The 461,373-nt window shown below is 43.2% G+C and carries 369 protein-coding genes, 2 tRNA genes and 3 pseudogenes (2 of these 374 only partly in view); 207 read left to right on the top strand and 167 right to left on the bottom strand.

Features of this window, described 5'->3' with window-relative positions:
• Positions 1-297, bottom strand: the 5' portion of a protein-coding gene (locus tag AAFX28_RS17765; protein WP_408689631.1) for a hypothetical protein. 174 nt of this gene lie to the left of the window's left edge; the window shows 297 of its 471 coding nt (coding positions 1-297); the start codon lies at positions 295-297; its stop codon lies off the left edge, out of view.
• Positions 298-476: 179 nt separating this feature from the next.
• Positions 477-1,022 (bottom strand): hypothetical protein, encoded by a 546-nt coding sequence (locus tag AAFX28_RS17760; protein WP_408689629.1) that lies wholly within the window; start codon positions 1,020-1,022, stop codon positions 477-479.
• 632 nt (positions 1,023-1,654) lie between these two features.
• Here AAFX28_RS17760 and AAFX28_RS17755 point away from each other — a divergent pair.
• Positions 1,655-2,359 (top strand): response regulator transcription factor, encoded by a 705-nt coding sequence (locus AAFX28_RS17755; protein WP_408689627.1) that lies wholly within the window; start codon positions 1,655-1,657, stop codon positions 2,357-2,359.
• 98 nt (positions 2,360-2,457) lie between these two features.
• Positions 2,458-3,738 carry a sensor histidine kinase gene (locus AAFX28_RS17750; protein ID WP_408689625.1) on the top strand — a complete coding sequence of 427 codons (1,281 nt, stop codon included), beginning with the start codon at positions 2,458-2,460 and terminating at the stop codon, positions 3,736-3,738.
• A gap of 56 nt (positions 3,739-3,794) precedes the next feature.
• On the opposite strand, the gene AAFX28_RS17745 is transcribed toward AAFX28_RS17750, so the two are convergent.
• The gene (locus AAFX28_RS17745) at positions 3,795-4,256 is read right to left on the bottom strand and encodes a hypothetical protein (RefSeq protein WP_408689623.1); all 462 of its coding nucleotides are present in this window, start codon (positions 4,254-4,256) and stop codon (positions 3,795-3,797) included.
• Positions 4,257-4,580: 324 nt separating this feature from the next.
• On the bottom strand, positions 4,581-5,591 hold the full coding sequence (locus tag AAFX28_RS17740; protein ID WP_408689620.1) for a helix-turn-helix domain-containing protein: 1,011 nt from the start codon (positions 5,589-5,591) through the stop codon (positions 4,581-4,583).
• A 275-nt stretch (positions 5,592-5,866) separates the two neighbouring features.
• On the opposite strand from AAFX28_RS17740, the gene AAFX28_RS17735 reads away from it, so the two are divergent.
• From AAFX28_RS17735 to AAFX28_RS17720, 4 genes are read left to right on the top strand one after another with little or no spacing between them, the layout of a single operon-like run.
• Positions 5,867-6,994, top strand: coding sequence for an HlyD family secretion protein (locus AAFX28_RS17735; RefSeq protein ID WP_408689618.1), 1,128 nt, complete (start codon positions 5,867-5,869; stop codon positions 6,992-6,994).
• Positions 6,984-7,997 carry a DUF2955 domain-containing protein gene (locus tag AAFX28_RS17730; protein ID WP_408689616.1) on the top strand — a complete coding sequence of 338 codons (1,014 nt, stop codon included), beginning with the start codon at positions 6,984-6,986 and terminating at the stop codon, positions 7,995-7,997. The genes AAFX28_RS17735 and AAFX28_RS17730 overlap by 11 nt, the downstream gene beginning before the upstream one ends.
• Positions 7,998-8,031: 34 nt before the next feature.
• Positions 8,032-9,096, top strand: a complete 1,065-nt coding sequence (locus tag AAFX28_RS17725; protein ID WP_408689614.1) for an AI-2E family transporter — start codon at positions 8,032-8,034, stop codon at positions 9,094-9,096.
• Entirely contained in the window at positions 9,096-9,755 is a 660-nt protein-coding gene (locus AAFX28_RS17720; RefSeq protein ID WP_408689612.1) for a potassium channel family protein, read from the top strand. The genes AAFX28_RS17725 and AAFX28_RS17720 overlap by 1 nt, the downstream gene beginning before the upstream one ends.
• Before the next feature lie 62 nt (positions 9,756-9,817).
• Here the strand turns inward: AAFX28_RS17720 and AAFX28_RS17715 are convergent, their stop codons facing one another.
• From AAFX28_RS17715 to AAFX28_RS17690, 6 genes are all read right to left on the bottom strand, one after another.
• Positions 9,818-10,357: a DUF3332 family protein gene (locus AAFX28_RS17715; protein ID WP_408689610.1), complete on the bottom strand. Its 540-nt coding sequence runs from the start codon at positions 10,355-10,357 to the stop codon at positions 9,818-9,820.
• Between the two features lie 280 nt (positions 10,358-10,637).
• Positions 10,638-10,799 carry a hypothetical protein gene (locus tag AAFX28_RS17710; RefSeq protein ID WP_408689608.1) on the bottom strand — a complete coding sequence of 54 codons (162 nt, stop codon included), beginning with the start codon at positions 10,797-10,799 and terminating at the stop codon, positions 10,638-10,640.
• Positions 10,800-10,942: 143 nt separating this feature from the next.
• Positions 10,943-12,184, bottom strand: coding sequence for a carbohydrate porin (locus AAFX28_RS17705; RefSeq protein WP_408689606.1), 1,242 nt, complete (start codon positions 12,182-12,184; stop codon positions 10,943-10,945).
• Between the two features lie 83 nt (positions 12,185-12,267).
• A complete protein-coding gene (locus AAFX28_RS17700) occupies positions 12,268-12,924 on the bottom strand; it encodes a DUF3299 domain-containing protein (protein WP_408689604.1) in 657 nt (218 codons plus the stop codon).
• Positions 12,925-12,987: 63 nt separating this feature from the next.
• The gene (locus AAFX28_RS17695; protein WP_408689602.1) at positions 12,988-14,364 is read right to left on the bottom strand and encodes an amidohydrolase family protein; all 1,377 of its coding nucleotides are present in this window, start codon (positions 14,362-14,364) and stop codon (positions 12,988-12,990) included.
• 207 nt (positions 14,365-14,571) lie between these two features.
• Complete coding sequence (locus AAFX28_RS17690; protein ID WP_408689600.1) at positions 14,572-15,585, bottom strand: helix-turn-helix domain-containing protein; 1,014 nt, start codon at positions 15,583-15,585, stop codon at positions 14,572-14,574.
• Between the two features lie 210 nt (positions 15,586-15,795).
• On the opposite strand from AAFX28_RS17690, the gene AAFX28_RS17685 reads away from it, so the two are divergent.
• The 3 genes from AAFX28_RS17685 to AAFX28_RS17675 all read left to right on the top strand — a co-directional run bounded on the left by AAFX28_RS17685 (position 15,796) and on the right by AAFX28_RS17675 (position 23,547).
• Positions 15,796-16,818: an HD domain-containing phosphohydrolase gene (locus AAFX28_RS17685; protein WP_408689598.1), complete on the top strand. Its 1,023-nt coding sequence runs from the start codon at positions 15,796-15,798 to the stop codon at positions 16,816-16,818.
• A 6-nt stretch (positions 16,819-16,824) separates the two neighbouring features.
• Positions 16,825-21,759, top strand: coding sequence for an ATP-binding protein (locus AAFX28_RS17680; protein WP_408689596.1), 4,935 nt, complete (start codon positions 16,825-16,827; stop codon positions 21,757-21,759).
• A 159-nt stretch (positions 21,760-21,918) separates the two neighbouring features.
• Positions 21,919-23,547, top strand: a complete 1,629-nt coding sequence (locus tag AAFX28_RS17675) for a mechanosensitive ion channel family protein (RefSeq protein ID WP_408689594.1) — start codon at positions 21,919-21,921, stop codon at positions 23,545-23,547.
• Positions 23,548-23,777: 230 nt separating this feature from the next.
• On the opposite strand, the gene AAFX28_RS17670 is transcribed toward AAFX28_RS17675, so the two are convergent.
• Entirely contained in the window at positions 23,778-25,208 is a 1,431-nt protein-coding gene (locus tag AAFX28_RS17670; protein WP_408689592.1) for a hypothetical protein, read from the bottom strand.
• Between the two features lie 335 nt (positions 25,209-25,543).
• Between AAFX28_RS17670 and AAFX28_RS17665 the strand changes: the two genes are divergently transcribed.
• A complete protein-coding gene (locus AAFX28_RS17665) occupies positions 25,544-26,980 on the top strand; it encodes an amidohydrolase family protein (protein WP_408689590.1) in 1,437 nt (478 codons plus the stop codon).
• 54 nt (positions 26,981-27,034) lie between these two features.
• On the opposite strand, the gene AAFX28_RS17660 is transcribed toward AAFX28_RS17665, so the two are convergent.
• Positions 27,035-27,874, bottom strand: a complete 840-nt coding sequence (locus tag AAFX28_RS17660) for a class I SAM-dependent methyltransferase (RefSeq protein WP_408689588.1) — start codon at positions 27,872-27,874, stop codon at positions 27,035-27,037.
• A gap of 791 nt (positions 27,875-28,665) precedes the next feature.
• Between AAFX28_RS17660 and AAFX28_RS17655 the strand changes: the two are divergent.
• Positions 28,666-29,922, top strand: a pseudogene (locus AAFX28_RS17655) (integrase).
• Between the two features lie 128 nt (positions 29,923-30,050).
• Here AAFX28_RS17655 and AAFX28_RS17650 read toward each other — a convergent pair.
• The 3 genes from AAFX28_RS17650 to AAFX28_RS17640 all read right to left on the bottom strand — a co-directional run bounded on the left by AAFX28_RS17650 (position 30,051) and on the right by AAFX28_RS17640 (position 33,769).
• Positions 30,051-30,995: a sce7725 family protein gene (locus tag AAFX28_RS17650; protein WP_408689586.1), complete on the bottom strand. Its 945-nt coding sequence runs from the start codon at positions 30,993-30,995 to the stop codon at positions 30,051-30,053.
• Between the two features lie 19 nt (positions 30,996-31,014).
• Positions 31,015-31,863: a sce7726 family protein gene (locus tag AAFX28_RS17645; protein WP_408689585.1), complete on the bottom strand. Its 849-nt coding sequence runs from the start codon at positions 31,861-31,863 to the stop codon at positions 31,015-31,017.
• Between the two features lie 253 nt (positions 31,864-32,116).
• Positions 32,117-33,769 (bottom strand): DUF262 domain-containing protein, encoded by a 1,653-nt coding sequence (locus tag AAFX28_RS17640; protein WP_408689583.1) that lies wholly within the window; start codon positions 33,767-33,769, stop codon positions 32,117-32,119.
• A gap of 770 nt (positions 33,770-34,539) precedes the next feature.
• On the opposite strand from AAFX28_RS17640, the gene AAFX28_RS17635 reads away from it, so the two are divergent.
• The 5 genes from AAFX28_RS17635 to AAFX28_RS17615 all read left to right on the top strand — a co-directional run bounded on the left by AAFX28_RS17635 (position 34,540) and on the right by AAFX28_RS17615 (position 42,006).
• The gene (locus AAFX28_RS17635) at positions 34,540-35,403 is read left to right on the top strand and encodes a phage integrase N-terminal domain-containing protein (protein ID WP_408689581.1); all 864 of its coding nucleotides are present in this window, start codon (positions 34,540-34,542) and stop codon (positions 35,401-35,403) included.
• A gap of 444 nt (positions 35,404-35,847) precedes the next feature.
• Positions 35,848-36,891: a ComEC/Rec2 family competence protein gene (locus AAFX28_RS17630; RefSeq protein WP_408689580.1), complete on the top strand. Its 1,044-nt coding sequence runs from the start codon at positions 35,848-35,850 to the stop codon at positions 36,889-36,891.
• A gap of 10 nt (positions 36,892-36,901) precedes the next feature.
• On the top strand, positions 36,902-38,254 hold the full coding sequence (locus AAFX28_RS17625; RefSeq protein WP_408689578.1) for an ABC-three component system protein: 1,353 nt from the start codon (positions 36,902-36,904) through the stop codon (positions 38,252-38,254).
• Between the two features lie 10 nt (positions 38,255-38,264).
• Positions 38,265-38,801 (top strand): ABC-three component system middle component 1, encoded by a 537-nt coding sequence (locus tag AAFX28_RS17620; protein ID WP_408689577.1) that lies wholly within the window; start codon positions 38,265-38,267, stop codon positions 38,799-38,801.
• Positions 38,802-38,805: 4 nt separating this feature from the next.
• Positions 38,806-42,006, top strand: a complete 3,201-nt coding sequence (locus AAFX28_RS17615) for an AAA family ATPase (protein WP_408689575.1) — start codon at positions 38,806-38,808, stop codon at positions 42,004-42,006.
• A gap of 71 nt (positions 42,007-42,077) precedes the next feature.
• On the opposite strand, the gene AAFX28_RS17610 is transcribed toward AAFX28_RS17615, so the two are convergent.
• Together AAFX28_RS17610 and rplY are read right to left on the bottom strand one after the other, a co-directional pair.
• On the bottom strand, positions 42,078-42,224 hold the full coding sequence (locus tag AAFX28_RS17610; protein WP_408689573.1) for a hypothetical protein: 147 nt from the start codon (positions 42,222-42,224) through the stop codon (positions 42,078-42,080).
• Positions 42,225-42,661: 437 nt separating this feature from the next.
• Complete coding sequence (gene rplY / locus AAFX28_RS17605; RefSeq protein ID WP_408689572.1) at positions 42,662-42,940, bottom strand: 50S ribosomal protein L25; 279 nt, start codon at positions 42,938-42,940, stop codon at positions 42,662-42,664.
• A gap of 338 nt (positions 42,941-43,278) precedes the next feature.
• Between rplY and AAFX28_RS17600 the strand changes: the two genes are divergently transcribed.
• From AAFX28_RS17600 to AAFX28_RS17545, 12 genes are all read left to right on the top strand, one after another.
• Positions 43,279-44,007: a glycosyltransferase family 2 protein gene (locus tag AAFX28_RS17600; RefSeq protein WP_408689570.1), complete on the top strand. Its 729-nt coding sequence runs from the start codon at positions 43,279-43,281 to the stop codon at positions 44,005-44,007.
• Positions 44,008-44,024: 17 nt separating this feature from the next.
• A complete protein-coding gene (locus AAFX28_RS17595; RefSeq protein WP_408689569.1) occupies positions 44,025-45,296 on the top strand; it encodes an LssY C-terminal domain-containing protein in 1,272 nt (423 codons plus the stop codon).
• 188 nt (positions 45,297-45,484) lie between these two features.
• Positions 45,485-47,548 (top strand): type VI secretion system Vgr family protein, encoded by a 2,064-nt coding sequence (locus AAFX28_RS17590; RefSeq protein WP_408689567.1) that lies wholly within the window; start codon positions 45,485-45,487, stop codon positions 47,546-47,548.
• Positions 47,538-48,320, top strand: coding sequence for a DUF4123 domain-containing protein (locus tag AAFX28_RS17585; RefSeq protein WP_408689566.1), 783 nt, complete (start codon positions 47,538-47,540; stop codon positions 48,318-48,320). The genes AAFX28_RS17590 and AAFX28_RS17585 overlap by 11 nt, the downstream gene beginning before the upstream one ends.
• Positions 48,317-50,389 (top strand): T6SS phospholipase effector Tle1-like catalytic domain-containing protein, encoded by a 2,073-nt coding sequence (locus tag AAFX28_RS17580; protein ID WP_408689565.1) that lies wholly within the window; start codon positions 48,317-48,319, stop codon positions 50,387-50,389. Before AAFX28_RS17585 ends, AAFX28_RS17580 begins: the two co-directional genes overlap by 4 nt.
• Position 50,390: 1 nt before the next feature.
• Complete coding sequence (locus tag AAFX28_RS17575) at positions 50,391-51,107, top strand: DUF2931 family protein (RefSeq protein ID WP_408689564.1); 717 nt, start codon at positions 50,391-50,393, stop codon at positions 51,105-51,107.
• A gap of 108 nt (positions 51,108-51,215) precedes the next feature.
• Positions 51,216-51,860, top strand: a complete 645-nt coding sequence (locus tag AAFX28_RS17570) for a transcriptional regulator (RefSeq protein ID WP_408689562.1) — start codon at positions 51,216-51,218, stop codon at positions 51,858-51,860.
• On the top strand, positions 51,853-52,302 hold the full coding sequence (locus tag AAFX28_RS17565) for a hypothetical protein (RefSeq protein ID WP_408689560.1): 450 nt from the start codon (positions 51,853-51,855) through the stop codon (positions 52,300-52,302). Before AAFX28_RS17570 ends, AAFX28_RS17565 begins: the two co-directional genes overlap by 8 nt.
• A gap of 202 nt (positions 52,303-52,504) precedes the next feature.
• Positions 52,505-53,710, top strand: a complete 1,206-nt coding sequence (locus tag AAFX28_RS17560) for an efflux RND transporter periplasmic adaptor subunit (protein WP_408689558.1) — start codon at positions 52,505-52,507, stop codon at positions 53,708-53,710.
• Positions 53,697-56,765 (top strand): efflux RND transporter permease subunit, encoded by a 3,069-nt coding sequence (locus AAFX28_RS17555; protein ID WP_408689557.1) that lies wholly within the window; start codon positions 53,697-53,699, stop codon positions 56,763-56,765. The genes AAFX28_RS17560 and AAFX28_RS17555 overlap by 14 nt, the downstream gene beginning before the upstream one ends.
• 2 nt (positions 56,766-56,767) lie before the next feature.
• The gene (locus AAFX28_RS17550; RefSeq protein WP_408689555.1) at positions 56,768-57,457 is read left to right on the top strand and encodes a transcriptional regulator; all 690 of its coding nucleotides are present in this window, start codon (positions 56,768-56,770) and stop codon (positions 57,455-57,457) included.
• Positions 57,450-57,902, top strand: a complete 453-nt coding sequence (locus tag AAFX28_RS17545; RefSeq protein ID WP_408689554.1) for a hypothetical protein — start codon at positions 57,450-57,452, stop codon at positions 57,900-57,902. The genes AAFX28_RS17550 and AAFX28_RS17545 overlap by 8 nt, the downstream gene beginning before the upstream one ends.
• A 66-nt stretch (positions 57,903-57,968) precedes the next feature.
• Here the strand turns inward: AAFX28_RS17545 and AAFX28_RS17540 are convergent, their stop codons facing one another.
• The 5 genes from AAFX28_RS17540 to AAFX28_RS17520 form a co-directional block, all read right to left on the bottom strand.
• Positions 57,969-58,709 carry a DUF481 domain-containing protein gene (locus tag AAFX28_RS17540; RefSeq protein WP_408689552.1) on the bottom strand — a complete coding sequence of 247 codons (741 nt, stop codon included), beginning with the start codon at positions 58,707-58,709 and terminating at the stop codon, positions 57,969-57,971.
• A gap of 126 nt (positions 58,710-58,835) precedes the next feature.
• On the bottom strand, positions 58,836-60,179 hold the full coding sequence (locus AAFX28_RS17535) for an ATP-binding protein (RefSeq protein ID WP_408689551.1): 1,344 nt from the start codon (positions 60,177-60,179) through the stop codon (positions 58,836-58,838).
• Entirely contained in the window at positions 60,169-60,828 is a 660-nt protein-coding gene (locus AAFX28_RS17530; RefSeq protein ID WP_408689550.1) for a response regulator transcription factor, read from the bottom strand. The genes AAFX28_RS17535 and AAFX28_RS17530 overlap by 11 nt, the downstream gene beginning before the upstream one ends.
• A 15-nt stretch (positions 60,829-60,843) precedes the next feature.
• On the bottom strand, positions 60,844-61,182 hold the full coding sequence (locus AAFX28_RS17525) for a PepSY domain-containing protein (protein ID WP_408690896.1): 339 nt from the start codon (positions 61,180-61,182) through the stop codon (positions 60,844-60,846).
• A 131-nt stretch (positions 61,183-61,313) separates the two neighbouring features.
• Positions 61,314-63,056, bottom strand: a complete 1,743-nt coding sequence (locus AAFX28_RS17520) for a DEAD/DEAH box helicase (protein ID WP_408689549.1) — start codon at positions 63,054-63,056, stop codon at positions 61,314-61,316.
• Between the two features lie 73 nt (positions 63,057-63,129).
• Between AAFX28_RS17520 and rsuA the strand changes: the two genes are divergently transcribed.
• From rsuA to AAFX28_RS17505, 3 genes are all read left to right on the top strand, one after another.
• On the top strand, positions 63,130-63,831 hold the full coding sequence (gene rsuA / locus AAFX28_RS17515) for a 16S rRNA pseudouridine(516) synthase RsuA (RefSeq protein WP_408689548.1): 702 nt from the start codon (positions 63,130-63,132) through the stop codon (positions 63,829-63,831).
• A gap of 162 nt (positions 63,832-63,993) precedes the next feature.
• Complete coding sequence (locus AAFX28_RS17510) at positions 63,994-65,199, top strand: Bcr/CflA family multidrug efflux MFS transporter (RefSeq protein WP_408689546.1); 1,206 nt, start codon at positions 63,994-63,996, stop codon at positions 65,197-65,199.
• Positions 65,199-65,858 (top strand): DUF2913 family protein, encoded by a 660-nt coding sequence (locus AAFX28_RS17505; RefSeq protein ID WP_408689544.1) that lies wholly within the window; start codon positions 65,199-65,201, stop codon positions 65,856-65,858. The genes AAFX28_RS17510 and AAFX28_RS17505 overlap by 1 nt, the downstream gene beginning before the upstream one ends.
• A gap of 22 nt (positions 65,859-65,880) precedes the next feature.
• On the opposite strand, the gene AAFX28_RS17500 is transcribed toward AAFX28_RS17505, so the two are convergent.
• Positions 65,881-67,314 carry a DUF2867 domain-containing protein gene (locus AAFX28_RS17500; protein WP_408689542.1) on the bottom strand — a complete coding sequence of 478 codons (1,434 nt, stop codon included), beginning with the start codon at positions 67,312-67,314 and terminating at the stop codon, positions 65,881-65,883.
• Positions 67,315-67,421: 107 nt separating this feature from the next.
• On the opposite strand from AAFX28_RS17500, the gene AAFX28_RS17495 reads away from it, so the two are divergent.
• The 5 genes from AAFX28_RS17495 (at position 67,422) to nhaA (ending at position 74,592) form a co-directional block, all read left to right on the top strand.
• Entirely contained in the window at positions 67,422-68,792 is a 1,371-nt protein-coding gene (locus AAFX28_RS17495; RefSeq protein WP_408689540.1) for an MATE family efflux transporter, read from the top strand.
• A gap of 123 nt (positions 68,793-68,915) precedes the next feature.
• The gene (locus AAFX28_RS17490) at positions 68,916-69,587 is read left to right on the top strand and encodes an ABC transporter ATP-binding protein (RefSeq protein WP_408689538.1); all 672 of its coding nucleotides are present in this window, start codon (positions 68,916-68,918) and stop codon (positions 69,585-69,587) included.
• Positions 69,568-72,021 carry an ABC transporter permease gene (locus AAFX28_RS17485; RefSeq protein ID WP_408689536.1) on the top strand — a complete coding sequence of 818 codons (2,454 nt, stop codon included), beginning with the start codon at positions 69,568-69,570 and terminating at the stop codon, positions 72,019-72,021. The genes AAFX28_RS17490 and AAFX28_RS17485 overlap by 20 nt, the downstream gene beginning before the upstream one ends.
• Positions 72,022-73,143 (top strand): lipocalin-like domain-containing protein, encoded by a 1,122-nt coding sequence (locus tag AAFX28_RS17480; protein ID WP_408689535.1) that lies wholly within the window; start codon positions 72,022-72,024, stop codon positions 73,141-73,143.
• A gap of 264 nt (positions 73,144-73,407) precedes the next feature.
• A complete protein-coding gene (gene nhaA / locus AAFX28_RS17475) occupies positions 73,408-74,592 on the top strand; it encodes a Na+/H+ antiporter NhaA (protein ID WP_408689533.1) in 1,185 nt (394 codons plus the stop codon).
• A 69-nt stretch (positions 74,593-74,661) separates the two neighbouring features.
• Here nhaA and AAFX28_RS17470 read toward each other — a convergent pair whose 3' ends face one another.
• Both AAFX28_RS17470 and AAFX28_RS17465 read right to left on the bottom strand, forming a co-directional pair.
• Entirely contained in the window at positions 74,662-75,276 is a 615-nt protein-coding gene (locus AAFX28_RS17470; protein WP_408689531.1) for an OmpA family protein, read from the bottom strand.
• A gap of 1 nt (position 75,277) precedes the next feature.
• The gene (locus AAFX28_RS17465) at positions 75,278-76,591 is read right to left on the bottom strand and encodes a TolC family outer membrane protein (protein WP_408689530.1); all 1,314 of its coding nucleotides are present in this window, start codon (positions 76,589-76,591) and stop codon (positions 75,278-75,280) included.
• A gap of 297 nt (positions 76,592-76,888) precedes the next feature.
• On the opposite strand from AAFX28_RS17465, the gene AAFX28_RS17460 reads away from it, so the two are divergent.
• The 10 genes and pseudogenes from AAFX28_RS17460 (at position 76,889) to AAFX28_RS17415 (ending at position 102,433) form a co-directional block, all read left to right on the top strand.
• On the top strand, positions 76,889-80,851 hold the full coding sequence (locus tag AAFX28_RS17460) for a cadherin domain-containing protein (RefSeq protein ID WP_408689529.1): 3,963 nt from the start codon (positions 76,889-76,891) through the stop codon (positions 80,849-80,851).
• A 506-nt stretch (positions 80,852-81,357) separates the two neighbouring features.
• Complete coding sequence (locus AAFX28_RS17455; protein ID WP_408689528.1) at positions 81,358-84,258, top strand: pyridoxal phosphate-dependent class III aminotransferase; 2,901 nt, start codon at positions 81,358-81,360, stop codon at positions 84,256-84,258.
• A 14-nt stretch (positions 84,259-84,272) separates the two neighbouring features.
• On the top strand, positions 84,273-85,532 hold the full coding sequence (locus tag AAFX28_RS17450; RefSeq protein ID WP_408689527.1) for a carboxynorspermidine synthase: 1,260 nt from the start codon (positions 84,273-84,275) through the stop codon (positions 85,530-85,532).
• Positions 85,533-85,807: 275 nt separating this feature from the next.
• Positions 85,808-86,947, top strand: coding sequence for a carboxynorspermidine decarboxylase (nspC, locus tag AAFX28_RS17445; protein WP_408689525.1), 1,140 nt, complete (start codon positions 85,808-85,810; stop codon positions 86,945-86,947).
• A gap of 337 nt (positions 86,948-87,284) precedes the next feature.
• Positions 87,285-96,103: pseudogene (locus tag AAFX28_RS17440) on the top strand (type I secretion C-terminal target domain-containing protein).
• An 18-nt stretch (positions 96,104-96,121) separates the two neighbouring features.
• Positions 96,122-98,266: a type I secretion system permease/ATPase gene (locus AAFX28_RS17435; protein ID WP_408689523.1), complete on the top strand. Its 2,145-nt coding sequence runs from the start codon at positions 96,122-96,124 to the stop codon at positions 98,264-98,266.
• Complete coding sequence (locus AAFX28_RS17430) at positions 98,259-99,578, top strand: HlyD family type I secretion periplasmic adaptor subunit (RefSeq protein WP_408689521.1); 1,320 nt, start codon at positions 98,259-98,261, stop codon at positions 99,576-99,578. The genes AAFX28_RS17435 and AAFX28_RS17430 overlap by 8 nt, the downstream gene beginning before the upstream one ends.
• 14 nt (positions 99,579-99,592) lie before the next feature.
• On the top strand, positions 99,593-100,903 hold the full coding sequence (locus AAFX28_RS17425; RefSeq protein ID WP_408689520.1) for a TolC family outer membrane protein: 1,311 nt from the start codon (positions 99,593-99,595) through the stop codon (positions 100,901-100,903).
• Positions 100,903-101,526: an OmpA family protein gene (locus AAFX28_RS17420; RefSeq protein WP_408689518.1), complete on the top strand. Its 624-nt coding sequence runs from the start codon at positions 100,903-100,905 to the stop codon at positions 101,524-101,526. The genes AAFX28_RS17425 and AAFX28_RS17420 overlap by 1 nt, the downstream gene beginning before the upstream one ends.
• On the top strand, positions 101,516-102,433 hold the full coding sequence (locus AAFX28_RS17415; protein WP_408689517.1) for a PstS family phosphate ABC transporter substrate-binding protein: 918 nt from the start codon (positions 101,516-101,518) through the stop codon (positions 102,431-102,433). Before AAFX28_RS17420 ends, AAFX28_RS17415 begins: the two co-directional genes overlap by 11 nt.
• Positions 102,434-102,477: 44 nt before the next feature.
• On the opposite strand, the gene AAFX28_RS17410 is transcribed toward AAFX28_RS17415, so the two are convergent.
• The 3 genes from AAFX28_RS17410 to AAFX28_RS17400 form a co-directional block, all read right to left on the bottom strand.
• Positions 102,478-103,428 carry an endonuclease/exonuclease/phosphatase family protein gene (locus AAFX28_RS17410; protein WP_408689516.1) on the bottom strand — a complete coding sequence of 317 codons (951 nt, stop codon included), beginning with the start codon at positions 103,426-103,428 and terminating at the stop codon, positions 102,478-102,480.
• A 116-nt stretch (positions 103,429-103,544) separates the two neighbouring features.
• Positions 103,545-104,057 (bottom strand): glycine cleavage system protein R, encoded by a 513-nt coding sequence (locus AAFX28_RS17405; RefSeq protein ID WP_408689514.1) that lies wholly within the window; start codon positions 104,055-104,057, stop codon positions 103,545-103,547.
• 221 nt (positions 104,058-104,278) lie between these two features.
• Complete coding sequence (locus AAFX28_RS17400) at positions 104,279-105,175, bottom strand: DUF3943 domain-containing protein (RefSeq protein ID WP_408689513.1); 897 nt, start codon at positions 105,173-105,175, stop codon at positions 104,279-104,281.
• A 177-nt stretch (positions 105,176-105,352) separates the two neighbouring features.
• Between AAFX28_RS17400 and AAFX28_RS17395 the strand changes: the two genes are divergently transcribed.
• Entirely contained in the window at positions 105,353-106,594 is a 1,242-nt protein-coding gene (locus AAFX28_RS17395) for a CinA family nicotinamide mononucleotide deamidase-related protein (RefSeq protein WP_408689511.1), read from the top strand.
• A gap of 243 nt (positions 106,595-106,837) precedes the next feature.
• Positions 106,838-107,077: a hypothetical protein gene (locus AAFX28_RS17390; protein WP_408689509.1), complete on the top strand. Its 240-nt coding sequence runs from the start codon at positions 106,838-106,840 to the stop codon at positions 107,075-107,077.
• Between the two features lie 155 nt (positions 107,078-107,232).
• Here the strand turns inward: AAFX28_RS17390 and yfaE are convergent, their stop codons facing one another.
• The 4 genes from yfaE to ubiG form a co-directional block, all read right to left on the bottom strand.
• On the bottom strand, positions 107,233-107,511 hold the full coding sequence (yfaE, locus tag AAFX28_RS17385; RefSeq protein ID WP_408689507.1) for a class I ribonucleotide reductase maintenance protein YfaE: 279 nt from the start codon (positions 107,509-107,511) through the stop codon (positions 107,233-107,235).
• On the bottom strand, positions 107,511-108,644 hold the full coding sequence (gene nrdB, locus AAFX28_RS17380; RefSeq protein ID WP_408689506.1) for a class Ia ribonucleoside-diphosphate reductase subunit beta: 1,134 nt from the start codon (positions 108,642-108,644) through the stop codon (positions 107,511-107,513). Before nrdB ends, yfaE begins: the two co-directional genes overlap by 1 nt.
• Positions 108,645-108,727: 83 nt before the next feature.
• A complete protein-coding gene (gene nrdA / locus AAFX28_RS17375) occupies positions 108,728-111,010 on the bottom strand; it encodes a class 1a ribonucleoside-diphosphate reductase subunit alpha (RefSeq protein ID WP_408689504.1) in 2,283 nt (760 codons plus the stop codon).
• Between the two features lie 468 nt (positions 111,011-111,478).
• Entirely contained in the window at positions 111,479-112,186 is a 708-nt protein-coding gene (gene ubiG / locus AAFX28_RS17370; protein WP_408689502.1) for a bifunctional 2-polyprenyl-6-hydroxyphenol methylase/3-demethylubiquinol 3-O-methyltransferase UbiG, read from the bottom strand.
• Positions 112,187-112,471: 285 nt separating this feature from the next.
• Between ubiG and gyrA the strand changes: the two genes are divergently transcribed.
• From gyrA to AAFX28_RS17350, 4 genes are all read left to right on the top strand, one after another.
• Entirely contained in the window at positions 112,472-115,096 is a 2,625-nt protein-coding gene (gyrA, locus tag AAFX28_RS17365; protein ID WP_408689501.1) for a DNA topoisomerase (ATP-hydrolyzing) subunit A, read from the top strand.
• A 249-nt stretch (positions 115,097-115,345) separates the two neighbouring features.
• Entirely contained in the window at positions 115,346-117,229 is a 1,884-nt protein-coding gene (locus AAFX28_RS17360; protein ID WP_408689499.1) for a methyl-accepting chemotaxis protein, read from the top strand.
• A gap of 151 nt (positions 117,230-117,380) precedes the next feature.
• Positions 117,381-118,922, top strand: coding sequence for a YjjI family glycine radical enzyme (locus AAFX28_RS17355; RefSeq protein WP_408689497.1), 1,542 nt, complete (start codon positions 117,381-117,383; stop codon positions 118,920-118,922).
• 12 nt (positions 118,923-118,934) lie between these two features.
• Positions 118,935-119,807 carry a YjjW family glycine radical enzyme activase gene (locus AAFX28_RS17350; protein WP_408689495.1) on the top strand — a complete coding sequence of 291 codons (873 nt, stop codon included), beginning with the start codon at positions 118,935-118,937 and terminating at the stop codon, positions 119,805-119,807.
• Here AAFX28_RS17350 and AAFX28_RS17345 read toward each other — a convergent pair.
• From AAFX28_RS17345 to AAFX28_RS17330, 4 genes are all read right to left on the bottom strand, one after another.
• Positions 119,804-120,718: a LysR family transcriptional regulator gene (locus AAFX28_RS17345; protein ID WP_408689494.1), complete on the bottom strand. Its 915-nt coding sequence runs from the start codon at positions 120,716-120,718 to the stop codon at positions 119,804-119,806. The genes AAFX28_RS17350 and AAFX28_RS17345 overlap by 4 nt on opposite strands.
• A 191-nt stretch (positions 120,719-120,909) precedes the next feature.
• On the bottom strand, positions 120,910-122,013 hold the full coding sequence (locus AAFX28_RS17340; protein WP_408689493.1) for a phosphoribosylaminoimidazolesuccinocarboxamide synthase: 1,104 nt from the start codon (positions 122,011-122,013) through the stop codon (positions 120,910-120,912).
• 207 nt (positions 122,014-122,220) lie between these two features.
• Positions 122,221-122,616, bottom strand: a complete 396-nt coding sequence (locus AAFX28_RS17335; protein WP_408689491.1) for a hypothetical protein — start codon at positions 122,614-122,616, stop codon at positions 122,221-122,223.
• 279 nt (positions 122,617-122,895) lie between these two features.
• The gene (locus AAFX28_RS17330; protein WP_408689490.1) at positions 122,896-123,597 is read right to left on the bottom strand and encodes a glycerophosphodiester phosphodiesterase; all 702 of its coding nucleotides are present in this window, start codon (positions 123,595-123,597) and stop codon (positions 122,896-122,898) included.
• A gap of 142 nt (positions 123,598-123,739) precedes the next feature.
• Between AAFX28_RS17330 and AAFX28_RS17325 the strand changes: the two genes are divergently transcribed.
• The 14 genes from AAFX28_RS17325 to AAFX28_RS17260 all read left to right on the top strand — a co-directional run bounded on the left by AAFX28_RS17325 (position 123,740) and on the right by AAFX28_RS17260 (position 137,213).
• Positions 123,740-124,621 (top strand): DMT family transporter, encoded by an 882-nt coding sequence (locus tag AAFX28_RS17325; protein WP_408689488.1) that lies wholly within the window; start codon positions 123,740-123,742, stop codon positions 124,619-124,621.
• 96 nt (positions 124,622-124,717) lie between these two features.
• The gene (locus AAFX28_RS17320; RefSeq protein WP_408689486.1) at positions 124,718-125,494 is read left to right on the top strand and encodes an MBL fold metallo-hydrolase; all 777 of its coding nucleotides are present in this window, start codon (positions 124,718-124,720) and stop codon (positions 125,492-125,494) included.
• Positions 125,495-125,578: 84 nt separating this feature from the next.
• Positions 125,579-126,244, top strand: coding sequence for a response regulator transcription factor (locus AAFX28_RS17315; RefSeq protein ID WP_408689484.1), 666 nt, complete (start codon positions 125,579-125,581; stop codon positions 126,242-126,244).
• Between the two features lie 3 nt (positions 126,245-126,247).
• Positions 126,248-127,636, top strand: a complete 1,389-nt coding sequence (locus tag AAFX28_RS17310) for a histidine kinase sensor domain-containing protein (protein ID WP_408689483.1) — start codon at positions 126,248-126,250, stop codon at positions 127,634-127,636.
• Positions 127,637-127,794: 158 nt separating this feature from the next.
• A complete protein-coding gene (locus AAFX28_RS17305; RefSeq protein WP_408689482.1) occupies positions 127,795-129,042 on the top strand; it encodes a TadE/TadG family type IV pilus assembly protein in 1,248 nt (415 codons plus the stop codon).
• Positions 129,042-129,470: a TadE/TadG family type IV pilus assembly protein gene (locus tag AAFX28_RS17300; RefSeq protein WP_408689480.1), complete on the top strand. Its 429-nt coding sequence runs from the start codon at positions 129,042-129,044 to the stop codon at positions 129,468-129,470. The genes AAFX28_RS17305 and AAFX28_RS17300 overlap by 1 nt, the downstream gene beginning before the upstream one ends.
• Positions 129,467-129,919, top strand: a complete 453-nt coding sequence (locus AAFX28_RS17295) for a TadE/TadG family type IV pilus assembly protein (protein ID WP_408689478.1) — start codon at positions 129,467-129,469, stop codon at positions 129,917-129,919. Before AAFX28_RS17300 ends, AAFX28_RS17295 begins: the two co-directional genes overlap by 4 nt.
• Before the next feature lie 157 nt (positions 129,920-130,076).
• Entirely contained in the window at positions 130,077-132,182 is a 2,106-nt protein-coding gene (locus AAFX28_RS17290; protein WP_408689476.1) for a TonB-dependent siderophore receptor, read from the top strand.
• Positions 132,183-132,352: 170 nt separating this feature from the next.
• Positions 132,353-133,117: a DUF3450 domain-containing protein gene (locus tag AAFX28_RS17285; protein ID WP_408689474.1), complete on the top strand. Its 765-nt coding sequence runs from the start codon at positions 132,353-132,355 to the stop codon at positions 133,115-133,117.
• Positions 133,117-134,472, top strand: a complete 1,356-nt coding sequence (locus AAFX28_RS17280; protein WP_408689473.1) for a MotA/TolQ/ExbB proton channel family protein — start codon at positions 133,117-133,119, stop codon at positions 134,470-134,472. Before AAFX28_RS17285 ends, AAFX28_RS17280 begins: the two co-directional genes overlap by 1 nt.
• Complete coding sequence (locus tag AAFX28_RS17275; RefSeq protein ID WP_408689471.1) at positions 134,472-135,029, top strand: MotA/TolQ/ExbB proton channel family protein; 558 nt, start codon at positions 134,472-134,474, stop codon at positions 135,027-135,029. Before AAFX28_RS17280 ends, AAFX28_RS17275 begins: the two co-directional genes overlap by 1 nt.
• Complete coding sequence (locus AAFX28_RS17270; protein WP_408689469.1) at positions 135,026-135,430, top strand: ExbD/TolR family protein; 405 nt, start codon at positions 135,026-135,028, stop codon at positions 135,428-135,430. The genes AAFX28_RS17275 and AAFX28_RS17270 overlap by 4 nt, the downstream gene beginning before the upstream one ends.
• Entirely contained in the window at positions 135,430-136,047 is a 618-nt protein-coding gene (locus tag AAFX28_RS17265) for an energy transducer TonB (protein WP_408689468.1), read from the top strand. Before AAFX28_RS17270 ends, AAFX28_RS17265 begins: the two co-directional genes overlap by 1 nt.
• A complete protein-coding gene (locus AAFX28_RS17260) occupies positions 136,044-137,213 on the top strand; it encodes a tetratricopeptide repeat protein (protein WP_408689466.1) in 1,170 nt (389 codons plus the stop codon). The genes AAFX28_RS17265 and AAFX28_RS17260 overlap by 4 nt, the downstream gene beginning before the upstream one ends.
• Positions 137,214-137,275: 62 nt before the next feature.
• Here the strand turns inward: AAFX28_RS17260 and AAFX28_RS17255 are convergent, their stop codons facing one another.
• Positions 137,276-137,500 carry a hypothetical protein gene (locus AAFX28_RS17255; protein ID WP_408689464.1) on the bottom strand — a complete coding sequence of 75 codons (225 nt, stop codon included), beginning with the start codon at positions 137,498-137,500 and terminating at the stop codon, positions 137,276-137,278.
• Between the two features lie 347 nt (positions 137,501-137,847).
• Between AAFX28_RS17255 and AAFX28_RS17250 the strand changes: the two genes are divergently transcribed.
• From AAFX28_RS17250 to AAFX28_RS17230, 5 genes and pseudogenes are all read left to right on the top strand, one after another.
• The gene (locus tag AAFX28_RS17250) at positions 137,848-139,467 is read left to right on the top strand and encodes an ATP-binding protein (RefSeq protein ID WP_408689463.1); all 1,620 of its coding nucleotides are present in this window, start codon (positions 137,848-137,850) and stop codon (positions 139,465-139,467) included.
• Positions 139,464-140,147: a response regulator gene (locus tag AAFX28_RS17245; protein WP_408689461.1), complete on the top strand. Its 684-nt coding sequence runs from the start codon at positions 139,464-139,466 to the stop codon at positions 140,145-140,147. The genes AAFX28_RS17250 and AAFX28_RS17245 overlap by 4 nt, the downstream gene beginning before the upstream one ends.
• A gap of 91 nt (positions 140,148-140,238) precedes the next feature.
• Positions 140,239-140,997: a substrate-binding periplasmic protein gene (locus AAFX28_RS17240; RefSeq protein ID WP_408689460.1), complete on the top strand. Its 759-nt coding sequence runs from the start codon at positions 140,239-140,241 to the stop codon at positions 140,995-140,997.
• A 9-nt stretch (positions 140,998-141,006) separates the two neighbouring features.
• On the top strand, positions 141,007-141,813 hold the full coding sequence (locus AAFX28_RS17235) for a hypothetical protein (RefSeq protein WP_408689459.1): 807 nt from the start codon (positions 141,007-141,009) through the stop codon (positions 141,811-141,813).
• A gap of 72 nt (positions 141,814-141,885) precedes the next feature.
• Positions 141,886-142,543 (top strand): annotated as a pseudogene (locus AAFX28_RS17230) (DUF2726 domain-containing protein).
• A gap of 33 nt (positions 142,544-142,576) precedes the next feature.
• On the opposite strand, the gene AAFX28_RS17225 reads toward AAFX28_RS17230, so the two are convergent.
• Entirely contained in the window at positions 142,577-143,614 is a 1,038-nt protein-coding gene (locus tag AAFX28_RS17225; RefSeq protein ID WP_408689457.1) for a GGDEF domain-containing protein, read from the bottom strand.
• Positions 143,615-144,083: 469 nt separating this feature from the next.
• Between AAFX28_RS17225 and nirB the strand changes: the two genes are divergently transcribed.
• From nirB to AAFX28_RS17200, 5 genes are all read left to right on the top strand, one after another.
• Positions 144,084-146,642 carry a nitrite reductase large subunit NirB gene (gene nirB, locus AAFX28_RS17220; RefSeq protein ID WP_408689455.1) on the top strand — a complete coding sequence of 853 codons (2,559 nt, stop codon included), beginning with the start codon at positions 144,084-144,086 and terminating at the stop codon, positions 146,640-146,642.
• Between the two features lie 15 nt (positions 146,643-146,657).
• Entirely contained in the window at positions 146,658-146,981 is a 324-nt protein-coding gene (nirD, locus tag AAFX28_RS17215; protein ID WP_408689453.1) for a nitrite reductase small subunit NirD, read from the top strand.
• Between the two features lie 126 nt (positions 146,982-147,107).
• Positions 147,108-147,959, top strand: coding sequence for a formate/nitrite transporter family protein (locus tag AAFX28_RS17210; protein ID WP_408689451.1), 852 nt, complete (start codon positions 147,108-147,110; stop codon positions 147,957-147,959).
• Positions 147,960-148,151: 192 nt separating this feature from the next.
• Complete coding sequence (gene cobA, locus AAFX28_RS17205) at positions 148,152-148,910, top strand: uroporphyrinogen-III C-methyltransferase (protein WP_408689450.1); 759 nt, start codon at positions 148,152-148,154, stop codon at positions 148,908-148,910.
• Between the two features lie 273 nt (positions 148,911-149,183).
• Positions 149,184-149,663 carry an NYN domain-containing protein gene (locus AAFX28_RS17200; RefSeq protein WP_408689449.1) on the top strand — a complete coding sequence of 160 codons (480 nt, stop codon included), beginning with the start codon at positions 149,184-149,186 and terminating at the stop codon, positions 149,661-149,663.
• Positions 149,664-149,712: 49 nt separating this feature from the next.
• Here AAFX28_RS17200 and AAFX28_RS17195 read toward each other — a convergent pair whose 3' ends face one another.
• Entirely contained in the window at positions 149,713-149,910 is a 198-nt protein-coding gene (locus AAFX28_RS17195) for a DUF2986 domain-containing protein (protein WP_408689447.1), read from the bottom strand.
• A 170-nt stretch (positions 149,911-150,080) separates the two neighbouring features.
• On the opposite strand from AAFX28_RS17195, the gene AAFX28_RS17190 reads away from it, so the two are divergent.
• On the top strand, positions 150,081-150,374 hold the full coding sequence (locus tag AAFX28_RS17190; RefSeq protein ID WP_408689446.1) for a hypothetical protein: 294 nt from the start codon (positions 150,081-150,083) through the stop codon (positions 150,372-150,374).
• A gap of 82 nt (positions 150,375-150,456) precedes the next feature.
• Here the strand turns inward: AAFX28_RS17190 and AAFX28_RS17185 are convergent, their stop codons facing one another.
• Both AAFX28_RS17185 and AAFX28_RS17180 read right to left on the bottom strand, forming a co-directional pair.
• Positions 150,457-151,077, bottom strand: a complete 621-nt coding sequence (locus tag AAFX28_RS17185; RefSeq protein ID WP_408689445.1) for a hypothetical protein — start codon at positions 151,075-151,077, stop codon at positions 150,457-150,459.
• 341 nt (positions 151,078-151,418) lie between these two features.
• Positions 151,419-151,985 carry a glycoside hydrolase family 108 protein gene (locus tag AAFX28_RS17180; RefSeq protein ID WP_408689443.1) on the bottom strand — a complete coding sequence of 189 codons (567 nt, stop codon included), beginning with the start codon at positions 151,983-151,985 and terminating at the stop codon, positions 151,419-151,421.
• A 629-nt stretch (positions 151,986-152,614) separates the two neighbouring features.
• Here AAFX28_RS17180 and AAFX28_RS17175 point away from each other — a divergent pair.
• Complete coding sequence (locus AAFX28_RS17175; protein WP_408689442.1) at positions 152,615-153,661, top strand: tyrosine-type recombinase/integrase; 1,047 nt, start codon at positions 152,615-152,617, stop codon at positions 153,659-153,661.
• Positions 153,658-153,897, top strand: coding sequence for a co-chaperone GroES (locus tag AAFX28_RS17170; RefSeq protein ID WP_239875507.1), 240 nt, complete (start codon positions 153,658-153,660; stop codon positions 153,895-153,897). The genes AAFX28_RS17175 and AAFX28_RS17170 overlap by 4 nt, the downstream gene beginning before the upstream one ends.
• Here the strand turns inward: AAFX28_RS17170 and AAFX28_RS17165 are convergent.
• On the bottom strand, positions 153,874-154,365 hold the full coding sequence (locus tag AAFX28_RS17165; RefSeq protein WP_408689440.1) for a hypothetical protein: 492 nt from the start codon (positions 154,363-154,365) through the stop codon (positions 153,874-153,876). The two genes, AAFX28_RS17170 and AAFX28_RS17165, sit on opposite strands and share 24 nt — an antisense overlap.
• Positions 154,366-154,650: 285 nt before the next feature.
• Here AAFX28_RS17165 and AAFX28_RS17160 point away from each other — a divergent pair, with 285 nt between their 5' ends.
• From AAFX28_RS17160 to AAFX28_RS17135, 6 genes are all read left to right on the top strand, one after another.
• A complete protein-coding gene (locus AAFX28_RS17160) occupies positions 154,651-155,346 on the top strand; it encodes a hypothetical protein (RefSeq protein WP_408689438.1) in 696 nt (231 codons plus the stop codon).
• The gene (locus tag AAFX28_RS17155) at positions 155,343-156,302 is read left to right on the top strand and encodes a hypothetical protein (protein WP_408689437.1); all 960 of its coding nucleotides are present in this window, start codon (positions 155,343-155,345) and stop codon (positions 156,300-156,302) included. The genes AAFX28_RS17160 and AAFX28_RS17155 overlap by 4 nt, the downstream gene beginning before the upstream one ends.
• A complete protein-coding gene (locus tag AAFX28_RS17150) occupies positions 156,302-157,900 on the top strand; it encodes a hypothetical protein (RefSeq protein WP_408689436.1) in 1,599 nt (532 codons plus the stop codon). Before AAFX28_RS17155 ends, AAFX28_RS17150 begins: the two co-directional genes overlap by 1 nt.
• Positions 157,897-159,288, top strand: coding sequence for a hypothetical protein (locus AAFX28_RS17145; RefSeq protein ID WP_408689434.1), 1,392 nt, complete (start codon positions 157,897-157,899; stop codon positions 159,286-159,288). Before AAFX28_RS17150 ends, AAFX28_RS17145 begins: the two co-directional genes overlap by 4 nt.
• Positions 159,289-159,293: 5 nt before the next feature.
• A complete protein-coding gene (locus tag AAFX28_RS17140) occupies positions 159,294-160,382 on the top strand; it encodes a hypothetical protein (RefSeq protein ID WP_408689433.1) in 1,089 nt (362 codons plus the stop codon).
• Positions 160,383-160,476: 94 nt separating this feature from the next.
• A complete protein-coding gene (locus AAFX28_RS17135; RefSeq protein ID WP_408689431.1) occupies positions 160,477-160,671 on the top strand; it encodes a hypothetical protein in 195 nt (64 codons plus the stop codon).
• A 30-nt stretch (positions 160,672-160,701) separates the two neighbouring features.
• Here the strand turns inward: AAFX28_RS17135 and AAFX28_RS17130 are convergent, their stop codons facing one another.
• The 4 genes from AAFX28_RS17130 to AAFX28_RS17115 form a co-directional block, all read right to left on the bottom strand.
• On the bottom strand, positions 160,702-160,884 hold the full coding sequence (locus tag AAFX28_RS17130; RefSeq protein WP_408689429.1) for a hypothetical protein: 183 nt from the start codon (positions 160,882-160,884) through the stop codon (positions 160,702-160,704).
• Between the two features lie 198 nt (positions 160,885-161,082).
• Positions 161,083-161,529 (bottom strand): hypothetical protein, encoded by a 447-nt coding sequence (locus AAFX28_RS17125; protein ID WP_408689428.1) that lies wholly within the window; start codon positions 161,527-161,529, stop codon positions 161,083-161,085.
• Positions 161,526-161,768 (bottom strand): hypothetical protein, encoded by a 243-nt coding sequence (locus AAFX28_RS17120; RefSeq protein WP_408689427.1) that lies wholly within the window; start codon positions 161,766-161,768, stop codon positions 161,526-161,528. The genes AAFX28_RS17125 and AAFX28_RS17120 overlap by 4 nt, the downstream gene beginning before the upstream one ends.
• 3 nt (positions 161,769-161,771) lie before the next feature.
• Positions 161,772-162,647, bottom strand: a complete 876-nt coding sequence (locus tag AAFX28_RS17115; protein WP_408689425.1) for a hypothetical protein — start codon at positions 162,645-162,647, stop codon at positions 161,772-161,774.
• A 352-nt stretch (positions 162,648-162,999) separates the two neighbouring features.
• On the opposite strand from AAFX28_RS17115, the gene AAFX28_RS17110 reads away from it, so the two are divergent.
• From AAFX28_RS17110 to AAFX28_RS17005, 22 genes are all read left to right on the top strand, one after another.
• Positions 163,000-163,455, top strand: a complete 456-nt coding sequence (locus AAFX28_RS17110) for a hypothetical protein (protein ID WP_408689424.1) — start codon at positions 163,000-163,002, stop codon at positions 163,453-163,455.
• A 109-nt stretch (positions 163,456-163,564) separates the two neighbouring features.
• Complete coding sequence (locus AAFX28_RS17105; protein ID WP_408689422.1) at positions 163,565-166,135, top strand: hypothetical protein; 2,571 nt, start codon at positions 163,565-163,567, stop codon at positions 166,133-166,135.
• A gap of 70 nt (positions 166,136-166,205) precedes the next feature.
• Positions 166,206-166,796, top strand: a complete 591-nt coding sequence (locus AAFX28_RS17100; protein WP_408689421.1) for an ABC transporter ATPase — start codon at positions 166,206-166,208, stop codon at positions 166,794-166,796.
• Positions 166,797-166,845: 49 nt separating this feature from the next.
• The gene (locus AAFX28_RS17095) at positions 166,846-167,442 is read left to right on the top strand and encodes a 3TM-type holin (RefSeq protein ID WP_408689420.1); all 597 of its coding nucleotides are present in this window, start codon (positions 166,846-166,848) and stop codon (positions 167,440-167,442) included.
• A complete protein-coding gene (locus tag AAFX28_RS17090; protein ID WP_124940045.1) occupies positions 167,432-167,734 on the top strand; it encodes a chromosome partitioning protein ParA in 303 nt (100 codons plus the stop codon). The genes AAFX28_RS17095 and AAFX28_RS17090 overlap by 11 nt, the downstream gene beginning before the upstream one ends.
• Complete coding sequence (locus AAFX28_RS17085) at positions 167,731-168,336, top strand: hypothetical protein (protein ID WP_408689418.1); 606 nt, start codon at positions 167,731-167,733, stop codon at positions 168,334-168,336. Before AAFX28_RS17090 ends, AAFX28_RS17085 begins: the two co-directional genes overlap by 4 nt.
• A complete protein-coding gene (locus AAFX28_RS17080) occupies positions 168,329-168,826 on the top strand; it encodes a hypothetical protein (RefSeq protein WP_408689416.1) in 498 nt (165 codons plus the stop codon). The genes AAFX28_RS17085 and AAFX28_RS17080 overlap by 8 nt, the downstream gene beginning before the upstream one ends.
• A 9-nt stretch (positions 168,827-168,835) precedes the next feature.
• On the top strand, positions 168,836-169,381 hold the full coding sequence (locus AAFX28_RS17075) for a hypothetical protein (RefSeq protein WP_408689415.1): 546 nt from the start codon (positions 168,836-168,838) through the stop codon (positions 169,379-169,381).
• Positions 169,374-169,952, top strand: a complete 579-nt coding sequence (locus tag AAFX28_RS17070) for a phage baseplate assembly protein V (RefSeq protein WP_408689414.1) — start codon at positions 169,374-169,376, stop codon at positions 169,950-169,952. Before AAFX28_RS17075 ends, AAFX28_RS17070 begins: the two co-directional genes overlap by 8 nt.
• 6 nt (positions 169,953-169,958) lie before the next feature.
• Positions 169,959-170,306 (top strand): dTDP-glucose pyrophosphorylase, encoded by a 348-nt coding sequence (locus AAFX28_RS17065; protein ID WP_408689412.1) that lies wholly within the window; start codon positions 169,959-169,961, stop codon positions 170,304-170,306.
• Positions 170,303-171,184, top strand: a complete 882-nt coding sequence (locus AAFX28_RS17060; RefSeq protein ID WP_408689410.1) for a baseplate J/gp47 family protein — start codon at positions 170,303-170,305, stop codon at positions 171,182-171,184. Before AAFX28_RS17065 ends, AAFX28_RS17060 begins: the two co-directional genes overlap by 4 nt.
• Entirely contained in the window at positions 171,171-171,821 is a 651-nt protein-coding gene (locus AAFX28_RS17055; protein ID WP_408689408.1) for a phage tail protein I, read from the top strand. Before AAFX28_RS17060 ends, AAFX28_RS17055 begins: the two co-directional genes overlap by 14 nt.
• Positions 171,818-173,008, top strand: a complete 1,191-nt coding sequence (locus AAFX28_RS17050) for a phage tail protein (RefSeq protein WP_408689406.1) — start codon at positions 171,818-171,820, stop codon at positions 173,006-173,008. The genes AAFX28_RS17055 and AAFX28_RS17050 overlap by 4 nt, the downstream gene beginning before the upstream one ends.
• 8 nt (positions 173,009-173,016) lie before the next feature.
• A complete protein-coding gene (locus tag AAFX28_RS17045) occupies positions 173,017-173,571 on the top strand; it encodes a hypothetical protein (protein ID WP_408689404.1) in 555 nt (184 codons plus the stop codon).
• An 82-nt stretch (positions 173,572-173,653) separates the two neighbouring features.
• Positions 173,654-174,820: a phage tail sheath C-terminal domain-containing protein gene (locus tag AAFX28_RS17040; RefSeq protein WP_408689402.1), complete on the top strand. Its 1,167-nt coding sequence runs from the start codon at positions 173,654-173,656 to the stop codon at positions 174,818-174,820.
• A gap of 9 nt (positions 174,821-174,829) precedes the next feature.
• The gene (locus AAFX28_RS17035; RefSeq protein WP_408689400.1) at positions 174,830-175,342 is read left to right on the top strand and encodes a phage major tail tube protein; all 513 of its coding nucleotides are present in this window, start codon (positions 174,830-174,832) and stop codon (positions 175,340-175,342) included.
• Between the two features lie 9 nt (positions 175,343-175,351).
• Positions 175,352-175,714 carry a phage tail assembly protein gene (locus AAFX28_RS17030; RefSeq protein ID WP_408689398.1) on the top strand — a complete coding sequence of 121 codons (363 nt, stop codon included), beginning with the start codon at positions 175,352-175,354 and terminating at the stop codon, positions 175,712-175,714.
• 85 nt (positions 175,715-175,799) lie between these two features.
• Complete coding sequence (locus AAFX28_RS17025) at positions 175,800-177,938, top strand: phage tail tape measure protein (RefSeq protein WP_408689396.1); 2,139 nt, start codon at positions 175,800-175,802, stop codon at positions 177,936-177,938.
• Positions 177,939-177,947: 9 nt separating this feature from the next.
• Positions 177,948-178,340, top strand: coding sequence for a phage tail protein (locus tag AAFX28_RS17020; RefSeq protein WP_408689394.1), 393 nt, complete (start codon positions 177,948-177,950; stop codon positions 178,338-178,340).
• Between the two features lie 2 nt (positions 178,341-178,342).
• Positions 178,343-178,549 (top strand): tail protein X, encoded by a 207-nt coding sequence (locus AAFX28_RS17015; RefSeq protein ID WP_408689392.1) that lies wholly within the window; start codon positions 178,343-178,345, stop codon positions 178,547-178,549.
• Positions 178,540-179,550: a hypothetical protein gene (locus AAFX28_RS17010; RefSeq protein WP_408689390.1), complete on the top strand. Its 1,011-nt coding sequence runs from the start codon at positions 178,540-178,542 to the stop codon at positions 179,548-179,550. The genes AAFX28_RS17015 and AAFX28_RS17010 overlap by 10 nt, the downstream gene beginning before the upstream one ends.
• A gap of 52 nt (positions 179,551-179,602) precedes the next feature.
• Complete coding sequence (locus AAFX28_RS17005) at positions 179,603-180,859, top strand: hypothetical protein (RefSeq protein WP_408689388.1); 1,257 nt, start codon at positions 179,603-179,605, stop codon at positions 180,857-180,859.
• Here the strand turns inward: AAFX28_RS17005 and AAFX28_RS17000 are convergent.
• Together AAFX28_RS17000 and AAFX28_RS16995 are read right to left on the bottom strand one after the other, a co-directional pair.
• Positions 180,837-181,160, bottom strand: a complete 324-nt coding sequence (locus AAFX28_RS17000) for a helix-turn-helix domain-containing protein (RefSeq protein ID WP_408689386.1) — start codon at positions 181,158-181,160, stop codon at positions 180,837-180,839. The two genes, AAFX28_RS17005 and AAFX28_RS17000, sit on opposite strands and share 23 nt — an antisense overlap.
• Positions 181,161-181,429: 269 nt before the next feature.
• Positions 181,430-182,236, bottom strand: coding sequence for a helix-turn-helix transcriptional regulator (locus AAFX28_RS16995; RefSeq protein ID WP_408689385.1), 807 nt, complete (start codon positions 182,234-182,236; stop codon positions 181,430-181,432).
• Positions 182,237-182,371: 135 nt separating this feature from the next.
• On the opposite strand from AAFX28_RS16995, the gene AAFX28_RS16990 reads away from it, so the two are divergent.
• The 15 genes from AAFX28_RS16990 (at position 182,372) to AAFX28_RS16920 (ending at position 191,234) form a co-directional block, all read left to right on the top strand.
• Entirely contained in the window at positions 182,372-182,563 is a 192-nt protein-coding gene (locus AAFX28_RS16990) for a hypothetical protein (protein ID WP_408689383.1), read from the top strand.
• Positions 182,564-182,748: 185 nt separating this feature from the next.
• Positions 182,749-183,222, top strand: coding sequence for a phage regulatory CII family protein (locus AAFX28_RS16985; RefSeq protein ID WP_239875478.1), 474 nt, complete (start codon positions 182,749-182,751; stop codon positions 183,220-183,222).
• 28 nt (positions 183,223-183,250) lie between these two features.
• Entirely contained in the window at positions 183,251-183,952 is a 702-nt protein-coding gene (locus AAFX28_RS16980) for a tyrosine-type recombinase/integrase (protein ID WP_408689381.1), read from the top strand.
• Positions 183,940-184,155, top strand: a complete 216-nt coding sequence (locus AAFX28_RS16975) for a hypothetical protein (protein WP_239875476.1) — start codon at positions 183,940-183,942, stop codon at positions 184,153-184,155. Before AAFX28_RS16980 ends, AAFX28_RS16975 begins: the two co-directional genes overlap by 13 nt.
• A gap of 12 nt (positions 184,156-184,167) precedes the next feature.
• Positions 184,168-184,479, top strand: a complete 312-nt coding sequence (locus AAFX28_RS16970; RefSeq protein WP_251768338.1) for a hypothetical protein — start codon at positions 184,168-184,170, stop codon at positions 184,477-184,479.
• Positions 184,472-184,771, top strand: a complete 300-nt coding sequence (locus AAFX28_RS16965) for a hypothetical protein (RefSeq protein ID WP_124940022.1) — start codon at positions 184,472-184,474, stop codon at positions 184,769-184,771. The genes AAFX28_RS16970 and AAFX28_RS16965 overlap by 8 nt, the downstream gene beginning before the upstream one ends.
• Before the next feature lie 254 nt (positions 184,772-185,025).
• Positions 185,026-187,788, top strand: coding sequence for a toprim domain-containing protein (locus AAFX28_RS16960; RefSeq protein WP_239875472.1), 2,763 nt, complete (start codon positions 185,026-185,028; stop codon positions 187,786-187,788).
• A gap of 11 nt (positions 187,789-187,799) precedes the next feature.
• Positions 187,800-188,000, top strand: a complete 201-nt coding sequence (locus tag AAFX28_RS16955) for a 3'-5' exoribonuclease domain-containing protein (RefSeq protein ID WP_408689378.1) — start codon at positions 187,800-187,802, stop codon at positions 187,998-188,000.
• Positions 187,984-188,394 carry a 3'-5' exonuclease gene (locus AAFX28_RS16950; protein ID WP_408689376.1) on the top strand — a complete coding sequence of 137 codons (411 nt, stop codon included), beginning with the start codon at positions 187,984-187,986 and terminating at the stop codon, positions 188,392-188,394. Before AAFX28_RS16955 ends, AAFX28_RS16950 begins: the two co-directional genes overlap by 17 nt.
• Positions 188,369-188,659 carry a DUF3850 domain-containing protein gene (locus AAFX28_RS16945; RefSeq protein WP_408689374.1) on the top strand — a complete coding sequence of 97 codons (291 nt, stop codon included), beginning with the start codon at positions 188,369-188,371 and terminating at the stop codon, positions 188,657-188,659. The genes AAFX28_RS16950 and AAFX28_RS16945 overlap by 26 nt, the downstream gene beginning before the upstream one ends.
• Positions 188,656-188,913 (top strand): hypothetical protein, encoded by a 258-nt coding sequence (locus tag AAFX28_RS16940; protein WP_124940017.1) that lies wholly within the window; start codon positions 188,656-188,658, stop codon positions 188,911-188,913. Before AAFX28_RS16945 ends, AAFX28_RS16940 begins: the two co-directional genes overlap by 4 nt.
• Positions 188,900-189,145, top strand: a complete 246-nt coding sequence (locus tag AAFX28_RS16935) for a hypothetical protein (protein WP_408689372.1) — start codon at positions 188,900-188,902, stop codon at positions 189,143-189,145. Before AAFX28_RS16940 ends, AAFX28_RS16935 begins: the two co-directional genes overlap by 14 nt.
• A gap of 12 nt (positions 189,146-189,157) precedes the next feature.
• Positions 189,158-189,661, top strand: a complete 504-nt coding sequence (locus AAFX28_RS16930; protein WP_408689371.1) for a PadR family transcriptional regulator — start codon at positions 189,158-189,160, stop codon at positions 189,659-189,661.
• Between the two features lie 197 nt (positions 189,662-189,858).
• Positions 189,859-190,053 (top strand): hypothetical protein, encoded by a 195-nt coding sequence (locus tag AAFX28_RS16925; RefSeq protein ID WP_284192779.1) that lies wholly within the window; start codon positions 189,859-189,861, stop codon positions 190,051-190,053.
• 17 nt (positions 190,054-190,070) lie between these two features.
• Complete coding sequence (locus AAFX28_RS16920) at positions 190,071-191,234, top strand: phage integrase central domain-containing protein (protein ID WP_408689368.1); 1,164 nt, start codon at positions 190,071-190,073, stop codon at positions 191,232-191,234.
• A gap of 131 nt (positions 191,235-191,365) precedes the next feature.
• On the opposite strand, the gene AAFX28_RS16915 is transcribed toward AAFX28_RS16920, so the two are convergent.
• The 20 genes from AAFX28_RS16915 to AAFX28_RS16820 all read right to left on the bottom strand — a co-directional run bounded on the left by AAFX28_RS16915 (position 191,366) and on the right by AAFX28_RS16820 (position 213,118).
• A tRNA-Val gene (locus tag AAFX28_RS16915) sits at positions 191,366-191,442 on the bottom strand.
• Positions 191,443-191,489: 47 nt separating this feature from the next.
• Positions 191,490-191,566: transfer RNA gene (locus tag AAFX28_RS16910), tRNA-Val, on the bottom strand.
• Between the two features lie 162 nt (positions 191,567-191,728).
• Positions 191,729-192,367, bottom strand: coding sequence for a sugar transferase (locus tag AAFX28_RS16905; RefSeq protein ID WP_408689366.1), 639 nt, complete (start codon positions 192,365-192,367; stop codon positions 191,729-191,731).
• Between the two features lie 10 nt (positions 192,368-192,377).
• On the bottom strand, positions 192,378-193,565 hold the full coding sequence (locus AAFX28_RS16900) for a glycosyltransferase family 2 protein (protein WP_408689365.1): 1,188 nt from the start codon (positions 193,563-193,565) through the stop codon (positions 192,378-192,380).
• Positions 193,562-194,650 carry a glycosyltransferase gene (locus AAFX28_RS16895; protein ID WP_408689364.1) on the bottom strand — a complete coding sequence of 363 codons (1,089 nt, stop codon included), beginning with the start codon at positions 194,648-194,650 and terminating at the stop codon, positions 193,562-193,564. The genes AAFX28_RS16900 and AAFX28_RS16895 overlap by 4 nt, the downstream gene beginning before the upstream one ends.
• A gap of 130 nt (positions 194,651-194,780) precedes the next feature.
• On the bottom strand, positions 194,781-196,217 hold the full coding sequence (locus AAFX28_RS16890; protein WP_408689362.1) for a GumC family protein: 1,437 nt from the start codon (positions 196,215-196,217) through the stop codon (positions 194,781-194,783).
• On the bottom strand, positions 196,214-197,329 hold the full coding sequence (locus tag AAFX28_RS16885; RefSeq protein ID WP_408689361.1) for a glycosyltransferase family 1 protein: 1,116 nt from the start codon (positions 197,327-197,329) through the stop codon (positions 196,214-196,216). The genes AAFX28_RS16890 and AAFX28_RS16885 overlap by 4 nt, the downstream gene beginning before the upstream one ends.
• Positions 197,322-198,053 (bottom strand): acyltransferase, encoded by a 732-nt coding sequence (locus AAFX28_RS16880; protein WP_408689359.1) that lies wholly within the window; start codon positions 198,051-198,053, stop codon positions 197,322-197,324. Before AAFX28_RS16880 ends, AAFX28_RS16885 begins: the two co-directional genes overlap by 8 nt.
• Before the next feature lie 93 nt (positions 198,054-198,146).
• Entirely contained in the window at positions 198,147-199,523 is a 1,377-nt protein-coding gene (locus AAFX28_RS16875; protein WP_408689357.1) for an O-antigen ligase family protein, read from the bottom strand.
• Complete coding sequence (locus AAFX28_RS16870; protein WP_408689356.1) at positions 199,520-200,947, bottom strand: lipopolysaccharide biosynthesis protein; 1,428 nt, start codon at positions 200,945-200,947, stop codon at positions 199,520-199,522. Before AAFX28_RS16870 ends, AAFX28_RS16875 begins: the two co-directional genes overlap by 4 nt.
• Positions 200,948-200,968: 21 nt before the next feature.
• Entirely contained in the window at positions 200,969-202,150 is a 1,182-nt protein-coding gene (locus tag AAFX28_RS16865; protein WP_408689354.1) for a glycosyltransferase, read from the bottom strand.
• Positions 202,143-203,348, bottom strand: a complete 1,206-nt coding sequence (locus tag AAFX28_RS16860) for a glycosyltransferase (protein WP_408689353.1) — start codon at positions 203,346-203,348, stop codon at positions 202,143-202,145. Before AAFX28_RS16860 ends, AAFX28_RS16865 begins: the two co-directional genes overlap by 8 nt.
• 136 nt (positions 203,349-203,484) lie before the next feature.
• Positions 203,485-204,537: a glycosyltransferase family 4 protein gene (locus AAFX28_RS16855; protein WP_408689351.1), complete on the bottom strand. Its 1,053-nt coding sequence runs from the start codon at positions 204,535-204,537 to the stop codon at positions 203,485-203,487.
• The gene (locus AAFX28_RS16850) at positions 204,518-205,975 is read right to left on the bottom strand and encodes a sigma-54-dependent transcriptional regulator (protein WP_408689350.1); all 1,458 of its coding nucleotides are present in this window, start codon (positions 205,973-205,975) and stop codon (positions 204,518-204,520) included. The genes AAFX28_RS16855 and AAFX28_RS16850 overlap by 20 nt, the downstream gene beginning before the upstream one ends.
• 27 nt (positions 205,976-206,002) lie before the next feature.
• Entirely contained in the window at positions 206,003-208,312 is a 2,310-nt protein-coding gene (locus tag AAFX28_RS16845) for an ATP-binding protein (RefSeq protein WP_408690895.1), read from the bottom strand.
• 11 nt (positions 208,313-208,323) lie between these two features.
• Positions 208,324-209,124, bottom strand: coding sequence for a phosphate/phosphite/phosphonate ABC transporter substrate-binding protein (locus AAFX28_RS16840; protein WP_408689348.1), 801 nt, complete (start codon positions 209,122-209,124; stop codon positions 208,324-208,326).
• A 9-nt stretch (positions 209,125-209,133) separates the two neighbouring features.
• Positions 209,134-209,832 carry a chromosome partitioning protein ParA gene (locus AAFX28_RS16835; protein WP_408689347.1) on the bottom strand — a complete coding sequence of 233 codons (699 nt, stop codon included), beginning with the start codon at positions 209,830-209,832 and terminating at the stop codon, positions 209,134-209,136.
• Positions 209,832-211,925, bottom strand: a complete 2,094-nt coding sequence (locus AAFX28_RS16830) for an SLBB domain-containing protein (RefSeq protein ID WP_408689345.1) — start codon at positions 211,923-211,925, stop codon at positions 209,832-209,834. Before AAFX28_RS16830 ends, AAFX28_RS16835 begins: the two co-directional genes overlap by 1 nt.
• Positions 211,912-212,751 (bottom strand): OmpA family protein, encoded by an 840-nt coding sequence (locus tag AAFX28_RS16825; RefSeq protein ID WP_408689343.1) that lies wholly within the window; start codon positions 212,749-212,751, stop codon positions 211,912-211,914. Before AAFX28_RS16825 ends, AAFX28_RS16830 begins: the two co-directional genes overlap by 14 nt.
• 46 nt (positions 212,752-212,797) lie before the next feature.
• On the bottom strand, positions 212,798-213,118 hold the full coding sequence (locus AAFX28_RS16820) for an STAS domain-containing protein (protein ID WP_408689342.1): 321 nt from the start codon (positions 213,116-213,118) through the stop codon (positions 212,798-212,800).
• Between the two features lie 298 nt (positions 213,119-213,416).
• On the opposite strand from AAFX28_RS16820, the gene AAFX28_RS16815 reads away from it, so the two are divergent.
• Positions 213,417-214,268: a DNA ligase gene (locus AAFX28_RS16815; RefSeq protein ID WP_408689341.1), complete on the top strand. Its 852-nt coding sequence runs from the start codon at positions 213,417-213,419 to the stop codon at positions 214,266-214,268.
• A gap of 32 nt (positions 214,269-214,300) precedes the next feature.
• Here the strand turns inward: AAFX28_RS16815 and AAFX28_RS16810 are convergent, their stop codons facing one another.
• A complete protein-coding gene (locus tag AAFX28_RS16810) occupies positions 214,301-215,671 on the bottom strand; it encodes an MATE family efflux transporter (RefSeq protein WP_408689340.1) in 1,371 nt (456 codons plus the stop codon).
• Positions 215,672-215,814: 143 nt separating this feature from the next.
• On the opposite strand from AAFX28_RS16810, the gene AAFX28_RS16805 reads away from it, so the two are divergent.
• Entirely contained in the window at positions 215,815-216,429 is a 615-nt protein-coding gene (locus tag AAFX28_RS16805) for a riboflavin synthase subunit alpha (RefSeq protein ID WP_408689338.1), read from the top strand.
• 98 nt (positions 216,430-216,527) lie between these two features.
• On the opposite strand, the gene AAFX28_RS16800 is transcribed toward AAFX28_RS16805, so the two are convergent.
• The gene (locus AAFX28_RS16800) at positions 216,528-216,731 is read right to left on the bottom strand and encodes a CPXCG motif-containing cysteine-rich protein (RefSeq protein ID WP_408689337.1); all 204 of its coding nucleotides are present in this window, start codon (positions 216,729-216,731) and stop codon (positions 216,528-216,530) included.
• Between the two features lie 316 nt (positions 216,732-217,047).
• Positions 217,048-217,914 carry a fructosamine kinase family protein gene (locus AAFX28_RS16795; protein ID WP_408689335.1) on the bottom strand — a complete coding sequence of 289 codons (867 nt, stop codon included), beginning with the start codon at positions 217,912-217,914 and terminating at the stop codon, positions 217,048-217,050.
• A 349-nt stretch (positions 217,915-218,263) separates the two neighbouring features.
• Here AAFX28_RS16795 and AAFX28_RS16790 point away from each other — a divergent pair, with 349 nt between their 5' ends.
• Positions 218,264-218,608 carry a DUF3802 family protein gene (locus AAFX28_RS16790; RefSeq protein ID WP_408689334.1) on the top strand — a complete coding sequence of 115 codons (345 nt, stop codon included), beginning with the start codon at positions 218,264-218,266 and terminating at the stop codon, positions 218,606-218,608.
• Between the two features lie 11 nt (positions 218,609-218,619).
• Here the strand turns inward: AAFX28_RS16790 and AAFX28_RS16785 are convergent, their stop codons facing one another.
• Positions 218,620-219,165, bottom strand: a complete 546-nt coding sequence (locus AAFX28_RS16785; RefSeq protein ID WP_408689332.1) for an NlpC/P60 family protein — start codon at positions 219,163-219,165, stop codon at positions 218,620-218,622.
• A 43-nt stretch (positions 219,166-219,208) separates the two neighbouring features.
• On the opposite strand from AAFX28_RS16785, the gene AAFX28_RS16780 reads away from it, so the two are divergent.
• Positions 219,209-221,233 carry a methyl-accepting chemotaxis protein gene (locus AAFX28_RS16780; RefSeq protein ID WP_408689330.1) on the top strand — a complete coding sequence of 675 codons (2,025 nt, stop codon included), beginning with the start codon at positions 219,209-219,211 and terminating at the stop codon, positions 221,231-221,233.
• Here the strand turns inward: AAFX28_RS16780 and AAFX28_RS16775 are convergent.
• On the bottom strand, positions 221,230-222,021 hold the full coding sequence (locus tag AAFX28_RS16775; RefSeq protein ID WP_408689328.1) for a sterol desaturase family protein: 792 nt from the start codon (positions 222,019-222,021) through the stop codon (positions 221,230-221,232). The two genes, AAFX28_RS16780 and AAFX28_RS16775, sit on opposite strands and share 4 nt — an antisense overlap.
• Before the next feature lie 71 nt (positions 222,022-222,092).
• On the opposite strand from AAFX28_RS16775, the gene AAFX28_RS16770 reads away from it, so the two are divergent.
• Together AAFX28_RS16770 and nagK are read left to right on the top strand one after the other, a co-directional pair.
• The gene (locus AAFX28_RS16770; protein WP_408689326.1) at positions 222,093-222,833 is read left to right on the top strand and encodes a tRNA-uridine aminocarboxypropyltransferase; all 741 of its coding nucleotides are present in this window, start codon (positions 222,093-222,095) and stop codon (positions 222,831-222,833) included.
• Between the two features lie 141 nt (positions 222,834-222,974).
• Entirely contained in the window at positions 222,975-223,883 is a 909-nt protein-coding gene (gene nagK / locus AAFX28_RS16765) for an N-acetylglucosamine kinase (RefSeq protein ID WP_408689324.1), read from the top strand.
• 64 nt (positions 223,884-223,947) lie between these two features.
• On the opposite strand, the gene AAFX28_RS16760 is transcribed toward nagK, so the two are convergent.
• The 7 genes from AAFX28_RS16760 to AAFX28_RS16730 all read right to left on the bottom strand — a co-directional run bounded on the left by AAFX28_RS16760 (position 223,948) and on the right by AAFX28_RS16730 (position 231,538).
• On the bottom strand, positions 223,948-226,440 hold the full coding sequence (locus tag AAFX28_RS16760) for an EAL domain-containing protein (RefSeq protein ID WP_408689322.1): 2,493 nt from the start codon (positions 226,438-226,440) through the stop codon (positions 223,948-223,950).
• Positions 226,441-226,626: 186 nt separating this feature from the next.
• Entirely contained in the window at positions 226,627-226,893 is a 267-nt protein-coding gene (locus AAFX28_RS16755) for a DUF2960 domain-containing protein (RefSeq protein ID WP_408689321.1), read from the bottom strand.
• Between the two features lie 60 nt (positions 226,894-226,953).
• The gene (locus AAFX28_RS16750; RefSeq protein ID WP_408689319.1) at positions 226,954-228,729 is read right to left on the bottom strand and encodes a bifunctional molybdopterin-guanine dinucleotide biosynthesis adaptor protein MobB/molybdopterin molybdotransferase MoeA; all 1,776 of its coding nucleotides are present in this window, start codon (positions 228,727-228,729) and stop codon (positions 226,954-226,956) included.
• Positions 228,729-229,313 (bottom strand): molybdenum cofactor guanylyltransferase MobA, encoded by a 585-nt coding sequence (mobA, locus tag AAFX28_RS16745; protein ID WP_408689317.1) that lies wholly within the window; start codon positions 229,311-229,313, stop codon positions 228,729-228,731. The genes AAFX28_RS16750 and mobA overlap by 1 nt, the downstream gene beginning before the upstream one ends.
• Positions 229,291-230,007 carry an energy-coupling factor ABC transporter ATP-binding protein gene (locus tag AAFX28_RS16740; protein ID WP_408689315.1) on the bottom strand — a complete coding sequence of 239 codons (717 nt, stop codon included), beginning with the start codon at positions 230,005-230,007 and terminating at the stop codon, positions 229,291-229,293. Before AAFX28_RS16740 ends, mobA begins: the two co-directional genes overlap by 23 nt.
• Positions 230,008-230,014: 7 nt before the next feature.
• A complete protein-coding gene (locus tag AAFX28_RS16735) occupies positions 230,015-230,713 on the bottom strand; it encodes an ABC transporter permease (RefSeq protein ID WP_408689313.1) in 699 nt (232 codons plus the stop codon).
• Between the two features lie 6 nt (positions 230,714-230,719).
• Positions 230,720-231,538, bottom strand: coding sequence for a substrate-binding domain-containing protein (locus AAFX28_RS16730; protein WP_408689311.1), 819 nt, complete (start codon positions 231,536-231,538; stop codon positions 230,720-230,722).
• 258 nt (positions 231,539-231,796) lie between these two features.
• Here AAFX28_RS16730 and AAFX28_RS16725 point away from each other — a divergent pair, with 258 nt between their 5' ends.
• Both AAFX28_RS16725 and AAFX28_RS16720 read left to right on the top strand, forming a co-directional pair.
• A complete protein-coding gene (locus tag AAFX28_RS16725) occupies positions 231,797-233,242 on the top strand; it encodes a sigma-54-dependent transcriptional regulator (protein WP_408689310.1) in 1,446 nt (481 codons plus the stop codon).
• Positions 233,232-235,262 carry a cache domain-containing protein gene (locus AAFX28_RS16720; protein ID WP_408689308.1) on the top strand — a complete coding sequence of 677 codons (2,031 nt, stop codon included), beginning with the start codon at positions 233,232-233,234 and terminating at the stop codon, positions 235,260-235,262. The genes AAFX28_RS16725 and AAFX28_RS16720 overlap by 11 nt, the downstream gene beginning before the upstream one ends.
• Before the next feature lie 67 nt (positions 235,263-235,329).
• On the opposite strand, the gene AAFX28_RS16715 is transcribed toward AAFX28_RS16720, so the two are convergent.
• From AAFX28_RS16715 to AAFX28_RS16705, 3 genes are all read right to left on the bottom strand, one after another.
• A complete protein-coding gene (locus AAFX28_RS16715) occupies positions 235,330-236,307 on the bottom strand; it encodes a DUF2860 family protein (RefSeq protein WP_408689306.1) in 978 nt (325 codons plus the stop codon).
• A gap of 136 nt (positions 236,308-236,443) precedes the next feature.
• Positions 236,444-237,322, bottom strand: coding sequence for a mechanosensitive ion channel family protein (locus AAFX28_RS16710; protein WP_408689305.1), 879 nt, complete (start codon positions 237,320-237,322; stop codon positions 236,444-236,446).
• Position 237,323: 1 nt separating this feature from the next.
• Positions 237,324-239,669, bottom strand: coding sequence for an AAA family ATPase (locus tag AAFX28_RS16705; protein ID WP_408689303.1), 2,346 nt, complete (start codon positions 239,667-239,669; stop codon positions 237,324-237,326).
• Positions 239,670-239,882: 213 nt separating this feature from the next.
• Here AAFX28_RS16705 and AAFX28_RS16700 point away from each other — a divergent pair, with 213 nt between their 5' ends.
• The gene (locus AAFX28_RS16700; protein WP_408689302.1) at positions 239,883-241,475 is read left to right on the top strand and encodes an ABC-F family ATPase; all 1,593 of its coding nucleotides are present in this window, start codon (positions 239,883-239,885) and stop codon (positions 241,473-241,475) included.
• A 69-nt stretch (positions 241,476-241,544) separates the two neighbouring features.
• Here AAFX28_RS16700 and AAFX28_RS16695 read toward each other — a convergent pair whose 3' ends face one another.
• The 11 genes from AAFX28_RS16695 to fdhD all read right to left on the bottom strand — a co-directional run bounded on the left by AAFX28_RS16695 (position 241,545) and on the right by fdhD (position 251,596).
• Positions 241,545-241,952, bottom strand: coding sequence for a hypothetical protein (locus AAFX28_RS16695; RefSeq protein WP_408689300.1), 408 nt, complete (start codon positions 241,950-241,952; stop codon positions 241,545-241,547).
• A 168-nt stretch (positions 241,953-242,120) separates the two neighbouring features.
• Positions 242,121-242,219, bottom strand: coding sequence for a cytochrome bd-I oxidase subunit CydX (gene cydX, locus AAFX28_RS16690; protein WP_408689298.1), 99 nt, complete (start codon positions 242,217-242,219; stop codon positions 242,121-242,123).
• 10 nt (positions 242,220-242,229) lie between these two features.
• Entirely contained in the window at positions 242,230-243,366 is a 1,137-nt protein-coding gene (gene cydB, locus AAFX28_RS16685; protein ID WP_408689296.1) for a cytochrome d ubiquinol oxidase subunit II, read from the bottom strand.
• A gap of 9 nt (positions 243,367-243,375) precedes the next feature.
• Entirely contained in the window at positions 243,376-244,959 is a 1,584-nt protein-coding gene (locus AAFX28_RS16680; protein WP_408689294.1) for a cytochrome ubiquinol oxidase subunit I, read from the bottom strand.
• Positions 244,960-245,026: 67 nt separating this feature from the next.
• Positions 245,027-245,614: a DoxX family protein gene (locus AAFX28_RS16675; protein WP_408689293.1), complete on the bottom strand. Its 588-nt coding sequence runs from the start codon at positions 245,612-245,614 to the stop codon at positions 245,027-245,029.
• Positions 245,614-246,357, bottom strand: a complete 744-nt coding sequence (locus AAFX28_RS16670; protein ID WP_408689292.1) for a putative DNA-binding domain-containing protein — start codon at positions 246,355-246,357, stop codon at positions 245,614-245,616. Before AAFX28_RS16670 ends, AAFX28_RS16675 begins: the two co-directional genes overlap by 1 nt.
• Entirely contained in the window at positions 246,350-247,216 is an 867-nt protein-coding gene (locus tag AAFX28_RS16665) for a DUF692 domain-containing protein (RefSeq protein ID WP_408689290.1), read from the bottom strand. The genes AAFX28_RS16670 and AAFX28_RS16665 overlap by 8 nt, the downstream gene beginning before the upstream one ends.
• Entirely contained in the window at positions 247,204-247,518 is a 315-nt protein-coding gene (locus AAFX28_RS16660) for a hypothetical protein (RefSeq protein WP_408689289.1), read from the bottom strand. Before AAFX28_RS16660 ends, AAFX28_RS16665 begins: the two co-directional genes overlap by 13 nt.
• 3 nt (positions 247,519-247,521) lie before the next feature.
• Positions 247,522-248,466 (bottom strand): MBL fold metallo-hydrolase, encoded by a 945-nt coding sequence (locus AAFX28_RS16655; RefSeq protein WP_408689288.1) that lies wholly within the window; start codon positions 248,464-248,466, stop codon positions 247,522-247,524.
• Between the two features lie 253 nt (positions 248,467-248,719).
• A complete protein-coding gene (locus AAFX28_RS16650; protein ID WP_408689286.1) occupies positions 248,720-250,606 on the bottom strand; it encodes a methyl-accepting chemotaxis protein in 1,887 nt (628 codons plus the stop codon).
• Positions 250,607-250,771: 165 nt separating this feature from the next.
• Positions 250,772-251,596, bottom strand: a complete 825-nt coding sequence (gene fdhD / locus AAFX28_RS16645; protein WP_408689285.1) for a formate dehydrogenase accessory sulfurtransferase FdhD — start codon at positions 251,594-251,596, stop codon at positions 250,772-250,774.
• A 240-nt stretch (positions 251,597-251,836) separates the two neighbouring features.
• Here fdhD and AAFX28_RS16640 point away from each other — a divergent pair, with 240 nt between their 5' ends.
• From AAFX28_RS16640 to cobB, 10 genes are all read left to right on the top strand, one after another.
• Positions 251,837-252,301: a DUF3305 domain-containing protein gene (locus AAFX28_RS16640; RefSeq protein WP_408689283.1), complete on the top strand. Its 465-nt coding sequence runs from the start codon at positions 251,837-251,839 to the stop codon at positions 252,299-252,301.
• Positions 252,291-252,827: a DUF3306 domain-containing protein gene (locus AAFX28_RS16635; RefSeq protein ID WP_408689282.1), complete on the top strand. Its 537-nt coding sequence runs from the start codon at positions 252,291-252,293 to the stop codon at positions 252,825-252,827. The genes AAFX28_RS16640 and AAFX28_RS16635 overlap by 11 nt, the downstream gene beginning before the upstream one ends.
• Before the next feature lie 178 nt (positions 252,828-253,005).
• Positions 253,006-254,667 (top strand): 4Fe-4S dicluster domain-containing protein, encoded by a 1,662-nt coding sequence (locus AAFX28_RS16630; RefSeq protein WP_408689280.1) that lies wholly within the window; start codon positions 253,006-253,008, stop codon positions 254,665-254,667.
• A gap of 13 nt (positions 254,668-254,680) precedes the next feature.
• Positions 254,681-255,316, top strand: a complete 636-nt coding sequence (locus AAFX28_RS16625) for a molecular chaperone (RefSeq protein WP_408689279.1) — start codon at positions 254,681-254,683, stop codon at positions 255,314-255,316.
• Between the two features lie 47 nt (positions 255,317-255,363).
• Positions 255,364-255,561 carry a twin-arginine translocation signal domain-containing protein gene (locus AAFX28_RS16620; protein ID WP_408689277.1) on the top strand — a complete coding sequence of 66 codons (198 nt, stop codon included), beginning with the start codon at positions 255,364-255,366 and terminating at the stop codon, positions 255,559-255,561.
• 10 nt (positions 255,562-255,571) lie between these two features.
• Positions 255,572-258,427 carry a formate dehydrogenase subunit alpha gene (locus tag AAFX28_RS16615; RefSeq protein ID WP_408689276.1) on the top strand — a complete coding sequence of 952 codons (2,856 nt, stop codon included), beginning with the start codon at positions 255,572-255,574 and terminating at the stop codon, positions 258,425-258,427.
• Between the two features lie 11 nt (positions 258,428-258,438).
• Positions 258,439-259,047, top strand: coding sequence for a formate dehydrogenase FDH3 subunit beta (gene fdh3B / locus AAFX28_RS16610; protein WP_004414075.1), 609 nt, complete (start codon positions 258,439-258,441; stop codon positions 259,045-259,047).
• 14 nt (positions 259,048-259,061) lie between these two features.
• Positions 259,062-260,111, top strand: coding sequence for a formate dehydrogenase subunit gamma (locus AAFX28_RS16605; RefSeq protein ID WP_408689274.1), 1,050 nt, complete (start codon positions 259,062-259,064; stop codon positions 260,109-260,111).
• The gene (locus AAFX28_RS16600) at positions 260,098-260,514 is read left to right on the top strand and encodes a hypothetical protein (RefSeq protein WP_408689273.1); all 417 of its coding nucleotides are present in this window, start codon (positions 260,098-260,100) and stop codon (positions 260,512-260,514) included. The genes AAFX28_RS16605 and AAFX28_RS16600 overlap by 14 nt, the downstream gene beginning before the upstream one ends.
• Positions 260,515-260,700: 186 nt before the next feature.
• Entirely contained in the window at positions 260,701-261,438 is a 738-nt protein-coding gene (gene cobB, locus AAFX28_RS16595) for a Sir2 family NAD+-dependent deacetylase (protein ID WP_408689271.1), read from the top strand.
• Between the two features lie 16 nt (positions 261,439-261,454).
• Here cobB and AAFX28_RS16590 read toward each other — a convergent pair whose 3' ends face one another.
• The 6 genes from AAFX28_RS16590 to potA all read right to left on the bottom strand — a co-directional run bounded on the left by AAFX28_RS16590 (position 261,455) and on the right by potA (position 267,426).
• On the bottom strand, positions 261,455-262,198 hold the full coding sequence (locus tag AAFX28_RS16590; protein ID WP_408689270.1) for a GGDEF domain-containing protein: 744 nt from the start codon (positions 262,196-262,198) through the stop codon (positions 261,455-261,457).
• Between the two features lie 135 nt (positions 262,199-262,333).
• Complete coding sequence (locus tag AAFX28_RS16585) at positions 262,334-263,371, bottom strand: extracellular solute-binding protein (protein ID WP_408689269.1); 1,038 nt, start codon at positions 263,369-263,371, stop codon at positions 262,334-262,336.
• Positions 263,372-263,545: 174 nt separating this feature from the next.
• Positions 263,546-264,580 carry an extracellular solute-binding protein gene (locus tag AAFX28_RS16580; protein ID WP_408689268.1) on the bottom strand — a complete coding sequence of 345 codons (1,035 nt, stop codon included), beginning with the start codon at positions 264,578-264,580 and terminating at the stop codon, positions 263,546-263,548.
• Between the two features lie 101 nt (positions 264,581-264,681).
• Positions 264,682-265,452, bottom strand: coding sequence for a spermidine/putrescine ABC transporter permease PotC (gene potC / locus AAFX28_RS16575; RefSeq protein WP_408689267.1), 771 nt, complete (start codon positions 265,450-265,452; stop codon positions 264,682-264,684).
• Entirely contained in the window at positions 265,452-266,312 is an 861-nt protein-coding gene (potB, locus tag AAFX28_RS16570; protein ID WP_408689266.1) for a spermidine/putrescine ABC transporter permease PotB, read from the bottom strand. The genes potC and potB overlap by 1 nt, the downstream gene beginning before the upstream one ends.
• Positions 266,293-267,426 (bottom strand): spermidine/putrescine ABC transporter ATP-binding protein PotA, encoded by a 1,134-nt coding sequence (potA, locus tag AAFX28_RS16565; RefSeq protein WP_408690894.1) that lies wholly within the window; start codon positions 267,424-267,426, stop codon positions 266,293-266,295. The genes potB and potA overlap by 20 nt, the downstream gene beginning before the upstream one ends.
• Positions 267,427-267,806: 380 nt before the next feature.
• On the opposite strand from potA, the gene AAFX28_RS16560 reads away from it, so the two are divergent.
• From AAFX28_RS16560 to AAFX28_RS16550, 3 genes are read left to right on the top strand one after another with little or no spacing between them, the layout of a single operon-like run.
• Positions 267,807-268,613 carry a hypothetical protein gene (locus AAFX28_RS16560; protein WP_408689265.1) on the top strand — a complete coding sequence of 269 codons (807 nt, stop codon included), beginning with the start codon at positions 267,807-267,809 and terminating at the stop codon, positions 268,611-268,613.
• Positions 268,606-269,460: a glucosaminidase domain-containing protein gene (locus AAFX28_RS16555; RefSeq protein WP_408690893.1), complete on the top strand. Its 855-nt coding sequence runs from the start codon at positions 268,606-268,608 to the stop codon at positions 269,458-269,460. Before AAFX28_RS16560 ends, AAFX28_RS16555 begins: the two co-directional genes overlap by 8 nt.
• A gap of 27 nt (positions 269,461-269,487) precedes the next feature.
• On the top strand, positions 269,488-270,147 hold the full coding sequence (locus AAFX28_RS16550; RefSeq protein WP_408689264.1) for a DUF2987 domain-containing protein: 660 nt from the start codon (positions 269,488-269,490) through the stop codon (positions 270,145-270,147).
• A 56-nt stretch (positions 270,148-270,203) separates the two neighbouring features.
• On the opposite strand, the gene AAFX28_RS16545 is transcribed toward AAFX28_RS16550, so the two are convergent.
• Entirely contained in the window at positions 270,204-271,595 is a 1,392-nt protein-coding gene (locus tag AAFX28_RS16545) for an MATE family efflux transporter (RefSeq protein ID WP_408689263.1), read from the bottom strand.
• Positions 271,596-271,896: 301 nt separating this feature from the next.
• Here AAFX28_RS16545 and ttcA point away from each other — a divergent pair, with 301 nt between their 5' ends.
• Positions 271,897-272,790 carry a tRNA 2-thiocytidine(32) synthetase TtcA gene (gene ttcA, locus AAFX28_RS16540; RefSeq protein WP_408689262.1) on the top strand — a complete coding sequence of 298 codons (894 nt, stop codon included), beginning with the start codon at positions 271,897-271,899 and terminating at the stop codon, positions 272,788-272,790.
• Positions 272,791-272,869: 79 nt separating this feature from the next.
• Here the strand turns inward: ttcA and uspE are convergent, their stop codons facing one another.
• From uspE to ccoN, 10 genes are all read right to left on the bottom strand, one after another.
• Positions 272,870-273,817: a universal stress protein UspE gene (gene uspE / locus AAFX28_RS16535; protein WP_408689260.1), complete on the bottom strand. Its 948-nt coding sequence runs from the start codon at positions 273,815-273,817 to the stop codon at positions 272,870-272,872.
• A gap of 145 nt (positions 273,818-273,962) precedes the next feature.
• Positions 273,963-274,712 (bottom strand): FNR family transcription factor, encoded by a 750-nt coding sequence (locus tag AAFX28_RS16530; RefSeq protein WP_004414051.1) that lies wholly within the window; start codon positions 274,710-274,712, stop codon positions 273,963-273,965.
• Between the two features lie 88 nt (positions 274,713-274,800).
• On the bottom strand, positions 274,801-275,475 hold the full coding sequence (locus AAFX28_RS16525; protein WP_408689258.1) for a sulfite exporter TauE/SafE family protein: 675 nt from the start codon (positions 275,473-275,475) through the stop codon (positions 274,801-274,803).
• Positions 275,472-275,636: a cbb3-type cytochrome oxidase assembly protein CcoS gene (gene ccoS, locus AAFX28_RS16520; protein WP_004414049.1), complete on the bottom strand. Its 165-nt coding sequence runs from the start codon at positions 275,634-275,636 to the stop codon at positions 275,472-275,474. Before ccoS ends, AAFX28_RS16525 begins: the two co-directional genes overlap by 4 nt.
• Positions 275,637-278,009 (bottom strand): heavy metal translocating P-type ATPase, encoded by a 2,373-nt coding sequence (locus tag AAFX28_RS16515; RefSeq protein ID WP_408689256.1) that lies wholly within the window; start codon positions 278,007-278,009, stop codon positions 275,637-275,639.
• Positions 278,010-278,018: 9 nt separating this feature from the next.
• Positions 278,019-278,498 (bottom strand): FixH family protein, encoded by a 480-nt coding sequence (locus AAFX28_RS16510; protein ID WP_408689254.1) that lies wholly within the window; start codon positions 278,496-278,498, stop codon positions 278,019-278,021.
• A gap of 107 nt (positions 278,499-278,605) precedes the next feature.
• Positions 278,606-279,583: a cytochrome-c oxidase, cbb3-type subunit III gene (gene ccoP, locus AAFX28_RS16505; RefSeq protein WP_408689252.1), complete on the bottom strand. Its 978-nt coding sequence runs from the start codon at positions 279,581-279,583 to the stop codon at positions 278,606-278,608.
• Complete coding sequence (locus AAFX28_RS16500; RefSeq protein ID WP_004414045.1) at positions 279,580-279,756, bottom strand: CcoQ/FixQ family Cbb3-type cytochrome c oxidase assembly chaperone; 177 nt, start codon at positions 279,754-279,756, stop codon at positions 279,580-279,582. Before AAFX28_RS16500 ends, ccoP begins: the two co-directional genes overlap by 4 nt.
• A gap of 12 nt (positions 279,757-279,768) precedes the next feature.
• Complete coding sequence (gene ccoO, locus AAFX28_RS16495) at positions 279,769-280,389, bottom strand: cytochrome-c oxidase, cbb3-type subunit II (protein ID WP_269376481.1); 621 nt, start codon at positions 280,387-280,389, stop codon at positions 279,769-279,771.
• A 12-nt stretch (positions 280,390-280,401) separates the two neighbouring features.
• Entirely contained in the window at positions 280,402-281,829 is a 1,428-nt protein-coding gene (gene ccoN / locus AAFX28_RS16490) for a cytochrome-c oxidase, cbb3-type subunit I (RefSeq protein WP_408689250.1), read from the bottom strand.
• Positions 281,830-282,086: 257 nt separating this feature from the next.
• On the opposite strand from ccoN, the gene AAFX28_RS16485 reads away from it, so the two are divergent.
• Positions 282,087-282,449 (top strand): hypothetical protein, encoded by a 363-nt coding sequence (locus AAFX28_RS16485; protein ID WP_408689248.1) that lies wholly within the window; start codon positions 282,087-282,089, stop codon positions 282,447-282,449.
• 291 nt (positions 282,450-282,740) lie between these two features.
• A complete protein-coding gene (locus AAFX28_RS16480) occupies positions 282,741-283,889 on the top strand; it encodes a hypothetical protein (RefSeq protein WP_408689246.1) in 1,149 nt (382 codons plus the stop codon).
• 697 nt (positions 283,890-284,586) lie between these two features.
• Here the strand turns inward: AAFX28_RS16480 and AAFX28_RS16475 are convergent.
• The 4 genes from AAFX28_RS16475 to matP form a co-directional block, all read right to left on the bottom strand.
• A complete protein-coding gene (locus AAFX28_RS16475; RefSeq protein WP_408689244.1) occupies positions 284,587-285,819 on the bottom strand; it encodes an HDOD domain-containing protein in 1,233 nt (410 codons plus the stop codon).
• Positions 285,820-285,860: 41 nt separating this feature from the next.
• Positions 285,861-286,169, bottom strand: a complete 309-nt coding sequence (locus tag AAFX28_RS16470) for a hypothetical protein (protein WP_408689243.1) — start codon at positions 286,167-286,169, stop codon at positions 285,861-285,863.
• A 103-nt stretch (positions 286,170-286,272) separates the two neighbouring features.
• A complete protein-coding gene (locus tag AAFX28_RS16465) occupies positions 286,273-286,584 on the bottom strand; it encodes a DUF3634 family protein (RefSeq protein WP_408689241.1) in 312 nt (103 codons plus the stop codon).
• A gap of 17 nt (positions 286,585-286,601) precedes the next feature.
• A complete protein-coding gene (gene matP, locus AAFX28_RS16460) occupies positions 286,602-287,048 on the bottom strand; it encodes a macrodomain Ter protein MatP (protein ID WP_408689239.1) in 447 nt (148 codons plus the stop codon).
• Between the two features lie 170 nt (positions 287,049-287,218).
• Between matP and AAFX28_RS16455 the strand changes: the two genes are divergently transcribed.
• Positions 287,219-288,865: a S16 family serine protease gene (locus tag AAFX28_RS16455; protein ID WP_408689238.1), complete on the top strand. Its 1,647-nt coding sequence runs from the start codon at positions 287,219-287,221 to the stop codon at positions 288,863-288,865.
• 91 nt (positions 288,866-288,956) lie between these two features.
• Positions 288,957-289,475 (top strand): bifunctional 3-hydroxydecanoyl-ACP dehydratase/trans-2-decenoyl-ACP isomerase, encoded by a 519-nt coding sequence (gene fabA, locus AAFX28_RS16450; RefSeq protein WP_408689237.1) that lies wholly within the window; start codon positions 288,957-288,959, stop codon positions 289,473-289,475.
• 137 nt (positions 289,476-289,612) lie between these two features.
• Here fabA and rmf read toward each other — a convergent pair whose 3' ends face one another.
• From rmf to AAFX28_RS16380, 14 genes are all read right to left on the bottom strand, one after another.
• Entirely contained in the window at positions 289,613-289,786 is a 174-nt protein-coding gene (gene rmf / locus AAFX28_RS16445; RefSeq protein ID WP_004414030.1) for a ribosome modulation factor, read from the bottom strand.
• 205 nt (positions 289,787-289,991) lie between these two features.
• Positions 289,992-291,599, bottom strand: a complete 1,608-nt coding sequence (locus tag AAFX28_RS16440) for a DUF3466 family protein (RefSeq protein WP_408689236.1) — start codon at positions 291,597-291,599, stop codon at positions 289,992-289,994.
• A 6-nt stretch (positions 291,600-291,605) separates the two neighbouring features.
• Entirely contained in the window at positions 291,606-293,522 is a 1,917-nt protein-coding gene (locus AAFX28_RS16435; protein WP_408689235.1) for an ABC transporter ATP-binding protein, read from the bottom strand.
• A complete protein-coding gene (locus AAFX28_RS16430) occupies positions 293,503-293,742 on the bottom strand; it encodes a glutaredoxin family protein (RefSeq protein ID WP_408689233.1) in 240 nt (79 codons plus the stop codon). Before AAFX28_RS16430 ends, AAFX28_RS16435 begins: the two co-directional genes overlap by 20 nt.
• Before the next feature lie 9 nt (positions 293,743-293,751).
• Positions 293,752-295,875: a bifunctional 23S rRNA (guanine(2069)-N(7))-methyltransferase RlmK/23S rRNA (guanine(2445)-N(2))-methyltransferase RlmL gene (gene rlmKL, locus AAFX28_RS16425; protein ID WP_408689232.1), complete on the bottom strand. Its 2,124-nt coding sequence runs from the start codon at positions 295,873-295,875 to the stop codon at positions 293,752-293,754.
• Positions 295,876-296,351: 476 nt separating this feature from the next.
• Positions 296,352-296,897 (bottom strand): cell division protein ZapC, encoded by a 546-nt coding sequence (locus AAFX28_RS16420; protein ID WP_408689230.1) that lies wholly within the window; start codon positions 296,895-296,897, stop codon positions 296,352-296,354.
• Positions 296,898-297,092: 195 nt separating this feature from the next.
• A complete protein-coding gene (gene pyrD, locus AAFX28_RS16415) occupies positions 297,093-298,103 on the bottom strand; it encodes a quinone-dependent dihydroorotate dehydrogenase (RefSeq protein ID WP_408689228.1) in 1,011 nt (336 codons plus the stop codon).
• 87 nt (positions 298,104-298,190) lie between these two features.
• Positions 298,191-303,032, bottom strand: a complete 4,842-nt coding sequence (locus AAFX28_RS16410) for an NAD-glutamate dehydrogenase (RefSeq protein ID WP_408689226.1) — start codon at positions 303,030-303,032, stop codon at positions 298,191-298,193.
• A gap of 188 nt (positions 303,033-303,220) precedes the next feature.
• On the bottom strand, positions 303,221-303,439 hold the full coding sequence (locus tag AAFX28_RS16405) for a DUF2835 domain-containing protein (protein WP_408689225.1): 219 nt from the start codon (positions 303,437-303,439) through the stop codon (positions 303,221-303,223).
• Between the two features lie 95 nt (positions 303,440-303,534).
• Entirely contained in the window at positions 303,535-306,141 is a 2,607-nt protein-coding gene (gene pepN, locus AAFX28_RS16400; protein ID WP_408689224.1) for an aminopeptidase N, read from the bottom strand.
• Between the two features lie 244 nt (positions 306,142-306,385).
• Positions 306,386-307,048 (bottom strand): hypothetical protein, encoded by a 663-nt coding sequence (locus tag AAFX28_RS16395; protein WP_408689222.1) that lies wholly within the window; start codon positions 307,046-307,048, stop codon positions 306,386-306,388.
• A 136-nt stretch (positions 307,049-307,184) separates the two neighbouring features.
• Positions 307,185-309,182 carry a carboxy terminal-processing peptidase gene (prc, locus tag AAFX28_RS16390; protein WP_408689220.1) on the bottom strand — a complete coding sequence of 666 codons (1,998 nt, stop codon included), beginning with the start codon at positions 309,180-309,182 and terminating at the stop codon, positions 307,185-307,187.
• A gap of 17 nt (positions 309,183-309,199) precedes the next feature.
• Entirely contained in the window at positions 309,200-309,829 is a 630-nt protein-coding gene (gene proQ, locus AAFX28_RS16385) for an RNA chaperone ProQ (RefSeq protein ID WP_171759293.1), read from the bottom strand.
• A gap of 99 nt (positions 309,830-309,928) precedes the next feature.
• Complete coding sequence (locus AAFX28_RS16380) at positions 309,929-310,402, bottom strand: GAF domain-containing protein (protein WP_408689217.1); 474 nt, start codon at positions 310,400-310,402, stop codon at positions 309,929-309,931.
• Positions 310,403-310,504: 102 nt separating this feature from the next.
• Between AAFX28_RS16380 and AAFX28_RS16375 the strand changes: the two genes are divergently transcribed.
• The 4 genes from AAFX28_RS16375 to rsmF all read left to right on the top strand — a co-directional run bounded on the left by AAFX28_RS16375 (position 310,505) and on the right by rsmF (position 317,731).
• Positions 310,505-312,301 (top strand): ABC transporter ATP-binding protein, encoded by a 1,797-nt coding sequence (locus AAFX28_RS16375; RefSeq protein WP_408689215.1) that lies wholly within the window; start codon positions 310,505-310,507, stop codon positions 312,299-312,301.
• Between the two features lie 33 nt (positions 312,302-312,334).
• Positions 312,335-313,594, top strand: coding sequence for a PqiA/YebS family transporter subunit (locus AAFX28_RS16370; RefSeq protein WP_408689214.1), 1,260 nt, complete (start codon positions 312,335-312,337; stop codon positions 313,592-313,594).
• Complete coding sequence (locus AAFX28_RS16365) at positions 313,587-316,220, top strand: MlaD family protein (protein WP_408689212.1); 2,634 nt, start codon at positions 313,587-313,589, stop codon at positions 316,218-316,220. Before AAFX28_RS16370 ends, AAFX28_RS16365 begins: the two co-directional genes overlap by 8 nt.
• A gap of 86 nt (positions 316,221-316,306) precedes the next feature.
• Entirely contained in the window at positions 316,307-317,731 is a 1,425-nt protein-coding gene (gene rsmF / locus AAFX28_RS16360) for a 16S rRNA (cytosine(1407)-C(5))-methyltransferase RsmF (RefSeq protein WP_408689210.1), read from the top strand.
• Between the two features lie 200 nt (positions 317,732-317,931).
• Here rsmF and AAFX28_RS16355 read toward each other — a convergent pair whose 3' ends face one another.
• Positions 317,932-318,765 (bottom strand): S1 RNA-binding domain-containing protein, encoded by an 834-nt coding sequence (locus AAFX28_RS16355; RefSeq protein WP_408689209.1) that lies wholly within the window; start codon positions 318,763-318,765, stop codon positions 317,932-317,934.
• 90 nt (positions 318,766-318,855) lie between these two features.
• On the opposite strand from AAFX28_RS16355, the gene AAFX28_RS16350 reads away from it, so the two are divergent.
• Entirely contained in the window at positions 318,856-320,241 is a 1,386-nt protein-coding gene (locus tag AAFX28_RS16350; protein WP_408689207.1) for a hypothetical protein, read from the top strand.
• On the opposite strand, the gene AAFX28_RS16345 is transcribed toward AAFX28_RS16350, so the two are convergent.
• Entirely contained in the window at positions 320,210-320,689 is a 480-nt protein-coding gene (locus AAFX28_RS16345) for a DUF4442 domain-containing protein (RefSeq protein ID WP_408689205.1), read from the bottom strand. The genes AAFX28_RS16350 and AAFX28_RS16345 overlap by 32 nt on opposite strands.
• A 287-nt stretch (positions 320,690-320,976) precedes the next feature.
• Here AAFX28_RS16345 and AAFX28_RS16340 point away from each other — a divergent pair, with 287 nt between their 5' ends.
• Positions 320,977-322,029: a 3-deoxy-7-phosphoheptulonate synthase gene (locus tag AAFX28_RS16340; RefSeq protein WP_408689204.1), complete on the top strand. Its 1,053-nt coding sequence runs from the start codon at positions 320,977-320,979 to the stop codon at positions 322,027-322,029.
• A 16-nt stretch (positions 322,030-322,045) separates the two neighbouring features.
• Positions 322,046-322,531, top strand: coding sequence for a YajQ family cyclic di-GMP-binding protein (locus tag AAFX28_RS16335; RefSeq protein ID WP_408689203.1), 486 nt, complete (start codon positions 322,046-322,048; stop codon positions 322,529-322,531).
• A gap of 54 nt (positions 322,532-322,585) precedes the next feature.
• On the opposite strand, the gene AAFX28_RS16330 is transcribed toward AAFX28_RS16335, so the two are convergent.
• Entirely contained in the window at positions 322,586-323,524 is a 939-nt protein-coding gene (locus AAFX28_RS16330) for an NAD(P)-dependent oxidoreductase (RefSeq protein WP_408689202.1), read from the bottom strand.
• 458 nt (positions 323,525-323,982) lie between these two features.
• Here AAFX28_RS16330 and AAFX28_RS16325 point away from each other — a divergent pair, with 458 nt between their 5' ends.
• From AAFX28_RS16325 to AAFX28_RS16310, 4 genes are all read left to right on the top strand, one after another.
• Positions 323,983-325,011, top strand: a complete 1,029-nt coding sequence (locus tag AAFX28_RS16325) for an amino acid ABC transporter substrate-binding protein (protein WP_408689201.1) — start codon at positions 323,983-323,985, stop codon at positions 325,009-325,011.
• 76 nt (positions 325,012-325,087) lie between these two features.
• Positions 325,088-326,290, top strand: coding sequence for an amino acid ABC transporter permease (locus AAFX28_RS16320; protein WP_408689200.1), 1,203 nt, complete (start codon positions 325,088-325,090; stop codon positions 326,288-326,290).
• A 1-nt stretch (position 326,291) separates the two neighbouring features.
• Positions 326,292-327,389 (top strand): amino acid ABC transporter permease, encoded by a 1,098-nt coding sequence (locus tag AAFX28_RS16315; protein ID WP_408689199.1) that lies wholly within the window; start codon positions 326,292-326,294, stop codon positions 327,387-327,389.
• 18 nt (positions 327,390-327,407) lie between these two features.
• Positions 327,408-328,157, top strand: coding sequence for an amino acid ABC transporter ATP-binding protein (locus tag AAFX28_RS16310; RefSeq protein WP_408689198.1), 750 nt, complete (start codon positions 327,408-327,410; stop codon positions 328,155-328,157).
• A 94-nt stretch (positions 328,158-328,251) separates the two neighbouring features.
• Here AAFX28_RS16310 and AAFX28_RS16305 read toward each other — a convergent pair whose 3' ends face one another.
• The 10 genes from AAFX28_RS16305 to AAFX28_RS16260 all read right to left on the bottom strand — a co-directional run bounded on the left by AAFX28_RS16305 (position 328,252) and on the right by AAFX28_RS16260 (position 356,685).
• Positions 328,252-329,568 carry a hypothetical protein gene (locus AAFX28_RS16305; RefSeq protein ID WP_408689197.1) on the bottom strand — a complete coding sequence of 439 codons (1,317 nt, stop codon included), beginning with the start codon at positions 329,566-329,568 and terminating at the stop codon, positions 328,252-328,254.
• 12 nt (positions 329,569-329,580) lie between these two features.
• Positions 329,581-330,129: a hypothetical protein gene (locus tag AAFX28_RS16300; protein ID WP_408689196.1), complete on the bottom strand. Its 549-nt coding sequence runs from the start codon at positions 330,127-330,129 to the stop codon at positions 329,581-329,583.
• An 842-nt stretch (positions 330,130-330,971) separates the two neighbouring features.
• Positions 330,972-332,900: an ATP-binding cassette domain-containing protein gene (locus tag AAFX28_RS16295; protein ID WP_408689195.1), complete on the bottom strand. Its 1,929-nt coding sequence runs from the start codon at positions 332,898-332,900 to the stop codon at positions 330,972-330,974.
• A 54-nt stretch (positions 332,901-332,954) separates the two neighbouring features.
• Positions 332,955-351,614 carry an Ig-like domain-containing protein gene (locus tag AAFX28_RS16290; protein ID WP_408689194.1) on the bottom strand — a complete coding sequence of 6,220 codons (18,660 nt, stop codon included), beginning with the start codon at positions 351,612-351,614 and terminating at the stop codon, positions 332,955-332,957.
• A gap of 137 nt (positions 351,615-351,751) precedes the next feature.
• Positions 351,752-352,702, bottom strand: a complete 951-nt coding sequence (locus AAFX28_RS16285; RefSeq protein ID WP_408689193.1) for a hypothetical protein — start codon at positions 352,700-352,702, stop codon at positions 351,752-351,754.
• 7 nt (positions 352,703-352,709) lie between these two features.
• Positions 352,710-353,159, bottom strand: coding sequence for a hypothetical protein (locus AAFX28_RS16280; RefSeq protein ID WP_408689191.1), 450 nt, complete (start codon positions 353,157-353,159; stop codon positions 352,710-352,712).
• Positions 353,152-353,574: a hypothetical protein gene (locus AAFX28_RS16275; RefSeq protein ID WP_408689190.1), complete on the bottom strand. Its 423-nt coding sequence runs from the start codon at positions 353,572-353,574 to the stop codon at positions 353,152-353,154. Before AAFX28_RS16275 ends, AAFX28_RS16280 begins: the two co-directional genes overlap by 8 nt.
• Positions 353,568-354,785 (bottom strand): HlyD family secretion protein, encoded by a 1,218-nt coding sequence (locus AAFX28_RS16270; protein WP_408689188.1) that lies wholly within the window; start codon positions 354,783-354,785, stop codon positions 353,568-353,570. The genes AAFX28_RS16275 and AAFX28_RS16270 overlap by 7 nt, the downstream gene beginning before the upstream one ends.
• Positions 354,772-356,124 carry a TolC family protein gene (locus AAFX28_RS16265; protein ID WP_408689186.1) on the bottom strand — a complete coding sequence of 451 codons (1,353 nt, stop codon included), beginning with the start codon at positions 356,122-356,124 and terminating at the stop codon, positions 354,772-354,774. The genes AAFX28_RS16270 and AAFX28_RS16265 overlap by 14 nt, the downstream gene beginning before the upstream one ends.
• A 12-nt stretch (positions 356,125-356,136) precedes the next feature.
• Positions 356,137-356,685, bottom strand: a complete 549-nt coding sequence (locus tag AAFX28_RS16260; RefSeq protein WP_408689184.1) for a hypothetical protein — start codon at positions 356,683-356,685, stop codon at positions 356,137-356,139.
• Positions 356,686-357,348: 663 nt separating this feature from the next.
• On the opposite strand from AAFX28_RS16260, the gene AAFX28_RS16255 reads away from it, so the two are divergent.
• Together AAFX28_RS16255 and AAFX28_RS16250 are read left to right on the top strand one after the other, a co-directional pair.
• Positions 357,349-358,017, top strand: a complete 669-nt coding sequence (locus AAFX28_RS16255) for a Bax inhibitor-1/YccA family protein (RefSeq protein ID WP_408689182.1) — start codon at positions 357,349-357,351, stop codon at positions 358,015-358,017.
• A 128-nt stretch (positions 358,018-358,145) separates the two neighbouring features.
• A complete protein-coding gene (locus AAFX28_RS16250) occupies positions 358,146-358,475 on the top strand; it encodes a TusE/DsrC/DsvC family sulfur relay protein (protein ID WP_408689180.1) in 330 nt (109 codons plus the stop codon).
• A gap of 27 nt (positions 358,476-358,502) precedes the next feature.
• Here the strand turns inward: AAFX28_RS16250 and yccX are convergent, their stop codons facing one another.
• Complete coding sequence (gene yccX / locus AAFX28_RS16245; RefSeq protein WP_408689179.1) at positions 358,503-358,775, bottom strand: acylphosphatase; 273 nt, start codon at positions 358,773-358,775, stop codon at positions 358,503-358,505.
• Positions 358,776-358,872: 97 nt separating this feature from the next.
• Between yccX and AAFX28_RS16240 the strand changes: the two genes are divergently transcribed.
• Positions 358,873-360,276 carry a methyl-accepting chemotaxis protein gene (locus AAFX28_RS16240; protein WP_408689177.1) on the top strand — a complete coding sequence of 468 codons (1,404 nt, stop codon included), beginning with the start codon at positions 358,873-358,875 and terminating at the stop codon, positions 360,274-360,276.
• A gap of 96 nt (positions 360,277-360,372) precedes the next feature.
• A complete protein-coding gene (locus tag AAFX28_RS16235; RefSeq protein ID WP_408689176.1) occupies positions 360,373-361,566 on the top strand; it encodes a class I SAM-dependent methyltransferase in 1,194 nt (397 codons plus the stop codon).
• A 124-nt stretch (positions 361,567-361,690) separates the two neighbouring features.
• Here AAFX28_RS16235 and AAFX28_RS16230 read toward each other — a convergent pair whose 3' ends face one another.
• A complete protein-coding gene (locus tag AAFX28_RS16230) occupies positions 361,691-377,140 on the bottom strand; it encodes a VCBS domain-containing protein (protein ID WP_408689175.1) in 15,450 nt (5,149 codons plus the stop codon).
• 427 nt (positions 377,141-377,567) lie between these two features.
• Here AAFX28_RS16230 and AAFX28_RS16225 point away from each other — a divergent pair, with 427 nt between their 5' ends.
• From AAFX28_RS16225 to AAFX28_RS16210, 4 genes are all read left to right on the top strand, one after another.
• Positions 377,568-378,872 carry a TolC family outer membrane protein gene (locus AAFX28_RS16225; RefSeq protein WP_408689174.1) on the top strand — a complete coding sequence of 435 codons (1,305 nt, stop codon included), beginning with the start codon at positions 377,568-377,570 and terminating at the stop codon, positions 378,870-378,872.
• Position 378,873: 1 nt separating this feature from the next.
• Positions 378,874-379,485, top strand: a complete 612-nt coding sequence (locus AAFX28_RS16220) for an OmpA family protein (protein WP_408689173.1) — start codon at positions 378,874-378,876, stop codon at positions 379,483-379,485.
• 100 nt (positions 379,486-379,585) lie between these two features.
• A complete protein-coding gene (locus AAFX28_RS16215) occupies positions 379,586-379,939 on the top strand; it encodes a DUF2750 domain-containing protein (protein ID WP_408689172.1) in 354 nt (117 codons plus the stop codon).
• A 150-nt stretch (positions 379,940-380,089) separates the two neighbouring features.
• The gene (locus AAFX28_RS16210; RefSeq protein WP_408689171.1) at positions 380,090-382,066 is read left to right on the top strand and encodes a diguanylate cyclase; all 1,977 of its coding nucleotides are present in this window, start codon (positions 380,090-380,092) and stop codon (positions 382,064-382,066) included.
• Here the strand turns inward: AAFX28_RS16210 and queC are convergent.
• Positions 382,023-382,721, bottom strand: a complete 699-nt coding sequence (gene queC / locus AAFX28_RS16205) for a 7-cyano-7-deazaguanine synthase QueC (protein WP_408689170.1) — start codon at positions 382,719-382,721, stop codon at positions 382,023-382,025. The two genes, AAFX28_RS16210 and queC, sit on opposite strands and share 44 nt — an antisense overlap.
• 11 nt (positions 382,722-382,732) lie before the next feature.
• Positions 382,733-383,383, bottom strand: a complete 651-nt coding sequence (gene queE, locus AAFX28_RS16200; protein WP_408689169.1) for a 7-carboxy-7-deazaguanine synthase QueE — start codon at positions 383,381-383,383, stop codon at positions 382,733-382,735.
• 175 nt (positions 383,384-383,558) lie between these two features.
• Here queE and AAFX28_RS16195 point away from each other — a divergent pair, with 175 nt between their 5' ends.
• Positions 383,559-384,368: a Cof-type HAD-IIB family hydrolase gene (locus AAFX28_RS16195; protein ID WP_408689167.1), complete on the top strand. Its 810-nt coding sequence runs from the start codon at positions 383,559-383,561 to the stop codon at positions 384,366-384,368.
• 46 nt (positions 384,369-384,414) lie between these two features.
• Here the strand turns inward: AAFX28_RS16195 and AAFX28_RS16190 are convergent, their stop codons facing one another.
• From AAFX28_RS16190 to AAFX28_RS16155, 8 genes are all read right to left on the bottom strand, one after another.
• Positions 384,415-385,794 carry a bifunctional NUDIX hydrolase/phosphatase PAP2 family protein gene (locus tag AAFX28_RS16190; protein ID WP_408689166.1) on the bottom strand — a complete coding sequence of 460 codons (1,380 nt, stop codon included), beginning with the start codon at positions 385,792-385,794 and terminating at the stop codon, positions 384,415-384,417.
• Between the two features lie 65 nt (positions 385,795-385,859).
• Positions 385,860-386,339, bottom strand: a complete 480-nt coding sequence (locus AAFX28_RS16185; RefSeq protein ID WP_408689165.1) for an N-acetyltransferase family protein — start codon at positions 386,337-386,339, stop codon at positions 385,860-385,862.
• A 104-nt stretch (positions 386,340-386,443) separates the two neighbouring features.
• A complete protein-coding gene (locus tag AAFX28_RS16180) occupies positions 386,444-388,321 on the bottom strand; it encodes a propionyl-CoA synthetase (RefSeq protein ID WP_408690892.1) in 1,878 nt (625 codons plus the stop codon).
• Between the two features lie 66 nt (positions 388,322-388,387).
• Entirely contained in the window at positions 388,388-389,566 is a 1,179-nt protein-coding gene (gene prpF, locus AAFX28_RS16175; RefSeq protein ID WP_408689164.1) for a 2-methylaconitate cis-trans isomerase PrpF, read from the bottom strand.
• A gap of 13 nt (positions 389,567-389,579) precedes the next feature.
• A complete protein-coding gene (gene acnD / locus AAFX28_RS16170; protein ID WP_408689162.1) occupies positions 389,580-392,171 on the bottom strand; it encodes a Fe/S-dependent 2-methylisocitrate dehydratase AcnD in 2,592 nt (863 codons plus the stop codon).
• 76 nt (positions 392,172-392,247) lie between these two features.
• Positions 392,248-393,390 (bottom strand): 2-methylcitrate synthase, encoded by a 1,143-nt coding sequence (prpC, locus tag AAFX28_RS16165; protein WP_408689160.1) that lies wholly within the window; start codon positions 393,388-393,390, stop codon positions 392,248-392,250.
• Positions 393,391-393,501: 111 nt separating this feature from the next.
• Positions 393,502-394,398, bottom strand: a complete 897-nt coding sequence (gene prpB / locus AAFX28_RS16160) for a methylisocitrate lyase (RefSeq protein WP_408689158.1) — start codon at positions 394,396-394,398, stop codon at positions 393,502-393,504.
• 11 nt (positions 394,399-394,409) lie between these two features.
• Positions 394,410-395,105 carry a GntR family transcriptional regulator gene (locus AAFX28_RS16155; RefSeq protein WP_408689157.1) on the bottom strand — a complete coding sequence of 232 codons (696 nt, stop codon included), beginning with the start codon at positions 395,103-395,105 and terminating at the stop codon, positions 394,410-394,412.
• A 262-nt stretch (positions 395,106-395,367) separates the two neighbouring features.
• Between AAFX28_RS16155 and AAFX28_RS16150 the strand changes: the two genes are divergently transcribed.
• Positions 395,368-396,168, top strand: coding sequence for a hypothetical protein (locus tag AAFX28_RS16150; RefSeq protein ID WP_408689156.1), 801 nt, complete (start codon positions 395,368-395,370; stop codon positions 396,166-396,168).
• A 68-nt stretch (positions 396,169-396,236) separates the two neighbouring features.
• Here the strand turns inward: AAFX28_RS16150 and AAFX28_RS16145 are convergent, their stop codons facing one another.
• The gene (locus tag AAFX28_RS16145) at positions 396,237-397,139 is read right to left on the bottom strand and encodes a hypothetical protein (RefSeq protein ID WP_408689155.1); all 903 of its coding nucleotides are present in this window, start codon (positions 397,137-397,139) and stop codon (positions 396,237-396,239) included.
• Positions 397,140-397,297: 158 nt separating this feature from the next.
• Between AAFX28_RS16145 and AAFX28_RS16140 the strand changes: the two genes are divergently transcribed.
• From AAFX28_RS16140 to AAFX28_RS16040, 21 genes are all read left to right on the top strand, one after another.
• Entirely contained in the window at positions 397,298-399,280 is a 1,983-nt protein-coding gene (locus AAFX28_RS16140; RefSeq protein ID WP_408689154.1) for a type VI secretion system Vgr family protein, read from the top strand.
• On the top strand, positions 399,280-399,852 hold the full coding sequence (locus AAFX28_RS16135) for a DUF6931 family protein (protein ID WP_408689153.1): 573 nt from the start codon (positions 399,280-399,282) through the stop codon (positions 399,850-399,852). Before AAFX28_RS16140 ends, AAFX28_RS16135 begins: the two co-directional genes overlap by 1 nt.
• Positions 399,849-400,148: a PAAR domain-containing protein gene (locus AAFX28_RS16130; protein ID WP_408689151.1), complete on the top strand. Its 300-nt coding sequence runs from the start codon at positions 399,849-399,851 to the stop codon at positions 400,146-400,148. The genes AAFX28_RS16135 and AAFX28_RS16130 overlap by 4 nt, the downstream gene beginning before the upstream one ends.
• 209 nt (positions 400,149-400,357) lie before the next feature.
• On the top strand, positions 400,358-401,794 hold the full coding sequence (locus AAFX28_RS16125) for an ImpA family type VI secretion system protein (protein WP_408689150.1): 1,437 nt from the start codon (positions 400,358-400,360) through the stop codon (positions 401,792-401,794).
• 28 nt (positions 401,795-401,822) lie between these two features.
• Complete coding sequence (locus AAFX28_RS16120) at positions 401,823-402,344, top strand: type VI secretion system tube protein Hcp (protein WP_408689148.1); 522 nt, start codon at positions 401,823-401,825, stop codon at positions 402,342-402,344.
• A 19-nt stretch (positions 402,345-402,363) separates the two neighbouring features.
• Positions 402,364-402,867: a type VI secretion system contractile sheath small subunit gene (gene tssB / locus AAFX28_RS16115; protein ID WP_408689146.1), complete on the top strand. Its 504-nt coding sequence runs from the start codon at positions 402,364-402,366 to the stop codon at positions 402,865-402,867.
• Positions 402,867-404,345 (top strand): type VI secretion system contractile sheath large subunit, encoded by a 1,479-nt coding sequence (gene tssC, locus AAFX28_RS16110; protein ID WP_408689145.1) that lies wholly within the window; start codon positions 402,867-402,869, stop codon positions 404,343-404,345. Before tssB ends, tssC begins: the two co-directional genes overlap by 1 nt.
• Positions 404,346-404,407: 62 nt before the next feature.
• Positions 404,408-405,796 (top strand): type VI secretion system contractile sheath domain-containing protein, encoded by a 1,389-nt coding sequence (locus AAFX28_RS16105; RefSeq protein WP_408689143.1) that lies wholly within the window; start codon positions 404,408-404,410, stop codon positions 405,794-405,796.
• Positions 405,796-406,221: a type VI secretion system baseplate subunit TssE gene (tssE, locus tag AAFX28_RS16100; RefSeq protein ID WP_408690891.1), complete on the top strand. Its 426-nt coding sequence runs from the start codon at positions 405,796-405,798 to the stop codon at positions 406,219-406,221. Before AAFX28_RS16105 ends, tssE begins: the two co-directional genes overlap by 1 nt.
• Positions 406,214-407,965, top strand: coding sequence for a type VI secretion system baseplate subunit TssF (gene tssF, locus AAFX28_RS16095; protein WP_408689142.1), 1,752 nt, complete (start codon positions 406,214-406,216; stop codon positions 407,963-407,965). The genes tssE and tssF overlap by 8 nt, the downstream gene beginning before the upstream one ends.
• 17 nt (positions 407,966-407,982) lie before the next feature.
• A complete protein-coding gene (locus tag AAFX28_RS16090) occupies positions 407,983-408,912 on the top strand; it encodes a type VI secretion system baseplate subunit TssG (RefSeq protein WP_408689141.1) in 930 nt (309 codons plus the stop codon).
• A gap of 52 nt (positions 408,913-408,964) precedes the next feature.
• On the top strand, positions 408,965-411,577 hold the full coding sequence (gene tssH / locus AAFX28_RS16085) for a type VI secretion system ATPase TssH (RefSeq protein WP_408689139.1): 2,613 nt from the start codon (positions 408,965-408,967) through the stop codon (positions 411,575-411,577).
• A gap of 25 nt (positions 411,578-411,602) precedes the next feature.
• On the top strand, positions 411,603-414,149 hold the full coding sequence (locus tag AAFX28_RS16080) for an MFS transporter (protein ID WP_408689138.1): 2,547 nt from the start codon (positions 411,603-411,605) through the stop codon (positions 414,147-414,149).
• Positions 414,146-415,153, top strand: coding sequence for an ABC transporter substrate binding protein (locus tag AAFX28_RS16075; protein ID WP_408689136.1), 1,008 nt, complete (start codon positions 414,146-414,148; stop codon positions 415,151-415,153). The genes AAFX28_RS16080 and AAFX28_RS16075 overlap by 4 nt, the downstream gene beginning before the upstream one ends.
• The gene (locus AAFX28_RS16070) at positions 415,141-415,863 is read left to right on the top strand and encodes an ABC transporter substrate-binding protein (RefSeq protein ID WP_408689135.1); all 723 of its coding nucleotides are present in this window, start codon (positions 415,141-415,143) and stop codon (positions 415,861-415,863) included. Before AAFX28_RS16075 ends, AAFX28_RS16070 begins: the two co-directional genes overlap by 13 nt.
• A gap of 3 nt (positions 415,864-415,866) precedes the next feature.
• The gene (locus AAFX28_RS16065; protein WP_408689133.1) at positions 415,867-416,805 is read left to right on the top strand and encodes an FHA domain-containing protein; all 939 of its coding nucleotides are present in this window, start codon (positions 415,867-415,869) and stop codon (positions 416,803-416,805) included.
• Entirely contained in the window at positions 416,805-417,290 is a 486-nt protein-coding gene (gene tssJ / locus AAFX28_RS16060) for a type VI secretion system lipoprotein TssJ (protein WP_408689131.1), read from the top strand. The genes AAFX28_RS16065 and tssJ overlap by 1 nt, the downstream gene beginning before the upstream one ends.
• A 20-nt stretch (positions 417,291-417,310) precedes the next feature.
• Positions 417,311-418,642: a type VI secretion system baseplate subunit TssK gene (gene tssK / locus AAFX28_RS16055; RefSeq protein ID WP_408689130.1), complete on the top strand. Its 1,332-nt coding sequence runs from the start codon at positions 417,311-417,313 to the stop codon at positions 418,640-418,642.
• A gap of 4 nt (positions 418,643-418,646) precedes the next feature.
• Entirely contained in the window at positions 418,647-419,846 is a 1,200-nt protein-coding gene (icmH, locus tag AAFX28_RS16050; RefSeq protein WP_408689128.1) for a type IVB secretion system protein IcmH/DotU, read from the top strand.
• A 2-nt stretch (positions 419,847-419,848) separates the two neighbouring features.
• Entirely contained in the window at positions 419,849-423,229 is a 3,381-nt protein-coding gene (gene tssM / locus AAFX28_RS16045; RefSeq protein WP_408689126.1) for a type VI secretion system membrane subunit TssM, read from the top strand.
• 3 nt (positions 423,230-423,232) lie between these two features.
• Positions 423,233-423,991: a protein kinase domain-containing protein gene (locus tag AAFX28_RS16040; RefSeq protein ID WP_408689124.1), complete on the top strand. Its 759-nt coding sequence runs from the start codon at positions 423,233-423,235 to the stop codon at positions 423,989-423,991.
• Here AAFX28_RS16040 and AAFX28_RS16035 read toward each other — a convergent pair.
• Positions 423,957-427,103, bottom strand: a complete 3,147-nt coding sequence (locus AAFX28_RS16035) for an HD domain-containing phosphohydrolase (protein WP_408689123.1) — start codon at positions 427,101-427,103, stop codon at positions 423,957-423,959. The two genes, AAFX28_RS16040 and AAFX28_RS16035, sit on opposite strands and share 35 nt — an antisense overlap.
• Before the next feature lie 385 nt (positions 427,104-427,488).
• Here AAFX28_RS16035 and AAFX28_RS16030 point away from each other — a divergent pair, with 385 nt between their 5' ends.
• The 12 genes from AAFX28_RS16030 (at position 427,489) to AAFX28_RS15975 (ending at position 446,786) form a co-directional block, all read left to right on the top strand.
• A complete protein-coding gene (locus tag AAFX28_RS16030) occupies positions 427,489-428,460 on the top strand; it encodes a tripartite tricarboxylate transporter substrate binding protein (protein WP_408689122.1) in 972 nt (323 codons plus the stop codon).
• Positions 428,461-428,665: 205 nt separating this feature from the next.
• Positions 428,666-429,184: a tripartite tricarboxylate transporter TctB family protein gene (locus AAFX28_RS16025; protein ID WP_408689121.1), complete on the top strand. Its 519-nt coding sequence runs from the start codon at positions 428,666-428,668 to the stop codon at positions 429,182-429,184.
• A gap of 18 nt (positions 429,185-429,202) precedes the next feature.
• Positions 429,203-430,729 carry a tripartite tricarboxylate transporter permease gene (locus AAFX28_RS16020; RefSeq protein ID WP_408689120.1) on the top strand — a complete coding sequence of 509 codons (1,527 nt, stop codon included), beginning with the start codon at positions 429,203-429,205 and terminating at the stop codon, positions 430,727-430,729.
• 125 nt (positions 430,730-430,854) lie between these two features.
• A complete protein-coding gene (locus AAFX28_RS16015) occupies positions 430,855-432,255 on the top strand; it encodes a TolC family protein (RefSeq protein ID WP_408689118.1) in 1,401 nt (466 codons plus the stop codon).
• A 9-nt stretch (positions 432,256-432,264) separates the two neighbouring features.
• Entirely contained in the window at positions 432,265-433,242 is a 978-nt protein-coding gene (locus AAFX28_RS16010) for an HlyD family secretion protein (RefSeq protein ID WP_408689117.1), read from the top strand.
• A 14-nt stretch (positions 433,243-433,256) separates the two neighbouring features.
• On the top strand, positions 433,257-434,399 hold the full coding sequence (locus AAFX28_RS16005) for an ABC transporter permease (protein ID WP_408689116.1): 1,143 nt from the start codon (positions 433,257-433,259) through the stop codon (positions 434,397-434,399).
• A complete protein-coding gene (locus AAFX28_RS16000) occupies positions 434,396-435,523 on the top strand; it encodes an ABC transporter permease (protein WP_408689114.1) in 1,128 nt (375 codons plus the stop codon). Before AAFX28_RS16005 ends, AAFX28_RS16000 begins: the two co-directional genes overlap by 4 nt.
• Before the next feature lie 78 nt (positions 435,524-435,601).
• Complete coding sequence (locus AAFX28_RS15995) at positions 435,602-436,117, top strand: MerR family transcriptional regulator (protein ID WP_408689112.1); 516 nt, start codon at positions 435,602-435,604, stop codon at positions 436,115-436,117.
• Between the two features lie 354 nt (positions 436,118-436,471).
• Complete coding sequence (locus AAFX28_RS15990; protein ID WP_408689111.1) at positions 436,472-444,172, top strand: Ig-like domain-containing protein; 7,701 nt, start codon at positions 436,472-436,474, stop codon at positions 444,170-444,172.
• A 151-nt stretch (positions 444,173-444,323) separates the two neighbouring features.
• Entirely contained in the window at positions 444,324-444,836 is a 513-nt protein-coding gene (locus AAFX28_RS15985; protein WP_408689110.1) for a TadE/TadG family type IV pilus assembly protein, read from the top strand.
• 11 nt (positions 444,837-444,847) lie between these two features.
• Positions 444,848-445,384 (top strand): TadE/TadG family type IV pilus assembly protein, encoded by a 537-nt coding sequence (locus AAFX28_RS15980; RefSeq protein ID WP_408689108.1) that lies wholly within the window; start codon positions 444,848-444,850, stop codon positions 445,382-445,384.
• 10 nt (positions 445,385-445,394) lie between these two features.
• A complete protein-coding gene (locus AAFX28_RS15975) occupies positions 445,395-446,786 on the top strand; it encodes a vWA domain-containing protein (protein WP_408689106.1) in 1,392 nt (463 codons plus the stop codon).
• 50 nt (positions 446,787-446,836) lie between these two features.
• On the opposite strand, the gene AAFX28_RS15970 is transcribed toward AAFX28_RS15975, so the two are convergent.
• From AAFX28_RS15970 to AAFX28_RS15960, 3 genes are all read right to left on the bottom strand, one after another.
• Positions 446,837-448,471, bottom strand: coding sequence for a methyl-accepting chemotaxis protein (locus tag AAFX28_RS15970; RefSeq protein ID WP_408689105.1), 1,635 nt, complete (start codon positions 448,469-448,471; stop codon positions 446,837-446,839).
• Between the two features lie 178 nt (positions 448,472-448,649).
• Complete coding sequence (locus AAFX28_RS15965) at positions 448,650-449,087, bottom strand: DUF3859 domain-containing protein (RefSeq protein ID WP_408689103.1); 438 nt, start codon at positions 449,085-449,087, stop codon at positions 448,650-448,652.
• A complete protein-coding gene (locus AAFX28_RS15960; protein ID WP_408689101.1) occupies positions 449,066-449,458 on the bottom strand; it encodes an ATP-binding protein in 393 nt (130 codons plus the stop codon). Before AAFX28_RS15960 ends, AAFX28_RS15965 begins: the two co-directional genes overlap by 22 nt.
• A 129-nt stretch (positions 449,459-449,587) precedes the next feature.
• Between AAFX28_RS15960 and metA the strand changes: the two genes are divergently transcribed.
• Complete coding sequence (metA, locus tag AAFX28_RS15955) at positions 449,588-450,529, top strand: homoserine O-succinyltransferase (protein WP_408689099.1); 942 nt, start codon at positions 449,588-449,590, stop codon at positions 450,527-450,529.
• 193 nt (positions 450,530-450,722) lie between these two features.
• Positions 450,723-451,433, top strand: a complete 711-nt coding sequence (gene pilW, locus AAFX28_RS15950) for a type IV pilus biogenesis/stability protein PilW (RefSeq protein WP_408689097.1) — start codon at positions 450,723-450,725, stop codon at positions 451,431-451,433.
• Here pilW and AAFX28_RS15945 read toward each other — a convergent pair.
• Genes AAFX28_RS15945 through AAFX28_RS15935 form a run of 3 tightly spaced genes read right to left on the bottom strand, consistent with a single transcriptional unit; the run spans position 451,430 to position 453,197 of the window.
• A complete protein-coding gene (locus tag AAFX28_RS15945; protein WP_408689095.1) occupies positions 451,430-451,612 on the bottom strand; it encodes a hypothetical protein in 183 nt (60 codons plus the stop codon). The two genes, pilW and AAFX28_RS15945, sit on opposite strands and share 4 nt — an antisense overlap.
• Positions 451,613-451,639: 27 nt before the next feature.
• The gene (gene rlmF / locus AAFX28_RS15940; RefSeq protein ID WP_408689093.1) at positions 451,640-452,689 is read right to left on the bottom strand and encodes a 23S rRNA (adenine(1618)-N(6))-methyltransferase RlmF; all 1,050 of its coding nucleotides are present in this window, start codon (positions 452,687-452,689) and stop codon (positions 451,640-451,642) included.
• A 4-nt stretch (positions 452,690-452,693) separates the two neighbouring features.
• Positions 452,694-453,197, bottom strand: coding sequence for a YgjP-like metallopeptidase domain-containing protein (locus AAFX28_RS15935; RefSeq protein ID WP_408689092.1), 504 nt, complete (start codon positions 453,195-453,197; stop codon positions 452,694-452,696).
• Between the two features lie 127 nt (positions 453,198-453,324).
• Here AAFX28_RS15935 and AAFX28_RS15930 point away from each other — a divergent pair, with 127 nt between their 5' ends.
• Positions 453,325-453,555 (top strand): glutaredoxin family protein, encoded by a 231-nt coding sequence (locus AAFX28_RS15930; RefSeq protein WP_408689090.1) that lies wholly within the window; start codon positions 453,325-453,327, stop codon positions 453,553-453,555.
• A gap of 68 nt (positions 453,556-453,623) precedes the next feature.
• Here the strand turns inward: AAFX28_RS15930 and AAFX28_RS15925 are convergent, their stop codons facing one another.
• From AAFX28_RS15925 to AAFX28_RS15905, 5 genes are all read right to left on the bottom strand, one after another.
• The gene (locus AAFX28_RS15925) at positions 453,624-456,752 is read right to left on the bottom strand and encodes an efflux RND transporter permease subunit (RefSeq protein ID WP_408689088.1); all 3,129 of its coding nucleotides are present in this window, start codon (positions 456,750-456,752) and stop codon (positions 453,624-453,626) included.
• A 9-nt stretch (positions 456,753-456,761) separates the two neighbouring features.
• Entirely contained in the window at positions 456,762-457,907 is a 1,146-nt protein-coding gene (locus AAFX28_RS15920; RefSeq protein ID WP_408689086.1) for an efflux RND transporter periplasmic adaptor subunit, read from the bottom strand.
• A 247-nt stretch (positions 457,908-458,154) separates the two neighbouring features.
• Complete coding sequence (locus tag AAFX28_RS15915) at positions 458,155-458,400, bottom strand: Rho-binding antiterminator (RefSeq protein ID WP_408689084.1); 246 nt, start codon at positions 458,398-458,400, stop codon at positions 458,155-458,157.
• A gap of 5 nt (positions 458,401-458,405) precedes the next feature.
• Positions 458,406-459,860: a molybdate ABC transporter ATP-binding protein ModF gene (modF, locus tag AAFX28_RS15910; protein ID WP_408689082.1), complete on the bottom strand. Its 1,455-nt coding sequence runs from the start codon at positions 459,858-459,860 to the stop codon at positions 458,406-458,408.
• A gap of 116 nt (positions 459,861-459,976) precedes the next feature.
• On the bottom strand, positions 459,977-460,846 hold the full coding sequence (locus AAFX28_RS15905) for a LysR family transcriptional regulator (RefSeq protein ID WP_408689080.1): 870 nt from the start codon (positions 460,844-460,846) through the stop codon (positions 459,977-459,979).
• A gap of 105 nt (positions 460,847-460,951) precedes the next feature.
• On the opposite strand from AAFX28_RS15905, the gene AAFX28_RS15900 reads away from it, so the two are divergent.
• Positions 460,952-461,373, top strand: the 5' portion of a protein-coding gene (locus AAFX28_RS15900) for an MFS transporter (RefSeq protein WP_408689079.1). Its footprint extends 829 nt past the window's final position; 422 of the gene's 1,251 nt are visible here — the first part of the coding sequence; it begins with the start codon at positions 460,952-460,954; its stop codon lies off the right edge, out of view.

Raw genomic sequence — 461,373 nt, 5'->3', positions numbered from 1 at the left:
ACAACAGTTGGTTGGGTCCGCGGTATCAGTATCGGAGTGATTCATCGTTGAATGAGAAGCGTTGTTTCCATTCATTGACATGCAGCAATCGTGTGGTGAGCGGGGATGTTTAGTCACTGGCACATCGGTTGTGACAACGGCTTGAGGAGGGTTACAAACTTCCCCATTAAAAACCATAACGTTTTCATAAGGTGCACTACTCATCGTCATTGTTGACGAGCTCGACACATAGTTAGAGACCAGCATCAATAAGATACTGAGCATCATAATCATAGTGTTTTTTAGAGAGTGAATCATAGCTAACCTTTCGTTATCAATTTGAATGTTAAAGGCTACCCTAGGGGGAAGGTCAACCGTTTTTTAAAAAATAGAGTGACTTGTTCAAAGTTGTTTTAGTGTTTATTTGAAGAATAAGGCGCAGAGCTTACGCCTTATTTGCATTAGGGAATTTGGAATTGCAGGGCGCTACGATGCGTTTACTGCCCCTTAAGTTCCAGTGAGTAAGAGATCGACTTAACAGTGCCATCAGGAGCTGTTTTTACTATGTAACCGGAGTAGTCATCGAAGAACTTATCGTTGATCAACTCCCAATGTGTCTCTTTTCTAATTACATGTGGTTCCACCTCACGAAACGATGAGTTCATCGCATGGAAAATATCCCCGAGTGCTTCGAGTACCACTTCCGCCTCTTCAGTATTTGAAATGACCAAGTCCTTCTTGATGCACTGAGTAACTTGCGGGAGAGGTTGAGTAGTGCTAGGCGTAACAATGGCTTCAACTTTGCCATTTGAGTGTAGAAAATAATGGTCGCCGAAGCTCGATGAGCCGTCAGTCGTATTGATGGTAGGAGTACCAGAGTAGAACTCACAATCGAATGAAGCTCTTACGGCCAAGCTTTTCACTTTCTTCACTTCGACATCAAACCAGGTTGTCACTATGTCAGTGATCTGACTTTCAACTGAGGCGAGTGCTCCAGTAGACAAAATAGAAGTGAACAAAAAAACAGAAGATCGGAGTTTCATACGCAGATACCAGTTGTGATTAATAAATAAGAAGGGTAAATGGTAAGATCAAAAATACAAAATATAACTAAGTGTTTAAGTGCATAGCTTTAAAAGACGAAGAAATGTAAGTGCGATTTCTGTCTTGATCACATTTATTTAACTAAAGTTCATTAAGAGCGAAGGATAAAACCCTAACTCCCGTCATTTTTTAAAGAGGGCGAAGTAAATAGCTGTGCTTATTTGGTTTGCTGTTTGGTAAAAATAAGGAATGTAAGCATGTGTAAGCACTTTGGTTGCCTTTATATCGTTGAGGCGTCTTAACTGTGAGACTATCATGTGTAAAACTTGATGTACGGAAGCTATTCCCTGTGCGTACTTAGCTGTAGGGTCTAAATATAATTGTCACAATTGTGCTTTTTAAGTTTTAATCTTTCACCTTTTGTCATTATTTTTCTTTGTTCAGTCACTAATTCATAGAAACACCGAAAGATCCTCTTAATCATCCTGTAATCGATTGCAATTATCGGCTCATTGCCTTGTTTGTTGTAAGGTAATTCTTACTCTAACTATTTATTAGATTTATGGTTCGCCTTGAAGAGTGAAACGTTTGCTATATACTGCGCGCAAATTTATAAATGGCGTGCATATAGATGAATTCTAAGATTTTATTAATTGAAGACGATCGCGATATATCTCAACTAACCCAAATGTACTTAACTGCAGAAGGTTATCAGGTTGAAGCGATATACGATGGCTCGAGTGCAATAGATAAAATTCATGAATTCCAACCTGATCTTGTGTTGTTGGATTTAATGTTGCCAGGCAAGTCAGGGGCTGAAATATGCAGTGAAGCACGACAATTTTATTCCGGCATGATTATGGTTCTAACTGCTGCCGAAGATGAGATGAGCGAAGTGAGCTTATTCAAGTTCGGCGCCGATGATTATGTAACAAAGCCAGTAAGAGGGCATATATTAGTCGCTCGAATTGAGGCTTTGATGCGTCGCTATCAACGTCAACAGAAACTCAGCCAAGTAAATTATGTGTCTGACGCTCATGGTATTGTGATTAATGCTCAAAACCAAACCGCTTACTACGACCATAAACCTATTAACCTCACGAATTCCGAGTTTGAGATCTTGCAGCTACTGATTGAAAACGCAGGGGAAACGGTTTCAAGAGATCATTGTTGTCGATTAGCCAGAGGTATTGAATACAATGCAAACAATCGCTCCATTGACATGCGTGTCTCGGGGCTAAGAAAGAAGCTTATTCAAGCAGAGGTGTATAGCGCGACAATCAAGACGATTCGTAATCAAGGATACAAACTTGTGAGTAGTCACGCATGCGCATAGTGTCTCGGCCTCGTTCAATGTTCACATGCCTTTATATTGAGAGTTTGATTGGCATGATACTTACTTTTGCCATCTTCATGCATTTCGGGACAGGCTACATGCGTAAGGCGGACCTTGATGTCTTTGTCGATGATGGTATTCATCATGCTCAGCGCTATATCGAGAGTCGATATGACCGTCATGGTTTGTACGAAAAGCTGAATCGTTTTGGTGAGCTAACATTTTACGATTATAAGCTGGCGTTAAAAAACGACTGGGATGAATCGCAACCACTTTGTGTTCATTGCACCATGCATATGAGCTCTCAAGGTACGAAAGTTTATATCAATGACGATGAATTGTTGATGATGGCGATACCAATCCCAAACTCGAATTATCACCTAGTGTTCCAAGAAATCGACGATCCCTATAACGTCAGTACGCCATGGCATGAAGATGAAGAAATTCACTTTATGATTTCTTTGTTTATCACCATGAGTATTGCACTAGGTCTACTAATTTATTTACCACTTCACCGCGTTAATAAACGTGTCAATCGACTGATCAGGGTTCAAGAGCGTTTTGGTCAAGGTGAGTTGAACGCAAGAGCTGAGGCGTACCACATTTCTCCTATCAAAGAGATTGCTCAAAGCTTCAACGAGATGGCAGAAGATATAGAGCGCCGTGTAAAGCAAAACCAAATATTCTCTCATGCTATCCCTCATGAGATCCGAACTCCTTTGAGTAAAATTCAAATGGCATGTGATCTAGCAAGAAGAGAGGATTGTCAAAACAGAGAGCAGCTCTTTAATGATATTGATGATTACATTGAAGATATTTCGGACCTTACGAGTGACATTCTTCAGCTATCAAAGCTCAACAACAGAATTGGAGTGGGGGAGCAATCGTCAGAGAAAATCGTGCCTCTTAGAAAATTCTGTCGCTGTCGACTTGATATGATGGCGAGCAGTACGATCAAGTTGATTATTGCTGATGATGTTGTGGAAGATGAAGCCGTGCTCACTCCTGCTTTCGCAAAGTTAGTCTTAGACAATCTAATAAAAAATGCGGACCGATACGGAAATGGTCTTGTTGAGGTGACGCTGCATGAATATCAATCTTGTTGGACTATCGATGTTGAAGATGATGGTCATGGCATTCCAGAGGAAAAGCGCCAAGAGATATTCATGGCATTTTCTCGGTTAGATAAAAGCCGAAACGCAAATAACGGTGGCTTTGGACTTGGCTTAGCAATCGCAAACAATGCTGCTCGAAATCTAAATTGGACAATTTCTGTCGATCAAAGCCATCTAGGTGGAGCAAGATTTACGGTAGTCATTCCTAAATCTCAAGGTATAAAAGTAAGCGGACAGCATAGCCAACTTGTTGAAGGCTGCTAGAGATAATAAAAAACCGCCATTGGGCGGTTTTTTATTTTCGTTTTGTGAAGTTTCACTTAGTTGTTTTTATCACTGTCATCGAGAGCAAAGTAGATTTTTGAAACCACTATTTCAGCGACTAAGATAGTGAATACTACAGCGAAGAAGGCAACGACGCCGTTAAGCGGACCTGTGAATGATACTTTGTCTCCAAACATAAGATTAATCGCTTCAAGCATTACGAATTTACTACCAACCAAAATCGCGTATGAGCTTAATCCTCGGTAAACTTTCGGCGCGGTACCAGGCTTAGTTTTAAAGTAATCGGCAATGTGATGTTCCGCACTAATTGATAGCTTCAGAAGTAGCTGAAGTAGTATTGCCGCTGCGAATGAGATAGTAAATGACTCAATGTTTACAAAGTCCCAGTATTCATCGAAAAAATTCAATACGGTTAAGTCAACCAGCACAGCTAGCGTATAGCCTACAAATAGACGTTGTGGAGTATTGAAACCATATTGTTTTTCAGATGCGCTCATATTTAACCTTACTTTTTATTTATGTTCTTAACTGGGTTTTATATTGCCAAACTACGAATTTAAATAAAACCATTTATCACGCTGATAAAATACTTTGGCGCGAAATGGTAAGTTAATTCTAGAGAGTGTGTAAGAATAAAATGGAAGAATATTAACTTAAGGTGGATATATGGTTGTTTTATTTAGAATACAAGATATCAATGAGTTGAGTGCGCATATTGATTTAGCAAGCATGCTATATAGTAAACTTTTTGAGAACAACTCGGTTTCTATTGATAGCAAGCTTGTTATATAGGTTATTGTTACTTCACCAAGTGAGTACGCCTATGTGGATTCAGCTAGGCCCAAGATAGACTTCCTATATGTTTTTGGGGTCAATCCAGTAATTCGCTTAAAGGCACGTGAAAAATGGGAGATATTGTTGTAGCCGAGTTGGCTAGAAATATGAGTCAACGAGTGACCTTCTTCCATTAATTCACAAGATACAGATAACATTAAACTCTCTTTAATTTGTCTAAATGAAGTACGATCTTCTTTTAATCTTCGCTGAAATGTTCGTGATGTCATTTTTAATAGCTTAGCGGCTTGATCGACAGTTAAGGAGTGTTCCTTGACATAAGGTAATAAAGCGGTGAAGACACTATCGCTGAAACTAGTATGCCACTCGACGAGTGGAGCTTTTAATTTAGTATCAGATGACGTGATATGGATTTTTTTATTGAGCGTTGTTTCATCTACCAACAAAGCGGTCTGGTTTTGACCGACAAAAAGCTGGGTCTTTTTTCCTAGAGCTGAACGAATGGCTGCGTCGTCCATATGCTGAATCTTGAGCTGCTCAGGGAACCAATCTGACTTAGTAAGCGCCTGTACGAGCTCAATAACGTACAACACGGCAAATACCTCTCCCCATATGAAGTAGGGCGAATTCTCATACTCAACAGTGCGGCAAAACCAGTATCTACCATACTGATGTTCAAACGTAATACTGCTGCCGGGAGAGTCACTAGCAAATATCTCATTGGCTCTGCTAAGTGCTTCTTTAACAGTGGCTGCCGATTCAAAGTTATTGAGTATTTGAGGAATGATCCGTTGACGGAACGCCAAACGTAGCTGCTCACTAAAATTGTTGACGCCTACTTGAGTTGATAACAAATAAACTAAGCGTTTAACCGGCTCTACGGGTAAGTAATCTTTGTCAGTTTCGAACAGATCGGGCGGTAGTCCTGAATTATTGAGGAGCTCTTGAACGTTAATTCCATTTCGAGAGAAAACCTCAATAAGAATTTTTGTATAGCCAGTGCGTATCATTGGCAATTTTGTTGGTTTGGTAGACAAAGAACGTTCCTTTTCTTAGATCTAGGATTTTAAGAATAATCCATTTTGGCGCAAAATGGTAAGTTTTGTATGGGATTTCTTAATTATATTTGAATATGACAGCCATTTGCGACACACATCGTATTTAGGTGTTTGAGACGTGCGTCATAAATACGAGGCGCTATATGAATAAACTATTAAATATTAAGAAAAATTCTACAATTTCACTTCGATTTTTCTGATATTGAAGCTATAAATATAATTAGTGAATGGAATCTTCAGCGGTAGGTAAATATATGAGTGATCAAGCAACAAAACCAGAACAAGATGAAACTGTGGTACAAGAAGAGGTTGCAGCCGAAAAACCTAATAAAGTGCGTAAAATTACCAATTATCTTCTGATGTCGGTCGTTGTTTTATTGTTATTTAGTATCGTTTCTGATCGAATTATTCCTATGACCGATAATGCCCGTGTAAAAGGTTATGTGGTACCAATTAAGCCACAGGTATCTGGTCAGGTTCTCGACATCCTCGTAAGTGCTAACCAACCAGTTAATGAAGGGGATGTTCTTGTAAAACTCAACCCCGCGGATTATGAGATTGCTGTAGCGCAAGCCGAACAAAACCTAGAGATAGCAGGGCAAAATGTGGGCGCTCAGACAGCGGCTATTGCTGCATCTCAAGCCCGCCTGACAAGTGCAAATGTTGATCTTGAGAACGTCAAACTTCAGAGCAATCGAATTTTGGAAATGGCAGAAAGGGGCGTTGTATCCAAATCTGATGCTGACCAAGCGAGAGCCAACCTTGCGAGTGCGAGAGCAAACGTAGTTAATGCACAAGCTGACCTAGACAAAGCTAAACGGCAATTGGGGGCAGATGGCGAGGATAATAGTCAAATCAAAGCAGCCTTGTTGGCATTAGAACAGGCGCAAATCAATTTAGAAAGAACCGTAATTAAAGCTCCAACGGTAGGCGGAGTGTCTAACTTTAGCTTATCTGAAGGTTTCTATGCTTCAGCAGGGCAACCGTTGATGACGTTTGTATCTACAGAGAGCATTTGGATAGAAGCTTATTTTCGTGAAAATAGCCTAGGTAATATCGAAGCAGGTGATGTCGTTGAAGTGGCACTAGACTTTGCCCCTGGTAAAGTCATCAAAGGTAAGGTGACGAGTGTTGATTGGGGCGTGGATTGGGGACAAAACGATCAAGCGGGTAAATTGGCACAAGCTAACAATCAAACAGGTTGGTTACGTCAAACTCAAATGCTGCCGATCTCTATTGAGTTTGATCATGCTGAAGCGTCGGGGTTATTGCGTATTGGCGGTCAAGCTGACGTGATTGTATATAGCGGTGACAACTTCATTTTCAATACGATTGGTAAGCTGTGGATTCGTTTTGTGAGCATGATGTCTTATGTCCGCTAGCGCCATCGAGGATACTCGACTTCAAGTTAAGATTATTCGCTACACCATTGGTGTAGGGGTAGCAGTGTTTTTAGCTGCTTGGATTGATTGGCCTTTAGCGTTTGTCGCACCAGTGTTTGTTGCCAAGTTTTTGATTGATAAGCCTGATCTTAATAAAGAAACGGTTTATGAAATGATCATCGCCATGGTAATGACAATGGTGCTGGGGCTGATTTTATCTAACGGGATCACGCAATACCCCATTCCGATGTTGATTCTAATCGGGTTGATGATGCTATGGGGATACTATTTGTTTACAGACCCCAAATGGAACTTGTTTGCGACGATTCTGATTATTGCCATACTCATGCTACCGTTTATGGCCATTTCTAACCCTGGGATTTCTGTTTATCTCGCGACAGGATTGGCAAGTTCAGGTGTTGTCGCGGTAATGATTTTCGCGATTGTGCACATTTACTTACCAGAACCGGAATCAAACTTTAAAGGCTATCAACCTTCACCGTTGACGAGTCAACAACGTTGGCATGCAGCATTCCGTGCGATGATCATTTCATTCCCAGTTGTGTGCTTTTTCTTCATTTTCCAAATCTCAGAGGCACTGCTTACTATGATGTTCATTGCGTTGTTGTCTTTGATGATAACGGGTGAGAAGTCGATAAAGCTTAGTGCTTTTCTGATCATTAGTAACAGTATTGGTGGGGTACTCGCGATAGGTGTGTTTACGATACTTAGCATTGTTCCCAACATTCTGTTTTACACGCTGTTTATCTCATTTGTCGCTATCGTGATGGCGACTCAAATCTATACAAAACCTGATAAGGCTCCTATCTATGCAACGGCATTTAGCACGGTGCTGGTTTTATTAGGGAGTACGTTGATGAGCTCGGGTGAGATTGATAGCAATATGCTAATTCGCATATTCCAATTATTCCTGATTGGAATTTACATGATAGTTGTTTCGTTCTTTTTGGAAACTCGCGACTGGAAATTTTTGCAAGTATAGGATTTATCCCTAGATGGGGTAACAAGGATTGTATATGAAAATGGAAAACAACTTCTCTAACCAAGCAATCGATGCATTTATAAAGATAGGCGCTATTGCCATTTTAATCTTTTGGTGCTTTTCGATTTTACAACCTTTCATTTTGCTCGTCGTCTGGGGAGGGATCATCGCAACGGCTTTGTATCCTATAGCATGTTGGGCGAGTAGCAAGTTTGGAATCGGCGTAGGCAAAGCGAGTGGCATACTTGCCTTTATCGGTGTCATTTTACTCCTTATCCCCTTGATTGCTCTATCTACTGGGTTATATACAAGTGGATCTGAGTTAGTTGCTGGGCTGCAAGAAGGGACAGTGGCTTTTCCAAAACCGAACGACAACTTAAAAGATCTACCGCTCGTTGGTGACAAGGTTTATGAGTTTGGCGTTCAACTCTCTTCCAACTTAGAAAGTGTACTGATTAAGTACGGAGAAGAGGTGAAAACAATCGTAAGTAAAGCAGCAGGTATTGTAGGCTCACTCGGTGGTGGTTTTATTCAGTTCATCATCTCCACCATCATTGCGGGCGCATTTATGGCTAATGCAGAGAAATGCGAAAGAGCCTTTATTCTTGTGGCTCAACGCTTAACTGGAGACCACGGTGAAGGTCTGGCGACTCTTTCTAAAAATACCGTAAGAAGTGTGGTTCAAGGTGTTATTGGCGTTGCAGTTATTCAGTCTGTGATGGCTGGGGCAGGGATGTTCTTTGCTGATGTCCCAGCGATTGGGCTATGGATGTTATTAGTGTTGCTGGTGGCAATTATTCAGCTTCCGCCAATCCTAGCATTACTACCCGTTATTATTTATGTTTTCACTGTTGATACCACAACTACGGCAGTTATATTCCTCATCTGGTGTATTTTGGTGAGTGGTAGTGATGCCATTTTAAAACCAATGCTACTCAGTCGTGGCTCAGACATTCCGATGTTGGTTATTCTGCTCGGTGCTTTGGGTGGAATGGCGATGTCTGGAATCGTTGGATTGTTTGTTGGTGCGGTTGTTTTAAGCTTAACCTACCAATTGTTTACGGTTTGGCTAGATAGTGAGGCAGAAGGAAAATCCTAATGAAGAAAGTGTCGAGGGATGACAATTTTTACTTTCTGTTCTTTGCCTTACTTGGATTACTGCTCTCAAGCGCTGTGATGCAACAATTGTTCGATGGAGGGCAAAAGATGATTTTAGCCCTCATCATCATATGTCTAGCTCTGTCTATTGTTGGGGTGAACAGAAAGCAGACCTTCTATAGAAGTTGGTATGGGTTTCTATTGAGCTTAGCGGCGATTACAGGGGGATTTTCTTACTTTGAAGACTACGATTTATCTATCGTAACTCTTGTCTCGCTACTGTTTTTTTTATTCTCTCACACCTTTACTGCACTCAAGCAGGTGATGGTGACAGACTATGTGAGTAGGAACCAAATTATCGGTTCTATCTGTATTTATTTACTATTTGGTATGTCTTGGGCGATCATTTACTTGCTGCAAATTGAATTGTTTCCAGCGGCATTTAACGGTATTGAACCAAAACCATGGACCGAAAACTTGTTCGAAGTAATCTATTTTAGCTTTATAACGCTGACTACTGTTGGGTATGGTGACATATCGCCAGCGCTTCCTATCCCTCGATTCTTCGTCTTTATCGAATCGATTCTAGGTAGCTTTTATTTGGCGATAATGGTGGCGAGTTTGGTTAGCAGTCGTTTAAGCCAAGAGAGCCAATCATAGAAGAATTATTGAGTTTAACATCGAAAAAACAGGCCCATTAATGGGCCTGTTTTGTTTCAGAGCTACACGTTTTCTGCTTTGAGCGCTTCAAGTTGACCGATGGTTGTCTCAGTGACCAGTTCTCCATCAATGTAGTAAGCGACATTTTCACCGTCTCTTACGCCAGTTAATACGCCAGTTTCACCATTATTAAACGTGATATCCATTTGAATCGTATTTTCGTCGACTTGCTTCATAACGCCTGATTCGATGGTTCTGTTATTCGACAAAGGAGCAATTGGCGCGTCTGTTAATGAAGGGTCAAGTTCATCATTAATCTTAAACTGAGTATCTACTTTAGTATCGAATAGGTGAGGCTTACCATTTAGAGGGTTTTTACCCGTCCAGAATTCAAGTGAGTTAAATACGACATAGTCGACGGCTGTCGTAATACCGTAAACAGGTGCAAGAAGTAAGTTAACACCTGCTCGAGCATAGCGGTTGTCAACGACTTCAACGTTGAAGGTAACGACTTTTTCTGTCACCGCGTTGCTACCCACACAACCTGTTAGAGCCGTAGCAAGAAGAGTAAGACCAATTGTTTTAGTTACGATATTTTTCATCACAAGTTCCAAGTATTGTCGAGTTGTTTGTTTTGATGAAGCTATTATGCGGTTGGCGAGTTTTTATACTTACCATTTTGCGCCATTGGATAATTGAATGATGAAATATTTATAACGTGTAGCTTATAAGTCGCATGATGGCAGACATAAAAAAACCTTCAGATAACTGAAGGCTTTAAAATGAAAGAGTGGATTTTAAAGAGGTGCTCAAGTAAAAAATTGATAGCTAATACTTGATTAAAAATTGGAGATTTTCTTAGTAACTCTATTCATATTGTGATTATTTCGCTACATAACGATATGACTTAATTGCTACCCACAATAGCGCTTTTACCAATACTTTAGAAAGCTTGTAAGCAACACTCCCAATTGAGCGAAAAAGCTGCATGGCTACAATAAGGCATTGATAGGTATCACTTTGTTTGAATTCATTTATGGTCATTACTGTTCCTCTTACTGGATATTTAAGAGGAGCTTACTTTAAGCGAGCAAACATTAGTTACCATGTTGCGCCATGTTGATGGGGTAATGGTTAAATTAAAAAAGCCCTAGATTTTTCTAGGGCTTTGAAATTAGATGCCGATGTTAAATAAATACTCTAGCTCTGATACCAAAAACCCAAGCATTACTTTCATCAGAAAGAGCAGGATTGTTGATATATTGGATGTCTGGAGTGACTTGTAAATAATCGGTCAGTTGCATGTTGTAATATATTTCAACCGCCGTTTGGTCTTTATCTGCCCCAAATTCGTTCTGCAACGTATCACTATTAGTTTCAGACCAGTTAATGGCAACACCTAGGTTATTTTTAGGGTTCCCTAATCCAAAGTAGCCTAGGCCAACACTGAGTGACTTATCGTATAACGCAACATCACCTTCAGAGACCCCCCCGCGAACAAAAGGCATCATTTGTGGTGTGACAAATTGGCTCCATGAGAAGTTAACGCCTTGGCCTGAATCTCCCTCACGCGTTGAGGTAGCTGATAAGCTATGCTGGGAGCCTTCATCCATATGCCAGAAGGTGACGTGGAAATTGTCTGTATAGATCTGCTCTTGTGAGGCTGTCCAACCTAGTTCTAGCGTTGTAAATAATGTGGTGTCGTTAAAAAGCGTATCAAACCCCTCGAAGATATCATCTGATTTACCTTTGGCATCGGCAATGCCTCCAACAACATAGAAGTTATTTCCAATCATGTGGCCTGCTGACAGTGCGAGAATACCATCGTCAGGTAGTCCCATAGCTCCAGCACCAGTACCGAACGCTAGGTTAGTAAAGCCAGTCCACGGGCTTGCCAATGCGTAGGTATCCACGTAGTTGGTGACGTCTTGCCAGCCTATGACGAATGTCCCTCTGCCGTCATTAAATTTCTGTTTCCAATTCAAATCAGTAACACGGAAGCCTTGGTCACTATAGGCTGGTGCAATCATACCAACATAACCAATTTGTTCTTCTCCGAGCCAAGCGAATTGCTTAGGTGCGGTATTCGAGTAGGAATGTCTGTGCTCGACTTTCCACACTAGGCTACCAGTATTATTAGTACCTTTGCCTAGTAAGTTCCATGAACCGTACAACCTTGCGACGCCGGAAGAGGCATCGGCATCATTGCCATTTTTACCATCAGGCGAAGAAAGTCCTAAGGCAAAGTAATCGGCTCCGAACGTAAATCCATCAGCTGCTAAAGACTCACGCCATGATTGTTTTTGACGAGCATTTTCTGCGATGGTGTTTTCTACCGAATCAGGGCTTTCAAAGTTTGCGGCATTTGATGAAAGAGCAAACAAAGAGGCCGCAACGGCAAGGCTAACAGATGATTTTGATAGTTTCATAAGGTTACTTTCATATCTTGTTGAGCGAATAATAAGAGGTTAACTGAGTCATTTGGTGGAAAGTAGCCATTTAGCGACATCCTTTAGTTTTGGTATAGCTCGATCTCTTCGGCTTGCATGGAGTAAACGGCTTCGACTCCTGTACTACCGTCAGAGTAGTCCACGTTAGCGGTAACCGATTGATTAATGAGCTTGCCCTCAACCCAAACAGGCGTAGCGAGTGAGACTAATTCGATTCCACTTGGGTAATCAATTAATACAATCTGATTTGGAGGAGGTGGTGGCGTGTGAATGCAAGCTCCCGCAGTCGGGACTAAAAAGAACTTTGTCACCTTAGTTCCATTGAACTCGACAGGGGTAATAAAGCCCGGAATTCGAGACATCTTATTGAGTACAGCGGCATTGGGTTTAGTGGCAAGTTCTTCTCTTTGCTGACGAATTATTTCTCTCATTTCAAATAAATACTCAACATCAACGCCTTGTTTGGCTAAACGTTGCTTCGTTTGTTTGATTTCGTCTAAAGCTTCTTGAGATGCAGAGAAGTCTTCTTGCTGCGCAGCCTCGTTGAAACGTGCAATGGTTGCAAGGTCAAACAACTGGTTTTGATCCAATGTTAGAAAGGGGTCATCTTCCAAGGTCATGGTTGGACGAAGCTTATCCCAGTACACAACTTCAGTTGCTTGTACGTTGCATACGACGCTTAAAAGAAGAGTTAGGGGCAGAATAAATAGAGATTTCATAAGGACTACACTTCAGAATAAAAATAGAGGCAGAAGGACTCTGCCTCATTCAGCATGATTTGGTTAGAGTGTATTGCGGTAAACAACACCGTCTTTCATGACTAATTTAATTGTGTCGATTTGCTTATATTCTGGGTCTGCATCAAACCACTGCGGAGTTGCACCTAGAATTGAGATGTCTTCAAGAGGGTTCCCTTCTACTAATAAAATATCGGCAACAGCATCTTTTTCAATCACACCGAGCTTAGCCGTTACTTTGTTTCTTGGCCCCGACATTGCGATCATTTCACCCGCATTTGATGTCATTTGCTTCAGGACTTCAAAGTTGCTACCGAATGCTTGAGTACGCCAGTATATTTCGTAGCGGCGAGCTCGCTCTGCGTCAGAATCAGCGCCCACATAGTCAGAAGCGAATACAACTTTGACGTTGTTATCTAGAAGTCGTTTACCATAATCACCATACGCTTCTTGAAGCTCTGCGATCATAGGAAGCTTCTCTTTAGGCATAAGCGGGTTTTTCGCTAGGTCAGGAGAAAGCCCCCACATCTGAGGAACCATAAAGCCGCCTTCTTTCGAGATTCTCTTCATGGTTTCGTCGTTGACGAAGAAACCGTGTTCAAACGTTTTTACACCACAATCAAGTAAGCGGTTAACGGCTCTGTCGTTGAAAGTATGTGCTGCCACGTAGGTACCCCAATCGGCCGCTGCTTCTACAATCGCACAAGTCTCTTCGACTGAATACTGAGTTGTATCAATTGGGTCAAATCGAGAAGAACCACCGCCACCGGCCATGATTTTAATTTGCGTTGCGCCATTACGAAGGTTGGTACGAGTTGCTTTTAGAACCTCTGGTACACCATCGGCTACCGCGCCAATCCCCATTCTTTCGAAGTTAGATAGATCGCCTGCAGTTTTTGGACTAAAGCCGGCATCGCCTCGATCACGGAAATCTCCGTGGCCAGATGTTTGGGAAATGAACGCACCAGATGGGTAGATACGAGGGCCAGGAATATTGCCCGCATCGATTTCACGAGCCAAGCCGAATGCTGGGCCACCCATATCTCGAACTGTTGTGAACCCATCATCTAAGTAGCGTTTTGCTACTTGAATCGAATGGATTGAAATATCGGTAAGGTCTTTGTTGGTTTCGATGTCGCCAAAGTTGTAGTTGATCATCACGTGAGCGTGACCATCGATCAAACCCGGCATTAACGTTTTGCCTTGTCCGTCGATGACCGTTGCATCAGCGGCATCGATGCTTTCTTTTGAAATTTTGCTGATCTTGTTATCGACAACTAATACGTTGTGATCTTCGTACAGTTTGTCTTCTGTGCCGTTAAAGATATCGACGTTGGTGAAAAGGGTGGAAGCTGCATTCACTGAGAACGCAACCGAGCATGACAATGCAATTGCTGAGAGCTTAGTACTCTTATGTTTCATTGGGGCACCTATAAATATCCATACGCTGCGAAAAATTCGCTTCGCGTAACAATCCTTACTAATTCTAGTGTTACGAAGTTGGTCTTTGTGGTGAGAATATTTTCAACAAATGACTAACATTCATTAACTTAGAAGTAATATTGCCATTCATCAAGGTGCGATAATTGCCATTAGGTGACAAGAAACTCGAAATTGGTCGAAGTTTTATTAATTAGGTGGACTGTATCGTTTGCGATATTCCCTTGGAGTCATATTCATCAACCTTTTAAAAGCCCGCGTGAAATGTGCGGAATCTGAATAGCCCATTTTTGTTGCGATCATAGTTATGGGAAGGGTGTCACACTTTAAAAGCTCCGTCATTTGCTCTAAAACCATTTCTTCAATGATGTCGCTATATGTAACCCCTTCTCTTGCTAGTCTTCTTTGAATGGTACGAACATTCAAATTCAATATTTCAGCGGCAATTTTTATTGGCAGTTTACCCATTGAAAGGTAGGGCTTAATTGCTAGTTTAAAGGACGATAGAAAATCAAGGTTAGGGGCTTGTTCACGGTCTTTGTGGCTTATTGAGGGTAACGATATAGGAGCAAGCATAATCTCATCAGGAATATACAGCGCTGTGACAGGGCGCTCAGTGAAAAATATCGCTTGTTTCAGCTCGGGTAGGTTACTGAACTCTTCTGATTCAGGGCTTTGAATGCCTATTTCAGTAGGCCTCCATTGATCATCGGTAAGGTTTTTTACTAACTCACACATAAACACAACCGAAAACATTTCGGCGTATTTGAACCAAATTTCATCTGCTCCTGCCTTTTCTCGGACTAACCACCATTTACCACCGGCATGTTGGGTATAGACATTAGCGTTGGTGGATTGGGTTTTTAGTATTGAGCCAAATTCATCCAGTGCTTCTTTTAACGTATTGCATTGAGTGAGCTGTTTAACAAACTCAGGAATGTAGACATTCTTGCAAGTACTCCAGATCAACACACCAAAATCTTCGTTTGAAGTTTTGCTCGCTAAGATTTGCATGAGATTTTTAAGCGTTGTCTCTGGTAAAAATCGATAGTCAGCTTGGGAGGTGTTTATATCATTGGGGATTTGAGCCTGTCTTAAGAGGGTATAAATATTGTCATCTATTTCTTTGAATAAGCTTACAAAAAAGTCGACATGGTCCTTATGGACGACATGGATGACGTCATTGGGATGATGTTTTGGCATGGACAATCCGCTCTAAATGCTCTTTTTGATATATACCGTCTAGTTACGAAACAGTCTAGCTAATACAGCGATTTTAAGGCCAATATTTGATCGTTTAGACCATCTACTTAAATAAGCGAGTGACGAATTCGCAAATTTGAAAAACCACTTCTACACTCAATGTTGAATTTTCAATTATTTCATCATGTTAAAGTTTAACTTGGAGGTTTGATGAGCGAAAAATCGACGGTTTTGATTGTAGACGACACACCTGAGAATTTGGATGTCCTCACTGGCCTATTAAAAAGCCACTATAAAGTGAAAGCAGCAAAAAGTGGTGCCGTTGCTATCAAGCTTGCTCAAATGACCCCTAAACCTGACCTGATTTTGTTGGATATCATGATGCCAGACGTTGATGGTTATGAGGTTTGTCGAGTTCTAAAAGCTCAGCCGAATACTGCACATATTCCTATCATTTTCGTCACAGCAAAAATCTCTCCAGAGGATGAAGTCTATGGCCTTTCCTTAGGGGCAGTGGATTACATCACTAAGCCTATCAACCCAGCAATCGCTCTACAGCGTGTTCAAACTCATTTGTCGCTTTATGATCATCAGCAGGCTCTTTATTTGAAGGTCAAAGAGCAAACAGAAGAGATCAATCATAGCAAAGTAGAAATGGTCAAAAGACTCGGTAGGGCAGCTGAGTACAAAGATAATGAAACGGGTATGCATGTTTTGCGTATGAGCCACTATTGCCATGTTCTGGCATTGGCATGCGGTATGACGTTAGAAGAATCCGATATATTGCGCGAAGCTGCCCCAATGCATGATATCGGTAAGATAGGGATTCCAGATTCGGTATTACTTAAGCCCGGTAAGTTGGATGCTGAACAATGGGAGGTGATGCAAAGCCACGTCACGATTGGGGTTGATATTCTCGGTGATACATCGGGCTCTAAGCTGCTAAAAATGGCCGCAGACGTCGCTCAATCTCATCATGAGAAATGGAATGGGCAAGGGTACCCAAATGGTTTATCTGGAGAAGCGATTCCCCTTGTTGCCCGAATTGCCGCCATTGCTGATGTTTTTGATGCGCTTACCTCTGAACGACCTTACAAAGAAGCATGGACGGTGGAGCGGACTATTAAGTTACTTGAAGAAGAAAAGTCACAGCATTTTGACCCTCACCTTGTGGATCTGTTTATTGAGAACTTACCTGAGATTTTAGAGATCAAAGCTCGTTTTAAGGACTAAAACCGTATGCTTCTGAACCTTTCTAACGCACACAATTGGTTGGCTGTTGGTTTACTTTATCTATTTTCCTCTTTGTCATGGGCGGATTCTGCCAATGAGTTTACCCTTGAAGAGTTGCAATGGATGGAAAAGAAACAAGTCTTAAAGGTCGCTGTTCTTAAAGACAAGTACCCGTTTATGTTTGTTAACAACCGAGGCGAAGTAGATGGGATTGTTGCTCAGTATATTGAAGAGATCAGTTCGATTACTGGGTTAGCAATAGAATATCAATTTGTCCAAAATGCTACGCAAGCTTATGTAAAGCTGGCTGAAGGTAATCTTGATGTCTATCCAGTTGGTTTTCCAAACAACAAGGCTAAGCAAAAGCTCGTTTATTCAGATCCTTATTTGCCATATCAAAGAAAACTCATCTCGCAGGTTAGTGCCGTTACCGTTACTCAAGCTACTCAGCTTAAACCACTCACTATAGCGGTTGTCGAAGGCGCTGAGATGACAACTTGGTTTAAAACACTCTATCCAAATATAAAAACCAAAAGTTATTCAAATGAGCAAGATGCCATACAGGCAATTTCGCAAGGTGAGGTATTCGGAATAATTGCAGAAACAGTCTCTACCATGGAGGTGGTGAAAAGGTTAGGTGTTGAGAATATCAAACCTAATAGCCAAGTTCAGGGTTGGGAAGATCGAGAAGCCAGCTTAGTAATCACACCGCAAATACCTATTCTTCAGCGCATCTTAAACAAAGCCTTGGCTCAAATTAGCTATCGAACTCAAAATAATATTATGAGCGAATGGCTAAAAGGGAACCCATATCGAATAAAGTTAGATGGTGCGTTTGATTACGGGAATCCTCCCTATATGTATGCTGAATCGGCGGCGATCGGACTGGAATACTCTTTTCTTCAAAAAGTGTTTAGCAATATGGGCTATCAAATTGGGGATGTGTATAGAGCTCCGATTTCAACTAGGTATAACATTTTAGAGAAAAACGCCGAACTTGATTTTAATTCGGGCATCACCAATAAATTTACTGGGGAGCGCCGATATAGCCTTCCTTCTATCGACCTTGAATATATCGTGGTCTCGATCCGCGGACGGGACCTTAACCTAAAAGACTTTTCTAGCAATGACTCTTTGCGCTTAGGTGCCATTATTCAACAAGGAGCGTCGCCAAGCAGGAAGGCCTTCAATGCCTTTGTTAAGCAGGTGGCTCCACTTAATACTGTCGAGTTAAACTCACTTCAAGAAGCATTTGAGTCTTTGGCGAATAATGATGTCGATGCGATTCTGGTGGAAAAAAGAGTGCTTGATTGGTACTTGGAGCATGAAAGTGATCTCGACAGAAGTTCTATTCAGATTCACCGAGAGTTTTCGCAAACTTATCCCGTTTTCGTTGAATGGAGAGACAGTAAGCTTCGTGACAAATTCAACGCTTCGTTAGAAGAGCTCATCTCGAACAAACAGGCGATGAGAAAGTTCGTCAATAGCCACATCGAATCTGACTTTAGACCACAGATTCAGCGGGCAGACATCATTGCGCAAATATCGGCTTATTATCTATTTTCAAACGATCTTGAAGGGCTAAGAAGTGCACTCGGTATATACGATTTGCCGCAAGATATCGCCGCGATAGAAATATTTGATGAGAACAATGATCACCTGCTTTATAGCCTAATCGCCACCGAGCAAGGAGTGAAAGCCGCTCTAGATTTTGATCGCTCGAACTATGTGAGTGTTACGAAAGATAGTGTTTATCAGTCGGAGACAGGTTCGGTGAAAGTGGGCGTGATGACATTCTACTTTAACTTTAAAGTTGCAGAGTCTGATTATGCCTACCTGCCTTCACTGAGTTTCTTTAGTAGTTTCAGTGATAAAGAATTTAAATATATTTCAAAGGTTTATGAGCAGAACGATCTTACAGGGCAGATACTCAATCTGACGCCCTATGAGCTGGCGTGGATTAAGGATAACCCTATCCATAAAGTCGCGGTTGATCCAAAAGCGCTCCCGTATGAAGCCTTTAATGATGAAGGTGAATACATAGGGATGATCGCTGAATTTCTCCATGTTATTGAAGCGAAAACAGGCCTAACGTTTGAACCACAATTGGTCAGCCACTGGAGCGAAAGCGAAGAAATCATTCAAAATCGAGACGTATCTCTGTTATCTGCGGCGCGAGAAAATGAGTCATTCTTGGTTGACTATCAGGCTGGTACGAAGATCTTCTCTAGCCCTCTCGCGATTGCATCAAAGGCGGATATCAGTGGGGCAATTCTTACGGATTTAAATCAGTGGAAAGTCGGGATTTTAAAGGGAGCGTCGAATACAGGTAAGTTAATCGAGAAGTACCCGAGCATTGATTGGGTATTGGTTGAAAATACCTTAGAAGGTTTGGAAATGGTCGCCAATAAGCAATTGGATGCGATGGTCGATACGGTTCATGTCCTGAATTATTTAATCAACACAAACGAATATCGAGATATGAGGATTATTGGGCGATCTGATTATCTAGTGTCACCTACGTTTCATACTATGAGGACTCAATCAACGTTATACGCAATCATCGAAAAAGCCGTCAAAGCGATCCCCGAAGATGAGAAAAACGGCATTATTTCCAAGTGGACTGCACCTAAGTTTATCGACAAGACGAACTATGAACTTGTTTATACCGTAGTGGTGTTTTCGGCAATAGTGTTGATTATCAGCATTGCTTGGAATCGCAGGCTAAAAGCTCAGGTCAATCATACTAAGCAAGCAAGAGCCGCTGCTGAGCATATGCAAGAACAGATCATTGGGGTTTTGAACGCTTCTCCTATTGCCGCTGCAATAATACAGCATGAGAAAGTCATATATACCAATGAGCGAGCGTTAGAGCTGTTTGAAATCTCCCGAGATGACGTTGATAGTTTAGATGTAACTTCAATTTATCCGGAAGTCGCTATTCGGGAAGAAATATATCGAGAGCTGTCTGTTAATCGCAGTGTTGTGAACTTGGAACTCAGCCTGCATAAACAGCACGGTGGCGAGTTTACCGCTCTTACCAGCTACTATCTAATTAAATACCAAGACTCACTTGCGACTTTATTTTGGGCTTACGATATTTCTGAACAGAAAGCGCTGAATATTCAACTTGAACAAGCGATGCTTGATGCCGGAGCGGCGAATGAAGCGAAATCAGACTTTTTAGCGAATATGAGCCATGAAATACGAACGCCGATGAATGCGATCTTGGGGATGTCGTATCTCGCTTTGCAAGAAGAGCAAAGTCTGCCAGCAAAAAACTATGTGAAAAAGGTTCATCGCTCTGCGGAATCGTTGTTAAACATCATTAATGACATATTGGACTTTTCAAAAATTGAAGCGGGTAAGCTCACTATTGAGTCGGTGCCTTTCAAATTACATTCTGTACTAGAAGAGTTGGAAGATATTGTTTCAATTACCGCTAGGGAAAAATCACTATCGCTTGATTTGACGTCAGATGTTGATGTGCCAGATGGTTTAGTTGGTGATTCAGTACGTGTCTATCAAATCTTGCTTAATCTTTTGGGGAATGCGGTTAAATTTACTCACACTGGTTCGGTATCACTGAATGTGTCAGTCATTGACAAGACAGAGGATAGAGCCACATTGCGTTTTAATGTCTGTGATACTGGAATCGGGATCAGTGAAAAGCAGCAACGTAATTTATTCGAAGCTTTTTCTCAGGCAGATGCTTCGACGACTCGTAAGTATGGTGGGACGGGATTAGGGCTAAACATTAGCCGTAAGTTAGTCCAAACAATGGGCGGGAGAATTGTCGTATCGAGCGAGTTAGGCAAAGGGAGTTGTTTTAGTGTCGAGCTGGGTTTTCCGTTAGCAGATGTAAGCTTTAACCATGATGATTACACCATCCACCGCTCAATAGATTTAGATTTAAAACAGGCGAGGATCTTGCTCGTTGAAGATAACGAAACCAACCAAGAGCTTGCTCTGGCCTTCCTAGATAAACTGAATACCAATGTTGATGTCGCTAACCACGGTTTAGAAGCGATTGAACAAGTACGCAAGCAAACTTACGACGCGATTCTTATGGACTTACAAATGCCGGTGATGGATGGATTTGAAGCGACGAAGCACATTCGTCAGCTTGATTCGAATGTTCCGATTATCGCGATGTCTGCGAACGTATTAGATGATGTGCGTAATAAAGCCACCAAGATTGGTATTAATGATTTCGTGGAAAAACCTGTGCTTATCAATAGGCTCGCAGTAACGCTCAGTCGTTGGATAGAGAGTGATAGTGTCGATGCGTCGTTGCTTGAAGTTGAACCAGTGCTTTCGAATGCGGCTAAGCAAGGTGTCGTGCTGGATATCGAACTAGGGTTAACGTACTGCAACCATGATGAATTATTACTTAATAAACTCATTTCAAGGTTTGATGAACAAATCGATTCGATCATCGATGAATACCGAACATTATTAGCCAAAGGAGACTTAGAACCTTTGGTGCGTTTTTCTCATACATTAAAAAGTACTTCGGGAGCAATTGGTGCGAGCAGTGTGAGTCACATTTTTGCGTCGCTAGAAGGTTATTTCGAACAATCACAAGATATGGACGATGTTGAGACACGTTTGACTGAATTGAGTGAAGCGCTTGAAGTACTGCGCGAGCACTTACAAATATATCGAGAGCAGAGAACCAATATAGAAAGCAAGCAGGCTGCTCATAATGAAGAAAATGCGACGGACAGCGAGGATCTAAATTCGGTTCTAAATGAGGAGCTTACAACGCTAGCTGATTTGTTAGAAAATTATGATGTTGAGGCTTTGGAACGCTTAAATCAGTTGAAAGAGTGGCACCCTAACTACGGTCATCAGCTTCAACCTATTATTGATCTTGTTGAAGACTATGAGTTCGAGAACGCTTTGGAAATGTTGAACAAGCTGAAACGAGAGGGCTAGTCACAGCGAGATCAGATGTTTTGGGCTCGGCTATTTATCCGGCGTCTCTATTCACGCAATGTGGCGTAAATTGGTAAGTTCGTTTTATCCGGATGATTATAATTCATTCACCACCTTTCTATTACTTTTATTTAAATGCTAATCACTTATAGGTGAATTATGTACTCACAGCTAAAACTGTTTTTTGGCAGTCTACTGCTACTTTTGGTTTCTATGAATGCGCAGGCGAGTATTGAAAAACTGGCCTCTCATCAAGAGAAGCTATCCAATGACTTTGTTACTTTAACGCAAGCTCATGAGAGTGAACGCTCTTTTTTGGAAGACGTCTTACGCCGAAAAAATGAAACGCTCCGTGAACAATTAAAGACTGAAGTTCAGCAAAATTCTGGTGATGAACGTTTATCTAAAATTGTCTTGAGCCAGATTGCGTTATTAGATTCTCTGATTAATCTCAGCAGCGGTAGCATCACGGACATTGCCAAACAGGCTAGGGGGGCTGAGGGCGAGGATAAGATTCACGCAGAACTCGCGGTACAAAAGCGTATCGGTATTATGGATACCTACTACGAACAGCTTGCTGAAACGTTTGTTATTGCTGACCAGCTGCAAATTGATGTGTCGAGTACGAAAGAGAAGCTTAAAGGTGCGTTAAGCGAGCGTGCTGAGTTTCTATCAAACGCGATCTTGTATGTAGGATCGCAAAAAAGTGAGGTGGAGCGACGCTTAGGTTATGTCAGCGCGGCTGAAAAAGAAGCCCTGGACCAAGAGATCGTTAGGTTCAACGAACGCATAGCTATGACAGTGATTAGCCTTCAAACAACAGTGACATTGATGGAAGACCTGGGTGTTGATGGTACTGATTACAAACAACTTCTTTTAGCCACAACGGGTGATATTAACGCCGACGTACTTGATGTCGATGTAGCGTTTGGCTTGTTTGAAGAATGGCTTGTTTCTTTCAAATCTTGGGCGTTTGAAAATACGCCTTCGATGTTCCTGAAGCTGTGCCTATTCTTAGCGATCCTCTACGGAACGAGAGTCCTTTCTCGAGTGGTAAGCAAAGGTGTTCGACGTAGCGTTAAACATTCTAAAATGGATTTTAGCGTGTTAATGCAAGACTTCTTCGTCTCTGTCGCATCTAAAGCGGTTATCTTTGTTGGTTTACTTGTTGCGTTGTCGCAAATTGGTATTGAACTGGCTCCGCTGTTGACTGGTTTTGGTGTTGCTGGTGTCATCATTGGTTTTGCACTTCAGGACACTCTATCTAATTTTGCTTCAGGATTAATGATTTTGATCTATCGTCCCTATGATGTGGGAGACATGGTTAAAGTTGCCGGTATTCAAGGTACGGTAAAAAATATGAGTTTGGTTTCTACTACCGTTCAGACTATAGATAACCAGAGACTTGTTATACCGAATAACAAAATTTGGGGTGATGTGATTAACAACATTACCGCAGAACGAGTACGCCGAGTTGATATGGTGTTTGGTGTAGGTTACTCAGACAATATTGATAAAGTGAAAGCAGTATTTACCGAGATTTTAGCGAGTGATAAGCGCGTATTGCCAGAACCTGAGCCAATGGTGAAACTGCATACGCTGAATGAATCATCCGTCGACTTCGTTGTTCGCCCTTGGGTTAAAACCGATGACTACTGGGATGTGTATTGGGACGTAACGGAAAAAGTTAAGAAACGTCTAGATGAAGAGGGTATCTCGATTCCATTCCCACAAAGAGATGTTCATTTGTATACCCACACGGTTGAAGAAAAAAAGATGGATGATTAGTTGAGCGTCTAAGTCTTTATCATGATCAAAAATGGCTTCGTTATGGGTGCTTAGGCACATTGTAACGAAGCCGTTTGTTCCTCAAAAGAGACTCTCGGTGTGATTTGTACAGCGCCATCGATACTCCATTGTTCTCTATAAATAGTGATTCGATGTCCATATAAACAAAGGCCAGATGGAATTAAATACATCTGGCCGTAGTAATTCCTTATCGTTTTAGCTTCGTGGTGTTACTTCAATGTAGCTGATACTCCGTCTAGTTTCATGGTCGCTAATCCACGTGAAGCATTCCAAAAGTTTCTACTTACAACATTAACGGATGAGTAAACCTTATGTTTTCCGTCCGTTCTTTGGAAATTTTCAATATTCGAGCTTAAACGTGTTGCCATTGATGCATCAATTGGATTCCCTTCCTCAGTGAGCAAAACAACCAGTGAACGAAATTGCTTCTGTGATTTATTTACTGTAGGAGTGCGGGGCTTGAAACGATCTTTATCCGCTTCCCACATCTTGTATACAATTTTGCTTTCGCTATCCCATAGATTAGCATCAGCACCATAAGGGTTAGAAATTAAGCCCATAAGGTACAATTCAATTGGTGCGAAAGTGCTTGAATTACTGAGCACACCATCCACGTTGGCCCAGTGACCAGGAGCGCCATCGTTGACAATCCAGTTTCCCCAACGGTGAAAAATTTCATGTAAAGAAGCGTCTAGATGAAGAGCTTTTAGAACGCTAACCTCATTCATTGAAGCGTAAAGCCCGATCACACCTTGCAGTTTACCATGTGAGCCATACTCGTTAGTTATGTCAAAATCGCTCAAGCCTATACCACTAGTATCGTTCTTCGTCATTGAGAACTCACCATAGGGCATACCGCTCGGCCTAGTGTTATTGTTCATGATATAGATAATGAAGTCGAAGTCGTCATTGAACTTCTTATAGATTTCATTCGTCAACTCTTTCGCATGTGAGCCTGCATTGAGACCTACAGAGTTCCAAGAACCGAACTCACTTTGGTTTAGGGTTACCGTGACGTAATTGTCGGTATCAGAAATTGCGATTCTATCCGGCTCAACAGGAGGCTCTGGTTTAACATCTTCTCCTGAGTCATCTGCAAACAGTTTAAACTCGGAAATGCCAATAGAATGTTGGCTTTCTGGGATAAACAGACGATATGCATTGTATTTGCCTTGTATTTCTGCGGGGATTTGATAAGACTTCTCTTCTCTTGAGCCAAAGTCGATATCTATACGCTCATCCAACGTAACCCACTCTTGGCTATCTAAACTGGCTTGAAGTTGCCAATGAGTAGGGTGCATCCCCGAATGTTCAGCAATGATGCTGTATTTCACGACTTGGTTACGTTCCGGAAAAGTTTGTGCAATCCATTCGTTTTTCTCTCCTTTTGGTCGCCAGTAAGTATTCTTGGCATGGTCTTGAGAGTATTCATGAGTAATGCCATCAAATGCAAACTCATGCATTTCATTGTAGTAGCGAAATTTGTCCGTATATATCCAAGCATTGCTACTTGAAGAGGCAAATTCAGGTGCAGAAATTAATTTAACTTCGTTTTTGTTCTCCGAGATCATGTTAGCGGAGCAGGGAAGTGTAGCTGTCATCACACTGATGGTTAATAAGGTTAAGTTTATAGGTTTCATGTGCTTATCTCACGCTTATATTGGAGGGATAAGTGTCAGATAGAGGTTGCGCTAAATCAAAAATAAAAATAATAAGTTATATAATCACCTAAAATATCCAATCTAAGTTCTTATTATCCATTTGTTTGAGTGTTGTTTGTTGTTGCATTGTTGGTCCTGTAGATAGTTCTGTGAATATTTGGGCTTATATAGATGCTATTTAAATAGGCCGCTCTCGTTTAGAAGGGAGTTTTAGTATTTAATTAGTGTGTCACCAAATGGCAATTTTCTCTTTTAGTTGGTAGGTAATATGGCGCCAGATTTCAGAGCACCACTACTAACTAAGAGAGTATTTTATGTTCAAGAAAACACTGATTGCCGCATCTTTAGCTATGACAGCCGCTTACTCAATCGCTGCGCCTGCCCCAGCACCAGAAGCTGCGCCTACTGCAGTTGAAGCGCCTCAAGTCGTTGTATTTAAGAACGTTAATATTTTCAACGGAACTGAAAATAAACTGTACAGCAATCACTCTGTAGTCGTTACCGGGAATAAGATTACGGCCATCACTAAAGGTGGTGCAGACATTCCGGCTGACGCAAAGGTAATTGACGGTGAAGGCCGAACACTAATGCCAGCGCTTATTGACGCTCACATGCACTTAACGATCCCTAAAGGTCTGTTAGGTACTGATGACATGCGCTGGACTGAAATTGCGATTCACGGTCAAGAGTTTGCAGAAATGTACTTAGATATGGGTTTTGGTACGATTCGTGATGTTGGTGGTGCTGATGGTTCTTGGACTGATATGGAAAGAGACGGCCGCTTAAAAGAAGTACCGCGTATCTATGCCTCTGGTGCGCCAATCGCACCTATTGGTTCACATGCTGATGTCGGCTTACAATCACGTCGTTTAACGGATTCTCCACAGAATTTAGAAATCCTAAACATTATGACCAATGCTAATGGGGTCGATGAAATTAAGAAACAAGCGCGTTATCAATACCGACAGGGGGCACAATTTACTAAGGTGTTCCAGTCGGGTGGGGTATCGTCGAAGTTTGATCCGTGGCAGTACAACTCATACTTAGATGATGAGATGAAAGCAGCAGTAGCGATTGCCGAGTCGTACGGTTCTTATGTTGCAACTCACGTGTATTCTGAACAAGCGATGCATCAAGCCCTCGACCTTGGCGTAAAAACGCTAGAGCACGGTTTTATGTTTAAAGCGGATATGGCAGAGAAGTTCAACAAAGAAGGCGCGTTCATTGCGACTAACCTAACTGCGTTCTCACCAGATCTTGCGACGATCCCTGTAGTACAAGACCCGCTGATTCAGAAGAAGCTCGCATCGGCACAGGCGGCCTTTGGTAGTTATCAAAAAGAAATGAAGGCTGCAGAAGACGCAGGCTTTGACCGCCGTGCGTTTAACGTAGACTGTGTGGGTACGGCTGATATTTGTGCGAAGCAAATTGCTCATGAGATTTGGTTAAACGCGGATATGTTTGGCAACTTCTCAGCATTGCGTGCAATGACATCAACGTCAGGTCGAATTTCTGCAGAGTTAATGCAGCCGTGGATTGACCCATACTCAGATGCCAAACTTGGTGTGATTGAAGTCGGTGCTTATGCAGATATTCTACTGATTGACGGTAACCCGCTAGAAGATATTACCCTAGTCGGTGGTCGTGATACTTGGTTTGGCGAGGCCAATGACGCTCAAAAAGATGGTTCTCACCTAACAGAAATGGACCTCATCATGAAAGATGGCAAAATCTTTAAGAACACTCTCTAAGGTAGAGTGATAAAAAAGGGGCGTCACGTTGCGCCCCTTGTTGCTATGTGTCTGTTATTTGTGACAAATCACTAATGCCATCTCATCACCATCGGCCAGAGGTGTACCTCTAAGATCACTGTACGCTTTCTTAATAACAAGGCCGTGAGCGTCTAGTTCTTGACTTAGTTCTTCAAGAGTGAAGTGTTGAAGCCAATTGAATACCGTCCATTCTTTATCTTCTTGAGAGATAACATACTGATCTAAGGTAACCTTCTCATCCTCATATTTAAATGAAGACTGAATGCACCAGTAGTCTGTATCACTCCAGAAACCATTTATAGAGTTTTTCTCAAGGTTTAAAGATTCGCTTTGATTGGAAAATCTCGTTGCGGTGTAGACATCAAGCGCAATAGAACCATCTAGAGCAAGCAATGACTTGAATTTACTATATAGTTCCGCACGTTGCTCCGGATTGAGAGCACACAAGTCGCACATCACTAATGTAATCAAATCAAACTTTCGTGAATCGTTAAATTCAAGATAGTTGCCATAGTTGTATTCGATAGCAAGGTTGGCGAGTTCTGCTTGCTTAGAAGCATGCTTCAAGGAGTTCTTCGAGAAATCCAAACCAACAACTGTACCAACACCTTTCGCTTTAAAACGATGTGTATAGAGCCCCGGGCCGCAACCAAAATCGATGACTTTAGAGTTCTCATCTAACTTAAACTCAGAAACCAACCATGAAACAGACTCTTCAATGAAAGAAGCGGTTCTAGAGGCAAGACTTAAATCTGGGTTTAGGTGAAAAGCCAACATTTGCTTTGCTATATGTTCATCAGTCCATAGAACATCAGCGGTATATTCAGACCAAACCACAGGTTTAGTGGTTGCTTTGCTAATTTTTTTAAACATTTTTGTAATTCCGACAATGAATTAATTGTCGTCCTCACAACAAACTACAGGGTAGGTAATTACCCTAAAATGCAGTAAGGACGCGTTAAAGAAGTAGTTATTTCATTGATAATCATTGCAAAGGCCTCCTTAGATAAAGTGAAAATCGGGCGGAGAGTATATTAACTTATGAATTGAGTCAATTAGCTGGTGGGAACGGTATTAGATGTCTTGTCACAGTGAATAGACAAGGTCTGAGCGCGTTTTTGGGAGCTCGAAAACGGTGAAACCCCGATGTTGGTAGTAAGCACAATTATAGGGTATTGATTTTTAAAGTTTTCATTACTTTATAGAGCATTTCGTATCTTAAAGTGACGTCTTAAATGCGAAAATGCTCGAATTGGTAAAAGCTTATAAATCAATTGGTTGTAATTTTGCTACTACTGTATAAGTCCACCCTATAGCGACTGACATCGGCCACTTAACGTATCTCCTCTTCATTTGCTTTTGTGGCCAATTGCCGCTCAAAACAAATCTTACCGAAAATTTCATGCATAGTTTTTCTTAAGCAATTTTCATTATTTGAAATGTGAGGAGAAGAACATGGCAATCCGATACTTGAGACCGAGTCAGTACATTGAGGAGTTTTATCCTGGATCTGGTATGTGCAGCGCCACAATCATTAACTGGATAAAAATTGGGAAGCTGGGCGGTACTCGAACCCCCACAGGCCGATACCTAGTCTGTATAGATGAGGATATAGGCAACCCAGCAGATCGTATTTCAGAATTAGTCAGATTTCTGGAGTCGTGATGGTAGGTCGAGCAAGAAGTAAAGAAACGGCTCACTACCCAGCATTTCTTGTACGAATGAGCCACAGGGGAGAGCTTCGCTTTCGCTTTACGACAGTTGAAGGTGTTAAGCGACTTTTCCCTAGTGGCACAACTGAGCAAGAGGCGATTCAAGCGGCGTATGTTTATAACATGCAGCACAGGCCGGAATTGACGCAAGACTTCGATCTTAATGAGCCAACCCAATTTCAAAGAGCTATATCAAAAGGGCGTAGAGATAAGTTCAATAAGCCATTAAAGGATTGGCTTCCTGTCGTGTTGGCCCGTGTCAAAGCGGAAGAGAAGCTCTCTAAAGACGTCTTTAGAAACTTAGAACGTGACTGCGAAAGGTTGGAAGAGCACATGGGTAAGTGCTTAACAAAATCGCTGAAGTTACAGCATATCAATGAGCACATTGGTAAATACTATGCTGAGCTCAATAATCGACAGCTAAATGGAAAAATCAGCAATCTGAAAAAGATATTTTCCTATTTGGCTGATGAGAGTGCGATAGAGAGTAACTTTGTTCTTAACAAGAAACAGCGACGTTTATCGAAAGAGGATTACACCAAAGCGCGTCACAACTTAGATTATGAAAGTTATCTCCAGATCTATGAAGCGGCACCACTGTTCTTGAAAGTCGCAATGTCTTTAACCCTAGAGACGACTCATGCTGTGCGAGAAATCTACCGATTGCGTTATCGAATCAAGAAGCCAAGAGAAGGTGTATGCGGCATTCTGTGGAACCTAGAGGGTAGGGTGGATTACATTGACGGCCAACCCATTTACGGAACGCTTTATATCCACCGTCAGAAAGTCCAAAAGTCGGAGACTTCAGCGGTAGCAATTCCAGTTACTCAGGCGATAAAAGACATTGTCGATCTGTCGAAAACCTCAAGGCTGCATTGCCCATACGTCGTGCATAGAAAGCCTCGCTAATTACAAAGAGGTATCTCTAAGGAAACTGACCATCTTTATCAGGTTCACCACCACAATATCAGTAAAGAGTTCAGCAAAGTAAGAGACTCTTTGGGCCTATACGATCACCTTAAGAAATCTCTTCGACCTACTTATCACGAGATTCGAGGTTTATCGGCCAGAATGATTGAAGAGCAGGGCATAAGCGCAACCGAACGGATGGCTCATGCTAATGCTGATACAACGAGGATATACACGAGAGAAAATGATATTCGCTGGAATCAGGTTCCAGCGATTGAGGTTCAGCCAAAAGTGAGTTAGTGCAATAGCTCTTCATCTAAGCAGATCAGAAAGATTATATTGAAGAGTTGACTAGGAAAAATGGCGGTGTAATTTTGCTAATTGTTGTCGCACTTCAAACTTGATACTAAGCTGCGTTTTTCAGGTCTTTACAAGATTTTCAGCAACAATTCAATATGATGTTTTATCGCTAGCTTTTTCATGTAACCGAGATTAGTTGAACGTCCCTCGTTATCAATATCAATAATTTCTTTGATTGCTTCAGAGAAGCTAAAGTAATCTTTGAACTCATTAATAAATGCCACCATTTCAGGTAAGGCCTCATGGATCAAAGCTGCTTGATCTGATGTTGGGTACTCGTACACCTCAGATAAGAAGTGACGAACCCAGATATCACCAGTGTCAGTAACTTCATGTGTAAGATGTAAAGCTGCCGTATATGGCTGAAAACCACCTGATTTGAAACGCTCAGATAACGTCGTATAGTCTCCAAAGCCCGAAAAACCATCCGTTATATAGTTTAGATGCGCATCTGTGTAAAATTCGTGGTTAGGGTCGGCATATTCAGAATTTTTGCTAACCGAACGGAAGCAATCTGAAATGTTAACTCTTGAAAAGTCGTTAAATTGCTGCTTATAAGAACGACTTACGTTGGAGTCGATGAAAATATGATGACAAAAGTTTACGTTCGAAGAAATACTAAACAAGAACTTAGGATCTGAAAATGAAGCATTATGAATGAAAGAAAACTTTCGTTTACCGATACTAGCTAAGAAGTCATTGATTTCGCTAGCTTTTGTTGAACTATTTAATATAAACGCAAAATGTTGAGACTGTGTTTTAGATTTTATCTCATCTACCAATGCTGTCATTTGCTTGGGAGATTTCCCTAAATCACCATTTTGAGAGTTGAAAACAATAATGTGCTCAACATTCTTATCACACAATGTATTGATACATTTCAATACAGGAGAAAAACCTTTAGTTACAGGTTCAATTATCGGTACAACCTTTCCACTTTCTGAAAGTTTACCTACACACTCCCTGAGAGCAAGGAGCTCATTTTGCTTCCCTCGTAATAACGGAAAGTACATACCGACACCTCTTCATTTATTATGAAAATTGTTGCTTTAGACTATGCAACATGATGCCATAGTTTTCCTCAGAAAAATTAGATGTACATATCAAAGATAACAGAGAGTTAGGAAACTTTGATAAGGTCTCCTTATGCTTTCCATAATGCTCTCGTTGTTTTAGAGCTTTTTTGAATTCAGCATTAACAACTTCTTTAGGTAAAGCTTCGAACATTTTCTTACACTCACTTCTGACAAACGCAGGTTTTACCTGCGGCAATTCACCAAAGTGAGTTAATACAATGTCGAATATTTCATTTTTATTTAAACAATCAAAAACTAGATCATGTTTCAATAAGTCAGTATGAATACTCGATGGTTGAACTTCCTCGAATGTGTAGCGGTCTGTGAGCACGAGAATACCGATGCTATCATCTACCTCACTCTTCAGCTTTGAAAGCTTGGATTCAGGAACAACAATATTAACTTTTTCAAAAACTTGCCTATAACTTTCCAACTGATGCTTCAATCGACAGAAAGTATCAAACTCAGTTTTGATTTCATATGCTGTAGAGCAGCCATTAACAACGACACAATCAGCTATAGTCTTCCGAACTCGAAACTCAGTGAAGTACGCTACATTTGCCATTTTGTGGCGACCTTTAACTATTTTTTCAGCGATGGCATTTTTGTACACATACTCATTTCGATATTCTTTCACCAACCTTTTGTACAGATGCTCAAAAGCTTCCCACAAAGTCAAACCATCTTCGTGTAAGTGTCTAGCCATCAAGAGTTTAAGTCTATCATTACTCTCTTCGTCCATAAGTGCCATCATAGACTTTTTAGAAAAGAGATTTGTGATCGTATGCCTTTCTGAATTGTTCATTTTGACATCTGTACCATCATTAGAATAAACCTATAACTAATTAACTCGCTCACATAAGATCTTAGCATTCCACCTATGAAAAATCACTCAGATTAAGCTACAGTAGAATCCCCTCAGCAGCTTAACGCCCTGTTAAGGTGTGAGCAACGCAATACGAAGCTTCCGCATACCACCTTAAACACAAAACGCAACGCATAGCAATAATGCCAAGCGTTGCGAATCACTATTAAACAGATTGTTATAACCAGTATTATCAGACCAACCAAAGATTGGTGAGAGCACGTTTTAACAAATCATGACGTTCTTTTAATGCAAACATATCCCATTCAGTCACTTTGCAAATATCTCTAGTAAGATCAAAAGAGCTCTTGTTATTTAGTTTCTCATAGACCGTTTTCTTTTTATCGAAATCACTATTTTGCGCTTCTGAGTTCTTCGAACCGCTTATTAAAGTTAGATTACCTAACTTATGCAACCACATAGCATGTTCATTTGAATTAAACCTTGAAGTCCAGTATTCATTAGCTAGCTTCTGAGGCAATATATGCTCGATTGTAATTCGACCTGTATACGTTTTTATAACACTTTCATCCTGCTGCTCTAAGTCCAAACGCAGAAGAATAGCTTTTATCAAGTTAACTTGATTCGGTCTAGGTTCATACAAGTCCTGATCTAATGCTTCAATGAACCCTGGATTGTCAGCATGTTGATTAACATGCTCAATAATCTCTTCAAACGACTTTCCATTGTTGATTGCTACTAAAGCGGAATAGCAGACCATTTCTCTTTGGCTTTTAACTTGTTTCTTCAGCCACCCATGCATGTAGACTTTTTCAAATGCTGAGACAAAATCACTGAACTCAGACCAACTCAAGTCGCTTTCTCTCGTCATTCGATTAATAAATGCCATTACAGGTGGAATCCATTCATCAGTCGCAAGATTTGTAAGCGAAGCAATTTTTCTTTTTAAAGTTAAGTTATCAAACTCTATCTCTATCAACTTGGTATAATTTTTTGCAGAGTTAACAAGCATCAATGACATTTCTACGGCATCGCCACCAAAATCACTTTGGAGGCTTGTAACAAAAGAATCTAGTCCTTTTTGCAAAACACGGTCACGATCTTTCTTTTCCGATAGTTTGTGTAATGTTAAAAATTTATCTAGTTTGTTTACACCTACCATGTCTTCGATCTGAGACCATGCAGATTCGATTTGGCTTGAATCTTTCTTTAACGACGAAGCAGATTCGAAGAGAGTATTTTTGAGCAAATCCGCATTACTAAGAGGTAATCCACGATTGTTCAACACATTGAAGAGACGAAAAGAAGATGCAAAATCATCAGTTTGGACAAATACAATAAATACATTCTGAAGTATATACTTTGCTATTTTTCTAAGATCATCTTGTTCTTTATCGCATAAGTATTTTCTCACTACAGAGGCATTATCTATAAACAATTGTTCAGTTCCAGTAGGCTTCTCTGGCTTGTACTCCTTTTTATCTTGAAGGATAAAAAACTTATATAAGTCATGTTCCTTTTTTCGTACTACTAGACGAGGCTCATCTGTCTCATCAGAGTATACGTCGATTGGTAATATACGCTTTTGTAGGTCATCTTTAACCCCCTGAGACTCAATAAGTTTCTTTAGCTCAGAGACAATTAAACTCAGCGTAGTCAAACGCTGCTGACCATCCACCACCTCGAAGGTGTTGTTACCTTTGTTAATGCAGATCATGCTGCCAATGAAGTATTCATTCTCATCAGACAGGAAACTTTGATAGATATCATCGATTAGTTGCTCTGCATTGTCAGGACTCCAACTATATGGTCTCTGATATGCAGGTATGATGTACTTTTTGTTTTCTGTTAGAATATCCTGAACTTTACACTCTTTAGCTTCCACTATATCAACCCATTGAAATACACACATCTTTGTTGTGGATTATGGCATATTAGATTAGTTGAATACAGAACTTGCTTAAAGACTGGTTGTAACTATTTTTAGCTGTCGCTTCGTAGGTTTAATCTTTACATTTAGGAAGTTATGCGCCACAACGCGCGCTAACAATCAATGTGCATATCATGTCACATAATGAAAACTTGGAATGAAGTTCTATATAAGGTTTTGCTATCAGATTCAGTACGGAGTTTGTTCACTAGTCCTGTCACTCCAAACAAGGAGTGACAGGACTGACATCGCCCACCATTACTACCTTCCGAGTCGATTCTCAGAATTACCATCGAATGACACCGAAACAAAACTGACGCTGAGAGCGTCACCAAATTTGAATACTCAGCACTCATCGCACACAATGAAATGGAATTAAATACGCAGCCATTGCTGCATAGCCTACTTGTAAAAGAAACCAATTAATTACCAGCGCATTCTTATCTCACCAGCCCTACGGGCTTCTGGGGATTAAGCAATTGCACATGGCTTACAGTCATTCAATTGTTCGGAATTTCTGACCGCACAGTAGTCTCACTCCATTACCTTATTGCTTCATAGAAGTGATAGGCGTTCTGTCGAAATGAACGGGAGTAACAACACTAATCTAAAATCGCATTGTACCTAACTACTGTACCCGTGAAATAAGAATCTTCGAATGACAAGAGAAAGAGCCGACAACATACGGCTCTTTATTTTTCATTTAACAAGAAGAGGGTTAGCGCATGGCTACTAATTTCTATTTCCAAATTACCCGTTTACTACACCGAAACCCAGACGGCTCGAAAGCCACTCAAGCAGAGAGAAAGAAAGTGCTCAAGCTGGTGGACAGTCAACTGAAAGAGCTGAATGTACGAAACTTAGAGCTAAAGAACTTTGGCCGTCGACACGCTGTGAAGCTATTAACTCATTGGCAATCGCAAGGCTTATCGGCTGGTACAATAAAAAACCGAATGTCTCATCTAAGATGGCTATCAGAAAAAATTGGCAAGCCTGGGCTTATACCCGCTAACAATGCATCTCTCGGTATTGAAAAGCGCCACTACGTCACAAACATCAATCGGTCCCGCCACATATCAACTGAGCAGTTATCTAGGCTCAACAACCGCTATTTAGAAGCGAGTTTCAGATTACAGGCCGCCTTTGGTCTTCGCCGAGAAGAATGCATGAAGATAATACTGCGCTTTTCGGATAAAGGTGATCACTTAGTCCTGACTAAAACTAAAGGCGCTAGACCCCGAAACGTACCAGTCAGAACCCAAGCGCAGCGTAAACTCATCGATTCAATAAAAAAGTGGGTGGGGGATGGATCACTTATACCGAAAGAGGATACGTATAAGACTCACCTAGGTAGACACGAACGAGCGTGTATCAAGATGGGGCTAGATCGTGCACATGGCCTGAGGCATGCGTATGCGCACCAGCGATACCTTGAGTTGACGGGTAATAGAGCTCCTGCTGCGGGAGGCCCGTCAACGAAAGGGTTGAGTGGTGCAGACAAGCAGCGTGACTATGAAGCCAGAATGATCATAAGCGAAGAGCTAGGGCATAGCAGAGAGGAAGTGACTGCGGTTTATCTAGGGCGTTGAACTAACGGTTAGATCCCAACAACCGATCTTAAAAGTGTTCTAGGTTAGAACACTTTTTGGTTTTCATACATTTTGTTTTTGAGTGCTTATCTAAACTCACATGTTCACGCAATCATTTGGAGGAGGAAAATCAATTCAGTTTCTTCGAATTAATGCTAGCTAAATGAAATGCGTAAGGGGGAAAAAGTAGGGGGCACCGTATATGATGAAAACGAAGACCAATCTTATGGGGTTAAATCAAATTCATAAGCCGTTGGTGCTTAAAGCGGTAACATTGAAGTAGTTGAGAGTAGGCTATTGACTACTCAAACCACACGACTGATTTAATTTACAGCCTTTTACATGTAGTATCATGGGAAAAGTTGTTTCATATCATGGCTTTGTAGTTAAAAGCATGGTATTTGAAGATAATATAAATCACATTGACTGTCTTAAGTAGTTATTATGAGTTTTGAACTTAGAGTCTTAAAAGCCTTCCATGGCGATTCACTAGTTATACGCGGAGATTTTGATGGGCAGTTTAGAAACATCTTAATCGACGGCGGGCCTAAAGAGGCGTTCCGACACATGCGTCGGGACCAGGAACTGAAACAGTTTCTCGATGAAATTAAGAAGCAAGGTCAAAGAATAGACCTCTTAGTATTAACCCATGAAGATGGAGACCATATCCAAGGTTTACTTTCTGCATTTGAAACAGATGATTATTTAGCATGCTTGACTGATGAAATCTGGTTCAACTCAGGTAAGTTAATCTCAGATACTCTTAAGCAAGAGTTTGATGGTAAGGGAATTAGCTTAACTCGAGGAGCATCTGAATACACTAGTATCTCCGAAGGAATTACGTTGGAGGAAAGAATTACCGAGCTAGGGATAAAGCATGATCAACTTATAGCTTCTGACTTTGAAGGTGTCCTGGAACGATTTGGCTGCAAATTTGAAATTCTATCTCCATCTTTAGAACATTTGTCAAAAAGAGTGGCTCCTTGGGAAGAAAAATATCCTTCTGGATATATGTCGAGTGAAAAAGACATTCGTTCTATCAAAGACATAATTGATAGTCGAGAAACATTGCAAGACAACTCTAAGTGTAACCAAATATCAATAGCGTTTAATTTTACTTATAAAGGCAAGTCCGTGCTGTTACTAGGTGATGCTCATGCAAAAGAAATAGCAAAGGGTATTCGAACGCATGGATATAATGAAAGCAACAAACTAAAGTCTGAGTATATGAAATTATCTCATCATGGGAGCAAGAATAATACCTCTCAGGAGTTATTAAATTTGGTAACTTGTAATAAATTTATTATTACTACAAATGGAAACAGACATGATCATCCTGATAAAGAAACTCTTGCAAGGATAATAAAGTATAAAGAAAAACCTAAGTTTTATTTTAACTATCCAGACTTAATAGAGAACAAGATTTCAAGTCAGGATAGAGAAAGATACAACTTTGAAACTGAAGAAATAACTAACGTCAACGTATGATTTACAGAAAATGAATAATTATAGTTACATAGTTCGTGTTAGAGAAGGAAGCGGTGTCATTGTCAATCCATTCACTGACAACTACTCATATATATTAACTGCGCGACACAATATTCAAATTGACATTGATGATCCTAATAAGGGTTATCATATTAATAGTGATATTAGAACATATAGTGGCTCTAATGAGGTCATCGAGATTGTAGATCGAATCATTAGCGATGAGCTAGATATAGCAATTTTGGTAACAAACAGACGGTTAAAATCTAATGTCGAGATCGTAACTGACAGCATTCTAAGCAATACTAAACTTACACTCCGAGGTTACCCTAGAGACAGAAGACAAGGAGAAAATGCACTTCTAGGATCGATTGACTATCACTTCCACAAGTATGAGGCTGAAGCTTGGCTAGTTAAAACCAACGAAAATGTTAGTTATGATAACTTGGTAGGATACTCAGGAGGTGCCTTATTTAATGCTGACGTTAGAAATGAAAGTTATGAGCTTAGAGCTATTAGCAGCAAAAAATCTGGTAATATTGTAAAAGAGTTTCATGGTGACATAGAAGTATTTCCAGTAGAGAAGTTTATTGATCTTCTAGAATGTGAGATAAAAAAAAGAAACAATCAGTTTCTCAAACCAATATTGCCATATTATCTATCGAGCTTTGCGAATATTAAAGAGCTCGTATTCCAACTAACTGAAAGCTGGGATGATGAAGAAAAGCTTGATGATGTTTGCTATTGTTTAAGAAAGCATGGGATTGAATCGGTTGAAGTGGAAAACGTAAATTTAAAACCATTGGATATCCTAAATAAGTACGAATCTTTTTTAAACTGTAATAAGCACTTTCCTAAGAATACAAAAGATATAAGTTTTTGGAGTTCTTTTTTTGAAATATTGATTATTTCTATAATTATAGATAAACCGAATGAGGTTAATTTAGATTATGTCGGTGAAATACTTAGAAATAGAAGGTTATTGTATATAGATGATAATAAGGTTTGGAAAAAACATGTCGAAAACATTTTAAAAGGTCACTATGAAGGATTGTCGTTAGATGGTGCGATTGTAGTCAGAACGTTGGCAGAAGATATTGAGTGTAAGTTTGACAATAAAAGGTTGAAAAAACTAAGTGATGTAAGAAATATATCGAATAAAAATAGAAGAGATAGGCATGCTATCGATAATATAAACCGAAATACTGAAAATGATAGATATTTAATTGATCTAGGGGCTCTTAATCGAGAATGTCTTACTAAGAATGAGAAGAAGTTCGATGATTGGAGCATCTCAAGAGATTTTGAATTAAATGATTTCGAAAGTATTGTTAGAGAAGAATATTCTAAAATAATTTCTTAAAAGGAATATTATGTTTCGTAAAGTAAGTCTCGACGACGTGATAATAAACTCTAGTCTTTTTGGCGATATAAGAATAGAACTATACCAAAAATATGAACAGTGTGATAAAGACTATTTTAGTTGTTTTTTTGTGAAAATTGATAGTGAAGATAGCTTACGCGAAAATTGGTTAGAAATAGTAAGCTATATTGGAACAGAATATATTAGTAATTTGGATTCTGAATTCTCGATTTGGAATGTATATGTTGTTTTCGCTCTTGATGGCATTGTTAATCGGGATATCAAGTACATGATTGAGAACAATAAATTATTCTTGAGAAAAATTGTATTAGATTCTGGGTTTACGTATGACGAGAAAGAAGTAATCAACTTTCTGAACAACAAGATCCTCGGTAGTGATATTGAAGTTACTCAGCATGAGGAAATAAATGTTGAACTCAACTATAGTGATTTAACACAGGATTTGCTTTCTAGTATTAAAGAAATATCAAATACTGACAAATCTAGAGTACAAAGAAGTGAATGGATTGAGAGTTTTTTAAGATAATAGTATGAAGATAAAAAAAGTAGAACTTCAAGCTTTCAAAAGTTACCTCCACAAAAAAGATGCCACATTTGACTTTACATTGCCAGATGGCACGACTGCTAATCTAGTATGTATATATGCACCCAATGGATTTGGTAAAACTTCGTTCTACGACGCAGTAGACTATGGTATAACAAGAAACATAACTAGATATATTAGAAATCAAAGTACTAGAGTTTTTAATAGCAAAATAGCTGATGCTATTGGAAAATTTAGTAAGCAACAAGAAACTCCACAGAGTCAATATGTTCTAAGAAATAGATCTGCTCCAGATAATGTTAATACAACTATATCCATTGAGACAACTGTTGAAAATTTCTTCGAAAAAATCGATAGACCAAGAAAAAATAGTAAAGATTATCAATTCGATGAAAGTAATACACCTGAAGATAGAGCTTTTTTCAGAGAGGTAATGCTTTCTCAGGAAGCAATTGACTCATTTCTTCGTGAGGATAAAGCTGAGTTAAGATATTCTCAATTTATGGAATTCCAACCGACAAAGGTTAGATTAATTGAGAGTGAACGTCAAATAATAACTCGACTTTTAAGTGATATTGGGAAGAAAGAAAAGGAGCTTGATAAGGAAATAAGAGCTCTAGAAGACAAGATTGATTCGTTTACAATAAGCGATGAAACTAGGGAAAAAGCAAATTCTATCTACGAATCATTGATAAAGAAAGGATACGATATCCCCGGAATCAAAGAAGAATTCGATGAACTACAAAAAAATGAAAAACAACTGTTAGTCGGGCTAGAGAAGTCCAAAATAGAGAAAGAACTGGAACAGCTTGAACAAGAAGCAGTTATTATATCTGATCATAGAAAAAATTTAGAAATTTCATTTGAGAAGTTTAAAAAGCAGATACAAATTTCTGAGTCAATTAGTAGGGCAGAAGAACGTATTGAGCTAATTGGTAGATATTCTAAGTACAATGATGATTTAACTAAAGTAAACCAAGAATATAAAAATCAATTTCATAAGTGTGAAACAATTTTTTCCAAGATATCAGTCTTTAATAAATTCGAAAGTATCATTAAAGACCAAGAAGAAAGTAAGCGGGTCACTAGCGATCTGGAGATTGTATTGAACCAATCAATACAGAATAGGAACAAAATAGAATCATCTAAACATCTATTATCCGAGCAATTATTATCTAATACTGAGTCGCTTCAAAAAATTAACAAAAGTATAAGTAATATAGATATTACATACAAGTCCATTGAAGAGCACACCCAACTTCTTAATGCATATATCTTGAGAAAGGAGAAGGTAGAAAAATCAATTATCAACAATGAAAGTAAGATTCGTGTTGCTGATGATACAATATCGAAACTGAATAACATCAAATTTACCGACGAATCTTGGATGCGCCAAAGCTGCTTGTCGTATGAAGAAGTTAATATTGACCTGCTATTTCTAGAATCAAAAGTGAAAGATAGAAGAAGGTTAGAATTAGAAATTGTTGCTATTGATTCTTTATTATCGAAATTTATAAATCGCGGGGATAATTTATCTCGCTTAATTGATGATAGCTTAAACTTTATCAGCTTTGATGAAAACAAAGAATTAACGCAATGTCCGGTATGTTCAACTGATCACCACACTCATGATAAATTGTGTGAAGCTATAGGTAGTAATAGTCTTCTCGAAGACAAAGAAAAAGAATTACAAACAAAAAAATCTAAGTTACTAAGTCAAATTCAAGAAATAAGCATTGAGTATGAACAGTCTCGTAAAGGTGCTCAATTATACACCGAATCAAAACTTAGAGATGTAGAGACAAATAAAATCTCTTTATCGAACGAAAAAATGGCATTGGATAAGGATTTAATGTCATTAAATTCTATGATTCATAAAAGTGAAGATATTATTGATCGACTACGTAAAGAAACTCGATCTCTAGATAAATCATCTTTATTTGATCTTTATCAAGGTGAAATATCAAGCAAAAAGAATTCCAATGTTATCATTTCGGAAAAGATTATCCAGTTAGATGCTGAACTTAATGAAATTGAAAATAGAATCGAAGCTATTCGTTTAGAACTATCAAATAATACTGAAAATGAAGATGACGCAAAGTTTTATATTGAATACATAAGCTTTTTGTCTGATATGGGTATAGATATCTCAACGCTTAATTCGAACGAGGCAGTTAAAAAGATTAGTGTTAGTTTAGATAGTAAAATACTAACGTTTAACCAAAAGTTAGATAGCCTTGGTCTTGAACAAGAAAGGTTGAAATGTAATATTGAAGATATCGAAAGTACTATTGACGGCTTGACTAATGAAAGAGTGAAACTAGTAAAAGAATTAGAGCGAAATTCATTATCTAGGCTACAAGAGAATTATACTCATCTAGGTGCAGAGAACAAAAGGTTTATAGATTTTTGTTTGGTAAATGAACTAAAAGATACACTTTATGACAAAAGTTTCTTTGAACTTAATAATGCTGTCGAAACTATGTTTAAAGACATTAGTCATAAAATACTATCGATTAAACAAGGGCTTAGTGAAATGGCAATCTTCGACGAATTGATTCAAGAGCTTTATGCCATGTTTGCTAAAACCAGACTAAGTACAGAGTTGTCACAATTAAATTTACGTTTCACTAGAATGAGCTTTCTCAAAGAAAGCCTTGAAAATGATCTGGAAAAGATAACGAGTACTTTAAAAAGCCTAGTTGATGGATATTTCTATAAAGATCTGATTAATAGAATATATGAAAAGGTTGACCCGCACCCAGAGTTTAAAGAGATAAAATTTGAATGTTCATTTCCAGATAGCGCTAATCCACAATTGAATGTCTTTGTGCAAAAAGAAGAAAGTAGTGACTTTATTTCTCCGAATCTTTCATTTAGCTCTGCGCAAATAAGTGTTCTTAGCTTAAGTATATTTTTAGCAAGAGCAATTAACAATGGAGGGTATAAAAATGAGCCATGTGAATGTATATTCATCGATGATCCAATTCAATCAATGGACTCTATTAATATCCTTTCAACTATAGACCTTCTAAGAAATGTATCTCTTAACTTAGATCGACAGATAGTGATATCTACCCACGATGAAAATTTCTTTGAGTTAATGAAGGTAAAGTTACCTTCAGGCCAATCTAAGTTTTTCTCTCTTGTTTCGTATGGTAGAGTCGAAGAGTCTCTAGCTGATTAAATATCTTGGGCTATTTTTCTACGAAGATAGCCCAATCTTCGCAACTTATCTATTAGCAATCTAATTTCGTGTCAGCTTTTAGCTTCTTGGCTGCTGTCTTCCTCAACTTTATCTAAATCCATCTCTCCCTTAACCAGCTCCGCCAACTCATCTGCATGCGCAGTATGAGCATCCAATCCTTCGAGTAGCTCTTGCTCGGTCAAAGTCATCTTTTTCATTTCTGTAGCCTCGTCAGTAAGCAATTTATTCGAAAGTATAACACTGATATAGGATTTACTCGGAAACCGTTTAGAGGTTCTTTGAGGCACTTTCGGATATGTTCTCGAGTTAAAGAATAAAGTAGGGGGAGTGGCGCAGTGATTTGAGTCGTGGTGAAAATGGGTCTAAGATATTTGAGAGAGAAACTACTGTATAAGTCCACTATTCGTCCACACTTAATCCACCCAAAAATGATGTGGTTATAGTGGGTTCAGGTAAAGTGGCTAAGTTTCAGTAAGTTGAAGAGAATTGAGAGCGTTTTTGAGGGCTCAAAAACGGTGAAACCCCGATGTTGGTAGCATCGGGGTTTCGAATTTTTAGATTTCTCGGATGGTAAGGCCGATTATCTTATATGCAAAAGGCTGGATTTAATCCTATTTAATTCCTTGGTAGGGAATTAGATACGGATGAAGTCCATGTGCTCAACTTTTGGCTTGTAAGCGTGACGTTGAACGTCTTGTGGCTTAACTTTAACTTCAGCGCCGTCGATCACTAGAACGATACCTTCGTAGAACTCAGGCTTGTCCATTTGGTTCATAACTTCGTCGTGGTTAAGAACGATAGATACTGCTGCTTCTTCACCGCCGTATACAACTGCAGGGAATTTACCAGCGTGACGTAGGCGGCGGCTCGCACCTTTACCTAGTTCAGTACGTACTACTGCTTCAAATTTCATAGTATTACTCTCAAAAATTTAAGATATTCATATTCACACTAACAATGCGACCTTGTCATGTGTGGTAAACGCTCAAGAGAAATTGGTAGTAACTCTGTAAGCGAGCGCGGATACTATCACTCTATCCCAATCCTAGCAATAGATATTCGCGTTTCAGCCCTATTTTAAGAGTAAATAGAATCAATCGGTTAACTTTAACTCAGCTAGCTTGGGTCGGAGTATAAATGAGATGATGAACCGAATCTGAATAAAGCCCTCACTAGCCGTTAAGTATACCCCTTGTAATCTAGATACCAAGTTAAAGAAACATGTCTATTCAGGATTATAAGGAGCACATTATGGGCCCACTAAGCATTGTAGTTATCACGTTAAACGAAGAGAAAAGAATCGGTCGTTTGATGGAGGACCTAAGCAAGCAAACGCACAAAGATTTTGAAGTCATTGTGGTGGATTCAAACAGTGAAGACGCAACTAGAGAAGTTGTTGCCGCTTATGAGGCATCATTACCAGAACTGACCGTGCACAAAATGGAAACTCGAGGTGTAAGCCTTGGCAGAAACACAGGTGCGGAGCTCGCTAAGTATGAACGTATTCTGTTTTTAGATGCTGATGTTCAACTAGAGTCGACTTTCCTAGCCAATGCTATTAGCCAACTAGAAGATAAACAGCTAGAAGTGGCAGGCGTTTATATGGGTGCTAAGAACCTCCCATTGGTGCATAAAATGGGCTATGGCTTGTTTAACCTAGGTTTGTTTGTGACTCAGTTTGTTTTTCCGACGGCAGTTGGCGCATGTATTTTCTCGACAAAGCGCGTACATCAACAGCTAAATGGATTTGATGAAGAAATTGTTCTTTGTGAAGACTGTGATTATGTAAAACGCGCGAGCAAAACATGGCGCTTTAGATTCCTTAACCTAACATTTGGTTTTGACCCACGACGTCTTGATCAAGATGGTGTGTTTAAAATGGGCGCAACCTATTTGAAAGCCAATATCCGTCGTTTCTTCCGTGGTGAAATGCGAAACAACGAGATGGAATACAAGTTCGGTCACTACAAAGAGCAATAACTGCCGGGTGACTTGCGATGTTTGAAGGATTCAGTCTATTCATTGGGGCTTTGTTGGATGCACTAATTGGCCCCAATTTATTTGTACCAGGTGAGCCTTTCTTGATTGCGGCAGGTTATCAGCTGCATCAAGGTGTAATCACTGGAGTCATTGCCGTGCTTCTTGGTGGTTTTATTGGCGACCAAGTAAGTTATTTCATTGGCCGAAAGCTGGGGATGCCTGCGCAGAAGAAGTTAACTAAGTGGCAGCCCAAAACACGTCGTCCAATTGCTAGATGCCGACATTTAATGGCGAAGAAAGGGAACTATGTATTGGCGTTTGCTCGATTGCTTGGGCCAGTTGCGTGGGTGGTGCCTTTCATAGCTGGTACTCAAAAGATTACTTGGCAAAGGTTCACGCTGTTTTCAACAATTGGTCTCGTGTTAGGAGTTGGTCAGTTTGTGGCTTGGGGATACCTCCTATCTTATGGTGTGGAAAGTTTCCCCTTAATTGGTCAAGCAAAAGCGATCGCTGTGGAACATATTCCTAGCATCATTGCGATTTGTGTCAGTATCGCTTTTTATCTGATTGGTAAGCGGTTACGTTGGCGCTTTATATTCACCAAGTTTACCGCGGTTCTTGTCATTTCGATGGTTTATGCGAACTATGCACATTTCTTTTTTTATGCTGATGATTTTCAAGCAGAAGCGAATGCGAAGACAAAAATGCTTGCTCAAACTGAGATTGCACCAACGGATGTGACATTTAAAGTCTATCCGGGTAAATCATCGGTATTTGATGCTCAGGCGGTGAATATTCTTTATTACGGAGATAACCCGAGAGCCTTGATGTTGGATTTAGGCTGGATTGAAAACAAGACATTTTCACGCAATGACTTAGATTTCATGGAATACATTCAGTTATTGAAAGATAAAACGCCGCCAGTATCTGATTTGTATTGGAACAACATCCCACAGGAAATGGCCTTTCAGTTACCTGGAGATCTAATGAAACGCAGCCACATTCGCTGGTGGCAAGCGGGTATTGATTCCGTAACGAAGCAGAAGTTTTGGGTGGGTGCTCTGAGCTACGATAATGGCCTACAGTTAACCCCGTATTCAGGAATTCTGACGGTGTTACATAGCGTCGATCCGAATGTAGATATGGAGCGAGATCGGTTTGCTGAGCAAATTAGCACTCAATTTCCGTCTAAGAGAGTAGAACTTGCATTGTTGAAACCTCCTGTCGTTTTAGACGAAGAGCATGACTATTTTACTGATGGTCGAGTGCTGCTGGTTTCTGAAATGTAATTCCGCTATCTAAAAGCTGCCCATAAGTGATTTATTGCTTTGTTTTGGGCAGTTGTTTGCCTAAATTTTTCTGCTTAATCGCCTTTAAGGGTTGGTATTAGGGCGATCGTCAAAATGGCATTAACTTTGCGTTAAGGCATAAGTTTGTTTTTGATTAGAACACTTATGATTAGCGCAAAGGATTTATCATGCCAAGGCTGAAGTTCGAAATAAAAGTTGAGGGAGTCGATGATGATGTATTTGTCGTTCGCGAATTTCATGGTAGTGAATCTTTATCGAATGATATTGCACAAGCGCAGGGTCTTGTTTGTGGGTACTGTTATCAAGTTGAGCTAGCGAGTCGACGAACGAATATTTCTCCTGATCTCATCGTTGACCAGAATGCCTGTTTAGAACTCTATCGAAATGGTGTTCTTGAGCGCACAATAGGTGGCATTGTTCGGTCGTTCACCAAAGGTGATACTGGTCACCATCATACTTTTTACTCAATCCAACTTGTTCCTTCATTAGAACGGTTATCTTTGCGGCACAATAGCCGAATCTTTCAATATCAATCCACGCCTGAAATCATCTCTATTTTGTTACAAGAAATGGGCATAGTGAACTACGCCTTTTCCCTTCAAAACGAATACCAGCAACGAGAGTATTGTGTTCAATACAGGGAAACAGATTTAGCCTTTATCAATAGGCTGATGGCCGAAGAAGGGATCATATTTAGCTTTGATCATGAAGGTGCTAAGACTCGGGTTGTATTCAGTGATACAAGCCTTGGCTTAATGAAACTAGAAGACAATATTCGATATGCTCCCGCTAGCGGAGGTGAAGCAGAACACGCTAGTGTTTCGAGCTTGATAGAAACAAAGCAGTTTGGCATTAGCTATGTAGAGTTAAATGAATACAGCTTTTTAAATCCGTATCACCGATATTCACACGAACGAATAACGGCTGACAATGGTTACCAAGATACTCAAAGCTATGAACACTTTGATTTTCATGGCAATCACGAAGGAGATGGCCTTGCCCAAAACTTGGTGAATACCCGCATGAACGCGTTAAGTCGTTACAATCATACTGCTGAAGCGAAAAGTGATGACATGCGATTACAGGCAGGAATTCGATTTTCTTTAAGTGAACATCTTGATAAGAACGCCTGTGTAGATTGGCAAGTGGTCTCGATTTATATTGAAGCAAAGCAGCCACAAGCATTGGAGGAAGAAGGAGGAGTTGGAGCGACAACCTATAAAAATGAGTTGTTTTTGATTCCTTCGGTTGAGCGGTGGGTGCTGAGCCCTCAAATTAAACCAATTGTTGATGGTTCATCAATTGCGATTGTAGTCGGGCCTGATGAGGAGGAAATCTACACCGATGAGTTTGGCCGAGTTAAAGTTCACTTTCCTTGGGATCGTTATTCAAATACCGATGAACATAGCTCTTGTTGGGTAAGGGTGTCACAAAACTGGGCGGGGTCTGAATATGGCATGTTAGCGCTGCCAAGAGTTGGACAAGAGGTCATTGTATCATTTTTAGGTGGTGACCCAGATCAGCCTATCATTACAGGAAGAACATTTAATGCAATTAACCTCCCACCTTATCCGTTACCAGAGCATAAAACGAAGACAGTCATTCGTACAGAGTCTTACCAAGGGAATGGATTCAATGAGTTAAGTTTTGAAGATCATTCAGAACGAGAGCAGATTTATATCCATGGGCAAAAAGACTTCAATGCCAAAGTTAACAATGACGTAAATACTTCAATTAAAAACGACAGTCATCTAATTGTCGAAAATGACCAGCTTACGCATGTTGAACAAAACAAACATTCCACGATAGATGGAGAATGTCGAACGAATATCACCAAAGATCTGAGTGATATTGTGGATAGTAGCTTACATCACCAAGTCTCAAACAAACTTTGCGCTGAGGCTGGACGAGAAGTGTCGTTTAAATCTGGGGCAAAAATCATAGTAGAGGCTGGAGCAGAAATTACGCTCAAGGCCGGTGGTAGTTTCGTTAAAGTTGATTCAAGTGGTGTCCATCTTGTAGGGCCGGCAATCAATTTAAATTCGGGAGGTAGCGCAGGGAAAGGGACTCAGTACAGTGGGCAGATTGCAAGTGGTCCAATCGGTGTTTCTTCTCCTGAAGCTCCAGATGTTTCAAAAGCAGTTCGCCACCAAGCATTGTTAACCGCAGAGGAAAGTCATATTCCGCTTGTGAAACCTTGTCCAAAAGAAGGGGTAAACAATGCTGTCTGATTGGCTTAAATCATATGAAAGCGGGACCTATTGGTTAGCTGACAACCATGCTCACAAATGCGCAGTAGAAATCCATGGGTTTGGTTTTAATGATGCAGTACCGCTTTTTTCGGGTCCTATGTTCGAGTCGACTCTAAGCCTTTCTCCTTGGCTAATTCCCGTTTCGAATGAAGTATTAAGCATCGATGATAAGGTGTTAAATCTTGGTATCGGTCTAAATAGTTCCGCTGAAATGAGCGACGTTCTGGCTCATTTACGAAGCTTATTGTTAGCTTCTTACCAAGGTGAGGACGTCGTATTCCGTTATTACGATAAATCTGTCATTGGACCCATGTTATCTGTAATGAATCAGAGTGAGGTCAACCACTTACTAGGCAATATAGATGAAGTCGCTTTAGCAGATGAATCACTGAACCGTTACTCCAATAACTCGCAAGAGGAATTTGCGCTCAAGGAAGGGGTATGGTGGAAAGTTCAAGAGCGTCATTTAAAGCCACTTTACAACGTGAACCTCCATGCTAAGTCCATTGAGCGAAGATGGTGGAACTTACTTCCCCAAATGATGGAACGTCTTACTGCTCCAGAGATGGTTATTAGTGGTGCGCTGACGAGAGCGAAAACAAAGGGCTATGATCCAGAACAATGGGAAGCGTGTGCTCTCATCGAAGTTTCAACCAAAACTGAAACGCACTTGAGCGAACTCTCGCAGCCGTTTCAATTGACATTTGAGGAGTTAAAAAGTCTAGAGAAGATTAAAGAGGCTTGGATATGAGTATTGATACAGGAAGCAGCCCTTTTATTCTTCCATGTGAAAAGTGTTCTCGCTGGATAGAAATATTCATTCGTGATGAGTTCAACAAGCCATTTTCTGGTGTTTCGGGAACTTTAACTGATGCAGCGGGGAATGAGTTTAATGTGACGTTGGGTGAAGAACCGGTTTTCATTGAAGGGTTAGCCCCAGGCCCAGTATTACTTCATTTAGACAGTGAAGAGTGGTTGATTGAGTCTCAACAAGATGAGCACAAACCAAATAATGACACTAAGCCAACCTCAGAATTTGCAGATGAGTACGTTAATGACCAAGGTGACAAAGCGATCTTCGTAAACGTTACCGCTGGGGACTTAACTGAGCTAGTTGAAGGGCAAACATTACCGCCACGCCATGAAAAAGGTCAAGCAGACTCTCTAAGACTCATTACAGACAATAGTTATGTGCTGCAAGTAAGAGGCTTTAATTTTATTACTTTACGTGTAGGGATGTTTTTTGATGGTACCGCTAATAATACCTACAGCGCACAGTGGGGTAAGAAAGAGCTAGATAAGTATTACTATAAGTGGCGCCCGAAGTATGAGGTAAACAAGCACAAGCCAGTCACTCAATGGCCTGAAGAATTATTCAAGTACCCCAAAAATGATAAGTTCCACTTTTTCTGGGAAGAAGATTACGCAGTTGATGGCAGTGCTTCGAACGAATTGACGAATATTCAAAAGCTACATGATTTGTATTTGAGAGATGTATATCTAGAAGATGAGAGAGTGTTTGTTCACCCAGAGTATGTAACTGGGATTGGTACTGGTAATGAAACGGATAATACAAGGCCTGCAGATGAATCAGTGCGTATTGGACAAGGGATGGGACTTGGAAAGTATGGTGTTGAGGCTAAAGTAGAACAATGTATTGAACAGCTTTGTAGAAGTTTAAAAGAAATAAGATTTACAGAGGGCTATCAAAAGTCCAAAGCGGAAGGTATATCAAATATTGAGCTAGATGTGTTTGGATTTAGTCGCGGAGCGGCAGCAGCGAGGCATTTTGTAAATATCGTTGTTGATGGTGAGAAGGGGAGTTTTTCGAGTCAATTTCTTAAAGCATGTAAGGCCAATAAAATCGCGTTGAAGGCTGGCTTCGATTGGGGTAAGAATGATTCATGTTGCATTAAGTTTGTTGGTCTGTTTGATACCGTTGCCGCTATCATTGACCCATTCAATGGAGATTTTACCCCTCATAACGATGATAATGGCGATGTTCGACTTTGGTTGGAACCGAGTAGAATTGACAAAGTTGTCCATCTTACAGCTCATAAAAAAACTGAGTATCGATATAATTTTTGTTTGAATAAAGTTAATCCCAACAACAAGTTTGAAGAATATACTGTTCCGGGTGCTCATTCTGATATTGGTGGTGGTTATCAGTCATCAATGGCCTATGCAACATTAGGGGATCACAAACAGGGAAGATACTTATTACCGTTATTAGAAAGTAAGCCGATTAAACGAATGACAAGTGTTTTGGGTAGTAAGAGCTACGATGAGGTAGAGGCTTCGTTGGAGGAGAAACTCAACAAAATTATTGAACATGAAGCTCATTTAGGTTGGAAAAAAGACGACTATACCATTGGTTATAAGTTAGTGAGTCAAGGTAAGAATGATAAAGTCAATTTGGAAGGGACTTTATATAAGAAACGAATTGTTGAAGGAGATCTATCACGTTTGTATCTTCGCATTATGTTTGGCTTCGCAGAGAATTATAAAGTTCCGTTAGATGATAAATCTGGCGCTATCTGGACTGGGGAAGGCGATGGACTTTATTCTGTGCCTAGTCAAATTGGCAATTACGATTTTGCCGACCTCTGTAGAAAAGCGTTGTGTGAGGCAAAAGAAGGCAAATTGCTTCAAGTTTTGAACGTACATGGGATCGAAGACGTCAAAGATAGCTCAATAATGTCTAAATTGATGCAGGCTAATCTTATACATCATTCTTCTGATCGTACAATCGCAAACATACCTCATAAGGTAGGTAGCACATATGCACGTAAAGTTTTTGAATGTACACAGGAAAGCTAATATGAAGATACTTATCTTAATGTTGCTTTTTATTGTTCCTAGTGATGTTTATGCATTTGCTAAAACACCTGAAGTACCAAGCGATATGCCTAAATGGCGAGTGGGATACGCGATGTCACACTTGTACCCTGCTAAAGTTACACAAGCATATGGCGTGAACGAACAAGGAGATTGGACTTCATTTCTTCATAATGATCAGCAGTATTTGTTTAGAACCGAGCTATCTCGTATGCACCGCTATTTACCTGATTATGATGGGTACGGAATTGTGTTGGGAACCCCTGTGGGGTATAGCGGGCAAGTTATGGGGACTCAAATTCTTCCCGATTCTGTATATATCTATTGGTCTTCAATTTCTAATCAACGATTTTTTCTAACTAAGTTTGACTTGGGAGATAGTCTAAAAAAAGAAATGGTCGAAAAGCGTATATTTACCACTTGGGATGGAGTTGAGCTTGACTGTTATAATAAAGATATCATTTTTGGCTTTCTCCCGAATGGAAATACCAAATTGTGGCTGCGGGGTTGTGGTGAGTACAAATACATTACAGAGCTGAAACCAGAGGCAGAACTAACAGCCGATACATTTGGCAATGACGCTGACATATACAAAGCCAACTATGGTAAGAAAATGGCCGCAAGAGCAAAAGAAGTCGGTGCTGTTTTGGATCCAATTCCTTGGGACAGGGTTGATAAAGTGTATTCAGATATAGATTAGGCCAGTTAAACTAAACAATCTAAGCCCAGCAACTCGCTGGGCTTTTTCATTTTGTGAAATTTAAGATATGGTTAAGGTAATAAAACGAAAATAATCAGATTATTACCTATGTTGTTGATTAACGATAAGTACATACTTAATGTGCTTGCTGGTATTTTAGAAGAACGGGAAAGTGGCGTTAAAATCGCACTTGGAGGCAACGAAGTCGCTCTACTGCAATTCATGATTGAGCACCCTCAAGAGCCGTTGTCAAAAGCTAAGCTGCTCGACGAAGTGTGGTTTAAAAAAGGTGTGGTGGTTGAAGAAAGTAGTCTACTTCACGCAGTATCAACGTGTCGAAAAGCGCTAGATGATCGCAGTGGAGAAATCATCACAACCGTAAGGGGAGTCGGTTATCAGTTCAACGGTAGTGTGACACCTTATCAACCGGAAACAAAACAACCGTCCTCAAACACCGAAAATACGACAGACACAACCACCATCAAGAGAAATAATACTCTCTACTTGGCTGCTTTTAGTTTAAGTGCGTTAGCTGCTTTTTTTGTTTATAACGCAGTAAGCTCTCCTTGGGTCGATGCGGACTATACTGAGCAGCGCTATCTTGGATGTGTCGTCCCAACAGGGGATGACTCCAAACCACAGGTACTCAATAATGTTAGAGCATTCACTACAGGAAATCAGGTGATACTAATAGACCAAGATGGCCGCTCAGTCAGTTACATTCCTAGTGAAGTTGAGGTGAAGTGTGAATAAAAAAATATTACTCGCATGTATCGCTTCTGGATGTGTGGTTGGCACCTTAGCAGCAAATGTTGGCTCGCCTACCGTGTATCATTCGTTATCGAGTGAAACGAATATTGTGCTTAAATCAAATGAAGGCATTCACCTTATGAAGATGAATGCAGGGATCAAACTAAAGCGTTCGGGTAAGTATGAAATGTATTTTCTTACTGATCAAAAGGTAGGTTTCAATACATCAGGTGACTATCATTTCCAGCGTTATGGTCTTTCTCTTATGCCGGAATCTTCGGAGCAAGTCCTCCCATCAACAAACAATGCGACGATCGTTGACATCATGTTTTCTCAGCGAGGGATGCATTCGCTGGAAGATTTAAAGCGTATCCCACTTTCAGACAGTGAAATGATACTGGTAGCCCCAAGATACTCATATTTGTTTTCTGAAAACACGGATTAACCAAGAGCTGAAAAACCTAAAAGGTCACATTTCAATTATGATGAGATGTGGCCTTTTTTGTATTTTAATCTTTTAAAATCAATGTTTTGATGTTTTTTAAGGTACGTTAAGCATGAATCATTATCTGGCTGACAAAACCCTAACTTTGACGAAAAAATCTTAGGTATAACAACGGCAACTTTCATTAATTAGAGTCGCCGAAATGAATAAAACTAAGACTTTATCACTGTCTATTTTGTCCCTTAGTATCCTAACTGCCACCCTTCCTTCTTATGCAGAATCAGTCGAAAGCGTACCTGTGACTGTCGAAATTACTCAGCACAGAGTGTCCAGTTCTACGATTGATGAAGTGGGTAAACTAAAAGCGACGGACTCTGCTGCTTTGACATTCAGCGCTGGTGAAAAGCTGAAGCTCCTCAATTTCAATGATGGTGATGTGGTTAAGAAGGGAGACTTAATTGCACAGCTCGATGACTCGCAAGCGAAAGCTGAACTAGACAAAGCGAAAAGCTCATTGGCGCTTGCGGAGTCAAAACTGGCTCGTGTTCTAGCTCTCATAAAAAAACAACCTGACTCAATGTCTGCGCAAGATGTTGAAGAGATCAAGCAACAAGCGAGTTTAGCGAAAGCGGATTACAAACAGAAAGAAACCGACCTTCAAAGCTACCAATTAACCGCGCCGTTTGACGGACAGCTAACCAACTTTACACACTCTGTCGGCAGTCGAGTTGAAGCTGCGACGGCGTTGGTCAGTCTGATTAAACTTGACCCAGTTGAAGTACATTACTCCATTTCCCAGTCTGAAGTCGGAAAAGCAAAGCTAGGCCAACCCGTATCACTCAAAGTCGACGCGTACGGTGAAACCACCTTTACAGGGCACGTTGACTATATCGCTCCTCTTGTGGATGAAAACTCAGGCCGAGTCGAAGTCCATGCTCATTTAAGCAATGCTGATAATCGTTTGGTTCCAGGGATGTTCGCCAAAGTCTCTCAAAGTGTAGGTGATGAGTCAGATGATGTTGTTGTTTCTCAAACTGCGATCGGCACGGACGGAGAACAACGCTTTGTTTGGGTAATCGAAGGTGACAAAGCAACAAAGCGTCTGGTTGAACTAGGCGACAACACAAACGATGGCTATGTTGCGATTGATACAGGTTTAACGATTGGGGAAACCGTTGTTGTGACAGGACGTCAGAACCTAAGCCAAGATTCCGTTGTTTCAGTTAAAAAGAGCAAATCGCAACAAGCTCAGTCACCTGTGACGCTGCCTGCTCAAAACTTACCTGTAGAACCCGTCGATGAGGGTAAACAAGAAGCGACAGATAACGACCTGCCAGAACTTAAAGAGAATAAGACTGCTGAGCCTAAAGTAGATACGTCAGCGGAGGTAAATAATGAAGCTGCCTGAAATATGTATTAAGCATCCAGTACTCGCATCCGTGTTGAGTATTGCGATTGTGCTTCTAGGGATCGTTTCATATCAGAAACTTGCCATTCAGTACTTTCCTGAACGCCAGACTGCATCAGCGACGGTGAGTGCTTCTATTACCGGAGCAAGTGCAGAATTTATGTCGCAGAACGTAGCAGAAGGGATGATCACTGCTGCAACGGGTTTGGACAAGATTAAAACCATGACGACGGACTGCCAGGAAGGCAGCTGCTCACTCAAGATTCAGTTCGAGGATGGCATTAGCGAAGTCGAGTATGCGAGTTTGATGAATAACTTGCGTAGTAAGATAGATGGGATCTCTGATTTCCCACCTGCAATGACTGATAAGCCAACCGTAACTGATGACTCTTCCGAAACTTCGATGCCAAGTAATATCATTACTTTTGTGAATAAGGGGACGATGGAAAAACAGGAGATGTTTGATTTCATCAATCAGCAGCTTTCCCCTCAATTTAAGAATGTTTCGGGTGTTGGTGGTGTGTGGGGACCTTATGGTGGTTCCAGCCGAGCAATTCGCGTTTGGTTACAGCCTGAACGTATGGCGGCGCTTAATGTCAGTGCTTCTGATGTGGTTGGCACATTAAGCACTTACAACGCAACCTTTACGGCAGGGACAATTAAAGGTGAGGTGCGAGACTTCTCGATCAACCCTGTAAACCAAGTCACTACTATTGAAGACGTTCGTGACCTTGTTCTTCGTGTCGATAATGGAAAGATCATTCGTGTCAGTGATATTGCCGATATTCAGATGGGCGAAGAGAGCTTAGAACCGAGTATGCTTCATGTTGATGGTGATATGGCTATGTCGCTGCAAGTATTGCCATTAAAGACTGAAAACCCAGTGACGGTTGCTAATAGAGTGAAAACCGCGATGGAGTCCATGGAGGTACCGGAAGGTATTGAAATGAAGATGGTCTACAACCAAGCTGACTTCATTGAAGAAGCGATCGATCAAGGCTTTATGACACTGATTGAAGCGATCGTTCTGGTTTCTGCAATAGTGGTGCTGTTTTTAGGCTCCCTTCGTGTAGCGGCAATTCCTTTGATCACCATACCTGTGTGTGTGATTGGTGTTTTTGCTGTGATGGCTTTGCTAGGGTTCAGTATCAATGTTCTTACTATTCTTGCGATTATCTTAGCGATTGGATTGGTTGTTGATGATGCAATTGTTGTAGTGGAAAACTGTTACCGTCATATTGAAGAAGGGCAATCTCCATTTAATGCGGCACTTAAAAGCTGTAAAGAAATCGTCTTTCCAGTTATTGCGATGACCTTGACCTTAGCGGTCGTTTATCTGCCGATTGGTTTTATGTCAGGCTTAACTGCTGATCTGTTTAGACAGTTTGCTTACACGCTTGCTGCGTCAGTGATCATTTCGGGCTTTGTTGCACTGACTCTATCGCCGATGATGAGTGCATATATGTTGAAGTCAGTGACAACGTCCCCAAGCTGGTTTCAATGGGTCGAAGCTAAGTTAGATACCATGACGGACAAATACATGGCTTATCTAAATGGTTGGTTTGAACGTCCGCGATTGGTACTAGGCGGAATATCTGCGCTTATTATTTTATCTGGTGCCGCGGTATGGTTTATGCCAAAAGTGCTTCTACCTACAGAAGACACAGGCTTTATTGAAGTTTCATCGCATGGTCCTGCAGGAGCAGGTCGTCTATACGATTTAGAAAATGCTGATCAGGTTAATGCGGTTTTGGACGGCAATGAGTCGATTGAAGCGAACTTAGCTTACATTGAAACGGCTCCAACCAACCATGTATTGCTAAAACCTTGGGAAGAGCGAGAAAAAAGCGCTGATGAGATCATTAATGAAATGATCGCTAAAGCGGGTGAGACGGTTTCAGCGTACAGCACCTCTTTCTCGGTACGTTCTGCAGACAACTTAAGCGTCGCGGCTAATTTGGTGCTTGAACTTACGACGGTCAACAGAGACTTAGATGCTCTGTCAGATACCGCGAGTCAGGTGGTTGAACTGCTGGAAGGGTATGAGGGCGTATCCAACGTTAAGAACTCGACTCATAGAGACCAGCTACGATTTGATCTGTCCATCGACCGCAACGCAATCGTACTTTCGGGTGTTAACTACGGTAACGTGACCAGCGCAATTTCGACCTTCCTTGGTTCAGTAAAGGCGGCTGACTTGCAAGCGGATGATGGCTTTACGTATCCGATTCAAGTCCAAGTGAATCGTCAGGCTCTTGGAGACTTTAAGGTTCTGGATAAGCTGTATGTTAGTTCTGACTCAGGGCAAAGACTGCCACTTTCGCAGTTTGTATCGATCAAACCGGTGACCGCAGAGTCGAATATCAAAACTTACGGTGGTAAAGATGCTGCCGAGATAACCGCTGACCTAATGCCAGGTTTTAGTGCAAGTGATATTCAAGCTTACTTAGATGCTGAGCTACCTAAATTGCTTAAGAGTGGCCAGAACTATGAGTACAACGGAGTCATCAAAGAGCTCAACGAATCGGAAGCGGGCATGCAAGTTGTCTTTGGCTTAGCTCTTGTGTTTATCTTCCTAATTCTTGCTGCGCAATTTGAAAGCTTTGTTGACCCATTGGTCATCTTGGTAACGGTGCCGCTATGTTTGGTTGGCGCATTGCTGACACTAAGTGTGTTTGGTCATAGCTTGAATCTATATTCAAAGATTGGCTTGTTAACGCTAGTGGGCTTGGTGACAAAACATGGCATTTTGCTGGTGGAGTTTGCCAATCTAAAACGTAAAGAAGGTCATGATGTTATGGCTGCAGCGTTAATGAGTGCGAAATCACGCCTAAGACCGATTTTGATGACGTCATTAACGATGATCATTGGCTCTCTGCCATTGGCGCTAGCTGAAGGTCCAGGCTCACTGGGGCGTATTAACATTGGTTTGGTGTTGGTTGGCGGTTTAACAATAGGAACCTTCTTCTCATTGTTTATTGTACCAATGGCTTATGTCGCGTTCGCTTCTATTACTCAAAAAGAAGAACCACTTGAATTAGTGACAGGAAGGTAAATATGTTGCTTATCAATGATACTCACGTCTTGGATGAAGCGAGTGGCTTCATCCATAGTTTGAAGAGCCAAATACGTCACCCAATTGGTATCAATGAGATCTCCTTGTTGAGCTATATGTTTACCAATAGTGGGAAAGTTCTAAGCAAACAAGAACTAATGGATGAGGTGTGGCTTAAAAGAGGCATCATCGTTGAGAGCAGTAGCTTATTGCACTCAATTTCAAGTTGCCGTCGAGGCCTAGAAGATAAAGCTGCGGAAGTGATTCGTACTGAGCGCGGGGTGGGGTACGAATTTACCGGCTCAGTGAAACGAATCGAATGTATGTCAGAGGTAATTGCCGAGCCTACAGTCGACAAGGTTGAAGAGCCAATTCAGTTATTGGAGGCAGACTTAGAGGCTAAAGTCGAGCCTGTAAATAGAAGTATTCCTTACATAAAGGTTTTAGGAATCTGTATAGCGGCGATGTTTGTCAGTTTTGTTGTTACCAAACAATTACGTGGTAGTGCATTAATCAGTGGTTACCAAAAGACGACTTATGATCAATGCACCTACACGCCAAATAGCACGGGAGAAAGTGTTTTTTATCAATCACCAGCGTTATATCAGTTTGAAAAACTAACGCTACTTGTTGATAAGGATGGACGATCAGTCAGTTTTAGTAATGATAGTGAGGTAGTCGATTGTGAATAGGACTTTAGTACTCGGTAGCGTGTTCTGCGGCTTAGTTGCGGGTTGTAGTTTGGCTTTGCTTGATAATTCAGAGTTAAATCGTCATTTCACGAGTAACACCGTGTCACATATCGAAATGGACGAAGAGCAGGGCCATCTTTCGTTGTCACTCCCGTTGCGTTTTGAACTGACTTTGAAAGAAAACCAGACGTATGGGGTGTTTGCAATGCTACCAAATAGTCAGGTAGGATTTTCAGGCAAAGGCGATTACAGCTATAACCATGAAGGGATGATGTTTGTTCATGATACCCACACGCCATTGGATTTGGAGAATGCGAAAGACGGGCTGATCGAACAACTATTTGTGAGACCAGGTGCGTTCGACGGTATGATGAAATTTGTAGATTTAGGGAATGACCAAGCCATCTTAGTCGGTCATAAAGTCGCCCTTTACCTTAAAGGGTAACACTACTCAATTACTCTACTTTAAGCGTCGCTCAGATAACACTGGCGGCGCTTTTTCATGTTGGAACTAAAATTGATAGCTTAGACTCATTGTACTGTAGATTTCATCTGGAGATTGGTCCTCAGCAACTGTGGTGTTGTATATATAGTCGATATCAAACACCAATGATAAGTTAGCCATTAGCGTGTTTTTAATGAAAGCTTTGGCATTATAATGAGTGTTTTCTTCACCGTGGGCGACATCAAACGTGGCTCCCATAGATAAACGCTCTGATACCACTAGTTCACTATCGATTGTTGATGATGCGATTACTTCATAGTTCATTTGACTGGGCAGCTCGGAGTCAAAAGCTTGTCTTTGCGTGATGCGGTAACCTGGACCAAGGGATACCGATGTTTTTATGAAATCACTGTTCATCAAGTAGATACCAAAACCTCCCATCAATACCCACTGTTTTCGATAGGTTCCGTAAAGGTCGTTCTCAAAGCGACTCGCTGCACGAACAAAGCTCGTTTCGTCAAAATCATACGTTGAACCGCCGTTGATGGTGTAGCGATTCGCGCCATCATCAACGTTATCTGCATCGGTATAGTAGCTTTCGAAAGAGGCTTTGTGGAGCCAAGCTTCTTTTGTATATGAAAGATAAAGAGCTGAGTTAATTGATAAAGACGAGCTAGTGTTCTTTGTGTAGATAAAACCCAGCTTAGTTTGAGTTACAAAAGGAGATTCAGGTTCACCGTCTTCACTATTTACTTGGGAAAGTGCTGGGAGGGGAAGTAATAACAACAGGTATCGGAACAGCTTCATAACGGGGCAACAAAGGTACTATTAGTTGGCCGGTATTGTCTTCCAAGACGATGTTATTCAGTGCTGAATAAGGCTAAAAAGTTGTGAGAAGATGGAAAGGCGATGTGGGTACATCGCCTTTTTGACTTAGCTTGATGCTTTGAAAGAAAGTACAGCTTTTAGGCCGCCCATTGAGCTACGAGTTAGAGTGAGTTTACCCCTATAGCTATGCGCCATCTCGCTTACTATGTTTAATCCAAGGCCAGTACCAGGGGTTGTCTCGTCTAAACGAACACCTCGTTGAACGGCTTGTTGAATCTTATCATCTGGGATGCCAGGGCCGTCGTCTTCAATGATAATGTCGATATCGCCTTCGTCGGGTTCAAATGAATGCACTCGAATGATGCTAGAAGACCATTTATAGGCATTCTCTAGAAGGTTACCAACCATTTCATCGAGATCAGTTTGGTCTACCGCTACTTCAATTTCTGAGTCGAGTTCATTGATTAATGTCACTTCGCGAATCCCATAGACTTTATCAAACGCCATAGAGATCGCATCAACACGTTCAGAAGGGTTCGCCCGTACCGATAAAATATTCTTAGAACCTGCCATCCGAGCACGGCCTAAATGATAATCTATCTGGCTTTGAATTTGATCGACAGGTGGCTGTAGCAGTTGCTGAGTGCCTTCATCGAAACTTCGAATCTCATTCTTCAATACAGAAAGAGGCGTTTTCAAAGCGTGCGATAAATTTCCGGCGTGGTGTCTAGCTCGTTCAAGTAACTCTTGATAGTGGAAAACCAATGCATTTAAATCAGAAACCACAGGAGCAACTTCTTTTGGATACTCTTCTTCGAGCTGTTTTTTCTCGCCAGAGCGAAGTTGAGAGAGCTCTTTGTGCATTTTGGTTAACGGGTGCAGAGACCACTGGACCTGAAGCATGATGACTGCTAGAACACCAAAGTAGAGCAGTGCAAGAATGATCCAAAGCTGGCTCATCAAATCTCGGACGGTGTCTTCGATTGGTTGCTCGTCAATACCGAGTAATACTTCAATTGGGCCGTCGAAATCAGGGTAGTAGAGCGTTGTCTTTAGATAGATAAGCTTCTCGCCTTTAGCGCCAAAAAACTCTTTCTTAATGCCTTTTTTGGATTCGATCGTTTGATCCCAAAGAGAGCGAGAACGTAAAAGGTCGGAGTCTGTTTTCGCTGACCAATAAAGTCCACTATATGGACGATTAAATCGCGGATCAGAAAGGTTACTGGTAAGAGTGAGCATGCCTTGCTCGTCAGCTTCCAGAGAAGCAGAAATCTCGTCCATGTAGATGGTGAGCTGTGACTTGGTGTCATCGACCATATAATTGAAGACTTGATTCGGTACGCTGACACCAGCCGCTATCACCATTGCCGTTAGCCACACAATCGCCGCCAATACGAGGCGGCTTTTTAAACTAAGGCGTTTAAGCAGAGAGCGCTTATTATTCGGCATTCAACTGATACCCTAAGCCACGAACTGTTTTAATGACTTTTGGCGCAATCTTTTTGCGGATTCGACCAATGAACACTTCGATAGTATTCGAGTCTCTGTCGAAATCTTGCTTGTAGATGTGTTCCACTAACTCCGTTCGTGAAATTACTTTTTCAGGGTTATGCATAAAGTAGGCAACAACCTTGTACTCAAGTGCGGTAAGGCTAATTGCTTGACCTTGCCACATAACTTTTGATGTACGCGTATCTAAGCTTAAGTTGCCAATCTGCATAACTGGGGAAGCATTTCCTGAAGCTCTACGCAGTTGGGCGCGGATTCGTGCGGTTAACTCAACCATTTCAAAAGGCTTGGTTAAGTAGTCGTCTGCGCCTGCATTCAGTCCTTCTACTCGTTGAGTTAGAGTGTCTCGTGCACTCAATATTACGACTGGGGTATTGATGTTTTCGTCACGAATACCTTTGAGAACCGTTAGACCATCAAGTTTTGGCAGACCCAAATCAAGGACAATCGCGTCCCACTCTTCAGATGTCGCGCGATACAGTGCGTCGATACCATCTTGAGAAAGCTCAGGTACCCAACCGGTTTGTTCTAATGTTTCGACGATTTGTTCGCCCAAACGAGGTTCATCTTCCACTACAAGAATTTTCATAAGCTTTTTATCTTCTTAATTTTTTAGTGCTTGTTTGAGGTTTCTGCCTTTAATTTGCAGCATTTCTAGAGTCTCAGCGTTGTACTCAACTTTAATGATGTTGTTGTCGTGATTTATCTTGAGTTCATAGACCCAGATATCATCATCTTCTTCAAGTTCAACGTGGATGATCCTACCGTAGAGATCTCTCTCCACAGCCGCATACATTTCTGAAAACGGGCGAATGTAACCTTTTTTGACCGCTTCATAGACTTCGTCTTGGTCTTCTTCAAATTCAATTCTAGCACCGGGTTTATGGACGTCTTGTACCAATGCATGGCCATCTTGATCGTGATGGTCATGTTTTTTCGCCATGCTAGGGAAAGCAATCAATAGACAAGTTAATATTGTTGCGGTACTGAAAAGCGGTCGCTTGAACATAATCTTACCTTTAATGAATTTCTGTAAACAGTATACCTTGTCAAAAATGAACCCCAAGTGAATGGTTAACTATTTGACAGTTCGTCTTCAAATATTTTGTCTCGCATCTTCCAAAATCGTCCGGATTTACGTGCGATGACAAATTGAGGTGGACGAAAGCGATGTTGACTGTTGACCACTTTGGTTGGTGAAGCCTCTTCAAATGGTCGGTGTTTGTCGGCTAGGTGAGGGCGGACAAACTGATCTTTAAATCGTTGCTTCTGGTTTTTCGTGGTAAGAGACCAAAATTCACTGACTTGAGCTTGGTTCTCACCAACGTATGAGACTTTGAGACTGCTTTTGCCTTTATCATCTTTATGGACACTCAGGTTCATCTCTAAACATTCAAATACCAACGCATCTTTTAGATTTAACGCCTCCTTAAGCTTTTTATCAGGGTCGACTAAGGTGGCATCGCATTCATGGCAAATTCGAGCTGCGATGTCATTGTCCGCGCCACAATCACCACAATACTTGGCGCGGAAGCGGTAGTTACAATGTTCTCGCTCGCCGGTTTCAGCATCTTCAAAAAAGCCTTGGCATTTACGCCCGAAATGCTCAATTAGGTAGCCATTGTTATCTAGCTTGCCCCAGAAATTATTGTTAAAGCCGCAAGCGGGGCAAGGGATGGTGATGATTTCACTGTCAGAATCCGGTTTAGCATCGCCTACTTCTGGCTGGTAAAGGTCATAACTATTACCTGCGTAGTCCAACACTAAACATTCATCTTTTCCTGGAGACAAACGTAGACCACGCCCCACAATTTGTTGGTAAAGACTAATGGACTCAGTTGGGCGAAGAATCGCTATAAGATCTACGTGCGGCGCATCAAATCCCGTTGTTAGGACCGAGACATTTACCAAGAACTTGATCTTGCGATCTTTAAAGTTCTGAATAATGGCATCACGCTCCGGTGTAGGGGTATCACCAATCACTATCGCGACTTGATCTTGTGGCAGGAGTCCGTAGATTTCTTGAGCATGGCGGACTGTTGCTGCGAATATCATGATGCCTTGCTTATTTTGCGCAAGTTGGATGATTTGCTCGACGATTTGTGGTGTAGCCCGCTTAGCTTTGTCTATCACCATATCGAGTTCAGCTTCTTTATAGCGACCTGTGTTAGCAGGCTTCAACTGAGAGAAATCGTAGCTTAAAACTGGCGCGTCCATCATTCGAGCTGGTGTCAGGAAGTTTTCGTCTAATAAGTAACGAATAGGCAGTTCAAAAATACAGTCTCTGAAAAAGCGTGGTTCTTCACTTCTGACTAATCCACGTGTGTGGTACTGATAGATCCACCCCATGCCTAAGCGGTAGGGCGTCGCAGTTAACCCAAGCACTTTTATGCCGGGGTTTTGTTCGCGAAGGTGTGAGATAACCTTCTGATAACTCGTGTCTTTGTTATCAGGAACACGGTGGCATTCATCAATTACTAACAAAGAGAACTGATTTTTAAACTGATCTAGGTTGCGCACCACAGACTGTACAGAAGCGAATACCACTTGTTGGTCGGTTTCTTTTCTACCTAGACCTGCAGAAAATATAGAGCCTTTTAGACCATAGCCTTCGTATTTTTCATGGTTCTGCTCAACCAATTCTTTTACGTGAGCAAGTACCAGTACACGACCTTTAGCTAAACGAGCAAGTTCAGCAATGACTAAGCTCTTTCCTGCTCCTGTAGGCAGTACTAAAACCGCTGGGGTAGAGTGTTTTCGGAAGTAATGAATAACAGCTTTGACAGAATCAGCCTGATAAGGACGCAGTGTATACATAAAATGTGTGAAATAGCTCAACTATTTGGTTTAGTCGCACTATAATACCTCACCTGACAAAGATGAGGTATTCATGCGTTTAGATAAATATTTGTGTGATGCACTAGGTGCGACACGTAAAGAAGCAACAAAAATCATCAAAAGTGGTGATGTAACAGTTAATGATATCGTGCAAAAAAGCGGTTCAGTTAAAGTAACCGACGAGTGCACAGTGGAATGGCAAGGACGTGAAGTTCAAAAGCCTGGACCTCGTTATATCATGCTGTTTAAACCTGATGGCTTTGTTTGTTCGCATGAAGATGGCTTCAACCAAACGGCATTCATGCTTCTAGATGAAGTTAAGATGGAAGAGCTTCACTTTGCTGGTCGACTAGACGTGGATACGACAGGACTTGTACTCATTACTGATGATGGTCAATGGTCACACCGTATTACTTCACCAAAACACAAATGCGAGAAGACATATCGTGTTTGGCTTGCTGATCCAATTCAAGCGGATTACGCAGCAAAATTTGAAGAAGGTATTCAACTTCGCAACGAAAAAGGGCTAACACTACCAGCCCAATTAGAAATTGTTGATGAAGAAGAAAATGAAGTATTGCTAACGATTACCGAAGGTAAATATCACCAAGTAAAACGCATGTTTGCTGCGCTGGGCAATAAAGTAGAGCACCTTCATCGTGAACGTATTGGTGCTATAGAGCTTTGTGAGTCTTTAGAGCCGGGCGAATATCGCTATCTCACCGAAGAAGAAATTGCTTCTGTTTGGAAATAATATCCTTACTAGGAATTAGTTTATTTCCAACTAGGAACTAGTCTTTTAGACAGATTTGATTGAGGATAGATCGGATCATTAACACCTAGTCTTGGTGTTGTTATTTTTCTGTTTGGTTGCAGCACGGACGCTGCATCTGATACGCAGCCGAGTAGGAGAGTTATGTCTGAAAGAACCTTAGAAGCGCCAAGTGCCCCTCAAATCAGTTTTTTGTTATTCCTAGTTTTGGGCGCTATTGGTGCTTTAACACCGTTAGCTATTGATATGTACTTGCCAGCGATGCCAACGATTGCCCGAGATCTTGGTGTGACTGAAGGTGCTGTGCAAATCACGCTGACTGCTTATACAGCGGGCTTTGCCATCGGGCAGTTAATTCATGGTCCGTTGGCCGACAGCTACGGTCGACGTCCAGTACTTATTTTGGGTGTGTTGTTTTTTGGTTTGGCGTCAGTGGTTAGTGCAACTACTACTGGCATTGAAGCGCTCACTTGGGTTCGAACAGCTCAAGGTTTTGCTGGCGCTGCTGCCGCGGTAATTATTCAAGCTGTCGTGCGAGATATGTTTGACCGTGAAGATTTCGCCCGTGCGATGTCGTTTGTTACCCTAGTTATCACGATTGCACCGTTGATCGCTCCAATGATTGGTGGTTATGTTGCGGTCTGGTTTGGCTGGCGTGCAATCTTCTGGATTTTAGCGGCATTTTCACTGGTTGTTATCGCATTAGTACTTTGGAAAATTCCAGAAACACTAAAACAAGAGAACAAGCAGCCATTGCGTATTAGAACGACGCTACGCAATTATCGAGGTTTGTTTCAAAATCCTGTTGCAATGGGCCTGATTTTTTCTGGAGCCTTCTCTTTTGCGGGTATGTTTGCATTCTTAACCGCTGGATCGTTCGTCTATATTGATATTTACGGAGTAAGACCCGATCAATTTGGCTACCTGTTTGGCCTAAACATTGTCGCAATGATCATTATGACGAGTATTAATGGTCGTTTGGTGAAAAAAGTTGGCTCACATACTATGTTGCGCTTTGGACTGGCTGTTCAGCTCTTCGCGGGTATTGGTTTGTTTGTTACCTGGCTATTAGACATGGGACTATGGGGAACGGTAGTCTTCGTCGTGATGTTCATCGGTACTTTGTCAACCATTGGTAGTAATACAATGGGGCTGTTATTGAGTAGCTATCCTAAGATGGCAGGAACGGCTTCATCACTTGCAGGAACGCTCCGTTTTGGTACGGGGTCAATTATTGGTGCTGTAGTGGCATTTATGCCAAGCGGCGTAACATGGCCAATGATTTTGGTTATGAGCATGTGTTCGATCATCTCGGCTGCATGTTATTGGATATTTGGAAGAAAGGCGTAATGTCTGAATACACGATTGAAATACAGAAACTGGTTAATAACGCATTAAGTGACATTGCTAAAGAGCATGCTGCGGGCAAATTAACGAATGGCCCAACTGCGAATAACCTCTATTTAGTTCGTTGGATTACGAAAGCAATTAAGTCTCAGCAGTTTCCTCGTATTGTTGCCGATGACTTAATTCGCTGGCAGAAAACTGGTCGTTCAAAAGGTAACAACGCTAACCTTATGGCGACATTCCAGCGTATTTCGAAATTTTATGGTCAGTTTTTCCCACAAGGTGAAGAAGACCGTATTTTGAAAGATTATGAAATCAACCAGTTCATCGACATGATGGAAGAGAACGGTTGGGAGGTAACAACGTCTGAAGAATTGGTCGGTTGCGGTAAAGTTCAGATTTTTACTGAAGGTCCAAATTCGTTAGCTATGTGTACAGAACAGTGTGAGAGTTGTTTCGATGGTGAAGATTTGATTAAACCAATGAGTTGGTTTGTTCGTGGCCATCATGCTGATTTTGTGGAAAAAGCCTCTGCAGCAGGCTTCATGGTCCATAAAGTGACGGACTACAAATCGAATGTGAAATACCATGGTGAATACATCATATTCCCTGCTAATCGAGGCAATCAATTGGTTGAGATTCCTCTTAGCTTGACTGTTTAAGTCTGCATTAAAAGAGCTTCTGTTACAGAAGCTCTTTTGCTTTTCGGACGATCGCTTTAACCATACCTTTGAATATAAACAGATGGGCTGGCATCATTGCAAACCAGTACAGTAGCCCTCTAAACCCTTGAGGGTGCCACCATGCGGTGACGGTGAGCTTTCTTTTGTCACCTAGGTCTTCAATGACAAACTCTAATCGACCGAGTCCTGGTCCTTTCATTCCAAACAGTAGAGATATAAAGCGATTCTCTTCGCAGCGTATCACTTTCCACGAGTCGATAAAGTCTCCAACTTGTAACTCAGGGCCTGGCGGTGAGCGGCGAATAGGTTTTCCGCCACCAAAAAATATGTCGAGCCATTCCCTTGTTCGCCATAAGCTATTAGCGAAAAAGTAACCTTCTTCTCGACTTCCTATTTTACGTACCAGTTTCCATAGTTGGCTAGCTTCCAGTTCCGTTGTGATTGAAGCACCTGTTTGTTTAGGGTAGTAACCATAACCGGGTTGCCAACGAGAAAGTGCTGCAGGGTCGAAACCCCATACGTTACTGCGGACGAACGTGCCTTCATGTTCAATACTTTCAGTCACCATTTGTACAAATGAAATCAAGGCTTGAGGGTACTTTTGCCTGATTTGTTCGGAATTGGCGATAAAGTCATGTTCAAGTCCAGACAAGAGAGCACTTCCGATACTCGAAGGCACTGAAGTTACAACCCCGAGCCAACGAGACGCCATTTGAGGTGTCAAAAATCGAGTGGGTAATACTTTAATGGGTTTATTTACCGCGCGAGCAATGACATGAAACTGTTCTCGATAAGTCATTACTTCGGGCCCGCCGACTTCATAAATATCGTGATGAGTGGGCTCTTCTTTGGCAAGCGAGAGTAAATAATGATTTAGGTTTTGTAGTGCTATTGGGTTCGCCTTTGAATCCACCCACTTTGGTGTAATGAGAATAGGCATGTTGTAGACAAAATCACGCATAATCTCAAAAGCGGCGGAGCCAGGGCCAATAATGACGCCGGCACGAAGTTCGGTTATTGGGACTCCTGCTTTTCGTATGATATCTCCTGTCATACGTCGAGCCTTTAAGTGGTGAGAATCACCGGTTTGAGGCTGAATAGCACTGAGATAAATAACATGTTTTACCGAGCTGTTGCTCAAGGCTTGTTTAAAGTTTTCTGCAAGCGAGACCTCATAGTCAAGAAAGTCATGCCCGTGCGCCATACCGTGCACTAGGAAATAGATCAGTTCAAATTGAGGGATAAGCGCTAAGGTTGCTTCTTGGTCAGCTAGGTCAAGATAACAAATCGAGAGGTTAGGGTGGGGGGTAACTCGGGCGGAAAGATAGTCGAGTTGTCTAGATGCTGCCGTGACCTCATAGCCTTGTTCACAGAGCTTATGAAGTAATTGGGAGCCCACATATCCAGATGCCCCTAAAACCAGTACCTTTTTCATCCTTAGCCCCTATGGTTTTTATGGTTTCATATTCCGACTGATCATATAATACACAATCCATTTTTGCTCTTATATCATATTGTTGTGGCCAGAGGTGCGCCGTATCCATGCTTTCTCAAGTTTTATTTCATACTAGAGGCGATTTCATCCGCCGTCTTATAGCGATTGCGATGCCAATTACACTGCAAAGCATTATGTTTTCCAGTCGAAGTCTCGTAGACGTATTAATGTTGGGTCAGCTCGGCGAGGCTGAAATTGCTGCTGTCGGCGTAGCAGCAAGAGCCACTTTTGTAACGACGATTATGCTTGTTGGTGTCACAACAGGTGGCTCTTTGCTTACCGCCCAATATTGGGGAGCAAATAACCGCAAGGGGGTTAGAGAAAGTACAGCACTCACTTGGTTGGTTTGTACCGCTTTTGCAGCCCTAACAGCATTACTCTTTATCTTGTTCCCAAGTCAAATTATGGGGCTCGCAACAAGCGATCCAGAAGTTAATAAACTGGGTAGTGAATACCTTGTTATTACATCAGTGACAATGTTCGCGGTTTCGTGTGTTGCAAGTATGTCTGTAGGTTTACGCGCTATGCATAAACCAGGTGTGAGTACCTTTTTCAGTGGCATCGGAATTTTGTCGAATATATTCCTTAACTGGGTGTTTATCTTCGGTAAGTTTGGTGTACCACCAATGGGGATCAAAGGTGCGGCTATTGCAACGGTACTTAGTGGTGCGATCGAAGTAGCAACGTTATTTGGTTATCTATACGCTCGTAAACATTTGTTGGCTTTTGGTATTGAAGATATACGCCAAGTGATCGTTTGGGAGCGAGTAGCAAAATTCTTACGTCTTTCCTTGCCAACGACGTTTAACTTTTTGGCTTGGGCTGGTGGGTTATTCGCCTATCACGCAATCATGGGCCAATCAGGCGTTCAGGGCTTGGCGGCACTCTCGGTTATGACTCCGGTAGAATCAATTGCATTGGCATTGCTCATTGGTATGTCTAACGCAGCAGCGGTACTAGTAGGAAACCAAATTGGTGCTAAGAACTATGACGCTGTTTACTATCAAGCGATCGGCGTCACGCTGCTAAGTTTGCTCGTCGGGATTGTTGTCGCTGGTTTACTTTATGTGGTTCAGGGCTTGGTGCTTGATGCATTTAGCGCATTAACCACTGAAACCAGACTTTTAGCCGAGAAATTTATGTTGGTGTTGAGTGTAGGTATTGTTCTTCGCTCGATACCTATGATGACCATCGTAGGTGTACTGCGAGCGGGTGGGGATGTGAAGTTCTGTCTTTACCAAGACCTTGTTGCCCAGTGGCTGATTGGTATCCCACTTGCTGCTTTTGCTGCGATAGGGCTCGGTTGGGCTCCAGAATGGATCTATCTACTTTTCTTAACCGAAGAGCTAATTAAATGGTTTGGTTCTATTTATCGTATGAATACACGCAAATGGATCCGAAATTTGATTGAAAATTAGATATAAGACGCTGTTGTCATGTGTTTGAGTGCATATCTTGTGATCTAGAGTCCAAATTGCTTCCTTGAAAGCGCGATTTAGTGTAGATTCACACTCCTATTTTGAAGGTTAACGAGAGAATCAATGTTACAGCTGATAGACCTGTGTAAAGGCTACGTAGATGGTGGTGAGTTTCACCCAGTTTTACAAGGTGCTGAGTTAACATTGAAACAAGGTGAACAAGTCGCGCTTATGGGCGAGAGTGGTTCAGGAAAGAGTACTTTACTGAATCTGATTGCTGGACTTGATACCGTCGATTCTGGTGAAGTTTTATTTCCTAGTTTCTCTATGCATGATGTGGCCGAGACAAAGCGCACTGCTTATCGTCGAAATAACATTGGCCTCATCTTTCAACAGTTTAACCTTCTTCCTACGCTTAATGTCGCCGACAATATTCGTTTTTGTCGCCAGCTAAAAGGGCTGCCTGAAGATCAGGGGCTATGGCGTCAAATTCTCTCTGCACTTGATCTAATGCCTTTACTAGGACGCTATCCAGAAGAAGTGTCAGGTGGTCAGCAGCAACGTGCTGCTATCGCTAGAGCTCTATACATGGAACCAAAGCTCTTGCTAGCGGATGAACCGACAGGTAGCTTAGATGAAAGAAACGCGGAAGCCGTGATGCGTTTGTTGACCACACTAACAAAGCAACTCGAATGCACTCTATTGTTGGTCACACACAGTGAGCGAGTCGCTGACCATATGGAAGGCAAAGTGAGACTTCAAGGGGGGCTACTTCATGTTATGGCCCGTAGTTAAAGCGCTACTTGGTCACTACAGACGTTACCCTTTTCAAATCATTTTAGTCTGGCTTGGCCTAACTTTAGGTGTTTCACTTCTAGTTGGTGTTACCTCTATTAACACCCATGCACGTCAAAGCTACGAGCATGGTGAGAAACTATTTTCTAATCCTCTCCCTTATCGCATTCGACCAAAGCATGTAACCAATAAAATTCCCCAAGGTTTTTATGTCCAGTTACGTCGTGACGGTTTCAATCAATGTGCACCATTCGAAACATTACGTGTAGACACAGATAATGGGGCAGACCTCACTCTTGTTGGTATCGATCCAGCAGCACTAATACGTTTCCAGCCCGGCGTACTCCTAAAAGATATACCTTCACTTGCTTTGATGCAGCCTCCATATCCAATCTTAGTTAGCTCTGATCTAGCAAAGCATATGAATTGGTCAAATGGCGAGTCTATTTTGTTAGCTGACGGAAGCAAGTTAGGCCCAGTCATCATCGAAGAAAAAGGCGAGCTGAACGGCACTCGAATTATTGCTGATATGGCGCTGCTGCGGATGCTAGAGCGAAGTGCTGGTATCTCTACTATCGCTTGTAGCGAAATGCCACCAGAGAAACTCGCCAAACTAAAAGCATTGCTACCTAACGGTATGGAGCTTAAGCGAAGCTCTAGGGCTGAATTAGAATCGCTAACTCAGGCATTCCACATGAATCTCAGTGCAATGGGCATGTTGGCGTTTTTGGTTGGTTTATTCATCTTCTATCAGGCGATGTCTCTATCATTGACTCAGCGCCAACGCCTTGTGGGTATTTTACGACAAACAGGCGTGTCCGGTTGGCAATTGGCTCAAGCGCTATTGTTAGAGCTTTTTGTACTAGTCATTGTGAGTTGGTTGTGCGGTAATGCATTAGGGATGTTGTTGGCTAATCAACTGATTCCAACAGTATCCGCTAGTCTTGGTGATTTGTATGACGCCAATGTAGGGCTTGCAATAGAGTGGACATGGCAGAGCAGCTTATACAGTCTATATCTATCCGCTATCGGTGCCATTATTGCTTGTGCGTGGCCTTTGGTGAGGCTATTACGATCTCAACCTGTTCGTTTAACGACTCGTTTATCACTGGTGCGTTTCACAGGTACTGAATTTACCATCCAAGCACTCATCGCATGTGCATTGTGTGTTGCAGCGGTAGCAATTTATCAAGCGCCACAAACACAAGAGTCAGGGTTTGTGATTATTGCACTGATGCTACTCAGTGTTGCGCTGTTTACTCCTTATATAGTGTGGAAGGTGTTCGAAAGCTTCTCATATACTCTTCGCTGGGTAAAAGTTCGCTGGTTCTTTGCAGATGCAGCAGCAAGTATGAGTTACCGTGGCGTCGCAACAATGGCCTTTATGTTGGCAATGTCAGCCAATATTGGTGTTGAAACCATGGTTGGTAGTTTCCGAGATACAACTGATAAGTGGTTAAGTCAGCGTTTAGCTGCTGACCTATATATCTACCCAAACAATAGTGCTGCAGCAAGAATGAGCACTTGGTTATCAAAACAACCTGAAGTAGATTCGGTTTGGTGGCGCTGGGAGAAAGAAGTTTCCACGGAAAAAGGTGCACTCCAAGTTGTGAGTACTGGCCCTTCTGAAGGAGAGCTTGACGCGCTGACGGTTAAGTTAGGCGTACCAAATTATTGGTACCACTTACACCATTCGAAAGGTGTGATGATCAGTGAATCTATGGCGCTGAAGCTAGGTATTAGACCTGGTGATTACCTAGACCTGTCAGGTAAGTTGGGTCATGGATGGCAAGTAGTCGGCGTTTACTATGACTACGGTAACCCATATAACCAAGTACTACTTTCTCACAGAAATTGGCTGTACGCATTTGCTGGTAGTGGTAGCGTCGCTCTAGGTACGGTGTTAAAAGACGGTGTTAATCCGATTGGACTGAAGCGTCGTCTAGAAGCAGTATTTAGGATTGATTCTGCACGAGTGTATGACAATAGCCATATTCATACCCAAGCGATGCAAGTTTTCGACCGCACGTTCTCGATTGCAGATACTCTTGGAAATATTACCTTAGTTATTGCCGTGTTTGGGATATTCTTCTCGACTGTTGGCGGAGAGGTGTCTAGGCAGAAGCACATAGCATTGCTTCGGTGCCTTGGTATGTCAGGGCGGGAGCTTGTCTTTATGGGAAGTCTTCAGCTATTTGTGTTTGGCGCGATTTCACTATTGATTGCGATGCCTCTTGGAATAGCTTTGGCTCGTCTTGTGGTTGATATCATTATTAAGCAATCATTTGGATGGACACTGGAACTTCAGTTCATTCCAGGTGAATATTTGCAAACAGGTATTATGGCAATGTTATCGCTAATGATAGCGGGTGCCATTCCTGTCATTCGGATCATTAAAAGTACGCCAATGAAGGCACTAAGGGACTCTCTATAAATGGCTGTTAAGATAAAGAGAAAAACCAAGCTTGTATTGATTATGTTAGTGGTCATTGCCACGGTTATTGCTCTTTATCTTAATGGAACGCCTCGACAAGCGGATGTCGCTCAATCAGATGAACTATCACGCGCTTTCCGAGCTCCTATCGATCAAGTATTTGAACCTGTTCTTCCTGATAACCCTGTTGTCCTTCCTGAAGACTTTGGGTTTCACAATCGTTTTCAACACGGCTGGTGGCACTTTTTCGCCAATGTAAGGGATAACCAAGGAAAAGAATACGGCATTCAATGGAGCTATTTCCGAATTGCAAGTAATGACAGTGGAATGTCTGGTTGGCTAAGCCCTCAGTTATTTATCTCCCATATCGTAATTACGAGCAAAGACCAAGTTTGGCGTGAACAGCGAGTCGCTCGTGGAGGTATTGGCCAAGCGGGTATGACGGTCAAGCCCTTTAAACTTTGGATTGATAATTGGTACTGGCGTTCGTTAGGAAAAACACCTTTCCCCGGTTTACTTGATGTTGCAACGGATACGTTTTCGATAAGACTAAAAACGCTGACTAAAGGGCCGTTTGTCATTCCAGGTGATCAAGGCTATGTACCTAAGCATGATCTATTACCAATCGCATCCCACAATATTACTTCACCATTTCTCGAAGTTAGAGGAGACTTGAGCCTAGGCAACGGTAAAGTTATCTCGATAAGCGGACAGGGATGGATGAGCAAAGAGTGGGGCAGTGGTTTACTTGCTGATAATCAGGAAGGTTGGGATTGGTTTGTTGTCCATTTAGATAACGATACGACTATGTCAGTGACTCGTTCCCGTCATGATAAACAAATGTCTTACTCCTTTGGTACCTTATCATCTAATGATGGTAAAGCCGTTCGACTCGATGATAGTGAGATAGAAATTACCCCACTTAGAGAAACATTACTCCTTAATGGGAAGCGAGTTCCGTTGCAGTGGTCAATCAAAATTCCCAAACACGGCATTGACCTCACTACTCAATCATTGAATGGTGATATTTGGCTACCGTTCATCGTTCCTTATGGTGAAGCGCCAATTAAGACGACTGGTACACATCAGGCGGTTGGTTTCATGCAACTTACTGGCTACTAAAGCGAAAGTACCACTTCAGGCAGATCTTCTGGTATCTCAGCCACTTCTCAGATGATGAGAAGTGGCTTTTTACACTTTGTATGGAAATCTGTGGATATTGCCTATAATTAATTAAGGAAAATAAATAGCAATTTGGTTGTTTTGCTCGGGAAAACCGAAATAAAAACACTAAACAAGCGATTATTCCTGAGGTAGTGAACTCTATAAACTCATTTGTATTCTTTGTTAATCGCTTATTAACATAATAAATATAAGGGCAATTTCATGAGTGATATTATTCGCGATTTTTTCAAAATGGAGTCTGCGGGCGGCATTTTGCTAGTGATTGCAGCTGCAATCGCAATGACAATCGCTAATACAGATCTAAACGAAGCATACCAAGGCTTTCTTCATACATACGTATTAGGTATGTCGGTTTCGCACTGGATCAACGATGGCTTAATGGCAGTCTTCTTCTTGCTTATTGGTTTAGAAGTTAAACGCGAGCTACTTGAAGGCGCGCTGAAATCTAAAGAAACTGCAATTTTCCCAGCGATCGCTGCTGTCGGTGGTATGTTGGCTCCGGCATTGGTTTATGTCGCATTCAACGCTGGTGATGCACAAGCAATCCAAGGTTGGGCGATTCCAGCTGCAACAGATATTGCATTTGCTTTAGGTATCATGGCGCTACTAGGTAAGCGTGTACCAGTTAGTCTAAAAGTATTCTTACTTGCTCTAGCAATCATTGATGATCTTGGTGTTGTTGTCATTATCGCACTGTTCTACACAGGCGACCTATCTACAACAGCGTTGGCGGTCGGATTTGCCATGACGGCGGCTCTATTTATGTTGAACGCCAAGAAGGTCACCAAACTGACACCGTATATGATCGTTGGTGCTATTTTGTGGTTCGCAGTACTTAAGTCAGGCGTTCACGCTACGCTAGCTGGTGTTGTGATTGGCTTTGCTATCCCACTACAAGGTAAGAAAGGTGAGCACTCTCCGCTGAAACATATGGAGCATGCACTGCACCCTTACGTAGCATTTGGTATTCTGCCTCTGTTCGCGTTTGCAAATGCAGGTATTTCACTAGAAGGTGTTTCACTATCAAGCTTAGGTTCGGCACTTCCTCTAGGTATTGCGCTTGGCTTACTTGTTGGTAAACCTCTAGGTATCTTCACATTCAGCTGGGTGGCGGTGAAGTCAGGTGTTGCAAAACTTCCTAAGGGCGTTAACTTCATGCATATCTTTGCTGTGTCCGTGTTGTGTGGTATCGGCTTTACGATGTCTATCTTTATCTCGTCACTAGCGTTTGGTGCGGTGAATGCAGAGTTTGATACATATGCTCGTTTAGGTATCTTGATGGGCTCAACAACTGCAGCGCTATTGGGTTACTTCCTACTACACATCTCGTTGCCAAAGAAGGCAGCAGCGGTAGAGAGTAACGAGCAGTTAAACTCTCATCACTAATCTGGTTAGTAACCAAATAGAAGGCCTTGCTAATGAGCAAGGCCTTTTTCATGTATGTAAGCTAGTTGATTACTTTTCTATGATGGTAAAAATTGTCCACTCATCAATGACTTTTTCTGTTAAACCTACTACTGTGGCGGTTACGCGGCGATTTAGCGCATGGGACGTTTCATCATCACCATCGGCTTCTAATCGAGATTCACCATAACCGACTATAGTTACGCGTTCAGGGTCAACGTCATAGTAGAGTAGTTCATCTTCTACAGCATGCGCTCGTTTTTTGGATAACTCTAAATTATATTCAGGATCGCCGACCTTACTGGCATAGCCTTGAATCTGAATAGAAGCGCTCTTATATTTATCAAGAAACTCCGCCATGGTTTGAATTTGGTCAGAGAATATTGGGTTGATTTCGTAAGAGTTGTTAGCAAACAATATTCGTAGCTGACGCTCTTCCTCTTCAACGACCGCAGCGCCACAACCGTCGTTGTCTACTAGTGCTCCAACGGGTGTTCCGGGACAAATATCACGAGCATTGACTACGCCATCTTTATCATCATCCGTTAAATCTGAAATTTGATTGGCGACTGGCGTTTCAATATATTCATATTCGTCTTGAGCAATAACAGCGGTGTGGTAAATGGCTGATACGGCGACTATTGGTATTAAATATCTGATATTCATATTAGTACTCCACACGCTTAGTCCATTCTTCCGGTGTATCAACTAGCAGTGCATCTAACAGATTCCCGGTTGCATTCATGACACGGTATTTAGCGTACTGTTCCGCGTAGTGTGCATCGAGGTAATCTTTTCTTGCTTCGAATAGTTCATTTTCAGTATTGAGAAGATCGAGTAAGGTACGTTGACCTATGCGGTATTGTTTCTCATACGCAATTACGGTTTCGGAAGCTGAATCAACATGGTCAGCAAGGAAGTTCTTTTGTTGAAGTGTCAGATCCAACGCACTCCATGAAAGACGTAAGCTTTCCTCAACCTGACGATAGGCGTTATCTCGTAAATCTTTCGCTTGGTTGAGTTGGTAAGCTGCTCTTTCGGATAGATCGCTATCGGAGCCACCGTTGTAGAGGTTGTATCTCATACGAAGCATTGCAAGAGTTTCATCGCTACTTCCTTCGTCACCACCTGCGTCATCTCGCCAAGTCTGACTCGCTTCGATTGAGAAAGTAGGGTAGTAATTCCCTTTAGACTGTTTGTATTGGAAGCGGGCTGAATCTACATCGACTAACGAAACTTTTATCACGGGGTGTTCATCAAATGCCTGAACGAGCGCATCTGTCAAAGAGAGTGGCAGTTTGGTTTCGTCTGCCCTTGGATAAATCAGCCCAAGTGGTTCTTGTCCTACTAAGCGTCGGAACTGGGTATGTGTATCAACAAGGTTGTTTTGGGCCGCCAAAAGATTCCCATGCGCTTTCGCTATACGGGCCTCAACCTGAGATACGTCCGCTGTGGAACCTATCCCTGAACTTGCACGCTTTTGAATATCTCGATAGATTTTTTTGTGTACCGCTAAGTTACTTTCGGATAGCGCAAGAACTTCAGTAGCTTTCACAGCGTCCAAATAAACTTGGGTAACTTGGAGTGCAAGGTCAGAAGCATTTGCCAGTAGTTGCCACCTAATTGATTCGGCATCGGCAGATGTTCGATCAATATCGTTGAGCGTCGCATTACCATCCCACAACAATTGGGTAAGGCTCACGGTCGCTTCCTTTCGCGTCAGGTCGGTATCTGGACGAGCCGTTGACTCTGCTGGGTTAATCCCTTCATAACCAATGCCTGCATCAAGATCGATACTTGGTAAGTAAGCACCTACAGAAGCATCACTCTGCTTAACAGCGCTTTGGAATTCGTTGTAAGTACTCTTTAACTCGGGGTTACTAGCGAGAGTAATCGCCACTGCTTGTTCCAGAGTCTGAGATTGGGTAGCGAAACTGCACACAGTAATGCAGCTAGCTAAAAATGACTTTTTCCAATTCAAGGGAACCTCCTCAATTAGTATCAAGCCAAGGTTAGTACGACTGGTTTTTATTCGTCTGAGAGTTATCAGGCGTAAGTTACACCAAGCTTAGTTGACGAAATGAAAAAGTGTGAACCGTTTCGTGAAAAAGAGTAGCTAAAGTTGTGTTTTAATTTGTGTTTCGTTAGGACTTTCTTGTTATTGACTGGTTTGTAAATAACAAGGCGACTAGATTTAACTGAGTGCAGCACGTGTGATGTAACGACTCCTAATTGTGGGAATAAGGAGATTAAGTCGCGCTGACAGGGAGATCTGCTAATGAATACGAAAAATTCAGCGCTACTCGCGCTTAGTAATACGACCGTGGTGATTGATGTTAACGGGCAGGTCAGGCAGCTTTTGCCAGGTGAAGTTCCCGGCCCAGGTGAAGTTATCGTAATCGTTGGCCAGGGGGCAACTGCAGCGGTTGATGCACAACTTGTTGAAGAATCTGGTGAAGCTGTTGATCTTAATGTCGACGATGAAATTGCGGCGATTGTCTCGCAAATTGAACAAGGTGTCGATCCTACACAAAATGACGAATTTGCTACTGCGGCTGGTGGTCTGCAAGGTTCTAGTCTCACCGGCTCAGGAGATATCGAGCGTATAGGTACAGAGTCATCAGCTCAGACTTCGTTTGATACATTCGGATTGGAGTCTCAAGGCCTTTCTCGAACACAAAGTCTGGCGTTACTTGATCTGTTCGCTCAAGCGATTTTTGTTGGGCAAGACGATCTTCAATCATTCGAAACAGATATCCCTCTGGTCGTTACTGGTAGCGTTGAGGCAACAAATACCGATATTCCTACCTTTATTGTGCAAGAGAATATAGCTGGGGACTTTGGGGTCTTTTCAATAGATATTAATGGTAATTGGACGTACATTGCCAATAGTGCATTTGATGAACTCAATGTTGGGGACAGCTTAGTTGATGTATTTCCAATCGAATCTGCGGACTCCACCATAGGAAGTGTGACCATCACAATAAATGGTACCAATGATCTTCCGGTGTTTGTTGCGACTGACGACATTGTGATTAGTGACTCGGAGGAAGAGTCAATCACACCATTTGCATTCGAAGATGGCGCTTACGTATTCGATTTACCTGAGAACACGCCAGCTGGAACCACGTTAGGTGTCGTTGAAGCGACAGACGTCGACAATGATGTACTCATTTACAGCATCTCGAGCAACATTGAAAATGAAGGTGGTGATCCACTATTCCAAATCGACCCTGATACCGGTGAGTTGAGTTTAACCGATGAAGGTGAAGAGTCATTCGCCAATGACTTCGAACTCCTTGATAACGAACACCAACTAGTGGTGACAGTCACCGAAGGCGATGGTGTGGGAGAGCCTCAATCAGTCGACGTAGATGTTTTCTTCAATGAAGTTAATTTAGATGATAATGAGCCCATCTTTACCGATCAAAACGGAGAAGAAGGTGGGTATTACTTTACCTATGACGAGAATCGCAATTCAAGCGATGTGTTAGGCACAGTATCAGCAAGTGATGCGGATGGGGAAAGCGTTACATATTCGATCGTTTCTAATATTACTGACGATCAAAATGCTCCGTTATTTGCGATTAATTCCACGAATGGCCAGATCACGCTGACACAAGAAGGTGTTAACGCGTTCAATAACGATTTTGAACTCGACCCTAATGTTCACTCTATTGTGGTCAGAGCGACAGAAATTGATGGACTTGGTAGTGCCAAAAGTACCGATGTATCGGTGAGCTTAGGTGAGGTAAATTTAGACGACAATGTCCCCGTATTTGAGCGTACAAACGAAGCAGGCGAATATCAGTTCACATACAAAGAAAACATTGGTAGAGGCAAAGTCATCGGCCAAGTGGAAGCGAAAGACGCAGATGGCGAAGAAGTTCGTTACCATATTTCAAATAACGTGCTTGATGAGCGTTCTCGCCCATTGTTTGAAATCCACCCAGTGACAGGTGAGATTACGCTAACTAGAGCTGGAACTAGAGCCTATACCAATGATTATGAGCTGTTTGAAAACTCCCACAACATTGTCGTCACTGCAACAGAAGTAGATGGGCTTGGTGAAATTGAATCAACCAATGTCAATGTCACTCTAAATGAACGTAATAAAGATGATAATCGTCCTGAGTTTGAAGACACGCGACCAAATGGTAAATACCTATTCAGATATCGAGAAAATCGAGAAGAAGATGACGTACTTGGTCAGGTATCAGCATCAGACGCTGACGGTGAAAATGTGACATATCGAATTTCGGTCAATGTTGAAAGCCGAAATGGTAAGGCGTTGTTTGAAATAGATTCTGATAGCGGCGAAATTTCTTTGACTCGAGCGGGGGTAAATTCGTTTACCAATGATCATGAGTGGGCGAGGAATTTCCATAACATCGTCGTTGAAGCGGTAGAAGACCGTGGTTTAGGCCGAGTGAAATCGACAGAAGTTATCGTCTCTTTGAAAGAAGTGAACGTAGATGACAACGTACCTGTATTTGAAAATACGAATCGAAGAGGAAATTACGTATTTGAATACCCAGAAAATCGTGATGAGAATGATGTACTAGGACGAGTTCGAGCTAACGACGCTGATGGAGAACCGGTTCGCTATGCGATTGAAAATAACGTGATAGGGGCCAACTTCGAACCGTTATTTGAGATTCACCCAGTCACAGGCAGAATCACCCTCACTGAGGCAGGTGTGGAAGCGTATAGCAACGACTACGAATCACAACTTAATGTTCATCGAATTGTCGTGAGTGCAACGGAAGTCGCAGGTCTTGGCCCTAACAGAAATGTGAGTTACGTTAATGTTGTCTTGAAAGAGACGGATATCAACGAAGCGCCTGTGGCAGAAGACATTTCAATTGACCATAACTTTGTCTCTGATGAAGAAGATGTTCAGCGAAATATAGCGCAAGAAAATGAAGAGCCAATCACCACTCCTTATGGCTTTATTCCTATTCCATTTGACTCAGACGATCCTAATCGTGACCATATTTCAGACCAAGAGGATGATCTGAACAGAGACTTACTCAATGTAGTCATAACATCCCTACCAACAAGTGGCTTTTTGTTGTACACCGATGACATGGGTGATACACGGGTGCTAGATGAATCAGATTTGTATGATGATGACATTGGCCTAGAACCGGGAAAATTCTTGAACCCTCACAATATTGTTTATGTTCCAGCTCAAGGTGAAGAGTTTGTAATGGGGCAAAGAGGCAACGAACCCGTTGAAGTATCGCGAGATGGCTTTAACAACTGGGGGGATAGAGTTAATGGTAAGGAGCGTGAGTTTGAGTTAGAGAACGGTAACACTATTTCAATTAACTTGATCAATCGTGATGGCCAGCCTCTAAGACAGTTTGACAACGAGTCGTTTCATATCGGCCGAGGCATTGGTGATAGAGACTGGTTTGGTATGAATCGCAATGAAAAACTGATTATCGACTTCAGACATAACCCGTTGATGGTTATCGCATTTGGTTTAGATGGAATGGACTGGGCCTTCAGCAGTGGTAGTCCCTTCCGAGTGACAGCGATATACACATTGCAAGATGGCAGTGAGCAAGTTGAAACTTATCAACGACCGCCCGGCGATTTTGGTCGCAATCTCATGTATGACTTCGAGCATTCCTCTCCAGATAACCCAATTATTGAAATGGAGCTTTTTTCTAACGGGGGAGCTTGGGAGCTACGCTATATTGCGGGTCACGAGTTACCAACTCAACCGGACAATTTCGATTACTTTGCTGTCGATTCTGGGTATGAAATAAGTGAGACCAAAACCGTTGCTTTAGATCTAGAAAACGCGCCTCAATATGGATTGCAACAGGCGGAAGAAGAGTCAGACTTAGAAGCGAAGCTAGGGCAGGATGTTATGGTCGGTGGCGATGGACAAGATATTTTTGTCTGGCTTGATAGCACACTCGATTCCGGTACCGATGTTGTTGTGAACTTTAGTCTCGCTGATGGGGATTTGATAGATTTGAGTGATGTTCTAACGGTGGATGAACCGATAGGAGAAGATGATGACATTGACGCGCTAATCGATGCTGCGATAGATGCGGAAGTGGTTGGAAATGATGTCGTACTAACCGTGACTGGTAGTGAGTCGGAGCAAACAATCGTCATCAAAGATGGCGTCGAATCGCTCAGTACACATATTGATAATGGCGTCATTGCAAATGAAATGGATTTGTATGCGCAGATCTTAAAACTCAATGATGCAGCGTAATCATTTCGATATACCCAAAGGCCAGCCAAACGGTTGGCCTTTTTGATATTTAAGTCATTATTTGACCTCTGTAAGTGAAAAAATATTGCCAGATGATTTCAAATTATGATAATTTTCGCCGCAATCTCGGAGATGAGTCGAAAATCGACATTCTGGGGGATACGCGTAGTGATATTCGGGCTGAGTGGCACTGCGTAGGGTAGGTATCGACAAGTTCTTTTGTCGATAGACGGGATACTGTTGTCGCAGTGCGGCAAGTGAATGGGAAACCCAACATTGAACTCACTTAATAAACACACTCTAATCAGCTTAGTTCTTCCTCAATGCCCTGTTTTACAAGACAGTTGCATTACTGAACCTTGATTTAATTACTCGAATTGTAATCCATTTTCACAATGGATCGTTTCCGCACATCTGCGATTAGCTAACTGCGGTGCGACTTGCTGTACCTGTTATCTGAGATATGCCCTCAGAGACGGATAAATTACATTTCAAGGGATTAAATCATGAGCACAGCCTTTGAAGTCGATAACGCATTAAACAGTGCGGATATTGCAACTCCATTTTTGACTGAGACTCCGGTTCTTCAAGGTCTTCATGACCTCACACCGGATCAAGTTTTACTCGACCAACAAGAACATGAATCTGAGGTTCGTTCGTACCCTCGTCGATTGCCAATTGCCATTAAGCAAGCCTATGGCGCATTGGTAGAAGACACCCGTGGACAACTCTTTCTAGATTGCCTAGCGGGTGCAGGCACACTAGCACTTGGTTACAACCACCCAGAAATAAACCAAGCGTTAAAAGAACAGTTGGATTCTGGTTTACCTTACCAAACACTTGATATACCAACAGAAGCAAAAACAAACTTTATCAAGTCGGTGAAAAACTTCTTACCACAAGAGTTGGCTGAAAACAGCGTAATTCAATTTTGTGGACCATCCGGAACTGATGCCGTAGAAGCGGCAATTAAGTTGGCAAAGCAAACCACAGGCCGCAACACTATGTTTGCTTTTCGCGGCGCTTACCATGGTATGACTAACGGTACTATGGGGATGATGGGTAACTTGGGCACCAAAGCTCGTCGTACTGGCTTGATGTCTGATGTTCACTTTATGCCATTTCCGTATGACCTTCGCTGCCCATTTGGTTTAGGCGGTGAAGCTGGAGCGAAGACTGGTATTCGCTATATTGAACGTCTGTTGAATGATGATGAAGCTGGGATCATGAAACCTGCCGCCATGATCGTAGAGCCGGTTCAGGGCGAGGGTGGCGTTGTTCCTGCCCCTGCATTCTGGTTACGTGAATTACGTCGAATCTGTGATGAGCACGGTATTCTTCTCATCTTTGATGAAATCCAGTGTGGCGTGGGTAAATCAGGCTATAACTTTGCTTTTGAAGAGTCGGGTATTGTCCCTGATATTTTATGTCTTTCGAAAGCGATTGGCGGTGGATTACCAATGTCTCTGCTTGTTATCAATAAAGAGCATGACACTTGGAAGCCTGGTGAACATACTGGCACCTTTAGGGGTAACCAACTCGCGATGATTTCTGGTGCAAAGGCTTTAGAAATCATTGAGCGCGACAATCTTGTCGAACATGCAAACATCGCGGGCCAATATCTGAGACTTGGCTTAGAAGCGATTCAAAAACGCGTAAACTGCATCGCAGATGTTCGTGGTAAAGGCTTGATGCTCGGTGTAGAGGTTCGTAAGCCGGGCGCAGAACTAAACAAGTTTGGAGAGCCTCAATCTGACGGCGACCTTACGTTAAGAATCCAACGTGCAGCACTTGAGCGTGGCTTAATGGTAGAGAAGGGCGGTCGTGACGGTTCAGTAATTCGCTTCCTCCCTCCACTCATTATCTCTTTCGAGCAGATTGACTTTGCACTGCGTGTCCTTGAAGAAGCAATCATTGCAGCGGGTGGTGAATGTGTTGCACCAGAAGAGCCTAATGAAGCTTGGAAGAAGCACTTCATTCATGTAGGTGAAGCTGGTAGCGGTGAGTTCGCCAAAGTTATGAACCACACAACCGCCGCAATGAAGTCAGTATTCGAGCAAGTCGATGCGCCATACTCTGGCCTAGAGCCGAAACTGCTTGAGCAAGCAATTCATGCTGTTGACCTAGACAACAAAAATGCGCCATTGGTAGATGTGATTGATGATACTGCAGATCTCGTCGCTAAAAACTCAATCTTCGTCCAGCACCCTGACTGCATTGCTCATTTGCATACACCTCCTTTAATGCCATCTGTTGTAGCAGAAGCAATGATCGCTGCACTTAACCAATCAATGGATTCATGGGATCAGGCATCTGCTGCGACTTATGTTGAGCAAAAGGTAGTTGATTGGATGTGTGATAAGTATGAACTTGGAGCACAGGCCGACGGTATTTTTACTAGTGGTGGCACACAAAGTAATTTGATGGGCTTATTACTGGCAAGAGACTGGATCGCAGACAAGATTGGCTCTCATTCGATTCAAAAATTAGGTTTACCTGAGTACGCAAAGAAATTACGTATTCTATGCTCTAAAAAGTCTCACTTCACTGTGCAAAAGTCGGCATCTTTGTTAGGATTGGGCGAAAATGCAGTACGCTGTGTTGATGCTAACAATAACGGTACGATCAAGGTCGATTCACTTAGGTCAGAAATCGAAGCACTGAAAGAACAAGGCTTGATGCCATTTTTGGTTGTTGGCACTGCGGGCACAACAGACCACGGTGCGATTGATGATTTAAACACCATCGCAGATATCGCATCGGACAATGGACTATGGTTCCATGTCGACAGTGCTTACGGCGGCGCTTTGATTTTAAGTAGTCATAAGAATCGCTTAAAAGGTATTGAACGTGCTGACTCAGTGAGCGTTGACTTCCACAAATTGTTCTATCAAACAATCAGCTGTGGCGCTGTACTGCTGAAAGACAAAGCGAACTTTAAATACCTGCTACATCACGCAGATTACTTAAATCGTGAACATGATGAACTGCCTAATCTGGTAGATAAATCAATCGCGACTACCAAACGTTTTGATGCTTTGAAAGTCTTTATGACGATGCAAAGTGTCGGTCCAACTACGCTTGGGGAAATGTACGATCACTTGCTAGATCAAACTCAGCAAGTCGCATCTTTAGTGCAAGACCATGAAGGTTTTGAGCTTCTTGCGCAGCCATCACTGTCTACAGTGCTGTTCCGCGTAACAAATACGAATGTCACGGATCTAGACGAATTAAATAAAACTCTAAGATTAGAGGCGCTGACGCGTGGTGTCGCTGTGCTTGGAGAAACAGTGGTAGACGGTAAGTCTGCACTGAAATTTACTATTTTGAACCCGTGTTTGAAGATTTCAGACTTCGAATCTTTGTTAAACAAAATCCATGTTCTAGCGGCTGAGCTAGCAAAATAAAGGTAACGAAAACTATGGCAATTCTACAGATTGGTGCAGGCGGCGTTGGTTGGGTTGTGGCACATAAAGCGGCACAAAACAACGACGTACTAGGTGATATCACAATCGCATCACGTACCGTGGCTAAATGTGAAAAAATCATCGAATCTATTCAGAAGAAAAACAACCTGAAAGATGCATCTAAGAAACTAGAAGCACGCGCTGTAAATGCAGACGACGTTGATGCTCTTGTTGCGCTTATCAAAGAGGTTCAGCCGGATCTAGTGATCAACGCAGGTCCTCCGTGGGTAAACATGTCGATCATGGAAGCGTGTTACCAAGCGAAAGTCTCTTACTTAGATACATCAGTAGCAGTTGACCTGTGTTCTGAAGGCCAGCAGGTACCTCAAGCTTACGATTGGCAGTGGGGTTACCGTGAGAAGTTCGCTGAAGCGGGCATCACTGGTATTCTTGGTGCAGGCTTCGATCCAGGCGTTGTTTCAGTATTTGCAGCATACGCAGTTAAGCACCTGTTTGATGAGATCGATACGATTGACGTAATGGATGTGAACGCCGGTGATCACGGTAAGAAATTCGCGACGAACTTCGACCCAGAAACCAACATGCTTGAGATCCAAGGCGATTCGTTCTACTGGGAAAACGAAGAGTGGAAACAAGTTCCATGTCACTCTCGTATGTTAGAGTTTGATTTCCCGAACTGTGGTACGCATAAAGTTTACTCTATGGCGCACGACGAAGTTCGCTCAATGAAAGAGTTTATCCCTGCAAAACGTATCGAGTTCTGGATGGGCTTTGGTGATAAATACCTAAACTACTTCAACTGTATGCGTGACATTGGCTTACTTAGCCCAGATCCGTTAACGCTACATGACGGTACAGTAGTTCAGCCTCTGCACGTATTGAAAGCACTTCTTCCTGACCCAACGTCACTAGCACCGGGTTACACTGGTTTAACGTGTATCGGTACTTGGGTTCAAGGTAAGAAAGATGGTAAAGAACGTAGTGTATTCATCTACAATAACGCTGACCACGAAGTAGCTTACGAAGATGTAGAGCACCAAGCGATCTCTTACACAACAGGTGTTCCTGCAATCACTGCTGCACTTCAGTTCTTCCGTGGCGAATGGGCAGATAAAGGCGTGTTTAACATGGAACAGCTAAACCCAGACCCGTTCCTAGAAACTATGCCGGGTATCGGGCTAGATTGGCATGTTCAGGAGCTAGAAGCGGGTCAAGGTCTTCCTTTGATCCACGAGCTGAATAAAGAAGCTTAACTTGTTATTTCTCTTCATTTCGTTGTCGTCTGTGCTCATTTATACTTATAAACTCCGCGCAGACTCCTAGAACTGAAGAGAAATTCCTGCGTTAATACAAGAATCAAAGGGGACAAGGACTGTTCCCTTTTTGGTGATGACCATCTTAAAGTGTTGGTATCATTTATTTTGATTTTGTAACTCACTGCGTTCGAACAGGACAAAATCAAACTAAATCACACCAATCATATAATTTTCCTTTTCCATCTTTAGATGTAGCTTGAGTGCGTATAGAAATGACATTTAAGAAAGAAGAACTTAAAACCCCATACTTTATGATCAACGAGAATAAGTTGATTGAAAACCTAGAGAAAGCCAAGCAGCTAAAAGAGATTTCTGGCGTGAAGCTAGTGCTTGCGCTGAAGTGTTTTTCAACTTGGGGTGTTTTCGACATCATCAAGCCTTATTTAGATGGCACTACAAGCTCGGGCCCGTTCGAGGTCAAACTTGGCCACGAAACTTTTGGTGGTGAAACTCACGCTTACAGTGTGGGCTACAGCGAAGATGATGTACGAGAAGTTGCGGACATCTGCGACAAGATGATCTTCAATTCACAGTCTCAGTTAGCCGCTTACCGACACATTGTTGAGGGTAAGGCGTCAATCGGTCTTCGTCTGAACCCTGGCGTAAGCTATGCGGGTCAAGACTTGGCAAACCCTGCACGTCAGTTCTCTCGTTTAGGTGTACAAGCTGATCATATTCAGCCAGAAATCTTTAGTGATATCGATGGCGTGATGTTCCACATGAACTGTGAAAACAAAGATGTAGACGCATTCATTGGCTTACTTGATTCTATCTCTGAGCAGTTTGGTGAATACCTAGATAAGCTTGATTGGGTAAGTATGGGCGGCGGTGTGTTCTTCACATGGCCGGGCTACGATATCGAAAAGTTAGGCCTTGCACTAAAAGCCTTTTCTGAAAAGCATGGCGTTCAAATGTATTTGGAGCCAGGTGAAGCAATTATCACTAAGACAACTGATCTTGTTGTAACCGTTGTAGACATCGTTGAGAACGTTAAGAAGACAGCGATCGTTGATTCAGCAACTGAAGCTCACCGTCTAGACACGCTTATTTACGATGAACCAGCTTCGATTCTTGAAGCATCAGAAAACGGCCAACATGACTATGTGATTGGCTCTTGCTCATGTCTTGCTGGCGATCAGTTCTGTGAAGCAAGCTTTGATGAACCACTAGAGATTGGTCAACGTCTCCATATCATGGACAGTGCTGGTTATACCATGGTGAAGCTGAACTGGTTTAACGGACTACGTATGCCGTCAGTCTACTGCGAACGTTCTAGTGGTGATATACAAAAACTGAATGAGTTTGATTACTCAGACTTCAAGCGTTCACTTTCGCAGTGGTCGGTCAAATAAATAACTATGAATCATAAAAAAACCTCGCATTTGCGAGGTTTTTTACGTTATGGGGCGGGTTAAGCGGTGTCTCAAAGGTGAGGCGAAAACTGAGCTAAACTTCTAATTTAGGCTCAATAAAATAACAGTAGTTTTTTGCATCTAATACAGCTGTGTCAATTTGATTATTTGAGAAGTTAATTTATTTAATACTTTATGTTTAATAATTGTTGATATTAATAAGTTGCTATGAGATACAGGTAAGAGATTAACAGATTGACGTTTTATATATAAGTACATGGAATTGTACGTACTTTCTTGATAACAGAAGTGAATAACAGGACTTTAAGGAGCGCCGATGACCCCAATTTTGTATATCGAAGTGGGTGGAGTTTTGTGGCAAGTGTTACCAGACGGCACTTGGCAGAGAATTCCTAGTGACTCGGTAAAAGAGCAAGGTGTTGTTGTTGTCACTCAAAATGTAGAAAGTGAAAACATCGAGCTCTCTGAGCAAGAGATCGAAGAGATTGAAACGCAGCTTGAACAAGTCGTCGATGAGTTAGCGCAATACTCAATTAATAACCGTTCTCTCGATGGAAGTTCTGGCGATAATGTGGATAGCCAAGGTGCTTCTTTCGTTCAGTATGTTCAAGCAACGTTAGATGAAACCATTGCTCAAGCCGGTTTTGATACTCGACCTGATGACCCATTTGCGACTGAGGAAGAAACCGACGCGGAAGAAATACTCGATTTACTTAGTCCTAATGCTGAATTAACCGTTGATATTCTTGATGGTGGAGACGGATACGAAAACCGCTTTGAAGTGCCAGGTGTCACGATCGAGGGGACTGCACTAGAGATCCGAGACGGTCGAACAGTACAAATCACGATTACTGATATAAATGGTAACTCCGTTACGACGACCGCTACAACGCAAGGTGAAACTTATCGCGTCGAAGGGGTAGACCTTTCCGGTTTGTCCGAAGGTGACCTCTCTGTTACCGCCGTCGTTGCCGACAATTTTGGTAACAGCGTTTCAGCACAAGACACAACCATTAAAGACACGCTTGCCGAAATAGAAGTCAACTTCGATGGCTTTGGTGATGAATACTACAACCAGTTTGAAGTGGCGTCGGGTAAGTTGGTGGGGTCAGTTAGTTTTGTTCAAGATGGCCAGCCGATCACGATTGTTATCACAGATGCTAATGGCCAAACCATTACTCTCGATTCCGTTGTGTCTGGAAACAGCTGGAGTATTGAAACTGTTGATCTTTCCGGATTAGTTGATGGTGTGTTAAGTGTTGAAGCTTCAACCATTGATATTGCCGGAAACCCTGCCGTCTTTACCGATACGATTGTGAAAGATGTCATTGCTTCATTAACTGCTCAAGTTGAAGATGGCGGTGATAATGTTCTCAACACCACAGAAAAACAATCAGCGACATTCAGTGGTAACGTCAATGATGTAGAAGACGGGCAAACGGTGACCGTTGTGGTCACTGATAGTGGCGGTGCGAGACTCGAATTCACTACCACCATCGAAAACGGCGCGTGGAGCGTAGAAAATGTTGATGTAAGTACCTTTTCTGATGGGGTCGTTACCGTTGAAGCCTCTACTATCGATATTGCGGGTAACCCAGCAACCACTACGGACACATCGACAACCATCGACACGACTGTACCGACGATCGATATTGATACGTTAACAGGCTTCAGCATTCTCGATTTCCGAACAGGCAATCTAACAACGATGCAGGGCACAACGACGGGAGTATCGTCAGGGCTTCCTGTCTATATTCTAGTGAGTGACGGTGTCACGGATTTAGCATTCGAAGGCGTTGTTGACGTGAGTGGTAATTGGTCAGTTGCGGGCATTAATGTATCTTCACTCGATTTGAATCAAACTTGGACTATCGAGGCGAAAGTTCTCAACGATATTGGTAATGAAGCGATTGATGATATGCCCACAATCGTTCTTCCAGACTCGCTTACCTTTGCTGAAGCTATTGTTGGTGTTTTTGGTTCTGAAGCGAAAAACTCGGACATCAACGTCGAGTTCGCCGACTTTAAGTTTTATAGTGATCAGTCCCTCTCAGCTGGTATAACCTCTCAAGGCAACTCCGTTAGTGTAACCGTAGCAGGGGACGCGCAGAGTTTAGAGGCGCGTGATTCAGCAAATAATCTTGTATTCACCGCAACGATTATTGGTGACCAAGTTCGAGTCACTTTCTTTCAAGCCATCGATCAGGGCGCCGACCTCGATTCATTGCAAACAGCGATTCTGCTAGAAGGTACGCAAACAGACAGCGACGGCACAACCGAGACTGTTATTGCTCATCTGCCTATTACGATTAAAGACTCTGAGCCTCTAGTATTTGGTGAAACCTACGAGATGGTCGAAGGGACAACATCATCAGGAAACTTACTCAACAACGATATTGACCTTGATGGTGATTTATTTGTGCGCCAAGTCGAAGTCGATGGCGTGACGAAAACCGTGACTAATGTTCAGCCAGCAATATTCAATTTGGCAGAAGGGGTGTTAACGGTTTTTCAAAATGGACACTGGACGTTAGTGGCGAGTCGAAACCTAGACCACACCAGTTCGCAGTCAGTGACGATTAACTATATTGCTGGGGACGCGGGTCAAGACTTCGGTAGTGCGACTGCTTTGATTAATATTTCCGACGGCGAGCAAGGGGCTGTAAATGGTGGGAGTATAACGACCATTGAAAATAGCCTTACTGATGGTGACCTGACCCAAAATGCAACATTTACTGTAACTGCGGGATCGGATAACCCAGACCCAGCTTCACTGCAATTTGACCCAAATACTATTACGTTACTTGAATCTTTAGGACTGGAGTCGACGTTAACACTCACGTCGATCGATTATGTACTGAGTGCTGGTAATACCGTTATTACAGCTTCTTCTGGTGGGAATGTCATCTTCACCTTAACGCTAAGCGGAGTTGCGAGCGGTAACGATGTGACGGCCACTATTCAACTGGTTCAGTCTGAACCTATCAGCCACTTACTTGCTAGCGACAATGTGATACTGCCCCTTGATATCACGGGGATAGATCTCGATGGCACTGCGTTAGATAGCGGCCGATTTGAGTGGACAATATCGGATGGACAAGATCCTTTGTTGAGCAATGCAACTTCAATCTCGATCAATGAAACCGAACTTGCAGCAGCCCCTGTGTCTAAAACGGGCCAGTTCAGTTTGGACATTGGCAGTGACTATTTGGACTCTGTCTATTTCGATGCCGCTGATCAGCCTAGTTTAACCAGTGGTGGAGCAGACCTAATTTATGTTGTAAATGGCGACGGCTCTTTATCTGCCTATACAGAAGATCCAGACACGCGTGGTCAAATTGATCTTCTTGTTTTCACAGTGAGCTTTACAGAGCCTGCCAATGACTCAGATGCATCAATTGACTACACGTTTACGTTGGAGCGAGCCATTGACCAAGTTAACGGCTCTGACCCTATCCCCGTTGTTGTCACCGCAAAAGATAACGATGGTGATGTCACCAAGCTTGAACTTGATATAACGATTACCGACGGTGGGGACTCTACCATTGGGTCAGGAACGGTTGAGCTTTCAGAGGTGCCTATTGTAGACAGTGTCAGTGCAGGCACGACGGCCAACGTGAGCTTTAACGTCAGCTCTTCATTTGACCCGTTAGTTTTCCTTGGTCTTGACGTGTCTACTGGCGATCCGGTACTAGATTCCAATGGTGATCAGATAACTCAAAATGGTGTTGCAATCACTTGGCGAGACAATGGTGACGGCAGCTATGACGCCATTTTACCTAACGGACAGTCGGTCTTTTTAATCTCTTTACCGAGTGACTTCTCTCTTGATCCGGGCTCAACGACGACGATTGACGTTTTCTTGGAGCTTTATCAATCGATTGACCATGTTGGTAGCGGCAATGATCTCTCTCTTGATATCCCAATACCTGTTTACACCGAAGACTCTGATGGCAGTGAAAACTCAGTCACCTCTACCATCAAAATTTATGATGGGGTTAACCCTGAGCTTACCGTTGTATCTTCAATAACTGTCGATGAAGACGGCCTTAATGGTGATGGTCAAGATACGGGGGCAGAAGCAATATCTCCTTCGATTGAGTTTATTGAAGGCTCTGACGACATCGTCTCCATTGAAATTGATACTGCTGCGTTTGATGCACTAGGCTATACCAGTGGAGGTCGGGCAATAACGTTAAATGACGTCGACATTGATGGTTGGTATGTTGGTGTAGATTCTTCGAATAACGAAGTTTTCCAAATACGTTTGAATTTAGACGCGACGGTTGAGTTCGTTTTGCTCGCTCCGCTCGATCATGCCACTGCTGCGGGTATGAATAACCTTGAGCTTGATTTCTCCATCACTGCGACCGATGCTGATGGAGATAGCTCTGCGGCAGTGGAGTACACGGTCAACGTCACAGATGATGTACCTGTTGCAGGGGACTCAACGCTTAACCTTATTGAAGGTGACAATCAGAGCGGTAATCTTATTACGATTAATAATCGTGTTGGCGCTGATGGTGGTAAGTTACTCAACGTTGAGTATGACACCAATGGCGATGGTAACTTCACTACTTATACGTTCTCAGACAGTGACACATCATTTAATATCCCGCTTTACAACGATAATGACTCCACCAGCTACGGTACATTGACGATCAATCGCGATGGTACCTATACCATAGTAACGGATAGTGACGTCAATGCGGATCCGCAATTAAGCGATGTACTTAAGTTCACCATTGAAGATTTTGACGGGGATGTGGATAGTGGCCAAGTCACACTTCAACTCGGTGATAACAATGGTTTCATCCGTGTCGAAGATGTGCAGGTAAGGGAAGATAACCCAGCAACCCTTACTATTACTGTTTCAACGGGTGATATTGACCAAAATGAAGCGGTTTCTGAAATGACGATTACAGAAACCTCTCTTCAGGGCGGCACTCTCTATCTTAACGGAGTCGCACTCGTCGCTGTTGGGGGGGAAATTGTACTGTCTGGCGCTCAATTGGATGCAACTAACCCAGAATTGGTCGTACCCAATGGGACGCTCACTTACCAGCCACCACTTCATCAATCCGATACCACTATTTCAATTTCGCTTGCGGTTGGTGCGACCATTACCAGCGATACTGGCTCACGAGATTTAACGGAATCACTAGACGTATCTATACTTCCTGTTGCCGATACGCCGGAGTGGGGGACATCTGTATTCACTTATGAAGTTGTAGAAGATGCCGACACGTCACTCAATTTAGATATCACCGCCAATCTAGTCGATCAAACCGATGGTTCTGAAACGTTAAAATACACAATCTCCAATGTACCTACAGGGATCACTATCTATATCAACGGAGTTGCTATTACGGAAGGTAAACAGTATTCGCAAACTCAGTTAGATAAGATGGAAATCGTCGCTGATGCCAACGTAGCCGGCCAGTTTACGTTTGATATTACTGCGGTCGCGATTGAAGATGGTAACAACTTCGTTTCTAATGATGACAAAAAAGCTGAAACATCTCAGCAAGTTGTGGTGAATGTTCGCCCAGATGCAGATACACCGGTGCTGTCTGTCAAAGATATAAAAGATCTCGAAGACAACGTTATTAACCTTCAAGACTATATCTTTGCGCACTTAACGGATACGGACGGATCTGAGACCCTTTCGATTCTCATTGAGGTTCAGGATGGTTGGGAGATCGTTGGTGGAGCGAAAGTCGGCGCAAATTCCTATACAGTGACGGCTGACGATCTCGCAAACGGCAGTGTGACGCTCATACCGAAAGAAGACATCAGTTCGTTTACCGAAGACTTAGAGATCTACGTGACGGCTATCTCGACGGAATCAACTCAGGATGGGCTGATTCCTTCGAACCCTCAAGCTTCCAGTCCAAGAGAGAAAATCACCGTTTTCTTGAAAGGTGTGGTTGATGAACCAACAGTGGTTGATGGTGGAGAAGGACACTGGCAATTTGATGAAGGCACCCAAGTCATCAGTAATCTTGCAAATCTGTATGAAGATGAACTGATTGCGTTGGATTTCCTTGTTCAAACAACCGACGACGATGTCTCAGAAGAACTGAATATACTGCTTACCAGTATTCCTGATGGTACCGTACTGGTTGATTCCTCGGGCGTTCCTGTCGCATTGACCATCGCGTATGTTGACCCTACTACTGGGCCTGTCTATCAGGTCAGTAATGCGGATTTAGCTGCGTTGTATTTAAAACCGGTACAAGATTTCAGCGGTGAGTTAACGTTTGATGTGATCGTTATCTCTACGGAGCCTGATGGGGACTCTGGTGAATTCCCAATGACCGTGGAGATTGAATTGCTACCGAAAGTGGATCAAACCGATGGACAGGTGATTGCAACCGAAGGTATAGAAGACAGAAGTATTAGTCTTAACCTTACACCATCAATAAACCAAGATATTGATGGAAGCGAGAGCCTTACAGGGTACACGATTGTGTCACTTGATTCGGACTTGACGCTCTATTTTGATGGCTCTCCGATTGTCGTGGGGGCTTCTGGGTTGGATCTATCCGCGCTAACCGATGCGACATCACCCACTTTGGATGACTTACTCAATAGTGGACGCCTTAGTGTTGTGGCAACCGAAGACCTTGCCGGTGTATTCAACATCAATGTTAAATACGAAGTGACGGATACATCCCCAACAGGCGCAACAGACGTCAAAGAAATTACGGGTAGCCTGAGTGTTACGGTAAACGCAAAAGTTGAACTGGATACGCGCTTAGAAGGGTCTGGCGCGATCTATTCAAGTGACGATGGGTCGGCAGTGGATATATCCGATGCAGTTGCGTTTGTGGATGCGGATATCGACGGCTCAGAATTCCTCGATTACATTCTGATTATTGTACCAGATGGTTATAACTTAATTGTTAGTCACCCTAATGGCGCTAGCCAAGATGCCGATGGGAATTGGATCATTCCAGCGGATGGGTTAACCAGTGACTCTTTCCAAGAAACGTTCGCTCAGATATTAAATGGTGCGACTATTTCTAGCCCTCAAGATACCCCTTTGTTGGATATTGTTGTCCGTGCACGAGCCCTAGATGGAGAAGACGATCGCTTTATTGACGCGACATTCCAGCTCCAAATCACAGGGCATAGTGGTGGTGGCGGTAGCTGTGACCCTGTGGGGGCCCCTGGTGATATTCAATCTGGTGATATTAAACAGCCAGAGGGGAACGAAATTGATCTCTCAGGCTTGTTAGATTCAGATGTCGCGAGTGATGATGGCAATGAACTCTCGTTTTATATTCCGGCAGACTCTCTCCCTGATGGAGTAGAGATCGAGGGCGATGGTGTCACCGCTGAATATGATCGACTCGGTAATATTGTCGGTTATTCAATTACCGCTGAAGCACTTGATAACCTAAAACTGACTGGTGTCGATGAGGACTTTGCGGGTTGCCTGACCTTTACGATTGAAACGATTGAAACCTCTCCATGTAACGGAGACTCAGTGACCACGCAGCAAACCATCACAATTCAAGTGACGCCCGTGGTTGATGAGATTTCAGTAAGTAGTGATACAACTTCAATCAAAGAAGATACTGCCACTGACTTGAACTTAGAACTTATTCTTGGGGATAGTGTTGAGTCGGGGCAAACCATCACTGGTGAAGGTAATAGTGCAACGGGTAAAGAGACGGTGAATTCGCTCACTGTTACGATCAGTGCAGGAGCGGCACTATCAGGGCCTGTCGATGTTCTTCAAGACAACAATGACGGCACTTGGACCATTCTTGACCCTACTAGATTAAATGAAGTGAGTGTCGTGCCACCTTTGCACTACAGCGGTGATATAACGCTGACTTTAACGGACAGAATACTTACGAATGGCAGCTTGATGCGTCGCGCCTTGCTGACGTCTATATTCTTCCTCCACGAGACTTTAGTGGCGACATCCCACTCTCGCTCGAGGCAATTACTCAAGAACTCGAAAATGGCGACTTAAACTTTACTCACTCAGACTTTACCGTAGGCGTTTTGCCAGTTGGTGATCGAGTTGAGCTGGTTGACCTACCTGATAACGTCTCGGGAGAAGAGAATGATGGACTTGTTATCACCTTAGATGCCTCAAGTTTTGAAACCAATAGCGATGAGTACATCATCATCTCATTTACGATTAAGCCTACTTCAGATGCTTCTGCGCTGAATGGTCTAGACAAAGTTAGAGTAGGGCTTCAGAGCGGTGCTTTCGTCACAAATGGGGATGGAAGCGCAACGGCAACAGTCACCGTCAAATCTAATGAAGTCGATAAGATTACCTTTTTCCCTGGTGATGCTTTCGGTGATATGGATGTGACCATATCGGCCGCAACGTTCGATCAAAATACCGTCCTTGGAAACCTTGAAAGTGACGTGGGTGATGTGACGAGTGAAGATCTAGTCATCACCATAACGCCAGAGCCAGATGAACCTATCCTTACCGTAGAGTATGAATCGATTGTGGCTGAAGCTAGCGGAACTATTCCTCTAGGGCTGGAGCTGAGTTTGATTAATCCGGCCACCGATGAAACTGGCTTTGTGACTATCTCGGGTTTGCCTTCCGGCTTACTACTGAGTTCTGGTACTGAAGAAAATGGTAAATACACCGTTTCAATGGATGATATCGCTGATTTGGCGATCGTTGGCGGTTATTCAGGTGCCGATGAATTCCAATTAGCTATTGAGCCGACTGCGTCACTCAATGGCTCTGATGCAGAAGGTATCGCCCAAGTTATCGATGTGACTCTTTTGGCAATCGCAGACAATCGACTGGAAGGGACGAATGGAGCCAACGACCTGTTTATTGTGAGCAGCAATTCTGGCACAGATACCATTGCCTCGTTTGACTACTCTCAAAACAGTGATGCAATTGATATTAGTGCGATTGTTAGTGGAGTCACGGACGGCAGTTCAGCAGACGCTAAAATCGATCTGGATGACAATAGCGGTAACGTGAAATTGTCTTTGAAACCAGATGGTTCGACTATTCAGCAAGAGATCATTCTCGAAGGAGTGTCATTAAACGATTTGTACGGCAGTGACACATCAAGCGTGAATGAATCTGATATCTTGCAAAAAATGATTGATGATCAAAACCTCATTGTGCAGTAAAGGGATAGAACATAATCGATGGAAAACGAGCAAAAGGATGACCTCTGGCTGAGTACGCTAGAGTGGCTAGGGCGCTATTTTGAAACGCAATGCCACCGCACGCATCTTTCGAGTGGCCTGCCGCTAGTTGAAGGGCGTTTTGACCAATCACTCTTTTTAAGAGGCATAGAACGCCTTTCTCTAGAGGTGCAAAACTTGCACAAACGAGATTTGGCTCAAGCGAGCTTTCCTGTTGTAGCGGTATACAGTGCTACTCATCAACCGGTGGTCATTAGTGCGCTCATCAATGGCACTGTTACTCTCCAATCTGGCACAGAAGAACAAACGCTACCTCTAGCTGAACTTAGCTGCCAGATAGAATCTTTAGTCTGGCAAGTGACTAAGCCTGCAAAACTCGATTCAAGGGTGGATATCCCCACCAATCACAAGCCAACACACTGGTTATGGGCAACACTGCGCGAGGTGAAGCCTTGGTATCGTGATCTTCTCGTTGCCTCTTTACTGATCAACCTTCTCGCTTTGGTTGTTCCGCTCTTTACAATGAATGTGTATGACCGAGTGGTTCCGAACCAAGCGTTTAGCACCCTTTGGGTATTGGCCATTGGCGTCACAGTTGTTCTGGTGTTTGATTGGTTATTGAGAGAAGCACGAAGCTCAGTAACGGATGCAGCCGGGCGATATATTGATAATAAACTATCAGCCAATCTGTTCTCTAAAGTGTTGGGGATGAAGCTAGAGCAACGTCCTCAATCGGTAGGGGCGTTTAGTCGTCAGATGCAAGAATTTGACAGTGTGCGAGACTTCTTTACGTCAGTAACGCTCACTACGCTGGTGGACTTACCGTTTACGTTACTGTTTCTAGCCTTAATTGGTTGGCTCGGCGGCAGTATGATGTTTGTCCCGATGAGCGTCATGTGTTTTTTGATTGTATTGTCGCTGCTAATGAAAGGAAAAATAGAGCAAACACATTCTGAGACTGCGCGTTTATCGACTCAAAAACAAGCCCATCTCTACGATGGTTTAAGCAATATTGATGAGATTAAGCAGAACAATGCTCAAGGGATCATGCAACAGCGATGGGAGCAGCTATCGTCGTCGTTATCTGATTGGCAAGTACGTTCACGCCAATACACCAATATCATTGCTCACTCTATTCAATCCAGTCAGCAAGTAGTGACTATTTGCCTTATCGTGATAGGCGTTTATCAAATATCAGAAGGCTTGCTGAGTATGGGGGGATTGATCGCGATCGTTATGCTCAGTGGCAGAGCGGCGACCTCCATTAATCAACTCTCGATGCTTATGCTGCGTTACCAACAAACTAAAACAGCGGTCGAAAGCCTAACAGGCATCATGGATCTTGAACAAGAAGATGAGCAGGGTTCATTGCTATCTCAGGGGGAGTTTAAAGGGGCAGTTCGATTAGAAAATGTCAGCTATCAGTACCCAGAGACTCTAAATCCATGTTTAACCGACATTAGTATCCGTATCGATTCGGGCGAGCGTATTGGCGTGATTGGCGCTGTCGGTGCCGGGAAATCAACACTTCTTGCGTTGCTTGCCAAACAGTTAAGTCCGACTCAAGGGCGGATTTTTTATGATGCTATTGATAGCCAGCTTTGGCCGACGGCTTTGTTACGTGACAAAACAGGGTGGGTAGGACAGAGCACCCAACTCATTTACGGAAGCGTCGTGGACAACATTACGTTAGGTAGTGGTAGCGTCGATCAAAAACGACTGACGGATGCAGTCAACCTATCAGGCTTGAGTAGCTATTTAGATCGTTTCAATAATGGTTTGGAAACTCAGGTAGGCGAAGGAGGGCGCTTCTTGTCGGGTGGTCAACGCCAAACTGTTGCATTAGCGCGAGCATTATATCGTGATTCCAACTTGATTATTTTAGATGAACCCACCGCTTCATTGGATAAGCCATCCGAAATACGCCTATTTAATAGCTTACAAAGCCTTCCGAGAGATAAAACGCTTATTGTCTCGTCTCATAAACCGTCTTTTCTTGCGTTATGTGACCGAATTTTAGTTATCGATAAAGGGGCTGTCATTGCGGATGGCTCTCCTTCGGAAGTGTTCAATCAACCCGCTGGGAATTCTGGGCGCAGTCGAGTTAGGTCGGTGTCTGTTGTACGAGGAGGCCAAAATGACTAGTACACCTTGGAACAGCGCACACTTAGCCTATCGCTCTCGTCGTCTCATCTGGCTCAGTGCGGCTTGTATTGCGGCAATCATTGGTTGGGCTACATGGGCAAAACTTGAAGAAGTGGTGATTGGTGAAGGGAAAGTCGTGCCAAGTTTATCGGTGCAGACGATCCAGAGCCTTGAAGGTGGATTAGTCAAAGAAGTGCTGGTTCGCCAAGGTGAACGAGTTACTCGAGGCCAACCAATCGCAATACTCGATGACACTCGTTTTAGGGCCAGTTTTCAAGAGTCCAACCAGCAAGCAGAATCCCTCTACGCACAACAGCAAAGACTGAAAGCAGAGATCAATTCGATAAAAGTGTTGAGCTCGTCACTGCCTTGGCAAGACCAAATCGTATTTGTTCCTCAAGGGTTTGATATTAATGAGCAGAGTCACCTTGCGCTTATTAACGCGCGAGCAAACTATCTAGAGCGGATGGGGCAGATTAAATCGGAACTTGAGGAATCTACGTTAAGAATTGAACAGCAAGCTCAATCATATAGCGATACGCTTCACAACATTAGAACTTTGAAGAGCAGCCTCAACATCGTTACAAAAGAACGAGATATGCTAAAAGCAGTGGTTGAAAGTGGCGCGGTGGCAGAAGTGGAGTTGCTCAAGCTCAATCGTGACGTTATTAAACTCAATGGTGACATTGCCAGTGCAGAAGCGGTGGCACAAAAACAGAAAGCGGCGTACTCAGAAGCGATCACAGACAGACGCAGTACCGCGCTTGAATTCAGAACTAAGGTACAAGGACAGCTGAATGAAGTGACAGCCAAACTTGCTCAACTGAGCGAGAGTCGCCATGCGATTGCCGATCAGTTGAAAAGGACACAATTAGTTTCCCCTGTTGATGGTCGGGTTAAAGAGATCTTTGTTCGCACGATTGGTGGTGTCGTCAAGCCGGGTGAGCCGATTATGGAATTGATTCCGGAAGACAGTAACCTGATTGTTGAAGCGCGCATTGCTCCAAAAGACATTGCGTTTGTGAGGACAGGTTTACCAGCAACGGTGAAATTTTCTGCCTATGACTTTGTGATTTATGGCGGACTCAAAGGACAGGTGACTTACGTCAGTGCGGATGCATTGCAAACTGAAGATGGTAATGCGTATTACCGTGCTCATATTGCGCTCTCTTCGGAGACTGAGGAGTCTGGCTTTACCATTATTCCGGGTATGCAAGTGGCAGTGGATATCTTAACCGGAGAAAAAACAGTACTCAGTTACTGGCTAAAACCAATTTTAAGGGCGAAAGAAAACGCTCTAAGAGAACGATAGAATAAGGAAATAGAATGCGTTCGAAAACGATGATGTGGATGGGAATTCTGTTCTCGGCGTCTTCACAAGCAATCTCTCTTGAAGAATCGGTTGCTTTTGGTATGGACTACAGTCCTGAAATTATGGCTCAGTACTCTCGCTTTCAATCCGTGATTCGAGATAAAGAAGCGGCTAGTGGGCTATATCTCCCGCAAGCTAATGTATACGGTGCTATTGGCTACGAAGAGACTCGATACAACAGTGGGAACTATATTGACTCTGATGATAGGGGCTTAACTCGAACTGAGCTCGGACTTAAGGTTTCTCAACTTATCTTTGATGGTTTTTCAACTACGTCAAACGTTGACCGACTTGGTTACGAAGCAGAGGCACAGCGTCTGACCCTGATCTCTCGTGCAGAAAATGTGTCGTTGGATATTGTCCGTATTTACCTAGACCTGCTGAAAGCCCAAACCTTGTTGGAGCTTTCAGAGCGTAACGTTAAAGAGCATCAAGAGATCTACCAGGACGTCTTAGACAAAAAGCAAAAAGGGTTAAGTAGTAACTCGGATCTTGCGCAAATCTCTGCTCGCGTCGCGACCGCACAATCGTCGTTAATCTCAGCGCAAAATAATCTGTTTGATTTGACCGTTCAATATCGACGTCTTGTTGGGCAAAAACCTGACAACCTTGTCGACCCTGTTTTTGACAATGCGTTATTGCCGAGTTCTGTCGATGTGGCCAAATCTCAGGCGATAGAGAATCACCCAGAAATTCGCGCAGCCGTCCTAGACCTTGAAGCCGCTCGTAAAGAAGTGAGGCGTGAAAAAGGCGGCTATTACCCTGAAGTCAAACTTGAGCTGCATGCGAATAAGAATGACAACGTCAGCAATGCTGAAGGGCCAGATGAAGACGCGAGAATCATGCTGACGATGGACTATGACATTTTTAATGGTTTCTCTACCGACTCGCGTGTGGAGTCATCAGCGTGGCGTGTTGAAGAGGCGAGAGCGATTCGAATCCGTACCGAGCGTGAAGTAACTGAAGGCACTGAACTTGCGTGGAATGCTTACGACATGTTGGATAAACAAAAAGTTCTCCTTCAGCAAAACGTAGATGCGGCAAAAATAGCTGAACTTGGTTACATCCAACAATTCGCGGTGGGCCGCCGAAGTTTACTTGATGTGCTGGATGCAAAAGTAGAAGTCTTTTTGGCGCGACGCAACTACGTCAACACCAAATACGACCACACACTTGCAGCGTATCGCCTGTTTAATGCAATGGGCGTATTAACTTATGCACTGAGGGTAGAGCACCCAGAAGAGTGGCAAGAGGAGGCTAAATAATGAAGTATCGTATGACGACTTTAGCGCTTCTAGCGTTACTTGTGGCAGGTTGTGCTCAAGAACCTAACATTCAAACAACGCGTCACCAAATTGACGACCTTTCAGATGACGATGGCGACGGCGTGATCAATCAACGTGATTTGTGCGCAAATACCCCTGAAAATGTCGATGTAGATCGAGTGGGGTGTACCGAGTGGCAAATTAATGAAAAAGCTAACGTGGTGAGCTTCTTCTTTGCGATGGACCAAGATCAGGAAGTTTCTTCTCATCAACAACCGTTAGATAAGTTGGTTCAATTACTGACAGAGTATCCAGCTAGCGATGTGATCCTAGTGGGTGATACCAGCCCAGAAGCGAGCTTGGAATACAACAAAGCTTTGGCCAAACGCAGAACACATACTATTAGAGAGATGCTTGTTCTTGAAGGTATCAACCCAGAACGGATATCAGAGCAGGAGTTTACGCAAACTACCGCAGTGACTGAGCAGTTACATGCTCGTAAACGTCGAGCAATAGCTGTCGTAGTGACTAACGTTTTATCTGTGAAACCAACTTGGAACATTTTTAGCTCGGAAAACAACTTGAACTCAAATTCAGATGTGGAGGAAACAAATGAGCAGTAATTGGAAACCTCTACCGATATTAGGGTTCGCACTTTTCTCATCTCAAGTGTTTGCAGAAAGTGAGGCTCAAAAAGAGCTGGTAGGCGTAGACAGCCATTTAGTCCCTTTATTGAAAGAGCTAGTGGTAGACCTAGAAGAACCACCTGAAATACAAGCGTTGAACAACATCCCAGGTGCGATGATCAACCGTGAAATTCGCGTCGGTATCAGTTCAAGAAAATGGACAGATTTTGAAGTCGCTCAGTTTGAACTTGAAACAGGCTATAGACCGACAGAGCTTTACTTTACAGCGGACGTCGTTGCCTTTCTCGCTAACGTCGACAATCCAAATAACGCACTGCCGATTGATGTGATTCGTAGCGTGTTCGGTTGCCAAGAGACCTTGACTCCAGTTCGCTGGGCAGAGTGGGGAAGCGAAGACTCTCCGGTTCTTCAGCCGTTTGCCGTTGATGGTGGATTGAAGTTTCACAAGAAGTTTACCGAGTGGACAACTTGTAAAGAAGGGACTTATGTATCCACCCAGTTTGTCGTGGATGAAAAGGCGTTGATCTCTAAGCTAGACGGTGAAAAAGCATCAGTTGCTTACGTAACTTATGTAGATCGCTTCGATCAATACAAATTGCTATCAGTCACTGATGATAGAGGCGTAACCTACGACCTTAATAAAGAAACAATTTTATCGGGCCGTTACCCGCTTTCGAGTGTCTATTACATGTATCTAGACTATCCTCCTCATCGAGACTACCTCACTGATGACGAAAAGAAGTTTATCGGCTTGGCCTTGGATACTTCGATTAAGGAGACACTGAACGACTTTGGTTTTATCAGCTTACCGGAAGAAGCTATTAGACGTAACAAAGTTCGTTTGGGGCTTGAAAAGCCGATCGTGGAAGGTGGTTACAAGTAGATAGATGGAAGGCGAGGCATCAAAGTGTCTCGCCTTTTTCATTTCTAGACCACAAGCTTAACGGTGACGGCAACAAAGGCATGATCACTGGCCTGTTTGTCATGTTCAAATTGTGGATTGATCAAGTGATGATCAAGCGTGACATAACGAATGACATCAGCGATAGAATAGTGGGAGTCAGGCTGAAACTCTTGTGACATTAAAATGTAGTCGAGTACATTTCCTTTCGCAAAATGATAATGGGTTGGAGGCCTGACTGCGTGGGAATCATCATTGTCACAAAGCTCCCAACTGTCTTTTAGTATTAAACCGCGTTCATCGTCGTTTAAATTCGTGGTTAGCGGATTAGTGATATCACTCTTTAGCGTTTGATTCATATCGCCCAGAACAATGGTTGGCGTAGGTGTTTTGGTATACTGGTCATCCATGAACAGCCTCAACATAACGGCTTCCCATCCTCTTTGCTGGCTTGATAACCATTTACCTAGAAGAGGCTGGCTAAGTTCCTTGTCACTCGACTCGGTTGCTCTCTGAGACTTTAAATGACACACATAAACAGACACTTCGCCGTAATTAGGAACGTCGATGATTGCTTTGAGAGGTGAGCGACTGAATGCTGGTGGAGTCGTTATGTATCCTTTCATTTGCTCTTTAGGCGGTACGACCTTTTCGCACTTTAGGATAGGATGCTTGGATGCGACGGCAACAACGGGTTGAGAGTAGATGTAGCCACTTTCTAACTTTGGTGTATCGACGGTGACAAAGTATGGGTAGCCACACTCAGCTAAAAGTTGCTTTGTCGACTCAATACTAAAGACTTCTTGCAAGCCTATAACATCCGCCCTCAATTTTGTTATCTGAGATTTAGTCCATCGACATTTCTCATCCCATGCTTCTTGTTCATAGATGTTTGCGAAGTCGTAGAAGGCATCAGGCGGTTGGAGGAAGTTAAATAAGTTAGCGGTGGCGAAGGTCACCGTTTTTGTTGCGTGCAATGGATTTACCGTAAAAAGGTGGGTAAGTAACTATGAGAGTAGCAACTGTTACGAGGTATTTGAATAGGAGATCGAAAAGCAGCCACTAATAGTGATAATAATGACTGCTTTTAATACTAAGCTTCTACCATAACACGAGTATCTTCGCTTAACGCTTCTAACTCTTTAGCTACATCATCGATAAGAACTTCTGTCGGAATACGCATTGCGATATTTGCAGTGAATAGGCTCGAACTAACGCCACCGCCACCAGCTATAAAGACACGTTGGCAGTCCATGTCTAGAATGCTGATTCCCTGCCCATCTAGAACATGAGTAATTTCATTGACGATACCCGCACGATCATTGGAGTCGAGTCTTAACTGATAAATGGTGTCAATGTTGTGATTGTGTAGTTCTGAATCGGTAATTTGGACCAGTAGATCTGGATGGGAAGAGAATGCGTCTTTAACTAACAGAGCATTGTCAGAGGGTATCTCAACCTTGATTACCGCTGCGACCTGATCTTCAATAAAGTTAACTTTACTGATGAGCCATTTCCCACCATTTTCATGTGTGACCGCTGCAAGCTGTTTAATGGTTGCTGGGGTAGCTTTACCGACAAAATTTACAATGAATGTAGTGTTCATAATAGGGCCTCCTAGCGCTGAGTAAGGCATGACTATTCAATCTCTACAGCGATGAAAGACGAATCGGTGCCTAAAATCAGTTTAGGAAGTGTAGGGGATTAAGGTTTGAGCTAGGTCAACTTTTAGCTCTAATCTATTGTTGGTATTAAAGTAATTTAAACAAGAGCACAAAAAAAGCGACGAAGAGTCGTCGCTTTTTATCTGATTTAAGTCGGTAGGAATTAGAAGCTAATTTTCATCTCTACGCCGTAAAACGCATTGTCATAGCTAGCGCCAGCATCCATCGCGAATTTCGCTGCGTCTTGGTTACCAAACCATGGTGTACTGCTGTATTGGAATTCAGCACTACCGCCCCAAGCATCGCTTACCCAACCGTGAATATGACCTACAGGGTTAAGGAAGAATAAAGTTACGCCACCCATGGTTTCTGAACCCCAAACTTCACCGCCTGTTGCAACGATGTCTTGCTCCGCTTCGAACATCATTTCACCGACGACAGCACCAAAGAATGGAGTGATAAAGATATCCTGCCATGAAGGTACTTCAGCGAAAGCTTCAACGCCGTATTCCCAGAAGAAGGTAGACATAGTCGCAGAATACAAGAATGACTCGAATTCATTAAAGCCTGCATGACGAGCTGCGGTATAGTAAACGCCACCGAAATATGGGTGCATGATGTAGTTTAGGAAGTGTTCATCACGATCCCAAACTGGACCGGAAGTAACGTTGTCTTTCCACTTAGAGCCTAAACCGCTTAAGTTACGGTCTTCTTCATCCCACTTAGTGATAGATTCAGGAAGAAGCGTCATTAGACCTACGGTCGCTACACTTAAGCCGAGGATAGTGTAGGTTTGACCCATTAGGTAATCCCAATCTTTCTCGCTAGATACGGTTAAGTATTTAGGTAGGCCCGGATCTTCAAGCTTTAAGTTGTCTTCAGTCAGGCTTAAAGAGTAAGGGTCTTTTGACGAATACTGATAAGAGTTGTAAGAAAGCGTGTTGAACTCAGCATTGTCTACGGTGTACGAAAATTCAATATGCTGATTCGCATCATAGATATTGGCGTTGGCACATGCAGATGCTGACATTAATAAAGCGGCGATGCTTTTTTTAAACACGGAAAACTCCACAGTTATTATTTTTTAATGATCGGGTTCACAATTATCTATTAAAGTCTGAGTAATGGGAACCAGTATTTGTTCTAAATTAGAAACTTAGACGTTTTTTACCGGATTGCCATAGTATTTCTCGGTAAACTCATCAAATGTGTGACATTTCCCACTAAGGATAAAACGATGTTGAAAATTGCAATGCTAAGCACTGGGGAAGAAGTACTCCATGGAGACATTGTCGATACAAATGCAGCTTGGCTATCTCAGCGTTTCTTTGAGCATGGTTACAGCGTGACCAAACGCTCTACCGTGGGGGATGAAATGTCAGCACTCATCGAAGAGTTAATGATGCTGAGCTTTAATTGCGATGTAGTTGTCGTCAACGGTGGTTTAGGGCCAACGGCGGATGATTTAAGTTCAGAAGCAGCGGCAGTCGCGGCAGAAACTGAATTAGTGCTATTCCCTGAATGGCAGGCGCGCTTAGAGCAGTTCTTTGCTGCAAGAGGCGTTGCTATGCCAGAAAGTAACATCAAGCAGGCGATGCTGCCAAAAGGGTCGCAAATATTGGATAACCCAGTCGGTACTGCTTGTGGGTTTAAAGTCATATTTAATGATTGCGCGTTTTATTTTACGCCTGGTGTACCAAGTGAATTTAAATTGATGGTTGATCAGCAAATCCTGCCAGATATTAAGCGCAGTTACCCTGACATCCTCGGTAAAGAGTGCAGCAAGCTCTATACGTTTGGTACGTCAGAATCAGCGTTATCAGACAAGCTCGACAAAATGCAGCTTCCTGACGGATATAGCTTAGGGTATCGCTCGTACCTGCCATACATTGAAGTAAAACTGTTTGGACCAAAAGAAGACCTTGATAGACGAGTGAAGCTGCTTCAGATGATTTTCAGTTTGATTGAAGCAAACGTCGTTAGCATTGATGAGTCGATGCAAGATCATGTTGCTCATTTAATCCTTGAGAAAAAGCTATCTATCTCGACTGCAGAGCAATCAACATTTGGAGCGCTGTCTCAATGGATTCAAGCTCATGAAGGCGCAGCAGAATATTGTGGCCATGGTTGGGTGCTTGGCGAAAAAGTCGCATTGTCAGAAGGAAGTGACGATGCCCTTGCATCAGCATTGGCATTAGCGGGCGCGACCAAAGAAAAATGTGCAACTGATATCTCTATCGTCACTGGCAAAGTTGCAGATAAAGCCTTTTCTGTGGCATTGGCAACCCCAGAAGGAGAGTGGGGGCAAACGTTGACTTTTAATAGAGAATACTCGCGTAAAGAACGAACTTTAGTTATCACCACAATTGCAGCGGATATGCTTCGACGTTATTTGAGTAGCAAACCGATTTTCCCAGAATACAGCTCGTTGGTACGTAACAAAGAGATGTTTGTGCCTCGAAGTGTTATTGGTGCATAAAAATGCAATAACCAAGCTATTGTGAATTGTCAAATCGGTTTGGGCTAGCATTCCGTAATAAGCAAATGAATGCATTTGTTATTTCATTTTTCGCGGTTAATTTTTTTTTTATAGCTCATCGGTATATTGCTTAACTTAATGATTTTCAATAGAACCCAAAATTGTCTTAAACTTGATACTTATTTTTTGCGAAATTGAGGATAAACTGACTATTCGATTTGCCATTTTCACGGAGGGGTTACTATGTTTAGTCAGTCAAAAATCCTTGTATGGTATCAAGTTGCGAGCCAAAAAGTTATTTTAGGTGAAGCACTTAAGGATGAACGTCAGGATGTAATCTCTTTGTGGCTCCAAGCTCCAAAAGAAAAGCTGGCAGGGGACAGTCTTGGTTATCATCTTTCACTATTTGATGATGATGGTAGAGAAATAGGGGATAAAGCAGTCTCGATGCTCACCGCAGATGAGTTTCTCTCCCGTGCTTAAGCTCAGTTTTGTATAAATAAGGCCAGCAAAATTGCTGGCCTTATTGTTTTTGTATAGTTATGCACTTTGAATATAAGTGAATGATGCTTACTGCAATAAAAAAGCCTCTTGGCATGTACCAAGAGGCTCCTAATTCGAGGCCGAAAACGTAACGATTAAGCGCGTTTTTCTTTTAGCGTATAGTTTACATTTTCGATTTCGATGTCCGTTTTTGCCTTACATATACAAGGCAGAACTTCACGTTCTTCTGTGTAAGCCATGGCAAAACCAACGTACTCCACTTCACCGGAGATAAGTTTGCAGCGACAAGCGCCACAATGACCATCTCGACAGTTGTATTCAGGCTCCAAGCCAGCGCTTTCCATTGTTTCAAGAATGGTATTCGATGGGTGAGACTGAATCGCAGTAATTCCGTTGATTTTGATATTTGGCATTACAGTTCGAAGTCCTTAAAGTCGTCAGCGCGTACATCACTGTCAATCTGACCAACAAGGTAAGAAGAGATCTCAGCTTCTTGAGGCGCAACCTGTACGTTATCAGAAGACAACCAAGCGTTAATCCATGGGATTGGGTTTGATGTTGCTTCTGGGTAAGCGGCATCAAGACCAACAGCCTGCATACGGATGTTTGTAATGTACTCGACGTATTGGCAAAGAATGTCTTTGTTTAGACCAATCATAGAGCCGTCTTTGAATAGGTATTCTGCCCACTCTTTTTCTTGCTCTGCAGCTTCTTTAAATAGGTCGAAACACTCTTGCTTACATTCTTCTGCAATTTGCATGAATGAGAAGTCATCTTGGCCGTTACGCAGCAAGTTAATCATGTGCTGAGTACCGGTTAAGTGAAGGGCTTCATCACGAGCAATCAGTTTAATGATTTTCGCGTTACCTTCCATCAGCTCACGTTCTGCAAATGCAAATGAACAAGCGAAACTAACGTAGAAACGAATCGCTTCTAGTGCGTTAACAGACATTAGACACACGTAAAGTTTCTTCTTCAGGTCATGAAGTTTGATAGTGACTTCTTCACCATTGATCATATGCGTACCTTCGCCGTAGCGGTGGTAGTCATTGGTCAGTTGGATTAAATCATCGTAGTAACCTGAAATGTCCTTCGCGCGCTTTAGGATGTGCTCATTTTCTACGATGTCATCAAACACAAGACCCGGATCGTTTACGATGTTACGGATGATATGAGTGTACGAGCGCGAGTGAATGGTCTCAGAGAAAGACCAAGTCTCAATCCATGTCTCTACTTCTGGAAGAGAAACAAGTGGCAGTAGCGCAACGTTCGGGCTACGACCTTGAATTGAATCAAGCAATGTTTGGTATTTAAGGTTTGAGATGAAAATGTGCTTTTCATGCTCTGGAAGCTTGTTGTAGTCGATACGGTCACTAGATACGTCCACTTCTTCCGGACGCCAGAAGAAAGAAAGCTGCTTTTCGATAAGCTTTTCGAAAATCTCGAATTTTTGTTGGTCGTAACGTGCAACGTTTACCGATTGACCTAAGAACATTGGTTCTTTCAGTTGGTCATTCTTTTTTCGGTTAAAAGTACTGTAAGCCATGATGCCTCAATTCCTTTTATGCCCCTCTAGTGAGGGGCGAGTAATTTGTTAAAGCCTTGATAATCCAATTAGAGGATTATGGGTTAAATCTTACAACCGCCGCCTGCGCAATCGTCATCTTGTGGTTGTACAGCGTCTTTTTGGTCATCGCTCGCACCATCACGAGTGTTATGGTAGTAAAGCGTTTTAACGCCATATTTGTACGCTGTTAATAGATCTTGTAGCAGCTTCTTCATCGGTACTTTACCGCTTTCGAAACGCGTTGGGTCATAGTTGGTGTTCGCAGAAATTGCTTGGTCTACGAATTTTTGCATGATGCCCACAAGGTGAAGGTACCCGTCGTTAGAACCGATGTTCCAAAGTAACTCATAGTTGTCTTTGTACTCAGTAAATTCAGGCACAACTTGCTTCAAGATACCATCTTTCGAAGCTTTCACTGATACGTAACCACGTGGTGGCTCGATACCGTTAGTTGCGTTTGAGATCTGTGAAGAAGTCTCAGAAGGCATTAGGGCTGTTAGTGTTGAGTTACGTAGACCGTGAGTCACGATCTCTTCACGTAGAGCGTCCCAATCGTAATGCAGCTGTTCATCACATACTAAATCGATATCTTTCTTATACGTATCGATTGGCAGTAGGCCTTTAGCGTAGTTTGTCTCGTGGAAAGATGGACACTTGCCTTGTTCTTTCGCTAGTGCAACAGACGCTTTAAGTAGGTAGTACTGAATTGCTTCAAACGTACGGTGAGTTAGACCGTTTGCACTGCCGTCAGAGTATTTCACGCCATTCTTCGCTAGGTAGTATGCGTAGTTGATAACACCCACACCTAGAGTACGACGGTTCATTGTTGACTTGTACGCAGCCGGAAGAGGGTAGTCTTGGTAATCAAGAAGTGCATCTAGTGCTCGAACTACTAAGTCAGATAGCTCTTCGAAATCGTCTAGAGACTTAATTGCACCAAGGTTAAACGCAGACAGAGTACATAGTGCAATTTCACCAGAATCATCTTCTACATTTGTTAGAGGCTTAGTTGGCAGCGCGATCTCAAGACATAGGTTCGATTGACGTACTGGAGCAACTTCAGAGTCAAATGGACTGTGAGTGTTACAGTGGTCAACGTTTTGAATGTAGATACGACCTGTAGAAGCACGTTCTTGCATCAAGATAGAGAACATCTCGATAGCTTTAACGGTTTCTTTCTTAATTGAAGGATCGTTCTCGTACTTAACGTATAGGCGTTCGAATTCATCTTGGTTCTCAAAGAACGCATCGTATAGGCCAGGTACGTCTGATGGTGAGAACAGAGTGATGTTACCACCTTCAACCAAGCGTTGGTACATAAGGCGGTTAAGCTGAACACCGTAGTCCATGTGACGCACACGGTTTTCTTCAACACCACGGTTGTTCTTAAGAACCATAAGTGCTTGAGATTCACCATGCCATAATGGGTAGAACACAGTTGCAGCACCGCCACGAACACCACCCTGAGAACAACATTTAACTGCTGTTTGGAAGTATTTGTAGAATGGGATACAACCTGTGTGGAATGCTTCGCCACCACGGATTTCAGAACCTAGTGCACGAATGCGACCAGCGTTGATACCGATACCAGCGCGCTGAGAAACGTAACGAACAATTGAGCTTGCTGTTGCGTTGATTGAATCTAGGCTATCACCACATTCGATCAGTACACACGAGCTGAACTGACGAGTAGGAGTACGAACACCAGACATGATCGGTGTTGGTAGAGAGATCTTGAATGTAGACGTCGCATCGTAGAAACGCTTGATGTAGTCAAGACGCGTTTCTTTCGGGTAGTTAGCAAACAGACAAGCAGAAACTAGGATGTAAAGGAACTGAGCACTTTCGTAAATCTCACCAGATACACGGTTTTGAACAAAGTACTTACCTTCAAGCTGCTTAACTGCCGCGTAAGAGAAATCTAGGTCACGCTTGTGATCTAGGTATGCGTCCAGCTCATCCAGTTCCGCTTTCGTGTAGTCTTCAAGGATATGCTGATCGTATTTACCCATATCGACTAGGCGAGCAACGTGATCATATAACGTTGGTGGCTCATATTGGCCATACGCTTTTTTACGTAGGTGGAATACCGCTAGGCGTGCAGCCAAGTATTGGTAGTCTGGCGTCTCTTCAGAGATAAGGTCTGCAGCAGATTTAATGATTGTCTCATGAATATCTGATGTAGTGATGCCGTCATAGAACTGAATGTGAGCGCGTAGTTCTACTTGCGATACGGAGACGTTATCTAGACCTTCTGCGGCCCAAGTGATAACGCGATGGATCTTTTCAAGATCAATACTTTCTTTGCTGCCATTACGCTTAGTAACGGTTAGTTGTTGGTTCATTCTGCTTCATTTCCCTAACAAAACTGATAAAAGCCGTATTTTTGTGTAATTCTTGTAAAACTTGTGCCGGCTTTGTGATCAAAATCTATCTATATATTGTAGTAGCAAACACAACATATAGGGGTGTATCTGTTTTCGGGTTACAAGATAGTGCTATCAATTGTAATTTTCAAGGTGAAGATCTTGGATGACTTGTGGATAACTGACAAAATGAAAAAAAACAGTTAGTGGCTACTAACTGATAGAGTTAGTGCTGGCAATAATGCGTGAAATTACCATCTCCAGTGTGGTTTATAAGTAACCACAAACAAAAAAAAATACCTTGATCTTTTAACAAATTTGGGGGCGATAGTGGAGCTGATTAAATTGGAATCAAACCCACAAAAACTGATGAAAAAATGATTAAAAAAGGCGGTAAGCTTTCGCCACCGCCTTAGTAAAAACACAATATATAGTATGTGAAAGTTGTTAAAACTTTTGAGTGTGGACGATATAGTTAACGTCAACGTTTGAACCCAACTTATAACTGTCAGTGAGAGGGTTATAGTGAAGGCCAGTAATTCCAGTCTCAGTTAAATCAGTATGGTCAATCATTTTTATAAGTTCAGCAGGGCGAATGAACTTCTCGTGATCGTGAGTGCCTTCAGGAACAATTTTCAACAGCTTCTCTGCACCAACAATGGCAAATAAGTAAGACTTAAAGTTACGGTTAAGAGTAGAAAAGAACACATGGCCGCCTGGTTTGACTAGGGCTGCGCACGATTTAATGACTGACAGCGGGTCAGGTACGTGTTCTAGCATTTCCATACAAGTTACTACATCGTACTTGCCAGCATTTTCAACAGCATGGTCTTCAATGGTGCTTTGAATGTAGGTCAGCTTCGTTCCTGTTTCTAGCGCGTGTAAGCGAGCTACTTCTAATGGTTCTTTACCCATATCAAGGCCCGTCACAATAGCGCCTTCTTTTGCCATGCTTTCCGCCAAGATGCCACCGCCGCAGCCTACATCAAGAACGGTCTTCTCAAATAAGCCACCAGCATTATCCAGTACGTAGTTCAAGCGAAGGGGATTGATTTGATGAAGGGGTTTGAATTCACCTTCTAGATCCCACCAGCGTGAGGCCATATCTTCGAACTTTTTAATTTCGTTAGGATCGACATTTTGTGTTTGGGTCATAACAACTCTATTTATTAACCAGCTTCCTTGAATTGCACGCATTATACCCTTTCAAGCATAACACTCCATAGAGAGGATCACTTTTCTCAAAAAGCGGATGAAATGTAACCATTTATCAGCAAGATAAAATTAGAGTGTGCAAATTCTCAGCACTTGATTCACAACCAACCTCACAACCTAGTAAAAGGAGAGGGAAAGTGATGCCGAACCACTGAAAACTGTGTTATATTTTTGCACCTTAAGCGTATTGTACATACGATCTATAAATAGAGGGATAATGGCTCTATGAGCGATCTAGCGAAAGAGATCACGCCCGTAAACATTGAAGATGAGCTTCGAGGTTCATACCTAGACTATGCGATGTCAGTAATCGTTGGTCGTGCTCTTCCAGATGTGCGTGATGGCCTAAAGCCTGTACACCGCCGCGTTTTGTTCGCGATGAATGTACTAGGTAATGATTGGAATAAACCATATAAAAAATCTGCCCGTGTTGTTGGCGACGTAATTGGTAAATATCACCCACACGGTGATAGCGCTGTATACGATACTATCGTACGTATGGCTCAGCCTTTCTCGTTACGCTACATGCTGGTCGACGGTCAAGGTAACTTCGGTTCGATCGATGGTGACTCAGCGGCGGCAATGCGTTACACCGAAGTTCGCATGGCTAAAATTGCCCACGAACTATTGGCTGACCTAGACAAAGAAACTGTAGATTACGTACCTAACTACGATGGTACTGAACAGATTCCTGCAGTTCTTCCTACAAAAATTCCTAACCTATTGGTAAACGGTGCTTCTGGTATCGCAGTAGGTATGGCAACCAACATCCCACCTCACAACCTAACTGAGGTGATTGATGGCTGTCTTGCATACATCAATAATGAAGAGATCACTATTGATGAGCTGATGGACTACATTCCTGGTCCTGACTTCCCAACTGCAGCGCTGATCAGCGGACGTAAAGGCATCGTAGATGCTTATAAGACGGGCCGTGGTAAGATCTACATGCGCTCTAAAGCTGAAGTAGAAACAGACAAGAATGGTAAAGAAACCATTATTGTTACTGAAATTCCGTACCAAGTTAACAAAGCTCGTCTAATCGAGAAGATTGCAGAGCTTGTTAAAGATAAGAAAGTAGAAGGCATCAGTGCACTACGTGACGAGTCTGATAAAGACGGTATGCGTATTGTTATTGAATGTAAGCGTGACGCGGTAGGTGAAGTTGTTCTTAACAACCTATACGCAAACACTCAGCTTCAAACGACTTTCGGCATCAACATGGTGGCACTAAACAACGGTCAGCCACAGCTATTCAATCTTAAGGATATGCTGAAGTGCTTCGTTGATCACCGTCGTGAAGTTGTTACTCGTCGTACTATTTTCGAATTGCGTAAAGCTCGTGAGCGTGCGCACATCCTTGAAGGTCTTGCTCTTGCACTGGCTAACATTGATGAAATTATCGACTTGGTTCGTAACGCGCCGACACCAGCAGAAGCAAAAGCTGGCCTTGTTGCTCGTGGTTGGGATCTTGGTAACGTTGCAGCAATGCTTGAACGCGCAGGTACCGATGCAGCTCGCCCAGAGTGGCTAGAAGCGCAATACGGTATTCGCGATGGTCAATACTTCCTAACAGAAACTCAAGCGCAAGCTATCCTAGACCTACGTCTACATAAACTGACTGGCCTTGAGCACGAGAAGATCCTAGACGAGTACAAAGCACTTCTAGAAGAGATCGCAGAGCTAATGCATATTCTTGCAAGCACTGAGCGCTTGATGGAAGTGATCCGTGAAGAGCTAGAATCTGTTCGTGATGCATTTGGTGACGCTCGCCGTACTGAAATTACAGCAGCAAGCCATGACATTGACATGGAAGAGCTGATTGCACGTGAAGACGTAGTTGTGACTCTGTCACACGAAGGTTACGTTAAGTACCAAATCCTAAGCGACTACGAAGCGCAGCGTCGTGGTGGTAAAGGTAAGAGTGCAACTAAGATGAAGGAAGAGGATTACATCGAGCGTCTGCTTGTTGCGAATACTCATGACAACATCTTATGTTTCTCTACTCGCGGTAAGACTTACCGTCTGAAAGTATATCAATTGCCTCTGGCTAGCCGTACTGCTCGCGGTAAGCCAATCGTCAATATTCTTCCTCTTGAAGAAGGCGAACGTATCACTGCTATTCTACCAGTAGATGAGTTCTCACCAGAGAAGTTCATCTTTATGGCAACAGGTGATGGTACGGTTAAGAAGACATCTCTAGATCAGTTCGCAAACGTACGTGCTAATGGTCTGATTGCTGTAAACCTACGTGATGACGATTCTCTAATCGGTGTTGATATCACGAACGGTGACAGCGACATTATGTTGTTCTCTAAAGCGGGTAAAGTAGTTCGCTTTAACGAAGACAAAGTACGTGCGATGGGTCGTACAGCGGCTGGTGTTCGCGGTATGAAGCTTGCTGATGAAGACCAAGTAGTATCACTGATTGTTCCTTCAAATGAAGGTGACATCTTAACAGTGACGCAAAACGGTTACGGTAAGCGTACTGAACTTGCTGAGTACCCAACGAAAGGCCGTGCGACACAAGGTGTTGTATCGATCAAAGTTTCTGAGCGAAATGGCCCTGTAGTTGGCGCAGTACAAGTAGAAGAAGGCGACGAGATGATGATGATCACCGACGCTGGTACTCTAGTTCGTACACGTGTAGCGGAAGTAAGCCAAGTTGGTCGTAACACTCAAGGTGTAACGTTAATCCGTACTGCTGAAGACGAAAATGTTGTTGGTCTACAACGCATTGATGAAGTAGAAGAAGCGGAGCTGGTTGAAGGTGAAGAGTCTGAAGAAGTCGTGAGTACTTCTGAAGAAACAGAAGCTCCAACGCAAAGCGACGAAGACTCTCAAGAGTAACTCTTCTTAAAGTCTTATAAATGCCGAACTTTATGTTCGGCATTTTTTTGTCTAATTAAAACTGTTATCGATTATTGATCGTCATTTATATAGAAAACAAATTGAAAGTGACGACAGTCTGACGCCATAAAATTGCCGTTATAACAGATAGTTACTATTCTTTATTAATCTCTCAATATTGCGTGCATATTGTCGATTTTGGCTATAAAATTCGCAGCCTCTGTCTGTTCCTCAATCATTATCGAGACTATGAAACTGTCACTCAAACAAAAACTAATTGGTGCAAGTTTATTAGCTGTTGTGCTAATGGCGAGCGCGCTAACTTGGCTATCTGCCGATCAACTATTCCAACAAACCCGTAATGGTGTCTATTCTCGCGCTGAGAGTCTAGCGACTGCAGCTTCAGAAGGCATCTCTGACTGGATCTCTATCCGCAAAGATATTGCTTCAGCATTCAACGATTACAGCCAAGAGCTAGAAGTTGTGCCTCATCTTCAACAGGCACGTAAAGCGGGTGGCTTTGATGATATTTTCTTAGGAACACCTGAAGGTGGAATGTACCGTTCTCACCCAGAGCGCAACCGTGCAGATTACGATCCTCGAGTTCGCCCTTGGTATATTGATGCGAACGCAGCTGGCAAACAAATCGTAACGACAGCTTACAAAGACGCTATTACAAACGCACTACTTGTAACGATTGCAGAACCAGTTCGCCGTAATGGTCAGTTTGTCGGTGTTGTTGGTGCAGACGTACTGATTGACCAGCTAATCGAAGACGTAATTAGCCTTGATGCTGGTGAAAATGCTTATGCGATGCTTATTGACGCTCAAGACGGCACGTTCCTAGCGCACCCTGATAAAGCGCTTTCACTTAAGCCTGTAACGGAACTATCTAACAAGTTTAACCTACGCTCAATCGAAGAGTATGCAAACTCTGGAACGATCGAAATCATTGAGCGTAATGGTAAAGAGAAGCTGTACTTCTTTAGCAAAATCCCAGATACACAATGGATCTTTGCTATCGAAATGGACCGCGCGACAGAAGAAGCAGGGCATAGCGAACTGCTGAAAAGCCTAATTACCATGGCTATTGTGATTACAATTATTGTTATTGCCGTGGTTTCTTGGTTAGTGAGTTTCTTGTTCCGTGACTTGGTTCGCGTGTCTGATGCATTAGAAGAGATCGCATCGGGTGAAGGTGATCTGACTCAACGTCTAGAACCGCGTAGCGACGATGAAGTAGGTCAACTTGCGACAAACTTTAATACCTTTGTGGGCAATATGCACGAAATGGTATCGAAGCTAAGTGTCGTTTCAACGTCACTGTCAGAACAGTCGAAATTAACGGCGCAGCAAGCAGAAGAACGTAGTGCTCGTATCCGCCTACAACAAGACGAAATCAACATGGTGGCGACAGCTATCAACGAGATGGCTGCAGCAACACAAGAAATTGCGGGTAATGCAGATAATACTGCACAGAACTCTTCTGAAGCAGTAACGGCATGTGTTCATGGTGGCGAGCAAGTTGTACAGACGCAAAGCTCTATCCAAAACCTAGCAACAGAAGTACAAGTTGCAACTGAAGTGATTCAAGAGCTAGAAGTTCACGGTAATAGCATCAACACTATTTTGTCGACTATCCAAGACATCGCTGAGCAAACGAACTTACTAGCGCTTAACGCAGCAATTGAAGCAGCACGTGCAGGTGAGCAAGGACGTGGCTTCGCTGTTGTTGCTGACGAAGTTCGTGTATTGAGCCAGCGTACTCATGCTTCTACTCAAGAGATTCAGCAAATGATCGAAACATTGCAGGGTACGACGAGCAAAGCAGTTAACATTATGGGTGATAGTCGCCAGCTTGCGGATACGAGTGTAACGGATGCTGACTCTGCTGCAGTGAGCTTAACGCAAATCCAAACTGCGGTAGAGCGTATCAGTGATATGGCTACCCAGATTGCTTCAGCTGCTGAAGAACAAGCGTCAGTAACCTCAGAAATTACTCGTAATACTGTAGGTATTCGCGATGTATCGAACGAGCTTGCTGATGAAGCGCACGATGCAGCGGATCAAGCAGCTCAGTTGTCTCAGCTTTCTCATGAACTTGAGCAAGAGATTCAGCGCTTTAAGCTGTAATCGTAAATAATTCAAACTCTTAAGCCTCGAACGTTCGGGGCTTTTTTATATGTATTACTTTTCCATATTGGAAATATGGGCTGTACATAATTTCAATAGTGGACATGGTTGAAGTTGGATAAAATCCTTAAAAACAATAAGGAATAAATCCATGTCTGATACTCTAAATGCCTTTCAGCAACGTGTTGCCCAAATAGTCACAGACGCGACACTTTCACCAAAACAGAAAAACCAATTTCTTGCTCTAGAAGCGGAAGCAAGTTTACCTTACATGGCCGTCTCTTCTGAAGTACGTCAGGCAATAGATGAAGGTATTCTATGTGATATGTTTGAAGGGCACGCCCCATTCAAGCCGCGTTATGTGTTACCGGATTATGCAAAGTTCCTTAAACAAGGCTCTTCATACCTCGAGCTTGATGCCGCTACCGACTTTGATGATGCATTAAACCTTTTGACTATCATCTATCATCATGTCCCATCAGTGACCAATATTCCTGTTTATCTTGGCCAGTTAGATGATGTGCTGCTGCCGTATGTTGGTGAGCTTGATGAGCAACAGATCTACACCAAGTTAAAACGATTTTGGATCATGCTTGATAGAACGCTGCCAGATGCGTTTATGCACGTTAATATTGGCCCAACAGACAACATCATCTGCCGTACCATTTTACGTGTAGACGCAGAGCTGAAACAAATTGCGCCAAATCTAACGTTTATGTACGACCCATCAATCACTCCTGATAACTTATTACGTCAGGCGACGAGCAATATTTGTGAGTGTAGTAAGCCACATATCGCGAACTACCCGATGCATGCTCACTCATACGGTGATAAAAAGTTTGGGATTGTAAGCTGTTATAACTCTTTACCGCTTGCTGGTGGATCAAATACATTGGTTCGCATGAACCTAAAAGAGATTGCATTGCGTTCTGAAAACCGCACAGATTTTCTAGATTACGTTTTGCCACAATACAGTAAAACAATGGCAGAGTTAATGGATGCTCGTAGCAGTCATTTGCATGAAAAATCTAATTTCTTCAAAGGCTTCTTAACCACGGAAGGATTGATCGAAGAAAGTCGTTTTGCTCCAATGTTTGGTATTTATGGCATGGCGGAAGCGGTGAATATTCTCCTTGAGAAAGAAGGTTGTGAAGATAAGTATGGTCATAGCGAGCGCGCAAACCGTTTAGGATTAGCTATTTCAGAGAAACTGGCACACCTAGTTGATACGACTCCGGTGAAGTATGGGTTAGATGGAAAAGCGTTGCTTCATGCACAAGGTGGAATCAGCTTAGATGAGGGCGTAACACCAGGGGTACGCATTCCTTATGGAACTGAACCAGACCCGGTTTCTTATGTTCAAGCCACTGCTCATCACCATAAATACTATACGTCAGGGATTAGCGATATTCTGACAATTGATGAAACGGTTAAATCTAACCCAGAAGCAATGTTCAACTTGTGCAAGGGAGCAATCAACCTAGGTTTCCGCGAGTTTACCGCCAATGTTGCATCGAATGACCTAGTACGCGTGACTGGCTACATGATCAAGTTGTCAGACATTAATAAATTTGCTGAAGAGGGGTCACGCAAAAATACGACGTTCCTTGGTGCAGAAGCAGCGAAAAACACCGGTATATTAGACCGTGCGCCACGTGTTGTGAGTATGGAATCTTCACCAGTATATGAATAGTAGTGATTGAGCATGAATCACGAAAAGCAGGCTAAAGTTAGTCGAATCTTAAATTTTTCCTGCGTAGATGGGCCAGGCAATCGTCTGGTCATCTTCTTGCAAGGCTGTAACTTTAATTGTCTTAACTGCCATAATCCACACACCATCAATCACTGCAATCATTGTGGCGACTGCGTGGGATCCTGCCCAGCTAAGGCGCTGAGTGTTGATGAAAAACAACGAGTCGTGTGGGATGCATCAAAATGTACTCATTGCGATAAGTGCCTCGATGTGTGTGGACATAAGTCAAACCCCAAGATCACGCACTATACCGTGACCGAAATGATGCAACTTATCAAACGTCAAAGCTTTTTCATCAGTGGGGTGACTGTTTCAGGCGGAGAGGCAACGTTACAACTGCCGTTCATCATCCAATTATTTGAAGCGATTAAAGCTGACCAACAACTCAGCCACTTAACCTGTTTTATCGACAGCAATGGCTATTTAACTCGCTCTGGATGGGACCGCGTAAGCCATGTACTAGATGGTGTCATGATCGACTTAAAATCGTGGCAAGAAGAAACCCATCAATGGTTAGTTGGCAGAGATAATCATAGAGTGCTTGAGTCTGTAAAATATTTGGCCAAGCTTGGTAAGCTACATGAACTACGTTTACTGCACATACCGGGTAAGAGTGACTTAGATATTGAATTATTAAGTACGATTAATCTTATCCAATCATTGCCTAAAGATGTGAATATCCGCTTGAATGCGTTTCAGCATCACGGGGTCGTTGGAGAAGCATTAGATTGGGAAAAATGCTCAGAACAAGAGATGGAAAGGTTTCACTCTTTGTTATCCTGTCACGTTGAGCAGCAAATTCAATTACCAACAATCTATACCTAGTCGCACTCCGTCCATTGTCTATACAGCCAGTGTAGCGCAGGGTCGTTTAAGCTGGCTTGATTCCAAACTAGACTGTAGGCAACCTTACCATACTCAAAAGGCAGCGCTTTGATCACAAGGCCTTTCGCTTGCAGTGATTGTTCTGCCCATTTCTTTGAGCATGTAAATAGGTAATCACTTTGATGACACATCACGGCAGCGGCGCCAAAGTCTGCCACTGACATTACCACCTTGCGCGAACCATGGCGTTGGGTCAGATTTTGTTCGAAATAGGGCTCCGACAAATCTTTATCCAAGATCCCAATATGTTGATAGGCTAGGTAATCGTCTGTGCTAAGTGTGGTATCTGCGAGCGGGTGATTCTTTGCCATAAGACAGACCATCTCATCAGACAATATTTGTTTCCACATTAGCTCTCTGCTTCGGGTAGGAGGCTGGCTTATATCGTGCGGAAGAATCATAAAGTCCACTTGCCCACGAGTAAGGGCATCGAAACTCAATTGTTCCTTGGCATACACTTTAATGCCGCGAGATACGTCCAACTGTTTGGTGAGCATAGCGATTTTACCTGAGAACAACTCAAACGTGCTTTCTCGCATTGAAAGAGAGATCTCACCAGTAAACTCACTTGGATTAAATTCCCCTTGATGAAGAATACCGTTCATGCTGGATAAAATTTTATGTACTTCAGGGCCAATACTAAGGGCAAAAGCGGTTGGAACCAGTTGGCCTCCATCGCGGTAGAAAAGTTCGTCACGAAGTTGCTCGCGTAGTTGGCTCAGTGTTTTGCTAACACTAGATGGGGTAACGCAAAGTATGTTCGCTGCGCTAGTTACACTGTGCGTGCTTAATAGGACATGTAGAACGGTTAAGTGCTTTAAGCTGATACGTGAAAGCGCAAGATAATCCATAGAAGTCAAAGATTAGGGGAAACTTGCTATTTATAACCTTATCGAGCAGTGATTGATAGGAGTTTGTCTCCAACAAAGGAGAAAGTTTGTTAAGTTACGCCTAGGGAAGAGGGGCGGAGTGAAGTGAGCTTATAAAAACGCGCCCCATGTTGGAGCGCGTTGTTTTAAGTAATTGATAAATCATAGAGAATTTAATCAATCAAGCCGTATTCTTTTCCAAGAATATCAATGATCTCTTGCTTTGGATTAGAGCTTAGTTTGATTTTCTGACCTGTGATTTTCTCAGCGATGCCAATGTAAGTACGAGAAATATCCTGCAATGCTTTTAGCGGTAGAGCGTTGTCTCTCGCTAGTGCTTCACGCTCGTCCATTCGTTCTTTGTTAAGCAGAATGTCTGGATCAGGGAAGTGGTTAAGCAAGAACTGACGGAAACCTTCTTTTGAGTTCTCTACGATGTTACCAGTGTTGTATTCGTCTTCATCCCAAATACGTGATGAATCAGGTGTGCCTACTTCATCCATGTAGATTAGCTTTTCATTGCCTGCTGCGTCATTCACGTAGCCGAACTCGAATTTGGTATCGACAAAGATTTGATCAACCTCTGCTAATGCATTGCTGATAACCACAAAGCCTTCACGCAATAGCTTCTCGTATTGAGCAATATCTTCTGCCTTAGAGAAATTGAATGATGCAAAGCTGTCTTCAATATTTTTACGTGTAATGTTCACATCATCAGCTTCTGGTACGCCAGGAATCCCTTTAAGGATACCTTTTGTTGACGGTGTCATTAACAGTTCTGGAAGTGCTTTGTCTTTCTCAAGACCTTCAGGCAACTCAATACCGCAAAATTCGCGTTCACCTTTTTCGTATGCGCGCCACATAGAACCCGTGATGTATTGACGGCAAATTGCCTCAATCATAATTGGCTTGGCTTTTTGAACAATCCATACGAATGGGTGGGGGATATCAAGAATGTGGCTATCTGCAAGACCATTCTCTTTAAATAGTTTAAACCAATGGTTCGAGATTGCGTTGAGAGCAGCACCTTTACCCGGAACACCTTTTAAACCGCCTTCCGCATGCCAAATGCAGTCAAACGCAGAGATTCGATCACTGATCACCATGATCGCTAATGGCGCGTCAGGGGCAACGTCGTAGCCTTTTTCTTTGATTAGGCGTTTGCTGTCTTCTTCAGTAAGCCAGTAAACAGAGCGAACCTTGCCACTGTGGACAGGTTTATCGGTACGAATTGGAAGATCATCATTTACGGCAAGAACTTGGTCAGCGAGACTCATCTAGACATTCCTATCTTAAGCAACGTGGAAATTATCAACGGAGATAATAGATTTGAGTCGCATGATACCAGAACTATTTAGAGCTTCCAGAGAAAAAGCAAACGTTTGCTAAATTTTTATATGGGCGAGAGGATTAGGCGTAAATGAGAGAAAAGAAAAGCCCCCTCAAACAAGAGGGGGCAAAGGCAGTGTTTATCGTTGAGCTTGTTAATGGTACTGGTTAACTCTGCCCTCAACGAAGAAGACTTCACACTGGAACTGAAGTGCAAGACTTTTTAGAAGGCTTTGCTCAACAGGAGAAACATTGGTTGATGCAACTACAGCACTCGCATTACCAGATTCAATGGCTTTCTTTACGATTTCAAATTCAGTTTGAGTGTGAGAAGGCTTCATTTGAATAATTTTTTTGCAGCTGACATGAGAAGCAGCAAATTGATCATAGTTTGGGCGAGGACATTCGGCTGTAAAAAGAATCCACTGACTTTGCCCAGACAGACCGGCAAGACGGTGAAGAGTGTTGTTATCAATGTTCATTGGCTGCGTCGGTTGTGCAAGAACATTAAACTTTGAAAATGTGCGAGCTGAGTGTTGTGCCTGAATCATAATAACTGTTCCTTTGTACATGCTGTATGTCTATACAGTAGTTATTTTGGTTTATATGATCAAGTGTTTTTTGAGCGAAATTTCATCGCCCGAGAAAGGCTTTAAGTCTAAGATTGGTCTTAACTTTCTGATTTATAATAAATAACTGGGTTTTGGTATAAGTTGTATTGACTAGCGGTAGAAAATGGAAAATGTGAGGGATGCACGGATTTTATACAGTGCTGTACAGTAGGTACGGTACAACACTGTATAGACAGGAGAAGGAATTAGATGGGGGAATTACAGAAAACGTTCTGGAAAATCACTAAATATTGCGTCGAGATCCATACGATGCTTAAGTAAATTTGGGTTGTTAACTGTATAGCACCAAACTTGGAAACCTTGTTTGTGAAGCGTCTCAATTTGCTGACGATTTACCCATCGGTAATTTAGGTTGTAACTGAACGCATTTATCTCATGAAGTAAACGAATGTGCTGTTGCTTGAAGCGTTCTGCAAGCACGCCAATACGAATATCAGGTAATGTTTGACGGACTTGTTTTAAAACGTCATGGTCGAAACTTGATATCAGGATACGAGATTGATTCAGCTTTCCCTGCTCGAGCGCTTCGACTAGTTGTTCGCACACCGCGTTTTTGTCATGGCGATCCACCTTAATCTCTAAATTCAGTTCGATTTGATTATCGTGTGCAAATTCGAGAAGCTCACTCAGCGTCATAATGGTTTGCGTTGTGTGAGAAGAGTGAAATCGAGCGCCGAAATCGAGTTGTCTTAATTGAGATAACGTAAGGGAGTCGACTCTACCAGTACCATTACTGCAACGATCTACTGTATGGTCATGGCAAACAACCAAGTGCCCATCCAAAGAAGGTTGGATATCTACTTCAATCCACTTTAAACCAAGTTCAATGGCTTCTGTGAAGCTGGCTTTAGTATTTTCTGGAAAGCGTCCTGCTACGCCTCGGTGTCCGACAATAATCATAGTAAACACTTATTAAATAATAGTGCCGTCTAGAGTACTCCCAAATTCCGAATTTGAGTAGATTAAGTCGTAGCTATTCGTTGATGATTCTGACACTATCGCCCAATAAATTATAAAATAATTACAACAACGAGAAGTTACTTTGAACGCTGAAAATAAAGCTGCTTGGATACTGGTTGCGACCACTGCATTAGCGGGCCTTGGATGGATCTTTTCAAAAGAAACGATTCAAGGGTTACCGCCATTCGGGTTTGTAGGACTCCGGTTTTTGGTCGCATCGATCTGCTTACTCCCATTGTGCTTTAAACAAGTACGTCAATTGACCCGTCACCTCCTTTTTCAAGCTTTAGGGGGAGGGTTGATCCTCGCTCTTGCTTTGCTAAGTTGGGTATACGCGATTTCGATAAGTGAAACTCTGGGCGAGGGCGCGTTTATTGTCAGCCTTTCGATGATTATTGTGCCAATCATCGCTTGGGTACTCTATAAAGAGAGGCCAAAGCGCGCATTTTGGTTCTCGATGCCGATAGCAATCAGTGGCTTAGCTATGTTGTCTCTGACCAATGGTTGGAACATTTCAAGTGGTCAAATCTGGTTCTTTGCCAACGCTTGTTTATTGGCTCTTCATTTCAATGTAAATAGTAAACTGGCGCAGAAGATCCCGGTGTTACTGCTCACAGCAATTCAGTTGTTCGTGACGGGTGTGATTGCGTTAATTGCTTCTGCGTTGTTTGAATCTGTACCTACGTCTATTGAACCGTCAATCTGGGGATGGTTTGCACTAAGCGCTTTGCTCGCGACTAGTCTTAGATACGTCATGCAGACCTTGGGACAAAAGGGGTGTAACCCAGGCAATGCAGCATTGATTATGTTGCTTGAGCCGATCTGGACGGTGATTCTGAGTATCGTTTGGTATGGAGAGCAACTTTCGAGAAATAAACTAATCGGATGTAGCTTGATTCTACTTGCGCTTATTTTTTATCGTACGGACGGAAAGCTTTTGAAGTTTGGTCAACGAAACTCTTAGCTATAAACCGCGCTCACAGATTAGAGCTATTACTCTTTATTGTGTTAAACCACCTTGCTATCGTTAAATGTAAATTAAATGTTAACAGGGTGCGTTGTGAAACTTCATGCTATAGACGGGTATATTCAAACTATTTACTTAGCAGAGTACTCAGACAAACTTATGCTACTTGATGGGGCATCCCGAGCGGATATTTCGTACATCAAACAATTTATCACTCACGATCTGCAACGATCCTTTAGTGATTTATCCGTTGTTGTCGTTACCCACATGCACCCTGACCACGCGGGGGCAGCACACAAGCTTAGAGCATTAACTGGCTGCAAGATTGTTTCAGCCAAGCGCGATCATCACTGGTATGGTGGGTTTGATGGTTTCATGATGCATTTAACAGACTTATTGTTGGCAAGGTGGGTTGCCAATCGAAAACGCAAGCCAAAACGTAACCTTTGGTATTCTCGAAAGCTTCATCCAGATATTGCGCTGAGTGATGGCCAAACCATTCCTGGTTTTGATGATTGGGTCATATTGGAAACGCCAGGGCATACTGATCGAGACCTATCTTTACACAATCCGAGTGAGGGCATCCTCTACGTTGCTGATCTTATGGTCGAGGTCAAGAACAAGCTTATTTCGCCATTCCCAGTCTTTCATCCCAATAAATACAAAGCCTCCATTAAACGGGTATATAACTTAGACCCCGAGATTTTGCTTATTGCCCATGGCGGTAGGGTAAACTTTGACGAGCAAGCGTATCACCACCTGATTAATACGGCACCACGAACTCCCTCTACTCACTGGCGTACGACAAAGACCAAACTAACCAGTTTGATTAACTCTATATGGAAGAGTGGATTGACCCAACGCAAATAAAGCGAGGAATTCAGTACAGGATCGTTGTTTTGCCGTTGGGTTGAGATTAGAATGCGAACCCTTTTCAATTGTACTGTTATTCTCATGTCCCGAATTTTAGTTGTCGACGATGATATTGAACTCTGTGAACTACTGACTGATGTATTAGAAGCGGAAGGCTACGAAGTGGAGAGTGTTCACTGCGGAGAAAGTGCCCTGAAATACATTGAAAAGAAACCAGTTGACCTTGTTCTACTCGACGTAATGTTGCCTAAATTGAGTGGTATGCAGGTAGCCCGTAAGATTTGCCAGCGATTTGCGACGCCTATACTCATGTTGACGGCGCTCAACGATGAAGAGTCGATGCTAGATGGTTACCAGTCTGGTGCTGACCAATATATTCCGAAGCCATTCAAAGTGCCTGAGCTTCTCATGCGCATCAAAGCGATTTTTCGACGAGTAGGGTTAGAGAAACAACGCCAATCAATGAGCTTTGAAGATCAGGGTGTCGTTTCGCAAATACCAGCTCTACCGCTGACAGGTACTGAATCTGACTTACTTAATTATTTAGTAAGCCGTGAAAGTGTGGTGGTATCAAAATCGGAACTGCAAATTGAAGTACTGAAAAAAGAGTTAAGCCCGTTTGACCGTAACTTAGATATGCATGTAAGCAATCTTCGTCGTAAGTTCATTGAAGCGGGTTTATCTAAGCAGCACATCAAAACAGTGCGCGGGCAAGGGTATAGCTTTGTCGGTAATGTGAGTCGATAGTCGATGTTCCAATTTCGCTGTCCAGAGAGTATCGCCAAACGAAAAGATACGCTGTTTTTCCAACTTCTCAGCTATATGTCTGCGGTGATCATTAGTATCGTATTACTACAAGCTTTGGCTGAACAAGCCTTGGTTCGTACGGTGTTAAAAGTACCGGAAGAGATAAAGCGTGATATTGAAAGTTACGCTGAACAGGCAGATGTTTTAATTGAAGATGGAGATATGGATGAGCTTGCTGATTGGGCAAATGCCCAGCCGTACTATCTATTTGTCTTAAACGCGGAAAACAAACCCATTACTCACCGCAAGATGCACCCGCACTTTGAATTTAAACTCAAATTTCTTAGAGAGTTGTATGGACCACTGGGCGATAAAGTGAGTAGACCATTGATTGGCGTTCATTTATCTCAGGGAAACACCTTAGTCGTCCAGCTTCCACACGAAAAGCATCCAGCTCACCAGTTCATAATCTATTTTGCCATTATAAAGGTGGTGATTGTTGTCGTAACATTGGTGCTGTTTTCAATGATTTTTGCGCGCAAACTGCAAAATCCTCTCGACCGTTTGCGTGAAGCGAGTCATCGCCTTGCATCCGGAGATTTTAAGGTCAATGTCGTGGCAGAGCTAAACTCAAAAACCAAAGAGTTTAATGATCTCGCCCATGACTTCGATGAGATGACCAGAGAGATCCACGCATTAGCTGAAAGGCAGCGTCGCCTGATTCGTGACGTTTCCCATGAACTTAGAACACCTCTAGCTCGACAGAATCTAGCGCTCCATTTGCTACGTTCAAAATCAACCGAAGCGAACTTACCTTTGGTTGAGCGACTGGAAAGGGAAGTGGAAGAAATGGACGGGTTAGTAGGAGAGATTCTAGAATTTAGCCGCTTAGAAAACTCGCGTTATAACGCAAACTTTAACCCTATTTGTTTAGAGAGCGTTGTCTCTAACCAAGTGGAACAAAGTCGTTTGCAACTATCACGCGACCAAAAGATCGCTATTAACGTCAATCGCCCATTGTCACTGATTAGAAGCGACGAGCGTTTGATTCTACGTTGTTTAAATAACCTGATATCGAACTCCATTAAATACGCTGGCAGCAAAGCACAGATAGAAGTCTCGCTGTATGAGCTTGAACAAGATGGGGCGAACCATGTGGTGATTGAAGTCGCTGACAATGGCCCTGGTATCGCCCAAAGCCAATTGAAAGAGATATTTCAACCGTTTACCCGCTTAGAATCTGCACGAGATAAACAGAGTGGTGGATATGGACTAGGGCTCGCCATCGTGAAGGAATCGATGCGCCTGATGAAAGGAGAGGTGGTGGCTTCGAATGCAGTGAATGGCGGTTTTCGAGTACAGCTAGTCTTTAATAAATACCTTGCTAACTAAATAGTCAATAATAGGCATTTGCAACTTAGTAACTATTTACAGATTAAACTATAGTTATATGTAGGCTGCCCTAACGGCTTACACATAACGGTGGACTTTGCGCTAATGAAAGGGCAAGCCACCGATAGATAAGTTTCCAACTCAGGATGAGGAGGAGCATGGTGAAATGTAAATATCCGGCGCAACGACAACGCCAAAAGGGTTTGACCCTTGTTCTTATGACAATGGGAATGATGACCTTTTTAGGTATAGCCGCTCTTTCTATCGACCTTTCACACTTGGTGGTCAATAAAACGCGTTTGCAAAATGCCGTAGATGCCATAGCGATTGCGGGAGCATCAGTCGCAAATCGCTCTATGGATTCTAGTTCGACTCATACAGCCATTGTTGAATCCTATAATAAAGTTATTGCTGCTGGTGGTAGTGACGAGATCGCTTTAACGGCGACAGATGATGGCTCAAGCCTAAATGATTTAACTGTCGAATATTCAGACACACCAAATAGTGGTTTCTCCACAAACTTTCCTGTAAGTGCTGACATGGTCTATGTTCGCGTACAAGTATCAAATGTCGCGCTGAATGAATTTTTTGTACATTTCTTTGGTATGAATAAATCCGTTTCAGCCAGTGCAGTTGCAGGGCCTGTCTTCATTGATGGCACAGCGAACATTCTGCCTATTGGTATGTGTGAGGGTAGTGATGTAGGGCCTTCAGGCTATGAAGTGGGTAAAGCCTATGAAATTAAGACCGGAAGTCAGTCAGACGACCCTGATGGTTTAGGTGATGGTAATTATCATTTACTTGATGTGGGCAGCGGTAAGTCTGCGGTGAGTGATGCACTCGTTGGCAAAAATACGGTCGTAGTTTCAATTGGTGACGATATTGACTCTGAAACTGGTAACGCTGTTGGTGCGACCGAAGACATTGATAGCCGTTTTGATGGAGGGACCGTCGATGGTGTCTATTACCCACCAGATTTAATCACTACAGAGCCAAGCCCAGCCTTAACGACAGATAATATTGCTGACCATAATGATTCAAATAGTTTAAGTAAGTGGACTTATGATGAGTATGTCCAAAGTACGAATACGTGCCTAGATGATAGCGATTGTAAGTCAGCGGGTGGTTCTGCATGGAGACGTGTTTTACCTGTACCCATTTTGGACTGTGACTCGGCATCAAAGTCTGGTGGTAAAATTGAGTTTACGGTGACCAGCATTGGTTGCTTCTTTATGATCCAACGTTACGACTCTTCTCAATCGCAAGGGAAGAAAGGACAACAAAGCATTTTTGGTGAATTCATTGAAAATTGTTCAGTAGTTGATGGTGGAGCGTCTGACACAGATACAGGCGTAACCAAAATAGTACTTTATAAAGATCCTTCTTCAGTCGGCGGAGGCTCTTAATGAAAAGCAAACAAAGAGGGCTAGCCGCTGTAGAGTTAGTAATAGGGTTACCTATATTAATGTTATTTCTAGTTGCTGTGGTTGAGGTAGCTAGGATTTACATTGAAATGAACACACTCAATAAAACCGTTAGAATTGGTGCGCGCTACGCAATGAGTCAGAGTGAAACTGCAGGTTGTGGCCCTGTGATGGCGCAACAAGCTAACATCAAGCACCTAGTGGTTTATGGTACTCATGCAAATGGGTCGTCTGCACTCCTAGATAGCTTAACGACTGGTGATGTGACAGTAAGTTGTGAGAACAACCAATTTGTCACGGTCAGTGCGAGTCATACCTTTGTGCCACTGTTTAGAGCAGAGATCCCATATACTGATATTTCGTTAGCGCTGCCTATGAATGCTTCATCTGTTATGAGGCTTGACCCATGAGAAAACAAGCAGGCATTACCATCATTGAATTTACCTTAGTGTCGTCATTTTTAATGATGATTATTCTCGCGATTGCCTCGATCGGCTACTTTATTTTCTCTATGCAGTCGGTCAGTGAGTCAGTACGAGCTGCTGCTAGAATGGCATCGGTTTGCCAGCTAAATGATTCCGATATAAAAACATTCATTTCTAATACCAGCTATATTTCATCGCTCGCTGTAGAAAACATCGAAATCGAATATCTTGACGGCTCAAGCAATGTACTGGCTACGCCAGATTCCGAAGATGTTCGCTTTGTTAGGGCTCGTGCAACAGGAATGGACTATCGGTTTGTTTCAATACTCTCATTTTTGGGGGACAGTGGTGTTATTGCGATGCCAAGTTTTGAAACAACCATACCGAGTGAAAGCCTTGGATTAGTCCCAAACGACACCAATACAGACTGTTAAAAAGATATATTTCTCTAACACTTCCTCCTCAAAAACTTACCAATAGTAAATTTTGTAAATTTAATGCAAATGATAGTGCTTATCACTTATATTTCGCTTCGTTATAAATAACTCAGCAAAGCGATGTTGCTTTGTATATAAAGAAACGGAGAAATTTATGTTCACTAAGAGTCAGTTAGCACTAGTGATCGGTGCTGTCTTAGCGACTCCTGCAGTGGTTGCGGAAACGGTAAAAACAGATGAGCACATGGTAGTAGAAGGGCGTGACTACGGCTATAAAGCAGACACAAACTCTACTTCAATGAGAATGGAAGCGACTCAGCTTGAAACTCCGGGACAAGTTGCTGTTATTGACGAGCAAATCATTGATGAGCAACGTGCAAGCACTCTTGGTGAAGTTCTTAAAAACGATGCTTCAATTACAGCGGGTTCTAAGTCAACTAACCGTGAACGTTTTAATTTACGAGGTTTTGAACTAGACAGTGGTTCAAGCTACCTACGTGATGGTGTTCAGCACTGGTCGCACTATCGTCAACCAGTAGAGCTGTTAGAACGTGTTGAAGTACTAAAAGGCCCAGCAGGTTTGCTATATGGCGAATCTACCCCAGGTGGCCTTGTGAACATGATTTCTAAGAAGCCAACCTACGAAACGCAGGTCAATGTGAGCCAAGATATTGGTTCTAACGATTATACGCGTACTATGGTGGATGTAAGTGGTGCTCTAAACGACGACGAGACTCTACGTGGCCGTTTAGTCCTTTCTAAAGAAGACCAGAATTCATGGCGTACGCGCTTTGATGGCACTGACGTTGAAACTGAACGTTTTGTCGGTGGTTTATTTGTTGATTACGACATCAACGAAGATGTTATGGTTTCTGTTCATTATGACCGAACACAAGAACAAGGCGACTTAGACAACGGTTCGAAGATTGATACCACTACTGGTGAAGTTATTGACCCTTCGATTGTGAATGATCAGCGTTTTGCTATGACCGATAATGATGTCGCGAACTATGGTGTGGCTGTATCGGCAAATCTAAATCAGGAATGGTCCGTAAAATCTGGTATCAGCCGTCAATTCTATGAGCGTCAGCGTACAGAGTCAGATAATGTCGTTGATAAAAACAAAGATACCGGTGAATATGGCTACAAAGCATACGATCGACACGATGAATGGACGTTCGATACTGCTTATGTTGACTTCACAGGTGACTTCGACGCTTTAGGTGTTAACCACAGACTTTTACTAGGTGCGAACGGCCTACATTATGATTACAAGCAGCTATATTCTGCTGTATACGCGTGTGAAAGTGCAAACGAGAGCGATGCACGTCCAGAATGTGACAATGGCTTCTCTAAGCCAAGTGGGCTGCATTACAGCAATGACGACTCTCTGTCTCATTCAGAAAGCCAGCATTATGGTGTTTATGTCCAAGATTTGGTGACATTTAACGACCAGTGGCAAGCGCTAGCAGGCGTTCGTTTTGCTTACGACAAGACTCGTTCAAGCAAAAATGTTGAAGAGAGCTACAATAACATTCTTCCTAAACTAGGTCTTATCTACAGTCCTGCACAAAATGGATCGGTTTACCTAACTTACTCTGAAAGCTTTGAGCCGATTGCTGAAATCAATGACTCGAATGACCTAAACGATGGTCAAGCGCAAGATCCTAAGAAAGGTACACTGTATGAGCTAGGTTCTAAGTGGGAACTGTTCGATGACCGATTACTTGTATCTGGTGCATTGTTCCATATTGTTCAGTCTAATATGCAGATCACTGAAGATTTAGGTGGAGATGTTACTCGTACGACGCAAGTCGGTGAACAAGTTCACCAAGGTGTTGAACTATCAGCGACAGGCTATGTAACGGATGCGCTATCAATTAGTGCTTCAACAATGTTCCTAGATGCAGAGTTCAAAAATGATCCTGAACTAGAAGGTAAGACACCAGCAGACGTCGCTGAGTTTACAGCGAGCATTTGGTCTACTTATGCGTTCAACAACGGCACGGACGTAAACCTTGGTATTTACCACGTTGGTGATCGCTGGGCAGAAGACGACAACACGTTTAAGAAAGATGCTTACACTCGCGTAGATATGGGTGTGTCACATACTGTCAAATATGATGAAAACTTAGACTTTGTCGCTCGCTTCAATGTTGAAAACCTATTTGATACAGATTACCTAGAAGGTGGCAGCACAAATAGTGTAGTTGTAGGTGAAGGTCGTAACTATATGGCAACACTACAAATCAAATACTAAACAGAATTGATCTAAATTTGTTCTAGTATTCAACAAAGGAAAGGCTTAGCCTTTCCTTTTTTTGTATAAATTGTAAGGACGATTGATTTTTTTTGGATTGGCACTAAGATGATGCCATTCGCAATGAGAGTTGTTCTCACTTGTATTTAGAAAACGAATAAATAGACGTTATGAATATAGCTAAAACCAGCCTAGCTTTGATTATTGCGGCATACGCTTCTAGCGCCGTGGCATCAAACTTAGATACAGCACAATCTATCCAAAGCAAGACGAATTCAGCCTCTGCTTCTAGCCAAAAACGTATTGATGCAAGCGCAGAGAAAACGTTGCAACTCAAAGCTGATATTGAACAGCTACAAGAAGAAGTGAAAAATCTAGAAGTTTACCAAAATCACCTAGTCGCATTGGTAAACAGTCAAGATAAAGAAGTTGCTAGCCTGAACAGCCAGATTGAGGAAATCAAATCGACTCGACAGGGGATTGTTCCTTTGATGTATCAAATGGTAGATGGTTTAAAGCAAAGCATTGAACAAGATGCGCCAATCAAAAAAGCGCAACGTGTTGAGCGTGTTGCAAAGCTTGAATCGATGATGAAGCGCGCAGACGTTAGTGATGCAGAGAAATATCGTCGAATCCTAGAAGCGTACCAAATCGAACTTGATTACGGCACTAAGCTGGGTCTTTACCAAGGCCAGATCAGCGTAGATGGTGAAACACTAGAAACTGACGTCTTCTATCTAGGCCGTTTGTCGTTGATTGCACGTAGCTTAAATGGTCAACATTTTTGGTCTTGGGATAAAGCGAGCAAACAGTGGAGTAGCGTTGATCCTTCCATGAAAACAGAACTGAACAAAGCATTCAGCATTGCAGCAAAACAAAGTGCGCCAAGCTTGATCACTTTGCCAGTATCGCTTAACAACGTGGAGGCAAAATAATGAAACGTTCTCTATTAGCCTCAATGATCGCTATCTCAGCGTTTTCGTTCAATGTGTTTGCCACAGATATGGTGGGCAATGCACAGTCAGAAGCGAAATCTCAGCAGCAACATAACCAAGCTCGTGAAACTGGTTTTAAACAAACTGAACAAGATCTTGCAAAGCTGAAGGCATCACTTGAAGCGCGCCGAACTCAATTACAGTCGGAAAACGATAAACTGGCGTCAAGCTTTAGCAAAAATGAAGATACGCTGGCTCGATTAGAAGAAAAGCTACGTCTTGAAACGGGTAGTTTGGGTGAGGTTTTTGGTGTTGTTCGTCAAAATGCAAAAGAGCTTCAATCTGAACTGAAATACTCGGTGACGGGGGCAGGAGCGCAAAATTACGCACCTATCGTTGATGACATCGTTGCGGCAACTAAATTACCGTCGATGCCCCAGTTAACAGGATTATGGAATGCACTCCAAGAGCAGGTAGATGCTTCTGGTCAAGTAGAAAAAACACAGATCAATGTTGTTAATGGTGAAGGTAAGGTTACAAGTGAGCCTGTAACACGTCTTGGCTCTTTTGGTCTAATAGGCGAACAAGGTTACCTTAACTGGAACGGCGCAAAGCAGAGTGCATCTCTATATCTCAAACAACCAGAATCAAAACCGGTTAACTCGGCGTTAAGTCAGTTAACATCTGGTGATCAGCAAAGCTTAATTGTCGACCCGTCTCGCGGAATGTTGTTAGAACAATTAGCACTTACGCCAACATTAATGGATCGACTCCAGGCTGGTGGTGTCGTTGGTAAAGTCATTTTAGGTCTTTTAGCGATTGGCTTACTGATTGCGTTGGTTCGTGGTGTGAGCCTTTCTATTGCTCGTCAAAAGATTCGAAGCCAATTGAAAACACCAACTCAAACGGGTGACAACCCACTTGGTCGTGTTTTAGCAGTTTATGATAGTGAGAAGAAGCAGACGGTTGAAGCGTTAGAATTGCGCCTACTTGAAGCGGTGGTTGATGAGCAAGCCGGCCTCGAAAAGGGCTTATCTATGCTTAAACTTCTTGCTGCATTAGCGCCAATGCTTGGTCTTCTGGGTACAGTAACCGGCATGATTGAAACGTTCCAAGTCATTACCCAGTTTGGTAATGGTGATCCGAAAGTAATGGCTGGTGGTATCTCAATGGCCCTTGTGACAACGGTTCTTGGTTTGATTGCGGCAATGCCTCTATTACTAGCGCATAACATTCTAAGCTCTCAAGCTGAATCAATTCGCAATATCCTTGAAAAACAAGGTATCGCCCTCGTTGCTGAACAAGCTGAGAAAGAAATGTCACCTCAGAAAAACACACTAGGGAATGCAGCGTAATGGACGCAGTATTTGCGCTACTTCCTGAAGTGCTGGCATCTACTGCGTGGGTGTTAGCACTCCAAGACTTTATGCAGCAAGGGGGCCAGGTACTGTGGTGGCTACTGGCTGTTGTGAGTATATCTTGGCTGCTTATTATTGATCGCGTGGTTTATATCTGGCTCCAGTTCCCTAAACAGCGCAAGCAATGGGTGGATGCGTGGCATAAACGAGAAGATCAGCATTCATGGCATGCTCTTTCGATTCGTGAAGGTTGGTTATCGCAAGCTCATCTGGCTTTGACGCAAAACCTAAACTTTATCAAAGTCCTTGTTGCGATTTGTCCAATGTTGGGTTTGCTAGGAACGGTAACCGGAATGATCTCTGTGTTCGACGTAATGGCAAACCAAGGAAGCAGTAATCCTAAGCTGATGGCATCTGGCATTTCGCTAGCAACATTGCCTACCATGGCAGGTATGGTGGCGGCACTAACAGGTATGTTTTTTCATGCTCGTCTAGTAAAAGTGTGTCAGCGACAAGAAGTAAAATTAGAAAAATCTTTAAGGAGTCAACGATGAGATTAGGTCGACGCCAATACAAGCAAGAAGAAGCGCAGATCGATCTTACTTCGATGCTTGATATCGTCTTTATTATGTTGATTTTCTTCATTGTAACCAGTTCGTTTGTTCGTGAATCTGGTGTAGAAGTGAATAGACCAACGGCTTCCAATGTTGTGAGCCAAAAAGATGCAGGTATTTTTGTTGCGGTCACGTCTTCAAACGATATCTACATCGATAAGCGTATGGTTGATGTAGAACGTGTTCAGGCAACATTAGAGCACCTACTGCTCGACAAGCCAGACGCATCATTGGTGATTCAAGCTGACGAACACGCTTACAGCGGTACAGTTGTTAAGGTCATGGATGCTGCGAAAGGCGCAGGGGTGAAAAACATTGCATTGGCAGCGGAGAAGATCTAGTGAATCGTCTGCTTATCGCAATGCCAATTGCTCTAGCATTCTCGCTCGCTATTTTTACTGGAATGGCTTGGATGGTCGATGCGGGCCATCAGCGAGCTCCTGAAAAAAGCGAAGCTCTGAGCTTTAATATGGTAATGGTTGAAAATGAACAAGAAGTTCAGAGAAGGCAGCGCTCTGTGCCTGAGCAACCTAAAGCACCAGAAGTTCCAGAACACGCACCTACATCGCAAGCGAAGACCCAATTAACGCAAATCTCGCCGATGTCTCAGCCTTCACTAGGTTTGAACACGGCAGTAGATGGCCTTGCGATTACTGCGCCGACATTTGGGGACTTTGGGGTCAACCAACAAGTCATGCCTTTATATCGTGTTGAGCCTCGTTATCCGGCTAAAGCGCTCAAGCGTGGTGCGGAAGGGTATGTGATCATGAAGTTTACGATAGACCCGACTGGTAAACCAACCAATGTTGAAGTGATGGAAGCGAACCCTCGACGTATGTTTGAAAGAGAAGCGGTTAGAGCACTGAAAAAGTGGAAGTATCAACCAAAAATTGTTGATGGAAGCGCAGTCGCTCAAGTAGGTCAAACGGTAAGATTGGAGTTTAAGTTAGCCAAATGATGAAACGAATAGTGAGTTTAGCGCTGTTAGTTGCGTCGACTTCAGTTCTATCTAAAGAGCTAAGTCAATATACGGCGATTAGAGTTCAAAAGGCGAATGAGGTGGCTCAGCAAGAGCAGTTGACTCAAGCTATACAGCTACTCAAAGAGATCGAGACGAGTCGTGAATATGACAAGGCGTTTGTTTCTCGAATGCTGGGTGTGTTTTATTGGCAAGATGGTCAAATAAAGCCTGCTCTTAGCAATCTAAAACAAGCGGTTGATAGTGGCTTGCTTCAAGATGAACAAGCTTGGGTAACAGAACGTATGTTGGCTGATTTATATCTTAATGATCAGCAGTTCAAACAAGCGGTTAAACACTATTACACGCTAATCGAATCGGTTCCTGAAACGCAAAAAGCTGATGACTTATGGCTTCGCATTGGACAGTCGCAGTATCAGCTGGAGTCATGGAATAAAGTTATTCCTGCTGTAAACAGCTATTTAAAAACGTCACCCAAAGATCGCGTCCAACCTTTGTCATTAAAGCTGGGGGCTCAGCTGCAACTTAAGCAATGGAAACAAGCTATTCCGACCTTAGAGCAGTTGATCGCTTTGCAACCTGACAAGGTCAACTTTTGGCGACAATTAGTTGGGCTACAGCTTCGTATTGGTAAAGATCGAGATGCTTTAGATACGCTATCGTTAGCTAAGTTGAATGGTTTAGAACTTAGCCAAAGTGATTTACGTATGCTTGCCCAGCTTTATGCTAAACGCGGCGTTCCTGAAAGAGCTGCGATCCAGATTAGTGAACTCGAAAACGCGAATACAGATGTACAGTTACTGTCAGAGCAAGCGTCTTATTGGCAAATCGCGAAAGAGTGGGACAAGGCGATAAATACTTGGCAAATGGCTTCCAAAATCGATAGTAAATATCATTGGAACGTTGCTCAGCTTATGGTTCAACAAGGCTATTACAAAGAGTCTCTGCTAGTACTAGACAAAGTCCAAGGGAAAAGTGCAGACGTTGCTCTTGCTAAGACTCGGGCGCTTTATAAGCTGAATCAGCTAGAGAAAGCTTTGATTGAAGCGAAGAGGGCAGACAATGTAGAGCCGTCAACGCAAGCGAAAAGTTGGATCAAATATTTGTCTCAGCTACGACAAGCAAACGCGGCAGCATCAAGTTAAAGAAAAAGGGAAGCTAAATTGGCTTCCCTTTTTGTTGTGTATGATAGCGATGAAAAACATCACTATTTAAAATCACAGCATACATATTCAGCTCGCCAGAGAAGTTTTTTCGATGACTTCATACTGGTCAACAGGTCTTGCCCTGACATCTGAGGAAATGCATGAAGTACCATGACTTCTTCGCTCTCATCTTGCTTTTGGTAAGCCCTGACGTGAGTGAATGTGCTAGATAAGTTGTTTGACAGCATAGATTTAGATAAACAGATCCCAAATACGTCCCGTTTCATCGCCTTTCCCTTTCTATATAGGCTGCACTTCTTTTTAGTAGTCATTGTGTAAGTGCTAATCGCCAAATCCAAAATATAACGATATGCTCGATGCGCTCAATAATTATACAAAACAATCGCCAATATCGTGCATAAAATAATCTAAATTCGCGTGATCTAAATCAATTATTCCACTGGTTTTATATGGGGTTTCGTATAAGAACCTAAATTGATTAACGTGGTGAGACACCGAGAATCAAATATTGAGACTATTAATGATTTAATTTTGTCATCATCACAGTTTGAATCATGATAATTCATAAAACTGTTACCCAAATGTTATGTTGTAAGGCTATCAAGGAGTTGTTATGAAATGGAGTCGTATCAGTTTTCGTAAACGAATGCTGATTATCATGACATTGTCTGGGCTAATCGAGCTTTTACTGTTGGTCGCAGCCGGATTCGTCTACATCAAATATGCCCAAGAAGATGAAATGGGCCACAAAGCTCTAGGTGTCGCCTCCTTTCTCGCTAAATCTCCCTATGTTATAGAGACGATTGAACAAGGTGTCTCTGAAGAGAGTCAACAGCGTTACCGGAATCTAACCACACTAATAGGTGCTGCGTTCATTGTTATCGGTGATCGGCAAGGAATTCGATTAGTTCACCCTCTTGACGAGCGTATTGGTAAGCCGATGAAAGGAGGAGATAATAATCGAGCCCTAATCGACGGTGAAGCGTACATCTCAGTTGCAAAGGGATCTTTGGGCTACTCGGTTCGAGGCAAGTCAGCTGTATTCAATGAGCAAGGAGAGATCATCGGTGTGGTCTCGGTTGGGTATTTGATTGATAGACTCCAAGACAGAATTGAACCTTTCGTTACCTTCTTGATTGCGATGGCCTTTTTGGTGGTAGCGGCAAATGCAGTTGTATCGAGCTATGCATCACGCAAATTCCAACGGGCTATTTTAGGCTTTGAGCCAGAAGAGATTGGACGGCTTTATGTCGAACTCGACGTTACATTAGAGACGCTAAAAGAAGGGATTATCACCATTGATGACAAGGGTAAGCTGCGTTCAATTAACAAAAGCGCCTGTCAGATACTGGGGCTAGTCAAAACAGAATGTATTGATCGACCACTTAGCCAAGTTCTACCTGATAGTGACTTACAACTAGTGCTACAAACGGCTCGTACCGATCATGATATTAATTTGTACCTAAACAAGAAGCGACTGATTGCGAATCGAAGCCCAATCATAGTTGAAGGCAAGGTCGTTGGAGCAGTATCTAGTTTCCGACTTAGAGACGATTTAACCGAATTAACAGAGCAACTGGCGAAAACCAAAGAGTACGCTGAAATGCTGCGCTCGCAAACTCATGAGCACCGAAACAAACTCAACACAATCAGTGGCATGGTTCAAATGGGAGAACTGGAAGCGGTTCAATATCTCATTGGACAAGAAACAGCGCATTATCAAGCACTTATTGAGTTCTTGCGTGAAACAATCAAAGAGCCACTTATTGCGGGCATGTTGCTTGGCAAAACAGAGCGAGCAAGGGAGCTTGGCTTAAACTTAGTTGTAGAAGAAGGCGCACGTTTAGAACCGTTACCAAGTCGTATCAATCCAGAAGATTTAGTAACGATTTTAGGAAACCTCATCGACAACGCATTTGATGCAACTCGTGAGGCGATAACTCAAGACGTTTTATTAGCACCACACCGTCGTACGATTGAAGTATCGATCAGCGATTTTGGCAATGAAGTTATTTTGGAAGTCATTGATCAGGGTTGTGGGTTGCCAAATGATATGAGTGTAGAATCTCTGACAAGAAGAGGTGTCTCAAGTAAAGATTCAGACACAAGGGGTGTCGGATTGTATTTGATTAATGAATTGGCTATCCGGTATCACGGTGAGCTAGAAATGGTAAATAATAAGGAACATGGGGCAAGGATGACAGTTTACCTACCTAAGGAAGAGCTAAGATGAGTGCTGTGACTCGAGTCATGATCATTGAGGACGATCTGGCGATCGCTCAATTACACCAGCGCTATCTAGAGCAAGTTGGTGGCTACGAAGTCATTGGCATTGCGACGACTAAGTTAGAAGCGAAGCTCCAGCTTGATGTACTGAATCCAGACCTACTTTTGCTAGACGTCTACTTACCTGATGGTACTGGCTTAGAAATACTCCACGACTTACGCACTGAGCATTTGAGCTGTGATGTGATTTTAATTACTGCTGCAAGAGACGTAGAAACTTTGCAGCAAGCGATGCGAGGTGGGGTGGTTGACTATCTACTCAAGCCGGTTGTTTTTCCAAGATTGGACGCTGCACTTAAAAAGTATGTGTTGCAAAAACAGCAGCTTAATCATGCAGACGGTTTAGACCAAAACATTGTTGATAAAATGCTGCAAGCCTCAACCATAAATGAGGCTCCTAAAAACCGTCTACCGAAAGGGATAGACAGTGTTACCTTAGATAAGATTAAAGCTCTTTTTGATGACTCAGCACTGATGACCGCAGATGAAGCGGGTGAACAAATAGGGGCAAGTCGTACAACCGCACGTCGTTACCTAGAATATCTGATTAGTACGGGTGAGTTGGAAGCGGACTTAAATTATGGAACGGTTGGGCGACCGGAACGAACGTATAAGAAAGCCCACTAGCACATCCTACCTTAGTGCTAGTTTCTAGACGTAAATGCGATCGACCTCTACATTATAAATAGGATCATAAGATATTTTATAGAGGTCGTTTATGCGACTCATTATCTATATATTATTCAGCTCTTTCCTCGTGATTAGCTCAGCCCGTAGTGCGCAAATAAACGAGTTAACCTACCTAACGGAGCAATACCCACCTTATAACTTTGAACAAGATGGACTTGTTCAAGGCATTGCTGTCGATCTATTGCTGGCAATTGGTAAACAATCTGAAAGTACAATTCAACTGCAGCAAATCAACATGCAACCTTGGCCGAGGGCTTATAGAACCACCTTAATTAAGCCCGATACCGTCCTCTTCTCAACCACTCGAACTCAACTCAGAGAACATATATTCCAATGGGCAGGGCCGATCAGTTCAACCAGGATCGTTGTGTTAGCTAAGCGTTCTAAGAATATTGAGATTAAGCATACGATGTCCTTAGCTCAATATCGTATTGGGGTCATTCGTGATGATGTTGGTGAGCAACTGCTCCTAGAACTTGGGGTGCCAAGAGATTCAATGGTTGAAAGTTCAGTTCCTGACACTCTAGCAAATCAGCTCACAAAGGATCGGATCGACTTATGGGCATATGAGGAAAATGTCGCCAAATGGTGGCTCAAAAAAGGTGGTCATAATACCGAGGACTATGAAGTTGTCTATGTATTAAGTGAAGGAGAATTGTACTTTGCGTTTAACTTAGAGGTGGATGGTGGACTCATTCAGACTTTTCAGCATGCATTGGATGATTTAAAACATAGTAATGATGGTGGGCCGAGTATTTATGAACAGATACTCACAAAGTACCGTTAAGGGCAATATATGAGAATATGGGCGATTGCGTTTGCAGTATTATCTATACAGTGTGTAGCGAAAGAAAGCATGACGTTGACTATTGCATCTCAGATAGATGGTGGCCATCAGTTCTACCACGAATTGCTATATGAGTCGTTATCAAGAGCTGGGCATGAGGTTCGAATAGAGACGCCAAGTGAGCATATTCCTCAGAAGCGTGTCATAAAAATGATGCAAAGTAATCAGCTTAGCTTGACCTGGTTGCTTAGTACTTCTGAACGTGACGAACGCTACATATCAGTGAATGTCCCACTTACAAACGGTCTAATTGGAAAACGAATTCTCCTGATTCCACCAGAGTTACAAGCACGCTTTGATTCAATTGGTACGATCAAAGAGCTAAGGGAATCAAACCTTGTTGCTGGACTCGGAATCAACTGGTTTGATGTCGATGTATGGAAGACTAACCAGTTGAGCGTTTACCTTGAAGATGGTGAGTGGCGTAGCCTATATCAAAAGTTGACCAGTGATGGTTACGTAAACTATTTCCCTCGTGGGATAAACGAAATTACAGCTGAGGCTGAGATGAACCAGCACCTTGCGATAGAAAAACGGTTGTTACTCGTCTATGAAGTTGATTTTAAGTTTTACCTTTCACCACAGATGGCAAAGCATAAGTCATCGATTGAGAGTGCTTTGCTACAGGCGAAACAAGAAGGGTTAATTGACCAGTTGGTGGATAAGTACTGGGGTGCAGCTTATCAAGACCTCAATTCTTCTGAGCGTGTGGTCATAAATTTGGAGTTACCGACTCTCGAATCTCAAAAACACTAACATATTGTTGCTCTTAGCGTATAAAATCTAATAATCAGTATATGAGTTTGCTAAAGGGTTGATTTTACACAGATGGAAAGTGTTTTTATTGTCGTCATAATTTTGGTGGTGTTCTTTGTAATCGTACAAAAGCGCTACTTAAAGCAAGACGAACTAAAGGACAGTAGCTACAAGAAGAAGGGGCCTTTGTTAACTGGTCAAGAATCGGCTTTCTATAACGCACTCACCACAGCAGTTGGTCAACATGGTGTTGTTATGGCTAAGGTCAACTTATCGAATGTGCTTACTCCTTTAGCGACAGATAAGAAACAATGGTTTATTGCCAATAATCGTATTGCCAAGAGTTACTTTGATTATGTAGTTTGTGATCCGAGAACGTTAGAAGTTCGTGTCGCGATTGAGCTGGATAACGGTAAGGAACTTGATAAAGGTAAGGTTGACCGCCAGAAGTTACTCATACATGTGTGTAAGTCTGCCGGTGTTCCACTTATTGGGGCGAATATAAAGCATAGTTACCAAGTGAGTCGCTTACGTCGATTGTTAGCTGCGCATATTGATTCTTATTGAACCAGATAAAGAAGTACGCTTTTGCAAGCGTTGTGGAAGCCCAATGACAATCAAAGTCGCTAACCAGGGAGAACACAAAGGACGTCGCTTCTTTACTTGCAGTCGCCAGCCGCATTGTACTTATACCGAAAACTACAACATTGTATTTGAAGAAGAGGGCTAACAAGCCCTCTTTTTTACGCTTTGGTAGAGATGCTTAAGAGCAAGTAGGGCACTCGTTTTGGTTACATACCATAATTTGGTTGCGGCCATTAATCTTTGCTTTATACAACTCTTTGTCAGCTTCACGTAACACATCTTCTAAACACTTGTAGTGGTCACATTGGTATATACCGATGCTTGCAGTAAGGCTAATTGGGTTATCTCTATCGTTAAATGTGTAGTGCTCAATGCCAATTCGAATTTGCTCTGCTTTATGCATTGCTTGTTTTACTTCGGTATTATGCAGGGCAATACAAAACTCTTCACCACCAATACGGTAGACCAAATGTTCATCGCAATAGCCATCGATAAGCGCGGCTGTTTGTACTAACACTCTATCGCCAACATCATGTCCGTATTTGTCGTTCACTTTCTTGAAGAAGTCTAAATCTAATATTAAAAGAGAAAGAGGGACTTTAGCACTCTCACTTCGATAACGTTCAAAGTTATGGATTAAAGCGTGTCGATTGTAGACACCAGTCAAAGCATCACGTGAGGCAAGTAAACCAAGGGACGTTTCAGAGGTTTTTCTTTTGACCTCTAATATATGCGAAGCAAGCCAAGCGCAAAGATAAGCGAGTGAAAAGTTAACGGAGAGTTGAGCAAAACTTAAAACGCCATCGTAATAGGTTTTATGCATAACCAGCGCCATTTGACTGACGAACCCGACCCCTGTAGCTAGCATCCCATACCGTCGACCTAAGATTAAGTAGAACAAAACAGGGAAGAGTAAGCTCCAAACGAAACTTCCGAACTCAATAGGGTGGGTATAAGTAGCAAGGAAGACGACACCAATAAGTGCGTAGACAAAGCTATTCGAGACAATTAGCGAGGTATTACCTCGGTAGCAAGTATAAGCAACGTAAAGAGAGAAGAAGGAAACAACAATTTCAACAGCCGCAAGTAAATGGAAGCCGCCAAAAAAGATATTAAGGGTTGCAACGACTAAGCCCAAGAATGCCAGTACTATACTCAGCCAAAACAACACAGCACGACGCAGTTGCCTTGAGGGGTTGAATATGTCTAGCTCCATGGCGGTACCTTGCTAGTAATATGCTAAAGTTTGAATATGAAGCTATAGTATTCCAATTCCCTGCGGAATCAAGGAAACACTTGTATCAAGATCACATTATTTGCACGTGTCATGTACGTAAATGAGATTCGCTGACGATCTATAAAATAGTGAAGGCTCACCAAGACATTAAGTGATAATAAACCTATGTTATCAATTCGCGTGTGAATGAAAGAGGTGTATGGATTTTATACGATAATGATTGTTAATTTGGTAGATATTTCAAAGCATTTATAGAACAAGCATAAATATGACATAAATCGTGTGGTTATAAGTCACTGCTGTAAAATAGTTACTAAATTAACGTGGTTATTTCGTGTTCCTACCCCTTTAGGGTAGTTTGATTCTGTAATTGATTTACATCATGTATTAATTTTCTTTCATAATTAACAATTAGCTCAGATAAAAAACCTAACCCTTAGGAAGTACTATGAGCAAGTTGAAGCTGGTTGTTATCGGTAACGGTATGGTAGGTCACCGTTACATCGAAGACCTAGTTGAAAAGACAGATGCATCTCAATACGAGATTACAGTTTTCTGTGAAGAACCACGTGTCGCTTATGACCGTGTCCACCTTTCCTCTTACTTTTCTCACCATACTGCAGATGAACTTTCTTTAGTTAAAGAAGGCTTCTACGAAAAACACGGCATCAACATGCTGATCGGTGAGCGTGCAATCAACGTTAACCGTGAAAAACACATTGTTTACTCAAGCTCAGGTCGCGAAATTCAATACGATAAGTTGATCATGGCGACTGGCTCATTCCCATTTGTACCGCCAATTAAAGGGCGTGAAAGCAAAGATTGTTTTGTTTACCGTACTATTGAAGATCTTAAGGCGATCGAAGCATGTGCGAAGAAGAGCAAAGTTGGTGTTGTAATCGGTGGTGGTTTACTGGGCCTTGAAGCAGCTGGTGCACTGAAAGCACTGGGTGTAGAGACTCATGTTATTGAGTTTGCGCCAAAGCTGATGGCTGAGCAGCTTGATCAAGCCGGTGGTAATCAGCTTCGCCAAAAAATTGAGAGCATGGGTGTAAAAGTTCACACCAGCAAAAATACGCTTGAAATTGCTCCTGAAGGTAAAGATGCTCGCAACGTAATGCGCTTTGCTGATGGCACTGAGCTAGAAACCGACTTCATTGTATTCTCTGCGGGTATCCGTCCTCAAGACAAACTAGCACGCGATATGAAGCTAGATGTTGCACCACGAGGTGGTATTGCGATCAACGATTTCTGTCAGACATCTGATGAAAACATCTACGCAATCGGCGAATGTGCATCTTGGAACGAAACTTTCTATGGTCTAGTTGCTCCGGGTTACAAGATGGCAACGGTTGCTGTTGACCACATTGTGGGGAACGACAGTAAATTTGAAGGTGCTGACATGTCTGCGAAGCTTAAGCTTCTAGGCGTGAAAGTAGGCTCAATCGGTGATGCTAACGGCCGCACTCCAGGTTGTAAGAGCTACGTTTACCAAAACGAAGAGCAAGAAGTATACAAACGTCTAATCGTTTCTGAAGACAATAAGAAGCTTCTTGGTGCAGTAATGGTTGGTGATACCTCTGACTACGGCGATCTTCTACAGCTTATGCTGAACGAAATCGACCTACCAGAACACCCAGATGCACTAATTCTACCTGCGCATGCTGGTGGCGAAAAACCAACATTGGGTGCTGATTCTCTGCCAGAATCTGCCGTTATCTGTTCATGTTTCGATGTGACCAAAGGTAAAATCGCAGAAGCAGTGGCACAAGGTCATCACACTATCGGTGATATCAAAGCAGTAACTGGTGCAGGTACTGGTTGTGGTGGTTGTATTCCTCTTGTCACTTCAGTTCTAAATGCTGAGCTTGAAAAAGCAGGTGTAGAAGTTAAGAACGACGTATGTGAACACTTTGCATACTCTCGTCAAGAGCTGTTCCACCTAGTACGTATTGGTGAAATCAAGTCGTTCGAAGAGCTTCTAGAGAAACACGGAACTGGTTATGGCTGTGAAGTATGTAAGCCACTTGCAGGTTCTATTCTTGCTTCATGCTGGGGTGACCACATTCTTAAGCCGTCTCTAGTTAAGCTGCATGATACCAATGATAACTTCCTAGGTAATATGCAAAAAGATGGTACTTACTCAGTAATTCCACGTATGGCGGGTGGTGAAGTAACACCTCAAGCGCTTGCAGTTCTTGCTGATGTTGCGGCTGAATATAACCTTTACACTAAGATTACTGGTGCACAACGTATCGGTCTGTTTGGTGCTCAAAAAGATGATCTTCCGGCGATTTGGAAGAAGCTTGTAGCGGCAGGTTATGAAACAGGTCAAGCGTACGCAAAAGCGCTTCGTATGGCGAAAACATGTGTTGGTTCAACTTGGTGTCGCTACGGTGTTCAAGACTCTGTTGGTCTTGGCGTGATGATTGAGAACCGCTACAAAGGTATCCGTACTCCTCATAAGATGAAGTTTGGTGTATCTGGTTGTACTCGTGAATGTGCAGAAGCTCAAGGTAAAGACCTAGGTATCATCGCGACTGATGCAGGCTGGAACATGTATGTGTGTGGTAACGGTGGTATGAAGCCTCGTCACGCAGATCTTCTTGCAGGCGATCTAGACCAAGAGACACTTCTTAAGTACATCGACCGTTTCATGATGTTTTACATTCGTACTGCTGCGCCGCTACAGCGCACTTCAGTATGGTTTGAGAACCTAGAAGGCGGTATTGATTACCTACGTGAAGTCATCATTGAAGACAAACTTGGTATTAACGACCAATTAGAAGCAGACGTTGCTAAGTTAGTTGAAGAATACCGTTGTGAGTGGACTGACACTATCAATGATGAAACACAGCTTAAGCGCTTTGCTCACTTCGTTAACTCAGATGAGCGTGATGACAATGTGGTATTTGTTACTGATGGCCGTGAGCAACACCGTCCAGCGACATTTACTGAAAAACATCCAGAAGCGAAGGGCGATATCCTTCATGTTGAAGTAGTTTAATTGGGAGACGACATCATGGCATTTACAAAAGTTTGTAACATCGAAGACATCATCCCAGGTACTGGTGTAGTGGCGTTGGTTAATGGCGAACAAGTTGCGATTTTCCGTCCTCGTGCGACAGAAGAAGTATTGGCAATCAGTAACATGGACCCGTTCTTTCAATCAAACGTGCTATCTCGTGGCTTGATTGTTGAGCATGATGAACAACTTTGGGTCGCAAGCCCGCTGAAGAAGCAGCGTTTCAACTTGAAGACTGGCGTTTGTATGGAAGACGAGCAGTTCAACGTAAAAGCGTACAAAGCTCGAGTAACAAAGGGCGCAGTAGAAATCGCGGCTTAATTCTTCATTAACCGAGATTTAATAGCTTAAAGGCTTGCTGTTTCTTCGTTGGGGAACAGAGAAATAGCGAGCCTTTCACTATTCAATTTCAACTTTTAACTTTCAATTTTGGATAAGGACACATTCATGTCTACAGACTTTAAACCTGCTGAATTCGTACAAACAATGATAAACGTTGGCGAAGCTAAAACAAAAACAAGTACTCGTGACTTGATTTTGCGCGGCACTATGGCTGGTATCATCTTATCTCTAGCGGTTGTTGTAGCAATCACGACAATTGTTCAGACAGGTGTTGGCGTTGTGGGTGCGCTTGTCTTCCCAGTGGGCTTTGTCATTCTAAGTGTTATGGGCTATGACCTAGTAACAGGCGTTTTTGGTCTTGCACCATTAGCGAAATTTGAAGGCCGTCCTGGTATTACTTGGGGGCGCATTTTCCGTTGTTGGGGTCTTGTTGGCCTTGGTAACCTTATCGGTTCATTGATTGTTGCTTACCTAGTGGCAATCTCTCTAACGGGTAACTTCTCTCTAGAACTAAACGCAGTGGCTAAGAAGTTTATCGCTGTATCAACGGCACGTAGTCTTGGTTTTGAAAACATGGGTATGGACGGATGGATTACCTGTTTCGTTCGCGGTATTTTCTGTAACCTAATGGTATGTCTTGGCGTGATTGGTAACATGACTGCTCGTACGGTTGCTGGCCGTGTAGCAATGATGTGGTTCCCAATCTTCATCTTCTTCGCGTTAGTATTCGAGCACACAGTAGTAAACATGTTCCTATTCCCACTAGGTATGATTCTAGGTGCTGATTTTGGCATCGCGACTTGGTTGAACTTCAACCTTATCCCAACAATTCTAGGTAATATTGTTGGTGGTCTGATTATGACTTGTATTCCACTTTACCTAACTCATGCTAAAGCAGCACCTTCAATCGACACTGAAGAAACTGTAGATGCACAAGTGGCATTAAACACTAAATAATTCAATAATGGCCCCATAACTCGGGGCCATTGTTCTTTCAACTTTCGGTACATAGTCTATTGATTTGAATATAAAAAGTAATAATTCCTAAGAGGTAAATCCATCGAGTTATACTTTTTATGTTCAAAGTTGTGATAAAGACTAACTATCACAATGGCAGCAACCAATTTTGATTTATAGGCGTTGAAAAATATGACAGCGAATCTATCCCAAGTTATTAATACTGGTTTTGTTTCTTTAGTGGGTGCAGGTCCGGGTGACCCAGACCTGTTAACGGTGAAAGGCTACCGAGTCATTCAGCAAGCTGAAGTCGTTGTCTATGATCGACTGGTATCTCCAGAGATCTTAGCATTAGCTGATGAATCAGCTGAAATGATCTACGTTGGTAAGAGATTAGATTATCACTGCGTTCCTCAAGATCAGATTAACCAGCTATTGGTAGATAAAGCTAAAGAAGGTAAGAAAGTCGTCAGATTAAAAGGTGGTGACTCTTTTATCTTTGGTCGTGGTGGTGAAGAGTTAGAAGAACTGGCAGAGCATGGTATTCGTTTCGAAGTAGTGCCGGGTATCACTGCTGCGGCAGGTGCAACGGCATACGCGGGCATCCCGCTGACACACCGTGACCATGCACAGAGCGTTCAATATATTACTGGTCACGTACAAAAAGATGGCCGTGAGATCGAATGGCACTCTTTGGCGCAATCGAACAACACACTTGTCTTTTACATGGGCCTTAAGCAATGCGAGTACATCGCTAACAAGCTACTTGAAAATGGCATTGATGCGAACATGTCTTGCGCAATCATTGAAAACGGAACGCGACGAGAGCAGCGCGTATTTACCGGTAGCCTGACAGAACTGCCAAACATGGCTAAAGATGCTGTAAGCCCCGCTCTTATCGTAGTAGGTAGTGTCACTTCGTTACATGATAAGTTGAAATGGTTTAACTAGTCACTGGTATCACTTGGAACACATAAAAAGGCCTCGCATATTCGAGGCCTTTTTCGTTATTGAAAGTAATCAACGAGGTAATCAATGAAGGCACGGATATGCAACGGAAGGGAACGACGTGCGAAGCAATGTTGTAGCCGAGATACTTTTTCTGCAGCGATACCTGCATCAGCGACATTATTGCTATCTACGACGCTGCTATGGCTGAATGAGGATGTGATTGTAAATCTGTTCTGATAGAGTAGGGCATCTTGTCTCTAAGCCGGTCTAACAATGGAAAAAGTCGCGATTTTTGTAGATGTACAGAACATCTATTACACCACTCGAGATAAATATCGCAGTAATTTTGATTACAACCAGTTTTGGTACATTGCGACAGAAGGAAAGCAGGTTGTCGAAGCTAATGCTTATGCAATTGCCTCGCATGACCCTAAACAGCGTCAGTTTCATCATATCCTTCGCGGGATTGGTTTTAATGTAAAGCTTAAGCCTTTTATTCAGCGCATGGACGGCAGTGCAAAAGGGGACTGGGATGTTGGGATTGCTCTAGATGTATTTGAAGCCGCGGCGAATGTCGATCGTATTATTTTGCTTTCGGGCGATGGGGACTTTGAAGTCCTGGTGGAGCGGGTTCAACAACGATTCAACACCAAAGTGGATGTATATGGTGTTCCCGGCTTGACTGCCCAATCACTTATTGATGCAAGCGATCGATTTATACCGATAGACGATACTTTATTAATCAATCGGTAACTGAACATAGTAAAAAGTCAGCTTATAAAGCTGACTTTTTTGTATCGGACTAGTTACTCTGTTCGTCGTTTTCGACTTCTTGAGCTGACGGTTCTAGTTCTACTGAATCGTTCGCATTTTCTTCAGCTTCTAACTTAGCGCGCTCTGCTTTTGAAATATAGCGAGGTTTATTGCTCTTATGTAGCTTTGAATTCTTCTTTTTCAGCTTCGCCTTTAAGATGCTATTGATCTTCTTTTTACGGTTCATAATGTCGCTCAGTGCTAAATTGGCCGCAGATCCTATCAAAAATCACTTTATAAAGCACGAATAACCGTTCGTTGAGAACTAAGCAGAATTAGGTGATATAAAAAACGCTGTACAATATAACCTTATTTGGTATGATGTTCGGCGTCTTGAAGCTTGAAAGAGAGATCAATATGAAGAAGTTAGCTCTAATTGCTGTTATGTGCTCTGTATCGTTCGGTGCTTTTGCTGGTGCTGATGTTGTTATCCCTAAAGAGCGCGTTGTATGTCAAACAGAGACAGCAATGAAGACATTCTTAGCTCGTAAGAAAGCAAGTAACAAAGTCGCTAAGCTACCAGGCGAATGTCGTAAGATAGACAGAAAACGTCGTGGTGAAGTTAAGCAGCGCCACAAAGGTTTTTTAGAGGTTAAGACCAGCATTGGTGATACGGTTTACGTCGATAAAGATGCGGTACGTTTTAACTAACTAATGCACCCAAACAGAATTGAAAACTCCGGTCTTGTACCGGAGTTTTTGTTTATCAGTACGTGACTCATCTGGTCATTGATCAAAGAGTAAACTGCAACCCTACAGTGACAGCGGTCTCTGCTTTTTCCCTTTGCGCATATTCCATTCCCACTGTAAAACCAAAAACTGACCCAAACTGAAATACATTGTTTAAACGATAAGTGTCTTTGGCAACATTAAGAAAAGCATGTTGGTAAGAAGCATCGATCAGCCAATGTTTGGCAATTTGCGCTCTCGCGCCTCCTTTGCAATACAAGGCGTTCTCAGAATACGAAGGGGAGTAGTCGCTATCAGCACGGTAGTTGATGATTCCACATGATAAAGGTAGGGCGATAAAAGGTGACACTGGGACATTGAATCCAACTCCTGCTTGCCATGCATCGATCTCAGAACTGAAACGAGTAACAAAGCTAGCATTACCTTCTAGAAATAAGGTTTCAGTCATGCTCAATCCAAGGTCGACATACAAACCTCCGTATGTTTTATCTACCTCATTACTATATTTTCCGTTTAAGTATGGTTCTGTAGCAGCTGTATCAAGGCTCGCATGTTTATAACCAAAGCCTATATGTGACATTTCATAGACAATATTGCTATCGGCGGTTGCAGTGTCTGGCGCTAAGGCTAGAAGAGGGAGTAAATAAACGGATTTCTTGAACATAGTGAACTTCTTGTATCAATGAGAAACAGAATCACTTTAAACAGATAGGTGACTAGAATCGATCGAAGTTTTGTAAGCCTGAGTAAGGGCAGGGGAACGTTCTAGATACAACAAAGCCCAGCATTTCTGCTGGGCTTTGCGTTTGTTCACAAGGAACTAAATTTGGTGGGTCCGGGCGAACTCGAATCGCCGACCCCTACCATGTCAAGATGGTCTGTTATTTAAGCTAAGCGTATGAATTATTTAATATATTTGTGTTTTTTGCTCTAATTCGCACGTTCATTTTAGAGCAAATGAGAGCAATTAAATCCAATGAGTTACCATAGGGTTTTGGAACCGAATTAAGATAATCCAACTCGATTTTTCATCCAACCATAAACAAAGGTTTCATTCTTTTCTCTAGCTTCGGTGATGTCTAAATAACGCGCCCCCTGGGATGCGTTCAGTGACTTCCAAAGTACTACTTCTCCTTCATGGCCACGCTTCGATAAGAACGCTGTTAATGCTCTGATAGTGGCTGGTCCTATATGGCCATCGACCGTCAAGTCTGAATAATAGGCTTGTTTGTTGTTATACACGTTGAGCCAACGCTGTAGGAACTTAGCAGCAACACTTTGTCCCATATTTACACCAGTATCGATAACCTCTTCACCGACAATTGCGCTGATCTCATGAATCTCATCAAAACGAACGCGCTGGACGTATTCACCTAAGTACAAAGATTTCGCTATATCAGGTGTAAGGTCATTCATAAGTCCTTTATAACCAAGGTTACGAGCTGTTTTTTCGGTAATTCCATATGTGGTATCTCCGCCCAGGTCATCTTGGTTGTTTGAACGAAACCCTTCTTTTTCCATGATCTCATAGATGATTTCATTGATAGTTCTAGCTACGGGTAATTTGCACATAGTTGCCTCCTTTGGTTGATATGTGCATTTTTACCTTGTTGAAAAACTTCTTAGAGGGCGTTCTGGGAGCATTGCTTACTGTTATCCCCCTAAGTTCTTCAGAACGCCCAACATAATGGGCGGCTTTCTTTCGATGTTATCTTCTCCCCCGCACCCCCTGAAGAGATATGGGCGCCAAGATAGAGTACTGAACATGAAAAATAGGATGGCGGCTTGAGGGTGTTTGGTCAATTCTATTGTCATGCATACTTAATCAAAACCTGTGAATACATGGGGATGAGTTCTCCATGCCTTATTCTGCCTTGGTTTGTAATAAAAACTCCTCCACAAGTTCCACTGTTTTTTCCATGAGTCTGTGCGTTTTCTCCATGAGTTGCGTTTTTTCTCAAATTTGGTGCGTTCTTCTTTCTTTTCTTTCTTTATTTAATAAAAAGAGAGAGATAGAGAACAAGAAAGAAGGAAATGAGCGCAAATTGGTCTCCATGAGTTAATTTTGGTGTGTATTTTTTATCCCATAGGTTTTTTAGCCTCCATGGTTTTTTCCATGGATAATTTAAAGCCCTCCACATTGCTTAAAGCCTTATAGATACTGGTTTTATTGAGTTCTCAACCAGCAAGCCCATAACTCCATGGATTTATCTGCCCCTGACCAAGAAATAAAACAAAACACTGCTGAACCTGATCTGGTTGATCTGTTTCTTACATGGAAGCAGGAAAACGAAAACTGCAGCACTAGAACTATTAGTAAGTATCGGGGCCTACTAAAGCAATTTGGTGGGTACATAGATAACGATTTTGGTGCTGCTGAGCTAAAAACGTTGGAACAGTTTTCTGGCGGGTGGCTACATCGAGCTGGTTACTCGGCCGCATCTAGGAAAGTGGCAGTTGCCGCTTTACGAGGCTTTTATTCTTTTCTCGCTAAGCGACACCTCATCGATAAAAATCCTGCAGTTGAACTGGTTTATCCGAAGATTGGACGAAAACTACCTAGATTTATGGGACTAAAGAGTGCTGAAACGCTTTTGTTACAGCCTGATTTAGATTCTCTGTCTGGTTTGAGAGATAGTGCGGTGCTTGCTTTACTCATTGGATGTGGTTTCAGGGTCGCTGGCCTTTGCGGATTAAACGAATCACAATTGATTTGGTATCAATATGGAGAAGTAGAGCGTTTGGCCATTAAAACGTTGGAAAAAGGAGAAAGAGAGAGATTGGTTCCTGTTCCTTTAGAGGCGATGCTTCTGGTCCAAGCATACCTGGGACATCCTGACCTTAAAGATATTGATCGTGTGCTTGAGAACGGAGACTCGGTGTTGTTTGTTAACCTCAGGAATAGGCATGTCCCTGAGTGGGAGCATAGAGGAGAGCTACGTCGACTATCTTGTCGGGCAGTTGATAGGATGATTAAGAGATATGCTATTGCTGCCGGAGTTCCTGAAGACCAGGCACACGCTCATGCAATGCGCCATTTATTTGGTACCGAATTAGCTGAGTCCGACTCTTCAACCTTACAAATTCAAGCTTTGATGGGGCATGCAGATCCTAAAACTTCAGAGATATATACTCACATATCGATGCGCAAGATGACTCATGTTCTCGATAAAGGAAACCCTTTGAGTAAAATGGACACCCCGGTTACGGCACTATTACAAGAAATGAAGAAGGGTAAATTACTATGATATTGAAGCCGCTTCATGATTGGGTAGTAGTATCTAGAAACAAAGTTATATCCGAAAGATTTTGGTTGCCTGAACAGGTATCAAACAAAGGAGAAGTAATTGCGATAGGACCGAAAGTGGTAGAACTTTCGGTCGGAGATAAGATTCAATTCAACCCTTACGCTGGACTAGAAGTATCGATGCAAGGGGAAACGTTTCTTTTTATCAATGAGTTAGAAGTTATATTTATTAGATAGCAACTTTTTTAGCTTTGCTATTACGTCCGACTCGGGAGTAGGGTTCCAGTGTATGAACGTTAAATACTTGTCGAATTTTTCATGACAACCACCTTCTGTGAGTTGTTTGGTAATCCATTCATTTATTGATAGTACCTCTTCAGCGTCATCGTCTTGAGCCCCGCCAACTAATTGTCTTCCCGTTAATAATTTAAGTTTTAACACTTTGTTAAGTAACTCTTGCCTATAAGAGTTTACGTCTTCATCAAACAAGAACGGTATGTGTTGAGTGCTTATTTTGAACTCATCAATGTTTTCTTGGGGAATAGTATTTGTAAGGGCCACGTTTAAAAACTTCATGCAGGCCTGATATGAGCCAAAGCGCTTTTCGAACAATCCCAAATGAACCTGTGTACGTGATGAGAGAAGTTGTTGCCAGCCAACAAAAGCTAGCACTGCAGTAAATATGACTAACAATATATCTGTCATATAAGAGGCTCCTTGTAAATTATAATCAACTAGGGTCACTTTACACCTAAGCTTTAAGTCTTAGAACACATATAACCCGTCTTTAACTTATTTTCTAAACTCAGGTATACTGGATGTTGACGGACGATTGTGGGAGCTATGAGAACTCACCTTCGAAACGACCAAACCCGTCAATGTGATACCTATCACTAGCTGCACATACTAACAGAATGCGCAGCTCATCAACTTACTGTGGTGCTCGAGCCTTTGTGTTTACTGGAACCAGTTTTCATAAAGGATTAGAGAATGCGCAGCTTAATTTCAAAATACCTACATGTACTCAGTGATCATCAGGTAACTCACCAAGGGGTGGGGGCTCGGCATAGAGAAAGGCACACCCTCAGAGAGGGGGGACGGTACCTAGATAACTGCACCAAATTAGAACTTTCATTAAGCGCTCATGAACTTGAAGCTGCGTTTGAGTGTTTGGAACTTCCAGCGCATTGGTCTGAGATTCAGCGAGAGGTGGGGGCTTTAAAGTTTTTGGAGTTGTGGCGGGGGTTGGAGTCTTTACGAACAGGGCATCGATTGCGAATAAACGTTGCACGAATGTCTGATAAACACAATGCGATGAGTGCCGAAGAGTTTGAGCATTGGCTTGATGCTCAACGTCTATCTAAACCCTGGTTTGAGATTTATTACGCATCAAGTTCTGAGCAATATCGTTATATATGGCAAACGCTATATAACGCCGCCTATACCCCTCAAAGAAAAACACTTCGTATTTATGTTCCAAGTTTTAACTTTTGGAACAACCACCTTAAGCGAATGCTAATGTTTAATCTTCTTCATGCCGGTGTACCTAAAGACAAAATTTCCCATCATCTGTTGATATGGACAGGCCAGACAGCTTCCCAAACGCGGATCAACTTAGCCGTTAAATTGCTCAATGAATATGGTCCCTCCTTTTTGCGCGAAAAAACGTGCGAAATACGCCTATGAATGAGCATAAACAACCTAAAGCCATGGTCACATTTAAGTGCAGCTCTTGTAACTACACTTTCAGGAGCGAACCTTCTCGCGTTGAAGATGAGCCCATTCGCGCTCACCCATTTCGTTATTATGCGATTTGTGATGGATGCCAAAAAGAAGTTCAGCAAGTTCCCTGGGAGGTTGGTCAGTTCTGTGCGGTTCTCTCAGCAACAGGCCCTAAAACTCCCGAAGGTAAAGCCAAGTCCTCTGCAAATCTGCAGGCCGTTAGCGATAGAGGTGTTAGTCGCTTCAACGCTTTAAAACATGGTGCAAACGCAAAAACCGCTTTGTTTTTCCCCGCTCGACCAGGTAAGTACCCTCAATGTGCAACCTGTGACGTCGACCATGCTTACTGCGCTACTCAGCCTGCTTGTATAAAGCGAACTGAATTAATGATGCAGCATTTGATCGCATTTCAGTCGAATGACCCCAGTAAGCTCACTGAAATGCACGCCATTAACCAAGCGAACATGGCAGCAATATTTCAGGACATGATGCAAACCATAGTGTCGGACGGTGTGGCGCTGAGGAACCCTGTTTATGACTTCGATAAAGATGGCGGCTTCCATATTGGTCAGTACAAAAATGAGCAAGGAAACCTTGAGACGATTGAAGAAGTAAAAGCGCACCCATTGTTGAAGCCAATGCTTGAGATGTTGAGCAAAAACAACCTGTCGATGTCGGATTTAAACATGACTCCTAAAGTTCAGGTTGATCAAGGTTTAGAGATGGGGCGAACTCTAGAAAATGAAGATGAAAGAGAATCTGCCCTTGAGTATCAACGTCAGATGAAAGAACAGATGTCTGGTTTACGAGAGATGATAGCCAACTCCCGTAAGCGAATCCGAAATGACGAAATTTTGATAGAACACAATCAGGAACACATGGCGGAAGACGCTGATTATATCGATGGAGAAGTCGAATAATGGCTGACCGTATATCTGCGAAGGAGCGGGTTGAAATTCAAAGCCGAGCCGAACGGGAGATTCAGCGTTATGCAGGCAACCATGGGATGTGGCATAAGCACGTTCATAATGTTGAGCTAGATCCAATGCAACTGCTCAAAATGGAGGAGATGGACCAAAATCTCAATACCGTCGATAACAGCTGTCGCCGAACGGGTAAAACCGCCGTTAAAGAAATGTACTTACTCGAGCACAATGCTATTCATTGCGACCAAGAAGGCGGTATCGTTGCTCCGCGAGAAGCGCAGTCTCTCGTCAACCTGAGTTATCACCTTGATGCGATTCGCCGCTCTGACATCTTGAGCGGCTATGTAGCTTACAAGCAAGGTCGAAAACAGCTGGCTGATACTTATTACGAGTTTGCCAATCGTTCAAAAGCTCGAGCTTACGGCATCATGGCCAACGTTGATGGTGGTGATTTGACTTGGGCATCCTTAGAGGAAGTAGATGACCTCGACTCGGATCGATTGTATGGACGTTTCCTGCTAATGATGGGTTCAAGCAGGCGACTTGGGGCGAGCAAATCAGCAATCAATAATCCCCAAATTAGAATTACAGGTGTGTTTAAAGGTGCTGATGTACTTAGCGGGATGATTGATTCTGGCGAGTACCACTGTTTGCCAACTGTGGACTGTTATTTAGGAATAGAACTTGGGATTCTCAATGAAGAGTTCATCATGTCGATGCGAAAGCAGCTCCCAGAAGATGAATATATTCGTCAGTTACTGTGTATTAACGTAGCAGCCAAGAACCTCATTTGGGAAAAGTACATCCGTTATGCAATTCAGGTGGGTGCCAAGATTGGATTAGAGCCCTCTGAACCAGACCCATTCACTTTTTACAAAAAACGCGGCGTGCTCGCATTTGGATATGACCACACTGGTCACGGTGAAAACCTAGCCTCCTCTCGTTCCTCGCTAGTTGTCGAAGAACAAGTAGGTAATTTTTCTATAGTCATCTTCGCTAAAACTTGGCACCCAAGCACCGATGAGAGCGTTATTAGAAAAGATATCGTGGGATTTTGGCGTTATTTCAGACCCGACTATGCAATAGGCGACGCCTTTGGAATAGGGTTAATAACGCAGGTTAACGATGATCTATTTGCTGAGGGTTTAACGCAAATAGACCGTCGTGCAATTGGCGATGGTGAAAGTACGGCTTCCACCTGGCCTGAATGGGCTTTTTCACCATTACGATTTGAAGGCATGGCCAAACACCAAATGGCGCAATCACTTCGAAGCGCCTATCACAATCGTCAAATGGTGTTGCCTTATGTTGACGATAGGGAAGCCGACCCTGCCGTAGAGGACTACGTCAACTTACCTAGGCAAATCAAAAATATCAAACCGTCCCCGGTGAAAGCGGGGAGTTATAGCAGTTATCAAATGGTGAAAAAGTCGATTGGAGATGACCTTTTTGATGCGCATATGGCAAGTCATTGGGCTCTAGTTACACAAGGAGCAGCACCCGTGCCAAGTATTATCACCATCAACCATAAGACCCGCGATCAACTCTTGGGAGCACCAAGTAGCTTAGATTTATTAAGGAACTTTACATGAGCCGAATTAAAAACGCATGGCTAGCAATTAGAGGTAGACCTCTTCCTTCTGCGCCTAATACCTCAGGGAATCACCAGGGTGAGAAAACCTCAGAGAAAGGTCATATTGCGGATCCTGAACGCTCGGTACAGTATTTGTATGAACAAATGCAGATAGACCCCAACCTTAGAGCTTCAATTGTTATGCTCCGTCATATGGACCGTATCGACCCTAGGGTAAAAAAAATTCATCGTCGCATTGCTAGGGATGCGACTAAAGGTGGACTGAAACTGCACTGGATAGGCAAAGAAAGCGCCAGAGTAAACAAGCTTTGGCAGCAGTTTATGTTAAGACTGCAACTTAACAATCGCAGTAAACTAATGAGCGATGCTTCGGGCTTGGCCAAAGAAGGAAATTTACCATTGCAGTGGGTGGTGAACGAACTCAGCCAGGTAACTAGTTCTATCCGCATGCCAACAGAAACGATTATACCTATCGTTGACCAGTCGGGTCGGTTCAAGAACGTGAAACAAGCATTCCGTCAGGTGGACCCGCTCACTTATCAGGAGTTGTGTACATTCCCGTTATGGCAACTTACCGTTAGTCGATTAGACCCGGACAACTATGATGACATGGGATGCATGGGGAGACCCTATCTTGATGCGTCGCGAAGCATCTGGCAAAAGCTTATTATGACGGAAGAGGATCTTGTCATTAGGCGTCGTACTCGAGCTCCGCAGAAATTAGCTCACTCTCTCGATGGCGCCGATCAAAAAGCACTGGAAGAATATAGAGAGCGTGTCGAAGGACAATCGGGAGAAATTGCGACAGATTTTTATGGGAATAAGCTGACAGTGAGTGCGGTTGGCGGTGATGCCAACATGGAGCAAATAGCGGATATCACGCTACTGGTCGATGCTTTCTTTTCTGGAGCTCCTGCACCAAAAGGGCTATTTGGTTACGTTGATGGTTTAGCCCGGGATGTATTGGAAGATTTAAAACGCGACTACTACGAAGAAATCGACGCCCTGCAAGACGCCTTGGCTTATGCCTATGAAGACGGTTTTAAGTTGCAGCTTTTACTGGCCGGATTAAACCCCGACTCTTTCCAGTTCCAAATTCAGTTTGTGGAACGCATGACAGACAGTAAGAACCAACGCGCAGACCTGGCATTGAAATATCAGGCGCTTGGTATGCCACGTAAACTTGCTTGGGAATCTGCAGGAGTAGACGTGCAACGTGCCGAAGCGATGCGAGAAGAAGAAGCTAACAGCAAAGACCCATATCCTGAGCATAACGAGCTGGACGACGAAGACGACGAAGACGACGAAAAGCAAAAGCCGAAAGTCAGCATTACCCCAAATAATCAGCCGAAAGGCGAAAGTGCCACCTCTATCAGCAACGGATAAATGTAATGGCCGATAACCAACGGACTCAAATTAAGGCAACGATTCGTCGTACTATGAAATCTGCACAAAGCGCGACGAATGAGCTTGATTCTCTGGCTATGAAAGAGCTGACAGTATTGTATCGTTCTGCGCTGGTAGAAATTCAGCAACTAGTCACTAATTCTGCCAATGAAACTGGGGCAGTTCGTCTTTCCCAGTTGCAAGTGCTAACTAGGCAAATTGAAGAGATTCTTAACCAAATCAATCAAACTCAATCGCATATGATTGAGGGATATATTGTTGAAGCAGCTAAGAACGGTGGCAATACGTTCTCTACCAGTATTCCTGTTGAGAGGGTATCGCAGTCCATTGACTCTGCGGTGTTAGCGGTGCGGACGATGAAACAGAAAGATGGTTTACAACTTAGTGATCGCCTTTGGCGCGTACACCGAAATGCAAAAGAGCAGCTAATTCAAGCGGTAGAACGTGCGGTCATTTTGGGTAACTCCGCAGCTGATGCCGCTCAAGAGTTCCAACAAAGGGCGGAAGCGGTACCGCTCAATATCACTCAACAAATGAATATGGCGAGCGGGTCTGCGATAAACAAAAAAATGAAAGATGCACTGATCGATGATCAAGGCGCTCCATACCATCAAATTAAGCGAGTAATGCGCACTGAAATAAACCGTGCTCATGGAGTGGCGTTCCAGAACTCGGCATTTGAAGATGAGTTTGTTGTTGGTACCAAGTTCAAACTTAGCCCCAATCATCCGAAAAGAGATATCTGCGATATGCACGCCAAAGCAAATTTATATGGGTTAGGAGAAGGGGTTTATCCTCAGGGTAAAAGTCCATGGCCAGCGCATCCCAATACACTTAGTTATGAACAAGTGGTGTTTATTGATGAGGTATCAGATGAGGATAGAGCCGGGCAAACCAATCACTTAGATTGGCTTAAGAGCCAGAGTAAAGAGTTACAGAAAGCAGTACTCGGTCACGATAAGAAAGTTTCGGCTCTTCGCCAAGGGCATTTAACTAAGGGGATGATCGCAACGCCATGGAAACACCTGGAGCCTGCACTAAAGCGTAAAGGGGTTGATACTGCAAGCCTGTGAATAACTTGCCCCCTGTTTTCCACGTATAAATAGATATAATGGCTACGTCAGTGATATTAAAAGGCAAAATGCCAATAGCTAGGAGCCAACAACAATGAATACTGCGACCGCTTATCAGTCACAAGCTAACACCCAAACCCAGAAAGTCAGTGAGGTTACCTGCATCTGTGGTCATCGAATCTGTGATAGTGAAGGAATTATCCGTTCACGTTGTGTGAAATTAATCGAAGGTGAGGCATTGTGTCGCTGCAAGCGCTGGGTAAAAGTACCGATTCATAAAAAAGCCTGATGTAGCATCAGGCCTGTTAAAGTTATCTGATTATATATGCTCTAAACTGGTTGATAGTGTTTCAAAGTCGGCTTCAACAGTAATTACTTTGTCTGTTGATAAGCGAATAAAGCACTCTCCTTCAGCTGCTGGCTCAACGGTTACAACGTGATTTGCGTTAATAGTGATTGGCTCTTCTGTGTGTAGCGACTTGAATGTTAAAAACTTACTCATTTGCGAGCTCCTTACTTTGGTCAGCGTTCAAATAAAATCTCTACAACAGATACTACATATGCTCGACTGTATGCATAATCTTAAGGTTTTAAAATGCGCTCGTGCTCTCAATCTATCTCTTAAAGAGGTACATAGTTTGTAGGTGTTTTACGGTGATTCTTTTAATATGAAGAAACGCCTGGCTAGCCAGGCGCTTTTTTACTTAGGTTTGGAGACAGGTTGTACAGTGACATCCTCGACATTTAGATGGGCCAGCTGGATCTCTCTTTGTTGATTGATAAGAGCTGCTAAATTAGCTTCTTCTGCAGCGGTATCTATGCTCAATTTTTTGTTCTTTTCAATACTCTTACGAGTCTTGTCAATATACTTCTCAACGTTTTTAAGCTTTCGCGAAAGTTTAGCGTCAATTTGAAGCTCAGCCTTGTTTCGCGCTCCAATATACGAGAAGAGGTATTCAAGCAAGCCGACTGCAATACTTACTACAAACGGAATTGTTGAAGTAATAGCAATGAGATACTCGCTATTTTTGTACTCGATACTGGCAAAAGCAATTAAAATACTAGATAGCCCACCTACGCCTCCTAGTGCTGCAGCAGTAGTACCTTGAGATTTTTTCTTGCTAGTCGGAGTCGCTTCTATATTCATTGCTTCTCCTTCAGCTTGATCAGAGCTTGTACAAGCTCATCGTCGTCATCAAGCTTTACTATTTTTGTTTGTAACAGCCCGTCGGCCCCCTTGTATTCTAGCTCTACAGTTGTAGTGGGGTAGAGCTTCATACCAATATATTTACCTAGCAACGCAAACACCCTAAAGATGTATGGGGTTGATAGTATCACCCCCACAACGACTATGATGTGGAGGTACATTTGAACCTCGATTTGCATTATCTATCCTCTTCCGGTACCTACCTGGCGAATAACTTCCTCAATATAGTAAGTTGTACGAGTAGGCTGATTTGGTTTCGTCACATTTTTTTCGAGTAAACGCACGATATAGGGTTCACCCTTCGCAAAACTTTCATATCCTTGGTTAACGCGATGACGGAAAGCTTCATGTCTCATTCTAACAGAAACATTGTTTCCATTAGGAAGATCGCAGCGCCATCCTGTCGGCCCCTCAAAATTTACTTGCGAGAATGTGATAGTCTGCTGCTCGATTACTTCTTCAACCTCTTCTAGTGTTTTTCTTGGCAAGCTTTTGAAGCTGAGCGCATCTTCACTTTCAAGTGAGTCTAACACTTCACTATTTTCGTCTTTAATGACAAATTTTGCACCAGCTTTATTGGCGATTGGGTCACGAATTACGCTTGCTAATTCTTGTCGAATCAGCTTATCAGAGACCAACTTGGCTATCTGAGTAGAACACTCGACAGTGCTTTCGTCGTCTAGCACAAGAGTTGAATTACCATTCTCTGTTACTTTGGCTTTTATTTTTTTAGATTGGATTTGTTTGATAATTCCAAAGGCTGTTCCTGATGCAGCTGCGAAGCCCGCTGCAGAAAAACCTAGCAAATTTAGTACGTCAGCACCGCCTGCCTGGTACCAAGTAACTAGATCTACAGTGAAAGAACCTTCACGGTGTGCTTTAACTTCAACTTTAACTTCAGAGTTTTCACCGTTAAGGATCTTGTCTGATTGACGGATAACCTTGGCAAGGCTAACAAGGCTTTGCCCCAAGACTTCGGCATCGATGCTATGGTTGGTAGTTTCTTCCATGTCGTAAGAAATACTAAAGACTTTCTGTCGGCTTAAATGATCACTCATATTGATACTTCACCACTGACTATAAAATTTTCTGACCAAAGGTTATGGCCACATCTGAATTGAGATGATTCTATGTTAAATACAACGTACGGTTCAATCCTTGACTTGCAGAAAATGCGCAGTTGGTCTTACTCCCATAATAGTAAAGTCTGCTATCCGGCTCAGAATCCGGCAATTCCCCAAAAAGAGCTAAATATGAGGTGTACGCACCTTCTTTGTTTTTCGATTGTAAATCATTTCTGTTGCATATGATTTTGAGTGCAACATAACAAATTCAAAAGTTTGTATGTGTACTAGTCCTTTGGTGCTAGTAACTTGGCTGTGTAAATGAACAGTACTTGAGAGGTTGCTTATGAGTAGAAGAGAAGATCCGGCAATGATATTTGCTGGGATTGTTGTTGGGGCGATATTAATATTCGCAATGAAAATAGGCGCGCCATTCAAAGTAACCCTTATTGGTACCTTGAGTGCGTTGTTTATCTTTGGCTTGTATTGCGTTTATTTTTACTTTGTTCACGGGTTTAGTTTGGGTTATTCAAGGTGGGAGCAAAGTGATAGGTTTTTGAGGGTTTGGCCGTTAGCGCTAGTGGTAATATATTGGGCGTTTATACCTGTTATAGATCAGGCTGGAACGGTCGAGTACCACAGCGTCTTTATGGAAAAAAAGAAGTTTCTCTTTAAAACTGAAGCCCCATGGTATTCCATGTGGTACACAAAAGTAATTGTTTCTATCACCATTGTTCTTACTGGACATCTTCTGCATCACGCAATTTCTAAGTTATGGTATGAAAATGTAAGGTCGTTCTAACAGTAAATACCCTCCAAACGGTTATAACCTTGTTCCACACTGCCTGTAATTGGCGACCGAGCCCCTGATTCATCAGGGGCTTTTTTCGTTTATAGGCAAAGGAAATCTCATGTTTAAATCTCACCTCGCAGCTAGTGTTGTACTGGCGCTTTCCTCTTCAACACCTCAAGGTGTGATTCACCTGCTTTCCGATGCCGTAAAGGTGGATACCTCAAATAAACGTAGCATCGTCACAATTACCCGAACCGGCACATTTTATGATCCGCGCTATGGCGAGTTTGAACTGACCCAGCAGATGTTTGATTCCATGATCAAGAACTTCAATGAAGGAGTTTTTGGTCAGGAGATTAATATTGATATAGCCCATAAACCTGAAGATGGGGCTGGGGCTGTGGTAAGACGCCTGTTTACCGACCGCGGTCGTTTACGAGCAGAGGTGGAGTGGTACGAACTCGGCATTAATAAGGTCACTAAAGATGGCTTTAAATACTTATCTGCTGAAATTCATCCTAACTATGTCAGCAATGAGGCCGGACAAGATGGCCAATACCAACAGTTTGGTCCAACGCTTCTTGGGGCAGGTCTAGTCACCAGACCGTGCATCAAGAACTTAGACAAAATCGAACTCAGTGAAGCCAGTCTTCACGATTGCCCAACTTATCTTTCCGAGTCTTTAGCTAATAAATTTTCCGAGGAACGTCAAACCATGTGGAAACAACTTATTGCGCTGTTTGAAAAGCAGCTAAAAGGTTTAAAACTGACAGCAGAGCAACACACTGCAATGGTCAAACTCCTAACCGATTCTCTAAATGGTGTCAGTGAAGAAGAGAAAGCTAAATCGTTAAGCGACCAGGTACTTGATACAGCTAAGTTGCTGTCAGCATCTGGCACTACCGACACTCCTGTTATCAACTTAACTGGCGGCTCACTGACTGAAGAAGACGTAGTTCGTATTCTTGGTGAGCAAGCGACTAAAACGGCAACGGCACAAGCCGAGCAACTACAAAAGCTTGAAGCGAGAGTGAAAATCTTCACTGATGCGATCGATAACGCCGAAGGGCTGAGCGACGACATCAAAAAAGAGCTGAAAGAAGCCAAAGACTTGATCACCACTGAGATGACCGAGGAGCAAGTGACCAAACTTGCTGAAAACCAAATCAGCCACGGCAATCAAAAGATGGTATCAGTGCAGTTGGGTGAGATGGGCTTTGGCCATGTTGCTGGCTCTGTGACACAAACGCCAGACCAACAGCGCGAAAGTCTACAACTGCAATCACAAATTCACTCAGCTCTGCGTAACACCAATACTTATTCCTTAGGCCAACTCAACCTAACGGAAGAAAAAGAACTGCCAGTCTTTGCGCGCCAGGTCCTAGCTGAGTTTGATCGCCTTCACCACCGCCAAATTCATGCAGAGCGTTTAGCGCTGACAGGTCAGGGTGGGGCAAACGTCATTTCAGATACTGAGTTACCAGTATCGGTTCAACGTGAAGTGATTCGTGAAGCACTGTCTGATCTCAATGTTCTTCAGCTGGTGCAAACGCTAACCGACTTTAGCGCCTCAGCAACCACTAATATCCCGTATGAGAACCGTGATGTGTCGGCGATCATGGGGGATGGTATTGTGTTTGAGCACAACACCATTCCAAAAGTGAAAAACTCGCAGCGTATGGACTTGGCTTACGTTCTGCCAATGAAAGTGGCGTTTGAAGTTTCGAACGAGCTCATGCATTTTTCCAAGTCTTCCACCATTAACTGGGACGCTTGGGGGCGTAATGTTGCTACGGCTAGCCGCATTATTAAAGAGCTGGTTGCTCGTCGCATCGTCAACACCATGCAGCGCGTAGCCGATTCACACCTAGCTGCAAAGGCAAATGATGAAGACATCGCTGCACAGTTGCAGGGCGCGTACATCATCAAAACGGCTCAATTCCCGATTGTGGCGCCGCATCAACAATACGACTTGCAAGGCAATACTGTTGGTGCGCCAGAGAACCCAATTACGCTAACAATTGATGGTCAACAGGTTCAGCCGTTCGACGGCTCTGGTAAGCAACCGGCAGGCACTTATTACGTGGTTCAGTCGTACAACCTAGGTAAGTTGGTTCTCGTTGATGAGGCTGGCGAATTGAAGTCAGTAACAGCTACCAATGCTTCAATTACCTATAGCTACGCAACCAACATTGTCAAAGTAGACAGTGATATTCCAGATGGCATGGCACCAGAGAAACACTACAACAAGCTGCTGCAGGCAATTGGCCGTCGTAAAGCGATTATGAAAGATGACCGCTTTGTTACTCCAGACTTCCTACTGATGTCGAACACTCTGAACGATACCTGTACCAACGCAGAAACGTTTGTTGCCTCTATGAAGCGCAGTGGTACCGACACCACATCTCAAGGTGATCTGGAAATGGTCAAGTCATTGCCAGCGTTCTCAACCAATGCACCGGCAACACACCTGGGTGATGAACGTATCATCATGGGACAGAAAGGCGCATTGACCTACACCGTGGTTAAGCCATTCACCCTTAGCGAAATGCAAGAAGCGCGTGATGCAAATGGCCAGCTCAAAGGTGGCAAAGAAGCCTATGGTGAAGAGTACAACGCAATTCACTGTCCTAAACCAATTCGTAACCGCTTTACCAGCGTACTGTTCTATTCAGCCACTGGCCGATAGTGCGAGCCCTGCCCCCTTACTTTGAATTGAGTCATGGGGGCTTTTTCCTAACTTAAGAAGGTGAATTATCATGCCTGTCATGACTGCGTTTACAAACAACGAAAAACAAACCGTCAACATTGGTGGCCGCTCTGTTCAACCTGGTGAGACGCGTGAAGTCGATGCTCGCTTTGTTTCGGCAGCACCGGAAACCAACCGTCAAATCATAGTTCTGTACATCAACTTTGGCATTACGCCGAAATATTTCGGTACAACGGTCGTGCAGCCCAATACTGCAGCTCGCTTACCAATCATTCATTTTGAAAATCCAAACAAAGCTGATGCCGGTGCTTTTCAAGATGCCGTGTTCTCTGAGTTGCTAGAAAAAAGCATCGAAGACATCAAGCCTTTCTTTTCCTCGTTCGAAGACGACGAACTTGAACGTTTAGCAGAGCTGGAACAATCAGACGGCAAACGTAAAACACTGCTCAAAGAGATCACTGACACGCTCGCAACGCGTAAAGAAGATCGTGAATTTGACCCTCAGAAGTATGCGCAGTCTTTGGAAGGTAAAGACGAAAGCGAACTGCAAGTTGAGCTTTTGGCCGCTGGCGACAACGAGTTAAAACTGAAAGCGATTCAAGATGCGCTAGCTAAGTTAAAAGCTATTGCTGAACAATAAGTTAATGGTTGGTACCGTCATTGATGACGGTACCAACTAAGGAGCCACTATGTGGGATAAAGTTAAGTCCATGATCGCTAGCGCAGCGCCATTGGTAGGTGGGTTGATTGGTGGACCTGTAGGCGGCAGTGTTGGGGCGCTTGTAGCGCATACGCTGGGTGTTGAAAATACACCAGAGGCGATTGAGGCCGAGCTTAAAAGCAACCCAGATGCATTGTTGAAAATTAAGCAGATGGAAAGTGATGAGCGTATTCGCTTGCGTGAACTTGCCTACCAACATGCCGAACTAGAAAGTGCTGAACGAAAACTGGCTCTCACTGAGCAACACAAACTCATGAAAGCGGAACTGGATAGTGAAGATTCATATGTACGTCGTTGGCGTCCGACCTTTGGGTATGCCGTTTGTGCTGCGTGGACATCCTTGTTTTTTGGTATCGCATTGTTAATGCTCATTCATCCCGAGCATACAGAAGCAGCGTTTACAGGGGCGGCAAAACTAACTGGCTTATTCTCTGTTGCTTTGACTGTACTTGGTCTAAATATCCATAAGCGCTCCCAGGATAAACAAGTTTCCTCGGGTGTAATACCTGCAGGAGTTTTAGGCAGTGTCGCCTCCAAACTACGTGGAGGGGCAGATGTCCGGTAGCCCTGTCTCTCAAACAGAGTTTCACGCATTTCGTAGTGAGATGCGTGAATGCATGCAGCAGCAAACCGAGCTAATGAGGCAAATGGTAGAACTGCAGACCAAACACAACAATCTAGAAAGCACTGTTCGCCGGATACAAAAGGTATCTGACGAAACGCTTAAGCGCCTTATTCCTTTGGAGCAGGCTATTTCTGGCGCCTCAGTGAAGTCTCAATATAACCGTGATCTTATCTGGGTCATTTTGCTGTTTGTTGTCGGGATAGCTTCTTGGAAAGTAAGAGGTGGAATGTGAACGTAACTGAATTAACAACCAAGTTACAGAAGGCATTGAAAGACAGCGCAGAATTGCTTGAAGGTCTCGAACTGCAAATCATAGAGATCGCTCTGGCGGACTTCAGCCGTTATCGCCCGCAAATTAAAATAGCCACATTTACTCTTATGACCAATCAACTGCTATACAAAGCACCGGTTGGTTTGATTCGTGTTCGCAACGTTCTCTATGGACAAAGCCAACGAGCAAAACAGCCTTGGGATGTTGGTTACCCACGCAATTTGCCTAGGCTGTCGGTTGTTGATGATGACAGTGATACGAAGTGGATTCAGCTCTCACATTTCCCTGCTGATTCTGTTGTTATGAGCTGTGGGCGAGACTTCTCTTACACCTACTATGCTTGTCGGAAAATAGTGAACGAAACGATAAACATCGATGTGCAAGACGAACCTTTGTTGTTGCTCCGCTGTATGGCAGAAGCAGTGAAATACATAGCCATTCATCAACTCAGCAAAACGGTCTCTGTACGCAATAGTATTGGTGGTGAAGCGAAAAACGGAACGCCAGCTGCGGTCCATGAGCAATTGATGACGCTTTTCGAAAGGCAAGTAAACAATGCGTGAGTTAAGTGTTGAACTTCATACGTCCGCATTGGACGAAGCATTCAGAACTGCTCCAGATGCATTGAACAAGCATTTAAAGGCAGGAATTAGCACCGCGGGTTCATTGGTCTCTCGAGAAGCAAGAGAAGAGGCTCCCAAAGCTGAAACAACGCTAACGCACTCAATCAAAAGCCGGAAGGTTGGGGAACTGCAACGTATGATCACCAGTTCTCTGCGGTACAACGCTTTTGTTGTTAACGAGACCGGCCCTCAAGGTATTCCACCGATTCAGTCAGTTTTGGATTGGGTGAGAGTTAAAAGGATTCAACCAAATAATCCCAAACATGATCAGCGAGACCTGGCCTTTATGATTGCGCGTTCAATCGCTAGAAACGGCACTGCTGCTAATGATTTTTACGATCGTGCTGCAGAACAAACTCAAGATAAGGTTGCGCAGATTTTACAGCGCTCTGTCGCCGCTGGAATGAAAGCTGCGGGCTTTAAAATGTAGGAGCTTGGTATGACTCAACCTACCCCTGGTGACATCATGAATAGTATTGAGGCTGCATTTAAAAAACACAGCCCTGAGCGAACAGTTACTCGTAATTGGCAAGAACGTGCTGCATACCAAAATGAAGAATTGCGTCCAGGGGTTTTGACCTTAGTGTACACCGGCGAAAGTCCTCTAGGTGATGTCTACAACACACGCATGAACTTTATGGCTATTGGTCGTATTTATTGTGGCCAACAATCGAAAGGCATTGACGTCGAGAACGCTGAACTCGCATTTCTAAAAGATTGGCGTTTGTTTTGTTCCTCGTCTGTCGCAGGCAATATCTCCATTCAGAAGGTGATTACCTCTCAGCAGCAAGAGGTACCCGACGGCTGGTTTATCTGTGAATGTGTGGCTGGCCCTTATGATTTCGGTGGTGAGGTTGATTGGTTGCCAGAAGGACCTTCTGAAGTGCCTACTGAAATTCATGTCAGCCTACCACCAAATATTGGTGAAGCGCATAAAGATGATTATTTAGTTATCTCTGATTTGGATGGCGAAAACAATGAGTGAGTTTACTCAGGCGCAGCTAGTACGGCGAATCTCTCAGATGATCCAAATTGGAACCATTAAAGAGGTTCAAGCCAAACCGTTACGCTATGTCGTGCAATACACACCAGAACTTGAAACGGATTTGATACCTGCGAATGTTGGTCATGCTGGTAATGTAAAAGATTTTGCTCCTCTACAGGTGGGAGAGCAGGTTGTAGTTGTTAAAGAGTTCGATACTCAAGGTGGTGTTATTCTCGGGAGTTTAAATCAGGAAAGTAACGATCAGCCGAAAGATGATCTCAATTTGTTTTACCGAGAGTTTCCTGACGGAACTTGGCTTCAGTACGACATGGAACAACACGTTTTGTCGGGCTTTATTAACGGTAAGGTTAGCCTCGAAGCGAAGAATGAAATCATGTTGAAGTCACCTAAAATCAAGATGATTGGTGATATAGAACATGACGGCAGTCAGAAAACAACGGGTGATATTTCAGATGGTGTTCGCTCTATGGCTGCAGATCGGGAAATTTATAACGGACATGATCATCCTCATGGTGACCCTGTGGTTGGCAAAGTAAATCAGAAACAGTAGGGAATTATGGCTGTTGGATTACATGAAAAAACCGGATTGTTGATTGAGGGTGTTGAAGAACTGACGCAACGTATTCAACGATGCTTCAAAACTCGTAGAGGATCGTTGCCGCTAGATAGACCGTATGGCTCCAACTTACCAAGTAGGGTGGACAAGAAAATCACACCAGAGCTAGAGATTGACATCTATGCCGATGTCGCGGACGCTTTGTCTCACCCTCCAAACGGATTCAATGACGAGTTAAAACTGGTGAAATCGTGGTTAGTGCATGGAGAAAATCAAGTGACGTTATCGATGGAAATTGAGCTGTTATTTGATGGTTCTGTGGTTGAAATCTCAGGGTTGAGTTTATGAGCCAGATAGAGATTTCGCAGTTACCACCTCCTGAAGTGGTTAAGTTACTCGATGCGCGTTTTATTCGTGAACGGATGTTAAAGCGTTACGCAGAGCTATCTCAGGTCTCGGTACCGAAAGTGGGCGATCCTATCTACAATGCTTTTTCTTCCATGTCTGAAGAAGTAACCCGGGCTAGACAAGAATTTCAAGATATCTCACTCGAAAACATGGTTGCTTATGCGACCGGAACCAATTTGCAACGTCTTGCGGATTGGCGACCAGTTGAAAAATTTGAGAACGAAACGGAAGAAGAGTTTCGTCGACGGGTTCAGATGGCACCAGAAGGGTTTTCTACGGCGGGACCAGATGGTGCTTATATCTTTCATGCGCTTGCTGCAGATGAAGATGTACTTGATGCTAAAGTTCACAGCCCTGATGGTTTTAAAGTGGTGTTGTACATCTTAAGTAGAACAGGCGATGGTACAGCATCTGAAGTGCTCCGCCAGAAAGTTTTCGAGTACGTCAGCACCAAAACTAAACGTCCACTTAATGATGAGTTGTCGGTGCTTTCAGCGACCATAAAAGAATACAGCATTGAAGTGGAACTAGACCTGCCAAATGGTCCTGGTGAAAGTGAAACTCTGGCCGTGGCTAGTAAGCGTTTGAGAAGCTTGGCGGATGAAACGCACCGATTAGCTCGCAATGTATCGTTGTCATTGATTGATGCAGCTGCTCATGTACAGAAAGACGACAGCGAGAATATGGTGAGCTTTCAGCCAGTTGAAGATGTGGATATCGTATCTCCTTCAACCAAGATCGTATGTGGGATATCTGAGGCGCCATATTGCACCGGAATAGTGGTTCGTCAAAAAGGGGTTCCCGTTGAGTCAGCCTGAGTTCGTTAGCAAATTACCACCTTCTGCATCACCGCTAGAACGGGTTATGGAACAGATTTTCTTTGAAGAAATCGCTCTCATTGAGCGTGATATCAAAGACTTTTTGGACCCATACAAATGTCGAGCGGACTTGCTGCCATATCTGGCGTGGGAGATGAGCGTTGATGATTGGGATGAAAACTGGGACGAAAAAACAAAGCGTGATGTTATTGCTGCAGCAATCGAGATTCATATTTACAAAGGAACTCGATACGCACTGGATAAGAGCATTGAGTCGATTCGTCAAGATGGTCTAAGTGTCACAGAGTGGTTTGAAGATAAAGTAAAACTACGCCCCGGTTTTTTCCGAGTTAATTTACAGGCACGTAATTCAGACATCGATGAGAACACGGTTCCCCAGATATTCAAAGCGGTCAACAACGCGAAGAATACTCGCTCTCACCTTGAGAGCATTTCAATCACAAGCCAGGTCAATAATCCTGTAAAGAACAGCGTACTCAGCCGAATGGGTATGATAGTTCGCAGCGGCCCTTGGCGAACAGAGAATATTACGAGCTCAGTGAATAGCAACAATGTGTGCTTTATGCGACTTGGTATGATTATTCGCTCTGGAGCATTACCTTTGGAGATAACATGAGTATTCCAGAATCTGAACTCAGTTACGGTTCCATTCTTACTCTTACAGGTGAGAATGCCGAGATTAACGGTAAGCTGAATAACAAACCGATCAATTTCACTCATATAGCAATCGGCGATGCGAATGATGTTTATGTTCAGCCTTCACGAACACAGACCACGCTTGTTAATGAGATAACTCGCATACCAGTCACTGGTATGGAGAAAATTACCCCATCAGAGCCAGATGGTGTCCCTCAGCTAAAAGTGTGGGCCAAGATTCCAGATAATATTGTAGATATTGCTGTACGAGAATTTGCAGCGGTCGCTACTTTTGATGGGAATAGTTATCTGCATGCCGTAGGCAATACCGTTCGTATTCCGATCTTGTCAGGCAGTAACAATGGCGGTGAGGTCAACGACATCTTTATCGAGATGACGTTTGCTGTAACTTCGTTGGAACCTATTGTGATGATTGACCCAGCGATCGTTACGGCTACTCGTAAGTACGTGGATGATCAACTGTCAGGTTTTATATCGAATAGTCAGTTTCATGCATATGACGCTAAACGGACATATAAAACCGGTGAAACGTGTACGACAGAATCAAATGGTGAAGTTAAAGTCTGGCAAATGTATGCAGGCCCTAACCTGACCTGTAAAGGGAAAGACCCTACCAACCCATTAAACCGACATGAACAATGGCCTAATGCGCCAGAGCCTTGGTGGTGGGTGCCATACACGGGTAACACACCTGGTCAAATGTCAGGGTGGTTATCAGATACTATTCCCGAAGAAGCCGTTCTTGAGAACGAAGTGGATTTGAACGCAAAAATGTATTGGCGTTTGGCTGCTCGTTGGCCTGAATTGGTTTCTGGTGTTGGTGACGCGGCAATCATCAATACTCGTGACATTCTTGGCCGTTATGTTCGTACAGCGGATGGTGCTAGTTACCAACTAAACCAAACGCATGGTGATGCAATTCGAAATATTACTGGTAGTTTTTCTACCAATAATGGTTGGATGTTTAGTGGTGCGACTGGCGTACTGGCTCGTATAGGTGGTACTGCACATTTTGCCAATGCAACTACATCGGCAGGGGCGTCTTCAGTTTCACCATCAATTTCGATTGATGCTTCTAGGCAGGTTCCAACCGCAAACCAAAACCAGCCCGTAACAACCATTGAAAACAAAATCGTCTTTGTTTAGAGGTGAGCATGTCAGATAAACATTATTGGCTTTGGGATAAAGAAACAAAGGTGGTTGACCACAAAGCGATTAAAGCACAGTGTCGCGCCGGTCAATACCACATTCCACGCAGTGCATTAAAGGTTGAGCCCAAGCCTAAGAAAGATGGCTTTAAGGTCATTGTGGTGCTGGATAACGATTTGCCAATTGGCACTGAGTATATTGAAGACCATGTTGGAAAGATGATCTTTGATGAATCAGATTGTACCAAGTTTAAGCCAGTAGAGAAGTTAGGATCTATTCCTGATGGTTGGACATCCGTTGAGCCAAAAACACCATTTGATGAATGGAGTAATGGTGCTTGGGTGACAAACGAAAGCAATCAACACATTTTTGAATACAATCAAGTTGACGATAAGCGCCGCACTTTGTATTCGCAAATGTGTGACCCATTAAAAATGGAAGCTATGGATTTAATGGACGAAGGGAAAGAAGCTGAGGCGCTTCAGTTGAAGCAGCAAGCCCTTTCAGCTAAACAGAAAATTAAAACCGAAAACCCATGGCCAACACCACCAGAAAACTAGCCCCTGTTTTTCTTGCTCTAAACCCATAAACTAATTTAAACGATGCCGCTGAAGGTGAGTTCTATCAACAAAGGAACACACCATGTCATCACAATTTAAACATGGCATCTTTGGAAATACTGACAACAGTGGCGTTCGTCCAATGCAAATGGCGGACACATCCTTTGCTGTGGTTGTTGGTACTGCCCCTGATGCTGATCCAGCAACCTATCCATATAAAAAGCCAGTATTGATTGCTGGTAACGTCCACAAACTTGCCAAGCTTGATATGGTCGGAGATGCCAAAGGGACACTATTCGATGCATTGACCGCGGTTTATGATCAAAAGCGCTGTGCTATCTGCGTGATTCGAGTTGAAGAAGGGGCCGATGAAGCGGCAACTATCGCAAATATCATTGGTGGCGTAGATCCAGTAACCGGTGAGAAGTCGGGTATTGAAGCCATTTTGGATGTTCAGGCGGTAACAGGGAAACGCCCTCGTTTACTTCATGTGCCTGGTTATTTAAGCAATCAATCGGTGCTGACCAAACTGCTACCGATTGCAACGCGACTACGTTGTAAGGTATTTGGAGAATGCCCGGGTACTACTTACGAAGAAGCTGTTGCCTATCGCCAGTTATGGGGTGATAAGCGTTTAGAGCTTTTCTGGCCACGCATGAAAAATGCGCATGGTCGTCTTGTTCCCATGAGTTCCTTCATGCTCGGTTTAGAGATTCAGAAAGACCAAGATCCAAATGATGGGTACAGCGCTTCAATCTCTAACCGAAAAGTTAACGGCACGTTAGGAACTGAAATTCCAATTGACTATGTAGATGGTGATACCAACTGCATGGCGCACCTGCTGAACGAAAATCAGATTACTACGGTTATTCTTGATGATGGTTATCGCAGCTGGGGCAACCTAAGCTGCAGTGATGACCCAAAATGGCAATTCAACTCGCATGTCCGCGTCAACGACATGATTTTGGACATGATCACCTCAAGCCTGAAATGGGCGCGTGACCGTAAGATTCTCGCCACATTTGTTGAAGATGTTACGGATTCAATTCAGAACGGCTTAAATGCCGAAGTTCGTGCTGGTCACTTATATGGCGGTGGCGCTTGGGCTGACCCGGATTTGAACCCACCGGAATCAATCATTGCGGGTAACTTTTATGTCGATTACGACTTTACCCCTCCTGGTATCGCACAAAACATTACTGTGACGAGCCACTTCGTTAATGATTACGCTGACGTAATCTTTGAGTAAGGAACAATCATGGAACGTAGACCTCCAAAAGTTCTCGCGGATTACGTCTGGTACCAAGATGGCCGCGGAATGTTGGGCTTGGTGCCCAAAGTAAAATTACCTCCACTGAATCAAGTGGTCGAAGAGTATATTGCCGGCGGTATGGTTGGCGCGATTAAACTCGATATGGGGGTTGTTGAGACTGAAGATCTTGAAGTGACCATTGCTGAGCCAAACGCTGAGACCATTAAACTGTTCGGCCTAACAAACGGACAGGAGAAACAATTTGTCTTTCGTTCTGCTCTGCAAAGCTCAATGGGTGTTGAGAAGTTTGTCGTTAAAGTGACTGGCCGAGTTATTGGTCTTGATATGGGTGAGCTCGAGCGTAAAAAAGTCGCAGAGATGCCATGTAAGATCACTTGGACGACATACAGCATCGAGCAAGGTGGGGCAGAACTGGTTTACATCGACTTGCTATCAGGCATTAACCGCGTGGGCGGTGTGAACTTGCGTGAAGGCATCAACTCAGCGTTAGGCATTTAAGGAAGAAACATGTATCAACCAATTAAAATTTCATTGCAGGTACCTAAAGAGCTTGATGGTTCACCACAAGCGAATTTAACAATGCGACCTCCTGAGACGAATGATGTCATCCTGGCTCAGAAGCAGAGTCGTATCATCGTTGAAGGTAATATGCTTGATGATAACGCTGAACATGAAGCGCATCTATTTGCCAACCTAACCAATACAACCCGCGACTTCATCGGTAGCTTGGCGCAGTACGACTATCTTCAGTTGCAAAAGGCGTATGACTGTTTTTTGTTGCCGATCCCGCAGTTTGCCGCCAAGTCTGTCTTGCTATTTCCAAGTTCTGTGGAGGCATCTCCCTCGAAGAGCTCAGACGACTCAGCATAGCGGAGCTGTTCGAATGGCTAGAGGAGTGTCAAAACCTCAGCCAATTGAACGAAGAAAGTGATAATTCATAAGACAGAGAACCGATATGGCTAATGACAAGGCATCTGTCGGGATTGGTGTAGAAGCTCGGGTTGACAGGTCTGTCTCTCGAGCTTTTGACGATCTAGAGCGGCAGAATCAGCGACTGGGTAAAAGTTCTCAGCGTTTAAAAAACGAAACAAGTCGATTAGGTAGAGAGAACCAGCGAGCTGGCCGCTCGACCAGTCGTATGGGTCAACGTTTGGCTAATGTTCGTAAGAACGTTCGTAAGTACACCCAAGATATGGGCGCAGCTATTAAGAAAACCGATCTAATGCGTCGTAGTGTCGATAAGGTTGGTGAAGGTATTGATAGTCTGGGTAACCAATGGACGGCGTTAGCCACTGGTGCTGCTGGGGCTGGCTCTGCCGTTGCTGTTATGGGCTTAGAAGAACGCTATGAACGCTTAGGGATTCAAGCAGGAAAGTCAAAAGTTGAAATGGCGGACCTTCGTAAAGAGATGTTCGCTACTTCCCAGCAATCAGATATTCGTGTTGATCAGGGTGAAATGCTTTCAGCAGTTGAAAAGATTGTTGAGAAAACTGGTGATCTTAAGTTTGCTCAAGAGAACATGGCCAACATTGGTCGAGTAATGCAGGCGACAGGTGCCGCGGGTATTGATGTTGGTGAAATGTTTGCTGACATGTCGCAAAAGTTTGGCCTCAAAAACAGTGAAGATGTGCTGTCTGCTATCGACACTTTAGTCGTGCAAGGTAAAGCCGGTGCATTCACACTGCAAAACCTTGCTGCAGAAGGTGCGTCAGTTTCAGCAGCATACGCAGCAATGGGACGTACCGGTCCTAAAGCAGTACAAGAAATGGGGGCGATGCTGCAGATATCTAGAATGGGTTCTGGCTCAGCAGCTGAAGCAGCGAGCGCGATGGAGTCCGTTTTAGCCGACATTACATCCAATTATGAAGATATAGAAAAGCTGGGTATTCAGGTATTCGACCAAGAAGCGCTTGCTCGAGGCGAAAAGAAGTTTCGGGATTTACCCTCAATCGTCAGTGAAATCATGGCTGCAACAAATTCAGACATCACTCAATACAGTCAACTGTTTGGCGATGAGGCTATGCGTTTTATGAAAGTGCTCTCGAGTGAAGATGGTAAAAAAGCATTCAGTAGTTTTCTTAGTATTGAAGGCGATGGTACCGCCGTTCTTCAAGATTCTGCTCGAGCAGCTCAAACCGCTAATGCTGCGATGATGAGTTTAAAAACAGCTTGGATGAGTTTTGCTGACGAAAAGCTAGCAGAGCCAATAGCAGAACTGGCTGATGCAATTAACAGCTTAGACCCAGACACATTAGCAAACGTGCTTACTGGTGCTACAGCATTAGCCGGTACATTGGGTGCAGTTTGGGCCGGTCGAAAAGCTTACACCATGGGTAAAGGGGTTATGGATTTCGTTCGAGGCCCCAAAAGCAATGGTGGAGGTGCAGGTTTACCTGGGTTGCCTTCTGGTGATGTGTCTAAGGTTTACGTGACAAATATGCCAGCCGATGGATTCGGTGGTGATATAGGGACCAGGAGAAAGCGTAGACGTGGAAAAGCTCGCCCTCGTTCCATGCCTGGACGGGCTTTATCGTCTGCTAGCAAGTTGGGTGGGTTAACTCGTCGATTACCTTATGTCGGTGCGGCTCTCGGTGCTTTGAGCCTTGGTTCAACAATGATGGATGATTCGTTATCAGGTAAAGAAAAATCGACTCAAATTGGCGGTACAGTTGGCAACATGGGTGGTGCGATGGCTGGCGCAGCGGCAGGAGCGGCTATAGGTTCTGTTGTACCTGTAATTGGTACCGCGATAGGCGGTTTAGCCGGTGCGTTACTTGGTGGAATGGGCGGTGAAGCATTGGGTGGCTGGGTCGGTGGTTTCTTTGGTTCAGATACTCCTAAACCTGGTGATAGTGTTAAGAAATCCAGTCAGCAAACCGCGGTTCAGCATACTCAAATTGCCAGTACAGCTAAACAAGTCAGCCAGTCGACCAATCAGGTGGCGCCGCCTCAGGTCAACTTTAATCCTGTTTTCCATGTTCAAGGCAATGCCAGTGATGAGCAACTGAATAAGCTCGAAAAAATGGTACTTCGTGTTGCGAAACAGATGGAAAAAATGAAGCCAGGTGGGCGCAACGTTAGCTTTGCAGATTAAGGAAATAGAATGACAGATGTAATGATGGCGTTAGGGGATTATCGGTTCAGTATCGATACCGCTGCGCTACAAAGCATTCGAGAGGTTCACGCTTGGCGATGGGCGGATCATAATCTTACCGGGCGCAAGCCACGTTCTCAGTTTATTGGTGGAGAGTTATCGACCCTACGTTTTCAAGGTACTATCTATCCGCATTTTCGAGGGGGGCTAGGGCAGACCGACAAAATGAAAGCAGAAGGTGATAAAGGGAAGCCGCTACGCCTAATTGACGGCCTTGGCCATGACCTCGCTTTATGGACTATTCGCTCTTTGGAAGTCGATAAAACCAATCTTTTTACCAAAGGCGTAGCGCGTAAAATTGAGTTCACCATAGAGATTAAAGAGTATCCAGACGAGGTGTAGCCATGACGAGTTACATATCAAAAGATGGTGATCAGATTGATGATATTGCCTACCGATACTACAACGGATTACCCGGTGCCTATGAAGCGGTACTCAAAGCTAATCGGGGGCTTTCTGCTTTGCCGCACCCACTTAAAGCAGGGGTAAAAATACACCTGCCTGAACTTGAAACGCCTGCAGATGAAGAAGAGATAAGTCTATGGGATTAGCACCATTTAAGACCGTGGTAAACGGCAAAGACATTACGCCAACTATCAGAGAGTTCTTTGTGAGTTTGACGATCAATGATGAAGCAGGCCTTGAAAGTGACAACTTTGAGTTAGTCTTAGCTGATGATGGTAAGGTCGCGTTCCCTAAAGCGGATGCGAACATGCAAATCTATACGGGTAAAGATATAGAGCACTTAGTGTTTAGAGGCAGTTTCACAGTGAATTCAGTAAAGCTCAGGAATCCGAATAAGCAAATAGTGATCTCTGGTGATGCGGCAAACCTAGGGGGAAGCTTTAAAACACAGCGGGATTTTACCTGGCAAAGTATCAATCTAAAAACTTTGGTTGAGACCATCGCTAGCCGAAACGGTTTTACCCCTGCAGTGAGCGGCAAGTATGCAAATATTACTATTGGTCACTATGTACAAGCAGGGCAAAGTGATGCTGACTTAGTTACGGAGCTGGCGAAAGAACATGGTGCAACCATGAAAATCGCAGATAAAAAATTGGTGTTCTTTGAGCGAGGCGATAACCAAAGCGTTAGCGGGAAAACCTTGCCTCCTGTCCCCGTCCATATCACCGATGAAACAGAAGCAGAGATAGAGCTAAAAGGCTCTGGCAACGTCAAAGCAGTGGAGGCGTTCTGGCAAAACGTGGAGCAAGGACAAAAGCAGATGGTCAGAGTCGGAGAAGCCACGGGTAAGGTTAAGAAACTGAGTAAAATATTCCCTAACGAAGAGGCATCTCGAGCGGCTGCTGAAGCGGTTCTTTATCAAGAGCAACGCAGCGACTATGTGTTGACCTTAGATGACTTCCCATTCATCCTCGGCGTTCAAGCTGAGCGCAATATTTTAGTCTCTGGCCATGCGCGAAAGGAGTTTAATACCGAGTGGATGTGCAGCAAAGTGTCTGAAGTGCTGGGAACGGACGGACACACGCTAAGTGGTGAATTTGTTATTCCAAAAGGTGAAGATTCTTCAATTCCCCGCTTAAGCAATTGACTGCTTATCCTATCTAAAGGAAACTTATCTGGATGTGATAAGGAGTCCTAAATTGAACGACAAAGTGATAAAGCGTAAGAAATCTAGTTCAGATTTGTTTATCGGAGAGGTTGAAACTAGCATCGGAAAACTCTCAGTTTTTAGCTACCGAGTAAAGCACGCTATGGCGTTAGAGAGGCTGATGGGCGGCACCTCAATTTGCGACACTGATCCTGAACACTTTGTCCGAATGTTGATCGGTATTACGTGCAACCATTCTGAAGATGTTGTTGATAAGCAAGAACCTGAAGCAACGCTTGCTCAAGACGATATTGATGCATTGACGGAAAATGACCTTGATGTGTTTACGGAACTGTTTATTCAAGATGCTGATTACTTGGTTAAGGAAACAATAACCCACAAACGCAGCGATGGTGACAAAGAAGTTACTTCCATTGAGTGGGGAGACGATGTCACAGAGCAAAAAGAAGGGGAGCGCCTTTATGAGTTCCTGCACCGGTTATTTGTTATTGATGAAGAAAAAACAGAAGCGCAACGTAAAAAGTTTCGAGATAGCTTAGGTTTACCGTCTTCGTTGATGGACCAGTTTGAACATTCGACAAGACTTGGTTCAGTTATGAATGAACAGTTAAAGGCTATTCATCCTATCATGTCTGTTGGTAGTGCCTTTAAACCAATAAATGACACTCACGCAAGTATTTTAAAGCAGGCTGCTGTAGCAAGAGAAATAGTCGAACCTTTCGAGCGTACTACAGTGGTCGAATCCCCTAAGCTGAGCTCAGTGGGTTCGACCAAAAATTGGTTTGCGGAAGACCAAATAAAGCCAATAGAGAACTTGGGTGAAAAAATACAGGCCAAACACGAAGCCGAAAAATTAAGAGCTGAGAGAACCATTGAGTTAAACGAGCAAGCGGTTGAGCACTCGAATGAGCAACTAAAAGTCATGAATGTCATGGCAGAGCAGATGGTTAACCTAAACCAGAATCAGCTACAAGCAGCGGCAGAAAACAAAGCGTCTAGCCAAGAGTCGGGTCACATTGCTCGCCAAGGGTTGAACATTAACTGGGCGGTATTGGTGATGACATTCTTTGGCTTGCTCGTAGGTTCATTTTCTCTATATGTGACTTACACCACGACTCAAATAGATGCTGAAATGAAAGTTGAAAATGAACAGTTAAAAGCTGAATTGACCGAGAAAGACAGCCAATTAAAAGAAATGGAGCAGCAAAACAAGAAAATTGCAGAGCTAGAAGCTCAAATTTCTGAACTACAGCCCGCAGCTCCGGTTAGTGCAAGTCAGGAACCATAGAGCGCATAACTTCCAAAATAGCTTCCTTCTGATGATCTGTTAGCTCTGAAAACAGGGTTAGCAGTTCCTTCTCTTTCTCATTGGGCAAAATTGGCCTCATTGGTGGTTGCCCAGTCAGGTACCAGGCTACAGTAATTCCCAAAAAATCACACAAGCGTTCAACCTCACGGAGTGTGCGAGGTTGACGTGCCGTTGTTTCCCTGGACTTAATCGTATGTGGCGACTTATGCATGAACTTCGCTACCTGATTACGTGAAAATCCCGCTGCTTTCCTTGCCTGTCTTAATCTTTGGTTTTTCATTTGCCGAGCATCATACAGGTTATTTCTCACTACTTGATGCAGGGAGACGTACTGTCTCTGATAATTAGGTCAATGGGTACAGATTCGCTATGTGACGTATGGCACAGCAACTTACGTTGCAAAAACCGATAAGCTGTATCTAAAACAAGAAAAAATAATTTCGGAATGAATATGGCTAGGAAAATCAATAACAAAAAGCCAGAGCAACAAGTGTTAGCTCTGGCGTTCTCAAAGTTACATCAAGTATTGGAGAAAAGACGTCAATCAGATCAGTCGTTCAGTACATCAAATGACGTTTCTATAGCAGCCTGTATGTCTTCCTCAGATAAGTTGAGGCGCTCCGCTTGACGATAGACAGCAGTAATGACTCTAGCTCGCTCATCGCTAGTGAGCTTGGTTTGTAGCTCTTGCTCGCATTCATCAACCAGTCGAACAACAGAGCGCATGACGGCAATGTTTACAGGTTTATCTAGACGTTCGCTGCTAGTGAATTCGATCTGAGATACATGCCCTTCAACCCGAACGGTATTAAGTATGGGGTTCATTTGCTCACATAGCTCGTAGGTGCCAACATTACCGGCAATAATGGCTTTACGTTGTTCTTGGGTGAGCTCTGGAATGAAAATATGCCCGCCAGACTTATGGTAATCCATCAGTATATTGGTTAGCACTTCGTCACCAGGGCCAGCGATGATATTCACTATCCTGTAGTCAATCCATTTCCCTTTAAACTCGTACTGGCCTGGCTGGGTCAATACAAGGCAAGCGACGTCTTGATAGGAAACTATGTGTACTACCCATTGTTCTTCATGAAGCATTGCGCAGACATAGTCTGAAAGTTCGTCAGAGGTTTGGTAGTACTGCACGATATATGGGGAACCTTCACCTGTGAGTAACCAGTTGAGATTGACATTTTCTGCTCTTCGGATGGCATTAAGGAACTCAGGACCAGGAACTCGGCCTCCTGAGAAAATATGGGATATAGATGCTCCAGTGAAACCTAAACTCTTGCCCCATGGCGTTTGTTTTCTGTCTTTAAGAACGAAATTTAGACGTTCGTCAAAAGAGAGATCCATTTTTTTACCTTCCTCGGCTTGTTTTGTTCCAAAAATAGATCTAATATCAGTTTTAACAGTTAACTTAGATAACTTTTTGGATATTTTGTTTGCTGTTAGATTCAAAAAATGAGCATAGCACAGTAGGAGTAACAAGTGGGTAAATTAAAAAATCCAAATGCGGATCTTATTGCTACTCGAGATTCTAATTTAAAGGCAAGACTTGAACGTTTAGCAACGTTAGATGAACGGAAAGTGGCACAAATGGTAAGAATTTTATTACGTAAAGCCGTAGAAGAAAAAGAAGAGGAACTTGGTTTACCACCGCTGGATAGTCAGGTGGCTTAAAGGAAAAACCCTTACCGGACGGCAATCCAGTAAGGGCAGGAAGTCTAACTTTCGTCTACCACCCTAGGGATAACGAGCGAGGCGGCAACCTCTATGCTCACGGCTCCAACACCATTTCATCCTTACGGTAGATTGTAGCGCAGGCTTCTAAGAATTGGAAACGTATCAATTTTCTAGGAGGTCACATGACCGATCTATCTATTGCGGCACCACGCTACCCGCAAGTGGTGCACGCTTTACATCAAATGCTAAAGGCATTTGGTGACATATCTAAAGTTGAACAACACCTAAATAAAAGACCAGGTGTCTTGTTTAACGAAATTAATCCTAATCAAACTAGCCACAAACTGGGCTTGTTTGACACCCTCCAAACTATGCAGCTTACCGGAGACGTTGGCCCATTACGTGCCATGGCCAGCGAGCTGAACTACTCCGTTTATTTCCTTGGTGATTACCGCTCTGTTTCTGACGTTGAGCTACTTAACTGCTACAGCACTTTACACGCTGAAATTGGTGACATGAACCGTGCTATTTCAGATGCGTTAGAAGATGGTGACATAGAGCAGCATGAGTTCGAACGCATAGAACGCGAGTTGCAAGAAGTGTTTGCTGCTGCTCTTGAGTTGTTAGAGCGCTTGCGCTCGCTAGTCAAAGCTTAATCACAGGCGAAGCCAAAGGAGGTAGGCCATGAACTCTCTATCAATTAATAAGGGCATGTCATCCAGTCAATATTTTCTGCATTACTTCACTGAGCAAGAAGAGAAGAAACTGTTCAAAACGGTAAAGCAGACATATGGAGTCTATGCCAAGCGCGATTACTACTGGATGCTGCTAATGCGTGAAACCGCGGTTCGATTAGGCGTGTTAGCTGGGCCAGATGCAAATAAAGCCGTGCGCCACAACTTGCCTATGTTGGGGCTAACCGTTGGTGATGCAGAAGCCAGTCTAGAGCAAGGCTATCTCGTTTATCAATCTGCTAATGCCAAGCTGCAAAAGAAGCATCCGATTGCACTGAATAAGTCAGCCATCCATGCATTAAAGCAACTGCTAAAAATTCATCAAGACATGAGTGCCGGTATTGAGTGGGATACCCCTAGATTAGAGCGTCCTCTTTTTCTTAGCCGTAATCGTCAGGCGATGAGTCGCCGTAGTTTTCAAGCTCGATTTACTCAATGGTGTCGTTTAGCTGAGGTGCCAGAGGGAACCCCACACTGGCTACGCCATAGCTGGGCGAAACGATTCTTAGAGCGCACCACATCACCAGATGCACTTCGTCGTGTTCAAGCCGTACTTGGTCACTCAAATCTTTCTACGACAGCTATTTACACAACCCCCGATCGTGAATCGATGGTTTCTGCAATGCAGGAGGCAAGCACATGTTTTCGATAGGCCAACAGAATTTAAAGCATATCTCTGTCGATGAAGTGGTTCGTGGCAACGTGATCAGCATCGACGGTAGCCCAAGAACTGCGGCGATTGTCGAGTCGTGTGAGGAGCAAGGGCCAAATGTTGTTGTGAAGCTGATTGGAGAGTCTCCCGTGTTAGTTAGTAAAGATCGTCGTGTTTCGGTGTTTTCTCATTCATCTCAATAAGGAAGTTTAGGTATGGAAACAGTGCAAAGTATTGAAGAAATGGTACTGCAGATGCGCAGAAATGCATTAGCCGCTGCCATGCGCAATATCAATCTGCATGTATTTAACGGTAGGGCGAGCGCAATGCGAATGGCGGAATACGTAGCAGAGCGGTTAAACGTGAGGCCTACCGATATTCGCTTATGGCTGACAAGTGGAGGGGTTCCTGAGCAATACGCTGAACAGCTTCTTGAAGTGCTTAACGAGAATTCAGTTTGGCGTCGTCATCAAATCCTACCCTCCAAACGTTTAGCTACAAACTACATGGAGGCGGCGTATGCCTGAAGCGCTAATGGCTACGAGACTTAGTGCACCTCAGCGAGCGTGTCTATTTAAGCTTGAGCAGCAAATGGTTCGTCAAAAGGGGTTTATTAATCGTGAAGCTTTTGTTGATGAACAAGATTCGGTGTTTAAAGAGTGGCAACAGGCAGGACATATAGAGCTTGATGAGCAAGAGATTCACCACCTCGATCAAGAAGAGGTGATGAATCTGCAACTCACACACAGTTGCCATATGAGTCATGAGCTATGGATAACCGCGGCATGTTTAAGGCGGCTTTATGCCTATGACCTGTAAACCCTATAAAGGCTGGACTTGCCCTCTCTGGTTTTCCGAGCCGATTTTAACTCGCAGTGCTATGCCATCGGTCACTCTAAGTGAACTCGCTCCCGACAAGAAAAAGGCCGTGTGGGGTCGCATTCAACAAGAGTACCCACCGATGGCAAACCTGCTGAAGTCTCAAGAGTTTCAGCAGGTAAAGCAGAATTTAGAACGTCTTTTTGGCCCTGTATCCGTTGGGGTAGAACTACATAGAATTGGAGGCACGCTGTATGGCGTCCGCAGAACAACTAAAACAGATCATTGATTTACATGAGTTGGCTGACCGTTTGGGAATGGAGCGACCAGATCCTAATGGGAACTACCGAGCACCAGATAGACCTGACAAGCATCCAAGTGTCAGCATTTTTAATGCAGGTAAAGCTGGATATGAGATGTGGAAAGATCACACCTCTGGTGAAAAGGGCTCATGTATTGACCTCGTTATTTATTGTGGCCAGGCAACTGATACCAGTGAGGCAATGAAGTGGCTACATGAGGAATTTAATATTCCAACTGATGAAGTTGCGCCGCAGCCAAACAAGCCACAAAGCCAGCTGGCGTGGGTGGCTGACAAGCAGTTATCAATGGCATCTGATGCCAGGGCTTATCTTATTGACGAACGCGGCATTCCTGCTGAAGTGGTTGATATGTTGCAAAGGCGCGGAGCATTCGGTTATAGCGATTGGACAAACCCTAGCAAGAACGCAGGCGAACTTGGGTACGGTGGACCGGCTATTACGTTCCCAAGCCGATGCTTGTTTACCAATGAGATCATGGGTATCGATATACGATTTTTTGACCCGGCTCTAAACGGTGACAACAAGACTAAGGCTATGGGCGAAAAGCGTGGGTATCCATACATCCCAGACAAGGTTGCTTTGAAGCGTGCCAAAACGGTGATTGTAGTTGAATCTGCCATCAACGCGATTTCGGCTATCGCGGGATTTGACCCAAAGGGTAAAGGTAAATCTCTAACGACCGCTGTTGCTACTCGTGGCCTTGCTGTCGATGAAATTGACTGGAGATTCTTAGCAGGTAAACGTGTGATTTGTTGTTTTGATAACGATGAACCTATTGCTGAAGGACCTAGAAAAGGACATAGGCCCGGACCAGAGGCCGCTTGGATTGTTCACGAGAAATGCACCGCTCTAAATATTCCTTGCTTCCTTGTTGATCAAAAAAATGGCAAGTGGGAAGGGTTGAATGATTTGAACGACTTTCTCAAGAAACACGGCACATTTTTAACCAAGTGTACGCTAGAAAACAACTTGGAACAGTGGTTGGTCGCAGGTCAGGAAGGTGAGTTTGAAAATGCTCAATTTAAGCGTCTGCCACTTCCTCATCACGACCAAAGTCTTTATTGGCTGTTTAGAGTAAAGCCTGACTTCACGAGCTATTTAAAAATCGTAACCAACGAAGAAGGTGAACAGAAGATACCGCAAGATGTTTGTTCTTTTCGCATCGCTGGCTTATCGAAAGTAACTATTTCATCGGCTAACTCCGCAATGACAGGGGAGCCAGATTTACAGCCGACAAAAGTCTATTCGTCCACAATACAAACACCAGACTCACCCACAGAGTTGACACGCTTCGTAATGAAGCGTGAGCAGCTATACAACGTAGACGTATGGCGTAGAGTCGGTGGTGGGATTTTTAATCCAGGTAAGTTTACCCGAATGATCTCTATCCTCGAGCGTGCGACTCATATTGGTGAGCGCAGCGCAGTGAATTTCGTTGGCTTAGCTTGGCATAACGGGCAAGCGATTTTGAATGAAGGCCCTGACTCGTTCTTTACTGACCCAACACAGCAGTGCCCTTATCACAACCTTCAGTTCCCATCAGGAACACCAGAGCAAGGTCTTAGAGTATTAGAGGCTTATCATGCCACTTTTAAAAATAATGCCGCTCTGATGCTATTGGTTTGGGGGCTTGGCTGTCATATCAAAACATTTTTGGGCTTTTGGCCTCACTACATGCTGAATGCTGGAAAGGGCGCTGGTAAGTCAACGCTGGTTAAATCGCTAGAGCGTACGTTAGCGTTCACGATGTTCTCCGGCCAAAGTTTGAAAACCGAGTTCCGTTTGCTGACATCAATCTCACATACCTCTCATCCAGTAGGGTGGGAAGAGTTATCCGCACAAGGGCAAGGCGTGATTGATAAAGCGGTAGCGATGCTTCAAGAGAGCTATCAATACACCATTACTCGCCGCGGTACTGACATGACTGAGTTTCTGAGTATTGCGCCTGTTCTGCTAGCTGGTGAAGACGTGCCTGTACAGTCTTTGCTTGGAAAGCTTGTCCGTTCTGATTTGACCGGGCGCAAGGGTGACATGATTCCTGATGACCTGCCTCGCTTCCCAGTCAAAAACTGGATTTTATATCTGACATCTTACTCTCGACCTCAAATGAAACGCGCTTATCGAGAGTGTGTGGATTACTTATCCAAACGTTGTATGGCCAAGCCAGATGATAACGGTGCCAACCGTATGCGTGACAATTACGCCTGTTTAATGCTGGCTTGGCGTCTATTGTGCGAGTTTACAGGCGTTGCGAGTAACTACGGTCATTTTGTGCAGGACTTAGTAACGGAGATGAACGCACACATAAGAGAAACCGAGGCTGAACGTGAGCCATGGGTTTGGATCCTAGAGCTAATTCTTGGCGAGATGGATGCGGGACATTTCCGCCATCCGTATGCATTCGATTGGATTGAGGGTGAGCTATGTTTGCTGGTTCGCACTAGCCATATTATGCAGCACATCAGCCAAAGCCCTGCGCTCAAAGCGAAATTCGACAGTTTGCCAGTTAAGTCTGATCGCATTCTTAAAAAACAACTGAAGGAAGCAAAAGTGGTTCTGAAAGATGGCCACGAAAAATCAATTAATGGTAAGCGCGTCGCTAACTTTGTCGCTCTGGGAGTCGAGAACTTGCGTGAATTTGGTTTGTTCCCAGCTGTCCCAGACGATGTTCGTGAGAAAGAAACTAACCAATAAGGAAATAACTAATGAAAAACTTAATGATTGATTTGGAAACTATGGGCAATAGCAGCAATGCTGCGATCGTTTCAATTGGAGCTTGTTTTTTCGAGCCTTCGACCGGAGAAATCGGAGAAAAATTCTCCCGCATTATTTCTCTAGAAAGCTTCTCAAGCATGTGGCTGTATCGATGCCAGTACAGTGCTTTGGTGGATGAAGCAAAGCAATGAGGCCAGAGCTGTCTTGAACAGTCGAGAAGCCGTGCACATAACATCAGCTCTACAAGATTTTCGCCAATTTACTAACGATGGTTTAGGTCAGCCTCTGGTTTGGGGTAATGGCTCATCATTCGATTGTGTAATTCTCAAAAACACCATTGTCCAGTGCCTAGGTGAGCAATATGTTCCTTGGCAATTTTGGAATGAACGTGACGTTCGAACCATGGTCGACCTTGGTAAAAGCATACTTGGTTTTGACCCTAAGCGTGACATGCCATTTGAAGGAATTCGCCACGACGCCCTATCTGATGCAATTCACCAGGCTAAGTATGTTTCAGCGATTTATCAGCGTTTGGCGGAAAGTACAAAGGGATTCAGCAATGACAGTGCACAAATTAAAAATTAAGCCGGATTATTTGAAAGCCATCATCGAGGGGAACAAAACCTTCGAAATTCGTAAGAACGACCGTGACTTTAAAGTGGGTGATCGAGTGTGTTTGGTTGATGAAGAGAACAAACGCTATATAGATATCATCATCAAATACATCACTGATTATGCTCAACAAGAAGGCTATATCGTTTTCTCGTTCGACTGGATAAGTGGAGGAAAGTTATTAGGCGAGAGCGGTGTGTTACCCATGAGTGTTGGCGAGTTTAGGAGGCTAAATTGAATAACTACATCGCTGCTTATTTGAATGACAATGGCGCCGTATCGGTGAATTCCAAAACACAAGAGATCGTTAGCATGCCACTTGGATCATTTCCGACCTTTGAACAAGCCGTGGAACACGCGTGTGATGTATTGGAGGGGCGAATAATAGGTCAGGGAGTACTGCATAGAGAGACTGGTTTTGGGGGATTCCTAATCTGTAATGAACCAGAGTTTGAGCAACTAAAAGAGGTGACAAAAGATGCCAAAAAGTAAACCACTTAATCATATCGCAAAAATGATTGTAGAAGTCTATGAAGAAGCGGGACTTGATAAGCCTTATATCAATGGCAAAAAGCATGATATGAGCAGCCATGAAAACAAATACGAGACGTTGGCCAGCGCCATTAATCTCGATGCAGGTAATCACAAGCGCTTAGCCACAAAGCTAGGTATTAGTTCATTGCACTTGGACGTGACAGTGAAAGTATTGAATCATCATTGTTAAAGAGGGAACACAATGCGTCTATCAAACTTACAACTCATCATGATGTCTGAAGTGAACCAGCAGCAATCAACGGGTTACGATTTAACTAAACTACTTCTAGATAAAGGTTGGAAGGCATCACACCAACAAATCTATCGTGATATGGCTAAGCTAGAGAAGTTGGGCTTGGTCTCTTTGGAATATGTACCGCAATCGGGCAAACCAGATAAGAAGTTGTACTTACTAACGCCAGCTGGCCAAGAGCAGCTGACTAATGCCTTAGATACTGAACCTTCAATTTCACGCATTCAAGATGAAGCTTTAGTTCACTTATTCCTAGCCAATGCCTACTACTTTGAGCAATTGGAAAACATGCTGAGTAATCAAATTACGAGCTTGAGTAAACAAGCTAAGAAAACAGATCCTTTGTCTGCTCTAGGTGTCTCTAGAGAACTTAACCACTTGAAATCTGAGTACGATTGGACTGTACAGGTTTTACAACAATTAAGTCTTCAAGAGGGCACAAAGGTAGCATAGACGGCAAAACTATGCTTATGGCTCCAACATACCTATGGGATCACCTAGCTTTTCCCATAGGTTTTATAACTCAACAGGCGGCAACCTGTGGAGCGAGTAATAAACGATTTGATTCTAAGTTATTGAATTTATTTCAATGGCTAATTTCATCCCATAGATTCACAGGTTTTTCGGCACTCTGTGGGAGAGGAACTTTTATGTTAATGAAACTCAACCAATGGCGAAAAGAACGATTTCCAAAAGGAGGTGCGCCGGATGTACGTATCTGTCGTAGGGAAATTGATTTGGGTACGTTGCCAGGTAAGAAAATTGGTCACACATACTATGTTGATATTGAGAAAGAGAAACAAGCGTCGGGCGATCCAATGCTCGACGATCTAATGCAACATTGAATAATTTTGAGGTGACCGTGCCTAGACCAAGAAAACTTGAAAACAGAGGCCTACCTGAAGGCCTCTATCATAAAGGCGTTAAAGGCTATGTATTTAAGCGAGTAGATAACACCTGGAAATCTTTAGGCCACGATAAGGCTAGGGCTGTAGTACTAGCAAAGCGTTACAACGCAACGTTTCGTGTGGATTCCGAATTGACTCATGTGATAACAGAGTTTTGTCCAAAGAAAAGCTCATCAAATGGCTCTCCGCTTTCCGAGTTCTTTGAGCGTCTACGAGTTCGATATGAGGAAGATGAGCAACCATCAAAAGAGACTCTAACGTTATTTCTAAATAGGTTGAGTAAACTTGAGGAAGTACTGGGGGATCGTGTTGGGGATAGCGTAACACTGAGTGATGTAAACCATGTGCTAACGTTGTTCGCAACTGATAAGTCAAACGAAGTTTACAATCGCTGGCTTGGATTTATGGTAAAGGTGTTCGATTACGCACTCGATGAAGGAGTAATGACTGACAATCCTGCGCGCAGGAAGAAAAGTCGCCGGATCGAGGCTAAGCGTAGAAATCGTCTTTCACTGACAGAGTATAAGGAAATATGGCTCGCAGCGCCGTTATGGTTGAGAACAGCAATGGCCTTATCTATTGAAACAACTCACTCAGTCAATGAAGTGTGTTCAATGAAGTACGCTGATTTTGAACAGCTGAATCAGCCTATAGTAGAGCAGGGCCTGAAAATTTATGGGTATCTCAAGGTTCATCGACAGAAGGTGAAAGATAAAGAAGCAAGCAGAGTTCGAATACCTGTTACAGCGTCGTTACTTCAAATCATCCGAACAAGTAGAGAAGATGGCATCGCTTCGCCTTATATTGTGCATCGTATTCCACTCAAGCGAAGTAATGAGGTGAGTCAAAACTGCGATCATTATACTCAAGTGAACAAAAAGTATCTTAGCAAGCAGTTCTCGATCGTACGAGACAGAGTCGGTGTTCAAAACCACCTAACTTCTGACCGAAGGCCTACTTTCCATGAAATAAGGGCATTGAGTATCCACCTATATGACAAAGCAGGGTATGACCCTCAAGCTAGAGCTGCCCACACAGATTCGCGCAGTACAGAAGTTTATAAAGAGGGTCACATTCACTGGGTTACCGTACCAGCAGCTGAGCTTTCGGTAGTGTGAGTTTTGGAACCATTTTGGAACCGTTTTGGAACCAGTCTCATTGGGCTGGTTTTTGTTATTCAGTTCTGTGAATGATGATTCACTAAAGATACAAAAAAGCCTACTAAAAATAGTAGGCTTTCTTCGAAATTTGGTGGGTCCGGGCGAACTCGAATCGCCGACCCCCGCCATGTCAAGGCGATACTCTAACCAACTGAGCTACGGACCCAAATTTTGTTCAGTGCATTTCTAACTGAATAAAAATGCTTTAAGGAGTGGTGGGTCCGGGCGAACTCGAATCGCCGACCCCTACCATGTCAAGGTAGTACTCTAACCAACTGAGCTACGGACCCATTCCTTAAGAACGAGATGGATGTTACCGAGAGTTATTCAATCCTGCAAGGGCATTTTTAACGATTTGAAGCCGTTTGCTTTATAACTAATCGAATTGTTGTTGTTTTATCCGTATCGTTTTTGAAAATGTGCGTTAAATCACGCACATAGTTAGACTTAATTTACTGACCGCGCCCATCGAACATAACAACAATAGTTCGAGTGATGATCGAAATATCCATGGTAAGCCATGATTTCATTGAGCATAGAGATAGCGCATAACTATGGTCATAACCCACTTTTCGGCGTACATCATCAATGCAAGTGTCGTAACCTTGGTTTACTTGGGCTAACCCTGTAATACCAGGCATAACCCCATAAGTACGATCGGCAAAGTAAGGAATCGCATTTTCTAGTTTTTGATAGAAACTTGGGCGTTCAGGGCGAGGACCGATCAAAGACATATCTCCCAACACAACATTAAATAGCTGAGGTATCTCATCGAGTCGAGTTTTACGTAAAAAGCGGCCGACAGGTGTGATACGCGGGTCATTTTCAGTGGCCCATACTGCGCCTGTTCTTTGCTCCGCATCTTGATACATGGTTCTAAACTTAATGATTTCAAAAAAGACCATTTTATCTGGTGTCGATTTACCGACACGTAGCTGTTTATAAAATACAGGACCAGGTGAGGAGGCTTTGATTGCAATCGCAATAACAGGAATAAAGGGCGAAAGTAGCAACAACCCAAACAGTGCACCAAACAGGTCGAAGAGTCTTTTGGCTAACCAGATAGACATATGATTTGAAACATTGCTCATAATATACTCCTTATTGGTCTACGCGAGACCATTTTCCTGATTCAAGTCCGAACAAATAACGAAGCCCACCAATGAAGTTGGCGTAGTGGCCAGCAACAATGTAAAGAATCACTTTGCAGGTTTTGTGGCAAAAAATGTGTGGAAAGTAATAGCTCAGTAACGCAATTGAATAGAGTGCGATTTGAGCAACCAGTGCTGCGGAGAATAGGGGATTCTCGATAAGCCAAATCGACGAAACGAAACATAAAATCAATAGGTAAGGCGTTAACAAACGTAGACCTTTACCCGAAAGGAAAGCAAACGCTATTCCACGGTACTTGGGTAGAAACATGTCAGACAAACGAATCGCTTGCTGCATGTTCCCCGCAGAAATACGAAGTCGGCGGCGAAAGTCATTTTCTTGGTTGGTGGGTTCTAGCTCCAGTGCGACCATATTCGGTTCATAGATTGCAGAATATCCTTTTCGAACGATGCTCATAGGGATGATGAAGTCATCATTAATCGTGTTGGTTTCCATCTCTTCAAAAAGGTGGGTTCGAAACATATAGAAAGCCCCGTGAGCGCCAAGAGTAGAGCCCAGCGTTGCTTCGTTCATTTTGACTTTACTCTGATATTTCCAGTATCGATTCTCGCCTTCGTTATGACTATTAAATAGTTGGTAATGACCGTTGACGACACCAGTTTGAGGGGTTTCGAAATGTTTATTCGCTATCCAAAGCGCGTCAATAGAAATGAGTGCGGACACGTCACTTAAGGCGACAATATCACTTGAGATTGTTTTGAGCTGTTGATTGACTAAAGCGACCTTGCCTTGGTTTTGGGTAAACGCGCGTATTTCGAAATGAGTGTCTGCACAAATCGCTTCTTGGATAGTTTGCTCGGCGATTTCTACCGTGTCATCACTACAACCATCACATGCAATGATCACCTTTAATTTGTTTCTTGGGTAGTCGAGAGAGGCGATATTGCGAATTTTGTCCGCGATCCATTGCTCCTCGTTATATGCCGGAATCAAAATTGTGATCGTTAGGCAACGACGATCGCTTTTTATCGCTCGATATCCACGTACTTTATGTTTTATTGACTTAAGTGGGTGGTGACGAGAGTACCAATTTAAAAAAATAGGGTAGCCCACATGGTGATAAACAATTAAGAGGCTACACACCACAAATATGACTGAAACGATGAGATCGATCATGCGGTTTTCTCCTGTGCTAGCGAGTGATAGGCCTCAATCATTGCCTTTATGTTGTTGTGTTTGAGTACAAATGTTCTTGGTGAAACATCAGACTTGTTCGAAAGGGCGTGAAGAATACCGCTAGCAAGGGACAGTGGATTATCACTCTTAACGGATAACCCAGTTGTTGGACATAGCGTCTCTTTCGTTGCACCTACGTCTGTTGCAATAGTCGGTATGCCGCAAGATTGAGCTTCGAGTGTAGAGAGTGGGAAACCTTCACTGCGAGAGGGTAAACAGAACACATCCAAACATTGATAGAAGCGTGGCATGTCATCAACCAAGCCTAAAAAGGTGACTTTGTCCTCTAAGCCTAGGTCAGTAATTAACACATTAAGGTTGTCACGCTCGCTACCGTCACCAGCGATTACGAGGTGGGTATGTTTAGGAAGAGAGCACATTGCTTCAATGAGCAGATCATGGCCTTTTACTTTCTCTAGACGGCCCGCACAACCGATTAGAACCTTATCGATAGGGAGTCCAAGCGCTTGTCTGGCAAGAAGCTTTGCACCTGGTTTGAAGGTTGAACAGTCAATGCCATTTTTAATTACTGTGACGCTATTTACGTTGAGTTGTTTTACGATCTGGTCACGAACAAGGCTGGCATCTGCAACCAGAGTCGGTTTGGCAATTTTAAGAGCAAGCCCCTGAAGTGAGCGGTGTTTACGGCTAGAAAGATGCCAAGCATCATGTTCGGTATGAATTCGGATGTTAACGCCAGCGAAGCGAGCAGCGATAGCGCCATAGATCACAGGGCCAATATGGTGTGTATGAACAACTTTTGGTTTTAGGGTTTTAAATAGCTTATACAGTTGAAAGAGCGTTTTAAATTGGTAGCCTTCAGGTTTGTTTAGAAAAACAAGTTGATCTTGTACTGGTTCTAAGCGAGGCCATTTAGCGATTGCTTCTTCTTTGGTCCCTTCCAAACTTATGATTAGAACGTTGTCCCGGTTAGGGGAATGACTCAGCATATTGAGCGCCAACGCCTCTAGTCCGCCTGGGGCGAGATGTTGAACAACGTGGATGGTAGTTGAACTTCGAATCATACTGACTCCTGAAAAACTCTTGTCCTACAATCAATAGAGCATTAAGTGTGCCAAGTAATAAGAGCTTTAAAATCAGTTTATTAGCGCTATTTCTCCTTTTTAGGGTGTTTATGTTTCAAATTGAATTGCGTTATGAATGATAAGGTTTGATTTTAGGAATTTGGGTGAGCATTGGCGCTTTGGTTATCTGTTCGATCTCTTCTTTTCTTCTTACGGATGAATCAAACAATTCAATGAGGATAGCAATACCACTACCTAAACCAATACCAGCGAACAGACCAGCAATGATAAATACAATAATAGGTAAATTGGATGGGCGACTTGGTGTGTATGGAAGGTCGATAATCTTAACGCGTTTGTTTTGCTCGAAGATACCGAGTGAGCCAGTAAGTTGAGCCATTTCGTAACGTTGAATAAGTTCATCATAGAGCTGGCGTTTAATTTCTGCATCTCGTACTAAACGGTGCATCGTTTTCGCATTATCACCAAAGCGATTGGCTTCTTGTTCTAGCTCTGTGATCATTGCTTCAAGGCTTTTGGTTTCTTCTGTGAGGGACTCATATCGGCCTCTAACTAGCTGCAAGCTATGCAGTTGAGTGACAAGCAGAGGCTGGACATCACCATACTCGCGAATTTTGGTGCTACTGGCAATATCCCATAGCTGTTCACTACTGATGTTTGGCTGCTCGGTTTGAATGAGTAATTTACGTTCGTTCTCTAAACGACGAAGCTCACGCTCTTTACCTTGTACTGCGCTGTGGCTGTCGGTGTATTTGGCTCTCAACAAGGTAAGCTGGCTTCTAATATCGATGATCTGATCTTCGATTTTGCCAACGACAGGGTTCGTTTTAGAGAGCTGTTGATCTAGCGAACCGAGACTACGTTCAACACCAGCAAGTTCCGCTTTTTTTTCGGCATAACTTTGTTTGAGCGATGCCAGTCGACCTAATGCCTGGCTTTGCATTTCTGGAGTGACCGAGGCGTAACGGTTTTTGAACTCGGCGAGTTCATTCTCAGCTTCATCAAGCGCCATTCGACGTTTTTCAATATGTATCGCTAAGAATTCTGATGAGTCTTTGATTGATGAACGCTCCGGGGCGAGTAGCTGTTCAATAAAGTGTTCACTGACAGACTCAAGCATTTCTTTCATTCCTTCCGGCGACGGTGAAGTCAGTGAGATCTTCAAGAAATCCTTCCCGGGTTGAGTGACTGAGAGGCTGTTAGATAACACACTAATGATGTAGTCCTTTTCGGCAGGTTTCATCTCATCGTTTATCAGGTTGTGCTCTTTGGCGACAGCTGTGAGAACGTGACGACTTTTAAGCAAGGTACTCAATGCGTTGAGGCGCTCTTTCAACATAGTAGAGACCGCGATATCTTCGAGGAAAGGGTTCATTTTGGCCGTCTCTTGGATAAGCATGGATGTATGAGAGACGTAGCTTGTTGGAGCCATTTTTCCGATGAAATAGCCAACAAATGGTAAGATAAGAATTGGAACCACGATGATGTATCGTTGGCGCCACGCCCCGTTGAGTATGATGATTAACCTTAGTTTAAGCTCGTTCATAGTGACTCCAACATTTCGTGAACTAACTGGCTTCGCGAGTCCCAGCTATTGTCCCCAATATTAGCGGGTGGAAAGTTAGATTGGCCTGTTTCCAAATGACGAAGCGCGTTGGAAAAGCCGTCAACATTTGTAATCACGTCTACATAGTCACTATATGGTGTTAGTGCAGGGAAAGGGGTGCTAATGACGCGGCTGTTTGCGGCTAGATATTCGAGTAATTTCAGGGGACTGCAAGAGGCAATTTGGTCATTGGCTAAGAACGGAAGTAAGCTAACATCCCAGTGTTGGCTGTATTTTGGCAATTCGTGATGTGCTCTAGGTCCAAGGTAATGAACATTACTTAACTTAGGTAGCGGGTTGTATGAAAGCTCAATAGGCCCAATAAATACAAACTCCCAGTCAGGGTTAGCACGGCAGACTTGATCAAGTAAGTCGTAATCTAACCAGTTTGATAGGCTGCCATAGAATCCAGCGATTTTTTTATTTGCGCTGGGAAGGTCTTCAGCTCTTGGTACAGGTGTGCTGAAAAGGGCGGTATCAACGCCATGTGGAACATAACGAGTTTTGTTTTGTGGAAACTTAGTCAGCAAAGTAGAGCTAGCTGCAAAAATTAGGTCTGCTTGCGCTACAAGTTTTGACTCATGCTCAGATACGACACTATGGTCCACTCCGGCTAACGATGAAAAGTCATCGCCGCAATAATACACTACTGAAGACTCCCCTAAGCTACCACATAGGTCAGCAGCGGTAGGGAGCGAGCTCCACAATACTGGCTTGTTTAGTTTCAGTGCTTCAACGATAGGTCTCAACTGAGCACATATCAGTGACTTAGCTATGTAGCGAGTTAATGAAGAACCTGGTGCTGGAATCGTGCGTAAATTGACTACAGTGATATTTTCAGGTGTCTGTTCAGAGCTTTGATAACCGTTTTTCCCTTTTCCAAACAGTTTATTGATTGCACGCCGTAAATCATGAAGGTTGAACTTTGGCTGGCGTAAGCCTATTGAGTTAACCCAAAGAATACGACGTTGCTTCGCTAAGCGTGTAACGAGATGCTGTGTGCTTGATGGAAGACCACCAAAATCTTCGCCGAATACAATAAGATCACGCATGGCTACCTCCTTGTATATTCAGTTTTTTGATGACTCTAGCTGGGTTCCCTGCAGCAACAACGAATGGGGGAAGGCTTTTTGTGACGACACTACCAGTACCTACAACAGTTCCTTCGCCTATGGTGACATTGGGACAAACCGTCACATTGGTGCCTAGCCAAACATCTTTCTTCAAGATGATGTCTCCAACATCGCAGTCTCGGTCTCCCACACCTTGAGCTCGAAGTTTTGGATCCATTGAGTGTCCAGAATAGCCAAATAAGAAAGCGCCACCTGCGATACGAACATTGTCTTCAATCACAACTTTACCGCCAACAGCGATGGTGCTTTGCCAACCAATATCGACGTTGCTACCAACGATAAGCTGTGGTTGCTGGCTTTGAGGACGAGCGCTAAAGGTGGTTTTTCCGGAGATTCTACAATCATCCCCTAGAGTTATCGAAAGTGGACCTGAAACAAAAGGAACACCACCGAATAAATAGAGTCTGCGGCCATGTGCAGCGAGCTTACCTTTGAACGCGGGTGTGTGAATAAGAACACGAGCTAAGCTTGAAAACAGCGTTAAGAGTGTTGAGTAGGTCATTGCGATGAAGCGATTTAAGAACCTTGGAGTAGGTAAATCACACGCTCTGATCACTTTTAAAGCATGAAACACTCGGCGAAAAGATGGGTTGTTATGGTTTTTTAACCAGTCCTTAAATCCATGGGCTTGTTGTACCAACATAACGCTCTCCTTTTTCTATTTGAGTAAGAGCAGTATCATGTTGCATGCCAAAATAAAAAGACTTAAATAACAGTGGGTTACTGGTTGGGTGTTCTAACTTTCTTCGCTTTTCTCAAATTGAGAATACTTTTGAGTAATCCGTGAGAGGGCGATACATAGGGCTGCGAGTATATAAATTGGCCAAGTGAAGCCTTGTGTGAGGAAAGTGCCAGATACGATAGTGCCAATGACACCCGCATACACTGCTAGTGCTGTGGCTAAAAGGTAGGGTGAGGCATCCTTCCCATGTTTATCGAGTAACCTTAGAGTTTCGCGACTGGTTTTGATCAATGATGCGATGATGCCAATAAATACAATCAAACCAAGGAATCCTGTTTCAGCTAACACACCAAACCATGTGCTGTGTACTGCATGGTTTAATCCATCCCAGTGTGGGCTATAGAAAAAATAATTCGCGTAAAAATTGTTTAGTCCAACACCTGTTAATGGGTTATCTAACGCCATCTTAAACGCCGCTTCCCATGCATATAATCGTCCCATAGCTGAAGCATCAATCCCTTCTTCTGCTGCACCACCTGATTGTCTATCAGAGATACCAGCCATTGCGAAAAGGGCGAGCAGTCCAATGGTTGCAATTAGCATCAGCAAGGTTTTTGATTTAATTATTCGTAACCCGAAGATCCCGAATACGGCAATAGAACCTAATAAGCCACCACGGCTTTGTGTCGCAATCACTGCCGCCATTGCTAAAACTAAACAGGCGAAACCAATGACACGAGAAACCCCGATGCCTTTAGTGACGGCGAAGCTAATGGCAAAAGCGAGAGGGAACATCAACACTAGCGATAAGTCGTTTGGGTCGCCAAGGACTGAACCAAGCTGGCGGCCAATGGTGACACGTGAACCCTCAACGATGCCTATTCCATTTGCTGAGTTGTAGAGAGCGACACATGCGATGAGCAATCCCGCGAGGATAATTAAGGTCGCGATTTTTTTTACCGACTGCTCACTGTTAACAAGCCACGCAATCGCTAAAGTCATCACAATGATTTTCCAATAGATATTTTTAAAATAGGTAATGGCTAATCCAGGGTTAGACGATAAGACTGCACCTATAACAACTAACAACCAAAAGAGCGTGAGCCAAGTGAAACTAGTGTGCCAATAGGTTGTAAGTTGACGGCTGATTAAGCTATGCCATAACAGTGCGGATAATGCGCCAAGGGACAGTAGTAGTGGGATCTTCAACGAGTAGAGAGCGGGTAATGCTTCATGTATACGAAAGAAGGAAAACAGAACAAACAGACTCACAAACCAAAAGGTCTGGTTCAAAACGAAGAGGATCCCAAGTGGGGCAAAACAGAGCACAATCACTAATAAAGGATGAGGAACAACAAGCCAAACCCCACCTAGCAGCAAGCAAAGACCAGTCATGTACATTGACGCTTTAGTGCGCTCAGCCGCAGTCATTGTGTTCGGCCCATGTAAGTTTGAATGACCACATATGCATTTTTGAATGTAGAGGCTTTAAGCAGTTTCACTCTAAGTGCGTAAGCGACGAGTGCGAGAGGTTGAAGGAATAGCATAAGTAATGAGAGTTCAACATGTTGTTGATAGCGGCTGGTAACTAAGAACAGTGTTGATAGTAGAACTAAACCAAACACCGCCGCAGTTTGATACTGAATCGGAGCGAGTAATTGGCTACGCCAATAGGTCGCAATAAATCGACATACTTGGCCAAGAACCAAGGACAAAAGAATAGCCTCGATACCTAAACCAATTGTCGTAGCGCAAACTGCGAAAGCAATGAGTGTCGCACAGACGTTGATTACTAAAAGTTGTGAGGTTTGTTTTTTGTATAAGATGCCGAAGTTAGTAAACTCCACAAGCTCTTTAAACAGCATCATACAAATAGTCAGACTGACATAAGAGGCGGCGAGCTTGTAAGCTTGTGGCAACGCAAACCATATAAAGACCTGACTCAGCCACGAAACAATAACCGCAATAATACAAAGCACAATGATCCCTTGTTGGGTAATCTGCGCCGTGTGTTTGGCACCGAATCGCTCCATTGAATCGAACCTTTTAGGCATCCACCACATATGGAAAGGTTGGATTAGAATTCCGACACCTAAGGCAAACTTGGCTGCAATGGCATACATACCTAAGGTCTCTAAATCTGTTGTTCCTGCGATTATCCATCGCTCAGCACCACTCAAACCAAATGCAACAACACCTGACAGCATTAACGGAGCAGAATAGCTAACATAGTGTTTAAACTGCGAGTAACTCGGTAATGAGAATTTAAACCCAATCTTAAGGTGTAAGAATAAATACTGACCAAATGTGCACAACACGTTGAGTGCGAAGATCACAACAACATTCGGTTCTAAATTGAGTACGACGACTAATAGTGCTACTTGGATAATCACAGTCGTAACGCAAACTTTGAAAAACAGGGTCGCTTTATTTTTAAGGCGTAGCCATGCAAGATTGATTGCCAATGGCGCTTCATAACATAGGACTAAAGCAATCAAATACACCGCGCTGGTTGGAATCGATTCTGCGTGCAAAGGAAATAACCAATAAACTCCAAGCAGAGCGATACTTAAACTCACAGATAGTGTAACTGTTGAGCTATATAGTTGAGCGGCTTTGTTTTTTTGCTCATCTTCATTCTCTATCACACCAATAAATCGATATAGGTTCTCGTGCATAGCGAGCCCTATCACCAAGCTCACGAACATGGTTGTTACGCCAATCAGCTCGAGTTGTCCCAATTGAGCGGGTGACAAATAATAAGCCATTAGGGGCAGCGTAATGAGTGAGATGCCTTTCATCAGGACAACGCTGCATGCATATAGGCTGATACTTTTTAATTGCTTTTGGCTCATATGACTTCTCCAACCATGACACTATTGGTCGCAAATTCGCATAATTGGAGTGACAGTGTCACCATTTAGGTGCTGTGCAAAACGCAAATAACGATACTCTGCTTTATATTGTTGGGCAGTGGCTAAAGCGTTAGTTTGGCAGCGCTCAAGGACACGACTGTCGTTCGAAGCATAAAGTAGAGCGTTGACAAGTGATTGAGCGTCATCCGGCTGATATTTAATGCAGTTTTCATCATGTGTAAGGCGAGTATCCCAAAAAGCGCCATCTTGCGGGATGATAACGCACATACCCGCGGCAAGTGCTTCAAGAATAGAAAGCCCGAACGGTTCATTTTGACTGGTAGAAACAAATATATTGGATTGTGATCGGATGTAGTCCAAATCAGATGGGTCGTCATACCAATTTGTATGTCGAATATTGATTGGAGCATCAGATATCGGTAAGCATGTGTCTTTCGGCCGGATAAAACAGATATTGGCTGAAATTGGTCTAAACTCTGAACATGTTTTTAAAGACTCCACAAAGAGATCTAAGCCTTTCCATTTTAGCAGTGACGCAGCCCAAAAGCAGATAGGTAGGTGTTGCTGAGACTGAGTCGGCCAGCGAGACTCGGGTAGTCCATTGACAAACGATTGGTAGCTGGCGGATTTTAGGTAACACTCTGCTAACGAATGAGTATCAGCAACGCCAGTAACGTTGGCTAAGTATACTTCTAATGCGGCTTTTAAGCTTGGTCGGGTAGAGGGCAAATAGAAAACCGCATCTGCCTTTGTTAAACAATAACCAATTGAGCGAGATACTCCCACGTTGCCGTGAACCATTTGCGTCACTTGGAATGAAAATAGCGCTTGGGCAAGGTAGATGGGCATATCGATTCCAGGGCCTGATGCACCAACTACCTGATGAACACGATTAAAGCGCAAAAGTGCCAACAGCAACTGACAAAGCAACAGGCATTGGTTGAGCCAATACAGGTAGCCTTGGTGGTGTTTCATTAGCCAAGCGCTATGCCAAATCTTGGTTACTTTGACGTCGTGCTGAGAGTACAGCTCAGTGCCTTCCCAATACTCAGGCTCAACGGTTAATACGACAAATTGGCAGCTAGAATTGTCACAGACATTCAGTGCATCACTCGTTGCGATTTTCGAACCACCTTTAAACGGAATCGGGTCAAATACTAACGTTGTGTTTCGGTTATCCATGTTGGCCTCCGAGTGTGAAGCGGTTCGCTAAGAATGTTTTAATTGGAGAAAATGTGTGCACAAGCGAGCGATTTCGGCTTTGAGGCTGGGTCAACAGCGTTCGGTACAAAGCTTCGATCTTGCGGCAGGAGTTATCGAGCGAGTGGTTGAGTGAAATGTATTTATACGCTTGAGTGCCGAGCCTTTTACATAAATTAGGGTTGGCAACCGCAATTCTCATCGCATTCGCCATCGGAGCGACTTTATGATTAGGGTAGAGAATGCCTGTTTTTCCATGACGAATGAATTCAGGGATGCCGCCTTCAAACGGTGCCACGATAGGGAGTTTAGCGAGTGCAGCTTCCGCAACAACCAGACCAAACGCTTCACTTCTTGCACCACTGACAAATGCATTACAACCTTTAAGCCAACCAACCACATTGTGTTGCTCTCCTACGAAGTGCACATGTTTGGAGAGGTGTAAATAATCAGACTGGAGCTCTAGTTCAGCACGTAATGGACCATCGCCAATCACAGTAAGGTGTACATGTGGATACTCTAACGTCACATGTCGCAGTGCGGTTAAGATGCGGTCTACACCTTTTCGTTTGATCAGTGAGCCAACCGTAGCAAAAACGAAGCTGTTGTTTGGTAGCGAAAGCTCTGCCTTCACATTAACGGCGCTTTGCGCTTCAAGCTTTTCAATATCGATACCGTTATGGATAACCGAAAGTTTATCTTCAGGGTATCCATCTTGAAATAACGGCTGAGCCACGTAGCGACTCACTGAAATGATATGAGGAGATAAGTGTAACCCTGTTGTCAAACGTTCTCTTGCGGGATATGGGCTATGAAGCTGCGTAACTAACGGGATTTTTTTTGCTCTGGCTGCTGCTAACATCCACTGACAAGGTGCTGCGCTGTTGACATGAATGAGGTCGATTCTTCTTCTCTCGATGATTGCACAGGCTTTTTTAAACAGTCGAAACCACTCTGTGACATCATATTTAGGCGCTTTCCAGCCAAGCAGAAGTGAGAAGTCTGACGCCTCTCCAGGAACGTAACTTTTATCAAGTTCGTTGAGTAGCGCTGGGTTATTTGTCCATACGTAAGGTTGGTACTGACGATTGTCCAGATAATGGATGAGGTCAAGCAAGCATTTTTCACTGCCACGTATCCAGTTATCACCGTAATGTACAAACAATATTCTCTTAGCCATAACCCGTTCCTTACATTGAAATTGCATCGATTCTTGTGTCGATGACAATGTCTAACGCAAGGGAAGTGCCAACAATGATGTTGATTTAAGTTGTTGTTTTTAAATTATTTATTTTAAGGATGTGATCGTGAAAGTTTTATTTCTCAATTTGAAAATCAGAATGACATTGAGAAGTGAAGTAAAGGTCGAGCAGCTGAGGTATCACAGCACTCGCAGAGTAGGCGAGTTTTATGGTTTGTCTTGCTTCAGTTTTGATAGACGCTAATTGCTTTGTGTCTAACGAAATAAACCGACTTAGGGATTCGTTGAGTTCATCCATTGAGCCTACAATAAACCCGTTTTGTTGATGCTGAATAAGGTGTGAAAGATTACCGATATCAAGAGATATCACAGGAATGCTGCGCCCCATTGCCTCAAGAGCCGTCATAGGTAGACCTTCATAACGAGAGCATATGATGAGAACTCTAATATTTTCCCATATCGCTGCCATATCAGTTTGATGCCCGTGAAAGGTAATGTTGCGAGTTGCTTCGCTTTGAAGCTCTGATGCCATTGGCCCATCCCCATACACATCAAAGTTTAACGTGGGGTTAAGCTGCGCTAATTTAAGGAAGCGATCTGGCCCTTTCTCTATGCTTAATCGACCAACGAACGCGATAGATGTACCGCTACTTTGGGGTAGATCATTATCATCGATGAAGTTATTGAACATGGCTGAACTAACAGGAAGCTTTTGAGATATCTTATCGCTCACTGAAATAGAATGATTTGAGACAAACGCGCTATAACGATCTATAGCATCGTAAATCCAAACTTTTCCGCTAGGAGTCTCGCCAGCATGATACGTTGATATTTGCTTCACACCAGTCAGAACTCTAGCTACCTTGCTTAGCAGACTCGCTTTATAACCGTGAGCATGAATGACGGCGGGGCGTTGAGTTTTGATCAAGTGAATAAAGTAGCGGAGGTAGTGAGTTTCAGGTTGGTTTAGATAGCCGACGTCAATACCCAAAGCCTGAAGTTTGTTGACCAGTTGTGGCTCTGATGAATAACGCTTAACTAACCATACTTTGACCGGGACTTTATGTTGCTTGAGCCCATTGGCGAGCTCAAGCAAATGAGTCTCGATACCCCCAAAAGTGAGGCTATCGACGATTAACCAGACTTGGTTAGACCGCTTGGTGTTCATCCTCTGCTTCCCAAGCTTGTTTTTTACGATAAACCGTTGAAGGGCTTAACTCTAAAAGAACGGCTGCATTCAAGACATTTCCATCACAATAATCTATGGCTTGTTGGATGGCCTCTCGTTCAATTTGCCACATAGGACGAATTGTCGCTGGTCGCTCTGGCACGTTTTCCACGATAGGTTGAGGGTTAGAGGGCATAGTCTCTTGGACAGGCAATTCTGGAGCAGTAGAAGCAGTGACTACTGGCGCAGGAACAGGCTTCGATTTCTGATTTTTTGTCACCTGATCCGGTAAGTGGGATAGGCGAAGGTGTGAGTCGTCATTAAGAACGACAATGTTGCGAATAATATTTTGCAACTGACGTACGTTACCTGGCCAGTTATAACGTTTTAATGTTGATTCTGCGTCTCTATGAATGGCAGAGAATTTTTTGCCATCTTCCTTAGCGTACAGTTTTAAAAAGTGTGTAGCCAAAGTCAGTATGTCGTTTCCGCGATCACGAAGTGGTGGCATATCGAGAGGAACAACATGAACTCGATAGTAAAGGTCTTCTCTGAAACGGCCTTCTTCAACTTCTAAAAGAGGATCGCGGTTGGTCGCACAAATGATTCGTACATCGACTTTCATCTCTCGGGTCGCACCGAGTGGAGTGAAGGTACCTGTCTGTAGGAAGCGCAGCAGTTTTTTCTGCATTTCCAGCTCCATTTCGCACAATTCATCAAGGAACAGTGTGCCACCATTCGCCATTGAAGCCGCGCCCTTGCGATCAGCAGTCGCACCCGTAAAGGCGCCTTTTACGTGGCCGAAAATTTCACTTTCCATAAGATCTTTTGGAATAGCGCCACAGTTAATCGCGATGAAGGGTTTGTCTTTGCGTTTACTTTCTTGATGTATCGCTTCTGCACATACTTCTTTACCGGTACCACTTTCTCCAATAACAAACACACTTGCAGTGGTTGGTGCAACAGAGTCTATGATTTTGTAAACACCTTGCATCGGTAGGCTTGAACCGATAAAGCCATGGAAGCGATTTCGATCGAACTTGTTTTCAATATCGTCGACAAGATTAGCGAGTTTGACTTGCTGTAGATGCAGAGCAATGGATGTTTTCAGACGGTCTGCGTTGATCGGTTTTTCTAAAAAGTCTTTCGCGCCTTTTTGAACAAGGTTTACTGCTAAATCGACAGAGCCATGCGCAGTTGCGATGACAACAGACGTTGGAATTTGACGCTCATTAATCCAGTCGAGGATCTCTTCACCGTGCATGTCGGGAAGCTTGAGATCAAGAATAACCAATTGTGGAATATTTCGTTCAATAAACGCGATGGCTTCTTTACCTGTCTCGACATGAAACAGGTCATACGGTTCATCTTTCACGTACTGCTTGTACAGAATAGCCAAAGACGTGGAATCTTCTATTAGTAATACTTTTGGTTTCATTAACGACATCCTATCTTTTATCAACCGCTATGACTCGGTAGATTCGCTAAATCCTTGTTGCTTACGTTCTTCTATAGCCGTAAGAGACTGAATGGCGAGTTGTCGAAGTTCATCTTTCAACATAAACGCCTCATCTTGGTTACCATCACGACATAAGCGTTCAATCTTTCTCGCCATATTGGATAAACTTCGATTTCCTAAGGCTAGGGCGGAGCTCCCTAAGGTATGGACTTCAAACTCCAATACTTCTTGATCTTTATCGTCCATTGCCTGATATATCTTACTTAATCTATCTTGAGACTCTTCAAGGTAGTGTTCAATAAGAAGAGGGATGACTTCGGCAGACGTATCCTCAATCATTTGTTTAATCACTTGCTCATCTACGAGTTCCAACTGATCTACTTCCTTGTTATTTTTTTCTTCTACCAATAGTTTATTTTTATATGCATTGCTCTGCTCATTCAATTGCTGTGTTTGCAATATTTGATCTGGCACTTCATCAGCATCATCACTTAAGAATAGATTAATTTTATCAACAAGTTGTGAGAGCCTTAGCGGTTTAGAAAGATAGTCGTCCATACCGGATGCTAAAAACTTCTCTTTATCGCCCGCAAGAGAGTGGGCGGTCAGCGCAATAATAGGTATTTGCGACGTTAGCGGATCTTCGAGTTCTCTAATAGCACGGCATGAAGCCATACCATCCATCTTGGGCATCGAAATATCCATAAATACAAGATCGTATTGGTATTGCTGAACCATCTCTAACGCTTCCAAGCCATTCTCCGCGATGTCGATATGATTGCCTAGGCGTTTAAACATCTCTCGAATGACGAGTTGATTCGCTCTGTTATCTTCGGCTACAAGGATACGCGCATCCTTTTTAAGCAGTTCTTGACGTGATTGAGTGCTTGGAGACGCGATCAGCTCATCGGTCACTTCTAAGCAAATATCAAAGGTAAAGGTACTACCCACATTGGGTTCACTTTTTACACGTACTTCGCCGTCCATTAGATTACACAGGCGACGGCAGATCGCGAGCCCAAGCCCTGAACCTTCTTTGCTTCTAGAGTAGGTCTGATCGACCATGGTGAATTCGTCAAATAAATAATTGATCGCGTTCTGGCTGATACCAATGCCGGTATCTTGAATTTCTACAGTAATTTGGGCTTTGTTATCGTCTAGCGAGTTTGAACATACTTTGATGGTGACACTGCCTTCATGAGTGAACTTTATTGCATTGCCTATTAAGTTCAGCAAGATCTGTTTTACGCGGTTTTCATCACCATTCACTTTACTCGGAACACTTCCTTCAATGTAGCAGTGCAGAATGAGGTTTTGGCTGGTTGCTGATGGTGTAAATGAATCGACCACGCTTTCAACACAATGACGGAAATCAAACGCTTTGTGTTCGAGTATCAATGTATTTGACTCCATTCGTGTGAAGTCGAGAATGTCATTGATGACCGACAATAGGAAATGGCCAGACTCGGTGGCAGTACTGACGAGTTTACGTTGTTCGTTGGTAAGCTCTGTCTCTTCTAGAATATTGAGAATCCCCAGCACTCCATTCATTGGTGTACGTATTTCGTGGGACATGGACGCTAAAAAGCGGCTTTTTGAATCACTGGCTTGTTCAGCGCCTTCTCTGGCTGCGGTCAAATCTTGATAGTCCTTTTCTAATTTTGCAGACATATCATCAAAAGCTTTTGTTACTTCGCCTAATTCGTCCTTGGAATGATTATTTAGCTGAAAGCCGGGGCCACTTTGACCAACGGTATTGACCGCGCTGGTCAGTCTGGTTAAACCGCGAGTGAGGTAGGTGCCTAAAATAAAAGAAAATATGGCAACTAACAGCACTTCCATTGTTGCAATGCCCACAATGGACTTTTGTGCTTGGGCAAGCATCGCCTTAATTGGGCCAGTTTCGAATCCTATATCAACGTACGCATACTCTTTTCCGCCGTTTTCAATTGGAGTACGTAAATCAAAAATGCCGTCATTGGCATCGTTTAGAGAAGTATCGTTAGACATTGAACGTTCTAATAATGACTTGTCACCCGCACAAGCGAGCTCTTTGCCATCACGTAAGACGCGGACGTAAGCGACATCTTCTAACGTCATAAACTCATTCACGAGATCATCTAAGGTCGCCAGATCTGTTGAAAGTACGGCATCTTTTGCTGCATGAGCAAACATGATCGCACTGGAGTTGGCACGCTGAATCAATTGCTTTTCATTTGAATCTGACAGAAAGCGCATGGCACTAAACACTAAAATCATAAGCACCACGATTTCAATGAGAGCAATCCCGATTACTGTTTTAGAACGTAACGTCATCATGAGTACCTCTAGTTAAGTACGTTGATGTCCAGTGCTCTGACATCGTCCCAGTCGCTATCTTGAGCGTTAATAAAGCCTTTTATATTGAGTGACTTGAGCTGTTCTTTACCAGAGGAAACTTGCTCCATTCTTTGCAGTGCACTTTGTATTTTTGCTGCTTGTGTAGCACTGATTCGAGGGTGGTATGCGATTGCGTGGGGTGTATAAGGTTGTGTCGTCCATAGCGGTGTAAGCTGCTCGCGTAACTCGTCTGGTATAGAGTTAAACGTGCGCATGACACCACCTCCAGCTGGATAAAACCCTCTTGCGACAGAAAGGTAGACGGAGTCATGGGATGAAACATAATCTGAGCTGAAACTAACACCAGCTTTATTCAAATCACTTTGAGTCAGTATGGTGGCAGCAAAAGCGGCCGGGGAAGGAAAGGCGAGCGTTTTATTATCGAGCTGCTCTAAAGACTCAATGCTTTGATCTTTACGCACAACGATGATCCCTTTGATGCGTTTATCTTTGGCCTTTGCTATCGCTTTATAACCAGGGTTAGCGCTGTAAACCGTATAGTGATAGGGGTTCATATAAGCAACATCATACTCACCGTTTGCTAGCCGTTTCTCAAAGGTCGGGATATCAGCAGCAGTACTAAATTCAATTCTTTGCCCAGTTTCTTGGGATAGGTACTCCATCACTGGTCCCCATTGCTCTGCTAATCGACTTGCCGACTGCTGAGGGACAATGCCAAAGGTTAAAGTTTCCTCTGCAACAGCCGAGCAGGAAGCGATGACAAGCGGAAGTAAGATTAGCTTTTTCATAATATGTCCCTATGCAGATTGAGCTAAAAATTCGTTAGTTAAGATTCTTTTGGCGATGCTATTTCGCCAAGATTGAGGAATGACTTTAAAGCGCTCGAGTTCTCTGACCATTTCCTGAGCGAGTGTCGATTGCTCTTTCATGTTAAGCACACTGCCTAAAAGAGAAATAGAATCGCTTTTTAATAACGAAACGGCTTGTTCAAGTTGGCTGGTGGATGTTTTACCTCCCAATACGACCAGGGCGGTTTGGTCGCAGGCACTTGCTACAACTTGAGCTGGGATATTGCCACGGTTAATGTGCAGTAATGGAGAGGTATCAAAGATGACTCTATCAAAATCGTTGAGCCACAGGTTAACCGACTTTGCCAAGCAAGAAGGGTCTTTGTATTCCAATAAAGCGGCTTGATTGGTTGGGATAGTTAAACCAGTAAACAGTTGGTGTGTATCTGAATGAGATATCAGCGTGCCGATTTGCTCTTGTGGTTTACTGTTTGAAAATTCTACCCCCTCAAAAGCGGGGTGGAATGTGTTCAAATCGACAACGAGTGTTTTGTGTCCGGCAAACAAGTAACGCTCCGCTAGCGCAGTGACGATGGATGTTACACCGTCACCTGATTGGCAAGCTGTTATACAAAGAGAGCGGCAACCATTCATTTCGGCAGCAAGGTAAATCTGCTCTATTTCTGTGTGGGTAGCTGGAATGATCATTACAACGCTCCTATCAACACAATCGTGGTTGTAAGGCGCAGAATGTCTTCTAGCCCAACACGTGCTTTTTCTATGAGACTTTCACTACGATCTGGGACATAGATTGTATCGCCAGCTCGCAATACTGGGAGTTTGTAGATGTTTGCCGTCTTGCTAAAGTCAATCAAGTCGAAGACACGAGCTTGACCTTGGCAACAAGACATATTAACGATTGAGATTTTTTCCAAATACGCTCTTTCTGATGGACCACCAGCCTCTGCAAGTAAATCAAGAACAGTCATGTTATCGTCGAATACATATCGTCCAGGATTGTTTACTGCACCTAATACTCTAACTGTAGACTCTTTAGAGCGATCAAGCCAAATCTTATCTTTTTCAGGGATATAGATGGTGTCGCCCATAGTCACCATAGGTAGCAAACTTTCGTCACCGGTTTCAAAATAGAGCGATAAGTTCAGTTTACTCACCTGAGAGTAGCTTTTATCTCGGTGGGTGATACGAATGTTATGAATATCAGCGTCTTTAGTTGGGCCGTCTGCCGCAGAGAGTATGTCTAGAAAGTGCATATCTTTGGTGAATCGGTATCTACCAGGTGCATTAACTTGGCCAAAGACGTAAATCGACGCATCTGAACTTTGACGTACCCATTGTGATTTGTTGTCTGAAGGATCTTGCGGCAGATCGTGGACTCGGACGATTGAACCTGCGCTTATTTCTGGTAGTTCACTGCTTAAAGCTCCGTTTAAAATAAAGGCATCCAAATCGAATACGTGCAGTTTGTTACCTTGAGTGATGACCTCAATTTTTGATGTGTCTGCTCTTAGTGTTGGGCCACCGACGTGAGCTAAGAGATCCATAAGATCCATTTCATCAGACCATTCAACTCGACCTGGACGAACGACCTCACCAATGACACTTACCGCTCGATTCGGGGCGATCTTCAGCCATGACTTCTCATTCATGTCGGTTTTTTCAGGAACAAAGATGGCGTCACCAGGCCCGATTGAAGGGGGATTGCTACGAGTAAGACCTTCAGTGAATGCGGTTAAGTCAAACTTTACTACGCGACCATCGGCTTTAATAACACGAATCTGTCGAGATTCAGCATAACGAGTAGGACCGCCAGCATTTGCCAAGATGTCCATGAACGAAGCATTGTTTTTGCCCTCATAAGCACCTGGGTGTGCCACTTCCCCCATGATATAGACGACGTTTGCGCCCGCTTTAATTTCTTCTTCTTGTTTTGGTACGAAGATAGTAGTACCCGGAGTTAATGTCGGCAGCATAGAGACATCACCACTGTCCAAGTAGGCCTTCAAATTGAACAGTTTTGGCGTGTTATCGGAAATCACGCGAATTTGTTCTACTGACGCATATCGAGTTACACCACCGGCGCGCATAAGCACATCGACTAAATCGGTATTTGCTTTATAGCCAAATGAACCAGGTGCATTTACCTCACCAAAAACTTTAATCGCCGTACGTGCATCACCACTGTCACCAGCGTTTGCAAGCTTGTTGGCATCAAATTCTTGTTCAATGTTACCCACTAGTGGAGATGCCGGAACAAAAATAGTGTCTAGCGATTCCAGGCTCGGGAGCAAGGCTTCGTTACCTGTATCTAAAAAAGACTTATAGTTAAACGTCACTTTTTCAGCGCCACGCTTTATAAACAAACTGTTTAATTGGGCGCCTGCACGAAGGCCTCCTGCGGCATGAAGAGCCATTTGAATGTCTGCACTTTTCGTTAAGGTATATTCGCCAGGGGAGTTAACGTAGCCTTGAACAGAGACTAAGATTTGTTGTTCAGCGATGTAGACCTTAGCAGAGGAAAGATCTCGATATACCTTTTCTAAAGCTTCTTTAACGGCGACTTCTAACTGTTGTTCACTGTATCCTGCTACGTACAAAGCGCCAACTTCGGGTAACGTAATCCGCCCACGTTTGTCGACTTGGAAGCCTTTATTCAGTGTAGATTCGCCCGGTAAGTTGACTTGAATAAGGTCGCCAATCTGAACGCGTTCTTCACTCGCATAAACAAATGAGAAAGTCAGAGTGAGTAGGGCTGCAATGAAATAATTAGTCCATTTCATGATAGCCTCCTTGCATACGCATTGTTGTTTTCTCTTCGGTATCGATAACTTCAATACTGACGCGGCGGTTAGTTAAACGGACGCCTTCAGAGTCACCTTCGTATAGTGGCAGAGTATCGCCAACAGAATTCGTTTTAATGCGGCTTGGCGATAGTCCAAAAATAGTTAAGTAGCGTTTAACTTGTTGAGCTCGACCCATCGCAAGCTTTTGGTTGTAGCTCACTTCACCCACTGAATCTGCATGCCCAGTAACTGAAAGGTGGAACTGAGGATGTTCTTTTAAGATGTTCGATGCTTGAGCAAGGTGACCCATGTACTTGGGATTAATCTCTGTTGAGTTAAATGCAAACTGGTTATCTACGTTTAGCAAGTTGTAGAGTTCGTCTATCGTGGCTAAGCGCAGCTGAAATGAATGTTCATTGGTTGGAGGTAAACATTTTGACTGAGAGGTTACGTAATCGAGCTGTAGCTCCAACTCATTAAGTCTGTTTCTCTGGATAACAAGGTCGTTAGCGGCATCGAGTAATAAACCACCCTCGAGTTCACGTGCAATACGATTTTGTTTTTCTAATGCTTGAACGACTGCGGCAGGAAAACACCAACGAGCACCTTCACGAATGAGTGTATCTAATTGAAGCTTAGCGAGTTTCCAATCGAAGCGTAGTCCGTGCTCTGGGCCTAGTGGCTCGTCAGGCATAACAGGAGTGAAGGAGGACTGAATATAGTGTTCAGCTATACCTCCTCGTCCTTCCTCTGGGTAGCTACTACAGCCAATAAGGGATAGAGAAGTCGCAGCTAGGGCTATGTAGTGTGTGATTGTATTCATGCCAACGTCCTTTGTTAGTGCTTTAGTGGTCCAAAGCTTTATAGTTTTAATGCGTGTGCGAATTAACCGGAATGGCTTGGTCAATACGTAGTAGGTTCATAATTTCAAGGGGTTGGCCCGAAACATTTTCAATTCGCATATTACGTTGACGCTCAACAAGGCGTTTATAAAGGTACACAATCGCCCCAACACCCGATGAGTCTAGAAATTGCACTTGGCTGAAATCGATCTCGATGTCACGTTGATTATCATCGGCAATGATTTCATCGATATGCGGCTGAGCGAAACGGCTACCGTCAGCGTCAAGGTTGCCGTTGATGATTAGAGTCGTAATTGTGTCGCTTGCTTCAATTTTACGTAATTCCATGATGCTATCTCCGTTCTAGTTTGATGTAACTAGAGCACGTAGCATGCCAATAAATTAAATTAATAAAATCAAAGGTATATGATGTTTGATGTTGTTTTTTTCAAAATGAGAAACGGGATTTCTCAAATTGATAATCAAACTTTACCGAAGCGAATAGGTAATACGTCACTCTTATGTAACTCATAAATCTGTAGTTTAAGGGCGGGGTAGATGTGCATCGGATGATGATGACGCGCTGATTGTGCCGACAAACAAAAAGTGTTGAAAATAGGATAAGTGAATTACTGGGTAAGAATAAATGGAATTACGCCTTTCAGCCGTCGCAATAGGAGTTTTGATTTCTGCGATAGCAAACGCAGACACTGGATATGATCCAGCGGATTTTTCTCCTGTTATATTAGCGACCAACTATCACAGTGAAGTTAGTATCGACGACTACTGGAAAAGTGAAAAGCTCGACGGCATACGAGCTATTTGGGATGGTAAGACGTTAAAAACACGAAATGGCCACCAAATTTATGCTCCACCTTGGTTCACTAAGCCACTACCTGACCACCCGTTAGAAGGGGAGTTATGGGCAGGTAGAGGTAACTTTTCGTTGGTTCAACAGACGGTACTAGATAAGAAGCCCAACGAAGCTGCGTGGAAACAAATCGAATATATGTTGTTTGATATTCCTTATTCAGCGGGGGACTATAAGAAGCGATACTTCGGCCTAGTGCACCTTGTCCATTCTTTAAAAATCGATCACCTTAAATATATCGAACATACGCCAATATCTTCTCAAGAAGAGCTATTTCAGCATCTCGATAGTGTTGATAGCTCGCAAGGAGAAGGTATTATGTTGCGAAAAATAACCAGTCGATACCAAGCTGGACGAAGTAGTGACTTGCTCAAGCTTAAGAAACACCAAGACGCCGAAGCGATTGTAATTGGCTATAAAGTTGGGAATGGAAAGTACAAAGGGATGATGGGGGCGTTGTTGGTTCAATTAGATAATGGACTTCAGTTTTATGTGGGTAGTGGGTTTACCGATCAGCTACGAAAGAATCCTCCGGAAATTGGCAGTAAAGTGACGTTTCGTTATAACGGTTACACAAGTAATGGCATTCCTAAGTTTGCTCGTTATGTTCGTGAGAGAGTGCAATAAAAAAGGTCGATGTTTAAATCGACCTTTTTCTACTATTTAGACGCTAATTCTAATTGCTTTTCATCGCTCAAACGGTGCATCCAATGCAGGCGCAAACCTAACATGATTGCAGCAGACGACAAACCGATGATGAAGCCCAGCCAGAAGCCTTGAGCTCCCATAGGTTCAACAATCCAATCTGTCATCGCTAAGACATAGCCGATTGGTAGCCCAAGAACCCAATATGCAATGAAGGTTCGGTTGAATATTGCGGCCATGTCTTTATAACCACGCAGAGCACCTGCGGCCACAACTTGGACCGCATCGGTGATTTGGTAGATAGCAGCAAATAGAAGTAACTGTAGCGCCAATTCGATAACCGCGCGGTTGTCCGTATAGAGAAGCGCTATTTGCTCTCTGAACAGCACAGTCACAAGCGCGGTAAACGTCGCAAGAAGCACAGCAACAATAAGACCAACATGTGAAGCGATCGTTGCACCTTCGACGTTTTCTTCACCAAGGCGATGACCTACACGAATACTGGTTGCAGCACCAATACTCATTGGAAGCATGAAAACAAGTGAAGAGAAGTTAATCGCAACTTGGTGTGCTGCTACAACCAACGAGCCTAAAGGTGCGACAAGTAGAGCGACAACGGCAAAAAGTGTTACTTCGAAAAACATCGCTGCTGCAACAGGAAACCCAAGTTTCAATAAACGAAGCAGCGCTGAAGAATCGGGCTTATGGAAGGTCTTAAAGACTTCGACTTTAGCAAGGCGCTTTGACGTTAATACATACATAAGCAAAAGCGCGAACATGATCCAATAAACGATAGCGGTTGCAACACCACAACCAACACCACCTAAAGCAGGGGCGCCAAATTTACCGTAAACGAAGATCCAGTTAAGTGGAATATTGATCAACAAGCCGATAAAACCAATAACCATCGCCGGTTTGGTCAACGACATGCCATCGGTAAGGCTACGAAGAGCTTGGAACAGTAGGAATGCAGGTACTGCGTAAATTACCGCGTGCATGTAGCCAATGGTTTTGTCAGCCATCAACTGCTCAACATCCATCAGTCCAAGGATGAATTCTGTTTGCAGTAAAACCAAAGATATCGGTACAGAGATAAGCAGTGCCATCGCGACACCTTGCTGTATTTCAAATGGGATCTTGTGCTGGCGGCCAGAACCATTGAGCTGTGCAACGACAGGTACAAGTGCCATTAAGAGGCCGACACCGAATAAGATCGATGGCAGCCATATACTAGCAGCAATTGACACGGCGGCCATATCAGTCGCACTAACGCCACCTGCCATAACGGTATCAACAAAGCCCATACCTGTTTGAGCAACAGAAGCGATGAGGACCGGAGTGGCAAGTTTAACTAAGGTATTTGCTTCAGCTTTATAACGATGCAAAACAGAACTCCAAACTACATAACTGAGAAAAAGGCTAAGCGAAATACGATAGAAAACCTGATTCTGTTCAAAGAGAAAATGATTGTCTGAGATGATAAAGAAATGTCACACTAAGCGCTAATAAAAACTAGCGGAATTGAACAATGTTTACTGGAATTGTACAAGGAATGGCAGAAGTCGTTGCCATCAAAAAGAAAAAGAAATTTCAAACTCATACCGTAAAACTGCCTGGTGAACTGAGTCAGGACTTAGCGATTGGGGCGTCTGTTGCTCACAATGGTTGCTGTCTGACGGTAACAAATATTGAAGGTGAGTTGATTGATTTCGATTTGATGCTAGCAACGCTCGCTTTGACCAACTTAGGTTCTTTAGTGGAAGGTGACTCAGTAAATATTGAAAGAGCAGCTAAATTCGGCGATGAGATCGGCGGCCATTCGATGTCAGGCCACATTAGTTTGGTTGGTGAAGTCGTTGATGTGATCGATTCACCAAACAACCGTACGATTTGGTTTGCTGTGCCTGAAGATAAGATTAAGTATGTATTGGCCAAAGGGTATATTGGTTTGGATGGTTGTTCTCTAACGATTGGTGAAGTAGAGGAAAATCGTTTCTCAGTGCATCTCATTCCAGAAACGTTGGAACGTACCTTGTTTGGGTCAAGATGTGTGGGAGACAAAATAAACGTAGAGTTTGATCCGCAAACCCAGGCGATAGTTGATACTGTTGAAAGAGTATTAGCTAGCAAGAGCTTAGCTTAATCAACGCTTGAATAAGTAAGTAGCGGATTTAAGACCGCTACTTACCGATAAAAATAGATTACTAAGCGTAATTGATTGATATTCGATAAATGCTAGAGCTAAAAAATTTGCTCGTCATCTGCGTCAATAAGAAGCTCGATCTTATCCATTTGCTCATTGACGGTCATGGTTAGGTGAATTGCATTGCAACAAGCAGGACAATCATCGTAGAAGTTTTGATTGCCGTTGGATGCATCTAACGTAATGCCGATTGTATGTCCGCAGTGAGGGCAGGAAACCATCTTTTCTGTGTAATTACGCATAACTCTTTTCCTTACATCTATATACCTTCTTAAGAGAGAACAACCTCTTCATTCAAGATATTTACTCCACAAATCCTGAACTTTGGTATGTTTGAAAACTGCGTCTAACTGACTCTTTCAAGTTGAAAGAAATTCCCTGTAGACACAGTAATAATATGCTTAGAAGTTTGTGTTAGACATGAATTAAGTACAAAAGTTGACCGGGTTAGAGAAACGGAGTGTTCACCTTTACCCAAGTCACCAAAGCGAATCGCAGTGTTTGACAAATACAAATGCCATAATCAGTAAGTTATTGTTAGTTAATAACTATTTACATTTAATATAGTAAAATCTGTTTTATTAGCTTTTCTGATTGCTCGAGGTAATGACCACCAAACTGGTTATAGTGGTTAAGTAAGTGATAGAGGTTATAGATGTCTTTACGTTCACTGTAACTTAGGTCGAGCGGGAGGACACTTTCGTAACCTTGGTAGAAATCCGGCTGGAAACCTTCGAATAGCTCGGTCATCGCAATATCACATTCGCGATCCCCCCAATAGCATGCTGGATCATAACAAATAGGGCCAAAAACAGAGTTAGCGACATTGCCATGCCAAAGGTCACCGTGGAGTAGGGCGGGTTTAGGTTGGTGGCTTGCCAAACGGCTTTGAACTAGCTGAGTAAACTCGTTTATATCAACAAGGTTGATGCCTTTTTCTCGCAGCAGTTGTAATTGCCAGCCAATGCGTTGCTCGGCAAAGAAACGTCCCCATTTTCTGTCCCACTTATTTGGCTGTAACGTAGAACCGATATAGTTATCCTGATCTAAACCATATTCTTTTTGCTCTCCCCATAAGTGTAGACGGGCAAGCTGCTGGCCGAAAAGGAAGCTGTTTTTACTATCATCTAGGGGTTTGGTCGGTAGGTAGTTTAGAACAATAAAAGCGTGTTCTTTTGACGTGCCAGTCATGATTAGTTCAGGGACGAACACGGTTCGACTGTCGTGCAGAAGTCGAATGTTTTCTGCTTCGATTTCAAACTTTGGCAAAAAGTCTCGACGATTTACTTTCACGAAATATCTCTGTTCGCCGTCAGAAATCATATAGCAGTCATTTATATCTCCACCGTGAACCTTCGTTTTTTCTTTGATTTCAAAAGAAAATAGTAAAACCTCAGATAACTGTTTAGAAATGGCTTGCCACATAACCTATCCTGCGTCCGGTTCGATATAATTACAGTGTAGAATATGCTGATAGTGAATTCTGATTCATAGTGCAAAAAATTCAATCATTTAGCTAATTTACATATTGCAGTAGTGAAAGTGTGATTTATGTCAGGACATAATCTTGCGCGGTTATTTATTGTGGTGGGATATATGTAGAATTTACTGACACTAATTTCAAATTTCCCTTATCTAACGGTCTTGTATACGGCAAGGTATACAGGTGAGGAAATTATTAGCAACTGACTCGTTGTAAGTTGTGTATTCTTATTGATATAGCTTACTATTACTAGGATGGAACTCGACGAGTTTGCAATGATGGAGATAACAAGTGGTTGTAGAAACCGATGGTTACTTAGCTCTAATTGAGCACTTGGCTTTTAATCTAGATGTATTTGCCTCAGATGAAGGTGATACAGGCTCAGAGAGTGTTGAAGATGTTGTAACCGACATGGTCGCAAGTAATATCATGGCCATTTTCGAACAGAACCCAGAACTCCATTCAAGTGTTCGCTTCCAGCTGTTAAAAGAAGCTGACTCAGTTGTTGAAGACCTAGGTGAAGTTCTCGCTGGCGTTTGGTCAAAGCCTGCAACGAATGAGCAAATTGGATTCCTTGATGAGTATGTTGCTCTGCTAAAGAACTTATTCGATTCAGCAGTCGCTAAATACGATTAACTCTAACTCCTTTAGTTTGTTTGAGGCGAGTAAGCTACACGTCTAAAATGCCAATACTTCGATGCCCAGTATGGATTATCCAACCTAGAGATAATCACACCTTTCGATGTCGAAGCATGCATAAACTGTTTGTTACCTAAATAGACGCCGACATGGCGGGTTTTGGGGGCGGTTTTAAAAAAGACTAAGTCCCCAACCTTCGCATCTTGATAGTCCACTTCTTTCCCAACTTCCACTTGAGCTAATGTTGTTCGAGGAATCTGCATACCTAGTGCATTTTTGTACGCTGTTTGTACGAAAGCGGAGCAATCCACCCCGTTAAATGTTGTCCCACCTAAACGGTATGGCGCGCCTTGCCAAACCTGATATACATCCAAGAATGAGCCCTTAACTTCGAGCTGTTCAGTCGTGAGTGGTTGCGTCTGTGATGAAGAAAAGTCATTGCTAGGTTGGCTTGCACATGCAGACAACAATGTAGACAACAAAATCGCTTTCCCAAAACGTTCGAGACGAATACTGCGTTTAGGCGTGCAATCGAATCGTAACAAACTAGACATAGTATCCCTTCTTGACATTAATCGTATTGAGACCCGTTTCCACATGGACAAGCTGAAAAAAGGCAACCTCTCGTTAGTGCAAACAATTAGCACTGTGTTTATTACTATCACATTAATGGCGATTTTGCTCTCTGTCACGAGTATTAAAGGGGTAGAGCGCATAGAACGACAGTTTTCACATCTTTCTGATCACGCTTTACCACTCGCTATGATGAATGCCCATCTGACTCAAACCATTCTTGAACAGGTGAAGCAGTTAAGTTACAGCACTCAATCGAAATCTATCCAACAATTACAGTCACTAGAAGAACAGGTTGAGCGATTAAAGCAGCAGACGAGCGGTTCAGGTGATCGTGTAGTGAGCTTGTCTAACCAATTTGGCGATACAATATCGAGCGATGACAACACAATACTTAGAGACCATATCGAATCACTCAATCAGTTAAGCGAGTCGGTAATTGTTACTCAGAAAGATATTTTATTATTGCAGCAGAGCATTGACTTAGAATTAGATGAGTTCCGCTATGGCTTGAGTTCGGCGGGGCCAGAAATGAGCCGTATTAGCGCGTTTTTAGCGGCTGGAAACCCAGAATCAGCTGATGCCGCTAACCGTTTCATCGCGAATGTAAGTGCGATGGAGACGGGATTTATTCAACTACTGATGGAAGAAGATGAACAAAAAGCTCGAGAACAATACCGCGAGTTAAAAAACAGACTAGCGGGTGTTGAACTTGCCTATGACGATTTCAAAGAATGGCATCCTGATGTGATTGAATTCGCGAGCTTAATTTCGGCATACGAGATGGTTATCTCTGGATTCGAGCCGGGCGCAATCGTCGACAAGATCTTACAGAAGTTAGAACTTGTTTCGACTCAAAATGGACAAGTAGATGAAATGGTTGTGGCAGCGAACCAAACCATTGCGCTCCTCAAAGGGATTTCAAGCAGCGCAGAGTCATTAATCAATGATGGTAAAAATGTTGTTAAATCAACAATCGCTAACATCATTTTGATCGTACTCTCTAGCGGAGTGTCGATGGTTTTACTGGTTGTTGTTACAGGGCTGTTCCTGAGAGCTTGGATCAATGGTGCTCTGAAAAACATCACTGGATGCCTGTCAAAGATGACCGGTCATGATTTAACAGCCTCTGCAAAACTAACTGGTCCCAAAGAATTGCAAGAAGTCGCGGAGAAGTTGAACAGTTTGGCGAGTACCACTCGAGAATCATTGACTAACGTAACAAACAACAGTGACACCTTATACCAAGCAGCAGAGATTAGTCATAGCGCGGCAGCTCAATCTCAACAAAGCTTAGCACTTCAAAATGATGCGCTCGCCAATATGGTGGACACCGTAAATGAACTCGATAGATCAATCAGGGAGATATCTGAGGTATCGGCAGAGTCATATCAAGACTCTCAGTCTGCATCTAAGCATTCAATACAAGGCGTACAAGCTATTGAACAAAACCAAGTTCGTTTGAAAGCGCTGGCGGATTCACTCGATGCTAATGAAGTATCGATGCAAGAGCTGGATAAACGCGTAAGGCAAATTAGTGAAATGGTCGACCTTATCTCAGGGATAGCGGAAAACACTAATTTGCTGGCACTAAATGCAGCAATTGAAGCGGCAAGAGCAGGAGAACAGGGCAGAGGATTCGCTGTTGTTGCGGATGAAGTAAGAAAGCTTGCTAGCGATACGTCAGCACAAACCACAAATATTCGTGGCCGAATGGACCAACTGGTGCTCGCAGCGCAAACTTCACAGAGAGCAGTGGAAGAATCCCGTGAGGAAATGAATAACGCGTTGTCTTCCAGTGAACAGGTCAAAGAAACATTTGCGCATATCGAGTCTTCGATCAGTCACATTAGAACGCGCGTTGAACAGGTGTCGGTTTCTACCGAAGAGCAACAACGTGCGACAGTCAATGTGACGCAATCCATCAAGGCAGTGTCCAAGCAAGGAGAACAGACACAAATGCAACTCGATTCTATGGTCGGCAGCTCACAACAAGTGGCCAACATCGCAGAAAATCAACAAACGATGCTCCATAAATATGTGGTTTAATGGGAGCGAAATGGTTGCGTGAGCATTTTATCAATTCGCTGTTCTTGCTGTTTTTGGAACAGCGGAATCCCAATCTGTACCTTATCGTGGCCAAGTTTTGGTTGGCTTCGGTAAGTTTTAAACCCTCGATCCCACACCGACAAGAAAAAACCAAAGTTGGAATGTGTTTCCTTAACGTCTACTGAATGATGAACACGATGCATGTCAGGTGTGACAATCAACTTGCGCAGGACGCGGTCGATCTTTAAAGGTAGATAAGCGTTACTGTGATTGAACATAGCGCTCGCATTAAGCACTATTTCAAAGATCACAATGGCGATAGGTGACACGCCAAATAACAAAACTAAACCGATTTTAATCCACATTGAGATTACGATTTCAATTGGGTGAAAACGTGTCCCCGTGGTGACATCAATATCCTGATCGGAATGGTGCATTCGATGTAAGCGCCATAGCAATGGAACTCGATGAAAAGCAAGGTGTTGTACGTAGATAGCAAAATCCAATAGAACAACGGATAAGAAAACGACGAGAGGTGCTGAGAGAGAGTCTATGTTGTTAAACAGCCCAATTGTGTGTTGCTGCGCATAGATGCCGGCTTGATAAGCCAAGATTGGCATCAGAAGTGTCAGGCATAGAGAGTTAAATGCAATAAGACCAAGATTGTTTAACCAACGAAAGAGCTTACTTTGTGTTAGCTCCTTTCGTGGTCGCATCCACTCCCATACTGAACATAAGCACAGTACGCTGATAAAGAAGCTCAATCGAATCAATTCGGGGTCATGCATTCTCACTAATCCTTGCAACTGAAAAATGGGAGGGTAAACTTGCTCACCCTGTTTATTATCTACGATACGCCATGAGAATCCACGCCTTTCATCACTTGTATCAACAGCGCTTAGAGCGTTCAACCAAACCTTTTAATGCACGAGGTAGTAAAGTCACTCGGTGCCAATATTGCCAAGTATCGCAAAAAGATTGTTTGTGTGCATATCAACCAGACATTGAGAGCGATATAGCCGTAATGCTGTTGATGTCAGAAAATGAAGTGTTTAAGCCGAGTAATACCGGCCGACTGATCCTTGATACAGTAAAAGAAGGGTATGCTTTTCAGTGGAGCAGAACAGAACCCGCTCAAGAAATGTTAGATCTGCTATCTAACCCAGCTTATCAACCTATTGTGGTCTTTCCTGATGAGTATGTAGAGCAGAAACACCGTCTTTTATTCAGTGAGCATCAATCACTAGACTCAAACAAAACACCATTGCTTATTTTCCTTGACGGTAGCTGGCGCGAGGCAAGACGTATTTTCAAAAAGTCACCGTATCTAGATTCTTTGCCTGTGTTGTCGATTAGTCCGACGGAAGTGTCCCAATATATGATGAGACGCTCGGATAATGAACAACATCTTGCTACCGCTGAAGTAGCAATTATGGTTTTCAAAGAGTTAGGGCGAACTAAAGAATCTGAAACCTTATCTGGTTGGTTTAATGTATTCAGAGAATCTTACATGAACAGTAAAACACGTCATAAGCCAGATGAATCTCGCCCAGCGTTGAAACAGTTCATTGAGCAGTTTGGAAACGAGAAATCCCTCTAATAAATTTGTTTTGGTTGGATAGAGAATGCGCACTTGGCTCTACCTCAGACCTAAATTAGTTCTAAGTCACAGATTGTAGGCGTAGCAATATGGATAATGAAAAAATTCGCATTTTTTATGAATTTTTCTGGGAGAGATGAAATGTACTACGGCTTTGACGTTGGTGGCACTAAGATTGAATTTGGTGCGTTTAACGATACGCTTGAAAGAGTAGCAACTGAGCGAGTTCCAACACCAACGGAAGACTACGCACAATTAGTCGAAACCATTGCAGGCCTGGTTAATAAATACGACCAAGAGTTTGGCTGTGAAGGTAAAATTGGCCTAGGACTACCAGGGATGGAAGATGCCGATGATGGTACTGTCTTAACGGTAAATGTCCCTGCAGCGAAAGGGAAACCACTACGTGCTGATCTAGAAGCTAAAATTGGCCGTACCGTTAAAATTGAAAATGACGCTAACTGTTTTGCGCTATCAGAAGCGTGGGATGAAGAATTAAAAGACGAACCATCGGTGCTGGGCCTTATTCTAGGTACTGGCTTTGGTGGCGGCCTAATTTATGACGGTGCTGTTTTCTCTGGTCGCAACCACGTTGCCGGTGAAATTGGTCACACTCGTTTGCCATTAGATGCATGGTTTCACCTTGGTGACAATGCGCCTCTATTAGGTTGTGGCTGTGGTAAGAAAGGCTGCCTTGACAGTTACCTTTCAGGTCGCGGTTTCGAGTTGATTTATGCTCATTACTTCGGCGAAGAGAAGAAAGCGATCGAAATCATTAAAGCTCATGAAGCAGGCGAAGCTAAAGCAGTCGAGCATGTTGAGCGCTTTATGGAGCTACTGGCAATTTGTTTTGCAAATATCTTTACCGCAAATGACCCGCACGTTGTTGCCCTTGGTGGTGGTCTATCTAACTTCGAATTAATTTACGAAGAAATGCCTAAGCGTGTACCGAAATACCTTCTGTCTGTCGCTAAGTGTCCGAAGATCATCAAAGCGAAACATGGTGACTCTGGCGGTGTGCGTGGCGCAGCATTCTTGAATATCAAGTAGTTGAAAAATTATTTGCAAATGAAAAAGAGCTTGCCGAGGCAAGCTCTTTTTTATGATTCATATCTTACTGATTAGCGTCGTACTTTTCTAACAGAGCCATTGCGTTATCAAAAGGGACGGGCTTACTAATATAGTAACCTTGGATATAACGACAACCCATTGATTCAAGAAGTTCAAGTTGTTCTTTAGTTTCGACGCCTTCTGCAATGACATCTAACCCTAATTGATTTGCCAGCATATTGACTGATTCCACTAGCACTGCATTATTTTTATCACTTTCAATATCGCGAATAAACGTCCGATCAATCTTTAATAGATCGACGGTATTCTTCATCAAATTAGAAAATGAGGCAAAGCCAGTGCCAAAATCATCGAGCGCTAGCTTAAGCCCTCGTTTCCTTAAACTGGCCAGCAACTCTTGAACCTGAGGCTTATCTTCAAGAGGGATCGATTCAGTAATCTCGATAATGACATCTTGAGTCGTTAACCCTGATTGGTCTAACTGATTTAAGATCGAACAATTGTCGATATTCTCATTAAGCAGTTCTTCAATTGAGCGGTTGACTGAGATAACGATCTTTTCAAATCCTAGTGCTTTCATCGACTGAATATCGTTACAGACTTTCTTAAGGATCAAATTACCGAGTTGAGAGATATAACCCAGCTCTTCTGCAATTGGAATAAACTCAAATGGAGAAATGTTCTGATTGTCTTCGACCCAGCGGGCAAGGGCTTCAAACTTAACAATCGTCCGATTGTGTACGTCATAGATAGGTTGATATTCGACATGCAGGCGCTCTTCGTCTAACGCTTTTTTGAGCATGACACCGAGCTGATGTTTGCGCTCAACGCATTGTTCTAGGTAGTCAGAGTATTTAACGGTACCGGGTGTAAGTTGGGATTTCGCTTTTTCAAGTGCGTAATATGCTTTAGTCAAAGGGTGAGTGTTGCTGGTGGACTTAGTCGGGATGTAATAACCCATGTTGATGGCTAGACTCATATTTTTACCATCGATAGAAAACTCTTTTTCAACGGTTCGGCGTACCGATGAGATAAGCTGTTCAATATCGGAAACGTCCGCGACATTCGACGTGAGAGCAAACTGATCCGCACCATAACGACAAATATTCACCTTTTCAGCGTTGAAATTTGTATACAAGGTCTGTCCCACATAGCTAAGCACCTTGTTACCGAACTCTTCACCATAGAGGTTATTGATCTCAGAAAAACGACTAATATCAACGAGTAACACAACAAGATTAGGGTGGTCTTCAAGCATTTGAATAAACTTGGTACGTGTCATTAAACCGGTGAAGTCTTGTTTGTTCTTGTATTTGAGTAGTTCGTTTTCAATGGACTTCCTATAACTTAAGTCATCGAAAATAGCGATGTAATTTTGAATATCGCCTTTACGCCCTCTAACGACATGAATAGAAAGTTGCTCGGGGTAAATCGCGCCTGATTTGGTTTTATTCCATACTTCACCGGACCAGTGGTCGTTATCTTCAATAGACTGCCACATTGTTTTATAGAATTTTCGATCATGAATATCAGAACTGAACGTCGCTGGAGGTTGGTTATATATTTCTTTCAGAGTATAACCAGTGATCTCCTCAGCTTTCGAATTCATGTTTATGATGAGATTATTCGCATCAGTTAGAATTACACCGCTACTGGATAGTTCGATAACACGCTGAGCGATGAGGTGATCATTAATAAGCTCAGATAGATCCGAAATGTTTCGAATATTGCCTTCTATGCGTTTTAACCTGCCGTTAGGATGGAATTGTTTGCTGTAAGTAAGCTCCAAATCAAGTTCAGATTTAGACTCTTCACTATGAATAATTGTCGTCGTGACTTGCTCATGCGCGCTATTGGTAGTCAACAGCTTGTTATATTGCTCACTTGATCTAAATACGTAGTGATTGAAGAATTCGTAAAACGATAACTTTGTATCTGTAGACAACTTAAACATGTCATTTAAGTTAGAAGAGTAGTTGAACTTGTCTTTATCTACATCCCATCGCCAAGAGCAAGATTGAGTGATCTGTTCTGAACGTTGTAACTGACGGATAAGGGTATTCTTTTGACGAGTCAAACGATGTTGAAGAATAGATTTTCCGACCAAAAAACCAATAGTAAGTAGCCAATCTTCATCGAGCGTATCAACAGTAAGGGAATGGTCGAATAACAGAGCTAATACGCCAACGATTGTTCCGTCTGTAGATTGAAGGGGGATACCAACATAACTTTCGGCGTTTAAGTGTTGCAGCGCAATGTCTTCAGGGAAACGCTGTTGTATCTGAGATGGGTATGCACAAATCCCTTGGTTATTCAGTACTTGTTCACATGGACTACCCACCAAACTATAAGAGATGTTTTTTGTATATTCGCCCTTCACTAAGTAGTGGAGAGTATTAGCCACTTTGAGCTGCAAATCGTATTCAGCGATCAAGCAGTGGGTAGGTTGGTAACGTGAATAAACTTCTTTAAGGCAGCGAGCGTACAACTCACCTTCATTTTGAGCAAAGATAACTTCCTTGATGAGGGCGTCCATCGAAAGCTAGATTCCTATTGAGTAATAATTATGAAAAAAGAGAATATGACTCCTTATTTATAGGATACCAGTTTGGTATATGAGGTTCGACGATCACGTTAACATTAATGAAAGGATGAATATAAATGCGTGTGAAAGTTTACTTATGAATAAATTAAAAGGCCTATCGATTGATAGGCCTTTTAATTATTTGTTCTTTTTACCTACGCCGAGGTTTTCTTTTTGGGCGAGGGTGATTTTACCAAAGCCTAATTTCTTAAAGTGGTTATCGCGATAATTGCGAACAGCCTTTGTATCAGAGATTGCTTCGATCTGTTGCTCCATCTTTAGATATTCAGAGATATCAATACCTTCAGCTTCAGCTACCGCTTCATGAATGTTGCGGTGTTGTTGGTATGAGAACGTTAGCGATTTATCTTCGTTCTTGTAGGTATAAAGAATTGTGCGAGACATAAATAATTCCAGGTAAGTATAAAACTAAAGGCCAGTTCAACTGGCCTTATACTTTGATTGCTAGATTCTGCCTTGAAGTGGGATGATTGTCACGCTTTCTCCGACTTTGACTGTGTCCACAGCCGGAGAAATCTCGATTAAGCAATTTGCTTCGCTCATCGAACGGAGAATGCCAGAGCCTTGTTTGCCTGTTGTACGCACCGTTAGTTGACCTCGGGCATCCAGCTCACAGACGCCGCGGCTGAATTCGGTTCGGCCTTGGCGAGAGCGCAGGTTCTCAGTCGCAATCGCATTAACTTTGAGTGGCTGCCAGTCGACTTCACCTTGCATTTTACGCAAAGCTGGCTCAACAAAGTTAATGAATGACACCATTACTGCCACTGGGTTGCCTGGTAGCCCAAAGAAAGGCTTGTTGTTGATTTGACCAAAAGCGAGTGGGCGACCAGGGCGCATGTTAATACGCCAGAAATCAATTTGGCCTAGCTTATCAAGTGCCAGTTTGATGTAGTCAGCATCCCCAACTGAAACACCACCAGATGTCATGACAACATCCGCATTGTGCGAAGCTTCCTCTAACGCTTGAATCATCAACTCTTCATCATCTTCAATGATGCCGTAATCGAGAATTTCACAGCCTAGGTTTTTAAGCATACCCATGATCGTGAAGCGATTAGAATCATAGATTGAGTTTTCTTTTTGAGCGGTACCTGGAGCTTGGACTTCGTCACCGGTTGAAAAAACAGCAACCTTTAATTTACGGAAGACAGAGCACTCCCCAAACCCTAGAGAAGCAAGCATACCCATTTCCGAAGAGGCAAGACGTTGGCCTTGAGCAAATACTGGTGTGCCAAGAGCTAAGTCTTCTCCGGCTTGACGGACATTCTGTCCAACTTTGATATCAGCCGAAAACGTGACCATGTCACCTTTCTGAGACGCTTGTTCACGCATAATGACTGTATTACCGCCTTCAGGAGTAGGAGCACCGGTCATTATTTTTACTGCTTGGCCTTCGAGTAATGGCTTGTTGTATGCGTAACCAGCCATCACCTCACCAACGACTTGATACTCATCTAACTCAATGTCTTCGCCACGGATCGCATAGCCGTCCATTGCAGAGTTAGTGTATTGAGGCACATTCACTGGAGAAATAACATCGTTTGCTAAAACTCTTCCTGACGCATCAAACATGTCACACTGTTCTATTTGTTCAACACGGTGAACCATTGAAAGGATCTTTTCTTGTCCTTGCTGTACGGAAAGAAAGGCAGGAGATAGGGTATCACAGCAAGCACCTTCTGCTTTTGCAGACGCAGGCGCTTTTTGCGCATCAACATAATCAATGACAAATGAACTTATGGCGTCAAGATCGTTGATGTCCATTTTAGGCAGTGGTGAATCTGTTATTTCACTGTCTGAAGCGATCGCAATGATGTTGTTGTCACTAGGGTAGAGCCAAGGCTTACCGACGACTTCACGATGAAGTTCGATCTTAGGGAAAGCAATGTTCTTACATCCTTCAACCAAAATGACGTCGAGTTTATCAGTATCGAAACGAGTTAGAAGGTATTCGAATTCGGACTCAGCATCAGGTGTTTCTGTCATTAAAGCAAAGCGATTACGTGATGAAATCAGCATTTGCGTAGCGCCTGCTTTTCTTAAGCGGTAACTATCTTTGCCTTCTTTATCAACGTCAAAGTTATGGTGGGCATGCTTTAACATACCGATGCGTAAGCCCGCCTCGGTTAATTTTGGAAGTAGTGCTTCAAGCAGTGTTGTTTTACCCGTACCTGAGTACGCAGCAAAACCTAAAATTGGAATCGGTAAATTGAAGTTCATTAATTAATCGTACCAAATTGCGCCAACTCTTCAGGCGTGTTTAAGTTGACAAAGCATTGAGGGGAGTCACTAAAGTCGACGTACTTAGTATTACACTCGTTATAAAGCAAAATGATCTTACGATCGCCACGTTCTAAGAATGCGGTCAGCCTGTCGAGGACACGCTTGTGATATAGAGTGAAAACTGGCTGTTGATGGTCACCGTCATGCGCGACTAAAATCTCAGTTTCATCCGTAACAGCTTGGCAAAAACGCTCAACGATATCATCGCTGATTAGCGGGCTGTCACATGGCACAAAGCCAACCCAGTCAGTACTAGCGTTGACCAAACCTGCGTGTATTCCGCCCATAGGGCCTGGGAATTGTTTAAATTGGTCGCTAAACACTTGCCCGTACTTTTCATACGTATTGAGGTTGCGATTAGCGTTAATCAGTATTTGGGAAGTTTGAGATGAGAGGCGCTCAATAACGTGCTCGATAAGCGGCTTATCATTAAGTTGTACTAGGCCTTTGTCTTGGCCTCCCATACGGCTTGCTTGTCCACCAGCTAAGATCACCCAGCTAGTTTGCTTTGGAAGAAGCATAAGTATTATCTAACTCTTTATCTGTAATTACTTGTAGCAGTGGAGACTCTATCAGAGTTGTCTCTTTTATCCACCATTGTTTACGGCATAACTCGGTTAGGGCGTTCTGCTGATGGCTAGTAATGACTAGACTTGAACCACGATCAAGTAGATCTTGTGCCATAACGACCAAACGCTCTATGGATTCTTGGTCCAAAGAAGCGCTAGGCTCATCCATTAAAAGGATAGAAGGTTTAAGAATCCATGCTCTAGCCATGGCGACTCGTTGCTTTTCACCACCAGAGAGAACCGAAATATGTTCATCCGCGAGTGTTTCTAAGCCTACCATGCGTAGAGCCGTGATAACTTGAGCTCGCTTATCTTTTATCTCTTCTTTTTGGTAACGAATACCGTAGACGACGTTTTCGTAAACAGTACCGTCAAATAGGTAAGGGGACTGATGTAAATAGATCACATCTTTGCGGCCCGTGCGCGGAAATAGACGGTGTAACCAAGTGTCGTTTGGCGCGACAACGTTTCCCGTCGTCGGTTTAACTAGCCCTGACAATATTTTCAGAAGTGTCGTTTTACCAACCCCATTATCGCCTTTTAAATAAATAGCGTCATTGGGCCCAATCGACAGTGAAGGAATATGGAATAGCACACGTTCTTTAAAACGCATAGAGAGTTGCTGTGCCGTTATTTTTATTGTCATACAGCGCCTAGCTCCTTAAGTAACCCTTTCCACGCATACTGGTTAACATGAAATTTAAAACCAGTGCGAGCGTTAGTAGCACGATGCCCAGTGCTACACCTTGTGCAAATGCGCCTTTATGGCTTTCCATTGCAATTGCGGTTGGTATGTTGCGCGTTATTCCCATAATGTTTCCGCCCACCATGGTAGAACATCCGACTTCTGTCACGATTCGGGAAAATGCTGCAATTGCTGCGGCAAGAAGAGGGAAGCGAGTTTCCCAGATCATAGTAGCAACAATACGAGGGATGGAAGCCCCTAAGGTAATGGATGTTTCAACAGCACGGCGATCACTTGATTGAAGAGCGCCGTGCATCATTGAAACCAAAACAGGAAAGCCTATGAGCATTTGACCTACAACCATGGCCTTTTGAGTGAACAGCATTTGCCAATCTCCCAAGGGACCAGATCGTGACAACATCATATAAAGAAGCAGGCCAATTACTACAGTTGGAATCGCTTGTAAGGTATTCACCAGTGAAAGAAGAAGCCATTTGCCTTTGAAGTTCGTATACGCGAGAACAAATGACAACAAAATCGCAGGGAAAAGGACGAGCGATATTGCCGACAATGAAACACTGAAGGAGACCGCTACGATCTCCCATAATTCAGTATCGAAGCTCACCAATAGGGTGAGAGCATCAAGAGTAGTTTGCCACAGGCTCATGAATGGTTATTTCTCGTTAGCGTTGGCGACAAATAGTTGCTTGCCGTTTAGCTTGAACTTGTTGATAAGTTCTTGGCCACGTGGATTAACAAGCCAGTCACTGAACTCTTTAGCACCTTGGTAGTTGATACTAGGGTAACGCTCAGGATTTACTAAGATAACTTGGTAAGGGTTAAACAGCTGCTTGTCACCTTGGAACAAGATCTCTAGGTCAAGTTTGTTGTTGTATGCCAACCATGTACCTCGGTCGGTCATTGTGTAGCCTTGCATCTCGTTAGCCATGTTGAGTGTTGGCCCCATACCTTGACCAACGCTACGGTAACCACCGAAGTTAGGTTCAATTTTGGTTTGCTCCCAAATGCCTTTTTCTTTTTTGTGTGTGCCTGAATCATCACCACGAGAGACAAAAGTCGCATTCATTTTTGCGATATTTTTAAATACGTGAGCAACGTCTTTTTGCTCAGTGATCTTTGCTGGATCTTCGTGCGGACCAACGATGACAAAGTCGTTGTACATTAACTTTCTTGGTAAAACACCATAGCCTTTTTCAACAAAGTTGGCTTCAGCTTTAGGTGCGTGAGTCATAACCAAGTCAACGTCACCGTTTTGTCCCATCTTAAGAGATTTACCGGTACCCGCTGCGATAACATCGACTTTGTAACCGGTATCTTTTTCAAACTCAGGCAGAAGGTAGTCTAAAAGACCTGAGTGGTAAGTACTGGTTGTCGTTGCTAGACGAACGTGAGAGTTATCGCCTGCTGCCATTGCAGAATAACTCGCTAGGGCCAAAGACGCTGTTGCGATAGTAAAAGTGATAGCTTTCATATTGTTTTTATCCGTTTTTATTAGATTTCGGTTTGCCATTTTGCAATGGTTTCAACCAATACCACCCGTTTTAGTTATAAACGAGCACGCATATAAAGCAATCTTAATGCCAAAACTATGTGACTATTTTCAAGCGAATAATCAGTCACTTAGAGTTATAAAGTTTGACTTGGGACAAAATGTCGCACATTAGTTGAGTCGTCTCCTTTTAAACTTGGTACACTCTGTCCTATTACGGACAAAATAAGTAAAAACACTATGCCTGCGTCTCTTGACCCAACTAAAGCGTCACAATATCAAGCTTTCTCTGTACTCGTTGTCGATGATGAAATCGGCATGCAAACTATTTTAAATAAAGCACTCAGCAAGTGGTTTGCAAAAGTTGACTGTGCAGGAAGTATAGAAGATGCAGAAGAACTTCGTGTTTCCAATCACTACGATCTTATTGTTCTAGATATAAACTTACCAGGGCGCTCAGGGATCGAGTGGGAAGAAGCCTTTAGCGACCAAGACAAAAAAGCCGATGTTATTTTCATGACTGGTTATGCAGACATAGAGACTGCGATATCCGCGCTAAAACTTGGTGCTTCTGACTTCATTCTTAAGCCATTCAATCTTGAGCAGATGCTACAAGCGGTGCAGCGCTGTATGGATAAACGCCTAGAACAGAGACATCAGTTTGCCTTAAAACATGAATTTAAACGTCACATCAAAACAGAAATCGTTGGCGGTTCTGAGAAAACAAAACAGTTAAAACAACTTATCACTCAATTTGCGCCATCTCGTGCTTCAGTCTTGGTAGAAGGTGAATCGGGAACAGGTAAAGAGTTGGTCGCACGCGGTGTTCACGAGGCTAGTGGGCGTACAGGTCCATTTGTACCAATTAACTGTGGAGCGATCGCACCAGAGTTACTTGAAAGTGAATTATTTGGTCACACAGCTGGTGCATTTACCGGAGCAAAGAAAAGCCGTGAGGGTTTGTTTAGAGTTGCCAGTGGTGGCACATTATTCTTAGACGAAATTGGCGAAATGCCACTTACTATGCAGTCAGCGCTGTTACGTGTTTTAGAGCAACGTACCATACGTCCAGTCGGCAGTGAAAAAGAGGTCACGGTAGATGTTCGAGTGGTTGCGGCGACTAACCGTAATCTTCAAGAAGAAGTGAACAAAGGTAACTTTCGAGCGGACCTCTATTATCGACTAAACGTATTAAAGATCGACGTTACACCACTGAAAGAACGCAAAGCCGATTTGATAGAGCTTGTGCCATTTTTTACCAAAATGCTTACCGCAGAGTTGGGCATGCCAGATCCAAAGTGGGCGCACGAAGATATCCATGCAATGAACGACTACGATTGGCCGGGTAACATCCGAGAGCTTAAAAACCTAATTGAGCGATGCATCTTACTGGGTAAACCGCCAGCGCATTATTGGCGCGAAGTGAATGGTGAGCACTTGAAACCGTCTATCACTATGACAGTTTCAAGTGGCGCTGAACTGATTGAGTTAGGTGACGGCTCAAACGCATCGGGATACCCAAATACTTGGGCATTGAAAGATGTAGAAAGGGCACACATACAACAGTTGGTTGACCACCATGACGGCAATAAATCGGCTGCTGCGCGAGACTTAGGTGTTGCCCGCAAGACATTAGAACGTAAATACAAAGAGTGGGATAACGAGGGTTCTAGTTATGCCGACTAGCACAACCTTGTGGGGTAAATGGCGTTATCGCTTTAAGACCATGGTTCGTTACAGACTGATGATCTTAACGTCTGCGCCAATCTTTCTAACTCTTATTGCTTTAATCGGGATTACCGTCTATTGGTCGATTCATTACACATGGCAAAGTGCGTTAGTGGATGTGTCCGAACGATTGGGCGTTGCAGAAAATAGCATTGAATTGATTCAAGAAAAGCAAGCTAACCACGTAAAAGCATTTGCATCTTCTTACGAGTTCATCACGCATGTTCGTGGTAATCATTCGAACGAAGAAGCCCTGCAAGAATGGGTTTCTCGGCAACGAGCGGATTACAATCTCGACTTCCTTCGTTTCCACCGCGTCGATACTATGGAAAGCAAGTTCCGCTTTCTCGACTTAACCAAGAAAGAATCTTTCTTCGACGTTCTAACCGCGGAGGAGCTGGATGAACTAGGTCATGATCTTACCGTGCGAGCACAAACAGCAATCTTAGACAATAATGGTCTTGAAGGGCGTGGATTAGTGAGTCGCACCGTGATTCCAATCTATAACCAAACCAATGACCTTATTGGATTTCTGGATGGTGGATTACTTCTAAACAACAGTACTGCTTTAGTCGATACCATTCGCGACCTAATCTATCCATCCAAAGAAGACAGTCTACGCCCAGTCGGGACTCTGACAGTATTTTTAGATGACTTGCGTGTAAGTACCAACGTTCCTCTCGACAGTGAAGTACGAGAAGGGCGAGCGATTGGTACACGCGTGTCAGATGAAGTGAAACAAGCCGTTCTTATTGAAGGTGAAGAATGGGTTAACTTAGCGTTTGTTTATGACGCTTGGTACATCACAGCCTACAAACCCCTTTACGATCAATACGACAACGTGATCGGGATGCTGTACACCGGCTATCTATTGTGGCCATTTTTCACCACTTATATGACCAACATTGCGGAAATATCAGTGACGACACTGTTCTTGTTATTGATATCCAGTCTGATTGTTTATCGAGGATCCCGTGACCTGTTTATCCCTATAGAACATATTCACCGTGTGGTGAAAATGATTCAACTAGGTAAGGAGACTCGTATTGGTCCATTGGGTTTAGATGAAAACCATGAACTTGCGATGCTCGCAAAGCAATTCGATAACATGCTCGATTTGCTGAAGCAGCGTAAGAATGATCTTCAGAAAGCGGCCAACGAACTTGAGTGTAAAGTTAACGACCGAACCGCGAGCTTAAAGGAAAAGACGGAAGAGTTAGAGCTTCATATTCAATTGTTAAATCAAACCAGAGATAAGCTGGTTGTGAATGAAAAGCTAGCGGCATTAGGTGAATTAACGGCAGGTATTGCTCATGAAATTAACAACCCTAGTGCAGTAATATTGGGTAACGTAGAGCTTATTCAATTCGAGCTTGGTGATGACTCTAACCGAGTGAAAGAAGAGATCGAAGCCATTCATACTCAGATTGATCGAATTAGGAATATTACCCGCAGCTTACTCCAATACAGTAGGCAGGGCGGCGTTCAAGACGAAATTACTTGGCAACACGTCAATCCGATCATCGAAGAAAGTATTACCCTAGTGAAAACTGGTGCGAAGAAACGCGATATTACTTTCGAAACAGACCTAGAAGCGCATACTTGCGTGGAAGTGAACCGACATCAACTGCTTCAAATACTCGTCAATCTGCAAATGAACGGTATTCATGCGATGCAAGGTAAAGGACGTTTACTTATCACAAGTGAAGACTGGATTGAAAACGGTACGAGCCGCGGTGCAATTATTCATGTTCGAGATGAAGGATGTGGCATCAAGCAAGAGAATCTCAAACGTATCTTCTCACCGTTTTATACCACGAAACGTGAAGGTACTGGCTTAGGTTTGTCAGTATCTCAAAGTATTCTGAGCCAATCAGGCGGCGAACTGAAAGTTGAGTCTAACTGGGGTGAGGGAAGTGTGTTCAGTATTTACTTGCCAGAACGGGCTGGTAATGAACTTGAAATTATCAATTTGTAGTTCTGAGAATATAAAGCGGCCAACAAAGGCCGCTTTATAGTGAGGGAGGTTTACATCGAGTGAGGCGTTAGAAGCTGTACGTTAATGCTGCGCCAATTTGGTACTCGGTCTCTTCATAGAATTTGATGTTCGAGCTTACGGTGTCGTAGCCAGCTAGACCAATAAAGGTTACATCATCCCACCCCATAAAGCCTTCATACTGATAAAGTGCAGCGACGCCATATTCATCATCACTACGAGTTACGTCGTCAAATGCGATGTTAGCGCCATCAAAGGAAACTGAGTTGTAGTAGGCTTGAAGACCAATAGAGTGCTTATCGATCATTTTCAAGTATGTCAGCTCACCGCCGAAGCTTGTGTTACTAAATGCTTCTCCGTCCGCAGAGTAGCTACCGTACGTTAAGCGTGGAATAAGCACAGAATCGAGTGTTAAATCAACTTCGTAAGCTAGGCCTAGATCGAAACCGGAACCACTTCTCTTAAGCGTGTTAATGTCTCCAGGTACTTGCGCTTGACCTGATTGTTCATCGTCAACATCTGAGGTGTAGTAAAGTGCATCTACAGCGAAGCCCGAACCAGCAATATTGGCGTATTCAGCCGCGAAACCGGACTCTGAGATCTCAGTGATGTCGCGCTTAGCGCCAATAACGTATGGGTCTTTCCAAGTTTCTTCGTTGACGATTGACGTCAGGTAACTCACTTCTAAAGCCGATTCGTCAGAGAACTCTGTGCGGTAGCCAAGCTCTAATGTTAAGTCTCCTTGAATCACCTCTTCATTGTTGGTTCCGATGAATACTTGGTGGTTAGCGTCTTGACCGAACGTGTAATTTAACTCACCAATCACTTCAGGGTTAATTTCTGTCTCAGCGCCTAAGTGATCATCACTGGACGTTAGGTTGTTCTCGTTTGCTGTGTTTAGATTGCCATCGTTAGAGAAGTAGCTCATACCTAGGCCAATCTCGCCGCCAAAACCAGTTTCGTTTGATTCCGCAATAGCTGCAGTTGAACACGCAGCCGCGACACTTAAAGCAATGAGTTTTTTCATGAGAGTTCCTTTTTATTGTTCACGGCAGAACTCTATACCATTAAGTGTGAACAATTCGTCGTACACGCTTTTTTCACACTCTAATCCAGCAGAACAAAAAAGGCCTGCATATCGCAGGCCTAGTATTCGTGATCGGTTATTGAGATAACACCGCTATACGTGGTGGCTTAATACCATGCTTATTGAACTCTTTCATAACCCTAAGAGTTATATCGGTTTCAAATAGTTTCTCGTACGCAGTATCAACGACATAGGCTTTACAAGTTAGCTGAATCGCTAAGTAGTTGTCTGTAATCGTCTGTTTAACGAGTACAGTAACTGGTTTTGGAAGGTGGATATAACGACTCGATGATGCCGCTTCCTGAATCAAATCACGGGCTAGGGTGATGTCTTCATCCATTCCTACATAAAATGGGATGACGACCTGCATATCTAGTGCACCATAGTTCCCGCTTACCGTTACTTCACTTAAGAACTTATTGTTTGGAATGGTGATGATGTCATCATTCAGAGTACGCATACGAACTGAACGAAGACCGATAGCAATGATGTCACCATAGTTGCCTTCAAATGTAACTCGGTCACCAACCTGAAATGGTCTATCGACCATGACTGTCATACCTGCGATAAATGATGCAGCAAGATCTTTCAACGCAAAGCCAACCGATACGGCCAACGTACCACCAATCAGTGTGAGGATTTGGTCATTGATGCGAAAACTCATCATAAACACCAAAATACCAGCACTCATGTAGATGAAGAACTGCATGAATGATTGGAGTTTTTGTAGCAGCATACGGTACTGGGCAAACTGACTACCAATGCTTTCAACCATTGAGCTAATGAACTTAAGCAGTAACCATGTTGCAGCAATGACCAAGAACGAGAAGAAAACACCACTCCAACGGATCAAACTGGCGATTTGAGTAATATTGTCGACGTTTGCTATCTCTTCCGTAGCGAGAGCAGGAAGCGCGATCAACGAAGACAAAATAACGAATAGAAAACGAATCATATTATTTCACCAGTAAGTGTTGACGGTCGAGGACATTAGTAATGTGGCGGAACCAATGGTCGGAGATACGTGCTTTGTCTTCAGACCATTCAATATAGCCGCGACTTTGGAAGTATCTTAAAGTACCAGTGATCTCAGCAATCGTGAGCTGAGTACATTCAGACAAGACTTCTGGCGACGCAATTTCTAATTGAACAATGGAGCGGAGAACAGCAAGCATCGGCTTTGGCATTTTCTCTAACTCGTGAGACTCGGGAGCTTTAAACAAGCGAACATAAACTTGTTCGGTTTCTTTATCCCTGTTGAGAGAGAAGCGGAAGAAGCGCAACGCGACGGTTGGGTTGCCATCAGAGTAGTGCCACAAAATACGATAGAAGCCTTGTTTCGCGCGCTCTTCTTCGGTGCATTCTTCTTGGTCCCATTGCTTTGGCACCATCAGTCCATCGAAAGAGAGTCGATACTCTTCGCTTTGGTTAATACGTGTATCAAGCAACTGACCAACCTGTTTTTCTGTCCAGCGTGGTAGGAAACAGACCAAATCGAACAACAAGCGTTCACCACGGGCGCGATCAACAAAGCGCCAACTTGCTTTCTCAATACCAAAAACAACACGGTGATTCTTACGAGAACGACGCAGTAAATTGGTAATACGGATAAGCTCATTCAAACCGCCAACCATCGGCTTAACTAAACGTTGAGCGTTATCAATCGCGATAAGATAAGTGGTTTCACTCTTACGTAAATGAGCAAGAATTTGAATCTCAGTTGCGTCTTCTTCTAAACCAATGCTCACGGCTAAATGTGACAGCAATTCCTTGTAGCCATCGTAAGGGCAAGTAAGATAAATAGGCTCTGCATTTTTTACACGATTGAGTAGCGCGCGCAACGCCGTCGTTGTACCTGCTCCACGCTCAGCGGAAAGGACACAAACAGCGGGACTATCAGTTAACAAATACTTAGAGAGTTGTTTAAGTTCATCGCTCGCGTAGTCGATAAGTTCGCTATCAAAACTACCGGGTAGGACGTACTTGAAGGTCGCATCGCCGCGTACACGTACCAATTGGCCTTGGTTGCTATTACTGTTTGTCTGCTTTGCTACTTCTATTCTAAATAGATACGCAAGAGCTTGGCTAAAGAAGCTAAAGCTAGATAACGTACTAACAATCTTATGTTTTAGCAGGTGAACAACTAGCCAAGCGATTGTGATAGCAGTCGCGACGATGTTCAGCAAGAAGGTATCTTTTCGGCCAATTGACCACTGCACCCAAACTGGACGTTCTGGAATATGAGCAACAGTATCAAATACCTTTGTTCTCCATAGGCGCAATACAGACACAGTAACAAGCACAAACCAGAAGAACAGCGCGCTGTAGATCCAGTAATAAATCGTCCCTTTACCTAGGGTGCGCATAGAAATCTGTAAGATCACACCGGCAACGATGATGCTCCACACATAACGTCGGATTGTAGAAAGACGTAATGCAACGACTTCAGGACTTGAAGTACGGCTATGACGGTAGGTCAGCTCCAAAATAAAGCTAATTGCAATTGAACCGCCAAGAACCCACCAGGTAAAGATCTCCAAGAATATGAGGTGTTGTAGGCTTGGGATTCCGGACAGTACTCGCAACGACAGGGTAATACTGATTAACCAAGCGATTGCTCTATTCGCACTGCTGATGTACCAAATCGCGCGAACCCAAAACGGAGGTTTCGCGGTGTTAGTAACAAATGACGATTTAAACGCTGCAATAAGTCGACGGTTATTGGCTAACCACCAAGCAAGTGCAAAATAAATAAACAGTACTTTCAACGCTGCCCAGATCACGGGAACAGGCGAAATAAGTAAATCATTAATGAGAGATTTAAAGCTACGTACTTGGAAATGGAACAGGTATTGACCATTCAGCTGTGTCAGAGACAGTTCACGTTTAAACTGAGTTACGCCATATGGTCCAAATCCAGTCAGCTTTTCACGGGTAGCATTGTCGGTAAGTTCCAATAGACGCTGCTTACTTTGCGCTAGGCTATTCAACGTCAGGTAGCTCGCTTCAACCTCAAACCAAGTTTCATCGTTGCTTTGTTCGCGGTAGGAAGACAAATGCTGATCGAAAGAAGCACGCTGTTTATCTTGTTCTTGCAAGACCGCGTTCAGAAGGAGCGAAACCTTTCGATAATCCTTCGGGGTCATGAACAAAGGATCTGGAATTTGGTTTACTTCTTCTGCTATATCACTCGCCACTGTTTTGGCTTCTGGCACTGGCTGGAAGTCGTAATCCCAGCTGGCATAAGAAAAGCTAGAGATGAGCAGAGAAAAAAGTATGTATAAGCGTGTAATAGAACGCATAGAAATCTCTTAAATCTTATGAGGTTAGAGTTAGTTTAGCGACTTTCATACGAAAAGCGAATGATCGCTGGCAAAATATAATCGGCAAGACTAATCGTGTAGGTCATTAAAAACGTCAACTCAGTGTCATGAATTGAATATAAAACAATGCTTGAAGTTATGCTCGGTAAACAGTAGTGTGGCGCGGTTTTTCATATTAAATAGGTAACGACATTGATTTCCACGAACAACATCACACAACAATTTGGTGCTAAGCCACTGTTTGAAAACATTTCAGTTAAGTTTGGTGAAGGTAACCGTTACGGCCTAATCGGTGCCAACGGCTGTGGTAAATCAACGTTCATGAAAATTCTAAGCGGTGAGCTAGAACCAACAGGTGGTAATGTAAGTTACGACCCGAACGAGCGCGTTGCTAAGCTAAACCAGGACCAGTTCGCATACGAAGAGTTCACGGTAATCGATACAGTTATCATGGGTTACAAAGAACTTTGGGAAGTGAAAAAAGAGCGTGACCGTATTTACTCTCTACCTGAGATGAGTGAAGAAGAAGGCATGTTAGTTGCTGACCTTGAAGTTCAGTTCGCTGAGATGGACGGTTACATGGCTGATGCTAAAGCTGGTGAACTACTTCTTGCAGTAGGTATTCCTGAAGAGCAACATTACGGTTTGATGAGTGAAGTTGCACCAGGTTGGAAACTTCGTGTGCTACTAGCACAAGTGTTGTTTGCTGACCCGCACATCATGCTTCTTGACGAACCAACCAACAACTTGGACATGGACACAATTCGTTGGTTGGAAGAGACGCTAAACCAACGTAACTGTACGATGATCATCATCTCGCACGACCGTCACTTCTTAAACTCAGTATGTACTCACATGGCTGACTTGGACTACGGTGAACTACGCGTTTACCACGGTAACTACGATGAGTACATGACAGCTGCATCACAAGCACGTGAACGTCTATTGTCTGATAATGCTAAGAAGAAAGCTCAGATTGCTGAACTGCAAACGTTCGTAGCACGTTTCTCTGCAAACGCATCTAAAGCGAAACAGGCGACATCTCGTGCTAAGCAGATTGATAAGATCCAGCTTGATGAAGTAAAAGCATCTAGCCGTCAAAACCCATTCATTCGTTTCGAGCAGTCTAAAGAGCTATTCCGTAACGCACTGATCGTTGAAAACCTAAGCCAAGGTTTTGAAAACGATCTATTCAGCAACTTTGATGCAATCTTCGAAGTGGGTGAGCGCGTTGCGATCATCGGTGAAAACGGTGTGGGTAAAACGACTCTTCTAAACACACTAGCTGGCGTACTAGAGCCACGTACTGGTGAATACAAGTGGTCTGAAAACTCGAACATTGGTTACTACGCTCAAGACCATGCGCATGACTTTGAAGAAGACATGAACCTAATGGATTGGATGGGTCAATGGCGTCAAGAGGGCGATGACGAGCAAGTTCTTCGTAGTTTCCTAGGTCGTATGCTGTTCTCACAAGATGACATCAAGAAGTCAGTTAAAGTACTGTCTGGTGGTGAGCAAGGCCGTATGCTTTTAGGCAAGATCCAGATGCACAAGCCAAACATGCTGCTGATGGACGAACCAACTAACCACATGGACATGGAATCGATTGAATCTTTGAACAACGCACTTGAGCAGTACAAAGGCACATTGTTCTTCGTATCTCACGACCGCGTATTTGTAGATTCTCTTGCAACTCGTATTCTAGAAATCAAAGATGGTCAGATTCATGACTTCCGCGGTACTTACGCAGAGTTCTTGAAAGCACGTGGTATCAACAACTAATTTGTTGTTCATTGTAGACATAAAAAAACGCCTCCAAATCGGGGGCGTTTTTGTTTATACGCAAAGCGTTTATTGACTGATTTGAGTCGCAGTAACGATCGTCCAACCTTTTTCACTGCCTTCGCTCCAAGTGACTTTCATATCATGAGGGACTTCTTCGTCATATGAGAATATGAGCTTTTTCCCTTCTTGAACTCGAGAATCATGAGGATTGTCTTGCCCAATGACTTTGTCAGCTTCAATTGTGGCGCTATATTGCTTACCTTGAACTTTATAAACGACATCGATCATTAAGTCGTTATCGCCTTCGAATGGGTCTTCGTGCCAATATAGCTTGGTGACTTCCGTTTCAACAAGGATCCAGTTGGCGGTAAAACTCTGATATACCTTTGGCACCATAACCCATAAAAATAGTAATAACGCAGGAAAAAATATAATTTTTTTAAGTTTTCCTGAGGGAGAGACTTGGATATCCATTCAGCGACGCCTTATTAATTAATGGTATTCCATCTCTTTTAACATTTAAGTCAATCAATTACCAAACTAGCATACGGTAAATGAGGGGTAAGTACCGAATTATCCCAACACACTTTGCGTACATTATTTTAGATAAAGAAACGCCCCCAGTGTTTGGAGGCGCTTCTTTTATGCATCTAAATCGGTGTTATTCTCTAAATATAATGCTGTGACTATGCCAAAAGAACACGCCAGCAAAATACCTAGCACCCAACATAAGTACCACATAATTACCTCATTAATAGAGTGATGAATCGTTGTTTCTGATGAAGTCGTGATCGAGCTTGCCGAACATTTTGTAGTAACACCAACTGGTATAGCCAATGATGACTGGCACGACAACGATGGCGACAACGATGATGATACTCAGTGTTAGCTGACTCGATGTTGAATCCCACAAGGTTAAACTGTGTGATGGGTGGATGCTCGAAGGCACAACCATAGGAAACAGAGCAGTGCCTGCGGTCAGAATCACACACGCAATCGCAAGACTTGAGCACAAGAACGACTTACCGCTTTGCGTCGAATGAGCGAATATTGAAGCAAGCGTTAATAAACCTATGCCAAGCAACGGAATAGTCCAAAGTAGCGGATTGCTTATATAATTGTGTAGTAATTGTCCATCAAGTTGAATAACATTTTTAGCTAGGGGGTTCGACGCTAGGTCAGTTACCACTGGGCTAGTAATTAAATACCCTGGTAATGTAAGTGCGTAGAATCCACCAAGTACGAATAATAATGCTGTCGTTGAAGCTGCGATGACTGTCATTCTGCGAGAGCGAGCCTGAATATCGTCTTTGGTTTTTAATTGGAGAAAAGCTGAGCCTTGCGTCACCATCAACCCTAAACTGATTAAACCACACAGCAGAGGGAAAGGAGTCAGAAGGTTAAAGAAACTACCTTTGTAGGTCATTATGAGTATCGAGTTGAACTCAAATGGTACGCCAATCAATAAGTTTCCAAACCCAACGCCAAAAATAACCGACGGAACCACACCGCTTATAACTAACGCAATATCACACGCTTTGCGCCATTGAGGATTGTCAATCTTAGCGCGATAGTCCATGCCGATTGGGCGTAACCACAATGAGGCCAGAGCGAGCATCATCGCAATATAAAACCCGGAAAAGGTCACACCGTATATAGAAGGCCACACAGCAAAGATGGCGCCACCCGCAGTAATTAACCACACTTGGTTCCCATCCCAGTGAGGGGCGATTGAGTTGATCATTACGCGACGATCTTCGTTAGATTTTCCTATTACAGGAAGTAGGGCAGCAGCACCAAGGTCAAAGCCATCTGTAATGGTAAATCCAATAAGTAGTAACCCGACTATCGCCCACGCTAACAAGCGCAAGTTTTCGTAATCAAACATAATGGAATCCTATTTAATATCTACAAGTTGTTCGATTGAAGGTTTCGAAGCCTGTTCATGGTGGTAACGGCCTGTTTTAAGTGCACTAGGGCCCATCTTTGCAAATCTGATCATTAAGAACATTTCGATAACTAGGAACGCCGTGTAAAGAAGGTAAACGAGTGCTAAAGACAACCATATATCGCTTGCTGCGAGGTTTGATGCGGCCATGTTTACCGGAAGAATCTCACCTATCGCCCATGGTTGGCGGCCAAACTCTGCGACAAACCACCCAGACTCACAAGCTATCCAAGGGAGTGGAATCGCAAACATACATGCTTTAAGTAGCCACGGATGAGCGTCGACTTTCTTACGTAATACTTGAACAAACGACACTGAAACGACCAAGAAGATCATAATTCCGCTTACGACCATTAAGCGGAAGCTCCAAAAGAGTGGAGCGACACTAGGAATGGAATCTTGCGCAGCTTGATGGATTTGCTCGTCGGTGGCATCCGTGACGATATCTGTGTACTTCTTCAGCAGTAAACCATAGCCAAGGTCTTGCTTATACTCATCAAAATGGGCTTTCTTCTCAGGAGAAACATCACCACTTCTCAGGTCCTCTAACAAAGCATAAGCAGTTATTCCACGACGAATACGTCGTTCATTCTGTGCGAGTAAATCGCGTAAGCCAGTTACTGGCTCATCAAGCGAACGAGTTGCAATAATGCCCATTAGATATGGGATCTTAACTGCATAGTCTGTTTCCATTATTTCTTGGTTTGGTAAACCGAACACAGTGAATGACGCGGGCGCTTCTTCTGTGTGCCATTCTGCTTCAATTGCAGCGAGTTTTACTTTTTGCACGTCACCTAGCTCATAGCCTGACTCATCGCCAAGTGCTAAAGTAGATAGGATTGCTGCAAAACCAAATGCACTTGCAACCGCGAATGAACGACGAGCAAACCCAAGGTCACGGCCCTTCAATAGGTAGTACGCACTAATCCCCATAATGAATAGCGCACCTGTGGTGTAGCCCGCTGCAACGGTGTGTACGAACTTGACTTGGGTCACTGGGTTAAAGATGACTTCAATGAAATTTGTCATCTCCATGCGCATGGTTTCGTAGTTGAACTCGGCACCAACCGGATTCTGCATCCAACCGTTAGCCATTAGGATCCAAAGGCCAGAGAAATTCGAGCCTATTGCGGTTAACCAAGTCACGGTTAAGTGCTGTCTTCGCGTTAGTCGATCCCAGCCAAAGAAAAACATACCGACTAATGTCGATTCTAAAAAGAAAGCAATCAGTGCTTCAATCGCAAGAGGCGCACCAAAAATGTCTCCCACATAGTGAGAGTAATATGACCAGTTGGTACCAAACTGGAACTCCATAGTTAGGCCGGTAGCAACACCAACCGCAAAGTTAATACCAAACAGTTTGCCCCAGAATTTGGTCATATCCTTATAAATAGTTTTCCTAGTCACCACATAGAGCGTCTCCATGATGGCAAGTAGGAAAGAGAGGCCTATGGTTAAGGGAACAAAAATAAAATGGTAGAGAGCGGTACTCGCAAACTGAAACCGCGACAGATCAACAACATCTGTAAGCATAAAAACTCCTTCCCGCTAAACATGTAGCGGGCTAGGTATTGAAAAGAATAGATGGATTGGGGGAGTGTTATTTTTTCGTGATTTGTTTACGTAGCCAGTAATCCGCGCTGACGTAGCGGCCGCCACCGTAAACCATAAGGACAAGTAGCATCACAAAGTACGTACCAGCGAACTCCATACCATTGTTGAGCATTACCGGGTCGCCCAGTTCAGTGATGTAGTTGTATCGACCTGGGAAGTTAGTCGATAGCCATTCGATAAATCCATTGAGGCGAATGGTTGATTCCATACTGCCTGTTGCTATTGCATCCCAACCGTGTTTCCAGTGAACCATTGCGCTTGCAACGCTCATCATGAAGATCATCGGAATAGAGATAAAGCGTGTAAATAGGCCAAGCGCGATACATACAACACCTAACACCTCAGTTGCAGCGGCTAAGAAAGCCAGTAACTCAGGGAATGGTAAGTTGAGGCCGCCATCTGCAGCGGATGCACCAAACCACGCAACGGTACCAGAGAACCCCAATACTTTAGATCTTGCGCCTACGTAAATCACAGGCACTAGGTAAAGGCGAACAGAAAGTAGGACTAGATAGTCATACTGCTTTACTTTGTCGACACATTTGTCGAACCAATGAAGGACTGATGTAATCATTATTTGCTTCCTACTAGATCGACGCTGATTAGGTTTATATTTAAAAAATGTTCGATCCAGTCAATAAGGTTAAAGTCTAAAATTTGCTTTGTTACTTGTTGTTCAAGTGAGGCTAGGGAAATCACCGAAGGGCTCGCCAGCAGTTGAATCACCGCTACATCAACTTCTCTGAGTTGTAATGTCACAACACAGCCATGCTCATCACGGTATAGGGCGTAATAGATTGGAGTGCGTCTATCTTCCAAAAAAGTAACCGATTGCTGATCAACGATGAACGGAACTTGAAGCAACTTGAGTGTTTTATTTGGTTGAGCTTTAAATAGTTTCAAGTTGGCTAAGATATTGTGAAAGTCGTAGCAAATAGAGCGAGTGTCGCAATCTTCAATTTCTACACAGAACGCAGACCATTCAAATTCCAGTAACGAGACAACGTCAGGAGTAACGCAGCCATCCGATAAGATGGATGAAGTTCGAATTTGAATGTATTTGACAAATTCAGTGGCGATATGATGGAACTCAGGCTCTGAGGCGTAGTGAACCACGACGAAGTCATCCACTAGCTGGTTTAGAGATTCACCATTGAGTGCGTCACAAAACATTGGAAACGTATTGTTTAATACACTTAGTACGTTATTTCTTATAAATTGACTGTAACGGCATACCGATGAAAGACCGAACGGAGACCGAATTAACGCGGTGAGGGATTCCGTCTCATGAACTAAACTAGCCGGTGGGTTATGCATAAATAACCTCCTCACAAATGGTTTTTAATGCGTGAGCATAATCCAATATTTCCGCATGCATAATGTTCAGTTCGTTAACTAAACTACCTAGCGGTGGAACGTTATTGTCTCGCTCAAGCAGTAGTGGTTTGGCACCATGTACTGAATAGGTGTACTTCGCGAGCTCAATCACTTGGTCTTGGACGGAAGCTCCATGTGTATCTAACAGAAACGAATCGTTCTCAGTTAAATGGCCTGCTATGTGGTAATAGCGTATTGCATCACTAGGTAATGAATTGATCATGTCAAACACATCAAAACCATGGTTATGGCTATTTACGTACGCATTATTAATGTCGACGAGTAATTGACAGTCACTTTTTTCAACCAATTCAGCCAAAAATTCTCCTTCAGGAATCTCATCACCAAAGTCGTGGTAGTACGAGATATTCTCTAAAACTAGAGGGCGAGAAATAATATCCTGAACTTGATTGATTCTATCGGCCAAGTACGCGATGTTTTCCTTTCGACGAGGAACAGGGAGTAGTTCATAGAGGTAGCCCTGTTTGTCTCGAGATAAGCTTAAATGCTCACTATAAATTGAGATATTGTGCTCATCTAAGAATCGACCAACCTGTTTAACAAACGTTGTATTCAGTGGCATTGTATCTGCGATCGAAAGGCTTAAGCCGTGTGCGACTAATGGATACTTCTTTGCAATATCGCTAAGTAAGTCTTTTTTAACGCCACCAATGTTCATCCAATTTTCAGGAGCAAGCTCAAGGAAATCGATACCCTCAATTGGTCCTGAATTAGCGAGTAATTCAAAGTGCTCAGAACGAAGTCCAAGTCCTTTTGCAGTGGTCGCTATTGACCGCATACGCCCTCCGTTATTTTGCTATTTCGGTCGCGAACTCGTTCTGCGCTTGGGTTAATGCCTTCACCAGTTAAGCCACATTTACCGTCACGCGCTCGTACCAAACGATCTTGTGGGTTTGTCGAGAGTTCTTTCTTTTCGAATCGTTTTTCTGTGCCACATTTACCTGCAGCACATTTACCACCATGACCAGAAGATGATTGCACTTTTGTCGGGGCAGGAGCGGGTGTTTCTGCATAAGACATTGCTGGAGTTAGCGTTACGATACCGGTGAGGGCGATTGATAAGGCAATTTTGCTGTGCATGGGTTATAGCTCCTTAGCTGCTTTAATTGGGTAGCTCGATAGATCTCGGCCTGAATAAACAGGACCATCAAAGTACTGTTTAATAATTTTTACCGATTCAGACTTACGCTTAAGGCCAAGACCCATCCAGTGGTTGAGTACCAGCATTTTCGGCTGAACTTCTTGAGCGATTTTTCCAATCACGGAAGGTTTAGCGTGCATAAATGCAGAGACAGGATCGGCTTGTTCATGAATAGCCATTGGCATTAGAAGAATGTCTGCATTTTTTGCAAACTCGATAAAACGCGGATCGCTGCCATTTTGGTCGGCAGAGACGACAATTACGCCTTCTTTACCTTCAATACGGTAAGATAGAGCTGGCACATCGCCATGGGGAATACCAATGGCAGTTACGCTTAAGCCATCTTTTTCATAAACTGATACGGGTTGTTGGCTATCGTATGGCACGTCGATTAGGTCAATAGGGAACAAACCATCTGTACCATCGTACAAACCGCTTAAGTACGCGTACGCACCATCATTCGGGTCAAAGTTCGCTCTGAAATAACCAGACATGCTCGGGAAAGCAGAACCAGCAGTTGGTCCCGCTAATACCAAAGGCTCCTCTCGATCAAAGAAGTATCCGCCTTTGAGTAGTGCAGGGAGATCGTTAACATGGTCAGTATGAAAGTGCGTCACACCGAAGAATTCTAGATCTTCTAATTTTGCACCTGCTTGACCAAATCGTAGATAAATGCCACCACCGGCATCAATTAGAAAACGAGATTTACCTTTCCACCAAACAATTTCCCCTGACGATGCGCGAAGGTCATCAGAAATCGGACCGCCAGATCCTAATAGTTGAAGAGTGAAATCAGTATCACTCGGTGTTACTGTGACGGCGTAACTACTGGTCGCAGTCAGTGCTAAACCAAGCGCTAGTGTTAACGCTTTAAAAGGGTGTTTCATAGATTTTCCATTTGTTGAGCTTTATTGTGTTTCGGTCTAAGCCAAAACTTATAATTTCAGTCGGTTATGGCCCCAACTGTCTTGACATGTAAGATAATGAAAACCTATCGTTAAATAAATCTACTAATATTGAATTGGTCGTTCAGCTAATGTGAACAAGTTATAAATAGGTAAATGGAAAGGCAATAGAAGCTTGTGATAATGGAAAACAAATAGCCTCTAAACTAAGAGAACTTAGAGGCTAGAAGGAGGGCTAATAGCGGAATTGACGGACTATCTCTGCAAGTTTGCTACTTACACCAGATACTTGTTCACTACACCTAACAGAGCCAGACACCACTTCATAGGTATCACCAGCAAGATGTGCAATTTGGGTAATGTTGCGATCAATTTCTGCTGAAACCATTGACTGTTCTTCGGAAGCTGTTGCTATCTGCGTATTCATATCAAACATTTCTCTGATTTGAAGGTTAATGCTTTCTATAGCGGAGACAACATCTTTGGTATTTGCGTTGGTGTCTTTCGCTTGTTCCAAACTGTTTGACATCATTGCTACCGTCTCATTAACGCCATTGGTTAGGGCAGAGACAGTAGACTCGATTTGATGGGTCGACGTATTGGTCATTTGAGAGAGCTGCCTCACTTCATCGGCAACAACCGCAAAACCACGGCCACTTTCTCCAGCCCGAGCGGCTTCGATCGCAGCGTTTAATGCGAGTAAGTTGGTTTGCTCAGCAATACCTTGAATGGTAGCGACTACGCTATGGATCTCTTGACTTTGTACAGCAAGGCGTTCGATTTGCAGCTGTGATGCTTCAATTGAACTAGACAAAGCTTCTATTTGGTCGCCGGTCGAGTGGGTAACATCCAGTGCATTATTTGCTTCGACTTTCATTCGCTCTGCATTTTGGGCGGCGGATTCGATATTGGCCGTGATTTCGTTACTGGTCATAACCAATTCATTAACTGCCGTCGCAACAGATTCGGACTCTGCTTTTTGCTGCTCTGCATTTCTCATACTCTTCGATGCCGCTTGTTCAGAACTGCATGAGCTTTCGCTAAGAACATTCATCACTTGGGCTAGGTCTTTAATATGGACATGCAATTGGCTGATAAAACTATCGAACGAGTGTGCAAGCTGTGCCAGCTCATCGTTACCTTTAGCATTCATTCGAACAGTGAGATCGCCATCTCCTGAAGCAATCTCTCGCATAAGTAGATTAATAGCTTTAATACGCTTGAGAATACTTTGCCCAATAAGAAAGAGAAATAACGACAGTAAACACACCATTGCTACGCCAATAAGCTGAAGCTGTTGCTTAACGTTGTCAGTAGCAAGTGACACTTCAGCAACGATCTCTTTTTGTAACGTCGCGATCGACTCTTCTGTATTGTGAACATTACTTCGCAACTTACCACGTAAACCTTCGTTAGGTGATAAGCCAAGTATTTGATTAGCGTGCTTGAGGGCAAATGCTTGCTGGCGATAAGCTTCAAAATAAGTCGTGACGTTTGGGTAATTCGTCAACGCAAGTTCGAAATTGGATAGGGCAATGTTGAATGCTTGTTGATTATCAGAAGTTGGGTTAGCTAAGTAGCGATAGTCCGCTTCCATCAGTTCAAATAGCGTAACCTTTAAAGGTAAGCTTTGTTGTGCGGTTGTTTGACTCTTAAGCTCACTACGTGCGGTTGTCAAAAGCTCAATGTGACTATCACTATTACTTTCAATACGTTTTATTTGCTGAACGAGTTCGTGAAACTGGATCTTATATTGCTGAAGCGTTTGATTAATTGTGTTTGTCGACTGAGCAAACTCCAGTTCATGAGTCGCTAGGCGTTCAGAGAGTGCACTGAGTCTATTTTCAAGTTGCTTGAATGTTTCATCAAAGCGACTGGTGTACTTATCATCTTTTCGCGCCAGAAAATCTTTTTCATGGCGTCTAAGCATGAGTAGATCAATACCACTGGATAAATTTTCAGACGCGGCATGTTCTAACGATTGAAGTCTCTGAAGGCTAAGGTGTTCGTAATATCCGTAAGCACCGACAAATAGCAGCAATGTGAGATTAATGATAAGTAGCTTCGCTCTAATAGATAGAGTAAAGCTGCGAGTTTGTGTAGTGCCTGGAACTTTGTCCATGAACACCTCCCTGTAAGCCGATGTCATCTAGTTGATGAATGTGTCATTTGTATGAATATTATGTGACACATATACAACTAATAGCACTTAAGCTAAGCATTACAAGGAAGGCAACCAAAAAACGCACTGCTACCAGCGCGTTTTGAAGGATATACGAAAGGTGAGTTATTGGTTTCCTTTGACGTCGAAGTCGATCTTCTCAGCACCAGTAAATACTTGAAAACGTAGACCTTTAGCACGTGCAATCGTTGTGATACCAAATTTCTCAGCGAGCTCTAATCCCATTTGAGTCACGCCGGAACGTGAAAGGAGAACAGGAATACCCATCTGAGCCACTTTGATAACCATCTCAGATGTTAAACGGCCAGTCGTATAGAAAATCTTATCTTCACCAGATTGTTCGTTTAGCCACATTTCACCAGCCAACGTATCTACCGCATTGTGACGACCAACATCTTCTACAAACGACAACACTTCATTGTCACGACACACAGCACAGCCATGAACCGCACCAGCTTTTTTATAGGTTTCATTGTAATGGGTCAGTGCTTCAAGGGCAGAGTAGATTTCTGACTGCTTGATCTTAATTTGCGGAACTTGGTAGTTTTCAAGTTGCTTCATGACATTGCCATACATTGTGCCTTGACCGCAGCCTGAAGTGACGGTTTTCTTTTTAAGCGCACTTTCCACTTGCTGGGTATCTTCTTTGGTGATGACTGCTGCTGTATGCGTTTCCCAATCGATAATGACCGATTCCAAAGAGTCTGGATCCGAAATAAAGCTCTGGTTTTTCAGGTAACCTAACACCAGTGATTCTGGGCGAGAGCCTAAAGTCATCAGCGTTACCACTTCTTTCCAGTTAAGCATGACTGTCAAAGGTCTTTCGCAAGCGATTTGTTTAGTGAGTTTCTCTCCGTATTCGTCAAACACAACAACTTCAAGCGTTTGGAGAGGGTTTTCACTGGTTTTGATTATGTTTGGTTTAACCACGACGTATCCTATTCGATCTATCAGTATTATTTTTGCTACATGTTTCTTGCAAATAACGTTCCTAGTATGCAAGAGCTCAAAATTTAACAATGTGGCTCAACACCTTGATTCGATTTGCACTAAATTGAATTTAGGTCAGGCCTTATGCTTCTGGGTATAAATATTGCTTCAGGATGTGAAATATTCGCTAGAACTCGATTAGCCAAAACAATTTAATATCAAATTTAACGCTGGTGAACCATGTCAAAACAAGAAACTGTGAGCCCTCAACTTCAAAAATCAGAAGAGCTTTGGTCGATCGACTGTGAACTTATCTCACATGAGATTGCAACGGGACTTTGGACTACAACTCAATGGCAACTTACAGGGTTTGAGCTACAACCTGACGAACTACGCGATTCTGTTGCTCTACTTCAATTACATAGAGATGAACGAACAGATTATCGATTTAACCTGAGCTCGAACCAGCCTAAATTGTTTTTAGTGCTAGATAACGTTGAAACGGACGAGAAACCAAACATCGTAACGCTGACCGCTTCTCAAAGTGTCGCGAGCCAATACATGGACGGTGACTATCTCGTTCTCTCAAACGATATGCCGTTACCCGTTCAAGCTTGGATGGAAGCCTTCATTGGTCGTCATGGCGAGCTATTAGAACAGCGACGTAAGAAACGTAAAGGAGCGGGGCGCGCAAGTGGCAACTAGTTTTCTAAGTCGTTGGTCTAAAAGGAAGCTGGAAGGTGATGAGGTAGAGCAACAAAGCCCTGACACTGAACAAGTTCCAACTCAAGACGAACCGCATAATGCAGTAGAGACTGACGTTATTGATGACGGCGCGATCGACATCGATGAGAGAGTTAGCAATGATACCGACGAATCTGATACGAGTGTTGCGGCATTATTAGCGTCTGAAGCTGAGTCGACTGTGAAAAAAGCAGCGTTGAGAAAACTGTTTCTTTCTGGTGAGTTTAGCGCTGTTGATGGGCTTAATGATTATGATCATGACTATAAAGCCGTTAAAAGTTTATCCACTGAAGTTGCTAGCAAGTTGCGCGATTGGATGAACGCTGAAGAAGAACCAGAACAAGAACCAATTGAAGCTGCTAACAATCAGGAAAGTGAAATCGATAATGATTTAGTCGAAATTAACGGTGATGTTGAGATTGATGAACTTAATGACGTCGATACCACCGACGAGCAATTGGGACAAAATATACCACACAAAAAATAGGTACATTTTGACTAATTCATCAACTAACGGAGTGAGACAAATTGTCCCACTCCGTTTTTTTGTCGCATAAAACTCCCGGCAACCCCGCTATCTTGCTGATTTAAATAGGATAAAAAGTTGGTACAGCATTTGCTAATACTCGCCTAAGTGAATATTCCGTTCTAACTGGAACTGAGCAATGCTAAAACAACTATTACAACAATCGGATTCTGTGAATGGCAAGGCGCGCCTTCATGCGTTTGAGAATACCGTTGAATTGACCAACCTTATCCCGCCGACGGTAAGCTACGAGAGTGGCGGAAATACACTTATCGTTGGGCCAACCTCTATTATTGAGAGTGCGGCGAATCAACTAGAGCAAATGAAAAGTGTCACGCTTCTATCTACAGATGGGGAGCAGGGTGAACATAGTAACTTGTATTATGCGAGTTCAGTTCAGGTCTCTGGCTTTCTAGGCACATTTACTGTTATTACTGAAAATAATGGGATAGCGAGCAATCTGGCCAAGGTCGCACTTAATCACGATTGTTTCGATGTTGTACTGGATTTATGCCTTAACAGCTGTATGACAGAAGAAGTCCCTGTTCCCGGTTATTACCCCGTCGGAAGAGGGTACCCAAAGCTAGCTGAAGCGCTTGAAGAAATACCTACATTGATGGGAACGTTTGATAAACCAAAGTTTTTCCGTCTTGATACTGACTTATGTGCTCATAGCTCTCGAGGCGTAAAAGGCTGTGAGCGTTGTGTTGATGCTTGTCCAGCAGGTGCACTGTCCAGTGAAGGCAGTGATAAAACCGGTCATAGAATCGAGATTAACCCATATTTGTGTCAAGGCGTTGGTACTTGTGCAACAGCATGTCCAACCGAAGCAATTCATTATGCCTTGCCTAATCCTCAAGATACTCAAAAGTTTATCGAACGCACGTTAGCGAATTATGAAGCAGAAGGGGGCGTTGATCCTATCGTCTTAATCTGTAGTTCGCGTCATGAGTCATACAATGTAATGGCACTACAAGCGTTGCCTGACAATGTTATTCCTGTTGTCGTTGAAGAGCTTCCTTCAATTGGTATTGACTCTTGGTTTGCTGCTCTGGTCAACGGAGCAACTCAGGTTCTATTTGCTGCCAGTCGTTTTATGCCGCAAACCATTATCCGTGTTCTAAACAATGAAGTTGCTGTAGCTCAAGAACTGCTAGCTCAACTCGGCATTGCCAAAGAAACGATAGATATCCTATATCTGGAATCACTACGTGAAGTCGCTCCAACGCTATGTACTGAATCGTTTGATCTAGCACTTGGAGATTTAGAAGGGAACAAGCGTCAGCGTCTATTTACCTCCCTAGATGCATTGGCCCAATCACGCATTCCTGTAGAAAACATTGTTGAGTTACCAACAAATGCGCCATACGGAAACATCAGCTGCGAAAGTAAAGATTGTACGCTTTGTATGAGCTGTGTTGCAGTTTGTCCTACAAGAGCTTTGCATACTGACGGTTCTTCTCCTTCACTTAAGTTTATTGAGCAAGACTGTGTGCAATGTGGTCTTTGTACAAAAGCATGCCCAGAACAAGTGCTAACAATGACACCGCGCATGAACTGGGATAAATCCGCTCGTCAAGCAGCGCAAGTCATTCACCAAGAAAAAGCGGCTGAGTGTGTACGTTGTAATAAACCATTTGCGCCACAGTCTATGATTGACATGTTACAAGAGAAGTTACGTGGTCACTCTCATTTTGCTGATGAATCTGCACTGAATCGTATTGCAATGTGTGAGGACTGCCGAGTCGTAGACATGTTTGAGTCAATGGCTGAAGACCCAACTAAACAACTTAATTATTAAGGCGATCTGAACAATGGATAATCAACAACAAACCATTCGCGCTGATATTTACTTGCTTCTTTCGACGCTTTTTCGTCAAAAGCCTTCTAGCGAACTGATTGAATTCTTATCAGAGCTAGAAGTGGAACAAAGTGAAAGTGCTATGCAGATCGCTTGGAAGAAGGTTAAACAAGCCGCAAAAGAGAGCGAAGCCGAATCACTGACCGACGAGTATCAGGATTTGTTCATCGGTATTGGACGTGGCGAAGTTGTCCCTTTCGCATCATGGCATTTAACAGGTTCATTGATGGAAAAGCCTCTGGCTTCGATTCGACATGACCTCGAGTTACTCGGGTTAGAAAGAGAAGAGCAAGTTAAAGAGCCTGAAGACCATTTTTCTGCGATATGTGAAGTGATGTCTGTGCTTACGAATGAAGAAGAAGAGTTGCAACAAGTGTTCTTTAACAAACACCTTGGGACTTGGTTCTCTTCTCTGACAAAGCAAATGAATGGCGCTGAAAGCGCGAATTTCTACTTAGCGGTCGCAGAACTGACCGAAGCATTTATGACGCTAGAGCAAGTGCGCTTTAGTGCCAACGTCGCGAGTAGCAAAAACAAATTAAAAATTGATGTAAAGAACGTCACTGAGTACGAGCAAGCTCAGAAATAGCGTCTCACATCGATAGCAATACCTACTAAAAGGGTAAGGAAGCAATAATGAAAGATAATAAAGAGTTAAACCAAAGCCGTAGGGACCTTCTCAAAGGCTTGACGACTGCAGCAGTTGCTGGAGCCGTAGTCGCTGGAACAACAAAAGTGGCTAGCGCTTCAGAGTCTGTGGCACCAAAACAAGACGATAAAAAAACGGGCTACCACGAAACCCAACATATTCGTGACTACTACGAAACGCTATAGGAGCTAACCGATGAAACTAGTCAAACGCTCCGATAACGTGAGCAAAGAACAAAACCAATTAGGTGTGTCACGCCGTGCATTCATGAAGAATAGCTCGCTTGCCGCTGGTGGTGCTGTTGTTGGAGCAAGCCTTTTTGCACCAGGCATGATCAAAAAAGCAGAAGCAAAGTCGGTTGATCCTAATGCAAAGACTGAGATCAAACGTACAATTTGTTCTCACTGTTCAGTGGGTTGTGGTATTTACGCTGAAGTTCAAAACGGTGTTTGGACGGGTCAGGAGCCAGCATTTGATCACCCATTTAACGCTGGTGGTCATTGTGCAAAAGGTGCTGCGCTGCGTGAACATGGTCACGGTGAACGTCGCCTAAAATACCCAATGAAGCTTGAAAACGGTAAGTGGAAAAAGCTTTCTTGGGATGAAGCGATTGAAGAAATCGGCACTAAAGTTCTAGATATTCGCAACGAATCAGGGCCGGACTCAGTTTACTGGCTAGGTAGTGCTAAGCACAGCAACGAACAAGCCTATATGTTCCGCAAGATGGCGAGTCTTTGGGGTACAAATAACGTTGACCACCAAGCACGTATTTGTCACTCAACTACCGTAGCAGGTGTAGCAAACACTTGGGGTTACGGTGCAATGACGAACTCGTTCAACGACATGCACAACTGTAAGTCGATGCTGTTTATCGGTTCAAACCCTGCGGAAGCACACCCAGTAGCAATGCAGCACATTCTTATCGCGAAAGAGAAGAACAACTGTAAGATTGTTGTTGCTGATCCTCGTCGTACTCGTACTGCAGCGAAATCTGATCACTATGTATCTCTTCGTCCAGGTTCAGATGTTGCTTTCATCTGGGGTGTTCTATGGCACGTATTTGCGAACAAATGGGAAGACAAAGAGTTTATCCGTCAACGTGTGTTTGGTATGGACGAAATTCGCGAAGAAGTAGCGAAATGGAACCCAGCTGAAGTAGAGCGTGTAACTGGCGTGAGTGAAGCTGAAGTTTACCAAACTGCGAAACTTCTATCTGAAAACCGTCCGGGTTGTGTTGTGTGGTGTATGGGTGGTACTCAACATACAACAGGTAACAACAACACTCGTGCATATTGTGTTCTTGAGCTTGCATTAGGAAACATGGGTAAATCAGGCGGCGGTGCTAACATTTTCCGTGGCCACGATAACGTACAGGGCGCAACTGACCTTGGCGTACTATCGCATACTCTTCCTGGTTACTACGGCCTGTCTGACGGTGCTTGGAAGCATTGGTCAAAAGTATGGGACCTAGACCACGAGTGGGTACAAAAGCGTTTCGACCAAAATGAATACCGTGGCAAAAAGCCAATGAACAATATGGGTATTCCGGTTTCTCGTTGGATCGATGGTGTTCTTGAAAACAAAGACAATATCGAGCAAAACGACAATATTCGTGCGATGTTCTACTGGGGCCACGCGGTTAACTCGCAGACTCGTGGTGTAGAAATGAAGAAGGCGATGCAGAAGCTGGATATGATGGTTATTGTTGACCCATACCCAACAGTTGCAGCGGTAATGAACGATCGTACTGACGGCGTCTACCTTCTACCAGCAACAACTCAGTTCGAAACTTATGGTAGTGTGACGGCATCAAACCGTTCAATCCAATGGCGTGACAAAGTCGTAGACCCATTGTTTGAGTCTAAGCCTGACCACGAAATCATGTACCTTCTTACTAAGAAACTTGGTTTTGCTGATCAGCTGTTCAAGAATGTTAAGGTTGAAAACAACCAACCGCTTATCGAAGACATTACTCGTGAATTCAACAAAGGTATGTGGACGATTGGTTACACTGGTCAAAGCCCAGAGCGTCTAAAAGCGCATCAACAGAACTGGCACACATTCCACAAAACGTCACTAGAAGCCGAAGGCGGTGTTGCACACGGTGAAACCTACGGCCTACCTTGGCCATGTTGGGGTACACCAGAAATGAAGCACCCTGGTACGCATATTCTTTATGATACGTCTAAACCAGTAGCTCAAGGTGGTGGTAACTTCCGTGCTCGCTTTGGTGTTGAGTTTGAAGGTACAAACATCCTTGCAGAAGACAGCTACTCTAAAGGCAGTGAGATTGAAGATGGCTACCCAGAGTTCAGCGATAAGTTACTGAAATCTCTTGGTTGGTGGGACGATCTAACCGCTGAAGAGAAAGCTGCGGCTGAAGGTAAGAACTGGAAGACAGACCTTTCTGGTGGTATCCAACGTGTGGCAATCAAGCATGGTTGTATTCCTTTCGGTAATGCGAAAGCGCGTGCTGTGGTTTGGACATTCCCAGATCGCGTTCCGCTTCACCGTGAACCACTATACACACCACGTCGTGATCTTGTTGCTGACTACCCAACGTGGGATGACAGTGAGTCGATCTACCGTCTACCAACTATGTATAAGTCAATTCAAGACAAAGATGTTTCAGGTGAGTACCCAATCATCCTGACTTCTGGTCGTCTGGTTGAATACGAAGGTGGTGGTGAAGAAACACGTTCTAACCCATGGCTAGCGGAACTACAGCAAGAGATGTTTGTTGAAGTGAACCCGAAAGATGCCAACGATCTTGGCTTCAAAGATGGTGACATGGTTTGGGTTGAAGGTGCAGAAAAAGGCCGTATTCATGTTAAAGCGATGGTAACTCGCCGCGTTAAACCGGGCCTTGCATTTATTCCATTCCACTTCGGCGGTAAGTTCCAAGGTGAAGACCTACGCAACAAATACCCAGAAGGTACAGATCCATACGTAATTGGTGAATCTGCAAACATCGCAACGACTTACGGTTATGACCCTGTGACGCAAATGCAGGAAACCAAAGTCACCCTATGTAACATTCGCAAAGCTTAAGGAGTCAACAGATGGCTAGAATGAAATTCCTTTGTGACACTAAGCGCTGTATCGAATGTAACGGCTGTGTCACTGCATGTAAGAACGAAAACGATGATGCATTAGAGTGGGGTATTCAACGCCGCCGAGTGGTAACACTAAATGACGGTGAACCGGGTGAAAACTCGATCTCTGTTGCGTGTATGCACTGTACTGATGCACCTTGTATGGCTGTTTGTCCTGCAGATTGTTTCGAGCACACAGAAGACGGCATTGTTCTTCATAACAAAGACCTTTGTATCGGCTGTGGTTACTGTTTGTTTGCTTGTCCGTTTGGCGCACCACAATTCCCTAAACAGGAAGCGTTTGGTGAGCGCGGTAAAATGGATAAGTGTACTTTCTGTGCCGGTGGTCCTGAAACAGAGCCTGGTTCAGTTGAAGAACGTCAGAAGTACGGTGCGAACCGTATTGCTGAAGGCAAACTGCCGATGTGTGCTTCTCTTTGTTCAACTAAAGCACTGTTAGCGGGTGATGCAGAGAAAGTTTCTGACATCTTCCGTCAACGAGTTGTTGAGCGTGGTGCGAAAGGCGCTGGTTGGACAGACGGTAACGATCTGTCTTACGACGCAACGAAAAGCTAATACTGGAGAGATTCATGTTTTCAATGTTTAAACGTGCATCTCTTGTAATGCTGTCAATGATGGCAGCATTACTGTTTGCTTTGTCGCTGCCTGCGCATGCTGAGCAAAAAGAGTCTGAAGTTGCACAACGTGAAATGACGCAATTGGCTGGTGCTGATTTTTGGCGTCAAGTTCGTCAAGGCGAAGAGGGCTACACGACGTCTCAGTTCCCAGAGCACGGAATGCTTATTAGTACCCCGGGTCAAACTTGGTACATTTTGAAAGAGAAATGGATGTCACCAGCGGGAGCTGTGGCAATTTTCGGTAGTATTGCCTTCGTTACACTAATGTACATCGTCATTGGTCCACTGATGTTAAGTGCGCCAAGAACAGGTAAGAAAATCAAACGCTGGTCTCGACTTGATCGAGCGCTTCACTGGAGTATGGCGTTTACTTTCTTAACGCTAGCGTTTAGTGGGTTGATGTTGGTTTACGGTAAACACTTCCTTAAGCCTTACATTCCATCGGAGTTATGGGGCTTCATTATTATGTTGGCGAAGCAATACCATAACTACATTGGTCCTATTTTCTATGTGTTGCTGCTTTGTGTTCTTATCAAATGGTGGCGTAAGTCTATCTTCAAGAAAGTGGATATCGCTTGGTTTATGAAGCTTGGTGGTATGGTTGGTAAACATAAAGGTTCACACCCATCGGCAGAGTTTTCTAACGCTGGTGAAAAAGCGCTATTTTGGCTTTTGATCGTTGTTGGTACTGTCGTGGCATTTAGTGGTCTTGTGTTGGACTTCCCAATCTTCGGTCAAACTCGCCGTGATATGGAGCTTTCTAACCTTGTTCACATGCTTGCTGCACTTATCCTAATCTGTGGATTCGTATTCCATATCTACATCGGTTTGTTCGGTATGGAAGGCGCACTGGAAGGTATGGTTACTGGTGAAGTAGATGAGACTTGGGCTAAAGAGCACCATGACTTATGGTACGAAGAGGTGATGGCAAAAGAACGCGAAGAGCAGGGTATTACGGTCGCTAAAGAGGCAAAAGGAGCGCAATCAAATGAACAAGCCTAACAAAGGTATTTGGGTAGCGTATATATTAAGCTTCTTTACTCCGTTCACTTGTCTAATTTCGGGTGTAATTGCGATTATTTATGCTGGTTACCGCTTGGATAAGGGTGAAGACGGTGAAATTATTGATTCGCACTACTACGGCCTGATCCGAACATTTTTCTTAAACCTGACTTACTTTGTTGTTCTGATCATTACTGTCGCAACATCTAATGGTGTGCTAATCGGTCTAAATGACTATTGGTACAAGAGTCATATCATTGATGAAATTGCTTATTATATTCCGTATGTAGGTATGATCTTTGGTCTGATTGCGATCGCGTTTTGGTTTATGCGAATGTTCCAAGGCATGAAGAAACTTCAAGCGAATGAACCGTTTAGTTTTTCTAAGGGTCCAAACCTTTAGAGCATAACTTGACAGAGACTCATAGCCTCGATCTTTATCGAGGCTATTTTTTTACCTATCAAAAAGATTAACCTCACAATTTATGGGTAAAACGACTCTGATTTCGACTATGGTCTAACGTCAACCACTATAGAAGTTTACGATACGATGCTAAGCTAACTCCATGAAGAGAAACAAGGATGTAGTATGAACTTCCCATATCGCAATGTCGTAATATTGACTGGAGCAGGAATCTCAGCAGAGTCGGGGATTCAAACATTTCGAGCTCAGGATGGGCTTTGGGAAAATCACCGCATTGAAGATGTTGCGACGCCAGAAGGATTTGAGCGCAATCCTGACCTAGTTCAAGACTTCTACAATCAGCGACGATTAGGGTTGTTAGAACCAAGCATTCAGCCTAATGCCGCTCATGTAGCACTGGGCGAACTTGAGAAACACCTTGATGGAACGGTAACGGTCATTACTCAAAATATAGATAACTTACATGAACGCGGCGGGAGCGAAAATGTCATTCACATGCACGGTGAATTACTAAAGTCACGCTGCAGTGAGTCAAACCAAGTTATCGAAGAAAGAGGGGAGATCAAGACTGGTGACCTATGTCATTGCTGTCAGATTCCATCTCAAATGCGTCCTCATGTTGTGTGGTTTGGTGAGATGCCACTGAGAATGGGTGACATCTATTCTTCTCTTGAAACAGCTGACCTTTTCATTTCTATTGGTACCTCTGGCGTAGTATATCCTGCCGCTGGATTTGTTCATGACGCTAAAATGCATGGCGCTCACACAATCGAAATCAATTTAGAGCCAAGTGCTGTTGAAAGTGAGTTCGAAGAAAAGCGCTATGGTAAAGCAAGTGTGGAAGTACCGAAGTTGGTAAAAGAAATACTCAGCTTACAAGAACCTGGAGTCAAACAAGCCTAACTATGTTAAGAAACTCTCAGCCTTTACGTTGAGAGTTTTTCATTTCGTACATTGCCTTATCTGTTTTAATAAGCGCTTCGCGGAAGCTTTCTTTTGATGTGGACTGTTCAATCCCATAACTGAAACTGATTTGCTCACCATCAAGCGTATTTTCGAGCGACGTAATAAACGTATCTCCCTTAGATACTGGCACGATGACGATAAACTCATCGCCACCGACACGATACGCTCGGCCCTTAGAGCAAAGTGATGAGTTTAATGCTTGGGCAAAGCGAATGATCATTAAATCTCCCACGTGATGGCCTTTAGAGTCGTTTACTCTCTTCAAGCCATCAAGATCAAGGTAGATTAGGTCAAATTTATTAAGGTGAATAGAGTCAAGCTTTTTGCGGTTATATAAGCCTGTTAGCTCATCTGTTGCAGCGTTCTCTTTAACGTCTCGAATGATTTCTGTCAGACCAAATGCAATGATCAAAAAGGATATTTGTAGTAGGCCATCTTCCAGGAAGGTATCGATAAACTCATGGGAGTCAGCAATACGGTCAAAGAACTGAACTTCAGTGAGTACATCATAGAACTTATTGAAGATTAATATCCACATGCCAAACTTTAATTTGGTATTGCTAAAAATGGAGTCTCGCGCGACAACGTAGATATATACAATGATAAACAGTGTGTTGCTTTCAAACAGAAGATCATAATTTGAGTCAATCGCGACAAAAAATTGCAGCATCATCATAGCAATTGATAATGCAATCATAGCAATAATTATGAGTAGGACTGTTTTGTGTTTCAACGTTAATGCTTTTTAAAGTGTGGCGTTCCATTAAATTACATAAGTATTAGAAAAAAATAAAGCGGCTAATGCCGCTTTATTAAGTGTAATCTATTTAGATTAGTTATCTACTTTAAGTTTTTGGAAGTACTCGTCATAAATGACACTTGCTTCACCGACTTCATCTTGCCAAGTACCGCTGTCCATAACTTCTTGCGGTGGGAAGATGCTTGGATCGTTAGCAAACTCTTCTGGTAAAAGTTTATGAGCTGTAGCAACAGGCGTTGGGTAGCCAATCTCTAGTGCAATTTTAGCTGCGTTTTCTGGACGAAGAAGGAAATCAATCATCTTATGCGCGGCGTCGACGTTTTTAGCTTCAGCTGGAATTGCTAGGCTATCCATCCAAAATACAGTGCCTTTTTCCGGCCAAATAATGTCAATTGAAGCGCCTTCTTGACGTGCCATGTATGCACTGCCGTTCCAAAGCATACCCAGTGAAACCTCACCCGCTAAGTAAGGGTTAGCAGGGAAGTCAGAGTTAAATACCAATACGTTTGGCATTAGTTTTTTAAGCTCTTCGTACGCTTCTTTAATTTCTTCAGGGTTAGTCGTGTTTGGTGAATAACCTAACTTAGTTAATGCGATATGGAATACTTCACGCGAGTCATCCATCAACATAAGTTGGCCTTCCCACTTACTATCCCAAAAGTCGTCCCATTTAGTCACAGAAGAGTCATCAAGCATGTCAGAGTTAATGCCGATACCTGTTGCGCCCCAAATGTAAGGAATAGAGTAGTTGTTGCTTGGATCAAAAGGTTTGTTTAGGAAGTTAGTATCCAAATCAGCAAAATGAGAAAGCTTTTCTTTGTCGATTTGCTGAAGCATACCTTCTTTGCGCATTTTAGATACAAAGTATGTAGACGGTACTACTAGATCGTAACCTGAACCTTGAGTTTTTAACTTAGCATACATACTTTCGTTAGACTCATAGGTAGAGTAAATCACCTTAATGCCGGTTTCTTTTGTAAAGTCTTCAAGAACTTCGTTTGGAATGTATTCAGACCAGTTGTAGAAATAAAGTTCTTGATCAGCAGCCATTGCTGGCGAAGCGATTAAAGTCGCTGCGCAAAGTGCGCTTGCGTAGAATTTACTTTTCATTCTTTATCCGTTTTATTTGTTCTAATGGTGGCTATTTAAGAGAGGTAGACCCCAAAATAACCATCGTTTCAAACTTACTTGTCATCATGACAAGTTTAGCAATCGGTAAGTATATCAGCCAAAACAAAAATAGGCAGCCGAGGCTGCCTATTTTTATAAATAATAAAGCGTAACTTACTGACCCGCTTTAAGCTTTAGGAAATACTCTTCGTATTTCACCGTTAAATCGCCAACAGAGTCTTGCCACTCAACACGATCCAAATCTTCTTGAGAAGGGAATAGTGGAGCTATGTCTTTAAACTTAGCGTTAGACGCTTCAACCGCCGTTAAGTAACCTGTGTCGCGAGAGATTTGCTCAGCGATTTCAGGGCGTAGTAAGAAGTCGATCATTTTATGTGCCGCTTCTACGTTCTTAGCGCCTGAGGAAATTGCGAAGTTATCTACCCAGCCGATACCACCTTCTTTAGGGAATACCAGCTTAAGGTTCATGCCTTCGTTTTGTGCTGCGGCCGCACTGCCGTTCCAAAGCATACCAACGCCAACTTCACCTGACATGTATGGTGCACCAGGGTTGTCAGAGTTAAATACAAGAACATTTGGCATCAGCTTTTGTAGCTCTGCGTATGCTTCATCAATCTGTTTAGGATCTGTAGAGTTACCTGAGTAACCTAACTTGCGTAGCGCAATATGGAACACTTCACGAGTGTCATCCATCAGCATCAACTGACCTTCTAGTTCTGGGTTCCATAGATCAGCCCAGCTAGTAAAGTCATTTGGATCGTACATGTCAGCGTTAACCGCTAGACCAGTGATTGCTACTACGTGTGGAATAGAGTAGTCATTGTTAGGATCGTAAGGCTTATCTAAGTAGTTCTTATCTAGGTTAGAGAAGTTACTTAGCTTCGACTTATCGATTTTTTGTAGCATGCCTTCGTCACGCATTTTTGCAACGAAGTACGTAGAAGGTACGACTAGATCGTAACCTTGGTTATGCGTTTTTAGCTTTGCATACAATGTTTCATTCGACTCGTAAGTAGAGTAGATAACCTTGATGCCAGTTTCTTCAGTAAATTGCTCTAGGATATTACTGTTGATGTAAGGACCCCAGTTCATAAATACTAGTTCTTTGTTTTCGTCCGCAATTACTGAACCTGAGAACAGAGAAAGCGCACATGCACTACCAGCTAATAAAGTAGCCCATTTTTTCATTGACGTTAGCTCCAAACCAAACGTGCCCCTAAACTTTAGGGATTTTGATAGAAAAACAGAATGACAAAATGCCATTCTGTTTCGTGAAATTGAAAGCGATTCTACTTCACTTTCTCCCTTGCAAGCAACTGAGAAATGATTACAAGGATTAAAGAAACAATCAGCATGACTGTTGCCAAGGCATTCACTTCTGGCGAAATGCCTACTTTCACCATTGAGTAGATTTTCAATGGTAAAATTTCGTATGTTGGTCCTGTCACAAACGAGCTGATAATGACGTCGTCTAGAGATAGGGTAAAGCTTAATAGCCAACCAGCAGCGACTGCAGGCTTCGCTAATGGCAAAATAATCTGCTTTAGGATAACCCACTCGCTAGCACCGAGATCTTTTGCTGCTTCAAGCATCTTCACATCAAAGCCATTTAAACGGCTATAAACAGTGACAACAACGAAAGGCAGACAGAAGGTGATATGTGCAACCAACAAGGTAAAGAAGCCAAGTTGTACGCCCATCACCAAGAACAATGCTAATAACGAAATCGCCATAACAATATCAGGTGACATCATTACCACAAACAGCATTCCATTCACTGCACCTTTGCCCTTGAACGAATAACGGAATAGGGCAACAGCAGTCAGGCTACCGATAATAGTTGCGGCAGTTGCTGAGAAAACCGCAACATTCAGTGAATGCCATGCAGCTTGCATTAGGCTGTCATTATTAACTAACGTTTCATACCACTTTGTTGTGAAACCACCCCATTTCATACCAAACTTATTGGCGTTGAATGAGTTTACGATCAAGACAACGATAGGTAGGTACAAAAATGCGTACACTAACGCCATAAAGCTAAATCTAACTGAACGTCCCATTAGTCTAGCTCCACTTTCTTATTCAATAACTTACCCGCTCGATAGTAGGCGTAAAGCATAATAGCCATCGCGATAGTGAGCGCGATACTCGTTGCCGCACCAAATGGCCAGTCTCGGGCATTAAGAACTTGGCTCTTAATGACATTACCAATAAGTAGGTTTTTCGCCCCGCCAAGAAGGTCGGAAATATAGAACATACCTAATGCTGGTAGTAACACTAACAAACAGCCACCTATGATGCCCGGCATCGTTAATGGCAACGTAACCTTAGTGAAAATCTGGAACTTGTTTGCTCCCAAATCTTTCGCTGCTTCAGTATATGTGTGATCCAATTTTTCGATAGCTGAGTAAAGCGGAAGAATCATAAATGGTAATAGAATGTAGACCAAACCAATCATAACGGCTGACTCTGTGTACATCAGGCGTATTGGCTTATCGATAATTTCCATAGCCATCAGCGACTTATTCAAAATACCTTGAGTACCTAATACTATCTTCAAGCCGTAAGTACGGATCAAAGAGTTGGTCCAAAATGGCACAATCACTAAAAACAACATGATAGGGCGCCATTTCTCAGGCATTTTCGCAATGATGTATGCGAATGGGTAGCCGATTACTAAACAGAGTAATGTCGCCACAATTGCCATGTAGAAAGAGTGCAGCAATACTTTCGCGTAAAGAGGGTCCATTAAACGCAAGTAGTTATCGAGCGTAAATGTCATCTCAATCAAGTTAGCTTCATCACGTGTTAGGAAGCTGGTACCAATAATCATTAGGTTTGGCACCAAAACAAAAAGCGTTAGCCAACCTACGATAAGCGTGATGATCGCATTTTGAAGATTAAGCTTCTTGCTTATCATTTAACACCACCTCCCAACTCTCAACCCAGGTGATAGCAACTTTCTGACCAAGAGAGTGATCCACATCAGGATCATCTTCATTAAAGAACTCGCTTACCATTACACGCATACCAGACTCAAGTTCAATCACAGAGTCTAGAGTCATACCTTTATAAGTACGTTCAGTTACATGACCAACAATGCCTTTATGCTCAGACTCTTTAATCTCTTCGATACGTAAGTCTTCTGGGCGAAGTAGAACTTGAAGTTTGTCGCCGGCCGCTGCGTCTTGGTCGTAGTAAACTACAGACTCAACGCCTTCGATTTCTGCACGAATACGTTTGTCGTCAATACGCTCGATCATCGTTGTATTGAATACGTTGATTTCGCCAATGAAGCGGGCAACAAATAAGTTTTTTGGTTCTTCGTAAATTTCACGAGGAGAGCCGTCTTGTTCAATGACGCCATCGCGCATAACAATAATGCGGTCAGACATCGACAATGCTTCTTCTTGATCGTGTGTTACAAAGATAAACGTAATACCCAACTGACGCTGAAGCTGTTTAAGCTCGATTTGCATCTGTTTACGCAGTTTGTAATCCAGAGCAGATAGAGATTCATCCAAAAGAAGTACTTTTGGCTTATTCACAACCGCTCGAGCAATAGCGATACGCTGTTGCTGACCGCCAGAAAGCTGATGTGGTTTACGCTGTGCCATTTTCTCAAGACGAACCATGCGTAATGCTTCCATAACACGAGGTTCAATTTCTGCTGAAGGCACTTTCTGCATACGTAAGCCGAATGCTACGTTCTCGAAAACCGTCATATGAGGGAAGAGTGCGTAACTTTGGAATACAGTGTTGACATGCCTTTGTTCAGCAGGGATAGATGTCACGTTCTGGCTATCCAGAATAATGTCACCTTTATCAGCGGTTTCGAAACCAGCAATCATTCTTAATACGGTTGTTTTACCACAACCAGATGGGCCAAGTATTGTGAGGAACTCACCATGGTTAACATCTAAATTAAGATTACCGATGATTTCCTTACCATCGAAACTTTTACTGATACCAGTCAAACGAATAACTGGTTGTCCTGCATTTTGTTTAGCGTTCAACGTCTGTTTTTCTCCCACCTTGGTCATTTGTAAATCATTTAAGAAAATGACCTGTCGTTACACAAATTAGAGGCGCGCATCATAATCACCAAAAGTGTGAAATCAAAGCATTTTCTTATCTTGAAACAGAAAAAATTTTGCAGGTAAAAGTAAACATTCCTTACCATACTCTCTGTATACCTAATGAACGGTATAAAGCAGGGATAATTTCCGTAACTTTTGTGTCGAATAAAATACTTAGACGATGCGTTTAGTGGTTAATTATCAACCAAATAGCCAAGAAAGCAAGCGACAAGCCGAGATCCGATTTTAGAGTTTGCTTGGTTGCAGTATAATGAATGCAATTTTTTATCAACAAGTTAGCTTAGTTATTGTCAAACTAGGCACTGGGTTCAAGAATGAATAATGACATTGAAAAAGACTTCAATTTAGGCGGTAGCGTAGAACGTGCTCTGTCAGGTGACTACGATTTAAAAGCCGGAGACGTTATAAAGGAGGCATGGCAACACACGATTAAGAACTTTTTGTCCTTTTCTCCGTCTATCGTCATCTTAATCGCTCTACAGTTAGCGATTTTTTATATGGCTTTAAAGCTTCAACTCGGTAACCCAGGTATTATTCTTGATGCTTTTACTAGTCCGGACGCTTTTGACCCAAGTATTTTCAATGCGATTATGGTGGCAAACTTCAGCTACGAAGTAATCAGTGCACCAATTTATGCAGGCATCAGCCTTATGGCAATGAGCCATGCAGCAGGGTTAACAACAAAACCTCGCCACATTGGCAAGGGGCTTCAATATACGGTTCCTGTCATTATAGCGACGCTCTTTAGTCTGTTATTGCAAGGCATTGCGGGTATGATCTTTCCATTCCTTTCGCTCTATCTTTCATTGGCGTTTAGTAATGCGATCTTATTGATCTGTGAGAAACAGATTCCACCAATGCAGTCTTTGTTACTTTCGCTGCGTGCTGTAAATAAGAAGATTATTGTCCTCGCGGGGATCTATTCACTCGTGTCGATTATGTTTGTAGTGGGTATGATGTTCTATGGACTAGGTCTAATCTTCGTGTTGCCCTTCTTTTTCCACGTGAAAGGCATTATCTACCGTAATATGTTTGGCATTAAACTTAAGATTATTGCCTCTGATCGACCAAAAGATGAAGACGACAACAATGACAACGATTCACAAGTGTTCAATGCGTAAAAGTGAATTCATTGCTATCGCTGCAGCTAGCATTATTGCTGGCTGTAGTTTCTATGGCTACGAGCAAACGCAGACACGAATTAATGAAGCGAGTATTGAAGAACGCGAGCGTAAACAAACTAGCCCTTCGAAACCAAATGTTGCAATTAAATCTGTCGGCGGAGCACCGGATTTCTCTGCGTTCACCGATGTGAAGCAAAAGAAGCAGGCATTTTTTGATTATCTGCGTCCGGGTATCGCTTTAGAAAACCAACGTATTCAGAAAGAGCGCGCTCGCCTTGATTTAATTAAACAGAACTTTGAAGCTAAAGAGCTCACGACAGCTGATCAAAGTTATGCTGTCAAACTTGGCAAACTGTATAACGTTGAAGTCAACGCAGAAGGAGTCACTCAAGATTGGGTGGCTCAGATGCTTCATCGCGTGGATGTCATTCCTGAAGCACTTGTCCTCGTTCAAGGGGCAAATGAGTCAGCATGGGGAACATCTCGATTTGCAACCCAAGCCAATAACTATTTTGGCCAATGGTGTTACAGCAAAGGCTGTGGTCTTGTTCCTTTACAGAGAGGTGAAGGGATGACGCATGAAGTAGCCAAGTTTAGTTCGGTCCAACAATCCATCCACGGCTATTTCATGAATGTGAATCGCAACCGAGCTTATGAAGAACTCAGAGAAATTCGTTACCAACGCCATTTAAAGGGTGAAAATTTAACGGATACCGATGCTGCGATGGCACTAAGTAGTGGTTTGCTCAAATACTCTGAGCGAGGTGAGGCATACGTCAACGATTTACAGAGCATGATCAGGCACAATGCTCAGTTCTGGGAATCACCCTTATCAAATCAATAACAAGCTAATTCAATAAGAAAAAAGTCCATGAAAAAAGTATCGTTAGCGATCTTAACTGCCGCTTTAACCAGTGCTGTCGCTTTGCCTATTCAAGCTCAAGAATACATGTTCACTTACTCTAAGCTATTTTCTCACATGAAACAGAATGCCAAAGAAGGGCATGATGATGTGAAGGTTGGCTTCTTTTTCTTAAATGCAGATACTAAAAAGCTCTGTAACATCGAGAAAGCATGGATGGAGAAAGAAGAACATTACGAAGAACTAACTATTTCACCATATAACGAAGTGATTGTTCCGTTGGATGACAATTTACGATCTGCGAATCCATTGGTATTTGTTCACACTCCGATGGACATGCGCTGTGACTTTTCTATGGTAGTCATGACCAAAGAGCCAATGTCTGGTGAAGTCAGCTATAGTGATGTAGAAGTACTGTTACCGCAAATGCAGGTTATTCTAGAGCAACTAGGTGGTATGTTTGCCAGCTATTTCACTCCTGATGTTGAAGGGGTAACACTAGAGTTTCCTAACAACTTAAACTCTGAAGTTAAGTTTTCAAACGGTTCAACCAAACCAATCGTTGATGGAAAAATACAAGTAGCGCTTTCAGAAATCGGTGAGGGTGGGTCAATGACATTGCCTACCGAAACTGCGAGAGTCTTACCTTACTTACCTAGAGCCAATTAAAATGAAAAGGGTCGCCATAATGCGACCCTTTATTTTATCTTGTTGGATAAACTTAGTTACACCGTCACTAAATCTTGTTCAGCTTGATGGCTCGCACGTTTAATAACACAATAAAGTCGAATCAACATAGCGAAAGCTGCTGTCGTCAAACCCACAACGATTCCAATCCAAAATCCTTTCTCACCCAGCGCTGGGACTAAGTAGTCAGTCAAACCAAGAACCATTCCAAGTGGCAGTGCTAACCCCCAATACGCTGCAATGGCAAGCATCATAGGAGTTTTAGTGTCTTTGTATCCACGTAATGCTCCATTAGCCGATGTCTGTAACGCATCACTAAATTGATATACTGCGGTAAATACAAGTAATGTTGCAGCCGATGCCGATACGATAGGATCTGTCGTGTACAGTCGAATAATCCACTCAGGGAACAACAAGAAGAATGCAACTGAGACTAATGAAAGCAGGGCCGCCGTGATAACCCCAAATAAACTTCGATCTTTTGCATCTAGCTTTTTTTGTTCACCAAGAGCATGGCCAACTCGAATAGTGATGCCAAAAGATAAACTCATCGGAATCATATAAGTCATACTAGAAATGTTGAGCGCAATTTGTGCCGCAGCAACATTCTCAGCACCAATCCGACCAATCAGTAGCGCAATAACCGCAAAGATACTGCCACAAACAGCAATATTTAGGCCGATTGGCATACCCAGTTTAAAGAGCTGCTTTATCTCATGCCACTGAGGCTTTAGGTAGTCGAAGCGCAATATACGTTTGTAATGATGGTGACCTTTGATATAGCTAAATAAAATAGCTGACATTAACCAGTAAACAATGCTCGTTGCCCAACCACACCCAACCGCTCCCATCTCAGGTAAACCAAACTTGCCATAGATAAGCATATAGTTGACAGGAATGTTAACCAACAGACCAACAACCGAAATGATCATGGGTACTCGAGTATTATTCATTCCTTCACAGAAACCATTCAGGGTGTAGAACAGCGCAATACCGGGCACGCCAAAGGCTAGGGCAACTACATAGTCACTGGCAATTGGGATAATCTCAGGTGCAACCTGCAGGCCAACTAATATCATTTCACCAGAACATAAATAGACAATCAGAGTTGCGCTCACCGCAGACGAAAGCCAAAGCATCTGAATAAAAGCGGTCTGAATTGATTGGTAGTTCTGTGCGCCTCGATGATAAGCCACTACTGGTGTAAGGGCCATAATGATCCCTCTCAACAGTAGTGAAACGGGTAACCAAAGGCTAGTACCCAGAGCGATTGCCGCAAGGTCTGCAGCACTTACTTGGCCAGCCATGGTTGTATCAACAAAACCCATGGCTTGCGTGGCAAGTTGCATAAATATTATAGGAATTGAAAGGTGCAGAAGTGCGCCCGATTCTTTAAAAAAACGAGAAATAAAAGAAGGTTTGGATAACATGGAATGTGTAACACCAATATCAATACACCAGTGGAAGCAGGATAGCGTTGTGTACTGTAGGGTGTGCCCGTTGGACAGCGGAAGTATACGATTAATATCTATATGATCAACCCATTCTGTATACTTTTGTCATTTCGCTGACCTTTAACAGATGTTGCGCTATATCAGATGAATTGCCTTTTTACTCAATGAATCCGTCTCAAACATTTAATCCTGAATAAAAAGCTCGTATAATCCACGCCCCAAATAACCATGTTAGGAAGTCCTACAGTCGGCTATGTCGACGATGTGAGAGCTCGCAATGACTGAAAAAGATACAAGAAAAGAAACCCTAGAATTCAACAAGCTTCAAAAGCGCCTAAGAAGAAATGTTGGAAATGCCATTACTGATTACAACATGATCGAAGAAGGTGATGTTGTTATGGCATGTATTAGTGGTGGTAAAGATTCATTTGCGATGCTGGATATCCTGCTGAATCTACAGAAAGCAGCACCGATTAAGTTTGAAGTTGTTGCAGTAAACTTAGATCAGAAACAGCCAGGCTTCCCTGAGCACATTCTTCCTGACTATTTCGAAACATTAAACATCCCTTACTACATCGTAGATAAAGACACTTACTCTGTTGTAAAAGAGAAAGTGCCAGAAGGGAAAACTACATGTGGCTTATGCTCGCGTTTACGTCGCGGTACTCTATATTCATTCGCAGAAAAGATTGGCGCAACTAAACTAGCTCTAGGTCATCACCTTGATGACATCGTAGAAACTATGTTCCTGAATATGTTCCATGGTTCGCGTTTGAAGGCAATGCCACCAAAGCTTCGTTCAGATGATGGTCGTAATGTTGTTATTCGCCCACTGACGTACTGTCGTGAAAAAGATCTGATCAAGTACGCGGAGCACAAAGAGTTCCCAATCATTCCTTGTAACCTATGTGGCTCACAAGAGAACTTACAACGCCAGTCAATCAAAGCAATGCTTATTGACTGGGATAAGAAAACACCAGGCCGTGTAGAAGCGATCTTTAAATCAATTCAGAACGTAAGCCCTAGCCAGTTGGCCGATAAGAACTTATTTGATTTTGAAAATCTACCACTCGATCGTGAGGGTAGTCGTGAAGAATACGAATTTAGTGAAGCGATTGTCTCTTCAACAAATATTGATGAGTCAATGTTTATCGATGTAACCAACATCTAGTAAAACTCAATCTCAAATACAAAAAAGGAAGATAACTATTATCTTCCTTTCTTTTTATCTACTTTCGGTCAAAGCTAAGCTAGATTGCCGTTTTAGGGTCAAGAGGACTAATATAACCTTCTGGCTTGAGCGCCATCACATCACAATTAATCTTATCTATAACATGCTCCGCTGTATTACCGATAAAGACAGCTGATAAGCCTGTACGACCTGTGGTTCCAACAATGACCATTGCAGCATTCAACTTTTCAGCAGCTTCTGGAATCACATCTTCCGGTAGGCCTTGTTCCACAATGGTTTGTTCTTCATCATAACCATGTTTTTGGCGCAGCGCCTTCATTGCAGTTAGGTGATGACCACGTACTGCATCTGTATAAGTTGTTGGGTCAAACTCAGGCAGTTCGATAGTTATGTTTGCTGGCGTCACTGGGTACGCATTAACTAAGTAAGGTTTCGCATTTAATCGCTCAGTTAAACTATTCAATTGATCAACCATCGAATCGTTTAAACCAAGATGCGTGTCGTTTTCAGAGCCAACATGAACAGACGCTAGAATACTTGAATTCTCTGGCCACTCAGCATTTTTAATTAGTAGTACAGGGCAAGGACATTTGCGCAGCAAGTGCCAATCAGTAGGAGTGAAGATGACCGACTCTAGCACATCGTGTTTACGTGTTCCTTTAATCACAATATCATGACTTCCTGCGAAGACTTCAGCAATAATGGCTTCGTAAGGGCGATTGTGCCATACGACGCGCACCTCGAATTCGACATCTTCAACTAGGTAGTCTTTAGCGACTTTTTGCATCCACTGCTCACGTTGGTGGATGACACCACGTCGCATTGCATCTCTCTCATCAATCGACAACATTGATGTCATATCGTAAGAGAAGTCGTAAATTGAGAGGAAGAAAGTTACTCGACTAGGAGAACGGCTTTTCGAAGCTAACTGCATAGCACGAGCCAATGCAGGCTGCTCATCTTTGTTGATATCTGCAACAACTAAGATTTTATTGTAGATGCTCATATAAGAACTCCTTAAAGGCGAGGAGGGGTATATGATTAATGTAGCTTAGTTCGAAGGAGAGTTTTAGGAAAATATTGAGGAATCTGAGAGAATTATGATGTAGCTCATCATCGGAACGAATAGAGAGCTACATCATTGAAAGATATTACGATTCTGTTGATACGCCTGCCAATTCCATCAGCGCATCATGATCTAAGATAGTGATGTATTTACCTTTCACGCTTAGAATCTCAGATTTCTGGAAACGACCCAGTAGGCGAGAAATCGTTTCAACAGTTAGGCCTAGGTAGTTACCGATATCACCACGAGTCATCGTTAAGCGGAACTCACGAGGGCTAAATCCACGTTGAGAGAAGCGAGTAGAAAGGTTGTAAAGGAACGCAGCTAAACGCTCTTCTGCATTCTTTTTAGACAGCAGTAGAATCATTTCTTGGTCGCCCTTAATCTCATTACTCATCAAACGCATGATCTGCTGACGAAGCTTAGGCATTTTACCTGATAGATCATCAAGAATTTCGTAAGGGATTTCACAAACCATAGAGGTTTCTAGAGCTTGTGCGAAGCTAGGGTGAAGGTCGCCAGTAATCGCATCAAAACCAACTAGATCGCCAGCTAGGTGGAATGCAGTAATTTGCTCGTCACCTTGTTCAGTAATCGTATAGCTTTTAATCGTACCTGAACGGATTGCGTAAAGAGATTTTAACTCATCTCCTGCTTTGAACAGTTCCTGACCTTTTTGAATTGGCTTTTTACGTTCAATGATTTGATCAAGCTGATCGAGCTCTGATTCATTCAACGTAAATGGAATACAAAGTTGGCTAATACTACAATCTTGGCAGTGGATCGCACAACCACCCGACTGAATGCGCTTTGTTGCAGGCTTTTCAGAAATCATAACAACCTTTCACTATTTGATATACATCAATATTTTAGCACTCATTACCTACAAAGGGTAGTGAAAAAAGGTGGGTAAAAACAGCTACCTATAAACTTATTGCTAATAAAGATAACGCGCCATAACCTGTATATAAGCCATACGTTAATAAAACTAGAGCACCAAGGTTACGGAAGATTTGAGATTGTTGCAGTTTATGTAAATATGTAGCACCAAAGCCCATTAACAGCATTGCCGGCAATGTCCCCAAACCAAAACTCATCATAATTAATGCACCGTTGAGCGAGCTTCCTGAAACGGCAGACCATGTTAGTGTTGAGTAGACTAATCCACACGGCAACCATCCCCAAATAAAACCAAACGGAACCGCATGTAAAGGGGACTTCAAAGGTAAAAGAGATTTACCTGCAGGTGAAATGATTCTCCACAGAGATTGCCCGAGCTTTTCAACAACTAGCAACCCTTGCCACCAACGACCAATGTAGCAAGCGAGTAAGATCATAAATACTGCTGCAGCCAAGCGTAACCAGGTTAATGCATTGTTGAGCGCGCTTATTTCGCTAATAGAAGCCACAGCGCCACCAACGATGGCACCAATAAAGGCATAGCTAGAGAGCCGTCCTAGGTTATAAAATAGTGGGATAGTCTTAGAAGGTTGAGACTGGCCAATAGTGAGCATAGAAGCAATACCTCCACACATCCCCATACAATGGCCAGCACCAATTAAACCGATCAGAAAGGCCCCAATCCAATCAGGGCTCATTTCGGTGGGTTCTCTTTAGGCTCATCTTCATCGAGCAAGATGTTATGACCTTGTCGCTCTAAATCTTCGAACTGATCGCTCTTTACCGCCCACAGAAATATAGCAACGGCAACACATACCAAAACGATGGCAATTGGGATAAGGATATAAAGGCTTTCCATTTATCGACCTTTTTCTTTGAGCAAACGGAGAGAATTAGATATTACAATAATTGAGCTAGCAGACATACCGACTACTGCAAAATATGGCGCAACAAACCCCGCGACTGCCAAAGGAAGTATTAATAAGTTGTATCCTAACGACCATGCCAAGTTCTCTTTAATGATGCGACGTGTTTGCTGAGCTAACTCTCTCGCTTCAAGAATTCTATCAAGCCTGTCACCTAAGAGAACCATATCCGCAGAGGCTTTTGCTACGTCAGCACCGCCACCCATAGCAACAGACAAGTGTGCGCCTGCAAGCGTAGGAGCGTCGTTTATGCCATCACCAATCATCATAGTGATATCGCCATCGTCAACACCTTGTAAATAAGCAAGCTTGTCTTGTGGTTTCGCACCCGCAACGACATCATCGATGCCGATTTGAGACGCAACGATCTCGGCATTTTCTTTGGTGTCGCCAGTAAGTAGTGTCACCTTCACCCCTGATTGCTGGAATTTTTCGATGAACTCTTTAGTTTCAGAGCGGATAGGGTCTCGATAAACAAAGTTAGCAACATGAATACCATCCACCGACAAGTAAACCGTATTGGCCTGCGCACCTTGCTGATCACCTAACACGTAACGGGCACTACCAATCTTAACTTGCTTAGAATCAAAGCTACCTACGATTCCTGAGCCAATAATATTCTCCACGTCATCAACTTTAATCGAAGGATCTAAGTGCGGCTTAAAAGCACGGGCAATAGGGTGGTTAGCATGAGACTCTAACGAAGCAGCTATTGCTAAAACTTGTTTCTCAGACAAATCACTAAACAGCTGAACTTGGTCAATTTCAATATCACCATGAGTCAAAGTGCCTGTCTTATCGACAATCAGGTGATTAACTTTACAAAGCGTTTCAAACACATGGCTTTTGCGAAGAAGAATGCCAAGATTACCCATACGTGATGTAGCACATGTTAGGGCCGTCGGAGTCGCAAGAGACAAAGCACAAGGGCAAGTAGCCACAAGTACAGATAACATAATCCAGAATGCATCGTCTGGACGACTTGAATGCCAGAAGAACCAAGTACCAGCGGCTACAATCAAGATTACAGCGACAAAGTAACGAGCTACAACATCCGCAATTTCAGCAATTTTTGGCTTAGATAGCTGGGCTTCATCTTGCAAGCGAACGATATTTGAAATCATCGAATCGGCTTTAGAAGAGGTTACTTCTAACTCAAAAGACTCTTCACCATTTAGCGTACCGGCAAAGACATGATCATCGACTTGCTTAACTACTGGTAAAGATTCACCTGTTAGCATGGATTCATCAATATGGACTCGGCCAGATAGTATCTTACCGTCAGCGGGAATATGCTCGCCAGGTAGAACTCGGATTTGGTCGCCAACTTTTAAAGTCTTAACAGGGACTTGCTCACCATTCAGTTTATTGGCAATCGCTGGAATAAGTTTAAGTAGGTTCCCACTTGCTGCTGCAGCTTTACGACGAGCGCGCATTTCTAAGAAACGGCCGACTAATAAGAAGAAAGCAAACATCGAGATCGACTCGAAGAAAACTTCGCCTTTTTCTGTCACTGTCGCGACAAGGCTTGCACAGTAAGCAAAAATCATCGCAATAGAGACCGGTACATCCATGCCTAACGTACGACTTCGAAGACTGCGCCATGCGTTGAGATAAAAGGGAAGTGCAGAGTAAAGCATTACCGGTGTTGCAAAGATCAAGCTTACCCAGCGGAAATAATTCTTAAATTCAGGTTCTAAGTCACCAAATACTTCCAGATATAACGCGACAGCGAGCATCATAACCTGCATCGTTGCTAGCCCAGCAATGCCTAAACGATATAGATATTGCTTCATCTGCTCGTGGTAAGAGGCTTCTTGTTTGTCAGCTTCGAATGGGGCTGCTTTATAGCCCAGTTGATGAATAGAAGAGAGAAGTTCGCTTAGACGAACCTGAGTTTTATCCCAGGCGAGAAGTGCTCGATTTGTGGTTGTATTGACTCGGATAGAGACCACGCCCGATTTCGCCGCAACTTGTTTTTCAATTAGCCATGCACAAGCTGCACAAGAGACACCTTCTAAAGACAGCGTCACCTCTGAGCAATTTTCACTATTGCGCACAAATTCAGCTTGAACGTCGTCGTTATCGTAATGAATGAGGGCTTGTAGTTGTTCAGGAACAAGATCGGCTTTTTCTGCAGGGGCAGTGCGATATTGGTAGTAAGAGACCAGACCGCTGTCGACGATGGTCTGCGCAACCGTCTCACAGCCAGGGCAACACATATCTCTAATGTCGCCCAATATTTCTACTTTGAAATCCGTGTTGGCTGGTACATCTTCACCACAGTGGTAACAGGATTTGCACATATTAGTTTCTTAGTTAGATAGTTGTACTGCTGACGATGTTGGGAACTCAACACGGCCCTGAATTAACCACTTTTCATCATGTGGCGTTAGCTCAACAAACCATGGACCTTGTAACTCATTATCGAGCGTGAATCGATATTGACCGCTAGCATCTGAAGTAACGAGCTTGGTGAAGTCATGATCAGGAAGAGTACGGTGAGCAAACATAGCGGTGATGGCAGGATAGTGATCTAACTGGCCTTTATCGAATTGAATGACTACAGTGTTGCCTTGTGAGCGAACCGTAGCTTCGAGACCTAAGTCTTTTGTCACGTTGATTCTTGAAATGTCGACATTAATACCTTTACCTTTCTTATAGTAATCTTCAGTCACCAAGTGTACTGAATGTTGTGTAAGTATTGCGACTCGAACCAAAGTTAATATAGATACCCCGACCGTAAGGGAGAGTATAAACCAGGGCCAAAACTGCTTATACCAAGGCTTTTCCATATAATAGTTCTCAATAAAAAATTAAATAAATTTAGGGCTTTAACTGTAAAGGAAAGACAGCCCCATTACCATCTATAGAAAGTAAGGGGCTGTTATTGAAATGTAACTTATTGTTCCGAGTTGCTTAGGCTCCACACGTATGCAGAAACAAGCTGAACTTTGTCTTCGCCTAGAATATCTTTCCAAGCTGGCATTACGCCTGAACGACCGTTCATTACTGTTTCAGTTACATCGGCGCGTGAACCGCCAAATAGCCAGTCTTGGTCAGTAAGGTCTGGTGCACCCACTGCTGGGTTACCTTTACCATCTGTACCGTGACATGCTGCACACACAACAAAACGAGCTTTACCAGCTGCCGCTTCTTTTGCGTTTACAGAACGACCAGATAGGCTTAGCGTGTAGCTTACAACTTCTTTAACACCTTGCTCACCTAGTGCATCTTTCCATGCTGGCATTTGACCGATTCGACCATTCATTACTGTTGTCACGATTGCTTGCGGCTCACCGCCGTATAGCCATGCATCATCAGTAAGGTTAGGGAAACCTTTCAAACCACGAGCATCAGAACCGTGACATTGAGAACAGTTCTGTAGGAACAAACGCTGACCAACTTTTACTGCTTCGTTATCCGCTGCAATTTCAGGGATTGAACGCAGTTCAGTTGAACCATCTACGTATGCAAGTTTCTTGAATGCTTCACCAAAGTAGGTGTCTGCATCATCAAGTTCTTTTGCGTATTGTACAAGTTGCTTGTTCTGTTGCGCCGCAGCAATCGACGCTTTTGATTCTTCAATCGAACGAACAGTTTGGTCAGAGCTCTGCCAACCTAGAACGCCCTTGAAGTTACCTAGGCCTGGGTAAAGCGTTAGGTAAATCGCAGCGAAGACAAACGTACCAACAAATAGGTAAGTCCACCATTTCGGTAGTGGGTTGTTAAGCTCACGAATGCCATCGTATTCGTGGCCCATGTCTGCACCTTCTTCGACGCCCATTTTGTCTTTAAGGCACCAATAAAGGACAGCAGCACAGCCAACTAACGTACCGACTGTAATGATGATTATCCAAAGACTCCAAAATGTAGTCATTGCTTAGTCACTCCTTGTTCTTTTGAAGGTGCTTGCTCTTCATCAGCGAATACAAGGTTTGCGGCTTCATCGAAACGAGACTTACGACTCTTACCATAAGCCCACCAAACAACGCCTATAAAGCTTACGAAAAGCACTATGGTCCAAATACTGTGAATAGTACCGATATCCATAATCACCCCTTATTATTTCATTGCGTGACCAAGAGACTGAAGGTAAGCGATGATGGCATCCATCTCAGTTTTACCTTCTACATCTTTAGACGCGTTTGCAATTTGCTCATCAGTGTATGGAACACCAAACTGATCACGGAAGATAGTTAGCTTCTTCTGAGTGTCCTTACCATCAAGAACATTTTCTGCAAGCCATGGGAAACCAGGCATGTTTGACTCAGGAACCAACTCACGTGGATCAATTAGGTGAACGCGGTGCCACTCATCAGAGTAACGACCACCAACGCGTGCTAGGTCAGGACCAGTACGCTTAGAACCCCATAGGAATGGGTGCTCGTATACACTTTCACCAGCAACAGAGTAGTGACCGTAACGCTCTGTTTCAGAACGGAATGGACGAATCATCTGGCTGTGACATACGTTACAACCTTCACGGATGTAAACGTCACGACCTTCCATTTCAAGTGCTGTGTAAGGACGTAAGTTCTCAACAGGCTCAGTCGTTTGTTTTTGGAAAATCAGAGGAGTGATCTCTACAAGAGCACCCAAACTGATTGCAAAAACGATAAGAATCGCTAGTAAACCGACATTGCGTTCAACAATTTCGTGGCGATTGTTAGAATTTGAACTCATTCTTTAATCTCCTTATGCCGGCTGAGGGATAGCTTTTAGGCTATCTTTTGGCGCGCTTACTGTCTTATACGTGTTGTATGCCATTAGGAACATACCTGCTAGGAAAATAAATCCACCTAGGAAACGTACAAAGTAGAATGGGTAAGACGCTTGTACAGATTCAACGAAGCTGTAAGTCAATGTACCGTCAGAGTTTACTGCACGCCACATCAGACCTTGCATTACACCAGAGATCCACATAGCAACGATGTACAGAACTGTACCGATAGTTGCTAGCCAGAAGTGCGTGTTAACAAGGCTCACAGAGTACATACGCTCTTGGCCAAATAGCTTAGGAACAAGATGGTATACCGAACCGATAGATACCATTGCAACCCAACCTAAAGCACCGGAGTGTACGTGACCGATAGTCCAGTCTGTGTAGTGAGACAGTGCGTTAACTGTCTTGATTGACATCATCGGACCTTCGAACGTAGACATACCGTAGAACGATAGAGATACGATTAGGAAACGAAGAATTGGGTCATAACGAAGTTTATGCCATGCACCTGATAGCGTCATGATACCGTTAATCATACCACCCCAAGAAGGAGCAAATAGTACCAGTGACATAACCATACCTAGTGACTGCGTCCAATCTGGAAGAGCAGTGTAGTGTAGGTGGTGAGGGCCAGCCCAAATGTATAGAGAGATAAGAGCCCAGAAGTGAACGATAGACAAACGGTATGAATAAACAGGACGTTCAGCTTGCTTAGGTACGAAGTAGTACATCATACCTAGGAAACCAGCTGTCAGTAGGAAACCTACTGCGTTGTGTCCGTACCACCACTGAACCATTGCATCCACTGCACCAGAATAAATCGAGTATGATTTACCCATAGATACAGGAATTGCCATGCTGTTTACGATGTGTAAAACAGCGACAGTGATAATAAAGGCACCGAAGAACCAGTTTGCTACGTAGATGTGAGAGGTTCTACGAGTGATCAATGTTCCAAAGAACACAATCGCATAAGAAACCCAGACAACTGCGATGGCAATGTCGATTGGCCACTCTAGCTCAGCGTATTCTTTACCAGAGGTGAAACCCAACGGTAGAGTAATAGCTGCTGCTAAAATAATGGCTTGCCAGCCCCAGAAGGTAAAGGCGACAAGAGGGCCACCAAATAAACGTTGCTGACAGGTACGCTGAACAACGTAATAAGACGTTGCGAATAGGGCACTTGTACCGAACGCGAAAATAACCGCATTAGTATGCAGAGGACGTAAGCGACTATACGTCAACCACGGCGTATCAAAGTTTAGCTGTGGCCAAACTAATTGAGCGGCAATCAAAACACCAACAGCCATGCCAACTATACCCCAGAGAATGGTCACTAAGGTAAACTGACGAACGACTGTATAGTTGTAGTTTTGTTCAAGCTGCTTTTCTTGGCTCATTTGCATGCTTCCAATTTCTAATTAACTACACTTTACTTCCAACACGACACATGTCGTAATGCCACCCAAACCATAAAGAAAAACAATCTGAAACAATCAGTTAATAATTCTTGCCGATTTTAAGAAAAAGTGGCATTTTCAGCCGCCAACTATACTGCATTTAACAATTCAATGACAGAGTAGTAACCTTACAGTCGTTCAGGTTTTGGCCTTTTATTTTAAAACTTTGAAGTTTGTTACACGGAGAACACCGCAGTATGGCTGCCGAAAAACTTACAAGAGGACGTTTTGTTCAAATAATCATCATGTTAACCCTTTTAGTTACAGTGTTTATTTGGCGAACAGTCACATTCACAGATCAGCAAATTGTCGAGTGTAATTTGAAACCAAACTGTTCATTTAGTGTTAAAAATGAGCAGTTCAATGCTCAAAAAATCGAAGATAAGGTTGTGTTACAAAAACCATCAAATAACTGGATAATTGAACCTAGAAATAGCGCAATAAAAATCATCGAAAATGAATCAAATTGGGAAATTTATCCTGAATCAGGAACTGAATTCGAACTATCTATTTCGGACCTAGAGCAAAGCAATCTAACCGGGGTCAAGTTCAGAATCTAGATAGCATTTAGTTACCGCGTCACAATGATAAAGGGGCAGACAGTCGTCTGCCTTATCACTCATCAGACCAAATAACTTGGCACGGCTCTAATTATCGCTCGCACTTCTATTTAATCCCTCAAAGTAGTTGATAGACTTGATTTATAAAACAAAAAGCTTCTACTAAAGATATAGATAGGTAGCCGAGTTAAGTTTTGTGATTCAAATCCTATGAACTACATTCTTAATACCACCGATTCACAAATCCAATCTATCGAGCTTTCTCAACGTACTTCTTAATGAGGAACAATCATGACCACAGTGACTGTATTTTTTAGTGGTACGGGTGCAACTTCTGAAAACCATGTTCACAAAGCCTATGCTGCGGGAGAACTGGTTTCTGTTCTCGCAAAAAACATCGTTGGTCGTGACAATGTTGACTATATACAGGTTGATGGAGTAGGTAGCGGCAATTTAAGTGAATGGAAAAAACAAACTAAAGATGACACATACTGTCAAATTATGGGGCAACTTGCGGGCAAAGGTGTAGATAGTAACATTCAGCACGTTATTAACTTACTAGTAGGAAGAAAAACATCACGTCCTGTTGATTTCAAAGCTAGAGCTAGTGACATGTTGAGTGCGCAAAAACCGTTTAATAGAATAAGTTCAGCTTATTCAAAATGGCAATCCCAACGGGATGAACTCGCTTCAGATCTGAAATCGGGTCTCAACTTCCAAATGGAAATGATTTCAACCGAACGTGAAAAGAACCCAATCACTCAACTCAATCTCATTGGTTGGAGTCGAGGAGGCGTGACATGTTTCGAACTCGCTAATGCTCTGTTAAAAGTCCCAGCTTTAGCCAATATAAAGGTCAATATATTCGCGCTAGATCCCGTACCCGGTGGCATGAATGCTTTCCAAGATTACAAGACATTGGGCCCAAACGTAAAACAGATTGTATGTGTATTTGCGCAAGATGAGCGCTCATTATTCTTCAAAGCACGTATGCCAAATCTTCACAAGAACACCAAATTCTATACCACACTAATGCCAGGTCGACACGCAACTCTGGTTGGCGCATCAAGAACGAGTGGCGGTGGCCAAGGAGAGCATTTATTGCTTGGGCCTGGTTTTGTTACTCGTGATTTCGCTGAGAAAGTATTGTCCAGTTGGGGAACCAACTTTAAACAGAATTCAACGTTACGTTTGTCTAAGGAACAGATTTTAGAGCTTTACGGAAAGATGGATAAAAACAAAGCCTTATATAAAAAGATGCACAGTAAGGTATACACAGCGAAAAACCTAATCATAACAACAACATCAAATCGTATTGCAGCACATTCCAATTTTCCGGGAATAAAGCAGAAATTTGAAAACGCAGTAAATCGCCATCATTTTGATGTACTAAACAATGACGCATTTGCCATCAAAGGAAATTCAGCGATATTAGTTTAATCAAAAGCTACTAATAAACAGTATTAGAATCGTTAGATTATAAATACTGTTTATTAGGTATTTTATGGTAAATCAATTATGTTGAATAAATTCCAGATGCACACCGAGAGGGAGAGCAATAACACAGCCACATTGTAGAACCTTTAAACCTCATTTAACATAAGATACATAATGCGCACTTAAATATTAGAGGCTATGAGTAATTTGGTGACTAATTAGCTATGATTTTTAACGAAGATCATTCACCTGATGCCAATTTCAGATGTTTAGCAAAGATTGGCCTTGGGCTTTCTGATGATTGATTAAATTCCGTAAGTTCACACATAGACTTTGAATGTTCTTGTACCTATTTAAACCCACAGACTCTTTATCGTTTCATCTGGTTGCTCTACGCGAATTTTTACGGCTCTTAGCCTGACAAACACTCTAGATTTTACACAGCGCGCCGGCTCATGTTCTCGCTTTAATGTCTGATTATTGAGTACAGCCAGAAAACTATGATGCTGTTGATGAACTTCGTTTTCCTATACATTCACATTGTTAGTACTTTGCTATCTATCTTCTGAGGCTCTAACTCAAACCAACCACCATAACTTACTAGAATCCAACGAAGTTCGTGTTTCATTGTGAAGTGCCGTGCTATGGTTTTAAATTATCAGCAATAAATTTAGTTATAGTGCGTTAAATTAAGTACGTCCTAGCTATTTAGCTCCACTTTACCTGGCTGTTTAGCACGAATTGACTGAATAGACTCCCCGGACATCTGCACATTAGCAAACCAGTATGGTTTATGCTTTTCAACAAAAACATCGCTTCGTTCTAGGCCATCAAATATTGCATATGCTTGAGCCTGGCCTAATGCAATACCTGCTTCGCTTCGCTCAAGTATTGGAGTCTCAGCCAAGTCTTCTTGTAGCGCAACTTTAAGGTGCGCGGTTTGCGGAGTCCACTCAAGTGAATCAATAATCTTGTGGGTCAGTATTTTTTCAAGCTTAACAATCAGCTTAGGAATGATGCTTAAATTAGGAGTCACATCTGCGCATGCATAGTATTCATCACGCATGTGATTCTCTCGATAAAAGCGCATTTTTTCGACTAATGCGTCTTCATACATTTGAGTGAAGTGATTAACCACCGCAAAGTGGCTAATGGTTCGTAGTACGCCTAATAGTACACCTTGCTCAGGGTTTTTTGATGCTCCCTGCTCCATCCTTAATCTGGTCACGTTGGCTGTTAGAATCAAATGCTGCCATAGCTTCGGCGCGATGCTCTTTGTCGGCTTATCCTGCCATCTCAACAGGCGCCTCGCCATAAGTATTGGGAACAATAAGCGAGAGTTTTCTATCCCTAAGGTTCCTATCGCTACTTTGGGATCTTGCACGCTACGTACAGATTTGCCAATCCGAGCGCAAAACTTTGGGTTGTTGGCTAAACCAACGACTTCAGATTTTAGTTGGCTGTCATTAGTTGTTAAAACCGAAAGCTTAGAAAAGTTCAAAGACGGAGAATAAGCGATACTTAAGAAGTGATTGAAGTCAGGAAAACGATTAAAGAGTTTATCCACTGGTGACGTCGATAGTTTTTCTAGAATCTTGTTCTGAGCGTGTGCGGCGATGTCATTGACTACAAAGCTATGAATTTTTTGTCTTTCTTCAATCGCCTTGCGACGTTCCTGAACTCTTGATGTCTCGCACTCTAGCAACAAACGCTGATTATCTGTAATTCGCTCTTTCTCGTGTAGAATTACACTGTCACAAAACTCACTTTGTCTACTAAGGACTCCATCTACATCAGTTTGATCTAGCAAGTACTTTAAACTGACCAACCATTTCGCATGTCGTTCTCTCGTTAATAGCGAGATCTTTTGAGCTAAAGCCTGAGCCTCTTTATTGTAATTCTTGTTTGTTGTTAACGAACTTCGCATAGCCATCTGAATTTATGAAAATCTGCGCGAATATAGTATGTCATTCACTAATTTTCAATGTGTAATCGAATGTATTTTTCTGAGACGTTAGTTTTATAGCGGTGCCCTTTTCTTACGACACGCTTACTGAGTTTACATAACTTGTGGTCACCCGTAGAGGTTACCCTTTTAACCACCGCAAATGCTTCCATGTGAGACATTTCAATAAACAAATCACAATAGCCCTCGTGTTCATGCTTAGATATTTGTTTTTCTATATTTGACTTAATCTTCTTGGCAAGTGGATTGACCTCTGCATCATCAGCGGTGACACAGAAGCTCATTAACAGTGTGAAAAATAGTATATGTTTAATCATCGTGGTTACCTCTAGAAACAAGATAACAAACACGTTGACCTAGAAAATATCTATAACTTAGCTTTTAGAAACGTAGGAGGAAATTATGAAATTAACAAGTTTCTCAACTGGCTTTTTTATTGCCTTTTGAGCGGAAGCCTTGAAACGGGAACACATTGCGAATTCGTTGCTGAACTGACTTGTTTATATCTTTCGACATCACTAATTTAGCACCTGAGCGTTGTTGGTAGACCTTGAGTTCACCACTAAACGGAGTCTTATGCCCGATTTCTATAACGTTATAACGAAAACTCGGTGGGAAATGCCCTTTTTCACCAACTATCTTACCCTTTAAAAATTTTACTTTTAGTACGGGTCTATCGACTGCGACTAGCCAAAAGATGATAATTGCAGCGACTAGGATGACATATAGCATCAGGTGACTCCCTAAAGTTAATCAAGCAGTTTACTTAGATCTTCTTTTAAGCTGTTTACCGCTTTGCTCGCTTTTTCACTTCTCGAAGCTTCGGATAACAAATACTCGATAGCGTCAGAAAGCGTACAACCGAGCTCATTTGCGCGGTGTGACAGCTTTTCCCAAACACGATAATCGAGATCAATCGATTTCTTCTTAGTATGAATTTGTTCCGCATTGAAATGACGTTTTCTTTTGGCACGAATCGCTTGCTTCAATTTATTATCAAGTTCTGGAGACATATGGTTTTCAATCCATTCCAGAACTCGCGTTGGTTCGTGTTCCAAGCCTTTGAGTTCAGCGACAGCAGCATCAGCTTCACTTGAATCTATGTGGCAAGTGATCGACTCACCAGCTTTCCATTTGTTGATCAAATAAGTCCATTTCCAACCACATTCAAGATTTTCAAGCTGCTGATATTTCATTTCGAGGCCATTTAATAAACGTTAGAGTGACAGCGTAACTGTAAGTAACGAAACTTACAATCCCTATTGTATTCGAAAAGCGATCAAGATCATTAGATAAAATTATCTATATATACTACTTCAGTTTTTCTATATACTTTGCGTCCGATTTAAGCACATGATCTGATTCAATGAACCAAGAAAGCTGGCACGCGGTAACTCCTCAATATTCTCGCTATGACGCTCAAATTCAAAGATTTTCTGAGCTAGGCCTAGTTAATTTTTTCGATATTCAACCAAGGCTGAAACAGTCGTTACAGACGTTTACTAAAATCGCAGGATATAGTCGACTATTAGTCGTAAATTCCATCGACAATGCTTTCTACAGAAACTTAATAAGAGACGGTTTAAACTCTTTAGATTCTGCCGTTCCAAGCTTAACGACAGAGTCCCTAAACATATCCACCCTGCTTGGTTCGTATACGTGCAACGAGAAAGGTGACGTTGTCACAGAAATTCAAGGTTTACTTGATAAAGCCAACGGTGGTTACCTTATTATCCCCGCAACTTTGCTGTTAGCTAACCCTGCCAGTTGGCAAGTATTGCGAACCGTCTTATTAGGACAAGCGGTAAATCCAGTTAACGCGAATCCGAGGCAGCCTGCTATCACTGAGCCTTCTCACTGTTATGATCTCAAAGTTATACTGGTCGGAGATAGACATCAAATTGCAGATTTTGAATACTTAGAACCAGAGCTTTATACAGGTCTCGCACTTTTTACTGAGATAGAAACGGAGCTGGCGTTAGATAAGAATAGCATTGAACAGTACTTAGGGTTTCTTTCATGGATTGTTCAAAATTACAAACTGCCCCAACCTACTTTTGGCGCTATTCACCGTTTGATGAATGCAGGTGCACGATATACTGAAGATCAGCACTACATGCCAATCGAAGTACTGTGGTATTTATCGCTCCTACAAGAAGCACGCCTGACGTCTAACCAGCAGTTCCTGTCAGAGATCGATTTAGACCAAGCTTTAGATAACAAATACCACCGAGAAGCCTACCTACCAGAACGCGCTCTTGCGGATATTACTGATGGACAAGTTATTATTGAAACACAAGGTGAATGTGTCGGCCAGGTCAACGGCCTAACGGTCATTGATGTACCAGGGCACCCTATGTCTTATGGTGAGCCTGCACGAATTTCTTGTGTCATTCATTTCGGTGATGGCGATATTTCTGATGTAGAGCGTAAAGCTGAACTTGGCGGCAATCTTCATGCTAAAGGTATGATGATTATGCAGGCTTTTGTTAGCAGTGCACTTCAGCTCGACGAGCCTCTTCCTTACTCTGCGTCTGTTGTTTTTGAGCAGTCGTACAGTGAGGTCGATGGAGACAGTGCAACCTTAGCTGAACTTTGTTCATTCGTAAGTGCTTTGTCTGAGTACCCTATTAACCAGCAAATTGCAGTTACAGGTGCTGTTGATCAGTTTGGCCGTGTACAAGCTGTTGGTGGACTGAACGAGAAAATCGAAGGCTTTTACCATGTATGTAAGCATCAAGGATTTACGGGCGAACAAGGTGTCATCTTGCCTAAAACGAATTTGAAACACTTAGCGCTACATAAAGACGTGGTCGAGAGTATCAAAAAGAATGAGTTTCACATCTGGTCTGTGTCTACTGTCGATGAAGCTATACCAATCATTATGGGTAAGCCATTCAGAGGCGAAGATGATGAAAGCGTAATTAGCAAGATAGCGCAACGTATTGAAAACTTTGAGCGACATGAACATCCTCCTAGACTTGTGGAACGTATCAAAAACTGGTTCATGTAAGCCAAAAATAATTTAAAAAAGGACTGATCGGAGTTGTTTAGCGTACACGTGTTCACTAACATGCTCCTATCAAAATTTGGAGTAATTGATAATGCAAAACAAACGTGATTCTTATAACCGTGAAGACCTTCTAGCATCTAGCCAAGGTGAATTGTTCGGCCCGGGTTACCCTCAACTACCTGCACCAAACATGCTAATGATGGATCGCATCAGTAAGATGTCTGAAACAGAAGGCGATTACGGTAAGGGTCTTATCCTAGCTGAGCTAGATATTACTCCAGACCTATGGTTCTTTGATTGTCACTTCCCTGGTGACCCAGTAATGCCTGGTTGTCTCGGCCTAGATGCAATGTGGCAGCTAGTAGGCTTCTTCCTTGGCTGGGTTGGCGGCAAAGGTAAAGGCCGTGCTCTAGGTGTAGGTGAAGTTAAATTCACTGGTCAAATCCTACCTACAGCTAAAAAAGTAACGTACGAGATTCACATGAAGCGCGTAGTAAACCGTAAACTAGTTATGGGCCTTGCAGACGGTCGCGTATTAGTTGATGGTAAAGAGATCTATGTAGCGAAAGATCTAAAAGTTGGTCTTTTCCAAGATACTTCTGCGTTCTAAGCACTTAGGTTACTTTTTAAAAAGCGACTATTTTTAGTCGCTTTTTAGATCTAAAAACATTTAGTTATAGTGCATCATTGAGGTATTTAAAAGCCCCTTTCGGGGCTAAATCCTTTTTCAAGTATGTGGATTAAGTGTTATTTGTAGAGACCAGAGTGTTTGTCTTCTCTGGCATCGCGCCAACCACCAAGCCAATAAGATCGAGCATCCATCTGCTGATATGGACATGCCTCCATAGAGCGACCATTCAAGCCAGCTTTGTATCCTTGAGATTGAGCTCTTTCTAAGCGGTCACGCTTTTGTCTCTTCATAGTGTCGTCCTCATACATAAAATGTTTTCTTAACGTACTACTTAAATCTGTCACACCACCAGCAACCTTGTTACTCGCCTTATGTGAAAGACATGAAGCTTTCATGGCTTCTAGATTAAGATTCGATCAAAATGTGGCTTTATTCAAGATAAAAAAAAGGCACAGATTCAAAACTGTGAACCTGTGCCTTTGTTGAATATTTAACCTATTTTCTACGGAACCCAAGCAGTCCAAGCAGTGTCAGAGCAAAGAAACCTAACGTACCACCTTGGCGCTCAACAGTTGAGGTTTCAACTGGACGTTCGGTAATTGATGGGTTTGTAACTGGGACAAGCTTAACAGCAACAAGTTTTGATGTGCTGTTACAAGACGCATCAATTGCATCGCTTGCGTAACCACCTTCACAGTAGTATGCCGTCGCGGCAATGACACCTGCGTCGTTAATGTCACCGGCTTGAACAATACGATAATCATTGTTTGAAGCAAGGGCATTGCTACCATAAGTAAGGTTATCTAGGTACCACGCTTTGCCCTGGAGTGGAGCTTGCGCTTTGCTGGTAAGCTGAGTAATGAAACCACGTTGAGCACGAGGTTTACCATCCACTTCACGGTGCGTTTCAAAGTCTACGGTGCCAACAACCTCATCGTACTTATTAATACCACCAATTAGACCATTAGCTCCAGTAAAGAAAATGTCACCTGAAAAGACTTGCGCAGATGGGTTCGGGTCAGCCACATTTGTAACGTAGAACAAGCCATTACTGTACGCACCATTACTGATAACGTCACGTAACTTATAGGTACCAACTGCTACACCGTTTTCACTTACAGCAGAAAGTTTTGAGTTCAGGTAGTTATCTAAGCTTCGGTCACCACCGTCAAAGCCAGATACAAATCGATGAGTCCATTTAGTATTCACAGTGTCATAGTAAAAAACAGCAGCTCGGAGACGTTCTTCAACATCACTATTAAAACCGACAGCATAGATATCACTGCCAATAAGTGTCACATCTCGAGCTGAGCCTTGTGGCATTACTTGGTCACGGATAGCAGAATTTTCCCATGCAATACGATTTGTTGTAGTTGTGCCTCCACCAGTCGGAGTCTGCCAAATTATAGCTTCAGAAGTATAGTCACTTCCTGTTCCATACTTAGTTGAGATACTACCTACTGTATATACGTCAGTACCATCATCGACCTGAGCCCAAGCACGAGAACGAGCGGCGGAACCGACCGTTAACCCGTCCGCAAAAGCAACATTACGTTCTTCAACACTCGCTTGGAAACTGCCTACAGCATTGCCATCTGCATTAATACTATTGATCACGACATTACCATCAGATGGTCGCTCTGATGCAAATTCGATGAATGCTTTTGAGTTGTTTACATCGCTATTTTCAAACTCATTAGCAAAACCATTAGTGTATTGAGTTGTAGCCCAGTTTTCACAGAGTGAATCCGTGTAACCCAAATAGTTGTAACAGTAAGAGCGGAAGTTATCGTAAAGATTGTCGCCCACGTCGATGTAGTCAAAGCCAAAGTTAACTAAGAATGGGGATTCATCTCGGTATTGGAAACCTTCTTGATACTTTTTACCTTCATAAGCGATTGCATAATCACCTTGGCCACAGCTAGCATCAAAACACGACGCCGCACCGTTAGCAGCTGGTGCTATCGCGACACCGTAAGTCTGCGTTATCTCATTGTCCGCCACATCTTCATATTTATAAACATTATACAGCGCCGCATTTGCAGAAAATGAAGCAGCAACCGTTGCCGCTACTGCTGTAATCTTGAAAATTTTACTACTCATTTGTTCTTAACTTTCCTGTTGCATTGCTTCGAGCTCTTCCCAACGCTCAAAAGCAACTTCAAGTTCCTGCTCTCTAGCAGCCAACTTATCTAAAATTGGTTGTGTTTGGTCAACTGACTTTGAAAAGAAATCAGCACTATTAACCTGCTCTTGCAAACTCTCGATTTCAGATTCTAATTCTTCAAGTTTTGCTGGTAGCCCTTCTAACTCTCGTTGCAGTTTATAAGATAACTTCTTCGGCTTACTCTTTGCTGCAACAGTTTTGGGAGTTTCCTCAACCTGTTTAGCACTTTTCGTCGGTTTTTCAGACGATCTAGCTTGATGAGTTTGAGAGCGCTGTTGCTGAGCATCGTGATAGCCACCAACGAACTCCTCAATCACACCTTCACCTTCGAAGATCCAACTTGTGGTCACAGTGTTATCAACAAACTGACGATCGTGACTTACAAGTAAAAGCGTACCCTGATAGTTGGCAAGCAAATCTTCTAAAAGTTCCAAAGTTTCGATATCTAGATCGTTAGTTGGTTCATCTAACACCAAAAGGTTGTTTGATTTGAGGAAGATTCGAGCAAGTAATAGCCTGTTCTTCTCTCCGCCTGATAGTGCTTTTACAGGAGTACGTGCACGCTTGGGTGCAAATAAGAAGTCTTGAAGATAGCTAAGTGCGTGTCGCTGTCGACCGCCAACCATGACCTCTTGTTTACCATCGGCAAGATTATCTATTACAGACTTTTCTGGGTCGAGAATTTCGCGGTATTGGTCAAAGTAAGCAACTTCAAGCTTGGTACCACAATGGAGCTTCCCTGACTGTGGTTCTAGATCGTTAAGCAGCAGTTTTAACAACGTACTCTTACCACAACCGTTAGGTCCGATAAGAGCAATTCGATCGCCACGCATAATATTGAACGAAAAGTCTTTAACGATCGACTTACCTTCAATACTGTAATTGATGTTTTTCGCCTCGAAGACAATCTTGCCTGAACGAGCCGCATCATCAATTTGAATATTCGCTTTGCCCTGAACTTCACGTCGATCGCTGCGTTCTTCACGTAGCTTTTTAAGTGCTCTTACTCGACCTTCATTACGCGTGCGTCGAGCCTTGATACCCTGACGGATCCAAACTTCTTCTTGGGCGAGCTTTTTGTCAAACTCCGCATTTTGCATCTCTTCAACACGTAACGCTTCTTCTTTTTCTACAAGGTAGTTTTCGTAATCACCTGGGAATGAAGAAAGCTTGCCACGATCGAGATCGACGATACGAGTCGCCATGGATTTAATGAACGCGCGATCGTGCGAGATGAAGATAATGGAACCACGAAAGTCTTTAAGGAAGTTTTCTAACCACTCAATCGTTGTAACGTCAAGGTGGTTAGTCGGCTCATCAAGAAGTAATACGTCAGGGTCGCACACCAAAGCTCTCGCTAATGCGGCTTTACGCTGCCAACCACCAGATAGATCAGTAAGTTTTGTGTGACCATCAAGCTTAAGTGCAGCAAGAACATTCTTGATACGGTCTTCAAAACGCCATGCACCGTTAGTTTCAAGCTCTTCTTGAATGCGAGCCAACTTATTGATGTTCTGCTCTGAAGGGTCTTCGGCAATCAGATCGAGCTGATCTTGATAGATCTTTAGTTTCTCACCAATCTCAGCTAAGCCACCAGCAACGTAATCAAGTACCGTACCTTCTTGGTTGCGAGGTGGGTCTTGCTCTAGCCTTGAAACTACAACGTCTTGCGTCACCGTTAGTTTGCCATCATCTAGAACAACTTCACCGGCAAGTACTTTCATTAAAGTAGATTTACCAGCGCCATTTCGTCCCACTAAACAAACACGTTCGTTTTCTTGTAATGCGAAATCTGAATGGTCGAGTAAAGGATGATCACCGTAGGCCAGCAATCCGTTATTAATTGTAAGTAATGCCATTGTTATCTAACCAAACTTGTAGTTGTTCCAAATCGAAAGGCCAATTGAGCTCATTACCTTGGTAATTGAGTACGGGAATTGTGACCCCGTAACGAGAAAACAGCTCATCGTCGAAAGCAATATCGACAATAGTGACCTGATCTGAAACATTGAGTTGTTGAGTGAGTTGGTATGCCATCTCACACAGATGGCACCCTTCTGTACTGTACAGAGTAATCACGATACTTAACTAGTCCTTGTGTTTTAGTACCCAGCAATTATGAATATGTTTGTTGCGAGAGAAGTCGAGTGGTAGCGTCTGGCCAGAAATGTTCTTAGCCTCAAGCCCTAACTCTTTAAGAGCTTCTAAATCCATTTTGAAGTGGCGTTTATTATTAGAGAATACGATCGTTCCTTCATTACGAAGAAGACGTTTGAGATTCTTCATCAGCTGGATGTGATCACGCTGAACGTCAAAGCTCTGTTCCATACGCTTAGAGTTAGAGAACGTCGGTGGGTCAATAAAGATCAAATCAAACTGTGAGGTTGATTTCTCTAGCCACTGCAAACAATCCGCTTGTTCAAATCGATGTTGACGGCCTACTTGACCATTAAGCTTCATGTTGTCTTTCGCCCACTCTAAGTAAGTGTTCGACATATCGACAGTGGTTGTAGATTTAGCGCCACCACAAGCCGCATGAACAGTCCCAGAGCCTGTATAAGCGAATAGGTTTAAGAAGTCTTTACCTGCAGCCATCTCACCCAACTTACGACGGGTGATTTTATGATCAAGGAACAAGCCTGTATCAAGATAGTCATGTAGATTAACGATAAGCTTCACGCCGTACTCGTTTACCTCTAACTTCTCTGATTCCTGAGACAGCTTCTGATACTGAGAGCGGCCCTTTTGTTTCTCACGTACTTTCAAGACAACTTTATTAGCCTCAGTTCCCGTTACCTGAATCGCAGCGCGAATAATATCAGTTAAACGACGTTTTGCTTTCTCTTCTGGAATATCTTTAGGAGCCGCGTACTCTTGAATCACCAACTGATCCAGGTAAACATCAATAGCAACATTGTACTCTGGTAAATCTGCATCATAGATACGGTAACAATCTAGCTGCTCTTTACGTGCCCATTTACCGATCTTACCAATGTTTTTCTTTAAACGGTTCGAAAAGTCGGGAGCAATAACCTGCCCAGTGACGTTGTCACTCTTACCATCAGTTTGACGAGCACTAATTGAGTAATTCTTCTGCTGACACGGCAGAGCACCGTTATTCAGCTTAAATTGTTTGTCCGCACGCATGCGTAGGCAGCTCAATAGCTCGTCTGAACTAGAGAAAATAGAAGCCTGACAACCACCAAATTGGGCTTTTAGCTGTGCACCGAACGCAGTATATAGAGCAATAAGACCAGGATGAGTGCCAAGACGTTCACCGTATGGAGGGTTTGAAACAATTACCCCCTCTTCAAAGCCTTCAGGACGCATGACTTGTGCAGCATCACCTTCTTTAAACTCAATAAGCGAATCCACACCAGCGCGACGAGCGTTGTCACGAGCAGTTTGGATGACTCTAGGATCGTTATCAAAGCCAAAGAATTTAGTGTCAATTTTATTGACGCCACGTCGAGCCTGAACCGATGCTTCAGATTTGATCTCAGCCCATAGCTCTGGCTCGAAATCTTCTAGAGACTCAAAGCCCCACTTCTCACGTTTTACACCTGGCGCCATATTTGCGGCCATCATTGCAGCTTCTATAAGCAACGTACCAGAACCACACATCGGGTCTAATAGAGGTTTGTCAGCTGTCCATCCACTACGAAGAATAATTGCAGCAGCTAATGTCTCACGAAGTGGCGCTTTACCTGAAGCAGGACGATAGCCACGTTGATGGAGACCGCCACCAACCATATCAACACCTAAAATAGCTTTATCGCGGTGAAGGCGAACGTGGATTCGAAGATCTGAATGATCTTTACTGATCGAAGGTCTTGGTAGATTCTTCTTCTCAAAGCAGTCCACTACTGCATCTTTCACTTTCATCGCACCGTACTGGCTGTTTCTGATTTCACGATTTGTACCATTGAAATCAACAACAAACTTCTTAGAGCTATGGAAATGATTGACCCAATTCACTGAAGAAGTCGCCAGATACAAGTCCATATCGTCGTTACAAGTGAACTCCGACAAAACACGAACAAAACGCGACGCTAGACGGCTCCATAAACAACAACGATATATCTGTTCATTAGAAGCTTTAAAGCGAACGCCCGCTTGAACAGGTTTAGCATTAGTAATGCCAAGCTTTGTGAGCTCCTCAACCAGAAGGTTTTCGAGGCCATTGGAAGTAACCGCAAGATATTGATGCATAGTGATCTTTTAATTCTGTAGAAAATGACCCCCCATTATACCTGACATACACCTTTATCGTTAGCCGATTAAAGACTTTCCGCTCTATTTATTACTAATTGGGCATTCAATAGCCAACTCACTTTTTAGTAACTCGATTACGAACTCTGATATTCCCGAATAATTGGCTCTCGAAAGAACGGTCTCCCAAGACGAAGTGAATGCTTATTCACCTGCATTTTGGTCTATACCAATAGGATTTATTTGTGTAATTAGGTTACAGAAAGACGCTAAATGAGGAATTTATGCGCTCAAAGGCCTAACAGGAAGTAAGGCTCGGGCGTGCTTTTTTAGTACTGACTGGGCAAAAGTTGAACCAAAATCACAATTAATTGGCACTAGTGATGAGTCTAAACTGTTGTATTCGGGGAATTTTGCGCAAAAAAAAGCCAGCTATTAAGCTGGCGGGAAATGAAACAAAGGAACGATAATTGGGTTTAGCCCACCAATCGGATGTGCTGAACAGTAAATAGATGGTTCACAATAGCCATACGGTCATGCATCACTTTGATCGCTTCACCAAACTTTAGGCTTTTTGAACCAGATAGCGTGAACTCTTCGAGGCATACGGAAGCACAAAGGCTCGCATTCTCTCCTACTTCAAGAACGATAAAGTAGCCTTGGTTGTTGCTATTGGATAGACGGATCAAATCACCTTCTTCAGGAGTGGCTGCATCATCTGATACGGAATCAAAGAACCAGCTCTTTGGTTGAACAGGCTTATGAAACCTCTTTGCCGCAACACAATAAAGCGCAAGTTCTGCTTGTCTTGGTTCACTTAGATCAAGATGAGCAATTTGCTCTTTATAACCTTGATACGCGGATGCATCATCGACAGAGAACTCATTCACACCTATTGCGCAATCCACAATCAGTTTACGAGGGAGATTTGTTTTGAATAGCATTTCGTTGCCCAGGTCGAGCATTAAGTGCCCTTCTGAGTCTTCGTAATACCAAGTCCATTTGTCACTAGGTTTAAGCATCGTTCCATCTCTGGTTAGTTTTTACATTAATAGGTAAAACGCTTAATTACCTTCCAAATAATATTGAAATTCTATTAGCTCTTTCGTAAAAAAAAAGAGGAAATGACTATGCATTTCCTCTCGTTTTACGTCAGATTATTTGTCGCTAGGCTGAAGTGACATTGTCACCTAAGACTAATGACAACATAATGTAAACTATAGGTTTTTAACGATATCGCGTACTAGCGCAGGGCCATGATAAATGAAGCCAGAGTAAACTTGGACAAGTTGCGCGCCTGCCATCATCTTCTCTTTAGCGGCAACATAAGAATCAACACCACCTACCCCAATAACTGGAATCTGATCGCTTAACTCTTCATGAAGACGACGAACTACCTCTGTACTGCGAGACTGTACAGGTCGGCCACTTAAACCACCCGCTTCGTTACAATGTTTCATACCTTCAACGATGCTACGGTCAAGCGTAGTGTTTGTTGCGATAACAGCATCGATTTTGTTTTTAAGCAGTGATTCACAGATCTGTTTGATCTCGTCATCACTTAGATCCGGAGCGATCTTCAGTGCAAGCGGAACATACTTGCCAAATTTCTCGGCAAGTTCGGCTTGCTTCGTTTTTAGCTCAGCCAAAAGTTCATCCAATGCTTCACCGTATTGAAGAGAGCGAAGTCCTGGAGTATTTGGCGATGAAATATTTACTGCAATATAGCCTGCATGTTCATAAACTTTTTCCATGCAGATTAAGTAATCTTCAGCACCCTTTTCAATCGGCGTATCTTTGTTCTTACCAATATTGATGCCAAGAACGCAATCAAACTTGGCCTTCTTAACGTTTTCAACTAGGTTATCAACACCTAGGTTGTTGAAACCCATACGGTTGATGATGCCTTCTGCTTCAACCAAACGGAAAAGACGTGGCTTATCATTACCCGCTTGTGGACGCGGTGTCACTGTGCCAACTTCAACAAAACCGAAGCCCATAGCATCGAATGCTTCAATACATTCGCCGTTTTTATCAAGGCCAGCTGCAAGACCGACAGGGTTGCGGAAAGTTAAACCCATACACTCAACTGGACGATGAGGAAGTTGTTGACGGTAAAGAAGATCAACAGGAGTACCAGTAAAACGCTTGAAGTTTTTGATTGCGAGATCATGTGCCTTTTCGGCATCAAGTTGGAAAAAGCCAGTTCTGGCTAGACGGTAAAGCATTGTGCCTCCGAAAGAAAAAAGCCCCGTGTAAACGGGGCGTTATTATTTACTGTTTTACCGAATTATTCAATGAATTATCGCAAACGTTTACTCATTCGCTGAACAATTCAAGTTCAGAAGTACCAACTCTCTCAATGCCACTGAGAATTTCGCAAATTCATGAACCGAACCCACTTTAAATTCATTGAGGATATTTTCCCAACGGTGCAGTGACACTTCGTTAGTTGCGATCCAATCTTCCAGTGCTTGCATTACATCGAGTGACTCAGCGGTACAACCACAACTCAGAACTTGTCCAGTTAACTGACGTTGTTGCCAATCAAGATCTTCACGGAATGCCGCTCTCGCTAGAGCTTGCCAGTTGTTATCTACCGCCTGACCATTGATCTGTTTCAAGAACCAGTGCAGTGATAAACGATCACCCAAGTTGTAGTACAACTTCGCTGTTTGCTCGACTGTTTTACCTTTCTCACGAGCCACTGTGGATATATCCAGTACTGAGTACAGACTAGACAAACGAGCCACATAACTTGCGACATCTGCATTCACACCCTGCTCAATCCAAGCATCTGCCATTTCGTTATGCTCTTCTACTTCAGAAGGAACAAGCATATCGTCAAGGTTAGCTTTGATGGTTTCAACGTCCGCTTGGTAAAGCTCGATAAGAGCATTTACACACTGACGTCCAGTACGATTACGCAGTAACCAACGCGTTAAACGGCGAAGTGTGCGACGAACATAGAAGATCATGTCATATTGCGCGTCCGTTGGTGCTTCATTGTCTAACGAACGGATATCTTCTAATACTTTACCTAGTCCAAAGATTTCTCTTGCCGCTGCGTAAGCATTCGCGATATCAACAACATTTGCGCCCGTCTCTTCTTGAAGACGAGTGACAAAGTTACAGCCCATTTCGTTAACCATTTGGTTAGCCAAAGCTGTCGCAATGATTTCTGCTCGTAGTGGATGATTATCCATTTGATCAGAATAGTTACGGCGTAACTCAGTCGGGAAGTAATTAACCAAAAGCTGAGCATGGAAATCATCTTTAGCGATGTCTTCATGTACAAGCTCTTCTTTCAGAACCATCTTTCCGTAAGCGACAAGAACTGAGAGTTCTGGTCTAGTAAGAGCCATACCCTGCTTTTCACGTTCTAAAAGCGTTTCGTCATCAGGAATGTACTCTAGCGCACGGTCTAAGTGGCCTGCTTTTTCCATTGTGTGAATGAAACGGATTTGCTCTTTTACAAGAGACGTACCTTGACGTTCCGTGACAGAGATAGATTCCGCTTGGCAGTACGCATCGTCTAACACGATTTCACCAACTTCATCTTCCATTGATTCAAGGATCTTATTACGTTGCTTAACAGTGAGATCGCCGTTAGTCACCAGACCATTTAGGAAGATCTTAATGTTTACTTCGTTATCCGAACAGTCAACACCACCCACGTTATCAACGAAGTCGGTGTTTACGCGACCGCCTGTCAGGCCATACTCAATACGACCCAATTGAGTCATACCTAAGTTACCGCCTTCTCCAACAACTTTCGCTTTAAGGTCACGTCCATCAATACGCAGCACATCGTTTGCACGGTCACCCACATCAGTGTGTGTTTCCGTTGATGCCTTAACATAAGTACCAATACCACCATTCCAAAGCAGATCCACTTCCATTGAAAGGATCATTTTAATCAGATCATTTGGTGCCATTGACGCTTTCTTAGTGCCAAGCATCTTTTGAATTTCTGGCGTCAACGAGATTGACTTCGCACGACGCGAGAAAATACCACCGCCTTTAGAAATAAGATCAGCGTTGTAATCTTCCCAGCTTGAACGAGGAAGATTAAATAAGCGATTTCGTTCTTCCCAGCTTGAAGCTGATTCAGGGTTTGGATCGATGAAGATGTGCATATGGTTGAAAGCAGCTTGTAAGCGAGTGTGCTTCGATAGCAGCATACCATTACCAAATACATCACCCGCCATATCACCCACACCAATAGCAGTGAAGTCCGTCGTTTGACAGTTGATACCCATTTCGCGGAAGTGACGTTTCACTGACTCCCAACCACCTTTCGCGGTAATACCCATCGCTTTGTGGTCATAGCCATTTGAGCCACCCGACGCAAAGGCATCACCTAGCCAGAAGTTGTACTCTTCAGACACAGAGTTTGCCAAATCCGAGAATGTCGCGGTCCCTTTATCGGCTGCAACAACCAAGTATGGGTCGTCCTCATCATGACGAACAACATTTACTGGATGCGAAACTTCACCATCAACAATGTTGTCTGAAACATCTAATAGCGCACGAATGAAGCGTTTGTAACAACGTTGACCTTCTGCGAAAATTTCATCACGGCCATTAAGTGTTGGCTGCTTCTTACAAACAAAGCCACCTTTCGCACCAACTGGTACGATAACCGTGTTCTTAACTTGCTGTGCTTTAACAAGACCTAGAATTTCTGTACGGAAGTCTTCTTGACGGTCAGACCAACGTAAACCACCACGAGCAACCTTACCACCACGCAGGTGTACACCCTCGATATCTGGTGCATACACGAAGATTTCGAACGCCGGTACAGGTTGTGGGATCTCTGGAATGTCGCTTGGTTTCATTTTCAAAGACAACCAAGGCTTAGGTTGCTTGTTCGCATCAACTTGATAATAGTTGGTACGAAGTGTCGCAGTGATCATTTCGATATAGCGGCGAATGATACGATCATCATCCAAGCTTTCTACATGATCTAATTGTTCAGTCAATTTAGCGATAAGATCATTTTGACCTTTCTGGCTGCCTTTATGTTTCGGTTCGAAACGTTTCGTAAATAGCTCCACCAGCCCTTTTGCTAAATGTGGGTAGTGACTTAGCGTGTCTTCAATGTATTGTTGACTGAATGGGAAGCCAACTTGACGCATATAACGAGCATACGCACGAAGAATCGAGATTTCACGACCCGTTAAAGAAGCACCAAGCACCAAACGGTTAAAGCCATCACTTTCTAACTCACCCGCCCAAATTGCTGCGAAAGCTTGTTGGAATCGGTCGCGAGCTTCACGAAGATCAACAGTTGTCTCGCTCTTATGAAGCATTGAGAAATCTAAGATCCAATAAACTTGGCCGTTAGCTTTACGAACTTCGTAAGGTGATTCTCCGATAACACGCAAGCCTAAGTTTTCAAGCATAGGCATCACATCAGAAAGATGGATTGGCTCGTCGCGATGATAGAGCTTCAATCTTACTGACTTAGAGTCTGCCCCTAATTCTTGTGGGCGGTAGAAAAGCATACCAAGCTTGTTATCATCACTTAGCTTTTCTAGACGTTCAATATCTGCAACCGCAGAACCAGGGAGAACATCTTCTTTGTATGAGCGAGGGAAAGCACGCAGATAGTCTTTAGCAACAGGTAGGCCTTTGCTTTCACCAAAGTTTGCAACGATCGCTTCTGATAAACGATCATCCCAAGTTGAAGATGCTTCCATTAAGTTTTGCTCAATCGTTTTAACGTCTACGTCCATGTTGTTGTTATCAACACGAACAATGTAATGGGTGCGCGCTAGCGGGCTTTCAGAGAAGTAAGTTGTAAACTCGACTTCTTGCTCACAACCGAAGTACTGTTTAAGAATTCGTTGAGTTTGACGACGTAGCTCAGTGTTGTAACGATCTTTGGTTACATACACCATACAGCTGAAGAAACGACCGAACGGGTCTTTACGTACAAACAGGCGAAGCAAATCGCGATCCTGCATTTGTACAACACCCATACCGACTTCTAATAGCTCTTCTTCTTTCGCTTGAAGTAATTCGTCGCGTGGGTAGTTCTCTAGAATATTGTGGAGTGCTTTAAATGAGTATGAACCTTCGCGGTACCCACTTGCATCAAGTATGCGTTCCACTTTCTCGCGGATTAGTGGAATACCAGCAACGCTTTGGTTGTACACAGCCGATGTATATAGACCAGTGAATCGGTGTTCACCAATAACTTTACCATTCTTATCGAATTTCTTAATTCCGATGTAGTCAGTATACGCTGGACGGTGAATGCGCGAAGCTCGGTTGCCTTTAGTCACGATTAGAAGGAATGGCTTCTTCGCTTCTAAACGAGCAGAGTCTGGGAAGTCAGATAGCTTGACGGTACGAACGCGTTCGCGGTTTGCAAATAGGCCCAATCCTTTATCAGCCGTAGGACGCAATTCTGTGTCGCCATCGACTGATACAAGATCGTACTCTTTATAACCCATGAATGTGAAATTATGATTACCCAACCAACGAAGGAATTGGAGCGACTCATCATAACGATCGCGCTGGATCTCGACCTTTCCTTGTTGTGATTCTACTTGAGCGGTGACCTCTTCAAGTTTTTCAACCATCAATAACCAGTCTTGAACAACTAATCCGGTGTCGTTCAGGATACTTAGGAGCTCTGCCTTCAATGAAGCCATTTCTTCTTTGTCGCTTAGACGGTCTACCTCAATATGGAAAAGAGATTGAAGTACACCTTCGCCTTCATTGAATCCGGTAATTTCACCTTTTTCGGTACGAGCTACCTGTGTAGGTCCATGTAGCATTAAGTGTGATGAAAGATCCAAACGGCTAAGCGCCATCTTGACCGAGTCAACCAAAAACGGGCCATCTGGCACTACGATTTCTACGATCGTATGTGTCGATTGCCATCCTTGACGACTTACGGTTGGATTAAAAACTCGAACAGAAATATCGTCGGCTTTTTTCTCGTTGATATGATGCCAAAGAGAAACAACAGCACCATATAAATCGGATTCATTACGTTCGACGAGATCGTCTTGAGAGATGTTGCTAAACAGATGTTGAGCAAGTTGGGTGACTAAAGGTTGATGAGCAAGCTCGAGTTTGTCTTGAATAAGTTTGTATACTTTTTCAAGCAGAACCGGCATCAATGTTTCACGCGCGGTCATAATCACACTCCACAATTAGAATTGTATGTATTTTTGGGGGTTGTTGTAAGCATAGTGCTTAACACGGGTAATGCCGCTTTATTGTAAAAGCTTTATTGATAAATGGTTAATTGTTTTAGAAGTGGTAGGAGGTGAAATGTTCGAGAATGTGACTAAGGTTCTATTTAAACTTCTATAAAATCAATTACTCACAGAAGTTCTAACTTCATAAATCTATTATTTTGGTCAGTTGTTAATCTAAACCGCCCTTTTAGCCCTATTTGACTAAGAAAAGGTCTGAAACGAGATGCCGGCAATTGCAAGCGTAAGCCTTTGTCAGTAACGACTAAAACATTACTTGCAGCCCCACTATAATGGGCTAAATAAGCTTGATAAGAAATGTTAAGACTAAAGTAATACTGGTTCATAGATCGGTTAAAAAAGTAACGATTATAATGCCACAACAAAAACACTGTATAAATAAACAGTAGCACATGAAAGTGCTACTGTTTTGTTCATTTCATTAAGACTCTAAAGCCTTAGCCACTTTTTCAAAGAGATCTTTGGCCAAGTTATCCATAGATTTTAGAGTTTCAAGCTCTGCTTTAATCAGGGCCTGACGCTCATCATCATACTTACGGAATTTCAACAGAGGATCTATTAAACGAGAGGCAACTTGTGGGTTGCTGCTATTAAGCTCTCTTAAGATCTCACCTGCAAATTTATAACCTTCACCTGTTTTAGCGTGGAATCTAACTGGGTTCATATTTAAGAATGAACCGACTAAGCTACGAGTACGGTTCGGGTTCTTCAGGCTGAATGCTTCATGATCCATAGTCTGCTTAATCACATCCAGCACATTCTCTGCAGGATTAGTGCCTTGTAATGCAAACCACTTGTCCATGACCAAACCATCATGTTTCCACTTATCGCTGTAGTCTTGCATTAACGACTCACGGCATTCTAGCTGTGCGCTGTTAGCCGCACTCATTGCCGCAATCGTATCAGTCATATTATTCGCTTCTGCATACTGAGCTTGTGCAAGTTCATTGCCTTGTTCAGTGTAAGCAAGGAAGCTCAATGCCGTATTACGAAGAGAACGTTGACCAATCGCTGCATGCTCAATTGAGTAATCGGCCTGTTTCAAGCTGTGGTAAAGCGCGCTCAATTCATCATTGAGATCACTAGCTAGCGTAACCTTGATTGCTTTCAGCACTTTTGCAACTGCATCAACATCAACCTGCTTATACCAACCCATCACTTCGTTGTGACTTGGTAACGACATCATCTCAGCAATGAACGCTGGCTCTAAGTCGCTTGAAAGTAAAACACCACGGAAAGCATCTACCACTGCTTCCGACAATTCAACTTCTTCGCCAGCTTGAACTTTCTTAACATTTGCACGAATGTACTTCGCCAATAACATCTGGCCAGCATCCCAACGAGCAAATTCATTGCGGGCATGAACCATAAGGAAAATCAGTTCATCATCGCTGTAGTCGTACTCTAGTTTCACAGGTGCAGAAAACTCACGTAATAAAGATGGCACTGGCTTTTCAGCGACATTTTCAAATACGAAGGTTTGCTTAGCCTGAGTTATGTTAAGCACATTATTGACCACCTCACCGTTACAGCGTAACTCAATCACTTCGCCATGTTGAGTATATAGCTCTACATCAAACGGGATATGCAAAGCTTGTTTCTCTGCTTGATCTTGAGTTGGTTCTGTACACTGCTCGACCGTTAATGAATAAGTCTGTTCAGTAGCATTGTACTCACTGAAAACTTTAACTGTTGGTGTGCCAGACTGGCTATACCATAAACGGAATTGCTTAAGGTCAACGCCCGTTGCATCTTCCATCGCTGCGACAAAATCTTCACACGTTGCAGCAGTGCCATCATGACGTTCAAAGTAAAGTTTCATACCCGCTTGGAATCCACTCTCGCCTAGTAGAGTGTGCATCATGCGAATAACTTCACTGCCTTTCTCATACACTGTTAACGTGTAGAAGTTGTTCATCTCAATAACTTGATCAGGGCGAATTGGATGAGACATAGGGCTCGCATCTTCTGCAAACTGAGGACCACGAATAATACGCACATTGTTAATTCGGTTAACCGCGCGAGAACCTAGGTCTGAAGAGAATTCTTGATCACGGAATACAGTTAAACCTTCTTTGAGGCTTAACTGGAACCAATCGCGACACGTGACTCGGTTACCTGTCCAGTTATGGAAATACTCATGGCCAATAACCGCTTCAATACCTAGGTAGTCGGTATCTGTAGCAGTTTTCTCGTTTGCTAATACAAACTTAGAGTTAAAGATGTTTAGACCTTTGTTTTCCATCGCACCCATGTTGAAGAAATCAACCGCTACAATCATGTAGATATCAAGATCGTACTCTAAACCAAAGCGTTCTTCGTCCCACTTCATTGAGTTAATCAAAGAAGTCATTGCATGTGGAGCGCGATCTAAGTTTCCTTTATCAACAAAGATTTCTAACTCAACATTGCGACCTGATTGAGTAACATACTTATCGCGTAAAACGTCGAAATCACCAGCAACTAATGCAAAAAGGTAAGCCGGTTTTGGATGAGGATCTTGCCATTGAACCCAGTGACGCCCACCTTCTAAATCCCCTTCTGCAACTCGGTTACCGTTACTTAGAAGAAAAGGATACTCTGACTTGTCAGCAATAACTTTTGTCGTGTATTTAGCCAAAACGTCTGGGCGGTCCATGTAGTAAGTGATTCGGCGGAAACCTTCTGCTTCACACTGAGTACAGAATGCGCCACCTGACTTATACAAACCTTCTAACGCTGTGTTCGCTTCTGGGTCAATCAACGTCACGATTGAAAGCTCAAAATCTGCAGGCAACTGCTGGATTTCAAGCGCACCTTCTAGCTCTTGATACGCAGTCCAAGCTTCACCATTAATATGAATGCTTTTTAGTTTTAGATCTTCACCTTCTAAACGTAGTGTCGTGCTCTCTTTTAACTGCTTAACTTTTGAAGTAGCAGTCACGGTCGTGTCGTTGTCATAGAGATCAAACGTAAGATCGATATCTGTAATAGTGTGAGTTGGAGACTGGTAATCTTTGCGATATTTGGCTTGAGGAGTCTGAGCCATGTCTAAATCCTTCTGACTGAATTCATTTGAAGTGCACACCAAGCGATAACTTGATGAGATAGATTTGCTTGCGGTAAAGAGTAGATACTCTCTACGCATAATTCTGCGTGTTAGCTTACAACTCTAGATAGAAAAAAACGAGGCTCTCTATAGAAATACCTCGTTTTTTGTCTATTGTTGACGCAGGACTCAAACTATTTGTCTAAATAGTCATCAAACCTCACATTATTACGCCACATAATGGTTAACGAATTCGGTTCAACACCGCGTACATTGCGCCTTGTTCCATTTCCAAAGTCAGTGTGTCGCTATTTAATGTGTACTTAGTTTCGTGTTCGCCATTTTCATATAGCAGTACTAGGTGCTCACCTTCGGTGTAATACACACCGCGATGAATCGCCTCATCACCATCATCACTACTTACTCTGAACATAAAGACAAAATCCGGTTGAAGAATTAAGTCAAGCTGGTGGACATCACTGACAGATAGGTCGTCTCCTCCAAGGTGGGCACTCGACCACATGCCTGCCAAAGAGTTTGATAATGCTTTAGTAAACACAACACCGTTTAAGTTAAGTAAGTTGTGGTTGGCAGAATATTCATATATCTGAGGCTCAGAGGTATTTAATCCAAGTATTAAGGTATCATCATTAGCGGTATAGAGCCCTTCCCAATGGTCTACAGAATAGTCTCTTTTTTGAATATCGATTTTAAAGCTATAGTTAGAGTCTAAAGTGAGTTTAATCGCCAAAAAGTTTTCATTCGACTCCTCGGGATCAGGATTAACCAGATACCAATCACCAAGTAAAAATGGTTGGTCAAACTGCGTTAAGTCGCTGTTGTCGCGCGTCCCATTTCCGAATACTGAGAAACTTAAAATCAATGATATTAATCCAATCAATCGCATAGCTCGCCCCTCACTCTTTTCTTTAAGCTTAGGCACTGGCTTTCTATTTAGCGAAAAAAATTCGATCTAAATCACATAAATTAATTCCATAAAAAAAGCGAGCTGTATGAGCTCGCTTTTTATTCTATTGATTTTATTAAGATTTAATCATATCAACCATGATGGCAACTGACTCATCTAAATAGGCATCAGGGGCTTCGTAATCCTTTGGCACATCGTCCAGAGTCTTAAATGGTTCTTCACCCTGTGCTTTTTGGCGTTCATTGATACGTGCTAGTCGTTTAGCATCAGCTTTTTCACTTTCTGCTTTTCGAGTCTTCTCGTTTAATGACAACGTATTATCGTCTTTCTCTGCTTTATACTTTTCAATATCTTCAGCAATGAATCGGAACTCAAGATCTTTCGCAATACGTACTTGATGACTAGCCGTTAATTTTCCAATTAACGCCTCGTTACGCTGTAACACTTCGTATTTAGCTTTATCAATCTGATCCCAAGGAAGAGCATTATCTTCAACGCTTTCACCGGTCTCGCTTGGTTCCACGGCAGTTGGGAACGCGATATCAGGAGCCACACCCTTGTTTTGTGTACTACCACCGTCGATACGATAGAACTTCTGAATGGTATACTGAACATAGCCCAGCTCTTTATCAAACAAATCATAGATATGATTCAAAGAGCGGTGCTGCTGAACAGTTCCCTTACCGAATGAGTTTTCGCCAAGAACGATTGCTCTACCGTAATCTTGCATTGCTGCTGCAAAGATTTCAGATGCCGAGGCACTGTATCGATTAACCAGAACAGTCAGTGGACCGTTGTAGCTAATTTTTCCATCGGTATCACTGTTCACATTCACGCGACCATAGCTGTCACGAACCTGAACAACAGGACCACTTGTAATAAACAGTCCCGATAGTGCCGTTGCTTCAGTTAATGCGCCACCACCGTTATTACGTAAATCAACGATGATGCCATTAACACCCTTCTCTTTTAGCTCAGTAATCAGTTTATCTGTGTCCTTGGCTAAGCCGACATAGAAACTTGGTACTTCTAACACGCCAATTTTCTTACCGTCTTTTTCAATGACTTCAGATTTAACCGCTCGATCTTCAAGGCGAATCTTATCTCGGACTATCGTGATGACTTCTGCTTTTACATCTTTACCTTCCGGTAAGACTTGAAGATTCACTTTGGTCCCTTTCGGCCCTTTGATCAACTGAACAACATCATCTAGGCGCCAGCCAATAACATCAACGATATCTTCACCGTCTTGACCCACACCAATAATGCGATCACCTTCGGCTAACTGCTTGCTTTTCGATGCAGGTCCACCAGCAACAAGAGAACGAATCACGGTATAGTCATCTGTCATTTGTAGAACAGCACCAATACCTTCCAAAGATAGATTCATCTCTGTTTGGAATTGATCTGCACTACGCGGAGAAAGATAGCTAGTATGAGGATCCACTTCACGAGCAAACGCATTCATATAAAGCTGGAATGCATCTTCATTGTGCGTTTGACTAAGACGTTTAAGCGCATTGTTATAACGTTTACCTAATACCTCTTTAATCTCATCCCAGTCTTTACCGGTGAGCTTAAGGTTGAGAGCATCGTACTTAACTCGTTTACGCCATAACTCATCGAGGTCCGCGGTTGTTTTTGGCCAGTCAGCTTCGCTGCGATCGAGTTCAATCGTTTCGTCACTATCAAAGGTCATTTCTTTATCAAGTAACGCTAGCGCGTATTGGAAACGTTCGTAGCGACGTTTGATAGAAAGATTATAAACGTCGAAAGCAATCTGGTTATCACCCGACTTAAGCTGCTCATCAATGCCAGCAGACCACTTATTAAATGAGTCGATATCTGCTTGGGTAAAGATGTTGCGATTGAAGTCGAGCATTTCGATGTAGCGCTCGAAAATAGCTTGAGAAAACTGATCGTTTAACGAGAAATGTTTGTAGTGAGAGCGAGTAAAGCGAGACGTGACACGCTTGCTTGCTGTCTCGTGCTGAACTTCTGGGACAAGGACAGGTAAGTCCTCAAGAGTGATATTTGCTTCTAAAGCATGGGCTGAAGAAGCTGCTAGCCAGAGGCTAGCAGCAATCAGCGACAATTTTGAACGGCATTTCATGCGTAGGAGTATCTCCTTTATGCGCGTAAATGCTCCGCTTTTACAACCATCTGTAGGCCGTTAGTCAGCTGAACACGCACATCTTCCTTATTGATTTCAACGATAGTCGCAGCCATATTTCCTTTGCCCATATTAACGTTCACTTGATTGCCGACTTTCACTTCATCAGCGTTCAGAGCGCGCGTCTCTACTGGCTTGCTGGCCTTTTGTACTTTGTTCTGTTGCGGACGACGAGCTTGAGGCTTCTTCGCCGCAGGTTTTGCTTTAGCTTTACCTTCTTCGCGAGCTTTCTGTGCTTGCTCTTTACGACGAGCTTGCACTTTAGCTTTGCTCTCAGCTAGTGCCGTTTTAGCGTGTTCTACGTGTTCTTCATCAAGCTCACCTGCTGGGTTGCCGTCTAAATCTACACGTACTGCACCAGGCTTAACACCGTGAAGGTAACGCCATGATGAAGTGTACTGTCTTAACGCTGCACGAAGTTGAGTCTTGCTTACTTTCGGGTCGTCAGTTAGACGCTCCGCAAGATCTTGAAAAATACCAATTTTAAGTGGCTTAGCTTCACCTTCTAAAGTAAAGCACTTAGGGAAACATTCAGCAATATATGCGATAACTTCTTTGCTGTTTTTTAACTTTTCAGTGTTTTCCATGTGGATTCCTGGTTATTGCGGCATGTCCGCGAGCATTAAGAATAAATATTTGAGGTATTATAGTGACCTGCAAGCGAAAAACCACACTCAATACTCAATTTATGCCTTGATAGCGTGTGAATTAAGCAGCTTTTCTACTTCACCCATCAAAAATGTCAGCCCTTGCTCATCAATTTCGTTGAATCGTCCTACTTTTGGGCTATCAATATCCAACACACCAGCGATTTGACCATCAATAGAAAATGGAATCACGATCTCAGAGTTACTTTCAGCATCACAAGCAATGTGACCTTCAAATTCATGTACATCATGAACGCGCTGAACTTGATTTTCTGCCACTGCAGTTCCACAAACACCTCGTCCGACTGGAATTCGAACACAAGCAGGCTTTCCTTGGAACGGGCCTAATACTAGCTCGTCGCCTTTCATAAGATAGAAACCAACCCAGTTGAGTTCTTCAAGTTCCATGTTCAGCAACGCACTAACATTCGATAAATTAGCAATCAGATCCGTTTCGGATTCAATTAACGCGACAGCTTGTTTGGTTAAGCGTTGATAATGTTCTATTTTCATAAGGTTAATACATCCTAATTATGCCATTTGAAAACTAGAGACTTCTAACATGAATCTGCGTACAATCGCCGCAAACCATAAATAGTAAGCATTCTCATTATAATGAAAGATAATCCCAACACTATTAGCCGTTCTTGGTTGATAACACAAGTAAAAAAGCACAAATCAAAGCTTATATTTGCCAATGTTATTGCTCTATTAGCCACTTTGATTAGTGTTCCTATCCCTCTTCTTATGCCTTTAATGGTCGATGAGGTGTTGCTAGACCAACCTAGTACTGGGCTAGCAGTGATGGATATGGTTCTCCCTACGTCAATGCAAACTCCGACAGGTTATATTTTCCTTACTCTACTGCTTGTCATCATTATGCGAAGCGCCAGCCAAGCATTAAGTATTGTGCAAAGTCGACAATTCACCCTAGTGTCGAAAACCATCACCTACCAAATGCGCAGTAAGATGATCGACAAGCTTGGTCGTATTAGCATTCGACAATACGAGACCCGCGGTAGTGGAGGCATCAACGCTCACTTAATCACTGATATTGAAACCATTGATCAGTTTATCGGCTCTACGTTAAGCAAATTTCTAATCAGTTTGCTCACGGTCATTGGTACCGCAGGTGTTTTACTGTGGTTAGATTGGCGCCTTGGGCTATTTATTCTACTTGTTAATCCAGTCGTCATTTATTTCTCACGAAAACTCGGCAGTAAGGTAAAGCATTTAAAAAAGCACGAAAACCAATCTTTCGAACGCTTTCAGAACCGCCTTGTTGAAACCTTAGATGGTATTTATCAGCTCCGCGCAGCGAACCGTGAGCGCGAGTTTTTGAATGAACTCAAAGTCCAAGCAGATCAAATTCGTCAGGATGCAGATAAATACGCTTGGCAATCAGAAGCCGCCGGACGTGTTTCTTTTTTACTATTTCTCTTAGGTTTTGAGCTATTCAGAGCCGTTGCCATGCTTATGGTACTGTTTAGCGACCTCACTATTGGCCAAATCTTTGCGGTATTTGGCTACTTATGGTTCATGCTTTCACCTGTACAAGAACTATTAGGTATCCAGTTTTCTTGGTACAGCGCCAAGGCTGCCTTAAAGCGTATCAATGCGTTGCTCGACCTTGAGGAAGAACACCGACCAATCAGTAAAGTAAATCCATTTACTGATGATCGAGAAGTAGATATCGAGATCCAAAACGTAGACTTCTCTTACAACGATGAAATCAAAGTCCTTTCTAACCTAAGCTTATCCATTCCAGCAGGCAAGAAAGTAGCATTGGTTGGTGCAAGTGGCGGCGGTAAATCTACCCTCATTCAACTGCTTATTGGTGTTTATCAACAAGACTCTGGCGTGATTAAGTTTAATGGTCACACCACTAATGACATAAGTTTTGACATAATTAGAGACCAAATAGCCGTTGTATTACAACAGCCTATACTCTTTAATGATACTTTAAGGCATAATCTGACTCTTGGCTCAGACTATGATGACTTGCAGCTTTGGCGCGCTCTTGAGATCGCACAAATGCAAGATGTTATCAGCCAATTAAGTAACGGCTTAGAGACGCAAATCGGCCGCAGTGGTATTAGACTATCCGGTGGTCAACGTCAACGACTCGCGATAGCGCGTATGGTGTTGAGTAATCCAAAGTTTGTTATCTTAGATGAAGCAACATCGGCGCTAGATACCGCGACGGAAGCGGCTCTACACAAAGCACTAACCGAGTTTTTGAAAGGACGTACTACTTTAATAGTGGCGCATCGGTTATCTGCTGTTAAACAAGCTGATTTAATTTATGTACTGGAAGATGGTCAAGTCACGCAAGCAGGTACACATGGAGAGTTGGTTGAACAACAAGGGCTATATCAAACCTTATATGGGAATGTGCAAACTCACGCCTAACCCTATTTTCCGACTATGTAATGGAGGGAGGCAATGAGCCCCCCTTCTAAGCTTCATGCCCACACAACAGAACTCTCTTCTGTCAGGCTTTGTCATGGCTGCGAACTTCCCGTTGACCTTGTTACCGTAGAGCGTGGCAAAAGCGCTCATTGCCCTCGCTGTAATACTCAACTCTACCGAGGGGGCAACCCTTCACTATCAGGTAATCTCGCCGTTGCGATTGCTTGCCTGTTGCTCTTTATTCCATCGCACTTTTTCGACTTTATTAGTATTCGACTGTTTGGGATGATGATCCCGGCCACCTTGCCTTCAGGGGTATTTACACTTTTTGGTGAAGGGTTTGTACTGCTCTCAATCTTAATTATTTTTTGTAGTTCTATCGCCCCATTCTTAGTTTGTAGCTCAGTGGTCACCGCACATATCGCACTAAAATATCGAGCGTTCAAGCTGCTAAAGTATTCCCTATTGATTGTTCAGCATTTGAAATCATGGGTGATGATAGATGTTTTCCTCGTCAGTATTGCTATCTCGTGTTTTAAACTCCAAGACTACTCTGACATTTATGTTGGCCCGGGATTGATTGGCCTAATACTGCTCCAAGTTGCTACCATTCTCCTCATCACTCGCGTCAGTGTTCGTCGTTATTGGGAAGCATATGAGCCTGAAAATAGCTACGCTCTCACTGAAAAAACGCTACACTGTCACCAATGTCATTTGTCTCAACCTGAAGGCGAGCATTGCGTTCGCTGTCATAGCCCCATTCATCATAGAAAACCTCGCTCTATACAGAAAACCTGGGCCTATTTGATTGCCGCTAGCATTGCTATTTTTCCAGCAAACTTCATCCCAATTTCTATTCTTTTGACTAACGGTAAACGCCTAGAAGACACGATTTTTTCTGGAGTGGCCTCATTAGTAAATAGTGGGATGATTGGTATCGCCGTTATCATTTTTGTCGCAAGTATCGTGGTACCCGTTGCCAAGATACTTGGCCTCTCTTATCTGCTACTGGCGATTCAATTTAAACGAAAGATCTACCATAAACACAGAATGTTCATCTATTTTGTGATTAAGTGGATCGGTCGTTGGTCCATGATGGACCTATTTGTTATCTCCATCATGATGACCCTCGTCGATCGTGGGCAAGTTCTCGACTTCACACCAGGCTACGGAGCGGTCGCCTTCGGTTTAGTGGTCGTGTTGACCATGCTTGCCGCAGAGAGCATGGATCCAAGGTTAATTTGGGACAACTACCCAGATAAAGTTAAACATAAAGAGTCTATTAATGAGTAATTCGTCTCCCACTCAAAACTCGTATTCACCAGATATTAAACGCAATAAAGGTATATCACCGCTTTGGCTACTACCGATATTGACCATGGTGCTTGCCGGTTGGTTAGTATTTAAAGCGGTTCAAGACGCTGGACAAAGAGTTCAGATCTATTTCGCTGATGCGCAGGGTTTGATTGCTGGGCGCACGACAATTCGCTATCAAGGCCTTGAAGTCGGCATGGTAAAAGACATTAGTCTCGCTGAAGATCTGCAAAGTATTTATGTGGATGCCGATATTTACCCTGAGGCGACGAAACTCTTAACCAAAGAAACTCGTTTTTGGATGGTGAAACCGACAGCAAGCTTATCGGGTGTATCGGGCTTAGACGCACTTGTTTCAGGTAACTACATTGCGATTTCTCCAGGCAATAACCCATCTGAGCCAGAAACCAAGTTTACCGCTTTAGATAGAGCGCCTTCTGATTTGTTAGCCGAAGAAGGATTAAACATCTCACTAAAATCTCGCGACCTTGGTGGTATTTCAGTGGGCTCTCAAATTGTCTACCGCAAGATTCCGATTGGTGAAGTGTATAGCTATCAACTCGATTCAGAATCAAAAAACGTCATCATTCAGGCGTCTATACAAGACGAATATCGCCACATCATTACTGATGACAGTCGATTTTGGAACGTCAGTGGTATTGGCGCAAATATTGGTTTTGAAGGTGTCGATGTTCGCTTAGAAAGCTTGAGCGCCCTTATTGGTGGCTCTATCGCGGTAGATTCACCTGATGGTGGTGAGCCCGTTGCGGACAATACTCAGTTTAGATTGTACGAAGATCTTAAAACCGCTGGACGTGGTATCGCGATTAAGATCACCCTTCCCGACGACAACAATATCAGTGCTACCGGTGCGCCAATTATGTACCGAGGCATTGAAGTAGGCCAAGTAACCAATTTGCAACTAAGCAGTGGCCGAGAAGAAATTATTGCGTCAGCAGCTATTCAGCCAGCATTTAGCGACATGTTAACCACTGGGAGTCGCTTTATCTTAGAGGAAGCCAAAGTCTCGCTTTCTGGTGTAGAAAATATTGCTAACATCCTTAAAGGCAACTTCTTAACCATTGCTCCGGGTGAAGGCGAACGTTCGCGCACATTTAGTGCGGTTCGCAAAGACGACTTCAACCGCCAACAGGCTCGTTCAGTATCATTACAACTCATCGCAGATAATTCGTTTGGACTTGATCAAGGGGCTAATATCCTTTATCGAGGTATTAGCATTGGTTCAGTGACGAAGGTGAGCCTAGTTGAAGACAAAGTGCGCTTTGATATTCTTATCGACAGCACCTACTCTTCACTGATCAAATCCCAAAACCGATTCTTTGTCACAGGCAGTGCAAGTGCTGAACTTACGGAGTCTGGTTTAAACATCACCGTTCCACCAGCCAAGCAACTGTTGACTGGCTCTATTAGCTTTGTCAGTGAAGGGAAAACAACGCCTTCAAGTGAATATAAACTCTACCCGAGTAAATCGCTGGCTGAGTTAGCGAAATACAACATGTCGGGCTCGACTCAACTAACTTTGTTTGCAAATGAATTACCATCGATCAGTAAAGGCAGCCCACTTCTATACCGTAATCTGCAAGTGGGTTCTATCTCTAACTTCTATTTGGTTGATGGCGGCGTCATCATTACGGCTAGTATCGAGAATCAATACAAACATCTTGTAACAGAGCAAACCGTTTTCTGGAATCGCTCTGGGGTGGAGATTGATGCGAGCTTGGATGGAGTCAGTGTTAAAGCTGCGCCGTTGAAGTCTTTGATTCAAGGTGGTATCGCTTTCGACTCTTTACCGGGAGTAGAAAACAAACAAAATGACAAATGGCTGCTATACGATGACTTTAAAACCGCACGTAAGTTTGGTCAGGTCATCACCCTAACCTTTGAAGGTGAAAACAGCCTTTCGAAAGGAACGGCTATCAACTATAACGGGGTTAAGGTCGGTGAAGTCACCTTAGTCGTTCCAGATTTCAAACGTCAGAGTGTCGAAGTCAAAGCCCGTATCCTGCCAGAGTACACCGACAGTATCGCAACAGAAGGTTCTTATTTCTGGCTACCGAAAGCAGAAGTCGGATTACGTGGTGTGAAGAATATCCAAAACTTATTGTCGCAATCTATTAGCGTTCAACCTGGGCAAGGTAAAGCGAAAAATCAGTTCACTCTGCATCAGACAAAGAAAGCGACCCATGGTGTACAGTTCACCCTCCAGAGTGAATCAAGAGGGTCTATCGCTATTGGAACTCCTGTTCTTTATCGCGATATTGAAGTCGGCGAAGTGACCCGCGTTCAACTGGGTCAGTTTGCCGATCGTATCGTGTCTAACATTGTCATCCAACCCGAGTATGCTTATCTAGTGCGTCAAAACAGTGTGTTCTGGAATACATCAGGCGTGGACGTTTCTATCGGTTTAACGGGGGCTAATATTAAAGCTGGCACCTTCGACAGCCTTGTTCGTGGCGGTATTTCTTTCTCTACTCCGGAACAGAAGCAATTGGAGCCGATGGCCAAAGGTGGACACACTTTCTATCTCAACGCGAAAGCAGAAGATAACTGGAAAGCATGGAGAACCGCTATTCCAAAACCTTGACCCTCAAGAAAACGCAGCCTAGTCGCTGCGTTTTTTTTATTAATTGGCTATAATCATCGCCCTTTCAAGCTTGTAGAGATAAAACCTTGCATCAAAACGTATATCTTCCAGACGAATTCCTCCGTGAAATCGAAGCGATTCTTCCTTCTGAACTTAATATGGAAGACTTCATCGCTGCCTGCCAACGCCCATTACGCAAAAGTATTCGAGTAAACACGTTAAAGATTTCCGTTGAGGATTTTCTTGAACGCGCTAAGAATAAAGGTTGGCAGCTGGAATCTGTTCCTTGGTGCAAAGAAGGCTTTTGGATTGACGCCGACGAGTCAGAGGTACCATTAGGTAATACAGCAGAGCACATGTCAGGCTTGTTCTATATTCAAGAAGCTAGCTCAATGATGCCAGTCTCTGCCTTATTTGGTGATAACGAGAACGAGTTTGATTCCGTCCTCGACATGGCAGCGGCGCCTGGCTCTAAAACCACTCAAATTGCGGCAAGCATGGATAACCATGGCGTACTGGTTGCGAACGAGTTTTCAGCAAGTCGCGTAAAAGTATTACACGCCAATATTGAACGCTGCGGGGTGAGAAACGCCGCGCTATCAAACTATGATGGCCGCGTATTTGGTGGCTGGCTTCCTGAACATTTTGATGCGGTGCTCATCGATGCGCCTTGTTCAGGTGAAGGTACTGTGCGTAAAGATGCTGACGCAATGAAAAACTGGACGAAAGAGTCCGTTATCTCTATTTCAGATACTCAAAAAGACCTGATTGAAAGTGCTTTTCATGCCCTAAAACCAGGTGGCGTTATGGTTTACTCCACTTGCACCCTCAGCATCGAAGAAAACCAACAAGTGTGTCATCACCTTAAAGATACATTTGGTGATCTGGTTGAATTTGAAAGCTTGGCGGATTTGTTTGTTGACGCTGAAAAAGCCCTTACTGAAGAAGGCTTCCTACATATTTTCCCTCAAGTTTACGACTGCGAAGGATTCTTTGTCGCGAGATTACGTAAAACAGGTTCTGTGGAAGCACCAAAGGTTAAAAAGCGCCTTGGTAAATTCCCATTTGAAAAAGCAAGTGCGAAGATACAGGCAGACATCACCAAGCAATTGCACGACACATTAGATATCAGGATACCTGAAGATGCATCTGTTTGGCTTCGCGACAACGACGTATGGCTATTCCCTCATGCTTTAGAACCGATGCTTGGAGAGTTCCGTTTTTCTCGTATGGGTATCAAGATCGCTGAAGCCCATAAAAAAGGCTATCGCTGGCAACATCAAGTAGCGACAACATTAGCGACTGGAAATGAATCGACTTCAGTAGCACTTTCTATTGATGATGCCCGAGAATGGTTCATGGGCCGAGATGTACGTCCAGCGGACCTTTCGGGTAAGGGTGAAGTAATCGTCAAGCTTGATAACGATGTGATTGGATTAGGAAAATGGGTCGGGAATCGAATTAAGAATGGTTTACCACGTGAACTCGTAAGAGATAAAAACTTGTTCTAAGCGATAGAACCTTAGTATGAAATACTAGCTGAGCCGCGCAAACTCCAGATATTGCTCTACAATTAAAGGGAGTTATTTGAAATATCGACCTATTAGCGCAGGCTCTTCATGAGCCCTTCCCCCGGCCCATAGCAGGATCAGCTTTGGGCCATTTTTTTAAGCCGCATACAAAATACGGCTTAAATAAAGCAAAGAATCGCTTACGCTAAACGAATGCCTTCTTTATCAATGACAATTTTGCCTTGTTTGTACAAGCCACCAATTGTCTTTTTGAATGTACCTTTACTGGTTCTGAACGCAGAGAAAATCGCTTCCGGTGAAGACTTGTCGTTCAGTGGAAGGAAGCCACCTTTTTTCTCAAGCAGGTCCATTACTTTTTGGCTCAGGTCGTCCATTTTCTCTACACCAATCTTCTGTAAAGACAGGTCGATTTTGCCATCTTCGCGAATGTTCTTGATGTAACCTTTCAGCTTTTTACCAATAAACAGCTTACCAAACACGTCCGACTTAAAGATCATTCCCCAGTGCTCACCTTCAACTATCGCTTTAAAGCCAAGGTCACTTCGTTCTGCGATAATGAGATCAACCTGTTGGTTACGTTTGTATGTTGCCGGTGTTTTATCAAGGAGCTTGTTAAACTTTGTCGTGCCAACAATACGACCAGAGGCTTTGTCTGTATAAACGTAAACCAAGACGTTTTGGCCTTCTGAGAAGCGAGTGCGCTGCTCACTAAATGGGATTAGTAGGTCTTTACCTTTGATTCCCCAATCTGCAAACGCGCCGGTCGCATTTACACCTTCGATTTTCATTAATCCCCACTCACCCACTTGAGCGACTGGAGTTTCAGTTGTGGCGACTAACTGACTGTCAGAATCGAAGTATAAAAACGCGTCGACGAAACCACCGATTTCTGTGCCTTCAGGAACAAATCGGTTTGGTAATAAGGTTGTGCCGTAATCCCCAGCATCAAGGAATACGCCAAAATCGGCTGTTTTTACAACTTCTAAGTGGTTAATCTGACCAACTTTAATCATTTCAACTGTCTCTTGTTAAATTTGCGGTGATTATAGCGAATCTCTGTTATGCTTGCGCCAGATATTTAGTACTTTTTTTAGGAGCATTCTTTGTTAACCGTTGATAAGCAGGACGGCATAACTCTTAAGATTTCACACGCAATGGCAGCGACCAAAAAGTCTGACTTAGACTTATATTTTTTCGTCCCTGGCGAACTAGGTCTGTCCCCTGATATTCTCAAAGAGAGCGAGTTCTACTACGAGTCTATTACTCAAAAACGTGCTTACTACAGTGACAAAACGCTCTTGCCTCTTGTACACAGTCGACTTGCAAAACGTGGCCGACTCTCTTCAACTCAATACCGTGTCAGTTTGAGTCTTTTCGCCTATCAATACGTTATCGCTCTAGATAAAGCGGTCAACGAGCTTAACAAGCACAACAAAGAAGTCGTTACGACGGATGAAGTCGACGAAGTAATCAAACTATCGCTCGACATCCTTAAAAAGCTACGCCGTGGTATCCCTTACGAAGAAAGCTTGAAGCGCTACTACGCAAACATTGATAACTACCTATCTTGGTATACAGGTCAACGTCTCATGTCATTAGTGGCTCATATGCCCCGTGATAGCGAATATAAAAGTTTAAAAGAAAGCTTACTCGCTATTGTCGAGAAAGAAGCCGCGCATCGAAAGCTTAATAACTATAACTCCAAGAGTGTACGTGACGACGTAACGCGACTCAGTAATAAAATGCGCTTGTTAAGAAGGTTGATTGAGCACCCTGTTGTCTTACAAGAGAAAACACAGTCGCTAGGCAAGAACATGAAGCGCGTCGTTAAAGGCGGCGCGACAGGTTTCGTGATGGTTTTCGTGACCATTACGGCAATCCTTGCACGAGATTACTGGGGTGAGATTACAGCCTCATTCATCGTCTTGATGTCTTTCGTCTACGCACTACGTGAGATTTTTAAAGATGACCTTCGCGACGTAATGTGGCGTTGGATTCGTAAAGGGCGACCTAAATGGCGCAAACTTTACTTGGATCCAACGACCAAGAAAGCGGTTGGCCAGAAACTTGAATGGCTCGATTACAAAGTTCTGGATAAATTACCTGACCGTATCAAGTCAATTCGTAAAAAGCGCGTCGTTCAGAGAGAAGAGCAAATTCTCCACTACAGCTCAAAGACTGAGATGTCGACCTCTAAGTTCATGAGTGGTTATGAAGAGACGCGAGAGTCACTCTTTGTAAGCATGCGATCATTAACTCGTTTGATGGATAAAGGGGCGAATAAGATCTACACCCACAACAACGGTCAAGTGAGCCGAGAGTCAGTGGAGAAACGACACTTAATCAACCTGATAGCAAAAGAAAACAACCACAATGGTGAACCTCAATACTACCGTTGGAAAATTGTTCTTAATCGAAGCAAGATCGTGGCTGTAGAACAAATGGAAGTGGAAGAAATCAACCACCCTTTCTCTTCAGTGACAGAGTAAGATAGAACTCCGCCATAGGTTCATCACCATGAAGAGATGGACAAATGGCGGTAATTTTTACCGCTTCATTCACCCTTTCACCGGTTTCAAATGTTCGGTTTAGCATCTGATCAATCTGCTTACCATCTTCACAAATAAAGTGTACGTCTGCTTCTGGACGCTTTAAAAATTGCCCCTCAACTGCTTTGAATGCCAAAGAAACTTGTTTGCCGCTATCTTGTGCCTTGCTCATCGCCATAAATCCACCAGCGACATCCGCTCCAACCGCCAGCACACCAAAATACATACTGTTTAGATGATTTTTAGTACGCCGTTTTAGAGGGATTTTAACCTCCACACGATCCGCATCTAAATGGAGAATTTTAGGACGCGCCAGCCAAATGAAAGGGACTTTGAAAAAGCCAAAGAGATTTAAGTATAAATTTGCTTTAGTAAGCGGTGATAACATAAAACTAGTCCGACCAGTGAAAGTATTACCAGTTCATAGCGAACAAAGGACAAAGTCAACAAGTTGTTAACATTCACCTTTTAAATAGTGAACTACCTACGACAAATGCGTGACAATGTAACTAAAATCACACATCTGTATAGCTGCCTATTAGCATTTATACTTTATGTAACTGCATAATTTTTCAGATTTACGCTTTGGTAGAAATAAGATTCTCGATAAGTGGTTTATTCCTCGGTGCGTTTCCGCTATCTTTACCGCTTCGAAATAAAAATACAGGCTGTGGTATGCCACTAAAAACCGATGAATTAAGAACCCAACCACTGGGTCCAATGCCAACTCCGGCAGAACTAGGAAGCGCACACCCTATTACGGACGAAGTCGCAGAGCGTATCGCACAGTCACGTCGTCAAATTGAAAATATTCTTTCAGGGGAAGACCAACGCCTATTGGTGATTGTCGGCCCTTGTTCAGTGCATGATACCGATGCCGCGATCGATTACGCAGAGCGTCTAGCTGCAGTCCAAGAGCAATATAAAGATGAACTTTTCATCGTTATGCGTACTTACTTTGAGAAGCCACGTACTGTTGTAGGTTGGAAAGGTCTTATTACTGACCCTAACCTAGACGGTTCATACGCACTTGAAGCTGGTCTAAACAAAGCTCGTAAGCTACTTCTTGATATCAATAAACTTGGCCTAGCAACTGCGACCGAGTTTCTAGACATGATCACAGGTCAATATATTGCTGACCTAATCACTTGGGGCGCGATTGGTGCTCGTACGACAGAGTCACAGATCCACCGTGAGATGGCTTCAGCACTTTCATGTCCTGTTGGCTTTAAAAATGGCACAAATGGTAATATTAAGATTGCTATTGATGCTATTCGCGCTTCTCATGCGTCTCACTACTTCTACTCGCCAGATAAAAATGGTCGCATGACTGTTTATCGTACAAGTGGTAACCCATTTGGCCACGTTATTCTGCGTGGTGGAGAAACTGGCCCTAACTTCGATGCTGCATCTGTTGACGCTGCATGTAAGCAGTTGGCGGAATTTGGTTTACCTGAGCGCTTGGTTGTTGATTTCAGCCATGCAAACTGCCAAAAGCAACATAGAAAGCAGTTAGACGTAGCAAAAGATATTTGCGAACAAATTAAGTCAGGTAAGAACCAGGTAGCGGGTATTATGGCTGAAAGCTTTATCCTAGAAGGTAACCAGCCAATGACTGACCTTGATAACCTAACTTACGGGCAGTCTATCACCGACCCATGTTTAGGTTGGGAAGACACAAGCACTATGCTTGAAATGTTAGCAAACGCTGTTAAAGCACGTTCATAATTATAAGGATTCCAACATGCCATCATTTGATATTGTGTCTGAAGTCGATTCAGTAGAACTTCGTAACGCTGTCGAAAATGCTTCACGTGAACTTTCTACCCGTTTTGACTTTCGTGGTGTTGAAGCTTCCTTTGAAATGCAAAAAGATGAGTCTGTTCGATTAAACGCCGAAGGTGAGTTTCAGCTCAAACAGATGCGTGACATCCTTCGCGGTAACCTAGCAAAACGTGGTGTTGATGCAAACGCTATGGAAGCAAAAGGTGAAGAAGCAACAGGCAGAAACTGGCATCAGATTGTTGTCTTTAAGCAAGGTATCGAAACGCCTATGGCGAAGAAGATCGTCAAGCTGATTAAAGATAAGAAGATGAAAGTTCAAGCTTCGATTCAAGGTGAAAAAGTTCGTGTGACAGGTAAGAAACGCGACGACTTACAAGCTGTTATCGCTGTTATCCGTGATGCTGAATTAGGTCAACCATTCCAATACGAAAACTTCCGTGACTAAGTTCATCTAGTTTCAATTAAAAAGGCCAGATACGAAAACGTATCTGGCCTTTTTCTATTTCTGATTTCCTAAGGTAATGATGGTGTCTTCACCTTGTAAAAAGGTCACATTCGTCGATTTCGGTGCTAATAACACCACGACCCTCTTATCTTCTTTCTTTGCAATTTCAAGTTGTGTAGATAATGCAGCTTGGTGATCAAACTCAATCCGTTCAGCATCACGCCTAACCAAATCGACAAAAGGAAATGGACACTCGTTATCAAATAACGCGAGTTCAGCTTGTTGCATTAATCGTAATGCCTTTAACGTTAATAACTCGACATCACCACCATACTCTATCCAAGTAACTGAGCCTTTGCGGCTAAATCCCTGCTCTAATGCTCCTTGATACGCTACTTCAAGCTCGGTGTTTGAGTTTGCCGTATCAACATCAGGACGAGCAAAGAAAGCCTCCCAAAATTTACGGCGCTCATCGACAGTAGGTAACTGCTCTTTAATGTCTTTACGTTTAGAAGCAGCGAAATCGGCTTGTAAAGATAAGTTTTGAGGTAAAACAGATTCGAGCTTTTCACGCATGTTTCGAATCAGTACCGGCGCAGCTCCCCCACTCGATATAGCTATCTGAATACGCCCGCGATTAATCATCGATGGTGTTATAAAGTCGCAGTAGGGTAAATCATCAACCACATTGACCAAGATACCCTTACGTTTAGCGTCATGATGTACTTGGTGATTCAAACTCGGGTTATCGGTTGTTGCCCAAACCTGAACATACGATGTTTCAAGCAACTCTTGAGAGTAAAATCCTTGAATCCACTGGCACTCGCCTTTCTCAATTAACTTTCCAAGATAATCTTCCACTTGGGGAGAGACGATAGTCACGTTCGCACCCGCCCTAATGAGGCTGTCCACTTTACGACTCGCAACTTCACCACCACCAACGACTAATACAGGCTTATGGTTTAAGTTAACGAATAGAGGAAAATACTGCATTTCATTCCTTGATGTATATAAGGGTCTATTAGCTTGATACTACCAAAAACATCGGCAAACGTAGATGCCTTATCTTCAACTAGTTCAACATTTAACCAAATTTCAATCGATCTTTAGTGAGATATTCTAGAACAATGCATGTTGTATAAATTTCAAACCTAAAACTATTGATAAATTTATTACACCAGTCTGTCATTCCCATTCTGTGAAGTTATGCACTGTTTACATTCCCATAACATTTCGCCATTCTAATGTCTGTCAGGAAATGTGAGTTCATTCAAAAATCTTTTTAAATTATAGAGTTGTGAAAACACAATTCCTTTCCTACGCTTATAACTGGTTGATTTAACAAAGACTCAATAAAGAGCAGTGCAACCAAACAAATAAAGAAACACAACAGAGCTTAATCGTTGCATCGAGAAAATCGATTTAACACGGATCATACAGGAAGGATACACATGGCACATAAACTAACACTTCTTGCTTCAGTTGTAGCAGCATCTACTGCATTGATGTCTACTAGCGCTTCTGCAGCGGATAGCACGCTTGATAAAGTAACTAAACAAGGCTTCTTAACTTGTGGTGTAAGTACTGGCTTGCCGGGCTTCTCAAACCCAAACTCTAAAGGTGAATGGGAAGGCATCGACGTAGAATACTGTCAAGCACTTGCAGCAGCAGTTCTTGGCGATAAGACAAAAGTTAAATACGTACCTCTAACTGCAAAAGAACGTTTCACTGCACTTCAATCTGGTGAAATTGACGTTCTTTCTCGTAACACGACTTGGACACTTCACCGTGACACTGCACTTGGTCTTAACTTCGTGGGTGTGAACTATTACGATGGTCAGGGTTTCATGGTTAAGAAAGATCTTGGCCTTACAAGTGCTAAAGAGCTAGATGGCGCTTCTGTTTGTGTTCAGTCTGGTACAACAACTGAGCTTAACCTAGCTGACTACTTCCGTAATAACGGTATGTCATACAAGCCAGTTGTATTCGATACAGCAGCGCAAACATCTAAAGGTTTCGATGCAGGTCGTTGTGACGTGCTAACAACTGACCAATCAGGTCTTTACGCTCTTCGTCTAAACCTTCAAGACCCTTCATCAGCGCAAGTACTACCAGAAATCATTTCTAAAGAGCCGCTAGGCCCAGTAGTTCGTCAAGGTGATGACCAGTGGTTTAACATTGCTAAGTGGACACTTTCTGCAATGGTTAACGCTGAAGAGTACGGTATTTCATCTAAGAATGCTGACGAAATGCTGAAATCTAAAGATCCAAACATCAAACGTATCCTAGGTGTCGATGGCCCTAAAGGTAAAGGTCTAGGTATCCGTGATGACTGGGGTTACCAAGTGATTAAGCAAGTAGGTAACTACGGTGAGAGCTTCGAAAGAACTGTAGGTGAAGGTTCGCCTCTACAAATTTCTCGTGGTGTGAACGCTCTGTGGAATGCAGGCGGCTTCATGTACGCTCCACCAATCCGTTAACTTTTAAAGTTACAACACAAAATGGGCGGTTTTGGCCGCCCTTTTTAATAAAAAATGGATTTGAGGTTATAGTTGTATGAAACCTACTAATATGGCGTCGAGCGCGGATAACGGACCGGCTAATAACGCTAACCTTATATACAATCCCACCTTTCGAGCTGTTGTTTTCCAGATCATTGCGATTTCAGCACTTGTTTTCTTCTTTTACACCATTGTCAATAATGCACTCACCAACTTAGAAGCTCGCGGTATCGCCACGGGTTTTGATTTCCTCGATCAAGAAGCCGGCTTTGGGATTGGCCTAACGCTGATTGAATACGATGAAACATTCTCTTACGGTCGAACGTTTGTCGTCGGTCTATTAAACACCGCATTGGTTTCCTTCTTCGGTATCATTCTCGCCACTGTGATTGGTTTTGTCATGGGTATCGCACGTTTATCTTCTAACTGGTTAGTTAGTCGATTAGCAGCGGTTTACATTGAGATTTTCCGAAATGTTCCTTTACTACTGCAAATCTTCTTCTGGTATTTTGCGGTATTGCAAGCCCTACCCTCTGCGAGGCAAAGTCTCAGCTTGGGTGAAGCGATCTTCTTGAATGTCCGCGGTTTGTACTTCCCAGCTCCAGTCTTTGAAGAAGGCTCTTCTATTGTTGTTGCTGCATTTATTGCAGGTATTGTCGCTTCAATCGTGATTGGCATTTGGGCCAAGAACAAGCAAAAGCTGACGGGCCAGCAAACACCAATGGGACGTATTGTTTTGGGACTTTGCGTTGCATTACCTGTGGTCGTTTACTTTTTAGCAGGCTCTCCTATTTCAGCAGAACTGCCTGAATTGAAAGGATTTAACTTCCGCGGCGGTATCAGTATTATTCCTGAACTTGCAGCGCTAATGCTCGCGCTAAGTATCTACACTGCTTCATTCATTGCAGAGATTGTACGTTCAGGTATTAACGCCGTTAACCACGGCCAAACTGAAGCGGCAATGTCTCTAGGATTACCACGTTCACGTACCTTAAAGCTTGTTGTTATTCCTCAAGCATTAAGAATCATCATCCCACCACTAACAAGTCAGTACTTAAACTTAACCAAGAACTCATCTCTTGCAATGGCTATTGGTTACCCTGACTTAGTATCGGTTTTTGCAGGTACTACCCTAAACCAAACCGGTCAGGCGATTGAGATCATCGCAATGACTATGGGGGTTTACCTCACGCTCAGCTTGCTGACTTCAGCACTGATGAACTTGTATAACCGCAAAGTAGCGCTAGTGGAGAGATAGAATGAAAGTACATCAATTTCAGCCTGACCTTCCACCTCCAGCGAATACCGTAGGTGTAGTAGGTTGGCTACGCAAAAATCTTTTCAATGGCCCTGTGAACTCAGTTGTAACGCTTGTTCTCGGTTACCTAGCCTTCATGCTACTTTGGAACATTGTGGATTGGGCCTTTTTAAAAGCCGACTGGATTGGCACAACACGTGATGCATGTACTCGTGACGGCGCTTGTTGGGTATTTATTAGCGTGCGCTGGGAACAGTTCATGTATGGTTTCTACCCGCAAGAGGAACTATGGCGACCTCGCCTGTTTTACATTACATTAGCGATCTTCACAGTCCTTTTGGCTTATGAGAAAACACCTAAGCGCCTATGGATTTGGCTATTCTTCGTTAATATCTATCCGTTCATCATTGCAGCACTGTTGTACGGTGGTGTGTTTGGACTAGAAGTTGTAGAAACGCACAAATGGGGTGGCTTACTTGTTACTCTTATTATTGCACTTGTTGGTATTGTAGTGTCGCTTCCTATCGGTGTCGCACTTGCATTAGGTCGTCGCTCCGAAATGCCTATAATTCGCAGTATTTGTACTGTATATATTGAGGTGTGGCGTGGTGTTCCACTGATTACCGTGCTGTTCATGGCATCAGTAATGCTACCACTGTTCCTCGCAGAAGGTTCTGAGACTGATAAGCTAATCCGTGCTTTAATTGGTGTGGTAATGTTCAGTGCAGCCTATATGGCGGAGGTTGTACGTGGAGGCTTGCAAGCGATTCCTAAAGGCCAGTACGAAGCTGCGGACGCCCTAGGCCTGTCATACTGGAAGAAGATGGGGCTGATCATTTTGCCACAGGCACTTAAGATCACTATCCCTTCGATTGTAAACACCTTCATCGGTCTATTTAAAGATACCAGTCTTGTACTTATCATTGGTATGTTTGATGTACTTGGTATCGGTCAAGCTGCAAACACTGACCCAGAGTGGTTAGGCTTTGCAACTGAAAGTTATGTATTTGTCGCGTTAGTGTTCTGGGTATTTTGTTTCGGCATGTCGAGATATTCGATTTGGCTTGAGAACAAATTGCACACCGGTCACAAACGATAATTAGCTCAAGGACGTATTATGACGCAACAACAAGATTACATGATCCAGCTAAAGGATATGAACAAGTGGTACGGCGAGTTTCACGTACTAAAGAACATCAATCTTGACGTGAAGAAAGGCGAAAAGATTGTTATTTGTGGCCCATCAGGCTCAGGCAAGTCAACGATGATTCGTTGTATCAACCGCTTAGAAGAGCACCAGAAAGGTCAAATCATTGTTTCTGGTAACGAACTTACCGAAGATTTGAAAAACATCGAAGCGGTTAGGCGTGAAGTTGGTATGTGTTTCCAGCACTTCAACCTCTTCCCTCATCTAACGGTACTAGAGAACTGTACGCTAGCGCCTATTTGGGTGAAAAAGATGCCAAAGGAAGAAGCTGAAGCGATTGCGATGAAGTACCTTGAACGCGTAAAGATCCCCGATCAAGCAGACAAATACCCAGGACAGCTATCTGGTGGTCAGCAGCAGCGTGTAGCTATCGCTCGTTCGCTATGTATGAGCCCTCAAGTTATGCTATTTGATGAGCCTACTTCTGCACTCGATCCAGAGATGGTGCGTGAAGTACTTGATGTAATGGTCGAGCTTGCAGAAGAAGGTATGACAATGCTTTGTGTAACTCACGAGATGGGCTTTGCCAAAGAGGTCGCAGATCGAGTTATCTTTATGGATGCTGGAGAGATTATTGAAGAAAACAACCCTGTTGATTTCTTTGAAAACCCTCAGTCAGATCGCACACAAAACTTCTTGGCGCAGATTCTGCACCATTGATTGTTATCAATCAACATAACAAAGGGTGGCTTCGGCCACCCTTTTTCATTGTGAAATTTTGAATATAAATAAAGACTAGCATAAAACATAGAGATTATACTTCAGAGCAAATTGAAACCCCTAAACCATGTTTTGGTATGAAGTCTTTACCAAAATCAAGATAACCTGTCCCTTGATCATTAGCATTAATATTATAGATGCCAATATTAATTATGTTACTCTCTATTATTTCTTTGTAGTCTTCTAAACTTGCCAATTCGTACTTTTCTGAAAAAGAACAATACTCAATTGCTTTTCTGCTTTCTAGTAGTAATGGAACTGAGTTCTTGTCAGTTATCATATAAAACTTTTTTTTATCATCAGTAGTTAATGCAGATAAAAACACATCACTTAAAGCATTGAGTTTCAATAATGAGCTCGTTTTCGAATTATTATTCACAAGCGGTCCATTATTATTTACCTGGGAGCGTTTTAAATTATAATAGTAATCTTTTTCACTTTGAACATTTTCAATAGATGACTGAGTATTCCCTTCAAACGTAGCGAGGATAGCATGCGTTCCTAAAGGTAATGTAACTGAAATATCTGTCCCCTTACCAACATATTTTCCGTCTACAAACCAATCTACATTTACATTACTTTTTAAATTAACTCTAGCTGACTCAAACCCAAACACTTTATTTAACTCATTATAAATAGATGAGTTGAACAATGGCTTTGCTTCATAATAAGCGGTATAAGACAATACGTTATCAAGATTTATCGACGCGTCAGTATAAGTAAAAGCTATAAAATCACTACCCTCAGTTAGAAAAACATTGTTGTCTACTATATCTTCCATTATTAATGACTTATTTCGAGATAAACATCCATTAAGATTTTCATTAACTTTACACTTGGTCACTCCAGTAATTGATTTTGATATATTATCACGCTCTATTTCTTTTTGGATTCTGGAGATAGCTTTTTGCATCACCTTTCGTTTTTCATTATTTAATATTATTTTTTCATATTCTAACTTTTTGAAATCATCTTTTATTTTAGCATATTTCTCCGGCAAATCTTTATAACTATCTAATTCTTTTTTAATATCCTTACGTTTGTTTATTAGCTTTTTAATTGACTCAAATTCTGAAGAATCAACATCGACGAAAAGAATTTTTGATTTTAAATATTCAGAAAGTTCATTGTAAGCTTCTATTTGATTAGCTTCATCCCATACGCTTGATGAATGTAATGATAATTGCTCATTCAGTCTTAAATAATTATCGTCATAAGAGTACTTTGATTCAATTAGTCTAAGCTCGTTTCTTTCATCATGACTAATGAAGTCAATAGCAAACACATTAAAAGATACAGGTACTAGGCATGTAACAATGCAACAAGAAATTAATGATTTAATATAATTCATATCTTTTTCCACTCAGAACTTAAAACCATAACCTAAATATAATGACATGCCATCATAACCCTTATATGGACTCCAATCAGTCATTATCTCCCAAACACCATGTTCAAAGATAACGTCTTTAAAGTAAGCACCTGTTCCATAGTAAATCGCATCTATATCGTCGTCATTTGCTGTTGGATGTCGTAAATTGAAATAACATGTAGAATAATTGGAAAAGCATTTCCCCACCGTCATGACAGGTATAAAGTCTTCTGAGACATAGTACCCCGCACCTAATGCCATATTCCAAGACCAAAAATGTCCTGTTTTATATTTATCAGAAATCAATTCACCTCGACCGTAGACACCAAAGTTACTATTTCTGATTGACTTAATACCTGCTAAGTATAACCCGTTTGCACTACCAGCTTTGATTCTATGAGCCCCGAGGCCAAATGAGACTATCGAAGGGTTATTTTCTGATAAGAAGTCCTCATCAGTCAAATGAGAGAGAAAATCATCGTTTTCTATTGCTTGAGTAGTTATGGGGAGAAAAAATACTGAACACATTAAAATACGCATTTTAGCACCAAAAATCCTGAATAATTAACATTTAGCCACTAGTTCTTACAGTACTAATGTTATTAATTATTAGAAATAACTGCTATAGCCAGCCCTGCTAGCAAGATTAATCCTACGTCATAATAGGATTATACGAACAAGATGTGTTCATTATTACATTTGGAATAATTTTTATGTTCACGCCATAAAGTACTACACAAAACAAAGTGAGAAAGTTTACACATTCACGTTAATTTTTACTAAGTTAAACCCTATAGTCTGCGTATTCATTGTGTAAACTCAATACAATCAAAACCAAACACTTTATTATGAAACCCTCACATTTTTGATGCTTACCAAAAGCGTTGAATATAGCCTCGCTGAATACACTCAAAGAGGGAATATAGTATCGCACTCCCAAATACAATGATTGAGATCCATTTTTTTCTTCTAATCTTTCTTGCACTGAACCCGAAAGGATCTTTCGTTCGACAATGGGGACAACGATTTGCATCCTGTGCAAGCAGATACCCACAAGCTTGACAAGCTAGTTTCACCGCAACTCTCCTTATGAAAAATTCCGAATGGCGAATATAAGTCTATTTTTTGGTTTAAATAGGATGAGCTAAGATCCTTAATATAAAATCATTATGTCTTTCAGATTTTCTTTATCACTACAACGGTAAAAATATAAATTACATTCACCATTGAATCATTCTTATAACAGGTATTTTAAGGAATGTCGAAATCCAATTAGAGACATGAACTTATATAATCAACTTATTATGAAATTAGTTCAACATATAAAAAGGGAGAGCAAAAATCTCTTTATTATATCTCCCGTTTTATTATCAGTTTAATTTTTAAGCATTATCAAATAATAAACCATTATTAATTTCATAAACAACATCACAAGAAGATAATATTGAATCATTATGACTTACCATTATAATAATTGAGTTCTTATTATACTTCCTTAAATATTCAATCGATCTTAATATATCAGACTTAGACATATTGACTAATACCTCATCAAAGACATATAACAAGGATTCGTCTAGCAGAGACATCATAAACAATAACTTGCGTCTTTGCCCTGTTGACATTGCTATATTCTCCACATCATCAACGTATAGTGATTGATAATCAAAGACCCTATCTCCAAAACATTCCTTTAATATGTTATTGATAACTTTATTTGATACACAGTTTCTAAATAAAAAGTTTTCATACAATGAACCGGAAAGAAAACTTGTTTCAGATGTTAAGTAACTGACTCTATTTTCAAAAAAAGCCTTATCAATGACATTAATATCTACACCGTCATATTCTATTTTACCTTTGTAATCATCATTTAACCCCAATATGCTTTTGAGCAACGTTGACTTTCCGCTTCCCACAGGGCCTTTAATTCCGTATAAAATACCTTTATGAAACTTAGCCTTGACATTCTTTACTAATACTTTTTGGTCACTGCTAATAGTCAAGTTTACTACTTTTATTTTATTTAACTCTTCAATACTCATTCCAACATCACCAACATGAGAGTTTAGAACTTCGTCTGTAAACAAATTCCCCATCGATTGATGAAGGTGAATAAAGCTCGCCTTTAAATATGATAGTCTCGTTACAATCTGGGATAACAAACCAGACAATCGTGAACTAATTATAAACAAAACTATCATATACGCAGGGTTTAACTCAGATGCAGATATAGAAACAAAACTAACCAAAAATAAAATAAAAAGTGACAAGAATGAAACCATCTTAGTCATTTCATCCCAGAAAAAATTAAATTTAGTTATTTTATCTTCATAATGTTGCGAAACACCAAACACTCTCAGATATTTTGAAAAAACGTTAAATTTATTTATAAATGGAATGCTATCCTTATGTGCAATATTTGAAACCCTAAGTTTTAACACATCATTTGAAGAGTTTTCTTGTTCTATAAGCAACTTGTATAGTCTAGAACGATATAAGTAGAAAACAAAAAAAACCAAGGCATAGAACAATAGAAAGTAAACGCTAAGCCAAGAAACAAAAACACTAAGCGTAATAAAAAACATCACAAAGGATAAAACATCACAAGCGATATATGGAATAAAATCCCATACCATTTTCCTATATTGCTCAACAGTTTTAATACTATGGATCGCAAAAAAACCTTTATACTTTGATGTGAAGGCAAGGATGTAACTCTCAAACTTCAATGCTGATTCACCATTGGCAATAATACACTTATCTTTAATATGCTTCTTTGCAAAAAACTCTATTACGTAAGCTAATAAAAAAAACAAACTAACAACAACCAACGTTGTAACAGAGCTTGAATAAATTAGCCGCGTATTAAAAATATTTGTATAGATAGGTGTAATTAAAGCAAATGGGGTTAATAAAAGTAAAAACAGCGACCATATAGGAGTAAAATTCACAATATCAGAAACCAGTTCCTCCGGTTTCTTTTTCTTAACATTTTCTCTTAACTCAAAATATCGACATCCAATATAGTCATTTAACATGACCTGTCCTGTACGATTAAAGTAAAGCCCATTAGAGTATTTAATTAGTTCATATGAGCCATTTATATTAACAACAAAAGGAGCATTTATTCTGGTATTGTTGGATATTTGATTAGAAATTATCTGGTAAGAAAAAAGGTCATTATCAAACTCCTTTTCTATTTTTTTTATTACCAAATCCTCTCCAATTGTATGACTTAATTTTTTAGCCAAAGATGGAGTATATTTAACACCTAGCTCACTAGCTAAGTTAAGAAATGCACTTATCATTAAAACACCAAGAAGATTAAAGGCCAATACATCATTGGCCTTTATGTTTATCAATTAAAAGTCATTATGGTTATCAATCAACTCAAAGTCATTCATTGCTACATAATCAAACTGAGGTTGTTGTGAACTCTCATAGCCAGGGGATGATTCGATACTAGAGTCACTGTGTTCATTACTCGGTGATTCGCTAATATCAATACTTCCAACGGTAACACTTCCGTTGTCAGAAACCTCATTACCTAACTCATCGGTGTAATCTAATTGATATTGATAGACACCTCTATCGGAAAATTCAGATTTTATCGCCCAATCACCATCACTATCCGACAAGGTTTTATACTCCTTACCTCCTACATTTAGAGTTACTTCAGTATTCGGCTTACTTTCTCCATTAAATACCTTATTTTCCAGTAAGCTAGGCTCGTCGTGTTTTTCCACATCACCCAGCTGTACTGGTGATAAAGAGCGACTTATTGGCGGCGTATCTAACGTAAAGTTATCGAAGCTATTCAGTTCTTGCTGGTTTCCTGCTTTATCAGTGATAGTTGCTGTCCAGCTATACTCTCCGTCAGACAACCCTGTTGACGTTATTGACCAGTTGCCATTTGTATCCGAATTAGTCGACAAGGTAATCGAGTCGGTAGTTCCAACATTTGTAAGTTCAATACTGATAGCTGAGTTTGGCTCTGCCGAACCACTAAATTCAGGCTGATTAGCTACAATACCATCATTATCATTGTCGGTGAGTGAGGCATTAAATAGACTAATTGACGTGTCTAATGTGAACTCAAGCACTGCAGAGTCTGATGCATTACCCGCAGCATCGACCTCACGAACAGTAATCGTGTTCGCTCCCTCTTGCGCTGTCGGTTTATCACTTACCCATTCATCGCCAACAAAGTATTCAATACGACTGCCCGTTTCACTTGGAGTCACCGTAAATTCACCATTACTAGTGATTTTATCATCAGACACACTGCCCGTATCATCCGACAAGCTAATGGTCGGTGCATTTGGCGCTACAGTGTCTAACGTAAACTCAAGCACTGCAGATTCTGATGCATTACCCGCAGCATCGACCTCACGAACAGTAATCGTGTTCGCTCCTTCTTGCGCTGTCGGTTTATCACTTACCCATTTATCGCCAACAAAGTATTCAATACGACTGCCCGTTTCACTTGGAGTCACCGTAAATTCACCATTACTAGTGATTTTATCATCAGACACACTGCCCGTATCATCCGACAAGCTAATTGTCGGTGCATTTGGCGCTACAGTGTCTAACGTAAACTCAAGCACTGCAGAGTCTGATGCATTACCCGCAGCATCGACCTCACGAACAGTAATCGTGTTCGCTCCCTCTTGCGCTGTCGGTTTATCACTTACCCATTCATCGCCAACAAAGTATTCAATACGACTGCCCGTTTCACTTGGAGTCACCGTAAATTCACCATTACTAGTGATTTTATCATCAGACACACTGCCCGTATCATCCGACAAGGTAATAGTCGGTGCATTTGGCGCTACAGTGTCTAACGTAAACTCAAGCACTGCAGAGTCTGATGCATTACCCGCAGCATCGACCTCACGAACAGTAATCGTGTTCGCTCCCTCTTGCGCTGTCGGTTTATCACTTACCCATTCATCGCCAACAAAGTATTCAATACGACTGCCCGTTTCACTTGGAGTCACCGTAAATTCACCATTACTAGTGATTTTATCATCAGACACACTGCCCGTATCATCCGACAAGGTAATAGTCGGTGCATCTGGTGCTACAGTGTCTAACGTGAAAGAAACTTCTCTTGTCAGTTCATTGCCCGCAAGATCATGTGCAACAATTTTCCAAGTGTATTGACCATCATCCAATGACTGTGTTGGGGCTGGAACGGACCAATTACCGTCTTCATCAATGGACACTGTTCCTGCATAAACCCTTGAGTCGTCACTAGCAAGCAGTTCTACAGACATCGAAGACCCCACCTCTACAGTACCGCTGAGAGCGGATACATCAGAGACAAAAGCGTCATCATTAAGGCTAACAGTAAAGTTACTTACCTTAGAATCACGAATGACTTCAATAGTTTCTGTACTCGTATTTCCTGCTGCATCTTTAGAGACAAATACAACCGTGTTTTTACCCTCTATTAAATCAGAGACTTCAACAGTCCAACGGCCATTAGATAGTACATCATCTCCAAGAGTAACTAATGTCCCATTAAGAGTCATACTAGTGATCAGTGAGCCTGCATCTATTCTTCCTTGAAGCGTAACCGATTCTCCTCGTAGCACATTTTCGCCTCCAATGATGCCATAGCCCTCACCATCAATGCTATCGACCGTCATGATAGGCGCTACCGTATCAATCACTGCATTAAATGAAACCGACTCCGTGTTCCCTGCAATATCGACAAAGTTAATAGTAACCTTGTTAAGGCCTTCTGAAAGTTCAAGCTGGTAGCTCCATTCACCACTTTCATCAACAGAGCCCTCATAAACTTTCTGATGATCGACCATAACTGTAAATGAAGAGCCAATATCCACCGCACCATTTAACGAAATTTCCCGACCATCCGCATTGCTATAGATATCTGCGATATTATCTAATTCTGTTTGTTCAGTGCCTTCAATCGACAGCTCTAACTTATCGAAATCTGTCTTTACATAAATGTTTTGTGTAATAGAACTAGAGTTACCGGCACGATCCCACACTGTGAATGTGACACTGTTATCCCCCTTATTTAAAGGCAGCCCTGGCACAACAAAAGTAGATCCAGACTTATTAGCATCATATGACTGACCTCCTACCGAAACCCTCAGCGCTACATATTCCGAAGAAGTAGTTGGAGTGAAGCGCAAAGATACAAGTTGTTTATTTAACGCTAACGACTCGTTACTTTGCATAGATACATCATCAAACATAAAGTCCTCAGCAACTATATCTTCGATGTGAGAGTCAACCGTAACCCTTACTGTGCTGCTTGTCGTATTTCCTGCATTATCGACAAATGACCAGTCAAAGACATAATTGCCATCGGTAGGTAATGGGTCAGGCAAACGCCATGCAGACGACACGTTAATGTCATTGACCTCTAAAGAATACCCATCAGGCCCTGAAACTACAACGCTTGCCGTAATATCTCGATCTGTTACAGAAGTCGACCTATTGAACGTGAAAGTTAATTCCTTGCGGGAAGTATAGTTATCACCATATTGCCCTGTCGTAGGCGCATGAGTATCCGAACCATAGTCGAGATCAACAAAAGCTTGAATTGTGCGATCAACCGTTATTGTTCCCGTTTGCGTTACTGTATTCCCTGCTACATCTTCAAATGAGATTGTGTATGGGTGTTCACGTTCAACAATTTGTCCCACCTCAATCTGCCAAGCCCCACTAGAACTCAACTCCTGAGTAAACTCCATATTATTAATGTGAATAGTGACTTTACCTGCTTCAGAAGCATTCCCTTTAAAGATCATCTTATCTTTAGAAGCATTTAGGTATTGATCACTACCATTGGTAACTGCACCTTCAATTTCATAACTAAATATTGGATCCGTACTATCGACAGTAAATTCTATTGTTTGATCTGGACTTCTGTTGCCTGCACGATCAATAGAATAGATCACAGCTTCATAAGTACCGTCAGACAACGCTTCTGAAAGTTGGAACTGCCAAGTTCCAGATGAGTTAACTTGTGTATTGAAGGTTAGATCACCAACAACAATGGTCACAATAGAGCCAATCTCTCCTGCTCCCTTAAATGTCGGTTTTTCTGTAGAAATGATATTGTCATCTACAATCCCACTTTCATCGAGAACTTGAGCAGAGAAACCTTCATTAGTGTTATCGACAATGATGTTATCCAGCTCTCGCTCTAAAGTATTACCTGCGTCATCTCTAACCGCTGCTGCAACTGTGTAAGTACCATCGGCTAAGCCAGTAAACTCATGTTGCCAAATTCCTGACGAAGGTATTGTCAATGTAACATTAGCTTTCTCTTCACCTTCAGAGTTAGTTAATGTGAGCTCAACAATGTCCCCAACACCACCATTACCACCAACAATAATCTTAGTGCCACTTAAAATGTTATCGGTATCAAACTGGCCATTATCGTTCTCTACTTCCATATTAAAACGAATCGATGTTTTAATATTGATAACCCCTTGTATGCTCGTAGAGTTACCGGCAACATCTTCGGCTTTAACAATAAAGTTATTGATACCTTCATTCAAATTCAACTCTAATGACCAAGTGCCATCACTATTAATTGTCGCAGCGTGATCATTTCCGTTGATTGACAAAATTAGGGAAGCAGTGCCATCACTGACAGTACCACTAAATACTTGATTCTTACTTTGAGATACAAGCGAACCAATATCAGAGCTATCGCCCACCTTAACTGTTAACACTGGAGCAGTTCTATCGACAGTAATAGAGAACTCATGTGAATTACTGTTTCCGGCTTTATCTACTAACTTCATGACAAAATCATGACTTCCTTCTGGAAGGTCTTCAAAAACGTAGCGCCAAGAACCTTGAGTCGTAACAAAGTCAGCCAGCACATCACCAGTAGTCTTATCTTCAATAATGATATTCACCCCAGGTTCAGTGGAGCCTACTAGGTTGATATTTTGAGCGTTAGTAATGAAATCCCCTTTCTGACCAGAGTCTGAATCCAGATCTAGTTGAAGAGTCGTATCTACTGTCGTATCAATAACAAATTCATATGGTTCTTGAGTAGTTCTATCTCCATTTTCATCAACCAGTACAAATTCTATTTTATGATTACCATCAGGCAAAGATACTGGAATCTGGAACGACCATTCTCCCGCTTCGTTAATTGTAGCTGTATATGTCACGCCACCGATCGTCAACTCTACCGTATACCCCGGAGTACCCATACCACCAATTACTGGAGATGGAATATTAGTAACGTTATCTCCTTTGTCTCCACTATCGCTATTAAGATCTAAGCCAGCGGTGAAAGGAAGAATATCAGGGCTTATAGTTAATGTTTGCGTTTTCTCAATGGCATTGCCTGCAATATCCATCGAAATAATTGTTAATGTATGAACACCGAAAGATAACTCCGGAAGTTCTGCTGTAAATACGCCCGATGCACTCACTCCAGCGGTAATAGGACTATCAACACCTGAAATGTACACCTTAACTGTTGAGCCAATAGAAGTCTGACCTGAAATTGATACTTGTTGGGTTTCTGTCACCCAATCGCCAATAAGGCCGGTATCGTCATCAGAATCTAACTGTATACCTGACAGGATTGGCGGCGTTCTATCAATAGTTACATCGTAGTCCGCACTGGTATTCGAGTTTCCCGCCACATCGGTTGCTGTCACGACTATTTTGTATTGTCCCTCGTCCAATACATCCGGGAACTCATAGCTCCATTGCCCTGTATCAACATTCACCGTTGGTGTGTAACTGTATAACGTATCTCCATCGAAATTCTTAACAGTTAAACGTAAAGTAGCATCCGTATCTGTTTGGCCCGAGAATACCAATTTTTGTGCATTAGTAATTTGGTCATTGTCCAATGAACCTGAATCAGAGTCGAGCTTGAACTGGTTAAGTACGACAGTGTCAATAACTAATTCTTTACTTGTAGAGAAAGTGTTACCGGCAATATCTGTTGATTCAACTCTTAACGTATAACGACCATCATCTAAGTCAGTTGGATATGAGTATGTCCATACACCTGAGCTCGGAGTGATATTTTTAGTGTCTAAAGGTGTTGTTCCCGAAATTAAAGTGATCTTAATTTCAGCAGGATCATCCGACGTACCGGAAATAGACAATGAATTATTATTCGTAATCCAATCGCCATCATCACTACCCGTGTCATTATCCAAAGCGAAGTCAACGTTTGGAGGTGTGGTATCCAATATATACGTTCCACTCTTGTTCTTAGTATTACCAGCCAAGTCCGTCGCTTGTATCGTCCAAGTGTATGTACCATCCACTAGTTCGTTCGAACTTGGAACTGTAATAAAGAAGTTACCTTCGTCATTCGCTTGGACATCCGTGTTTACAACAGATATACCTGCTAGTGTCATGACCAATGATACTTTTGCATTAGCTTCCGTCTTGCCAACGAAGCTTGGCGTTTTATCAGACGAGATGCCATCTTGGTCTGAACTACCAAGATCCGATGATGTATCTAATCCAGTCGTTGAAGAAAAGTCTTGGATCTGTGTATCGACAACAACGGTACCTGTTTTTTCAACCTCATTACCAGCTATATCTACCGCCGTCACTTTCCAACTATATGTGCCGTCAGACGGAGCATTAGCTGCGAATTCAAATTCGTTACCACTAGTAATTGTTTGTTGTGAAGACGAGGCAGTTGCGCCGACTAAACCAAACTCGAAGCGGAGCGTAACAGAAGAAGAGCCTTCTCCTCCTACCGTTCCTTTAAATTTCAGATTTTGTTCTTTTGTAATACCGTCTGATGATGATTCCCCAGTATCAAGCACTGAATCCAAAGCAGCAGTTAAACTAGGAGGTGTAGTATCAATCGTCAAAGATTTAGAAATAGACTCAATGTTACCCGCAACATCAACGGCTTCTACTCTCCATGTATATTGCCCATCTTCAAGCTGCGTCGTGACTGGGATAGACCAGCTATTAGATGTTGTTATAGGTCCATAAGAAGCAACTAAGCTGTCATCTTGGTATATCTTGAGAACGACTGTCGATGTTTCATTTACACTGCCAGAAAACGTTGGCGTAGTATTGTTAGTAACTCCATCATTAGATGAACTCCCTGAGTCTGCCAAACTATCTAAGTCAGCAACTAACGTTGGTTTTGAAGTATCAATCGTCAAAGACCCATTTTTTGTTGACTTGTTGCCAGCAATATCTTCAATTTCAACTGTATAACTATATATACCATCTCCTTGCGTCAAATTAGGCAAAGAAATAGTCCATACATTATTTACGACAGAGGCTACGAGCACTGAAGATATATCAATTGAGTTGCCTCCGAACGTTAACGACTTCAGAGTCACTTTAGCACCGGCTTCAGCACTACCAGAAAGTGAAACATCTGTTTTGTTCGTAATCGCGTCATCATTCTGGTGGCCAGTATCGTCTTCAGAAGCCAAAGCAACTGTGAAAGATTCAATAGACGTATCAATAACCAGCTGGCCAGTAGATTCTTCTGAAACGTTGCCAGCAACGTCGGTCGCAATGGCTGTCCAGGTATAAGTACCTTCCTCTAAAGCTTGCGATGCAACAGACCATGAACCATTCGCATTAGTTACGACAGTACTTAGTGTTTGAACTGTTTCATCTTCTTTTTTGATCACGATTGTAACTGTAGCCCCTACTTCCGTAGTACCAACAAAGCTTGGTGTAGAGACATTTGTAATACCATCAGTATCGCTGAAACCCGAATCACTTACGTCAGACAGCGCTACATCACTTAATACCGGCGGAGTTGTATCAATGTTAACAGTAATAGACGAACTTTCAGTCGTATTACCAGCAGCGTCGGTAGCGGTTGCTTTGATTGTGTATACTCCGTCAGGAAGCTGACTCGTTAGTTGATAACTCCAATTTCCATCCGCTCCTACCGTTACATATGCTGGTGAGATCGTTACTTCATTGTTAGAGCTATTTTTAACTTGCAGCTGAACCCGACTTCCTTTTTCTGCAACGCCTGAAAATAGAGGAGTATTATCCTTAGTAATGTTATCTGATGCACTCACCCCGGTATCTGACACCAATGTAAAAGAGTCTAATGATGGTGCAACAGTATCAATGATTAACGTTTGTTGTTCAGAACTCGATGTGTTGCCTGCAACGTCAGTTAAAACCACAACCCAAACATAATTGCCATCATTAAGTGTGTTCGAGTTTGTGATAGAAATCGTACCTGACTCTGGTATCGTCATTTCAGACGACGTCCATTGAGGTGTACCTGATGTTGAATCGCCGCTCCAAAGTTTCAGAACCGCCTTAGACCCGGCTTCACCAACAATATTGAAAGTCGGTGTATTATCTTGCGTAATACCATCGTCTTGTTCGAAACCACTATCAGAAGATGCATCCAATGCAACACTCGTTAAAGTTGGAGGAGTCGTGTCTAACTTAAACTCACCACCTACCTCAGGTGAAATATTACCTGCAGCATCACTTGCCGTCATAGACCAAGTGTAATCACCATCTTTAGGTAAAGCCGGACTCACGGTCAAAGTCCATGTACCGCCAGCTACAACTGTATTAAAGACCTTCGAATAGTTATCTGGTCCAGTTAAAGTTAGCTGCACCTTATCGCCATTTGTACCAGTACCTTTAAATGCTGGTGTATCTACATTTGAGTAAACAACACCATTTGCACTTCCGGTTAAAGAATCAAAATCTCCTGTAACTGAAATAGTACTATCAAAAACAAACGTCCCTTTTTCTTCTGCACTGTTACCTGCAATGTCAACGATTGTCACGGTCCATTCATACGTACCGTCTACTGACAACGCTGGCGCCGTCAATACCCAGTTACCGTCACTATCCACCGTCGCAGTCGTGGTAGGCACCGTAACCGGAGCCCCACTTGCAGTGTTCACCAAGGAGGTCAAAGTCACCGTCGCGCCCACTTCTCCCTTGCCGCTCACTTTCACTTGCGTCACATTCGTGATGTCATCACTGCTTGAGTCTCCGCTGTCAGTGCTCGCATCCAACCCAGCCTCAAAACCCGTGATCTCTGTATCAATCACAAGCGGCGTACTGCTTGATTTCTCACTCGTATTGCCTGCAGCATCCGTTGCCACGACCACCCAGTTGTAACTGCCTTGCGCTAACGTCGTTGTATCGAGACTCCAACTGCCGTTGTTCTTCGTTACTGTTGTCGTAAACGTATACGCTGCCGTCTCAGGTGAAGACGTATTGAACAGCTTCAGCTCAATCTGATTGCCTTTTTCCGCGGTACCGCTAAACGTCGGCGTTGTATCGTTGGTGATGCTGTCATCATCCGATTGGCCGCTGTCACTGCTTGCTTCAAGGCCAACATCCGAGAGCGTTGGCGCCACTGTATCAATGTTCAGTGTAATTGCGCTGCTGCTGCTTGTATTCCCCGCGGCATCCATCACTTGCGCAACCCAAGTGTAGCGTCCGTCGGTAAGTTCAGTGGTTGGGGTGTATGACCAACTGCCATCTTGAGCAACGGTCACATAACTAGGTTGCAATGCAACTGGGTCACCTGCATTGTTCGTCAATAAGATTGACACACGGGCGCCCGCTTCCGATGTCCCCACAAACGTTGGTGTGGAGTCATTCGAGTAGTTGGTGCCATCCACCAAGCTTGTATCACTTTCGTCTGATAACGAGACATTACTTAATGTTGGGGCCGTCTTGTCAATCGTAACCGTGACCACTTCTGAATCAGAGGAGTTACCCGCAATATCGGTTACTGTCACTTTATATTGATATTCACCTTCAGATAGGTCACTCGTCGTAAACTGATGATCAGCCCCTGACAGGGTGACCCTCTCGTCCACTAAAAGGGGATTCGGAGATCCTTTCTGCCATACCTGTAAGGTCACACTGTGTGCATTGCCTTGGGTATTCACCGAGATGTTGAGAGCCCCTTCATTCGTCAGATTATCGTCTGCGGCAAAACCCGTGTCATTATCTAATGCCGTTGTCGCTGTAGGAGCAATGCTGTCAAGGGTAAAGCTATTTGTTACTTCACTCTGGTTGCCTGCTACGTCTGTAGCGGTCACCGTCCAAGTGTAACTGCCGTCAGTATCAATCTCATCGGCAGTCACAGACCAAGATCCGTCATTTGCCACAACAGTAGTCAGCGTTTGGGTGCCTGCTGGACCGGTGATGACAACCGTTATGTTATCCCCTTTATCACCTGTACCGGATAAAGTTGGCTCCTTCGTATTGGTGTACACTACGCCACCCGATTGACCCGTTTCGGAATCAAACTGAGCAGTTAGGGTGATTTCATTATCGAACGTAAATTTACCCGTTACATTCTTTGTGTTGCCCGCAATATCTTCATAACGCAAACCATAAGTGTATTCACCATTGCTATTACCAAAGGTCGGTACATTTAATGTCCAAACACCGTTGCTTCCCGCGGTCGTAAATACGTCACTCGAAAGCGTCACTGCACTACCATCAGGCTTTTCTAGTGACGTTAACGTCACTTTAGTACCCGCTTCGACTGTGCCAGACAGTTTCACTGTGGTTTGATTTGTGATGTTATCGGAGTCATTGTCGCCACTGTCAGTGTCTGCGCTTAAACCGTGATCATCTCCACCCGTTACAGTTCGGTCGATCACTAGAGCAGTATCACTCACTACAGAGTCACTCACATTGCCCGCTTTATCGGTTGCACTAACCGTCACACTCCAAGTCCCTTCTGGGATATCTTGCGAAGCCGCTAACGTCCATGAACCATCGCCATAAGCGGCCGTCTCAAACTCAAGACGTTGAGTGCCTTGCACCAACACAACTTTCACTTTGGCGGACTCGGTTACGCTGCCAGAGAATACCGGACGTAAAGTGTTGGTCACCATATCTGCGTTGCTGTTTCCTGAATCCGTTGCTTCCGTTAAGCCGGCGAAGGTCACCGTTGGCGCTTGTGTGTCAATCACGGCCAAGCCAGATTGAGCCGGTGAGTCATTACCCGCCAAATCCTGAGCAAAGGCAGACCAAGTGTACGTACCGTCATCAAGATCGAGGTCATCCGGTAAAGAGAATGTCCATGAACCATCACTGCCGACCACAACGAACTCCGGAGATAGAGCAATTGCACCCCCTTCACTATTCGCCAAGGTGAGATAAATACGCGCCCCTGCTTCAGCACCCGACCCAGAGAAAACAAGCTGGTTATCGTTAACGAACCCGCCATTTTCTGCGTCATTCAGTTCAACTGTGCCTAAGGCTGGTGATGTGGTATCGATGGTCATTGACCCAACCGTCGAGCTCGCCTGGTTACCAGCAATATCGACAGCGATCACTTGGTAGCTAAATTGGCCGTCATCCAAATCGGAAACGGTGAACGTATAACTGCCGTCGTTGCCTACAGTGACAAACCCCGAGTCGTACGTCGCTGAAGCAGCACTGCCGCTCGACTCCCATACCAATAACTTCACTTGGTGAGCATTGCCAGTCGTGACAACTTTAATGTCCGGAGTCGAGTCTTTTGTGATCCCATCGGATGCACTCACGCCAGTATCACTCAACAGCTCTAGTGATTCGAAAGCTGGAGGAGTCGTATCAAGCGTAAAGCTACCACGTTGAGAGTTATCGGTGTTCCCAGCTGCGTCTGTTGCTACAATTGACCAATTGTAAACCCCATCTTTATCCAACTTAGAAACATCAATGGACCAAGCACCGTTGTCCCCAACGACCGCCGTAAGCTCTTGACTCCCTTCTGGGCCAGAAAGAGTCAACGTAATACGGTCGCCCTTTGTACCTGTACCGTTAAAGGCCGGAGAGTCGTCTTTCGTAAACAGCACACCGTTACTTTCAACCTGCCCAGCCTCCAGGTTCGCTGTGATACTGATTTGCGTATCAAGCTCATAGCTGCCATCCACCTCTTTGATGTTGCCTGCGGCATCTACGTACTCAATTGTGTAGGTATACGTACCCTGCTCACTGCCAAAACTTGGTAGCGTGATCACCCAGTTACCATCATCGTCCGTCGAAACGCTTGCCACCCCGCTCACGTCTATCGGCGTACCGCCTGGTGTCGAGAGACTCTTAAGGGTGACTTGGCTACCTGCCTCAACTTGACCCGTCAATTTCACGGTGGTGTGGTTAGTTAAGTTATCACCACTCACGCCTGAATCAGAGTCCGCATGTAACCCCACATCGTCGCCGCCTGTCACGGTTTTATCGATAACAAGGTTAGTGTCTGAAGTCACCACACTGCTGGTGTTGCCCGCCATATCTAGCGCTGTCACAGTCACACTGTAAGTACCTTCATCAATCGTGCTCGTTGCCGCCAATGACCATGAACCGGTCACATACGTCGACGATTCAAACGTATAAGTTTTACCTGCAGGGATAGAGGTCAAAACAACCGTGATTTTAGCTTCTTCTGACACAGTACCTGTAAAGACCGGAGCATCTGAATTGGTCAACATATCTGACGAATCATTGCCACTGTCCGTTGCTGCACTGATGCCATTGAAGGTCACTTCTGGAGAAGAGGTATCGAGAGTAAACGAGCCAGCTTTCGGTGCTGAAGTGTTTCCGGCTACATCTTGAGCAGTAAAACTCCAAGTGTATGCCCCATCGTCTAGTTGACTTGCAATATTCGAAGACAGTGCATAAGTCCAACTGCCATTTGTTGCCTCAACATAAGCTGGGTTAACTGCAACAGTGCCATTAGGCCCCGTAAGGGTAAGGTAAATACGTGCTCCAACTTCAGCCGTACCACTAAAGCTCACTTCTGCATCATTAACATAAGAGCCATTTGAAGTGTCAGCTAGGGTAACAGCACCTAAGACAGGAGCGGTTGTATCTATGGTCACACTTGCAGTTGCACTTTCAGCAACGTTTCCTGCAGCGTCAGTTACGATAACCTTGTATTGATAGCTTCCTTCATCCAGTTGAGTGGTTGTAAAGGTGTGTGTTTGTGAGCCCGCAAGTTGATGCGTGGTACTGAACACCGCATCATTCGCCGTTTCACCTTGCTTCCAAACCACAAGGCGTACTTGGTGTGCGTTGCCTGTTGTAGTCACCTTAACAGACAGCTCATCATTTTTGGTGATGCCATCATTGGCCGCTACACCACTGTCATTAAGCAACTCAGTGGTTGCTCCCGGAGCTACAGTATCGAGCGTGAACTCACCTTCCTTCACTTGAGTGTTACCCGCTACATCAATCGCTTGCATCTCCCAGGTGTATTTACCATCCGTATCTAAGGCATTTTCACCTTCAAACGTAATGCTCCATACCCCGCTTGCAACAGTTGTAACAACGGTATGAGTATAGTCCTTCGGTCCTGTCAGCGTGATGGTCACTCTATCGCCATCCGTACCAGTCCCCGACAACGTTGGCGTGGTATCGTTAGTAATTTGGTCTGAGTCGCTGGCACCAGTATCGGAAGCTTTATCCAATCCCGCCGTCACTGAAATAGTACTGTCAAAAACAAACGTCCCTTTTTCTTCTGCACTGTTACCTGCAATGTCAACGATTGTCACGGTCCATTCATACGTACCGTCTACTGACAACGCTGGCGCCGTCAATACCCAGTTACCGTCACTATCCACCGTCGCAGTCGTGGTAGGCACCGTAACCGGAGCCCCACTTGCAGTGTTCACCAAGGAGGTCAAAGTCACCGTCGCGCCCACTTCTCCCTTGCCGCTCACTTTCACTTGCGTCACATTCGTGATGTCATCACTGCTTGAGTCTCCGCTGTCAGTGCTCGCATCCAACCCAGCCTCAAAACCCGTGATCTCTGTATCAATCACAAGCGGCGTACTGCTTGATTTCTCACTCGTATTGCCTGCAGCATCCGTTGCCACGACCACCCAGTTGTAACTGCCTTGCGCTAACGTCGTTGTATCGAGACTCCAACTGCCGTTGTTCTTCGTTACTGTTGTCGTAAACGTATACGCTGCCGTCTCAGGTGAAGACGTATTGAACAGCTTCAGCTCAATCTGATTGCCTTTTTCCGCGGTACCGCTAAACGTCGGCGTTGTATCGTTGGTGATGCTGTCATCATCCGATTGGCCGCTGTCACTGCTTGCTTCAAGGCCAACATCCGAGAGCGTTGGCGCCACTGTATCAATGTTCAGTGTAATTGCGCTGCTGCTGCTTGTATTCCCCGCGGCATCCATCACTTGCGCAACCCAAGTGTAGCTTCCGTCGGTAAGTTCAGTGGTTGGGGTGTATGACCAACTGCCATCTTGAGCAACGGTCACATAACTAGGTTGCAATGCAACTGGGTCACCTGCATTGTTCGTCAATAAGATTGACACACGGGCGCCCGCTTCCGATGTCCCCACAAACGTTGGTGTGGAGTCATTCGAGTAGTTGGTGCCATCCACCAAGCTTGTATCACTTTCGTCTGATAACGAGACATTACTTAATGTTGGGGCCGTCTTATCAACGATAATAGTTTGCGGATCACTACTTGATTTATTGCCAGCAATGTCACTAACTTCTATTACCCAACGATACTCTCCTTCATCCAGTGCATCGGAAACACTAAACGTAAACTCACCTTTCGAGTCAACATTGACTCCATCTGATGTGTATATTGGTGAAGAGCTCACAACTCCATTAGATACCGAGTAAATATGAACTAGAGCAATACCCGTTGATTCTGAGATTTTGCCTTCGAAAGTTGGCTTGTCATTGCTTGTACTAGGAGGCTCACTCTCGAACCCAACACTGCTATCTAGGAGAATGTTAGCTTCGACAAGATTTGGTGCTGTTAAATCTAATGTAAATGAGTAGTTAGGCGTGGTATGTGTGTTACCCGCAATATCTGTTATTTGAGCGTACCAAGAGTAGCTTCCTTCTTTCGATAGTTCGGGAACAGAAATGCTCCATGTGCTATTAGAAGCCACTGTTGATGTAGGAATATTTGTGACTGCTACGCCGTCAGGATCAACTAGAGTTAAGGTAACAGTCCCCCCAGCTTCACCTGTACCAGAAAACACAGGTTTATTAACATTTGTGATACCATCTGAACTAGAAACACCAGAGTCGGACTCGAGAATAGCATTGACTTCCGTGGTCGTATCTAGGATTACAATCCCAGAAACATTCTTACTGTTGCCAGCAATATCAGTCAATTCTACGGTCCAACGATACTCACCATCACCCATTGTCAAACGCGGTAACTGCAACAGCCAATCGCCCGATTCATTAACTTCAGTGTCCAACACGGATGAAACATCGATTGAGCCGTTTGGCCCAGTCAAAGAGCTAATTTGTACATTCGAGCCAACCTCACCTTTACCAGTTAATGTTATGGTATTTTGATTAGTAATGTTGTCTAGTTTGTCACCTGAATTTGAATCGTCATGGAGCTTACCCGTTGCTCCTTGGTAAGTGGTATCAATCGTTATTAGTTGCTCGTCGTCTGCAAGAGTGGTCGTATTACCTGCAATATCAGTCGCCTTGACTACCCAACGATACTCACCATCTGTTAGATCAGAAACCGTTACAGACCATGAACCATTCTGATCTGTAACGTCTACTGAGCTCGTTTGTATTAAGATATCACCTCGATAAATTAACACTTCAACCTTTGCATCTTTTTCGGCAGTACCTACAAATGTTGGGCTTTTATCTCGAGTGATAAAATCACTGTCTGATATTCCAGTATCAGAACTACTATCTAATGCGACAGAACCCAGCACAGGAGCTACGCTATCAACAGTAATTTCAAGAGTATTACTTGCCGACCTATTACCTGCTGAGTCTTCTGCTTGAAAACTTATGTTATACACTCCATCATCTAAAGAATCAGGCAGCTCATAGATCCAATTAGCAGACTCAACGTTATAGGTGATTGGAGTTATCACTGGTTCACTAGTAATTTTATTTGTAATTGTTATGTGAATGACACTACCAACTTCAGACGCTACTCCCCTAAACGTTAATGTTGATTTATTAGTGATATTGTCACCGACAACGTTTGAATCGGAGTTGTCCGTTAGCGAAATTGTCCCTAGAACTGGTGCAACAGTATCTACCGTAACAAATTCATATTCTGTCACAGTCAAGTTACCTGCAACGTCTGTTACAGACACTTGATATGCATATTTTCCATCAGGTAATGTGGTCGTTAGATCGTATGTTAATTTTCCACTAGCCCCGACTGAAACTGGGTTTGCAGTTTGATATGTCGGAGTCGTAGAAATGACATTATTGTTTACTTGAAAAATGGACAGAGAAACCTTTGCATTGGTTTCCGTAGTAATCAAAAAGTTTAAGGTGTTATCATTTGTATGAGAGTCATCGAAACCGGTGTTAGATGCAAGTTCAACTGTCGCTTCAGGTGCAATGCTATCATATATAAATGAGTCACTAACTGGAGTTGCATTATTACCCGCAACATCAACTGCATTAACGACCCACGACCATTCGCCTTGCTTCGTCAATGCAGACTCATTTGGCGTTGATATAGACCATGTACCGTTTGCTAACGCAAGTGTTGTTAATTCAATTTTTTCCCCTGATTCGGCATGCGTTAAGAGCAAGTTGATAGTTGAGCCTGCATCTGCCGTACCATTAAACTGAGGCTTATCTATGTTAGTAATATTATCACTATCGTCGCCAGAGTCTGAAGACTTACTCAATTGAGCTGTCAAGGAGATCTGAGTATCAATAACAATTGGTAAGTCGATCGATTCTGTATTGCCTGCTACATCCACTACCGCGAAGCTTACAACATAACTACCGTCACTAAGTTCATCGGGGACACTATAAGACCAAGCACCGTCATTATTTGTTGTAACAGGACCATAAACACTCTGACTAGACCCATTATTTGAATTCTGAATAGTAATAGTAATTTTTGAATTTGGTTCCGCAGTACCAGTAAAAATAGGGGTTTTAACATTTGTGATATTATCAGTAGTAACACCTGAGTTTGATTCATCTGAAATTTTAGCGGAAAAGTTTTCGATACTTCGGTCTACAACTACAGTACCATTAACCGCATTAACACTACTATTACCTGCAGCGTCAACAGCAGTGATTGAGTAGCTATACGTTCCTTCGACTAAACTATCTACGTCAAAGCTCCAATCACCTTTATCATCAGAAACCACGACTGCAGTCAAGCTGACTTCTGGAATTGATAATGTAACTGTTAAGTTAGGTTCGGTTTTACCTTTAAAAGTCAGTTTATCTGCATTAGTAATACCATCATTGTTGTGATGGCCTGTGTCTGTAGTCGAGTCTAGGCCGCCTGTTATCTGTGGGCCAATGGTATCTATTACAACTTGTTCATTGACAATTGTCGAACTATTACCAGCAACATCTTTTGCATATGCTGTAATCGTATATGTACCGTCAGCTAATTTATTCGTGACAGATAATGACCAGCGCCCATTTTCTTCAACTTTCGTTGAATACGTAAAACCATCAATCTCTACGAATATTGTTGCACCGACCTCTCCTCGGCCAACAAAGACTGGGGTATTTATGGCAGTAATATTGTCAGTAGTTTCACCTGTATTTGACTCGTTCGATAACCCTAACCAAGAAAAATTGGGGGGGGTCAAATCAATAGTGATCTCTTGTTCAATTTCAACCCGGTTACCAGCGATATCTACAGAAACGAAAACTACATCGTGTGCGCCTTCGGTGAAAGAAACTGGTAATTGGAAGTTTGTAGGAGATGAAGCGTTAACATCCACGTCATATGTAACGCCATCTAAAATTATCTGAATTGTAGCACCGACCTCATGCTTGAAACTAAAGATTGGTCGCTCTATGTTAGTAATCCAATCTCCGATGGTCCCGCTGTCAGTCAAACTAGTTAAAGTCGCTGAAAACTCATTTACTGTATCAATAGTTACATGTTGGCTGGATGTAGCTTCATTTCCGGCTTCATCCACTGCAGAAATAATGAATTCATGATCACCATCAGGTATATCTAATGGAAAAGTAAAAGACCACTCTCCTTCCGTAACTGGGAGCTGATAGCTAATATCACCCACAGAAATAGTCAAAGATTGTGGATTACCGCTAACGGTTCCTTTGAATGTAGGATTATTTACGTTTGTAATTCCATCACTATCGGAAATACCAGAGTCAGAATCTAAGGAAATACTTACTTCTGGTGCGACCGTATCAATAATCAGTAACTGATTAGCTGTTACCTGGTTACCGGCGTCGTCGACCGCTTTAATAATTAAATTATATTCCCCATCTTCTAACTCATCAGCAATCGTAATAATAGCAAGGCCACTTGAGTCCGCTACAGCTTCGTATACAACACCAGCGATAGAGATGCTAACAGATGCCTCAGCCAATGTTCTAACTTCAAACACGGGTTTATTGACATTAGTGATAAAATCGCCCTTGGTTCCACTATCGCTACGACCAGAAAGTTTAACTTCAACAAATAAATCTGTTTCTTCTTTGTCACTTTCGTTCGCTACGATTGGCTGAGAAGACGTACCAGAGGAAGAGCTAGTGTTAAGAGTTGCTTGCTCATTAGAACTTTTTTTACTCGTATTATCATTAAAGTCTGAATCAAAGTCGTCATTCTCATTAACATCGAGTGTTTTAACGTCAATAAAAGCATAGTTTGTTTGATTTAAAAGTTGGTTTAACAGCTCGATATCAGACTCTTGTTCTTCAGAGATCTCTTCTTCTTGATTCTCTTTTTCTTCTTCTAACTTCTTTTTTAATTCAGTTAGTTCTTTAATTTGCTTTTGTAAATTTTCAAACTCTTCTTGCGTTTGATTATCCTTAGTTCCTTGACCTTGTTGATCCTTATATTTTTCCCCAGCAGGCTCTTGTTGGGAGTTGATCATAGATGGCACTAAGACAGAAGAGTTGCTCTCCAAATTTACTTTTTTAAGTATATCACTTCTAGATAAAGCAGAGCCATCAGGAGAAGAAATAACAAGGTCACCTTTCAAAAGAGAGGTGACACCATTTTTAATTGTTTTAAGCTCACCATTCGGTTTTTTAACCGTAATATCAAAGCCAGTAATAGACACTTCATTAACGTTTGAAACTTGAACATTAATCATAATAAATACCGTTTTTACGAGTGAAATTCATCGTAAATAAAATGAAAAACACTTCAAAGAGAAATAATAGGCGACATACGCCGTAGGCCAAATCTGTAAAATGGCCTATTCAATGAACTGAAAGAAATTATTATATGTTAGCTAAGAATTCTTCTAACTTTCGACATAAAATCATTCATCGTTACAAAAGCCTTTTCAGTAGATTCTTTCATACTTTCTAAATATTCATTATTCTTTTTAACTTCCGCTTTTAAAAGAGAGGAGCTTTTATTATTTGCCATAACGAAATCGTTTAAAGATTTTGATAACGTTGCTAAATGCTCGTTGTTGACCTTCATTTCATTAGCTAGCAAAGATCTATCATTGCACTGTTGAGAAATAGACTTTTCCATTTTTTCATATGACTTTGATTGCTTTTCAATCATAAGCTCTAGAGATTCGACTAGTTGTAAGTTTTGCTTGGTTAGCGATTCAAAAATTATTAAAGGGGTGACATCTCCTTCTTTAGATTGAAGGGATAGAACATTTACCTTATCTTCAATAAAATCCAGACGCTCTTTGAAATCTGCGTTAAAACTATCATTTGAAATCAGAGTGTTATTTTTTTCTTTCTGAGAATCAGAGAATGAAGTAACAACAAAATTACCAGCAACCATCGAATACGCAGAAATACCGACACCAAGTATTGAAGTCATAAATGCAAATGACATAGCACCTAAAGAAGACGATATTGCACTTAAAAGATTTTCCATGCGTTGCGCAAAGTCGGTAGCATCCGAAGTTAACGCCGAGCCGATCCCCGAGATCATATCAACCAAACCTAAGAAGGTACCAACCAAACCGAGTGATACCATCACAGAGCAAGCCATCGTTAAATGACCTTTGAACACTGAAGCACGATTACCGACCAAATTTGGAAAGACGTCCAATAGCACCGACATTATTGCTATATAACAATAAAATATGACTATTAGGTAAGTAATCTCTGGCGCTAAGTCTAAAGATGACAAGAAAAAAGATTTAACTACATCCACGTACCCAACAAGCACGAACATCAAAGAAAAAAGGAAATATCCTATGTACTTCATTGCAAAATCACTCCCAAAAAAATTCTGTTAATCCATCTTTTAGTGATGGAAAATAAACTATCTCTAAGTTATCTATATAGTTTTTTAAAACTGTACTTTCTATAAATAATAATGTGTTATATGTAATGACTGACTCATCACTATCTGAGTAGATAATGAGTTTTCTTGGCCTGTTTAGTTCAAACTCTTCATTTAATAAAGTTATTTGATTTTCGTTTAGTTTGAAAGACTTGAAAAAGTAAACTCGATTATCATTTAAAGACAAATGTGGCGCCTCTCTTTTAAAGATATCAGACACCATTTCTTGGTTTTTATACAAAGATTCTTTTCCATATTCTTTAACCGACTCAGAAACAGAGGACATTGTATTAACCATTAAAAATATTGTTACGAGCAATATCGCACTCATCGCACCAGTAAGTGCGTCGACCATAGGGCCTAAATTTTCGTCATCCACTACCTTCACTCCCTAAAATATCGATATAACAGTAGTTGAGTTTATTTGTATCAATACTAGGCTGATCATTCATCAATGCTTCTAGATTCAGACTATTGTTTGTCTTTATTGTATTATAAACCATCAAATTGTTTGCCGATTGTATATCAATATCAAAGCCAGAACTACAGCCCACTTCTAAGGACTTTGTAGAAAAACCTTTATTAATACTTAAATCATCAATTATTATATCAAGTTCGTTTATTACCTCATCTGTCACATAATAACTAGATATTGGGTATCTATATGTTGCTTCATCAATCCTAAATACTGAAGCTTCTGGCAATAATGAATCAATATAACCTACAATCAAAGTAATAAATACCAGTATTAATATACATAATGACGAAGACAAAGCTCCAATGAATCCTACCATACTGAAAAGTCCAAATCTTTGTTAAACACTGAGGTTATATATTCAAAAAATGTCATTGTATCATTAATAACATAAACAGTAGTTTTCAGACCTAATAGTCCATTTAGTTTTTTGATTGCTTCCTTATTTTCATAGAATGAAATTTTAACGTTATAATATCGACGACCTTCTTTCGAATATTCATCATATTCAAATGAATCAACACTTATATCTTTTATCTCTCCATAATAAAAACCTCTTATTCCAGGGGCATCTACCTTCACTTTTGCTTGCTGACCTATTGTCAAATAAGGTCTTAATTTTGAATCAAACTTAGCGTCAACATAAACACCATCATCGTTTCTTTTGAGGGTTAGTATCTCTGAGTTTCGCTCAATATATACACCTTTCGCGAGACCTACTTTCAACGATAAAACTGAGCCATCAATATTGGAATTAATAGTTGTTGATTGAATTCTATCTGTAACTGTATTAAATTCTGACAAGTTTGATGAAAGTTGTTCTTCAGAACGTCTCAATTCATCTTCAGTTTGGCTAATCAAGTCGAGTGTTAGCTGAGTGAAATCTTGATACGCTAATTCAACTAAGCTCTCTGCTTCATTCAACAGTAACTTACTTTCAATTGCTTGAAGTTTTATTTTTTCCACATCAAGCTTAGAGTCCAAATAACGAACTGTTTTCCCCAAGGATTCTTTTATTAGATTACTTTTTTCTTCAAGAAGAAATTCTTGATTTTTGAAGTTTCTATCCTTAATCAGGAAATCATTTCTCTTCTTAATTAGATCATTTTTTTTGAATTCATATGCCTCATATTGATTTTTTACCTTTAAGAGCTTAGAAGAACCCGTTTTATCATCTGTAGGGAAACCTTTATCAAAGGTTTCTTTTAACTTTGACAGGTCATTAGATAGCTCATCAACTCTCTTCGAATAAAAATCACTATTAAATTCTAACAACTCGCGTTTATGTCGATCTTCTATATTTCCAATAGTAAGAAGTTTCGTTCCATCTTTTACATGATCCCCTCTTGTAATATATATATCCTGAATAATCCCCGATGATGGAGAAAGTATATTAACGTTACTATCATTTATAGACAGTACGCCTTCACCTTCTGATATGACATCAAACTTAGTAATTAATGTCACATAGAGCATAAGCGATAAGACTATAAACGCCAAACAAGCCTTAATTGATTTAGTTAATAACATAATTTGCTGGTAACACCGAATTTAACGCGTAGATACGATTAACTGTATCAACCAACTCATTTTGTGCAATCAGGTAACTCATTTCTAAATCAGACAAGGATGATACATTTCGGAAAATATCTAATACAGTAGACTCATCTACTTTCATTTCATTCATTTGATTTTCAATGACGTCGGTTGTCAAATTAACTTGATTATTTACATTAGTTATTCGCTCGTTTATTAATCGATATTGCTCTTTCAAAGCAATTATTTCGATATTAATCCCATGAACGAACTCATCAAACTCAATCATTTTTTGCTTGTAAAGCTCATATTCACTTAATTGTGTTTTATAATTTGCATAATTAAGTCCATTAAAAGAAAACTGTACACCAACATAAGAGTCGCCATTGTCATCATATGTGTATCCATACACAGCCTGGTTTTCATCATTCTTCGTGCTCGATTTTTCATGTTCTTTTATGTCATGAACTGTTTGTAATTCAATCGAAAAATATTCATTACTCGACTCAGCAGTTTTCTTCTCAGCCATAAGATTTGCTTTCTTAGATAAAACTAAGAAGTTGTTTTTCATTATAGTATCAATATCAAAATATTCGTTATTAACAGACATTACAGAATCAATGTAAGAGTTGCTCAACCCATATTCATCATCATACAATCTTTTGGAAGTGATATTATCGATTTGACTTCTATATTGTTCAATTTGAGAAAGTACATTAAGTACAGATTCATCAAACTTTTTGACCGTCACTTCAGCGAATATCTTATCTGATTTTTTCAACAATCCAGAGTTAGTAGAAATATCCATCTTATCTAGTAGAACATCCATACGTTTACGATATTCTTTTGTTCTAGAAAGAAATTGCCTAGATAGTTCAATTTTCAATAAATTTAAATTTACTGTTCTGAATATTTCACTAACACTTTCATTGTACTGATCTTTAGCAGACTTTAGATAAAAATATGCAGCATCTTTTTGATCAGATGTTGTATTACTCCATAGTTTCATTTTAGCAGAAAGATCAAGTGTAAATTCTGTAAATGGCGATGGATGTCCAGGCCTATCCATTTTCTCCTTTACTTGAGAAGTAATTGAAACATTAGGTATATAATAATACTTAGCAGAATCAAAAAGATGACTTTTTGATTCGATTGCATATTTTTTTGACAAGACTTTGTATGAATTCTCGATCGAATCCTTAAATAGAATGTTTATATCTTTAGTGTAAACCGGCTCTTCAATATTTAGATTCAAATCTAGATCTAGGTTCGTAGATGCTTGTACCAAAGATGAAAAAAAGAATAAGAAAAGTGATGATTTGATGTAATTCATATCTTTTTCCATTTAGAACTTAAAACCGTAACCTAAGTATAATGACATTCCGTTATAGCCCTTGTATGGACTCCAGTCAGCCATTACCTCCCAAACACCGTAATCAAAGATAACATCTTTGAAATAAGCACCTGTTCCATAGTAAATTGCGTCTATATCGTCATCATTTGCAGTAGGATGTCGTAAGTTGAAATAACATGTAGAATAATTGGAAAAGCATTTCCCCACCGTCATAACAGGTATAAAGTCTTCTGAGACATAGTACCCCGCACCTAATGCCATATTCCAAGACCAAAAATGTCCTGTCTTATATTTATCAGAAATTAACTCACCTCGACCATAGATTCCGAAATTGCTATCCTTAATCGATTTTATGCCAGCTAAGTATACTCCGTTCGCATTGCCGGCTTTGATTCTATGAGCACCCATTCCAAATGAAACAATCGAAGGGTTGTTTTTTGATAAGAAGTCTTCATCAGACAAGTGAGAAAGAAAACCATCGTTTTCCACTGCTTGAACAGTTAAGGGAAGTGCAAATATTGAATATATTAGAATACGCATTTGAGTACCAGAAGTCCTGAGTGGCTAGCATTTAGCCATTAGTTTTTATCTGGTACTGATAGTATTAATTAATATAAATAACTGCTATAGCCAACCCCATCAGCAAGAACATTCCTACACACAAATGAGATTATATGAATTAAATGTATTCATTATTACATTAGTAAATAGTTTTACATGCATTCCATAAATTAGAACTTTAAGTATCCAATTATGTAAGAGTTAACAAAACAATTTAAGAATTACACTTTCGATATGCAATCAAACCAGTAACAAATCAGCTCGTCACATCTTTCAACAGACAACTACTGATTCAAAGCACATTACCTCTAAGCTATGCTTTTTAGGTAATTGTCTCTGTTCAGGACATTGCTGTATGTAATTTCTTTCGCCAGTCTTAAACTCATCCAAGACTTCTATGAATAAGGCTCGCAGCAATTAGACTATCTAGTTCTACTTGATTGAAGTCGTTCAAATGTAACATAGATGTTGAGCTTCATTTCCAACATTGTTAGATAAGTCATATTGTGTTACATCTTTCAAAACACTTAAGTTTTTATTTCTATTATTATTTTATTTACTACAACGTTAATTGGGGCTTGATTTTTTGGCCATTCAACCTCATAAATGTAGTTATAAACATAAAACCTTACGAGGAAGATCATGAACAGCCCTATGTTTACTCGTTCTACAAGTGCTCAAAATACACTTGAGATCAACAAAACACTTAAGAATACTTACTTCTTACTATCAATGACGCTAGTAACAAGTGCAGTAGCTGCAATGGCAACAATGGCGATTGGTATTTCACCAATGATGGCTCTTGTTATGCAAATTGCCGCTATCGGTATTCTTTTCTTCGCACTACCAAAAAGCATCAACTCATCAATGGGTATTGTATGGACTTTCGTGTTCACAACTCTAATGGGTGGCGCTCTAGGTCCAATGCTGACTTACTATGCTTCAATCGCTAACGGCCCTTCTATCATTGCTCAGGCTCTTGGCTTAACGGGCATGGTGTTCTTAGGCCTTTCAGCTTACACAATCAGCAGCAAGAAAGACTTTTCTTTCATGCGTAACTTCCTGATTGCTGGTCTAATCATCGTTATTGTTGCTGCTATCATCAACATCTTCGTTGGCTCTACTATCGGCCAACTAGCAATCAGCAGCATGTCGGCGCTAGTGTTCTCTGGCTTTATTCTATACGACACAAGCCGTATCGTACGTGGTGAAGAAACAAACTACGTTAGTGCTACTATATCAATGTACCTAAACATCCTTAACCTGTTCACAAGCTTGTTAAGCATTCTTGGTATTATGAACGACGATTAATCGTTTAAACGATTTGTACTTTAAAAGCCCGGCAGCTAAATCTGCCGGGCTTTTTCATACTTGCCATATTGTTTAATCACGGTATGCTGCGCTACCCTATTGAATATCTATGTTATTAGGATCGTAAGATGTTTGAATACAACGGTAAACAAATCGAAACTGACGCGCAGGGTTATCTGTTAGATCATACCCAGTGGGAAGAAGGAATGATTGAAATTCTTGCTGAGCAAGAAGGTATTGAGTTAACCGAAGCACATTTAGAAGTTGTCCATTTTGTTCGTGATTTTTACGTGGAATTTAATACCTCTCCAGCAGTAAGAATGTTAGTTAAAGCAATGGAAAAAGCGCACGGACCAGAAAAAGGCAACAGTAAGTATCTGTTCAAACTATTCAAACAAGGACCAGCAAAGCAAGCAACTAAGCTTGCAGGCTTACCAAAGCCCGCCAAGTGTTTATAATGCTGACGACGATTCTGTAGTTACATGCTACAGAATCTTAAACCCCTTAAATGGTTTAAATGGAATTGCAGCTCTCACCACACTATCCACTCTAGATGTTCTAGGGCCATGTTCAAGCCAATGTGCCATTACCTCAATCTGTTCAGGCAAGCCGCAAACCACAACTTCTACATCTCCATTGTATAAATTCTTAGCGTAACCACTAACTCCTAGCTTTTGCCCTTCATAGGATGTCGAATATCTAAACCCGACACCTTGAACAAGGCCTGACACCGTGAACTTCTCGCAACTTTCTTGCATTCTGTATACCTCTAATCATTACTCAGTGATATATTTAAACGGTTTTAATCTCCACCCATAATGGAAATATGGGTTTTCTCAATTGGATATAATAATTATGAAAGAAATACCATTCCGCTGGATTGACAAATATCTCATTCATCTCAAAATTCAAGAAAAGTTCTACTTGCTCTTCCTTCTTCCTTTGATCGCATTGGTCGTTCTTACACTGGTTTTGGACAACACTGCAGATCAAATGCTTAATCATCTATATCAAGATGAGTTGGTTTTGATGCGTGACCTGATTGAAGCAGGAAACCTAACTCAGACCCAAGTCACTTCAATCATCAATGGTTCTGAAACAATAACATTTGCATCAGGCAAAGGTTCTATTCCGGTCAATGGTGGTGAATTCAGTATCGCCGCTACTCATGATCAAAACCTGTGGGCATCAATGTCTACAACTCATATCACTATCGTTCTTGTTACCCTATTTCTTATTGCCCTTGGCGTTTACTACATCATGACGTTCATTGGCGGCGCAATGTTTACCATGAACAAAGCGTTGAGCACACTTGCTAGCGGTGACCTAACAAGCCGTATGAACTTCTTCAAGGTACGCGACGAATTTAGTGAAATCGCTATCACGATAGATCAGGTAGCAGAACGCGAACAAAACTTGGTTATCTCTATCCAAGAATCGATCGCTTTAATGCAGCAAATTAGCTCTGATTTAAACCAATCAAACATTCAAAGTGCGAATGTTTCAGGTACACAGCAAGAACATCTAAACTCTCTTGCCAGTGCCACAGAGCAAATGGCTTCCACTATTCGTGAAGTAGCAAACCTTGCCCATGACTCAAGCACTCAAACTGAAGATGCGAGAAGTGTTGCAACACAAGGCCAGCAAAAAGTTGGACATACGCTTAGCTCTATCTCTTTACTCTCAAACGAGATTCGCTCTGCTTCTGAAGCGGTCGCGGAGCTTGATGCGAATGCCGCTCAAATCGATGAAGTGGTTACCACCATCAACGGTATCTCTGAACAAACGAACCTACTCGCACTTAATGCAGCTATTGAGGCAGCCCGTGCAGGAGAACAAGGCCGCGGCTTTGCAGTAGTTGCTGATGAAGTCCGTGCCCTAGCAGGTCGAACTCAACAAGCTACCGTTGAAATTCAAACTATGATTGAAGCTCTACAACGCAATAGCCAATCGTTGACTCAATTAATGGAAACGACAGTGACCAACGCCTCGGAAGGTCAACAATTGATGTCTGAAGTTAATGTTGAGATTGGCTCACTCGCGGAGAAAAACCAATCTATCTCTGACAGCAGCATTCAAATCGCGACTGCAGCAGAAGAGCAAGGTGTTGTTGCAGATAACATTGCCGCAAGCGTAGAAGAGATTCGCGTCCAATCAGACAATGTCTGCAGTATGATTAATGCGACCAACTCCAATATAGAACAGCTAAGAAATCAGAGTGACCAAATGGAAGCCCTGCTTACTGGTTTAAAAGCATAAAGTCATGAGCCGCCACTAGGCGGCTCTTTTATTTGCAATTCCTATACACTTCCTTGAAAATACCCCTCCTCTAAAAACAACCTATTGAGTAAACCAATGACTCCAGCTATCTACCTAGTCAAAGGCCGAGATAAATCCCTTCGTCGCAAGCACCCTTGGGTGTTTTCTCGCGGTATTCACCGAGTAGAAGGTGAACCAAAACTAGGCGAGACTGTGGACGTTTTCTCTCACGATGGAAAGTGGCTGGCCAAAGCGGCTTACTCACCAAGCTCCCAGATCCGTGCGCGCGTGTGGAGCTTCAATAAAGAAGAGATTAATAAGTCGTTCTTTGTTAAGCGTATCCAAGACGCTCAACTTTTACGTGAAGATATCATCGAGCGCGATGGTTTAACTGGTTACCGCTTGATTGCCGCTGAATCTGATGGCCTACCAGGTATCACAATCGACAAATTCCAAGACTACCTTGTCTGTCAGCTGTTGAGTGCTGGCGCTGAGTTCAATAAACAAGTACTTGTTGAAGCCCTTCTAGAGGTATTTCCTGAGTGCCATATTTACGAGCGCTCAGACGTAGCAGTACGCAAGAAAGAAGGCTTAGAGCAAACCACAGGCGTTCTACATGGTGAAGAGCCACCTAAATCAGTGGTTATTGAAGAAAACGGCGTCAAGATCAGTGTTGATATCATCGGTGGCCACAAAACAGGTTTCTACCTTGACCAACGTGATAGCCGTCTACAGTCGATGAAGTACGTGAAAGACAAAGAAGTCTTGAACTGTTTCTCTTACACTGGTGGTTTTGGTCTTTATGCTCTAAAAGGTGGCGCAAAACGCGTTATCAATGCGGATGTATCCCAACCTGCATTAGATACAGCTAAGTACAACGCAGAGCTAAACGAATTCGATATTTCAAAGAAACGCGCTGTATTCCTTAACGCAGATGTATTCAAACTGCTTCGCGAATATCGCGATCAAGGTACTAAATTCGATGTGGTTGTGATGGACCCGCCGAAGTTTGTATCAAGTAAGAACAACCTGACTTCAGGGGCTAACGGTTATAAAGATATCAACATGCTAGCCATGCAGATTCTAAAACCAGGCGGAACACTACTAACCTACTCTTGTTCTGGCTTGATGAGTGCAGATTTGTTCCAAAAAGTCATCGCAGACGCAGCTGTAGACTCTGGCCGACAAGTGAAGTTTGTTGAACGCTTTGAACAAGCGGCAGATCACCCTACTGACAGCGCATACCCAGAAGGTTTTTACCTCAAAGGCTTTGCTTGTAAGGTGCTGTAGAAGCGAGTTACGAGCTACTTTTGGAAGGGTTGGCACTTGGTGTCAACCCTTTCTTTTTACTAATACTAAAAGATACACAACCTAAGTAACGAGTATTAAAAAGGGCCTTGCGGCCCTTTTTGTTTTAGTAGTTGGTTGTATCGTATACCTTGAGCATGTCACCTAGGATTATTGAAGCAACATCATTAAGTGAGCCACCTGAAAGCTCACTACTATATTCCGACGTGCCACCTTCGATGATAACTTTCTGGCTATTCGTACCATCAGAAATAGTTAGTTCCAGATTATCACCATTAACGGCTAGTCCAATCTCATCGTTCTCTAACAACGTAGTGATTGTATCGTTAGCGTCAGTGTGAAGCAGTTCAGAAATATCGATCTTATCTTCATGAGCAGTGAAGTCTTTAATCGTATCAACTTCACCATCACGAACACCTGTCCCCTGGTCGACGAATTTGAAGATGTCTGCGTCTTCACCACCAGTGAGGATATCATCGCTCAAACCACCAATAAGAATGTCAGCGCCAATCCCCCCTTTAAGCGTATCGTTACCGGTTCCCCCACGCAGGCCATCATTACCCTCACCACCATCTAAGATATCATTCCCGCTTCCTCCAAAGATGAGATCGACACCTTCCTCTCCATAAATCTTGTCATCGCCACCGCCACCATGCCCCAAATCGACATATGCATTTGATGCAGTACTCAGAGTCGTGAAGCCACCATATTCAGCATTATCTTGTAAATGACTTAAATCACTACCAGAACTATATACATCATCAAGCAACTCCTGAGCATTTTGAATTTTGGTCTCATGAATAGTCTCGTTATCTAGACCAAGAGCACTACTCTCACCTAGGTAGATAGTGTCGTCACCAGCACCCATTAAAACGTTGTCACCTGCAGCTCCGACGTCAATAGTAAGTCCTTCTGCAGTTTCAGCTTTAGTAAAAGTTGGAACAGGCTCATTGCTTCCAGACGGCATCCAAACAACCTTCTCATGTAAAGTGCCGGCATGGTCTGCTACAACTGTATCTACGATATCACCTTGAGATTTGCCATCAAAAACCAACGGAGCCGCTATATCAAACGTAAGATCTGCAGCAGCAGTATCACCGTCAAGATCCATTAAGGTATAATCAAAGTTAAACGAAGTGTCACTATCAACAACAGCAGCATAGAACTGATATGCGCCTGACTCCATGTTAAACACTAATGAGTGTTTATTGTCGATAAAGATTGATACTTGAGAACCCGATATTAATGAGCTAGCACCTTGTTGGTTGCCTGAAACTGATACGTCTTTGCCATCATACGAAACTGTTAGAGCACCAAACTTGATCTCAGAAACGTAACCACCATCGGATCCTAAGTCATTAGTTGCACCCGTTTGCCCGATATCTGTATTTAAATTACCTGTAGACGGTTGAATCAAGGATTGAAGCAACACTGGAGGCAACTGCGTAACATCAGGAACAATAACAGAGTCTGTGTCAATCTTCGTAGCTCCATCATAAGCAACTTGATTCAACGAAGAACCAGCACTGCCTACAAGTGACTCGCCCATGCCGTAAGCTAGCGCTGTAATACCTTTGGATTCCAAGAATTGGGTCCAATTACTCTCTTCCTCACTATCAATCGTACCGTCTGAGTTTGGAGCACCATCAGAAAGGAAATAACTAACGTTAGTAGGGTTACCACCTAATCTACCCACACCAGAGTTATCTGACCAAGCATCCATTGCCTGTTCCAAAGCTTCGTCATAGTGAGTGCCACCTCCAGCGAGTAAGCCTTCGATCATTTCAATTGCCTGATCAACAGTTAACCAATTTGAGGATGAGGTATGATCATCATCGGTAAATAACACTATCTGTACATGAGTATCTCCTAAGTTTTGATACTCATTGAGAAGTTGAGTCGCTGCGTCTTGCATAACTTGAAGGCGGGTGTCATTGCTACCGTTATATTCCCCCGTAACTGAGTCTTTACTCATTGATCCTGATATATCAAGTACTAACTGGACGTTTGCACCTTCCTTGGTCTCTACGATAACTTCGTTTGTTATATCATGAGCGTTTGGCGCGTCATCAGCGATAGGAACCGACAATGTTCCGTCTACCGTTCCACTGTTATTACTAACAGAAACACCAATGTCCATCATTACTTGTAAATCATCGGCTGGTTTAACATGGTCGATAGCTTGGTGCAAAGTTACTTCATATCCGCCTTCATTAGTGATAGTTGCGGTGATAACTGGCCCACTATCAACCGAACCAACCAATGTCTGACCATCATTTGCTGTGGTCCAAACGATCGTTTCGTCACCGGAAGTAAATGTGTCAGTAGGTGCTGTCAATGTGACATTGTCACCGTTACTGACCTCAATTGTACCAGTGAATACTGAACCTAAGTCTGTAACTTCAGATATAACCTCAGTTGCCTTTGAAGTGACCTCAGGCATAGGCTCTTTGATCGAGTCGGTGTCAATATTAAGCTGAGCGGTCTCACTCGACAGATCTCCTGAATCAACAGCTATATAGTCAATTGACTCTGAGACTTGAGCATCTATAACATCTACACCTTTGAGCGTAATATTTGAATTGGTTACTGGATTCGATGACCCATTCTGAGTCGTGTAGACTCGAATCTCCGAAAAACCGTCAGGTAAGCTGATGTTCACAGTGGCATTGCCTGAACTATCAATATCTAACGTGCCGTCATCCGCATCGAAGCTGAACGTTTTGATAACGTTGCCTTCTGCATCAAGTGCTACGACATTTATTTCACCTTGAGCAGAGTTATTAGCGTCATAATGGGCATAGACACTACCTAAGTGAATATTAGCATCCGTAACGTTAGCACCCGTTTGGCTAAAGTCGATAGAGATATACTCTTTACTCGTTACATCAAGTTCACTGTCACCGTCTGGTGATGTCGATACACCGAATCCTTCTTCGGAGTCTCTGCTATCGTAATTTAGGAACACTCCTGGATTTTCAACAACATCAGAGCCGCTTGGTTGATTTCCAGTATATAGACCTGCTGAAATGGTGATCATACCAGCATCAAAATAACTGATAGATTGGCTACCATCAGTGGTATCAATTTTAGAGACTAAGTCTGATGCAGAAAAACTTAAGGATTCAGCAATATTGTCATCGACTACATATTCAAAGTTGTCGAGATCATCATATTTATCGCCTTTAACTACCTCAATCCTAACATTATTTTCATCGACAAAATAAAGTGTACCGAAGATAGGGTCGCTTTGGATTACTAACTGCGTTTCAACTCCATCTGCATCGTCTTCGATGTCACGAGTGAAGTCAGAAAATGAGATAGATGCCGAGCCATTTGTAGTGTTTTCGGTGAACGTATCAGCTTCTGGCCCATCATTAACTGGATTTATAATGATATCTACGTTTGCAAGGTTACTTTCCAAATTACCGTCGTCAATCGTATAACCGAACTTAACCTTGCCATTGAAATCATTTGGTACAGTAATTTCTATTTGAGTACCATCAGCGCTCATTGATACCGTTGCGCCGGGAATAGCATCTCCGTTTTCATCAGTAAGTTGACCAAGCGTCTTGATTGACAACTCGGCGTGAGGGGTATCTACATCGGTGTCATTTTCTAAAACATCAGCAACTGAGATGCTTATAACATCACCTTCGTTGAATGCAAATGCGCCACTTGAGCTAACTTCAAGACCTTCCAAGTAATAGTCTGAAGAGTCACCGTTCGGGCCCGAGCTATCAGGACCACCAGAAAACTCTGTTGCTTCAAATACGATCTCATCAAATGCAAATCCATCAGTATCAATTGTGAACTCGCCTGTACTACCCGAGTCATTGGAGAAGACCCCAGTCGCAACTAAGATGCCGTTAAAGTAAGCACTCCATTTACCTTGCTCACTTGAGCCCCCCTCACTTGAGTAAAGGTGACTAACTTTGAATCTACCTTCAGTAGCTGGTTGATCTAATTTAACGCTTAATTGCTCTGATTCACCCGAATCGCGATTAAACTGAATTTGGTTAGCAGGACCACCATTAACATCATCTGATACACCAATTCCAACGCTATTAACGTCTTCATTGTTGCCTGATATACCTGTGTCTACACCATTAAAACTTGCGTCAATACTTTCTAAGCCATCGTTACTCCAAGAACCATTGGAATCGTAAGAACCAAGTGAAAGTGTGAATGATTTAGGGTCATCGTTTGCGATTGGTGCGGTGTCGTTCTCGTTGGTCAAGTTGAGCGTGATGTCCGCGGTGTCTTTATTCACACCGTCGGTCGTTTCGACTGTCAGTACGATGGAGGTTGCACTCTCGTAGTCCACTTTCGTGGTATCCAGCACGGTGATTTTACCAGTGGCTGGGTCGATGCTGAACGCGCCGTCTTCACTCGTCGTACTGCGGGTGTTGTCGCTGTGCACAAAGGTGTATTGCAGATCTTCGCCGTCCAGATCCGTATCGTTGCCTGTGCGCGCTTCCTGTACGTCGTACACTTCTGTGCTGTCGGCCACACTTTCAGAGATTGTCTTGCTGCCGTCGTTGATGACCGGTGCGTTGTCGTTCTCGTTGGTCAAGTTGAGCGTGATGTCCGCGGTGTCTTTATTCACACCGTCGGTCGTTTCAACTGTCAGTACGATGGAGGTTGCACTCTCGTAGTCCACTTTCGTGGTATCCAGCACGGTGATTTTACCAGTGGCTGGGTCGATGCTGAACGCGCCGTCTTCACTCGTCGTACTGCGGGTGTTGTCGCTGTGCACAAAGGTGTATTGCAGATCTTCGCCGTCCAGATCCGTATCGTTGCCTGTGCGCGCTTCCTGTACGTCGTACACTTCGGTGCCGTCGGCCACACTTTCAGAGATTGTCTTGCTGCCGTCGTTGATGACCGGTGCGTTGTCGTTCTCGTTGGTCAAGTTGAGCGTGATGTCCGCGGTGTCTTTATTCACACCGTCGGTCGTTTCAACTGTCAGTACGACGGAGGTTGCACTCTCGTAGTCCACTTTCGTGGTATCCAGCACGGTGATTTTACCAGTGGCTGGGTCGATGCTGAACGCGCCGTCTTCACTCGTCGTACTGCGGGTGTTGTCGCTGTGCACAAAGGTGTATTGCAGATCTTCGCCGTCCAGATCCGTATCGTTGCCTGTGCGCGCTTCCTGTACGTCGTACACTTCGGTGCCGTCGGCCACACTTTCAGAGATTGTCTTGCTGCCGTCGTTGATGACCGGTGCGTTGTCGTTCTCGTTGGTCAAGTTGAGCGTGATGTCCGCGGTGTCTTTATTCACACCGTCGGTCGTTTCAACTGTCAGTACGATGGAGGTTGCACTCTCGTAGTCCACTTTCGTGGTATCCAGCACGGTGATTTTACCAGTGGATGGGTCGATGCTGAACGCGCCGTCTTCACTCGTCGTACTGCGGGTGTTGTCGCTGTGCACAAAGGTGTATTGCAGATCTTCGCCGTCCAGATCCGTATCGTTGCCTGTGCGCGCTTCCTGTACGTCGTACACTTCGGTGCCGTCGGCCACACTTTCAGAGATTGTCTTGCTGCCGTCGTTGATGACCGGTGCGTTGTCGTTCTCGTTGGTCAAGTTGAGCGTGATGTCCGCGGTGTCTTTATTCACACCGTCGGTCGTTTCAACTGTCAGTACGATGGAGGTTGCACTCTCGTAGTCCACTTTCGTGGTATCCAGCACGGTGATTTTACCAGTGGCTGGGTCGATGCTGAACGCGCCGTCTTCACTCGTCGTGCTGCGGGTGTTGTCGCTGTGCACAAAGGTGTATTGCAGATCTTCGCCGTCCAGATCCGTATCGTTGCCTGTGCGCGCTTCCTGTACGTCGTACACTTCGGTGCCGTCGGCCACACTTTCAGAGATTGTCTTGCTGCCGTCGTTGATGACCGGTGCGTTGTCGTTCTCGTTGGTCAAGTTGAGCGTGATGTCCGCGGTGTCTTTATTCACACCGTCGGTCGTTTCAACTGTCAGTACGATGGAGGTTGCACTCTCGTAGTCCACTTTTGTGGTATCCAGCACGGTGATTTTACCAGTGGCTGGGTCGATGCTGAACGCGCCGTCTTCACTCGTCGTACTGCGGGTGTTGTCGCTGTGCACAAAGGTGTATTGCAGATCTTCGCCGTCCAGATCCGTATCGTTGCCTGTGCGCGCTTCCTGTACGTCGTACACTTCGGTGCCGTTGGCCACACTTTCAGAGATTGTCTTGCTGCCGTCGTTGATGACCGGTGCGTTGTCGTTCTCGTTGGTCAAGTTGAGCGTGATGTCCGCGGTGTCTTTATTCACACCGTCGGTCGTTTCGACTGTCAGTACGATGGAGGTTGCACTCTCGTAGTCCACTTTCGTGGTATCCAGCACGGTGATTTTACCAGTGGCTGGGTCGATGCTGAACGCGCCGTCTTCACTCGTCGTACTGCGGGTGTTGTCGCTGTGCACAAAGGTGTATTGCAGATCTTCGCCGTCCAGATCCGTATCGTTGCCTGTGCGCGCTTCCTGTACGTCGTACACTTCGGTGCCGTCGGCCACACTTTCAGAGATTGTCTTGCTGCCGTCGTTGATGACCGGTGCGTTGTCGTTCTCGTTGGTCAAGTTGAGCGTGATGTCCGCGGTGTCTTTATTCACACCGTCGGTCGTTTCGACTGTCAGTACGATGGAGGTTGCACTCTCGTAGTCCACTTTCGTGGTATCCAGCACGGTGATTTTACCAGTGGATGGGTCGATGCTGAACGCGCCGTCTTCACTCGTCGTACTGCGGGTGTTGTCGCTGTGCACAAAGGTGTATTGCAGATCTTCGCCGTCCAGATCCGTATCGTTGCCTGTGCGCGCTTCCTGTACGTCGTACACTTCGGTGCCGTCGGCCACACTTTCAGAGATTGTCTTGCTGCCGTCGTTGATGACCGGTGCGTTGTCGTTCTCGTTGGTCAAGTTGAGCGTGATGTCCGCGGTGTCTTTATTCACACCGTCGGTCGTTTCGACTGTCAGTACGATGGAGGTTGCACTCTCGTAGTCCACTTTCGTGGTATCCAGCACGGTGATTTTACCAGTGGCTGGGTCGATGCTGAACGCGCCGTCTTCACTCGTCGTACTGCGGGTGTTGTCGCTGTGCACAAAGGTGTATTGCAGATCTTCGCCGTCCAGATCCGTATCGTTGCCTGTGCGCGCTTCCTGTACGTCGTACACTTCGGTGCCGTCGGCCACACTTTCAGAGATTGTCTTGCTGCCGTCGTTGATGACCGGTGCGTTGTCGTTCTCGTTGGTCAAGTTGAGCGTGATGTCCGCGGTGTCTTTATTCACACCGTCGGTCGTTTCGACTGTCAGTACGATGGAGGTTGCACTCTCGTAGTCCACTTTCGTGGTATCCAGCACGGTGATTTTACCAGTGGCTGGGTCGATGCTGAACGCGCCGTCTTCACTCGTCGTACTGCGGGTGTTGTCGCTGTGCACAAAGGTGTATTGCAGATCTTCGCCGTCCAGATCCGTATCGTTGCCTGTGCGCGCTTCCTGTACGTCGTACACTTCTGTGCTGTCGGCCACACTTTCAGAGATTGTCTTGCTGCCGTCGTTGATGACCGGTGCGTTGTCGTTCTCGTTGGTCAAGTTGAGCGTGATGTCCGCGGTGTCTTTATTCACACCGTCGGTCGTTTCAACTGTCAGTACGATGGAGGTTGCACTCTCGTAGTCCACTTTCGTGGTATCCAGCACGGTGATTTTACCAGTGGCTGGGTCGATGCTGAACGCGCCGTCTTCACTCGTCGTACTGCGGGTGTTGTCGCTGTGCACAAAGGTGTATTGCAGATCTTCGCCGTCCAGATCCGTATCGTTGCCTGTGCGCGCTTCCTGTACGTCGTACACTTCGGTGCCGTCGGCCACACTTTCAGAGATTGTCTTGCTGCCGTCGTTGATGACCGGTGCGTTGTCGTTCTCGTTGGTCAAGTTGAGCGTGATGTCCGCGGTGTCTTTATTCACACCGTCGGTCGTTTCAACTGTCAGTACGACGGAGGTTGCACTCTCGTAGTCCACTTTCGTGGTATCCAGCACGGTGATTTTACCAGTGGCTGGGTCGATGCTGAACGCGCCGTCTTCACTCGTCGTACTGCGGGTGTTGTCGCTGTGCACAAAGGTGTATTGCAGATCTTCGCCGTCCAGATCCGTATCGTTGCCTGTGCGCGCTTCCTGTACGTCGTACACTTCGGTGCCGTCGGCCACACTTTCAGAGATTGTCTTGCTGCCGTCGTTGATGACCGGTGCGTTGTCGTTCTCGTTGGTCAAGTTGAGCGTGATGTCCGCGGTGTCTTTATTCACACCGTCGGTCGTTTCAACTGTCAGTACGATGGAGGTTGCACTCTCGTAGTCCACTTTCGTGGTATCCAGCACGGTGATTTTACCAGTGGATGGGTCGATGCTGAACGCGCCGTCTTCACTCGTCGTACTGCGGGTGTTGTCGCTGTGCACAAAGGTGTATTGCAGATCTTCGCCGTCCAGATCCGTATCGTTGCCTGTGCGCGCTTCCTGTACGTCGTACACTTCGGTGCCGTTCGCGATGCTCTCTGACACGTTATTCACGGTCGCGTCGTCGATTTCCGGTGCGTCGTTTTCTGGAGTAACGTTCACAGTTACTGTCGCGGTAGAAGTCTCGCCATTTCCATCGCTAATCGTATAGCGGAATGTCGCTTCGCCATTGAAGTTTTCATTTGGTTCAAAAACAATTTGGCCGTTAACTAACTTAACCGTACCGTTAGTACCATCCGGACCATCAATTCGTGAGACATCGACGATAGTAATTGTGTCACCGTCAACATCGTAGTCATTCGCCAACAACTCATTAGGATCAATCGTTAATGTGTGATCTTCTTTAGTAACAAGTTCAAGTGGATCGATACCCGTTACAACAATGTTGTCAATGAAAGCTCCGAGCTTATCTGAAGCACCATCTCCAGCAAAACCAATTAGCGTTTCATCAGCTTTAACTTCAAACTCCGCACTTATCTCGTACCAACCTTTGCTATCTGGCCCCTTCATACTTACGACCGAACCGTTTGGTGCTGTAAAGGTTCCATCCGCATGCAACGTAATCACAGTAGTACCTACTGTAAACGTCATATCAGATGATGAATTGCCGTCTTGGCGCGGATTGTAATCGAACTCTAGTCGAATCGACTCTTGATCCGATGTATCAACTTTCGTCGTGATAGCAGTATTTTTGTGAGGGTCTAGCTCTGCATAGAACTCTCCGTGAGAAGCATCAACTATTAAGCCATCGCGCTCAATCTCCAGTCCTTCTGTAAACTCCCAGACTCCGTTCGGATCTTTGTTCACTACCGTCCATTTTTTAGGGTTAGCCATATTCTCGAATGACTCAGAAAGGAGAACCGTTTCAGAAGGTTTATCATATGAGTCGTCAGTGGCGACTGGTCCTTCATTTACGTTGGTAAGTTCGACATGAGCCGTAGCAGTATCGATTCCGCCCTTGCCATCAGTGACTTGAACGTCTAATTCAAACTTACCAAGATCGGCATCATCGATTTCTTTGTTTAACGTAATAACACCAGAATCTGCGTCAATGGTAAATGGACCATTTATGAGGCTACCACCTGAGAAGCTGTAAGTTAGGTCATCACCATCTGCATCACCTGCCTTGACTGTACCAACTACAGTACCTGCCTTTGACATCTCAGGAAGAGAATCGAATACGTATTTATCAATACTTGGCGTATCGATACCTACACCATCATCTGAAATGAACTCAGGTGCGTCGTTATTAGGGTTAACTTTAACGGTTACTGTTGCAGTATCTACGCCACCCTTATTGTCCGTAATCGTGTATTTAAAAGTCGCTTCGCCGTTGTAGTTATCGTTTGGTACAAATACGATGTTGCCATCAATAAGAGTGGCTGTACCGTTAGTACCCTCCGGACCTGAAACAAGTTCAACGCCAATGATTTCTATAGCATCGTTATCAGGATCAAAGTCATTGCCTAGAAGTTGTGCAGGAGTAATAACCAGAGTCGTGTCTTCATCCGTTGTCAGAGCATGTTGCTCGACACCGGTAACAACAATGTCATCAATAAACGCACCGAGTCCATCCGACTTACCATCACCAGCAAACCCAAGTAATGTAGTATTACCATCTACTTCAAATTCACCGCTGACTTTATACCAGCCTTTAGCGTCCGGACCATCTAGCGTTAGGGCGTAGCCCGCAGGAGCTGTATAAGTACCATCAGCATGCAGAGTGATTACTGTGCTACCCACAGTAAATGTCATGTCTGATGATGAATTACCATCTTGACGTGGGTTGTAGCTAAACTCTACTTTGACTGTGTCTTGACCTTCAGTATCAAGTGTCGTGGTAATGGCCGTATTATTATACGCATCCAGCTCTGCGTAAAAGTCGCCTTCTGCTGCATCTACAATCAAACCATCACGCTCAATTTCAAGGCCTTCAGTGAAGGTCCAGTTTCCATCAGGATCTGTAGACACCACCGTCCACTTGTCTGGAGATGCCATGTTTTCAAATGATTCAGTCAACAGTACTGTTTCGGTATCGTCACCGTAGTTGTCATCAATAGCGACAGGGCCATCGTTGCGACCGTTGATCGTGATAGTTGCTGTCTGAGGGGTAATACCACCTTTACCATCTACCACGTTATACTCAAGAATAATTTCTTTGCTGTCGCCTTCACCTAGGTAATTAAATTCGTTTGGATCAATGATTATCGTGTGACCGTCACCAGCGATTGATAACCCTTTTGGTAATGTGTCTAGATCTGCAATCGAAAGCTCAGAGCTAGCATCAACATCATTAGCACCTTTGAGTAAGTTTAGAGTCTTAAGCGAAGCGTCCTCATGGGTGGTCTTAGTCAGCGAACCTTCGACCGTTGGCGCATCGTTGCTGCCTTTGATTTCTACTTTAATCTTGTGGCTGTCTCGCCCATCAGCGGATGTAACAACAAGAGTTTCTGTACGTACATCACCCACATCTAACTTATCGGCTTTGTCCTCATCCAGTTTGTATGTCCACTCACCCGTTTCTGAGTTAAAAGTAAATGTACCGAACTTACCTTCAAGTTGCTCTGCTGTAACGTTCTGGAATTTATCTTGGCCCGCATCTGGGTCAATGACTTTTAATGTACCACCCGCAGTTTGATCACTAATGGCATTACCATCTTGATCAATACCGGCTTCGACGACATTCAGATCTTGCTGACCTTCCACAACTATTTCAGCTCTATCGTCACGGCCATTGATGATGATTTGTGCTTCTTGAGATGTCGCTGCACCATGTTCATCGACAACATCATATTTGATGGTGATGATTTCCTGCTGTCCTGTTGTCAGATAACTAAATGCCTCTGGTGTAATCACCAACTTGTTGCCGTCTAGTGTTAATCCTTTTACAAGACCTTGAACATTATCAACCGATAGAGTCGAGTCCGCGTCTACATCATCTGCTCCTTTAAGCAGGTTGAGAGTCTTCTGTGATGCGTTTTCATGAGTAGTTTTCGTCAGTGTGTCACCGACCGTTGGCGCGTCATTGCTGCCTTTGACTTCTACTTCAATTTTGTGGCTGTCTGTACCATCCACTGAAGCGACTGTCAGCGTTTCGGTAAACGTCTCACCCTGCTTTAAAGCGTCCGCTTTTTTGTCGTCTAGATGGTATGTCCACGCACCCGTATCGCTGTTGAACGTAAAGGTACCGTACTCACCTTGCAATGCTTCTGGCGTCACCGCACCAAAGATACTCTGATTTGCGTCCGCATCCGAAACAGACAACTTACCTTCCGCGAAGTCATTACCAATCGCATTGCCGTCTTTGTCGATACCCGCTTCAATGATGTCGGCGCTTTGCTCTTTCTCTACGCTGATTTCGGCATCATCATCACGACCACGGATCACAATTTTCGCCGTTTGAGCAGTAACACCACCCAAGCCATCAATCACGTTGTACTCAAGTTTAATGACCGCTTTTTCACCTTGAGTGAGATAGCTAAACTCTTCTGGGTTGATAATTAACGTATGGCCGTCATCCGCAATACTCAACCCTTTAACCAAGCCTGTCACGCTATCGATATCAATAGATAACTGCGCGTCTTTATCTGCATCGTCAGCGCCATCCAGTAGGTCAAGCTGCTTCTGTTTCGCGTCTTCGTTTGTTCTCTTAGTCAGCGAACCTTCGACCGTTGGCGCGTCATTGCTACCTTTGACTTCTACTTCGATCTTGTGACTATCTGAACCATCCACTGACGCTACTGTCAGCGTTTCGGTAAACGTCTCGCCCTGCTTTAGAGCGTCCGCTTTTTTGTCGTCTAGTTGGTATGTCCATTCACCAGTGTCGCTGTTGAATGTAAAGGTACCGTATTCACCTTGCAGGGCTTCTGGCGTCACCGCGCCAAAGATACTCTGATTTGCGTCTGCATCTGAAACCGACAACTTACCTTCTGCGAAGTCATTGCCAATCGCATTACCGTCTTTGTCGATACCCGCTTCAATAATGTCGGCGCTTTGCTCTTTCTCTACGCTGATTTCGGCATCATCATCACGACCACGGATCACAATTTTCGCTGTTTGAACCGTCACACCACCCAAGCCATCAATCACGTTGTACTCAAGTTTAATGACCTCTTTTTCACCTTGAGTGAGATAGCTAAAGTCTGCTGGGTTGATGAGAAGCGTGTGACCATCATCGGCAATGCGTAAACCGGTAACCAGACCTGTAATACTGTTTAGGTCAATCGAGAGCTGCGCGTCTTTATCCACATCGTCAGCGCCTTCTAATAGGTCGAGCTGCTTCTGTTTCGCGTCTTCGTGCGTTTTCTTCGTCAGTGACCCTTCCACCGTTGGCGCGTCATTGCTACCTTTGACTTCTACTTCGATCTTGTGACTATCTGAACCATCCACTGACGCTACTGTCAGCGTTTCAGTAAACGTCTCGCCCTGCTTTAGAGCGTCCGCTTTTTTGTCGTCTAGTTGGTATGTCCATTCACCAGTGTCGCTGTTGAATGTAAAGGTACCGTATTCACCTTGCAGGGCTTCTGGCGTCACCGCGCCAAAGATACTCTGATTTGCGTCTGCATCTGAAACCGACAACTTACCTTCTGCGAAGTCATTGCCAATCGTATTACCGTCTTTGTCGATACCCGCTTCAATAATGTCGGCGCTTTGCTCTTTCTCTACGCTGATTTCGGCATCATCATCACGACCACGGATCACAATTTTCGCTGTTTGAACCGTCACACCACCCAAGCCATCAATCACGTTGTACTCAAGTTTAATGACCTCTTTTTCACCTTGAGTGAGATAGCTAAAGTCTGCTGGGTTGATGAGAAGCGTGTGACCATCATCGGCAATGCGTAAACCGGTAACCAGACCTGTAATACTGTTTAGGTCAATCGAGAGCTGCGCGTCTTTATCCACATCGTCAGCGCCTTCTAATAGGTCGAGCTGCTTCTGTTTCGCGTCTTCGTGCGTTTTCTTCGTCAGTGACCCTTCCACCGTTGGCGCGTCATTGCTACCTTTGACTTCTACTTCGATCTTGTGACTATCTGAACCATCCACTGACGCTACTGTCAGCGTTTCAGTAAACGTCTCGCCCTGCTTTAGAGCGTCCGCTTTTTTGTCGTCTAGTTGGTATGTCCATTCACCAGTGTCGCTGTTGAATGTAAAGGTACCGTATTCACCTTGCAGTGCTTCTGGCGTCACCGCGCCAAAGATACTCTGATTTGCGTCTGCATCTGAAACCGACAACTTACCTTCTGCGAAGTCATTGCCAATCGCATTACCGTCTTTGTCGATACCCGCTTCAATAATGTCGGCGCTTTGCTCTTTCTCTACGCTGATTTCGGCATCATCATCACGACCACGGATCACAATTTTCGCTGTTTGAACCGTCACACCGCCCAAGCCATCAATCACGTTGTACTCAAGTTTAATGACCTCTTTTTCACCTTGAGTGAGATAGCTAAAGTCTGCTGGGTTGATGAGAAGCGTGTGACCATCATCGGCAATGCGTAAACCGGTAACCAGACCTGTAATACTGTTTAGGTCAATCGAGAGTTGCGCGTCTTTATCCACATCGTCAGCGCCTTCCAGTAGGTCAAGCTGCTTCTGTTTCGCGTCTTCGTTTGTTCTCTTAGTCAGCGAACCTTCTACTGTTGGCGCGTCGTTGCTACCTTTGACTTCTACTTCAATCTTGTGGCTGTCTGTACCATCCACTGAAGCAACTGTCAGCGTTTCCGTAAACGTCTCGCCCTGTTTTAGAGCGTCCGCTTTTTTGTCGTCTAGTTGGTATGTCCACGCACCAGTATCGCTGTTGAACGTAAAGGTACCGTACTCACCTTGTAGGGCTTCTGGCGTCACCGCGCCAAAAATACTCTGACCTGCATCCGCATCCGAAACCGACAACTTACCTTCTGCGAAGTCATTGCCAATTGCATTGCCGTCCACATCAATGCCCGCTTCAACAATAGGAGCACTCTGAGGTTCATTAACAGTAATCGTCGCTTCGTCATTTGTACCAACAACCGTAATGTCGATCGTCCCTGTCGCCGTACCATCAACCGAAGTAACATCAAAGGATAAAGGAACAGGTTCTCCATCCACTAGTGCTTGAACTGCCTCACCTTCATTGTTGATCGTGAACGACCAGTTACCTTCGCGATCAACAGTGAACGTCCCGTATTCATTAATCACAGTTATTGGTTGAACAAATGCTTCTCCTGAGTCCACATCAGATACTGACAATTGTCCTGAAGCGACTGATTGAGTATCACTATCTTCAATTACCGTTCCATCGTCATCAGTGACTGTCGCTGGGTCGTTAACTGGCGTAACACCAATATTTACGATGATCGTGTCAGTGCCGCCGTTACCGTCATCAACGGTTACTTCGAAGCTGTCAGGGCCGTTGTAGTTTTCGTTTGGAGTGTAAGTCCACGTACCATCAAGGTCTACCGTGACTGTTCCGTTAGAAGGAGAAGATGTTTGTGTATACGTTAATGTGTCATTTTGGCTTGCATCGGTCGCTCTAAGCTGACCATTAATTGGGGTGTCTTCGTCTGTAATTACGGCAAGGCTCTCACCTAGCGGCGAGTTTGAAGAATCAACAAAGACTGGTTCAAATAGACGGAACTGCTCTAGTAGGGTCAAACTTTGGGTTTCAGACAAGCCAAGTGATGCAAATCCTGATGTAACGAAATCTGTAGACGCGATCGTTTCGGCACCATCACGAGCGACATCTCCAGAAGCAGTTAAGCTTGAGCCACTTTCTCCACCAGCGGCCGTTGCAAAGTCTTCTCCTAATTGCGTAGGGTCTTGACCTTCTTCTAAGGCTGCAAAGATATCATCTATCTCACTAGTAATGTCCTGAGGCACCCCGCTCTCGTCGACAACACTCACTTGAGGTGATTGTTCTTCTATAGCATACGGGTCGAATACGACTTCACCTGGTTTAGGTAGTTCCCCTTCACCTAACACTCTTAGATTACCGTTGATATCAATTACGATAACTTGGTTAATTGCTGAGTTACCCATTGCTACATAAGTACCAAATCCCATACTAAAGCCCTTTATCCTTGACTAACACAACACCTGCCTAAGATTGATGACAAATGTTTGACTATTTATAGATTCACTTAATCTATAAATTACCATTCTTCGGCCTGAGACAAAAACAATTTATTCACAGTTTTTAACATTAAACACGATACAAGTTGCATTTCTCATCATTGAGAATATGGATAAAGATCTCATTTTTTGAGTGCTTTACTCTCAATTTTAAAAGAACACCATACCGTGGTCGCATTCATGAGACAGAGCTGTATTTAGACCTCAAATTAACAACTAAGTAACAGTATTTTCTATAAATGCATTAGTTTTCTTATTCCAAGAATGCTATTTTATTGGCGCTATTGATGGATATGTATCGAAATTGAGACACTCAATTATTGCTATCCTCCGATAAGAGCACTTGAGGAGAACCAAAGTGAATTGGAATAAGTTGAAAGTACTAAGTTGCGCCATCGCTCTTAGCTTTCCAGCACACAGTCAGACATTAGAGCAAGCTGTCGCTCACACAATTACAACCAACCCAGAAATTAAAGCTTCATACAATGAGTTTAGAAGTAAATATTTTGATTCGGAAGCTTCATCAGGCGCCTATATGCCTAGAATCGATTTGGATGCTGGAATAGGGTATGAAAATGTAGACCTAGCATCGGGTACCGAAAACGAGTTAACACGGAAGGAAGCAACCGTTACGTTGACACAGTTACTTTGGGACGGCTCTGCAACATTGAATGACATGGACAGAACCTCTGCTGACGCTGAATCTGTCCGATTCCAACTTCTATCTGACGCTCAAGACATTGCATTGGAAGTTACAAAGATCTACCTAGACGCAACAAAAGCTTATGAAGTTTTAGCTCTATCAGAGAGTAACTTAGCTGTTCATAAAGATATTTACCGCGATATCCGTAAACGCGTCGATTCTGGCATTGGTTCTACCGCTGATTTATCACAAGTAGAAGCTCGTTTAGCTAAAGCACACGGTAACTTACTAGCGGCTCAAAACAACCTTTTTGACGTACATACCCAATTTAAACGTATTGTTGGACAAGCTCCGCAAGGTCTAACCTTCCCTCGTGCTGACGAAACTGCAATTCCTTATACTGTAGACGAAGCAATTGACACCGCATTCAATCAACACCCTGTAGTTAAGGTCGCTCAAGCAGACGTAGACTCAGCACGTTTTCAGTATGACCAAACTAAAGGTGTGAATTACCCAACGCTTTCTATTGAAGCCAACCAAACATGGCGCGATGATGCGGGTGGTATTGAAGGAAGCAGTGATGAATTTTCTGCGATGCTTCGTATGCGATACAACTTGTACAACGGTGGTTCAGACTCTGATCGCTCAGAAAGCGCTGCATACCAACTCAACAAAGCCAAAGATTTTCGTGATCGTACTTTCCGCTCTGTAGAAGAAGGCCTTCGTCTGTCTTGGAGTGCACTAGATTTGACGGTTCAGCAAAAAGACTTTTTGGCTGACCACGTAGACTCGGCATCTGACACTGTTATTGCATACGAGAAGCAATACAAGCTAGGCAAACGTACTCTACTTGACCTATTGAACACTGAAAACGAACTGTTTGAAGCGCGTAAAGGGTATTTAGATGCTAAGTATGACGAGCAATACGCAAAATACCGAGTGATGAACGCGACGGGTAATTTGCTAGCTTCGCTACGTGTTGATACCCCTGAAGAGTGGAATGAAAAGGTAGAATATTGATATGAACAAATCACTATTAACAATGGTTATCGCTGCCACAGTACTTGCCGCTCCACTAAAAGCTGAAGATACCTACGAGTACAAAGAGACTCCAAAGCCAAACCAAATCGATGATCTACTGGATGATGACAAAGATGGCGTTATTAATGCTCGAGATCTATGTCCTCAAACACCAGGCAAAGCAGATATTGACAATGATGGTTGCGGTACTTACATCAAAACAGAAGAAGAAATGAACCTTCATATTCTTTTCCAAAATGATTCTGATGTTATTCAACCAATGTTCTTAGCTCAAATTCGTGAGATGTCTGAGTTTTTAGAAGCATACCCGTCCACATCCATCGAGATACAAGGCTACGCGAGTAAAGTCGGAAAGGCTGAATATAACAAGAAGCTTTCTGAACGAAGAGCTGACGCTGTACAAAAAGCTCTTATCGATAACGGAATTGCTTCTTCGCGTGTGCGCATCGTAGGTTTTGGGGACACCCAACTTAGCGAGCTTGGTGATGATGAAGTAAGTCATGCAATGAACAGAAAAGTAGTCGCAACGGTTGTTGGACACAAAGGTAACGTGAAAGAAGAGTGGTCTATCTTCACTAAAATCGAAAAATAGCGTTATTTAATCTTTAAAGGGAGCAAATGCTCCCTTTTTTATTTGGCTTTTCAAAGATGAATGTTACTCTAGCACCGAATTGACTTACGAGATTATTCCAATGAGCAAATTAACTTCTGATATTCAGGCAAACCTTGAACTGTTCGTAGCTGAAACCAAGCAATCTAAACTTGTTTGGGGTATGCGTAATGAAGAAGGCTGGTTATCGTGCGACTCTACTGAGTTCGAAAACAGTGAAGTAATGCCTTTCTGGTCATCACAAGAAGACGCGAAAGCACACAACGTAGAAGAATGGGCTGACTTTGAAGTGTTAGAGATCCCACTCGATATCTTCGTTGAAGACTGGCTGATTACACTTTCAGAAGACGGCGTACTAGTAGGGACTAACTGGAACGACCAGCTTGAAGGCAAGGAAATGGAGCCTTCAGACCTTGCAAAGCTTTACTTAGCGTAATTTGCACAAATATGAAGCGTCCTTCTAGGGCGCTTTTCTTTATCCGTACAACCCTACATACCTCGCATTTCTTCTTATATAGCTAACAATACATTGTACTCTATTTGTTTTACGCCCTAAAATAACGAAAACAATTAGAACTATATAACAATGAAACGTCTATTAGCTAAATACCTGTTTTTGATTACAGGTACACTCCTCCCTCCTTTTATTGCAGTTGCTGATAATGATTGGGCTCAATGGGAAGTTGCTTTCAGCGAAGTCTCGGCTCAAAGCGACAGCCATGCTCTGACCATGTTAGAAGATCGCTATAATTCTCTTTCGGGTGGTTTCGAAAAGCTTTATGTCGCCTCTAAGTTACATAGTTTTATGACGTTGAGAGGACAGCCATATCACGGGAATCGCATTGCATTCAACGAAGCATACTCGACCCAAGAACAGCTGTTTATATCTGCACTGAATGCTGAAGAGCAACTCGACTTTCCTTTAGCACAGAATAATTATCTCCAACTACTTTCCCTCGCTAACAAAACCAATGATGCCCAAGGAAAAATACTGTTTGAGTATCACCTTTGTCGAGCCATGAACAAGCAAGGTCAATACAGTAACGCTAATGTTTACTGCAACTCTTTGAAAACACACTTAGCTGATGTTGAGCACTCATTACTACCGAGATATCAAGCAACTCGCGTAATTGCTAACAATTTTGAGTCTATCGGTGACTATCAAACTGCGTTGGAGTTCTATCAAAAGTATTTAAGCATAATACCCAGCAGCGTCGACCCATCAGGAGTTTATAATGATTCTGGGTTACTTTTGATGAAGCTCGGTCGAATTGAACAAGCGATTGAGTATCTCAACATTGCTTTAAAGATTCGACACGAAAACAACTCCCAACTTGAACTTGCTCAATCTCACCATAGCATGGGAAAAATTCTTCTCGCGGCTAAAGATTATGAGTATGCTCTTTATCATTTTACTCAAGCACAGACGATACTCGTTAAATATCAACATAGTTACGGGCTGACCTACGCACTGCTTGGATTAGGAGAAACAAACCATCACCTAAAGAATTTTGACCTAAGCTATCAATTGCTATTCGAAGCATTAGAGCTTGCATCCCTCCAAGGCAATGACCAAATTCGCGGCGAGATTTACTTAACGCTCTCTTTGTCTCATCAAACACAAAACAAATATATATCTGCAAAGAACTTCGCTGAGAAAGCTTATCAGCTTGGTGAAAAAATCATGAGTATCAACCTTATGACCGATGCGCTTGAATCATTGGCGTTGATAGCGGAGAGTGAAAAAAAGTATCAAGACGCCCTTAGCTACTACAAAAGATATACAAAGTCAGAGTTATCTAAACATACATTACAGCAGCAGTCTGCTTACCTCGCGTTAGACACTCAACAGAAAGAATATCAGCAGCAAGTCAACTTCCTTAAAGCTGTGGAAGAAAACGATAGATTGAGTAGTGAAGTTAAGCGCCTCAATTCATTAAACGCACTTTATCTGTTCAGTATTATTGTGCTGTGTGCAATAGGAGTGGCTTATATGTGGCGTGTTAAAATACACACCCGTAAAGCTGAAAGAGATCACTTAACTGGCGCGCTGAATAGAGCAGCGGCAATACGTGAGATAAAATCGATGCCTAAGTTACTCAACCATGAGCACAAGCATCTTTTGATACTGCTCGATCTCGATGACTTCAAACGCATTAATGACAATTATGGTCACCCTACCGGCGATAGAGCACTGTCTCATGTCGCTCAAATCATTAATGACAATATTCAAGAGGCGGGGTTGTTTGGTCGTTTAGGTGGTGAGGAGTTTGTTATAGTAATCGATGAAGTGGATGAGTTAGATATCGTTGAAAAAGTCGAAAAACTTCACCATGCCATCTCCAACACTCATTTTGAAGCGGAGAACAAAGAGAAGCTCTACGTCACCGCGACCTTCTCTTATCTTGCCACCTCAAAATGCCTTGACGATTTTGATGAGCTGTACTCAATACTCGATCAAGCTCTGTATCAAGCTAAAGAAAGTGGCAAGAACTGTATTATTGACGCTTTTAATGAGCCTATTTACCTGCCTGCTTCTGCTTACGTACCAGTTCAGCCATGATTTGCTCTCGATTACCTAGGTAGGTATTCAAGCCTACCTTGCGTAGTTCACATGATGGGCAGTCGCCACAACCATCACCAATGATGCCGTTATAACACGTCAATGTTTGTTCACGAACAAGTTGCAACGCATCATATTGGTCGGCTAATGCCCATGTTTCAGCTTTATCTAGCCACATTAGCGGAGTAGAGATATCTAACTGACGATCCATACCTTGAACCAATGCGTTATTCATCGCTTCAACGAAGTCATTGCGACAGTCAGGATAACCAGAGAAGTCCGTTTCACACACTCCTGTAATGACAGTTTGCGCGCCGATTTGATATGCGTAGATCCCTGCTAAGGTAAGAAACAGTATGTTACGCCCAGGAACGAAGGAGTTCGGCAACCCGTTTTCTTGCAGTTCATGAGAGACAGGAATGTCATCACGAGTCAGTGAGCTAATCGCTAATTCATTAAGTAAGCTAACGTCCATCACTTTATGGGCAGCAACAGCAAGCTCTTTCGCTAAGTCTTGTGCAACCTCTATTTCCAGTTTATGGCGCTGACCGTAATCAAAGGTAATTGCATGAACTTCATCGAACTCTTTCAATGCTTGCACAAGGCAGGTTGTGGAGTCTTGACCACCACTAAATACAACAACGGCTTTCTTCATCTTACTTTCCTTTATGCAATACTGAGGTATTTATGAGTTTGAATAGATAAGCGCCAATTGCGAGCAACACAAACATCGATACATAACTGCGTAGCACGGGGCTTCTGGCTAATTGGTTGCAATGCGATTGTGGTTTCTTGAGAAACATTTGCTCGCTCGATAAGCTCATCCAATTGATCTATATCTTTTTGGGTTGCTACCGGATGCTTAATTTCATTTGCACGGCGCAGTGCTGAGTCTAGTACAGGTAACTTACCTTTCATTGCCACTTTTGGTGACACTGTCACCCATGTACTGCCAGTTGCCAATATCTCAGACGTACCACTAGTCTCAATCTGACACTTACAACCTATATTCTCAAAAGCCTGAGTCAAAGGACGTAAATCATAGATGCAAGGCTCACCGCCAGTGATCACAATGTGTTTTGCTGTGTAGCCCTGTTTTCTATATTCATTAACGATGTCTTCAGCGCTAACACTACACCAAGTCGGAGAGTCTTCTTTCTTGGCAAGTATCTCGTCTAGCGGTCGTTCATCGGTCGGGGTTGCATCCCACGTTTGTTTCGTGTCACACCAAGCACATCCCACTGGGCACTCTTGTAAACGAACAAACACTGAAGGTACACCTGTAAATACACCCTCGCCCTGTATCGTCTCGAACATTTCGTTAATTTTGTACAATTTGGTCTCAGCCTAACTCATCTTCTAAATTCTGCAGGAACGAGACATTAAAGGGTTGGACAAGCTAGGTCAACCCATTCATAAATTGATCAATCCTACGTGAACGATTATGCTGCCATCTTTTGTTAAATTTTCACTCAAAGTTGTTAGGTAAGAGATGTATAAACTGATCGCGCTCGATATGGACGGAACGTTACTAACCAGTGATAAAACCATATCTCAAAGAACTCAGAACGCTATCGCTGAAGCGAGACAGCAAGGTGTCAAAGTCGTTTTAGCGTCAGGCAGACCTATAGATGGCATGCAAGCTAAGCTAGATGAGTTAAACATTACTGGCGACGATGAGTTTGTCGTCTATTTTAATGGCTCTATGGTAAAAGAAATTGGCAGTGATCGACTGATTCACTCAGCGATCATCAACGGCAGAGATTCGAAACGAGTAGCTGCATTAGCCAAAGAACTTGGTGCGTATTGTCACGCCTTTAGTACCGAATACGGACTGATCACCCCTGAGCTTAATGAGTTCACTGAGATTGAATCTAGCATCAATCAGATCCCCGTTACCGTAAAAGACTTTGCTGAACTTGAAGATGACCACCCTATCATCAAAGCTATGATTGTGGCCGACCCAGAAACATTGACAGCAGCAAGTAAACGAGTTCCAGAACAATTTAGAGCAGAGTTCACGGTTGTTCAAAGCGCGCCTATTTTCCTAGAGTTTCTTAACAAAGAAAGTAACAAGGGCGTTGGGATCAAAGCTATTGCAGAACATATCGGCATTACCGCAGACAACGTTATTTGCATGGGAGATGCGGAAAACGATCACCACATGATTAAGTACGCTGGATTGGGTGTTGCGATGGAAAACGCTATGGATGAAACCAAACAAATCGCAGACTTAATCACCTCAAGCAATAACGACGATGGTGTAGCAAAAGTTATTGAGCAATACGTTCTAAATAAATAATGAAAAAGGCAGCGATAGAGCTGCCTTTACTTTATATAAATTAAGCTTACTGCTTATTTAGCTTGCTACTGATTCGAACAACCGTAGTGAATAACACAATCAACACTGGATAGCGGAATGTCTCACCAATCAGTGACCATAACCCACTGTCTGACAACATTTCTACTAGTTCATTCCAAGCAAAATAGGATGTTAGGCAAAGAAGTCCTGCGATGGCAACAGCTCTTCCCGAGGCTCTGCTCTCATCATTTGTTAGTGTCGATACAAGCGCGAACACGGTAATAACCGTCGCCAACCAATAGGTGAATGCTGGTATCGGCCAAAAGAAAGTTAGCCCCGTACAAATCACAACGAGCAATAACCAAACTGCTTTGGACGATAGCAGCTGCATAAGATCAACGTCTGGCTTTACATCTAAACGAATCAAGTGCCATGCACACAAAGCTCCTAAAAGCGCCCCGCTGACACTATCAATTAAAAATGCAGAGCCACTGTAAAACTTAGACAAACTTAACCATGCCGTCGCGACCAACAAAGCAATTGACCACGGGTTCACTGAGAGCCTATTCAGTGCATTCAGCACCAAAATACCGATACACAACCAAATAGCCATAGACAAACTTGGTAGGCTGTAGCCATAGGTTTGCGCTAACTCAACAGCAGGAATATAAACATGAGGTCTAGGATGGGCAAAACCTTGTTGTGCGACCAACGCTAACAAGGACGTTACCGTAATAGCAAAGAACGCTTTGTAAGCGAACTGTTTGCCAAACTTCCAGTACATAAGTGGTAAAACGATAAGCAACACAAGAGGACTCGCGAACAAACCACCAGCAAAAATGAACTGCTCTACAACAAAGCTCAGATTAGTCGGGAGATTATGGACTGCACTTTGGACATTAACCATCCAATCGAGTTCAAGCTGATTAATACCCGGCGCTGCTTCAACCAGATTCCCCACGTATATAACACTCTGATCAGTCGCTTTAGGTAACTCTTGAACTAGCCATTCAAGTTGATCAGGAAAGCGATACGAATCCAATGGTACGACTGATGGATCAATAAGCATCGCAGACGCAATCTCTACGCCATAATGAGGTGCAAACCAAACCGGTAGCTCGTTACCATCCAGGTTGTTGTTAAACTGGAAAGCAACAATATCAGAGTCACAGACACAATCGTAAATGATTGCTTCATCCGTGCGCCCTAATTCGCCCACAATGGAAACTACAAGACCAGTCTCTTCCCACGTTTCGCGTTGTGCTGTTATCGCAGGGTCTTCACCTTGCATCACCGTTCCAGCCGGCAGTGACAGTTTTTTAGTGAGTATTTCATTAACCATCACGACTTTGTCGCCCGAGCGTATCACACATACCGCCCCTTTGACGTTATCTACCTGTGGGCTTGCAAATGCAATTACGGACATAAACGTGAGGATTACGCCAATGAGAGAAGTAAACTGATTCCGTGTAAAAGTCATCGCCATATAATCTAAGAAGTCACGGCCTTGCGCATCCAATGGATATGATGTTCAAAGCCCGATTGGTTGTAAAATTGAATAGCAGATTGGTTAAATTCCCACACCTCAACGAAGATTTGCTTTACGCCATATTCTTCAAATCGATGTTCGATTTTTTGACAAAGCTTTTTCGCCACCCCCGTTCCACGAGAGCTGGGTATGACATATAGCTCATCAATACTTCCCATCTGCACAGGCTTGCTAACGGTAGATACCAGTTCACAGAAATGCCCCGATACAAACCCCACAACACTCTCTTCAACACACGCAACAAAAACGATGCATTCCGGATCATCGATATACCGAGCAATACTCTTTTCCTGCTCAATCTCTTCAGCACTTTTAAAGTGTTCAGAACACTGCTGATGATGTTCATCATGCAGTTGAAACATCAATTCGTTTAGCTGTTCTAAATCGTTCATTGATGCTGCGCGTATTTTGATGTGCTGCATAAATATTTTTGCGTTACAAATAAAGTGATAGTTTGGCGGTTTATGCAAATTTTATCAATAAAAAAGCCCCTGCTATGAGGGGCTTAAAGCGAGATGTCTTATACTTATGCTTTTAATGCACGTTCTATCTCTTCCAAGCTGCTTGGATCATCAATCGTTGATGGCACTGTATATTGTTCTCCGTCAGCAATTTGGCGAATGGTCCGTCGTAAAATCTTTCCAGATCGAGTTTTCGGTAAGCGTTCAACAACAAGCGCATGCTTAAAGCAGGCAACCGCACCAATTTCGTCACGAACTTTACCAACCAACTCACCTTCTAAGGCAAGGTCGTCGACTTTTACGCCGTCTTTTAATACAACGAGCCCCAATGGAAGCTGACCTTTTAACTCATCGTGGATACCTACAACTGCACACTCTGCAATCGCCGGATGACCACCAACAATCTCTTCCATTTCTCCGGTCGATAATCGATGCCCTGCTACGTTAATCACATCATCTATACGTCCCATAATGAACAGGTATCCATCTTCATCTAGATACCCCCCATCACCGGAGACATAGTAACCAGGGAATTGACTCAAATAGCCAGACTCAAACCGATCATGATTACGCCATACTGTCGGTAAACAGCTAGGTGGTAGAGGACGTTTCAATGCAACAAAGCCCTGCTGATTAGCCCCTACCGCATCCCCTAACTCGTTAAGGATCTCTACTTGATAACCCGGTATAGGTTTAGTTGCTGAACCAGCTTTGATTGGCATAGACTCTAAACCCGTCGGATTCCCCGCAATTGCCCAACCAGTTTCTGTTTGCCACCAATGGTCAACGACCGGCTTGCTAGATTTGCTCTCTACCCATTCCAAAGTCGGAGGATCAAGACGCTCACCTGCCATAAAGATCACTTTTAAATTTGATAGGTCATATTGTTTCAAACAACTACCGTCTGGGTCTTCCTTCTTGATTGCACGAAAAGCGGTAGGTGCAGAGAATAACACATTAACGTTATATTCTTCGCAAACACGCCAAAATGCACCGGGGTCCGGCGTTCTAACGGGCTTCCCTTCAAACAAGATGGTCGTACAACCATGAATAAGTGGGGCATAGACAATATAAGAATGGCCAACAACCCAACCCACATCAGAAGCCGCCCAATAAACACCATCTTGTGGGACGTTATAGATAGCACTCATTGAGTACTTTAACGCTACCGCATGGCCACCGTTGTCACGAACAACCCCTTTTGGCTTCCCTGTTGTGCCTGATGTATAGAGGATGTAGAGAGGATCGGTCGAAAGTACCGGTACACAAGCATGAGGCAGTGCAGATTCATACGAAGTGTCCCAGTCTACATCACGAGCATTATCAAGCTGAGCTTCACACTGCGGCCTTTGAAGTACAACCACTCGTTCAGGCTTCCAACGGCTATCCATTATCGCTTTGTCTACCAAAGGTTTGTAAGGGATAATTTTGTTTACTTCGATACCACAAGACGCAGTCATCACCACTTTTGGTTCAGCGTCTTCCAATCGAACCGCAAGCTCATTGGCGGCAAAACCACCAAACACCACAGAATGAATTGCGCCAAGTCTTGCACACGCCAGCATTGCCATCGCCGCTTCAGGGATCATCGGCATGTAGATGACCACTCGGTCCCCTTTTTCAACCCCTTGTAAAGCCAGCATCCCGGCTATTTTGGCGACCTTATCTCTTAGTTCTTTATACGTGTATTGCTGCTTAGAGCCGGTTACTGGCGAATCATAGATTAAAGCGACTTTATCACCACGCCCCTGCTCACAGTGGAAGTCCAAAGCTAGCCAAGATGTGTTTAGAACGCCATCAGGAAACCACCTTTCAACCCCATTGTCATCGTTAGCTAGTATGGTTTCTGGTGCCTTAAACCAGTCGATGTTATTTGCTTTCTCGCCCCAAAATGATTCAGGTTCCGTGAGTGCCCATTGATATTCTTTCTGATAAGCAGACATATTGCTTCCTCCAGTATGTCCTGACATTGCTTTCTTTATGTCGTTAGGTAGCTGACGAAATGTCTACTACGCAAAGATATCGGAGGGTACGCGCACAAATCCCTCCATTAAAATACGAGAACTTCGACTCATTATCGCTTTTTCTACTGTCCAGCCTTCCGAAGTTTTAAGCGCCTTAGCACCTACTTTCAATTTTCCAGATGGATGGCCAAAAGTGACCGACTCTCGTTCACCACCACCACACGCCTTGTTGACGACAGTGCCCGGAACACAGGCTGCTGCTGCAATCGCAACCGCAGCAGTCCCCATCATAGCGTGGTGAAGCTTACCCATTGATAAAGCTCGTACGAGTAGATCCACTTCTGTTTTGTCGATCTCCTTTCCGCTCGAAGAGAGATACCCTTTAGGTTCTGAGACAAAAGCGATTTTCGGTGTATGCTGACGAGTCTTTGCTTCATCAAGCGATTCAATCAGCCCCATTTTTAGGGCGCCATAAGCCCGAATCAGTTCAAAACGCTCTAGTGCTGCTGAGTCACTGTTAATCGCCTCTTGCAGCTCTGTTCCTTGATAACCAAGAGAGTGAGCGTCTATGAAAATGGTTGGAATTCCCGCGCTTATCAACGTGGCGGTAAACTTTCCGACATTTGGAACATCTAGCACATCTACCTCGTTCCCGGTTGGAAACATGCTTCCTTCATCCGATCCGGGATGCATAAAGTCCACTTCAATTTCAGCAGCGGGAAATGTCACTCCATCAAGTTCAAACATGCCCGTTTCCTGGACATACCCATTGGTAATCGGCACATGAATGATGATCGTTTTACTGATGTTTGCTTGCCATACTCTAACTTCAACGATGCCGTTATCTGGTATACGCTCTGAGTCGATCAATCCGGCATGAATCGCAAATGATCCGACTGCTGCTGACAAGTTTCCGCAATTTCCGCTCCAATCAACGAATGGCTTATCAATTGAAACCTGACCAAAGAGGTAGTCAACATCATGATTTGGGTGACGACTTTTAGACACAATGACCGTTTTACTGGTGCTTGATGTCGCACCACCCATACCATCAATCTGCTTGCCATAAGGATCTGGACTACCTATGACACGAAGTAGAAGTTTATCTCTCGCTTCACCGGGTGTTTGTGCTTCAATAGGTAGATCATCCAGACTGAAAAAGACCCCTTTACTCGTTCCTCCACGAATATAAGTCGCGGGAACTTTTATTTGGCTTTGTGCCATTACTTTCTCCTACCTATTGAGCTAAAAAGTCTTGTGCAAAACGTTGTAATACGCCACCAGCGTTATACACATTGACCTCGTCTGCGGTATCCAAGCGGCAAGTCACTGCTACATCAAACCTCTCGCCATTCGCTCGGGTTACAACTAGTGCGAGATCTGCCCCTGGCGTGATATCACCCAGAACGTCATAAACTTCACTACCATCTAGCTTTAACGTTTTTCGAGTTGTCCCCGCTTTAAACTGCAATGGCAACACACCCATTCCGACTAAATTGGTACGATGAATACGTTCAAAGCCCTCTGCAACAATCGCTTCTACACCAGCTAAACGTACCCCTTTAGCCGCCCAATCACGCGAAGAGCCTTGCCCATAGTCAGCACCGGCTACAATGATCAGCGGTTGTTTTCGGCCCATATAGGTTTCGATAGCTTCCCACATGCGCGTGACTTTGCCTTCCGGCTCGATCCTTGCCAAAGAACCCTGAACAACCTCTCCATTCTCCATTACCATTTCATTGAACAGCTTAGGATTAGCAAACGTTGCTCGCTGAGCCGTTAAATGGTCTCCTCGGTGCGTAGCGTAAGAGTTGAAATCTTCTTCAGGCACATCCATTGATGCAAGGTACTCGCCCGCAGCGCTGCTAGCCAAAATCGCATTCGATGGTGAAAGGTGGTCAGTAGTAATGTTGTCACCCAGTACTGCCAATGGACGCATCCCCGACAAGCTACGCTCTCCGGCAAGAGCGCCTTCCCAATATGGTGGACGACGAATATAGGTACTACGTGGACGCCAGTCATACAGCGGGTTGTTCGATCGCTGAGCATCATCAAGTTTAAACATCTGAATATAAACTTGGTTAAACTGTTCTGGTTTAACGTGTTTTCCGACGACAGAATCAATCTCTTCGTCGGTAGGCCAAAGATCATTAAGATAAACGGGCTTACCATCATAATCTGTGCCCAGTGAGTCTCGCTCAATATCGAAGCGCATGGTACCCGCTAGCGCATAAGCAACCACTAAAGGTGGTGACGCTAAAAATGCTTGTTTGGCATACGGGTGAATTCGACCATCAAAGTTACGGTTACCAGATAGAACCGCAGTGGTATACACATCTCTTTCGATAATTTCTTGTTGGATTTCAGGGTCCAATGCACCACTCATCCCATTACAAGTTGTACATGCATAAGCGACAATACCAAAGCCAAGCTTTTCAAGTTCAGGTAACAAGCCAGCATCTTCCAGATAGAGCTTGGCTACTTTCGAACCAGGTGCGAATGATGACTTCACCCAAGGTTTTCGTACCAATCCGAGCTCATTCGCTTTCTTAGCGACTAAGCCTGCTGCAACAACATTTCGCGGGTTACTCGTATTGGTGCATGATGTAATTGCTGCAATGATCACTGCACCATCAGGTAACTGTTCAGATTCTGAAAGCGTTTGTTCATTACTTGCAATTCCACGCTCTACAAGCTCAGAAGTAGGTAAACGTCGGTGAGGATTAGAAGGTCCTGCCATGTTTCGAGTGACACTAGACAAATCAAACTCAAGCAGGCGTTCATATTCTGCTGTTTCAAGAGAGTCAGCCCACAAACCAGTCTGTTTTGCGTATTGCTCAACAAGCGCCACTTGGCTCTCTTCACGTCCAGTTAAACGAAGATAATTAATGGTCTGCTCATCAATGTAGAACATTCCTGCGGTTGCGCCATATTCTGGAGTCATATTGGAGATCGTCGCTCGGTCGCCAATGGTGAGGTCTTTTGCTCCTTCACCAAAAAACTCCAAATAAGAGGAGACAACGCGTTCGTTGCGCAAGAATTCTGTGATGGCTAAAACAATATCCGTTGCAGTGATACCCGGCTGTCGTTTTCCTGTTAGTTTCACCCCAACAATATCAGGTAATCGCATCATAGACGGGCGACCTAGCATGACAGTTTCCGCTTCTAGCCCTCCAACCCCTATAGCAATAACACCTAGCGCATCAACGTGTGGGGTATGGCTGTCTGTTCCGACGCACGTGTCAGGATAAGCAATCCCCTGCTTCGCTTGTACCACAGGAGACATTTTCTCTAGATTGATCTGGTGCATGATGCCGTTGCCAGCAGGTATCACACTTACATTCTCAAATGCCGTTTTACACCACTCAATAAAATGAAATCTATCTTCATTGCGGCGCTCTTCGATAGCACGGTTCTTCTCAAACGCATCAGGCTCAAATCCAGCATGCTCCACCGCTAATGAGTGATCAACGATCAACTGAGTCTCAACCACAGGGTTCACTTTGGCAGGATCTCCCCCTTGCTCAGCGATTGCATCCCTTAGGCCAGCCAAATCAACTAATGCAGTTTGACCAAGGATGTCATGGCAAACTACACGGGCGGGATACCAAGGAAAATCAAGATCTCTCTTGCGATAAATGAGCTGTTCTAAACTATCATTCAGCTGACTAGGTTCGCAGCGTCTGACGAGCTGTTCTGCTAATACACGTGACGTATATGGGAGTTTCTCATACGCACCAGACAATAGTGCGTTTACAGCTTCTCGGGCGTCAAAATATTCAAGATGAGTTCCGGGAAGCGGCTTTCGGTATAAAGTATTATTGCTCATATTTGCTTCCATTTAGGTAACAGGTTTTATCGCCTTCCCACATTGAAAGGCGACGATTGTTTGATTACCTAGCCGCTTAGCGGTTTTCTATTGATACCCAATCCTGATGGTCAGGTCCGGTATAATCAGCACTCGGACGTATAATGCGATTGTTCGCACGTTGCTCAAATACGTGAGCTGCCCAACCTGTTAATCGACTCATCACGAAGATTGGAGTAAACAACTTGGTTGGTATATCCATAAAGTGATAAGCGGAAGCGTGGAAGAAATCCGCATTACAAAATAGGCCTTTTTCACGCTTCATTACCGCTTCAACACGCTCTGATACCGCATATAAGTGAGTATCTCCAACTGCTTGAGAAAGCTCTTTTGACCAGCGTTTTATTAATGCATTCCTTGGGTCACTTTCACGATAGATTGCATGCCCGAAGCCCATGATTTTGTCTTTATTGGCTAGCATCTTCATGATATTCACTTCAGCTTCATCCGGTGTTTGCCAGTCTTGAATCATATCCATCGCTGCTTCATTTGCACCACCATGTAATGGCCCACGCAGAGTACCGATCGCTGCAGTAATACAAGAGTGAATATCTGATAGTGTCGACGCACAAACTCGAGCGGCAAAAGTAGATGCATTGAATTCATGCTCTGCATATAAGATGAGAGAGCAATGCATAACTTGCTTATGAATCTCTGTTGGTTCTTTATCCGTCAACATTTTGAGGAAATACCCACCAATGCAGGTTTGAGAGTGCTCTTCGGTGTCAATTCGAACACCGTCATGACTAAATCGATACCAGTAACAGATGATGGCAGGAAACAGTGCAAGCATACGTTCTGTCGTATCAAGCTGCTGTTCGAAGCTCATTTCCTGTTCAAGGTTGCCCAAGATAGAGCAGCCAGTGCGCATGACATCCATCGGATGTGCGTCAGCAGGAATCAGTTCTAACGCTTGCTTTAGCTCTGCAGGTAATCCACGCAAACGAATCAGACGCGTCTTATACTCATCTAACTCTTTTTGGTTTGGTAAGTGACCGCGTAACAGTAAATGCGCGACTTCTTCAAATTGAGCGTTATTGGCTAGGTCAGTGATATCGTAACCACGATACGTCAAACCTGTCCCCGTTTTCCCGACAGTGCACAAAGCCGTGCTACCAGCGCTTTGGCCACGTAGACCTGCGCCGCCCAACTCTTCATTCTTTTTAGATGATAGAGGCATTTTTGAACTCCTTTTCTGTTTGATAGTGCTCTCTAAACGGAGCGTTTTTCATCAAACAATTTCACGTTATTGGTTTATTTCCGAGACTCTTTTCTTGGGCTTCCGTTTGTTCTATTTTCCTTCTGAGAACAGCTGGTCAAGCTTGTCTTCATATTCATGATATTTCAGGTGGGCATAGAGCTCTTTTCGCGTTTGCATCGACTCTGTTAACGCTTCTTGATTCCCTACTTCCAGTAAATGTTTATAAACCGTTTCAGCGGCTTTGTTCATCGCACGGAATGCACTTAAAGGATAGAGCACCATATCCACTTTAGATTTGGCCAATTCTTCACAACCGTAGAGCGGTGTTTGACCAAACTCAGTAATATTGGCCAAGATAGGAACGTGCTTTCCTGTCGCCTGCTTCAATGCGTCTGAGAACTGTATATATTGCTCTAGCTCGTTCATTGCTTCTGGAAAGATCATATCTGCCCCTGCTTCCACACAAGCAATAGCTCGATCGATTGCACTGTCGATACCTTCAACAGCCAGAGCATCTGTTCGTGCCATAACAACGAAGCTCTCATCATTACGTGCATCCACCGCAGCTTTGACGCGATCAACCATTTCTTGTTGGCTAACAATCGCCTTGTTCGGTCGGTGACCACAGCGCTTCTGAGCCACTTGGTCTTCCATATGCACAGCGCCTGCTCCCGCTTTTTCCATCGCTTTTATCGTTCGAGCGATATTGAAAGCGCCGCCAAAGCCGGTATCAATATCAACAAGCAACGGTAAGTCACAGGCATTGGTAATACGCTCTACATCGACGAGAACATCGTTGAGCGTTGTCATACCTAAATCTGGCAACCCGTACGAAGCATTAGCAATACCACCACCAGACAAGTAGATAGCTTGGTGGCCTAAATTTTTTGCCATCATGGCGCAATAAGGGTTAATCGTACCCACTATTTGCAACGGGTCATTTTGTTCAACAGCGAGCCTAAATTTGGCCCCTTGAGATAAACTCATGTTATTGTCCTCTAGTCCCTAAGGATTTGTTGTTCAATCAGGGTTCGACTACCCGAGATATGACGTCTCATTAGCATTTCAGCTAACTCTTCATCTCTGTTTCGAATAGCCTGCAAAATGTATTTGTGCTCATCTAAGGCTTCTATAGGGCGTGATTGAGCACGCGGAGATTGATAGCGATACATGCGTAGCAAGTGATATAACTCATCACATAACAATGAAATCAGCTTGCTGTTGCGGCTCGCCAAAATAATTCGGTAGTGGAAATCAAAATCACCATGTTGGTGGAAATAGGAAGCACCCTCCACTTCATCAATGTGATGTGAATGTGTCGACAACAATGCTTCCAAGCCCACGAGTTCCTCTTCAGTGATATGTCGAGCTGCCAATCTAGCAGCCATTCCTTCCAAGGCTTCACGAACAGAGTAAAGTTCAATGAGTTTCTCGGGAGAAAACGTAATCACCCTTGCACCAACATGCGGAATACGTTCAATAAGGCCAAGCCCTTCGATTCTCATTATCGCTTCACGCAATGGCCCCCGACTAACCTGATACTGCTTGGCCAATTCAGGCTCAGAGATTTTACTACCGGGTGCAATTTCGCCACTGACAATCGCCTCTACCAAAGACTCCGTTAGGCTTTCAGATTTGGTATTCTCTTTGTCAGGAGCCCCATCTTTTTGTCGAGTTTTAAGTTCTACATTCATAATCAATACACTCGTGCTTACACCACTGGACTGTCTACAATTCACTCTCTTACATCTAAAATAGACTATAATATTGTCGACAATCAACCATATTGTCGACAATTTAGACTAAGGTATTAGCCATCAATGTTTCTATCCATGTAAGCCACAGAAGACTGATTGTGACCCAAAGCGACATTATGAATAATTCTACTGTCACTATGACCCACGTTGAGATTAGTATCGATGAATCAGAACTTAATACTCTAACGACAAAACCTTTATGCTTGTGCTTAAAGCCAAAACACTATTACTTACCGCGGTCACATCTTCCTTTCTAACAGGGTGCTCTTTTTTCTCTGCACCTGAACGTGAGCCCTACTACCCATTATTAAGGGATGCAACCTATTCGAATGAAGAGATTGCAGTCATAGAATCAGATAATGTTTTGAAGTCAGCGATAAAGCAGAATCACGTTGTCGCTGTTGCACATACTCAAGAGGTGGAGACTACATTTGATAAAGTATTTGCTGAGGCAGAATGGAGTGAAGGGGTCTCTCTTGATGATTTAAAGGGCGAGCAATTTCATGATGGGCTTGAGCTTCTGATTAAACAGTTTTCCTGTGAGCTCTACGCAAGTAAACAACCGAATGACTCAATTCAACTTTGCCCACAAAGCAATAAGATTGTCGACAATGCGCTTGGTTATCTTCCATTTGAGGATGGCTTGAGGGTGACACAACGCTTGTCTACAACACAAACGAATAAAGACGATACCCTTCAAATAGAATTGTTTTTGAAAAGTACTCATGAGCGTCCGCTAGAATCACTTTGGGGTGCAGTACACGAGCTAGGATCATTTAAAGGTAGCACTCTATCACCAGATAAATTAGTCCTCACAGTGAACCTTTCTGCGTACAAAAAAGAGAGTGCAGCGCACACATGGCGCGCTTTATACCGTGAGCCACTGATTTTCTTTGTCGCCATTCCACCCGTTGACGCAATTGCAAATCAACCCAATGAAGTGGCAAGCATGAATTACAGTTACAACAAGGCGAAGCTAATTGTCGCTGACAGCCGATAGATTGCACCTCTATAAGGAAACAAAAAAGGAACTCTCACTGAGTTCCTTTTTTGTATTCCAGAGTTGCGTTAAAGCGTATATTTATATTTTGCCATGCTCGGATCCATCATCCCAGCATTGATAAGATTACGCTCTATCATCATCTCTTGAAGCTGTTTTAACGAATTGATGTTGCCATAGCCTTTACGGATTTGATCAAATGCTTCTTCTAGTTTTGGCAAGTTTTCTGCTGTCATTTGTTCTGTTGCCGCTTCGCTCGATGCAAGGAACCATTCAACGTCTTTGGTGATCTCTTGAATGTGTACCAAGGTCTCGCGGAGTTTATCTTGGTAATGGTTCACTTCTTGTATCGCTGAGAAATACGCTGCCCATGCCTGCATACGTTCTAAAGTCGCGTCTTCGCTAGAATCCATGCTAACAATGGTTTGTGAAAGTTTGCTTCTAGACGAGTTGATTGCTTCTTTTAACTTGAACAATCGCAAGCTAAGCTCATCAGCCTTTTTCGGTAGCAATTTGATTTCGTACTTAACCAGTTTTCGAATCGCATGCATTTTTTGATCACGTTTTTGGGCAGAGTTCACAAACACTTGATGGTCTACTTTTCCTACAGGATTCACCTTCAACTGTTTACGAGCTTCTTCAATCTTTTTTGAAAGCAAAGACTTAACGCCTTTCTTCGAACCTTCTTCCCAAGCTTTTCTCGATGCCGCTTTCAAGGCTGCACCACCAGCAGCCTCTAATAAAGCTGCACCTTCCTTACTACCGGGGAAAGGAATCATGCCTATACCCGTTTTGACCCCTTTTTGAACCACGTCCATCGCAACCATTTTTTTGTCACGTTTTACCCAGTTCTTAGCAGATTGGTACTTATTCCCGAATTTTCGAGCCCAACTTTTATGATATGACGCACTTTCCTTCTCGACGTGACTTAAAAATTGTTTTGCCATGTTCTTAGCATCTGAGCTAGCCATCGCACTCTCCTTATAATTATCCAATTTATAGATAATAGTGAATTTGATTTATTTAATAATCAATACCTGCTACTTTTTAATGAATCATTAACAAACATCACAAATCATTGTTTAGAATACGTTTACTCAAATCAGCAGTCAGTTTTTAAGGAAGTGCTATGGCTGAGAACTTTTCTGCAACCTCTGGCCCTATGTCGGCAAAGGATTACAAGGGTCAGGATCACGCTATAAGCCAATTCTCTGTAACCCAAACTTTATCAGAACCTTTTGCTGTCAGTGCAACCTTAATATCAAATAGCTTTGATATTCAAAGTCAGCTAGGTCAATTACTTACTATTAACCGCTATTCCAATGTTGCTGGTAGCTCAACTCTATCTCGTTCATATAACGGGATTATCACTGGCATTAAGAGCCTGGGCATGGACGGTAACCTCCAGTTCGCTATCTATGAAGTGACTCTCAAACCATGGCTGGAGCTTCTAAAGCACACCCATGCGTTTCGCGTCTATCAGAACCAATCAACGAAAGATATTATCAGTGATATTTTTGACAACGCTGGTTTCAAGGGCTGCTACAAGATTGCCAAGATGCCAACAACGAAACGCGAGTACTGCCTTCAATACAACGAGTCGGACTATGACTTTGTCACTCGCTTACTAGCAGAAGAAGGGGTTTCATACTACTTCACACATTCCGAGAAAGAACACACACTTGTCCTTCAAGATGCTCAGTCTCCTTTTGACAAAGCAAGTGATGCTAAGTTTGATATGGTAGAGACGCCCTCTGGTTCACTTCCCCTAATCGAGACTTGGTCACCTGCCCTTGCATTCCATGGTGCCAGTATTGAGCTCACGGCTTACGACTACAGTCAGTCAAAGCTAGTCTCAAGCAAAGCTCAAAAGAGCAGCCATACCATTGCAAACAATACGAAACTCACCAATTTGAATTATCCTCCACATGGGGTTTCGGGGGATAAAACCGACCTCGCGAGCAATCTCGCTAAAAGACGAATTGGCTACTTAGAACAAGATTATGAGAAGGTCATTGCCACGGCAAAACACGACCTGTTCGAGGTCGCGACTTGGTTTTCATTATCAAGTCATCTGGATAAATCCCAGCTGGCGGATTACTCCGTTATATCAGTGATGACAGAGTACACGGAAGATGTAGTCTGCCACAGCCAAGTCACCGCGATTCCAAAATCGACAGCTTATTACCCAACACCAGTAGAAAAAAGTCGCGTTCATGGACTTCAAAGTGCGACAGTCGCAGGGTCTAGCGCTGGAGAAATTAATCAAGACGACCAAGGGCGTGTCTACATTCAATTTCACTGGGATACTGAAGCAAGTGGAGATAAAACTAGCTGCTACGTTCGTGTTGCACAGATGCTAGCTGGCAACGGTTATGGCACCCAGTTTGTACCTAGAACTGGACAAGAGGTCTTAGTCTCTTTCATTGATGGTGACCCTGACCAACCTATTATCACTGGTAGCGTTTATAACAGTAAAAACGCACCGCCCTATAAAGAAGCTAATACAACGAAAAGTGGCATCAAAACCAAATTAAGTGGTCAGTCAAACGAGTTGTATTTTGATGATAAGAAAGATAACGAACTTGTTTATCTTCATGCCGCTAAAGATCTTACGAAAGAGATTGAGAACAATCACACCGAAACGATCAAAGGTGAATTGGCCCAGAAAGTCACCAAAAAAATGACGATTTCGACAGAAGATAACTATAGCTTGTCAGTAACCAAAGCTCTGTCGGAGAAAGCGAAGTCCATTACGATAGAAGCTGACGATTCAATTGACCTGAAGGTCGGCTCTAGCAAGATCTCTATCTCGTCCTCTTCGATCTCTATTGAAGCCAGCAATATCGATATTAAAGCAAGCAGCGCGCTGAACCTTCAAGGAACTAACGTTACAAGTAAAGCGACCTCCGCCAACAAAGTCAGTGGAACAACAACCGCACTAGAAGCAACAAGCTCAAATTCAATTAAAGGACTAAGTGTTGCCATTAAGGCCGATACCACTCTCACTGCGGAAGGTTCTCTCAGTGCTGAATTCAAGTCTGGCCTAAAAGCGACATTTAATGGTGGCGTAATGGGCGAAGTTAAAGGCGCGATTGTCAAGGTAAACTAATGACGTACAAAAAAATCCCATATCAAACTTGCGGGCAGATTTTGCCGAGATTTACAGCGTCCGATGAAGCGAGCGAGTTATTGAATCCTGAATTGACTATCGAAGAGTCAATACAAGTATTACAAGCTGAAAAGCTCAACAACGACCTCATTCAGTTCCTTGCTCATGCGCTCCCTGTACGAGAAGCCATTTGGTGGGGGAGCTTATGTCTATTACAACGAAAAGACGTCTGGAGCACGACTCAACTGCAGTGTATTCAAACCGCACAACAATGGGTTCATTCGCCAAGTGAAGAACTCAGACGCAAAGCTGAACTGCTCTCAAATCGTTTGGACCTCAATTGCGGTCCCTCTTGGTTAGCACAAGCGGTATTTTGGAACGGCTCTGGAAGCATCGTCTCACCTGACTTACCAGCGGTACTTCCTGACCCTTTTCTTTACGCAAAAGCCGTAGCTGGGGCAATTAACCACTCAGCTGCGTTACCAACTTGGAATAACTCAGATGACTACTATACTAATTCAATGACTTACGTTATCGATATCGCATGCGGTGGAAATGGAGGAGCAACATGACCTTAGCAGCAAGATTGACGGACATGCATGTATGTCCGATGCAGACACCTGCTGTACCACCAATTCCACATGTAGGCGGACCAATTTCAGGGCCAGGTGTGCCAACCGTATTGGTTGGCAATATGCCAGCGGCAACAATGGGAGATATGTGTGTCTGTGTTGGTCCACCAGACTCGATAATTAAAGGCAGTGCAACGGTGCTAATTATGAACAAACCCGCAGCAAGAATGGGGGATACAACTGCACACGGTGGCACAATAGTTCTAGGAATGCCCACTGTTTTAATAGGTGGATAAAACCATTTTGCAAACAAGGATTTAATAAAATATGAGCGTGATCGGTCCAATTTTCTAGATGCATGTCACTTTTTTGGGTAAATAATAAATTTGGGCGAGCCTTTTCAGAAAATAGCCCTAGACTATCCATTATTGGTCTAACTTAATTTTGATTAATTAAACAACCACTTGCATTAACCAAGACGTTACATTTTAACAACGGAAGTCGTATGGTAGATATTGAAAGTTTATTAGCGCCTATTTCTGACGATGAGCCAACAGGCACATATCTGAAGTTAGATCGATCAGCATACCGTTCCCTTCGTAACAGCTACAACACCGCTCAATCTTCATTTCGTCAACTGATTGAAACTCCTGATGCTTCTAGCGATGAGGCATTGCTTGACGCGAACAGCTCTAATTGGGCTCAGCTAAGACAAGACACACTTGATGCACTAACAAAGTCGACCAAAGACATTGAGCTTTTAGGTTGGTACATCTCAAGTCAACTATTTACCGCGAAACCTTATTCAGCGTTAGCAGCCTCAACTAAAGTGCTAACAGGATTCATCGAAAGCTACTGGTCTACGCTTCACCCTACACTGCCAGAGAACAAAATCAAAAGCAGCGATGATGATGGTAAAGCTAAAGAACTTGCTGAATTTAGAGTTAAGCCGCTGCTTCAGTTAGTCGGTGAGAGTAACGATTCAACCGCACTATTCATGCCGCTACAGCTTATTGGCTTGATTGAAGAAATTACGTTTGGTGATTACCTAAGAGCAGAACGTTCTGGTGAGCTAGCTTCGCTCAAAGAAACGGCTCAAAGCCTATTCTCAGCCGATGTAGAAGAGACGGTGATGCTTCTCTCTGAGACCTACCAAAACTTCTCAGAGGCAGAGGCTTTAATAGCAAAAGAATGTCAGTCAATCGGCATCACACCTATTAGCTTCCGTTTTGTAAAGTCGAACATCGCTGACTCTATCAACGCTATTCGTTTTTTGACTGAAGATAAGTTCTCGGTTTGGCCACTAGATGACAAGTTCCAACCTCGACAAGAGGAAACAGTAAATGAACCTGTGGTGGCTAACGAGATACAACGTGAAGTAACACAAGAGCTTGCAGTTGCACCTACGACAGGCAATCCAAGTGAAGCGTTAACAGAGGCTAATCAGCCAACTAACGTGGCAAATACTGCGCCCCAAGCCGTCAATCAAGCCTCTCAAACAAACACACCTGTATTCAATGGTACCAACAATTTAGCATCGCGTGATCAGGCCTTCCAGGAACTACGTAGAATCGCGGAGTACTTTAAAGCCACTGAACCACACAGCCCTATTTCCTTCTTGCTAGAGCGAGCGATTCGTTGGGGCTATATGAGCCTGCCGGAATTACTACAGGAGATGACTGGCGGGAATAGTAATGTGATGGAACATATTAACCAATTAACCGGTATGGATAACTTAGACAAAGTTGACCTTGCCGGTAGAGGAGACGTCGTGTCTCCTATTCAGAACGTGAGCGTACCTGCTGTTAAACCAGTGGAAACGACTCAGTCGGCACCTTCTTCTGTTTCCCTTCCTTCAGAAGAAAGTACACCTACCCAACCTACAGAAACTGAAAAAAGCTCCACCGAGTCGTCCGGTAACCTCAACGACTTTGAGTGGTAAATAATGCTAGATAGCAAAGGAGAATAAAATGGCTTCTATTTTCATGAGAATCGACGGCACAAAACCTAAAGGTGCAGCTACAGTAGAGAAAATTGGTGGTAAAGATGGCTTCTTCGCTATCGACACTATCACTTGGAATGCTGTACGTGGCGTTGGTATCGACGTTGGTAACGCTAACAATGCAGACCAAGGCATGGTTGCACTAGGTGAAGTAAACGTTACTCGTGGTTGTGACGGTGCTACCCCACACCTAACTACGTTCCTATATGCACCAGGCGGCGAAGGTAAGACAGTTGAAATCGTAATGACTAAACCAAACCGTGAAGGTTCTGGTGCTGATCCTTACCTAATTCTAACCCTTAAAGCGGCTCGTATGTCGAGCTACAACATGGCAGCTTCTGACGGTACATTGCCAAATGAATCATTCAGCCTAACTTACACTGAAATTTCGAAGGCTTACTACATTGAAGGTGAAGGCGGCAAGATTGAGAAAGGTCCTGAAGTGGGCTTCGACGCTACTGCAGCGAAAGTAACGTCTACCGCATCATAATTGAATAAGGAGATCCATTGTGGCACTGAATTCCCAACACAAACGCGTAAGTAAGAACCGCGTAAGTATCACTTACGATGTGGAAACCAATGGCGCTGTAGAAACCAAAGAACTCCCATTTGTTGTTGGGGTAATTGGTGACTACTCGGGTCATAAGCAAGACAAAGAAGATGTCGAAGAGCGTACTTTCTACAACGTAGATAAAGATAACTTTGATAATGTCATGAAGCGTGTCGGCCCAGAGCTAAGCATGAAAGTAGACAATGTTTTAGCAGATGACGACAGCCAGTTCGAAGCGAGCCTTAAGTTCAACTCGATGAAAGACTTCGAGCCAGAAGCTATCGTAGAACAAGTAGAACCTCTTAAAAAGCTAGTTGAAACACGTAACCAGCTTAAGGTTCTGCTTTCTAAGGCTGACCGCTCTCGTGACCTTGAAAAACTGCTTAAAGAAGTACTGCAAAGTGCAGACACCATCAACGCGCTATCTGATGAACTCGGCATCAATAAAGAGGGAGACGAATAATGAGCACAGAAGCTGAAAATCAAACCCAAGCGGAAGCTGCAGAAGGTGCTCTTAGTTTCCTTGATAGAGCGATTGAAGCAACAACGCAAACTCCAGCAGATACAACCAAAGAGCTGTTTTCTGTTCTAGCTGAACAGGCTCTCTCTGGTACGGTTACATGGGATAAAAACCTAACCAAAACGATTGAGAACGCAATCTCTGAGATCGACAAAAAACTATCTAAACAGCTGTCTCAAGTGATGCAGCAAAAAGACTTCCAAAAGTTGGAAGGCTCATGGCGTGGCCTTCAAAAACTCGTTAAGGAAAGTGAACTTGGCCGTGACCTAAAAATCAAAATGGTCGACTACAGCCAAGAAGAGCTTCTAGAGCAATTTGAAGACGCACCAGCCATTGATCGCAGCCCACTTTTCAATGCGGTATACCAAGGTGAATTCGGTACTGCTGGTGGTGAACCATACGGTACATTCATCGGTGACTACGAGTTTAGTGCTAAAGATGAAGACGTTGCCCTACTTCGCTACATGGGCGAAGTTGCCGCTGCATGTCATGCACCATTCGTTGCTGCGGCAAACGCACAAATGTTCGAATTCAATGACTTCACAACTTTCGACGAAGGCAAACCTGTTGCTGCTGGCTTTGATTCACCAGCTTACGCAGCATGGAACTCGTTCCGTGAGAGCGATGATGCTCGCTATGTGACGCTAACGCTTCCACGTACGATGGCGCGTCTACCATATGGCGCAAAAGGTCTAGGTACAAACCTATTTGACTATGAAGAGCTTGATACTGATATGGATGGTAATCCTAATCCATCAAGCAACGATCAACTTGTATGGTCAAACGCAGCGTACGATCTCGGTCTGAAAATGACTCAGGCATACACAGCTTCAGGCTGGTGTACCTCGATTCGTGGTCTAGACAATGGTGGTAAAGTAGAAAACCTACCTAACCTTACCTATAAGACTGAAGCCGGTGATCTTGTTCAGCAATGTCCAACGGAAGTAAACCTAACGGATGAGCGTGAGAAAGAGCTTAGTGATCTTGGCTTCCTTCCTCTAGTTCACTATAAAAATAGTAACTACGGTGTGTTCATTGGCGGCCAAACAACTCAGCAGCCGAAAACCTACACTGACCCAGATGCAACAGCAAACGCGGCAATTTCTGCTCGCCTACCTTACATCATGGCAAGTGGCCGTATCGCCCACTACCTAAAAGTAATGGGCCGTGACAAGCTAGGTTCAAACCTTGAAGCGCCAGACATTCAACGTGAACTTCAATTGTGGATCGACCAATACACCAACGCTGGTGCGATTGGTAACGAGCAACGTGCTAAAACTCCGCTAGCGGAATCACGTATTGAAGTTGTTGAACAACCAGGTCGCCCAGGTGCCTACTCTGCTGTAGCGCATTTACGCCCTTGGTTACAACTTGAAGAACTGACCACCTCAGTTCGTATGGTTGCCAAAATTCCAGGTTAATCATTCGTAGGCCGGTTCGTCCGGCCTACTCTCTCCATTATTTTTCAAGGACGATGTTGGATATGAATCTTGATTCTAAATGGCAACATGACTTCACGTCATTAGACAGTAAAGAGAGTGACTTTTTAAAAGAGTCACTCTCTATGCTGTTTGACGTAATGCCTGAATCACTATCGAGCAAAGGACAGTTCATAAGTAGCGTGTCACGCCTTATCGTAGAGCTAGATAGCAAGATTTCAAAACAGATGGATAACGTCATCCACCACGATGATTTTCAAAATCTACACGCAAGTTGGTTAGGCCTTGAGGGCTTAGCAAAGTTGCCCGTCAGTAAACAGCGAACAAAGATCAAACTGCTTGATATGTCATGGGACGAAGTGTCTAGCGACGTCAATCAAGCTTATACTATCAAGGCAACCGACCTTTTCAATAAAATAGGTAACCGAGAGCTCAATACCTTAGGTGGTCAACCGTTCGGCTGCATCATGTTTACTCACAAGATCTCTCTTGAAATGGATTTTGATGCAGACTACGACGATCTGTTTACGTTAGAGCTTCTAAGTAAACTAGGCGAAATGACACTTTGTCCAATGTTGTTCTCACCTGCAGATGATTTTTTTGTTCAATCCACTGCTGATTGGCTATCTGATACCAAACGCATCAACAAAATACTCCATGGTGAAGACTACCAACCATGGCAAACGCTGAGAAACAAGACATCCTCTAAGTTTCTTGGCTTGATCATGCCCTCTATTAGAATGCGAAGCCGTTACAGCAATAAAAAAGTCGGTTTCGTTTACAACGAGTCTGGCCAAGGGCTTTGGGGCAATGCGACGTTTGCTTTCGTTGCCACCGTTATGCGTGAATACCACCGAGTTAACTGGTTCGGTTTTCTAAAATCTCGCTGGAATGATAAGTCTCAAGGTGCGTTGGTTAATATCGACGACCACACGAGTCAGTTTCTAATGAAACCCGAAACAGACGTAGTTTTATTTGGCCAAATCTCTACTTTTTACGCTCAAAATGGCTTTATTCCTCTGACCAAGAGTGTTTTGAGCGAAAAGTTCTACTTTAACGGCAATAACTCTATCTGGATGAGTGGTGGAACAGATAACGAAAAAGTCCTCACCCAAATCCAAACCAGTTTGATGTCTTGTCGTATTGCTCACTACTTAAAAGTTCAAGTACGTGAAATGATTGGTAGCTTCAACACTGCTGCTGAATGTGAGCTGTTCTTAACGCACTGGATCGAGAAATTTTCTAGTAATGTTTCTTTCGCCAATGAGGAAACACTGTCTAAGTATCCACTCAGCTTTGCGAAAGTCTCGATAATAGAGTCGCCTCATAATGCAGGCAGTTTCTCCTGCACACTGCGTATGGTTCCTCAGTATCAATACGACCACTTTTCTGGTGAGGTCGTCCTAACCACCGAATTTGATGAGGTGGCATGATGAGTTTCTGGCAAGCATTTATACAACCGACTGAAGCATCGAGTGCGACAAGTGACATTGAAGATATTAAATATCACCTGACTCGCTTACTTGAATCAGAAGCATCCCTAGTTGATATCGACGACAGGTTCACCGAGTTACAACGCTCGAACTTTCGTTTCGGTATCGAAGATGTCCAACTATTGAGCGCTAGCTTAGACCAAACCCAACTCGCACTTCGTTTAGAGCGCTACATTTCGCATTTTGAACCTCGGCTGACTAACGTTTTAGTAGAGCTTGGGGAGCGCAAAGAGAGCGAAAATGCGATTGCTTTTAGTATCGTTGCCAAGGCTAAAACCGCTCAAGGGAATAAAGATCTCATCTTTGATTCCAAGATTTCGCTGAACAACTTAAAAACTTTAATGACGGAGGATAGTTATGAGTGATCCGTTATTGCGTTATTACGAACAAGAACTCACCTTAGTACGCCGAGCCTTAGGGCAATTTGGTCAACAACATTCTGGTCACGCAGAACGTTTAAAGATACACCAAGGACAAATCGAAGATCCTAGCCTTGCTCGTTTGTTAGACGGCGTAGCACTTCTCAATGCCTCAGTAGAGAAAAAACTATCGGATCAATTACCAGAAGTGATCGAAGGATTACTGGGCGTCCTCTACCCAAGTTACATCCAAACTATTCCTAGTGTCGCTTATTTAGAATTAAGCGAAGATGCAGACTTGTCTGAGTCGACCTTACTTCCAAAAGGCTCTCAATTTAATGCATCAGCACAAGGAAAGGATTGCTCGTTTACTACCGTCGATGACTTAATCACCACATCATTTACGATTGTTGACACGACTGCATCAAACGCTCCATTTAAGTTTAACCGCCCTCGCGGAACCGAACTTACCACTGGGGTTATTCAGATAAAGTTATCAACTCAAGATCCAGATACTCATTTTAGTTCACTAGACTGTGACAATCTTGATCTGTTTGTACAAGGTTTTGAAAACAATGCTGACTCTTTAGTAGAACTACTGCTTGCAGAAACACAAGCTATCTCTATTTCTGATGCGACTTGCGAGAAGCATGTCGTACTAGATCAAGTTAACTTATCCAGTCGTATTAGCGATGAAGATTTTCGTTTCCTCCCTCAAAAGGGAAACCAATTCTCTGGATACCAACTCATTAGTGAGTTCTTCTTTTTCAAAGAGAAGCGCCAGTTCTTCCGTATCAAGGGCTTTAAAGACGCAATAAAGTCATTTGATCAATCAGAGATCGTACTCAACCTATTCATGCACAGCTTGCCGACGGAATTCATTCGTCTATTTGACCGCCACGTTTTCAAGCTAAACATCGTTCCAGCTATTAACCTTTTTGATAAAACAGGTGAGCCGACCAATTACGATCAACGCAGTTTAAGCATTCCTGTTAACGCTGACGCACACAGCGACGACGATATAGAAATTGTAGAAGTGAAAGAGGTATTTGAAATTACCTCTATGGGCGAGAAGCCGTTGGTCCCATTATTTAAAGATAGTTATCGCTCTAATCGCAACGCAGACCACTGGCAGTGTACTCGTGACAGCAACAATGAGTTCCGTCTAGCGATTAGCTTAAATAACCAGCAAGAGTTGGAGTTCAATCGTCTCTACGGCACACGTTTACTATGTACCAATGGTAAAATTGCCTGTGCCGTGCAAGGAAACTTCGAGTGTTTAGAAAACATCAACCTACCTGGTGAATTCAGTGCGATTTATCCGCCCTCTTCACCGATCGCGAGAGAGAAAGACCCACATCTACATTGGCAGTTTATCGCATTATTAAATGCTAATTTCACCTCACTTTTACACGCAGAGTTACCTGCAGAAGCACTAAAACAGATGCTTCGCTTGTGTAGTCGTAGCCAGTTGGCGGCTGATGAAATTCAAACCATCCGAGAGGTAAAGTTACGCTCACAAGTTTCCGCACTTAGGATCTTAGGTCAAAACGTCTTTTGCCCAGGAACAGAAATTGAAATCACACTAGATACCCAAAGCAGTTTCTTAGCATTCAGTGACGTTCTAAATCGATTCTTTCAGCAGCATTGCAGTTTTGATCGCTATATCCAGTTGTCGGTTCGTGTCTATGGGCGTGATGGCTTCGTCAAACGCTACCCTAAATTCCACGGAAGCCAATACGCGCTGTAAACGGGATAGGAGTTAGCATGAATGTAGTGAAAGACCTCAGCCAAAACCCACAACAATACGATTTTGCACAAGCAATGCGTTTGTTGTCACACTTCATTTCGAATTCAGAAGAACGAGTGCGACTAGTGCTAAAAGCCGAGGCCATGCCTACAGGAGACGCGCACGAGATTCAATATTTCTCGCTTAAAAACAACAAAGCAAAATTCAGACTCGCAAAGCAAGCGCTTTCAGGCGTTAAGGGTGTTATTCCTTACTATATCTATGAAGAGCTATTGCTTGCCTTACATGATGATGACCACGCTTTGAAAGATTTTTTAGATGTGTTCAATCAGCGTTATTTTGAACTCGTTTCTCAGCTAGAGAGCAGGCAGTGGCTACTCGTTCAAAATGAGCTTTCACCTGAAAAGACTCAAATGCTGCATCAAATTGCCGCATTAAAAAAAGAGCACAGTCACTTATTCCAATACTCACTATTGCTAAACCAACACAGCCGTAACCTTGGCAGTCTTGAGCAAATTCTTAATGACTACTTCCCTTACGAAATCGATGTTGTTGCTAAACATTTTGAGCGTAGACAGTTGCCCCAAGACTCCCTTACTCGTTTAGGGACTCACTCATCCTACAACAGTCGAATTGGAAAAGGCTTCCTCATTGGGAAAACCTGCTTAACGCATTTCACTCATTTGCTTGTTTCAATCAAACCGGCTAATGAACAAGAGCTAACCGATATTCAAAACGATTTAATGCTGGCTAACTGCATGAAAGAGATGATCCAGCACTATTTGAAAGACAATACACCAGTTTCGATTTACTTAGAGGTGAAACGCTCTTATCTAGCGCGTCCACAGCTGTCCTCAAATATTAATCAAGCTGCAAAACTTGGTGAGGTAGATTGCCTCGCTCCGGAACGGAAACCTCAGCAAAGGATTCGTATTTTGCTCAAATAAGAGCGTTCAGTTGCTTCTAGGCTCTGATACTTCGAAATACAAGGATAAATGTATGACACAAGTTACCTTAACCAATTTAGTCGCCAAGCTATCTCCTGAGCTAAAACAGGCTTTGGAGGTATCTGCAGGGGCTGCGATGAATCAAGGCGTCGCATCGATTGAAGTAGAACACTGGCTGCTTCAGCTAATTTCACAGCAAGATGCCAACCTAAAAGGTCTGATCCAATCTCAGAACCTTGCTCAAGAGAACATTGTAAGTGAACTCTCAAGCAAAATCGCCCAATTACCAAAAGGGAACGAAGGTCAGCCTACCTTAAGTCATGGTTTAACCGAATTAGTTAAAGACGCTTGGATGCTCGCATCGGTTAACTATGGCCATGGTGAAATCATCAGCCTTCACCTGGTTCAAGCACTGCTTCAGCAAAATGTACTCGGTGTGAATACACTTCAGTTGGAGAGCCTGCAATCCGTTTCTCTAGAATCACTTCAAGGGCTTATTAATAAAACGGCCGTTGCTCGCACGAAAACGTTAGCATCCGGTGAAGGCAGCGCGGGGGGTCAACCGGCAGGTAACGATGCCCTAAGTAAATACACCGTGAACCTTACTCAACAAGCGCTTGACGGTAACATAGACCCTATTTCTGGCCGTAACTCTGAAGTAAGAAAAGCCATTGATATTCTTTGTCGAAAACGCCAGAACAACCCGATCATGGTTGGTGAGCCTGGCGTCGGTAAAACAGCCGTCGTTGAGGGCTTAGCTCTTCGTATTGCCGCAGATGAAGTACCAGGCGCACTTCAAGGTGTACAAATTCACTCTCTAGATTTAGGCCTTCTTCAAGCTGGAGCAAGCGTTAAAGGTGAATTCGAAAATCGCCTTAAAGACGTCATCAATGAAGTAAAAAACAGTGAAGTTCCTATCATTGTATTTATTGATGAAGCACATACACTCATCGGCGCTGGCGGTGCTGCAGGACAAAATGATGCCGCTAACCTGTTAAAACCAGCCCTTGCTCGTGGTGAGTTCAAAACGATTGCAGCAACGACTTGGGCGGAATACAAAAAATATTTCGAAAAAGACCCTGCATTAACCCGCCGTTTCCAAGTGGTGTCGATTGAAGAACCGAACGCTGAAGATGCGAAACAAATGCTTCGTGGAGTAGCAGTATCACTACAAAAACACCATGGTGCGTTTATCGCGGAATCTGCCATTGATGCCGCTGTTAATCTATCAATCCGCTACTTACCAAGTCGCCAGCTCCCTGATAAAGCCATTAGCCTATTAGATACAGCTAGTGCTCGTATCGCGCTTACACAGGGTGCAAAACCAGAGGTGATTGAATCCTTGGAACAAACGATCCGTTATCAAAATAACGAGAAGGCTGCTCTAGAAAAAGAAAACGCTCTTTTCGGCATCGCTGAAGAAGAGATTGCCGAACTCACAGCGAGCATAAAGGCGAACGAAGAAGAACTTGTTGCTTTAAATACACGCTGGGAACAAGAAATCGAGCTAGTAGACAAGGTAAAAGCTTTACAAGAAGCAATTAGCCAAGCCGATGACCAAGCTGAACCTGATCTTGAAAAACAAAAGCAGCTCAACGATACACTTGATGAACTAGCAGACCTGCAAGGAGAGCAGCCTCTCGTAAATGCGATGGTTGATGACAGCACAATTGCACAAGTCATTGCTAATTGGACAGGCATACCAGTAGGCAACATGATGAGTGACGAGATTGCTCGCCTACTCTCCCTGGAAGAAGAGCTAGACAAGCGTGTAATTGGCCAAGATGTTGCGAAACAAGAACTGGCTAAAGCTATACGTATTTCTCGCGCTGGCCTGACTGATAGTCGCAAGCCAATTGGTGTCTTCCTTATGTGTGGTCCAAGTGGCGTGGGTAAAACCGAAACCGCCATGGCTCTTGCTGAGCAGCTATACGGTGGAAGCAATGACATGACCATCATCAACATGACGGAGTTTAAAGAAGAGCACAAGATCTCTATGTTGCTTGGCTCACCAGCAGGTTACGTTGGATTTGGCGAAGGTGGCGTGTTGACTGAAGCTATCCGTCGTAACCCTTACTCGGTCCTGTTGCTTGATGAGATGGAAAAAGCACACCCTGGTGTTCACGATCTGTTCTATCAGATCTTCGACAAAGGCCATATTAAAGACAGTGAAGGCCGCACTGTCGACTTTAAAAACACCATTATCATCATGACGTCTAACGCTGCGGACCAAGCGATTTGCGATGCATGTGAAGACCGTGATGAAAGAATGAGCAATGATGAGCTGCTTGAAAGTATTCGCCCTGACCTTCAGCAGTACTTCAAACCAGCATTCCTTGGCCGTACAACTATCGTCCCTTACTACCCTTTAAATGACGAAGAACTTTCTAAGATTACTGAAATTTCGCTCAATCGCATTAAGAAGAAGTTGGCCGAGCAATATCAAGCAAGCTTCACTTGGGATGAAGGGTTTGTCGAGTTTGTTGTGGGTAAAAACACCGACCCAACAACTGGTGGCCGTGCTGTTGAACAGATCATCAACCGCTCACTTATGCCGAAACTGGCAGAAGAGTGTATTAGCCGACTAAGTCAGCAACAACCAATCAGCCAAGTATCAGTGGTTGCAGCTAACAATGCAACTGGCTTCGAGCTAACCATTCAATAATTAAATGGCCAAAGGATTAGTTGTCATGGATAACCGTCAAACCAGAAAGTCACAATCGTTTTTCTCATTACGAGTGAAGCTGGTGCTTGCGATTATTGCTGTCTTGCTCTTTTCCAATGGCCTGAATACCACGTTAAATTATCTCAACTTTGAAAAGCGGCTAACTCAAACTAGTGACTCTACGTATCAAGTTGTTTTAAGTGAAACAGACAACGATATTAAGCAAGCAATGAGTTTGGGCTTGCCGCTCTCTGCGATCTCAAATATCCAGTCGCTACTAGAGCGTAGACTCGCTCTTGTGGATGGCATCAGCAAAATAGAGGTTTTAGACAAAAACGGTATCGCTCACTATTCGGCGGGCAAAAATGTCGAATCTGAGCGTATGATAAGCGCACAAATCACCAATACATTTGGTCAGCAAGAAGGGTCATTAAACCTTTATTATTCGACCGTTTATCTCGACAACATCAAATCTAAGCTCCTTACTCAACAAGTGATGGACACCTTGCTATGGGTGTTAGTCACCTCATGCATTGGTTACTTTGCACTAAATATCGGCTTAGATTTTCTACTCAAAAAGATACGTGCAACGCACAATGTTTTAGACGACAACACTGCAAGTGATGAACAACGTATCGAAAATGCGCATAAAACCTTTTTTAGCTCGCACGGGAAAAACCAATGGCAGCAGTGTCGTGATAACTACTTCCCATTGTTAATCATTGTGCTCGCCATTTTGCTGACATTTACTTCCAATATCGGCAGTTCATACCAAGCGTTAGACAAATTCTCAGCGACGTACCAGACCCAACTAGAACAAAAGTCTCACGTTATTGGCGACACCCTATCGAGTATGATTCAGCGACTTCTTAAAGAAGGTGTTCCACTCGATCGACTTTACGGTTTAGAAGAGGAATTTTCCTCTTATATTACTCAGCACCCTGAACTGCTTTCAATTCAGCTCCAGCAAGCCGGTGAAGACCTATATCAATACCCACAGCAAATGGTAACCAGTCAATCTATGATGGCTTCGCAGCTTCCGATTGATGCTTCTGCAAGTATTGAGTTGATGATGACGACTGACACAAATATTATCCCCCAGTTGTTAGAAGATAGCTTGATGGACATGATTACTGTGTTAATCGCCTCTGCGCTCATCGTTATTGAGATCATTTTGTTCGTCTGTAACTTCATGATTATCAAGCCATGGCACCAAATCAAATTGCTGCTCAAAAACGCAAAGCAAGGTCGTGCAGAATGGATTGCGCAAGTATCAGCAAAAGATGAACTTGGTCGTATTATTGAATCTTTAAACTCGATTACACGCCGCAAAGCATCCGATGAAGCTCTGTCTGTTAAAGGGTCGCAAGACTATCGATTTATTCGTCTGCCATTGTTTATGTTGGTGTTTTCCGAAGCTGCTTCCTTAGCGTTTTTCCCAAACTTTGTAGCTAGCCTTTCTCACTCTCAATCGTGGATTCCTGAGAGCCTTGTAACAAGCTTACCGATTTCACTATTTATGTTCTGCTGGGCTATTTCGCTGCCATTTGCGGGTTATTGGTCAGATAAAGTCGGTCGTAGAACATCCTTAATCGTCGGCGGCTTGATCACCAGCTCTGGTTTGGCTCTGACCGCCGTCTGTCAAACTTTGGAGTTATTACTGATAGTAAGAGCGTATACTGCCGTCGGTTACGGCATCGTGTTTATCTCTGCTCAAGGTTATATCACTGATACAACAACGACGAAGAATCGCACCAAAGGTATGTCGACTTTCTTATCAGCCTTCTTTGCGGGTTCTTTATGTGGTGCAGCGATTGGTGGAATCGTCGCCGATAAGCTCGGTTATAACATCACCTTTGTTCTAGCTGCAGTTTTGGCTCTAGCGAGTGTATTATTTGTGGTTAATTTCTTTAGTCATGGCAGCTCAAATGCACAAAGCAAACCTGTCAGCCTGAACGACTTCAAGGTACTACTGAGCAATAAATATTTCGCCCTTATTACGTTTTGTAGTGCGATCCCATCTAAAGTCGTTTTGACCGGATTTTTATACTACCTATGCCCGGTGTACCTGCAATCCCTAGGCGAAAGCAGCGCAGTATCTGGACGTGTAATGATGAGCTACGGCTTAGCGATAATCATTATTTCTCCACTCAGTGCATTCCTCGTCGATCGCTGGGATAACAAGATCCGCTTTATCGTAATTGGTGGTCTGTTGTCTGCCCTAGCGCTAATCAACATTATGATGTTACCTGGTACCCTTGGGCTGCTGTTGATTGTCATCATGATCGGCATAGCTCATGGCATCAGTGTTTCACCTCAAATCCCACTCGTCATGGAATTGCTATCAAATGAAGGTATAGACAAAGGAAAAACCATCGGCATTTTCCGCCTAACAGAACGTATTGGTAATATTTCTGGCCCGATGCTAGCAGGGTTGAGTTTAAGTCTGTTTGGGTATCAAGACACAATTGTTCTGTTTGGTGTGACGTTATTTATTAGCTCAGCAATCTTAATCATTTTCTACGCACTCTTTACAAAACGCGACCGCGCGCATTTGGAGGTGGCTGAATGAGACTATTAATATGGCTTATGCTCGCGCTAATTCTGCCACTCAGCCACAGCGTTATTGCAGCCACCAACGAACCTAAACAAGTTGTCATGCTACTTTGGCGTGGTGTAACAGACGCCGAACGTGGCTTTATGGAATATCTCTCTAGCCAAATCGACGTAAAGTACACCCTGCTTGATGCGAAACGAGATCGTGATGTACTTGCACAGTATGTTGAAAATATCCAAAGTTACGACGCTGACCTTATCTATACGTTTGGGACAACGACCACATTGTCACTACTTGGTACGGAAGAGAAACCGAGTCATTTTCGTCAATCAAGCAATACTCCCGTGGTGTTTAGTATTGTCACCGATCCTGTAGGTTCGAAAATTGTCTCAAGTACAACAGAATCTGAACGTAACTTTACGGGAGTGAGTCATATCGTGCCTCACGAAGTCCAGTTCAACGCGATTCAAAAGCTACCAAACATCGAGACTATGGGCATTGTATTTAACCCGTTAGAAAACAACGCAGTGATCACTGCTCGCAAAATTCAGATGCTCTCGGCAAAGTTTGGTATGAGCGTTTACCTATACCCACTTCGAACCAAAAACAGTAAGCCTGATCTAAGTTCTCTATCGTCAGTAATTGACACCATGCTAGAAGACAATGTTCAACTCGCCTATTTACCACCCGACTCATATATCATCAGCCAAGGTAAAGGGATCGTTGATAGCTTGCATCAACAAGGCATAGCGACATTTTCGGCAACTGAGTCCCCTATTCGCAAACATAACGCATTATTTGGTATTGTAAGTCGCTACTATAACGTTGGTGAATTTGCAGGACATAAGGCTGAACAAATTTTAACTAACAAAAGTACACCACAAGCTGTGCCAATAGAACCTTTGAGCCAATACTCCTATATTGTAAACATCGGTGCAGCTCGTACGTTGGATTACTATCCTCCTGTTTCAATTCTAAAAATTTCCGAGCTTATTGGAGGGAATGAATGGCAAGAATGATACCGAGTTTTACTTTCTGCCTAATGATATTAATCAGCCTAAAATTTAGTGCTGATGCTGTTGCACAACCTAATTTTGGCCCTTCTCGTCTGTTATTGACTACACAAGACTGGGCTCCTTACCAAGAATACAAACACGGACAAATGCAAGGTATCGCGCTAGATAGAGTTAAATGTGCCTTGGGTAAAATGGGCCAACCATATCAGCTAACGATGACTACATGGTCAGATGCTCAACTACGCGTCCATAGTGGCTCTCAGCATGCCTTTTTTGTGGCGACACAAACGGCCGAGCGCGACGACTATGCCACCTTATCCGCTCCTATCGCTCAACAAGAGTTAGTCTGGTATTTCGGCCCAGGTGTCGAGCCTAAAATCAATGAGTTGTCAAAGTTAAACCTTAAGTTCTCTGCCAAATTTGGGTCGAATAAGTGGTTTTGGCTAAAACGTAATGGCTACAATGTAGTCAAACAGCCACGAGATGCTAAAGTATTACTAAAGCTTTTAAAACAAAGGGAAATTGATATCGCGTTGGAAGATAGACTCGTGTTTCAGGGAGAACTAGAAGAAGCTGAACTGCCGAGTGATTTTTTCCAATCTAAAACCCATGAGACTAAACCAATGGGTGTCTATTTTTCGAATCGTTTCCTAACTAAATATTCTGGTTTCTTATCTGCATTTAATGCAGCGGTTTCTAAATGTGAGAGGTAACTAGTGGCTATCAGCATTCACTTGATTTCTGTACCCACTGAAGAGGTTGTCACCTCTAGAGTTGTGTATTTTCCTGAATCAGGAGGCACTATTGGTCGTGCTCCTGATTGCGATATTTGTTTATCAGACCAAAGTAAACGTATTTCACGATTACATGGCGAAGTTAAACGGACTGACAGAGGCTATGTCTACATCAGCCGTGGCCAAAATAGCGCAGCGCTTAATGAAAAAGCGCTTAGCCGAGATAAAGAGTACGCGTTAAATGATGGTGATATTCTTAAAATCGAAAACTATACAATGCTTATTTCGACGCTGGTTTCATCGACTCAAGCCGCACCTCAACCTGACGCTGACGATCCCCTTTTGAAGCCTTTCGAGTTGGACCTTGATGAGGACACTGATTTTCTTGAACAAGAAAGCGTACCCGAGGTTACGAGTCAAACAAGTAGCTTTTCGCATAAAAACATCATGAGTGATGACCCGTTTGCTTCTGATCCTTTTGAAGATCTCGACAGTGATGAAATCGCTCAGCATATCGAAGTAGACGAGATTCCCCATGAGGATGTGTACAAACAAAGCTCAGACCTTGAGTTTTTACCTGTAGAGTCACAAAACCATTCTCATTTAGAAGCTTCAATAGAAAAGCTACTGATTCAATCGGAAAAAAATCAACAATATTTGCAAAACCCGATGCTCCATCATGACGCCTTGTTTGATGCTTTAGAAAAAACCGTTGATCAGTTCTTAAATGAGTTTGCTCCTCAAGAATTAGAATCACAGTTTAGCGAATACATCTCTGGTGGCATGTTTACCAGCAAAGACAAACGTTACTGGAAAATTTACCGTAAACATTTCCAGCATCGTCAAAAGAATGGAGACTTCCGTCGTCAGTTTAAAGCATTGTTTATGGAGAACATGCAAAAGCAGCGAGAGGAAAGCTAATGACGAAATGGTTTTGGCCGTTAGCTGCACTCATATTAGTAGGATGCTCGTCTGATCCAGTGCCGGTAGTGTCTCAATATACTCTGGCTGTTTCTTCTGACAATACAATGAATCCATCAGATTCAAACGAAGCAAATCCTGTTGTCGTGCGCTTATATCAGCTGACTGATGCTCAGATGTTCAAGCAATTACCTTTTATCGACTTGTACACAGACGACGTTAAGTTACTCAGTGCCAACTTGGTTTCAAAGCAAGTTCTTCCTGTCGTGTTACCCGACAGTAATGTGACACAAACTTTAGACATTAACTCAACCACTCAGTATGTCGCTGTACTGGTTGAGTTTGTCGACTACCAAAATAGCGAGGCGAAGGCTTTTTCCACTTTGCCTCTTGAAGATGAGCAATTCCTACAGCTCACAATCGAAGGGGCAAAAGCCTCATTAAACATTGTCACACCAGATTCAAGCTGGTGGCAGGTATTTTAGTCAGTAGATAGGGAAATTACGTGGACGCGTTTAAAAAAGTAGTATGGCAAGAAGGCATGTTCATTGCCCCACAACATTTTCAGCAGCAAGATCGTTACGTACAAAATTACGTTAGACAGAACGTAGAAACGCTTGCTGGCTTTGCTCCCTTTTATGGTGTAACTGAACTTACGATTAATCACGAGTTGCTCAAGATTGGCAAGCTCTCGGTAACAAGCAGCGCAGGCGTTTTTCCTGATGGAACTCACTTTGAGGTCAACCATGAGGTCGCTCGCGATGTTCCAGAAAACAGTATTGAGACAGTAGTTTATCTTGCCCTACCTATCTCACTGCAAGGTAACAATGACTACGGTCAGGAACAGTCTGATCAAGGGCGTTACTTAACTCGCACCGTGAATGTGTTCGACACATCAACCTCTGAAAATGCCAGTGTAGAAATTGACATTGCCCACCTTAACATTTCGTTAAAGCTACAAGGGGAAGATACATCAGGGTTCACGCTGATACCCGTCGCTAAAATTTTAGAGTGTACGGAATCGGGAGAAATCGTTCTAGACCGTGCATTCATTCCGGCGTGTCTTCACTTCGGAGCTTCTCAGCTTTTAGTGGAACGTATTAAAGAAATTCATGCACTTACATCTAATCGTGCAACGACGCTCCTTCAACGTATTCAAGCTGGCGAAGGGCAAAAAAGTCCTCAGTCTATGATGCACGATTATTTGTGGCTGCAAACACTTAATAGCTGGCTTCCGTGGTTCGATCTTACCATCGCTAACCCTAAACTTCAGACTCATCAACTTTATGGTGAGCTACGCAAGTTCGAAGCACAAGTAATGGCATTGACACCAGCAATCCCTGAAACATGTCGACCACTCCAATACCATAAGCTGTACGAAAGCTTTAACCCGTTATTTTCGTCGCTGCGTAATATGCTGACATTAGTCCAACAGGATTCGGTACTGGAATTCGCTTGGGACACCTCATTATTTGAGAGACGTCGACTGCTTCGCAGCTTGATTAAAGACACTGCGAGCGTGGCTAATCGACGTTTCGTATTAGCTGTTAAGTCAACAATCAGTAGCGCGGAACTGAACGAACTTTTCCCAATCTCCGCTAAGTTGAGTAACAACACTCGTATTGTAGAAATCGTTAGAAATGGCTTATCCGGCGTGTCATTGACGCCACTGCCTGTGACACCTAGCGAGCTTAAACCAACCCAAGGCACTGCGTACTTTGAAATTGATACGTCCGACCGTATGTGGTTAGAAATGTTGGAAAACCGTGACGCTATTGCCCTGCACGTTGATACGCGAATAGCAGATCTTGAAGTAATGCTATACGCATTGAGATAACGTTATGGAATATTTGGACGAAGAAACGCTCGTATGGGATGCAAAGCAAGCTGACTTTGTGAGCAAAAACGAAGAAGCCACGGGAGACTCATGGTCGCCCGTCGATTCAAGTCGCGGCCGCGGAGAGTTTTTGCACTATTTTGATAAAGCCGAAAACCAGCTATTCAACATCAGCAGCGAATTGCTTGCTATCACTTTAAAGATATCTACTCTTCCCGAACCAGAAGATGTCACTAGCTTGCGACAACAGCTTGTAGAAAGCATCAATGACATTAAAACAAAGGGCGCCGAACTTACCTACCCTGTTGCGGTCATTGATAAGCTATGTTTCCTATATGCTGTCGTACTTGATGAACTCATAATCTATAGTGAATGGGGCGAATCTCGTGGCTGGGAAAACAAGACCTTACTCAGTGAATTGTTTGGTATGCGTAACGGCGGTGAACTGTTTTTTACTGTGGCAGACAAAGCACTTCGCCAACCACATAAACTGATAGACCTGTTAGAGATCATCCATATTTTCTTAAACATTGGCTTTAAAGGTCAATATAGAGAAACAGGCAGTGAACAACTAAAAGCTTTCGTTCATCAATTAGAGCAAGTTATTAGCCGCTACAGACAGCCAGGAAATATTCATTGCCACACGCGAACTAAACTACCTAAAGTCCGTAAACCTTTACGTAGAAAACGCTATTTCATCACAACGGTATTCTTTGCTTGTTTAATCGCGACCAGTATCACCCTTACTTACTTTTGGTACGATAAGACATACTCTCAACGTTCTAGGGATTTCTTTAATCTGCCCGATTTTAGTGATCGCTACGTTCTGTCCGGTGAAGTCAATGACATTATCTTTATTAGTGAGGACTCTGACCTAGAGGTGACACCTCAGAAAGCGAGTAAAGTTGAATTAGTAAAAGCAACGCCGCCAAGTAATCTTGCTACCAGCTATTCATCATGGCTCGTTCAACTGGCGACATTTAAGAAAAGTACCAATGCGACTAAGTTTGTTGCCAATTTATCACCATCTAAATACGAACCTATCATCGATGAATTCGAGTCATATTACCGCGTCATTGTACGCAGCGACTCTTCTTCTCAGGCCGTAGAGATTAAACAGTGGTACACAGAGCACGATAAACTCACCCCAATCATCGTCAGAAATACACGTTCCGATAAAAAAGATAATAAAGAGGCAGAGTAACGATGAGCGAAACGAAACCATCTCCTAAACCGAGCAATAAACGTAGTATCGTTTGGTCATTGATTATTACGCTACTCACGCTCATTTGTGGGGGCGGAGTAACTTGGTGGCTCGGCTATCCAGACCAACTAATAGTAGGTATTGTTACCACGCTTATAAGTAGTGTGGTGTTAGGGCTAGTTTGCTATTGGTTAATGCAACGAAAAGGCAAACAGCGTTCCAAAACCAGCCAAGAAAGTTTATTGATTCAAAAGCGCTGTAAACTACTTACTCAGCACTTTAAGCGCATGCTGAACGTTCAAAAACGTAAAAAGCGCCTAAACAGCCGATACGATCAACCGATCTATTTACTGCTGAGTGACGAACCAGCTAAAGACAAGAGCATCATAACGCAAATGGGTTATGAAGCTTATAAGCTCGATGATTTCGGTAATGATATCGAATTCCCAATCTTATTTTGGCTTAGTGAACATTCGATCTTAATTTCACTAAGTATGGGAGATGATCAACAACCTGAATACCTCAAAACATTATGTAAGTGCCTAAATAAATGGCGACCAAGACAAGCAGCCAACGGAATTTTACTCACAACTGAAGTGTCAATGTTGCTCGAAAACAGAGAACTATTGACTCAAAAAGCGGACGAAGTTAAATCGACAATCAAAACGTTTAATGACTCGTTGGGCCTTAACTTGCCCGTTTATAATCTGATCACCAATATGGGTCAGATCAACGATTTCTGTCAGTTCTTCTCAGCCTTTGATGAATCTAAAAGAAATGAAGTGTTTGGTGCGACGTCCCCTGTAATGAAAAATGGTGGTGTCGATGCCGATTGGTTTAATGAAGAATACGACCACCTAATTGGCCAACTCATCGCGAGCACCAGTACTGCGCTCTCTTCTCAGCTCAACCAAGAGTTCCGTAACTCTATTTGCGCAGCTCCCTACCAGTTTGGTTTATTAAAGCAGACCTTATGGCACTTTTTGCAGCGTTTATACCGTGGCGACCAACTAAACAATGGCCTTAATTTTAGAGGCTTCTACTTTACGCACAGTGGCTCAAGTGAAAAGCAATATGACATATTAGCTAACGTCGTTAATGATTCGCTTGGCAATGAGAAATTCCAGCAGCAACAGCAAACGCCGGTAAACCAATCTCTATTCGCGCAGCATATCATGAGCCACGTGGTGTTGAATGAACATGAACTCGTTGGTGTAAACCGCAGAAAAGAAAACATGCTCCTGTTCTGGCAAGGCGCTTATACTGTTTTTTGCGCACTATCTCTGGTCGCTATTCTGACTATATTAAAGCTCGACTTTGACTATCAGAATGCTCGTGAAGCACGCGCTGATAGTATGCTTGAGCATTACAAAGAAGCGATCGCGGCCTCACCATATGACATTGAAAACATGTCAGATAACATTCCCAACTTGTACTCGCTCAATCGTATTTACTCACTCTACTTACGACCAGATCCTTGGTATACGCTTCCATTTATGCCGAGCTCTAGTATTAAGCAAGAAGTAGAAAACGTATATTTTAGTGAGCTCGCTAAAGTGCTTATTCCCTCGATGGAAAACACCCTCGAGAAAGACCTATTTGTTTATGTAAACCTCGAGGATCAAGCCAAAACGCTTTCTTTACTCAATAACTATCGATTACTGTTTGATCCGAACCGCACCAATATCGAAGAGCTCAAGCTCTATTTTATGTCTACGCTAAGAGATCAAGGAGAAGCAGACAGTGTCAATCTTGCTCAGCTTCGAGTGCTTCTGGATGATGTCTTTGCACAAGATCTTGTTCCGGTAAAACCGAATTTCGATCTCGAGAGTTTGGCCAAGAAAGTTATCAATCAAACGGGTATAGAGACACTGCTGTACCAGCATATCCTGAACTCAACAACTTACTCTAAGCGTGTTGATGTTAGACAAGAACTTGGTGAAAACTTTAATCAACTTCTTAGCTTTTCACCAAATTATGTAGGATATCTTGTCCCTTACTTGTTTACACCTTCTGGCTTCAATGAACTTGATTTGTCAGTGGACTCTCCCCTGCTTCATGAAGCGTTACAAGCATATGAAGGCGTGGCGGGAAGCTCGCCAAGTGCATTAGAGATGTACCGCGTAAGTCGTGACCTAAAACAGATGTACCAATCTGACTACATCAATTATTGGCGCGATTTCATTGCAAGTGTTCAAGTAAAACCTATTACTAGCCCTGATGAGCTAAAGACTACTCTGTCTGTCCTTACCACAGCCTCAAACAATCCTTTAGCCCAATTGTACAGTACCGTAAGCAAGTACACGTCTGTTGAAATTGAGCTACCAAAAGAGGCTGAAGAAGGTGCTCAACCGCCAGAGCAAGACGTAGATAAAAAGGAAAGTGCTCGCCAGATATACATTGCGTTTACGCCATACCACAAGCAAGTTACTGTATCGAATCAAGACACTAAGCCTGTCGACTTATTACTTAGTCAGTTCACGGCACTGGAAACCTGGTTAGAGAAATTCTTTATTGCCGATGATCCTCAAAAGGTAGCCTTCACGACCCTAACAGCCGAACTAAAGGTCAGTAATCCTGCTTCTTCACTTGCTGGTATGGAATCTAACCAACCTACTATTTCTGTAGCGATAATTAAAGACGTAACAAGCCAAACCAATGATATGGTCATGCAGTTAGCTCATGGTTACCTCAATAGCAGTTGGCAGTCTGAAGTATTCCAAACTTACCAAAATACCATTGCATCATACTATCCGTTTAACCGTTCTTCTTCAGTTGACGCTTCCACCAGTGATGTAAAGATATTTTTTGAGAACAACGGTGTGTTGGATAGCTTCTACCAAACTAAGCTGAAAGGTTTTATCACTGATGAACGTTCACCATTTTTACCAGGACTTCTGCCTAATAGCGGTCTAGCACTTGACCCGAACGTTTGGCAAATGATCAATAAAGCAGAAGATATACGCAATGCTCTATTCCTGAAAGATCCACAAAATCTCTCATTGGAGTTCCAACTTAAGGCCCAAGAGATGAGTGCTAACCTGACTCAGTTTTCGATTAATGCGGAAAAATCATTGTTCACCTATCGACACGGACCTCGCCTGTGGAGCAAACAATCTTGGTCAGCGGCCGATGTGGACAAAGATTCCATTAGCTTCAGATTGCTCTCTCAAGGGAATCAGGTGGCGAATGAAACCTTTAGCGGGAGTTGGGCGTGGTTTAGATTACTGACACCACGTGTTGTCTCTACCACATCTCAAACCACACAAGTGAAGTTCTCTTACAAGGACAGTGAAGTAGAGTTAAATATTAAGACGCAAGGTCAAAACAACCCGTTCGTGCCGAATTTCTTTTCTGCATTTTCGCTACCTGGAAGCATCTAGCCAGTGGCTCGTATTGCTGAACGGCTCACCCCTGAGGTGCGTTACTCGAAGTTAATTGAGGAGTTAGAACTCACGTTCTGCTCCTCGCTTTCTACTAACGTCATCCGCTGCCATTGCCGTAAACACGGTGAAGTTACATTAAAAGTCGCTCACACGTCGATTGGCCACACGCAAATGGCCAACGAAGCTCGCTTTCTTAGCCTTTATCGCAGTCACCATTGGCCGGAGTTCATTGCTACTGGCCAATATGGCAACCAAATGTGGTTAATGACCCACTTTGAAGAAGGCACTCCTCTTTCAAACCTTAGAGTGTTGGATTCGATAACCCAAAGTGAGCTATTATCATCGTTAGAAATGGTGTTGAACAAACTGCACCAAACAGGCTATATCCATGGTGATGTAAAACCAGCCAATATCCTCGTTACTCATAGTGGCGCAGTTAAGCTTATCGATTTAGGGAGCGTACTACCGATCAACTCCTATTATGCTGATCTCAAACATTCGACGATTTCACCGAGTTATAGCTCGATAAACCCTCACGCGCGAAAACACCATGTTCACCCGCAGGATGATTTTTTTTCATTGGCAGTCACGGTTCAAACACTATATACAGCTCATCCTTTCAAGGGTACGTCGATACTCGAATACGCAAAACAAAAAAAAGCCCCAATAATTGAGGCTCTTCCTACTCGATATCAAATTTTGCTATTAAAACACCTAGGTTGGACTAAGCACTATTTGGCTGAGTCTGATACTTACTAATATCGACCTCATCAATTTGGCTGTCTTGGAGGAAGTTGTGCGCATATTCGAGATAAGCACCACTCTCGAGGAATAGCATAAACAGATCCATATCGATATGGTTATCCAACGCCATCTTATGCAAAATATCTACTGCAACACTGATTGGTTTAGCTCTCTTGTATGGTCGATCTGCAGCGGTCAAAGCTTCAAAAATATCGGCTATCACCAACATACGTTCAGGTAGCGAAATCTCTTCAGCTTTAAGCTTACGCGGGTAACCCGTTCCTTTCAGTGTCTCATGGTGAGTCGATGCATATCGTGGCACTCGACTTAACTCTGGAGGGAATGGCAAGGCTTCCAACATCTTAATACCACTAATCATATGTTCATTGATCTTAAAGCGATCTTCAGCCGTTAGAGTGCCGCGTGAGATGGACAAGTTATACACTTCGCCAAGGTTGTATAGATGTTCTGGAACATCGACATTGAAACCATATTTTTCGTCAAGCTCAAGCGGTCGTTCTCGCTGAACAATATGCTCTGGCCTATCAGACAATAACGGCTCTTCAGCAGGGAGAGACTTGTCCCTTTTTTGCTTGTTCAACTCTTCTAACGGGGACAAACCTAACGAGTCATCAAAGTTTCTTTGCCACGTTTGCGCTGCAATCCCTTTAATACGTTCGACTTGCTCCTCTCCCATAAACTCGCCGCCAACATTGGAACGAGCTATAAATTCAAAATCTTCTGTTAGAGCAGCTTTTTTCTCTCTAAGAACATTAAGTGCAGCTTCCTTATCGATTGATTGATCAAGCTGACTGTTTAAAAATTCAATTTCCGCATCTCGCCAAAGCACTTCAAAACGCATACGTATCTCATGAATACGATTGTAGTTCGCCTCAAGCTTAGTTCCTTTATCAACGATATGTTCTGGCGTAGTAATTTTACCGCAGTCATGCAACCACGCGGCAATTCTAAACTCTCTGCGCTCATAATCATTGGCGAAAGAAAAGTCTTTAAACTTACCCGAGTTGCTGTCTTCAGCCGCTTTCGCTAATAGCATCCCTAGTTCCGGAACACGATTACAGTGTCCTGCTGTATAAGGCGACTTGTCATCAATTGCCTGTGCGATAAGCTTAATAAAGGCTTCGACAAACTCTTCTTGTTGTTTCTCATGACGCTCCAGCGCAGCCCCCATCTGAGAGATCGACTCTGAAAGCTCATAAACCTCTTTGATGCGCGTATCAACCTGCTCCAACTGGCTATATTTGCGTGCTTTGATCTTTTTCGTTTCTACACGTAGTGCTTTAATTGGTCTAACAATAGGTGAACTAAATCGCCACGCAAACGGCATCAAACATAACATCACCAGAACCGTCGCGAGTGTGGAGGTCATTAACCTTGGGATAACTCTATCCATCACAACTGATTTTGGTACCACCACCGCGAAGAACTCTCGATTTGCTTTAAGCCCCCCCATTTTGGTGACAAAAACAAACTTCTCTTCACCATTCAGCTTTAGATTAACGATTGAGTTGTGGTTCAACTGGGACTGAGAAGCTTGATACAGCTCAGGATAAGGAACGAAACTACCGCGCCACTGGTTGGTATCTAACCACTTCGCTTTTAATGCTTGGCGCTGCTCAGTCGTAATCGATGCTATCGCTTGGTTAATCAGAGTGACAAGTGCTTGATCCTCTTCTTTCATATACAAGTGGAAAGAGATTGGTTCAGCATTCGCCATTTTGGTCACGGCTACTGTCGGATTAATGGTAAGTTCATTTAACTCACTCAATGTATGATAGGTATCGACAAGGTAGTCGATTTTTCTATTTAGAATTTGTTCCTTAGCTTCATCTAGGCTTGGAAGCTCGACAATATTCAGTTCAGGATAACGTTTCAAAAGCCATGCTTTTAGATGGTAGCCTCCGACCACACCAACAGGCATCTTACCTATGCCTGATAACGATGCTGGAATTGGCTTAGTAATAGTTGATGCTAACGCCAACTGCCCTTCAAACATCTGCTCACTAGAAACTCCCTCTGTTAGATCGTTTTTAGGTACAGAGTGAATGATATCAAGATCACCAACCCGATACTTTTCAGCCAACTCTACCGAATTGAAACCATTGATAAACTCGAACTCTAGCCCCGTCTGTTGAGAGATGAGTGTCAATACATCAACTGCATAACCTTTTGGCATCCCTGACTGAGTGTAATCATACGGCCCCCAATCATTTTGATTCGAGACCAACAGAGACGATGTTTGCTCTTTAACACTCTGCTGTTTTTCCGTTAATACCAGTGGCTCAGAGCTTGGGATTTCAACATCATTGTTCAGCTCGATGTTTGAAGCAATAACCTCTCCTTTATCATTAAAAATAAAAGACTCTACACCCGCCTCATCAGCCAAACCCAATTGGTTCGAGGTAATTTTGTCTTTTACCGCAGAGAGAACAACATCGATACCGATAACCCCTTTTTTCCCTGCAATAGAGTAAGTTTGACCAGTAATTTTGAGATGCTTAAACAGATATGGATCCGTTTTATAGGCTACCGTTTCTGATGCTCCCTTAAACCACGGACGACGAGTCGGAAAATAGTTACTCTTCTCCGTAATACTATTGGTTAAAGTGAAGTCTTCCGTGAAGTATTGCGTTTTACGGATTCGATTCTCTTCAGGTCCAAAGATATGAATGATGACCCAGCGGTCCTGAGCGGTGGCATTAATGCGTTGGCGAACAATCGGAGAAGATTCTAAATTGATGACTTGGAAAAAGTTGTCGTCATTGCGACCGAAGTAGAGACTATAAAAGAGGGGGTTGTCATCTAAGATGTTAGTGAAGATATCTCGAGTTTCTGTTTGAGTAAAATCGTGCTTGATGCTCTTGGCTAGGCCTCTTAACAGACGAACGTTACTGGTAGCACTCACTTCAACTCGCTGAAGATACTCACTGACATCAGCCGAAGCCATCGTGAGCTTTGAAAGTACATACTCCTGCGACATCTGCTTACCAAAATAGTACTGTAAACTTATCGCAAACAACGCTGTAATCGCAGTAGCAAAAAGGAACATTCCACCCACTGTAACTTGGATCGAATATTTTCTGCGACTCCCTGAAGATGAACTCATCCTGATGCCTCCATGGCGATAAGTAAGCCGAACGTGACGGTGTTTTCAATTAACAAGTCATTATCAAACGACACCATTTATATATCAATACAATATTCTATAAATAGAATTAAATCACGCTTTTAACTTAATCAAACGATTAGAAGAACTTCATAACCCTATGTTAGATAGATAAATAAACCAAAGTGTTACACCCGTGAACTTTATGAACAAAACCCCCAGAATGCTCAATATTGTTTTTATCAACGCATTAGAGACAACTATGTAACAACCTCTTAACCTTAATCGCATCTATCAATAAGTCTCCCTCCCTTACTGGTAGTAAATTCATAATGATAAGTACATTTTCAATGAAGAATGTACGCATACATAAGGAACGTGAATCATGTTTAAGGTACTAAAACCAACACTGGCGGCTTCAATCATTGCTGCTTCGTTTTCGTTTAACGCTTTGGCAGCAGATGTTGAAAAAATCCACTTCTTAATCCCGGGTGGCGCTGGCGGTGGCTGGGACATGACAGCTCGTGGTACAGGTGACGTACTCGTTAAATCCGATATCGTTGAAAATGTTTCTTTCCAAAACCTATCTGGTGGCGGCGGTGGTAAAGCAATTGCACACCTTATCGAAACAGCGCAACGTCAAGAAGATACTCTAATGGTGAACTCAACCCCTATCGTTGTTCGCTCGCTAACAGGTATTTTCCCTCAATCATTCCGTGACTTGACGCCTGTTGCAGCAACCATTGCTGACTATGGTGCGATCGTAACGTCAGTTGATTCTAAATACGACACTTGGGAAGACGTAGTAAAAGAGTTTGAATCGAACCCGCGTAAAGTAAAAATCGCTGGCGGTTCTGCACGCGGTAGTATGGACCACCTAGTTGTTGCTGCGGCATTCAAAGGCGAAGGTTTTGACGCTAAGAAAGTTCGCTATATCGCTTATGATGCAGGCGGTAAAGCAATGGCAGCCCTGCTTTCAGGCGAAACACAACTGCTTTCTACTGGCCTAGGTGAAGTTCTAGAAATGTCGAAATCTGGCCAAGTTAAAATTCTGGCTGTAACTGCTCCTAAACGTCTAGATGCAGCACCAGATATCCCGACTCTAACTGAATACGGAAATGAAACTGTCTTCGCTAACTGGCGTGGTTTCTTCGCAGCACCAGGTGCTAGCCAAGAAAAGATCGATGAGTGGAACTCTGCCCTGACTAAGATGTACAACACTGATGAGTGGCAAGTGGTTCGTGACCGAAACGGCTGGATCGACAACTACAAAGCGGACAAAGACTTTTACGCTTTCCTAGAAGACCAAGAGAAGCAAATGGGTGACCTAATGCGCGAACTTGGTTTCTTGAAGTAATTTCCTGTAAAGAAGTTTAAGGGCGACTTGCACCGCCCTTATACCCCCTTTCGCCGTACATGAGCTAACTACACAATCTCCTCTGTTTATTTATAGACAGTTAAGCCTTTGACTAGCAGCAATTGGCTTATTTGTTAGTGAAACATGCTCATTAACCCTCATGTACGGCTTTTTTTATTTCTATACCTGTCACATGGAGTTGGATATGTCGGACTTGCCAACGAACTCTCTCAATAACGGGAACTTTTTCTCTAAAGAAAACCTCTTCTGCCGCGATCGTGTTGGTGCGATGATATTCCTCATCGTTTGCCTATGTTATGGCTACCAAACATCCCTGATCCCACTCTTTCCTGGAGATGAATACGAACCTTTCACCGCAAGAACGTTACCTACACTACTAACGTTTATCGGAATTGGGCTTTCTTTACTGTTACTGGTGACAGGTCAACCTGACGTTAAAAGTGGCGCTGTTGTCGAATTCAATTGGAAGCTTTTGACTGGATTCTTAGCTTTGATGGCTCTGTATGGCTTAGGTCTAACCTATGTCGGCTTTGTTATCGCAACAAGCTTGTTCCTGTTAGCAGGCTTCTACTTACTAGGCGAACGACGTAAAAAAGTGCTGCTGGGCGCTTCTTTCCCGTTTGTTATCGCTTTCTATCTTCTTCTTACCAAAGGCTTAGATATCTACCTAGAGCCTGGTGTTATTTTCACCATCTGGTCGTAATTTAAGGGAAATGACATTATGTTAGACGGAATCTTACAAGGCCTATCGACCGCAATCATGCCAATGAACATCATGATGGTGGTCGTTGGTTGTTTCGTAGGTACATTTATTGGTATGTTACCGGGCCTAGGCCCAATTTCTGCCATTGCTCTAATGATCCCTATCACTTACGGGTTGGACCCATCTTCTGGTCTTATCCTAATGGCCGGGGTTTACTACGGTGCGGTATTTGGTGGTTCAACTTCTTCAATCCTAATCAACGCTCCTGGTTGTTCTTCTACTGTGGTAACGGCTTTCGACGGCTATCCTATGGCTCAGAAAGGTCAAGCCGGTAAAGCGCTCGCATTAGCGGCTTACTCGTCATTCACAGGTGGCACACTATCCGCGATTATGTTGTTGGTTGCCGCTCCAGCATTGGCAAACGTATCACTCAGCTTCCAATCTTCAGATTACTTCGCGCTGATGCTTCTTGGTCTTTCTGCTGTAGCCGCATTCGCAGGCCCAGGTCAGGTCATAAAAGCTTGGATGATGACGATTCTTGGTCTGATGTTATCTACAGTTGGTATCGATAAAGGGGTTGGCGTAGAGCGATTTACTTTTGGTCTTACAGACTTAATGGATGGTTTTAGCTTCCTTCTTCTTGCAATGGCGACCTTTGCACTGGGTGAAACCTTAATGGGTATTCTTAAACCAGAGCAAGATACTCGATCCGATGAGCAAGATAAGATGAGTAATATCGGCAGTATGAAAGTCACCAAAGAGGAAATTAAAGAAGTCGCACCTGTTTCAATCCGTTCTTCAATTCTTGGTTTCTTCACTGGTGTTTTACCGGGCGCAGGCGCTACAATCGCAGCATTCTTAAGCTACGGTATGGAGCGTAACCTTGCACCTAAAGAGAAAAAAGAAGAGTTTGGTAAAGGCAGTATCCGTGGTCTAGTTGCGCCTGAATCAGCGAACAATGCCGCATCTAGTGGCTCATTTGTACCGTTATTAACTCTTGGTATTCCGGGCTCTGGTACTACTGCTATCATGCTTGGTGCACTTATCGCCTACGGTATTCAACCTGGCCCTCGCCTGTTTGTAGAGCACCCAGACGTTTTCTGGTCGGTAATTATTTCTATGTACTTTGGTAACATCGTACTGGTTATCTTGAACCTGCCATTAATCCCTTATATCTCTAAGCTATTAGCTGTACCGCGCACAGTATTGTTACCAATGATTTTGTTCTTCTCTATCACTGGCGTGTATTTAGTTTCTTTCAATACCATGGATGTCTTCATCATGCTGTTGATTGCAATGGCAGCCATTGCACTGAGATTGGCGAACTTCCCACTTGCACCGCTGCTACTTGGATTCATCCTTGGCGGATTGATGGAAGAGAACCTGCGTCGAGCATTAATGATCAGTGATGGTGAATTAAGCTTCCTATGGGAACGCCCTATCACGATGACATTTACCATTTTGGCTGTACTGGTGCTATTTAGCCCAATCTTTATCAAGCTGTTCCAAAAACTAAAGCCGACTCCGGCTAAAGTCGAGCAATAGTTATTACATTCCTATGTATTTTGGGGCCTAGCGGCCCCTTTTTTTGTTCTATACTGCTGGTGCTCTGTTGTACAAAATACAATTAGAGTATAAACTCTAATTTTTAACAGTTACGGAACATTGGTATGTCATTGCGTCCAATTGCGCTATTGATAGGTTGTGTCAGTCTCGCCTCTCCTTTCACATATTCTGCACCGATTAGCTTCGACCAAGCTTGGCACGTCCTACAGCAAGAAAATAACTCTCTTGCGGCGCAACGTTCAAACGTCGAACGTTATCAGCACTTAGAAAGTGCAACTGACAACCTAAACCTCCCTTCTGTTTCGATAGGCGCAAATTACACTCGTCTCGATAACGATGTTACGGTTTCTGGCCAGCAGCTATTTGAAAGCACGGGGCAGCATCTACCGAACCTTGGTCCTGTACTTAATCCGATTCTTGCACAACTCGGTGGCGTAACATCAACGATCAGCGAGCGGGACATTTTTACCTCGTCTATTCGAGCCATTTGGCCAATTTTCACTGGTGGCCGTATTAACGCCGCTCAATCTGCTGCTGAGGGAAAGAAAGAGCAAGCGCAAAGTGAATTGGCTATGGAAACCCAAGCTCGCTTTGAAGATTTAAGTAAGTACTACTTCTCGGTACTGCTCGCTAAAGAAGTTGTCCAAACCAGAACCTTGGTCGAACAAGGCCTAGAAAAACACAGAGACAACGCAGTAAAGCTTGAGCAACAGGGCCAAATCGCTAGGGTTGAGCGCTTACAAGCAGAATCAGCTTTAGACAAAGCCATTATCGAACGTAAGAAAGCGCAAAAGAGTCTAGAGATCGCCCAATCTGCTCTGACACAGATTCTTAGCCAAACCAGCACAGTTGAACCTGCGGACGGCCTTTTCATCAACCAAAACTTGCCTGAGCAAAGCTTATTTGTTGAACGTACATTGGCAACTTACCCGGGATTGGCGCTTCTTGATTCAAAAGAGAAGCAAGCAAATAGCCTAATTGATGCCGAGAAAGGCAAATATTACCCTGAAGTATATTTGTACGGGGACTATAGCCTACATGAAGACGACTCTCTTGCTAGCCAAATGAAGCCTGACTGGCTTGTAGGCGTCGGGGTGAATATCCCTCTTATCGAAAACAGCGGCCGAAGTGAACAAGTCAAAGCCGCACACAGCGCAGTCTCACAGGTGCGCTATCTCAAAGCACAAGCTAAACAAGATCTATCGGTACTGGTGCAGAAAACGTACCTAGAAGCACAACAGGCTCAAGAAGAAGTATTGGGACTAGAGTCGAGCATCAACTTGGCTCAAGAAAACCTTAAATTGAGGAAAAAAGCATTCAGCCAAGGCCTCTCTACTTCTACCGACGTCGTAGACGCCCAACTCTATGTAGCAAGTGTTCAAACACAAAAAGCAGCAGCAAGTTTTAACTATCTCATCTCTTTATCAAAACTGCTTGCTCTCTCTAACGAGATGGACTCTTTTAGCCAATACCAACATAACGCAATCAACGTTTCGAGTTTATAAGGACCTATGATGAAAAATGCTAAAACACTTCTACTGACTGCCGCTGCATTTGGCATAGTGTCTTGGGTCGGATACAGCTTCTATCAAGCATACCAACCAAAACCTATTCGTCTACAAGGTCAAATCGAATCACAGCAGTACAGTATCTCTTCAAAAGTTCCGGGACGCATAGACCAAGTATTAGTACGTAAAGGCGATATGATTGCGCAAGGCGACCTTGTTTTCACACTACACAGCCCTGAAATCGAAGCAAAGCTAGAACAAGCAAAAGCGGGTGAAAAAGCTGCGGGTGCTCTCGCGATGGAAGCAAACAAAGGCGCACGCAGTCAGCAAATTCAAGCTGCTAAAGACCAATGGCTCAAAGCAAAAGCCGCTGCATCTTTAATGGAAAAGACCTATCTGCGCGTAAACAACCTGTACAACGAAGGGGTGATTGCAGAGCAAAAGCGTGATGAGGCTAAAACCCAGTGGGAAGCGGCTAAATACACTGAAAGTGCAGCGTTTCAAATGTATAAATTGGCTGAAGAAGGCGCTCGTAGTGAGACAAAACTAGCCGCGGCAGAAAAAGCACGCATGGCCGCTGGTGCTGTGGCCGAAGTAGAAGCTTATGCACAAGACACCACAATCAAGAGCTGGTTCAATGGCGAAGTATCGCAAGTTCTTCTTCAAAGTGGAGAGCTTGCACCGCAGGGCTTCCCAGTAGTTACAGTCATAGATACCCAAGATTCATGGGCGATGTTGAATGTAAGAGAAGACCAACTTAAGTTCTTCCAAAAAGGTCAAACATTTGATGCTTACCTACCAGCATTAGATAAACAAATCGAGTTCAAAGTTACCCATGTGGCAGTGATGGGGGATTTTGCTACTTGGCGTTCGACCGACTCTTCACAGGGTTTTGATCTAAGAACGTTTGAAGTAGAAGCGCATCCAACTCAAGCTCAACCAGATCTCCGCATGGGTATGAGCCTAGCCGTAGAACTGAACTAAGCGTATTGGTCATTATGCATAACCGCCAAATTTCCCAACTGGAGATCGTCCGCCGCGATAAGTGGTTACTGTCCAGTTTGACTTGGATTCCACTACTACTGGCCTTCATGATTTGGGCAATATTTTCCCAAGGTATTGCCCGTGATCTACCAGTGGGTATTGTCGACTTCTCGCCTAGTGCGCTATCTCAAAAACTGGTTCGCTATTATGATGCGACTCCCGCTATGCATGTATCGAAAAGATTCGATAGCGTTGAGCAAGCGAAACAAGCACTTATTCAAGGTGACGTTTACGCTTATGCAGTGATACCCCACCAGTTTGACAAGAGCATCTACAAACAGACTCCGCCTCAAGTGAGCGTTTTCTACAATAGCCAAATGATCTTAATTGGTAAGCTGCTAAATTCCGCTTTCTTACAAGCTCAGGGAACCTTTAACGCTGAGTTAAGCACTATGAAAGGGCTAGCATCCGGAAATTCAACCTTACTTTCCGCCATGGGAAAAGCAGTTCCCGTTCGGACCCAAATCACGCCACTGTTTAACAAGAACTCTAATTACGCCCAGTTCTTAGTGTCAGCTATCATTCCGGCACTTTGGCAAATTGTTATTGTCGTAACCACTATCTTAGTTCTGGCAGCAAACTTAAGAGATCGCCGTTTAAAACCTTGGTTAGAAAACCGTCCATTCAGACAGTTATTGTCGACGCTTACTCCTTACACTTGGGTATTTGCTCTCCAAGGCTTTGGCTTTTTATGTTGGTTTTATTTAGGATTTAAATGGCCAATGAACGGCAGCTTTATCACGCTCGTTATAGCACAGTGGGCAACGATCATCGCTTGCATGGCAATGGGGTGTCTGTTCTTTTTCCTGACGCTAGATGCAGCGCGAGCAATGAGTTTTGCTGGCGCTTTCACTGCGCCGAGTTTTGCCTTTATGGGTATAACTTTTCCTGTTTCAGATATGAGCAGCTTAGCCCAAGCGTGGCGAAGTCTCCTACCTATCAGCCACTATATTGAAGTACAAGTGAGTCAAGTTAGTTACGGTCAGTCATGGTTCAACTCGTTACAACACATACTGCCTATGGTCGGCTATGGCATCGCCATACTATTAAGCTTAGCGTTGCTCAAAAAACACCTAAGTATTGAGGTGGAAAAATGACTTTATTCGAACTCATTAAATCTGAGTTTAAAGCACTACTCACTAACCCAGTTGTTGTTTTGACAGTCTTTGGCGGGGTGTTGTTTTATTCTTTTCTCTACCCTCTTCCGTATAGTCATCAAACACCGCGTGAACAAGAAATTAGCGTGGTCAATTTAGACAAAAGCCAAACCAGCTATCAATTAGAGAGAATGGTTGATGCAACTCCTCAAGTAAGAGTCGTTCGCAGAGATTATACGATTGAAGAAGCTCATCAAGCTCTTATTAAAAACAAAGTCAGCGGGATCTTAGTTATTCCTGAGCACTTCTACAAAGATCTTATGCTGGGCAAAAGCCCTACCCTTGCTTATGCGGGTGATGCTTCATATTTTTTAGTCTATGGCACCATCGTAGAAGGGTTAGCACAAGCTGGCGGAACTTTAGCTGCTCAAACGACGGTCGCAAAACTTGTTATTGATGGACAACCTCTATCACTCGCCAGCGAGCAGTATGCGGCAACCAAACTCAATCTAAAACCAACGTTTAACCCACGTATGGGTTATATCGACTATGTCGTCCCAGCAGTATTCGTATTGATCTTGCAGCAAACGCTAGCGATGGCTGCTGGTCTGATTGGGGGTACACAAAAACATGGCACAGGCTATTGGAACCAAGTTAGGCCATTAAAGCTACTCAGTGTTCGAGTCGGTATTCTCGTTGCAATATACTACTTACTCAGCGGCTATTATTTTGGTGCTAGCTTCACTATGCATGGAATTAGCCAACTTGCTAATATCAGAGACCTTATCACTTTATTACTTCCATTTTTGATCGCGTCGGCGAGCATCGGAATTTGGCTCGGGAATATTACACCTCGAAGAGAGTTAGTAACACTCGTTGTGCTCATCAGCTCTATGCCACTTATTTTTAGTGCTGGATTCATTTGGCCAATACAAGCAATCCCTGCACCTATTGTCTGGTTGTCTCAACTATTCCCAAGCACACCTGCTATTCAAGGCTTCTTAACTTTGAATCAGATGGGAGGAAGCTGGTCATCCATAGCAGACAAATACACGCTATTATGGATACAAAGTGTATGTTGGTTCGCACTCGCGTTTTGGAGCCTCAGAAGACGAAATAACTGATCTTAAATTAGTTTTTATGCATTGACCCGTCTATAGGTATAAGGTTTATGATAGCAGCCGTTTTTATACGAGGTCTATATGCTCACTGTTACTCAACTCGCTAAAAAGTTTGGTATTTCTCGCACCACCATTTTGTATTATGAACGAGAAACCTTATTGGAGCCTGCTTATCGTTCTGAGAATGGTTATCGCTGGTATGGAGAAGATGAAATCGAGCGCTTGCAAGCAATCTCATCTTATCGCTCTTATGGTCTATCAATCGCGAGTATTCGCAGTCTATTAGCTCAAAAAGGATTATCTCAAGCTGAGATACTCAAAGATCATTTCAACGAACTTGAACAAGAAATCCAAAATCTTCGAGCCCAGCAAAAAGCTATCGTTGTTCTATTGCAAGAACCTCAGCTAATAGAAGATAAGATGGTGAGTAAGGAGCGATGGGTAGAGATTATGGCTGCTGCGGGATTTAGCGAAAATGACATGACCAAATGGCACCAAAAGTTTGAAGAACTGGAGCCTAGCGAACACCAAAAATTCTTAGAGTCTTTAGGGATTGAAGCGGAAGAGATTAAAAGAATACGTACCTCTACCACCTAGCCTTTCGCTGCCCATATTGCTAACCCACCAACTAGCAATCTCACTTATGAGACAAATCAAGACACTTTTTAGGTGTGTCATAAGTGAGAATTTGAAAAAAAATATTAAACTTTTCTTATATGCTGCTACCCACTTTCTGGATCAGTTTTCATCTAACTCGTTAGTTAATTTACAAAACCATCAATTAGAGTGTAGATCTCCCTATTTTATTGAGCACAACATACTTATTAGGCAACGCTAGACTTAGCTCCGATATGAAGTGAACAACGTTTGTGCTCTTAAGTTCTATCGTTCATTGAGTCAGTGAGCAATTTTATTGGTTAATAGAACCCGAGCATGTCATGGAGTGGTGTTATGGGTTTATATAAGTACTTCACCTTAGCAAACATTGCAGGTGGTCAAATCATTGCCGTTGATGCAAACGGCAACGTCAGAATCATTCCAGAAGGAGGCTCTCCTCTACCTGGTGAAGTGTTAGTCACTGCAGAAGGTACTGACGATGGAAGTAGTACTGGTGATATACAAATCGACTTCATAAACCAAGACGGCTCCCCGCAAGATATTACGAATGAAATCGAAGACATCTTCGCTGCATTAGAAGGGGGAGATGACCCAACTCAATTAGGTGAAGATTTTGCGACCGCCGCCGGGGGACAGAATGGTTCTAGTCTAACCTCAACAGGAAGTATTGAACGTGATGGTGCTGAGACAATTGCATCCACAAACTTTGATACTGAGGGTCTTGCTTCTTTAGGCCTATCTGAAACGCAAAGTCTCACTTTACTTGACCAGTTCAGAGAGTTTCAACAGCCGCCTTTCTTTACCTCGAACGGTGAGCCTTTAGGCGATGACATCAGTGTCACAACGGATGAAGACACGCCTATTTCAGGTGTCTTGACAGCCTCTGATCCTAACGAAGATGACTTAACCTTTTCTCTAGAATCTGGACCAACCAACGGCGATGTAGAAGTTGATCCAGACGGTACTTGGACTTACACACCGAATGAAAATTTCGATGGTGACGATAGCTTTACTGTCATTGTATCGGATGGTTTTGGGGGGACAGATACTCTTATCGTGGATGTTGTTGTTAACCCAATTCCAGAGATAAGTATTTCAGGTGATACACAGATTAGTGAAGGTGACGAAGCTGGTTACCTCATTAGTTTCGATAAGCCTTCAAACCAAACCACAACTCTCAGTCTGGATATAGATCTTATTTCTGCCGAAGACAACGATATTGGTTCGCTCAGTCTGATCGCTAATACGGGTGAAACGCTCACGTTAAATCCGGATGGCACTGTTGATGTACCCGCTGGAGTGACCTCCATTGAAGTTACACTCCCTACTACACAAGATAACGTATTCGAAGGAAGTGAGTCGTTTAGCTTGTCGGTAGAATCGGTATCAGGCCTTGTAGGAAGCGGCTCAGTAACCAGTAGCATCTTTGATAATGGCGATGGAGAAGAGAGTGATAATGATCGACCTTTCCTCACTGTCAACGATGCAGAAACCACAGAAGAAGGCTCACCATCAGAGTTTGGGGTGTCATTGTCAAATCCTGTTGAAGGTGATCTTACCTATACCTTCACATTGAATGTCGACCAATTCAGCGCAGAGATGGAAGATTTTCTACTCGATGGTCAGTTAACTGTTTCATACACAGATGAAAACAACAATCCTCAATCACAAATCGTTGCCAATGGTGGACAGTTAACCCTCGACGGAAGTATCACTGGATTAACCGTGAGTGTCGGTACTTTCAATGATGACATATTCGAGGGAGCGGAGAGCTTCGAGCTAGATGTCAATGTCGACGGTAGCATCGGTGACAACAACGATACCCTTTCTCTATCTGATAGCGGACGAGGAAAGATAATTGATGATCTTATTGAGCAAGAAATAAATGCCGATATGCCAACGCTCACTGTCGATGATGCCGGTGAAGTGACCGAAGGCAACACCGCAAGCTTCGAAGTGTCTCTCGACAAAGAAGTGGACGGCACCCTCACCCACACCTTTGAGTTGGATGTGGCGAACTTCAGCGCCGAGATGGAAGACTTCCTCCTTAATGGTCAACTCACCGTGGACTACACCGACGAGAATGGCGTGCAACAAAGCGTCACGGTTGCCAATGGCGGCCAACTGGTGCTCGATGGCAGCATCACCACGATGACGGTGTCTGTGGGTACGGTGAATGATGATATCTTCGAAGGCACCGAAAGCTTCAAGTTGGATGTCACCACCACCGGCACCATCGGTGATGACAACGAACCCCTTAACCTCACGGACAGCGGCAGCGCCACTCTTGTCGACGATCAAGACGATGGAGAAGGCAATGCCGATATGCCAACGCTCACCGTTGATGATGCCGGTGAAGTGACCGAAGGTAACACCGCAAGCTTCGCGGTCTCTCTCGACAAAGAAGTGGACGGCACCCTGACCCACACCTTTGATCTTGATGTGACAAACTTTAGCGCGGAAATGGAAGACTTCCTCCTTAATGGCCAGCTCACCGTGGACTACACCGATGAGAATGGCGTTCAACAAAGTGTCACGGTTGCCAATGGTGGACAACTGGTGCTCGATGGCAGTATCACTAGTATGACGGTGTCTCTGGGTACGGTGAATGATGATATCTTCGAAGGCACCGAGAGTTTCGAACTCGATGTCACCACCACCGGCACCATCGGTGATGACAACGAACCCCTTAATCTGTCTGACAGCGGCAGCGCTACCCTCGTGGACGATCAAGACGACGGCGAAGGCAATGCCGATATGCCAACCCTCACTGTTGATGATGCCGGTGAAGTGACCGAAGGCAACACCGCAAGCTTCGCGGTCTCTCTCGACAAAGAAGTGGATGGCACCCTTACCCACACCTTTGATCTGGATGTGGCGAACTTCAGCGCCGAGATGGAAGACTTCCTCCTTAATGGTCAACTCACCGTGGACTACACCGACGAGAATGGCGTGCAACAAAGCGTCACGGTTGCCAATGGCGGCCAACTGGTGCTCGATGGCAGCATCACCACGATGACGGTGTCTGTGGGTACGGTGAATGATGATATCTTCGAAGGCACCGAAAGCTTCGAGTTGGATGTCACCACCACCGGCACCATCGGTGATGACAACGAACCCCTTAACCTCACGGACAGCGGCAGCGCCACTCTTGTCGACGATCAAGACGACGGCGAAGGCAATGCCGATATGCCAACCCTCACTGTCGACGATGCGGGTGAAGTAACCGAAGGCAACACAGCAAGCTTCGCGGTGTCTCTCGACAAAGAAGTGGACGGCACCCTCACCCACACCTTTGAACTTAATGTAGCGAACTTCAGCGCCGAGATGGAAGACTTCCTACTGAGTGGTCAATTGACGGTGGACTACACAGACGAGAATGGCATGCAACAGAGCGTCACGGTTGCCAATGGCGGACAACTGGTGCTGGATGGCAGCATCACCACTATGACGGTGTCTGTGGGTACAGTGAATGACGATATCTTCGAAGGCACCGAAAGCTTCGAGTTGGATGTCACCACCACCGGCACCATCGGCGATGACAACGAGCCCCTTAATCTCTCTGACAGCGGCAGCGCCACTCTTGTCGACGATCAAGACGACGGCGAAGGCAATGCCGATATGCCAACCCTCACTGTCGACGATGCGGGTGAAGTAACCGAAGGCAACACAGCAAGCTTCGCGGTGTCTCTCGACAAAGAAGTGGACGGCACCCTCACCCACACCTTTGAACTTAATGTAGCGAACTTCAGCGCCGAGATGGAAGACTTCCTACTGAGTGGTCAATTGACGGTGGACTACACAGACGAGAATGGCATGCAACAGAGCGTCACGGTTGCCAATGGCGGACAACTGGTGCTGGATGGCAGCATCACCACTATGACGGTGTCTGTAGGTACGGTGAATGACGATATCTTCGAAGGCACCGAAAGCTTCGAACTCGATGTCACCACCACCGGCACCATCGGTGATGACAACGAACCCCTTAATCTCTCTGACAGCGGCAGCGCTACCCTCGTGGACGATCAAGACGATGGCGAAGACAATGCCGATATGCCAACCCTTACTGTCGACGATGCGGGTGAAGTGACTGAAGGCAACACCGCAAGCTTCGCGGTGTCTCTCGACAAAGAAGTGGACGGCACCCTCACCCACACCTTTGATCTGGATGTGGCGAACTTCAGCGCCGAAATGGAAGACTTCCTCCTTAATGGCCAGCTCACCGTGGACTACACCGACGAGAATGGCGTTCAACAAAGCGTCACGGTTGCCAATGGTGGACAGTTAGTTCTCGATGGCAGCATCACCATGATGACGGTGTCTGTGGGTACGGTGAATGACGATATCTTTGAAGGCACCGAAAGCTTCGAGTTGGATGTCACCACCACCGGCACCATCGGTGATGACAACGACCCCCTTAATCTGACTGACAGCGGCAGCGCTACAATCGTGGACGATCAAGATGAGGGTGAAGGCAATGCTGATATGCCAACCCTTACTGTCGATGACGCCGGCGAAGTGACCGAAGGCAACACCGCAAGCTTCGCGGTGTCTCTCGACAAAGAAGTGGACGGCACCCTCACCCACACCTTTGAGTTGGATGTAGCAAACTTCAGCGCTGAGATGGAAGACTTCCTCCTTAATGGCCAGCTCACCGTGGACTACACCGATGAGAATGGCCTGCAACAAAGTGTCACGGTTGCCAATGGCGGACAACTGGTGCTGGATGGCAGCGTCACCACGATGACGGTGTCTGTGGGTACGGTGAATGATGATATCTTTGAAGGGACCGAAAGCTTCGAGTTGGATGTCACTACCACCGGCACCATCGGCGATGACAACGAACCCCTTAATCTGTCTGACAGCGGCAGCGCTACAATCGTTGATGACCTGGACGACGACGAGGACAATGCCGACACCCCTGAATTAAATGTTGAAAGCCGTGGCAATGTTAATGAAGGCAACACTGCTCAATTTGATCTGTCTTTAGATAAACAAGTAGATGGAAATCTAACTTATACATTTAACCTCAATACTGGTGACTACAGTGCAGAACTCGCCGATTTTCTGCTCAATGGACAACTAACGGTATCGTATACTGATGAGTTCAACCAACCGCAGTCTATATCGGTAGCAAACGGTGGCCAACTTGTTATCGATGGTAGTGTCACCGATATATTAGTCACTGTAGACACATTCGACGATGCTCTATTTGAATGGACAGAAAACTTCGCACTCGATGTCACCGCTACAGGCAGTATCGGCGATGATAGCGATTTAGTTTCATTGTCAGCGAGTGATAGCGCATCCATTCTAGATAATGATGATCCTATCGTAACAGGCCCTATTGCTGGAACCGTAACAGAAGATGGTGACTCTGACCTTGACCCACAAACAGTGCAGCAAGTAAGCGGCACGCTCTCTGTGTCAAATGTTGAGCCTGGCATCCAACCATTTGTCGCCCTCTCAGATCAAGTCGTTACCTATGGTACCTTCACGTTCGACGCGTCAACTGGAGATTGGACCTTCACCTTGGACAATGACGCCGCTCAAGTGCTCACTACCACTGATACCATTATAGAAACGTTCGATGTCTCTACTATCGACGGATCTACGACCACGATAACAGTGACTATTCAAGGTGCAAATGAGCCTGTCGAAGCCAAAGATTTTGTGGTTACCGTTTCAAGTGACGCCAATGCCCAAAATTTTGACTTTGATATGGAAGATGACGGTCAAGGTAATCAAATTGATGTTGTCACTGACATAGAAGATGATGCTTCTGCCAATGACGCTCGCGTAACGAACATTCGAATTAACGAGTTACCTGAATTTGGTACCGTTTTCCTTGTTGGTCAAGGGTTCGATACTCCTATTACAACGTCAACAGACCTGACTGATCAATCAATGCTCCAATATATACAAGATCCAGATATTGGTGAGCAACTCAGCTTCAATGCGGTTGAAGATTTTGTTGGGAACTATGGTAACGGGCAAGTTGATTCATTCTCGTTAGCAAGTGGCGTTGTGATCTCTGGAGGAACCTATTCTGGCACTAGACCTGATAATCCAAACCAACTTACATCTGCAATGCTCTATTATGACGGCGCAGCCAACGAGACAGGATTGGGCGTGGGTGATAGCGAGCTGGATGTCACCTCGAAAGACTACATAGACATTGATTTCAATAATATTTCTGGAGGCAACGCTGATGTGCTAATTACCGAGGCAGAAGTGAGTTTTGGTAGTGTCTGGTCACACTACAATGATGGCCATAGCGCTGATGCCCAAATCCATGTATTGCTCATGAGAGATGGGGATGTTGTTGGCGAGTTCATCTACGATGACGATGATGATCCCGGCAGCGTTTATGACGGCTCTGGCCAGTTTACAGCTCATATCGATTTTGCAGATGGTTTCGATCAAGTTAGAGTCTTCACAACCCAAGCAGGCTCTGGCTCACCAAGTGTTAATTCTAATATTACCTTACAAGGCGTTGATGTTATTACCGCCGAAATCAGTGAAACCGTTGGCTACACTGCAACAGACAGCGATGGCGCAACAGACAATGCCTTCATCACCTTTAACTCAGAAATAGCACCTGCGGGCGTACTTGTAAAAGGAACTCCTGATGGCGATGAATTGTCTGGACACGGCGGAGACGATGTTGTTTTGGGTGACCCTGGTGGCAGTGAAACAATCATTGTTCCAGCTAACAACTACAACATCGCTATTCTTACCGATATATCCGGTAGTATGGGTGAAAGCATGAGTGGTGGTACTCGACTTAGCGTCATGCGCAGTGCATTAACCACCTATGTGAATCAACTTTCCAGCCATACCGGTACTCTCAATATCGCTCTAATTGCTTTTGGTAGTTCAGCAACCTTAGCGTTCGATATCGAAGACTTAAATCAAACTGGTGGGGTCAACTCACTCATTGCTGCTATCTCAGACTTGGAGTTAGGAGACGCAGATGGTGATGGCAACCAAGATGTCGGCCGCTCAACAAATTATGAAGATGCTTTTGTAGAGGCCAATACCTGGTTTACTAGCCAAGCTGACCCTAGTTTTGAAAATGTCACCCTGTTCTTAACAGATGGCGTTCCTACCACCCACAATGGCGACAATTCTGATAGTGGCGGGGAACAAAACAATGGCGATGTCCAAAATGCGTTGGACGACTATAACGCTGTTGCAAGCATCAGTGTGGTCCGTGCTATCGGTATTGGTGAAGATATTCCAACCGCTACATTGGAACAATTTGATAATACTCCACAACAGACTGGCCAAGTTGAAATCGTTACAACTGAGAATCAGTTGGTTACGGCTCTTATCGGTGAATCAAGCCACGATCAACTCAGTAATCTTGGTGACGATATTCTGGAAGGCTTCAGTGGGGATGACATTATCTTTGGGGATGCCGTCAACAGCGATGGCCTTCCATGGGGCGACTACCCTAATGTCACCTACCCCGGTGATGATTCAGGATTAGAAGGTTTAGTTACCCTTATCACTGAGATCAATGGTTCTGCGCCAACGGACGAAGAACTCTATAACTTCATTCGTGAGAATCATACGATGTACGACATGTCTGGCGAGTCAGAAAACCAAGAAGGTGGAGATGATCTGTTAGATGGTGGTAAAGGCAACGATACCTTATATGGCCAAGGCGGAGACGACACATTAATCGGTGGAGAAGGCAGTGACACCCTTTCCGGAGGCTCCGGTGCCGACATCTTCACTTGGCTTGACTTACATCTAGATGGCTCAAATGACGTCATTACCGACTTTAGCCTAACCGACAATGACAAAGTGGATATCAGTGACTTATTCAATAACCCAAGTGATACCGATGTTGACAATATCCTAACTGCTATCTCGAATTCTGTAGAAGCGAATCAAGATAATTCAGGAGTCATTGTAGAGGTCGTTAATGAAAACAACGATAGTGTATCAATCGAGTTATTGGGCTTATCTGCTGCGGATCTAACTGGGAATATAAACGATATATTCGTTGTGAAAGAAGATTAGTCAAAGGAGCACTATAAAGAATAATTAAGACTAACAACTAGATAGGTAGTGATAATCATTCGTGATATGAATAATGCCGTTATCACTCCTATACTTTATCTAGTTATCGCTAGAAGGTTAACGGTAATAAGTCGACCTCGAAAGGTGAATAATGGGACATAACCGGCTAAAACGCAGCCAAATTGAAGAATGGCCTATGGCAGGCAAGCAACCGATAAATAAGAAAATGCGTGGTTCAACGTTAATCGAATTCAGCTTGGTTGCTGCTTTCTTCTTTTCGATGTTCTTCACCATTCTAGATCTGTCCGTTTATAACTTTGTTAAATTGACGATGCAAAACTCAGTGAGGGAAGGCGCTCGTTACGCGGTTACTGGTCGTTCTGATTTAGATCCTGATGGTCTAGGCAGTAGAGAAGCAGCCATTATTCAGAAAATGTCTGAAGCTGCTAGCGGATACTTAGAACAAGTACTTGATGTCGAAGAAGATATCCGGGTGGAAGATATTGACGGAAACGCAGTCGCTGGATTCGGTTCTTCAGGAGAAATAATCGCAATACATCTAGACTGTGAGTGGCCAGCATTCAGTCCTATTATTTATCCATTTATGGAAAATGGTAAATACAGTTTCACCGTCAGCACGGCGATGAAGAATGAAGCGTTCTAAGGTTTGTAGTTATGTTCAAAACTAAAATCCAGAAAGGGTTCGCAGCCATTGAAATGACACTTGTCGCACCATTTATGCTGCTACTTATCGGCGGTATCATTGAAGTGTCTCAATACCTTCAAGCCAACAGCATCTTAATTGGCATTACTCGAGAAGGAGCAAACCTAGTTTCCCGAACGAGTTCAAATACCCCGAATGAAATAATGACTCTCGTTGCCAAGACATCTGGAGAACTTGATCTCACTAGTGACGGTATCATGTATATCACTCTTGTAACGGGCCAAGAAGATGATGACCCGTACATCAATGAACAACATCGCTGGAGTGACTCTGGCCTAGTTAAAACAAGTGGAATTTGGGATGACTGTGGGAACTGGGTAAATCATGAGTGCGTCATAGCAACACCAGCACCTACACTATCGAACTTCCCTATCGCACTAGAAGACAATGAGTCTGTTTATGTCGTAGAGATATACTATGAGTATTCTCCTCTGACTAACTTCTTTATTACCAATAGCTTCACCATGAGTGATGTAACCTACTTGTGAGGGTATCACTATGACTAAATTGAAACGAACTTTAGCCATCAGAAAGAATAAAGGACTCGTTGCACTGATTGGGGTAATCGCTGCCCCATTTATCATTCTCGCAACGGGACTAGCGGTTGATAGTGGCCGAGCCTATTTAGTTAAAGCCAAACTGTTCGCTGCCGTTGATGCCGCTGGTATTGCTGCTGCGAGAGCCGTTTCGGAGGGTGAAGATGCTGCTAGGGCTGCTGCTGCAAAGATGTTTGCTGCAAACATCCCCGATGGCTATCACAACAGTACTTCCACCTCTCCTACTCTTTCCTTTGCTTATGACTCTTTTGGCAATGTCTCGATAGATTTAACCGCAAGCTCTCAAATTGACACCACATTTCTAGGCATCTTTGGCCATAGTAACCTCAACTTAGAAGCGTCAGCCCAGACGGTAAGAAGACCGGTTGATCTCGTACTCGTCGTCGACAACACCACTTCGCTAAGACTCGGTTCTATCGGTGACGTAACTGATGATGTCGTAGAGCGCTCGAAAGAATTCATCACTAATTTTAATGAAAGCTTTGACCGAATCGCGTTAGTTAAATATGCATTTGGTGCGGAAGTCCCCGTAGCATTTCAATCTTCTCGGGGGCACAGTCGCAGCTCGATCACATCCGCTATCGATGCTTTTAATTTCGGCAGCACATCAAACCCACAATATACCAATTCATCTGAAGGCTTCTATCGTGCGCTTGATGCATTACGCAATGTCTCTAACCCTGCTAACCTGAAAGTCATCGTCTTCTTTACTGATGGTGCTCCAAATACATTTGCCTCTCAGTTTGACTACTCTTTTACCAGTTTTGATTATACTGGTGCAATTCGTTCCAGCGACGGATCCAGTGGTACTCCTAGAGGGCTTTGGAGGCATGATGCTATCGCGACTCAGTTGTCAGGATACGGTTATCTAAGCTACAACATCGATGACTATTTAGTATCAATGCCCGACTACTATACCGCACATGACTCTAGCGCGACTGAATTTAAAGTGTTAAATCCAGACCATCCTAACCGACCAGTTTATCAATACAACCGTAACTCTAATTCAGCGAATGACCTTTACACACGAGTAAACCGAGCTTCACGCAACTTGACCGAAGATATGGCGACAGCAGCGCGAGATGAAGGTATTTACGTGTTCACTTTAGGTTTAGGCTCTTCTCTCACTTCAAGCGCAGGACCTGATAATGAAGTCGGTGAAGATATGTTACTTAGAATGGCAAATGATCCAAGATTACTTAGCGATAGTGACCTTGCGGCTGATTATCGCGCCGATCAACTAGAGGGCGTTTACTGTCATGCAGTTGACGAGGAAGCCCTTGGACCATGTTTTGATGAAATGCTGAACGTAATTATCCGCCTGACATTATAGTGAGCAAAACGCTGTGAGTGCGTGTAAACACAGGCGTTTTGCTTCTTTGTTTAAGCGACTTTAAACTGATTGACGATTTTTCTTAGCTGCTCCGCTTTCTCCGCTAAGCTTCGTGCTGAACGTGCTGCCGTATTCGCTTGTACATTTGCATTTTGTGATGCTTGAGAAACACCTTCTACATTACGAGCGACTTCAGAGCTGGCCAAAGATTGTTGCTCAGTCGCCGCTGCAATACTATCAATCATGCTTGCGACCTCATGTGAGCCGCTAACAATATTTTCAAGGCTATCACCAGCTTGTCTCGCCAACTTCAAACCCTCTTGTACATAGTTTGAACCTGACTCCATTCGTTCAACTGCTCGCTGAGTTTCTCCTTGAATCGTTTCAATAGAACCGCCAATTTCTCGCGTCGCTGTGGTCGTTCGATCTGCCAGCGCTCGAACTTCATCAGCAACCACTGCAAACCCGCGACCAGCCTCACCAGCTCGGGCCGCCTCAATCGCCGCATTTAATGCTAACAAGTTAGTTTGTTCTGCTATGCCATTGATGACACTGATGATCTCACCAATTTCCGCACCGCGTTTACCAAGTTCAGCCACACTATTCGAAGAAGCAGACACTGCATCATTAATAGATTTCATACCTTCAATAGTATCGGAAACGATTTGCCCCCCAGAGTTTGCCGTGACCCCTGCACTTTGAGCTGAAGATGTCGCATCCGAAGACTTAGATGCAACTTCTTGGATACTTACTGACATTTCTTCGATTGACGCAGAGATTTGAGCGACCTTATCTGACTGATATTCCAACTCTTTCTTCATCTCATCGTTAGCTTTTGTGATCGATAAAGCCCCATCGACAACCTCGTCGGTCGTATTGTGTACCCGCATGATCACATCATTGGTTTTTTTGACCGCTTGGTTATAGCTATTCGCCATCATCCCTATTTCATCTTTCGACTTCACTGAAATAGTGGCGGTCAGGTCCCCATCAGCCAACAGCTCAAGCCCTCTCGCAACTTCTCTAACAGGCTCCGTAATCGCTTTTATCACACTCCAAGAAATCACTGAGCCTAACGCTATCGCTAGTACAGTGCCAAAGATCAGGGTATTTTCCATACTGGCTGCCGCTCCTTCAGCTGCGGCTTGGCGTTTGATCATCAGTTCATCTTCCATCGCAATAAAGTCTGCAATCTGGGAGCGGAACTTATCAAAATATGTTTTTCCTCGAGCTTCAGCGACTAATTCTGAAATATCATCCATTGTTGTCGTATCACCCACTTTTCCTCTTAGTTCAATCGCGGGCTCAGTGACATTGGATAACCATTCGTTGATCGTTGTTTCTATCTCACCTAGGCGCGTAACTTGAGTCGGGTTATCATCCACCGTCACCTTTAAGCTTGTCACTAGTCGTGTAAATTCTCGTTGGCCATTTTCGTACGGTTGCAAAAACTCTGTTTTACCTGCAAGCAGATAGCCACGCATACCTGTTTCCATGTCTACTGCAGCAGCTTCAATCTTCATCGCTTGCTGAATCACTTTATGGGTATGATCGACCATCGCACTGGTTTCTACTTGGGAGCGTGAACTCGCGATGGAAACGATTGATAGAAATATTAGAAGCAAGAGGGGGATGCCAGCCCCTAACGCAATTTTATATTTTAGTGGGACATTACTTAAAGCCATTGAGAACTCCTTTACCTAACCAGAATGCGCTTTCCTTGAGCACTATAGTTAGGTATAGACGTGTTCTCTGAGAGTCGCTAGCGTCTAAACTAAAGTATTAACAAATTTTTTGTGGTTATTTTACGTAGTGAGCTATAATAAATAAAATTATCGAAAATCAATCAGTTACAAGGTAAGTTTAGAAACCTCTATGTTTCCAAAACTCCCCTTCATCACGGGCAAACACATCAAAGGTTTTGTCTGCGATGGCTCTTTGGTTCATAGAAATCGTCATCCGCCATTTACCGATATTCGACTCATAGCCCTCTATCGGGTCAAGCAGTTGTATGGTATCTCCCAAATAGAAATCCCAGTCGTTGCTACCAACATGCAAATCACCCGTGAATGGCTCTAGTATTTGCCCTTTCTTACCTTTGACTCCTGGGTGGTCAATACAGAACTCGATCACTTCACCTTTGGCTTTCTTAATGTTGACGATATAGCCAAATTCAACCTCTTCGTCCGCAGGCACTTTGGTTGTGAACTCTTGAATTTTAGGTAGGTGTTTTGATTTAGAGTCCCACTCTTTGTAAATACCATAAGACAGCATTTCTACTACTGGGCTTCGTTTCGCCATTCTTGCCACCGCTTCTTCATTGTTGCTATCACTTCTGGCTCGACCCCATGGATATTGCCGTAATTACCGCTGCACTCAATCACTTCTAAACAAGCACCAAACTGTTTGGCCATTTTGTAGTAAGGCATGATCTCCCAGCGTCGAACAAACGTGTTTGAAACAACTACATCGGTATTATTGGCGAGTGCTTGTCTAGTTTTCGTCTGACACCATTGATGGGCATCGGAAATCTTATCCGCTTGATAATGATATTCACCAGACTCATCGACAAAGAACATGTCCGCTTCAACATGTTCACCAGGTAGTGTTTTAGCTAAGGTACTTTTACCAGAGCCAGGTAGGCCTCGAATGAGGGTCAGCTTCAATGTCATTATTTAATTGGGTAGAGAGCGTTAAACGAATCTTAATACAGAAGTAGCTAAAATTGCTATCGACATCTCATTCTGATTGCGTTAAGTTTAGAAGTATAGACGTCCATAATACCGCTTAGGGAGTAAGCTGTGCCAATTAAGATCCCCGATCAATTACCTGCATCTGACGTATTACGTACTGAGAACATCTTTGTGATGCCTGAATCTCGTGCATCAACTCAGGAAATTCGTCCGCTTAAGGTTCTGATCCTCAATCTTATGCCTAAGAAAATCGAAACGGAAACTCAATTCTTACGTTTACTATCGAATAGCCCGCTGCAAGTAGATATTGAACTGCTGCGCATCGATGACCGCCCAAGTAAAAACACGCCAACCGAACACCTTGATAACTTCTACCGCCAATTTGAAATGGTAAAAGATCGCAACTTTGATGGTCTGATCATCACTGGTGCCCCTCTTGGTCTTGTTCAGTTTGAAGATGTGATTTACTGGGACCACCTCAAGACCATCATGAACTGGGCGAACAATCATGTCACCTCAACACTGTATGTATGTTGGGCGGCACAAGCTGGACTAAAGCTGCTTTACGACTTGCCAAAACGCACACGTAAAGAGAAGCTTTCTGGGGTATATCATCATAAAATCCACCAGCCATATCACCCAGTATTACGTGGTTTTGATGACACATTCCTAGCACCGCATAGTCGCTACGCTGATTTTTCACCAGAATACTTAGAACAGAATACTGACTTGGACGTTCTTGCAACCTCTGACGTTGCTGGAGTTTACTTGGCAGCAACCAAAGACAAACGTAACGTATTTGTCACGGGCCACCCTGAGTATGACTCTCATACTCTGCATAACGAATATGTACGAGATCTTGGCGAAGGGATGGAGCCTGCGATTCCGGTAAATTACTACCCGAACAACAATCCAGATAACCCACCTTGTGCAAGCTGGCGTAGTCACGGCCACCTACTTTTCTCTAACTGGCTAAATTACTGTGTTTACCAGCAAACACCATACGATCTTGATAAGTTTAGTGAGGCCAACTTTACTAAGGACGATTAGTTCTTACTGGCCAAGTGCTCATCTTAGATCGAATCAAAAGGGACATTTAACTCTAGGTTAAACGTCCCTTTGTCTATCTCCCCACTGTAAAAAGAAGGCGAAATGCAAAACCAGTCGCATAGTTTTTCCCCTAACTAATCACACAGGCAGAAGTAAGTTATATATTCATTTCACTCACAACTCTGTCGACATTATGCGTTTGCCCTTACTTGCTATTACTTTACTCGCTTCTGGTTGTATGACTGTAGAAGCGCCATCCAACAACGCGCCTACAGCCAACGCTAGAGAACGCTCTGAAGCGCGCATTGAATTGGGAATTGGTTATCTTAATCAAGGGAATATGCTCAAAGCCCGAGAGAACCTAGAGAAAGCACTCGAGCACGACCCTAAGTATTATCGAGCGCAATTATCTCTTGCCCATTACTTTGAGAAAGTGGGTGAAGACGAATCAGCAGAGAAACTGTACAAGTCCGCATTGAGCCAGCACCCAAAAAACGGCAACGTACTCAATAACTATGGGACATTCCTTTGTAAACATGAACGCTATGAGCAAGCAGATAAGTTCTTCAACAAGGCCATCAATCAACCTTATTACTATTTGATTTCCGCTAGCTATGAGAACGCCGCGTTGTGTGCTTTGAAATCAGGTAATACTGAGCAGGCGCAGCAATACTTCCATCGCTCATTAGACCACGACCCATACCGTCCAAGATCGTTACTAAACTTAGCTAAATTAGAGATAGATAACGGGGATTACACCGACGCTAGAATTAGGCTGATGCAGTTTCACCAACGCTACGGAACCCAGAAGCCTTCGTTGCAACTACTGATAGAGTTAGAGCAACGCGCGGGTAACAAAGCATTAGAGCAAAAGTATAGGAATAAGTTAGAGAATATGAGTTAACGCTTACGAGATATATCACGTCGTTGCTTACGTTTAGTGATTCTGTGTAAGCGACGATATTCTTTATAAAGTATGTAACTAAAGCCGAGCAGCCCCAAAACAAGTAAGGCTGCAAATAGAACAAGCAAACTATCACAGATCCAGTCTGGTTCGCAGGGCATATAAATTTCAAACTCCATATCCCCTGCTCCCTACCTGTTAAATCATTAGCTTTTTAGCTTCAGCCATTGTTGGCGTTCTGCTTCTGTTTTGAACGTCCATGCTATAAAGCGGCTAACTTTTTGGCCTTGGCTCATTTCAACAACCTTAACCTCACGAGCTCCTGCTTTCTCAAGGTTTTTTCGCATCCAACGCACGTTCTCTTTCTTCGAAATTAGCGTAGAAAACCATAAAACTTGCTTGGCATAATCTCGACTTTCAAACGCCATGTTCTTGATAAATGCCGCCTCTCCACCCGGACACCATAGCTCCGCTTTTTGCCCACCAAAGTTAAGTATAGGTGAACGACTCGATGGAGACTGGGCCACAACCTGACCACGTTTGCTCTTATTGGCAGCCAAGTTCTTAATCTTTCGCTCACTACCTTGCTGTGCGTCCTGCAATGACTTGTGGAATGGCGGATTACAGGTCGTCACATCATAAAACTCATTCGGCTTAATGATCCCTTTAAAGAAATTGCGACTGTCGCTTTGTAGTCGACACTCTATACGCCCTTGCAGCACTTCATTATTGCTCGCGATCTGATTCGAGTTATGTACCGAAATCGCATCAACATCTGATCCGATATAGTTCCAACCATACTGAGTCGCGCCGACAATAGGGTAAATACAGTTCGCTCCAACACCGATATCCAAGGCTCTCACCTGACTATGTTTCAGCGATTTTGACTCATCAGTGAGCAACTGCGCTAAGCGATGAATATAGTCTGCACGCCCCGGAATTGGCGGACATAAATAGCCTTGTGGGATATCCCAAGAAGTGACGTTGTAATGGTGAGCAAGCAATGCTTTGTTAAGTAACTTGACCGCTATAGGATCTGAGAAGTTAATGCTCTGCTCCCCTTTCGGATTCTTCACCAGATGCTTTTTCAGCTCAGGCAGTGCACCAACCAACTCTGCGAAATCATAGCGACCTTGATGAACATTACGATTGTGTAAGCCAGGCTTACCTTTGATGGTGATGACTATCATTTCAGTCGACTTTTGCTCAGTTTTACTGTGACTTTGAGCGCGTGTTTTCTTAGTTTGTCGAGTCATAATGCTACTTTTGCTTAGAGGTTTCTTGGTAGATCATAAATAGGCGAGCATCGAGTTCAAGCTGATGATAATCCGATTCCATATGGCAGCATAATTGATAGAAAGACTTGTTATGCTCTTTCTCTTTAAGGTGTGCTAACTCATGCACCACTAGCATACGCAATAGTGGCTCTGGTGCATTCTTAAATACGCTCGCGATACGAATCTCGTTTTTTGATTTGATCTTGCCGCCATGAACTTTGGCCACATAGGTGTGTAAACCAAGGGCATTGTTGATCAGATGGATTTTGCTGTCATAAATCACTTTACTAAGCGGCGCTGTCTTTTTCATATAGCGGTTTTTGATCGCCATCGTATATTCAAACAAGGCCTTTTCGCTCTTAATATCATGGTTTACTGGGTAACGTTTTTCGAACCAAGCATTAAAGCGTTCTGACTCCAGCATTTGATTAACCGGATCTAAGATGTGTTCAGGGTAGCCTTGAATATATCGAAGTAGAGGATTCATAATCACCGTTAACAGATATGACGAGATGCGTCGCGAAAACAAAGGGGCGTCAGTCTACCCTATTCATACTTGCCATTCACGGCCTTTTCGTTAAACTCTGTGCCAGAGATAACCGTAGGAACACACCATGAAACGACTTGTACTGTACGTAAAAGATAAATGCCCACACTGTAAAGACGCACAGCGCTACTTAGACTCAAAGGGCTATAAGTACAGGTTAACAAATGCAAAGATGCAGCGCGGCCGTAAGGAGCTTGACGCGATTGGTGCTCGCTCTCTCCCCGTTCTAAAAATTGGTGACCGTATTATGATTGGCTGGAATCCGGGGAACTTTGAGAAGATCTACAACGCTAAGTAATCTCAGCGCTGTGTATTGTTGTTACGGCGTGACGCCCTAAAGCGCCAAGCCGTACTATCTAAGTAATTCTATTCCGTGACTGCTTGTGAATTACTACGCTTACGAGTCACTAGACCTTTCAGCTTTGTAAATAGCCCTTTAATATCCTCAAGCATTAGATAGAGGCATGGGACTAGAACTAAAGTCAGTAAGGTTGCAAACAGCACTGCAAACCCAAGTGCTACGGCCATTGGGATCACAAACCTCGCTTGCAGACTGGTCTCGAACATAATCGGCAAGACACCAACAAAGGTCGTAATCGAGGTCAATGTGATCGCTCTAAATCGCGCGCAACCGGCTTCAATTACCGCTTCTTTAATGCTTACTCCCCGCGCTCGGACTTGGTTCACGTAATCAGTCATCACCAAAGAGTCATTAACGACTACGCCCGCCGCAGCAATTAGGCCAAATGTCGACATCATGCTGAGATCGAGCCCAAACCAATAATGTCCCCATATTGCTCCTGTTAAGCTAAACGGAATCACTGACATAATAATCAATGGTTGAGCATAGCTCTTAAGCGGCACCGCAAGCAGAATGTAGACGATAATCATGCCGGCAATAAAGAAGATAATCTGCTCATTTTGCTGAGCTTGCTGTTCTTCTATAGTGCCACCCAGTTCACTCTTAACGCCCGGGTAGTTAGCAAGAATGTCTGGGATGATCTCACTATTCACTTGTTCGATGATTTGGTTAGGTTCAACTAGCTCTTCATCAATAGAGCCGTAAACATAAACACTACGATAACCGCCTTCACGGCGAATGCTGCTAACACCAGGCTGCTGATTAATCTCAACCACATCACCAAGCATTACTTTCTTGCCTTCAGGTGTAGTGATAACCGCATACCGCAGTGATGAGAAGGCTTCACGGGTCAATTTAGGGTAACGCACCATGACTTTAATTTCTTCGCCATCACGGAGTACGCGCTGCGCCTCGCCACCGTAGAAACTCCCCCCGACCTGAGTCGCGATATCAAACAGATCTAAGCCAAGATCATAAGCAACAGGTGCGAGAGACAGTAACACTTCCTGACTGCCCGAATCGATAGAGGATGAAATATCAAATAGACCTTGCTGCTGTTGTAACGAGATGATCAGATCGCGCCCTGCTGCATTGAGGTTTTCTATGTCTGAGCCATAGAGTATAAAGCCAAACTCATCGCCCTTTTCGTCATCGTTAACGTTGTCTGACACGTTCAACATCTTTAAGCCTGGGATGCTCGGCAATCGTTCACGCCATCGTCTAGCCAACTCGAAGGTGTTGAAAGGTCTTAGCTCTTCATCAACCAGAGGAATCACTAAACGCCCTTCTTTGCGACCTTGGCTGAAAGTCAGAATATCACGTACCATTTTCTGACCTGTTTCTTGCTCAATCTCGCTATCAATAGCCAGCACTGTCGATTCAACCAACTTAAGTGCTTCAATGGTCTGTTCACTCGACACATTGTCATTCATCACTAGTTTTATACTAGGGAAGTCATGAGGAACTTTAGGCGAAGGGACGACGCGAACATAGCTCGCCATCACCATAGCGATACTGACTGCTAATACGCCGACAAAGGTCGCAAACACGCTCCAACGCCAATGTGTACACCACTTAACGAAGTTTTTGTAGGGACCATTGATAAAGCCAAAGAACCTAGTGTTAAAACGATCACGCCAACTGCCTTTCTTGATTGGCTTAAATTTCGTATGGGCCAAATGCGAAGGCAAAATGAGCTTAGATTCAATCAGACTGAAAAACAGGCAGAGAATAACAATGGATGCAATGCCAAAGAAGAAGGCTCTCTCTATCCCTTTGGACATTAAGAACGGTGCAAACACCGCCATGGTTGTCAGTACGCCAAATGTCGCAGGAGTAGCGACTCGCTTAGCGCCACGCACGACATTTTCCACACCACCGCCATGTTTCTCTATTTCACTGTAGGCACTCTCACCGATAACAATCGCATCATCAACCACAATACCTAGCACCATAATGAAGGCGAATAAAGAAATAATATTAATGCTGACACCAATCGCTGGCATTAGCATAACCGCGCCTAAGAAACAGACCGGAAGACCAACCATTACCCACATAGCTAGCTTAACGCGCAAGAACAAGCTCAACATCAAAGCAACCAGTACGGCACCTTGAAGTAAATTCTTGAGCATCATGTCCAAGCGAGCATTTAAGTAATAGGTCATATCGACCAAGGTTTTGATCTGCAAGTCCGCCGGCAAGGTTTTGTTCTTCTGCTCCAAGTACGCTTTCACAGATTCAGCAACCGTGACCATATTCTGATCTTTGGTCGCTTTGACCGAAAGATACATAGCGTTCTGGCCCGAGTAACGGAAGTAACGATCATCTTCCGTAAAGCCATCTTTAATAGTCGCAATGTCTTGCAGTAACACTTTGCCACCATTGGCACCAATCTTAACTGGAATATCGCGGAACTCTTCACCGCTATAGTATTGGTTTTCAATACGTACCGAGATCATCCCCGCATTGGTGCGCACTTCGCCAGCAGAATAATTGGCCGAGTAACGTTGAATCGCCTGACTAACATCATTCAGCGTGAGGCTGTATTTCTGCAGCACCCTTGGCTCGATTTCTACTGCTATCTCATATTCTGGTGCACCGAGGTCAACCAAAGCCACGTTGTTTAGCTGAAGCAGTTCATCTTCAATTTGTTTCGCTATCGGTTTCAGTTCGAGTAACGTACGGTCACCCACCAGCGCCATCTCAATAACATCTTGTCGCCATTCATATTGGTAAACTTGAATAGGCTCCATCGCGTCAGGGAAATTGGAGGTCGAATCGACCTTTTGCTTGACCTTATCCAACACAGAATCAATGTCTTCATCTACACCGATTTCAAGCTCAATATTACCGCTGCCTCGATACGCCGTTGATACTGACTTTTTAATACCTGTCACATCTTTAAGCGACTCTTCCAACTTGATCAGAATGCTTTCTTCAATCTCTTGAGGTGAAGCCCCTGGATATTGAGCACTGACATTGATGTAGTTAACCTCGATATTTGGGAACATCTGTCGTTGGATAAAGAAGAAGCTCACCGTACCAACGATCAGGATGAAAGCCATCATCAAATTAGCGGCAACTGAGTTGTTGGCAAAGTAAGCGATCAGCCCTTTCTGTTTAGACTCTTCCATGACTGACCTCTACTTACCCATTTGAGCGTCTTGAACAGCGACTTCAACTTGCAGCCCAGCTTGCGGATATTCAGGGACAGTCAAAACGATTTGATCATCATCGCTCAAACCTTGATTGATCAGCATGAACTCTTTTTCAGCACGTAAAACATTGACTGTTCTAGGCTCTAATTGGTTATTACTGTTAACCACCCACACTTGACGGTTGTTGACGAGTTCCTGAGGAAGTCGGTAAATGTGCTTCAATTCTTTACCTGGGAACTGCACCTCGACATAAGAACCAAACTTCATCGGCGTTTTATCACTATCTATCGCGTATGGGTTGTCGACTCTAACAACCATATTAATCATACGAGTACTGCTATCAATCACTCCCAAGTCACGATCGATCACACCTTCACGATGAGTATTCTTAATTCCTCGTTGGATCACCTGCGCAGGAAGCCCAGCATAATCTTGGGGCAGAAACGCACTGTCAAAACCAGCTATAGGGATATGAACTTCACCAGCTTCAACATTGTTTAATGTAGCTACATGCGCCCCGGCTGAAATAAATTGACCGACACCGATATCTTTCGCGACAACTAGTGCATCGTATGGAGCGACAATTTTGCAATTCTCTAAGTCACGTTTTGCACGTTTTAGCGCAGCTAACGCCGACTTGACCTGTGCGTCTGCACTCAACAATTGTGGCTTACGAAGATAAAGATCTGTCACTTGTTTTTTAGGTAGATTTTTAGCTTGTCGCGCTGCAACTTCCGCTCGGGCTTTCTCTTCAATCAAAGCCGCTCTAGTCCCCGCTAATTGAGCTTCAGCCTGCAGCACTGCCGCTTGATAATTATCGCTTTCGATACTAAATAAAACTTCACCACGCTTAACGATACCACCAACGACAAAATTGGGATGCCAGCTCACTACCTCGCCAGCAACTTGAGACGAAAGCTGCGTCACTTCAACGGGCTGAAGCTCTCCATGACTGGTAATCACGACTTTGTGGTCACTAGAGTTTACTTTGGAAACTTTAACTATAGGCGGTGCTTTCGGCGGTTTGCTTTCTAGTGATTCCGGCGCACTCGATGCAATCGCAGAATAACCAGCATAAGCGCCCCCTAAAATGATGAAAGGCAGTAACCAACGTAACGGCTTAGTCGTCATTTGAGTTCCTTGTCAGTTTAATTATTATGTTTATATGAATTGATGTACGTCTGAATAGTGCTTCGACATCAATAAAAAGAAAACTATCCCTTTGATCGAAGTATTTTTATAAATTCAAATGATACTTGATTATCGAATCATTATTGAGACTAGATAAAGTCATACCCCAAACAGCACGACTTCATAGTATTCAGAGAGTATTTGATGGCCTGAAGAGCAGCTAGGCCATCGGATATTTTTAAAGAGGCTAATCGAACGTCTTGAGTCTAAAATGAGGGTTATCCACCAGCACTTCAAGTTTTGAAATTGAGTCTAGAACCACTAACTGTTCGGCCTCATTAACCATCAGCTTTATACACTCTTGCTTGTGTTCATTACGTGCCGTATCTAATGCTACCCCTTCTATAACGTTACCCTCTTTCAGAGTTAAACAAACGGGATAGCGATACATACACACGATTTCAATGTAGTCATAATCGCAACAACTGATCATCTCATCTACCCTACTCGCACTGCCGGTTTGTAGCACTGCGCAATGTCGTCATAAATAAATTCTACGTCATTTTTGATGCTCTCTAACTTATCATTTTGATAGTGAGAGACATAAAGCAACTGACTTAGGTTTTCCTGCGCTATCAGCTCTAAAGTGTTTTTGACCAATCGACGTCCAAGATAATCCAAACCTTGATATGGTTCATCGAGAATCAATAATGCCGGTTGTTTCACTATCGCCCTAGCGATCAAAAGCAAACGCTGTTGCCCATACTCTAGCTGTCTAAATGACGTATTGGCATGCTCCGTCATGTGCAAGATTTCTAACCACTCTCGAGCAACCTGAATCTCTTTCTTACTTGGTTGCTGGTAAAGGCCAATAGAGTCGTAAAAACCAGACAGGATCACTTCAATTGCCTTACAACTCACACGATATTGTAAGTGCAAAGCAGAGGAAACCATGCCAATGTGCTGTTTGATTTCCCAAATGGACTCACCACTACCACGTTGCTTACCAAAGATCTGAATATCATTAGAGTAACACTGCGGATGGTCACCAAATATCAAACCTAATAAGGTGCTTTTACCACAACCATTTGGCCCTTTGATTTGCCAGTGTTGTCCATTTTCAATACGCCAATTGAGATCAGTAAAAATGGTCTTTTCAGTATACTCAACTCGACCATTTTTAATCTCAAAAACAGGGTTATCGAAGTGATGAGCATGCTGATAACGTTGAATCAGCTCAATCATTTGCTCACTTTGTTGCTGAGACTGTGCTTTGATCTGGCTGATTATCGGGTGACACTCCCATTCCTGCTTACTCATTGTGCTTTCAAGCTTGCCATGATAAAACAAAGCAATATGATTGATCCATTCTGGGATATCTTCTTCACGGTTGAACGTGACAATCATTTGCACGCTCTGAGACAGCTCAGATAAGAACTCAGCTAATGCAGCTCGGTGGGCGACGTCTAGACCAGTAAAAGGGTTATCGAGGACGATTAAATCCGGTTTAGTAGCTAACGCTCTTGCTAGCATCACGCGGCGGGTTTCACCGGTAGATAGCACTCGAAAGCCGCTCTGCTTTAAATGACCTAAATCAAGTTGCTCAACCAACCTGTCCGCCAAGTCTTGAGACTGACACTGCTGATAAATTAAGTCATAAACCGCGGTACCCGTATCGATCCTGTCTAGGTAGTCCGTTTCATCTTTAGCAATTTCTTCTTCCAGCAATCGTTGCTGTTCGACCAGCGATACTTGAGCAACGCGACCTGAAGTCAGTTGTAAAGCTTTGGCATCAGCTTTAAGTTCCCCACATAGCAAGCAACCTAAGGCTGAACCAATGTCCCCTTCAGTACTAAATACACCCCAAGATTGTTTATCGGGGATCTGCCATCGCTCAATGTCGAGTTGATGTGTTTCTAGGTCTAAACAGAGCTGCTCAATATCAATTTGCATGAAACGGTGTCCTTACCTTTCAATAATTTGCGAGAATGAACACCAAATTACTGCAATTGATAAGTAAGTGCGATAGAGATTGAGCAAAGTGTGATATTTGCAGGCACACGTTTCAATCAGGTGTACTGCTTCACAAACTCGAGAAAGGCTTTGTCTGCAATAGATAAGTAACCGTCTTTACGCCAAGCCAAAGCAAGATCTAGCTTTACTCGGGGGTTAAATGGAATTCCAATGACTTGCTGTTCATGTTGTGTGACCAACTCTAACAGCGCAGTAATGGCAAACTCATGCTTAACGATACTGAGGATCATCGGCAATAAGTTAGTTTCAAAGGAAAACAGCATTTCCTTGCCGCACTGCATTGCCTGGTTTTCGACAAAATCGCGATGGAAGTACCCGGGTTTGAACATCACAAGTTCATGTTCGAAAAACTCGTCAAAAGTGAGCGCGTTGCGTTCGGCTAGTTCATGTTCCCTAGATACCACAGCGACCATTTCCGAAGTCAACAAGTGATCGGTTTCCAAATCATCAGGGACATTTTCATCGTTGATCACCCCAATATCGAGCTCCCCATCAAGTAACATTTGCCTTATAGAGCGCGTTCCCGCATCAACTAACGTCAACTTAAGATGCGGGTAGCGACTCTTAAACGCCATCAACACTTCAGGAAAGAAGTAAGAACCCATCATACTCGGCGCACCTAATCGAACTTCCCCTTTCTCGAGTCCTTTTAATTCGTCAATGGCAAGTTGTGCATCTTCCAGTTGCTGCAGCACTCTTTTGGCATGATCGTAAAGAACTCGCCCTTCATCAGTCAGCGATATCTGCCTATCTTCACGGCGAAACAACTCGACGCCTAACTCTTGCTCGAGTTTTTTAATCGAAATACTCAGTGCTGGCTGAGCTATGTAAAGGGCTTTTGCGGCCTTAGTGAAATGCTCATGATCCGCAACAGCCACGAAATGTTTTAAATGCTTTGATTCCACAAATAGGCCATATGTTAAATATATTACGATGATATTTTTAATATATTTTATATATCACATTATGACTGATATTTTGCTCACATAGTTTCCTATTAGACGACAAAAATGATTGAACTAAAGAGCAAAGATTACCGCCGTGTCACGTTCAGCTTAGCGCTGGGCTCATTCTTAGTATTTTGTAATCTTTACCTTTTCCAACCTATGTTGCCTTATATGGCTGATTACTTCTTGGTAAGTGAAACTCAGGTTAACTGGATCTTCGCTGCGAGTACGTTAGCTCTTTCTGTCTGTTTAGTGCCTTGGGCAGTTGCCTCAGAAGCGGTAGGAAGAAGAAACGTCATGCTACTTGGCCTACTTTCCATGCCATTTATTGGTGGCATTATGCTGGTAAGTGACTCACTTCTATTACTGGTTATCGCCCGAGCTTTGATGGGAGTTGCATTGGCAGCATTTGCTTCTGTCGCTGTTGCGTACATGGTAGAAGAGCTCTCTGAAACAGCCTTCAGCCACGCTATTGGAGGTTACAT

It is taken from the genome of Vibrio sp. TBV020 (genome assembly GCF_046056895.1).
Classification (GTDB): domain Bacteria; phylum Pseudomonadota; class Gammaproteobacteria; order Enterobacterales; family Vibrionaceae; genus Vibrio.
This window is presented reverse-complemented; position numbering and strand designations above follow the sequence as displayed.

Coding starts and splice junctions, on each gene's coding strand:
- AAFX28_RS17760 (WP_408689629.1), bottom strand. CDS start 1,022: ATGAAACTCCGATCTTCTGTTTTTTTGTTCACTTCTATTTTGTCTACT.
- AAFX28_RS17755 (WP_408689627.1), top strand. CDS start 1,655: ATGAATTCTAAGATTTTATTAATTGAAGACGATCGCGATATATCTCAA.
- AAFX28_RS17750 (WP_408689625.1), top strand. CDS start 2,458: ATGCGTAAGGCGGACCTTGATGTCTTTGTCGATGATGGTATTCATCAT.
- AAFX28_RS17745 (WP_408689623.1), bottom strand. CDS start 4,256: ATGAGCGCATCTGAAAAACAATATGGTTTCAATACTCCACAACGTCTA.
- AAFX28_RS17735 (WP_408689618.1), top strand. CDS start 5,867: ATGAGTGATCAAGCAACAAAACCAGAACAAGATGAAACTGTGGTACAA.
- AAFX28_RS17730 (WP_408689616.1), top strand. CDS start 6,984: ATGTCCGCTAGCGCCATCGAGGATACTCGACTTCAAGTTAAGATTATT.
- AAFX28_RS17725 (WP_408689614.1), top strand. CDS start 8,032: ATGAAAATGGAAAACAACTTCTCTAACCAAGCAATCGATGCATTTATA.
- AAFX28_RS17720 (WP_408689612.1), top strand. CDS start 9,096: ATGAAGAAAGTGTCGAGGGATGACAATTTTTACTTTCTGTTCTTTGCC.
- AAFX28_RS17715 (WP_408689610.1), bottom strand. CDS start 10,357: ATGAAAAATATCGTAACTAAAACAATTGGTCTTACTCTTCTTGCTACG.
- AAFX28_RS17710 (WP_408689608.1), bottom strand. CDS start 10,799: ATGACCATAAATGAATTCAAACAAAGTGATACCTATCAATGCCTTATT.
- AAFX28_RS17705 (WP_408689606.1), bottom strand. CDS start 12,184: ATGAAACTATCAAAATCATCTGTTAGCCTTGCCGTTGCGGCCTCTTTG.
- AAFX28_RS17700 (WP_408689604.1), bottom strand. CDS start 12,924: ATGAAATCTCTATTTATTCTGCCCCTAACTCTTCTTTTAAGCGTCGTA.
- AAFX28_RS17695 (WP_408689602.1), bottom strand. CDS start 14,364: ATGAAACATAAGAGTACTAAGCTCTCAGCAATTGCATTGTCATGCTCG.
- AAFX28_RS17690 (WP_408689600.1), bottom strand. CDS start 15,585: ATGCCAAAACATCATCCCAATGACGTCATCCATGTCGTCCATAAGGAC.
- AAFX28_RS17685 (WP_408689598.1), top strand. CDS start 15,796: ATGAGCGAAAAATCGACGGTTTTGATTGTAGACGACACACCTGAGAAT.
- AAFX28_RS17680 (WP_408689596.1), top strand. CDS start 16,825: ATGCTTCTGAACCTTTCTAACGCACACAATTGGTTGGCTGTTGGTTTA.
- AAFX28_RS17675 (WP_408689594.1), top strand. CDS start 21,919: ATGTACTCACAGCTAAAACTGTTTTTTGGCAGTCTACTGCTACTTTTG.
- AAFX28_RS17670 (WP_408689592.1), bottom strand. CDS start 25,208: ATGAAACCTATAAACTTAACCTTATTAACCATCAGTGTGATGACAGCT.
- AAFX28_RS17665 (WP_408689590.1), top strand. CDS start 25,544: ATGTTCAAGAAAACACTGATTGCCGCATCTTTAGCTATGACAGCCGCT.
- AAFX28_RS17660 (WP_408689588.1), bottom strand. CDS start 27,874: ATGTTTAAAAAAATTAGCAAAGCAACCACTAAACCTGTGGTTTGGTCT.
- AAFX28_RS17650 (WP_408689586.1), bottom strand. CDS start 30,995: ATGTACTTTCCGTTATTACGAGGGAAGCAAAATGAGCTCCTTGCTCTC.
- AAFX28_RS17645 (WP_408689585.1), bottom strand. CDS start 31,863: ATGAACAATTCAGAAAGGCATACGATCACAAATCTCTTTTCTAAAAAG.
- AAFX28_RS17635 (WP_408689581.1), top strand. CDS start 34,540: ATGGCTACTAATTTCTATTTCCAAATTACCCGTTTACTACACCGAAAC.
- AAFX28_RS17630 (WP_408689580.1), top strand. CDS start 35,848: ATGAGTTTTGAACTTAGAGTCTTAAAAGCCTTCCATGGCGATTCACTA.
- AAFX28_RS17625 (WP_408689578.1), top strand. CDS start 36,902: ATGAATAATTATAGTTACATAGTTCGTGTTAGAGAAGGAAGCGGTGTC.
- AAFX28_RS17620 (WP_408689577.1), top strand. CDS start 38,265: ATGTTTCGTAAAGTAAGTCTCGACGACGTGATAATAAACTCTAGTCTT.
- AAFX28_RS17615 (WP_408689575.1), top strand. CDS start 38,806: ATGAAGATAAAAAAAGTAGAACTTCAAGCTTTCAAAAGTTACCTCCAC.
- AAFX28_RS17610 (WP_408689573.1), bottom strand. CDS start 42,224: ATGAAAAAGATGACTTTGACCGAGCAAGAGCTACTCGAAGGATTGGAT.
- rplY (WP_408689572.1), bottom strand. CDS start 42,940: ATGAAATTTGAAGCAGTAGTACGTACTGAACTAGGTAAAGGTGCGAGC.
- AAFX28_RS17600 (WP_408689570.1), top strand. CDS start 43,279: ATGGGCCCACTAAGCATTGTAGTTATCACGTTAAACGAAGAGAAAAGA.
- AAFX28_RS17595 (WP_408689569.1), top strand. CDS start 44,025: ATGTTTGAAGGATTCAGTCTATTCATTGGGGCTTTGTTGGATGCACTA.
- AAFX28_RS17590 (WP_408689567.1), top strand. CDS start 45,485: ATGCCAAGGCTGAAGTTCGAAATAAAAGTTGAGGGAGTCGATGATGAT.
- AAFX28_RS17585 (WP_408689566.1), top strand. CDS start 47,538: ATGCTGTCTGATTGGCTTAAATCATATGAAAGCGGGACCTATTGGTTA.
- AAFX28_RS17580 (WP_408689565.1), top strand. CDS start 48,317: ATGAGTATTGATACAGGAAGCAGCCCTTTTATTCTTCCATGTGAAAAG.
- AAFX28_RS17575 (WP_408689564.1), top strand. CDS start 50,391: ATGAAGATACTTATCTTAATGTTGCTTTTTATTGTTCCTAGTGATGTT.
- AAFX28_RS17570 (WP_408689562.1), top strand. CDS start 51,216: ATGTTGTTGATTAACGATAAGTACATACTTAATGTGCTTGCTGGTATT.
- AAFX28_RS17560 (WP_408689558.1), top strand. CDS start 52,505: ATGAATAAAACTAAGACTTTATCACTGTCTATTTTGTCCCTTAGTATC.
- AAFX28_RS17555 (WP_408689557.1), top strand. CDS start 53,697: ATGAAGCTGCCTGAAATATGTATTAAGCATCCAGTACTCGCATCCGTG.
- AAFX28_RS17550 (WP_408689555.1), top strand. CDS start 56,768: ATGTTGCTTATCAATGATACTCACGTCTTGGATGAAGCGAGTGGCTTC.
- AAFX28_RS17540 (WP_408689552.1), bottom strand. CDS start 58,709: ATGAAGCTGTTCCGATACCTGTTGTTATTACTTCCCCTCCCAGCACTT.
- AAFX28_RS17535 (WP_408689551.1), bottom strand. CDS start 60,179: ATGCCGAATAATAAGCGCTCTCTGCTTAAACGCCTTAGTTTAAAAAGC.
- AAFX28_RS17530 (WP_408689550.1), bottom strand. CDS start 60,828: ATGAAAATTCTTGTAGTGGAAGATGAACCTCGTTTGGGCGAACAAATC.
- AAFX28_RS17525 (WP_408690896.1), bottom strand. CDS start 61,182: ATGGCGAAAAAACATGACCATCACGATCAAGATGGCCATGCATTGGTA.
- AAFX28_RS17520 (WP_408689549.1), bottom strand. CDS start 63,056: ATGTATACACTGCGTCCTTATCAGGCTGATTCTGTCAAAGCTGTTATT.
- rsuA (WP_408689548.1), top strand. CDS start 63,130: ATGCGTTTAGATAAATATTTGTGTGATGCACTAGGTGCGACACGTAAA.
- AAFX28_RS17510 (WP_408689546.1), top strand. CDS start 63,994: ATGTCTGAAAGAACCTTAGAAGCGCCAAGTGCCCCTCAAATCAGTTTT.
- AAFX28_RS17505 (WP_408689544.1), top strand. CDS start 65,199: ATGTCTGAATACACGATTGAAATACAGAAACTGGTTAATAACGCATTA.
- AAFX28_RS17500 (WP_408689542.1), bottom strand. CDS start 67,314: ATGAAAAAGGTACTGGTTTTAGGGGCATCTGGATATGTGGGCTCCCAA.
- AAFX28_RS17495 (WP_408689540.1), top strand. CDS start 67,422: ATGCTTTCTCAAGTTTTATTTCATACTAGAGGCGATTTCATCCGCCGT.
- AAFX28_RS17490 (WP_408689538.1), top strand. CDS start 68,916: ATGTTACAGCTGATAGACCTGTGTAAAGGCTACGTAGATGGTGGTGAG.
- AAFX28_RS17485 (WP_408689536.1), top strand. CDS start 69,568: ATGTTATGGCCCGTAGTTAAAGCGCTACTTGGTCACTACAGACGTTAC.
- AAFX28_RS17480 (WP_408689535.1), top strand. CDS start 72,022: ATGGCTGTTAAGATAAAGAGAAAAACCAAGCTTGTATTGATTATGTTA.
- nhaA (WP_408689533.1), top strand. CDS start 73,408: ATGAGTGATATTATTCGCGATTTTTTCAAAATGGAGTCTGCGGGCGGC.
- AAFX28_RS17470 (WP_408689531.1), bottom strand. CDS start 75,276: ATGAATATCAGATATTTAATACCAATAGTCGCCGTATCAGCCATTTAC.
- AAFX28_RS17460 (WP_408689529.1), top strand. CDS start 76,889: ATGAATACGAAAAATTCAGCGCTACTCGCGCTTAGTAATACGACCGTG.
- AAFX28_RS17455 (WP_408689528.1), top strand. CDS start 81,358: ATGAGCACAGCCTTTGAAGTCGATAACGCATTAAACAGTGCGGATATT.
- AAFX28_RS17450 (WP_408689527.1), top strand. CDS start 84,273: ATGGCAATTCTACAGATTGGTGCAGGCGGCGTTGGTTGGGTTGTGGCA.
- nspC (WP_408689525.1), top strand. CDS start 85,808: ATGACATTTAAGAAAGAAGAACTTAAAACCCCATACTTTATGATCAAC.
- AAFX28_RS17435 (WP_408689523.1), top strand. CDS start 96,122: ATGGAAAACGAGCAAAAGGATGACCTCTGGCTGAGTACGCTAGAGTGG.
- AAFX28_RS17430 (WP_408689521.1), top strand. CDS start 98,259: ATGACTAGTACACCTTGGAACAGCGCACACTTAGCCTATCGCTCTCGT.
- AAFX28_RS17425 (WP_408689520.1), top strand. CDS start 99,593: ATGCGTTCGAAAACGATGATGTGGATGGGAATTCTGTTCTCGGCGTCT.
- AAFX28_RS17420 (WP_408689518.1), top strand. CDS start 100,903: ATGAAGTATCGTATGACGACTTTAGCGCTTCTAGCGTTACTTGTGGCA.
- AAFX28_RS17415 (WP_408689517.1), top strand. CDS start 101,516: ATGAGCAGTAATTGGAAACCTCTACCGATATTAGGGTTCGCACTTTTC.
- AAFX28_RS17405 (WP_408689514.1), bottom strand. CDS start 104,057: ATGAACACTACATTCATTGTAAATTTTGTCGGTAAAGCTACCCCAGCA.
- AAFX28_RS17395 (WP_408689511.1), top strand. CDS start 105,353: ATGTTGAAAATTGCAATGCTAAGCACTGGGGAAGAAGTACTCCATGGA.
- AAFX28_RS17390 (WP_408689509.1), top strand. CDS start 106,838: ATGTTTAGTCAGTCAAAAATCCTTGTATGGTATCAAGTTGCGAGCCAA.
- yfaE (WP_408689507.1), bottom strand. CDS start 107,511: ATGCCAAATATCAAAATCAACGGAATTACTGCGATTCAGTCTCACCCA.
- nrdB (WP_408689506.1), bottom strand. CDS start 108,644: ATGGCTTACAGTACTTTTAACCGAAAAAAGAATGACCAACTGAAAGAA.
- nrdA (WP_408689504.1), bottom strand. CDS start 111,010: ATGAACCAACAACTAACCGTTACTAAGCGTAATGGCAGCAAAGAAAGT.
- ubiG (WP_408689502.1), bottom strand. CDS start 112,186: ATGACCCAAACACAAAATGTCGATCCTAACGAAATTAAAAAGTTCGAA.
- gyrA (WP_408689501.1), top strand. CDS start 112,472: ATGAGCGATCTAGCGAAAGAGATCACGCCCGTAAACATTGAAGATGAG.
- AAFX28_RS17360 (WP_408689499.1), top strand. CDS start 115,346: ATGAAACTGTCACTCAAACAAAAACTAATTGGTGCAAGTTTATTAGCT.
- AAFX28_RS17355 (WP_408689497.1), top strand. CDS start 117,381: ATGTCTGATACTCTAAATGCCTTTCAGCAACGTGTTGCCCAAATAGTC.
- AAFX28_RS17350 (WP_408689495.1), top strand. CDS start 118,935: ATGAATCACGAAAAGCAGGCTAAAGTTAGTCGAATCTTAAATTTTTCC.
- AAFX28_RS17345 (WP_408689494.1), bottom strand. CDS start 120,718: ATGGATTATCTTGCGCTTTCACGTATCAGCTTAAAGCACTTAACCGTT.
- AAFX28_RS17340 (WP_408689493.1), bottom strand. CDS start 122,013: ATGAGTCTCGCTGACCAAGTTCTTGCCGTAAATGATGATCTTCCAATT.
- AAFX28_RS17335 (WP_408689491.1), bottom strand. CDS start 122,616: ATGATTCAGGCACAACACTCAGCTCGCACATTTTCAAAGTTTAATGTT.
- AAFX28_RS17330 (WP_408689490.1), bottom strand. CDS start 123,597: ATGATTATTGTCGGACACCGAGGCGTAGCAGGACGCTTTCCAGAAAAT.
- AAFX28_RS17315 (WP_408689484.1), top strand. CDS start 125,579: ATGTCCCGAATTTTAGTTGTCGACGATGATATTGAACTCTGTGAACTA.
- AAFX28_RS17310 (WP_408689483.1), top strand. CDS start 126,248: ATGTTCCAATTTCGCTGTCCAGAGAGTATCGCCAAACGAAAAGATACG.
- AAFX28_RS17305 (WP_408689482.1), top strand. CDS start 127,795: ATGGTGAAATGTAAATATCCGGCGCAACGACAACGCCAAAAGGGTTTG.
- AAFX28_RS17300 (WP_408689480.1), top strand. CDS start 129,042: ATGAAAAGCAAACAAAGAGGGCTAGCCGCTGTAGAGTTAGTAATAGGG.
- AAFX28_RS17295 (WP_408689478.1), top strand. CDS start 129,467: ATGAGAAAACAAGCAGGCATTACCATCATTGAATTTACCTTAGTGTCG.
- AAFX28_RS17290 (WP_408689476.1), top strand. CDS start 130,077: ATGTTCACTAAGAGTCAGTTAGCACTAGTGATCGGTGCTGTCTTAGCG.
- AAFX28_RS17285 (WP_408689474.1), top strand. CDS start 132,353: ATGAATATAGCTAAAACCAGCCTAGCTTTGATTATTGCGGCATACGCT.
- AAFX28_RS17280 (WP_408689473.1), top strand. CDS start 133,117: ATGAAACGTTCTCTATTAGCCTCAATGATCGCTATCTCAGCGTTTTCG.
- AAFX28_RS17275 (WP_408689471.1), top strand. CDS start 134,472: ATGGACGCAGTATTTGCGCTACTTCCTGAAGTGCTGGCATCTACTGCG.
- AAFX28_RS17270 (WP_408689469.1), top strand. CDS start 135,026: ATGAGATTAGGTCGACGCCAATACAAGCAAGAAGAAGCGCAGATCGAT.
- AAFX28_RS17260 (WP_408689466.1), top strand. CDS start 136,044: ATGATGAAACGAATAGTGAGTTTAGCGCTGTTAGTTGCGTCGACTTCA.
- AAFX28_RS17255 (WP_408689464.1), bottom strand. CDS start 137,500: ATGAAACGGGACGTATTTGGGATCTGTTTATCTAAATCTATGCTGTCA.
- AAFX28_RS17250 (WP_408689463.1), top strand. CDS start 137,848: ATGAAATGGAGTCGTATCAGTTTTCGTAAACGAATGCTGATTATCATG.
- AAFX28_RS17245 (WP_408689461.1), top strand. CDS start 139,464: ATGAGTGCTGTGACTCGAGTCATGATCATTGAGGACGATCTGGCGATC.
- AAFX28_RS17240 (WP_408689460.1), top strand. CDS start 140,239: ATGCGACTCATTATCTATATATTATTCAGCTCTTTCCTCGTGATTAGC.
- AAFX28_RS17235 (WP_408689459.1), top strand. CDS start 141,007: ATGAGAATATGGGCGATTGCGTTTGCAGTATTATCTATACAGTGTGTA.
- AAFX28_RS17225 (WP_408689457.1), bottom strand. CDS start 143,614: ATGGAGCTAGACATATTCAACCCCTCAAGGCAACTGCGTCGTGCTGTG.
- nirB (WP_408689455.1), top strand. CDS start 144,084: ATGAGCAAGTTGAAGCTGGTTGTTATCGGTAACGGTATGGTAGGTCAC.
- nirD (WP_408689453.1), top strand. CDS start 146,658: ATGGCATTTACAAAAGTTTGTAACATCGAAGACATCATCCCAGGTACT.
- AAFX28_RS17210 (WP_408689451.1), top strand. CDS start 147,108: ATGTCTACAGACTTTAAACCTGCTGAATTCGTACAAACAATGATAAAC.
- cobA (WP_408689450.1), top strand. CDS start 148,152: ATGACAGCGAATCTATCCCAAGTTATTAATACTGGTTTTGTTTCTTTA.
- AAFX28_RS17200 (WP_408689449.1), top strand. CDS start 149,184: ATGGAAAAAGTCGCGATTTTTGTAGATGTACAGAACATCTATTACACC.
- AAFX28_RS17195 (WP_408689447.1), bottom strand. CDS start 149,910: ATGAACCGTAAAAAGAAGATCAATAGCATCTTAAAGGCGAAGCTGAAA.
- AAFX28_RS17190 (WP_408689446.1), top strand. CDS start 150,081: ATGAAGAAGTTAGCTCTAATTGCTGTTATGTGCTCTGTATCGTTCGGT.
- AAFX28_RS17185 (WP_408689445.1), bottom strand. CDS start 151,077: ATGTTCAAGAAATCCGTTTATTTACTCCCTCTTCTAGCCTTAGCGCCA.
- AAFX28_RS17180 (WP_408689443.1), bottom strand. CDS start 151,985: ATGTGCAAATTACCCGTAGCTAGAACTATCAATGAAATCATCTATGAG.
- AAFX28_RS17175 (WP_408689442.1), top strand. CDS start 152,615: ATGGATTTATCTGCCCCTGACCAAGAAATAAAACAAAACACTGCTGAA.
- AAFX28_RS17170 (WP_239875507.1), top strand. CDS start 153,658: ATGATATTGAAGCCGCTTCATGATTGGGTAGTAGTATCTAGAAACAAA.
- AAFX28_RS17165 (WP_408689440.1), bottom strand. CDS start 154,365: ATGACAGATATATTGTTAGTCATATTTACTGCAGTGCTAGCTTTTGTT.
- AAFX28_RS17160 (WP_408689438.1), top strand. CDS start 154,651: ATGCGCAGCTTAATTTCAAAATACCTACATGTACTCAGTGATCATCAG.
- AAFX28_RS17155 (WP_408689437.1), top strand. CDS start 155,343: ATGAATGAGCATAAACAACCTAAAGCCATGGTCACATTTAAGTGCAGC.
- AAFX28_RS17150 (WP_408689436.1), top strand. CDS start 156,302: ATGGCTGACCGTATATCTGCGAAGGAGCGGGTTGAAATTCAAAGCCGA.
- AAFX28_RS17145 (WP_408689434.1), top strand. CDS start 157,897: ATGAGCCGAATTAAAAACGCATGGCTAGCAATTAGAGGTAGACCTCTT.
- AAFX28_RS17140 (WP_408689433.1), top strand. CDS start 159,294: ATGGCCGATAACCAACGGACTCAAATTAAGGCAACGATTCGTCGTACT.
- AAFX28_RS17135 (WP_408689431.1), top strand. CDS start 160,477: ATGAATACTGCGACCGCTTATCAGTCACAAGCTAACACCCAAACCCAG.
- AAFX28_RS17130 (WP_408689429.1), bottom strand. CDS start 160,884: ATGAGTAAGTTTTTAACATTCAAGTCGCTACACACAGAAGAGCCAATC.
- AAFX28_RS17125 (WP_408689428.1), bottom strand. CDS start 161,529: ATGAATATAGAAGCGACTCCGACTAGCAAGAAAAAATCTCAAGGTACT.
- AAFX28_RS17120 (WP_408689427.1), bottom strand. CDS start 161,768: ATGCAAATCGAGGTTCAAATGTACCTCCACATCATAGTCGTTGTGGGG.
- AAFX28_RS17115 (WP_408689425.1), bottom strand. CDS start 162,647: ATGAGTGATCATTTAAGCCGACAGAAAGTCTTTAGTATTTCTTACGAC.
- AAFX28_RS17110 (WP_408689424.1), top strand. CDS start 163,000: ATGAGTAGAAGAGAAGATCCGGCAATGATATTTGCTGGGATTGTTGTT.
- AAFX28_RS17105 (WP_408689422.1), top strand. CDS start 163,565: ATGTTTAAATCTCACCTCGCAGCTAGTGTTGTACTGGCGCTTTCCTCT.
- AAFX28_RS17100 (WP_408689421.1), top strand. CDS start 166,206: ATGCCTGTCATGACTGCGTTTACAAACAACGAAAAACAAACCGTCAAC.
- AAFX28_RS17095 (WP_408689420.1), top strand. CDS start 166,846: ATGTGGGATAAAGTTAAGTCCATGATCGCTAGCGCAGCGCCATTGGTA.
- AAFX28_RS17090 (WP_124940045.1), top strand. CDS start 167,432: ATGTCCGGTAGCCCTGTCTCTCAAACAGAGTTTCACGCATTTCGTAGT.
- AAFX28_RS17080 (WP_408689416.1), top strand. CDS start 168,329: ATGCGTGAGTTAAGTGTTGAACTTCATACGTCCGCATTGGACGAAGCA.
- AAFX28_RS17075 (WP_408689415.1), top strand. CDS start 168,836: ATGACTCAACCTACCCCTGGTGACATCATGAATAGTATTGAGGCTGCA.
- AAFX28_RS17070 (WP_408689414.1), top strand. CDS start 169,374: ATGAGTGAGTTTACTCAGGCGCAGCTAGTACGGCGAATCTCTCAGATG.
- AAFX28_RS17065 (WP_408689412.1), top strand. CDS start 169,959: ATGGCTGTTGGATTACATGAAAAAACCGGATTGTTGATTGAGGGTGTT.
- AAFX28_RS17060 (WP_408689410.1), top strand. CDS start 170,303: ATGAGCCAGATAGAGATTTCGCAGTTACCACCTCCTGAAGTGGTTAAG.
- AAFX28_RS17050 (WP_408689406.1), top strand. CDS start 171,818: ATGAGTATTCCAGAATCTGAACTCAGTTACGGTTCCATTCTTACTCTT.
- AAFX28_RS17045 (WP_408689404.1), top strand. CDS start 173,017: ATGTCAGATAAACATTATTGGCTTTGGGATAAAGAAACAAAGGTGGTT.
- AAFX28_RS17040 (WP_408689402.1), top strand. CDS start 173,654: ATGTCATCACAATTTAAACATGGCATCTTTGGAAATACTGACAACAGT.
- AAFX28_RS17035 (WP_408689400.1), top strand. CDS start 174,830: ATGGAACGTAGACCTCCAAAAGTTCTCGCGGATTACGTCTGGTACCAA.
- AAFX28_RS17030 (WP_408689398.1), top strand. CDS start 175,352: ATGTATCAACCAATTAAAATTTCATTGCAGGTACCTAAAGAGCTTGAT.
- AAFX28_RS17025 (WP_408689396.1), top strand. CDS start 175,800: ATGGCTAATGACAAGGCATCTGTCGGGATTGGTGTAGAAGCTCGGGTT.
- AAFX28_RS17020 (WP_408689394.1), top strand. CDS start 177,948: ATGACAGATGTAATGATGGCGTTAGGGGATTATCGGTTCAGTATCGAT.
- AAFX28_RS17015 (WP_408689392.1), top strand. CDS start 178,343: ATGACGAGTTACATATCAAAAGATGGTGATCAGATTGATGATATTGCC.
- AAFX28_RS17010 (WP_408689390.1), top strand. CDS start 178,540: ATGGGATTAGCACCATTTAAGACCGTGGTAAACGGCAAAGACATTACG.
- AAFX28_RS17000 (WP_408689386.1), bottom strand. CDS start 181,160: ATGAAAAACCAAAGATTAAGACAGGCAAGGAAAGCAGCGGGATTTTCA.
- AAFX28_RS16995 (WP_408689385.1), bottom strand. CDS start 182,236: ATGGATCTCTCTTTTGACGAACGTCTAAATTTCGTTCTTAAAGACAGA.
- AAFX28_RS16985 (WP_239875478.1), top strand. CDS start 182,749: ATGACCGATCTATCTATTGCGGCACCACGCTACCCGCAAGTGGTGCAC.
- AAFX28_RS16980 (WP_408689381.1), top strand. CDS start 183,251: ATGAACTCTCTATCAATTAATAAGGGCATGTCATCCAGTCAATATTTT.
- AAFX28_RS16975 (WP_239875476.1), top strand. CDS start 183,940: ATGTTTTCGATAGGCCAACAGAATTTAAAGCATATCTCTGTCGATGAA.
- AAFX28_RS16970 (WP_251768338.1), top strand. CDS start 184,168: ATGGAAACAGTGCAAAGTATTGAAGAAATGGTACTGCAGATGCGCAGA.
- AAFX28_RS16965 (WP_124940022.1), top strand. CDS start 184,472: ATGCCTGAAGCGCTAATGGCTACGAGACTTAGTGCACCTCAGCGAGCG.
- AAFX28_RS16960 (WP_239875472.1), top strand. CDS start 185,026: ATGGCGTCCGCAGAACAACTAAAACAGATCATTGATTTACATGAGTTG.
- AAFX28_RS16955 (WP_408689378.1), top strand. CDS start 187,800: ATGAAAAACTTAATGATTGATTTGGAAACTATGGGCAATAGCAGCAAT.
- AAFX28_RS16950 (WP_408689376.1), top strand. CDS start 187,984: ATGAAGCAAAGCAATGAGGCCAGAGCTGTCTTGAACAGTCGAGAAGCC.
- AAFX28_RS16945 (WP_408689374.1), top strand. CDS start 188,369: ATGACAGTGCACAAATTAAAAATTAAGCCGGATTATTTGAAAGCCATC.
- AAFX28_RS16935 (WP_408689372.1), top strand. CDS start 188,900: ATGCCAAAAAGTAAACCACTTAATCATATCGCAAAAATGATTGTAGAA.
- AAFX28_RS16930 (WP_408689371.1), top strand. CDS start 189,158: ATGCGTCTATCAAACTTACAACTCATCATGATGTCTGAAGTGAACCAG.
- AAFX28_RS16925 (WP_284192779.1), top strand. CDS start 189,859: ATGTTAATGAAACTCAACCAATGGCGAAAAGAACGATTTCCAAAAGGA.
- AAFX28_RS16905 (WP_408689366.1), bottom strand. CDS start 192,367: ATGAGCAATGTTTCAAATCATATGTCTATCTGGTTAGCCAAAAGACTC.
- AAFX28_RS16900 (WP_408689365.1), bottom strand. CDS start 193,565: ATGATCGATCTCATCGTTTCAGTCATATTTGTGGTGTGTAGCCTCTTA.
- AAFX28_RS16895 (WP_408689364.1), bottom strand. CDS start 194,650: ATGATTCGAAGTTCAACTACCATCCACGTTGTTCAACATCTCGCCCCA.
- AAFX28_RS16890 (WP_408689362.1), bottom strand. CDS start 196,217: ATGAACGAGCTTAAACTAAGGTTAATCATCATACTCAACGGGGCGTGG.
- AAFX28_RS16885 (WP_408689361.1), bottom strand. CDS start 197,329: ATGCGTGATCTTATTGTATTCGGCGAAGATTTTGGTGGTCTTCCATCA.
- AAFX28_RS16880 (WP_408689359.1), bottom strand. CDS start 198,053: ATGTTGGTACAACAAGCCCATGGATTTAAGGACTGGTTAAAAAACCAT.
- AAFX28_RS16875 (WP_408689357.1), bottom strand. CDS start 199,523: ATGACTGCGGCTGAGCGCACTAAAGCGTCAATGTACATGACTGGTCTT.
- AAFX28_RS16870 (WP_408689356.1), bottom strand. CDS start 200,947: ATGAGCCAAAAGCAATTAAAAAGTATCAGCCTATATGCATGCAGCGTT.
- AAFX28_RS16865 (WP_408689354.1), bottom strand. CDS start 202,150: ATGGATAACCGAAACACAACGTTAGTATTTGACCCGATTCCGTTTAAA.
- AAFX28_RS16860 (WP_408689353.1), bottom strand. CDS start 203,348: ATGGCTAAGAGAATATTGTTTGTACATTACGGTGATAACTGGATACGT.
- AAFX28_RS16855 (WP_408689351.1), bottom strand. CDS start 204,537: ATGAACACCAAGCGGTCTAACCAAGTCTGGTTAATCGTCGATAGCCTC.
- AAFX28_RS16850 (WP_408689350.1), bottom strand. CDS start 205,975: ATGAAACCAAAAGTATTACTAATAGAAGATTCCACGTCTTTGGCTATT.
- AAFX28_RS16845 (WP_408690895.1), bottom strand. CDS start 208,312: ATGACGTTACGTTCTAAAACAGTAATCGGGATTGCTCTCATTGAAATC.
- AAFX28_RS16840 (WP_408689348.1), bottom strand. CDS start 209,124: ATGAAAAAGCTAATCTTACTTCCGCTTGTCATCGCTTCCTGCTCGGCT.
- AAFX28_RS16835 (WP_408689347.1), bottom strand. CDS start 209,832: ATGATCATTCCAGCTACCCACACAGAAATAGAGCAGATTTACCTTGCT.
- AAFX28_RS16830 (WP_408689345.1), bottom strand. CDS start 211,925: ATGAAATGGACTAATTATTTCATTGCAGCCCTACTCACTCTGACTTTC.
- AAFX28_RS16825 (WP_408689343.1), bottom strand. CDS start 212,751: ATGAATACAATCACACACTACATAGCCCTAGCTGCGACTTCTCTATCC.
- AAFX28_RS16820 (WP_408689342.1), bottom strand. CDS start 213,118: ATGGAATTACGTAAAATTGAAGCAAGCGACACAATTACGACTCTAATC.
- AAFX28_RS16815 (WP_408689341.1), top strand. CDS start 213,417: ATGGAATTACGCCTTTCAGCCGTCGCAATAGGAGTTTTGATTTCTGCG.
- AAFX28_RS16805 (WP_408689338.1), top strand. CDS start 215,815: ATGTTTACTGGAATTGTACAAGGAATGGCAGAAGTCGTTGCCATCAAA.
- AAFX28_RS16800 (WP_408689337.1), bottom strand. CDS start 216,731: ATGCGTAATTACACAGAAAAGATGGTTTCCTGCCCTCACTGCGGACAT.
- AAFX28_RS16795 (WP_408689335.1), bottom strand. CDS start 217,914: ATGTGGCAAGCCATTTCTAAACAGTTATCTGAGGTTTTACTATTTTCT.
- AAFX28_RS16785 (WP_408689332.1), bottom strand. CDS start 219,165: ATGTCTAGTTTGTTACGATTCGATTGCACGCCTAAACGCAGTATTCGT.
- AAFX28_RS16780 (WP_408689330.1), top strand. CDS start 219,209: ATGGACAAGCTGAAAAAAGGCAACCTCTCGTTAGTGCAAACAATTAGC.
- AAFX28_RS16775 (WP_408689328.1), bottom strand. CDS start 222,021: ATGCATGACCCCGAATTGATTCGATTGAGCTTCTTTATCAGCGTACTG.
- AAFX28_RS16770 (WP_408689326.1), top strand. CDS start 222,093: ATGAGAATCCACGCCTTTCATCACTTGTATCAACAGCGCTTAGAGCGT.
- nagK (WP_408689324.1), top strand. CDS start 222,975: ATGTACTACGGCTTTGACGTTGGTGGCACTAAGATTGAATTTGGTGCG.
- AAFX28_RS16760 (WP_408689322.1), bottom strand. CDS start 226,440: ATGGACGCCCTCATCAAGGAAGTTATCTTTGCTCAAAATGAAGGTGAG.
- AAFX28_RS16755 (WP_408689321.1), bottom strand. CDS start 226,893: ATGTCTCGCACAATTCTTTATACCTACAAGAACGAAGATAAATCGCTA.
- AAFX28_RS16750 (WP_408689319.1), bottom strand. CDS start 228,729: ATGAACTTCAATTTACCGATTCCAATTTTAGGTTTTGCTGCGTACTCA.
- mobA (WP_408689317.1), bottom strand. CDS start 229,313: ATGCTTCTTCCAAAGCAAACTAGCTGGGTGATCTTAGCTGGTGGACAA.
- AAFX28_RS16740 (WP_408689315.1), bottom strand. CDS start 230,007: ATGACAATAAAAATAACGGCACAGCAACTCTCTATGCGTTTTAAAGAA.
- AAFX28_RS16735 (WP_408689313.1), bottom strand. CDS start 230,713: ATGAGCCTGTGGCAAACTACTCTTGATGCTCTCACCCTATTGGTGAGC.
- AAFX28_RS16730 (WP_408689311.1), bottom strand. CDS start 231,538: ATGAAAGCTATCACTTTTACTATCGCAACAGCGTCTTTGGCCCTAGCG.
- AAFX28_RS16725 (WP_408689310.1), top strand. CDS start 231,797: ATGCCTGCGTCTCTTGACCCAACTAAAGCGTCACAATATCAAGCTTTC.
- AAFX28_RS16720 (WP_408689308.1), top strand. CDS start 233,232: ATGCCGACTAGCACAACCTTGTGGGGTAAATGGCGTTATCGCTTTAAG.
- AAFX28_RS16715 (WP_408689306.1), bottom strand. CDS start 236,307: ATGAAAAAACTCATTGCTTTAAGTGTCGCGGCTGCGTGTTCAACTGCA.
- AAFX28_RS16710 (WP_408689305.1), bottom strand. CDS start 237,322: ATGATTCGTTTTCTATTCGTTATTTTGTCTTCGTTGATCGCGCTTCCT.
- AAFX28_RS16705 (WP_408689303.1), bottom strand. CDS start 239,669: ATGCGTTCTATTACACGCTTATACATACTTTTTTCTCTGCTCATCTCT.
- AAFX28_RS16695 (WP_408689300.1), bottom strand. CDS start 241,952: ATGGATATCCAAGTCTCTCCCTCAGGAAAACTTAAAAAAATTATATTT.
- cydX (WP_408689298.1), bottom strand. CDS start 242,219: ATGTGGTACTTATGTTGGGTGCTAGGTATTTTGCTGGCGTGTTCTTTT.
- cydB (WP_408689296.1), bottom strand. CDS start 243,366: ATGTTTGATTACGAAAACTTGCGCTTGTTAGCGTGGGCGATAGTCGGG.
- AAFX28_RS16680 (WP_408689294.1), bottom strand. CDS start 244,959: ATGCTTACAGATGTTGTTGATCTGTCGCGGTTTCAGTTTGCGAGTACC.
- AAFX28_RS16675 (WP_408689293.1), bottom strand. CDS start 245,614: ATGATTACATCAGTCCTTCATTGGTTCGACAAATGTGTCGACAAAGTA.
- AAFX28_RS16670 (WP_408689292.1), bottom strand. CDS start 246,357: ATGCATAACCCACCGGCTAGTTTAGTTCATGAGACGGAATCCCTCACC.
- AAFX28_RS16665 (WP_408689290.1), bottom strand. CDS start 247,216: ATGCGGTCAATAGCGACCACTGCAAAAGGACTTGGACTTCGTTCTGAG.
- AAFX28_RS16660 (WP_408689289.1), bottom strand. CDS start 247,518: ATGCACAGCAAAATTGCCTTATCAATCGCCCTCACCGGTATCGTAACG.
- AAFX28_RS16655 (WP_408689288.1), bottom strand. CDS start 248,466: ATGAAACACCCTTTTAAAGCGTTAACACTAGCGCTTGGTTTAGCACTG.
- AAFX28_RS16650 (WP_408689286.1), bottom strand. CDS start 250,606: ATGGACAAAGTTCCAGGCACTACACAAACTCGCAGCTTTACTCTATCT.
- AAFX28_RS16640 (WP_408689283.1), top strand. CDS start 251,837: ATGTCAAAACAAGAAACTGTGAGCCCTCAACTTCAAAAATCAGAAGAG.
- AAFX28_RS16630 (WP_408689280.1), top strand. CDS start 253,006: ATGCTAAAACAACTATTACAACAATCGGATTCTGTGAATGGCAAGGCG.
- AAFX28_RS16625 (WP_408689279.1), top strand. CDS start 254,681: ATGGATAATCAACAACAAACCATTCGCGCTGATATTTACTTGCTTCTT.
- AAFX28_RS16620 (WP_408689277.1), top strand. CDS start 255,364: ATGAAAGATAATAAAGAGTTAAACCAAAGCCGTAGGGACCTTCTCAAA.
- AAFX28_RS16615 (WP_408689276.1), top strand. CDS start 255,572: ATGAAACTAGTCAAACGCTCCGATAACGTGAGCAAAGAACAAAACCAA.
- fdh3B (WP_004414075.1), top strand. CDS start 258,439: ATGGCTAGAATGAAATTCCTTTGTGACACTAAGCGCTGTATCGAATGT.
- AAFX28_RS16605 (WP_408689274.1), top strand. CDS start 259,062: ATGTTTTCAATGTTTAAACGTGCATCTCTTGTAATGCTGTCAATGATG.
- AAFX28_RS16600 (WP_408689273.1), top strand. CDS start 260,098: ATGAACAAGCCTAACAAAGGTATTTGGGTAGCGTATATATTAAGCTTC.
- cobB (WP_408689271.1), top strand. CDS start 260,701: ATGAACTTCCCATATCGCAATGTCGTAATATTGACTGGAGCAGGAATC.
- AAFX28_RS16590 (WP_408689270.1), bottom strand. CDS start 262,198: ATGATTGCATTATCAATTGCTATGATGATGCTGCAATTTTTTGTCGCG.
- AAFX28_RS16585 (WP_408689269.1), bottom strand. CDS start 263,371: ATGAAAAGTAAATTCTACGCAAGCGCACTTTGCGCAGCGACTTTAATC.
- AAFX28_RS16580 (WP_408689268.1), bottom strand. CDS start 264,580: ATGAAAAAATGGGCTACTTTATTAGCTGGTAGTGCATGTGCGCTTTCT.
- potC (WP_408689267.1), bottom strand. CDS start 265,452: ATGGGACGTTCAGTTAGATTTAGCTTTATGGCGTTAGTGTACGCATTT.
- potB (WP_408689266.1), bottom strand. CDS start 266,312: ATGATAAGCAAGAAGCTTAATCTTCAAAATGCGATCATCACGCTTATC.
- AAFX28_RS16560 (WP_408689265.1), top strand. CDS start 267,807: ATGAATAATGACATTGAAAAAGACTTCAATTTAGGCGGTAGCGTAGAA.
- AAFX28_RS16555 (WP_408690893.1), top strand. CDS start 268,606: ATGCGTAAAAGTGAATTCATTGCTATCGCTGCAGCTAGCATTATTGCT.
- AAFX28_RS16550 (WP_408689264.1), top strand. CDS start 269,488: ATGAAAAAAGTATCGTTAGCGATCTTAACTGCCGCTTTAACCAGTGCT.
- AAFX28_RS16545 (WP_408689263.1), bottom strand. CDS start 271,595: ATGTTATCCAAACCTTCTTTTATTTCTCGTTTTTTTAAAGAATCGGGC.
- ttcA (WP_408689262.1), top strand. CDS start 271,897: ATGACTGAAAAAGATACAAGAAAAGAAACCCTAGAATTCAACAAGCTT.
- uspE (WP_408689260.1), bottom strand. CDS start 273,817: ATGAGCATCTACAATAAAATCTTAGTTGTTGCAGATATCAACAAAGAT.
- AAFX28_RS16530 (WP_004414051.1), bottom strand. CDS start 274,712: ATGATTTCTGAAAAGCCTGCAACAAAGCGCATTCAGTCGGGTGGTTGT.
- AAFX28_RS16525 (WP_408689258.1), bottom strand. CDS start 275,475: ATGAGCCCTGATTGGATTGGGGCCTTTCTGATCGGTTTAATTGGTGCT.
- ccoS (WP_004414049.1), bottom strand. CDS start 275,636: ATGGAAAGCCTTTATATCCTTATCCCAATTGCCATCGTTTTGGTATGT.
- AAFX28_RS16515 (WP_408689256.1), bottom strand. CDS start 278,009: ATGTGCAAATCCTGTTACCACTGTGGTGAAGATGTACCAGCCAACACG.
- AAFX28_RS16510 (WP_408689254.1), bottom strand. CDS start 278,498: ATGGAAAAGCCTTGGTATAAGCAGTTTTGGCCCTGGTTTATACTCTCC.
- ccoP (WP_408689252.1), bottom strand. CDS start 279,583: ATGACTACATTTTGGAGTCTTTGGATAATCATCATTACAGTCGGTACG.
- AAFX28_RS16500 (WP_004414045.1), bottom strand. CDS start 279,756: ATGGATATCGGTACTATTCACAGTATTTGGACCATAGTGCTTTTCGTA.
- ccoO (WP_269376481.1), bottom strand. CDS start 280,389: ATGAGTTCAAATTCTAACAATCGCCACGAAATTGTTGAACGCAATGTC.
- ccoN (WP_408689250.1), bottom strand. CDS start 281,829: ATGAGCCAAGAAAAGCAGCTTGAACAAAACTACAACTATACAGTCGTT.
- AAFX28_RS16485 (WP_408689248.1), top strand. CDS start 282,087: ATGGCTGCCGAAAAACTTACAAGAGGACGTTTTGTTCAAATAATCATC.
- AAFX28_RS16480 (WP_408689246.1), top strand. CDS start 282,741: ATGACCACAGTGACTGTATTTTTTAGTGGTACGGGTGCAACTTCTGAA.
- AAFX28_RS16475 (WP_408689244.1), bottom strand. CDS start 285,819: ATGGCTATGCGAAGTTCGTTAACAACAAACAAGAATTACAATAAAGAG.
- AAFX28_RS16470 (WP_408689243.1), bottom strand. CDS start 286,169: ATGATTAAACATATACTATTTTTCACACTGTTAATGAGCTTCTGTGTC.
- AAFX28_RS16465 (WP_408689241.1), bottom strand. CDS start 286,584: ATGCTATATGTCATCCTAGTCGCTGCAATTATCATCTTTTGGCTAGTC.
- matP (WP_408689239.1), bottom strand. CDS start 287,048: ATGAAATATCAGCAGCTTGAAAATCTTGAATGTGGTTGGAAATGGACT.
- AAFX28_RS16455 (WP_408689238.1), top strand. CDS start 287,219: ATGAACCAAGAAAGCTGGCACGCGGTAACTCCTCAATATTCTCGCTAT.
- fabA (WP_408689237.1), top strand. CDS start 288,957: ATGCAAAACAAACGTGATTCTTATAACCGTGAAGACCTTCTAGCATCT.
- rmf (WP_004414030.1), bottom strand. CDS start 289,786: ATGAAGAGACAAAAGCGTGACCGCTTAGAAAGAGCTCAATCTCAAGGA.
- AAFX28_RS16440 (WP_408689236.1), bottom strand. CDS start 291,599: ATGAGTAGTAAAATTTTCAAGATTACAGCAGTAGCGGCAACGGTTGCT.
- AAFX28_RS16435 (WP_408689235.1), bottom strand. CDS start 293,522: ATGGCATTACTTACAATTAATAACGGATTGCTGGCCTACGGTGATCAT.
- rlmKL (WP_408689232.1), bottom strand. CDS start 295,875: ATGCATCAATATCTTGCGGTTACTTCCAATGGCCTCGAAAACCTTCTG.
- AAFX28_RS16420 (WP_408689230.1), bottom strand. CDS start 296,897: ATGCTTAAACCTAGTGACAAATGGACTTGGTATTACGAAGACTCAGAA.
- pyrD (WP_408689228.1), bottom strand. CDS start 298,103: ATGCTTTACCGTCTAGCCAGAACTGGCTTTTTCCAACTTGATGCCGAA.
- AAFX28_RS16410 (WP_408689226.1), bottom strand. CDS start 303,032: ATGACCGCGCGTGAAACATTGATGCCGGTTCTGCTTGAAAAAGTATAC.
- AAFX28_RS16405 (WP_408689225.1), bottom strand. CDS start 303,439: ATGAACCAGTATTACTTTAGTCTTAACATTTCTTATCAAGCTTATTTA.
- pepN (WP_408689224.1), bottom strand. CDS start 306,141: ATGGCTCAGACTCCTCAAGCCAAATATCGCAAAGATTACCAGTCTCCA.
- AAFX28_RS16395 (WP_408689222.1), bottom strand. CDS start 307,048: ATGCGATTGATTGGATTAATATCATTGATTTTAAGTTTCTCAGTATTC.
- prc (WP_408689220.1), bottom strand. CDS start 309,182: ATGAAATGCCGTTCAAAATTGTCGCTGATTGCTGCTAGCCTCTGGCTA.
- proQ (WP_171759293.1), bottom strand. CDS start 309,829: ATGGAAAACACTGAAAAGTTAAAAAACAGCAAAGAAGTTATCGCATAT.
- AAFX28_RS16380 (WP_408689217.1), bottom strand. CDS start 310,402: ATGAAAATAGAACATTATCAACGCTTAACCAAACAAGCTGTCGCGTTA.
- AAFX28_RS16375 (WP_408689215.1), top strand. CDS start 310,505: ATGAAAGATAATCCCAACACTATTAGCCGTTCTTGGTTGATAACACAA.
- AAFX28_RS16370 (WP_408689214.1), top strand. CDS start 312,335: ATGAGCCCCCCTTCTAAGCTTCATGCCCACACAACAGAACTCTCTTCT.
- AAFX28_RS16365 (WP_408689212.1), top strand. CDS start 313,587: ATGAGTAATTCGTCTCCCACTCAAAACTCGTATTCACCAGATATTAAA.
- AAFX28_RS16355 (WP_408689209.1), bottom strand. CDS start 318,765: ATGATTAAAGTTGGTCAGATTAACCACTTAGAAGTTGTAAAAACAGCC.
- AAFX28_RS16345 (WP_408689205.1), bottom strand. CDS start 320,689: ATGTTATCACCGCTTACTAAAGCAAATTTATACTTAAATCTCTTTGGC.
- AAFX28_RS16340 (WP_408689204.1), top strand. CDS start 320,977: ATGCCACTAAAAACCGATGAATTAAGAACCCAACCACTGGGTCCAATG.
- AAFX28_RS16335 (WP_408689203.1), top strand. CDS start 322,046: ATGCCATCATTTGATATTGTGTCTGAAGTCGATTCAGTAGAACTTCGT.
- AAFX28_RS16330 (WP_408689202.1), bottom strand. CDS start 323,524: ATGCAGTATTTTCCTCTATTCGTTAACTTAAACCATAAGCCTGTATTA.
- AAFX28_RS16325 (WP_408689201.1), top strand. CDS start 323,983: ATGGCACATAAACTAACACTTCTTGCTTCAGTTGTAGCAGCATCTACT.
- AAFX28_RS16320 (WP_408689200.1), top strand. CDS start 325,088: ATGAAACCTACTAATATGGCGTCGAGCGCGGATAACGGACCGGCTAAT.
- AAFX28_RS16315 (WP_408689199.1), top strand. CDS start 326,292: ATGAAAGTACATCAATTTCAGCCTGACCTTCCACCTCCAGCGAATACC.
- AAFX28_RS16310 (WP_408689198.1), top strand. CDS start 327,408: ATGACGCAACAACAAGATTACATGATCCAGCTAAAGGATATGAACAAG.
- AAFX28_RS16305 (WP_408689197.1), bottom strand. CDS start 329,568: ATGAATTATATTAAATCATTAATTTCTTGTTGCATTGTTACATGCCTA.
- AAFX28_RS16300 (WP_408689196.1), bottom strand. CDS start 330,129: ATGCGTATTTTAATGTGTTCAGTATTTTTTCTCCCCATAACTACTCAA.
- AAFX28_RS16295 (WP_408689195.1), bottom strand. CDS start 332,900: ATGATAAGTGCATTTCTTAACTTAGCTAGTGAGCTAGGTGTTAAATAT.
- AAFX28_RS16290 (WP_408689194.1), bottom strand. CDS start 351,614: ATGATTAATGTTCAAGTTTCAAACGTTAATGAAGTGTCTATTACTGGC.
- AAFX28_RS16285 (WP_408689193.1), bottom strand. CDS start 352,702: ATGAAGTACATAGGATATTTCCTTTTTTCTTTGATGTTCGTGCTTGTT.
- AAFX28_RS16275 (WP_408689190.1), bottom strand. CDS start 353,574: ATGGTAGGATTCATTGGAGCTTTGTCTTCGTCATTATGTATATTAATA.
- AAFX28_RS16270 (WP_408689188.1), bottom strand. CDS start 354,785: ATGTTATTAACTAAATCAATTAAGGCTTGTTTGGCGTTTATAGTCTTA.
- AAFX28_RS16265 (WP_408689186.1), bottom strand. CDS start 356,124: ATGAATTACATCAAATCATCACTTTTCTTATTCTTTTTTTCATCTTTG.
- AAFX28_RS16260 (WP_408689184.1), bottom strand. CDS start 356,685: ATGCGTATTCTAATATATTCAATATTTGCACTTCCCTTAACTGTTCAA.
- AAFX28_RS16255 (WP_408689182.1), top strand. CDS start 357,349: ATGAACAGCCCTATGTTTACTCGTTCTACAAGTGCTCAAAATACACTT.
- AAFX28_RS16250 (WP_408689180.1), top strand. CDS start 358,146: ATGTTTGAATACAACGGTAAACAAATCGAAACTGACGCGCAGGGTTAT.
- yccX (WP_408689179.1), bottom strand. CDS start 358,775: ATGCAAGAAAGTTGCGAGAAGTTCACGGTGTCAGGCCTTGTTCAAGGT.
- AAFX28_RS16240 (WP_408689177.1), top strand. CDS start 358,873: ATGAAAGAAATACCATTCCGCTGGATTGACAAATATCTCATTCATCTC.
- AAFX28_RS16235 (WP_408689176.1), top strand. CDS start 360,373: ATGACTCCAGCTATCTACCTAGTCAAAGGCCGAGATAAATCCCTTCGT.
- AAFX28_RS16230 (WP_408689175.1), bottom strand. CDS start 377,140: ATGGGATTTGGTACTTATGTAGCAATGGGTAACTCAGCAATTAACCAA.
- AAFX28_RS16220 (WP_408689173.1), top strand. CDS start 378,874: ATGAACAAATCACTATTAACAATGGTTATCGCTGCCACAGTACTTGCC.
- AAFX28_RS16215 (WP_408689172.1), top strand. CDS start 379,586: ATGAGCAAATTAACTTCTGATATTCAGGCAAACCTTGAACTGTTCGTA.
- AAFX28_RS16210 (WP_408689171.1), top strand. CDS start 380,090: ATGAAACGTCTATTAGCTAAATACCTGTTTTTGATTACAGGTACACTC.
- queC (WP_408689170.1), bottom strand. CDS start 382,721: ATGAAGAAAGCCGTTGTTGTATTTAGTGGTGGTCAAGACTCCACAACC.
- queE (WP_408689169.1), bottom strand. CDS start 383,383: ATGTTCGAGACGATACAGGGCGAGGGTGTATTTACAGGTGTACCTTCA.
- AAFX28_RS16195 (WP_408689167.1), top strand. CDS start 383,559: ATGTATAAACTGATCGCGCTCGATATGGACGGAACGTTACTAACCAGT.
- AAFX28_RS16190 (WP_408689166.1), bottom strand. CDS start 385,794: ATGTCCGTAATTGCATTTGCAAGCCCACAGGTAGATAACGTCAAAGGG.
- AAFX28_RS16185 (WP_408689165.1), bottom strand. CDS start 386,339: ATGCAGCACATCAAAATACGCGCAGCATCAATGAACGATTTAGAACAG.
- AAFX28_RS16180 (WP_408690892.1), bottom strand. CDS start 388,321: ATGTCTGCTTATCAGAAAGAATATCAATGGGCACTCACGGAACCTGAA.
- prpF (WP_408689164.1), bottom strand. CDS start 389,566: ATGGCACAAAGCCAAATAAAAGTTCCCGCGACTTATATTCGTGGAGGA.
- acnD (WP_408689162.1), bottom strand. CDS start 392,171: ATGAGCAATAATACTTTATACCGAAAGCCGCTTCCCGGAACTCATCTT.
- prpC (WP_408689160.1), bottom strand. CDS start 393,390: ATGCCTCTATCATCTAAAAAGAATGAAGAGTTGGGCGGCGCAGGTCTA.
- prpB (WP_408689158.1), bottom strand. CDS start 394,398: ATGAGTTTATCTCAAGGGGCCAAATTTAGGCTCGCTGTTGAACAAAAT.
- AAFX28_RS16155 (WP_408689157.1), bottom strand. CDS start 395,105: ATGAATGTAGAACTTAAAACTCGACAAAAAGATGGGGCTCCTGACAAA.
- AAFX28_RS16150 (WP_408689156.1), top strand. CDS start 395,368: ATGCTTGTGCTTAAAGCCAAAACACTATTACTTACCGCGGTCACATCT.
- AAFX28_RS16145 (WP_408689155.1), bottom strand. CDS start 397,139: ATGGCTAGCTCAGATGCTAAGAACATGGCAAAACAATTTTTAAGTCAC.
- AAFX28_RS16140 (WP_408689154.1), top strand. CDS start 397,298: ATGGCTGAGAACTTTTCTGCAACCTCTGGCCCTATGTCGGCAAAGGAT.
- AAFX28_RS16135 (WP_408689153.1), top strand. CDS start 399,280: ATGACGTACAAAAAAATCCCATATCAAACTTGCGGGCAGATTTTGCCG.
- AAFX28_RS16130 (WP_408689151.1), top strand. CDS start 399,849: ATGACCTTAGCAGCAAGATTGACGGACATGCATGTATGTCCGATGCAG.
- AAFX28_RS16125 (WP_408689150.1), top strand. CDS start 400,358: ATGGTAGATATTGAAAGTTTATTAGCGCCTATTTCTGACGATGAGCCA.
- AAFX28_RS16120 (WP_408689148.1), top strand. CDS start 401,823: ATGGCTTCTATTTTCATGAGAATCGACGGCACAAAACCTAAAGGTGCA.
- tssC (WP_408689145.1), top strand. CDS start 402,867: ATGAGCACAGAAGCTGAAAATCAAACCCAAGCGGAAGCTGCAGAAGGT.
- AAFX28_RS16105 (WP_408689143.1), top strand. CDS start 404,408: ATGAATCTTGATTCTAAATGGCAACATGACTTCACGTCATTAGACAGT.
- tssE (WP_408690891.1), top strand. CDS start 405,796: ATGAGTTTCTGGCAAGCATTTATACAACCGACTGAAGCATCGAGTGCG.
- tssF (WP_408689142.1), top strand. CDS start 406,214: ATGAGTGATCCGTTATTGCGTTATTACGAACAAGAACTCACCTTAGTA.
- AAFX28_RS16090 (WP_408689141.1), top strand. CDS start 407,983: ATGAATGTAGTGAAAGACCTCAGCCAAAACCCACAACAATACGATTTT.
- tssH (WP_408689139.1), top strand. CDS start 408,965: ATGACACAAGTTACCTTAACCAATTTAGTCGCCAAGCTATCTCCTGAG.
- AAFX28_RS16080 (WP_408689138.1), top strand. CDS start 411,603: ATGGATAACCGTCAAACCAGAAAGTCACAATCGTTTTTCTCATTACGA.
- AAFX28_RS16075 (WP_408689136.1), top strand. CDS start 414,146: ATGAGACTATTAATATGGCTTATGCTCGCGCTAATTCTGCCACTCAGC.
- AAFX28_RS16070 (WP_408689135.1), top strand. CDS start 415,141: ATGGCAAGAATGATACCGAGTTTTACTTTCTGCCTAATGATATTAATC.
- tssJ (WP_408689131.1), top strand. CDS start 416,805: ATGACGAAATGGTTTTGGCCGTTAGCTGCACTCATATTAGTAGGATGC.
- icmH (WP_408689128.1), top strand. CDS start 418,647: ATGGAATATTTGGACGAAGAAACGCTCGTATGGGATGCAAAGCAAGCT.
- tssM (WP_408689126.1), top strand. CDS start 419,849: ATGAGCGAAACGAAACCATCTCCTAAACCGAGCAATAAACGTAGTATC.
- AAFX28_RS16035 (WP_408689123.1), bottom strand. CDS start 427,103: ATGAGTTCATCTTCAGGGAGTCGCAGAAAATATTCGATCCAAGTTACA.
- AAFX28_RS16030 (WP_408689122.1), top strand. CDS start 427,489: ATGTTTAAGGTACTAAAACCAACACTGGCGGCTTCAATCATTGCTGCT.
- AAFX28_RS16025 (WP_408689121.1), top strand. CDS start 428,666: ATGTCGGACTTGCCAACGAACTCTCTCAATAACGGGAACTTTTTCTCT.
- AAFX28_RS16020 (WP_408689120.1), top strand. CDS start 429,203: ATGTTAGACGGAATCTTACAAGGCCTATCGACCGCAATCATGCCAATG.
- AAFX28_RS16015 (WP_408689118.1), top strand. CDS start 430,855: ATGTCATTGCGTCCAATTGCGCTATTGATAGGTTGTGTCAGTCTCGCC.
- AAFX28_RS16010 (WP_408689117.1), top strand. CDS start 432,265: ATGAAAAATGCTAAAACACTTCTACTGACTGCCGCTGCATTTGGCATA.
- AAFX28_RS16005 (WP_408689116.1), top strand. CDS start 433,257: ATGCATAACCGCCAAATTTCCCAACTGGAGATCGTCCGCCGCGATAAG.
- AAFX28_RS16000 (WP_408689114.1), top strand. CDS start 434,396: ATGACTTTATTCGAACTCATTAAATCTGAGTTTAAAGCACTACTCACT.
- AAFX28_RS15995 (WP_408689112.1), top strand. CDS start 435,602: ATGCTCACTGTTACTCAACTCGCTAAAAAGTTTGGTATTTCTCGCACC.
- AAFX28_RS15990 (WP_408689111.1), top strand. CDS start 436,472: ATGGGTTTATATAAGTACTTCACCTTAGCAAACATTGCAGGTGGTCAA.
- AAFX28_RS15985 (WP_408689110.1), top strand. CDS start 444,324: ATGGGACATAACCGGCTAAAACGCAGCCAAATTGAAGAATGGCCTATG.
- AAFX28_RS15980 (WP_408689108.1), top strand. CDS start 444,848: ATGTTCAAAACTAAAATCCAGAAAGGGTTCGCAGCCATTGAAATGACA.
- AAFX28_RS15975 (WP_408689106.1), top strand. CDS start 445,395: ATGACTAAATTGAAACGAACTTTAGCCATCAGAAAGAATAAAGGACTC.
- AAFX28_RS15970 (WP_408689105.1), bottom strand. CDS start 448,471: ATGGCTTTAAGTAATGTCCCACTAAAATATAAAATTGCGTTAGGGGCT.
- AAFX28_RS15965 (WP_408689103.1), bottom strand. CDS start 449,087: ATGGCGAAACGAAGCCCAGTAGTAGAAATGCTGTCTTATGGTATTTAC.
- AAFX28_RS15960 (WP_408689101.1), bottom strand. CDS start 449,458: ATGACATTGAAGCTGACCCTCATTCGAGGCCTACCTGGCTCTGGTAAA.
- pilW (WP_408689097.1), top strand. CDS start 450,723: ATGCGTTTGCCCTTACTTGCTATTACTTTACTCGCTTCTGGTTGTATG.
- AAFX28_RS15945 (WP_408689095.1), bottom strand. CDS start 451,612: ATGGAGTTTGAAATTTATATGCCCTGCGAACCAGACTGGATCTGTGAT.
- rlmF (WP_408689093.1), bottom strand. CDS start 452,689: ATGACTCGACAAACTAAGAAAACACGCGCTCAAAGTCACAGTAAAACT.
- AAFX28_RS15935 (WP_408689092.1), bottom strand. CDS start 453,197: ATGAATCCTCTACTTCGATATATTCAAGGCTACCCTGAACACATCTTA.
- AAFX28_RS15930 (WP_408689090.1), top strand. CDS start 453,325: ATGAAACGACTTGTACTGTACGTAAAAGATAAATGCCCACACTGTAAA.
- AAFX28_RS15925 (WP_408689088.1), bottom strand. CDS start 456,752: ATGGAAGAGTCTAAACAGAAAGGGCTGATCGCTTACTTTGCCAACAAC.
- AAFX28_RS15920 (WP_408689086.1), bottom strand. CDS start 457,907: ATGACGACTAAGCCGTTACGTTGGTTACTGCCTTTCATCATTTTAGGG.
- AAFX28_RS15915 (WP_408689084.1), bottom strand. CDS start 458,400: ATGATCAGTTGTTGCGATTATGACTACATTGAAATCGTGTGTATGTAT.
- modF (WP_408689082.1), bottom strand. CDS start 459,860: ATGCAAATTGATATTGAGCAGCTCTGTTTAGACCTAGAAACACATCAA.